This window comes from Pseudomonas sp. FP2300, from assembly GCF_030687595.1.
Taxonomy (GTDB): Bacteria; Pseudomonadota; Gammaproteobacteria; order Pseudomonadales; family Pseudomonadaceae; genus Aquipseudomonas; species Aquipseudomonas bijieensis.
The window spans coordinates 2,698,207-3,159,579 of the sequence record NZ_CP117440.1 but is presented as its reverse complement, the minus strand read 5'-3'; the positions used below and the strand labels follow the sequence as shown (position 1 = coordinate 3,159,579).

Here is a 461,373-nt window from a genome sequence, read left to right as displayed (position 1 = left end):
TCATCAACCAGAAGCCCCAGATCTCCAGGCGCTGCGAGCGTTCGTCCGCCGCTTCACCCAGGCCCCGCAAGCGCGGCATGGCGTAGCTGATCAGCGTCATCACGATCATTGCGTAGGCACCGTAGAAGGCCAGGTGACCATGGGCTGCGGTCAGTTGCGAACCATGGGTGTAGTAGTTGACTGGTGCCAGGGTGTGCAGGAAACCCCAGACGCCCGCGCCGAAGAACGCGGTGACCGTGGTGCCCTTGGCCCACAACGTGGCCGCGCGGTTCGGGTGGTGCCGACGACGGTTCTTCACCATGCTGAAGGCAAAGACCACCATCGCCAGGAACGGCAGCGGTTCCATCGCCGAGAAGATCGAACCCACCCATAACCAGACCTCGGGCGCACCGATCCAGAAGAAGTGGTGACCGGTACCGATGATCCCGGTGATCAGCGCCATGGCGATAATCACGTAGAGCCATTTTTCCACCACTTCGCGGTCCACGCCGGTGATCTTGATCAGGACGAAAGCGAGCATCGAACCCATGATCAGTTCCCAGACGCCTTCCACCCAAAGATGCACCACCCACCACCAGTAGAACTTGTCGCGAGCGAGGTTTTCCGGGTTGTAGAAGGAGAACAGGAAGAACACCGCCAGGCCGATCAGACCGGTCATCATCACCATGCTGACCGTGGTCTTGCGCCCCTTGAGCAGGGTCATGCCGATGTTGTAGAGGAACCCCAGGCACACCACGACGATGCCCATCTTGGTGATGGTCGGCTGCTCCAGGAATTCACGGCCCATAGTGGGCAGCAAGTCGTTGCCGGTGAACTTGGCCAGCGTCGCATAAGGCACCGAGAGGTAGCCCAGGATCGTCGCCACGCCAGCGGCGGCGAATACCCAGAACAGCACCAGTGCCAGTTTCGGGCTGTGCAGTTCGCGATCGGCCTCCTCCGGTATCAGGTAATACGCCGCGCCCATGAAGCCGAACAGCAGCCAGACGATCAGCAGGTTGGTGTGGACCATGCGGGCCACGTTGAAGGGAATCAGCGGGAACAGGAAGTCGCCGACCACGTATTGCAGGCCCATGATCAAACCGAACAGCACCTGCCCCAGGAACAGCATCAGGGCAAACACGAAGTAGGGTTTGGCGACGGCCTGCGAGGCGAATTTCAGATGCGGATTAGCCATGCTCATCTCTCAGCCCTCCTTGTTTGGCGGCCAGCCATTGGTATTGATGTTCGAGCTCCACTTGAGGAATTCGGCGATGTCGTCGACCTCCTGCTCGCTCAGGTTGAACTGCGGCATGGCCCGACGACCCGGAACGTTCAGCGGCTGCATTTTCATCCAGGCCTGCAGGAACGGCTTGAAGGCTTCCTCGCCACCGCGCCGGTTGACCACGTTGCCCAGCTCCGGCGCAAAATACGCGCCTTCGCCCAGCAGGGTATGGCAGCCGATGCAGTTGTTGCGCTCCCAGACGCCCTTGCCGCGTATCACCGATTCGCTCAATTGCGCCTGGTTGCTGCGTTCGGGAAAGGTCTGTTCCGTGTGGTAGGTCAGGGCCAGGAATATCAGGAAGAAGAACACGCTTCCCCCGAAGTAAATATTCCTGGCCATGCCTTTGGTGAAGGTATCTGACATGGTCACTTCCTCATTGCTTGGCGTGTTCATTCTAGGAAGCGCGGGGTCAGAAACCGCTTGATGGCGATCAAGAATCTCCGATGGTTTTGGTGGGTTGTTCCAACACCGCCCGAAAGGCAGGTGAGCTGTTGTGGCGAGGGAGCTTGCTCCCGCTGGGTTGCGAAGCGACCCTAAAACCTGCTGACGGGGTGTGCCAGATGGATTGAGTTGTTGCTGTTGGGGCTGCTTCGCAGCCCAGCGGGAGCAAGCTCCCTCGCCACAGGGGATTGCATCGGGAATCAGAGCGTGAATGAGATTGCAATCGCAAGCACCACCGCCCAGCTCAACACCAACCGCCGCCACAACCGCGGCGCATGGCGCAGCTCCATGAAGCCGTCGGCGATCAACCAGGCCTTGGTCACCGCGACCGCCAGGATGGCGATGGACACCAGCCCGCTAGCCGCGACCTGCCCCAGGGCGACGGTACCGGTGCTCAGCACCGCCAGCGCCATCCAGCAGGCGATCAAGACAGGGGAAGCGGACATGAGCACCTCCGCTCAATCAAGGATGTAGACCACCGGGAACAGCAGCACCCAGACCAGATCGACCATGTGCCAATACAGCACGCCGGACTCCAACCCGCTATGTTCCTGCGCACCGTAGCGCCGACGTCGGCAACCTTCGGCCAGCCAGGCGAGGATCACCATGCCCAACAGCACATGGAGAAAATGAAACGCGGTAAGGATCCAGTACAAGGTGAAGAACGTGTCGTGCTCCATCCCCAAGCCGTTTGCCAGCAGGTGGGCATATTCGCCGAGCTTGATCCCCACATAGCCGCAGGCGAGCAACAACGCCACACACAACAACAACGCACCTCGACGCGGCCGGGCCTGCCTGACCTGCTCCTGGGCCAGGGCGGCGAACAGGCCGGCGGTCAGCAGGCTGAGGGTCATCGCCAGGCCCGTGGAGCGGTCCAGCAACTGCCGGCCTTCGCTGAAGACCTGCGGATACAACGCCTGGGCGACGGTGAACGCCAGGATCAACAGCGCGAACACCGACAGCTCGGCGAGGATGAAAAACCACATCGCCAGGTCCCCGGGCAAGCGCCGGGGCAAGGCGATGGTTTCAGCCGAAGTGGACATCGACCACGTCCATCAACGCGGCAACGGTCTGCGGGTCGTCGCTCAATGGCTCGGCCAGGCAGGCCAGGCAGGCTTGGCGCGGGTCCATGCCGGAGCCGATCATGCGCGCGGCGAAGATCAGCAGGCGCGTCGAGGCGACTTCCTCCAGGTCATGCTGGTCGAGCCGACGCAGCGCCTGTCCCAGGCGCACCACCTGGGCCGCCAAGGCCATGTCCACGTTCGCCTCACGGGCAACGATGCGCTCTTCATCGGCCACCGCCGGATAACCAAAACGCATCGCCACGAAGCGCTGGCGAGTGCTTGGCTTCATGCCTTTGAGCAGGTTCTGGTAACCCGGGTTATAGGACACCACCAGCATGAAGGACGGCGGTGCCTGCAGTACTTCGCCCGTGCGCTCCAGGTACAACTGCCGACGATCATCGGCCAGCGGATGCAACACCACGGCCGTGTCCTGGCGCGCTTCGACCACCTCATCCAGATAACAGATGCCGCCCTCGCGCACCGCCCGGGTCAAGGGACCGTCCTGCCACCAAGTGCCCTGGGCGCCGATCAAGTGACGGCCCACCAGGTCGGCCGCGCTCAAGTCATCGTGGCAGGCCACGGTGTACAGCGGCAGTTTCAGGCGGTGGGCCATGTGCTGGACGAAACGGGTCTTGCCGCAGCCGGTAGGGCCCTTGATCAGCACCGGCATGCCGTGATGCCAGGCCTGCTCGAACATCGCCTGCTCGTTGTCCTGGGGTTGATAAAAGGGTTCGTCGGGGTGCTGCAAAGTGTGGATAGCGTTCATGGCAAGGCCTGATCAGACAACACGATTGCAGGCCACGCTACGGTGCCCTGCGACAACCTGGCAAGGGTTGCGGCCGGCAAACTTGATCGCCGTCAAGCGGCCAACCACCAGCCTGGGCATAGCCTTGCATCGCACCAAGAACCTGCGCGCCGAACGTCAATTACTGCGCAGCGCGGGTCACGCCTGAGGAGAAATGGAATGCTGATCAGCCACAAAAAATCGTGGGCCCTGCGGGTCACGGCGCTGTGTACAGCGCTGGCCGCCCCCCACGCCTTCGCCGACCAAACCACTGCGCCGGAGCAACCCCGCGTGGTCAAGACCGAAGGCGCGCCAGACCTGAGCCAGGCCGACTTCGACTCGGCCAAGGAAATCTACTTCCAGCGCTGCGCCGGTTGCCACGGGGTCCTTCGCAAAGGCGCCACCGGCAAACCATTGACACCCGATATCACCCAGTCACGCGGCCAGGCCTACCTGGAGGCGCTGATCACCTACGGCTCGGCCGCCGGCATGCCGAACTGGGGCACCTCCAACGCCCTGACCAAAGACCAGATCACGGTGATGGCCAAGTTCATCCAGCACACCCCGCCGACACCGCCGGAATGGGGCATGGCCGAAACCCGCAAGACCTGGAAAGTGCTGGTCAAGCCCGAGGACCGGCCGACCAGGCAACTGAGCACCCTCAACCTGCAGAACCTGTTCTCGGTGACCCTGCGCGACGACGGCAAGATCGCCTTGATCGACGGCGACAGCAAGAAGATCGTCAAGCTGATCGACACCGGTTATGCGGTGCACATCTCGCGCATCTCGGCATCAGGTCGCTACCTGCTGGTGATTGGCCGGGACGCCAAGATCGACATGATCGACCTGTGGCCGAAGGAGCCGACCAAGGTCGCGGAAATCAAGGTGGGCATCGAAGCCCGCTCGGTGGAAACCTCCAAGTTCAAAGGCTACGAAGACAAATACACCATCGCCGGTTCGTACTGGCCGCCACAGTTCACCATCATGGACGGCGAGACCCTGGAGCCCAAGCAGATCGTCTCGACCCGCGGCATGACCGTCGACACCCAGCAGTACCACCCGGAACCTCGGGTCGCGGCCATCATCGCCTCCCACGAATGGCCGGAGTTCATCGTCAACGTCAAGGAAACCGGCAAGGTGATGCTGGTCAACTACCAGGACATCAAGAACCTCACCATCACCAGCATCGACGCCGCGCCGTTCCTGCATGACGGCGGTTGGGACAGCAGCCATCGCTATTTCATGACGGCCGCCAACAACTCCAACAAAGTCGCGGTGATCGACTCCAAGGAACGCAAGCTCACCGCCCTGGTGGACGTGGGCAAGACCCCGCACCCGGGACGCGGCGCGAACTTCAACCACCCACTCTACGGACCGGTCTGGGCCACCAGCCACCTGGGCGACGCCGGGGTTTCGCTGATCGGCACCGATCCGATCAAACACCCGCAATACGCCTGGAAACAGGTCGGCTCGTTGCAGGGCCAGGGTGGCGGCTCGCTGTTCATCAAGACTCACCCCGCGTCCAACCATCTGTATGTCGACACCACCCTCAGCCCCGACGCCAAGCTCAGCCAGTCGGTGGCGGTATTCGACATCAACAAGCTCGACGCCGGCTACACCGTGCTGCCGATTGCCGAGTACGCCGGTATCAAGAAAGGCGCGTTACGCGTGGTGCAGCCGGAGTACAACAAGGCCGGCGACGAGGTCTGGTTCTCGGTCTGGAGTGGCCAGGAAGACGAGTCGGCGCTGGTGGTGATCGACGACAAGACCCTCAAGGTCAAGAACGTGATCAAGGACAAGCGCCTGATCACCCCTACCGGGAAATTCAACGTCTACAACACCCAACACGACATCTATTGAGCCCCATCAATAAGAGGAAAAACCATGAAGCCTATTCTGATTGCCTTGGCCCTGACTGCCGCCTACAGCCTGCCGGTGCTGGCACAAGACGGCCCGACGCTGTTCAAGAGCAAGCCCTGTGCAGCCTGCCATTCCATCGACACCAAGGTGGTGGGCCCGGCGCTCAAGGAGGTCGCGGCAAAAAACGCCAGTGTCCCGGGGGCGCAAGACGTGCTCGCCAAACACATCAAGGAGGGTACGCAAGGCAACTGGGGACCGATGCCGATGCCGGCCAACCCCGTGACGGAAGAAGAAGCCAAGATCCTCGCTGCGTGGGTCTTGACCCTTAAATAACACAGGCAGAAAAGGCCTTGTAGGCAGGACCTGCCTGACACAAAACCCGTGGCGAGGGAGCTTGCTCCCGCTGGGCTGCGCAGCAGCCCCAATAGCAACCTGGCGACTCAGTGTGTCAGGTAAACCCAAGGGGCTGCTGCGCAGCCAGCGGGAGCAAGCTCCCTCGCCACAAAAGCGATGCAACTCAATATCGGAGGACGTCATGGAACGACACCGCTTTACCACCTCGATGACCACCCTCCTCTTTGTTTTTTCCTCCTGCGTGCTGGCCGCTCCCGACAGCCAGCGCCAGGCCCAACTGCAACACCTGCTGGACCAGGACTGTGGCGCCTGCCACGGCCTGTACATGACCGGCGGCCTCGGCCCACCCCTGACCCTCGAAGCCCTGGCCGGAAAATCCCGCGACAGCCTCATCGCCACCGTCACCCTCGGACGGCCCGGCAGCGCCATGCCCGGTTGGGCACCGCTGCTTGCGCCCGACGACATTCGCTGGCTGGTGGACCGGCTCCTTCAAGGAAAACCCGCCTCATGATCCGTTCTTTCCTGTCCTTCACGGCCATCGCCCTGCTGCTCTGCGGTTGCACCCAGACACCGCTGCGCGGCACCGGCGATCTGGGCGTAGTGGTGGAGCGTGCCAACGGCAGCCTGCAAATCATCGAAAGCGATACCCGCACCGCCCTCGCCCGCGTTGAAGGCCTGGGCGACCTCTCCCACGCCTCGGTGGTGTTCTCCCGCGACCAGCGCTACGCCTATGTGTTCGGCCGCGATGGTGGCCTGAGCAAAGTCGACCTGCTGAGCGCGCGCATCGACCGCCGGATCATCCAGGGCGGCAACAGCATCGGCGGCGCGATCAGCCAGGACGGCAAGCTGATCGCCGTCTCCAACTACGAACCCGGCGGGGTCAAGGTGTTCGATGCCCAGACCCTGGAACAGGTCGCCGACATTCCGGCCACACCCTTGCCTGACGGCAAGAAACGTTCGCGAGTGGTGGGTCTGGTGGACGCCCCGGGACAACGCTTCGTGTTCAGCCTGTTCGACACCGGCGAGATCTGGACCGCCGACTTCAGCCAGGGTCTCACCCCGAGCATCGAGCGTTTCACCGCCATCGGCCAACAACCCTACGACGCACTGATCACCCCGGATGGGCGTTACTACATGGCCGGGCTGTTCGGTGAAGACGGCATGGCCCAACTCGACCTGTGGCATCCGGAACACGGCGTAAAACGGGTGCTGGGGCATTACGGGCGCGGCCAGGATCGGCTCCCGGTGTACAAGATGCCGCATCTGGAAGGCTGGGCCCTGGCCGACCAGCAAGCCTTCGTTCCTGCCGTCGGGCATCACCAGGTACTGGTGATGAACGCCCAGGACTGGCAGCAGACCGACGCCATCGCCGTGGCCGGCCAGCCGGTGTTCGTCACCGCGCGACCGGACGGCCGGCAACTGTGGGTCAACTTCGCCTACCCGGACAACGACCGCGTCCAGGTCATCGACACCCAGACTCACGCCATTGTCGCAGACCTCCGACCAGGCCCGGCCGTGTTGCACATGGAGTTCACCGCACGAGGTGACCAGCTGTGGCTGTCCGCCCGGGACGGTGGCGAGGTACAGGTCTGGAACCCGTATCGGCTCGAACGCCTGGGCAGCCTGCCGGCCCTGAGCCCCAGCGGTATTTTCTTCAGCAGCCGCGCGCACAAGCCGGGGTATTGACCATGACATCCAGCTCACTGGCCCGGCGCCTGATCGATCAATTCCAGCATGGCCTGCCGTTGTGCGCCGAGCCCTATCGAGCCATGGCCGAGACCTTGGGCTGCAGCGAAGCCCAGGTCATCGACTGCCTGCAACACCTGCAAGTGGCCGGGACCTTGTCGCGGGTCGGCCCGGTGTTCGAACACACCCGGGCCGGCGCCAGCACCCTGGCCGCCCTGGCTGTGCCCGAAGACCGCTTGCACCAGGTGGCGGCACGCATCAGCCAATACCCGGAAGTCAATCACAACTATGCCCGGGAACATCGCTACAACCTGTGGTTCGTACTGACCGGCCCCACCCGTGCCCACCTGGAAAACATCCTCCAGGAACTGGAACACGACACTGGTCTCACCCCGCTGGACCTGCCCATGCTGACCGCCTATCGCATCGACCTGGGCTTTGCCCTGGAGGCCACCCCATGAAAAACGCCCTGAGTGAGCAACAGTCACTGGAACTGCGCCGTCTGCTGGAGACCGGCCTGCCCCTGACATCGCGGCCCTTCCAGGCCCTGGCCGAGCAGATCGAGGCCAGCGAGCAACAAGTGCTCGAGCAGATGCAGCGCTGGCATGGACAGGGTCTGTTCCGGCGCGTAGGCCTGGTGGTCAACCATCGCGCCTTGGGATTTGCCGCCAACGCCATGCTGGTGCTGGACGTGCCCGACGCCTTGGTCGATGAAGTCGGCCGTCGCCTCGGCCAGGCGCCGGGCATCAGCCTTTGCTACCAACGCCCCCGGCGTCTGCCCCAGTGGCAATACAACCTGTTCTGCATGATCCACGGTCGCCAGCGTGACCGTGTCGAAGCCCAGGTCCAGGCGCTGCTGGAAGAGCATCTGCTGGACGACCTGCCCCACCAGTTGCTGTTCAGCACGCACCTGTTCAAGCAATGCGGCGGACGTTTCGCCGCGCCGGCCGGAGCCCGTATCGATGGATGACCTCGACCGCCGCCTGATCAATCGCCTGCAACTGGGACTGCCGCTGGTCCGTCATCCTTGGCAGGCCCTGGCCCATGAACTGGACAGCAGCGCTACCGAATTGCTCGACCGCCTGCATGAGCTGCTCAACGACGGCGTGCTCACCCGCTTCGGCCCGATGTTCGACATCGATCGCCTGGGCGGTGCGTTCACCCTGGCGGCGCTGGCGGTGCCCGAACCGCGCTTCGAGGCCATCGCCGAGCTGCTCGCGGACATGCCCGAGGTCGCCCACAACTACCGCCGCGAGCACGCCTGGAACATGTGGTTCGTGCTCGCCTGCCCCAGCGAACAGGCGATCAACGACACCCTGCTGCGCATCGAACATCTGACCGGCCTGGTGCCGCTGAACCTGCCCAAAGAGGAGACCTACCATGTCGGCCTGTATTTCCCCGTCTGAGTCTTTGTGGCAAGCGCCACCACGGTTGGATGAAACGCCCCTGGCCCTGCGGCTGGTGGAACTGACCCAGGCCGGCCTGCCCTTGCTCGAAGACCCCTGGGCCTGGCTGGCCGAACAACTGGACCTGAGCGTGGAATCCACCCTCGACCTGCTCAAGCGCTTGCAGGCCGAAGGCGCGATCCGCCGCATCGCGGCCGTGCCTAATCACTATCGCCTGGGCTATCGCCACAACGGCATGACGGTCTGGGACGTGGCCGACGCCGACATCTCGCGCCTCGGCGCGTTGCTGGGTGCGCAGCCCTTCGTCAGCCATTGCTACCGGCGCCCGCGCCGGCCCGGCTGGCGCTACAACCTGTTCGCCATGGTCCATGGCCGTAGCCGCGAAGAAATCGACAGCTACCGCGAACACCTGCGCTACCTGCTGGGGGACGCCTGTGCCGCCGACGACATGCTGGTGAGCAGCCGCATCCTGAAAAAAACCGGCCTACGCCTGTCGCCAAGCCTGGGCTGAACCCGCATGCCGACCGAAGGAGCGCTTTTATGTTGAGGATCAGCCACTACCTGCGGGCCCTGGCCGGGCAATGCCCCCCTCCACGGGTCGCGCCACCGGGCAGCCAGCGCCCGCCGGTGGTGATCTGGAACCTGCTCAGGCGGTGCAACCTGACCTGCAAACACTGCTATGCGACCTCGGCCGACAGCGTGTTTCGCGATGAACTGGACACCGCGGCGGCGCTCCAGGTCATCGATGACCTGCATGATGCCGGGGTTCGCGTGCTGATCCTGTCCGGCGGCGAACCCCTGCTGCGCGACGACCTGTTCCAGCTCAGTGCCTATGCCCGCGACAAGGGCTTTTTCCTCGCCCTGTCCACCAACGGCACACTGATCGACGCGAGCAATATCCAGCAAATCAGCGAGACACACTTCGACTACGTCGGCATCAGCATCGACGGCCTGGAAGCGACCCACGATGAATTCCGCCAGCTCAAGGGCAGTTTCGCCAGCTCCATGGCGGCCATCCGGCTCTGCCGCGAACAAGGGATCCGGGTCGGGTTGCGCACCACCCTCACCCAGCAGAACCATGCTCAACTGCCCCGGTTGCTGGACCTGATGAACGAATACGATGTGCAGAAATTCTATCTGTCGCATCTGAACTACAGCGGACGCGGCAAGCGCAGCCGCAAGCTCGACGCCCATCAACAGATGAGTCGCGAGGCCATGACCTTGATCTTCGAGCGGGCCTGGCACGACATCGAACAGGGCCGCGACAGTGACTTCGTCAGCGGCAACAACGACGCCGATGCGATCCTGTTGCTGCAATGGGTATCCCACCGACTACCGCAACACTACACCGCACTGGAACGGATGCTGCGGGCCTGGGGCGGCAACGCGTCGGGTAGCGGCATCGCCAACATCGACAATACCGGCGAGGTCCACCCCGACACGTACTGGTGGCAGCACTCGGTGGGCAATGTCCGCCAGACCCCATTCAAGAGACTCTGGTCAGAGCGCCCCGATGCCCTGCTGCTCAAGCTGCGCGAACACCCGCGGGCCGTGGGTGGCCGCTGTGGGCAATGCCGCTGGCTGGCGATCTGCAACGGCAATACCCGCACCCGCGCCTGGGCCGACGGCGACCTCTGGGGCCAGGACCCCGGCTGCCACCTCAGCGACGAAGAAATCGGCTTGCACGCGATCCCCAGCGTTGCGACGCCCTGCGCCTGATAACCGACGGCGAACCTGATATCGAACCAAGGAAGTCCCATGCCTGCCTCCATCGTTTTGCCCGCTGCCCTGCAATCGCCCTTCAGACCGGGTGAAGTCGCCCTGGTCGGCGCCGGTCCCGGTGACCCGGGCCTGCTGACTCTGCGCGCCTGGAGTCTGTTGATGCAGGCCGACGCGGTGGTCTACGACCGTTTGATCAGCCCGCAATTGCTCAGCCTGATCCCTCTGACCTGCGCCCGGCATTACGTCGGCAAGGCCGCCGGTTGCCACAGCCTGCCCCAGCCGCAGATCAACGAACTGCTGGCTGACCTGGCCGACCAGGGACAACGGGTGGTGCGACTCAAGGGCGGTGACCCGTTCATCTTCGGTCGCGGCGCCGAGGAACTGGAGTATCTGCTGGCCCGGGGTATCGATTGCCAAGTCGTGCCGGGCATCACCGCCGCAGCCGGTTGCAGTACCTATGCCGGCATTCCCCTGACCCATCGCGACCTGGTCAATTCCTGCCGGTTCATCACCGGCCACCTGCAACGCGAAGGGGATTTGAACCTGCCTTGGCAAAGCCTGGCGGATGACAGCCAGACCCTGGTGTTCTACATGGGCTTGTCGAACCTGGGCACCATCGCCGCGCGGCTGATCGCGGCAGGCCTGGCGGCCGATACCCCGGCGGCGTTGATCAGCAACGGCACGCGCCCCGACCAGCAGGTCCTGCGCGGCACCCTCCAGCAATTGCCGGAGATGGCCCTGGCATGCGCCGAAGGCCTGCCGACCTTGACGGTGATCGGCAAGGTGGTCGGTTTGTTCGCCCATCAGCTACTGGAGCATCCGGCCCGCCTGCACCCGGCCATACCGCTCCAGCCTGGTATCGCGAGGGTGGCATCATGAGAATCGGTTGGCTTGCCCCGTTGTTGTGGATCGGTGTCGTCCCGAGCGCCACGGCGGCTGAACCGGACCTGGCCTTGGCCGAACAGACCTATCAGCAACATTGCCAGCAGTGCCACGGGGTGAATCGCATCGGCGCCGCCGGGCCGGCGCTGTTGCCCCAGAGCCTGAGCCGGATCAAGCCCGACGAGATCCGCCAGGTGATCGAAAATGGACGCCCGGCCAGCCAGATGGCGGCGTTCGGTGCGGTGCTGGAGCCTGCGCAGATCGATGGCCTGACCCACTATCTCCAGCGTCCGCCCGCCGTCGAACCGACCTGGAGCGAGGACGACACTCGTCGCAGTCATCGCCTGCTGGCGGATGTCGCTACCCTGCCCGATAAACCCCAGCACCACGCCGACCCGCTGAACCTGTTCGTGGTGGTGGAGGCTGGCGATCATCACGTCAATATCGTCGACGGCGATCGCTTCGAAGTCCTGGCGCGCTTCGCCTCACATTTTGCGGTGCATGGCGGCCCCAAATTTTCCCCCGACGGGCGCTTCGTCTATTTCGCCTCCCGGGACGGCTGGATCAGCCTGTATGACCTGCATAACCTCAAGCTCATCGCCGAGGTACGGGCCGGGCTCAATACCCGCAACCTGGCGGTGAGCAAGGACGGTCGCTGGGTGCTGGTGGGCAATACCCTGCCCGGCAATCTGGTAGTGCTCGATGCCCGCGACCTGTCACCGGTCAAGACCCTTGCAACGGTGGGGCTGGACGGCCAGGCGTCGCGAGTCAGTGCGGTCTATACCGCGCCGCCGCGCAACAGCTTCATCGTGGCTTTGAAAGACGTCAAAGAGGTCTGGGAACTGTCCACCGGGCCGAACCCGGACTTTGTGCCCAGGCGTATCGAGGCCGAGGATTACCTGGACGATTTTTCCTTCTCGCCCGATTACCGGCAATTGCTCGCCACCTCGCGCAAGGCTCAGGGCGGACAGGTGATCGATCTCGACACCGGCCGGGTCGTCACTGACATCGCCTTGCCGGGCATGCCCCACCTGGGCTCGGGGACCTATTGGAAGCGCGATGGGCATTGGGTGTTCGCCACGCCCAACATCAGCAAGGGGCTGATTTCGGTGATCGACTTCGACACCTGGAAAGTCATCAAGCAGATCCCCACGCTGGGGCCGGGTTTCTTCCTGCGCAGCCACGCCAACTCGCGCTACGCCTGGACCGATGTGTTCTTCGGCCCCGACAACGATGCCATCCACCTGATCGACAAACAGACCCTGGAAATCGCCCACACCCTGCGACCCGTGCCCGGCAAAACCGCCGCCCACGTCGAGTTCACCCGCGATGGCCGCTACCTGCTAGTGAGCATCTGGGATACCGATGGCGCGCTGATCGTCTACGACAGCAACACCCTCAAGGAGATCAAGCGCCTGCCCATGAACAAACCTTCGGGCAAGTACAACGTCGGCAACAAGATCGAGTTCGCCGAGGGGACGTCTCATTGAAAAAAAGGGGGCTGATGCGCAGCCCCAATAGCAAAGGCCTGTGGGAGCAAGGCTTGCCCGCGATGAACGATAACGCGGTTCCACTGTTTGACCGCGGCGAGGCTATCGCGGGCAAGCCTTGCTCCCACAGACAGCGTCGTCCCCCTTACCAGGTGAGCACCGCCCCCACCGCAAAGGTGTCGGTGTCTTCGTTCTGGGCACTGGTATCGTGGCCGTTGATTTCGAACTGGTTGTACTCGGCCACGAGCTTGAGGTTGTCATTGATGTCGTGGAACAACGCGATGCCACGGGTTTCGTAATCGGCGCCACTGCCCACCACGCCATTGCCGTCGTCATCGGTCTTGCCGTAGGACAGCGCCAGGCGGTTCTTGCCCAGCTTGTAGGAGCCCTGCAACAGGTAGCCCTTGCTGTCGACATTGCGCAGGGTGGCTTCACCGGCGTTGTTGGTGAAGAACGGGTTGATGCCCTTGGCCTGGAACCCCGAACCGGTGAGCGACAACCCGCCCATCTTGGCCTGCACGCCATACCCCAGGCCCTTGGAAGTGACCGATTCGACGGTGGAGTCGGTATTGTCCGAGGTCTGGTAGCTGCCGTTGAGCCAGCTGTAGATCTTCGCCCCGCCGAGGTCGAACTGGTAGGTGATCTCGCTCTCGGTACGCGGGTTCTCCTGGTAGGCCTTGCCGGTGGCGCTGTTGTCGTTGGTGTCCACCGGGTCCATGATTCCGACCGCCACTCGCAAGCCATCCATCACCGGCGTGCGGTAGGTGATCTGCGAGGTCGGGAAAGGGTACGGATAACCACTGCCGATGTTGCCGAACGAGACGCCACCGCCGTCCACCAGCCCCAGGGTGTCGCTGACCTGACCGTAACCGGCCAGCAGTTCGTCCAGCAGGATGTTGGAGCGGGCAAACAAACCGAAGTCTTTGCCGATCAGCACCTCGCCCCACTCCGGGTTGGCCACGGTGCCGTAGAACTGGCGCACGTCGATGGCGGTGTCGGTGCCGTTGGTTTCGCTGTCGTTGATGGTCACCCAGAACGAGGCCCGGGCACCGAGCTTGAGGTCATCGACCTGCTTGCCCATGTTGAAGCCCAGGTAGTTGGGCAAGAAGCCCATCTTGACCCGCGCCTGCCGACGGTCGTACTGCCCACCGGCGCGGTCCACGTCGCTGTTGACGTAAAAGGCGTTGATGTAACCGTCGGTGGAAAAGGTGGTCTGGTCCTTGTCGTACAGCATGATTTCGGCGTTGGCCCAAGGCATCAGGCCCAGGCTCGAAACACCGGCGAGGACTGCAGGCAAAAAACGTTGGCGGGTATTTTTATTGTTGTGCATGGCGCGCTCCGCAACAGGGGACGGGATGTCGGAGGCGATTATCGAAAGGCGCCGGGGCGCGTCATACGCTGCCTTGGAGGCAATTGGCGAATGCTTTGGAAGCGCCGGCCTGGCGCGGCAGTTTGGGTGTAAGACGGCGAGGCTGGCGGGTGCGGCAGTTTGGGTGTAAGACCCCGATGCAGGCGGGTGCGGTACTTTGGGTGGGGGCCGCAGGATGGCCGGGGAATGTAGGGGGGATCAATACCACCGACCTGTGGCGAGGGGGATCTGTGGGAGCAAGGCTTGCCCGCGATGAACGATAACGCGCTTCAACTGTTCGACCGCGGCGCGGTTATCGCGGGCAAGCCTTGCTCCCACAGATAAATCCCCTCGCCACAGGAGCTTGCTCCCGCTGGCCTGCGCAGCAGCCCCCCTCACCTTTGGATCAGAACCTCGGCTTGACGGTTTTCCACTCCGGCCGGTAGCGCTGCATCTGCCGCACATCGTCACGCTGGCGGATGCCGCAACTGAGGAACTGGTCATGCAGCTTGCCCAGTTGATCCCGGTCCAACTCCAGACCAAGGCCAGGCGCCCGGGTGATCTTCACGCAGCCGTCGACAATCGGCAGCTTGCCGCCCTTGACCACTTCCTCATCCGGTTCCTGCCACGGGTAATGGGTGTCGCAGGCATAGTCCAGGTTCGGCACCGCCGCCGCCACGTGGGCCATGGCCATGAGGCTGATGCCCAGGTGCGAGTTCGAATGCATCGACACGCCCAGGCCGAAGGTGCTGCACATTTTCGCCAAGGCCTGGGTGTCCCGCAGGCCGCCCCAGTAATGGTGGTCAGCCAATACGATCTGCACGCTGTTCAACGCTACGCTACGGCGAAACTCGTCGAAATCGGTGACCACCATATTGGTCGCCAGCGCCAGTCCCGTGCGCTTGTGCAGCTCGGCCATGCCTTCCAGCCCCGGCGTCGGGTCTTCGTAGTACTGCAAGTCATCGCCCAGCAGCTCGGCCATGCGAATCGAGGTTTCCAGCGACCAGTTGGCATTGGGATCGATGCGCAGCGGATAGCCGGGAAACGCTTGTTTCAACGCCTTGATGCAGGCGACTTCATGCTCTGGATCGAGGGCACCGGCCTTGAGCTTGATGCTCTTGAAGCCATAGTCCTGGATCATCCGCCGGGCCTGGGCAACGATCTGCTGCTCGTCGAGCGCCTCGCCCCAACTGTCTGGCGGATACGGCGAATCGATGTGCTCGGCATACTTGAAAAACAGATAGGCGCTGAACGGGATCTCGTCGCGAATCGCGCCGCCCAGCAGGTCCACCAGCGGCACGTTCAGGTAGTGGGCCTGCAGGTCCAGGCAGGCCACTTCGAACGCCGAATAGGCATTGCTCACTGCCTTGCTCGCATGGGAACCCGGCGCCAGTTCGGCACCGGCCAGGCTCGGCGGTTTCTGTGCGGCGACGGTCGCCTGGACGATGGCCCGCAACTGGTTGAGATTGAACGGATCCAGGCCGATCAACTGGCTCTGCAACTGCTGCTGGATCGCCAGGGCCGGCGCATCGCCGTAGCTCTCCCCCAGGCCGATGTAACCGTTGTCGCTCTCGATCTCGATGATCGAGCGCAGCGCGAACGGCTCATGGATGCCGCTGGCGTTGAGCAAAGGTGGGTCGCGAAAGGCGATGGGGGTGACAGTGACGCGTTTGATCTTCATACAGCGGCTCCCGATGGGCCAGGGTTCAAGGCTTGGTTTTTTTCCGGCTGGTCGGCATCGGCAACGGTTCCAGGTCGACCGGCATCCGGGGTGTCGCGCTTGGGCGCGGTGCGGGCGAAAAAGATCACCACGGCGGCGACGAGCGAGGTTATCGCCAGCCCATACAGACCGCCCTCGATGGACCCGGTGGTTTGCTCCAGGAAACCGAAGGCCGTCGGCGCCACGAAGCCGCCGAGGTTGCCGATGGAGTTGATCAGGGCGATCACCGCCGCGGCGATGCGCGCATCCAGGTAGCCCTGAGGAATCGGCCAGAACAACGCCGACGCGGCCTTGAAACCGATCGCCGCAAAACAGATCGCCACGAAGGCAAAGATCGGCCCACCCGTGGTGGACATGAACATGCCGAACGCAGCCACCACCAGCGTCACCGCAACCCAGGCCTGCTGGAACTTCCATTTGCCGGCCAGGGCGGCAAAGCCGTACATGGCAACGATAGAAATGATCCACGGGATAGAGTTGAGCAAACCGACCTGGAAGTCCCCCAGGTTGCCCATTTTCTTGATCATGCTCGGCAGCCAGAACGTGGCGCCGTAGATGGTCAGGGCGATGGAAAAGTAGATGAAACAGAACAGCGCGATCTGTCGGTCGGCCAGCAACTTGAACATCGACGGCTTGATCACTTGCGCCGCTTCCCGGGCCCGCTGCTCTTCGGCGATGGCGGCGATCAATACGGTTTTTTCTTCAGTCGTCAGCCATTTGGCCTGGCTCGGGTGCGATTGCAGCCAGAACCAGACGAACCCGCACAGCACAATGGAGGCGAAACCTTCGATCAGGAACATCCACTGCCAGCCATGCAGGCCCATCCCGCTGATGTGCAGCAAGGCGCCGGACACCGGGCCGGAAATCACCGAGGCGATGGCCGAGCCGCTCAGGAAGATCGCCATCGCCTTGCCGCGCTCATTGGCGGGCAGCCATTGGGTGAAGTAGTAGATGATGCCGGGAAAGAACCCCGCCTCCGCCGCGCCGAGGATGAAGCGCAGCACATAAAAACTGGTCTCACCGCGCACAAAGGCCATGGCCATGGCCGCCGCGCCCCAGGTGAACATGATGCGCGTCAGCCAGGCCCGCGCGCCGTAGCGTTGCAGCAGCATGTTGGACGGCACTTCGAACAGCGCGTAGCCGATGAAGAACAGCCCGGCGCCGAGCCCGTAGGCCGCGGCACCGATGCCCAGGTCGGTTTCCAGGTGACTGCGCACGAAGCCGATGTTGACCCGGTCGATGTAGTTGACGATGAACATCACCACCACCAGCGGCAGGACATGACGTTTGACCTTGGCCGCCGCGAGCGCCAGGGTGCTGTCATGGGTGGAGTCCGTTACGTTATTCAAGGGGTGCCTCCCGATCATTGTTTTTGTGGGGAACGGGACGATGATGGACGCGGTGGATTGTTCCCGTCTAATCTAACTTGGCACTTGATTGATACCTGGATTGAATCAATGTTTGAACTGGCCCAGTTGCGCTGCTTCACCACCGTGGCGACCGAACTCAACTTCCGTCGCGCCGCCGAACGCCTGAACATGACCCAGCCACCGCTGAGCCGGCAGATCCAATTGCTGGAACATCACCTGGGCGTCGAGCTGTTCACCCGCAGTACCCGCAGCGTGGCGCTTACCGCCGCCGGCCGGGCGTTTTTCATCGAGGCGCAAAACCTGTTGGAACAGGCGCAACAAGCTGCCGTAGCCGCCAAACGTTTTGCCCAAGGCGACATTGGCTCGGTGACCATCAGCTTCGTCGGCAGTGCGGTGTATGAGTTCTTGCCCAAGGTGATTGCCGAGGCGCGGCTGAAACAGCCCCAAGTGAAGATCGTCCTGGCGGAAATGAACACCTACCAACAACACGAAGCCTTGCGCGCCCGGCGCATCGACCTGGGCATCGTCCGCTCGCCGCTGCTGGAAACCGGTTACGCCACCGAATGCCTGGTGCGTGAGCCCTTCGTACTGGCGGTGCCTGCCGGGCATCCGCTGGCCAGCGCCGAATCCGTCAGCGTCCAGGACCTGGATGGACAGCCGTTCCTGATGTACTCCCACGCCGCCTACCCGCCCTTCAACGAACTGCTTACCGGCATGCTGCGCTCGGCCCGGGTCGCGCCGCAATTCGTGCAATGGCTGGGGTCGTCGCTGACGATCCTGGCGCTGGTCAACGCCGGCATGGGCCTGGCCCTGGTACCGCGTTGCGCCACCAGCGTGGTGTTCAAGCAGGTGGTGTTTCGCGAGATCGACCTGGGCGAAGGGGTGCAAAGCGAGTTGCACCTGGTGTGGCGCGAGGACAACGACAACCCGGCGTTCACCATGTTGCTGGAGGGGATTCGGGGGGCGGTTCGGGAGGGACTTTAAGCGATACACAAAAACTGTGGCATGTGAAACCCGTGGCGAGGGAGCTTGCTCCCTCGCCATATGACCAGCGCCCTTGAGCCATGTGTCTGATGGGTTTGCCAGCGCCCTATTCCAGTTCTTCTCGACAAGTTGTACGATGACCGACGAGCGTCGAATCGCTCGCGTTCCCGATACCTACAAAAATAAGGAAATCCCCATGAAAAAAGCCACATTGGTCATCAGCTTGCTGTGCCTGTTCAGCGGCTATGCAGCAGCAGCCGCTACATCGCCCGAGCAAGAAGTAGCTCAGGCGGTCGATCATTTGACCCAAGCCATGCTGCACAAAGACATCCCACAACTTCAGGCCCTGGCCGCCGAAAACCTCACCTACGGGCACTCCAGCGGTAACATCCAGGACAAGAAAGCCTTCATCGCCGATATCGAAACCGGCAAGAGCGCGTTCAAGACCCTGGAGATGCAGAACCAGAAAATCACCTTGTCAGGTGACGTGGCGCTGGTGCGCAATCACTTCTCGGCCCAGGCGCTCAAGGGCACTGAAGTGGTACCGACGGAAATCGAGAATTTCCAGATCTGGCAGAAGCAGAAGAATGGCAAGTGGCTGCTGATCGGTCGTCAGGCGTTTCGGTTCTGATAACGAGCTAGGCCGGGTAATTAGTGCATTATTTGAGTTTATGGTGATCCATTGTGGCGAGGGAGCTTGCTCCCGCTCGGTTGCGCAGCAACCGCAAAATCCTGGGGCCGCTACGCAGCCCAGCGGGAGCAAGCTCCCTCGCCACGGTTTGCTCTTTTCGCCCGTTGTGTTTTCCCCTCATATCGCGGCCCACTGCTCCCGGTACTGCAGCAGAAAATCCACAAAAGCACGCACCCGCTGCGGCACGTACCGGCCATGGGGATACAGCAAGGTGAACGGCCGTGAGCGCCCCGCGAAAGGCGCAAGCACCTCCACCAGTTGCCCGTTGGCCAGCTCCTGTTCCACGATGAATTTGTAGGTCTGGAACAAGCCGGCGCCATGCTTGGCCAGCGTCACCCCGCCGAGCACATCATCCGAACAGCAATAGCCCCCTTCGCCGAATACTTCCTTTTCCTTGCCCTCGACATTGAACAACCAGGAAATCCGTCGCCCGCTACTGGGCAATTCGAACTGGATGCACTCGTGATCGTCCAGGTCTTCAAGGGCCTGGGGCGTGCCGGCCTTGCGCAGATAATCCGGGGACGCGACCACCACCAGTTTCGCGTCTTCCAGCAGTCGGGCGATCATCGACGAGTCGGGTTGGGCCCGTACCCGAATGGCGAGGTCATACCCCTCGGCGACGAAATCGATGTTTCGATTGCTCAGGTGCAGGTCTACAGTCACTTGCGGGTACAGCGCCCTAAAGGCCGGCAGCAAGGGCAGGATGCGGTGATGACCGTACGTGGTGGGCAGGCTGATACGCAGTTGCCCGGACGGCACCGATTGCGCCCCCATCATTTCCTGTTGCGCCTCCACCAGTTGCGTCAACGCCTGGCGGCATTGCTCGAAATAGGTCCTGCCGGCTTCGGTCAAGCGGATGCTGCGGGTGGTGCGCACGAAAAGTCGTGAACCCAGGCGCTCTTCCAGACGAAAGATCGAGCGGCTCACCGCTGCCGGAGTAACCCCCGCCAACTGCGCCGCTGCCGTGAAACTGCCCGCCTCCGCCGCCAGGCAGAACAGTTCTATGCTGCCCAACTGCAGATCTACGAAATGACGTTTCATGATTGATTACACCGCGTATCAACTGAAGTTGCCAAAAGCCTGTTTATCAGCCTGCGGCGTATAAATACAGTGGTCCTTCAATGGCGCGGGAATACTCCTGCGCATTTTCTCAGCAGCAGGAGTGCAACATGCCTTTCGTAAACGTGCGAATTACCCGTGACGGCGTGACCCGGGAACAGAAAGCCCAGGTGATTTCCGAAATCACCGAAACCCTCCAGCGCGTGCTGGGCAAGGACCCACACTTGACTCATATCGTGATAGAGGAAGTGGACACGGATAACTGGGGATATGCGGGAATGACCACGACGGAGTATCGAAGTCTTCCGAAGGAATAACGCTCTGCCCTTTCGAGCCCGGTCCGATTGACCGGGCTTTCTATGTCTATCACCCCAATAACTCTGTGGGAGCGAGCCTGCTCGCGATAGCGGTGCGTCAGTCAACATTTGAGTCGGCTGATATACCGCTATCGCGAGCAGGCTCGCTCCCACAGTGGCTTGTGTTGATCCAGTCATTGATTACATGACGTATCAACTCAAGTACCAGAAGCCTTATTTATCAAACTCTGAGGCATCAATACCCTGAGCTCAACCACCGCCATACAGGCGCACCGGTTCAACTCAATGTGATCAGGAGTCAATCATGAGCCTCAACAAAACCGTCATCATCACCGGCGCTTCCAGCGGGATCGGCCTGGGTTTGGTCAAGGCGTTCCTGGCCCAGGGGTATAACGTGGTGGGCAATGCCCGCTCCCCGTCCGGCCTGGACGCTGCCGCTGCCCAGCTCGGTCACCCGGCCGGTTTCATCGGCGTGGCCGGCGACATCGCTGACCCGGCCACTTCAGCCGCCCTCATCGCCCAAGCCGTCGAGGCGTTTGGTGCCGTTGACGGGCTGGTGAACAACGCCGGGTTCTTCCTGCCAAAACCCTTCGTCGAATACAGCCCCCAGGACCTGGACGCGCTGCTGGACACCAACCTCAAGGGGCTCGTCTATGCCAGCCAGGCCGCTGCCGCACACATGATCGGGCGCCGGCAAGGCTTCATCATCAACATTTCGGCTGCCGTGGCCTTGCAACCGAACATCCAGGTACCGGCAGCCCTGCCGGTGTTGATCAAGGGCGGCGTCAACCAGATGACCCGCGCCCTGGCCCTGGAACTGTCGCCCCACAACATCAAGGTCAACGCGGTCGCCCCCGGCATCATCGACACGCCCATGCACGACCCGGCGCACCGCGACTTCCTCGACAACCTGGCCCCGGCCGGTCGCGTGGGCACCATCGAGGAGATTGCCGAAGCCGTGTTGTACCTGGCGGGCGCTGATTTCACGACCGGCGCGATACTGCCGGTGGACGGCGGCATGAGCAGCGGCAAGTGGTAAAAAGAAAAACCCCGGAGGCAGGACCTTCGGGGTTTTCGTGACGCACTGGATTCAGAGCGTGTAGGAGATGCCGGCCTGCACGGTCCGCGGTGCGCCTGGGTAGGCATAGACGCCACCGAATGCACCCTCTTCGTAGTCGGCGTCGAACAGGTTCTTCAGGTCCAGGTTGAGGCGGATCCGCTCGTTGACCTTGTAGTAGCCGAGCAGGTCGACGACGGTGTAGCTGTCCATGGTAAAGGTGCTGGCCGCCGTATTGCCGGCCCGCTCATCGACGTACTTGGCGCCCAGGCCCAGGCCGAGCCCCTTGAGGCCACCGTCCTGGAACTCGTAGACGTTCAACAGGCTGAAGGAGTTCTTGGGCACGTTGAGCAAGCGGGTGCCGGTTGGGATATTGATGTCCTTGGTCACTTCGGCATCTACATACGCGTAGCCACCGATCACGCGCCATTCTGGCGTTAAATTGCCCGCCACATTCAAATCGAAACCACGGCTGCGCACTTCCCCGGCAGCCACGTTGAAGGTGGAATCCAGCGGATCGGGCGTGAGTACGTTGCGCTTTTCAATCTGGTAGATCGCCGCATCAACGCTCAACTGACGATCCAGCGCTTCCCACTTGACGCCCATTTCGTAGGACTTGCCCTCTTCCGGCTTAAACCCCTCACCCAGCCCCTGGCGACTGGCTCCGGTGTTGGGTTTGAACGAGCGCGCGGTGTTGGCGTAGAGCGCAACGGTATCGGTCAGATCGTAGATCACCCCCAGGCGTGGGGTGACAGCATTTTCAGTCTTGTCCCAGTTACGGCTACCGGGCCGAGCCTGAGGGACGAAGGATTCGTACTCATGCTCGAATCGCTCAAACCGCGCCCCAGCCAACACCTTCAGGCGCTCAGTCAACGCCACCTGATCCTGCACGAATACGCCAAACGTCTTGAGATTTTCCTGGTCATCGGTGGGCGTACGCGTCAGTGCCGGACGCGGCTGGCCATACACCGGGTCGAAGATATCGATCGGGTAGGCACCGGTGCCCGCGGCGGAGCGCTGGATGATGGACTGGTAGTCGTAGTCTTCATACTCGATGCCCGTCAACAGCGTGTGCTCGAACCCGCCGGTGGAGAAATGCCCGGTGAGGTTGAGTTGGGTGTCGCGGTCGGTCCATTCCAGCTTGCGGTAGTTGAAGTTGCGACCCAGGGTACGCCCATCGGCGGCAATGCCGTTGCCTTCCACGGCATTACCCTGCAAGGTGCCATCGAGCCATTGGGTACCGCCGGCCAGGGTCCAGTCGTCGTTGAGCATGTGCTCGAAACGCACCTGCAACATGTTGTTGTCGTTGTGCAGCTTGCCGGCGTCTTTTTCGCCGAAGAACGTATCGCGCGACGCGGTGCCGCGCTGGCCGGCGTAATGAGTCAAGCCACGATCCAACGGCGCATTGTTACGCATGAAATCGCCTTCGAAGGTCAGGCGCGTGGTGTCGTTGACCTGCCAGGTCACCACTGGCGCAACACCGTAGCGCTCGGTCTCGACGTGATCACGGAACGTATCACCGCCCTCGCCGATCACGTTCAGGCGATAAGCCAGGCGCCCTTCTTCGTCCAATGGACCGGACGCATCGAGCGTACCGCGACGCATCCCCTGGTCGCTGACCTGGCTGCCCAGGGTCACCTTGCGCTCGGCCAACGGTTGTTTGGACACCACGTTGAAGGTACCGCCCGGGTCGCCACGGCCATAGAGCATGGTGGCTGGGCCGCGCAGGACCTCTAACCGCTCGATGGTATTGGCGTCCGGCATGTTCGGGTAGCCACGGTTGATCGGGAAGCCGTTACGGTAGAACTCCCCGGTAGTGAAACCGCGTACGGTGAAGGTGGTCAGGCCCTGGCCACCGAAGTTGTTGGCCCGGCCTACCCCGCCGGCGTAATCGAGGGCGTCTTGCAGGCGCGTGGCACTGAGGTCTTCGACCACATCGCGGGACACGACGGAAATGGATTGCGGGGTTTCATGGATCGCCGTGTCGGTACGGGTGGCACTGGCTGAGCGGGTGGCGTGATAGCCCTTCACCGGGCCCTGTGCTGACTCATAGTCTGCAGCGCCGACGATGTCCGTGGCTTGCAGCTCGAGGGTCGCGGGGTTGGCAGGGGTTGGCTCTTCAGCCCAGGTGGAAACGGAATAAGCCTGGAGCACACACAGTGAAACGAGAATCCGACGCATCGGTGCACAATCCTAATGGAAACAAGCCACCCACATCGGGAGGCTGACAAAAATGTGTCGCGAAAGATACAGTAACTCATTGTCGTTTGATATCTATTCCCATTAACACTGGTATTTTTTGTGACTGACCAGTCCGCCATCGCGAGCAAGCTTTGCTCCCACAGGGATCTATAGCGGTACAAGTCTTGTGATTGCCCCTGCTCGCCCCTGTGGGAGCAAAGCTTGCTCGCGATAGCGCCAGAACAATCCCCCCATACCCTATTGGCCCGCCGCAATCGACTCCTGCTCCACCCGCTGGAAGAACACCTGCGCACGATGATCCTGGGTATAAGCCACATTCAACCGCAACCAGTCGCAGTCCTCACCCTGAGGCAGGAACGTCGAGCCCTGGGACAATTGGATTTGCAGTTCCCGGGCAATCTGCTGCACCCGTTGTGCCGCCAGGCCCCGCGGCCTGGCCCAGACGAACATGCCCCCCATCGGCTCGGCAAATACCTCCCAATGGGCCGGGTCCAGTTGGCGCAGCGTACTTGCCATCTGCTTGTTCAGGCGCTGGCGCAAGCGCTGGATCAACTTGCGATAGGCGCCGTTGGCCAGCAACGTCGCCACCACGTTTTCCGCCAGCAACGAACAACCGATGCCGGTAATCATCTTGACTTCGGCCAGACGCTGGATGATGTCGGGATGGGCGACCACGTAGCCGATGCGCAACGAACTGGACAGCGTCTTGGAAAAGCTCGCCAGGTAGATCACCCGGTCCAGGGCATCCAGGGAGGCCAGGCGTGACGTCGGGCCATTCTGGAAATCGGCGTAAATGTCGTCCTCGATGAGGCGAAAGTCATGGGCCGTTGCCAGTTGCAGCAAACGATAGGCCACGCTCGGCGCCAGGCTGGTTCCGGTGGGGTTCTGGTACATGCTGTTGATGAAGAAGTACGAGGGCTTATGCTCGCCGAGAAGCTGTTCCAGGCGAACGATGTCCGGGCCTTGCGCGGTTCTTGGCACCGCCAGGGTCTTGACCCCATGCAGCTTCAGCAGATTGAACAGGTTGTAGTAGCCGGGGCTTTCCACCAGCACCAGGTCACCGGGCTTGAGCAGGGTTCGCACCAGCAGGTCGAGGCCTTGGCTGGCGCCTTGGGTGGTGATGATCTGCGCCGGGTCGACGTGAATGTCGATCAGACCCAGGCGCTTTTGAATGTGCAGGCGCAGATGCGGCGAGCCTAACGGGGTGCTGTAGTTGAACAACGCGTGGTTGTCGCTGCGCACCACCTGGCGGATCGCCTGGCCCAGGTCGGTGTCATCGCGCCAGGCGTCGGGCAGCCAGCCACACCCCAGCTTGAGCTGCGTCGATTCATTGTCGAACAACCGCCACGGTGCGTTATCCGCTTCAGGTGCCGGCGCTACCGGCCGGGCCAACCGCTGCGCGACAAAAAAACCCGCGCCATGCCGGGACTCCAGCACCCCGCTGGCGACCAGTTGATCATAGGCCTTGATCACGCTCGACAGGCTCAGGCCATTTTCCCGGGCCAGTTGGCGAATGGACGGCATCCGTGTGCCAGGACGAATGCCATGGGCATTGATCCAGCCCATGAGGTGCGTCACGAGCTGCCGGATCACGGGCTCGGCAACGTTGCGATCAATCTTCAGATCCACGGCGGGCACTCTTGACTAAGTGTTCTCGATTTTTCAGAAAACAGTTAAACACAAATGGCCGACGTCTGTTCCTTGTTTGCGGTGTGCCCGGCAGTGATAGTCCCCGGGACCTCATGCACACCCTTTAAGGAATACCCTTGAACCCACAGCATCGACACTCCTGGGGACTGGCTTTCGGCCTTTGCCTGATCACCCTCGCGGTCAACTTGCAGGCGCCGCTGTACACCACCTATGCGCAGTTGTCCGGCTATGGGGCCGGCGCCACGGCGGTGGCGTTTTCCGGTTATGTGCTGGGCGTCCTGCCCGTCTTGCTGGCATTCGGCGGGCTCGCCGACCGGGTGGGGCGCAAGCCGTTGATCCTGGTCGCGCTCGGGTTGTCGATGCTGGCGACGCTGGTGACACTGCTCTGGCCAAGCCTGGAGGCCCTGGGCGTGGCACGCCTGATGATGGGAATCGGCACAGGGCTGGCTTCGGCCACATCGACCGCCTATATGGCCGAGCTCATGGCAACCGGCGACCCCCGCTCGCCGGCCAACCGGGTCACCGCCAGCACTTCCCTGGGGTTTGGCCTGGGCGCGGCGTTGACCAGTCTCTTCCTGTTCGTCCATCACAGCGCCACTCCCGGCAGCTTCTGGTTGCAACTGATGTTGGCGGCCATGGCGATCGGCGTGGTCTGGCGGCTACCGGACCCGGCGCGGAAAATCAAAGACGCACCGCTGCTGCGCCTGCCGTTGTTTCCCGCCGGCAGCCTGCCCTACAGCTTTTCCATGCTGTTGGCCTGGGCGACCTCGGGCCTGGTCATCGCCATATTGCCCTCGGTGCTGGCGACTCACGATTTGCAGCGTTGGTCTGGCTTGTCGACCTTCACGGTCATCAGTTGCGGCTTGCTCTTCCAACCCTGGGTTCGGCGCATGCAACCGGCCAGGGCTACGGGCCTGGGGCTGTTGATCCTGCCGGTGAGCTACGCGTTGCTGGCCTGGGGCGCGAGTGCCGGTTCCTTGGCCGCCGTATTGCTTGGTGCGCTGGGTGCCAGCAGTGCGTGCTATGGCTTCCTGTACCTGGGCGGGCTGTCAGCCGTCACCGCCATGGCCGGCGTGGAAAAGGCCCGGGTCAGCGCCGGATTCTTCCTGTTCGCCTATGTCGGGTTCAGCATCCCGGTGGTGGTGACCGGGCTGCTGGCTGACGTTTTTGGCGCTGACGTGGCGTTGATCGTGTTCGGCCTGGCGCTGCTGGCTGGGGCGTCTGTCACTGGATGGCGTATCGTCCGGACGCAGGCCTATGTGACCCAACTGTCCCATGGTTGAACACAAAACCTTGTGGCGAGGGAGCTTGCTCCCGCTCGATTGCGCAGCAATCGCAAAATCTCAGGTCTGCTGCGCAGCCCAGCGGGAGCAAGCTCCCTCGCCACAGAGTCGACTTTATCCCCGGTGCAAACAGGGCTGGCTAAACCCCACTGGGACACTACGCCCCGCAAAGTCGTATACCATATCCCCATCTAAGCCGAACGACTCTCCGCCGTGACTTTATCCAAATTCAACCTGCCCGACCTGGGCAACACCCCCTCCACTTCGGAAATCATTACCCGCCACCTGCGCGATGCCATCGTGGCTGGGCACTTTGCCGAGGACGAGCCGATTCGCCAGGACGACATCGCCCGCCAGTTCAACGTCAGCAAGATCCCCGTACGCGAAGCCCTCAAGCGTCTGGAGGCCGAGGGCCTGGTGATGTTCCAGCGTAATCGCGGAGCGATGGTGACGCGCATTTCCGAGGCGGAGCTGGCGCAGATGTTCGAGGTGCGGATGCTGCTGGAGGACAAGGCGTTGCGCCTGGCGATTCCCAATATGACCGAAGAGACCTTCGCCCGGGCCGAGAGCATCTGCCGTGAATTCATCGGTGAAGACGACGTGGGTCGTTGGGCCGAACTGAACTGGCAGCTGCATGCCTGTCTCTACGAACCGGCCCAACGGCCCTTCCTGGTGAGCTTGATCCGTTCGGTCCACGACAAGTTGGAGCGCTATCTGCGCATGCAAATGAGCCTCTCCGCCGGCAAGGAGCGCGCCGACCACGAGCACCGGGAAATCCTCGACGCCTGCCGTGCCGGTGATGTCGAACGGGCGGTGAAGCTGTTGGACGAACACATCGCCGGGGTCTGCAAGACGCTGTTCGAGTTCCTGCCTTCGAACCATTGAGCCCGCCCGAAATACCGAGTCGATGATCGACCCGGTATTCTTGAGGACCTATACATATGTACCGCAGCGACTGTCCGACGCCGCCCTAGAATCAGGTGCCTTCGTTATCTGAAACAGACACTTGCTTTCAACCATGACACCTCCATTCGACACCTTCATCGACAGCCTTTCTGTTACAGCTTCCATAAAGAATCAAAACTGGGCGGGCACGGACGACAGCATCTATATCTCGATGGGCCCCCTGGGCCAGATGCAATTGTTCTGCGAAGCCCCCAGAGTGGGGCAAGTCATCCACGTGGATATCGACATTGCCCGGATGTTCGGTCGAGCACGTATCTCGCTCGGGGAAATTGACGGACTGGCCCTCTACCAGGTGCCCGTCGCACACCCGATCGCTTCTGATGACTGGGCGCTGGAATCGGTGCTGATCAAAGCCAATGACATCTATGCCAATACCTCATTCAAACGGATCGACACATGGCTCAGAAACTCATCCGCGCACTTGCAATTCGTATGGTCAGGTCATGTTCACTTTTCCGACTGGAAGAATTCCGACCATAGATCCATCGATCTCAGCGCCCAGACCTATCCGATCAGGTGGATGCCCTTTATCGGCGACCTGATGCATTGGCGCTGTTATGACCCATCGAAAATAGACGGCGTGGGTCAGTTGATCGGAATGTGGGACGGTCAGTTGATCGGCAATCAACTGAAGACACACACCAGTGAACTGCTCGCCCCCAACGACCAGTCCAATAGTTACACATGGGTCTATACACCCGAACACGCCATTATCTATAAGCGCTGGGAGCATAGCGACCGGGCCAACTACGTCAGGCATAGCCAGCTTGGCAGTGGCAGGCCGGTCATGTGTGCCGGGGAGCTCAAGGTCACCGAACATCGTATGGACCATGTGATCGCCATGGTCAACGATGCTTCCGGGCATTACAGGCCCGACGGCGGCGCCTGCCTGCGGTATGTGGCCGAGAAGTTCGAGGCCTTGGGGATCAATACCGAGCATATCGAATGGCGATGGCAAGACAGGAACGCCTGATCAGGCTCACCTGGCTGCTGCCGTACTGTGCCGATTTCGTCATCAGCGGCAGATAAATCCATCAAGCCGTCGCCCCCCGGCGCGGGCCACGCTTGCGTTCACTCATCTGAACGGACGTGGCCCCCCATGAAACGCATCACCGTGATCGATTCCCATACCGGCGGCGAACCGACCCGACTGGTCACCGACGGTTTTCCTGACCTGGGCCAGGGCAGCATGGCCGAGCGCAGGCAGCGTATGGCCGAGCAGCACGATGCCTGGCGCACCGCCTGCGTGCTGGAACCGCGAGGCAGTGATGTGCTGGTGGGGGCGCTGCTCTGCGAGCCGGTGGACCCGAGCGCCTGTGCCGGAGTGATCTTCTTCAACAACAGCGGCTATCTGGGCATGTGCGGCCACGGCACCATCGGCCTGGTGGCGTCACTGGCCCATCTGGGCAGGATCGGCCCCGGTGTGCACAGCATCGAAACCCCGGTGGGCACGGTGCAAGCAACCTTGCATGAGGACCGTTCGGTCAGCGTGCGCAACGTGCCGGCCTACCGTTACCGCAAGGCACTGGCCCTGGAGGTGCCCGGCATCGGCCCGGTGGTGGGCGATGTGGCCTGGGGTGGCAACTGGTTTTTCCTGATCGCCGAGCATAGCCAGCGCGTGGCCGGCGATAATCTCGACGTGTTGACCGCCTATACCTACGCCGTGCAGCAAGCCTTGGAGCAGCAGGGTTTTCGCGGAGAGGACGGCGGCCTGATCGACCACATCGAACTGTTCGCCGACGACCCGCAAGCCGACAGCCGCAACTTCGTGCTCTGCCCGGGCAAGGCCTATGACCGCTCCCCGTGCGGCACCGGCACCAGCGCCAAACTGGCGTGCCTGGCCGCCGATGGAAAACTGCAACCCGGCCAGATCTGGCGCCAGGCCAGTGTCATTGGCAGCGAGTTCGAGGGCTCCTATGAACGCTCGGGCGAACGCATCGTGCCGACCATTCGCGGCCGTGCCTACATCAGTGCCGAGACCACGCTGGTCATCGAAGCGGATGACCCGTTCGCCTGGGGCATTCGTCCGTGAGCGAGGGCCAGGTCGCCGACGTGATCATCATCGGTGCCGGCATCATCGGCGCTGCCTGCGCTCGAACATTGGCCCAACGCGGCTTGAAAGTCCTGGTGCTCGACGCTGGTTGGCACGGCGCGACGGCGGCTGGCATGGGCCACCTGCTGGTGCTGGATGACAACCCGGCGGAACTGGCCCTCAGTCAATATTCCCTGCAACGCTGGCGCGAACTGGCCCCGGCCCTGCCCGAGGCCTGCGCCTGGCGCAACAACGGCACCCTGTGGCTGGCGGCCAATGCCGAGGAAATGGCGGTGGCCCACAGTAAATACCTGAACCTGCTGGCCCATGGCGAAGCCTGCGAACTGATTGGCCGCGCCGCCCTGCATCAGCGTGAACCCCAATTGCGCGAAGGTTTGGAAGGCGGGCTGCTGATCAAGGGTGACGGCATTCTCTACGCCCCGGCTGCCGCGCGCTGGATGCTCGACGCGCCCAACATTCGCCAGCAGCGCGCCCGCGTCAGCGAAGTCGACGGCCAGCGCGTGCGCCTTGACGATGGTCGCTGGCTGAGCGCCGACGCGGTAGTCCTGGCCAATGGCATCCAGGCCACCGAGCTGTGTCCGGAGCTGCCCATCGAAGCGAAAAAAGGTCACCTGCTGATCACTGATCGCTACCCCGCCACGGTCACCCACACGTTGGTGGAACTGGGCTATGTCACCAGCGCCCACAACGCCAGCGGGCCGTCGGTGGCGTGCAATATCCAGCCACGCCCAACGGGGCAATTGTTCATCGGCGCCTCGCGGCAGTTCGGCACCGTCGACCCACAGGTGGAAGGTTGGATGCTGGCGAAGATGCTCAAGCGCGCCGTCGAATACCTGCCGGGGCTGGCGCAGCTCAACGGCATTCGTGCCTGGACCGGTTTTCGCGCAGCAAGCCCCGACGGCTTGCCGTTGGTGGGCCAGCATCCGCAGCGCAAGGGCCTGTGGCTGGCAGTCGGTCACGAAGGCCTGGGCGTCACGACGGCGCCCGCAACGGCCGATTTGCTGGTCGCCCAACTGTTCAACGAAACCTCGCCGCTTGCCCCTCAAGCTTACCTGCCACAGCGCTTTCTCGGAGAACCGGCCCATGCCTGACTTATTCCTGGACGGTCGCCCCCTGTCAGTCGCTGATGGCACCAGCGTCGCGGCGGCATTGGCCTTGGGGGCGGACGGCTGTAGTCGTACCTCGGTCAGCGGTCAGCGCCGGGCGCCCTTGTGCGGCATGGGCATCTGCCAGGAATGCCGGGTGCTGATCGACGGCCGTCGACGCCTGGCCTGCCAAACCCTTTGCCACGACGGCATGCACGTGCAGACCCGACCATGAACGAAACCACCGACCTGCTGATCATCGGTGCCGGCCCCGCCGGCATGGCCGCCGCCCTCGCCGCAGCAAGCAGCGGCGCGCGCATTGTGCTGCTGGACGACAATCCGCTACCGGGCGGGCAGATCTGGCGCGACGGTCCCCAGGCCAACCTGCCGACCCAGGCACGCCGTCTGCGAGACCGATTGCATGCCTGCACTAACGTCCGCTGTCACGCTGGCGCGCGGGTAATCGCCTGTGCAGGAGACAAAACCCTGTTGGTGGAGAATGCCGAGCGCGGCTGGCAGATCACTTACGAGCGCTTGATCCTCTGCACTGGCGCCCGGGAGTTGCTGCTGCCCTTCCCCGGCTGGACGTTGCCCGGAGTGACCGGAGCTGGCGGCTTGCAGGCACTGATCAAGGGTGGCCTGCCGGTGCGCGGCGAACGGCTGGTGATCGCTGGCAGTGGACCTCTGTTGTTGGCCAGCACCGCCACGGCGAAACATCAGGGGGCACAGATACTACGGATCGCCGAGCAGGCCAGCCGCGCCGCCGTGAGCGGTTTCGCCGCGCAATTGCCACGCTGGCCGGGCAAGCTCTTCCAAGCGTTCAGTTTGTTCGACCGACACTACCGCACCGACACCCATGTGCTGGAGGCGCTCGGTCGGGAGCGACTCGAGGGCGTGCGCCTGCTGCAACAAGGCAAGACGATCGAACTGGCTTGCGATCGGCTGGCCTGTGGCTTCGGGCTGATTCCCAACACCCAGCTCGGCCAGGCCCTGGGCTGCGCAGTTGAACACCAGGCCCTGGCCGTTGACGCCTGGCAAGCCACCACCCGCGTCGAACATTACGCCGCCGGAGAATGCACCGGTTTTGGCGGCAGTGAACTGGCCCTGGTGGAAGGCGCCATCGCCGGCCACGCCGCCGTCGGCAATACCGCCGCCGCCCAGCGCCTGTGGTCGCGTCGTGCCCGTTGGCAGGGTTTCGCCCAGGCATTGAACAAAGCCTTCACCCTCGATCCACAGCTCAAGACCCTGGCCACGGCTGACACCCTGGTTTGCCGCTGCGAAGACGTGCCCTATGGCGAACTGGTCGACCATGAAAACTGGCGCGAAGCGAAACTGGCCAGCCGCTGCGGCATGGGCGCATGCCAGGGCCGAGTGTGCGGCGCCGCCTTGGAACACCTGTTCGGCTGGACACTGCCCACACCCCGCCCGCCCTTCAGCCCGGCGCGGATCGAGACCTTGCTGGCCCTGGAAGAAACCCCACCCACCTGAACCCGACACACATCCCACTCAGACCTGTACTCACCACAAACTCCCACAGGGATTTGAGGTGAACTTCAACTTTGCGGCACCGCAGGACCCCATGTGGGAGCGAGCCTGCTCGCGATAGCGGCGTGACAGGCAGCGCATTTTCGATTGACACTGCGCCATCGCTTCCACAAAAAAGACGACGCCGGCCATGTATCCCTCGCTCACTTCCCTCGCGCCCTGTGACCTGGACACCCTGCTGCGCAGCCTGCAACCCATCGCCCCACTGCTGGACACCCTCGCGGACGTGGTGTTTTTCATCAAGGACAAGCAGGCCCGCTACACCTTCGTCAACCAGACCCTGGCCCGGCGCTGCGGTTTCAAACACAGCACGGATCTGCTGGGCCTCACTGCCGAACAGGTATTCCCCGAACGCTTCGGCCCGCTGTACACCGAACAGGATCGCCGGGTGTTGGCCAGCGGCCGGGAGTTGGCCGACCAGCTCGAACTGCATCTGTATTACGGCAACCAACCCGTGTGGTGCCTGACCCACAAGCTCGCCCTGCATGACCCAAACGGCCAGGTCGTCGGCCTGGCCGGCATTTCCCGTGACCTGCAATTGCCCCAGTCGAGCCACCCAGCCTTCCAGAAACTGGCAGCGGTGGATGCTCATATCAAAAGCCACTTCGCCCGCCCCATCAGCCTGGCCGAACTGACCGCCATTGCCCAATTGTCGGTGGCGCAACTGGAGCGGCACTGCAAACGCATCTTCCAACTCACACCGCGGCAGATGATTCACAAGGCACGCCTGGAAGAAGCCTCGCGGCTGTTACTCGACAAAGACCTGCCGATCACCGAAATCGCCCTGCGCTGCGGCTACACCGACCACAGCGCCTTCAGCCGCCAGTTCCGTGCCCTGACCAGCCTGTCGCCCAGCCAGTATCGCGAGAGTCAGCACTGACGCCTGTTCCCCGATGGGGCGTCGCCCCCCATGGCTGCTCCCATCTGTAACACACAGCCCCAGCGCGGCCCCCTGCCCGACGTGGTACCGCGCGGCCTGAAAGCCTCTAGATCAGCCTTCCAGCGGCATTACCGCGACGCGACCGCAAACAGGCATGCCGATTGCTTATCTAATATCGTATACGAAATCCTCAATACGATATCTCACCGCATTTATTCGACAGCGAGGCATTTATGAAAAACCCTGCATTGGCCGTAGCCCTCAGCGTTGTCCTCACCCCGCTTCTCATTGCCCCCGCCCACGCCGACAAACTCGACGACATCATCGGCTCGGGCAAGCTGCGTTGCGCCGTGACCCTGGACTTCCCACCCATGGGCTTTCGCGATGAAAGCAATAAGCCGGCGGGATTCGACGTGGACTATTGCCACGATCTGGCGAAAGTCCTCGGTGTGGACGCCGAAGTGGTGGAAACCCCGTTCTCCGACCGAATCCCCGCGCTGCTGTCTGGCCGCGCCGATGTGATCGTCGCCTCCACATCTGACACCTTGGAACGGGCCAAGACCGTCGGCCTGACCGTGCCCTACTTCGCTTTCCAAATGGTCGTGCTGACCCGCGACAACACCGGCATCAACAGCTACGCCGACCTCAAGGGCAAGAACCTGGGCAACACCAGCAGTACCTACGAAGCCATCGCCCTGGAGAAGGACCAGAAGAGCTGGGGCAGCGGCAGTTTCCGCGCCTATCAGTCGCAGAACGACACCCTGCTGGCGGTCGCCCAAGGGCACATTGACGCGACCGTGGTGACCAACACCGTGGCCGCCGCGACCATCAAGTCGGGCAAGTACAAGGGCCTGAAGATCGCCGGCGATGCGCCCTATGTCATCGACTACGTGTCCCTGGGCGCCAAGCGCAACGAGTACGGCCTGCTCAACTACCTCAACCTGTTCGTCAATCAGCAAGTGCGCACTGGGCGGTACAAGGAGTTGTTCGTCAAATGGGTCGGCACCGACATCCCGCCGGCCAACCTGACCGTTCCCCAGGTCTACTACTGAGGATCGGCGCATGCCAAGCACGCCTGTCCGTGTGAAAGGCCGCAGTCTGGTGGGGGGCGCCGCCGAGGGCGCCCTGCTGTTCGCCGAAGTCGGCCTGAGTTTCTGGGGCGGAGTCGATCCGGCCAGTGGCGAGGTCATCGATCGGCATCACCCGTTGAGCGGTGAACGCCTGACCGGGCGCGTATTGGCGATTCCCAGCGGACGCGGCTCATGCACCGGCAGCAGCGTCTTGATGGAGTTGATCAGCAACGGCCATGCACCTGCGGCCCTGGTGCTGGCCGAAGCCGATGAAATCCTGACCCTGGGCGTGCTGGTGGCCCAGGTGATTTTCCAACGCTCGTTGCCGGTATTGTGCGTGGGGCACGAGGCTTTCAACAGGTTGCGCGGCCAGGGCTTTGTCCGCCTCGAGGGCGACGTCCTGACGCTGTCTGGCCGCCGCCCCAACGACGGCTGGCAGGGTTCGGACGTCTGCCGGCAGCCGCCCACTCCCTCGACCCTGGACCTGACCGAACAGGACCAAGCGTTGCTCGACGGCACTCACGGCAAGGCGGCCCAAGTGGCGATGCAGATCGTGTTGCGCATGGCCGAGATCCAGGGCGCCACGCAACTGCTAAACGTGACCCAGGCCCACATCGACGGCTGCATCTACACCGGCCCGGCGAGCCTGCGCTTTGCCGAACAACTGGTGCGGTGGGGCGCGAAAGTCCGCGTGCCCACCACCCTCAATTCCATCTCCGTGGACCAGCGTCGCTGGCGCGAACTGGGTGTCGATCCGGCCCTGGGCGAGCCGGCCAGTGCCCTGGGCGATGCCTACATGGCGATGGGCGCGCAACTGAGTTTCACCTGCGCGCCCTACCTGCTGGACACCGCGCCCAAGGCCGGCGAACAAATCGTCTGGGCCGAATCCAACGCGGTGGTCTATGCCAACAGCGTGCTGGGAGCGCGCACGCAGAAGTACCCGGACTTCCTCGACATCTGCATTGCCCTGTGCGGACGGGCGCCGTTGACTGGCTGTCATCTCGACGACCGGCGCAAGGCCGGGCTGATCATCGACGTGCCGGCGCTGGGCAACGTCGATGACAGTTTCTATCCGCTGCTGGGTTATCACATCGGCGCTTTGGCGGGCCGGCGCATCCCGCTGATACGCGGCCTGGAACATGCCGCCCCGAGCCTGGACGACCTCAAGGCCTTCGGCGCCGCATTCGCCACCACCAGCGCCGCGCCGTTGTTCCACATCGCCGGGGTGACGCCGGAAGCCCTCGACCCTGCCAATGTCATGGAGAACGCCACCTTGCCGCAGGAAAGCGTCAATGTCGCTGGCCTGCTCGCCAGTTGGCGCGAGCTCAACAGCGCCCGGGACAACTGGGTGGACGTGGTGTCCCTGGGCAATCCGCATTTCTCCCTCAGCGAATTCGCCACCCTCGCGACCTTGTGCGCGGGGCGGGTCAAGCATCCGTATGTAGTGCTGGCAATCACCTGCGGGCGAACGGTATTGGAACAGGCGCGCAAGGCCGGATACCTGGCGGCCATCGAGGCCTTCGGCGCGGAGTTGGTGACCGACACCTGCTGGTGCATGTTGGGCGAACCGGTGATCCCGCCCCAAGCCACCACGCTGATGACCAACTCCGGCAAATACGCTCACTACGCACCCGGCCTGGTCGGTCGCGGCGTGCACTTTGCCGCGCTTGCCGAATGCGTCGAGGCCGCCTGCACCGCCGCAACCTCCGGCCAGCCGCCGATGTGGCTGCAACCCACTGCCCGCAGGGGGAGCCCGACCCATGTTTGATGACTACAGCTTCCAATGGCGTCCGGCCTTGCGCGCCCTGCCCGACATGCTCGCCGGAGCCTGGGTGACCTTCGAGACCGCTGCGCTGTCGATGATCTTCGGCGTGCTGATCGCCCTGGTGCTGACGGTGATGCGCCAGGCCCCGAATCGCTTGCTGCGAGGCGTGGGCAATGGCTGGGTGTCCATCGCCCGCAACACGCCCTCGCTGTTCCAGATCTACATCCTCTACTTCGGCCTCGGCTCCCTCGGGCTGCACGTCAGTTCCTGGCTGGCGCTGCTGGCCGGGATCACCTTCAACAACGCCGGTTACCTGGCGGAAAACTTCCGTGGCGGCCTCAAGGCCGTGCCGAGTACGCAAATGCGCGCCGCCCGCTCCCTGGGGATGAGCGCTTTCCAGGCCTACCGGATGATCATCGTCCCGCAACTGTTGCGCATCGTCTTCTATCCGTTGACCAACCAGATGGTCTGGGCGGTGCTGATGACGTCCCTGGGCGTAGTCGTCGGCCTGAACAACGACCTCACTGGCGTCACCCAGGAATACAACGTCAAGACCTTCCGCACCTTCGAATACTTTGCCCTCGCGGCGGTGCTGTATTACCTGATCGCCAAGCTGATCGTCGGACTGGCCCGGCTGTTGTCCTGGCGGCTGTTTCGTTACTGAGGAGGGTTGGTCATGTTCTCTACAAGCCTCACCGTTAACGATCTGTTGTTCTTGCTGGACGGGGCCTGGGTCACGTTGCAACTGACCGTCTGGTCGATCCTGCTGGGCACCCTGGCCGGATTACTGTTCGGCCTGTTGCGGGCCCTGTTGCCGCGAGCCAGCCTGCCGTTGGCCTGGGTGTTGGACGCGTTTCGCAGCGTGCCGCTGCTGATCCAGTTCGTGCTGTTCAACTCCCTCAAGAGCATCGCCGGCCTGAACCTCAGCGCCTTCGCGGTGGGCTGCATCGTCCTCGGGGTCTACGCCGCCGCGTACTTCACCGAAATCGTCCGCGGTGGGGTGCTGGCGGTGCCGTTGAGCACCCGCCGGGCCAGTCGGTCACTGGGTCTGAGCTATGTGCAGGACCTGCGTTTCATCGTCCTGCCGATTGCCACGCGGGTGGCCTTTCCCGGCTGGCTGAACCTGGTACTGGGCGTGATGAAAGACACCGCGCTGGTGATGTGGATCGGCATCGTCGAATTGCTGCGTGCTTCGCAAACCATCGTCACGCGCATTCAGGAACCCCTGCTGGTGCTGTGCATCGCGGGGCTCATTTACTACGTCATGAGCCTGGTGGTCGCCCGCCTCGGCGCACGTCTGGAAAGAAGGTGGCAGGAAAATGATTGAGATCGAAAACGTGCACAAGTCCTTCGGTGACCTGGAAGTGGTCAAGGGTGTGAGCCTGACGGTGGACAAAGGTGAAGTGGTGTCGATTATCGGCGGTTCCGGCTCGGGCAAGTCGACCCTGCTGATGTGCATCAACGGCCTGGAGCCGATCCAGAAAGGCAGCATCCGCGTGGACGGCATCGAGGTCCATGACCACGCCACCGACCTCAATCGCCTGCGGCAGAAGATCGGCATCGTGTTCCAGCAATGGAACGCCTTCCCCCACCTGACCGTGCTGGAAAACGTGATGCTGGCGCCGCGCAAGGTGCTGGGCAAGAGCCGACAGGACGCCGAGGCGCTGGCGGTGAAGCAGCTTGAGCATGTGGGCCTGGGGGACAAGCTCAAGGCCTTCCCCGGCAAGCTTTCCGGCGGCCAGCAACAACGCATGGCCATCGCCCGGGCCCTGGCGATGTCGCCGGACTACATGCTGTTCGACGAAGCCACCTCGGCCCTGGATCCGCAGCTGGTGGGCGAAGTGCTGGACACCATGCGCATGCTCGCCGAAGACGGCATGACCATGGTGCTGGTGACCCACGAGATCCGCTTCGCCCGGGACGTGTCCGACCGCGTGGCGTTCTTCTGCAACGGCCGGGTCCATGAGATCGGGCCGCCGGACCAGGTGATTGGCAATCCGATGCAGCCGGAGACGGCGGCTTTCCTTAAATCGGTGAAATAGCGAATGGCCTCATCGCGAGCAGGCTCGCTCCCACACTGTTTTTGTGTACGCCACAGAACCCTGTGGGAGCAAGGCTTGCCCGCGATGAGGCCCGAACAGACAACACAAGGATTTGACTCATGCGCTCATCGAAAATCATCCATGTAGTGAGCTGCCACGCCGAAGGCGAAGTCGGTGATGTGATCGTCGGCGGCGTTGCCCCACCGCCCGGCGCCACGGTGTGGGAACAGTCACGCTGGATCGCCCAGGACCAGACCCTGCGCAACTTCGTCCTCAACGAGCCCCGTGGCGGCGTATTCCGCCACGTCAACCTGCTGGTGCCGGCCAAGGACCCACGGGCGCAAATGGCCTGGATCATCATGGAGCCGGCCGACACCCCGCCGATGTCCGGCTCCAACTCGTTGTGCGTCGCCACCGTGCTGCTGGAGAGCGGCATCCTGCCCATGACCGAACCCCAGACCCGCTTGGTGCTGGAAGCGCCGGGCGGCCTGATCGAAGCGGTGGCCGACTGCCGCGACGGCAAGGTGCAACGGGTCGAGATCAAGAATGTGCCCTCCTTCGCCGACCGCCTCGATGCCTGGATCGAAGTCGAGGGCCTGGGCTCGTTGCAGGTGGACACGGCGTACGGCGGCGACAGTTTTGTGATTGTCGACGCCCAGCGCCTGGGCTTCGCCATCCGCCCGGACGAGGCCGCCGAGCTGGTGGCCGTGGGCTTGAAAATCACCCGGGCCGCCAATGAACAACTGGGCTTTGTCCATCCGTTGAACCCCGACTGGTCGCACATCTCGTTCTGCCAGATCGCCGCGCCCATCGTCCAGGAAAACGGCATCGCCACTGGCGCCAATGCCGTGGTGATTCAGCCGGGCAAGATCGACCGCTCCCCCACCGGCACCGGCTGCTCGGCGCGCATGGCGGTACTGCACGCCAAAGGTTTGATGCAAGTCGGCGAACGCTTTATCGGCCGCTCGATCATCGGCTCCGAATTCCACTGCCGCATCGATTCGCTGACCGACGTGGCCGGACGCCCGGCGATTTATCCGTGCATCGCCGGGCGCGCGTGGATCACCGGCACCCATCAGCTGTTGCTCGACCCGGCCGATCCGTGGCCGCAGGGCTATCGGCTTTCGGATACCTGGCCGGGCGCGTGATTTCCATATTTGCACACCTGCTGTGGGAGCAAGGCTTGCCCGCGATGAAGATAACGCGGTCTTCGGTGGAACCGAGGCGCCCGTTTCGCGAGCAAGCTTTGCTCCCACAAATCCCCTCGCCACAAACCTCTAACAACCGGAGACAACCATGAGCAAACGCATCAACTGGAGCGGCGTCTTCCCTGCCGTCACCACCCAATTCAACGATGATTTTTCCATCAACCTGGAAAAAACCCACCAAGTGATTTCCAACGTCATTCGTGATGGCGTTTCCGGCCTGGTGGTCTGCGGGTCGGTGGGGGAAAACACTTCCCTGAGCGCCGAGGAAAAGATCGCCGTGACCGAAGTCGCGGTGGACGCCTCCCGTGGCCGCGTACCGGTGATCTGCGGCGTGGCCGAGTTCACCAGCGTGCAGGCGGCCAAGGTCGCCAACGCGGTGCGCAAGGTGGGGGTCGACGGAGTGATGCTGATGCCGGCGCTGGTCTACGGCTCCAAGCCGTTCGAGACCGCCGAGCATTTCCGCTACGTCGCTCGGCATGCCGACGTGCCGTTGATGGTCTACAACAACCCGCCGATCTATAAGAACGACGTGACCCCGGACATTCTGATCTCCCTGGCCGATTGCGACAACGTCGTGTGTTTCAAGGACTCCTCCGGCGACACCCGGCGCTTCATCGACGTACGCAATGAAGTCGGCGACCGTTTTGTGTTGTTTGCAGGTCTCGACGACGTGGTCCTGGAAAGCCTTGCCGTGGGCGCCGAAGGTTGGGTCTCGGGCATGTCCAACGTATTTCCGAAAGAAGGCGAGACCATTTTCCGCCTGGCCCGCGCCGGGCGCTTTGCCGAAGCGATGCCGATCTACGAATGGCTGATGCCGATCCTGCACCTGGACGCCCGCGCCGACCTGGTGCAATGCATCAAGCTGTGCGAAGCCATCGCCGGCCGCGGCAGCGCCCTCACCCGCCCGCCGCGCCTGGCCCTGCCGGAAGCGGACCGGCTGTTTGTGGAGCAGATCATGGCCAAGGCTTTGGCGAATCGGCCGATGTTGCCGGATGTGGGGCTTTAGGACTTCCCCCTGAAGCAAGGGCACCCTGTGTGGGAGCGGGCTTGCTCGCGAAAGCGGTCTGTCTGATATGACTATGCTGCATGTGCCGCCGTCTTCGCGAGCAAGCCCGCTCCCACAGGATTGGTGGTGAATACCGAATCGTGAACACACGCAATAAAACTGTGGGAGCGAGCCTGCTCGCGATAGCGGTCTGTCTGAATCGACTATGCTGGATGTGCCGCCATCATCGCGAGCACGCTCGCTCCCACAGGGATTCAAGGTGTCCCATGAACTATTTCCTGGCCCAGGCCCTGAACAATCAGTGGGCCAATCACCGACTGCTCACTGCCTGCGCGCAGTTGAGCGAAGCCGAATACGCGGCGCCGCGCACGGGGTTCTTCCCATCCATACAAGGCACGCTCTGCCATATTCTGGAAGTGGACCGCTATTACCTGACCGCCCTGGAAGGTGACCGGGACGGCCAGATCAAGGACTTTTCCGAAACCTTGGCGTTTGCCCAACTGAAGGAAAGCCAAACCCGAGCCGACCGGCAACTGCTGGCATTGTGCGAAAGCCTGCGAGAAAGAGACCTCGCCCGCTGCATTGAGCTGGTACGCGTGGACGGCGTGGTGCGTGAGCGGATCGACCGGCTGTTGCTGCACCTGTTCGAACACCAGATCCACCACCGTGGCCAAGTCCACGGGATGCTCAGTGGCACCGGCATCAAGCCGCCGCAGCTCGATGAATTTTTCCTCGATTGCGACCGCCCGTTCCGGCAACAGGAAGAACGACAACTGCGGCTCAACGAAGGGCATGTCTGGCGGGACTATCTACCTGACTGAATCGATACTCCGTGTGAAAAAATGCGATGGCCGCTGCCGACCATCGCCAAATCGCCCACCCGGGCGCTCTCAGATCCGTGCGGGAGACACGATGATTTTCACGTTGTGCTCCTTGTTGTTGACCAGTTCCTCAAAGCCCTGGCCGACAATCTGCTCCAGCTGGATGCGGCCGGTCACCAGTGGCGAGATGTCCAGGCGCCCATCGGCGATGAAAGCGATCACATCGGCAAACTCGCCGTTGTAGGCCAACGCGCCGAGCACCTGCTTCTCAGTGGACACCAGCTCGAAGAAATTGAATTCGCTGGGCTCCTCGAAGATCCCCACCAATACACATTTGCCAGCCTTGCGGATCAGGTCGATGGCCAGTTTCGCGGTGTGCTTGTTGCCGATGCATTCGAAACTGACATCGGCCCCCAGGCCGCCGGTCAGACGACGAACTTCGGCCAGGGCGTCGCACTCCTTCGGATCGATCACATGGCTGGCCCCGACCTCCAGGGCCTTGGCTTTGCGCGCGCCGGACATTTCCAGGGCGATCACCTGGGCCGCGCCGGCGGCCTTGGCGCACATGATGGTGCACAGGCCGATCGTACCGGCACCAACCACGACCACGTTCTGGCCCAACAGGCTGCCGGCCTTCTTCACCGCGTGCATCCCCACCGCCAACGGCTCGATCAACGCACCGGCCTCGGCCGGAAAATCAGCAGGCAACTTGTAGAGCAAATTGGCCGGTACGTTGACCAGTTCGGCAAATGCACCGTTGTTCATCAGCCCGGTGAAGGCCAGGTTCTCGCAGATGTTGTACAGCCCATGGGTGCAGTAATAGCAGGTGCCGCAGTGCTGGCAGGCATCAGCCGCCACCGGCTCACCGACACTGAAGCCTTCGACGCCGGCCCCCAGTTCGACGATCTCGCCGCAGAACTCATGACCGAGGATGCACTGGCCCTTGATCCCGGTCAGCGGGTGCGGCGCGTCCACCGGAATGAACACCGGCCCGGCCACGTATTCATGCAGGTCGGAGCCGCAGATACCGCACCATTGCACACGGATCTGCACCCAACCGGCGGGCGGCGAAACCGGCAGTGGCACGTCTTCGACGCGGATGTCGTTGCGGCCATGCCAGACGGCGGCGCGCATGCTGCGGGTAGGCTTGATTGAAACGTTCATGACGTTGCCTCCAGAAGTTTGTCGGGGCGACGAACCACCTCGCCGCCCGCTTGATCAGCGCTGTTCGATGAACCCGAGGATCAGCCGGTTGACCTGCTCGGCTGCTTCCATTTGCACCATGTGGCCCTGGCCGGAAAGCACTTCGACCTGGGCACTCAACCCTTCGCTGTGGGCCACCGGGATGATTGCGTCGTCGCTGCCCCAGATCACCAGCGTCGGTACGTGGCCGGCCTGCACGACCTCGCGCAGGTCCACCTGCTGGTGACCGTCCTTGAAGAGCGTCGCTGACAGTTGCCGCAGCGCAGCGTCCACCCCCTCCAGGCGCTTGTACTTGAGCATGTCGTCGAGCATCTGGCGGTTGACCAGTTCGGCATTGGAGAACAGTTGCACCAGTGCCGGCTTGAGGGCGTTGCGGTTGGCGGCTTCGACGAAACCTTCCAGGTAGCTGCCATTGATCTGCGCGCCCAGCCCGGCGCTGCCGATCAAGGTCAGCGAGCGGACTCGCTGGGGCATCAGGCGCGCGGCGTTCAGCGACACCGCCCCACCCATGGAATGCCCCACCAGATGCACAGCGTTGATGTCGAGGTGATCGAGCAGGCCCAGCACCACGCCGCTCAGCTCGTCCAGATCACCGCGTTGCAGGGTTTTCGAGGACTCGCCATGGCCCGGCAGGTCCAGGGCAATGACCCGACGCCCGGCTGCCAGTGCTTCATGGTTGAATAACCAACCGTTCAGGTCGCCACCGAAACCATGCACCAGCAACAGCGGCGTGCCGCCCTCGCCACGCTCGAAATAACGGATGACCCGCCCGTCCAACTCGACTTTCTGCGGTTTCGGCCCGCTGTCTTCATCGGCCACGTCACCGGGGACAAAAGTTGATTGGAACTGCTCGATAACCGCATCGATCTCGGCGTCACTGGCTTCGCCCTCAACGACAATCCCGAGCAAGGCGCCGACCGCCAGGGTTTCGTCCTGCCGGGCAATCTGCCGGCGCAGGATTCCGGAAAACGGCGCTTCGACACTGCTGGAAATCTTGTCGGTTTCCACGTCCATCACTTCATCACCCTTGGTGATGGCCTGGCCCTCCTCCTTGAGCCAGGCATCGACCCGGCCCTCGGTCATCGACAGGCCCCACTTGGGCATGGTCAGGGTATGAATCTGGCTCATCAGCGCTTGCTCCACTCGATCACGTTGAGCACGGCTTGCTCGATCTTCGCCGCGTCGGGGATATACAGGTCTTCCAGCGAATCGGAGAACGGCACCGGGGTATGCGGTGCGGTGACCATCTCAATCGGGGCCTTGAGCGCGCCAAAGGCTTTTTGCGCCACCAGGGCCGAAACATCGGTGGCCATGGAACAGCGTGGGTTGGCCTCGTCGATCACGACCAGGCGCCCGGTCTTCTCGACGCTTTCGAGGATGCTGTCCTCGTCCATCGGGCTGGTGGTGCGCAAGTCGATGACTTCACAGTCGATGCCACGCCCAGCCAGGCTGCGCGCGGCGTCCATGGCGGTGTTGACCATGCGCCCGTACGACACCAGGGTCACGTCCTTGCCGTCGCGCAGGAAATTGGCCTCGCCGAAGGGAATGGTGTAGAGCTCTTCCGGCACCTCGCCCTGCATGCTGTAGAGCAACTTGTGCTCGCAGAAGATCACCGGGTCGTTGTCGCGGATCGCCTGGATCAGCAAGCCCTTGGCATCGTAAGGCGATGACGGGCACACCACTTTCAGCCCCGGAATGTGCGTCCACAAGGACGTGAGCATCTGCGAGTGCTGGGCGGCGGCGCGCAGGCCGGCACCGACCATGGTGCGGATCACCAGGGGCGTGGAGGCCTTGCCGCCGAACATGTAGCGAAACTTCGCCGCCTGGTTGAGGATCTGGTCCAGGCAGCACCCGGCGAAGTCGACGAACATCAGTTCGCACACCGGACGCACGCCGCAGGTGGCGGCTCCCACAGCCGCGCCGACGTAACCGATTTCCGACAGCGGCGTGTCGAGCACGCGGCCGGGGAACTGGTCGTAAAGGCCCTTGGTGACACCAAGCACACCGCCCCAAGCGTCGTTTTCACCAGGCGCGCCGGCACCGCCAGCCACGTCCTCGCCCATGATGAAAACGCTGGAGTCGCGGCGCATTTCCTGGGCCAGGGCCTCGTTGATTGCCTGCTGATAGCTGATTTTTCTCGCCATGATGGGATTCTCTATTCTTGTTTTATAAAGGGCGTTCAGGGATAGGAGACGTAGACGTCAGTGAGCAGGTCCGCCGCGGTGGGCTTGGGATCGGACTTGGCCTTGTACACGGCGTTTTCGATCAGTTGCTCCACTTCCTTATCGATCTGGTCCAACTGCTCGGCCGACAGCAGCCCGGCCCGGGTGGTGCGCTCACGGAACTGCATCAGGCAGTCCTGGTTCTCGCGGAAATGCTTGACCTCATCGGGGGCCCGGTAAGTCTGGGCGTCGCCCTCGAAGTGGCCGTAGTAGCGCGTCAGCTTGACCTCGATCAGCGACGGCCCTTCCCCGGCACGGGCGCGTTCGACAGCAGCCCCGGCGGCTTCGTGGACGGCGAAGAAGTCAAAGCCATCCACCGTCACCCCAGGCATGCCGAACCCGGCGGCGCGGTCGGCGATGTGATCGCAGGCCACCGACCAATTGGAGGCGGTGGCTTCGGCGTAGCCGTTGTTCTCGGCGATGAACAGGCACGGCAGGTTCCACACCGAGGCCATGTTCATGGCTTCGAACACCGCGCCCTCGTTGGAGCCGCCGTCACCGAAGAACACCACAGCGACGCTGTCGGTGCCCTTGAGCCGGGCCGCCAGGGCAGCGCCGACCACCAGAGGCGCGCCGGCACCGACGATGCCGTTGGCACCGAGCATGCCTTTCTCGAAATCGGCGATGTGCATCGAGCCGCCCTTGCCTTGGCAGACGCCGGTTTTCTTGCCGTAGATCTCGGCCATCATCCCGTAGACATCCACGCCCTTGGCGATGCAATGGCCGTGGCCACGGTGGTTGGACGCGATGCAATCGTCATCGCCCAGGTGGGCCATGACGCCGGCGGCCGACGCTTCTTCGCCGGCATACAAGTGGACGAAACCGGGAATCTCGCCGGTGGCGAACTCCACGTGCAAGCGCTCTTCGAAAGCGCGGATGGTGCGCATCACCTGGTAGGCGTGCAGCAATTGATCGTGGGTGAGCGGTGTCGACATTTTTATTCTCCCGAGGTGTCTTCTTGAAGATTCAGAGGGTGTTGCGGGTGTTCACGGCCAATGGCCAACAAACGCTGTTGCGCGGCGTAGGCCAGTACCGCATTGACATCGATGCTCAGCGGGCCGCCGGCATCGAGGGTGACCGTGGGCCGGTCATGGACGTTGAATTCGATTTCCCGCTCGCCATCCAGGGCCAGTGTGCCGCTGGAGAGCGACAGGCCGTGGGCGACGCCGGGTTCCAAGGGGCCGGCGGCGAGCACGCCACAGCCTTGCAACAGGCCGGGAGCCAGTGGCACCAACAGCGCTTCGGGCGATTGCGGGTCCAGGCGCATCCAGGCACCACCCGGTGCCTGGCGTGACACCGGGAACCACAACCCGCACAGCGCCGACAGGCCGATGGATTGCGGTTCGGCGAAGGTCACGAACACTTCGGCCAGGTCCTGTGCCCGGCTGATGGCCCGGGCGCCGACAAAGCGCAGCGGCGACACGGCCACGTCCACCAAGGCGACTTCGCGCAAGCCACGGCCGGCATCGCAGACCAGCAGGCGCTTGTTACGTCGCAGACCGATCTGCGTCGGTATCCGTCCGCTGGCGTACAACCCGCCGGCCAGTCCGGCACTGGTGGCCTCGCGCAATTCAGGAAAGGCGTTGTTGGTGCCGGTGGACAGGGTCAGCAACGGGATGTCTCCCACTTCGGCGGCCACCGCCTTGTGGGTGCCATCGCCGCCGAGCACGGCGATCAGCGCCACCTCGCGTTCGGCCATCAGACGCGCGGCCCGACGAGTGTCTTCGACGGTCTGGCGCAGGGTCAGGTCGAGGAACTCCAGGGCCGGCCAATGGCTGCTGCGGGCCTGACGACTGTGACTGTTCTTCAGTACGGCGGCGGCCATGCCGATCATGTCGGTGGGCATCAGCACCTGCTCGATGCCGGTGGCGCCGAACGCGGCCAGCAGGCGCTGGATCACCGAGACCTTGTCGGTACTGGAAAACAGCCCGGCGTTGGCGGTCAGGCGCCGCACGTCACGGCCCGATGCGGGGTTGGCGATGATGCCCACGGTCAGTGGCCGGCGACTCATGGCGCCACCGTGGCGGGGATAGGCGAACGGTCTGGGCAGCCAGACCCTGGGCAGGAAAACATAGGCACCTCGTTGTTATTATTGGATGCCCCGTCGAGCGGGTTGCAGAGGTAGAGCAAGGGCGGTGCCAGTAACGAAAAAAGTCTTCGAAAAGCCCGGACCAGAGCGGTCCCATCGGTTTATTCAATGCAGCGGAGCGAGCTCTGGTGAGACGCTCCATGTCAGGTTGCACGAGGCTTCGGCGAGACCCTGAGACGTGGCGTCTCACACGGGCCGAACAACCGGTCGAGCTTGTCTGTCCCCGGCGAACGGCGCTTAATGTGCGCACAACGATAATAAGCTGAATCGGAGGCCCCTATGCTTTCCGCTCACTCCCGGGCGCACGTGGATTGCGTCAGTCGCGTGGTGAAAAACGCGAACCAATTGCCACAACTGCCCGTCCCGGACCTGATCCTCGATTCCTGGCGCCGGTCCCTGGAGCAACATCACCTGGACCCCGGTTCGTTGCAGGGTCCGCGCATCCTGTCCCAGGACGTGCTCAAGCAATGCCGCGAACGCTCCGAGCTGTTCCTCAATATCGCCAGCGAAGAAGTCGCCCGCCTGCATGGCCGAGTGCGCGATGCCGACTACTGCGTGCTACTGACCGATGCCCAGGGCCAGACCATCGACTATCGAGTGGAAACCACGATCCGCAACGACTGCCGCAAGGCCGGCTTGTACCTGGGCACCTGTTGGTCGGAGGGCGAAGAAGGCACCTGTGGCGTGGCGGCGGTGCTCACGGCCAAGGCCCCGGTGACGGTGCACAAGCGCGACCATTTCCGCGCGGCGTTCATTGGCCTGACCTGCTCCGCCGCGCCGGTGTTCGACCCCCAGGGTGAATTGCTCGGGGTATTGGACGTCTCGGCGGTGCGCTCGCCGGACGATCGACGCTCGCAGCACCTGATACGGCAAATGGTGGTACAGAGCGCCCGAGAGATCGAACAGGCGTTTTTCATGAGCAGCGCCCAGGGCTACTGGGTGCTGCGGGCCCATCGCAACCCCGGCTACGTCGACAGCCAGCCGGACTTCCTGTTCGCCTGGGACGACGACGGCTGCCTGCAAGCCCTGAACCCCGCCGCCCGCCAGTACCTGCTGCAACATTACGGGCAGTTGCCGCAACACATCGGCCAGGTGTTCGACCAGCAACTGCTGCACCGTGCCCGGGACGAAAGCCTCTGCCCGCTCGACCACGCCATGCATGGCCGCTTGAGCGCACCACGCCATCGGGCCAGTGTGCGTCCGCGGGTCGCGCTGAACCCGTCCGAGATCGACCCGCGCCTGGCCGACAGCCTGCGCCTGGCGGTGCGGGTCAAGGATCGCAACCTGCCGGTGCTGATCCAGGGCGAAACCGGTTCCGGCAAGGAAGTCTTCGCCCGCCAGTTGCACCAGGCCAGCCAGCGTCGTGATCGTCCATTCGTGGCGTTGAACTGCGCCGCCATTCCCGAAAGCCTGATCGAGAGCGAATTGTTCGGCTACGTCGCCGGCGCTTTCACCGGCGCCTCGGCCAAAGGCATGCAGGGCCTGTTGCAACAGGCCGATGGCGGCACCTTGTTCCTGGACGAAATCGGCGACATGCCGCTGGCCTTGCAGACCCGCCTGCTGCGGGTACTGGCCGAGGGTGAAGTGGCGCCGCTGGGGGCATCGCGCCGTAAAGCCGTGGACATCCAGGTGATCTGCGCCACCCACCGCGACCTGGAAACACTGGTGGCCGCCGGCGAGTTTCGCGAGGACCTGTATTTCCGCCTGGGCGGCGCACGCTTCCAACTGCCACCGTTGCGCGAGCGCAGCGATCGGTTGGCGCTGATCAATCGGATTCTTGTCGAGGAGTCAGCGCTGTGCGGAGAAACGGTGCAATTGAGCGGCGCAGCCCTGGAATGTCTGCTCGGTTACCACTGGCCGGGCAATGTCCGCCAGTTGCGCCATGTGCTGCGCTATGCCTGCGCGGTGTGCGAAGCCAGCGTGATCCAACTCAGCCACCTGCCCGAATCAATGCACAGCGCTGACGCCACCGATCATGGGGCGGAGCCAAGTGTCAGCCCGGAACGCCAGGCTTTGCTCGATGCGTTGGTGCGTCATCGCTGGAAACCCACCGCCGCCGCCCGGGCCCTGGGCATTTCCCGGGCGACCCTGTATCGACGGGTGCACCAGCACGGCATCGAAATGCCTGGCCGCAGCCCGGCCTGAGGGCCTACCGGCGCGCCAGCTCATGCCGGACACATTGTTCGTAGTAGGTCTGCTTGACCGCCGCGGGTTTGAGACGCGACGCGCTGTTGTAGGTCTGTTCGGTAATGCCCAGGGCCGTCATGCGCATCCAGGGCCGGGGAAACTTGCGCACTTGCAGCTTCTTCCGCGCGCCGTACAGGCTGACGCCAGACAGCTTCGACGCCTGCGCGCCCGCCGCAATGTCCGAACCCCAGCGGCACACCGATTGCTGGTTCTGCGTCAGCGCCCTGGCCTGGGCCTCAAGCGAGACGGCGGCCAGGAGAAACGTCGTTACGACCCACATAGAAATACGCATAGGTTTGTCGCCCAACTTTCTGAAAGGAAAGAAGTTTGACCGTATACAAATGAGCAAGGGGCCAGCATTTGAACAGGCCCCCTATCTGCCTGGCACGCCGCGTTGGCGTTGCGTTCCTGGGGCCGCTTCGCAGCCCAGCGGGAGCAAGCTCCCTCGCCACGGGTATTGGCTTGCCTTCATCCACTGCAATGGCTGCCCAGGCGATAGCCATCCTACAAACAGGTAGAGGTTATTAGATTAACTTATTGAAAATAAACAAATTTAACTTGAATTCCAACTACCTACCCTAGTGACGCGAAAATCTAGAAAATGGTAGAGAGCAAATTACTAACCAGTTGAAATAAAACAATTTTAATGAAAAATACCTATCCTGTGGCGAGGGAGCTTGCTCCCGCTGGGCTGCGAAGCAGCCCCCAAGAAAGCACTGACAACTCGATATGTCAGATAAGCAGCGGACAACCTCCCTCGCCACGGTTCATCAGCCCGCCTTCGCTTCCTGCAGCAGTTGCTGGATCACCTGCTCCTGCTCGTCATAACGTCCCTCGCCAAAGTGGCTGTAGCGCACCTGCCCCTTGGCATCGATGAAGTAATGGGCTGGCCAATACTGGTTGTTGAAGGCACGCCAGATCGCATACTGATTGTCGATCGCCACCGGGTAGTGGATGTCCAGCTTGCGCACCTGCTCGCGCACGTTGTCGATGATCTTCTCGTAGCCGTATTCCGGGGTATGGACGCCGATCACCACCAGCCCGTCCTTTTCATACTTCTTCGCCCAACCGTTCACATAGGGCAAGGTGTGCTGGCAGTTGATGCAGTCATAGGTCCAGAAATCCACCAGCACCACCTTGCCCCGCAGTGACTCGCTGCTCAATGGCGGCGAGTTCAACCACTGCACCGCACCGTCCAACGCGGGCATGGTGCCCTGGGATTCGAGGGTCGGCATGGAACTCGCCCCGGCCTTGCTCACCACATAGTCGATGGCCTTGGGCACGTTTTCCAGCAAGCTTTTTTCCAAGGTGGTCGACTGTTGAGATGAAGTCGCCGCCAACAACCGGTCATCCGTCCCGGTGCCAATCGCCACGGCCGCCAGCAACACCACCACTCCCGTTCCCCGGCGCAGCCAGGTGGTGATCGGCAGCGAGAGTTTCAGGCGACCGACCAGTCCCCGCCCTGCCAGGATCAACGTCCCCAGGGACAAGGCACTGCCCAGGCCGTAGGCGAGCAACAGCAGGCTGGTTTGTGTGCTGGCGCCTTGCAACATGGCCCCGGTCAGGATCACTCCGAGTATCGGTCCGGCGCACGGAGCCCAGAGCAGCCCGGTGGCCACCCCGATCAGCACTGACGCCACGGGTCCGGCCATGCGCCCGGCACCGGCGTCCAGGCGATTGCCCAAGCTGACCAGCGGCCGCGCCAGCCAGGTTCCGACCCGGCTGAAGATCAGCGACAAGGCGAACACCACCATCACCGCCAAGGCGACTTGCCGGCCGACGCTGCTGGCGCGCACCACCCACTCGCTGCTGACCACCGCCAGGCTGGAGACCAGGGCAAACGTCAGCACCATGCCGCCGAGGGTCAGCAGCACCGAGCCGCGAGAGCGATCGGCCCGGGCGAACAGAAACGGCACCACCGGAAGAATACAGGGGCTGAGGATCGTCAGGATCCCGCCGAGAAAAGCGATCAGAAGCATGGCAATACCTCACTATAAAAGGCCGACGCAAACCCTGTGGCGAGGGAGCTTGCTCCCGCTGGGCTGCGAAGCGGCCCCGAAAGTGACTGACAACACGGTGTGTCAGACCCATACAGGGGGCCGCTTCGCGCCCCAGCGGGAGCAAGCTCCCTCGCCACAAAAACAGGTCAGTTCTGGTTGCTGCAGTTATCGGAAAGCTTGCGATAGTTCAGCGCTTGCTTGTGGCCCGTGGAGTCCAGATAGGTCATGTGGGCGTTGACCACACCGCAGGTCGGCTGGGCGTCTTCGCTAAGGGAGAGCACTTTCTGGATGTCCAGGTGGGTGCCGTAGGTGTAGGTTTGCGCCGGCACGTTGCTTTCGGCCCGGGCCGACAGCGTACAAATATTCAGTGCAGCGAAGAGGCAGGCGGCGTAGATGGCTTTGGTGTTCATGGCGATTCCTCGATTCAATGGGTGTTTATCTGCCGAGGCCTGTTGTGTCGCCTCGATGGGTGCCATTGAATGCCGCGCAGGTATCACGCCTGTATCGAGCCGAGGGGCTTTTTGCATCGCTGTGTATCCACCGTGCGCCAGATACACTGCAATACAAACCGCCGCGAGCCGGGCCGGCCGGCGTCTGTAGACTGATCACAACGAAACGCCGAGGGGGCTGAACACCATGGATCATGTCGATCACGTGTTGATAGTGGATGACGATCGCGAGATCAGAGAGCTGGTTGGCAATTACCTGAAAAAGAACGGCCTGCGCACCACCGTGGTTGCCGATGGCCGGCAGATGCGCGCCTTCCTGGAAACCACCCCGGTGGACCTGATCGTGCTGGACATCATGATGCCCGGCGATGATGGCCTGGTGCTGTGTCGGGAACTGCGTGCCGGCAAGCACAAGGCCACGCCGGTGCTGATGCTCACCGCCCGCAACGACGAGACCGACCGCATCATCGGCCTGGAGATGGGCGCCGACGATTACCTGGTCAAGCCCTTCGCCGCCCGCGAGCTGCTGGCGCGCATCAATGCCGTGCTGCGCCGCACCCGCATGCTGCCGCCCAACCTGGTGGTCACCGAAAGCGGTCGCCTGCTGGCGTTCGGGCGCTGGCGCCTGGACACCACCGCCCGCCACCTGCTGGACACTGACGGCACCATGGTGGCCTTGAGTGGTGCCGAGTATCGTTTACTGCGGGTGTTTCTCGACCATCCGCAACGGGTGCTCAACCGCGACCAATTGCTTAACCTGACCCAGGGCCGGGACGCCGACCTGTTCGATCGTTCCATCGACCTGCTGGTCAGCCGCCTGCGCCAGCGTCTGTTGGACGATGCCCGGGAGCCGGCCTACATCAAGACCGTGCGCAGCGAAGGCTACGTGTTCTCGCTGCCGGTGGAGATCCTCGAGGCATCGGTATGAGCCTGTCGCTGCGCTGGCCGCGGACGCTCGCCTCCAGGCTGTCGCTGATCTTCCTGATCGGCCTGATCCTGGCCCAGGGCCTGTCCTTCGGCGTCCAGTACTACGAGCGCTACCAGAGCGCCAGATCGACCATGCTCGGCAACCTGGAAACCGACGTCTCGACCTCCGTCGCCATTCTCGACCGCCTGCCTGCCGCCGAGCGCCCGGCCTGGCTGCCAAAACTGGCCCGGCGCAACTATGGCTACCTGCTCGATGAAGGCCAGCCCGGCCAACCGATGGACCTGGCCGACGCGCCGATCTCGGTCAGTTCGATCCAGGAAGCCATCGGCCAGGCCTATGGCCTGACCTTCCAACAGATTCCCGGGCCGAACATGCACTATCAAGCCCACTTGCGCCTGAGGGACGGCAGCCCGCTGACCATCGACGTACGCCCGGCGATGACACCCCTCTCTCCCTGGCTGCCGATGGTGTTGCTGGGGCAGTTGGCGCTGCTGATCGGCTGCACCTGGCTGGCCGTGCGCATCGCCGTCGGTCCCCTGACCCGGCTGGCCCAGGCGGTGGAAACCCTCGACCCGAACGCCCATAGCGTGCGCCTGGACGAAAAAGGCCCGACCGAAGTGGTACATGCGGCCAAGGCGTTCAATGCCATGCAGGACCGCATCGCCGCCTACCTCAAGGAGCGCATGCAGTTGCTGGCAGCGATTTCCCATGACTTGCAGACGCCCATCACGCGCATGAAATTGCGCGCCGAATTCATGGACGAAGGGATCGAACGGGACAAATTGTGGAGCGATTTGAGCGAAATGGAACACCTGGTGCGTGAAGGCGTGGCCTATGCCCGTAGCATTCACGGCGCCACCGAGGCCAGTTGCCGGATCAGCCTGGATGCATTTCTCGACAGCCTGGTGTTCGACTACCAGGACACCGGCAAGGACGTGCAACTGTCCGGGAAAAACGCCGCCGTGATCGACACCCGCCCCCATGCCTTGCGCCGGGTGCTGGTCAACCTGGTGGACAACGCCTTGAAATTCGGCGGCGCAGCGCAGATCCAGGTGCAACAGACCGACAACGGGCAACTGGCGATCCAGGTGCTGGACCATGGCCCCGGCATCAGCGAGCAGGAGCTGGCCGAGGTGCTCAAGCCGTTCTACCGGGTGGAGAGCTCGCGCAACCGGGAAACCGGCGGCACCGGCCTGGGCTTGGCCATCGCCCAGCAATTGGCGATCGCCATGGGCGGCTCACTGACCCTGAGCAACCGCGACGGCGGCGGCCTGTGCGCCGAGTTGCGCCTGGCATTCGCAAGCTGACACAGCCTCTTGTGGGAGTTCAGCTTGCTCGCGATAGCGGTGTGTCAGCCTGCACTCATTCAACTGACCTGGCGCCATCGCGAGCAGGCTCGCTCCCACAGGGGTTGGGTATTTAATTGGATGCGGGTTTGTATGCCAGTGTGTCTGCGGCTAATCGGCATACACAAACTTGCACAGTCCTGCATTGCGGACACACCCCACTTACACCGGCTTGAAAGACTCCCTCGTATCCCCGGCGACTATCACGACCGGGCCTCGACATCCAAGGAGCCTTTTACATGTCTACCGCAACTGCATCCCCCTTTCGTTACCAAGGTTGGTCGCTGTTCAGCCTGCTCGCCGCCCTGGTGCTGCTGATGACCGGGTTGATCCTGGTCCTCAATCCGGACCTGACCGAAGGCGTGCGCAGTGCCATCCGCGCCACGGCTCGCTCGTCCTTCGCCTTGTTCCTGCTGGCCTTCACCGCCTCGGCCTTCGCGGTACTGGTTCCCGCGCCCCTGAGCCGGTCGCTGGTGCGTGAACGACGCTTCATCGGGCTGGCCTTTGCCTTCTCTCATCTAGTCCATGCCGTGCTGATCTACAGCTACGGCCAGCTCAACACCGAGTTCTGGCCCGGCCGCACCACCCTCGGCAACGTGCCCGGCACCGTGGGCTACGTGTTCATCCTGTTGCTGGCCCTGACCTCATTCAAAAGCACCACGCGCCTGATCGGTTTCAAGGCCTGGAAACGCCTGCATGTCACCGGTATGTGGGTGCTGGCGGCGATCTTTGCCTATTCCAATTTCAAACGCATCCCCATGAGCGCCTGGTATGTGCTGCCCTTCGGCCTGATCTGCGCCGCCACCGCCATCCGCCTGGTGGGCAAGCTGGCCCAGGCCAACAAGCGCCTCCACACCCCGCAACGTGCGGCCTGAGCCCTGGGAGATCATCATGTCTGCAAGAAGCCTGAAAACCCTGCCCATCCAGCTCGATCACGCCGGAGCATGGCTCGCGCCGCTGGGCCTGCGCTTGTTCCTGGCCTGGGAGTTCTTCGAGTCCGGCCTGGAGAAATGGAACGGCACGAACTGGTTCGCCGAAATCCAGTCCGCCTTCCCTTTCCCCTTCAACCATGTACCGGCCCATTGGAACTGGGAACTGTCGATGTGGGCCGAACTGGTCTGTGCCATCGCCCTGTTGATCGGCCTGGGCACGCGCCTGTCGGCGCTGGTGTTGATCATCGTCACCGTGGTGGCGACTGCTGCCGTGCATTGGCCGGCGGACTGGTCGAGCTTGAGCGAACTGGCCCAGGGCTATGCGATCACCAATAAAGGCCATGGCAACTTCAAGCTGCCGTTGATCTACCTGGTGGCGTTGTTACCGTTGGTGTTGCAGGGGGCTGGGAAGTTGAGTGTGGATGCTGTGCTCATGACTGGGCTGCGCCGCAGATAAGACATCATGCCCATCACTGTGGGAGCGAGCCTGCTCGCGATAGCGGAGTTCCAGTCAATGCAACATTGCTGATCCACCGCCATCGCGAGCAGGCTCGCTCCCACAAGGATTTCGATTATTACGGTTTTGCCCCGACAACCCCTTCTTCCTGCATCCGCCGCAACAGCGCCACGGCGTTGTCCATGAAATCGAATCCACTCACCCCCGCCTCCTGCGCCAACGCCCGCAACTGCTCTCGCCCCGCCAACCCGGGATACTCCTCGATGCGCTGCAGAAGCCGCCAGGCCAACAGGCTGAGTTCGGAAAAGCGCACCTCAAACCCAGGCGTGCGCCGCACCAGCAACAGCGTCGGCTCGGCCGGTGGCGTCGAGGGCTGGTAGTTCGGCGCCAGGCGATGCACAGGCCACTGGTACGCCAGCGGCCAGGCCAGGGGCGAGACACGCAGCGGTGAGTCGAGCAAGGAGGCCTCGTCATGGCTCGACAGCGGCTCGGCCTCGGCTTGCAACAGCACCATCTCGACCCACTCATAGTGCGCCAGCTCCGCCACGAACGACGGCCAGTCCGGCGACGGGTGGGCCGCGAGGTAGCCCACGAACTCCTGGGCGATTTCACCGAACCTGGGCGTGACGCAGCGGTGCTCGCGCAAGAAACGCCGCACGCAGGCACGCCACTTGTCCTGCCCCTGCACGCTCACCAGTACCGGGAAAGTGCCACTGAGCAGCGAGCGCATGTTTTCGAAGATCAGGTCGCGGTACACCTGCGCCCGCGCCACATCCATGCCGGCCGGAGCCGGGCACTGTTCAGGATCGCGCAGGTAACGGGTCAACGCCTGTTGCTGTTGGTGTAGCGTCTGCCGGACTTCAGTCATGGGTCACCGCTTGCCGGGTGACGGCCTGGTGTTGCAACTGGCGAATCGTCTGCAACTCAGCCACCAGCGCGGCATAGGGCGAGAAGTTGAAATCCCGTTCAAGCAAGGTCGGCTGCGCGCCGAAACGGGCATAGGCCTGCTCCAGCAGTGCCCAGACCACCGGTTTGACCGGCGCGCCATGGCTGTCGATCTTCAATGTGTCGGACTCGTCGTAGTGCCCGGCCACATGCATCGCCACCACGCGCCCCGGTTCAAGGCCCTGCAGGAACGCCTGGGGATCGAAACCGTGATTGATCGAGTTGACATAGACGTTGTTGACGTCCAGCAACAGGTCGCAATCGGCTTCGCGCAACACCGCCCGGGTGAATTCCAGCTCGCTCATGTCGTGTTGGGGGGCGGCGTAATAGGAGACGTTTTCCACCGCCAGGCGCCGCTCCAGTACATCCTGGGCCTGACGGATCCGCGCCGCCACGTGATGCACCGCTTCCTCGGTAAAAGGCAGCGGCAGCAGGTCGTACAAATGCCCTTCATCGCCGCAGTAGCTCAAGTGCTCGCTGTACAACGGCACGTTGAAACGTTCGAGGAAAGCACGCACCTGGCCGAGAAACGCCAAGTCCAGCGGTGCCGGTCCACCCAGGGACAATGACAGGCCATGGCACGTCAACGGATAACGTTCGGCCAGCGAATGCAAGGCGGCGCCATGGGCGCCGCCGATTCCGATCCAGTTTTCCGGGGCCACTTCGAGAAAGTCGAAATCCCCGGCCGGCGCCTGGCGCAGTTCAGCGAGCAAGGCCCGGCGCAGGCCGAGGCCTGCAGAGGGTTGAGGTAAATTCAACATGACACATCTCCTGGGAAACGAGATGTGGAGAGCCTCATGGAGCGATCCCCCACCACTCGATGGAAACCGAACACCCGTGGCGAGGGAGCAAGCTCCCTCGCCACGGGTCCTTTGTCCGATGCCGCATCAGTGGGCTGGCATCAGCTCATCAGGCTCACCACCGGGCGAATCAGGACTCGATAGCCGCCCCACACTTGCCTTCGCCGCATTTGCCTTCCGCAGTCTTCGCCTGGGCCGACAGGTATTGCTTGGCTTCCGGCAACGAGATACCGCCGTCATGGTTGGCGTCGATCTTGTCGAATTCAGCGGCGCGCTCCGGTGCCGCGGCGATGAACTCGTCGCGCCAGACCTTGCCATCGTGGTTGGTATCGGTCTTGGCGAACTTGTCCTCGCCACACTTGCCTTCGGCGGGTTTCTTCACGGTATCGGCTGCCGCCAGGGTGTAGCCCTGGGCCAGGTCGTTCATGGTCAAGGCCGAAGCCGCCGTGGAAAGACCAAGGCCGCCGACCAGGGCCAGGCCGAGTGCAAGGGACGAATTTCGGGAGAAGTTGAGCATGGGGTAGTCCTCGAACGATCAATACGCCAGTCACCCGCACCGAGGCTCGGTGCCAGCTGGCTGGCGTAGTTAATCGCCGATGTGTATCCGGCCTGTGTCGCCGCTCCGGGTCTTCCTCAAGCCGATGTATCCGGGCCCGCGCGGTACACACTGCGATACACGCCCGGCCAGCCTCAGGTCCCTGGCAATGAAAAAATCGAAACCTTGGAAGGCCTGCACCGGTCAAGTCCTGTATGAACGTCAATCGCTGCACGTCGCGCCAAGCGACCGCGGCCTGGAACGAGGGACAGACATGAGCATGACCGTCGGTGATTTTCTGGTGGAACGTCTTTATGAATGGGGGGTTCGCCGTATCTATGGCTATCCGGGCGATGGCATCAACGGCGTCTTTGGCGCCTTGAACCGCGCCCAGGGAAAAATCCGCTTCATTCAGGCTCGCCATGAGGAAATGGCCGCGTTCATGGCCTGTGCCCACGCCAAGTTCACCGGCGAGCTGGGGGTCTGCATCGCCACCTCCGGTCCCGGCGCGTCCCACTTGGTGACCGGCCTCTACGACGCGCGGATGGACCACATGCCCGTGCTCGCCATCTGCGGCCAGCAGGCCCGCGCCGCGCTGGGCGGGCATTACCAGCAGGAACTGGACCTGGTCAGCCTGTTCAAGGACGTGGCCGGGGCGTTCGTACAGCAAGCCAGCGTGCCCGCCCAGGTGCGTCACTTGATGGACCGCGCCGTACGCACGGCGGTGGGCGAGCGCCAGGTCACGGCACTGATCCTGCCGAACGACCTCCAGGACATGGAATACACCGCGCCGCGCCACAAGCACGGTACGGTTCACTCCGGCGTCGGCTACCGCAAGCCCAGCGTCGTCCCTTACGAAGAGGACCTGCGCAAAGCCGCCGAGGTCCTCAATGCCGGCAAGAAAGTCGCCATCCTGGTCGGTGCCGGAGCGCTGCATGCCACCGACGAAGTGATCGCCATCGCCGAAAAGCTTGGCGCCGGCGTGGCCAAGGCGCTGCTGGGCAAGGCCGCCCTACCGGATGACCTGCCCTGGGTCACCGGCACCATCGGCCTGCTCGGCACCGAGCCCAGCGACAACCTGATGGCCGGCTGCGACACGCTGCTGATGATCGGCTCCGGCTTCCCCTACGCCGAATTCCTGCCCCCTGAAGGCCAGGCCCGGGGCGTGCAGATCGACATTCAGGCGGACATGCTCAGCCTGCGATATCCCATGGAGGTCAACCTGCACGGCGACAGCGTCGATACCTTGCGCGCCCTGCTGCCGTTGATCGAGGAAAAAACCGACCGCAGCTGGCGCAAGAAAATCGAACATTGGCGGGAACGCTGGGACCGGACCCTGGAAAAACGCGCCCGAGTATCCGCCAAGCCGATCAACCCGCAACGGGTCACCTTCGAACTGTCGCCACGGTTGCCGGAGCACGCCGTCATCACCTGTGATTCCGGCTCCTGCGCCAACTGGTTCGCCCGGGACCTGAAGATCCGCCGCGGCATGATGTGTTCACTGTCCGGTGGCCTGGCGTCGATGGGCGCGGCCGTGCCCTATGCCATCGCGGCGAAGTTCTGTCATCCGGAGCGACCGGTGATCGCCTTGGTGGGCGATGGCGCCATGCAGATGAACAACATGGCCGAGCTGATCACCGTCGCCAAATACTGGCGCACCTGGGCCAACGGCACTTGGATCTGCGCGGTGTTCAACAATCGGGATTTGAACCAGGTCACCTGGGAACAGCGGGTCATGGAGGGCGATCCGAAATTCGCCGCCTCCCAGGACATCCCCGACGTGCCCTACCACCTGTTCGCCGAATCCATTGGCTTGAAGGGCATTCTGGTGCTGCATGAGGACGACGTGGCCACGGCCTGGGAAACCGCGCTGGCGGCGGACCGTCCGGTGTTGATCGAGTTTCGCACCGACCCCGACGTGCCACCGCTGCCGCCGCACATCAAGCTGGAACAGGCGAAGAAGTTTGCCTCGACCCTGCTCCAGGGCGACCCGAACGAGCGAGGCATCGTGGTCGAGACCGCCAAGCAGGTATTGAGCAGCCTGCTGCCGGGCCATCCCACGGAGAAAAAGTGAGGCGTGACGCGATGCCAACCGTTGAGCTGCATCGTCGCTATGAACGGTCCCTGCTGCTGGTGTTCTGCGTGCTGTGGGGATGGCTGGCCATCGCGCCGCTGAAACGCAGCGACTGGCTGGCGGAGAACCTGCTGGTCATTGCGTTATTGATCGTCCTGGTGAGCGTTCATCGGCGATTCAGCTTTTCCCGGCTGTCCGCCACACTGCTGTTCGTGTTCCTCTGCATCCATGAAGTCGGCGCCCACTACACCTATGCCAAGGTGCCTTACAACCAATGGTGGCAGGCCCTGACCGGGGGCCAGTCGCTGGACCAACTCATGGGCTTCCAGCGCAACCAATTCGATCGGCTGGTGCATTTCAGCTACGGCCTGCTGCTGGCCTATCCGCTGCGCGAGGTTTTGCTGCGGGTTGCGCCAGCAACGGGGTTCAGGGGCTATTTCCTGGCCTGGAGCCTGATCCTCGCGTCGTCGGCCATTTACGAGATCATCGAGTGGTTGGGCGGTGCCTATATCGGCGGCGACACCGCCAAGGCCTTTGTCGGCGCCCAACAAGACCCGTGGGACTCGCAAAAGGACATGGCCTTGGCCGCGCTTGCCGCATTCATCGCCCTACTGGCCGCCGCCGGGGTCAATTACCTGCGTCAACGGGATCTCGCCCTCGAGTGGGCCTCACGCTTCAAGGCCCGCACATGATGAAGACAACACAGCCTGTCGGCCCCTTCGTTAACACGACTAAGTAATTCAGCCTACCCGCCGATATAAGACAGGTGCGGGTGAAATCGCTTTTTGGCTGATGACTTATCTTTATGATTGAAAATACTGGCAATGACTCGACTGTCCTTTCCCCGGGCTCGCCAACCCGAAGCTTCACCCGTCGCACGTTCCCGGCCATCATGCTCCTGCTGTTTGTCATGTCTGCACTGGCGATCGCCGTGCTGCTCAACATCACCGGTGCCCAGGACCGGCGCGCCCGTGAACAGAGCCTGTTTTTCGCCCAGCGGGCCATCGACGGGATCCGCACCGGCATCGGCCGGGACCTGAGCGACTATTCCAAGTGGAGCGACGCCTACCGGCACCTGCATGTCAAGGTCGACAAGGAATGGGCCTATGACCAGGAAAACGTCGGTAGCAGCGTGTATTCGCTCTACGGTTACCAGGCGGTGTTTGTCATTTCTCCGACTGGCAAGACCGTCTATTCGGTGATCGATGGCCAGATGAGCGATGTCGATGCCGACACCTGGCTGACCGGCGACCTGCGCGCCCTGTGGAACAAAGCCAGCACTGCGGAAAATCACGACGAAGTGGTCGTCGAGATGCTGCACCACCAGGACGCCCCGGCGTTCGTCGCCGTGTCCGCCATCACCACCGGCACGGACAACAGCGTGGCGCAAATTCCCGGCCCGCCCAGCCTGATGCTCTTCGTCAAAGTGCTTGATCCCGCCTCCCTGCAAAACCTGGCGCGGGACTTCGCCCTGCCCGATGCCCATATCGCCAGGACCCCGGGCCCGGCCGATACCGCCCAACTGCTGCTCGACAACCTGACCCTGGAAGCCCTGGCCTGGCGACCGCAAACCCCGGGCCAGGACTTGCGCAAGATCCTCTTGCCCTTGCTGGCCCTGGCGTTACTGGTGCTGGGGATTCTGGCGCTGGCCGTTCTACGCCATGCCCTGGCCATGCTCCGCGCCCAGGAGCGCCAGTACGCCAGCCTGCTGGCCCACCGCAAGGCATTGGAACGCAGTGAAGAGCGTTTCCGCGACATTGCCGAAGTGTCCTCTGACTGGTTGTGGGAAGTCGATTCGACCGGAACGCTGACTTACCTGTCGGAACGTTTTGAACAAGTGACCGGGTTCAGCCCCACGGAATGGCTGGGCAAACCGCTGCACCGGCTGCTCCACCCCCATGGCGGCTCGATCTCGATTGCCCAATGGCTGCTCGGCGGTGCCAACAGCCTCTCTTCGGCGCCGCTGCTGTGCGAGTACACCGCGCGCAACCAGCGCGTCCGCACCTGCAAACTCTCGGTACGGGCCATCGAAGCCGGCACCCTGGGCTTTCGCGGCACCGCCACCGACATCACCGATGAGTTGCGGGCGCTGGCCCAGATCAAGCATCTTTCCCTGCATGATCCACTGACCGGGCTGGCGAACCGAAACCGTCTGTTCGATTGCCTGCGCGAACACCTGGGCCACCCGGATCACCCGCCCCTGGCGCTGCTGAACCTGGACATGGACCGATTCAAGCCGGTCAACGACTCCCTGGGTCATGCCGTGGGCGATAAAGTGCTCAAGGAAGTGGCGCATATCCTCCAGCAAAACGTGCGCGGCACTGATCTGGTAGCGCGCCTGGGCGGTGATGAATTTGTCATTATCATGCCCGATCCGGGCGATGCCGACGCTCTCGATCAACTCTGTGAACGACTGATCGATTGCATGCAACGGCCCATGCACCTGGACGGCAATACGCTGTACCTGGGAGTGAGCATCGGTGTCGCCTGGTCACAGCCCGGTGACGAACGTGCCGATGAACTGTTGCGCCGCGCCGATATCGCCTTGTATGCGGCCAAGGCAGCCGGCCGCAATACCTGGCGCGTGTATGTTGAAGCGATGGGCAACCTGGCCCGCGACCGCCGGCGGTACGAACAGCAACTGCGCGATGCGATGCAACGGGACCAGCTGGAACTGCGTTACCTGCCTCGCTTCGATGTGAGCGCCGAGCAGTTGCATGGCTTCGAAGCCCAGACGTTCTGGCACCATCCCGAGAAAGGTGAACTGGGTGGGGCCGACTTCATACCGGTGGCCGAAACCTCGGGCCAGCTCGAAGAACTGGGCACCTGGATGTTGATCAACGTCTGTGAAGAGGCCGCCACCTGGCCGAGCGCCGTCAATGTCTCCATCGCGGTTTCACCCCGCTGGTTCAACAGCAGCTTCCTGCTCAACCAGGTGCAAGAGGCCCTCGAAGCGAGTGGCCTGGAGCCTCACCGGCTGACCCTGGAAGTGGCCGAAGGGGTCCTGCTCGCCGACCACAAGACCGTCGCCAGCACCCTCCATGCGCTCAAGGACCTCGGCGTGCGGATCAACATCGACAAATTCGGCACCAGCATCGCCTCCCTTCGCGAGGTACTGGACCAGCCGTTCGATGGCATCCGTTTCGATCGCAACATCCTCTCGCAGCTGGGCCTGGAGGACGACAAGGAAGGCGTCCTGGCGATGATCCGGTTGAGCCGCAGCGTAGGGCTCATGGTCACCGCCGAAGGCATCGAAAACGCCCGACAATTCAGCCAACTGCGCAACGTAGCCTGCGACCATGTCCAGGGCCCCTACTTCGGCGCGGCACTGGCCCGCTCGGAAATGGCCTTGTTCTTCACCACGCCACGGTGGCTGTAACTCACCTTCCCACCGCTATCGCGAGCAGGCTCGCTCCCACAATGGGCCTGTATCGGACCCAAAACCTGAGGTCACCCAATGACCCTGTGGGAGCGGGCTTGCTCGCGAAGGCAATGGACCTGCTGGCATATAGGTTGGCTGTGCCAACGTCTTCGCGAGCAAGCCCGCTCCCACAATGGACCTTGTGGTGCATGCAAAACTCATGAACACCTCAAGTACCCCGTGGGAGCGAGCCTGCTCGCGATGACGCCGGCACAGCCACCCTCGCTGCAAGCTCAAATCCCCTTACAAGCTCAACCGCCCCCGCTCCTCCTCCGTCAACCGCTGGCGGTTCTGCTCGTCCAACGGCCCTGCGCCCAATACCTGCACCGGGCTGGCCGGGTCGTAGGCCCGAGGCGCCTCGCGGCTGGCGCCGTCGCGGGACGGGGCCAGTTGCTCGGAGCCGAAACTCACCACCTGCACGGTGAACACCGACGCCTGGTTCTGCCGCGCCGCGTTCTGCTGCTGGCGGGCCACGTCTTCAGCCGCCTGCGTCGCCGAAGACGCCGCAGAACTGGCCGAGGTAATGGCCCCGGTGTTCACCGAGGCCGCCAGCGGCACGCCGGTGGATTTGCCCTGGGTCTGAATGTTCGCCGCGTTCACCACGGTCAACGCCGCAATGTTGACGTTGCCCGACACCCGAATCCCCGCCTCGCCCGCGTCGATGGTGCCCAACGGCGCGATCAGGTCTATATCCCCCGGTGCCACTTCGGCAATCGGGTTGAGGGTGGCGATACCCGCGCCGGTACTCGGCACCGATGGCGACAGGGTCACGTTGCCCCAGGTGTCGTACAAGCGCTTGGGCGGCGTGTACACCACGGTGGTCTTCGAACCACGGCCGGCGTTGATGTCGCCCTGGGCCGACCAGCCGAGGATCGAACCGCCGAAGGTGGTCATGATCCGGCTCTGCCCCAGCAGGATGCTGTTCTGCGCATACAACTGGATATCGCCCTCGCCCTGGGTGATGACCCCGGCGGTGGACGGCGGCGCGTTGCCCTCGATGCCGAAGGTTTGCCCGCCACCCGGGGTGAGCATCTGGATACTGCCACCGAAATCGGTATGCACACCCGCTCCGCCGAACATCGTGATATCGCCTTTATAGGTAATCGCGTTACCCGCCACATCCTTGCTCGGGAACAACAAGTCGATGGCCTCCCGCCCGCGCAAGTAGCTGCCCTGGCGCACACCGCCGGCTTCGTTGTACTCACGGCCAGCGGCCTTGAGTTCGGCAAAGTACACATCCCGGGCAAACACCCGCTGCTGCTCGGCCGGCAGCGCCGCGAAGAAGCCGCGGGCCTGCTCGGTGTCACCGCTGAAGCCGAAGCGTTTCTCCAGCCAGTCCACCAACTCGGCCTCGTAGGTTTTGGCGACCTTGCCGTTCTGGTTCGCCAGGGGCACACCGGCCAAGGCCTGGTTGGCCGGGTCCAGGTAAGCCTTGACGAAGCGCTGGTAATCCGCGCCGTTGAGGCCCGCGCCGGCTTGCAGCACCAGGCTCGCGCCCGGGCGCGAATCCCCCGGCACCACGGCGCCGAGGCTGGTGATGCTGACCTTGTCGTCCATCAGGATATTGCGCCCGGCGGTGATTTCCAGCAGGCCGGGGCCGGCAACGTTGAAGTTACTGTATAGGATGTCGCGCCCGGCTGACACGATGGAGATGTCGGTGGGGTTGTTGTGGATGAAGAGGTTGCCGGCGCTGGTGTAGGCCCCTACGTCGGGAAGACCTCCTTTACCACCACTCAGCGGTGTACCGCTGCTGACGATGTCTCGTCCGGCCATCATTCGCACAGAGCCTGTGCCTTCGTAATAAGTCTGTCCGAGTCGGCTGTCGCTCGTGGTGGTAAACGTCATCGCCCGCCCGCTATTGACGGCCAGCAAGTCGCCCTTGATCGCGTAGAAACGAGCTGGATCGGAGTTGAGGGCCCATTCGCTGGAGGCGCTGCTGCTGTCAAAGGCAAACAAGGGCAACGTACTTGCGTCTGGAGGAACACGATTAGCATCGGCGGAGAGATTGCTGACCACCACGCTGCCATTGACGCGTCCCATAAAGGCTGGTCGCAGCGGTGTGGCCATGGCTGTAGACGAGGCGCCGGAGCGACTGACCGTCAGGTCGCCGCCATAGATGGAATCGTCGGCGAGGAACTGCAGTTCACTATTGATGCCGGGTGCGAGCAACAACGCAGGGCGATTGCTGCCGTCATAGTTCCCCCTGTCCAGACGCATGGCCTCGCCATAATAAAGACTGCCGCTGGCTGCTACAGCTCGCAGGATCGACGGATAAACCACCGCCAGGTCCGTCTCGATTTCTGACACCAAAGGGGTCAGATTGCCTCCGGATGACCACAAATCAATCGCCGTATTGGCGGTCCACAAAGTAAACCAACTCGTACCCGATCCGTTCGTCGCACTACTTTTGAAGGGTGAGACGCTCATCATCGGCGCCCGGCCCGGGTCGGCAACGTCCATCACGACCAGGTCGCCCAACGTACGCAGATCGAAGGTAGCATCACCTGGCATGAGGGTCAGTCCACCGGTTGCAGATCCTCGTGTGGACTTGAAGGAGTCGTAGGCCCGCGTTTCTCCAGGAGATTGCACAGGGGCCCTGTTGCCGTAGAGCAGGTCGATACGACCAATGGCGCCACTATCGATTTGGGCGTGTCCTCGCAAATTGATGACCGCGCCATTGAGGTGCCCGGTCGCGAACACGCTATTGGGGTTCAAGGCGCCACTTACACGCAGATTGAGATCACCACCGCCGGTCAATTGCAGGCTGCCATCTGTGCCCACGCGACCAGTGCTGCCCACGGCAAACACCAATCCTTGGCTGCGGCTGTTGCTGCGCGGGTCGAGGAGACTCCCTGCCATTTTTTCAAGCACCCCGGCATCGCCCGCGACCTGAACATTCAGGTTACCGCCGCCCAAGGTACCAAACCCCGTAAATCCGACCATCAAGTCAGCCTTGCCATTCTGTGCTGCGGTATAGCTCCCGAAATTGATCCACCAGGCAGCGGGTTGTGCCTGGGTACCGGTGGAGACTGAACCATTGCCTTGGCGCCACAGCCAATTTCCGACACTGGCTGTGTCATACCCCAAGTCACCGGGATTAGGTCGTGTGTTACCGCTGCCAGTCAGCACATCCATTGTATTGCCGGTCAGACTACCGCCGACATTCAAAGTCAGGTTGCCGCCGAAGTCCGGGTACCAGGCACGATAAAGACTGTTGGTACCGCCATCCACAAACTGCTCGTTTTCACCCAGCGCATCATTGAGCACCTTACCCGCCGCCCCCAGCGCCTTGGGCTGATTGTACGGGTCGTTGGCATAAGTCTCGCTGGCTGAACTACCGGCGGTATAAACGCCGTACAGCGAATCCATTTTCAGATCACCTGCCGACAGCAGCTCAAGGTCTGCCGCGCCGGTACGGATGACACTCCAACGTTGGCTGCCAGGCTTATATTCTGTTTGCCCTACAGCTTTGCAGAACGATGGCGTTTCATCACACATTCCCGGATAGGCAACGTTCTCAAAATCAATCGGCTGACCCGCGTAACTCGGATCCCCCAGGAAGTTTTCCGCCCCCTCCTCCGTCCAGACAAAACCGCTACTGGCCTTGCAAAATGACGGGCTGTCTTCACACATTCCCGGGTAAGCAACGTTCTCAAAATCAATGAATTTGCCTGCCAGGCTCGGGTCTCCGAAGTTTTCCGCCCCTTCTTCGGTCCACACCAACCCCCCAGCCCCGGCCTTGCCAAACATGCCGTAGTGACTATCGGCCAAATGAAGATCACCACCCGCCAACACAGGCTGCACGACCCGACTGTCCGCCGCCCGCGTATCGGCACCGGCCACCAGTCGCAGTGACCAAGACTGCGAACCTTCGGCCAGCATCGGCGCGATGGCCCAGTTGCTCCCCGCCACTTCCGGGCGCAACTGCACCGACTCCACTCCGGCCGGCAACTTGATGTCGGTACCCGACGGGATTTTCGACCCCACACTCAACGCCAGGGTACCGTTGAGCCGCAGGACATTGGTCAAGCCATTGCTCGCGTCCGCAATGCCTGGCAAGGCAACACCTTTGGGCCAGATCAGGCTGCCAATGGTTGCACTGCTACCCAGCAAACTGCCCGCCCCCAATACTGTGCCCGCTTCAAGGGTTTGAGTCGAAGCCAATAACGTGCCGGCCGCGAACAACAGGTTACCCGAGGCGTCATGTACCGCCGCCGCCAGCACAGTGCCCGCCGGCAGCACCAAGGGCTGATCCAGCGTCGCGGCTACAGGCAGACGTGTTCCCGCCGCCAGGGTGGCGCCCTTGAGCGGCACGTCGAAGTTGAGCACGGAGCCGGCCGGAAACGCCGTGTCATCCGCCAGGGTCACACCGGTACCGGGCACGACAATATCGCCCGCCGCGAAATCAATGCCCGGCAACAGCACCCAGCCCTTGTCGTCGTTGGTGCCGGGCGGCTGGGCGAACCCGTCGGTGATGCTGCCGTAGATGTTCAGGTCACCCCCGGCCCGCAGTGTCAGGCTGCCGGATTCGCCAGAGCCGTAGACTCCGCTCAGGACACTATGCGGATTGAGGCTCTCATAACGATAGCGCGACAGGTCCAGGTCACCCTGGACCACCAGGTCACCGTCGGCCGTCGCACTCACCACCTCCACACCGGGGCGCAGATGCAACACGTCGCGATAGCGGCTGTTGTTCAACCCGACGAGTTTGCGCTGCAACAGATCATCGTTGTCGAGGGCGTTAGTGATAAAAACAGCGTTGTCGTCATGCACATCATCCAGCCACGCTTGATTGATGACCTGATAAGGCTTGCCGCTGGCCGCCGGCACGTCAATCAGCGGCGCGTCGCTGTATTGCCACATGGCAACCAGCGAGATCGAGCGGGCACCTTGAATATCCAGGGCGCCACTGGCATCGACTGCCACGTCGCCACCCGACACGCCACCCAATCGTGGTGCACTGAGCTGCAACGTGCCGCGAGCACGACCGTCATTCATGCCGGGCGCACCGCCTAGCGCGACCTCGGTACCGTGACGCAGGTCGATGCGGGCGCCGTTACCCAAGCTCAGGAGGCCTTCCCGAGCGGTCAAGTCGACAATGGCACGGTTCGGCGATTCGATGATCTTGCCGTAGCTGTCCACCCGCAGGCGTCGACCATGGGCGTCGAGCACCGCGCCGCTGCCCAAAGTCAGGGCATTTTGGGCGGCCAAATAAATACTGCCGACCCGCTCACCGCTGGCGTCGACCTTGCCGTTGACCAGCAGGCTGCCATTGTCCAGCGACACGCTGAGGGTGGAGGCCTTGAGTTCGTTGCCGATCACCAGGTCACCCTGCTTGAGCTGGAAGCCACGGGAACCGAATACCTGCCCGTCGTTCAGCCGTTGGTTCAACGCCGTGAACTGCTCACTGAGGCTACCGCTGCCGCCCAGGCGCTGGGCCTGGATCTCCACACCGCCGGCCAGGTACGGCATGGCGGTGCCGCCGGCGTCATATTCGCCCGTGCTGCTGCCGAGAATCCGCCCCTGCAAATCAACGATCCCGGCGGCCTCGTCCAGGGCCACGGCACTGAGCCGGCCAGCCTGATTGTTACGGGCCGAAAGGTCGATGCTTGAGCCATCCGCCTGGCGGATGTTGCCGTTCTGGCTTTGCAGGATCACTTCGCCACCGGCGCTGTAGCGTGTCACATCGTTGAAGGTGACCGTGCGGCCTGCCACGTCGATCAGCGCCTCATCGGCCAGGGTCAGATCATCCGTCGCGCTGAGGGTCAGCTTGCCGCTGGGCAGTACCACCGCACTGGCCAGGTTGAGGCTCGCACCCTTGAGGGACAACTCGCCTCCAAGCCCGGAGACGGTGCTCGGCGTAGCGCTCGCACCCGTCACGTTAAGCGTGCCGCCCGCGGTGATGCGGTTGACCGAGCCGGCTTCACCAGTCAGCAATGGGGTGAGGATATTCAGGTTGCCGCCGTTGTAGGCGTAGCCTGTTTTCGCGTCATAGGCCCCCTGGCTTTGATACACCGCCAAGCTGCCTTTGTGGTTGGCCGTCAGGCGTTCGCTGGCGCTGAGGTTGACGTTGGCGAATCCCAGGGCAAGGCGGTTCAGGGTGGTGACCGAGCTGGGCTGGGCAAAGTCACCATAGCCGAATTCGATCCGCTGGGCCTGGATGTCCAGGCGACCGGCGCCGGTGCCGGCCCCACCGGCAATCACCGCCCCCGGCGCGCCGACAGCGCCGTTCCAGATCAGGTTGGCGGTGCGAATGGTCGCCACGTCATTGGCACTGCCAGCGCCATAAATGGCCGGAGCGCTGAGCATCAGGTTATTCAGGCGCGACTTGCCTGTTGTCGGGTCATAGGTGTCGAGACTGACGGTGCCGTAGAAATTCAGCGCCTCACGGGCCGACAGTTCCAGGGTTTCCAGTGCCGGGGCACCGTATTGGATATCCCCGCGCAACAGGCGATCGAGCACGGTCTGGCTCAGGGTCAGACCTGCCGGCAAGACCTGGCGCGTCGCCGCGTCGCTGAGTGCCTGGGCAGTGCCGACGTTGATGTTGCTCAGGGCCAGGGTCAGGTGGCGGGTACCGTAGCGCACTTGGTCGTTCAACTGCAGACCGCCGCCGGTGGCGGCGACAATGCTGCCTTCGGAGTGAATCCGCGTGACGCCACTGCACGACGTCAGGCTACAGCCGCCTATGTTGACAGAGCCGCTGCTACCCGACGGAGGTGCCAACACATTGAGCAAGCCATTGGAGGCTGCCAGCATGTTGAAGTCTTTAAGCAAGCTATAAATAAAGCCATCACGGGCATCGTAAGCAGCTGCTCCACGACCAATGGTATTGATGGCGGCGCCTTGTTCCACCAACACCTCACCGCCACTGGCAAGCAGGAAAACCTCCGGCGCCGCCAGCGTCGCCCCTTCCCGCAAAATCACATTGCGCGACATATCAAACTGGGGGATGACATAGTTTCCGCTCTGGCCGTAACTAATCGAAAATAGCCCACCGATCACCTGACGCGAAGCGTTCAGCGCATTGAGGCTTTCGGCATTGAGGGTCACGCCCTCGAAACCGGCCGTGGCCCCTCGTCCATCAGCAACCACCTCCAGTGCGCTGCCGGTGCTCCCAACCACTGCGACGATACCGCCGTAGCCCCCTTTCTGGGGCGCGAACTTACCGATACCCTTGAAGGAGAACGCCTGGTCTCCGGCCCCGGCGGACAGACTCAACTTCAGGGTCTTGGCGTCTATCGGCAACATCGCCCGAGGCACGCCCAGGCGTGCTGCGTCGGCCATGGCGAATTGTGCGTAGCTGGTTTCGTTGTATTGCGAGTAACGACGCAGCACCTCTCCCGACGTCAGGATGACCTGGCTGGACAAACTGTTACGCTGCCCGGTATTGGCGACCGACAGCACCCCGGCGGTGGTCCAGGAGCCGTTGCGCATCTGCTGCGCGCCCGTTGTGGAGCCTTGCCCCGCCAAGCCATTGACCTCGACTCGGAATGCCCCCGGCAGCAAAGCATAAGTGGAAGGCATCAAGGTATAGGTACCCGCCGCCAACCCGGGAACACCGGCACTGATGGTGATCTGCTGGCCCACCCGCGGATCCACCGCACCGCCTTCCGGGGCGACGGGCGCATAAGCACTCTGGTTGCCTGGCACGATGGCGTAGACCGGATTGGTGGACAGTCCCGGCAGGGTGAAGCCGCCGTTGGCGCCAATCTGGACCAACGGGTTGAAACGCGCATCGGTGGAACCGCCACGGCCAGAGATGAAACCGGCGCCGAGCAGTTCACCGCCTCCCGAAAGGTCAAGGACCGAACCTTCCTGGGCCGCCACCGACTTACCGCCCAGAATCACGCCGATGTTAAGGTCGCCAGTGGTGGAAGGCACCGCGCCTTGCCCCAGCAACACAACCTTCTTGCCAGCGTACTGATAACTCTGGCCATCGACCGTGCCGCCATAAGGCAGGACCAGACCCTGGCCACTGACCGACGTCAAGCTGCCCGGCAGCAAGTCCACCCGGGCGGACACACCCGCCAAGCTGTTGTTGGTACCGACTTCAAGCAACCCCAACGGCGCACGTACGACCCCACCTTGTTCGATCTTCGCGCTGCCCAATTGCAAGCGACCGAACACCGAATAAGGTACCTGGGGGACGACCTGGGTGGTACGGCTGATCACCAAGCTGCGCGTCGGATCGTACAGGGGGATGTTGCTAACAGGATCGCGCCCCCAGCCATACCCGGCCAAAACACGAGCGCCTACACCGGTCGCTGGGTACAGTTGGGCCGCCTGCAAGATCATGTCCGCAGACGTCACCAGTTGAGTGGTGAAACCTTCGGGCAACCCTTCGCCCGAGAACCCGGCCAGGAATCGCACATCCCCCCGACTGCTTAACTGAACCCGGTCAAAACCGGCGCGCTCCAACTCGACGGTGCTGCCGTCGGCCTGCCGCACGGCCCCCTTGCTACTGAAGGTCACGTTACCCTGCACATCCAGCAGGTCTGCGTTGACAGAAAACACGGCCTTGTTCATTTGCAACGATACGCCGCCATCGACCACCGGCCGGACATAGTTGTCCCTGTTTAGAAGGTTGGCCGCGGGGCCCGACAGCAGTACATGGGAAGCATTGAGTTGAGCCCGGGCATTTGGCGCGTCTGCACTCGTTACAAAACTGCGGGCATACAGGCTCAAGCTTTGGCCAAGGGACAGCGACACGTCACCCTCGATGCTCAGCAGCCCGTTGCTCAACAGCGCCAGGCTGTCGAAGCCACCCGACTGGACCTGATCAACGCCCAATCGCCCGTAACCGTAGACCAACGAGTCCGCCGCCGTCTCGGCATTACCTTCCAGCAAGCTCGCAGGCGCGGTTTGTCCCAGCACCAGCTCACGCACTTTCATCACTCGGTCGCTGGCTGCATTTTTCACGTAGTAAGGTGTTTCCAGTGCCACCGACAACTTGCCGCCCGCCGCCCCTGCCCCACCCGAACGAGCGCTGAAATCGCCATCCAGGTACAAACCATTGGCCGATGCCAGGGAAATACTGCCGCCATTGCTCGCCACCGCCGTGCGGCCCTGGCCGGCGATATCCAGCACGGCCTGGCTGCCATCCGCTTGCAGACGCGCACCCTCGCGCACCACGACAAACAGTTCGGATGCGGAAGCCGAACCCTTCGCGGCATCGATCTGGCCGCCGATGACAATCTGCCCGCCGTCGCGCACCAGGCCGTACGTCTGGCCGCGCATATCCTGGGCGGTCACGGCGCGACTGGAGACGTCGATCAGCGCCTGTTCGCCGAGCCAAATGGAACGACCGTGGCCCTGGGCATTGGCCCCTTCGCCGTCCGCACCAATAACGCTCAACCCGGTGAGGCTGACCCGCCCACCCCACGCATTAAGGGTACCGTTGGCAGTCAATTGACCGATGCTGCGCACGTCGATGCCCTGCCCCGGATCGACGCTGATCACGCTGCCCTTGCCCAGGTTCAACACCGTGCTGGCCATGTCGGCGGCGCTGGCGTTCGCGGAACCGGCAGTGAGGCTCAGGCTCGCGCCGCGACGCTGGGTCAGGACGCCTTTGATCGCATCTTCCTGATACAGCTCCGGCGTCCAGCGCTGCAAAGCCTCGACCGGTTCTGCATCGCTGCCGGTGCTCAACGCCTGCTCGCCAAAACGGTACACCGGCATCGTCACATCGACCTGGGTTCCGTCGGCCACGGTCAGGCCTTGGTTACCGGTAATGTCATAGGCGGAGAAACCCTTGTCGAAGAAATCACCGCCCAGTTGCAGGGTACCCGGTTCAAGCGGCGAGCCGCTGTTGCCGATCAGCACTTTACTGGCCGCCAGCGTCAAGGTCCCGCCGCCATTCACGCCGGTGCCGCGCAGTTCACCGTCAAGGTTCAAGGCGCCGTTACCGGAGAATGTACCGGTACTGGCGGTCAGGGTCAGGTCACCGCCCTTGCCACCGCGGGTCTTGCCATCGGCCATGACCGCAGCACCGGAGCTGACGTCGATCAGGCTGCCCTGGCGCACATCGATGTCGCCGCTGCTGCGCACGGATACAGTGCCGCCATTGAGGAACGGCAGGCCCTGGCGATCGTTGCCGTCGAGTAGCAGGTTGCTCCACCGGCCAGCGGTGTTCAACGTCACGCCCTCGCCCAACGTGACCACAGCACGCTGACCGGTGACAGGCGAAAGCACGACGTCTCCCATCTGGAAGTTATCGGCTCTGACCTGTTTAAGCACGTTCCCCAAGGCAATACGCCCACCACGGGCGGTCAGGTCGGCGTTCACTTCCACCTGCGGCGCATAAAGCGTGATATCCCCGCCATCGGCCACCTTGAGCGTGCCATCGACTTTGATGCCTTGCGCCGCTGCCACCTTGACCGCGCCGAACTGGAAGCCATTGAGCAGTTCGTTATCCAGCACCAACTTGCCTTGCCGGTCGCTGCCGACCGCCGAGGTCAGGTCCAGGCCCGCGGCAATCTTCTCGGTGACCTTGCCGACGGTGACCTGATCGAAGGTGGGGTTCAGGCCGCTGTTGATCACGCCGCTGGTCTTGTCGTAGATCGGCGTGTAGCTGCCCACCCACAACTGCGCCCGGCGGGCCACGGCGTTTTGTGATTGCTGGTAGCCGTCGAGGTTGAGATTCGGCGCCTGGGTCTGGCGTTCGCCCTGATAGACCTCGCCGACAACCTGGCCTTCCAGCACCGCGTTGCGGGTCGATACCACCAGTTTGCCGGCATCGCGGCCGACGGTGTAGCCGGCTTCGAAGCGCTCGCGTGGGGCGATCAGTGGATTGTAGTAGTAATCGGTCTGGCCCCAGCGTTGGCTGTGGTCTTCGTAGCCTTTGTAGATGCCGGTGTAGAGGATGTCCCCCGGCGCCTTCGACAACTCATACAAACGCCCATCGGCGCCCTTGAGCCAGGACTGGCGCAAGTAGCCGCTCTGCACATCCAAGGTGCCGCCAGACAGGTTCAACTGCGCTGCCTGCTGGGTCACCACGTCGTTGCCGGTGAAGGTCAGCGTACCGCCTTGTGCCGCCCATTCGCCGACACTGTGGCCCCGAGTGCCCAGGTAACCGCCGACCTCCAGCAACCCACCCGCCGTGTACCAACGGTCAGTGGCGTAGCCGTTGGTGCCCGCCGGCACGTAGATCAAGTCACGCACGTCGACCCAGACATCGTTGTTGGTCAGTTTGCCGCCGTCGCGGTTCACCGGTGCGTCGCGCTGCTCGTTGCCCTGGACGTTGACCTTGATGGAGTTGGACTCCATCGCCACCTTGACGCCGATGGCGCCGGACACATCGATCACCGCGCCATCGCGCACCAGGCTGCGACCGGCGGCGCTGACCGCGACCTGTCCGCCAGTGGCCAGGGTGATGGAGCCGTTCTGGAAGTCGACGCTGCCGCCACTGACGATCTCGACCCGGGACTGGTCGCTGCGGTCCACCACGCTGCTGAGGTTGTTGAACTGACCGGTGATCAGGTTGTTCGGCGTGCCATCCAGGCCGGCCGGTCCGGCATTGCGCTGGCTGTCCAGGGCGCTGCCGCCCGTGGTATCGAGCAGCACCGCCGTGGCGCTGCCCCGCCCCAGGGTCACGCTGCCGGTGCTGTCGTTGAAGGCATTGAGTAGATGCACGGTGCCACGGGTGTCTACTGAGCTGGTGGCGACAACCACGCCGTTCTGCTCGACCCGGTGCCCGGTGAGGGTGATGTCGCCGGTGCTGGCCTGGATCAGGCCGCTGTTGATCACCGTGCCGGCGCTGCTGCCGGGCTTGAGAGATGTCGCAACCTCGTTGCCACGGGTAGTAGAACGCAGGTTGCCGCTGGTGCCCTGGCCGCGCCGGATATAAAAACTGTCACCCGCCGCCAGGGTGGTCTGGCCCTTGGCGGTGATGATGGAGCCGGCGTTCTCCACTTCGCTACCCAGCAGCAAGGCATAGCCGCCCCCGGCCGTGGAGGTGGCGGCACGATGGGTTTCGATCAGTGCGCCCTGCTGCACTTCGACCTTGCCGGCGGCGTCGGTGAAGGTCGGTTGGCTGCCGGTGGCATCGACGTACAAGCCACGCTTGCTGAATTGCTCATCGCTGACATTGGCCGCCACCGCCGCCAGGTTGCGCACGTTGACCTGGCTGCTGCCGCTGAAAATGATGCCGTTGCGGTTGACCAGCATCACCGTACCGTTGCCTTTGATCTGGCCCTGGATCTGGCTTGGCCGGGCCTGGGGGTCGTTGACCCGGTTGAGCACGGCCCAGTCCGATTGCTGCTGGAAATCCACCGTGGTATTGCGCCCGACGTTGAAGGTTTCCCAGTTGAGAATCGCCTTGTCGGCGGTCTGCTCGATGGTCACCGTGGTCTTGCCGCCGACCTGGGTCTGCTTAGGCCCCTTGGCGTTGAGCCAGCCCTGGGTCAGGCTGTTGTCGACCTTGAGCCCTCCCTCGCCCAAGCCGTCCGGCACGGTCTGCACCTGCCCGAACGCCGCTTGGCGTCCCGCGGCCTGGGCCGCCTGCTGGGCCGCGATGGCGGCCACGGTGTTGTTGAGATTGGTCAACGACCGCTGCAACTGCGCATTGGCCCGTTGCTGCTGCGCCAGGGGCGGCGGCATGCCTGGCTGCGCCGTCGTGGGCCGCCCCGCGCCACCGGCCTGGGACGCCCCCTTGGCGGCAAACCAGGCCGAACTGAACGCCGTGGCCGCGTGGGCATTACCGGCCACCATCAGCAGGGCAATGGCCTGGGCCAGCGGTTTGAGCCGCAACATCGACAACTCGCCATCGCGACGTGGAGCATTCAGGTTCGTCTGGGGTTTGCAGCGCAGCATCCTACTCATCCTTTCGGGTTCGCTCTAAGGGGCGCAACGCAGTGCCATCAAGCTGCCAGCGTTGGTTATAGGGGATAGGCGGTTACAGAGGGGCGGGACCGAACGCTTGTCATGAAAATTTCATGTGGCTGTGTCGGTACGGATGTCAGGCAAAGATCGCAACGACTTGCGCCGTTGCTGATCGATGTTTTGAGTTGCTCCCAGCATGGTTTTACAGCGGACGACCTATGCCATTGCATACGTTAGGGTTACCGATGCTTAAGGGGTTGGCAGCCGTCAGGAAAGTGGTGCGGATTGCGGTTTTCCAGGCGGCTGGTAACGGCACCAGACGGTTGGCGGTGATAGCCGCGTCGTTATTGATGGTAGGGAAAGCGTTGTAGTGACGGGTAAAGAAGTTACGCACCTGTGTGCTCTGGGCGACGTCGGCATAGCACTGGCTAAAGATCACGTTGGTGAAGCCAAGAATGGGGTAGCCGGTGATTGGGAAAGGCACCACGCTTGGGTCATTTGGGCTGGTAGTCGCGGAGAATACCGGCACCCAGGCGTTTGGATTCGAGCGATTAGCGGTGGCAGGAACAGCGATTGCGGCTATAGCTGCCGAAATATTCGCTGGCGCAGGAGAAACACCGGCAACCCGGGCCACTTTTGTGGCGTCATCCAGGCCAGCCAAGGTCGATGCCGCATACGCCGGGCTCATGTAAGTGATAGCACCTTGAGTCGCGCTCACTGCATACATGGCTCCTTCACTATGAACGGCCGATAGAGCACCGGCCGGCGGCCCACCGCTGTAACTGGAGGCAAAGTTGGTGGTGACGGAGAAGGTGCCTGTTTCCGCGCACTTGGCGTTCAGGAAGCGGGTGAATAGCTCCGTGGTTCCGCTGCTCTCGGCACGGTAAACCACAGTGATTGGACCTTTACGGCCAGAGCCGGTGATCTGGCTCCAATCGATCAGACGACCGGAGAATACACCGCACAACTGGTTGACACTCAAGTCGATGCCTGCCGCGCCGGCCTTGTTGAACGGAATGGCGATTGAAGTGGCAGCCGAAGGCACCTGGATCAATGGACCCCAGGCCGCGCCATGAGCGAAGGCATAAGTGTCCAACTCGACGGGTCTGAGCTTTGAGTCACTGGCGACCCAATGCACGTTCTTGGTGGTAATGCCACCCACGAACTTGCTGTAATCGTTATTCAGAAAAGCGATCTTGCCCGCACCGCTGCCCACACCGATGTAGGGAGCGAAACCAGCGGTCAACACTCCGGCTGTCTGGTAAAGCGGCTGAGGCAAGGTCGTTCCACCGCCATTGATATCCGCCATTGCCAACGGCGCGCATAGGCCGCTGCACAACACTGCAACCGTTCGGAAAAAATGCTTGGACATGACAAGACTCCTGTCTTGAAATGCTGCGCCCTATCCGAGTCGTTCGGGCTGTAGCGCAGCTGAAAGGGGCGAAACGAGCACCATTAACTACGAGGAAATCAGCAACGGCTTGCGCCGTTGCTGATTGGTATTGCGTGTCGCTCAGGCGTGGTGTGTTACAGCGGACGACCGATACCGTTGCAGACGTTTGTGTTACCGATGCTTTGCGCGCTGGAAGTGGTCAGGAAGCTGCCACGGATGGCGGATTTCCAAGCACCTGGCAGTGGTACAAAGCGGTTAGCGGTGATAGCCGCATCGTTGCTGCTGGCCGCAGTGGCGTTGTAGTGACGGGTGAAGAAGTCACGCACCTGCGTGGATTGGGCAGCGTTGGCATAGCACTGGCTGAAGATCACGTTGGTGAAGCCCAGGATCGGATAGCCGGTGGTTGGATAAGCCACGACGCTCGGATCGTTAGGGTTGGTGGTTGCAGCGAACACCGGCACCCAGGCGTTCGGGTTGGCGCGGTTGGCGGCGGCTGGTACTGGAACAGCAGCGATGGCAGTCGAAACGTTAGCTGGGCCTGGGGAAACACCGGCAACACGGGCGACCTTAGTGGCGTCGTCCAAGCCGGCCAAGGTGGTGGCGGCGTAGTCCGGGCTCATGTAGGTGATACGACCCTGAGCAGCGTTCACAGCAGTCATCACAGCCTGGCTGCCAGTGGCGGAAACGGCACCGGAGGGCAGCCCGCCGCTGAAACTGGACGCGAAGTTGGTGGTGATTGCGAACTTAGCGTTGTTAGGTTCAGCGCACTTGGCGTTCAGGAAACGAGTGAACAGCTCAGTGGTACCGCTGCTCTCAGCACGATAAACCACGGTAATTGCGCCAGTACGGCCCGAACCGGTGATCTGGCTCCAGTCGTTCAGACGGCCGGAGAACACGCCACACAACTGATCAACGCTCAAGTTGACGTTAGCAGTGCCGGTCTTGTTGAAAGGAACGGCAACCGAAGTGGCGACCGAAGGCACCTGGATCAACGGACCCCAGGCGGTACCATGATTGGCAACGTAGCCATCCAATTCAGCCTGGCTGAGCTTCGAATCGCTGCCTGCCCAGTGCACTTTCTTGCCGCTGGTGTCGCCAGGCACCAACTTGGTGTAGTCGTTGTTCAGGAAAGCCAGTTTGCCGTTACCGCTGCCCACACCGATGTAAGGGGCAAAACCGGTGGTGAGTACACCAGCAGTCTGGTACAGCGGCTGAGGCAAGGTAGCACCACCGCCATTGACATCAGCCATGGCGGCCTGAGCGGCGCAGAGGCCGGCGAGGGTCAGGGATACCGCGAGAACGTTGCGCTTAAACATGAAGAATCTCCTTTCATCGTGTTCGTACGTAGGTTGGGTAACGCGTGCTTGCCGTCATGGCGCTCGGTCCTGTGCCGATGGCGATGGGGTGAGGCCATGGGTTAGAAATTCGCAGTTTCCGGTGACAGATAAAGGAAAAAACCTCGGGAGCTGAGGGCTGTTTTTCGGGTTTTTTCCTCGGGTGTTCGAGGGCTCTGGACCGTGGGTTCAGGCGGATTTTTCGAGGGGATGGCAAGGGCTGGTCGTGGAGGTTGCGGCGGACGGTTGGCGGGCGGCGGAAGATGACAGAACGAGGAACCCGAGTTTGGCAACGGGAAGGCTCGGGAGGTGTTGCATCCCTGCAAAATAACTGGCTGCTTTTTGTGGCGAGGGAGCTTGCTCCCGCTGGGTTGCGAAGCGACCCCAAACAGGTCGAACGCGCTTCGCCTGATGTACCGAGGTGTCAGGTTTTGGGGCTGCTGCGCAGCCCAGCGGGAGCAAGCTCCCTCGCCACGGTTTTTGCGCGGCGGCTATTGCACCAACTGGTTGATCTCGATAATCGGCAGCAACACCGCCATGACGATCACCAGCACCACGCCGCCCATGACCACAATCATCAACGGCTCCAGCAGCGCGGTCATGCCCATGGCCCGGCGTTCGATGTCTCGGGACAGGGTTTGCGCGGCGCGTTCGAGCATCGGTGGCAGGCAGCCGGTTTTCTCGCCACTGGCGATCAGGTGGATCAGCACCGGCGGGAAGACTTTTTCCACCCGCAACGCTGCGGCCAGGTTGACCCCTTCGCGGACCTTGGCCGTGGCATCGCTGACACTCAGGCTCAGGCGGTCGTTGGACAGCGTCTGGCGCGCCGCCTCCAGGGCCCGCAGCAACGGCACCCCGGCGCCGCCAAGAATCGCCAGGGTCGAGGCAAAGCGCGCGGTGTTGAGGCCCAGCACGAAACGCCCGATCAGCGGCAGGCGCAACACCCTTGCGTGCCAGCTCAAGCGTGCCTGCGGGTTGCGCAAATACATCCGCCAACCCCAGAACCCACCGGCCAAAATGCCGAAACACAGCCAGCCCCAGGCACGGATGAAGTCACTGGCGGTCAGCATCGCCAAGGTTAATCCGGGCAAGTCCTGTCGGGCCTGGGAGAACGCGCTGACCACCTGCGGCACGACGTAGCTGAGGAGGAAAATCACAATGGCGATCGACACCAACCCCACTACACCCGGATAGATGAACGCCGTGAGAATCTTGCCCCGCAGGTTGTTGCGCTCCTCGATGTAATCCGCCAGCCGCTCCATCACCTGGGCCAGGTCGCCGGACTCCTCTCCGGCGGCAATCAACGCCCGGTAGATTTCCGGAAAATCCCGTGGCCGCGCAGCCAAGGCTTCGGCCAGACGCATGCCGCTGCGCACATCGGCGCGCACTGCGCTGAGGGTCTGGGCGATGTGCTTGCGCTCGGCCTGCTCCACCGTGGCGCTCAACGCCGCCTCCAGCGGCAGGCTCGCCCCCAGCAGGCTCGCCAGTTGCCGGGTGGCCCAGGCCAGGTCGTTGTCCGATAGCTTGGCGCTGAATAGTCCACCGCCATTGGCCTGCGTCGTGTTGCGCTCCAACTGCACCTGCAACGCGGTCAATCCGCGACTGCGCAACAGGTTGAAAGCGGCTCCCTGGCTGTCGGCTTCCAAGTGTCCGGATTCGATCTTGCCCTGGGCGTCGGCGGCCTCGAAACGGTAGCGATTCATCAGGCGTCCCGTGTCACGCGCAGGATTTCTTCAGGGGCGGTGGCGCCGCTGCGCACCCAGCGCTCACCGTCCTCGCGCATGCTGAACATACCGGCCTGGCGGGCGGCGGCGCGCAGGGCCTGCTCCCCTGCCCCCTGGTGGATCAGCGTGCGGATGTCGTCGTCGATGCAGAACAGTTCGTGGATGCCGGTGCGCCCGCTGTAGCCGGTCTGGTTGCAGCTCGGGCAGCCCACCGGACGCCACGTGCCAGGCGTGGCCGGATCGGGCTGCTTGCACTGCGGGCAGAGCCTGCGGACCAGGCGCTGGGCCAGTACGCCGAGCATCGACGAGGCCAGCAGGAACGGCTCGACGCCCATGTCGATCAGGCGGTTGATGGCCGACACCGCATCGTTAGTGTGCAGCGTGGCCAGCACCAAGTGACCGGTGAGGGAGGCCTGCACGGCGATTTGCGCGGTCTCCAGGTCGCGGATTTCACCGATCATGATGATGTCCGGGTCCTGGCGCAGGATCGCGCGCAGGGCCAGGGCGAAAGTCATGTCGATCTTGGCGTTGACCTGGATCTGGCTGATACCCGGCAGGTCGTACTCCACCGGGTCTTCCACGGTGAGGATGTTGTGCACGCTGGCGTCCAGCCGGGCCAGGGCGGCGTAGAGGCTGGTGGTCTTGCCACTGCCGGTGGGGCCGGTGACCAGCACGATGCCGTGGGGCTGGCGGATCAGGTGGTCGAGCTTGTCCAGCACGTCCGGGTCCATGCCCAGGGTTTCCAGTTGCAGGCGCCCGGCCTGCTTGTCCAGCAGGCGCATCACCACCCGTTCGCCATGGCCGGTGGGCACCGTCGAAACCCGGATGTCGATCGGACGTCCGGCCACGCGCAAGGCGATGCGGCCGTCCTGGGGCAGGCGTTTTTCGGCGATGTCGAGCTGGGCCATGATCTTGATCCGCGACACCAGCGCGCCGTGCAGCGCCTTGCGTGGCGAAACCACGTCGCGCAGGGTGCCGTCGACCCGATAGCGCACCACCGAATGGCTTTCGTAGGGTTCGATGTGAATGTCGCTGGCCTCGTCCCGTGCGGCCTGGGTCAGCAAGGCGTTGATCATGCGGATCACTGGCGCGCCGTCCTGGGTGTCCAGCAGGTCGGTGATCTCGGGGATGTCCTGCATCAGCCGGTCGAGATCCACTTCGTTTTCCGCCGCGCCCACCACGGCGGCGGCGCTGCCGGTGTCGGCATAGGCCGTGTTGAGCAACCCGTCGAGTTCCTCGTCACGTACCCGCTCCAGCCGCACCTCGCCGAACTGCCGGCGCACTTCACTGATGGACCAGCCCGGCGTGGACGGGCACACCATCAGCACCGCGCCCTCGTCGGACTGGCGCAACACCAGGCGCTGGGCCTTGGCCCAGGCGTATGGGAGGGTGTTCATGCCGACGCCTCCTCTATGACTGACATGCACCCCGTGGCGAGGGAGCTTGCTCCCGCTGGGTTGCGCAGCGACCCCAAACAGGTTGAATACGATCTGCCTGACGCACCGAGGCGCCAGGTTTCGGGTCTGCTGCGCAGCCCAGCGGGAGCAAGCTCCCTCGGCACGGTACTCATTGTCCAACCGGCTCCGTTGCCGGCACCGCCTTGATCACCGCCCTGGGCGTTTGCAGGCTCACGGGCGCCGCCCCCGGGATCGCCCGGGCCGAGGCTGGCAGTTGCGGCGCCTGCATGTCCGGCAACGCCCAGCTGCGATCCGGTTGCAGCAGGCCCTGGGCGCGGCGCATGAAGTCGTAGCGGTTGAGGGTGATGCCACGGCCCGCCGCCGTGTCGCGGATGATGTAGGGCCGCAGGAACACCATCAGGTTGGTCTTGGTGATCTGTCGCCGCTCATTGCGAAACAGCGCACCGATACCGGGGATGGTCGACAGCCACGGCACCGCGTCGTTGCTCTGGCTGTAGCCATCCTGCAGCAACCCGCCCAGGACCATGATCTGCCCGTCGTCCAACAGGATGCTGGTGTCGATGGCACGCTTGTTGGTGACAATCCCCGTGGTGCTCGAGGCGCGGTTGTCGACGCTACTGACTTCCTGATAGATATCGAGCTTGACCGTACCGCCCTCGGAAATCTGCGGCCGGACATTGAGCTTCAAGCCCACCTCCTCGCGGGTCACGGTCTGGAACGGGTTGTTGCTGGTACCACCGCCACCGGTGACGTAGCTGCCACTGACGAAGGGAATGGTCTGGCCGACAAAAATGCTCGCCGCTTCGTTGTCCAGGGTCAGCAGGTTTGGAGTCGACAGCACGTTGGTGCCGCCCTTGCTCTTCAGCGCCCGGGCCAGGACCTTGAGGTCGAGGATCTTGCCGATGCCGGGAATGTCCACCGTGCCATTCACCACACCAAGGTTCAGGCCCTGGGGCAGCACGTCGATGCTGGTCTTGCCGTTGAGGTTGAGCCCGGTACCACCAAGGTTGACCCCGCCGATCACCCCGCTGCCACCGAGGTTGCCGGTCTGCCATTGCACGCCGAATTCGCTGGCGTCGTCCTCGCCAACCTCGACGATCAGGCTCTCGATCACCACCTGGGCGCGGCGCTGGTCCAGCAGGTCGATGACTTCCCGCAGGTTGCGGTACAGCGGATCCGGCGCCGAGATCAGCAAGGTGTTGGTGGTGGCGTCGGCCTGGATGGTCACGCCGCCAGCGCTGAAGGCGGTGCCCTGTTCGTTATTCGTCGAAGTGGTGGTGGAACCGTTGCTGCCCTGGGCGTAACCGTTACCGCTGGCCGACGCACTGCCGCTGGTGGTGCTGCTGGTGCCATCGCCACTGCTGCCCTGCCCGCTCTGGCCGTTGGTGTTGCCACCCATGCCACTGAGCACCGAGCGCGAGTTGTCGTTGCCCTCGCCTTCGCTTTCCCCGGTGAGCAAGCCGCGCAGGGCCTGGGCCAGTTTGCCGGCCTGGGCGTTGCGCAGGTACACCACATGCAGGTTGCTCGGGTTGTTCTGGGCGTTATCGAGCTTGTAGATCAGGTTGCGCGCCAGTTCCGTACGCTCGGGGCTCCCCGCGCGAATGATGATGGAATTGGAGCGCGGGTCGCCGATCACGTTGATCTTCTGGGTCTGGTCACCGCCTTGGGTCTCCAGCAGGTCAGAGACCATTTGCGCGATGTCGACGGCGATGCCGTTGTGGACCGGTACCACGTCGGTGTCGATGGCACTCGGGGTGTCGATGCCTTCGATGAGCTGCGCCACCCGTGACAGGTTCTCGGCGTAGTCGGTGACGACAATGGTGTTGTTGCCCGGGTAGGCATTGATCGGGTTGTTCGGCGACACGATCGGGCGCAGCACCGGGATCAGGTTCACCGCGTTTTCGTATTGCAGGCGGAAGGTGCGGGTCAGCATGCCGTTGCCGGCCGGTTTGTCGGCGCTGTAGATCGGCCCGCCCAGCAGCTTGGCGTCGGCCTCCGGCACCACCTGGGCGACGCCGCCGACATCCACCACGCTGAAGCCTTGCATGCGCAACGCCGCTAACAGCATGTCGTAGGCCTGGTGAGCCGGGACCTGGCCTTCGGAAACCAGCGTCAGGTTGCCCTTGACCCGCGGGTCTACCAGGAACTGTTGGCCGGTGGAGCGGGACAAGGCCCGCACCACTGCCTGGATATCCGCCTCGACGAAATTCAGCGTCACCGGTTGGTCACCCAGGGGCGTGCGTACCGGCGCACTGCTGCGTGGCTCTCGGGCACGGGCGGTGAGATCGACCTGATGCCGCACCGCTGGCTTGCGTTCACGCAGGTCCTGGGCCCGCTGGCGATCCAGCAGTGCATCGCCACTGCGTTGGGTACTGCCCAGCGGAATGCCCAGTTCACTGTCCACCAGCAACGGTGGTTGCGACGCGGGCGGCGTGCTGTTGCACGCACTCAGCGCCAGCAATAACAACGGTGCAGCCTTGCGCCAATGACGTGGGTATCTGGCCCCTTTCATGAAGCTTCCTTAGCGCCTTGCGCCTGATCCATGCGAACGGTTCCGGACAGTGTGCCGGCGGTGTTGTCGGGGTTAGCGAGGTGGTCGGAATCGGTCGGGGTACGCTGCAAGCGGGCCTCGATCACTTCCAGGGAGAATTGCCGCGGGTTGCCCAACAGCCAGCTGATCACAGCCTCGGCGGGGGCCTTGTCGAACGTGAGCTGCCAGGCATTGGGGAGCTCGGTGCCGAGCGTTTGCAGTTGGTAGTGCTGGCTCAAGCCACTGGCGTCCAGGCTCTGGCGCAAGGCGGCTTCGAGGGGCTGGCCTGGTGCAGGCCCAGCGACGTCACGCAACAGCACTTCGAGGGCTTCGGCCTGTGAACGCAGCTTCGGGGTTTCGGCTTGCCAATAGGCGATGGTCTTGAGCGGCGGCTGGATCAGGGCGAGCCAGACCAGGCAACCGCCCAACACCAACGCAGCCAGGGCCACGGCGGCTTGTTCGCGCACGGCAAGTCCCTGCCAGAACGTGCGCAATCGCGTGCGAACGGTTTGCCAGCGCCCCCACGCCAGCGCCAGGGAGTGCTTATTCATCATCGGCGTCCGGATTCTCGTCGGGGGCGTCCTGACTGCCCTGGCCGACCGTTGCCGCTCGCAGGGTCCAGCCCTGGTCGATGGCAACGACGTCGATGCCAGCCTGGGCCAGGGGAATTTTCCAATCCTCTTCGGCGGTGGTTTTCTGCGCCTCGGCCACGACATTCAGGCGCAATTCACCGTTCTCGAACACCAGTGCCTGGACATTGCCGCTCATGAAAGGCATGGCGCTGCCCGCCTGTTGCACCAGGCTGGAGAAGCGTTGGGCCGGGTCGCTCGCCGCACCGCTCTGGCGCGCAGCGATTTGCTGGCGCGCCTGTTGCAACGGGTTGAGGATCACCGGCAGCTCGGGAAACGCCTGCTTCACCCGTTGGCTCATCTGCACCTTGAGCCGTTGGCCCTGGGCCGCTTCGCGGGCGGCGTAGAGGTTCAGCCCGACCACCCAGACCGCCAGCGCTGTCGCGCAGATTGCCGCCGCCCGGCCCCAACCGCCGCGCTCGACTGCATTGCGTGAAAGACCGGCATGCAAGCCCCAGCCCGGCGCCGGACCAGTCCAGCGCTGGGTGTCGGCCAAGGTACTGATCGACGGTTGCGGCGGCGCCTCTGCAACCCAATGCAACCCGGCCCCAATTTCCAGCAGCCATTCATCCAGCGCCTCTTCCTGCAACGGTTGCACCACAGCGTACTGAAGATCATGGCGCACCAGCAGGTGGCCGTCCTCGATACAGGCCACCGGCCCCGACAGCACCGGCAAGGCGTAGGCCGCCGGATAGAGGCCGCGCAGCTTCATGCCGGCCTGGTGCACAAGCCGGCCCAGGTGGGCGAGCGACTCACGGTCCAGCCAGGCGATTTGTACCTGCCCGTCGGTCCCACGCGGACTATGCGCCACTTGCATCTGCTCGCTGGCACCGAGCATCAGGGCCTGGGCCGCGCACGTCACCGCTGCGGTGATCTTGGCCGCTGGCAACAGTGGCAACTCCAGGCGGGTCAGCAAACTGTCGCGGGGATGAAGGAAGCATTCCACCGAAATATTCTTGGCGCCTTGGCCCAATGCTCGCAGGCTGCCGCGGCCCTGTTCGCGGACCTGGCCCTGACGATCCAGCCAGGCGAATGCCATCTCGCTGTCGAGATCCAGGCTGCCCAGCGGCGCCAGGGCGATGCGCAAGCGCGTCATACGCCCACCCTTGACCAGATCACTTGGGGCAAGCGGTCCTGGGTGCGTTGCAGCAGGGCTTCCAGTTCAACCCGCCGCTGACCGCTACGCGCCTGGCCGCGCAGGCGGAACCAGTCGCTGGTGATGCCGACCTTGACGCTGGCAGTGTCCAGTTCCGGCATGCGCAGGCGATTGACGAAATCGCCCCGATTGATAAACCAGTGACCGCCGTCGCGCTCCCGGACCAGCGCCTCGGCCCGTTGCAGCGACAACCCCGGCACGTAGGCGGCCAGCACCGGAGCACTGGCGGTGTTGCCATTGAGCCAAGTGTTGGTCGGCAGGATCGTCACGTAAGGCGCCAGTGTTTCCAGCAACCGCGCCGTGACGCCCTTGACGCTGCGCAGGTCTTGCAAGGTGCGCAGCATCGGGCGCGTCGGCGCCAGCGCCCTGTTGGCGGCCTGGGGCGAGGTGTCCCGGCCGCTGTCGAAGGTATTGCCCTTTGGCGCTTGTTCCACCCGCTGCGGATTCAACAGGCGCGGATAAGCCTCGACGACCCTTTCGACGATGCGCCTGCGGACCGTCGCAGCAACCCCAAGCTGCTCGCACAAGCGTTCGAAGGCGCGCACTTGTTCCTCATCCACCTGTTCATTGGCGACGAGGTTGCGCAGGTTGAACTTGCCTTGCTCATCTTCCAGCTGGCCTTCGAACGGCGTGTCGATCTGGCCTGATTCCGGCATCACGATAGGTTTCGCCCAGGGTTGGCCGAAGCGCGTCAGTGGATCGCGCTGACGGGCGTCCCAGAGCAACTGGCGACTCAGTTGCAGGCCGCCCTGCAACCGCGCTGTACCCTGGACGCGCAACTGCTCGGCCTCCAGGCTGCGGGTGAACAGGGTCTGGCGGGTCAGCATGCCGCCAGCGATGACCGCTACCACAGCGGCAATCAGCAAGGCACTGATGACCGCCATGCCGCGCTGCTTCGCCGCGAGGGGCGAATCCGTTCGCATCACGGCCCTTACAACTGCCAGGAGCCAATGTCGGCATTCACGCCGTCGCCGTCAGGCTGGCCGTCGGCCCCCAGGGAAAAGATGTCGACTTCGCCGTTGGCGCCGGGGTTGAGGTAGTTATAAGGACGGCCCCATGGGTCGTTGGGCAAGCGCTCCAGATAAGAGCGCCAGGTGCTGTTTTTCGCATCGGCCGGCTTTTCCACCAGCACCTTGAGGCCCTGGTTCATGCTCGGGTAACTGCCGTGGTCCAGGCGATACAGCTTCAAGGCTTGCATCAGGCCGCCAATGTCCTGTTTCGCCGCCGTTGCCCGGGCCTGGTCGGGACGATCGAGGACCTTGGGCACCACCATCGCCGCCAGAATGCCGAGAATCACCACCACGACCATGATTTCGATCAAGGTGAACCCCAGTTGCCCGCGAGGGCCTTGGGAACGGGCGTTGTAACGGGCGATCTGCATCTCGACGGTCCTTCGCTGGATTCGATTCGAGGCGCAGTGTTGCAAGAAAATATGTCAGTGATATTGAAATTGCTCAGGAGCTTGCGTCGTCAATCGGTCATGAACGTGGACTAGCCTTGAGGGCTGCCTTCGCCCATCGAGCCCGCGCCATGCCACGCCCTGCGCTACAAGCCGGCTTCACCCTGATCGAAGTGCTGGTGGCCCTGGCGATCATCGCCGTGGCCATGTCGGCCGCTGTGCGCGTGGCCGCAGTGATGACCCAGAGCAACGGCCTGCTGCGCGACAAATCCATCGCCTTGTTGGCCGCCCGCAGCCAACTGGCACAGTTGCGCTTGGAAGGACGGTTTGCCCAGGGTTCGAAAGTGTTCGAGTGTGACCAGGGGCGACTGTTGCTGCGTTGCGAACAGAACCTGCGCCCGGCGGAAAATGGTCGGATGTTGCGGGTTGAGCTGACCGTGTCGGACCGCAGTCGCGAAGCACCACCGTTGGCGCGATTGGAGACGTTGGTCAGCCGAGAGAAACCTTGAGCGGTGTGGGCTAACACATCCTCTGTGGCGAGAGGTTTATCTGTGGGAGCAAGGCTTGTGTGGGAGCAAGGCTTGCCCGCGATACAGGCGCCTCATTTCTTCGGAGACTGCGTCGTCTTCATCGCGGGCAAACCTTGCTCCCACAGGGAAGGCAAGTTCACTGAGTCCGGCAACCGGGCGAGGACCAGCCGGGTCTGCTCGTTACCCCGCTCGATGACCACCGCCTGTGCCTCGATCGCCACCAACCGTACCCCTTGGGCCACGCGTTCACCGACCAGGAAACTGCGCGGCGGTCCGTCGTTGAGGCTGAGGATCGCCACGGGTGCGCGAGTGCCGGCCATCACGCCGCTGACCTTGATATCCACCGGTGCCGGCTGGTTGGAGAACCATTGCAGCGCCGGGTTATCGGAACGCTCGGCCAGGCGTTGCGGGGCGACATCCGGCGTGCGCGACTCGGCCGATGTCAGCAGCAGCGAAGACCAGGTCGCCACCCCGGCCAACGCCGCCAACAGGCCCACCGCCTGAACGATTTGCGCCGGGGACACACGCTCGATGAACGCCATGGCCTGAATCTCCTTTTTGATTCCAGCCTGCAGCGTACGCGCCAATTCTCTCCGTTTTATTTCACATCCCTATCATCTTCACCGTGCAGGATGACTCTCACGCAAAGGAGCGCCCATGAACCTCGGCAAGCAACGCGGTTTCACCCTGATCGAACTGATGGTGGTGCTGGTGATCATCGGCATCGCCAGCGCCGCTGTGAGCCTGAGCATCAAGCCGGATCCGTTGAAGTTGCTGCGTCAGGATGGCGAACGGCTGGTGCAGCTGTTGCAACTGGCCCAGACCGAAGCGCGCACCGACGGGCGGCCGATTACCTGGCGCTGGGACGCCAAGGGTTTTGGCTTCAGTCGTCGCGCCGATCAAGGCGCCGGGGTGGATCACTTCAAGGACGACCCGCAACTGCATCCACGGCGCTGGCAGAGCCCATCGATGGAGGTTCGCGTGGAACCCAGGCAGCGGGTCGTGCTGAATGCCGAATGGATCGGCGAACCCTTGCAGATCCGCCTCTCAGACGGCCTGAACAGTCTCACTGTGCAACGCAGTGCCGCCGGGCGGGTGCAACTCCAATGAGCACGCGGCAGACGGGTTTCACCTTGCTGGAAGTGATGGTAGCGATCCTGCTGATGGCGGTGGTCAGCCTGATCGCCTGGCGCGGGCTGGACAGCGTGACCCGTGCCGACAGCCACTTGCAGGCCAGTACCGAACAGACCGAGGCCTTGCTGCGAGTGCTGAACCAACTGGAACGCGACGTCGCCCTGCGCGCCAGCATCGAACTGAGTGAACCGGTAAAACCCGACGTCGACGACCAGCCCTCGACCGCCCCGCCCGCCCTCACCGTACGCAGCACTGAAGGCCGGGGGTTTCGCCTGGATGTGATCCGCGTGGCGGCGGCCCGGGAAGGCGAGTTGCAGCGAGTGCGCTGGTGGCTCAAAGGCGACACGCTTTACCGCGCCCAGGGCCAGGCCCGCGATCGCTACCCACTGCCAGCACCCGGCCCGGGCGTGGCCGTGCTCAGTGACGTCAGCGACGCCGGGCTACGGTTCTGGGACACGGAAAAAGGTTGGCGCAAGCTCAGCGGCAACCGTCAGGAAAACCCGATGGGCATCGAGGTCAGCCTGACCCGCCAGACACCTCAAGGCGTCGAGAAGTATCGACAGGTGCTAGGGCCGCTGGAATAAGCCAAACAACACAGTCCCTTTTGGGAGCGAGCCTGCTCGCGATAGCGGTGGGTCTGTTAGAGGTGATCTCGGATGTGCCGGCCCCATCGCGAGCAGGCTCGCTCCCACAGGGTTATGGAGTGAACTGAAGATTTGAGCACAACACAGGCCCTCTGTGGGAGCGAGCCTGCTCGCGATAGCGGTGGGTCTGCTAGAGGTGATGTCGAATGTGCCGGCCCCATCGCGAGCAGGCTCGCTCCCACAGGGTTATTGGATGACCTCAATATTTCGGCACAACACAGGCCCTCTGTGGGAGCGAGCCTGCTCGCGATGAGGCCCGCCCAGGCGCCGCCGGCCTCAGCTCAGCACCACCACCCCACCTGGCAATTCCGTGCATTTGGCGCCGTAGGCATCGCGGATCAACAGCGCCACGCCCGCCAGCTGGTCGAGGCGAAACCGCGCCTGGACCTTGCGCTGGCCCAGTTCGCGATTGAGCAGCAGCAACATACCGGGCCGATAGCGATTGATTTCATCGATGACGCTGGCCAGGGTCGCGTCGTTGAACACCAGCACCTGTTCGCGCCAGGCGACGGCCGCCGACACATCGGCACGCTTGGGAGCGCCCACCCGGCCAGGGTCGTAAGTCAGTTGCATGCCCGGCTCCAGGCGAAACCGCTGGCCTTGCACTTCAACCTGCACCACGCCCTCCAGGCAGGTGGCGCAAACACTCTGGTCGGTGTAGCGAATGTTGAAGCGTGCCCGGGCGGCGCTGATCCAACCGGTGCCGGCCTGGACGCTGACCACCTGCGCACTGCGTCCCTGCACTTCAATCTCACCACTGAACAATTGCAACCCTTGTCCGCCATCGGCCAGCGGGCGACGGCTGAGGCGGGTCTGGGTGTTGAGTTCCAGGCTGACGCCCTCGGCCAACTCTACCCGGCGCTGCTCACCCACCTCAGTGATGTAATCGGCCCCCAGCCCGGAAACACCGCCGGGCACCGTGGCGCGGATCAACAGGAAACCGGCCGACGCCGCGATTGCGCCGCCCAGCAACGCCCGCCGCCCGAAATGCTGGGGCGCCTGCAATGCCGCTGCGGCGGGTTGCAGCCCATGCCACAGCGCCTTGGCCTGTTCGAAAGCCTGCGCGTGTTCGGGGCTTTGCCCGCACCACAGGCGCAAGGCCCGGGCATCGGCCACTGTAGCGCGTCCCGAGGTCAGCAGGATCAGCCAGTCTCGGGCCTCGCTGGCCAATCGGGCCTGGGGCGTGGCGTCAGGGGAAGCGATGTTGAAGATGTTCAAGCGCACACACACTCACGAAAGGGTCGGGTCTCTACTCTCAAGACGGTTTTCCCGCGCCGGGACCGAACCGCTGAATGACTTTTCTTTCCAGGCGCAGGGCGCAGTGCCCCAGCGCAGCCTTGATTTCTTTCTCCACCATGCGGGTGGAGATACCAAAGCGCTGGGAGATTTCCAGGTGCGGCGCCTCTTCCAGGCGTGCGGCGATAAAGATCCTGCGACGGCGCGCCGGCAGTTCGTACAAGGCCTTGAGCAGGGTCTGCAACTCCTTCTGCCCACCCACCACCCGGGCCGGGTCCAGCGCTTCATCAGAGACCTGCAGCAGCTCCTCGATTTCATCGCCCGTGAGCAGGCGCGCATCGGCCTGTCGACGGTCGGCGGCGATGTTCAGGGCCATGCGATACAAATAGGCGTTGGGCTGGGCGATCTCCTGCGTATCGACCATGCGATCGACCCGCAGATAGGTTTCATGCAGCACATCGTTGGCCAGCTCTTCGGAGCCCAGACGCTTGCGCAGGCGCACCTTGAAATCCTCATAAGAGGTGAGAAACAACTTCACCAACGGGCTGCGACCGGAGTCTTTCATCGCCCGGACACCCCTTCCCCTGCTGTGCATTCCATGCTTCTTCCTGATGAGTCGGGTAACAAAAGCAGGGTCACCGGCTGGCGCAACGAACTGGGCGCCGGGCGGTCGATCCTGAGGTTTTGCAAACTGTTGACCAGGGCCTTGTCCCGCACCAGATCGCCCGTGGAACTGACCAGGCGGCTGTGCTGGACCACACCGTCCCGGCCGATCCACACTTGCAGCACCGCCCGAAAACTGCCCGGGCGGGTCAACGGTGAACGACACAAGTTGCGCTGGATGACCGCCTGGATGGCTGCCGCGTAGTTGCTGTCACTCAAGCCCGGAGTAACACCGGGAGGCAGCGGCACCTCACGGACCCGCACCGGCTGCAACGTGAACGCATCCGCCCGGGCATAGTGCGCCGCCAGCCCAGTGCCGCTGAGCAACACCCGCAACCCTTCCGAGGGTGTGAACTGCCCCTGGACGCCCAGCGTATGACGCTGGCTCGACAACTGGTGGTCCACCAGCACCGCCATGCCCGTCGCACGGCTGAACTGCTCCAGCGCCGTGGTCAGTTCCTGGGGCGCGATGTCCAGGTCCACCAGGCCGACTGCCTGGATCGGCGCGGCCAACAGACACAACAACACCATCAGCCAACGCAAGGGCGCCCTGATCAATCCACGCCCGCGTCCGCCCCCGGCTCTGCCCTGCTGCACGACTGACGTATCCGTTGAAAACCGTCATCCTGAGGGGTGTTTATGAATGTCGTATGACAACTGATACAAATCCTCAAGGCCACACTAGACTGATGCCCAGACAACGAACCGTCCGCTGCGGCGGGCCAGGAGGTCGGTGATGAAGCAGTGGATGACGATGACGGCAGGCCTCGGCCTGCTCATGGCCCTGCCCTGGGCCCAGGGTGAAGAGGCCCCGGCGTGTATCGAAGTGACCGTCGGTGGCTACAAGACCCCCGACTACAACTGCCTGAGCCGACAGATGGGCAACGACCCCCAGGCCGCGAAGGCGGCGCAACAGGCCCAGGAGGCCATGAACGTGCCGGTCAATGAACGCGCGCCGAACAGCATCGGCCTGGCCACCCCGGCGGCCACGGGGGTGCGCATGGGCAATACCTTTGGTACCTCGGTCAAACCCCAGCGGCCGCCGGTTCCGGCTAACAACTCGCCGTTGCCCAATGGAAATAAATAGAGGCAAACGACAGACCTGCTCTGTGGGAGCAAAGCTTGCTCGCGATCCAGGCGACACGGTCCGCCAGATTCACCTCATCATCGTTCATCGCGGGCAAGCCTTGCTCCCACAGTTGGCTCTCGCGGATCAACCACCCGGACTCTGGCGAAAACTCACCGCCAGTCGATTCCAGCTGTTGATGGTGCTGATCGCCAGGGTCAGGTCCACCAGTTCCTCCTCGCTGAAACAGGCCCGGGCCTGGGCATAGACGTCATCGGGCACCTGGCTTTCAGCCAACAGCGTCACCGCCTCGGTCCAGGCCAGGGCAGCGCGTTCACGGGCCGTGAAAAAGCCACTGTCACGCCATACCGCCACCGCGTAGAGCCGCCGCTCGGTCTCGCCCTGGCGGCGCGCCTCCACCGAGTGCATGTCGGTGCAGAAGGCGCAGCCATTGAGTTGCGAAGCGCGGATCTTGATCAGGTGCAACAGCCCCGGTTCGATACTCAGGCGACTGGTCAGGGCTTCCAGGCCGATCATGGCTCTCATCGCCCCAGGGGACGCAGTGTAGTAATCCAGACGCGGGCTCATGGCGGGCTCCGTGGCATTCGAGACCTTCACGGTAGGCCCCGGGACCGATCAATGACAGGTCCAATTCGCCGAAAAACCCGGGGACAAGTCCAATGGGCGGGATTTTCCCCACGCAACTTCTACGCAGTCGCACAATGCGGGTAACCTTGCGCCTTTGACGCTGGCCGCCAACAATCGCCCAGGAGCTCGCGGGTATGGAACTTCATGTTGTCATCAACGGCCGCAAGGACCTCTCGGGCCAGTTGTATCAACAATTGCGCAGCGCCATCGAGAGCGGTCGCCTGGCGGCCGGCACACAACTGCCACCCAGCCGCTTGCTCGCCGAGCAACTGGGTGTCTCGCGCAAGACCGTCTCCGACACCTACGCCCAACTGACCTACGAAAACTTCCTCACCGGCATCATCGGCAAAGGCACTTACGTCAATGCGCGACCGGCCAGGATCGTGCGCAAACAGAGCCACCGCGAGCTGGCCGGTGCCGACGTTGTCGAAGCCTGGCGCACCATGCCGGACCTGATGCGCCATCCCACCCTCGAAGGTGCATTGCGCTACGATTTCATCGGTGGCGCCACCGGCAAGGGTCAGTTTCCGCTGGACGACTGGCGGCGCTGCACCGCCCACGCGCTGCGCCAGATTGCCAGTGCCAAAGGCTTCTATAGCCAGCCCGAAGGCCTGCCGTCGCTGCGCAATGCCATTGCCCGGCACATCGCATTTTCTCGCGGGGTCAATTGCCAGGACGACGACGTGGTGGTGTGCAACGGCGCGCAACAGGCCCTGGACCTGATCTCGCGGGTGTTGACCCGTCCCGGCAGCCTGGTAGCCATGGAAGATCCGGGCTATCCGCCGGCACGGTTGCTGTTCGGCTCCCAGGGCGCCACGGTGGTCGGGGTGCCGGTGGACGAGCAAGGCCTGCGCGTGGACCTGATCCCCGATGGCACGCGACTGATTTATGTAACACCCTCCCACCAGTTTCCCTTGGGCATGCCCATGAGCCAGGCCCGCCGCGAGGCTTTGCTGGCGCGGGCCTATGAGCTGGGGGCGATCATCATCGAAGACGACTACGACAGCGAGTTCCGCTACGAAGGCCGACCCGCCGATTCGTTGCAGAGCATGGATGAACGCGGGATCGTCGCGTACGTCGGCACTTTCTCCAAGACCTTGTTGCCGGAACTGCGGCTCGGCTATGCGATCCTGCCGCCAGCGATCCTTGAAGCGGTGATCCTGGCCAAGCGCCTCACCGACCAGCACACCTCCACCCTGCCCCAGTGGGCACTGGCGAAGTTCATCGCCGAGGGGTGCCTGCTCAAGCACATTCGCCGCTGCCACACCCTGTACGCTGGCCGCCGCGAGCGAATCCTGGCACGCATGGCCGGGGACTTGTCGCCCTGGTTCGACGCCGTGCCCACCACGGCGGGCTTTCACATGGCGGTGTTGTGCAAGGTCCCGATGGACCTGGCGCTGGTGATCGAGCTGGCGAAAAAAGCCGAAGTCGGGCTCTACAGCCTCGCTGGTTTTTTCAATGAAGCGCCCGTGCGACCGGGCCTGTTCTTCGGCTTCGGCGCTATCGAAACCCTGGACATCGACATCGCCCTGGACCGCTTGCGCGACATTCTGCAGCAGGTGGCCTGAGGATTGGACTGGGCATTTATCCGCCCATTGGCTGTTTGAGCCGTGCGCCACCGGGCCTATCCTGCACGGGTGTGATTGGTGTTGAGCAAACCCCTCCGACTTGATTCAGGAGCCTGAACAATGTCTCGCCAAGTGATCAATACCGTACAGGTGCAAGCCGCCGCCGGTCGCTCGGAAGAACTGGGCCGGCAGTTGCAGCAAATCGTCGAAACCCTGCGTGCACAGCCGGGGTGCGATGCGTACATGGTCGACCGTTGCCCGGACGATGGCGACCGCTGGAACGTCAGCGCCCGCTGGCAATCGGAAGCGGCCATGCAGGCCCATTTCAACTGCCCGGAAGTGCAAGGCTTCATCAGCCTGATCGACAATCGCCTGGCCCGAAGCGTGGATTTCAATAGTTTTCCGGTTGTCTGAGACTCACAACTTCATTCCTGCCTAGCCAAGTTGTGGCGAGGGGATTTATCCCCGCTGGGCTGCGCAGCAGCCCCAAAATCTTCCTATCGGCGACGGATCTGGCGAGTGCTGCGCACTCGAACGGGGATAAATCCCCTCGCCACAAAAAGCTCGCCTGCTCACATCCATTTGTAGCCCAGCCAATTGGTCTACCCACCTTCCGAAAGATTGGACGTTTGCTCGCCCCACCTCTGGGCTTAGGGTGAATCCATCGCCGCGACAGCGCGAAATCACTCGAAACCACACAGGTCGTACCTTCATGAAAACACTTTGTCTGATCGCCGCCCTCAGCCTGCTGCCCATGACCCAGACCTACGCCCACGAAGCGGCGCCTTCGGAGAAGGTCCAGGTGTTGCAGGAGCAGATGCTGAAAAACGTTCCCGGTAAAAAAGCCATGATGCTGACCGTCGACTATGCTCCCGGCCAGGCGTCCATCGCCCACAAACATGAAGGCACGGCCATGGCCTATGTGCTCGAAGGCGCTATCACCTCCCAGGTCAAGGGCGAGTCGGCGACGACCTACAAGGCCGGGGAGTTCTGGTACGAAGCGGCGGGGTCCGAGCACCTGGTTTCGAAGAATGCCAGCGCGACCGAGCCGGCGAAATTGCTGGTATTCATGGTGATGGGTGAGGATGAGGCGGTGTTGATTCCGCTGAAAAACTAACCAGCCACACCGCTGCGCCTCTGTGGGAGCAAAGCTTGCTCGCGATAGCGGTCGGTCAGTTACATCAATACTGTTGATCCAACGCTATCGCGAGCAAGCTTTGCTCCCACAGAGTATTTTTACCTAAGGAGCAACCGCACCAATAAAAAAACCCCGCATCTCTCAATGCGGGGCTTTTTCGTTCAACGCCGGATCAGTTGGCCGTCAAAACCGCCTGACCACTCATAGCAACGTCCAGCAGTTCGCGGTTGGCGACCGCGTACATGGCGTAGTCAGTGGCGCTGGCGGCACGGATGTCCACCAGCATGGCACGCCAACGCTCGACCATGTCGTGATGCTGCTCGAGCCACAGCGCCAGGCGGGTTTCCACGTCCTGGGCGCCATCCCCCTCTTGCAGGACCGAGATGGTGATCGCCCGTTGCTGCCAGTCGACGTCATCGCGGAACGCTTCGCGGGCCAGTGCCTGCCAGTTGTTTTCCACCGGCAAGGCGCTGATCTGTTGCAGGTACCAGGTAATGTCCAGGGCGCTGCCCACGGCGAAGTAGGCCTTGGCCACATCGGCGGCGTTCTGCCCGGTCACGTCGGACGCCTCGATGATCGGCAGCAAGGTGTACAGGTGCGTGGTGCCGGCAACCATGCGCGCCAGCAACTCTGGCACGCCGGCGGCGACGTAGGCCTGGTAGCGGGTCTGCCAGCCTTCGCGGGTCGGGCCTTCCAGCAATTCGTCGAGCTTGAGGCCCAACGCCGCCAGGTGCGGACCGAAGTGCGCGACGTCACGGGCAGCATTCTGCTCGTTGCGGCGGCTGCGCAGGAACCAGCGCGTGGCGCGACGCCCCAGGCGCATCAGCTCATCCATCAGCTCCAGTTGCACATCAGCGGAAACCTGGTGGTCCAGGGCTTCGATCTGGCGGAACCAGTGCGGGAGATGGAAGATGTCGCGCACGATCACATAAGCGCCCGCCACGTTCGCCGGGCTCATGCCCGTAGACTCCTTGAGCCGCTGAACGAAGGTGATGCCCATGTGGTTGACCAGGTCGTTGGCGATCTGGGTACTGACGATCTCGCGCTTCAGGCGGTGGCGACGCATGGCTTCGGAGAACTTGCTCACCAGCGTCGGCGGGAACGCGGTCTCCATGTCACGGGTCAGGTAATCGTCGTCCGGCACCAGGGAGTTGAGCAGCGCTTCCTTGAGGTCGATCTTGCTGTAGGAGATCAGCACCGACAGTTCGGCACGGGTCAGGCCATGGCCCGCCGCGACACGTTCAGCCAGTTGCTCTTCCGTCGGCAGGAACTCGATGGCGCGGTCCAGCTTGCCCCGGGCTTCCAGGTCGTTCATCAGGCGCTTGTATTCGGCGATCCGCACGAAGGCACGGCGCGCCGCCAGGGACAGGGCCTGGGTCTGCTTGTAGTTGTTGCCCAACACCAGGCCACCGACTTCGTCGGTCATGCTCGCCAGCAACTGGTTGCGTTGCTTGTCGGTCATGTCGCCGGCCTGCACCACTTCGTTGAGCAGGATCTTGATGTTCACTTCGTGGTCGGAGCAGTCCACGCCGCCCGCGTTGTCGATGAAGTCGGTGTTGGAACCGCCGCCATTGAGGCCGAATTCGACGCGACCCAGTTGGGTCATGCCCAGGTTGCCGCCCTCGCCCACGACCTTGCAGCGCAGTTCGTTGCCGTTCACCCGCAGTGCATCGTTGGCCTTGTCGCCGACATCGGCGTGGCTTTCAGTGCTGGCCTTGACGTAGGTACCGATACCGCCGTTCCACAACAGGTCCACCGGCGCCTTGAGCAAGGCGTTGAGCAGCTCGGTCGGGGTCAGCTTGTCAGCCTGGATGTCGAAGCGTTCCTTCATCTGTGGTGAGATGGCGATGCTTTTCGCGCTGCGCGAAAAGATACCGCCGCCTTCGGACATGATGCTGGTGTCGTAGTCCGTCCAGGCCGAACGCGGCAGGTCGAACAGACGCTTACGCTCGGCGAAGCTGCTGGCCGGCTCCGGGTTCGGGTCGATGAAGATGTGCAGGTGGTTGAAGGCCGCGACCAGTTGCAGCTTGTCGGACATCAACAAGCCGTTGCCGAACACGTCGCCGGCCATGTCGCCAACGCCCACCACGGTGATGCTGTCTTCCTGGACATTGATGCCACGCTCGCGGAAGTGACGTTGCACGCCCACCCACGCGCCCTTGGCGGTGATGCCCATTTTCTTGTGGTCGTAGCCGGCCGAACCGCCGGAGGCGAACGCATCGCCCAGCCAGAAGCCGTAGTCGATGGCGATGCCGTTGGCGATGTCGGAGAAGGTCGCAGTGCCCTTGTCCGCCGCCACCACCAGGTACGGGTCATCGTCGTCATGCCGCACGACGTTGGCCGGTGGTACCAGCGCGCCGTCCTTGAGGTTGTCGGTGATATCCAACAGGCCCGAGATGAAGATGCGGTAGCAGGCGATGCCCTCGGCCGCGATCTCGTCCCGGCTGCCGCCCAGCGGCAGGCGACGTGGCAGGAAACCACCCTTGGCGCCCACCGGCACGATCACCGAGTTCTTCACTTGCTGGGCTTTTACCAGGCCCAGCACCTCGGTGCGGTAGTCCTCTTCACGGTCGGACCAGCGCAGGCCACCGCGGGCAACGTTGCCAAAGCGCAGGTGCACGCCTTCGACCCGTGGCGAATAGACGAAGATCTCGAACTTGGGCACCGGCTTGGGCAGTTCCGGGATCAGGTGCGGGTTGAACTTGAAGCTGAAGTAGGACTTGTTCTGGCCGTTGGCATCGGTCTGGTAGAAGTTGGTCCGCAGGGTGGCCTTGATCAGGTCCAGGTAGCGACGCAGGATGCGGTCTTCGTTGAGCACCTGGACGTCGTCCAGGGCCGAGAGGATCGCTTGTTCCAGGCGCAGTTGCTTGTCTTCCAGGTCGTCGCCGCTGAGTTTGCGCGCCAGGTAGAAGCGGGTCTTGAACAACCGGGTCAATTCGCGAGCGATGTCGGTGTGGTTGTTCAGGGTACTGGCGATGTAACCCAGGTCGAAGCCCAGGCGGATCTGCTTCAGGTAACGGGCGTAGGCACGCAGCAACGCCACGTCGCGCCATGGCAGGCCGGCGGTCAGCACCAGGCGGTTGAACGCATCGTTCTCGGCATCGCCACGCACGATGTGGACGAAGGCGTCCTGCAAGGTGTCGTTGAGTTGCTGGATGTCCAGGTCCAGGCCTTCGGCGGCGGTGAACGCGAAATCATGAATCCAGAACTCGCGACCATTGGTGTGGCGCAGGCGGTACGGGAACTCGCCCAGCACGCGCAGGCCGAGGTTTTCCAGGATCGGCAGCACGTCGGACAACGCCAGTGGCGTGTCGGCGTGATACAGCTTGCAGTGCAGCTCGCGCTGGCCGGATACCTGGCCCAGCGGCTGGTAGAAGCTCATCACCAGCGGATTTTTTTCGCTCAGGCTCAGCAGGTGCTGCATGTCGACCACGGCCGAGTGCGCGGCAAAACGCTCACGGTAGCCGGCCGGGAAGCCTTTCGGGAAATCCGACAGCACGTTGGTGCCCTGGGCTTCGCCGAAGCTCTCGACGACGAGGCTGGCGTAGTCGTCCTTCCAGCTGCGGCAAGCCTGCACGACTTCTTTTTCCAGCAGCAACGGGTCGATGTCGATGCGGTTCTTCGGGTCCACCCGCAGGATCAACTGCACGCGGGCCAGCACGGACTCGGAGAAGAAGGTCCAGAACTCGCAGTCCGAGGCCTTCAGGCGATCCATCAGCACTTGCTGGATCTTCTGGCGCACTTCGGTGGAATAGATGTCACGTGGCACGTAGGCCAGGCAGTAGCAGAAACGGCCATACGGGTCTTTGCGCAGGAACACGCGGATCTTGTTGCGTTCCTGGATCTGCACGATGGACATGACGGTGCTGAACAGCTCGTCCACCGGGGTCTGGAACAGGTCGTCACGGGGCAGCACTTCGACCACCTGGGCGAGTTCCTTGCCCAGGTGCGCCTTGGCCTGGAAGCCCGAACGACGCTCGATTTCCGCGACCTTGCGGCGGATGTACGGGATGACCCGCACGCTCTCGCCATACACCGAAGAGGTGTACAGGCCCATGAAGCGACATTCCTTGATGACCTTGCCGTCGGCGTCGATCTCACGGATCGACACGTAGTCCGGGTAGGCCGGACGGTGCACGCGGCTCGGGTGCGCGGCCTTGGCGAACGACAGCAGCGTCGGTTCGCGCAGGTAATTGACGGCGTAGTCTTCGATGCGCAGGTCTTCGGCAGTCAGGCCGGCGCGCAGCAATTTGGTCAGGCCCAGGAACGAATCGGGGTTGTACTCGATGTGGCCGCCGTCGGCCTCGTCGCGAACCACGAACTCTTCATAGCCCAGGAAAGTGAAGTGGTTACCCACCAGCCATTCCAGGAAGCTCTTGATCTCGCTCTTTTCCTCAGCGTCGATGGCGTAGGCGCTGCTGTCCAGGCTGTCGAGGATTTCCTGGACCTTGGCTTTCATCGGTTCGAAGTCAGCCACGGCCACGCGCACTTCGCCCAGCACTTGCTCAAGTTCCTTGCTCAGGACGTTGAGTTCGGCGGCGTTGGCGCAACGGTCGATCTCCAGGTACATCAACGACTCTTGCAGGATGCCGTCGCCCTGGGTGCCTTTTGGCAGGATTTCCAGCAACTCGCCCTTGCTGCCGCGACGCACGCTCAGCACGGTGGTTTGCAGGGTGTGGATGCTGTAGCCGCGACGGTTCAACTCGGTGCGGACCGAGTCCACCAGGAACGGCAAGTCGTGGTGCAGCACTTCCACGGCCGTGTGGGTCGACTGCCAGCCATGGCGTTCGTAATCGGGGTTGTAGACGCGCACCTGCGGTTGCGTGTGATCGAAGCGCTCAAGCAGGCGCCAGGCAGACAGGGTGCAGCCGGCAAGGTCGGACAACCGGCGCTGGGTAAGTTCATCGAGGGAAATGATGCCGAAGAATTGTTCAGCGAACAGCGCCACTTGTGGCAGTGCCTGTTCACTGATGTGCTGCGCCAGTGCCGCTTGCAGTTGGTGCTGGAAGTCGGCTTTGCTGGCTGCGGTGAAGAACGCCATCTGTGGTACTCCGCTTGGGCTTGTTATTGATTGAAGCGTCGCGTGCAACCCCACCCCTGCGGGGCTGTCGGCCATCCCGTTCCTGATTCTCGGGCAGAGGAAACAGGATGACAGGTGGGTGAAGCTGGACGGGACCTGCAGGTCACATCCTTTTCCATGTAATTTCATGTCATGGACACCTGCAAAACACACCCTGGGGTGGCCTTTGCAGGTGCACATCCGTTGCGCAGCTTAACGAGTGCGACAACCTGCCTGCTTGCAGCGCTGCGACATATTCGGTCATCGGCTAGCGGTACGCCTCGAACAACCCTAGCAGCCCGAGGGACAAACGGCACCTGGCAGCGTGAAATCGTCCGGGATCCAGGTAACCCAGCAGAAATTCTTCCAGGCTGGCAAAATCCCCTTTTTCGTACCCGCAGGGCTCATCGAGCCAGGAGCCATCACCATGCAAATGACCACCACCCTTCTGATCGCCAACCCATGCGACGACGAAGAGGACAACATGGCCATGCTCTGCTGCCATAGCGCCCAGGGCGAAATGTTCCTGATGACGCGCTACCCCGATGAAGACGAACTGGAAATCGCCCTTGACGGCGAGCCTTCGACACTTGACGGCGTGAAGGTGACGCTGAGCCCGACCCTGCTGAAGATCGAAATCGCCGCGGCGGACGCCGATGCGCTGAATGGGGATGACGTGCTGGAGATCACTCACAACACCGATGTGGCGGATTTGGCGGAGGTGGAACTGACGTTGCAGAACATCCTCAAGGGAACGGGGACCTATGTAAGCCAGCTCTGACTCCCAAGGCGACCGCTCCCTGTGGCGAGGGGATTTATCCCCTAGCCACAGGATCAGTGCGCCAGCTCTTATTCGTCTTTCTGCACGAGATTGCCATCGGCGTCATAGACCAGATACTCGTCACTGTTACTCGGATCCCTCACGTAGTAACGGGCCTCATTGCCGTTATCCGGCACCTTCATGCTGGTGTAGGATCCCAGTTCCTTGGTCACCTTGTTGTCCTGGCTGATCAAGACCAGCCCGGAACCACCACCGGCCGGGATGGCCGCGGCGTAACGGGTCTGGAACGCGCTGATCTGGTCGTAATCCAGCGGGACCTGCAATCTGCCCGCCAGGTCGATGGCACCGTAGCTACCCTCGCGTCCCACCACCGCCATGCCATTGGAAAACGGCGTCACCTCGTCATACGGCAACTTGATGGGTAGCCGCTCACCCTGGCGGTCGATAAAAGCGAATTTCCTGCTTTTAGCGTCCTGCACCAACAGCGGTTGTTGCCCGACAAACCGGCCTATCACGTTGTCACCCTGCAGGTTGATCCGTTTACCGTCCAGGTCGAAAACGTCCTGACGACTCCGGTCGGCAGAGCTGGCGTAGAGCAAACCCTCGCTGTGCTCGATGCCTGAGAACTGCGCCGGCAGGATTTCCTTGCCGTCCAGGGTATAGGCGCCGTAGAGGCCTTCCATGACATCGGTTCGTTTGCCGAGACGGGCGATGAATACGTTGCCAGTCACGGTGGGGTTGACGAATTTCATCGGCAATACGAAACGATGCCCCTTGGCATCGTAGAGCCCATAAGGTCCGTTGGTTTCCCGCTCCACCAACAGCAGGCCATTGCTCAACGCCTCGGTGATGTATTCGAACGGCAGGTCCACGAGCTTGTTGCTGCCGGCAGGAAAATAGGCGAGCTGGCTGCGCAACGCCTGCCACTCCGAATTCGGGTCGCTGGACTTCTCCGGGGAAAACAACGTGTAGGTATCGGCCATCTGGCTATCTTGCACCTGCACCCAACGGGGCTTGATCAACCACTGGCCGGCCTGGTCGATGAAGCCGTAGCGCTCGGCGTTCCGGTCCAGGGCGATGTAACGCGTTTGTGCTGCAAGGACGTTGTCGACCTGGGTGAACTCCACGGAGTTGTCTTCCATCGGATCGAGCACATGGATGACGATACGTTGCGGGGTGGCCTCGAATTGATAGTCGACCTCGGTGTTTTTCAACGGCCCCACCTGAGCGGCCAGCGCCTCGGTCAGGCGCTCCAGTTGCTGTTGTACCGCCTGGCCGGTCTTGAGCTGCTCGAGATCGTCCTTGGTCTGGAGCAGCGCGTTGTAATAACCCTGCAACGCCGCGATATCGCCATCGGAGGGAAACGCCCGGGAGTTGTTACCGTGGCTGTAGAGCGCCCTGCCCGCATCATCCAGCCCCTGAACCACGAAGGTCGACAATTTCGGTGTACTCAACCGCACGGACGCGCTGTCATCACCCAGGGCAGTGAGCTGGAAGGACTGACCGTCGTCCAGGGTCACTTTCGGGTGATCCTTGTCCAGCACCACTTTCTTGAACGCCGGATAGCTGCGGTAAGCGACCGTCAGGCCGAGACTCGCCAAGGGTTTGTTGACCGAGAGCGGGAAAGTGTCATGGGACGAGATCACGTCGTCGGACTCGACCTTGGGCGGCGCCTTGAGATCGGCGAAGGTTTTTTCGCTGCCATCGCGAAACCGCAGGCGCTGCGGCAGGTACTGCTCGGCCGCCGGCTCATCCGGCGTAGCGGCGCGTTTCCAGAGCGGATCAAGGCTGCTGGTGTCGAGCCTCACTTCGGAACCGTCGGCGAATAACCTCTGGGCAAAACGCAGGCCCTGGATCGTCGCCAGTTCAGCTTTCAGTTGCGCACTGGTGAATGGGACAAACAGCGGCTCGTATTGCAATGGCTGCTCGTCAGCAGGCTCAGTCGTCGACAGGGTCAGACTCAGTTGGGCGTCACTGATCAGTTCCAGGGACCTGAGGGTTTCACCGGTGTCCTGAATCAAGTAATTGAGGCGTTTTTCCACCTCGGGCGGTGCCAGCGTGCCGATGTCTTCCATACCCCCTTCGTTCAGTTGCTCGGCGGCGAAACCTTCATCTGCCGGCGCCCCGCTGTGGCGAAACAGGTAGTAGGACGCACAGCCCACCACCAACAAGGTCACACTCAGTATCGACAGCAATCGCAAACGAGGCTGGGTAAAGTTCATAGTGATTTCGGCAGTCAAGGCGCTGAGGAAGGCAGGCAGCTAACCACACAGCCTGGCCCGCTGCAAATCGCCTGGATGGCCCAGCCCTGATGGATCGTCGCCCCTGTTCGACTGAAGCGAACCACCGCCGGTCGTGCCTCTGACACGTCGCCCTTGACGACCGACCGCATTCTGATGTTTCCTGAAACCGGTTTCAGAGCCACTAATAAATCCAATAAGCAGGTTTCAATCCGTGAATTCTTTCTCCGCCGCCCAGCGCAGCCGCGTAACCATGCTTGACGTCGCCGAACGTGCCGGGGTTTCCAAGGCCAGTGTCTCGCGTTTCATCGGCGAGGACCGCGCCCTGCTCTCCGAGGCTATTGCCCGGCGTATCGAGCAGGCCATCAGCGAGCTGGGCTACCGCCCCAACCAGATGGCCCGCGGCCTCAAGCGTGGGCGCACACGCCTGATCGGCATGTTGGTGGCCGATATCCGCAACCCTTATTCGATTGCCGTGATGCATGGCGTGGAAACCGCCTGCCGGCGCCATGGCTACAGCCTGGTGGTGTGCAACACCGACCGCGATGACGAGCAGGAACGCCAGCACCTGGCGTTGCTGCGCGCCTACAACATCGAAGGGCTGATCGTGAACACCCTGGGGCATCACCGCGACGAACTGTTTGAACTGCGCAGCGAAATGCCTCTGGTGCTGGTGGATCGCAAGGTCGATCGGCTCGACAGCGATCTGGTCGGCCTCGACAACCCGGCCGCCATCGAGATGGCCCTCGATCACCTCGAACAACGGGGCTACCGTGATCTTTTGCTGGTGACCGAGCCGTTCGATGGCACCAGTTCGCGAATCGAGCGGGTCGAGAGTTTCAAGGCCGGTATCGAGCGACGCCCTGCCCTGACCGGCGCCGTGGTGGAAACCTGCAACCAATTGACCGCACGCATCAAGGCCTTCCTGGACCAGCCGAGCCAAGGCCCCAAGGCACTGTTCTGTGCCAATGGCATTGCCGCGCTGACCGCCACGACGATATTGCGCGACCTGGGTTGCCACTTGTTCGACGACGTAGGCCTGATCGCCCTCGATGACCTGGATTGGTACCCACTGGTGGGCAGCGGCATCACCGCCCTGGCCCAACCGACGGCCGAGATCGGCGCCAGCGCGTTCGAGTGTTTGCTCAAGCGTTTGCGCGGCGATAACGGGCCGGTGCGAACCCTGGATTTTGCGGCGCGGCTGATCGAGCGTGGGTCGACGCGGGGAAATGGTCGGTGATGAGCCCCTATCGCGAGCAGGCTCGCTCCCACACTGGATCTGCGCCACTGGAAGTCCCCTATGGGAGCGAGCCTGCTCGCGATAGCCCCCTCAGGCACAACCTTTTTTTTGGACAAAACTGAAACCGGTTTCAGAGGTATAAAAACAATGCACAACCCACCCGTCTCCATCAGCCTTTCCAGCTACGGCGCCGACATGGTACGGCAACACGGCCAAGGCAGCTTCATCGACCTGCTGGCCGCCGCCGGGGCCTCGCGCATTGAATGGCGCGAAGAATTGCTCACCACCGAACAACCCGCCGAGCTGGCCGCTCGCGCCCGTGCCCAGGGACTGCAGAGTATTTTCTCGTCGCCGCTGGAGCTGTGGCTCGCCGGCCAGTCCAGGCCCAACCCCGCCCTGGCCGTTGCCCTGCAACGCTGCGAAGCATTCGGCTCGGCGTGGCTGAAAGTCTCTCTCGGGCACTTCACCGACTCCAATGACCTGTCGGCACTGGCCCACGTACTTGCCACGAGCCCGGTGCAGTTGCTGGTGGAAAACGACCAGACCTTGCAAGGTGGGCGGATCGAACCGTTGCAACGTTTCTTCACCGCCGTAGAGCAGCAGACATTGCCCATCGGCATGACCTTCGACATCGGCAACTGGCAATGGCAGGACCAATCGGCTGCCGTGGCCGCCCGACAGCTCGGGCGGTATGTCGCTTATGTGCATTGCAAGGCCGTGGCCAGGCGCGCCGACGGCAAACTGGTCGCGGTGCCTCCAGCCATGACCGACCTGCACCTGTGGGAACAACTGCTCAAACACATGCCCGCCGGTGTAATGCGCGCCGCCGAATACCCGCTGCAAGGCGATGACTTGCTGCAATTGACCGCTGGCCATGTCGCCACCCTTGCCCACCTCGGGCAATCGCGCCGGGAGCCTGCCCATGCCTGAGTTCGATGTGTTGTCGTTCGGCGAAACCATGGCGATGCTGGTGGCCGACCAGTGCGGTGACCTGGCCAGTGTCGAGCAGTTCCACAAGCGCATCGCCGGGGCCGACAGCAACGTGGCCATCGGTCTGTCGCGACTGGGCTTCAAAGTGGCGTGGCTGAGCCGGGTCGGTGCTGACTCCCTGGGACGCTTCGTGGTGCAGACGCTGGAAAACGAAGGCCTGGATTGTCGCCACGTGACGGTCGATCCAGCCCACCCCACCGGGTTCCAGTTCAAATCCCGTAGCGACGATGGCAGCGACCCGCAAGTCGAGTATTTCCGTCGTGGTTCGGCGGCCAGTCATCTATCGATCGACGCCATCGCGCCCGCGCTGCTTGAAGCCCGCCACTTGCACGCCACCGGCATCGTTCCGGCGTTGTCGGTCACGGCCCGTGAGATGTCCTTTGAATTAATGATGCGGATGCGCGAAGCCGGCCGCAGCCTGTCCTTCGATCCCAACCTGCGGCCGAGCCTGTGGGCCAGCGAGTCGATGATGATTCGTGAAATCAATCGCCTCGCCGCCCTCGCCCACTGGGTCTTGCCGGGGCTCGGCGAAGGTCGCTTGCTGACCGGTTTCGACGACCCAGCCGACATTGCCGCGTTCTATCTTGGCCAAGGGGCCGAAATCGTCGTGATCAAGCTCGGCGCGGATGGTGCCTATTTCCGCACGCAGCTAGACCAGGGCGTTATCGCCGGCGTGCCGGTGGCCCAGGTGGTGGACACCGTGGGCGCTGGCGATGGCTTCGCGGTCGGCCTGATCAGTGCGCTGCTCGAAGGCCGCGCCATCACCCAAGCCGTGCAGCGCGCCAACTGGATTGGCAGCCGCGCGGTGCAGAGCCGCGGGGATATGGAGGGATTGCCTACTCGCATTGAGTTATCGACTGAATTTGAAACCGCCCATCGCGAGCAGGCTCGCTCCCACAGCGGTTGACGTTAACCCTGTGGGAGCAAGCCTGCTCGCGATAAAGCCACCACAAATACACCTGCTGCAACAAAAACAACAAGCTCAGGAGTCAAAGATATGCAAACGCCCAACCTCGCCACCCGCCGCTGGTGGTACATCATGCCCATTGTGTTCATCACTTACAGCCTGGCCTACCTGGACCGGGCCAATTATGGATTTGCCGCTGCCTCGGGCATGGCCAAGGACCTGATGATCACCCCGGGGCTGTCGTCGCTGCTGGGGGCCCTGTTTTTCCTCGGCTACTTTTTCTTTCAGGTACCGGGGGCGATCTACGCGCAGAAACACAGCGTGAAGAAACTGATCTTCGTCAGCCTGATCCTCTGGGGATCGCTGGCGACGCTGACGGGCGTGGTCTCCAACGCCTACTGGCTGATCGTGATCCGCTTCATGCTCGGCGTGGTCGAAGCTGCCGTGATGCCGGCGATGCTGGTGTATCTGTGCCACTGGTTCACCCGGGCCGAACGCTCGCGCGCCAACACCTTCCTGATCCTCGGCAACCCGGTGACCATGCTGTGGATGTCGGTGGTGTCGGGTTATCTGGTGCAGCAATTCGACTGGCGCTGGATGTTCATCATCGAAGGTCTGCCGGCGGTGCTCTGGGCCTTTGTCTGGTGGCGCCTGGCCGATGATCGTCCGGCCCAGGCCAAGTGGCTCAGCAACCAGGAAAAACACGACCTGGAAAGCGCCCTGGCGGCCGAACAGGTCGGCATCAAGGCCGTGAAGAACTACGCCGAAGCCTTCCGCTCGCCCAAGGTCATCATCCTCGCCTTGCAGTTTTTCTGCTGGAGCATCGGGGTCTACGGGTTTGTGCTGTGGTTGCCGTCGATCCTCAAGGCTGGCCTGCAGATGAACATGGTCGAGGCCGGATGGCTGTCGTCCTTGCCTTACCTGGCGGCGGTGATCGGCATGCTGGTGGTGTCCTGGGCGTCGGACAAGGCGCAAAAGCGCAAGCGTTTTGTCTGGCCGCCGCTGCTGATCGCCTCCATCGCGTTCTACGCCTCCTACCTGCTGGGGGCCGAGCATTTCTGGTGGTCCTACGGCTTGCTGGTGCTCGCCGGCGCTTGCATGTACGCGCCATACGGTCCGTTCTTCGCCATCGTTCCGGAGATCCTCCCGGCCAATGTCGCTGGCGGCGCCATGGCGTTGATCAACAGCATGGGCGCGCTGGGTTCGTTCGGTGGCTCGTACCTGGTGGGCTACCTCAACGGCACCACCGGCTCCCCCGGCATGTCCTTCCTGCTGATGAGCGGCGCGTTGCTGCTGTCGGTGGTGCTGACCCTCGCTCTCAAGCCCGGCGCCAGTGACCGGACCGAATCGAAAACCGCGACGCCGCAATCGGCCCCCGCCCACTCCTGAATCGAGCCCCCCATGAAAAAGCACGTGGTGTTGTACAAAGCGCTCTCGGCGCAACTGATGGACCGCCTGCAAGCGCAGGCCCAGGTCACTCTCATCGAGCGTCTCGATGGGCAAGGCCTGGCCCAACTGCGCGACGCCTTGCCTGGTGCCCACGGCCTGCTGGGAGCCAGCCTGAAGCTGGATGCGCAACTACTGGACCTGGCGCCGAACCTGCAAGCCATCGCCAGCGTCTCGGTGGGGGTCGACAACTACGACATCGACTACCTGACCGAACGCCGGATCCTGCTCACCAATACCCCGGACGTACTGACTGAAACCACTGCGGACACCGGCTTCGCCCTGATCCTGGCGACCGCCCGACGCGTGGTGGAACTGGCCAACCTGGTTCGCGCCGGGCAGTGGCAACAGAGTATCGGCCCCAAGCATTTTGGCAGCGATGTCCACGGCAAGACCCTGGGCATCATCGGCATGGGCCGTATCGGCGAAGCGTTGGCCCAGCGCGGACATTTCGGTTTCGGCATGCCGGTGATCTACCACAGTCACTCGCCCAAGCCCGCGGTCGAGCAGCGGTTCGGCGCTCGTTACTGCAACCTCGAGACGCTGTTACGCCAGGCGGACTTCATTTGCCTGACTTTGCCCTTGACCGCCGAGACCCAAGGGCTGATCGGGCCGCAAGCGTTCGCGCAGATGCGCCCCGAAAGCATCTTCATCAATATCTCCCGGGGCAAGGTGGTTGACGAAGCGGCACTGATCGACGCCCTGCGCGACGGACAGATCCGTGGCGCGGGGCTGGATGTCTTCGAGCGCGAACCCTTGAGTGCGGACTCACCGTTGTTGCAGATGGACAACGTGGTGGCAACGCCGCACATGGGCTCGGCCACCCACGAGACCCGGGAAGCGATGGCACGTTGTGCGGTGGATAATCTGCTGATGGCGTTGGCGGGAGAGCGGCCGGTGAATCTGGTGAATCCGAGAGCGTGGAAGGGCTGAGTCATTCACCGCCAACTCCTGTGGGAGCTGAGCTTGCTCGCGACAGCGGTGGGTCAGCCTGCATTGAAGTTGAACGTATCGCCGCCATCGCGAGCAAGCTCGGCTCCCACACTGGTCTCGGGTGTTCATGGAATCGGTGTTCACCACAAACTTCTGTGGGAACGAGCTTGCTCGCGATAGCGGTCTGTCTGAGACGATGCGGCTGGATGTGCCGGCCTCTTCGCGAGCAGGCTCGCTCCCACAATGGATCTGTGGTGTTCCTTGACCCCGCGTCCCCCGCCAACTCTCCTGTGGGAGCGAGCTTGCTCGCGATGGCGCAGTGTCAGGCAACATTTTCGTCCACTGACACACCGCCTTCGCGAGCAAGCCCGCTCCCACAATGAATCCAAACCAATCACAAATCCGCACACCAGACAAAATCCCGTTAGTCGCCACCCCCCGCCATGCATTAAAGTAACGCCCCCAGCCCCGGCGTTATCCGAACGCCTGGGCCACCCTTTCCAGGAACAGTCATCGATGGAACATCGTGAAGCGCTGCTGGCGCTGCGAACCTTTCTTTCAACGCAGATTCTCGGCCAGGAAAAACTCATCGAGCGCCTGCTCATCGCCCTGCTCGCCGACGGCCACATGCTGGTGGAAGGCGCGCCTGGGCTGGCCAAGACCAAAGCCATCAAAGAGCTGGCCGAGGGCATCGAAGCGCAATTCCATCGCATCCAGTTCACCCCCGACCTGCTGCCCGCCGACATCACCGGCACGGAAATCTATCGCCCGGAGACCGGCAGCTTCGTGTTCCAGCAAGGGCCGATCTTTCACAACCTGGTGCTGGCGGACGAAATCAACCGCGCCCCGGCCAAGGTCCAGTCGGCCTTGCTCGAAGCCATGGCCGAGCGCCAGGTCAGCGTCGGGCGCAGTACCTATGAACTGTCGCCACTGTTCCTGGTGATGGCCACGCAGAACCCGATCGAGCAGGAAGGTACCTACCCGCTGCCCGAAGCCCAGCTCGACCGCTTCCTGATGCACGTCAAGATCGGCTTTCCCGATGCCACGGTGGAACGCCGCATTCTCCAGCAGGCCCGGGGTGAAGCGCTGAACGGCGAGACCAAGCCCGAACGCCGCGTGAGCCAGCAGGCGATTTTCTCGGCGCGCAAGGAAATCCTCGGTTTGTACATGGCCGACGCCGTGGAGGAGTACCTGGTGCAACTGATCATGGCCACCCGCAATCCGGCCAAGTTCGATCCGGAAATGGCCGAGTGGATCGCCTACGGCGCCAGCCCGCGGGGCTCCATTGCCCTGGACCGCTGCGCCCGTGCCCATGCCTGGCTGGCCGGACGCGACTTTGTCAGCCCGGAAGATATCCAGGCCGTGCTGTTCGACGTGCTGCGCCATCGCATCATCCTGTCGTTCGAAGCCGAAGCCGCCGGCATCGACCAGGACCGGGTCGTGCAGCGGATTCTCGACGTCGTCGCTGTCGCTTGAGCATGAGTCATGAATAACCCACTGACGCCCGCACCGGGCATCCGCGTCAGCCTTTCGGAGCTGATCGAGATGCGCCATCGCGTGCGCGAGGTGCAGTTGTTCTCGACACCAGGCCAGCGCAGCCCGTTGATCGGCCTGCATCACTCCAAGCTGCGCGGACGCGGGGTGGACTTCGACCAGGTACGGGTCTACCAGGCCGGCGACGATGTGCGCACCATTGACTGGCGTGTCACCGCCCGGACCCAGGAGCCGCATACCAAACTGTTCCACGAAGAACGCGAGCGACCGATCTTCATCATGATCGAGCAAAGCCACCGGCTGTTCTTCGGCTCGGGGCTGATGTTCAAATCGGTGCTCGCCGCCCAGGCCGCCAGCCTGATCGGCTGGGCCGCGCTGGGACACAATGACCGGGTCGGCGGCCTGGTGTTCGGCAATAACACCCATTACGAGGTCAAACCGCGGCGCAGCAAACAGAGCCTGTTGCAATTGCTCAACCGGCTGGTGCGGGTCAATCAATCACTGCACACCGAGGGCGAGCCGGACCGCGACTCGTTCGGCATCGCCCTGCGCCGGGCCCGGGAAGTGCTGCGGCCCGGCAGCCTGGTGATCGTGATTTGCGACGAGCGTGCGTTGTCCGACAGCGCCGAGCAGCAACTGAGCCTGCTGTCTCGCCATTGCGACCTGCTGCTGTTGCCGTTGTCGGACCCACTGGACCATGCCCTGCCCGCCGCCGGCCTGTTGCGTTTCGCCCAACGTGGTTCACAGTTGGAGCTCGACACCCTGAATTTCGAACTGCGCCAGGCCTATCGCGCCCAGGCCGAGGCGCGCCAGGAGCGCTGGGAACTGCTGACGCAGAAACTGCGGATCCTGATGATGCCCTTGAGTACCCAGGGCGACATGGTCGAACAACTGCGTGAATACCTGAACCCCAAGCGGGCCGGGAAAAGCCGATGAGCAATCTGGATCAATTGCAGCCGCTGATGGCACCGCCCCCCATTGGTTTCTGGCCGCCCGCGCCAGGCTGGTGGTTGCTGCTGGTGGTATTGCCGTTGCTGGGTCTGGGGCTGTGGCAATTGCGCCGGTTCATTCCGACCCAGCGCACCACCGTCCGTAGCGAACAACCCCTGGACCCGGTGCGCCTGGCCGCCCTGGCCGAACTCGCCCGGCTGCCCAAGCCCTACGACGGCGCACCGGCCGGTGCCTGGCTGCAACAGCTCAACGGACTGCTCAAGCGCCTGTGTCGCAACCATTATCCCTACAGCCAGAGCCACACCCTCAACGGGCGTAAATGGCTGGCCTTCCTGGATAACCGTTGCCCGGCCGCCGGCCTGACGCGCTGGATGGTACTGGTGGAAGGCGCCTACAAGCCCGAATGCAAGCTCGACGACAAAGCCATCGCCGGCCTGACCCAGGCAGTCGAAATCTGGATCCGCAAACATGTTTGAGTTCGCCTGGCCGTGGGTGTTCGCCCTGTTGCCGCTGCCCTGGCTGATGCGCCTGGTGCTGCCGGCGGCCGACAGTGGCGAGCCGGCGCTCAAGGTCAGCTTCCTTGGGGACCTGGAAGGCCTGGTGGGCCGTCGAGCCCGGGCCAATCTGCCGACCTGGCGGCAACAGGCGCCCTTTATCCTGCTTTGGCTGCTGTTGCTGATCGCCGCGGCACGACCGCAGTGGCTGGGGGAGCCGTTGCCCATTGCCGCCAGCGGCCGTGATCTGTTGGTGGCGGTGGATGTCTCGGGCTCCATGGACTTTCCCGACATGCAGTGGAAAGACGAAGAAGTCAGTCGCCTCGCGCTGGTCCAGCATATGCTCGGGGACTTTCTCGAAGGGCGCGAAGGTGACCGGGTCGGCCTGATCCTGTTCGGCAGCCAGGCCTACTTGCAGGCACCGCTGACTTTCGACCGGCGCACCGTGCGCCATTGGCTCGATGAGGCGCGCATCGGCATTGCCGGCAAGAATACCGCCATCGGCGACGCCATTGGCCTGGCCCTCAAGCGCCTGCGCCAGCGGCCGGCCCACAGTCGCGTACTGATCCTGGTTACCGACGGTGCCAACAACGGCGGCGAAATCGATCCGCTGACCGCCGCGCGCCTGGCCGCCGATGAAGGCGTGAAAATCTACCCGATCGGCATCGGTGCCGACCCGGAACAAAGCGGCACGGCAGGCTTTCTCGGTGTCAATCCGAGCCTGGACCTCGACGAAGCGACCCTCAAGGATATCGCCCAGGCCACCGGCGGCCGCTATTTTCGGGCCCAGGACGGTGAGCAATTGCTGGCGATCAAGACCACCCTCGACCAGCTCGAACCGGTGACCCAGCAACCGACCCAGGCCCGCCCTGCCCTGGCGCTGTATCACTGGCCCCTGGCCGTGGCCCTGCTGCTGAGCATGTTGCTGGTGGCCCGGGCGCGCTGGCCGGACAATCCGTTGCAGCGCCTGTTCAACCAGCCGCTGTTCCAGCCGGCCCAACACACCGAGTGGCGCCAGCGGCTCAAGCGCCTGCGCTTGCGGAGGCGTCGATGATCGCCCTCTGGCCACACTGGCTGCGCCCCTGGTTCGTGTTGCTGCTGCCGTTGCTGGGCTGGTTGCTCTGGCAACTGTGGCATCGACAGAAACGGGTGGGCCGCTGGCAGATGATCCTGCCGCCTGCCTTCCATGCCGTGCTGCTCAGCGGTGGCAGCGGCCGTGAAAGCCGGTTGCCATGGATTGCCCTGGGCCTGGGTTGGCTGTTGATCGTGCTGGCGTTGCTGGGGCCGAGCTGGGCGCGGGTCGAACAGACCAGCCAGAAACCCGCCGACCCGCTGGTGGTGGTACTGGAACTGACCCCGGAAATGCTCGCCACCGATGTCCCGCCCACGCGCCTGGAACAAGCCCGGCGCAAGGTCCTGGACCTGCTGCACAACCGCAGCGATGCCCAGACCGCGATCATCGTCTATGCCGGCAGCGCCCACACGCTGGTGCCGCTGTCCGACGACCTGTCCACCAGCGCCAACCTGCTCGAAGCCCTCGCCCCGTCGATCATGCCCCAAGGCGGTCATCGTGCCGACCTGGCGGTCCACAAGGCCATGGCCCTGCTGGATCAGGGTGAGCTCGGCCACGGCCGGATCCTGCTGATCGGTTCGTCGCTGAACGAGCAGGAACGTGCAGGCATTCGCCAGGTACTGGATGGTTCCGCCACCCAATGGCTGATGCTGGGTATCGGTACCCGGGAAGGCGCACCAGTGGCCCAGGAAGATGGCAGTTACCTCAAGGATGCCCAGGGTGCGATCCTGGTGCCACGGTTGGACAGCCCGGCCCTCAAGGCCTTCGCCAACGAGTTGGACGGCCGCTACCGGCCGGCGCGGCTGGACGATAGCGACCTGCGTGGCCTGGGCCTGCTGGACGGTCCTCGCCACCTGCGCAGCGATGGGCAAACGTTGCGCCTGGACACCTGGGCCGACCAGGGCTATTGGCTGCTCCTGCCCCTGTTGCTGCTGGCCGCCTGCGCCGGGCGGCGAGGCTGGCTGTTCTGCCTGCCGTTGCTGTTCGTGTTGCCGCAGACTGGCCACGCCTTCGAATTCCAGGACCTGTGGTTGCGCGCCGACCAACAGGGCCAGCACTTACTCAAGCAAAAACGCCCCGCCGAGGCCGCCGCGCATTTCGAGGACAGCCAGTGGCAAGGTGTTGCCCTGTACGAAGCCGGCCAATACAGCGAAGCCGCCCGGCGCTTCGCCGAAGGCAACGACGCCCGCGCGCACTACAATCGTGGCAACGCCCTGGCCCGCAGCGGTGAACTGGAAGCAGCGCTGGATGCCTATGAGCAAGCCCTGGAGTTGCAGCCCGACCTGCGCCCTGCCCAGACCAACAGGGCCCTGGTGCAGAGCCTGTTGAACGAGCAGGCACCGCCGGCGCCAGAACCCAAGCCCAACGAAAGCAAGGAACCGGGCCCCGCCGAGCAAGCGCCGGATGCCGATTCACCCAGCCAGTCTTCCGAACCGGGGCAGCCCTCCTCCGAGGCAACCGCGACGCCGGACGAATCCCAGCCCCCGCGAACGGCACAACCGCCCACCGCCCAGGATGTACCGGGCAGCGAGCTACCGGACGAGCAGACCACCACCCCGCCGCTGCGCCCCGCCGCCGGCCAGCGCAATGAAGAAGAACAACGCCAGGCCCTGGAACAATGGCTGCGCCAGATCCCGGACAATCCTGGCGAGCTGCTCAGGCGTAAATTCTGGTATGAACAGCAAAGCCATCAGGCCCAGGGAAAAACCCCATGACCCGCTTCACCGCCTACCTACTCATCTTGCTGCTCTGGGCCTCTGGAACCCAGGCTGCACAGCTGACTGCCAGTGTCGATCGCAGCCGCCTGAACTCCGGGGAAACGGTGGAACTGACCCTGGAATCCAACGATGCCACGTTGTTCGGCAAACCCGACCTCGGCCCGCTCCAGGCCCTGTTCGACGTGCGCGGCACCCGCCAGGTCAACCAGTTGACGACCCTCGACGGTGAGAACCGCGCCACCACCCGCTGGATCATTACCCTGCTGCCACGCCAGAGCGGCACCGTGATCATTCCCCCGCTGCAACTGGGCGAGGTGACCAGCCAGCCGATCACCTTGCAAGTGATCGAAAGCGAAACCCGCAACGCATCGGGGACCCTGGCGCCGGTGTTCATCGAGGCCAGTCTCGACCAGACCCACGTGTACGTGCAGGCCCAGGCGATCCTGACCCTGCGCATCTACCATTCGGTGTCGCTGTACGACGACAGCAGCCTGACGCCGTTGCACATCCCCGATGCTCGCACCGAACAACTGGGCGAATCGCGCACTTATGAAAAGGTCATCAACGATGTGCGCCACGGCGTGATCGAACTGCGCTACGGCATCTATCCGCAGCGCAGCGGTGAACTGACGATTCCGGCCCAGACCTTCAGCGCCACCCTGGTCGAGCCGGTGGCCCAGGACGCGGTGCCTTCGGGGCCGAAACCCGGCCAACTGATGCGCGTCAGTTCCGAGCAACTGCGGCTGACCGTCAACCCCAAGCCCGCCAGCTACCCAGCCGATGTGCCCTGGCTGCCAGCACGCAGTCTGTCCTTGAGCGAGAGCTGGAGCCCCGAACCGACTCACAGCCAGGTCGGCGATTCCCTGACCCGCAGCCTGACCCTGGAAGCCGAAGGCCTGGCCAGTGCCCAGTTGCCGCCCCTCCCGGCCACCGAGATCAATGGCTTGCGGCGCTATCCGGACCAGCCGGTACTCAGCAGCCGCAGCAGTGAACGCGGGCTGGTGGGCAGCCGCGAAGACCGCGAGGCGCTGGTGCCCAACCGCAGCGGCACCATCGAATTGCCACCGGTGGAAGTGGTCTGGTGGAACACCCTGGAAGACCACCTGGACCGCACCAGCCTGCCGGCGCGGACCCTGCAAGTGGCGAATAACCCAAGCCTGATGGTGGATACGCCGGCGGGTACGGCGCAGATCGTGACGACGGTCGACAGCGAGACCCTGTGGTATTGGCAACTGAGCACTTTCATCCTGGCTTGCACGACACTGCTCGGCTTTGGCTTGTGGTGGCGCGCCCGTTGGCAACCGGCCATCCTGCGCTCGACCCAGGCCGGGCCGAGCCCGCGCACTCTGCTGGACGACCTCAAGCGCGCCTGCCTGGCCAACGATCCACACGCCACCCGCCAGGCCCTGGACGCCTGGGCCCGGCAGCAACCGGAAACCCTGGCCGACATGGCCGCGCGGTTCGTGCCGTTGTCCGACGCCCTCGACGGCCTCAACGGCGCGCTCTACAGCGAAACCGGCCAGCATTGGCAAGGCGAAGACCTGTGGCGGGCCATTCGCACCATCCCGCCCACCGAAGGGGCGCTGGATTCGGCCGGTGATTCGGGATTGCCGCCGCTTTATCCTAAATAAACCGCTCCTTTTTGTAGCTTTCGAGCTTTTGAGCTTTTGAGCTTTTGTGGCGAGGGAGCTTGCTCCCGCTCGATTGCGCAGCAATCGCAAAACAAGGGCCGCTGCGCAGCCCAGCGGGAGCAAGCTCCCTCGCCACAGGATTGCGCTGCAGCAGATACCTCGAAGTTGAACAAGTCCTCCCCCCAGTTTCCCAGTAAACTCTGCTTCTTTTAGCCGCCCTTCTCTTCACCGCGGCCATCATCTGTTTCCTGGAGTTTACCTTGCGTCTGTTTCACACCTCCGACTGGCACCTGGGGCAAAACCTGCACGGCCAGGAGCGCGATTTCGAACACGCCTGTTTCCTCGACTGGCTGCTGCGTCAGCTGACCCACGAAAAACCCGACGTACTGCTGATCGCCGGGGATATCTTCGACACCGTCAACCCGCCGGTCAAAGCCCAGGAGCGGCTCTACGATTTCATCGTCAGCGCCCATGAGCAAAACGCCAACCTGACCATCGTGATGATCGCTGGCAACCATGACTCCGGCTCGCGGATCGAGTTGCCGGCGCCGCTGATGCGCCGCTTGCGTACCCATGCCTTGGGTCGGGTGTTGTGGCTGGACGACGGGCAACTGGACGTCGAGCGCCTGCTGCTGCCATTGCCCGACGCCAAGGGCAAGGTCAAGGCGTGGTGCCTGGCCCTGCCGTTCCTGCGCCCCGCCGAAGTCACCGGCGCGCAACTGGGTGACGACTACCTGCGCGGTATCGGCCAGGTCCATGAATGGCTGATCGCCGCCGCCAACAGCAAGCGCAAGAAAGGCCAGGCCCTGATCGCCATCAGTCACGCACACATGGCCGGCGGTTCGGTGTCCGAGGATTCCGAACGCAGCCTGATCATCGGCAACGCCGAGGCCCTGCCCGCCAGCCTGTTCGGCCCCACCATCAGCTACGTCGCCCTCGGCCACTTGCACAAGCCGCAGAAGGTCAACGGTGAAGAGCGCATCCGCTACAGTGGCTCGCCAATCCCGCTGTCATTCTCGGAGATCGGCTATCAGCATCAGATCCTCGACATCACCCTGGACGGCGACACCCTGGTCAAGGTCGAGCCACGCCTGATTCCCCGGGCCGTCAACCTGCAACGCCTGGGTCCGGCACCGCTGGCCGAGATCCTGGCGCAGCTCAAGGACCTGCCCGACATCGACCTGCTGGCCGACATCCATCGTCAACCCTGGCTGGAAGTGCGGGTGCGCCTCGACGAACCGCAACCCGACCTGCGTCACCAGGTTGAAACCGCGTTGCAAGGCAAGGCCGTACGCCTGGTACGGATCGCTGCCGAATACGCCGGCAACGGTGGCACCGGCAGTGCTGATGACGGCGGCGCGCTGGTGGAGCTGGATCAACTCAGCCCGCAGGAGCTGTTCAGCCGCGCCTGGCTGGACACCTACGGCAACGAAGTGGACGAACAGACCCTCAAGGATTTTGCCGTGCTATTGCAAGACGTGCAGATGGAGAGCGAGCAACCATGAAGATTCTCGCGATCCGCCTCAAGAACCTGGCGTCCCTGGCCGGGCCTTTTGAAATCGATTTCACCGCCGAACCCTTGGCCAGCGCCGGCCTGTTCGCCATCACCGGCCCCACCGGCGCCGGCAAGAGCACCCTGCTCGACGCCTTGTGCCTGGCGCTGTTCGGCGCCGTGCCACGTCTCAATAACACCGGACGCGACGCCAAGGTGCCGGACGTCGATGGCGAAATCGCCACAGGCGACCCGCGCACGCTATTGCGCCGTGGTACCGGCGATGGCTATGCCGAAGTGGATTTTCGCGGCATCGACGGGCGCCGCTATCGGGCCCGCTGGGAAGCCAATCGCGCCCGGGAAAAGGCCGGTGGCAAGTTGCAAGCCAGCCGCCAGAGCCTGCGGGACCTGGACAACGATCAACTGCTGGCGAGCCAGAAAGGCGAGTACAAGGCCCAGCTCGAAGCCGCCCTGGGCCTGAATTTCGAACAGTTCACCCGCGCCGTGCTGCTGGCCCAGAGCGAGTTCAGCGCGTTCCTCAAGGCCGATGACAACGACCGCAGCGAACTGCTGGAAAAACTCACCGACACCGCCCTGTACACCCGCCTCGGCCGCCGTGCCTTCGACAAGGCCAAGCAAGCCAAGGAAACCCACAAGCAGTTGCAGGACCAGGCTACCGGCGTGACACCGCTGGCCCCGGAGACCCGGGCCGAACTGGATCAGCGCTTCAACGACGCCCAGCAGCAACTCAAGGCCCAACAGGCACAACTCAAGCAGTTGGAGCTGCAACACACCTGGCTCAAGGACCTGCGCCAGTTGCAGGACGAACACGCCAGCGCCGCCGAACAACTGCAACAGGCCCAGGTCGATTGGGATGCGCTGGCCGACGAACGCCTGAAATTGACGCGCCTGGAACAACTGGCGCCCCAGCGGCATCAGTTCATTCGTCAGACGGAACTGACCCGCCAGCTCGAACCGTTGGCGGTGCAGATCCAGCAACTCACCCAGCAGCAGATCGACTTGCAGGCACAGCAGACCACGCTGGAGAAGGACCTGGCCAATGCGCAACTGGCACTGACCACCGCTCGCCAGCACAGCAGCGACAGCGCGCCGTTGCTGCGTCAGGCCTTCGACGAGCAAAGTACCCTCGCCCGCCTCGCCAGGGACGTCAGCCAGAGCGCCGAGCGCCAGGAACAGGCGCAACAAGCTTGCAGCGAAGGCCAACGCACGATTGACAGCCTGCTCGAACAGCAAAGGCTGGTGGCCGAGCGCTTGCTGCGGATCGCCGGCGAGCTTGAACAAAGCACGCACCTGGCACCGCTGAGCGATGCCTGGAACGCCTATCGCGATCGCCTCCAACAACTGATGCTGATCGGCAATCGCTTGAACAAGGGCCAGGCCGAACTCACCGCCCTGGAACAAAGCGCCGCGCGCGCCGTCGAGGCGCTGGCAAACCAGCGACAAAACCTCGAAGTGCTCTATAAAGAAGCCGGCGCTGAACCGGAAGCGGTGGCCGAACAGATCCAGTTGCTCGGCAACCTTCTGCAAGACAACCGCAAGCAACTACGCGCCTTCGAAGACCTGACCCGGTTGTGGGCCAGTCAGCAAGAGTTGGACAAACGCGGGGCCGAGCTTGAGCAGCGCCAGCAACGAGCGCTGCAGGAACGTGACCGGCTGGTGCGTGAAGGCGGCGAAGCCAAGGCCGAACTGACCATTGCCGAACAGACCCTGACCGTCACCCGGGAACTGCTGGAGCGTCAGCGCCTGGCCCGCAGTGAAAGCGTCGAGCAACTGCGCGCGCAGTTGCAGGACGAGCAACCGTGCCCGGTGTGCGGCAGCGTCGAGCATCCTTACCATCAGCCCGAAGCCCTGCTGCAAAGCCTCGGGCGCTTCGATGAAACCGAAGAGGCCAACGTCCGCAAGGCCGTCGACCTGCTCAATGAAAAAGTCATCGACCTGCGGGCCCAATACAGTGGCGTCATCGCCCAACTCAAGGAGCTCAAGCAGCAGCAGGAACAACTCGCCGCCCAGCAACAAAGCCTGGCGCCCAGCCTTGAAGCCCACCCGCTGTCGACGCAATTGCTGGCCCAGGATTCGAACAAACGCGACGCCTGGCTGGCGCAGCAGAACAGCCAGTTGCACCAGCACATCAACCAGGACGAACAACGGCAAACCGCCCTGCTGACCCTGCAACAGGACGCCGCGCGCCTGGCGCAGCAACTGCGCAATGCCGAAACGGCCAGCCAGCAGGCATCACAGCAACTGAGCAACCAGCAGCAGGAACTGGCCCGTGATCGCCAGCGCCTGGACGATGAGTTGCATCACTTCAGCGCCTTGTTGCCAGCAGACACGTTGCAGGCCTTGCGCACCGAGCCCGCCGCCACCTTCATGCAGCTCGACCAGCAGATCGCCCAACGCCTGGAGCAATTGGAACAGCAGCGTGACGAGCTCGGCGAACAACTCCAGCGTCAGCAAACCCTGGAGAAGGAACAGGACCGCCAGCAGACCCGCGTGCAGCAATTGGAATCGGCGCAGCAGCAATTCAAGGCCCTGACCGAACAACATCACGCTTGCCAGGAAAAACTCACACACCTGCTGGGCTCACACGCCAGCGCCGAACAGTGGCAGCAACAACTCGATCAGGCCCTGGAACAGGCTCGTCTTGGCGAAGCAGCGGCCAATCAACAGCTGCAGCAATTGCGCAACAACCTCGTGCAACTGGCCGCCGAACTCAAGGCCCGGCAGGAACAGGCCCAGTCCCTAGACAGCGAACTCCAGGCCCTGGCAACGGGCATCGCGCAATGGCGCACGACCCATCCCGAACTGGACGACGCCTCTCTCGAGGCCCTGCTCAGCCTCGACGAACAGCCCGTCAGCCAGTTGCGCCAACGCTTGCTCAACAGCGAGAAAGCCATCGAACAGGCCCGCGTACTGCTCACCGAACGCGAGCAGCGCCTGCAAAACCACCAGGCCCAGCACAACGGCAACCTGGCGCCCGAACAACTCGCCCAGGCCCTCGCCGACTTGCAGGCCCAATTCGCCGTCAGCGAACAGCGTTGCGCCGAATTGCGCGCCGAACAGGCCGAGGACCAACGCCGACAGAACGCCAACCAGGCCCTGGCCCAGCAGATCGACCAGGCCTACACCGAGTACCAACGCTGGGCACGCCTGGATGCGCTGATCGGCTCGGCCACCGGCGACCGCTTCCGCAAGCTGGCCCAGGCCTACAACCTCGATTTGCTGGTGCACCACGCCAACGCCCAACTGAGGCAGTTGGTGCGCCGCTACCGGCTCAAGCGTGGCGGCAGCATGCTCGGGCTGCTGGTGATGGACACGGAAATGGGCGATGAACTGCGCTCGGTGCATTCGTTGTCCGGCGGCGAGACTTTCCTGGTCTCCCTCGCCCTGGCGTTGGGCCTGGCCTCGATGGCGTCCAGCACCCTGAAGATCGAATCGCTGTTCATCGACGAAGGTTTTGGCAGCCTCGATCCTGAATCCCTGCAACTGGCGATGGACGCCCTCGACGGACTGCAGGCCCAAGGTCGCAAGGTCGCGGTGATTTCCCACGTGCAGGAAATGCACGAGCGGATCCCGGTACAGATCCAGGTCCGGCGTCAGGGCAACGGCTTGAGCACGGTGGAGGTGACATGAGCCACGCCACGCTCTATTCCTTCCGGCGCTGTCCCTACGCGATGCGGGCGCGCATGGCATTGCGCTATAGCGCGGTCGAGGTGGAGATTGTCGAGGTCAGCCTGAAGGCCAAGCCAGCCGAGATGCTCGCACTCTCCAGCAAAGGCACGGTGCCGGTGCTACAGGTCGATGGTCGGGTGATCGATGAAAGCCTGGATATCATGCGCTGGGCCTTGGCGCAGCAGGACCCGGATAATTGGAGATTGCTCGGCGACCCCGAAGGCCAGGCGTTGACGGCAGCGTTGATCGAGGAAAACGACCAGGTCTTCAAGCTGCATCTGAACCGCTACAAATACCCTGAGCGCCATCCTGAACACTCGGTGGAGCACTATCGGGTCGAGGGCGAGGTCTTTCTGCGCCGGCTGGAAGCATTACTTGAAACCCGGCCATTCCTGGCGGCGGATCACCAGAGCCTGGCCGATGTGGCGCTGATGCCGTTCGTGCGCCAGTTCGCCCATGTCGACCGTGAATGGTTCGCCCAGGCGCCCTACCCGCGGCTACAGGACTGGTTGCAAAGGTTTCTGGAGTCCGAGCTGTTCATGGCGATAATGGCCAAGTAACTGCCTGCACACAGCCCTGTGGCGAGGGGCACTTCTGTGGGAGCAAGGCTTGCCCGCGATGCAGACGCCTCAGTCCCTGAAAAGAACCGCGTCATCGTTCATCGCGAGCAAGCTTTGCTCCCACAGAGAAAATCAACCTCCACTACGGGCAAGCCTTGCTCTCGCAAAATCTCTAAGCAGACCCACTCAGTCACTCAGCAAACTCAACAATCGCTCACGCGCCACTTCCAACTCAGCGGAATCCGGCTGAGCGGCTGAAACAATTGGAGTCGAGTAGAGAAACAGCAGCATCACTGCCAGACGCATCGCCATGGTGTCGATCCTTATCGGTAAAGGAGTCAATTTGTCAGCGTCAAATTTAAACACATGGCCAAGTGATATTACAGTAGGATTTCACTGGAAACGGCGAAGCCTGCGATCTTTTCTCTCCACCTGAACGTCAGGGAAGATGAAAAGATCGCAGGCTTCTGTCGTTGGGCGATATTTCAGTGTTGGGTCTTGTGGTCCAACGCGGCATAGAAGTTGGCGCTTTGTTGCAGGTATTTCTCGGTGTAGCTCTGGGTGCGGTTTCTTTTGTCGCTGATCTCGATGTTGGCACTGGCTGGCAGCGCCACGGTGGCGGAGATAGCGGAAGCGGCGATTACAGAGAAGAGATTCAGATTCATGGCGGTAGACCTCGGATTCAGTTGGCTGGCTTGCCCGGTTGGGCCGTGAAGCAAACTTACGCGCCGAGGCGTCTCGTCTTGAAATGCTTTGTAGTACTAGCGAATATCAGTCTCGTTGATACAACGGCGCGGGCCACGAAAAACGCGGCCTGCGGTCTATTGACGGACGATGAACTTCAGGTCGCTGGGGGCATCCACCGGCAATTTCTGCACGGTTTTACCCAGCAGGCCGGTCTTGGAATCGCGCTCGAGCACCACGATCTGGTTGCTCTTCTGGTTGGCGATCAGCAGGAACTTGCCACTCGGATCGAGACTGAACTCCCGAGGATGATCGCCTTCGACCGAGCGACGCTGAAGCTCTTTCAGCGTGCCGGCGACCGGGTCGATGGCGAACACCAGTATTTCATTGGTGGTGCCACGATTGCTGACGTAGAGAAACTTCCCGTCCCCGGAAGCATGCAGCGCGGCTGCCGCCCTACCCGGCTGAGGTTTGCCAGCCGCCAGGTCCACCAATTGGCGCTGGGTCAGGTGTCCGTCCTGGTAATCGAACACAGCCACTTGCGCGCTCATTTCCATGGTCAGCCAGGCATGCTTGCCATCGGCGCTGAACAGCAGGTGACGCGGGCCGCTGCCGGGTGGTAACTGCACGAAGGCAGGGGCGGCGGCGGTCAACGGTAGTTCGGGATTGGCCTTGGGGTCATAGCGGTAGATGAACACCTTGTCCGCCCCCAGGTCGTTGGCGAATACGTACTTGCCATCTGGAGAGGACACGGCGGCATGCACATGGGCCGACATCTGCCGCTCGGGATTGACCCGGCTCGGCTGATGGCTGCTCAACTGCACCGGGGGTGACAACTTGCCGTCAGCGGCCACCGGCAACACCGCCAGGGTGCCACCCGGGTCTTCCACCACCGAATAGTTGCTGACCAGCAAATGACGGCCATCGCCGCTGAGGCTGGAATGAGTCGGCTCGTTGCCCAGGGACTGCACCTGGTTGATCAGGCTCAGTTCGTGGGTCTTCGGGTCGATGGTGTAACTGCTGACCTTGCCCACCGGGTCTCTCTGGCCCGGACCGTTTTCGTTGACCACGAACAGCCGCGTCAGGTCGGGCGAGAGAGTCAACCACGAAGGGTTGTCCGTCTTGATGACTTGCAAGGGATTGGCATCGAGCTGGCCGGTGCGACTGTCGAATTGCAAGCGGTAGATGCCCTGGCTCTGGCCGGCGGTGTAGGACCCCACCAGCAGTTGATGACGTTCGTTGGTATCGGCCTGAACGCCCATGGCACCCAAGCTGCCAGCCATCAACAGCGGCCAGAAACTACGCATCTTCATGTTCCTCATCCTCATCGTCGTGGCCGCTGGTCGCTTCCACGCACTCCAAGTGGTGGTCGCCCGAATCGCTGGTGATGATCCAGTGATTCTCGGCTTTGTCGAACGTCGCGGCCTGCATTTGCGTCGGCGTGAAACGCCAGTGCTCGCGGGTGCGGCCGTTCATGCACTCGACGTGCAATTGCTCCTGCTCGTCGAGGTAAAAATCGAACGCGTGCAACCTGTCGATAATCAGCATGTCGCAGGATTCGAGGGCGAGCAGGAGGGGGGCGGTTACGGCAGTCATGGTGATCAGTCGGTCATTGGGAAAGTTGCCATGATAACCCAATGTGGGAGTGGGCCTTGGGCCATAAGGTTCGAAAGCACTTTCGCCTGCCAGATCGCCATCGCGAGCAGGCTCGCTCCCACACTTGGATTTTCAGCGAACACAAACTCTGTATTCACTAGAGATCCCCTGTGGAAGCGAGCCTGCTCGCGATGGCTGCAGCAACTGCCTCACCGCGAAGGTCAGAGCGCCTCGCGTCCCGGCACCCCATCCACCAACCGCAGGATCCCCAACGGGTTGGCATTCTTCAGCGGCTCGGGCAACAGGCTGTCGGGATAGTTCTGGAAGCACACCGGACGCAGGAAACGATCGATCGCCAAAGTCCCCACCGAAGTACCACGGGCATCCGACGTCGCCGGGTAAGGCCCGCCGTGAACCATCGAATCACACACTTCCACCCCGGTCGGATAACCGTTGAGCAGGATGCGACCGACCTTCTGTTCCAACAACGGCGTCAATTCGCTGAAGCGTTCGAAATCCGCCGGTTCGCCGATCATCGTTGCGGTCAGTTGACCGTGCAGGCCGTTCAGCGCGGCGGTCAGTTGCGCCTGGTCGGCGACTTCGACAAACACCGTGGTGGGGCCGAACACTTCTTCTTGCAGCGCTTCGTCACCCTTGATCAACAGACTGGCGTCGGCCTTGAACAGCTGCGGCTGGGCCTGGTTGCCCTGCTGCTCGCGCCCGGCCAGGCGTTCGATGCCCGGGTGAGCCAGCAGTTTTTGCAGGCCCTTGCCGTAGCTTTGCAGCGTGCCGGCGTTGAGCATGGTCTGGGGCGCCTGGTCGCCGATCAGCGCGGCGACCTGCTGGGTGAAGGCCGTGAATTGCGGCGAGCGAATGCCAATCACCAGGCCCGGGTTGGTACAGAACTGACCGCAGCCCTGCACCACCGAAGCGGTCAGGTCGCGAGCGATACTTTCGGCGCGGGTCTCCAGCGCTTGCGGCAGCATGATCACTGGGTTGATGCTCGACATTTCGGCAAACACCGGAATCGGCTGTGGCCGTGCGGCCGCCATGTCGCACAGGGCACGCCCGCCCTTGAGGGAGCCGGTGAAGCCCACGGCCTGGATCGCCGGATGCTTGACCAGCCACTCGCCGACGCCACCGCCGTAGATCATGTTGAACACACCGGCCGGCATCGCGGACTTTTCAGCCGCACGGATAATTGCATCGGCCACGTGCTCGGCGGTCGCCATGTGCCCGCTGTGGGCCTTGAACACCACGGGGCAACCGGCGGCCAGGGCCGACGCCGTGTCGCCACCGGCCGTGGAGAACGCCAGGGGGAAGTTGCTGGCGCCGAACACCGCCACCGGGCCCAGGCCGATGCGGTACTGACGCAGGTCCGGACGGGGCAACGGCGTGCGCTCCGGCAAGGCCCGGTCGATGCGCGCACCGTAGAAATCGCCACGGCGCAAGACCTTGGCGAACAGACGCATCTGGCCGCTGGTGCGACCGCGCTCGCCCTGGATCCGCGCCGCCGGCAATGCGGTTTCACGGCAGACTACGGCGACGAACTCATCGCCCAGGGCATCCAGTTCATCGGCAATGGCTTCGAGGAACTCGGCGCGACGCACCGCGCTCAGGCTGCGATAGGCCGGATAAGCAGCAGCGGCGGCCTTGGCGGCGGCGTCGACTTCTTCTGCCGTGGCCTGGATGAAATCATGGGGCAAGGCTTCGCCGGTGCTGGCGTCGACGCTCTGCAGGCGAGTCTGGCCGGCCGCGCTGCGCGCCCCGCCGATGTAGTTGTGGCCAAGGATCTGGTTCATCGCAAGTCTCCTTTAAAGTGTGCCGATAGTACCCGGGTTGAACACCGCGTCCACCGGGGCAATGCCGTTGACCAGCGGCGCGCCGAACTCAGCCTGGCTGATTTCGAACACATCCCCCGGCTGCGTGCGGATGCCGTCGGCGAACGACAGGGTCGCGGTGCCGAAGAAGTGAACGTGGACATCCCCCGGGCGCAGGAACTGACTGTACTTGAAATGGTGGAATTCCAGGTTTTCCAGGCTGTGGCACATGTTCGCCTCGCCGCTGAGGAATTCGTTCTGCCACAGCACTTCGCCGTTGCGCAGGATACGACTGGTCCCGGACAGATGTTGAGGCAATTCACCCACGCGAAGTTCCGGGCCAAAACTGCAACTGCGCAATTTCGAATGGGCCAGGTACAGGTAATTCTTGCGCTCCATCACGTGGTCGGAAAACTCGTTGCCCACCGCAAAGCCCAGGCGATACGGCTTGCCGTCATGGCCGATGACATACAGGCCACTGATTTCCGGCTCCTCGCCCGCGTCTTCGGCGAACGGCGGCAGCGGGAACGGATGGCCCGGACGGACCACAATACTGCCGTCGCCCTTATAGAACCATTCCGGTTGCACACCGGCCTGCCCGGCCTCGGGCTTGCCGCCCTCCACACCCCACTTGAAGATGCGCATGGTGTCGGTCATGGTCGCTTCGTCGCCAGCCTGCTGGTGCATCTTGTCCCGGGCCGAGGCACTGCCCAGGTGGGTCAGGCCGGTGCCGCTGACCAGCAGGTGCGCCGGGTCCGGGTGATCCAGTGGAGGCAGGATGCGCAGCTCAGCGAGCAACCGCGCGTAGTCATGGCTGGCGCCCAAGCCCAGGCTGTTGACCTGCTGCTCAAGCTTCACACCGGCCTCGATGGCCGCCAGCGCCAGGTCGCGCACGCTCCCGGCGCCCTGCACTTCCCGTACTTGCTCGCCATCGACCACACCGACGCGGCGCTCGCCGTCAGGCAATTCGAACTGAACTAAACGCATGGATTTTCTCCCTGTAAACAAAACTTGAATTCGGTGCGGTCCCCTGTGGGAGCGAGCCTGCTCGCGATGCGATCTCACAGTCGACATCATGGGTGAATGTAAAACCGCTATCGCGAGCAGGCTCGCTCCCACAGTTTGATCGGGGTCGACCCGCAAATTTATGTACGCGTTGCCCCCCGGGCGCTGGCCGCGAATTGATCCGCCGGCAGCACATGCTTGCGCTCCAGCAACCGATACACCACGCCGGTCAACACCAGGCCAAAGACCATCACACCCGACAGGAAATACAGCCCGGAAGCCAGGTTGCCGGTGTACTCCTTCAACGCGCCGATCACGAACGGCCCGATGTAACCACCCAGGTTGCCCACCGAGTTGATCAGCGCTATACCCGCCGCCGCACTGGCGCCGGCAAAGAATCGCCCGGGCAAGGTCCAGAACACCGCAGTGCAGGAAAACAGCGCGAACGCCACCAGGCACAGCGCCGCCAATTGCAACACCGGCACCGACAACCAGGCGCTGAGGAACAGGCCGATGGCGCCCAGCACGTACAACACGGCCAGGTGACCGTAGCGATCGTTCAGGCGGTCGGAACTGCGGGGAATGATCAGCAGGCCGACGATGCCGAAGATGTACGGCACCGACGACACGAAGCCGGTCACCAAATCACTGCCGCCGAACTGTTTGATCAGCGTTGGCAGCCACAAGCCCAGGCCGTAAATGCTCAAGGTCACCGGCAGATAGAACAGTGCCAGCAGCAAGACACGCTTGTCTTTCAAGGCGTGCAGCGGGTTGCCATGGCGAGTCTGACCATATTCCTGTAAGTCTTTTTTCAGCTCACCGGTCAGCCAGTCCTTCTCGGCCTGGTCCATCCATTTCACTTGTTGCGGGCCATCCGGCAGGTAACGCAGCACCGGCCAGGTCAACAGCACCGCTGGCAGGCCGATGACGATGAACAGCCACTGCCAGCCGTGCAGGCCAAGGATGCCGTCCATGCCCAGCAAGCCACCGGACACCGGGCCGGTGATCATCATCGCGATGGGTTGGGAAAGAATGAACAGGCCCAGGATCTTGCCGCGATGGCGCACCGGAAACCATTGGGTGATGTAGTACAGCACGCCCGGGAAGAACCCGGCTTCGGCCGCGCCCAGCAAAAAGCGCATCACATAGAAGCTATGCGGGCCTTGGACGAACGCCATGCCGATGGTGATGGCGCCCCAGGTGATCATGATCCGGGCGAACCAGCGCCGGGCTCCGAAGCGTTCGAGCATCAGGTTGCTGGGGATCTCCAGCAGGAAATACCCGATGAAAAACAGCCCTGCGCCCAGGCCGTAGGCGGCATCGCCAATACCGATGTCAGCGCCCATGTGCAGCTTGGCAAAGCCCACGGCAGAGCGGTCTACATAGGCGATCAGGTACAGCAGGATCAGGAAGGGAATCAGTTTCAGCGTGATGCGACGAATAAGCCGCAATTCCTGGCTCATGGGACCGGTCTCCGATTGTTGTTGTTATGGAACCTCGGGGGATTTCTCTCGCCAATGACAGCCAGGACAATCCCTCCGTTGAATCGGACTATATAGTAATACTATTTACCCAACAACACTTCCAAACCGCGTAAATTGCGCTTATGTTACGCTTCAGCTCGAACAATATAGTCATACAATAAGAGAATCGATCATGTCTGATAAGAAACCCTCCCTGCGCTCGGCCCAATGGTTTGGCACCGCCGACAAAAACGGCTTCATGTACCGCAGCTGGATGAAAAATCAGGGCATCGCCGACCATCAGTTCCATGGCAAGCCAATCATCGGCATCTGTAACACCTGGTCGGAGCTGACGCCGTGCAACGCGCACTTCCGGCAGATCGCCGAGCACGTCAAGCGCGGCGTGATCGAGGCCGGGGGCTTCCCGGTGGAATTTCCGGTGTTCTCCAACGGCGAATCGAACCTGCGCCCCACTGCCATGCTGACCCGCAACCTGGCGAGCATGGACGTGGAAGAGGCGATTCGCGGCAACCCGATTGACGGCGTGGTGTTGCTCACCGGTTGCGACAAGACCACTCCAGCCCTGCTGATGGGCGCCGCCAGTTGCGACGTACCGGCTATCGTCGTCACCGGCGGGCCAATGCTCAATGGCAAGCACAAGGGCCAGGACATCGGTTCGGGCACGGTGGTCTGGCAATTGAGCGAGCAGGTCAAGGCCGGCACCAGCACCATCGACGATTTCCTCGCGGCCGAGGGCGGCATGTCTCGCTCGGCCGGCACCTGTAACACCATGGGTACCGCCTCGACCATGGCCTGCATGGCCGAAGCCCTCGGTACGTCCCTGCCCCACAACGCGGCCATTCCAGCCGTGGACGCGCGCCGTTACGTGCTGGCGCACATGTCCGGCATGCGTGCGGTGGAAATGGTCCGTGAAGACTTGAAGCTGTCGAAGATCCTGACCAAGGAAGCCTTCGAGAATGCCATCCGCGTCAACGCCGCCATCGGTGGCTCGACCAACGCGGTGATCCACCTCAAAGCCATTGCCGGGCGCATCGGCGTGCAACTGGACCTGGACGACTGGACCCGCATCGGTCGTGGCATGCCGACCATCGTCGACCTGCAGCCGTCCGGACGCTTCCTGATGGAAGAGTTCTACTATGCCGGCGGTCTGCCCGCCGTGCTGCGCCGTCTCGGTGAAGCGAACCTGATCCCCCATCCGAACGCCCTGACCGTCAACGGCAAGAGCCTCGGCGAGAACACCAAGGACGCACCGATCTACGGCCAGGACGAAGTCATCCGCACCCTGGACAACCCGATCCGCGCCGACGGCGGCATCTGCGTGCTGCGCGGCAACCTGGCGCCGCTGGGTGCGGTGCTCAAGCCGTCCGCCGCGACGCCGGAGCTGATGCAACATCGCGGTCGCGCAGTGGTGTTCGAGAACTTCGACGAGTACAAGGCCCGCATCAACGACCCGGAACTGGACGTGGACGCCAACTCGATCCTGGTGATGAAAAACTGTGGACCGAAGGGTTATCCGGGCATGGCCGAAGTCGGCAACATGGGCCTGCCGGCCAAGCTGCTGGCCCAGGGCGTGACCGACATGGTGCGGATTTCCGACGCACGCATGAGCGGCACTGCCTACGGCACCGTGGTGCTGCACGTGGCACCGGAAGCCGCTGCTGGCGGACCTCTGGCCGCGGTGAAGGAAGGTGACTGGATCGAGCTCGATTGCGCCAGCGGCCGCCTGCACCTGGACATCCCGGACGCCGAACTTGCCGCGCGCCTGGCCGACCTGCCGCCACCGCAGAACCTGTTGGTGGGCGGCTACCGCCAGCTGTACATCGACCATGTGCTGCAAGCGGACCAGGGTTGTGACTTCGACTTCCTGGTGGGCTGCCGTGGCGCCGAGGTGCCTCGCCACTCCCATTGACTCCATCCATCCCCTTGTGGCATCCCCCTGTGGGATGCAAGCTTTTGTGGGAGCTGAGCTTGCTCGCGATTGCGGTGTGCCAGACAACAGAGATATTGACTGGAAGGGCCTCATCGCGAGCAAGCTCAGCTCCCACATAAGCTCCCACAATGGGGTCTGCATCCACCTCAAAAAATCGCACTAGCGACCCGCCATCGCTGCGCCTGCTATCATGCGCAGCATCCCCTTCGCACAGGATCGCGCCATCCCCCATGGATTACCGTAAACCCTCCGACCGCAAAAGCATGCACGCGCGCATCGTCCAGGAACTGGGTATGCAGATCGTCTCCGGGCGTTTCAAACCGGATGACAAACTGCCCGCCGAAGCCTTGTTGTGCGAAGAGTATGCGGTCAGCCGCCCGGTGCTGCGCGAAGCCACACGGGTGCTCGTCGCCAAGGGCCTGGTGTATTCGCGCCCGCGCGTGGGCACGGTGGTCAAGGCCCGCCGGGAATGGCACATGCTCGACCCTGACGTGCTGCACTGGCTGATGCAGAGCAGCCCGCAAAACGAATTCTTCGGTTTGCTGACCAGCGTGCGCAGTATCATCGAGCCGGCCGCTGCCGCCCTCGCTGCGCAATTCGCGACCGACAGCGACATCGCCGCCATCCGCGAAGCCTACCAGCGCATGGAAGCGGCACCGACCCCCGAGGCCGTGCTGCAACCGGACCTGGACTTCCACAGCCGCATCGCCGACGCCACCCACAACGATCTACTCGCTAACCTGTGCAACATGTTGTCGGTGGCCATCGCCGAAGCGCTCAAGCACTCCAACCAGCGGCCCAACCTGCACGAGTTGGCGATGCCGCGGCACAAGGCGATCCTCACCGCCATCGAAAACCGCGATGCCCTCGGCGCCCGCCATGCCACCCTAGTGCAGTTGGACGATGCCCGTAGCGCGCTGAATGTGGTGCTGGGCGCCGATCCTTCCTGATCCCCCCCTGGCAACCACCCGACGTGGCACACCTCAGATTGGCTGGAATGATCAGTCTGTGGGTCACTAGAAAACCTGTGGGAGCGAGCTTGCTCGCGATGGCGGACGGACATTCAACACCTTCATTGACTGTCACACCGCTATCGCGAGCACGCTCGCTCCCACATGGGTTCGCCACTAGGGCTGTACTGGACAGGTTCGCCCTCGATCAATGTGCAAACAACGAATTACCCTTCTGCCCCGCCAGCTTCTCCGGCTTGATCAGGAACCGTGCCAGCGCCGGCAGCAGCCACAGCGCACCGAACATGTTCCACAGCAACATGAACGTCAGCATCAAGCCCATGTCGGCCTGGAACTTGATGGCCGAGAAGATCCAGGTGCACACGCCAATGGCCAGGCACAGGCCGGTAAACAATACGGCTTTACCGGTGGACTTCAGGGTCTGGTAGTAGGCCTCCTGCAACGGCAATCCGGCGCGCAGGAAACTCTCCAGGCGGCTGTAGATGTAGATCCCGTAGTCCACGCCAATCCCCACGCCAAGGGCGACCACCGGCAAGGTCGCGACCTTCACGCCAATGCCCATGAAGGCCATCAGGGCGTTGCCCAGTACAGAGGTCAGTACCAGCGGCAGCACGATACACAGCGTCGCCGCCCAGGAGCGGAAGGTGATCATGCACATGGTCGCCACGCAGATGTACACCAGGATCAGGATGGTCAGTTCCGATTCCTTGATCACTTCGTTGGTGGCCGCTTCGATGCCGGCGTTACCGGCGGCGAGGATGAACTCCAACCCGTCACGGTTGTTTTCCTTGGCGAAGTCCTGCACGGCCTTCACCGCGCGATCCAGGGTCTCGGCCTTGTGGTCGTTGAGGAACACCAGTACCGGCGCCAACGAACAGCTGTTGTTGTACAGACCATCGGCCCGGGCGATGGAGTTGTTCAGCACATCAGGGTTGCGCGACAGGGTTTCCCATTTCAGGTTGCCCTCGTTCATGCCCTTGATCATCTGCTTGGACACGGTCACCAGGGAAATCGCCGACTGCACGCCCTCGGTGTTCTGCATCTTCCACATCAGCTCGTCGATGGGCGCCATGGCTTCATAACGCGAGCAGCCTTCGGCCTTGGTCTTGACCATCACCACCAGCACATCGGAGCTGGTGGAGTAATTGCTGATGATGAAGTTGTTGTCCTGGTTGTAGCGCGAGTCTGGACGCAGTTCCGGCGCGCCCTGGTCGAGGTCACCGATCTTCAGGTTCTGGCTGTACCAGAGGCCACCGCCAAAGGCGATCACCGCCAGGGCAATGGACACCGGCGCGACCTTGGCGCTGGCGAAGTTCGACAGCATGCGCCAGAACGGATGTTCGCGGGTCGCGTCTTTCTTGCTGCGCTCGACCGCGCGCTTGCTGATGCCAGCGTAGGAGATCGCCACCGGCAGCAGGATCAGGTTGGTGAACACAATCACCGCCACACCGATGGAGGCGCCAATAGCCAGTTCGCGGATCACACCGATGTCGATGATCAGCAAGGTGATGAAGCCCACGGCGTCCGCCAGGATCGCAATCATCCCCGGCAGGAACAACTGCCGGAAAGTGCGCCGCGCCGCGGTCAGGGCGTTGTCCGCCTCGCTGGACTGCAAGGCGATGCCGTTGATTTTCTGCACGCCGTGGGAAATGCCGATGGCAAAGATGAGGAACGGCACCAGCATCGAGTACGGATCCAGGCCGAAACCGGCGGCGTGCATCAGCCCCAATTGCCAGACCACCGCCACCAGGGTAGTGGTCAATACCGCAATGGTGCTGCGCATGCAGTTGGTGAACCAGTACAGCAGGATCAAGGTGATGACGAACGCCACGCCGAAGAACAGCACCACCATGACCAGGCCGTCGATCAGGTCGCCGACTTTCTTGGCGAAGCCGACGATATGGATCTGCACATTCGGGTTCTGGGCCTCGAACTTGTTGCGGATCTTGTCTTCAAGCTCGTGGGAAAATTTCCGGTAGTCGAGGGCGAGCAATTTGCCCTGGTCCTGCGGATCCGGATAGGACTCCAGCAGCGGGATGTCGATGATGCTCGACTTGAAATCGTTGGCCACCAGGCGCCCGACCTGGCCGGACTTGAGCACGTTGTTGCGCAGCAGATCGAGGCTGTCGGCCGAGCCGTTATAGCTCTGGGGGATCACCTCGCCACCGGCGAAGCCCTCCTCCGTCACTTCGGTCCAGCGCACGCTCGGGCTCCACAATGACTTGAGCCCGGAACGGTCAACGCCGGAGATGTAGAAGACCTCGTCGTGGATCTGGCGCAGGGTCTCCATGTATTCCTTGGAGAAAATGTCGCCATTGGTGGCTTCCACGGAGATGCGCACCGTATTTCCCAGGTTCGCCAGGTCGTTGCGGTGTTCGAGCATCTTCTGGATGAAGGGGTGCTCGAGGGGGATCATTTTTTCGAAGCTGGTGGATGGCCGGATCAGCGTGGCCTGCCAGAACAGGAAAATGCTGACCAACAGGCAAATGACGATCACTGCCGGGCGGTTGTTAAAAATCAGGCGCTCGAGGAACGTCGCCTTGTCTTGGTGATGACTGCTCATGGGTTCCGCCTTCTTGTTTTTATGCCCTTCTTGCAGGCCTGACTCATTTGCTCAGTTCGGCGCCGGTGGACGTGGTGGCACGCACGCCGCCTTGCCCCGCCAGGATCAGGTTGCCGTTGCCTGCCGCCGTAACGGCTGCCACGGAAATCCGGTCCGGACGGTTGAACACGCTGAAGGTCACGCCGTCGTCGGTGCTGCGCACCACGCTGCCGCCGTTGCCGACGATCACGATGGAACCGTCCGCCAACAGCGTGGCGCCTGACAGACCGAACTCCAGGGCGCCCCGAGCGGCCTTGAGCTCGACCTGTTCCCAGGTACCGCCAAAGTCCGTGGAGCGATAAAGGTTGCCGCGCAAGCCGTAGGCCAGCAGCGTCGAGGGTTGGGCGGTGCCGATGACCCCGAACAGCGAGCCTTCGTAAGGGCCTTCGACCTTTTCCCAGGTCTGCCCCCAGTCGGCGGAGCGGAACATGCTGCCGGCCTCGCCGACAATGAACAGTCCGGCATCTTTCACAGCGGCGATGGCATTGAGGTGGAACTGGTCTTCGTTATCGAGGCGGTCGCTGACACTTTCCCAGTGCTGGCCGCCGTCGGTGGTTTCCAGCAGCGCACCGTAGGCACCCACGGCGAAACCGTTACTGGCATCCTTGAACCAGACATCCAGTAGCGGCGCTTCACGGGTCAGGTCTTCGAATTGCTTGGTCCAGGTGCTGCCACCGTCATCGCTGGCGAGGATCTGCGCGTCGTGCCCCACGGCCCAGCCGTGTTTGTCATCGACGAAAAATACCGCGGTAAGCAATTGGCGAGTCGGCACCTTGGCCTGGGTCCAGGACTTGCCCTGGTCGTCCGAATAGACAATGTGGCCCCGATCACCGACCGCCACCAGGCGCTGGCCGGCGTGGACTACATCGAGCATCAGGGTTTTGCTGGCCTTGGCCGATTCGACGGAATAGATGACATCGGATGTCGACGCCGCAACAGCCATCACCGGTGCCGATAACACGGCAGAGCCCAGCAGCGAGAGCGCCGAAGCCAGCAACGCGACCCTGCGCAGCATCGGCGGCCGGCTGCGGCCCACAGCCATGACAGGCTCATTCATAGACCTTTCCCCCATTATTATTGTTATGGCTTGGTACGTTGCCAGTCTTGGAGCATAGTCCTGAAACCTGCAATCTAGAGCCACTTCGGAAGCTGACCTATCCTATCGGGCTTTCGAAAGGTCTGACAATCGACGCCACGTTATCTTTTGTTAACCGGGAGGGCTGGCGCTGGGGGTGAATGGCAGGGTATTCGGTGGAGTGATGGCTGAGTAACTAGCGGTGAAGCATCTGACGCTATCGCGAGCAGGCTCGCTCCCACAATGGATCTCTGTTGAGCACAAAATATGTGTTCACTGAAGACCTACTGTGGGAGCGAGCCTGCTCGCGATGAAGGCACCGCGGTCCGCCAGGCAGACCGCGGCATCAAGGTCACGCCAGGCTCTTGCTCACCACCTCGAACACATCGGCGGAGAGCGCGCCGGACGCCAGGATACGTTCCAGCTCGGCTTTCATCAGCGCCTGGCGGGCACTGTCGTATTTGCGCCAGCGGGTCAGCGGCGCCAGTTGCCGCGAGGCGATCTGCGGGTTGAAACCGTTGAGCTGGATCACCAGGTCCGCCAGGAAGCGATAGCCCGAACCGTCGGCGGCGTGGAAGTTGATCAGGTTCTGTCCGGCGAATGCACCGATCAGCGCCCGCACCTTGTTCGGGTTCTTGATGTTGAACGCCGAGTGCTCCATCAAAGCCTTGACCCGCGCCAGGCCACCCGGCAGCGGGCTGCCGGCCTGGACGCTGAACCATTGGTCCATGACCAGCGGGTTGCCCTTGAAGTTTTCCGCGAACACTTCCAGAGCCTTGGCCTTCTCGGCTTCGAACGGCGAATTGACCAGCACTGCCAGCGCGGTCAGGCGCTCGGTCATGTTATCGGCGGTATCGAACTGCTCCAGGGTCGCGCTCAGCACCTCGGGCTTGTCGGTAAGCATCAGGTACGACAATGCGATGTTCTGCAATGCGCGACGGGCGAAATGCTCGGCCTCGGCCACGTATGGCGTGCGTTTCGACAGGTCGCGGTTGGCTTCATAGCGCAGCCACAGGGCTTCGAACAGGTTATCGGCCAATTGCTGGCGGGCGAACTCGCGAGCAGCATGGATCGCCTCGACGTCAGCCACTTCGCTGATTTCCGTCAGATAGGCTTCACTCGGCAGCGACAGCATTTCCGCGACCATGGCCTGATCCAGGGATTCGTCCGACAGCACCGTGCGCAAGGCGCTGACCAGACGCGGATCCAACGACAGGCTGGTGCCCTGCTGATGCTGGGCGATCAGTTCCTGCAACACCTGCACCGACAATTGCTGGCCGGCATCCCAGCGGTTGAAACCGTCGCTGTCGTGCTGCATCAGGAACATCAGTTGGTCGCGGTTGTACGGGAAGCTCAGTTTCACCGGTGCCGAGAAACCCCGCAGCAACGATGGCAAAGGTTGTTCGGCGATGTCGACAAAGGTGAAGGTCTGCTCGGCTTCGGTCACCGAGATCACCCGGGACGTGCCGCTCGCAGCGGCTTCACCGGCCAGGCGCAACGGGATTTCGGCGCCCTTGCTGTCGAGCAGGCCCAGTTCGACGGGAATCACGAACGGCAGCTTTTCCTGCTTGTCCGGGGTCGGCGGGCAGCTCTGGCTGAAGGTCAGGCTGTAAGTCTTGGCCGTAGCGTCGTAGGACTCGCTCACCGCCAGCCGTGGCGTACCGGCCTGACTGTACCAGCGCTTGAACTGAGTCAAGTCGACGCCATTGGCATCTTCCATGGCCTTGATGAAGTCATCGCAGGTCACGGCCTGGCCATCATGGCGTTCGAAATACAGATCACTGCCCTTGCGGAAACCCTCAGGCCCTAGCAGGGTGTGGATCATGCCAACCACTTCCGAGCCCTTTTCGTACACGGTCAGGGTGTAGAAGTTGGAGATCTCGATGAAGCTGTCCGGACGCACCGGGTGGGCCATGGGGCCGGCGTCCTCGGCGAACTGGTGGGTGCGCAGGTAGGCCACGTCCTGGATACGCTTGACGGTGGCGGAGTTCATGTCGGCCGAGAACCCGGCATCGCGGAACACCGTGAAACCTTCCTTGAGCGACAGCTGGAACCAGTCGCGGCAGGTCACGCGGTTGCCCGACCAGTTGTGGAAGTATTCGTGGGCGACGATCGCCTCGACCCGCTGGTGCGCGGCATCGGTGGCGGTTTCGGCGCGGGCCAGCACGGCGCTGGAGTTGAAGATATTGAGGCCCTTGTTCTCCATGGCGCCCATGTTGAAATCGTTGACCGCAACGATCATGAAGATGTCCAGGTCGTATTCACGCCCGTACACTTCCTCGTCCCAGCGCATCGACTTCTTCAGGCTGGTCATGGCGTGCTGGCACTTGTCGATGTTTTCCGGCTCGACATAAATGCGCAGGGCCACGGTGCGCTCGCTCATGGTGGTGAAGGTGTCTTCGACGCACCACAAGTCACCGGCCACCAGGGCAAACAGGTAGGCAGGCTTCTTGAACGGGTCTTCCCAGGTCGCCCAATGGCGGCCGTCTTCGCCAGGACCGCTGGCAATCGGGTTGCCGTTGGACAACAGCACCGGATAGCTGTGCTGCTCGGCCACCACGGTGGTGGTGAACTTGCTCATCACGTCCGGGCGGTCGAGGTAGTAGGTGATCTTGCGGAAACCTTCGGCCTCGCACTGGGTGCAGAACATGCTGCCGGATTTGTACAGGCCTTCCAGGGCGGTGTTGGTTTCCGGGTGGATCCTGACGGTAGTATCGACCGTGAAGGCCTGGGCCTTGGGCTGCAGGGTCAGATGACTGTCGTCCAACTGGTAGTCGCCCTGCCCCAGGTCGGCGTCATCGAGCTTGAGCGAAACCAGTTCCAGGTGCTGGCCATCGAGCACCAGCGGTGGCAGCCCGGCCCCGCGCTCGGGGTTGCGGCGCATCACCAGTTGCGCATGGACCAGGCTGTGGTCCTCGAACAACTCGAAGGTCAGGTGCGTCTCGTCGATCAGGTATTCGGGGGCCTGATAGTCCTTCAGGTAGATCATCTTCGGTTGTTCGGTGCGCATGGGTCGAGTCCTTCTACTGATGCACGGCGAGCTGGTAGGCCGTGTATTTACGAATGTTGATCACGCCGGTGTCGAAAATCAGGTACTGGCCCTTGATCCCCAGCAGCGTGCCTTCAGCAATCGGGTTCTTGTCCAGGTTGAAACTGACGATCTTGGCCGGGTATTGCTCCACCGGATAACGGATCTCGATAGGCTCGACGTCCGCTATGGTCTGGATCGCCTGTAAGCCAAAACGTTCCTGCAAACCCTGCAATCCCTGGGCGCAGCTTTCGAACAGCGAGTCACGGATCGCCGGCAGGTCCACCGCCACGGCGTCGCCCTTGAGCAATGCGCGCCAGTTGGTCTTGTCCGCCACCTGGCTGCGGAACAGGTCTTCGACAAACCCCGATTGCTGACGCGTGGCGACCCGCAGGATCGGCAGCGCCTGGCTGGCGCCCTGGTCCAGCCAGCGGGTCGGCAATTGCGTGGCACGGGTAATGCCGACCTTCACGCCCGAGGAATTGGCCAGGTAGACCACATGATCGGTCATGCAGAACTGCTCGCCCCAGGCCGGCTCACGGCAGGTGCCCGCCTCGAAATGGCAGCGTTCGGGGCTCATGATGCACAGGTCGCACTGGGCCAGCTTGGTCATGCAAGGGTAGCAATAGCCCTGGCTGAAGCTGGTCTTGGTCCTGCGCCCGCAATGGGTGCAGTGGATCGCACCGAGAAACTCCAGGCGCACCGTGCTGCCAATCAACGGGTTGACCGGCACCTCGGCATCGCCCAGGCGAAAGGCGTATTGAACAGTCGGCCCGTCAAGGCGCGCCGACATCTTGCTGATTGCACCGCGGCCAATCTCGATCAATGGATGGCGTCCGACTTGAACAGGATATTCGGGACGGTGGTCGACTTCGACTGGCACTCCTGCGGGCCCATGTAGCCGGTGCGCTCGTCTTCGGGCAGGTTCTGGATCTCCCAGGCGATCATCGCTTGCAGCGACAACTCGCGCTGCTCGGCGGTGAGCTTGTTGCCATCGGCCCATTTACCGATTTCCACCGCCAGTTTCAGGCTTTGGTAGATGTCAGGGGTGATGTTCTCGATCATTTCTGCAAAAGACGACATGTTAAGCAATCTCCAATAATGTCGCGGGTTCCAAGGCAAAGCACGACTGACCGCCGTGTGGGCACTCGCTGTTTAGAATTCCCTGGACAGCTTGACCTGGGCCAGCTCTTTTTCCAGCGAGTGCCTGAATATCTGTGGCGCGGCAAAGGTGTACGCGGCAAACCCCAGCCATAGCCAATCAATCACCTGGGCCACCTGCGGGTAGCCCTGGGCCGTCAGGGTGATGACCACCACCCGATAGACCACGAACATGAGCAACAACACCACGATGGCGCGACTGGCGCTGCGCTCGCTCATCCAACTGTTGAATCGCCACCATGTTCCCAGAAACAGACTGCTGCGAGCCTTGACGGCAGTCAGCAAGTGCAGCGCGGCCCGGTCATTGGCGTTTTCCTGCAAGGCCCAGATCGCGTGCTCGCGCGCGCCCTCGACGTCACCTTCGCGCAATAGCAAGTGCCCGAGTACCACCACGGCCCCGGTATGCCCTGGCTCGGCCTGCAAGGCCTGGCGGGCGAACTGATGCGCTTGCCCCCACTGGCCGCTGGCACGATAAAACTGGGCCATGGCCACCAGGTTGGACGCATCGTCGGGGGCCAGTTCCAGGGCTTTTTCCAATGGTTCGCGGCTTTGTTCCAGGCGGCCGGTCAACTGGTAAAGGTCGGCCAGCGTGCGGTAGTTGACCGGATTGAGCGGTTCCATATCCAGCAACTGGGTCAAGTGTTCCTGGGCCAGCTTGAACTTGCGCAAGGCAATGGCAACCTGGGCGGCAGCGTAATGGGCGAGCGGCAACTGTGCATCGGCCAGCAGCGCCAACTGCACCTCGCGCCTGGCGGCATGCACGCGGCGCAGATTGATCAGGCACACCGCCAGCAACGCATGGGCTTCGGCCGAGTCCGGATCGCTCGCCAGCAATTGGCGCAGCGCATCGATGGCACCGTCGTAATGGTCGGCCTGCAAGCGTTGATACGCCAGTTGCAGCAGATAATCGGTATTCATCAGCTCACCACCAGATACCAGAGAGTGGCAGGCACCCACTTGATGACCATGCCCTTGAGCACGAACGCGCCAATCAACACCACTGGCAAACCGAAGCGGTTCAGCACGCCACCGTAGTATTGGTAGATCTCGATGGTCGCGTTCTGCTGCATGAACAGCAGATAGCCGATGGCAAGCTTCCACACCACCAAGGTCAACAAGGCGTACTGAATCTGCGCCTGGCTCTGGATGTACCCCGCCTCTACCAATTGCAGCAATCCCAAACCGATGAGCAGGCTGCCCACCAGGCAAAGGCCGGCCAGCAACCATTCACGCACCCGGGTCGGGCTGCCCACCGCGATGGCGTTGAAGACAAACCACGGCAAGCCGAGCCAGGCGCCCCCCAACATCAGCCCCAGCAGCGGCCAGAAAGGCGAGACGGCCCACTTGGCCAGGGCGCCCGGACGTGGCTCGTCCTCAATGCGATAACCACCGTACTGCGCCATCAGCGACCCTTCCCGTGTTTGTCGAGGAAGGCCAGCACTTCGTCGTACTGGTTGCCTTCATTGGCATAGCGCGCGTAGTTGCGCGCCGTGGTCAGCCATTCCAGGGTGGTTGCCCGCACTTCCTTGAGCGCCTGCTTGAAATGCCGGTCGCAGATCGGTTGCTCGCTCGCGCCGCTGATGGACTCTTCGATCGCTTCGTCAGCGGCGGTTTCCACCAACTCACCCAGGTCCGCACCGGAAAAGCCCGAGGTGTTTTTCGCCAGGAAGGCAAAGTCGATGTCCTCGGCCGTTGGACGACCTTCCATCATCAGCTTGAGCATGGCTTCCCTGGCTGGCCGGTCGGGTGGTGGCACGAACAACACCCGGTCAAAACGCCCCGGGCGCCTGAAGGCCGAGTCCACCGACCAAGGCACGTTGGTCGCGGCGAGGATCAGTACGCCGTGGTTGTCCTTGGTAAAACCGTCCATCTCGGACAGGAACTGGCTGACCAGCTTCGAAGAGGTCGAGTCCCGGGTGTTGGAACGCTTGCCACCCAAGGCCTCGACTTCATCGAAAAACATTACCGCCGGAGCCTGGGCACGGGCCTGTTCGAACAGCGCGTGCAACTTGCGCTCGGATTCGCCGATGTACATGTCCAGGACATCGGAAATGGCCACGTTGAAGAACGTCGCCTTGCACTCCCCGGCCGTGGCCCGCGCCAGCATGGTCTTGCCACATCCCGGAGGCCCATAGAGCAACACGCCCCCGCCGACCCGCTTGCGAAAGCGCTGGAACAGGCCGGGCTTCTGGTAAGGCAGGATGATTTTCTTGTGAATGGTTTTCTTCAGCTCGTCCAGGCCACCGATGTCATCGAAGGACAGGGCTTCCTTTTCCGGCACCAACAGGCGCCGGACCTCGGTCTGGTCGGTGTTGTCATTGGAGATCACGCGCAAGCGCGGACGCCCTTGCGCAGCGGAAAAGTCGGTCACGGATACGTTCAAGCGACGCCATAGCGCCATGTCTTCCAGGGCCGGGTTGGCGTCTACCGCGGCACGGTATTCCACCTGGGCTTCCTTCATCTGCTCAAGGGCTGCGAAGGCGCGCGCCCTGAGCATCCGCGCGGCAGGCTCGTTGCCTTCAATCAGGCCGAGGGCCCGTTGCGCCTGGCTCGCGGCGATACATAACCTGGCCGCGGCCATTTTCAAGGCCTGGGCATCGCTCCATTGCTCAAGATCGGCAGGCAACAACCCAAGCCCGCGCTCGTACTCGCTGCGCTCGACACTGGCGTCGAGCAACAGTGTCAGCAGCGCGACGTTACCGGGGGCAGCCAGGAGCGCGGCCTCCAGTTGGTCGAACGTCGAATCATCCATGGCACTTCCTCAAAAAATGCGTTCGCGTGACAGACAGTCTCACTGCACCACCTCCGGCCGCTCGACATCGACCCAGACAAACTTGTGCGGGTCCAGACGGGTTTCCTGGTCCAGGCGATAAGCAACCAGTTTGCCGTAGAGCACCGCACTGTAATCCAGGCAGGCCAGGTTCGGACGAATCGGCGCGGGTTTACCGCTGCGCCAATAGTGGCCGACGAACAGCAAGGGTTCATGGGCGCCATAGCGCAACAGGTTGTTTTTTTCATCCGGCGACAGCGGCGTACGGGCCACCGGCTCCGGCAAGGCGTCGGGCTGGAACACGATGTCGCCGTAGGTCTGCGGGTTGTCTTCCCAGAACTTGGTGCGGAAAAACGAACGGGTCAGGCCATCGCCACCGGTCAGCGTCAGGCCATGGGGCAGGCGCATGTCGGTGCCGCGCAGCAAACGATCGAACACCGTGCAGGCAAAACTGCCCGGTTGCGCCGAGGCCTGGAGGAAATGCTCGTCGACACAACCGTCCGGGAACAGCCCACGCAACGGTTCGATCAGGCCCGCATCCCAACAGGCGTGCACCACCCGGAACCGACCGGCATCGACAAACAGCGGCAGGTCATAGAACCATTCGAGGAAGTCATGCCAATCACCGGGATGCTGCTCGAACTGGGTCAGGGTCTCGTGGAGCAAGCGGGCGTGGCGCGGCGTGTGCTCGCGCACATAGCGCTGGCCACTGCCGGGCAAGGCCGGTGTGCTCCAACCCAGGGCGTTGAACTCGTGGTTGCCCATGATGCACAGCGCCTGGCCGGCCACGACCATATCATGGACGATGTGCAGCGCTTCACGAATCCGCGGGCCACGGTCGATGATGTCCCCCAGGAACACGGCCATGCGCGACGGATGCCGCCAGACCCCGCCCTGCTTGTGGTAACCGAGTCGGTCCAGCAGGTGTTCCAGGGTCAGGGCGCATCCGTGCACGTCACCGATCAAATCGTAACTGCGCGCAGGATCGAGCATCAGTCGCCTCCACCCCCCAACCGACTGCCCCAGCCGAGCTTGGTCCGGCAGACTTCGTAGTAATTGTGATCCAGCGGATGGATCAGGCGCAGCTTCTGCGCTTTCTTGCTGACGGTGATGGTGTCACCCGGCGCGCAGGTGAAATGGTTCTGGCCGTCACAAGACACTTGCGGGTAGATCTGCATATCCTTGGACACGACGATTTTCAGCTCACTGTTGCCATCGACCACAATCGGTCGCCCAGACAAGGTATGGGGGTACATGGGCACGATCACAATAGCGTCGAGCTTGGGGTGCATGATCGGCCCGCCGGCTGAAAGCGCGTAAGCCGTGGAACCGGTCGGGGTCGCGACGATCAGGCCGTCGGCCTTCTGGCTGCAGACGAACTGACCGTCGATGTACAGTTCGAATTCGATCATGCGCGTGGATTTGCCGGGGTGCAGCACCACGTCATTGAGGGCATCGCCCTGGCCGATGGCCTCGGCGTGACGGCGGACCTCGGCTTGCAGCAGGAAGCGGTTTTCCACCAGGTAATGGCCGTCCAGCACCTCGGCGACCTTGGTCTCCAGCTCGTCAGGGCGGATATCGGTGAGGAACCCCAGGCTGCCCCGGTTGATCCCCAGCACCGGGATATTGTGCCGCGCCAGGGCCCGGGCGGCCCCCAGCAGGCTGCCGTCGCCGCCAACCACGATCACCATGTCGCAGACTTCGCCGAGCATCTTGCGCGACGAGGTCTGCAGGCCATGGCCCGGCAACACTTCGGCGATGGTATCTTCGAGGATCACATGCAGGTGCCGCTCCAGGAGGAAACGTTTGAGACGGCGAACGGTGTCCAACACCTGCGAACTGCCCAGGCGACCGATGATGCCGATATTGCGAAATTGCTCCATGAGGCTCCTGCGAGGGTCTGCGGCGGGCGAAAACCACGATTATGGGCGAAAGCGCTCCATAGACAAAATTCTTTAAGCCTTGCCACAGGCTATGCTCGCAAAATGATCCTGTTCCCTGAATTGCTGGACTTGCCCCGCCGCCTACGCCATCCCGAAGTGCGCGACCTCGCGTGGGCGATCATCGCCCCGCCGATGCTCATCGACACGCCCTGGCCCCAGCGCCATCCCCTGGCCGGCAGTGACTGGGTGCAGGATCCCCATCGACTGGAACACTGGCTGCGGCAATTGGACCGCGACAGCTACCCATTGCTGCACTGCCTGTCCCAAGGGCGGACACGACGCCTGGGCCTGTATTACGAAAGGCTCTGGCAGTTTGCCGTGCAGCATGCCCCGGGCATCGAATTGATCGCCGCGAATCTGCCGATCCGGCGCGAAGGCCATACGCTGGGCGAACTGGACCTGCTGCTGCGCGATCGCGACGGCATCCACCACCTGGAGCTGGCCATCAAGTTGTACCTCGGGCCGCAGGACGGCAATGGCCGGGACGCCGCGCAGTGGCTCGGGCCGGGCTGTCACGACCGGCTCGACCGTAAACTGGCGCATCTGCGCGAACACCAACTGCCGATCTCGGCCCGCCCGGAAAGCCGTGAGGCCTTGGCGACCTTGGGCATTGAACCGGCCGGCCTCGAGTCGTTTCGCTCCGAGCTCTGGCTCGGCGGCTACCTGCTTTATCCCTGGCCGGGCCGGGCCGACCCGCCAACCGGTGCGCACCCTCGGCATTTACGGGGCAGTTGGCTGCATCAGCGTGATTGGCCAGCATTCGTCGACCAACGTCCACCAGGGCGCTGGCAACCCCTGCCCCGCGCCGCCTGGCTGGCCCCGGCCCACTATCCGGCGGAGCAGACCTGGGACACCTCGCAACTGGAAGCCTGGCGAATGGCCCTCGAGCCCGTGGCGCCGGCGCAGCTGATGGTGCGCCTGACTGAAAATGCCGAGGGGGAGTGGGAGGAAGCCGAGCGGGTATTCCTGGTGGCCGATCTTTGGCCGAATGTGCCGGGGAATGGGTGAGTTTTGTGGTGCCTGGGTAGCCGTCTTCGCGAACAAGCCCGCTCCCACATTGGAATGCATTCTCCTGTGGGAGCGGGCTTGCTCGCGAAGGGGCCGCTACGGTTTAAAGTGACAACCGCAAAGCCAACGCCGCCAACGTCACCAGCAACACCGGCACCGTAAGCACGATCCCGACCTTGAAGTAATACCCCCAGCCGATCCGGATATTCTTGCGCTCCAGCACATGCAGCCACAGCAACGTCGCCAGGCTGCCAATCGGTGTGATTTTCGGGCCCAGGTCGCTGCCGATGACGTTGGCGTAGATCATCGCCTCCTTCACCACCCCGGTGGCCTGGCTGGCATCGATGGACAAGGCGCCGATCAGCACCGTCGGCAAATTGTTCATCACCGACGAGAGCAACGCCGTCAGCACGCCGGTGCCCATCGCCGCACCCCACACGCCATATTCGGCGAAACCGTCGAGCCAGTGGGCCAGGTAGCCGGTCAGCCCGGCGTTGCGCAGGCCATAGACCACCAGGTACATACCGAGGGAGAAAATCACGATCTGCCAGGGCGCTTCCTTCATCGCCTTGCGGGTGGAAATCTTGTGACCGCGGGCCGCGACTGCCAGCAGCAACGCCGCACAGACCGCGGAGATCGCACTGATGGGAATCCCCAGCGGCTCCAGGGCAAAGCAGCCCAACAACAGGATCACCAACACCACCCAACCGGCATAAAACGTCGCCTTGTCGTGGATCGCCGTCGCCGGATCGTCCAGTTGATGCGGATCGTAGTCACGCGGGATGTCGCGACGAAACAGCCACAGCAGTATCGCCAGGCTCGCCGCCACACTGACCAGGTTCACCGGCACCATGACCGCCGCGTAGCGATTGAACCCAATGCCGAAGAAGTCCGCCGAGACGATGTTCACCAGGTTCGACACCACCAGCGGCAGGCTCGCGGTATCGGCAATGAAACCCGCCCCCATCACGAACGCCAGGGTCGCCGCCGGAGAAAAACGCAACGCCAGCAACATCGAAATCACGATGGGCGTCAGGATTAGCGCCGCCCCGTCATTGGCAAACAGCGCCGACACCAGCGCCCCTAGCAGCACCATGAACGCAAACAGCTTGCGCCCACTGCCCTTCCCCCAACGGGCCACATGCAAGGCCGCCCAGGCGAAGAAGCCCGCCTCGTCCAGCAGCAGGCTGATGATAATCAGCGCGACAAAGGTCCCGGTGGCGTTCCAGATAATCTGCCAGACCAGCGCAATGTCACCGACCTGCACCACCCCGCTCAACAAGGCCAGCAACGCGCCAAGCGTCGCGCTCCAGCCAACGCCAAGCCCCCTGGGCTGCCAGATCACCAGCGTAATGGTCAGCAGGAAAATCAACGACGCGATGAGCATGCGCAACAGCCTTGAAAGAAGGTTTGAAAAGAGGAAATCAGCAGCAACGCGCCACCGGACGATCAACCATGGCAACCAAACGCTCGACATCGGCCATCAGCCATGCCGTGTTGGCGGCCAACGCCTGCTCCAGCAAGGTGCTGACCCAGGACGGCAACTGCGGATGCAGACGGTAGTAGACCCATTGCCCTTGGCGCCGATCGCTGAGCAGGCCAGCGCTGCGCAGCTGCGCCAGGTGCCGGGAGATCTTCGGCTGGCTCAGGCCCAGCGCGGCGGTGAGCTCGCAGACGCACAACTCGCCTTCGCGGGCCAACAGCAGCGCAATGCGTGTACGAGTGTCATCGGCCAGGGCCTTGAAGACATCGACGGGGTTGTGGGAATCAGACATGGCGATAGAAAGCCTGGATGAGCGAAGGGCGAATATATGGAGATTCGAATATTCAGTAAAGCGCGGATTGAAGGGGGGCGCACTTGTGGCGAGGGAGCTTGCTCCCGCTGGACTGCGAAGCAGGCCCTGGAGCGGTTGCTGCGCAACCGAGCGGGAGCAAGCTCCCTCGCCACAAGCCAGCTCCCTCGCCACAGGGTTTACCTGAAATCTCGGGGCATCAAACCTTCTTGTGTTGCTCGACCCACTTGCCATAGGCATTGATGAACGTTTGCAGGAAAGGCCGCACCGACTCCGACAGCTTGCCCGCCTCGTCAAACGCCGTCCCGGCACCGCTCAGGTAGGCTTCCGGCTGCTGCATGCAGGGAACGTCGAGGAATACCAGCGACTGGCGCAAATGATGGTTGGCACCGAAACCGCCGATGGCACCCGGCGAAGCACTGATCACCGCACCCGGCTTGCCACTCAGGCAACTCTGGCCGTAGGGACGCGAACCGACGTCGATGGCATTTTTCAACGGTGCCGGCACCGAGCGGTTGTACTCAGGCGTAACGAACAACAAAGCATCAGCCGCGCCCACCTGTTGACGGAATGTGGTGTAGGCTGCCGGCGGTGTTACGTCAATGTCTTCGTTATAAAGCGGCAACTCGCCGATCTCGACGATGTTCAACTTGAGGTTGGCTGGCGCCAGGTCAGCCAGTGCCAGGGCGACCTTGCGGTTGATCGATGCCTTGCGCAGGCTGCCCACTAAAACGGCCACTGTGTAGACATTACTCATGAGAGGCTTCTCGACTGTCGGCTCAAAGGAGCCTTCAGTTATAGATGATCGGGAGGACAATTGGACCAGTGGAACGACGAAAACCGGTCGGCTGGACTATTTTTTTCATGTAGGAAAACTTACCGCGCTTGACCAGGGTCTACAGAACCGCAAATCGAGTGATTTATTTCCAGAGGTTCTAAGCAATGGCAGCAGTACTTGTCGGACAATTTCATGCGAGGGACGCCGAAGGTCGCGTCTATTCAGTGCATGAGTTTCAGGAATCGACCCCGTCGCCCGACGGAAACGGCAAGGAGCCTGTCACCACCTATAAGCTGGCGATCGGTGATCGAGTCAAGAAACTCAACGAGGACGAGTTTGAATTGGTGCAGACCGGCATCAAGTTAACGCGCGAACCCGAAACGCAAATAGCGCTGTAACCAGTTGGTTATGAGCAGAAGTCATGCCCGGACTTGGGTTAGGATTCAGCCATTCAATGGCTCACCCGCCGAACATGGACTTCTTGCATGCGTTTACGCCACATCGAAGTGATCCAGGCGCTGCTGCAGACCGGCCACCTCGGCACGGCGGCCGAATGGCTGCAACTGCCGGTGGCGGAGGTCGAGGCGATCCTGCGCGATGCCGAGACCCAATTGGGCTTCATGCTGTTTGCCAGCGTGCGCGGACGCTTGCAGGCCACCCGGGAAACCCTTGAGCTGCGTGACGGCATCACGCGGGTGTACGACACCCTCGAGCCGGTGCAGCGGCTGGCCAGCAGCCTGAAGCACTATCAGGCACCCCCTCTGCGTATCATCTGCACCCCGCCGCTGGCCCAACAATTATTACCCCAGAGCATCGCCGCCCTGCGTCGACGTCATCCGGATGCGCCTTGCACCTTACTCAGCCAACCGACCCGCGACATCGTCCACAGCTTGCTATTGCGTGAAGCCGACCTGGGACTGAGCCTGCACGCCCCTGAACACCCCGACATCCATTGCCAGATGATCGCCCAGGGCAAACTGCAATTGCTGGCGCCCCACGGCTGGCTGCAACCACGGCAGAAATACGTTTCGCTACAGGACCTGGCAGGCCAGTCGTTGGTGGGGCTCGATGGCCATGACCCGCTAAGCCCGGCGTTCGAGCATAAACTGGCGGCGCTACGCCCGGCACCGGTGATCCAGATTCGCGTACAGACACATCAGATGATGCGCGCCATGGTCGAGGCCGGCGAAGGCCTGGCCATCGTCGACCCTTTCACCGCCTCGGGCGCCAAGGACGGTGGCCTGGACGTCTGCCCGGTGTCGCCCGCTATCCCGATTGGTCTCTATGCCCTGAGCCTGAACGGCACGACGCCCTCGCCCGCCGTTCAATCGCTGCTGGAACGGGTTACGGAACAAGCCGAGGCGTTGCTGGGCCACTGATCGACATGCCCAACGGATCGTCGAACAGCCGATACCAGAACAACGCCACTTCAGCGGTATGTCGGTCAATGCCGCGATAGCGCAAGTGATCGATGCCGCCGAGCACATAACCGCAGCGCTCATAGAGCCGGCAGGCCCCCAGGTTGTTGTTCTGGGTTTCCAGCATGATCCCCGGCAGTTTCTTCTTGCGACTCCAGAAGTGAGCGACGTCGAGCAGCGCCTTGGCCACCCCGTGGCGCCGCGCCGGGGCATGCACCGCCAGTTCGTCGATGTGAGCGAAACCGTTCCAGTTGGTACTGACCACGATGTGCCCCACTGGCTGATCGTCGAGATAGGCCATGAAGATCTCGCTGTCCGGGGCATCGCGAAAGCTGCTGAACTCTTCGGGATCGATGCCGTAGCACTTGCGATAGGGAACGATGGGCGTCACCGGCCACTGGCTCACGGGCCGACCTATCTGCGCCGTACCGTAGTCGCTGACTTCGAAACTGAAATCACTGCCCCATATATAGGCGGCGAAGCCATCATCGACAACGCGCACCGACAACCCCGGGTGCTTGGGATTCATGACCGGTTGCATACTGGGGAAGGTCCTCATTCCTTGAGGCAACCAACGGCGTATTGCCATCCATTGCCCTTGCCTTTCAAGTCTTCACACATCAAGCGGGATCCATAGCCTGCCCGTTACCTCAGGTTAGAAGGTCGTGGCGATTGTGGCGAGAAATGAACAATTGGTTGGTGGCATCCTTTAGTAGGAGCGGGCTTGCTCACGAAAGCGGTGGGTCAGCTTGCATGTGTGCTGAGCGTACCGACACCTTCGCGAGCAAGCCCGCTCCCACAGGGGTTCATCAGTTCGCCGCGGCCTGCGCCTCGGCCAACTGCGTCCACAATGCCGGAGCACCTGCGGACTTGGCGATGGCTTCCAGACGCGCGGCATGTTCGGCCAGGTCGCTTTCGCTGGCACGGATGATCCGCGCTGGCTGACGGTCAGCGGGCAAACGGCGGATTTCCGTGGCCTGGTTGCCGGAGCCTTCGCCAGTACCATTGCCGTCCGAGGCGTTGCCGGCCAGGGACAGGCTGGTCTGGCCACCGGTCATGGTCAGGTAGACGTCGGCCAGGATCTCGGAGTCGAGCAAGGCGCCGTGCAGTTCACGGCCGGAGTTGTCGACACCGTAGCGCTTGCACAAGGCATCGAGGCTGTTGCGCTGCCCCGGGTGACGCTCCCGGGCCATCATCAGGGTATCGAGGATGGTGCAGTGCTGGGTAATGTCAGCCCGGTCGTGCTGGCCCATCAGGGCAAATTCGTTGTTGATGAACCCAACGTCGAACGCCGCGTTGTGGATGATCAACTGCGCGCCCTGGATGAATTCGAAGAACTCATCGGCCACTTCGGCGAAACGCGGCTTGCCCACCAGGAATTCGTTGGTAATGCCGTGCACGCCAATGGCGCCCTCGTCACTTTCACGATCCGGTTGCAGGTAAACGTGGAAATGGCGACCGGTCAGGCGCCGACCGATCAGCTCGACACAACCGATTTCAATAATCCGGTGACCATCGGTCACCGGCATGCCGGTGGTTTCGGTATCCAGCACTACAGATCTGTTGGCCATCAGTGTTCAGCTCTCAACGGGCAGTCTTGCAAAAGCGCGGATCTTAACACGCTCTTGTCGCAAGGGGATTTACCTGGGAGCCAGGCTCCTGGAAGCAAGTGATGAACGAGAGCAAACACTGTGGGAGCAAAGCTTGCTCGCGATAAAGATCATGCGGTCTTTCAGGAAAACCAGGGCGCCTGTGTCGCGAGCAAGCTTTGCTCCCACACAAGTGCCCGGGCCACAGGGGCGCAACCGAGAATCAAGCCTGCTTGTAACCCCGCACCTCATCCACCCCACGATTGGCCAACTGATCGGCCCGTTCATTGCCGTGGTGGCCGATGTGGCCGCGCACCCATTTCCAGGTGACGTTGTGGCGATTGACCTGCTCATCCAGCAATTTCCACAGGTCGGCGTTTTTCACCGGCTCCTTCGCCGCCGTCTTCCAGCCGCGTTTCTTCCAGTTGGCCATCCACTCGTTGATGCCTTTCATGACGTACTGCGAGTCGGTCACCAGCAGCACATCGCAAGGCCGCTTGAGTTCTTCCAGGCCACGGATCGCGCCCATCAGTTCCATGCGATTGTTGGTGGTATTGGCTTCGCCGCCCCAGAGTTCCTTCTCCACGCCCTTGCACACCAGCAACGCGCCCCAGCCACCCGGACCGGGGTTGCCCTTGCAGGCGCCATCAGTGAAGAGTTCTACGCTATCGCTCATGCCAATCTATCCAGAAAAAAAATGCGAAGACCCGCCGATCGGGCCCGACAACACCCGCAGCCCAATGCCGGCAAGAACCATCGAAAAGGTTACGGCTCGATGTGGCGACGATTGACCTTGGCCATCGGCAAGGGAATCAGCTTGCCCATCGGCTCGCGTCGCGCCTGGCGTACCGGGCGCAGCCCGACCGCAATCTTGCGCGCCACCAATAGATAGAAACCGCCGCCGGACAGTTGCCAGTCACCAGCCTTGCGCTCCCACCCAGCCAGGCGCGCCTGCCACTTGGGCGAGGCAAGCGGCGGACGATAGCACCCGAAGCGGCGTTTCTCCAGCGCGAAGCCCAGCAGGTTGAGCCAATCGCCGACCCTTGAGGCCGAGATGCAGCGGGCCTGGCGCAAGGCGTCGTGGGCGAACACGTGACGCAACCCCCAACTGCTCCAGGGATTGATACCGACGATCAACAGATGGCCACCAGGACGCACGCTGCTGGCGGCTTCACGCAGCAAGCCATGGGGCGACAGGCAGAAGTCCAGGCCGTGCTGCAAGACCACGACGTCGGCGGCATGTTCGCTCAAGGGCCAGGCCTGCTCCTCGCAGACGATCTCCACCCCGGGCAACGGCGCGCCCAGGCGCACGTTACGCTGGACCTGCGGTGCCGACGGCGGGGTCTGGGCCGAAGGCCCGTAATGCACCAGGTAGCCGCCGAAGAACCGACCCAACTCGTCTTCGAGCATGCGCCGTTCTTCTTCCAGCAAAAATTGCCCGACAGGGCCGGACAGCCATTCACGGGCGGCGCTGATCAACGCCAGCCAGTCAGGATCAGCCTGAGCGAACGCTTCATCGGTCATTGCATTCTCCAACGCGTCAGGAAGTTCTAAGATGCGCCTTTGTTTTCCGCTTGGCGAATTCCACGATGATACAGATCAGTGCCCTGCCCGCATTCACCGATAACTACATCTGGTTGTTACAGGATCATGCCACCCAGCGCTGCGCCGTGGTCGACCCGGGTGACGCCGCGCCAGTGCAGGCCTGGCTCGAAGCCCATCCGGGCTGGGTCCTGAGCGACATCCTGGTCACCCACCATCACCATGACCATGTCGGCGGCGTCCAGGCGCTGAAAAATGCGACGAACGCCACCGTCCATGGCCCGGCCAGCGAAAACATCCCGGCGCGGGACCAGGCCCTCAATGACAACGACACGGTCAGCGTGCTCGGCTGGGACTTCGATGTCTACGCCGTGCCCGGCCATACGCTGGGGCACATCGCCTACTACCACCATGGCCTGCTGTTCTGTGGCGACACCCTGTTCGCCGCCGGTTGCGGCCGACTCTTCGAAGGTACGCCGACGCAAATGCACCACTCGCTCAGTCGCCTCGCCGCCCTGCCTGAAGATACGCTGGTCTACTGCACCCATGAATATACCCTCGGCAACCTGAAATTCGCCGCCGCGGTGGAGCCAGGCAACCCGGACATCGCCGCCCGCCTGGAAAAAGTCAGCCGGCAACGCAGCGAAGGCATCATGACGCTGCCCTCGACCCTGGCCCTGGAAAAGCTCACCAATCCGTTCCTGCGCACGACTGAAACATCCGTTAAACAAAAAGCAGACGAACGGATCGGCCAGCGAAACCAGACGCCGAGTGAGGTTTTTGCGGCCTTGAGGGCTTGGAAAGATACGTTCTAAGGCAGCTATCGATTGATACAAAAATTCTGAAAGGTTGACCTGTTGGGGTGCGCTTCCTAGAATCGGCCGACATTTTTGCCCGGAACTTACTTCCAGCCAATGTCGTCATCTATACGCAGGTCCGTCCAGTCAGACACATTGACCCGCTTGGCTCAAGCCATCGCGGTGGCTGTGTCCGCCACCTTGGCGGGCTGCCAGAGCACGAGCCAGCTGCCGCAGACCGACGCGGCCCACACGCCGAATATCGCCGCCCGCGCCAAACAGAAGCCGGTATGGCTCACTGAAAAACCCAGCCCCCAAGTACCCCAGGACATCTGGGAGCGCATGCGCCAGGGCTTCCAGTTGCAGGAAACCGCCGGGGTCAATCCACGTATCGAGCAACAGCGCCTGTGGTTCGCCAGCAACCCCTCCTTCCTGGAAAACGCCGGTGAGCGCGGCAGCCTGTACATCCATTACATCGTCGAACGCCTCGAAGAGCGCAACATGCCGCTGGAGCTGGCGCTGCTGCCGGTGATCGAGAGTGCCTACAACCCCATGGCCTATTCCCGGGCCAACGCAGTGGGCCTATGGCAATTCATCCCGTCCACGGGGCGTTACTTCAACCTGCGCCAGACCCGCTTCTATGACGGGCGTCGCGATATCACCGCTTCCACCACGGCCGCCATGGACTACCTGACGCGCCTGCATGACATGTTCAACGGCGACTGGTTGCTGGCGCTGGCGGCCTACAACGCCGGCGAAGGCACGGTCAGCCGCGCCATCGAGCGCAACGAGAAGCTCGGCCTGCCCACCGACTACTGGAACCTGCCGCTACCCAGCGAGACCCAGGCCTATGTGCCGAAGCTGTTGGCGCTGTCCCAGGTGGTGCTGTCGCCCGATGCCTATGGCGTGAACCTCAACCCGATCGCCAACGAACCGTATTTCCAGGTCGTCGAGATCAACCAGCGCATGGACCTTTCCAAGGTCGCGGCAGTGGCCAATATCGACGAAGACGAGCTGTTCCAGCTCAACCCGGCCTTCAAGCAGCGCACCACCATCGACGGCCCGCAGCACCTGCTGGTGCCAACATCCAAGGCTCAGTTGCTGACCGCCAGCCTCTCGACCATGCGCCCGGAAGAGCTGATCAGCCAGCGCTCGCTCAAACCAGTCTTTGAAAATGTCGACGACAGCGAAGTGGAAGGCGCAAGACGCACCTACCGCGTCAAGCGCGGCGAGAACCTGGCCCAGATTGCCAAGGCCAACAACGTCCAGACCAAAGACCTGCAACGCTGGAACAAACTCAGCGGCAACAAGCTCAAGGTCGGCCAGACCCTGGTGATGCAGGACGCCAAGCCGAACAAGGCCACCGGCAAGCGCATCAGCACCGTGGTAGCCGCCAATACCAAGGACCAGAAGAAGCAGACCCAGTACAAGGTCAAGCAAGGCGACTCGCTGTATGTGGTAGCCAAGCGCTTCAACGTGGAAATGCAGCACCTCAAGCGCTGGAACCCGCGAATGGGCAAGGCACTCAAGCCTGGGCAGATGTTGACGGTCTACTCCCCGCACTAAGGTGACCGGGGAGCTTTGTGTGGTGAGGGGTTCATCCGTGGGAGCAAGGCTTGCCCGCGATGGCCACACTGCGGTTTAACAGTTGAACCGCGATATCGTTCATCGCGGGCAAGCCTTGCTCCCACAGGTCAAAGCTCCCACAAAGAGGATAAATCCCCTCACCAGAGGTTCTGCGCTCGGCCGGTATCCGCTTAGCCGACTGGCACCCCCCTCTAAACCCCGCCTTTTTCCTGCCGATACAAGCTGTTACTGTACAGGTCATAAAAGCCCAAGCCGCCTGGTTCGGATCTCAGATTTGACACGTCCCCTCCTCCTGCTCCTGATCAGCCTGGCCTTGAGCTTCCCCGCCAGCGCAACCATCAGCGAAAGCCATGGCTATGCGCAGTTCGGCACGCTCAAGTATCCGGCCAGGTTCACCCACTTCGACTGGGTCAACCCGCAAGCGCCCAAGGGCGGAGTCTTGCGGGTCATGGCATTCGGCACCTTCGATACGCTCAACCCCTATACATTCAAGGGCAGCAGCCCGGTTTCCACGCCCAATTTCCTGCAATACGGCATCAATGAGCTGAACGAACCGTTGATGGTCGGCACCGGCCAATACGCCCCGTCCGGCGATGAGCCGACGTCCAGCTATGGCCTGATCGCCCAATCGGTGGAATACAGCGAAGACCGCAGTTGGGTGGTGTTCAACCTGCGACCCGAAGCACGGTTTCACGATGGCGTGCCGATCACCGCCTATGACGTGGCGTTCTCCTACAGGACGCTGCTCAAGGAAGGCCATCCGCAATACCGCACCAACCTGCAGGAAGTGCTGCGGGTCGACATTCTCAACCCGCTGAAAATCCGCTTTGTCTTCAAGCGCGCGGGCAATCCGTTGCTGATCCTGCGCCTGGGCGAACTGCCGGTGTTGCCCCAGCACTACTGGAAAGACCGCGACTTCAAGGCGACGACCTTCGACCCGCCCCTGGGCAGCGGACCTTATCGCATCACCAAAGTACAGCCAGGCCGCCAACTGGTGTTCGAACGGGTCAAGGATTACTGGGGGAAGGACCTGCCAGTCAATCGCGGCAAATACAACGTCGACCGCATGGACGTGGAGTTCTATCGCGACAGCGAAGTGGCCTTCGAAGCCTTCAAGGCTGGCGAGTTCGATATCTACATCGAACACCAGGCCAAAAACTGGGCCAACGGCTATGACTTCCCGGCGATCAAGCGTGGCGACGTGATCAAGGCGCAGATTCCCCACCAGATCCCGACCCAGACCCAGGGCCTGTTCATGAACACTCGGCGCGCTACGTTTGCCGAGGTCAAGGTGCGTGAAGCCCTGGGGCTGATGTTCGATTTCGAGTGGACCAACCGCACCCTGTTCAGCGGCGCCTACAAGCGCACCCTCAGTTACTACCCCAACAGCGAATTCTCCGCTACCGGCCTACCGGTGGGCCATGAATGGCTGTTGCTCAAGCCCTACCGGGAACAACTGCCGGCCAAACTGCTCACCGAACCCTTCAGCTTGCCCAGGACCGATGGGCGCGGCATTCCCCGGGAAACCCTGCGCAAAGCCTTGGGGTTATTGAAGGAAGCCGGCTGGACCCTCAACGGCCAACGCCTGCTGAACGCCGACAGCCAGCCCCTGAGCTTCGAAATCCTGCTGGTGAACCCGAACCTGGAGCGCATCCTGCAACCCTACGTCGAGAACCTCGCCAGTATCGGCATCCAGGCCCGGCTGCGCACGGTGGACCGCGCCCAGTACAAGCAGCGCCTGGACCAGTTCGACTTCGACATGATCCTGCTGACCTTGAACCAGACCCTCAGCCCGGGCCTTGAGCAATGGCAGTACTTCCACTCCAGCCAGGTCGGGGTCAAGGGCAGCAAGAACTACGCCGGGATTGCCAACCCGGTGGTCGACCATCTGCTGGAAAAGCTGCTCGCCGCCCAGACCCGCGACGAACAGGTCGCCGCCGGCAAGGCCCTGGATCGCGTGCTGCTGTGGCAGCATTACTGCATCCCCAACTGGTATCTCAATTATCATCGCCTGGCGTACCGCAACCGGTTCGCCTTCGTCACCACGCCGCCCTACACCCTGGGCCTGAGCGCATGGTGGCTGAAATCTTCGGAGAAAGATCAATGAAGCCTTTGCGCGCCCTGCTCCTGCAGGCCAGCAGCCTGTTATTCGCCGGGCTGGCCTGTGCCGCGCCACAGCATGCCGTGACCTTGTACAACGAGCCACCGAAATACCCGGCCGACTTCAAGCATTTCGACTACGTCAACCCGGACGCACCCAAGGGCGGCGTGTTTCGCCAGGGCGGCTTCGGTGGCTTCGACAGCCTCAACCCGTTCATCAGCAAAGGCGTGCCCGCCGATGACATCGGCCTGATCTACGACACCCTGGCCAAGCAGGGCCTGGACGAACCGTTCACCGAATACGGCCTGATCGCCGAAAAAATCGAGAAAGCCCCGGACAATGGTTGGGTGCGCTTCTACCTGCGCCCCGAAGCCCGGTTCAACGACGGCCATCCGGTGCGCGCCGAAGACGTGGTCTTCAGCTTCCAGACCCTGACCAAGGACGGCGCACCGATGTTTCGCGGCTATTACAACGACGTCGCCGAAGTCATCGCCGAAGAACCGCTCAAGGTGCTGTTCAAATTCAAGCACACCAATAACCGCGAGCTGCCGCTGATCCTCGGCCAACTGCCGGTATTGCCGAAACACTGGTGGGCCGAGCGCGACTTCAGCAAGGGCAACCTGGAGATCCCCCTGGGCAGCGGTCCCTACAAGGTCACCGAAGTGAAGGCCGGTCGCTCGATCCGCTATGAACGGGTGAAGGACTATTGGGGCAAGGACTTGCCGGTCAATCGCGGCTTCTACAATTTCGACGTGCTGGTCACCGACTACTATCGCGACAACACCGTCGCGGTCGAGGCCTTGAAAGCCGGGCAATTCGATTTCTGGCTGGAAATGACCGCCAAGAACTGGGCCAATGCCTACAACATCCCGGCCGTGACCGAAGGCCGGTTGATCAAGGAACAGATTCCCAACGGCAACCCCACTGGCATGCAGGGCTTCGTCTACAACCTGCGCCGTCCGATCTTCCAGGATGTGCGGGTGCGCAAGGCCTTGAGCCTGTTGCTGGATTTCGAGTGGACCAACAAGCAACTGTTCAACGGCGCCTATGCCCGTACCCGCAGCTACTTCGAGAATTCGGAAATGGCCGCCACCGGCCTGCCCGGCGAAGACGAGTTGAAAATTCTCGAGCCCCTGCGCGGCAAGATTCCCGAGCAGGTCTTCACCGAAGCCTTCCAGCCTTCGGTGTGCGACGGCAGCGGCATGCTCCGCGACCAGCAGCGCAAGGCTTACCAATTGCTGCAAGAAGCCGGCTGGCGCATCGTTAACGACAAAATGGTCGATGCCCAAGGCAAACCGGTGGTGCTGGAATTCCTGCTGGCCCAGACCGAGTTCGAGCGGGTGCTGCTGCCGTTCAAGCGCAACCTGAGCGACCTGGGCATCGAACTGGTCATCCGTCGGGTAGACGTGTCCCAGTACATCAACCGCGTACGCTCCAGGGATTTCGACCTGGTGGTGGGCAGCTTCCCGCAATCCAGCTCGCCGGGGAATGAACAACGCGAATTCTGGATGTCCGCCGCCGCGGACAAACCCGGCAGTCGCAACACCATGGGCCTGAAGGACCCGGCCGTGGACCAACTGGTGGAACAACTGATCAACGCCGATTCGCGCAAGAGCCTGGTTGCCCACGCCCGGGCACTGGACCGGGTTCTGCAATGGGGCTACTACGTGATCCCCAACTGGCACATCAAGACCTGGCGCGTGGCCTACTGGAATCACATCGGTCACCCGAAAATCACGCCGACCTATGACATCGGCACCACGACCTGGTGGGTCAAGCCGGACACCAAGCCTGCCATCGAAGTAGAGAAACAAGTCATGGAACAACAGATCAACGCTGCCCCCGCGAGCGTGGAGTAACCCGATGCTGGCTTATATCTTCCGGCGACTGCTGCTGATCATCCCGACGCTGTTCGGCATCCTGTTGATCAACTTCGTCATCATCCAGGCCGCGCCCGGCGGGCCGGTGGAACAGATGATCGCCAAGCTCGAAGGCTTCGAAGGCGCCACCAGCCGCATTGCCGGCGGCGGCGCCGAAGTTTCGGTGGCGGGTTCCTCCTATCGCGGCGCCCAAGGCCTGGACCCGGGACTGGTCAAGGAAATCGAGCGCATGTACGGCTTTGACAAGTCGGCGCCCGAACGCCTGTGGATCATGATCAAGAACTACGCCCACCTGGACTTCGGCGACAGTTTCTTCCGCGATGCCAAGGTCATCGACCTGATCAAGGAAAAGATGCCAGTGTCCATCTCCCTCGGGTTGTGGAGCACGCTGATCATGTACCTGGTGTCGATCCCACTGGGGATCGCCAAGGCTACGCGACACGGTAGCCATTTCGACGTGTGGACCAGCTCGGCAATCATCGTTGGCTACGCGATCCCATCGTTCCTGTTTGCCATCCTGCTGATCGTGGTGTTTGCCGGCGGCAGTTATTTCGACTGGTTCCCGTTGCGCGGGCTGACCTCCAACAACTTCGACGAATTGAGCATGGGCGGCAAGATCCTCGACTACTTCTGGCACCTGGCCCTGCCCGTGACCGCCCTGGTGATCGGTAACTTCGCCACCATGACCCTGCTGACCAAGAACAGCTTCCTCGACGAAATCAACAAGCAATACGTAGTCACCGCCAAGGCCAAGGGCCTGACTCGCCATCGGGTGCTCTACGGCCACGTCTTCCGCAACGCCATGCTGCTGGTGATTGCCGGCTTTCCTTCGGCGTTCATCGGGATCTTCTTTACCGGTTCGCTGCTGGTGGAAGTGATCTTCTCCCTCGACGGCCTGGGCCTGATGAGTTTCGAAGCGGCGATCAACCGCGACTACCCGGTGGTATTCGGCACCCTGTTCATCTTCACCCTGCTGGGGCTGGTGGTGAAACTGATCGGCGACTTGACCTACACCTTTGTCGATCCGCGCATCGACTTCGAAAGCCGGGAGCATTGAGATGAACCTGTCTCCTCTCAATCGCCGCCGTTTCGAACTGTTCAAGGCCAACAAGCGAGGCTGGTGGTCGCTGTGGCTGTTTTTGATCCTGTTCGGGCTGAGCCTGGGCGCCGAGTTGATCGCCAACGACAAGCCACTGGTGGTGCATTACGACGACGGCTGGTACTTCCCGGCCCTCAAGCGTTACCCGGAAACCACGTTCGGCGGCGAATTCCCCCTGGAAGCCAACTACAAGAGCCCGTATATCCGTGAACTGCTGGCCGCCAAGGACGCCTGGGTACTGTGGGCGCCGATTCCGTTCAGCTACCAGAGCATCAACTACGACCTGAAGGTCCCGGCCCCGGCACCACCCTCCTCCGTAAACTGGCTGGGCACCGACGACCAGGGGCGCGATGTCCTGGCCCGGGTCATCTATGGCTTCCGCATCTCGGTGCTGTTCGCCCTGACCCTGACACTGCTCAGCTCGATCATCGGCGTGATCGCCGGTGCCTTGCAGGGCTTCTATGGCGGCTGGGTCGACTTGGCCGGCCAGCGCTTCCTGGAGATCTGGTCCGGGCTGCCGGTGCTGTACCTGCTGATCATCCTGGCCAGTTTCGTCCAGCCGAATTTCTGGTGGCTGCTGGGCATCATGCTGTTGTTCTCGTGGATGAGCCTGGTGGACGTGGTCCGTGCCGAGTTCCTGCGCGGGCGCAACCTGGAGTACGTGCGCGCCGCGCGGGCGTTGGGCATGCAGAACGGCGCCATCATGTTCCGTCACATCCTGCCCAATGCCATGGTCTCGACCATGACCTTCATGCCGTTCATCCTCACCGGTGCCATTGGCACCCTCACCGCCCTGGATTTCCTCGGTTTCGGCCTGCCGCCGGGCGCGCCGTCCCTGGGCGAGCTGGTGGCCCAGGGCAAATCCAACCTCCAGGCGCCGTGGCTGGGCATCAGCGCGTTCGCCGTGCTGGCCCTGATGCTGAGCCTGCTGGTGTTCATCGGCGAGTCCGCTCGCGATGCCTTCGATCCGAGGAAGTGATATGAACCAGGACAATCTGATCGAAGTGCGCGACCTGGCGGTGGAGTTCATTGTCGGCGAACGCCGCCAGCGTGTGGTCGAGGGGGTCAGCTTCGATATCAAGCGCGGCGAAACCCTGGCCCTGGTGGGCGAAAGCGGCTCGGGCAAATCGGTCACCGCCCACTCGATCCTGCGTTTGCTGCCCTACCCGCTGGCCCATCACCCGACCGGGACCATCCAGTACGCCGGCCAGGATTTGCTGGGGCTGAAAGAAAAGACCATTCGCCACATCCGTGGTAATCGGATTGCGATGATCTTCCAGGAGCCGATGACCTCCCTCAATCCGCTGCACTCCATTGAAAAGCAGATCAATGAAGTGCTCGGCATCCACAAGGGTTTGAGCGGCAAGGTCGCGACCCGCCGGACTCTTGAGTTGCTGGAGCTGGTTGGCATTCCCGAACCGCACAAGCGCCTGAAGGCCCTGCCCCATGAATTGTCCGGTGGCCAGCGCCAGCGGGTGATGATCGCCATGGCCCTGGCCAACGAGCCGGAATTGCTGATCGCCGACGAGCCGACTACCGCCCTGGACGTCACCGTCCAGCTGAAAATCCTCCAATTGCTCAAGGAACTGCAGGCACGACTAGGCATGTCGCTGCTACTGATCAGCCACGATTTGAACCTGGTGCGCAGAATTGCCCATCGCGTATGTGTCATGCAGCGCGGTTGCATCGTCGAACAGGCGTCGTGCGAAGAGTTGTTCCGCGCGCCGCAGCATCCGTACACTCGGGAACTGCTAGGCGCCGAACCCAGCGGCACCCCGGCAACCAATGTGGTCGGCCAGCCGCTGTTGCAGGTCGAGGACTTGAAAGTCTGGTTCCCGATCAAGAAAGGTCTGTTCAAACGCACGGTAGACTACATCAAGGCCGTGGACGGGATCCGTTTCAGCCTGCCCCAGGGCCAGACCCTGGGCATCGTCGGCGAAAGCGGCTCCGGCAAGTCCACCCTGGGCCTGGCGATCTTGCGGTTGATCGGCAGCCAGGGCGGGATCCGCTTTGAAGGCAAACAGCTCGATAGCCTGACGCAGCAACAGGTCCGGCCGCTGCGGCGGGAGATGCAAGTGGTGTTTCAGGACCCGTTCGGTAGCCTGAGCCCACGGATGTGTGTAAGCCAGATCGTCGGCGAAGGCCTGCGGATCCACAAGATCGGCACCGCAGCCGAACAGGAACAAGCGATAATCGCGGCATTGAAGGAGGTAGGCCTGGATCCGGAGACCCGGAACCGCTACCCCCATGAATTTTCCGGAGGGCAGCGCCAGCGTATCGCTATTGCCCGGGCCCTGGTGCTCAAGCCGGCGTTGATTTTGCTGGATGAGCCGACGTCGGCCCTGGACCGTACCGTGCAACGCCAGGTGGTGGAGCTGTTACGGTCGCTGCAAACCAAGTACAACCTGACGTACCTGTTTATCAGCCATGACCTGGCTGTCGTCAAAGCGCTGAGCCACCAACTGATGGTGGTCAAGCATGGCCAAGTGGTCGAACAAGGTGATGCCCGCAGCATATTCGCCGCGCCGCAACACCCCTATACACAGCAGTTGCTGGAGGCCGCCTTCCTGGCCCCAACGACTGCCGAATAACCTGAAAGAGGAGCAACACATGGGTTTTCTCGCCGGTAAGCGCGTACTGATCGTCGGTGTCGCCAGCAAGCTGTCCATCGCATCCGGCATCGCCGCCGCCATGCATCGCGAGGGCGCTGAGCTTGCCTTCACTTATCAGAACGACAAACTGAAAGGTCGTGTCGAAGAGTTCGCGCAAGGCTGGGGTTCGAGCCCTGAGCTGTGCTTCCCGTGCGACGTGGCCAGCGATGAAGAAATCGCCAAGGTCTTCGAAGAACTGAGCAAGAAGTGGGACGGCCTGGACTGCATCGTGCACTCCGTGGGCTTCGCCCCGGGCGACCAACTGGACGGCGACTTCACCGAAGCCACCACCCGCGAAGGTTTCCGCATTGCCCACGACATCAGCGCCTACAGCTTCGTCGCCCTGGCCAAGGCCGGTCGCGAAATGATGAAGGGCCGCAACGGCAGCCTGCTGACCCTGTCGTACCTGGGCGCCGAGCGCACCATGCCGAACTACAACGTCATGGGCATGGCCAAGGCTTCCCTGGAAGCCGGCGTGCGTTACCTGGCCGGTTCCCTGGGCCCGGAAGGCACCCGCGTCAACGCCGTATCGGCCGGCCCGATCCGCACCCTCGCCGCTTCCGGCATCAAGAACTTCCGCAAGATGCTGGCCGCCAACGAAGCGCAAACCCCGCTGCGTCGCAACGTCACCATCGAAGAAGTCGGCAACGCCGGCGCCTTCCTGTGCTCGGACCTGGCATCGGGCATCAGCGGTGAAATCATGTACGTGGACGGCGGCTTCAACACCACCGCCATGGGCAACATCGAAGAGTAATCTTCACGCCGCAGCAAAAACGCCGCTTGCCCTGGAAAGGCCAAGCGGCGTTTTTTATGCCCACTACAAATCCCCTGTGGGAGCGAATGCGGTTCACTTAAGAAAAACAATGGACTTGTGGCGAGGGAGCTTGCTCCCGCTCGGCTGCGAAACAGTCGTGAACCGGCGGGTGCGGTGTGCCTGATGCTTCATATTCGGCAGGTTTTGGGGTCGCTTCGCGACCCAGCGGGAGCAAGCTCCCTCGCCACGGGTTTGTCGACGGCCTTAAGCGAACCGCATTCCCTGTGGGATCGGCGGTTGGCCAGTGCTAGCTGCGAAGAGCCTGTTTCTGCGCATACATCGCCGCATCGGCGTCAGCCAGCAGGTTGTCGATTGACCGATGGCGCTGGGCGTCGTACTCGATCTGACCGACGCTGAACCGAATGTCATAGCCACGCTGCAACATCGCATTGCGCTCATCGAGGATTTCCTTGAGCCGCGCCATGATTGCCGTGGTCTCGACATGGGACGAACCGGTGAGCAACGCCACGAACTCATCACCGCCCAGGCGACCGATCACATCACTTTCGCGAAAGGCGATACGCAGCACATCGGCGAAGGTTTTCAGCGCGCTGTCACCCTCGGCATGTCCATAACGGTCGTTGATCGGCTTGAAGTCGTTGAGGTCGAAGTACAGCAGCGTCGCCGGGCGCGACAAGCGATCACACACATTCAATGCATGCTGGGCCAACGTCCTGAAGCCGCGCCGATTGGACAGCAGCGTCAGTTCGTCCATGCTCGCCATCTGCACCGCGACCATTTCCTGCTCGGCCATGCGCGCCAGGTCGCGCAATAGTTCGCGTTCCTCATCATTGAGCTTGCGCGGCCGGGTGTCGAGCAGGCACAACGTGCCGAGCTTGCTGCCATCCTCCAGCTCGAGCGGATGCCCGGCGTAGAAACGAATGCCAGGCGCGTCCGTGACCAGTGGGTTGTCGTGGAAGCGCTCGTCCTGCTCCGCATCGCAGATCTCCAGGATCCGATCCTGCAGAATCGCATGCCCACAGAAGGAAATCTCCCGCGGGGTCTCACTAATGTCCAAGCCGGCGCTGGATTTGAACCACTGCCGGTTGGCGTCTATCAGTGACACCAGCGCGATAGGCACGTCAAACAGACGGCGGGCAAGGCGGGTCAGGCGGTCAAACCGTTCTTCCGGTGCGGTATCAAGCAGCTTGAGCGAGTGCAGACTCTTGAGGCGAGCGGCTTCGTCGTCCGGTTTGCGTGGCGCAAGCATCGGGAACTCCATTGGCGGGACTTCATGAAGTCTAGTCCAGGCCCCCTGCCGTTCAAATCGAACGGCTAAATCCAACGGGCATTTGTCGGCCAGGGCTAATACACTGCCACCCAGGTTCAAGACGAGGACGCCGACCGATGAAGCACGCCCCCCACGACGCCGCCCCTCGCTTCTGGCGCGACGCGGCCCTGCCCTTCATCGAAGCCCGGGCCATCGACGACGGGCGCAAGGTCTGCTATTCGCGCCATTCCCATGACCATTTTTCCATCGGCGCGATCACCGCCGGGCGCAGCACATACATTCACGAACAGTCGAATTTCCAGGTGGAGAGCGGCACGGTGGTGCTGATGAACCCCGGCGACGTCCATGCGTGCAATCCGATCGACGATCAGCCATGGTCCTACCTGATGCTGTACGTCGACACCCAGTGGCTTCGGGACCTGCAGCGTCGTATCGGCTTTGACGAAAACCTGGATTTCCAGGGCTTCACCACCACCCACAGTCGCGATGTGGAGCTGTTTGCCGCCTTGGGACGGCTGTATGAGCAATTGGTGGACGAGCAGCTCGACGCGACCAGCAAGCACGCCGCCGCCGAGGCGTTTTTCATTGACCTGCAACTACGGCTCAACCCTGCCGGCCGCCCAGACCGGGGCAGCCATCCCGGCCTGATGCGTGCGGCACAGTTTATCCACGACCACTGCAGCGAAGCCTTGAAACTCGAGGACATCTGCATTGCCGCGCAACTGTCGCCGTCTTACCTGAGCCGAGCCTTCAAGCGCCATTACGGGATGACGCCCCACGCCTTCCTGGTCAACCGCCGGATCCAGTTTGCCCGACGCCAGTTGCGTGAAGGCAAGCTGATCGCTGACGTGGCGCTGGACAGCGGGTTTGCCGACCAGGCGCATTTCCAGCGCGCCTTCAAGCAACACCTGGCGGCTACGCCCGGCCAGTATCGCGGCTGAATCACACTTGCGTTCGGCCCCACTCAAGGCAACAACAGATACACCGCACTGGCCACCAACAACACCGCCATCGCCCGGTTGAACAGACGCATGGTCGCCGGATTCCCCAGCCAGGTGCGCAGAAAACTCCCGGCGTAGGCCCAGCAACCCACCGAGACGTAGCAGATCACCAGGTAGATCGCCGCAAACTGCCACACCAGCCGCGCCTCGCCATCGGCCACGAATGCCCCCATCCCCGCCACGCAGGCCAGCCACGCCTTGGGGTTGAGCCATTGCATCAGCGCGCCATAGAACATCGAAGGCGCCCGCCCATCCTCTTCGTCGCCCAGGCGCCCGTTATCCATCGCCAGTTTCCAGGCCATGAACAATAGAAACCCCACGCCGCCCAGCTGCACCACCCGCGTGAGCCCAGGCCAGCGTTGCAGCACTTCATGCAACCCCAGCCCCATCAGTACCAGCAGCAAGACAAAGCCCAGGGTCGCACCGCCCACATGGCGCAAGGTGGCGCGAAACCCGTACCGCGCCCCGGAGCTGAGGGCCACGATGTTGACCGGTCCCGGCGTGATGGAGGCGACCAGGGCAAACGCCGCCATGGAAAATATCAGACTCATCGCATACCTTCTTTCATGTCTGTGAGGTGGCGATCAGGGTAAGTGGCCCGTTACGGCGGGTATTGAAGAAAACTGCCTAATGAGGAAAAAGCAAAACCCTCGCCCACAAAAAAGCCGCGACACCTCGATCAGGCATCGCGGCTTGTTCAGGCGATCAGCGATCGTTCTTGGTCGAAGAGCTGGTCGCGTTGGTCAGGCCCTTGGTGTTATGGGTACCCGGAGTAGCGGTGGAAATCGCCGAGGCCTTGGTCAGGCCGCGCGTATCACGGTCCTTGGCGATGCTCGAGGTCAGCGAAGCCTTGCTGGTACGGTCAGTTCGGGTGGTGCCGGTGTGCTTGCCGCTCAGGCCATGATCACGGGTACGAGTGCCGACGTGGTCGCTGGCCAAGCCTTTGCCAAGGCCGCTGGAGTCGCCGGACTTGTCGTGGCCCTGGCCACCACCGATACCGCCGCCAATGCCACCGCCGTGGCCACCGCCATTACCGCCGCCGTTTCCTCCACCATTACCGCCACCATTACCGCCACCATTACCGCCACCACCACCGTTACCACCGCCTGCGGCGTAGCTCGAACCGATAGGCGACAGGTCGGCAGGCAGCAAGGCCGAGGCACCCAGCGCCAAGGCACAGACAGCAACGGCAATGAGGGATTTCTTATGTTTGGACATGATGTCTCCGAAAGACAAAAACAACGGTTGAACCCTTAAGACTCAGAGGTTCAATTTTTGTTCGTGAGCATCCGACCAAGTGCGCGGGGAATTCACTGTCGATTTTTCGGTGGAGTCATGGCGGGCACGGTTCTATGCTCGGCCCATGAACCTACAAGACTCGCTGCTCCCGCCCCATGCCGAGATGGTCCGCGCCATGCTCGAACGCGACACCGCCTACGAGGGGGTGTTCTTCACCGCGGTCAAGACCACCGGCATTTTCTGTCGCCCCAGTTGCACGGCGCGCAAGCCGAAACCGGAGAACGTGGAGTTCTTCGCCCATGCCGATGAAGCCCTGTCGGCCGGCTACCGGGCCTGCCTGCGTTGCAAGCCACTGGACGCCGCGGCCATCGCGCCGGACTGGATCCAGGCCCTGCTCAAGGCTGTAGACGCCGAGCCAGACCTGCGCTGGACCGACGCCCTGCTGCTGGAGCAAGGCATTGAACCGCTGAAATTGCGCCGCTGGTTCAAGCAACATTTCGGCATGACCTTCCACGCCTACCTGCGCACCCGCCGCCTGGGCATTGCCCTGGGCGGCATCAAGGAAGGCACCTCCATCGACAATGCCGCGTTCGATTCCGGTTATGAGTCATTGAGCGGTTTTCGTGACGCCTTCGTGAAATCCTTTCATATCACACCGGGTCGCGCGGCCCTCAGCGAACCCTTGCTGTTCACCCGCCTGACCACACCGTTAGGCCCCATGCTGGCCATGGCCGAACGACGGGGCCTGGTGCTGCTGGAATTCCTCGACCGCCCGGCCCTGACCAAGGAGTTGGAAGAGCTGCAACAACGCTACGGCTACACCGTTGCGCCGGGCCACAACGCGCATTTGCAACAGATCGAAACCGAACTGGCCGAGTATTTCGCCGGCAAGCTCACGGCATTCAAGGTCCCGTTGCACATGCCCGGCAGCGCCTTCGCCGTGCGGGTCTGGGCTGAGCTGCAAAAAATCCCCTACGGCGAAACCCGCAGCTATGGCGGTATCGCCACGGCCCTGGGCAGCCCTGGCGCCAGCCGCGCCGTGGGCCTGGCCAATGGGCAGAATCGCCTGGCCATCGTCATTCCCTGTCACCGAGTGATCGGTGCCGATGGCTCGCTGACCGGCTATGGTGGCGGACAACCGCGCAAGGCATTTCTGCTGCGGCTGGAAAAAGCCGCGGTGCAGGTTTCACTGCCCCTGGCATTTTGAGCGCTCCGGAGTACGAACACCTGATGCCTGTGCCCTACCACGACGCCAGTGTCTTCCTGGCAGGCCTGGACAAAGACTGGCGACGCCATGTCGAAGCGATCGGCCCTTGCCTGCTGCTGCCCAAGCCAGCCCGCGAACCCTATGAAGCCCTGGTGCGGGCGATTGCCTACCAGCAGCTGCACGCCAAGGCCGGCGATGCGATTCTGGGGCGGTTGCTGGCGTTGTTCCCGGCGCAGACCTTCCCCAGGCCCGAGCAGATCCTGGCGACAGACACCGCACAGCTGCGCGCCTGTGGGTTTTCCGCCAGCAAGATCGCGACGATCCAGGGCATCGCCCAAGCGGCGCTGGACGGGGTGGTGCCGGATTACGCCACCGCACGGGCGATGGAAGACGAAGCGTTGATCGAGCGCCTGGTCAGCTTGCGCGGCGTCGGGCGCTGGACCGTGGAAATGCTACTGATCTACAGCCTGGAACGACCCGACATCCTGCCGGCCGATGACTTCGGCGTACGCGAAGGTTATCGCCGACTAAAAGGGTTGGAGCAACAGCCCAGCCGCAAGCAGATGGTTGAGATCGGGCGGGCGTGGAGCCCTTATCGGACGGTGGCGGCGTGGTATTTGTGGCGGGTGCCCAGGTAATGTTGGCTGTACCGACGCCTTCGCGAGCAAGCCCGCTCCCACACTGACCGAGAGCGGGCAGAACATTTGCGACCGACACAAACTCCCTGTGGGAGCGGGCTTGCTCGCGAAGGCGGTCGCATGGTCACTCTCAATTCAACGATCAAGACACCGACCGTCTAGGCTGTCCGGAGTCATTCCAATCCCCAATTGGAGGTTCCCATGCAGCTAGAAGGTTCCTGTCACTGCGGCGCGGTGTCGTTCACCCTCGACAGCGCTCATCCCTACCCCTACCAGCGCTGCTACTGCTCGATCTGTCGCAAGACCCAGGGTGGCGGCGGTTTTGCGATCAATCTGGGGGGCGATGCCCGAAGCCTGAAGGTGCGCGGGCGCAAGCACATCTCGATCTATCATGCGCGACTCAAGAACGAAGGCGATAAACGCGCCCACCGCAGCAGTGCCGAACGGCATTTCTGTGCCCTGTGCGGTTCGGGGCTCTGGCTATTCAGCCCTGAATGGCCGGAACTGGTTCACCCCTTTGCCTCAGCCATCGACACGCCATTGCCGGTGCCGCCGGAGCACACCCACCTGATGCTCGGCTCCAAGGCGCCATGGGTGGAAGTCGAGGCGCATCCTGGCGATCAGCGGTTCGAGGTCTACCCCAAGGAGTCGATTGCCCACTGGCATGAGCGCCTGGGACTGACCGGTTAAGAGGCAGAGCTGCAAACGGCCCTATCGCAAGCAGGCTCGCTCCCACATTTGATCTTCAGTGCTCACAAATAGTGTGTACACAGAAAATCCCCTGTGGGAGCGAGCCTGCTCGCGATGGCGTCAGCCCAGGTAACCCAGCACTACAAAGTCGGCACACCACTGTGGAACCGAAACTCCACATCCGGTGACTCGATCAACTCCCGCTCGGCGTCGCGGACCTTGTCGATCACTTGGGCAATGTCCTTGGCGTCGCCATACTGGTAAGCCAGTTTCAGATAACCCTGGAAATGCCGGGCTTCACTTTTCAGCAAGCCGAAATAGAACTTGCCCAGTTCCTCGTCCAGGTGCGGCACCAAGGCCTCGAAACGCTCGCAGCTACGGGCCTCGATGAAAGCGCCAACCACCAGGGTGTCCACCAGCTTGACCGGTTCGTGGCTGCGTACCACCTTGCGCAGCCCCGAGGCGTAACGCCCGGCGGAGAGCTGGCGCAAGCCAATCTTGCGCTTTTTCATCAGGCGCATGACCTGCTCGTGGTGCACCAGCTCTTCCCGGGCCAGGCGCGACATCAGGTTGATCAGGTCGACATGGGAGTGGTACTTGGCGATCAGGCTCAGGGCGGTACTGGCGGCCTTGAACTCGCAGTTCTTGTGGTCGATCAGCAACGTTTCCTGGTCGGCCAGCGCGGCCTGGACCCAGGCATCGGGGGTGCGGCAGCCGAGGAATTCGTGAATTTCGGGAAGATTCATGGGGCTCACGGGAAAAGGTAGTCGAGCGAAGGGCGCCGATTATACCGGCCTGCCCCCAGACCACCAGCCACCGCCGTTGATATGCGTCAAGTCGACGACTCACCCAGAGCAACTAGACTGTTCAACAATAACTACAGTTGAGCAACGCCAGCCTTTTCATTGCAGGAGAACGCCGATCATGCAAGCCATTCGCAGCATCCTGGTGGTCATTGAGCCCGAACATTCGGAAAGCCTGGCGCTCAAGCGCGCCAAACTGATCGCCGGAGTGACCCAGGCCCACCTGCACCTGCTGGTGTGTGACAAAAAGCATGACCATGCCGGCATGCTTAGCGTGCTGAAGGCCGCGCTATTGGCGGACGGCTACAGTGTCACCACCGAACAGGCCTGGAACGAAAGTCTCTACGAAACCATCATCGACGTGCAGCAGGCCGAAGGTTGCGGGCTGGTGATCAAGCAGCACTTCCCCGACAGCCCGCTGAAAAAAGCCCTGCTGACCCCGGCAGACTGGAAGCTGCTGCGCCACTGCCCGACCCCGGTGCTACTGGTGAAAACCGCCGGTTCCTGGAAAGACAAGGTGATACTGGCGGCCGTCGATGTCGGCAATGCCGATGGCGAGCACCGCCATTTGCATAACACCATCATCGATCACGGCTATGACATTGCCCTGCTGGCCAAGGCGCACCTGCATGTGATCAGTGCCCACCCGACTCCGATGCTTTCGTCCGCCGACCCGACGTTCCAACTCAAGGAAACCATCGAGGCCAAGTACCGCGCACAATGCCGCGCGTTCCAGGCTGAGTTCGACATCGACGACCAGCATTTGCACATCGAAGAAGGCCCGGCGGACGTCTTGATTCCCTACATGGCGCGCAAGCTGCAGGCGGCGGTGACGGTGATCGGCACCGTGGCCCGCTCAGGGTTGTCCGGGGTCCTGATTGGCAATACCGCCGAGGCCGTACTCGATACGCTGGAAAGCGATGTGCTGGTGCTCAAGCCCCAGGAAGTCGAGGATCATCTGGTGGAGTTGGCGACCAAGGATTGAGGTTTTTGTGTCCTCAAGATCGCCATCGCGAGCAAGCTCGCTCCCACACTGGCCCCAGGAAACCCACAAATCCCCTGTGGGAGCGAGCTTGCTCGCGATGCCTTTAAAGCTCAGCCGCCGATCGCATCCTTCAGGAACCCCGGCGCGATATAACGCTGGTAATGGGCTTCGGACAGGAGGAAGAATTCCCGATCAATGGCATCGCGCAGGTCCGGCAGTTCCCAGTCGCGGAACTCCGGCATCAGCACCATGCCATAGGCCTCCAGGTTGTTGATCACCCGCGCGCCCCGGGCGATCAACTGATAGGCCCAGCAATACTCCGACTGATGCGGCACGAAGCGGATCTTGCGCGATTCCAGTTGCTGGCGCAGCAATCCTGGGTCGAAAACCTCCAACTTGGCCACCATCACCTGCACCAGCAGTTGCTCCAGGCGCATCCACACCGCGCGTTTCTCCTCCTCGTTGTAGCCGTTCCAGTGAATCACTTCATGGTGGAACCGCTTGCAGCCACGGCACACCAGGTCACCGTAGACAGTGGAGCAAAGGCCGACGCAGGGGGTCTTGATGAGCTGGTTGGGCATAAGGAAAAGCACACGCAAAAGCAGGACAGGCCGGCATGTTAGCCCTTTGTCTAAGATTGATCACCCCTCAAACTTCCAGGCCCAACTTACCTTTAATTTTTTTTTCCCGTAGAATCAGCCAGCCTTTTAAGGCGCCAATGTCCGTTAGAAGCTGTTTTCAAAGCGTCACGAGCACAGTCGTTCCTTCAGAGCGGTGTTGGCGAAGGGTCTTTCCAGCGGGGAAAGCCCAACGCCAACCCTCATCAGCTCCCCGTTCTGCAGGCGTAAAACTTTGAAAGCAGCTTCTGTGAGGAACTTACGGAAACTCTGGCGTGGTGGCTCAAAAAGCCTCCGACGCGCATGAGTACCGTGGGTTTCTGGATGAGCGTCCCGGACACCCATTTGGGACCACTGATGAGGGTAATAACTGTGCTTGAAGCCTACCGCAAACATATCGAAGAGCGTGCAGCCCTGGGTATCGTTCCCCAGCCGCTCAACGCCGAACAAACCGCAGGCCTGATCGAGCTGCTGAAAAATCCTCCGGCTGGCGAAGAAGCTTTCCTCGTTGACCTGATCACCAATCGCGTTCCGCCTGGAGTCGACGAGGCTGCCTACGTCAAGGCCGGCTTCCTGTCCGCTCTGGCCAAGGGCCAGGCCCAATCCCCTCTGCTGGACAAGAAACGTGCCGTTGAACTGCTCGGCACCATGCAGGGCGGCTACAACATCGTGACCCTGGTGGAGCTGCTGGACGACGCCGAGCTGGCGCCGGTAGCCGCCGAAGAACTCAAGCACACCCTGCTGATGTTCGATGCCTTCCACGACGTGGCTGAAAAAGCCAAGAACGGCAACGTTCACGCCAAGGCCGTGCTGCAATCCTGGGCCGAAGGCGAGTGGTTCAAGAAGCGCCCGGTGCTGGCCGACAAGATCAGCCTGCGCGTATTCAAGGTGACCGGCGAAACCAACACCGACGACCTGTCCCCTGCTCCAGACGCCTGGTCGCGTCCTGACATCCCGCTGCACGCCCTGGCCATGCTGAAAATGGCCCGTGACGGCATCGTTCCGGACGAGCAAGGCAAGACCGGCCCGATGAAGCAAATCGAAGAAATGCGCGGCCAAGGCTTCCCGATCGCCTACGTCGGCGACGTGGTTGGTACCGGCTCCTCGCGTAAATCGGCGACCAACTCGGTGCTGTGGTTCTTCGGCGACGACATTCCTTATGTGCCGAACAAGCGCGCTGGCGGTTTCTGCTTCGGCAGCAAAATCGCTCCGATCTTCTACAACACCATGGAAGATGCTGGCGCACTGCCTATCGAGTTCGACGTTTCGAACATGAACATGGGCGACGTGATCGACCTGTACCCGCATGCCGGCAAAGTCTGCAAGCACGGTACCGACGAAGTCATCACCACCTTCGAAATGAAGACTCCGGTGCTGCTGGACGAAGTCCGTGCCGGCGGTCGTATTCCGCTGATCATTGGCCGTGGCCTGACCGAGAAGGCTCGCGCCGAGCTGGGCCTGCCACCTTTCGATCTGTTCAAGAAGCCTGAAGCTCCCGCTCAAAGCACCAAGGGTTTCACCCTGGCGCAGAAGATGGTCGGCAAGGCTTGCGGTCTGGCAGAAGGCAAAGGCGTACGTCCTGGCACCTACTGCGAACCGAAAATGACCACCGTGGGGTCCCAGGACACCACCGGTCCAATGACCCGCGACGAACTGAAAGACCTGGCGTGCCTGGGCTTCTCGGCTGACCTGGTGATGCAGTCCTTCTGCCACACCGCGGCTTATCCAAAGCCGATCGACGTGACCACCCACCACACCCTGCCTGACTTCATCATGACCCGCGGCGGTGTTTCCCTGCGTCCGGGCGACGGCATCATCCACTCGTGGCTGAACCGCATGCTGCTGCCAGACACCGTGGGTACCGGTGGTGACTCGCACACCCGTTTCCCGATGGGCATCTCGTTCCCGGCCGGCTCCGGCCTGGTCGCGTTCGCCGCTGCCACCGGCGTCATGCCGCTGGACATGCCGGAATCGATCCTGGTGCGCTTCAAAGGCAAAATGAAACCTGGCATCACCCTGCGTGACCTGGTTCATGCCATTCCGTACTTCGCCATCCAGAAAGGTCTGTTGACCGTCGAGAAGAAAGGCAAGAAAAACGCCTTCTCCGGCCGCATCCTGGAGATCGAAGGCCTGGAAGGCTTGACCCTGGAACAGGCTTTCGAATTGTCCGACGCCTCGGCCGAACGTTCGGCTGCCGGTTGCACCATCAAGCTGTCGAAAGAGTCGATCACCGAGTACCTGCAATCGAACATCACCCTGCTGCGCTGGATGATCGGCGAAGGCTACGGTGACGCACGTACCCTGGAGCGTCGCGCCCAAGCGATGGAAGCCTGGATCGCCAACCCGCAACTGATGGAAGCCGATGCCGACGCCGAATACGCCGAAGTCATCGAAATCGATCTGGCCGACATCAGCGAGCCTGTGCTCTGTGCGCCGAACGACCCGGACGACGCCCGCCTGCTGTCCAGCGTTGCTGGCGAGAAGATCGACGAAGTGTTCATCGGTTCGTGCATGACCAACATCGGTCACTTCCGCGCTGCCGGTAAGCTGCTGGATCAGGTCAAGGGTCAACTGCCAACCCGTCTGTGGCTGTCGCCGCCGACCAAGATGGACGCTCACCAACTGACCGAAGAAGGCTACTACGGCATCTACGGCAAGGCCGGCGCACGGATGGAAATGCCAGGCTGCTCGCTGTGCATGGGTAACCAGGCACGCGTCGAGCCGAACTCCACCGTGGTGTCGACTTCGACCCGTAACTTCCCGAACCGTCTGGGTGACGGCGCGAACGTCTACCTGGCTTCGGCCGAACTGGCGTCCGTTGCGTCCATCCTGGGTCGCCTGCCGACCGTCGAGGAGTACATGGAATACGCCGGCAAGATCGACAGCATGGCAGCGGACGTATACCGCTACCTGAGCTTCGACCAGATCGCCGAGTTCCGTGAAGCCGCTGCAAACGCCAACATCCCGGTCGTTCAAGCCTAACGCTTCAACGCCCGACTAAAAACGCCGCCCTTCTTGCGAGGGGCGGCGTTTTTTTATGCTTGGGATTCCGATGCTAGCCGGCTACCGCTATCGCGAGCAGGCTCGCTCCCACAGGGGATATGTGGTGAATGGAGAATATATGAACACCCGCAACCCCATGTGGGAGCGAGCCTGCTCGCGATGACAGCAGCACATCCAGCATCAATGCAAGCCGCCCCACCACTTTCGCGAGCAAGCCCGCTCCCACAAGGGTCCGGTCAGGCCAAGAGGGAGTAGACCAGCGCAGTAATCGCCACCAGGCCCACCAGCACCACGAAGACATTCGACGCCTGGCCACGATAGCGGGCCATGGCCGGAACTTTACGGATGGCATACATCGGCATCAGGAACAGGATGGCCGCGATGACCGGGCCGCCCAGGGTTTCGATCATGCCCAGGATGCTCGGGTTGAGCGTGGCGACGATCCAGCAAACCACCAGCATGAACGCAGCGGTAAGGCGGTCCAGGGTCTTGGGCGCCGGGCGACGACCGCTTTTGACGATCAGGCCCTTGAGGCCTTCACTGGCGCCGATGTAGTGCCCCAGGAACGATTTGGAAATGGCGACAAACGCAATCAACGGCGCGGCAAAAGCGATGGTCGGGTTGCTGAAATGGTTGGCCAGGTACGACAGGATCGACAGATTCTGCGCCTTGGCCTCAGCCAGTTGTGCCGGGGACAAGGTCAACACGCAACTGAACACGAAAAACAGCACCATCACCACCATCAGCACATGGGCGCGCGACAGGATCTGCGAGCTGCGCTCCTCAGCGTTGGCACCATAGCGACGCTTCTGGTCCACCGCAAACGCCGAGATGATGGGTGAGTGGTTGAACGAGAACACCATCACCGGGATCGCCAGCCACAAGGTATGCAGCAACGCCGAAGCTTCAGGCGGCGTGGACGCCGTGGTCAGGATGCCGCCGCTCCAGTGGGGAATCAGGAACACCGCCAGGAACAACAGCGCAACGATGAACGGGTAGACCATCAGGCTCATGGCCTTGACGATGGCCTGCTCGCCGCAGCGCACCACCGCCAGCAGGCCCAGGATCAGCACCAACGACAGCACAACCCGAGGGGGCGCCTGGATATGCAACTGATGCTCCAGGAAACTGCCCACCGTGTTGGTCAACGCCACGCTGTAGATCAGCAGGATCGGGAAAATGGCAAAGAAGTACAAAAGCGTGATCAACGCACCGGCCTTGAGGCCGAAATGTTCTTCCACCACATCGGTGATGTCCGCACCGTCGCGACCGGACAACACAAAACGGGTCAGGCCCCGGTGGGCATAGAACGTCATGGGGAACGCCAGCAACGCCAGGATCAGCAGCGGCCAAAAGCCGCCCAGGCCCGCATTGATCGGTAAAAAAAGCGTACCTGCACCAATCGCGGTGCCAAACAGACCCAGCATCCACGTGGTGTCCTGACGACTCCATTGGCTGAGGGTGGCTGGGACAGTCGTTTCAAAGCGCTCTTCGACGCTATTGGCCTGATCATTCATCCGGGCGGATCTCCGTATTCCGGTCACATGCACCCGGTCGGGACGAGTCAGAAAAACCCGACAGGCAGCGCCCCGACCGAAACAGGGGCGCGATTGTCCGGGATTAGCGAGCAGAAGCAAAGACTTAGCTGAGGAGCGGTTATGCGGATCAGATTACTGTCATAAAAGATGCCCCCGCATTCCCTGTGAGAGCGAGCGTACTCGCGAAAGCGAAGGATCAATCGACATTCATGTTGGATGTACCGTCGCGCTCCCACAGTTGGATTGCAGTACGACCGCCAGAGCCAGGTCGGCTGTCAGGCCGCCACAGCGAGCAATCCCCCGCAAGAACGACACCAAAACCGAAATGCACATAAAAAGCCGCAACCCCCTGCCCTCTGCTCCTACAATCAGGTTGAATACTTGCAATCGCCCCAGCACCCACAGGAGCCCAGCATGACTGCAACCGTTCTGGTACTGGTTGAAACCGTCAATGAGTACCTGCCGATTCTCGAGCGGCAGGGGTATCACCTGGAATTGGCGCCCACGCCTGCCGAACGCAAGACAGCGATTTTCGAACACGGTGAACGCTTCAGCGCGGTGCTGACCCGCGGCCCCCTGGGTTTGACGGCGGAAGAAATCGCCGCCCTGCCCAATTTGCAGATCATTTGCGTGATCGGCGCCGGTTACGAACAAGTGGACCTGCAGGCCGCGCGCAATCGGGGCATCGTGGTAACCAACGGCGCCGGAGTCAACGCCTCGTCGGTGGCCGACCATGCCATGGCGCTGCTGCTGGCGCTGGTGCGCGACATTCCCCGGGCCGACGCATGCGTGCGCCGTGGCGAATGGCCCAAGGTCATGCGCCCTTCCCTGGCCGGCAAGCGCCTGGGCGTGCTGGGCCTGGGCGCGGTGGGCATGGCGATCGCCAAGCGGGCCGCCCTCGGGTTCGACATGAGCGTCAGCTACCACAATCGCCAGATGCGCAACGACGTGCCCTACACCTACTGCGCCACGCCCACGGAACTGGCCCGCGTCTCGGATTTCCTGATCGTCGCCACGCCCGGCGGCCTGGACACCCGGCAGTTGATCAACAAACAGGCCCTCGATGCCTTGGGACCCAATGGTTTCCTGGTGAACATCGCCCGTGCCAGCGTGGTCGCCACCGCCGACCTGATCAGCGCCCTGGAGCAACGGCGAATCGCTGGCGCGGCCCTGGATGTGTTCGATCACGAGCCCGAAGTGCCAGACGCGCTGAAACATCTGCCCAACGTCGTGCTGACGCCCCATGTGGCCGGCCTGTCGCCGGAAGCAACGCGTGGCACGGTGGAGCTGGTGGGCCAGAACCTGAACGCGTTTTTTTCCGGCAAGCCGGTGTTGACGCCAGTACCGTTACCCGACGCGCAGCCTTAAAGCACCCCCAGCAATGTCCATAACCGCCGGGATTCGGCATCGGCACTGATCAGTTCCCCCAGCAACTCGCTCAACGGCTTGTTGCCCCACTCCACGCCGCGCCGGATCAGATAGGGCACCGGGCTGTGGGGTTCTGTACGGGCCAGGTAACCGGCGATGACCAGTAGCTGTCGATAGGCCTCCTCACGATTGGCCGGCTCCTGGAAAACCTGGGCAGGTGCCACGTTCGCCTGCGCCCGGTCAGGTTCAAGCGTAACCGTGGGTGAAGTTTGCACCGGCAAGACAGTGGGTTGCTGTGGATTCATCGCGATGAACTCCTCTACCAGGGCCAGCAAGGCCTGAATCACGTCCCGCAGGGATTTGTAGCCTGGGGCCAGGTTGCCCAAGTAAGCGTCGCTCCAGGCTTCGAGCCGTTGCAGGTGCTGCAGGCTCAACATCAGGCTGCCCTGGCGATGCAACCAGAATGACAAGGGTGTGCTGCGAATCAGTTCACTGAGTTTCTTCTGATCATTGCGCGCCGCTTCCGCCGACGCCTTGGCGTTCTTGCTGTCGTTGCCCAACACTTGCTGGCGCTGCAAGCGTTGCCAGTCGTCCAGACAGAAACCGGAGAACTCCTGGTCCCGGCCATCGAGCAATGGCACGCGCGTCAGCAACACCTCACTGTAGCGACGGGCCAGCCATTCCAGCGGGATCACCCGCCACGACTGGTCGCCTTCATCGGCCTGGGGGTGCAACTGCTCCGGGTAGCGCTCACACAGCCCCGCCACCAGCGCCAGGCTACCCGGCAACCCCTCCAGCCCGGCCATATGCAACCAGGCCTCCCCCAGCCAGGCGCTGATCATCAGGTCCTTGCTGCGCTCCAGCAGCAACATGGTTGCCAGTCGTTCCAGGTCTGGCCATAGGGCGCGCTTGATCGAAGACTGCCACACGCCCGTGGGCAGGCTGGTGTCGTCCTCCCGGCGCAATTCGCGCAACTGATCATATTCCGGTTCGTAGCGCAGGTCCTGGCCACAAGGCGATTCAGCGCTGATCGGCTCGAGCAATTGGCTGACCAGTTCAGGTAAAGGCGATATCGGCAAGCTCACAAGCCTTCCTCACGAGTGGCGATGGCGGGACTCGATGAGGTCGCCATGAAAGGTGAACGGGGCGCCCGCGTCGGCAGCGGTGGGATCGACAAGGGCAGCTTGGAGCCCTGGCTCATCAACGACAGGCGCACGAACATCAACGTTTGCTGCGCCGTGCGGGCCTGGGTCTGGGCGGTCACCGGCAATTGCAGGGCCAGGGGAAAATCGGTGTAGTCGACATTCGGCTGGCGCTGGCTCGACACCAACGAGCGCATCAGGCGCAGCAATGACCATGGCCCCTGGTATTCCCAACCGGCCTCCAGGTCGCGCACCACCAGGTTCGGTTGCAACGGGTCGTTGGCCGGACGCTGGTAACCGTTGCGGGCCCAACGCAAAGTCAGGCGCACGGGCTGGCCGACCATCCAGCGCAGGTTCTGCTGGCCGCCGCCGGGGTAGCTGATCTGCTGGTTGCCGGCGTCCAGGCTCCAGGCGATCACCTGGTCGGCGCCGCGCTCTTCATCGCGATCGGTACGCCAGCGCACGTCCATTTCCACACCCAGGATGCCACTCTTGTCGCGCACGAACAGCGGCCCGAGCCAGGCCCCGGCCTGTTTCAAACGGTTGAGGAAATCCTCGGCCGCCAATCGCTCCGGCACCTGGCTCAACGTCAGCCCGGCCTGGGCCAGGGGCAGGCGAGTTTCGATCAGCTCGAGCAAATGCTGGACCCGCGCCGGGTCGGCATCGCTGGCCCGCACATCCTGGGAAAACGGAAAGCGCCCGGCCAGGTATTGATTGAAATAGTTGGCCAGGTCATTCCAGGCAGTCGCGGCCTGGTTCTGTTGCAGGTACAGGCAACGTTGCAGGGCGCCCTGCTGCAACGCGACGGTGCGCAGGGCCAGGTCACCGCGCCCGCCGGGCAAACTGGAGGTCTGCAGGATCTGCGCGCAGGAGGTGGTGTCCATGGCGATAAAGTCCCGGCTCACCAATTGTTCCAGTTGGGCCGCCGAGCTGGCCGGGTTCTGGTTCTTGTACTTGAGCAATTCATCGTTGAGGGCCATGAAGCGAGCCACCTGGTCGTGCTCCAGGGCCGACAGATTGTCCTGCTGGACGATCAGCCATTCCAGCGCGGGCATTCGCTGCTCGGCGATCTGCAGCATCGCGCCGAATTGCTGGTTCAGGTTCAGCTTCAGGTCTTGTGGATCGCTGGCTCCGTAGAGCAGCAAGCCGAAGTTTTTCGAGCCGTCCCAACGCTGGATATCGGCCCGTTGACTGAACAGCGGCTGGGCATCGATCTCGTCCAGGCCACTCTTGATCTGTGCCAATGCCCGGCGATTGAGCAGACGCTGGAAACGTATCGCCAGGTCGCCACGGTGCACGTCCATGAAAGCTTTTTGCAGCGCAACCGCCTGGGCCGTTTGCACATTGAAGCCCATACCGGGCAACGACTCGTCGCTTTCGTCCAGGCTCAACCACATGGCCCGGGCCGCGGCGCCTTCAGCGGCCTGCATCAGCGCGTCACGGTAATCCGGCGGGATGCGCGGCAGCTCCTCGTTGGCGTAACTCTTGTAGCTGGCGAAGTAGTTCAGGGCAACACTGAAATCATCGCTGCCGTCGCCCTGGCCCATCGAATCGGCATTACTGCCCGAGGGATCCTTCTGCAACGCCAACGCCACGAAATCACGCTTGAACAAGGCTTGTACCGCACCGTCCAGCGCCGTGACATGGTCTTGCAGCACCAGCAGGCCACTGCCCTGTTGCACCAGCAGATTGTCCCGGGAACCGGTCTGGACGATCCACTGGTCACGAAAGCTCTGCTGCAACTTCGCCGCCTGGCTCTCCAGGTCCTGTTCGATATCCGGGCCAAGCAAGGTGCTGTGGCTGACCTTGTCCATCATCTGGGTGTAACCGGGCACCAAATCCTGGCCCTTGCCCCGGCCCCAGGCCGAATTGGTCAGGCTGACCAGCGTCTGCAAGTCATCGATCAACGCCATCAGGTCTTCGAGCTCATTCAAGGAGTTACCACTCCCCGCCTCCAACCGTTGCAGATGCAGCTTGAGGTAGCCGGCCTGGCGCACAAAGTTATCCGCCAGGAAATAATGATCGAGCCAGCGCTGCATCAGGCCGGTGAAATTATCGGAAATCGCCGGACGCACGGCGTTCAGGTCCAGCCCTTTCAAGTCGGTGTTTTGCGCATCGAACAGCACCCGGTTGTAGAACCGCGCCCGGCTCAAGGTTCCCGTGTTGAGGTTCAATGACAGGGCGTTGTTGCTCAGTTGCACCAGCTCATCCAGCGGCGCCTTGGGGTTGTTTATCGCCTGGCTGAACAGCTGATTGTGTTGCTCCAGGCGCACAGCCCGCTCCACCAGATCCTTGGCCTTCACGTAGCTTTGCCATTGCGCCGGGTCTTCACTTTCCACGTTGCCCCGGCGCTCGGTGTTGCGGATGGACTTGAGTTGTTCCAGGTCCCAGTTCAGCAGGTCACGCAACGGCAATACCCAATGGTGCCGGGCGGTCAGGCGCAAGCCCTGCTCCAATTGCGTGTCCACCGAGGAGAACCACGAAGTGGGAAAGACCACCGAGACGAAGCGCCAGCGCGGGGCTTTTTCCAAGACGTTCCAGTAGTTCTGTACGTTGTGCCGGGTCGGTTCCAGTTGTGGCTCGTCCGAGTCGACCACCAGATGGTTCTTATGGGCACTGAGGATCAACCGCGAGAGCTCCTCGGCCTCCTCCACCGAATCGTGCCAGACCCACAACATGCCCCCCAGCCAGACCAGGCCGACCACCAACGCGACCGCGCCGGCCAGTCGATGCCAGCGCTGGCGCAAACGCAGCAGACGCGGTACGGGTTGGGCCAGGCCACGCTCGGCCACCAAGCGACGTGACCACAGTTGCCGAGCGAAAACCGTCTGCCGCAGAACGTTGTCAGTGGCCGCAAACCCATCTCCTGTAACCGCCGGCGCTTGGCTGGCGGTGAAATAGACACCCCGAAAACGCGGTGCTTCGCCCTGGGTGTTACCTTGGAAAACCGGCTCCAGCAGAATCTGCAGGGTCCGCCGCAAACCTTCGAAACGCTCGGGCAACCCGTAAAGATCGGCGCTCAGTTGTCCCGACAACGCACCGATCTCAATGATCGATTGCGACAGCGCAGCGTTGACCTGATCCAACGCCTGGTCACTCCACTGCGATTGCCAGGCCGCATCCGGCAAGTAGGGCGAAGACCAGCCCAACGTCGATTCCCGGGCCTCGGCAGGCAACGCGCTGACCAGTTCCTGGAATCCGGGCAACTGCTCCATCCCAGTCACCACCACGTACACCGGCAGGCTGAGACCGAAGCGTTGCAGAAGGTCGATAAAACCGCGCCGGGCCTTGAGGCTCAACTCAGTGGCATGTTCGATGTCATCGAGCTTGCCGAACGGGACCGTCCAGATCACCGCGTCCAGAGGCCGTCTGCTGCGCAGTCGCAGAATCAATCCCAGCAAGCGCCACCAATTGCCCCGTTGCCGGTTCATGCCTTCATCGGGCAAGAACAACGCCTGGGGCACCACCAGCACCGCGCCTTCGGTATCCGACCACCAGCGCCCGAACCATGCGACCTTGTCGGTGGGTTGCAAACGCCATTGGGCACACAGCTGCGCGCCGTCCGCTTCGTTGCCCAGCATCATCAGCCAGGGCATCTGATAACGATCCCGGGTGCCCTGCTCCTGCTCCATGTGGCGCACCGCCCCATAGAAACTGCGGATCGCCGCTCCACCCTGGGTACGCAGCCACCAGATCCCGGCCACGACCAACAGCACCAGGACGATGGCGAGCAAGACCAGGGAGAAGACGCTCAGGGGACTCATGAATCATGCTCCTGGACCGCCGACTCGTTCAGTTGCAGGACCGGTTCGAGGGCCGAACCAATATCGCGCCAGAACACCTGTCCCAGCCCGGTCAGCAGCAGCACCATTGCCAGGATCGCCAGCCCCAGGCGAACCCCGTCCGGCAGTGACTGTTGCCCCGGCATACGCATCGGCGCTGCCGCCGAAGGCAGCGCCAGGCGCTGGCTGACATCGACATAATCGGGGTCGTGCTGCCAGGCAAAGGTGAACAACGCCAGGCGCCATTTTTCATGCTGGACCTGACCGGGCTCACCGCGCAGCCGCCCCTGAAAGCCGAGGATCAGGCATTGCAGATAGACATTCGCCAGGTCCCGGGTACCGGGCATCTGCTCGTCGAGCAGTTTCTTGATCGCCGCAGGCAAGCGCTCGCCAGCCTGGCGACTGGCATACATACGCGATTCGAGCGGGTGCTGCTGCCAAGCCAGTTGTCCCGGCCAGGGGGTGAACAGCAAGGTTTCGTCCACCAGCGCCACGAACGCATAGACCAGCGCCTTGACCTGCTCGGTGGCGGCATCGCCGACGGTGGCGAAGGCCACCCGCCACAGACGCTGGGCGCTGCGTCCGGAAAACTCCACCACCCGATTGACCAATACCGCAGGGTCGCTGTCCTTGGGCAAGTCCTGCCAGTCCTGGGACCACTTCAGCCAAGCCTGACGAAAAGCGCTGCTCAGCGGCGCCTCATGCAGACTCCGAACCGCCCCGCCACTTCCGTCAGGCATACGACTCCCCTTTTGCGATCAGGCACCTTCACCGGCTTGCGCCACAAACAACACCACTTGCCACGGGCTGCTGGCCAGGGCCGACGCCGGCGCCACGATGTGCAACGGCAACTGCCCGTCGAACCATTGCCCGCTGGCGGCCACCACGAACAACCGGGTGTCATCGCCCACGCTGTAGGCCACCTGTTCGTTGCGACTCATGGCCTGATGGGGCAAGCCACTCATGCGCTGGCGGCTCAATAACGGCACGTGCGGCGCGGACGCGATGATCGCCCCACGCAACCACTCGGCTGCGGCCTGCTCACTGGCCCCGTTGGGCATGCGCAGGCCGATCACCAGGCGTTGGTTCGGCTGATCGTCGGGCAACTGGATCGAGAACACCTGCTCATTGCGCTCGAAGGCCAGGCTGCGATAGCCGGCGCGAACCAGCTCCAGGGTGTCTTCCAACCAGTCGAGCAGCGGCTCGTAGCCGCGCTGCAATTCCAGAAAATCCAGGGGTGCGAAGGCCGGCACGCCCGCCAGTGGATCGAGGGCCGACCAAGCACCGGCCAACCCCAGCAGCAAGCCATAGAGCGATTGCGGGGTCGCCACCCGGGTGTTCAGTGCGCCTTCGATTTCCGGCAACCGCGCCCACAACGCGGTCAATTGCCGGCGGATTTCCATGGCATCGTCCTGGTTCCCGGCGGCCTGGGCCTGACGCAGCCGACCGGCGAGAAACAGGCACTTTTCCCGGGCCCGGGCACACAGCCCGGCGACGCGCCGACCGAGTTCCGACTCTGGCAGCAGCACGGGCGTGGGCGGCGTATAGGGCACCCGCAAAAAGCCACCACCCTCCTTGCGAATACGCAACAGCGGCAGGCAGATCGAATCGGCTTTGCTCAGTTGCGTGCACAGCCGTGGGTTCGGACGCCAGACAGTGATCGATTCAGGAAATTCGCCACTGGTGAGATCCGGCAACGCCTCGCCGACCACCGATTGCAACCGGCCCTTGAGCGGCAGCAATTGCCCGGCACGCCAGAGCGGGCTGATGGCCAGGTAGACGGTCACGGTGGCGTCGTCGGTCTTGTTGACCGCCTCGCCGATGTCCAGCTCCAGGGTCGGCCCGACGCCGGCCTGCAGGTTGACCGGCAAGCCATCCGGCAAGGTGCCTTGCAGTTGCAACAGTCGTACCTGGCCGGCGCTGAGAGCCGAAGGGTCGACCTCCAATTGGCTGACACCCCAGAACCAGGGATTGCAGGCTCCGGCGAAATGCGCGGCCAAGGCCTCGGCACGCAGCCCTTGTAATTGAAAATGCTGGGGCAGTAACTGCATGCCCTCATGCCAACACACCGCGTCAGGTAACAGACTCATACGACTCCCTTCGACATCCCAATGTCGCCGCCCGTGGCGGCCCGCGGTTTACTCAAGGCTGACTGTCACCCTGCTGGCCGTCATTCACGAGGGTCATCTCGCGACTGTCGAACTTCAGCCAGGCCTTGTGCTGATCGTCCAGCCGAAGCCGGTGGGCTCCGGGAGTGTTATAGCTGGCGAAGACCAAAAGTCCAGCGGCGCGCCGGCCCTCCAGCGGGAAGGGTTGGCGATCGATGAATTGCCCTGGAACCAGCTCCAGCCCCCATACCGACATGAGTTGACGATAGTCGCGCTGGAACTGTTCGCGCTCGGCGAACCACTGGCTGGCGGTGATACCCGATAGCTGCTTGAGCAGGTCCGGGTCGTTCACGGCGATGAAATCCACCGCGATCGGCGTGTCGTCATTGGCACGGGGCGCGACGTCCAGGGTCAGGCTGTCCAGGTCGACACTGGGGGCAAAAAGCGAGCACCCGGTGAGCGCCAGGCTCAAAAAAAATCCGCAAAAAAAACCACGCAAAATGAATCTTCCTTTTCTCGGCGGTCAAAAATTGTTTTTGCTTGCTTTTTTATAGACCTGTTCTAGCGTCTTGGATAGTTCGACCCACAGGGTTGAATGGACCAGGTTCGTCAAGGGAATGACAGGTTTTCTGCCGCCCATTTGCAACCTGCGGATCAGCAAGGGAATGCGATGAGCGGGCCTCCCGATGCATTGCTCCCCCACATGCATCGGAGTCGGCCGCCATGGCAGAAAGTACCCAGCACAAGCTCGACAGAGTCCGTCCTCCCCGCGTCCAGATCACCTATGACGTGGAAATCGGCAACGCCATTGAGAAAAAAGAATTGCCACTGGTGGTCGGCATTCTGGCCGACCTTTCGGGCAAGCCACTGGAGCCGCTGCCCAAGCTCAACGAGCGGCGCTTCACGGAAATCGATCGGGATAATTTCAACGAGGTACTCGCTTCCATCTCCCCCCGCGCCACGCTCCAGGTGAACAACACCCTCAGCGGCGACGACAGCAAGCTCAACATCGAACTCAACTTCCGTCACATCGATGACTTCGACCCGGTCAAGGTCGTGGAGCAGGTCACGCCGCTGCGCCGGCTGTTCGAAGCTCGTCAACGCCTGCGGGACCTGTTGACCAAGCTCGATGGCAACGACGACCTCGACAAGCTGCTGCGCGACGTGATCGCCAACACCGAAGGCCTGCAAGAGATCAAGTCGGCGCGGCCCCAGGATGCAGCGCAAGAGCTGCCGACGGTGGCCGCCAACGATGACCCGGCCCCGACCGAACCACAGGCCTGATCGTGCTCATCATTCAAGGGAGATAAAGCCATGCCCGCTTCATCCAGCGCTCAAACCAGCGAGAGCACGACCCAGACCCTGTCCCTGCTCGACAAGATCATCGCCGAAGGCCGCATGGCCCACGACGACAGCCAGCAGGACTACGCCCGCGACATGCTCGCTGAATTTGCTACCCAGGTCCTCGACGAAGGCATGGCCATCGACAAGGACACCGTGGCGATGATCAACGACCGCATCAGCCAGATCGATCAGTTGATCAGCGCCCAGCTCAACGAAGTGCTGCACCACCCCGACCTGCAAAAACTCGAGGCCTCCTGGCGCGGCCTGCACCTGCTGGTGCAGAACACCGAAACCAGCACCCGGCTCAAATTGCGCCTGCTCAACGTCACCCAGAAAGAACTGCAGAACGACCTGGAAAAAGCCGTCGAATTCGACCAGAGCGCGCTGTTCAAGAAAATCTACGAGGAAGAATACGGCACCTTCGGCGGACATCCGTTCAGCCTGCTGGTGGGCGACTACACCTTTGGCCGCCACCCCCAGGACATCGGCCTGCTGGAAAAACTGTCGAACGTCGCCGCGGCGGCGCACGCACCGTTCATTGCCGCCGCCAGCCCGCGCTTGTTCGACATGACCAGCTTCACCGAACTGGCGATACCCAGGGATCTGTCGAAGATTTTCGAGAGCCAGGAACTGATCAAATGGCGCGCCTTCCGTGAAAGCGAAGACTCGCGCTACGTATCCCTGGTGCTGCCACATTTCCTGCTGCGCCTGCCCTATGGTCCGGACACCTTGCCGGTGGAGGGCATCAACTACGTCGAAGACGTCAACGGTACCGACCACAGCAAATACCTGTGGGGCAACGCCGCTTGGGCGCTATCGCAACGCATCACCGAAGCCTTCGCCAAATATGGCTGGTGCGCGGCGATTCGCGGGGCCGAGGGCGGCGGCGCGGTCGAAGGCCTGCCCGCCCATACCTTCCGTACCAGTTCCGGGGACCTGTCGCTCAAGTGCCCGACCGAAGTGGCGATCACCGACCGCCGCGAAAAAGAACTCAACGACCTGGGCTTCATCGCCCTGTGCCACAAGAAAAACAGCGATGTGGCGGTGTTCTTCGGCGGCCAGACCACCAACAAGGCCAAGCTCTACAACACCAACGAGGCCAACGCCAACGCGCGGATCTCGGCGATGTTGCCGTATGTCCTCGCGGCCTCGCGTTTCGCCCATTACCTGAAGGTGATCATGCGCGACAAGGTCGGCAGCTTCATGACCCGCGATAACGTGCAGACCTACCTCAACAACTGGATCGCCGACTACGTGCTGATCAACGACAACGCGCCGCAAGAGATCAAGGCGCAATACCCGTTGCGCGAAGCGCGAGTGGACGTGACGGAAGTGGCAGGCAAACCGGGGGCCTACAAGGCCACGGTATTCCTGCGGCCGCACTTCCAGCTTGAGGAACTGACCGCCTCGATCCGCCTGGTGGCGACCCTGCCGCCACCAGTGGCTGCCTGACCACGGTGTGGCTGTGTGGCTGGAGCTTTTTGTGGCGAGGGAGCTTGCTCCCGCTGGACTGCCCGGCAGTCCCAAAAAACAGGGCCGCTTCGCGCCCCAGCGGGAGCAAGCTCCCTCGCCACAAAAGCTCCTTCGCCACAAAAAGCTCTAGCCACAGCAGTTCCCTGGCCACAGGTTAATTCATCGGTATCGGGCACTACCTCATTCGTCTTCTTCAGGAGTTCCACACAATGGATGCAATCATTCTCGACCTCGGCGGCGACATCAAGGGCGACAGCCTGCTGGAGGGTTTCACGGACAAGATCGAGGTCATGTCCTACAGCCACAACGTGGCGATGCAGGTCACCAATGACGTCAGCAACTCGGAGCGCACCTCCGGCCGGCCTCACATCGGCGAGTTCACCCTGACCAAATTCATCGACAGCTCCACCCCTTCCCTCAACGAGTATTGCTGCGCCGGCAAGCCGATCCCACAAGCTGTCATCACCATTGGCCGCAACGCCGCCGAGGGCAGCGGCAAACTCATGCCGTTCATCATCTACACCCTGACCAACGTGGTGCTGTCCAACGTCAGCGTCAGCGGCGGCACCGGCGGTAAACCGGTGGAAACCCTGTCGCTGAACTTCACCAAGATCAAATGGGAGCTCACCGCGCAGAAAGACGACGGCACCAAGGAAGGCACGGCGGGCACGACCTGGGACCTGGCCGCCAACAAAATGACCAAGTAAGGAAGCACCGCCCATGGCTGGCTTCGGGCTGCGCCCGCCCCTGTTCGAACGCCTGGCCAGCCAGGCGGACGATACCCCTCGGGCGTTTGACCGACAGGCGTTGCAAGACTCGGTTCATGCCGAATTGTCGCGCCTGTTCAACACCCGACGCGGCCCACGGGCACTGACCGAACCACCGAGCATCCTCGACTACGGCATCGCCGACTGGACCGCGCTGCAACAGCAGCGCAGCGATGACAGGCGTCAACTGACCCGGGAAATCCGCCAGGCCATCAGCCATTTCGAACCTCGCCTGCGCCTGGGCGAGGTCGAGGTCTGCCCGGTGCCGGGCCATCCGCAGCAATTGTGCATACGGCTGTCGGGCGAGCTGCGCGGCGACCTGCACGCCTGGCCCGTGGCATTTGTCATCGAGCACGCCGGCGACGGCCTTGAGGTACGACATGAGCGACTCGATTGACCCGCAACTGCTGGACTATTACCAGCGCGAACTGACCTGGTTGCGGCATGCCGGGAGCCTGTTCGCCGAGCGTTACCCAAAAGTCGCCCGGCGCCTTGAACTGTCTCCTGGCGAATGCCCCGACCCGCACGTGGAGCGCCTGCTGGAAGGTTTTGCGCTACTGGCCGCGCGCTTGCAACGCCGGCTCGATGACGACTACGCCGAATTCAGCGACGCCCTGCTCGAACAACTGTACCCATTGGCCATGCGCCCCTTGCCGTCGTGCGCCATCGTGCAGTTCGAGCCCGACCCGAGCAAAGGCAATTTGAACGAGGGCTACCCGCTGCCCCGCGACACACCGTTGTTCGTCACCACGGACAAGGGCCAGAGCATTCATTTTCGCACCACCGCCGCCGTGCATTTGTGGCCGGTGGAAGTCAGCGAGGCGTTGTTGCTGGGCAGCGACGAGGCCCAGGCGCTGACTGGGGTGGTCCAGGCCCGCTCGGCCTTGCGCCTGGAGCTGCGGTGCCTGGGCGAAAGCCAGTGGTCGACGCTGGGAATCGACTCGCTGCGGGTGCACCTGGCGGCATCACCGATCATCAACGCCGTCCTGTACGACCTGCTTGGCGCCCATGCCATCAAGGTCCTGGCCGGCGCTCCGGGTAGCGTGCCGGAACCACTGGCCGGCTTGCCGCAGATCGTCGGCTTCGCCAGCGACCAGGTCTTGCTGCCGGACGAGGATGGCGTACATCCAGGCATGCGCCTGTTGGCCGAGTATTTTGCCTTCCCGGATAAATTCGGTTTCTTCGACCTGCCACTGGCCGGCGCCATCAGCGACAGCCCGTCCCTGTACCTGTACATCGTTTTCGACCGCCCTCCCCCCAGCCGCTTGCCAATCCAGGCCAGCGACATCGTCCTGGGCTGCACGCCGGTGATCAATCTGTTTCCCCGGACTTCCGAGCCACTGCGCCCGGATGGCACCCGCAGCGAGTACCGGCTGGTGGCCGACAGTCATCGGGAAAACAGCGTCGAGATCCACAGCATCCGTGGCATGCGCGCCATGTCCAGCCAGGGCGTGCGCAAGGTACCGGCCTACTATGGTAGCCAGCATGGCAGCGACCAGTCCCTTTACTGGCATGCGCGCCGGGTCAGCGGCATGAGCCCGAACCGACTGGGCAGCGACTTGATGGTGAGCCTGGTGGACACCCAGTTCGACCCGCAAGCCGACACACGCGACTACAGCCTCACCGCCGAACTGCTGTGCACCAACCGTCACCTGGCCCAAAGCCTTCCGGCTGGCACGCCGCTGGGTTTCGAGCGACCGGGGCCGGTGGCCTGGGCCCGCTTGCGCAACCCACCCAGCCCACAGAGCCTGCCACGCCTGGACGGTGAGTCGCGCTGGCGGCTGGTGTCGCAATTGACCCTCAACCATTTGTCACTGGTCGAAGGCCCCCAAGCACTGGATGCACTGCGCGAGATTCTGCAATTGCACAACCTGCGGGATGAAGCCAGCGCCCATCGTCAGATCGAAGGGGTATTGGGTTTGGGCTGCGACCGGGTCATCGCCCATGTCGGCGAAGACGCCTGGCGCGGCTGGCGCAATGGGCTGGAGGTGCGCCTGCAGTTGGATCCGCAACACTTTGTCGGCAGCAGCGCCGTACTGTTCTCCGGGGTACTGGCGCAGTTCTTTTCCCTTTACGCCACCGCCAATCGCTTTGTGCGCACCGTGCTGGTCCAGTCCGACAAGGAGGTGAAGACATGGCAACCCCAAGCCGGCAAGCCCCTGGTGCTCTGAACCTGAGCCAGCGCCTGCGGCGCGACCCGCAACGCTTCGAATGGCTCCAGGCCTTGCTGTTGCTCGAACGTGAACATCCCCAGGCCGAACCCCTGGGCAGCGGCACCGCGCCCCATGCCGAGGCGTTGCGTCTGCGCGGGCCATTGACGCCGTTGTTCGCCGCCAGTGAAGTACAAAGCCTGGGCCAGGAACAGGGCCTGCCGCCAACCCTGACCACGCCGATCTTCGGCCTCGGTGGCCCGGACGGCCCGCTGCCCTACGCCTACCAGGAATGGCTGCAACAACGGGCACGGGCGAAAGATCATGCCCCGGCGGAATTCCTCGACCTGTTCCAGCATCGACTGCTCAGCCTGCTTTACAAGGTGATGCGCAAGCATCGCATCGCCCTGGGTTTCACGGCCCCCGGCGCATCCGCCGTACACGCGCAACTACGGGCGTTGACCGGCCTGCTGCCCAAGGCCTTGCAGGAGCGCCAGGCCGCACCCGACTCGGCGGTACTGGCCTGCACCGCGCTGTATGCCGATGGCCGGCGCTCACTGGCCGGGTTCGCGGCGATTGTCCGTGAGCAGTTCGCACTACCGGTGGAACTGAGCGCCTACGAAGGTGGCTGGCGTGAAATCCCCCCGGCCAGTCGCAGCCGCTTGCAGCCAGGCGGTCGCAACCTGTGTCTGGGCCGCAACGCGGTGGCCGGCACCCGCGTCTGGGACGAGCATGCCGGCGTGCGCCTGACCCTTGGCCCGCTGAGCACGACCCAGGCCAGCGGATTGCTGCCCAACGGCGAGACTCATCCGCTACTCGCCAGCCTTTACGCCCTGTATTTCGGCCCCGACCTGGATTGCACCCTGGTGCTGCTGATCCGTGGCGCCGGCCCCCTGCAACTGGAGCGCCAGGCAGCGCCACGGCTGAACTGGAACGGTGGCCTGCAGCGCCAACCGAGCCTGGCCGTGCAACGGATCGAAACCCGCCTTCGTCAGCCGGAGATCGCCTGAAATGGAACTGGCCAGCCTGATCGGACGGCTCAACCCGGACAACCGTCGCGCCCTGGAACGGGCCGCGCAACGTTGCATGCAACGCAGCCATCATTACGTGGAAATCGAACACCTGCTGCTGGAGTTACTCGACATCGAGGGTGGCGACTTCGCCTGTCTGCTGCCGCGCTTCGGCCTGGAGCGTGATGCGGTGGCGGCGGAAACCAACAAGGCCCTGGACCTGTTCAAATCCGGCAGCACCCGTACACCCGCCCTGTCGGCACAAACCATTGGCCTGCTGGAAGACGCCGTGGTCGAGGCCAGCGTACTGGGTCTGGACAGCATCCGCTCCGGGCTGTTGCTGCTGGCGCTGCTGGACCGCGATGAGCGTCGCAGCCTGCTGCTCAACAGCGCCTCGTCGCTACTGCGTATTCCTCGGGACGCCCTGCGCGCCCATCTATTGGAATGGACCGAAAGCTCCCGCGAGCACGTCGGTGGCGTGCGCCCGGCCAAACCCGGCGAGGCACCACAGAAACAGGACCCGGTCCTCGACCAGTACACCCAGGACCTGACCGCCGACGCCCGGGCCGGACGCATCGACCCCATCGTCGGCCGCGACGGCGAGATCCGCCAGTGCATCGATATACTGCTGCGCCGTCGGCAAAACAACCCGATCCTGGTGGGCGCGCCGGGCGTGGGCAAGACCGCCGTGGTGGAAGGCCTGGCCCTGCGCATCGCCGCCGGGGATGTGCCGCCGTCGTTGCAGGAGGTCACCCTGCGCGTACTGGACCTGGGCCTGTTGCAGGCCGGCGCGGGTGTCAAAGGCGAGTTCGAACAACGCCTCAAAGGCGTGATCGACGCAGTCCGCAGCGCCGAAAAACCCATCATCCTGTTCATCGACGAAGCCCACACCCTGATCGGTGCCGGTGGTGCGGAAGGCGGCAGCGACGCGGCCAACCTGCTCAAACCGGCCCTGGCCCGGGGCGAACTGCGCACCCTGGCCGCCACTACGTGGCTGGAGTACAAAAAATACTTCGAGAAAGACCCGGCCCTCGCGCGCCGCTTCCAACTGGTGCAAGTCGAGGAACCGGACGAGCTCACCGCAGTGGAAATGCTCCGTGGCGTGGCGAGCAAACTGGAACAGCACCACGGCGTGCAGGTGCTGGACGCGGCCATCCACGAGGCGGTGAAACTGTCCCACCGCTACATCTCCGGGCGCCAGTTGCCGGACAAAGCCATCAGCGTGCTCGACACCGCCTGCGCCCGGGTCGCCCTCGGCCAGCACGACGTGCCGCCGCCCCTGGAAAGCCTGCGCCACCGGCAGAACAGCCTCAAGGATGAAGTCGAACGCCTGCGCCGGGAACAGGCCACCGGGCTGGATCACCGCGAACGCATCACGCTGCTCGAAGGTGAATCGACCAGCAATGTGCAAGCCATCCGCGAGCTGGAAACCCGTTGGGGCGAAGAGCGTGAAGCGGTGCGCGAACTGCTCGACACTCGGCGCGAATTGCTCGCCCTGAGCGAACGCGCCGACAGCGAAAAACCCGACACCGAGATCGATAATCGCATCGATCATCTGGCCGCCGAGCTGCTGCGCCTGGAAGCCGGCCTCGATGCCATTCGCCAGGACGATCCGTTGGTGCCGGAACAGGTGGACAGCAAGACAGTCGCCGCCGTGATCGCCGGTTGGACCGGCATTCCGGTGGGCAAGATGCTCGCCGACGAAGCCCACGCCGTGCGCACCCTCGGCCAGCGCATGGGCCAGCGGGTCATGGGCCAGGGCACCGCGCTGAACACCATCGCCCAACGCCTGCAAGCCTACCGCGCTGGCCTCACCGACCCGCAGAAACCGGTCGGCGTGTTCCTGCTGGTGGGCCCCACTGGCGTGGGCAAGACCGAAACCGCCTATGCCCTGGCCGACGCTTTGTATGGCGGCGAACGCAACCTGATCAGCATCAACCTCTCGGAATATCAGGAAGCCCACACCGTCAGCCAACTCAAGGGCGCCCCGCCCGGCTACGTCGGCTATGGCAGCGGTGGCGTACTCACCGAAGCGGTGCGGCGCAAACCCTATTCGGTGGTATTGCTGGATGAGATCGAAAAGGCCCACCCGGACGTGCTCGAAGCGTTCTACAACGTCTTCGACAAAGGCCTGATGGAAGACGGCACCGGCCTGGTGGTGGACTTCAAGAACACGGTGATGCTCGCCACCAGCAACGTCGGCGCCGAACTGCTGCTGGATACGCCCGCTGCGCAACTGGGCAGCGACGCCTTCAACGAAGCCTTGCACAAAGTGCTGCTGCAAGCGTTTCGCCCGGCGTTCCTGGCGCGCATGACGGTGGTGGCGTATCGACCGCTGGATGAAGCGACGCTGGAGGGGATTGTCCTGGCGAAGCTGGAAAAGCTGCGCGGACGCTACAAGGCGGCGACCGGTAAGCAATTCGAGTTCGATGCCGGAATCGTCAAGGCGGTACTGGCCAAGTGCAGCGCGGCTGGAGCAAGGGATGTGGAGAATGTATTGATGACCCAGGTGACGGGAAAGTTGGCGGAGTGGGTGTTGGAGTAAACAATATGTCCAGAAAAGAGGCAGACGCACTGATCACTTTCGGTAAGTTCTGGTGGGCCAGCGCTGGACTTGCCAATGACGCCAATGGGCGAGATGCCGTCATCAAGCAGGCCAATGGGCAATTCGCCGCGTCGAACCTGCCGATAAAACTGGGAAGAGGATGGCAACCTCACGATCCTGTCATACGAACAAACAATAAATGCCATCGGTATAACAATGTCGCAATTTGGGCTGCCGGACATCGTGATGGTGGCGTTGCCGCAGCCCGAAAATTCCGAGACTGGTATACGGAGGATGACACGACGCTTTCAGACTTACCGGACGAACTCAAGGCACTGGCGGTCATTACACACCTGGCAGAGGTCGGCCGAGGCTACATCAGCTCGTTGGATATCCATCTTTCCCCCTGGATCGACGGCATTTGCAACGCCGCGACACCCGATGCCGCGAGAGCGTTGTGGCAGGACTACGAACATCGATTTCCGCCATCGTTGACTTACGCCAGGGATATCGGACTGGACTATGACCCCTGAGCTAGCCCGGATAGATACGACGATATCTCAAGGGCGCTGAAACACAGAACGATTCGATAAAAGGCCATTTCAATGCCTCGCGCCACCGATAACAACACCACCCTCTCCCTCAGCGCCGCCTCGCTGTCGGCGCTGTATCCTGAATCCCTGTCCGGCGAGGAAAGCCTCAATGCCCTGGGCTCGCATATTCTCAACGGCGTCGTCGACGGCGCCCCGCTGACGCTTACCAGCGCGGTCGCCAGCCACGTGACCACCACGCTGCACAAGGACGCCTTGCTGCGTCCGCTGGATTGGCTGGTGGCTGAAATCCGCCAGCTCCCCGCCGACGCCACCGCCGAACGCTACCAACTAATGCTCCGTCCGTGGCTCTGGTGGCTGAGCCTTGCCAGCAACAACCGCGTGTTCCAGAACCTCGCCACCTCGGACATCGTCACCACGATTTTCAAGGCCCATGGTTTCACCGACTTCCAGCTCAAACTCACCGGTAGCTACACCCCACGCGAATATTGCGTGCAATACGGCGAAACCGATCTGGCCTTCGTCTCGCGCCTGATGGAAGAGGACGGGATCTTCTGGTTCTTCACCCATGAAGACGGCACACACACGCTGGTGCTGGCCGACAGCAACGACGCTTTCGCGCCCATTCCCAATGGACCGACGGTGAATTATCTCGGGCAGAAACTGGGTGAGCGGGAACTGCATGGCATCCGCAGCGGGCAAGTGTGCCTGCAAGCGGTGAGCGGGGTTTACCAGGCCACCGATTACGAATTCACTACGCCGACGACATCGCTATACAGCCAGGCCGAAGCCGTGGCCGGACCAAGCTCGATGTACGAACATCCGGGCGGCTATACCGCCAAGGCCCAGGGCGATGCCCTGACCAAGTTGCGGGTGGACGGCCTGCGCAGCCAGGAGAAGCGTTTTGTCGGCGAAAGCGACTGCCGCTGGCTGGTGCCGGGATATTGGTTCACCCTCGCCGGCCACGAAGACACGACGCTGAATATCGATTGGGTGGTGACCTCGGTCAGCCACGAAGCCAGCCACGACAGCTATCGCAATCGCTTCGAAGCGATCCCCAAGGCCACGGTTTATCGACCGGCCCGCATCACGCCAAAACCACGCATGCACACCCAGACGGCACTGGTGGTGGGCAAGGCCGGCGAAGAGATCTGGACCGATGAATACGGCCGGATCAAGTTGCAGTTCCCCTGGGACCGCACCGGCAAGAACGACGAAACCTCATCCTGCTGGGTACGGGTGGTGTTGCCCTGGAGCGGCAAGGGCTTCGGCATGCAGTTCGTACCGCGGATCGGCCAGGAGGTCATCGTCACGTTCATCGACGGCGATCCCGACCGTCCGCTGGTGACCGGTTGCGTCTACAACGGCGACAACGCCCTGCCCTATGCGTTGCCGGCGAACCAGACCCAGTCCGGGATCAAGACCAATTCGTCCAAGGGCGGCGGTGGTTTCAACGAGTTGCGTTTCGAAGACAAGAAGGACGCCGAGGAGGTGTTTCTCCAGGCCCAGAAAGACTTCAACATCAACGTGCTCAACGACACCACCGCCACGGTCGGCCATGACGAAACCCTCACGGTGCAGAACGCCCGCACCCGCACGGTCAAGGACGGCGACGAAACCGTTACCCTGGAAAAAGGCAAACGTAGCGTGACCATCCAGACCGGCAGCGACAGCCTCGACGTGAAAGACACCCGCACCGTCACCGTCGGCTCGGACCAGAACCACAGCACCGGCGGCAACTACACGCACAAGGTCACCGGCAACTACGACCTGACGGTGGACGGCAACCTGACCATCAAGGTCAGCGGCACCCTGACCCTGCAAAGCGGCGGCAGTTTCGCGATCAAGAGCGGCGCCGACCTGGCGGCCCAGGCCAGCACCTCCATCAGCCAGAAGGCTGGCACGGCCCTGAGCAACCAGGCCGGCACGTCGTTGGAAAACAAGGCCGGCACCACCCTGACCAACGACGCTGGTATCAGCCTGGTGAACAAGGCCGCCGCCGAACAGACCGTGGATGGCGGCGGCATGCTGACGATCAAGGGTGGCTTGGTGAAGGTCAACTGACAGGAGCGCTCCAATGGCCTCGAAAAAACTCGACGTGGAGCGTGGCGACAGCCAACTGAGCGGGCAGTTGCTCGACGGCCGGCTCGACGGCTCGCTGCAGATTGAAGAGGCTCAGCGCCCCCAGGCAAAACTCAACTACAGCCAGGGTGAACTGCACGGTACCAGTACCCTGTATCACCCGAATGGAAGGGTCTCGGCGGTATTGCCGTTCGTGAAAGGTAAATTGCAGGGTGTAGCGAGCTTTTACGCCGCCGAAGGCGGGTTGCAGCGCCAGGCCACGTATCGCAATGGGTTACTGCACGGCGAGGCCAACAACTACTTCCCCGACGGGCAACTGGCCGAGGCCGAATTCTATCGCGACGGCGTACGCGACGGCCGCTATCGGCGCCTGCATCCCAACGGCAACCCGGCGGTCGAGGCCCGCTACCTCAACGGCCAACTGCTGGAACCGGCCCACGCCTACGCCGAAGACGGCCGACCGCTGGATGCCGAGGGCAAACCGATCTCCCGGGTGCGCTGGTGGTTCAGGCGTTGGAATGACCCGGCGCAGGCATAACTATTGTCTTCCCCTTTCCCCCCTGTGGGAGCGAGCCTGCTCGCGATGACGGCTTCACAGTCAATATCACCACCAACTGACCCACCGCAATCGCGAGCAGGCTCGCTCCCACAGGGGGATCGTCCATACCTTTTGGGGGTCGCACCCATCAGGGAATAAGCATCTGCACCTGCCCCGGCACGACGATCTTGATCACCCCGGCCCAGGTGCACATCAGGGTACTGTTGGCGTCGATGGCCGGCATGTTACCCAACAACAAGGTCGGTGCGCCGCCGGGGATCCATGGGGTCGCCGTGGCGGGAATGCACGGCATGGGGGTCAGCACACCCAATGCCGCAGCGGTCGCGGCAGCCACGGTCGGGTTGGCCAGGCTCTGGCACATGCCGAACGTGGTGATGTTCACCAGCGGGATGTGATCCATGATGTTCGCCGCTGGCATCCCGCCGGTCAGCAGGCGATTGACCGGCAGTACATTGAGCACCGCCGGGGCGACGCCGAAGCTGCATTGCAAGGTTGCGGTGCCACACACTTGCGGGCATCCCATCGCGATTGCTCCCTGAAAGCGACAGACCCCGTAAACCATAGCTCGCCCATCGCCCGCGTGCATCAGGCCCGCTGATTATCCTGCAACACGCTAACCTATAAGACCCTGGCGTGCTTGTGACGCCTCCCACGCGCCATTAGATTAGCCAATGATCGATGGCCTCCAAAATAAGCAGAAGGGATAAGCATGGCGTTTACTGATCAGTCCACCCGCGTGCGCGACGGTGAAGAACTCGATGCCAACCTGATCGACCCGTACCTCAAGGCCCACATTCCAGGCCTTACCGGCATGCCGCGGATCAGCCAGTTTCCCGGTGGCGCGTCGAACCTGACCTACCTGCTGGAATACCCCGAGCAGGAATTCGTCCTGCGCCGGCCGCCGTTCGGCCACAAGGCCAAGTCCGCCCACGACATGGGCCGTGAGTTTCGCATCCTCAATCAATTGCGCGAAGGCTTCCCGTACTGCCCCAAAGCCTACGTGCACTGCACCGACGAGTCGGTGATAGGCGCCGAGTTCTATGTAATGGAACGGGTCAAGGGCATCATCCTGCGCTCCGACCTGCCGCCGGAACTGGGTTTCGACGCCGCCCGCACCGAAGCGCTGTGCAAGAGCTTCATCGACCGACTCGTCGAACTGCACCGGGTCGACTACAACGCCTGCGGCCTGGCTGACCTGGGCAAGCCCGAAGGTTATGTGGCCCGGCAGATCCGTGGCTGGAGCGACCGCTACGAAAAAGCCCTGACCCCCGATGCGCCAAAGTGGGAAGCGGTCAAGGCCTGGCTCAACGACAAGATGCCCGCCGACCATCCGACGTCGAGCATCGTCCACAACGACTATCGCTTCGACAACGTCATCCTCGACCCGGAAAACCCGATGCAGATCATTGGCGTGCTGGACTGGGAACTGACCACCATTGGCGATCCGTTGATGGACTTGGGCAACAGCCTCGCCTACTGGATCGAAGCCGACGACCCGGCGCCGGTGCAGTTGATGCGTCGCCAGCCCAGCCACGCCCCGGGCATGCTGACCCGCCGCGAGTTCGTCGATTACTACGCCGAGCGCGCCGGGATTCGCATCGACAACTTCGACTTCTACTACACCTACGGCCTGTTCCGCCTGGCCGGGATCGTCCAGCAGATCTACTACCGCTTCTTCCACGGCCAGACCCAGGACAAACGTTTCGCGCAGTTCGTTCAGATGAACAAGCTGCTGGAACAGATGAGCCTGCAGGTCATCGGCAAATCCACGCTTTGAGCGCACCTATAACAAGGAAACAGCATGTCCAAGACTCAGTTGTTCGACCTCGACGGTAAAATCGCTTTCGTTTCCGGCGCCAGCCGTGGCATCGGCGAGGCCATCGCCAAACTGCTGGCCCAGCAAGGCGCCCACGTGATCGTGTCCAGCCGCAAGCTCGACGGTTGCCAGCATGTCGCCGACGCGATCATCGCCGCCGGCGGCAAGGCCACTGCCATCGCCTGCCACATCGGGGAAATGGAGCAGATCAGTCAGGTGTTCGCTGGCATCCGCGAGCAGTTCGGGCGCCTGGACATCCTGGTCAACAACGCCGCCACCAACCCGCAATTCTGCAATGTGCTGGACACCGATCTGGGGGCGTTCCAGAAAACCGTCGACGTGAACATTCGCGGCTATTTCTTCATGTCGGTGGAAGCCGGCAAGCTGATGCGCGAGAACGGTGGCGGCAGCATCATCAACGTGGCCTCGATCAACGGCATCTCGCCAGGGATTTTCCAGGGCATCTATTCAGTGACCAAGGCCGCCGTGATCAACATGACCAAGGTCTTCGCCAAGGAATGCGCGCAGTTCGGCATCCGCTGCAACGCCCTGCTGCCAGGCCTGACCGACACCAAGTTCGCCTCGGCGCTGGTGAAGAACGATGCGATCCTGAAAACCGCCCTGGCTCAAATCCCCCTCAAGCGCGTGGCCGACCCGAGCGAAATGGCCGGCGCAGTGTTGTACCTGGCCAGTGATGCGTCGAGCTACACCACGGGTGTGGCGTTGAATGTGGATGGGGGTTTCCTCTCCTGATATCGACATTCATCCTGTGGGAGCGGGCTTGCTCGCGAATGCGCCGGATCAGTTAATACAGTTATGACTGACTCATCGCATTCGCGAGCAAGCCCGCTCCCACAGAGGATCTTCAGTGATTTCAGAAATGAATATTTATTCCAAGATTTGCAATTAGAGAATATTTATTCCATAAATAGCCCTCCTGAAAACAACAATTCAAAGGGCTCTTTCTCATGCGTGAACTCGGCATCGGTCTGATTGGCACCGGCTTCATGGGCCGTGCCCATGCCTTGGCTTTCCACAATGCCAAGGCGGTCTTTAACCTCCCCCTGGACCTGACACTGGCGGCCCTGGCCGACGCCGACCCGCAGCGCGCCCAGCAATGCGCCCAAAGCTGGGGGTTTGCAACGGCCCACAGTGACTGGCAGCAACTGATCGACGACCCGAAGGTCAACCTGATCGCCATCACCACACCCAACCACCTGCACTTCCCCATGGCCATGGCGGCGCTGGCAGCGGGCAAGCCGGTCTATTGTGAGAAGCCCCTGGCAGTGTCCCTGGAGCAGGCCGAGCAGATGCAGCAGGCGGCCAAGGCCGCCGGCGTAGTGACGCGGGTCGGCTACAACTATCAGCACAACCCAATCATCCAACTGGCGCGAGACATGATCCAGCGCGGGGAACTGGGGCAGATCATCAGTTTCCAGGGCGAATTCAGCGAAGACTTCATGGCCGACCCGACCTCGCCATGGTCATGGCGCTGCGAAGCCGCCCACGCCGGTGGCGCACTGGCCGACCTGGGCAGTCACTTGCTGGCCATGGCCCGGTACCTGTTGGGCGATGTCGAAGCGGTGTGCGCCGACAGCCAGACCGTGCACAGCCAGCGTCCCGCCAGCGCCAGCAATGCCGAACAACGCGCCATCGCGGTGGACGACCAGGTCCACGCCCTGCTGCGTTTCACCAACGGCGCCCGAGGCACGGTGAGCAGCAGTTGGCTCAAGCACGGCTACAAGAACCACCTGAGCTTCGAGATCAGCGGCACCCTCGGCACGCTGGCGTTCGATCAGGAACGGCTCAATGAACTGCGCCTGTGCCGCGTCGGTCAGGCAGGTTTCCAGCGGCTGCTGGCTGGTCCGGATTTACCGGGGTATGCCGCGTTCAGTCCGGCGGCCGGGCATCAGTTGGGGTACAACGAATTGAAGACGCTGGAGGTGCAGGAACTGGTCATGGCCCTCGCAGACCAGGGTGGCAGCGGCACCGACTTTGCAGAAGCCTGGGAAGTGGAGCGGCTGGCGGCGGCGATTCGTGTGGCGGCGCGGGAGCAGCGGTGGGTGAAAATCAGCGAGCTGTGACCGCTCTTTTGCCGCACCTTGTAACCCTCGCCACAGGAGAGCTGTTCAGTTTCGATGTTGGGTTTGCAATTCAGCCAAGCGCGCGGCCAGCGCCTTGGCCTGGCTCGCCACGTCGGTCACCGCGGTGCTTTCCCACCACATCCCGCGCAACGGCGGCCCCATGGCGAACAGGCGCTCGGCAGGCTCGCCTTGGGCGTCCAGCACCGTCCCGTCAGGCCGGGCGGCGATACCCAGGGCCAATGGGCCCGGCTGGATCAGGCCTCGGGCCAGCAACTGCTGCGGCAACGGTCGCGCCACCCGGCGCCAGTCATATTCGATACCACTGGAATTGATCAGCGCCGCGCCCTGCACCACCGTCAGCTCAACCTCACCCCGCCGACGGATGTGAATAGCCAGCGCCCCCTCGGCAGTGGAAGCCAAGCCCTTGAACGACGCCGCGTGGATCCGCAACCGCCCTTCTTCGTGCAGACGGGCCACCAGCTCCGCGCTCAACGGTGGCGAACGATGGTGATGGCTCTCCCACCAGGGCCGTACATGCCGGACGAACTGCCGGCGCTGCACATCGCTGGCCTGGTTCCACAATCGCCCGATGTGCGCGCGCACCGTATCCAGCGGCGCCTGCCAATCGATGCCTTGGGCCCGGGCTTGACGGCATTGCTCGCGCAGTGCCCGCATCAGTTGGCGTGCCGAACGCAGGCTGTGATCCTCGGCGAGGAAATCCACCCAGGCCGGCGGTTGGCGGCGTACATGGGGCAGCAGGCCGTGGCGGGAAAACACTTCGATCGGGCCACGATGGCCGGCCTGTTCCAGCGACACGACGGCATCGACCATGGTCAGCCCCGAGCCGATGATCAGCACTGTGGACTGCGGATCAAGCTGACGCATCGCCGTCACATCCCAAGGGTCAAGGGCCGCGGCGTTCAAGCCGCTGGATTGGGTTTGCGGGGTCCGCGCCGCGGGGAACATGCCGGTGGCCAGCACGGCGAAACGGCCACGCAGGACCTGGCCGTCACCCAGCGTCAGCACCACGGCATCGTCGACAAGCCGCAGGTCAACAGCCTCCCCGCGCACATGTTCAGCCGTCGAACCATTTTGTGCGCCCAACTCGCGAGCCTCGGCCAGGCGTTGCTGCACATAGAGGCCGAATATCCCTCGGGGTGGGAACAACTCGCTGATCGGCACGTGCTGCTGATCCGACTCGGGCCAGCCGCCGGCCTCGATGAACGCGGTGAGCCATTGGGTCAGGTCATCGGCGTTGTCCGGGTCGACACTCATCCGTGCCGCGTTGCCGTTCAAGGTATGGCCCAACTCCACGGCGCTGTAGGCCTCGCCCCGGCCCAGTTCACTGCGTGGCTCGACGATCAGCACCTCGCGTCGGCCCGGCAGGCGCAACAACTGCGCCGCCAGCATGGCGCCGCTCAAGCCGCCGCCGATGATCAGGATATCGGCTTCGCGGATGAGCCCGCTGCCCTGTCGCTCCAGCGCTGTGTCCATACCGCCCTCCCCAGGCATCAAATCACCACGTTGCGTACGAATCTCGCCGCCACCGGGCCATCGTTGCGATAGGCATGGGGCTGGTTGCTGGCGAACATGAAAAACTCACCGGCGCCAATCCGGCGCTCGTCGCTGCCCAGCAGCAAGGTCAGGCTGCCCTCGAACACATAGAGCTGTTCGCTCCAGCCGTCGGCGTCGGGTTCGGAAGAATAATGCTCGCCGGGCTCCAGGCGCCATTCCCAGAGTTCGACCTCACGGCTGGCGGTGGCCTTGGCGAGCAATACGGCTTTGCTGCCAGCGATGGTACCGGCCCAGGCCAATTCGTTGATGCGACTCGGGTCGCGCGCATCGGGGGCCTGGATCAAGTCGCTGAAGGCCACGTCGAGGGCTTCGGCGACACGGTCAAGGGTGGTCAGGCTGACATTCTTTTCGCCGGCCTCAATAGCCACCAGCATGCGCCGGCTGACCCCGGACAATTCCGCCAGCGCGGTCTGGCTGAGCTGTGCGGCGTGCCGCAGGCGGCGGACGTTCTGGCTGACGTGTTGCAGGACGGATGCCCGCTGAGCGTTTTCTTTGTGCACTATATTGCTCATCTGCTGGGGTTGCGCATTATACTGCCCACCTTCTTCGGGCGCATTGTGCGTCCGCCTCAAGTGGCGCGCAAGGTCATGGCATCGGTGAACTCTCCTCAAGCTTCCTCCCGTTTCTCAAGGTTCAGCAAGGCCGAATGCGTGCTGGTGCTGATCACCATGATCTGGGGCGGGACGTTCCTGTTGGTGCAGCATGCCATGACCGTCAGCGGACCGATGTTTTTCGTCGGCCTGCGCTTTGCCGCCGCAGCCGCATTCGTTGCGCTGTTCTCCTGGCGCCACCTGCGCGACTTGACCCTGTTCGAACTCAAGGCCGGCTGTTTCATCGGCGTGGCGATCATGCTCGGCTACGGTTTGCAGACCGTCGGCCTACAGACCATTCCCAGCAGCCAATCGGCCTTCATCACCGCGCTGTACGTGCCATTCGTGCCTTTGTTGCAATGGCTGGTGCTGGGCCGTCGCCCTGGCCTGATGCCCAGCATCGGCATCATGCTGGCGTTCACCGGGCTGATGCTGGTGTCAGGTCCGGCGGGCGCGTCGCTGAATTTCAGCGCTGGCGAAATCGCCACGCTGATCAGCGCCATCGCGATTGCCGCCGAGATCATCCTGATCAGCGCCTATGCCGGCCAGGTCGATGTGCGCCGGGTGACCGTGGTGCAACTGGCAAGCACGGCGGTGCTGGCATTCCTGATGGTAGTGCCGACCCAGGAAACCATCCCGGATTTCTCCTGGCTGCTGTTGGTCAGTGCCGTGGGCCTGGGGGCCGCCAGCGCAGCGATCCAGGTGGCGATGAACTGGGCGCAGAAAAGTGTCTCGCCCACCCGCGCCACGCTGATCTATGCCGGCGAGCCGGTGTGGGCCGGCATCGCCGGGCGCCTGGCCGGTGAGCGGCTGCCAGCGATCGCGTTGTTCGGCGCGGCGCTGATCGTGGCGGCGGTGATTGTCAGTGAGTTAAAGACTCGGAGCAAAGATGTCGTCGAGGTGGATGAAGCACTCGAACGCGAGCAGTGAGGCCGGTCACCTGCAATGGTGATTGACCCTGTGGCGAGGGAGCTTGCTCCCGCTGGAGCGCGCAGCGGTCCTAAATCAGTTGACTCGATCTTCCTGGCACACCGAGTCGGCTGGTTTGGGGAGCTGCTGCGCAGCCCAGCGGGAGCAAGCTCCCTCGCCACGGGTGATGCGCATGGCGCGCTATTGCGTTACCTCCAACCATCGGCCCAGCGGCCCCAGTACCGTGGTGGATTCTGACGCTGCCTCCCTCCCCCAAACAACGCAAAGTCCGAAAACTCAACCAACCTTGTAGGATTCTGCGACACCCTCGCGGTTGGTGATCCGCAATACGCCACGTATGATCCCTCACAACCTCCCGCCGAATAGAAGCCTATGTCACTGATAGTTCTATTGCTTTTGCCCTTCATCGGCAGCTGTGTCGCGGCACTGCTGCCGCATAACGCCCGTAACGCCGAATCACTGCTGGCCGGCCTCGTGGCCCTGGCCGGCACTGTCCAGGTGGCCTTGCTGTACCCGCAGATCGCCGACGGCGGCGTGATCCGTGAGCAATATTCCTGGTTGCCCAGCCTCGGCCTGGATTTCGTGCTGCGCCTGGACGGTTTTGCCTGGCTGTTTTCCTTGTTGGTGCTGGGCATCGGCACGCTGGTGTCGCTGTACGCCCGCTACTACATGTCGCCGGACGATCCGGTGCCGCGCTTCTTCGCCTTTTTCCTGGCGTTCATGGGTGCCATGCTCGGGTTGGTGATCTCCGGCAACCTGATCCAAATAGTGTTTTTCTGGGAACTGACCAGCCTGTTCTCGTTCCTGCTGATCGGCTACTGGCACCACCGCACCGACGCCAGGCGCGGCGCCTACATGGCATTGATGGTGACCGGGGCCGGCGGTCTGTGCCTGTTGGCCGGGGTGATGTTGCTCGGCCATGTGGTGGGCAGCTATGACCTGGACAAGGTCCTGGCCGCCGGCGACTTGATCCGTGCCCATGCCCTCTACCCCATCCTGCTGCCGCTGATCCTGATCGGCGCCCTGAGCAAAAGCGCGCAATTCCCTTTCCATTTCTGGCTGCCCCATGCCATGGCCGCCCCTACGCCGGTGTCGGCGTATCTGCACTCGGCGACCATGGTCAAGGCCGGGGTGTTCCTGCTGGCGCGGTTATGGCCGTCGCTGTCGGGCAGTGAAGAATGGTTCTACATCGTCGGCGGCGCGGGAGCCTGTACGTTACTGCTGGGCGCCTACTGCGCGATGTTCCAGAACGACCTCAAGGGTCTGCTGGCCTACTCCACCATCAGCCACCTCGGGCTGATCACCTTGCTGCTGGGCCTGAACAGCCCGCTCGCGGCAGTGGCGGCAGTGTTCCACATCCTCAACCACGCAACCTTCAAGGCCTCGCTGTTCATGGCCGCAGGGATCATCGACCACGAAAGCGGCACCCGTGACATTCGCAAGCTCAGCGGCCTGGTGCGGCTGATTCCGTTCACCGCGACCCTGGCCATGGTCGCCAGCGCAGCGATGGCCGGGGTGCCGTTGCTCAATGGTTTCCTGTCCAAGGAAATGTTCTTCGCCGAGACGGTGTTTATCTCCGCCACGGCCTGGGTCGAGCTGGCGCTGCCGATCATCGCCACCATCGCTGGGACCTTCAGCGTCGCCTACTCCCTGCGCTTTACCGTGGATGTGTTCTTCGGCCCCACCGCCACCGACCTGCCCCATACCCCCCACGAACCACCGCGCTGGATGCGCGCCCCGGTGGAGTTGCTGGTGTTTACCTGCCTGTTGGTGGGGATCTTCCCGGCCCAGGTGGTCGGCTCGTTGCTCGCTGCCGCCGCGTTGCCGGTGGTGGGCGGCACGCTGCCTGAATACAGCCTGGCGATCTGGCACGGCCTCAACGCGCCGATGATCATGAGCCTGGTGGCGATGTCCGGCGGCATCGTCCTGTACCTGCTGTTGCGTAATCAATTCAGGCAAGGGCACATCAAGCACCCGCCATTCATTGGCCGACTCAACGGCAAGCGGCTGTTCGAACGCTGCCTGGTGCTGATGATGCGCCACAGCCGGCGCCTGGAACGACGGATCAGCACCCGTCGCCTGCAGGCCCAGTTGTTCTGGCTGGTATTGGCCGCGGTGTTCGCCGGGCTGATCCCGATGCTGCACAGCACGCTGGTCTGGGGCGACCGGCCGAAAATCCCCGGCTCCATCGTGTTCGTCACTCTGTGGCTGCTGGCGATCGCCTGTGCCCTGGGGGCGGCCTGGCAGGCCAAGTATCACCGACTCGCGGCCCTGACCATGGTCAGCGTCTGCGGCCTGATGACCTGTGTGACCTTCGTCTGGTTCTCAGCGCCGGACCTGGCCTTGACGCAACTGGTGGTGGAAGTGGTGACCACAGTGCTGATCCTGTTGGGCCTGCGTTGGTTGCCTCGACGGATCGAGGATGCCTCGCCCCTGCCCAACAGCGAGCGGCGCGCACGCATCCGCCGCCTGCGGGACTTGCTGTTGTCCATCGCCGTGGGTGGCGGCATGGCGCTGCTGTCCTACGCGATGCTGACACGGCAGACGCCCAACGACATTTCGTCGTTCTACTTGAGCCGCGCCCTGCCCGAGGGCGGCGGCAGCAATGTGGTGAACGTGATGCTGGTGGATTTCCGTGGCTTCGACACCCTGGGGGAAATCACCGTGCTGGTGGCGGTGGCCCTGGCGGTGTTCGCCCTGCTGCGACGCTTCCGCCCACCGAAGGAAAGCATGCAGCTACCGGCGCAACAGCGCCTGCTGGCACCGGATGTGGTCACCGACCTGGTCAACCCGCGCCATGCCAGCGACACCGCCCTGGGTTTCATGATGGTGCCGTCGGTGCTGGTGCGCCTGCTGCTGCCTATCGCCCTGGTGGTGTCGTTCTACCTGTTCATGCGCGGGCACAACCAACCCGGCGGCGGCTTCGTCGCCGGGCTGGTGATGTCGGTGGCGTTCATCCTGCAATACATGGTCGCCGGCACGCAGTGGGTCGAGGCGCAAATGAGCCTGCGGCCGCTGCGCTGGATGGGCACCGGGCTGTTGTTCGCCACGGTCACGGGCCTGGGGGCGATGGCCGTGGGGTATCCGTTCCTGACCACCCACACCTGGCATTTCGACTTACCACTGCTGGGTGATATCCATGTGGCCAGCGCGCTGTTCTTCGACATCGGCGTGTACGCCGTGGTGGTCGGCTCCACCCTGTTGATCCTTACCGCCCTGGCTCACCAGTCGGTACGAGCCCATAAACCGGGCCTGCAAGCCAAACCCATCGCCCCCGTCAAAGGAGCCACCGCCTGATGGAAGAAGTCATCGCAATCGCAATCGGCGTACTGGCCGCCTCCGGTGTCTGGCTGGTGCTGCGGCCACGGACCTTCCAGGTGGTCATGGGCCTGTGCCTGTTGTCCTATGGCGTCAACCTGTTCATCTTCAGCATGGGCAGTTTGTTCATCGGCAAGGAACCGATCATCAAGGACGGCGTGCCCCAGGATCTGCTGCACTATACCGACCCACTGCCCCAGGCCCTGGTGCTGACCGCCATCGTGATCAGCTTCGCCATGACCGCGCTGTTCCTGGTGGTGCTGCTCGCCTCCCGGGGCCTGACCGGGACTGACCATGTGGACGGTCGGGAGCCCAAGGAATGATGTTGACGCCCCACTTGATCGCCGCGCCCATTCTGCTGCCGCTGCTGACCGCCGCGTTGATGCTGATGCTGGGCGAGAAGCACCGTCCGCTCAAGGCCCGGATCAATCTGTTTTCCAGCCTGCTGGGCCTGGGCATCGCCGCACTGTTGCTGTACTGGACCCAGGACCAGGCGCTGCCCGCGTCCATTGGCGTGTACTTGCCCGGCAATTGGCAGGCGCCGTTCGGCATCGTCCTGGTGGTCGATCGCCTGTCGGCGTTGATGCTGGTGCTGACCGGCATCATCGGCGTCAGCGCCCTGCTGTTCGCCACCGCCCGTTGGGACCGTGCCGGCGCCAGTTTCCATGCGCTGTTCCAGATCCAGTTGATGGGCCTCTACGGTGCCTTCCTGACGGCGGACCTGTTCAACCTATTCGTGTTCTTCGAGGTGCTGCTGGCGGCCTCCTACGGCCTGATGTTGCATGGCTCGGGCCGGGCGCGGGTGTCGTCGGGCCTGCATTACATATCCATCAACCTGCTGGCTTCGTCACTGTTCCTGATCGGCGCCGCGCTGATCTATGGCGTCACCGGCACGTTGAACATGGCCGACCTGGCCCTGAAGATCCCGCTGGTGCCGGAAGCCGACCGCGGCCTACTGCACGCCGGGGCAGGTATCCTCGCGGTGGCGTTCCTGGCCAAGGCCGGCATGTGGCCGCTGAACTTCTGGCTGGTGCCGGCCTATAGCGCCGCCAGCGCACCGGTGGCGGCGCTGTTTGCGATCATGACCAAGGTCGGTGTCTACACGATCCTGCGCCTGTGGACGCTGCTGTTCTCCGGCCAGGCCGGCGCCTCGGCTTATTTCGGTGCCGACTGGCTGGTCTACGGCGGCATGGCGACCATCGTCTGCGCCGCCATCGCCATTCTGGCGGCGCAACGCCTGGAGCGCATGGCGAGCTTGAGCATCCTGGTCTCGGCCGGGATCCTGTTGTCGGCCATCGGCTTCGCCCAACCCAACCTGGTGGGTGCGGCGCTGTTTTACCTGGTGAGTTCGACCTTGGCGCTCTGCGCGCTGTTCTTGCTGGCGGAGTTGATCGAACGTTCGCGCTCGGCCAATGAATTGTCCCTGGACGACGACTTCGACACCTTGCCGCGACCGCTGGAATCCCTGCAACCGCCCAAGGGCATCAACCTCGATGACGAGCAGAAAGCCGTGGTCGGGCAAGTGATTCCCTGGACCATGGCCTTCCTTGGCTTGAGCTTTATTTTCTGTGCACTGTTGATCATCGGCATGCCGCCGCTGTCGGGGTTCATCGGCAAGCTGAGCCTGCTGAGCGCCTTGCTCAATCCTCAAGGGCTCGGAGCCAGCGCCGAGGCGTCGGTCTCGAATCAGGCGTGGGGCTTGTTGGCGTTGCTGATCCTCTCGGGGCTGGCTTCGCTGATTGCATTTTCACGCCTGGGCATCCAACGTTTCTGGACGCCCCAGGAACGCCCGTCACCGTTGCTGCGGCCGTTCGAATGCCTGCCGATCATCGTGCTGCTGGGCCTGGGCATCGCCCTGACCTTCAAGGCCGAACCGTTGCTGCGCTATACCCAAACCGCTGCCGATGCGCTGAACAACCCGGAACATTACGTGATGTCGGTACTCGCCACCCGCCCCGTGCCCAACCCCGAAGCCCGTGCGGCGTTGCGGGAGGTGCAGCCATGAAGCGCCTGTTCCCCGCTCCGTGGTTGTCCCTGGCGCTGTGCGTGCTGTGGCTGGTGTTGAACGTGTCCCTCAGCGCCGGCCATCTGCTGCTGGGCGCCACGCTAGGGTTTCTGGCCCCGCTGATGATGCGCCCGCTGCGACCGCGGCCCATCCGTATCCGTCGGCCGTGGGTGGTGTTGCGCTTGTTCCTGCTGGTGGGCCGCGACGTGCTGGTGTCCAACCTGGCGGTGGCCTGGGGTGTGCTGAACGCCGGGCGCCGCCCACCTCGCTCGCGCTTCATCAAAGTGCCGCTGGACCTGCGCGATGCCAACGGCCTGGCCGCGCTGTCGATGATCACCACGGTGATTCCCGGGACCGTCTGGTCGGAACTGGCCCTGGACCGCAGCATCCTGCTGATGCACGTGTTCGATCTGGCAGACGAGGCGTCATTCATCGCCCATTTCAAGGCCACCTATGAACGCCCGCTGATGGAGATCTTCGAATGAGCCCATTGCTGTCCAATGCGATCCTGTTGAGCCTGTTCCTGTTCTCCCTGGCGATGGTGTTGACCCTGTGGCGGCTGTTCAAAGGCCCGTCGGCCCAGGATCGGGTACTGGCCCTGGACTACCTGTACATCGTGGCGATGCTGATGATGCTGGTGCTGGGCATCCGTTATGCCAGCGACACCTATTTCGAGGCGGCCCTGCTGATCGCCCTGTTCGGCTTTGTCGGCTCGTTTGCCCTGGCCAAGTTCCTGTTGCGTGGCGAGGTGATCGAATGACCGGCGAACTGTCGATGTGGGTGGAAATCCCGGTGGCGATCCTGCTGGTGCTCAGCAGCTTGTTCGCCCTGGTCGGGGCCATCGGCCTGGTGCGGCTCAAGGATTATTTCCAGCGTATGCACCCACCGGCCCTGGCGTCTACCCTGGGGGCCTGGTGCGTGGCGCTGGCCTCGATCGTGTATTTTTCGGCGCTCAAGTCCGGGCCAGTACTGCATGCCTGGCTGATACCGATCCTGCTGTCCATCACTGTCCCGGTGACCACCCTGCTGCTGGCCCGGGCGGCGTTGTTCCGCAAGCGCATGGCCGGGGATGATGTGCCGGCGGAAGTGAGCAGTCGCCGAACCGGGCAGGACGGCTGACCGCTGCCTTGTGGCGAACACCCTTGTGGCGAGGGAGCTTGCTCCCGCAGGGCTGCGCAGCAGCCCTTAGACCTGTCACCTCGGTGTCAGGCCGATTGTGTCCGGTTTTTTGGGAGGGCTACGCCCTCCAGCGGGAGCAAGCTCCCTCGCCACAATGGTGTTCACCTTTAGAAATTGCGTCGCGTCAGGCCCAGGCCACCGCCAGCAACCCAGCCCCGAGCACCACGCACAACGGCGAATAGACCCAGGTGTCGAGCTTGGCGAACGTCGAGCCCTTGACCTCCTTGAAGAAGCCCACCAGCTCCGACTCGCCAATGGCCCGGGCGAACATCAGCAAAGCGATCGCGCTGATCAGCCACTGCAATGCCCGATGGGTGACCGGCTGCGCCAGCAGGCCGACTCGTAGGCACACCAGCAGCGCAATCAGCAGCAGCGCCAGAGCCACCAACAAGGTCAGCCAGCCCGAGGGGTCGAACGCCGGTCGCAACGCCCCCCCTTGCTTCACCGGCACCTGAGGCACCACCGCCAGGGCCGCCCATCGCCCCCCCAGGGCCCAATACAAATGAATCAAGCTGATGGTCGCAAACACTGCGACCAGCGACCGAGCCAATAAAAGCGTCATTCGCCAGCCTCCTGAAAAAGGTTGAACAATCATCCTAGCTCGAATTTGGCATTTCGCTGGACGGGCGCAGGTTGCCAGTTTCCAGTGAATGACTCATTGCCCAGGATCAAGAGTTCAACCCGCTGGCACGCGAGCGGTCCTACAGGGCTGCGGACACCTTGTCTGCCACCTTCTTGGGCAGCCAGGCCTGCCAGACCTGTGGATGAGCCTTGAGGAACGCTTCGGCCGCTTCACGGGGTGGCGTGCGCTTCTCGCTCATGTCGGCCAGGGCCTTGTTCAACGGTTCGATGGGCAAGTCAACCTTGCTGAAGAACTCGGCAATGTCCGGGTATTGCTTCTGGAACGGCGCGGAAACGCCAATCGACAGTTTCGAGGCCAGTGAGCGGGTCGGCTTCGGGTTGGGGTTATCGGCGTCGGTCAGGGTTTTCCAGGCCTCGGCATCGAACGGCGGCTCTTGCAACTGCACCAGCTTGAAGCGCCCGAGCAGTGGCGTGGGCGACCAGTAATAAAACAGGATCGGCTTGCCCCGGCGGATCGTCGAGCTGATTTCCGCATCCAGCGCCGCCCCCGAACCGCTGCGAAAATTCACATAGCTGTCAGACAGGCCATAGGCCTTGAGCTTCTGTTTGTTGACCACCTCGGATGTCCAGCCGATGGGGCTGTTAAGGAAGCGGCCCTTGTCGGGGCTCTCCGGGTCCTTGAACACATGTTTATAGCGCACCAGGTCTTCGACGCTGCGCAAATCCGGCGCCAGGGGCTTGATGCCCTTGGCCGGGTCGCCCTTGATGACGTACTCGGGCACCCACCAGCCTTCCGTCGCGCCCTTGACCGTATCGCCCAGGGCGATCACCTTGCCTTCGGCCTCGGCCTTGACCCACACCGGACTACGCCCAGCCCACTCTTCACCGATCACCTGAATGTCGTTATTGGCCAGGGCGGTTTCCAGGGTAATGGTGGTGCCGGGCAGTGTATCGGTCTGCAATCCATAGCCCTTTTCGACGATGACTCGCAGGATATCGGTGATCAGACTGCCGCTTTCCCAGTTCAGATCGGCGAAGTGGATCGGCGCTGAAGCGGCCGACGCCGGAAGTGGCGAAACCAACACAGCGAAGGTGGCCCAGGCAGCCAGCCACTGTCGAACTCGTTTCATGCTTTGCACCTCATGCAGATACAGCAATAGCTGAACGGCCCTGCGTAACCAAACGCAAGCCCTGAATAGTTCAGTCAATTGACTGTAGCCGAGGTTCCAGCGAGATCTTGCGAAAACTGCCAGCGGTTTGGGCGCAAAGCCCTTGCCAGCCCGATGCCTACACGCTTTTCACCGGCCCTGAAATGGTCACTCGCTGGCCTTGAAAGTCACCAGTTCGCCCTTGCGCCACTTCGCCGCCTTGGCGGTGACCGCTTTCAGGGTCTTGGTCAAGCCTTCCTGCAACTGTTCGTTTGCCGCAAACACGGTCACCACGCTGTGGCCTTCCTTGAACAGGATGGCATGACCAGCGGGGGTCGTGACGAAGGCGTAATCGCCAAGGCCATAGACCGTCAGCTTGATTTCGCGAAAGCGGATTTCAAACTTGCCGCCTTCGCGGCTGGGCAATACCGCTGCGCGAAAATGATCACCGACCTTGAGCTCGAGCCTGGGCTTGTCATCGACCACCAACGCCGACTCGGTGTCGATTTCGGCGACATAAATACCTTCGGCGTTCTGCTCGGTGATGTAGACGAAACGTGACTGGAATTGTTTGACCAGTTTTGCCCGCAGGTCACCAAGTACGAATAACGCATGCATGTCGAGATTACTTACTGCCAAGGAAACATCCCCATTTTTGAAAAAGGCCCGCCCTGCACAAAGGACGGACCACGAGAACCCGTACCGACTGTATTGTCGTAATGGACCTGTAACTGAAATTCGAAGTGAACGGCGCGCCCTGTCCCGGGCCGAGAGCAGACTAAAGGTTGCCGCTCTCGCCGTCTTTCCCGGGGGGTCGCCAGAGGCTGAAGGAAAAAGCCACTCTGAGCATCGGAAAAGATGGGACTACTAACTTTAGGGAAATTTCTCACTTAAAAAAGCATTTTTCTGACATCGAGCCCAAAAAAAATTGCTTTAGATAGGCGCAACCGTCCACACGACACTGCCGATTCTAGAGCAGCCGAAGGCGTGGAGACTACTCGAAGTACTCGACAATTCGTCGGTAAACCATAGAAAAGGAATTCGCATGGCCGCTTTCACACCCCTGCCCCACACCGTATCCCCTTGCATCGTGGACACAGATGACACCTTTGACGCGGCCGACGGCCCGTCCATTTCGTTGATTCAACCGCGTTATCGGGTCGTTCTGGCCGGCAAGTGCTTTTTTCACATAGAAGAAACATCGACTGGACTTGTAAGAGGATTCCGAACTGACCATAACGAGGCCTGCCACCTGGCCAGGCGTCTAGAAGGCAGCGCCTGAGCTCATAATGTGCCCGTCCATGACTTAACTCAGCCACCGACGGGCAACTGCTGCCATACTGCTCGCCCAGCGAAGAGCGTCGTTCATCGGCGATCGCGCATCCATGATATGAGCTTGAGGAGAAGGCGCGACGTGACGGAATTTGATATCGGCGAATTTTTTATCCGGGGCGAAGCCAGAGAAGTCGAAGGCGAGTTCCAGGCCGTCATCCTGATGCGCGCCAAGCCACCCTTGACCACCGTCAGTTGCCACCAGGTGGAGAAGGATCGCTGGTTCAAGACCGCGGAGATCGCTGCCGAGGCGGCCAGGGAAGCGGCCAAGGCGTTGAAGGCCGCAGTGGATGAAGGGGCCTTGAAAGCCTGAACGTGATCGAACTCCTGGCGAGCGCTTGCCTCAGATAAAGGGAAGCAGTCGGGGCGCCATGACGGCGCCCGCCCAAAGGAGCCCCCCATGGAACAACCATCCTACGAACTCAATACCCTATTCGCCCAACTCGGCCTGCCCTCGGACGACAAAGCCATCGACGACTTCATCATGGCGCACCCGCTGGCACCGGAGATCAAGCTGGTGGAAGCCGATTTCTGGTCGGACCAGCAGAAAGACCTGCTTCAGGAATGGCTGCTCGCCGACGGCGAAGAAGCTTTGTTGGTAGACGAACTGAATGTGCGCCTGCACGACGGTAAGTAGCGCCAAGAACCATGAGTCCCCTGTGGCTAGGAGATTGGTGGGAGCAAAGCTTGCTCCCACAGATATTTCCTCGCCACAAAAGCGCCGTTGCCAATCAGTGGCGTTGAGGCCTAGCGCGGTTTCTCGGGTTTGTAGCCCAAGCGCAAGCCACCCCAATGCCGCCCCTTGAGCATGATCGGTACGGAAAGGTCGTGCATCAACTCACCCGTGTCGCGGGTGTAGGTCTGGAGCAGCACCGGCTGTTGGTGGCTACCGCAGCGGATCCCGGTGCGATCGGAAAATTTGCGCTTGGTGCGGTTGTTCAGCGTGTCCACCTGCGGGTCGCCGGTCAGCGGTTGGCTGAAGACCTTGTTATGGGTCGGCACATAACCCTGCTGGGTGCAGGCAATCGCAAACACCAGGCCTTCGTGGCGGGCAAGCAATGGCTCCTGGATCGCCGGCAGCACCTGGTCGGTGTAGCGGTCGAAACGGGTCTGGAATTTGGCGGGTTGGGTATTGGGAATCGGCTGGTAGTTACGGTCGAACAGATCCTCCAGGCTGACACGGCCCTGATCGATGTCGGCCTCGAACTGCGCGGCAATCTGACTCGCGCCTTCCCGTGCCAGGTCGTAGACCCGTTGGTGATAATCGTCGAGGCCCACCTCGGCCAAGCGTTCACTGATGGTTTCGGCCTGACCTTCCATTTGCACCGCTGCATCGGCCAGGCGCTGGGTCTGCTGGTCGCTGACGGACAGGTCGCTGCGCATCTGCTCGATAGCGTGGAACAGGCTGTCGAGCTGTTCGCGATTGGTGTCGGTGCCTTGGGCAATGGCACTGACCTGGGTTTCGACGCCTTCTGCAAGCCGGGCGATGTTTTCCAGATGCTGGCCGGTGTGCTCGACCTGCTGCACGCCGCTGTCCAGGTCAGCGGCCAATTGCCGGATCTGCTCCACCACCTGGGCGGTGCGTTGCTGGATATCCGCCACCATCACCCCGACTTCACCGGTCGCCGCAGCCGTACGCCCGGCCAGACCACGGACCTCATCGGCCACGACCGCGAAACCGCGGCCATGCTCACCGGCCCGTGCCGCCTCGATGGCCGCGTTCAGCGCCAGCAGGTTGGTCTGGCTGGCGATCGATTGGATCACCAGGCTGACCCGCTGGATTTCATCGCTGCGTACGCTCAAGGCTTCGATCAACTCACGGCTGTCGTTTGCCCGTTGGCTGAGCTGGTGCATGCGGCTGATGGATTCCACCAGCTCGCCGCGCCCGGCCACGCTACTGCGATGGGCTTCACTGGCGGCGCCCAGGGCTTGCTGGCTGAGTTGCGAGGTGGCTTGTTCGGTGGCGATCATCGATTCGGCGTTGCTGACGATCTGCGCCGCCGCGTCGAGTTGGGACTGAACCCTGCCGGCCAGTTGCTTGACCGAATAGGCGACACCGGCCGCTGATAGCGCGTTATGACTGGTGGTGTAGGACAGGTCGCGGGTCAATTCGGCCAGGCTGTCGGTCGTGGGAGCAGGCGCAGTGGCCAGGCGCGAACGCAGGCGCGGCAACCAGACGATGAGCATGACCAGCGGCAAGCCCAGGTACAGCGACCAGCCGCCCAGGGCCATGCCACACAGCAGCAATGCCAGGGCGAGACTCTGCAAGGTCGGCGCCAGCCAGCGCGCCGTGCTTTTTGTCTCAGGTACCGAGGCCGGCACCGCACCCGCCAGCGTTCCGTCTGTCGCCATGTTCGTCACCCACACTCTCGTTGTTATGACTGCATTAAACGCCACTACAGAGCCATTATCCATGGTCCATTAGTCGTGTTCTTGCAGCAGATCAACGGGAGTAGACGAACGAGCACGGGCGAAAGCAAAAGATCGCGGCCTTCGTCAAAAGGTCGCGATCTTTTTGCGCAAAACGCGAATCAGGCCTGACGCTGGTGCTTGTCGATCTGTTCGTGACGTTCCTGGGCTTCGATGCAGTACTTGGTGGTCGGGCTGATCAGCAGGCGCTTGAGGCCGATCGGCTCGCCGCTGTCGTCGCACCAGCCGAAGCTGTCGTCGTTGATGCGGTCCAGGGCCTGCTCCAGTTGAGGCAGCATGCGCTGGTCGCGATCGATGGCGTTGACCAGCCAGGTACGCTCTTCTTCTACGGAAGCAGCGTCCGCCGGGTCGGCCGGGGTGTCCAGGCTCTCAATGGCGATTCGGTTCTGTTCGATGCGCTCGTGGGTTTCGACCTTCATGTTCTGCAACAGCTTGGTGAAGAAAGCCAGCTGCTCGGCATTCATGTAGTCATCCGCCGGCATGGCCAGCAACTTTTCCTTTGTCATTGATTTCTCTATAAAAAAACGTGCATTAAGGCGAATTATGGAGCGTCCCGCAGCGCAGCTGCCACGCTCATCGGGAAGGCGCCGTCTATTCCAAGCGCCACCCGGCACTCAATTTACGAGGGGCGGCAGTCTAAGGCCGAGTCGAGGCCTCAGCAACTGAAAACATAGGGAAAATGTCCGACAACCCCTTCAAATGTTCTCTGACAGGCTTTTGGCAGTCATCGGAGTGCGTTTATAACAAGAAATTCGGTGCAATAGCTGTATTAAGAAGACAAATGGCAACGCCACGCGGGTCAGGCGTGGCGCTTTGTCGCAACCTTCGAGGAATCAGCGCTTGAGTTTGCGCTTGTTGCGGTACTGGTCGATGACCACCGCCACCACGATGATCAACCCCTTGATGATGTCCTGGATGTAGGCATCGACACCGACAAAGGTAAAGCCGCTGGCCATCACCCCGAGGATCAGCGCCCCAATCACGGTCCCGGTGATGCGCCCCACCCCGCCCGCCAGGCTGGTGCCGCCGATCACCGCCGCGGCAATCGCGTCCAGCTCATAGGACATGCCCATGCCCGCCTGGCCGGTCGCAGCCCGCGCCGAGGCCACCACGCCGGCCAACCCCGCCAACAACCCGGCAATGCTGTAGACGATCACCAGGTGGCGCTTGACGTTGATGCCCGAGGTCCGCGCCGCCTGCATGTTGCCGCCGATGGCGTAGGTGTACTTGCCATACTTGGTGTAGCGCAGGGCGATGTGGAAGATCACCGCCACCACCAGGAAGATGATCACCGGCATCGCCCCATGGCCGATGGCGGTATAGGAATCGGACAACATGCTCACCGGCTGGCCTTCAGTGTAGTAGCGCGCTAGGCCCCGGGCCGAGACCATCATGCCAAGGGTGGCAATGAACGGCGGGATACCGGTAATGGCGATGATGCTGCCGTTGATCGCCCCAGCCAGCAGCCCGACGCCGAGCCCCGCCACCACCGGTATCCACACCGGCAAGTCCGTCAACGAGGGAAACACCGCCCGGGAGAAGTCCGAGGTCTGGGCCAGGCTGGCGGCAATCATGGCCGACAGCGCCAGCACCGAGCCGGACGACAGGTCGATACCGGTGGTGATGATCACCTGGGTCACACCGATGGCCAGCAGGCCGATGATCGACACTTGCAGGATCATCAGCACCAGGCGCTGGGAGTTCATCAGGAAACTCTGGTCGCGCATGATCCAGCCGAACATCTCGAAGACCAGGCCGATGCCGATCAGCACCAGGAAGATACTCAGTTCCGTCGGCAGCCGCCGGCGCGTCCTGGCCGGTGCCGCAGCGGGTTTGTTTTCCAGTATCGCGTTCATAACCATTCACCTTTTTTATCTGGACTGACGGGCATCAGGACAAGCCCGATGCCAGTTGCATCACTCGTTCCTGGGTCGCTTCGCTGCGGTCGAGGGTGCCCATCAGGTCGCCTTCGTGCATCACCATGACCCGGTCGCTCATGCCCAATACTTCCGGCAGTTCCGAGGAAATCATGATCACCGCCATGCCCTCGCTGGCGAGGTAGGCAATCAGCCGGTAAATCTCGGCCTTGGCGCCAACATCGATGCCGCGGGTCGGTTCGTCGAGGATCAGGATGCGCGGATTGGTCATTAGCCAGCGGGCCAGCAGCGCCTTCTGCTGGTTACCGCCGGACAAGGTGTCGATGCACTGTTCCAGCGACGGGGTCTTGACCCGCAGCTTCTTGCACATGTCCTCACACAAGGCGCGCAAGGCTTTCTGCTGGATGAAGCCGTTGCCGACGTAATGGGGCAGCACGGCCATCTCCATGTTTTCCAGTACCGACAGGCACGGGAACAGGCCGCTGAGCTTGCGGTCCTCGGTCAACAGCGCGAAGCCCTTCTCGATGGCCATGTGCGGGTCGCTGATGCGCACCGGTTGGCCGTCCAGCAGGATTTCGCCGCCGGTGCTCGGGGTTACGCCGAAAATCGCCTCGGCCACGTTGGTCCGGCCCGAGCCCATCAACCCGGCGATACCGAGGATCTCCCCGGCATGCAGGTCGAAGGACACGCCTTTGAAGATGCCGTCCAGGCTCAGGTCGCGCACCGACAGCACCAGCTCGCCGATGGGTTTTTCCCGAACCGGGAACAACTGGCTCAATTCGCGCCCGACCATCATCGAAATCAGGCTGTCGCCGTCCATGCTGTCGGCCCGTTGCAGGCCGATGTAGGCACCATCGCGAAACACCGCCACTTCATCGGCGATGGCGAACACTTCGTTCATTTTGTGGGTGATGTAAATGATGCCCTTACCCTGGGCCTTGAGGTCACCGATGATCGAGAACAGGTGGGCGACTTCCGTCTCGGTGATGGCCGAGGTTGGTTCGTCCATGATCAGGATGTCGGAGTCGTAGGACACGGCCTTGGCAATCTCCACCATCTGCCGCTCGGCAATGCTCAGGTTGCCCACCTGCTCCTCGGGGTCGAGGTTGATGCGCAGGCGCTCCAGCAGCCGGGCGGTGCAGCGATGCATTTCACCGTGATCGACCATGTGCAGGCCGTTGAGCTGCTCGCGACCGATCCAGATGTTTTCGGCGATGCTCATGTGGGGCATCAGGTTCAGTTCCTGATGGATCATCGCGATCCCGGCCTGCAAGGCTGCCAGGGGTGTGTCGAATTTCACCGGCTTGCCGCGCAGGCGCAGTTCGCCGGCGTCCGGCTGGTAGATGCCGGCGACGATCTTCATCAAGGTGGATTTGCCCGCACCGTTTTCGCCCATCAGGGCCAGCACGGAACCGGGGCGTACCCGCAATTGAACATCGGACAGGGCCACCACGCCGGGAAAGCCCTTGCTGACATTGACGACTTCCAGCAGGTACGGCTCATCAAGTAATACGTCCGGCTGGAAAGTCATCGCCGGGGCGCTCGAAGCAGTCGCTGAAGCGAACATGATCAGGTACTCCCTCGGCAAGGTCGGCGTGGCAACCTTGCCTGCTTATTGTTGTGATGGGACCGGGTTGAACGTCACTTGAACTGATCGACGTTTTCCGGCGTGATCAGGCGGTACGGCACCCAGACGGCCTGCTCGACCGGCTGCTTCTTGACCATTTTCACCGCCGTGTCGATCGAACCATCGGCCTGGCCCTTGGCGTCCTGGAACACCGAGACCGCCATTTCGCCTTTCTTGATGGCATTCAAGCCGTCCGGCGTGCCGTCGACCCCGGCAATCAATACGCTGCCCTTCTTGGTGCCCGCTTGCTTGAGGGCCATGGCGGCACCGATGGCCATCTCGTCGTTGTTTGACACCACGGCCTGGAAGTCGCGGCCCTGGGTCAGCCAGTCGTTGACCAGAGTCATGCCCTTGTCGCGAGACCAGGTGCCGGTCTGCTCCTGTTCGATCTTGATGTTCGGGTACTTGGCCAGTACTTCCTTGACCCCCTTGGTGCGGTTGGTGGTGGAGTTGTTGGCCAGGTCGCCCAGCAAAATCACGATGTCGCCCTTGCCGCCCATCTTGTCGGCCAGGTATTGCATCTGCATGCGCCCGGCTTCGAGGTCATCGGAGGCCACGGTGACCACCCCTTCCGGCAACTTCGGATCGTCCGGGCGGCGGTTGACGTAGACCAGGGGGATGCCGGCAGCCACGGCGGCCTTGGTGATGCGCTGGGTCGCGGCGGTGTCCACCGGGTTGACGATGAGCGCATCGACCTTCTGGCTGATGAAGCTTTCCACCTGGCTCAGTTGCTTGACCACATCACTGCGCGCGTCTTCGAACTGCAAGGTGACGCCGTCCGGGAATGACTTGGCTTTCTTGTCCATGGATTCGCGCAGGTAGGTCAGCCAGGTGTCATCGAACTGGGACATGCTGACGCCGATCTTCAGGTCCGCCAGGGCTGCGCCGCTGGTGAGCATCAACGACAGGGCCAGCGAGGCGATACGGGTCTTGGTCTTCATGAACGGTCTTTCTCCACTTTTTTGTTGGTCTTATGGATAAGGCGTAGCGGATCAGGAACGGGGCAAGGGCACGATGGGCGCGCCGGGCATGCAACACACCACGGCGCCCTTGCGCTGGATACACAGGGATTCGAACAGGGGAAGGACTGCGGACAGGCGCAGCAGATGTGGCAGGTGAAACGCAGAGCGGCTGAAGGTTTTCATCGACGGTACCTAGCTGTGTTTCTTGTTTTTGTTTCGTCCTTCATCCATTCAAGGCTGGGCCTGGCAGGAGGTGGACAGGATTGTCGGTAACCTGGAATCGACTTTATTGGAAAATATTTTCCATATCAACTCATTTTAGAATTTTATTCGTTTTTTGTTCCATGACCGATAGGCGTGGACAAACACACCACTTCGCCCTGCTCGGCACTCTGCCTGGCCGCGTCCAGCACGCGCGTGGTCGCCAGTGCATCACGGGCCTCCACCGGCAGCGGGCCAGCGCCCTGCAACGCGGTTTGCAGGCGTTGATAGAACGCCAGCCAACAGCCGCGCTCCGAGGTCACCCGCTCGCGCTCGGTGCCGTGTTCGAACCAGCCCCAACGCCGATGCTCTTCAGCGCCCCAGCGTTCGCCCTCGGTCGCCGGGCTCAATCCCGCCAACGCCTGGGCTTCTTGGCCATCCAGGCCTTCGACGGTATAGCAGCCCTGGGTGCCATTGACCCGAAAGCGCGGACGCGGGGCGTTTTGCACGCAATTGCCACTCAAGTGGGAAATCACACCGCTGGCATGGGTCAAGGAGATAAAGAAGCCGTTGTCGAACACCTGGCCTGGTTGTCGGTAGTCCAACTCGGCGTAAACCCGCGTCACCGGCCCGAACAGTTGCAACGCCTGGTCCACCAGATGGCTGCCCAGGTCGCGCAGGAATCCGCCGCCACTGCCCTTGCCCACCGAGGTCGGCGAATAGCGTTCGACGCTGGATTCAAAACGAATGACCTGCCCCAGGGCACCGGAGGCCAGCAGCTTGCGCAGGGTGAGGAAATCCGAATCCCAGCGACGGTTCTGGTACACGCTCAAGGGCACGTTGCGTCGTTCGGCGGCCAGCACCATCGCCTCGGCCTGGGCGGCGTCAGGGGCAAATGGCTTGTCGCTGACCACCGCCACACCGAGTTCGATGGCTTGCATCACAATGGCCGGACGACCGTCCAAAGGCGTGGACACCACCACCGCATCGACGCCGGCCGCCACCAGTTGTTCAAGGGTGTCGAAGGCCTGGGCATCCGGGTGATCGCTGGCCAGTTGCTGGCGGCGCTCGGCGGACCGGGTCACTACACCGACGAACGTAGCCCCGGGCAGACTGCTGATCAGCGGCGCATGAAAAAAGCGCCCACCCTTGCCGTAGCCGACTAGTCCGATTCGCATGAAAGCTCCTTATTGATCACTGAATGAATGCAACCCCTGTGGGAGCGAGCCTGCTCGCGATGGCGGTGGGTCCTCCAGCATTAATGTCGACTGACCCAACGCTATCGCGAGCAGGCTCGCTCCCACAGTTGGATCGCATACCTGCGAGAGTACGCGGTCGACTCTGGGATGTATTTAGCCGTAGAAACGCGGCCGCTCAGGCAGTTCGACCCTGACGATCTGCCCACTCTGCTGCGCTTGGACACAGGCATCCGCCGCCACCGCCGCAGCGAAGCCATCCCAGGCCGACGGCCCTCCCACCTGCCCGGCGCGCACGCCATCGATGAAGGCCTGCAATTCGACGTCGTAGGCCGCGATGAAGCGGTCCTTCCAGTCCATCAGAATCGCGTTGGACAGCTTGGCGCCACTGCGCAGTTGCACCTGGGACGGTTCCGGGAGTTTGGCGATGCCGGTCTCCCCCACCACTTCGCACTGGATGTCGTAGCCATACTGGCAGTTGACGAACACTTCCACGTCGATGCGCGTGCCTCGGGCGGTTTCCAGCAGGACGATCTGCGGGTCTTTCAAATGGGCGTGGGCCTTGCTGGTCTTGCGCGGAAACACCACCTGCACCGAAACATAGTCATCGGCCAGCAACCAACGCAGCACATCCAGTTCATGGATCAAGGTGTCGGTGATGGCCATGTCGGTCTTGTAGTTTTCGCCGACACTCGGGTTGCGGTGGGCGCAGTGCAGCATCAGTGGTTCACCGATCTGGCCGCTGTCGATCACCGCCTTGAGCGCCCGATAACCTTCATCGTACGGGCGCATGAAACCGACCTGCACCAGGCGCTTGCCGTGGGCAACTTCGGCCTCGACGATCTTGCGGCAGCCTTCGGCCGTGACGGCCAGGGGCTTTTCACAGAACACCGGTTTGCCCGCCGCAATCGCCGCCAGCACGAATTCTTCGTGGCTCGGGCCCCAGGAGGTGACGAGGATCGCCTCCACATCCGGCGCCTTGATCAACGCATGACCGTCGGGGTAGACCTCGGCGGTCAACTTGAGATCGGCAACGACCTTGGCCGCTTGTTGCAGGTTGATGTCGGTGACCGCCACCACCTGGCTGTTGAGCAAGGTCTGGCTGCAACGACGGATATGGTCCTGGCCGATGGCCCCGGTGCCGATGACGCCCAGCTTCAAAGACATGGAAAAACTCCTTTCGTAGGGTTGGGGCAATTAGTACTGACGGGCCTGGGCCAGTCGTTCATTGAGGGTTTTGGCCACCGCATCGGTGCGGGCACTGGTAGAGACTTGCGCCACGCCGACCCGCCACCACGACAGGTATTTGTGGATCATGGTCTTGGGCAGCACCTTGATGTCGATCAGCGTCGAGACGGTCTGCAACCGCGCATCGGCCAGGGCCGCGCGCAACTCGTCGAGGGTCTTGACCTTGTAGGTCTTGCAGCCATAGGCCGCGGCACTCATGGCGAAGTCCACGGGCACAAACCCACCGTCGAGCTTGCCAGTGTCCGGGTTACGGAAGCGGAACTCGGTACCGAAGCTGTCCATGCCGTGTTCCATTTGCAGGTTGTTGATACAACCGAAGGTCATGTTGTCCAGCAGCACCACATTGATCTTGCGCCGCTCCTGGATCGAGGTCGCCAACTCCGAGTGCAGCATCATGTAGGAGCCATCGCCCACCAACGCGTAGACCTCCTTGTCGGGCTCGGCGAGTTTCACCCCGAGCGCCGCATTCACCTCGTAACCCATGCACGAATAACCGTACTCGAGGTGATAGGTGTTCACGCCCTTGCTGCGCCAACTGCGTTGCAAGTCGCCGGGCAAGCTGCCAGCGGCGGCGACGATGATGGCGTCATCCGCCAGGGTTTCATTGAGCGTACCCAACACGCGGCTCTGGGTCAGGCAGGAACCGGTGAGTTCGATGAACTCCCGAAACACCGCCGGGTCCATGTGGTCGTTGATTTCCGGGACGAAATCCTCGGTCTGGAAGTCGGCCTGATAGATCCGATCCACTTCGGCGTCCAGCTGGGCCTTGGCATCGGCGACCTGCCCGCCCCATTCGGCGCAATAGTCGCCCATCGCCGCCGAGAGTGCCTCCAGGCCCGAACGCGCGTCGGCCAGCAGTTGCACGCCGTCGAGTTTCAGGGCGTCGCACGGACTGATGTTGAGATTGAGAAATTGCACGTCCGGATGCTGGAACAGCCATTTCGACGCCGTGGTGAAATCGCTGTAGCGAGTGCCGATACCGATGATCAGGTCGGCCTTCTTGGCCAACAGATTCGCCGCCAGGCAACCGGTTTCACCGACGCCACCGACGTTCAGCGGATGGCTGGACACCACCGCGCTCTTGCCGGCCTGGGTCTCGGCGAAAGGAATATCGAAGCGTTCGGCGAAGGCCTGCAACGCGGCATTCGCTCCGGAATACCGCACGCCGCCTCCGCAGATAATCAACGGCTGGCGCTTGCCCTTGAGCAGCGCCAGGGCATCGCCGAGCATCGCCTCGGTGGCCGGGCGACGGTCGATGCGATGGACACGCTTTTGCAGGAAATAGTCCGGGTAATCGTAGGCTTCGGCCTGTACGTCCTGGGGCAGCGCCAGGGTCACCGCGCCGGTTTCGGCCGGGTCGGTCAACACGCGCATCGCATGGATCGCGGCGGTCATCAATTGCTCGGGGCGGTTGATGCGATCCCAGTATTTGCTCACGGCCTTGAAAGCATCGTTGGTGCTGATGCTCAGGTCGTGGAACTGCTCGATCTGTTGCAGCACCGGGTCCGGTTGACGGCTGGCGTAGACATCACCGGGCAACAGCAGCAATGGAATGCGATTGGCCGTCGCCGTGGCGGCGGCGGTCAGCATGTTCGCCGCCCCCGGGCCGACCGACGAGCTGCAGGCGTAGATCTTGCGCCGCAGATGCTGCTTGGCAAAGCCGATGGCGGCATGGGCCATGCCCTGTTCGTTGCGGCCCTGATGGACCACCAGGTCGCCGCTGTCCTGCTCCAGCGCCTGGCCCAGGCCCAGCACGTTGCCGTGGCCGAAAATGGTAAAGACCCCGGCGACGAACTTGCTCTGGACGCCATCGACCTCGATGTACTGGTTATCGAGGAATTTCACCAGGGCCTGGGCCATGGTCAGTCGTGTTGTGGTCATGCTTGCACCTTGTCTGGAATGCAAAATTTGCAGCTGACTTAGCCCTTTGTGGGAGCGAGCCTGCTCGCGATAGCGGTGTGTCAGGCGCCTATGTGTTGAATGTGCTACCACTATCGCGAGCAGGCTCGCTCCCACAGGGGGACTTCATCATTCTGATGACTGTGTCAGGCCTGTTGGTTCTGCAGGTGATTCATGCTCGCCCCCAACGCCTGGCGGATGTCGGCCAGTTCATGGACGCTCTCGGCAAACGGCTCAAAGGACAGGTAGCCCTCGTAACCACCGGCCCGCAACGCCTCGATCTGCGCGGCATTGCCGAGGATGTCGGCCTCGCCCACCAGCACCCGATGACCATCACGGATCGTCGCCAACGGCGCCTGGGCATCCTCGACCCCGGAGATGTGCACCAACCCGGTCAGTTCGGGGAAGAATTCCTGCTCGCCCGCCAGATGATGGTGGAAGGTGTCATGCACCAGGCGAAACACATCGAGCCCACCGATGCTCTTGATCGCTTCCACCGCCGTGCGCTTGCGCCGCAGCGAGCACTCCTCGAAACCCAGGGGTTCGATGAAGCCGTAGATACCGAAGGCGCGCAGGATCGGCGCCAGTTCACTAAGAGCCGTGCGCAGCCCCGCCGCGCGTTCAGCTTCGCTGCGTGGGTCGGCGCGGTCGTTGAGTGGGCACATCACCAGCCCCTCGGCGCCGCATTCACGGGCGTAATCGGCCAACCGTACGGCCTGGGCGCGACGTTCTTCGCTCCACACATCGAAGGGGTACAGAGCGTTGATCGACAGCACCTTGATGCCGCGCTCCTCGCACAACTCACGTACGCGAGCCGGCGGCATGCCATCTTCGATCTCGACCCCCTTGAGGTCGTTGCGGATCTCGATGGCGTCGGTTTTCAACGCCAGGGCCAAGTCGATGAAAGCGGGCAGTGACAGGCGTGGGGCAACCATTCGATTCAGGGCAAAACGCAGGGGCTTGTTCATTGTTGTTCTCCCTCCGGCAGTCATTCAAAAATGAGTTATTGGGCAGTTGGCATGCTGAATTCAGGACCCTTGGCGATGCTGTCGGGCCAGCGTTGCATCACGCTTTTGTAGCGGCTGTAGAAGCGCAGGCCTTCCTCGCCATAGGCATGGTGGTCGCCGAACAGCGAACGCTTCCAGCCGCCAAAGGAATGCCAGGCCATGGGCACCGGAATCGGTACGTTGATGCCAACCATGCCGACCTTGATGCTGCGGGCGAACGCCCGGGCGATGCCGCCGTCACGGGTGAAGCAGGACACGCCGTTGCCGAATTCATGGGCGTTGATCAGCGCCACCGCCGTGGCGAAATCCGGCACGCGAACGATCCCCAGCACCGGGCCGAAAATCTCTTGCTGGTAGATGCTCATTTCGGTGGTGACCTGGTCGAACAGCGTCGCCCCGACAAAGAACCCCTGCTCGGCCCCGGGCACCTTGAAACCACGGCCATCGACGATCAGGCGAGCGCCCTCGGCCACGCCGGCGTCGATGAAACCTTCCACCTTGGCCTTGTGCTCGGCAGTGACCAGCGGCCCCATGTCGGTGCCGGGCTGCTGGCCGTTGCCGATCTTCAACTGATCGATGCGTGGCAGCAGTCTGGCGATCAGTTCATCGCCCACATCCCCCACCGCCACGGCAATGGAAATCGCCATGCAGCGTTCGCCGGCCGAGCCGTAGGCCGCACCGATCAATGCATCAGCCGCCTGGTCGAGGTCGGCGTCGGGCATGACGATCATGTGATTCTTGGCGCCACCCAGGGCCTGCACGCGCTTGCCGTTCGCCGTGCCCTGCTGGTGGATGTATTCGGCAATCGGTGTGGAGCCGACAAAGGAAATCGCTTCGATGTCCGGGTGCTGCAACAGCGCATCCACTGCCACTTTGTCGCCCTGGACCACATTGAACACCCCGTCAGGCAAGCCGGCTTCCGTCAGAAGGTGGGCCATCAGCAAACTGGCGGACGGATCGCGCTCCGAAGGCTTGAGGATGAAGCAGTTGCCAGTGACCAGCGCCAGGGGAATCATCCACAGCGGCACCATCACCGGGAAATTGAACGGCGTGATACCCGCGCACACGCCCAGGGGCTGGCGCAGGTTCCAGTTGTCGATGCCGCCACCGATGTTGTCGCTGAAATCGGTCTTGAGCAGGTTCGGCGCACCACAGGCGTACTCGACGATCTCGATGCCCCGGGTGACTTCGCCGTGGGCATCGGACAGCACCTTGCCGTGCTCGCGACTGATGATCTGCGCCAGTTCGTCGTGATGCCGATCGAGCAGTTCCTTGAACTTGAACATCACCCGCGAACGGCGCAGGGACGATTGCTCGGACCAGGCTGGAAATGCCGCCAGCGCCGAGACCACTGCCGCATCGACGGTGCCCGGCTCGGCCAGGTCCACCCGGGCCTGCACCGCGCCGGTGGCCGGGTTGAAGACCTGGCTGAACCGCGCGCCGTCGCTGTGTTGCACGTGGCCGTTGATGTAATGGCCTACTACCGGGGCGTCACTCATTGTTCTTGTTCTCCGTGCAAAGGGTGGAATTCAGAGGTCGAGCAGCCAACTGTGCTGCGGGTCGTTATGGAACTGCCAGACCCGCTTCGGGCCGGCCATGACGTTCAGGTAATACGACTCGTACCCATAGGGCACGCTGACCGGGTGGTAGCCTTTGGGAACCACCACCAGGTCGCTGTTCTCCACGGCCATGGCCTGGTCGATGCTGCGATCGTCGGTGTAGACGCGCTGGAACACGAAGCCCTGGGACGGATTGACCTGGTGGTAATAGGTTTCTTCGAGAAAGCTCTGGTGTGGCAGGTCGTCGGTGTCGTGCTTGTGCGGCGGATAGCTCGACGAATGCCCCGACGGCGTGCGCACCTCCACCACCAGCAGCGAATGGGCCGGTTCGCTGTCCGGCAGGATGTCGCAGACATAGCGGGTGTTGGCGCCCTTGCCGCGCACGCTGCGCTTCATGCTGTCCGGGCGGATCAGCCGTGGGCCGTAACCGTTTTGCGCAGAACCCGGCGCGGCACACACAGCTATCTGTACATCGCTCAGGGCGGTGACCTGGGCCTGGCTGCCGGGCGGCAAGTAAGCTGCGTAAGGCGACTTGTCCTCGAACACCGACTGGCGATCACCGAGGTTGTCCCAATCGAAGGCGCCCTGCCCCGGCGCTTCGCCCTTGAGGCCAATGCGACCACTGAGCAGCACCAGGCACAATTCCTTGTCGCCGGCAGCGACCGGCAGGGTTTCGCCGAGGCTCAGGCGATAGGCGGCGAACCCGACGTATTCCAACTCACCCGCTGGCAATTGGACCATGGTCCGGCCGCTGGACTGACTTTTGATCAACAGGCTCATGACGGACTCCTTTCTTGCAGCAAGGCGCGCAGGGTGTCGTAGCCCTTCTTGGCGTAGACATAACTCGGCGCTACGGCGGGGTCCTGCTCGGCTTCCACCACCAGCCAGCCTTGGTAATCAGCGGCCAGCAACACATCGAGCAACGCGGCGAAGTCGATGTCGCCGTCCCCCGGCACGGTGAAGGTGCCGTTGATGATGCAGTCGGGGAAACTCCAGAGGTTGTTGCGCGCCAGTTGCACCACCGGTTTGCGCACGTCCTTGAAGTGCACGTGGCAAACGCGCTCGATGTGTTTGCGCAGCACCTGCAACGGTTCGCCACCGCCCATGTAGCAGTGACCCGAGTCGAACAGCAGACCCACTTCACTGCCGGTCAGGGCCATCAGCTTGTCGATGTCCGCGGGCGATTCGACGTAAGCGCCCATGTGGTGGTGATAGGCCAGGCGCACACCTTGGGACAAGGTGAAGCGCGCCAGTTCGGTGAGTTTGTCGGCGTAGGCCTGCCAGGCTTCATCGGTGTGAAAGCGCGGCCGTTCGACCAGCGAGATCCGCTGGCCCTGGATCGAATCGGCAACTTCGCCATACACCAGCACCGTCGCGCCGTTCTGCGCTAACAGTTCCACGTGGCTGGCGATGGCGTCGATTTCCTCGGCCGCCGAGCGCCGGGCCAGGCGACTGGAATACCAGCCGGAGACCAGCGCCAGGTCATAAGGCCGCAGCACATCGCCAACGCCCTTGGCGTCCTTGGGGAACTTGCCGTTGAGTTCGAAGCCTTCGTAGCCGATGGCCTTGCCTTCGCTCAGCGCAGTGCTCAACGGCGTCTCGCCGCCCAGGGACGGCAAGTCATCGTTGCTCCAGGAAATCGGGTTGATGCCAATTCGAATAGCGGGCATGGCTGCACCTTTTATTGTTGTCTCTAATGTTCAACCGATCACCTGTGGCGAGGGAGCTTGCTCCCGCTCGGCTGCGAAGCAGTCGCAAACCTATGGATGCGGTTTGCCTGTCGAATCGGGGTGGCTGACGTTGGGACTGCTTCGCAGTCCAGCGGGAGCAAGCTCCCTCGCCACAAAAGCCCTGTCCATCAAGCACGGGCACTGCGCCACGCCTCGATCAATTCCACAAACGTCCCCTGCACCTGCCGGATCAGCGTTTCATCGTCGATCTCCCCGGCCAGCCAGGCCCGGCTCGGTTCCTGGAAGATCGTGCGACCCACGGCAAATCCGCGGCAGGTGCTGCTCTGGCTGGCCTGGCGGAAACCTTCGGCCAGTGCGGCGGCCGGGGCGTTGAGACCCAGCAGCACCACGCCCCGGCAATACGGATCGCGCTGTTGGATCAGCTCATCGAGTTGTTTCCACTCATCCGCGCTCTGGGCTTCGATCTTCCACCATGCCGGGAAAATACCCAGGTTGTAGAGGCGCTTGAGGGCACGATAGAGCACGTCCGGGTGCGGCGATGGATGATCCTTGGGCTGAATGACTTCCAGCAGCAATTCATGACCGCTGACCTGGGAGGCCTTGTACAGCCCCATCAATTGCGCTTCCTGCTCCAGCCGCAGCAGCGGTTCGTCATCGGGGTGAAATTGCACCAGGCACTTGATGATCTGTTCCCGGGGCCAGGCGATCAGGTTGCTGCCAATGGAGCGCCCGTGTTCGAACGCCAGTGGCCGCGAATTCTGTACTTCCACTGGCCGCGCCACCCACCAGCCACGTCCGGTCGCGGCGTTCAGCGAATCCTGGCCGAAACGTTGATCGGCGAGCAGGCCGACGTCAGCCTCGACGCCCTGACGCCGCAAGTCGGCTTCGACCCGCTCCACCGCCTGGATGAACAGTTGCTTGAGTTGACCAATGCAACTGAGGTCACGACCGCCCTTCTGGGCCAGTTCCACCAGTTGCCAGCGATGGTCGAAAGCAAAGATGAACAGCTGTTTCCAGGCCTTGCGGGGGACGCTGACCTGATGCAGTCGTTGCAGCACGGCGTCCTGGTCCGGCCGGGTAATCGGCACCGGGCTCTTGAATAGATAGTCGAGTTCGGCCCGGGTCGGCATCGCTGGAGCACAGGCATGGCGCGACACCACCAGGCCACCGCAGGCATTGGCCAATTGGCAGCAGCGTTCATCGCTGGCGTCCTCCAGCCAACCCGCGAGAAAGCCCGACATGAACGCATCACCGGCGCCCAATACATTCAGCACCTCGACCCGCACACCCGGGTAAATCGCGCCGTCTTCAAGTCGTGTCGGGATAGCGCCGTGGATCACCGTGCAACCCTGCGGGCCGAGCTTGACCACCAGGGTCGCCGCCGTCAGCGAGCGCACAGTACGCAACGCACTCAGCAGGTCTTCGCTGCCGCCGGCGATCAGGAATTCTTCTTCGGTGCCAACGATCAGGTCGAAACGCGGCAGGATGCTTTGCACGTGCTGGCTGACCTTCTGGTCGGCGACAAAGCGGGTTTCCCCGTCAGCCTTGCCCGCCAGGCCCCAGAGCACAGGACGATAGTCGATGTCCAAGACGCGCTTGACGTTGTGTCTCTGGGCGTAATCCAGCGCCTGGGTGCTGGCCTTGTAGACGCTTTCGGTAGAGAAGTGAGTACCGGTGATCAGCAGCGCCTTGCTGGAGGCAATGAAGGTTTCGTCGATGTCTTCGGCGCGCAGCGCCATGTCGGCGCAATTTTCCCGGTAGAACACCAGGGGAAAGGTTTCCCGGTCCTTGATACCCAGCAGGACCAAGGCCGTCAGGCGTTCGGGGTCGACCTTGATGCCACTGACATCGCAGCCTTCGCGCGCCAGGGACTCCACCAGGAAGCGACCCATGTGGTCGTCGCCTACCCGGCTCAGCATCGCTGACTTGAGCCCCAATCGCGCCGTGCCGAAGGCGATGTTGGCCGACGAACCACCCAGATACTTGGCGAAGCTCGAAACATCTTCCAGACGCGCGCCGACTTGCTGCGCGTAAAGGTCGACACCCAGGCGTCCCAGGCAGATCACATCCAATTGACGCCCACTGGCAAAACGAGTCTGGCCCATGCTGGCTCCTGTTATTTTTATCAGCCTGCGCTTGTCGCCCGAACCGGCGACAACGCTGTTGGTGAATGCAGACTAAAACGAGCAGCAGGCAATAATCAATAATTATTCTATAAATTTTTTACGTGGAATATTTTTTCCAATACGCTATGAGCGAAGCCACCCAGGCGCAGTGCATCGTTTCAGCACCTGCTGCAACATTTGTCCGCACATGATTTTCCCTACGCCTACGCTGTAGACTGCGACCAGCCAACCTATTGTCGAGGGCCGGCCTGTTTTCGGGCCGCCCTATAAGAACAAGCCAGAAGGATTTTCTATGACCCGCCCCGATGATCTGCCGGCGCCGTCCGAGAGCGCGTCCGAACCCGCCCTCTCCAGCCCACCGATCAATGCCGAGCGCCTGCTGCAACTGATCACCGATGAATACGAAAGCCTGCCGCGCCAACTCAAACGCATCGCCAGCTACATGAGCCAGCAGAGCGACCGGATCATGGTCGACCGCATCAGCGACATCGCCCGCGAATGCGAAGTGCACCCCTCGGCCATCGTCAGGTTTTCCCAGCGCTTCGGCTTCAGCGGGTTCAGCGAAATGCAGGCGTTGTTCCGCGAGGCCTACACCCACAAGACCACGCCGGTGCAGAACTACCAGCAGCGCATCCGCAGCATGATCGCCAACAAGTCGCAGAAAGCCAGCGGCGGCGACCTGGCTCGCGAGTGCATCAATGCCACCCTGTCAGGCATCGAGCGCCTGGGGTTGGAGCTGGACGACCAGGCGTTCGAAAAAGCCGTGGACCTGGTGGTCAATGCCGACAATATTTATGTGGTGGGCGTGCGCCGTTCGTTCGCGGTGGCCGATTACCTGGTCTACAACCTGCAACACACCAATAAACGCATTCACCTGGTATCCGGCCTGGGTGGCAGCTACCGCGAGCAGATGCGTAGCGTGCGGGCCAACGACCTGGTGATCGCCATCAGCTTCACGCCGTACGGCAAGGAAACCCAGCACTGCCTGCGCATCGCCCAGCACCACCAGGCCAAGACCCTGATCATCACCGACAGCAACCTCTCGCCCCTGGCTAAACGAGCCAACGCGGTGTTGCTGGTCAACGAAGGCAGTTCGTTCGCCTTCCGCTCGTTGAGTGCCACATTGTGCCTGTGCCAGGCGTTGTTCATCGCCGTGGCTTACCGACTGGAACTCAAGGTCGATGAAATCCATGAACAGGTCGGGTTCGAGGATTAACGCCCCGGCCCATGAATCGCTGAAGGAGAAGCCATGAAACTGATCGGTATGCTGGACTCACCCTACGTACGCCGCGTCGCCATTTCCGCCAAATGCCTGGGCATTGCCCTGGAGCACGAGTCGGTTTCGGTGTTCAGGCATTTCGAACAATTCCAACGCATCAACCCGACGGTCAAAGCCCCTTCCCTGGTGCTGGACGACGGCACCGTGCTGATGGACTCCACGTTGATCATTGACTACCTGGAGGCCTTGGCCGCGCCTGGGAAAAGCTTGATGCCGGCCGACATTGGGCAACGAGTGCACTCACTGCGCCTGCTCGGCCTGGCCTTGGCGGCGTGCGAGAAATCGGTGCAGATTTACTATGAGCGCAACCTGCGGCCGGCGGAAATTCAGCACGCACCTTGGGTTGAACGCGTGGAAGGCCAACTGGCGGCGGCCTATGGAATGCTGGAGCAGGAACTGGAGAAACAGCCGTTGAGCACCGATGGCTCGATTGATCAGGCTGGCATCACGGTGGCAGTGGCGTGGAGTTTCACCAACCTCGTGGTGCCGGACCAGGTGCAGGGCAAGGCTTTCCCGTTGATCAGTGCCTTCACGGCTTATGCCGAAGGGCTGGAGGCGTTTGTCAGCACGCCGATGGAATAGCGGACGAGCGCGACTTGTGTGGGAGCGGGCTTGCTCGCGAAGGCGGTAGCACATTCAACATCACCGTCTCAGATGGACCGCTTTCGCGAGCAAGCCCGCTCCCACAGGGGATTTGGGGTGAAGGCCAGATTTGTGAACATCCAGAACAGTGTGGGAGCTGAGCTTGCTCGCGATAGCGGTGGGTCAGCTTGCATGGATGCTGAATGTGCCGCCGTCATCGCGAGCAAGCTCGGCTCCCACAGGGTTCACTACAAATCTCTGTAGGTAGAGAAGGCTTATTCTCAGGCCAGTTCCACTTCCTTTGTTTCAACGGCCTTCGGCGCCACTTCGAAGCGATCCTCCAGGAACGGCGTGATGTCCAGCGGCAACGGCTCGTTGTTCACCAGCTTGTCCAGCAGTACCCCGGTGATGGCCGAGGTGAGGATGCCGGTGCGGAAATGCCCGCAGGCATTGAGATAGCCCTCCACGCCGCGCATCGGCCCCAGGATCGGCAATTCATCAGGAGAACCCGGGCGCAGGCCGGCCCAGGTTCGTTTCAGGTTGATGTCGGCCAACTGCGGGATGCACCGTACCGCACCTTGCACCAGCCCTTCGATCTCCGGATAGGTCGTGGTCACATCGAAGCCTTTGTCTTCGGTGGTGCTGCCAATGAGGATTTCACCGTTGTCTTTCTGCGCCACATAGCAGTCGCTGGTGGTCAGGCAGCCGTTGAGGATTTTCGGCATGCGCTCGGTCAGCAGGATCTGCCCCTTGACCGGCTTGACCGGAATCCGTACGCCAGTGGCCTGTTCGCTCAGGTCCGCCGCCCAGGCACCGGCCGCGTTGATCAGGGTCCGGCAGATGAAGGTCCCGGCCTCGGCGGTTTTCACCCCGGTGACCCGCGAACCACTGCGCAGGACTTCAGTCACGCTGGTGTTGAAGAACATATCGACGCCATTCTGCCGGGCGCCTTCGGTGTAGGCGTCGGCCAGACGGAAAGGGCTGACCTGGTGATCGCAGAGAAACTCCAGCGCCCCCAGGGCTTCATGGCTGACATTCGGCTCCGCCTCTCGCAAGGCCGCCTGGTCAAGCCAGCGCACCTGGTCGGCCAGGTGCGGAATGCAGGCGACGATGTGCTCGGCGTACATACGGTCTTCGTCGTCGTAGATCACGAACTTGAGCCCGGTCTCCTCGAACTTGAAATCCATGCCGTGGTTGTCGATCAACTCGCGGTGCAACTGCGGATACATCGCATTGGACTGCAAGGCGAAATCGAAGAACGACTGAGGCAGGATATGCGGCGTGCTGGCATCCACCGCCACGGCGGCGCCCTGGGTCTGGCGCTTGCGGTTGGCCGACATCATGCGAAAGAAGATCACCCCGCACCCCAGGCCCACCGACTCACCGATGGCCCACAGCCCACCCGCCGACGCGCGGGTCGCATTGCCGGGGCGCTTGCTGTCGATCAGGGCGATCTTCAAGTGTTTGCGCTTGGACAATTGATAGGCACAAGAGGCGCCGATCACACCGCCACCGGCGATGACCACGTCATAGTCCTTAATCATGGGAAACGGCCTCCGTGCCGACGTTCTGGAACGCTGAAAAGGGAATCGGATCGATGGGGAAACGCGGCCGCAGCCAGCCCACATCGGCCCGCCCGGTGGCTTCGCGCAGGCGATCGCTGCAATAGCCGACGCACATCCGCCCCTGGCAATCGCCCATGCTCACGCGGGTGCGCATCTTCAGGCTGGCCATGTCTTGGACGCCTTGTTCCAGCGCCCGGTCGATGTCGGCGCGGGTGGCGTGCTCGCAGCGGCAGATCACCGTATCGGCCGCCGGCAATGTGGTTTGCCCGGCGCCACGCTGGGTATAGCGATCCACGGCGGCGCGAAAGCGGATGATCCGCTCCAGTTGCCCCTGGTAGCGTTCGCGCTGTGCCAGGGCCGTGGACGGGTCCAGCACATTGCGCTGCATCAGAATCGACAGCGCCGCGATGCGTCCGCTCAGCATCGCGGCTTCACCACCGCGAATCCCGCCCATGTCGCCGGCCAGGTGAATGTGCGCTTCGCTGCTTTGTTGCCAGGCATCGGACACCGCCCGCAAATAGCCGTCCTCGCTGAAACCGTGCTCCAGGCCCATCTGCTGGCTCAATTGAGTGCGCGGGATGAACCCGTAGCCGACCGCCAGCGTCTGGGCCGGTATCTGTTCGGCGCGTTTCAGGTCCGGCTCCCAGGTACTGGAATACGGCGCGACGGTGACATGGCTCAACTCACCCTCGCCGTCCGCCTGGACCACGCCCCAGCCGTAGCGCACGGGAATGCGATTGAGCTTGAGATAGGCGAGCATGCTCAGGCCATCGAGAAACAGCTGTGGCTTGTTCAGCAGGGCCAGGCTTTCCTTGGCGATCCGGCCGAACGCACAGGCTTCATAGACACCCGCCACCGCCACGCCCGAAGCGTGCAGCTGGCAGGCCACCAGCGGCAGCAACGGCCCCGTGCCGGCGATCACCACTGGGCTCGGCGGCCTGACCACGCCGCTCTTGATCTGCAATTGCAGGCCACCGAGCATCATCACCCCCGGCAGGGTCCAGCCAGGAAATGGCACGCTGCGTTCGTGACAGCCGGCCGCCAGGATCAGGTGCGAATAGGCCACCTCGCGCAAGCGTTCGTCAGCGTCCAGCAGCATCAGCGCCCGGAAGCCTTCGGCGCCAATGACCCGGCTGCTCAATCGCACGTCGATCAGCCCGGCGTGTTGCTGGAATTCACCATGGAGTTTCTCCAGGGCTTCGCTGTAGCGCGGGCCGAGGTAATCCAGGCGCACGCCATCGCGCAACGGTCCGCGATACACCACGCCACCCAGGCGCGGCGCTTCTTCGAGCAAGGTGCAGCGCACCCCGTGCGAGGCCAATTCAATGGCCGCCGCCATACCTGCCGGCCCACCGCCGACAATCACCGGATCGAGGCTCATGGTGCCTCCGTTTCGGTGATGCGATTGGCCCGGGTTTCGATCTGCATGCCAGGGCGTACCAGGGTCTGGCAGGCGCGGCGCTTGTGGCGACCGTCGATCTTGACCAGGCAGCACTGGCACACGCCCATGCCGCAGTAGGCACCGCTGATCTGGTCGTGATCGTTGCGGGCCACCTGACGTTGGCCCAGGGATTGAATGACAGTGAGGACGGTTTCACCCTGGGCGGCACTGACAGCCTGCCCGTCCAGGCGCACTGTCATGTCGGCCCGGGCTAACGGCTGGATATCGAATTTTCGGCGTAGAGAGTCTTGAGGTTGCATCATACTGCTCTTCCTTGAAGGTTCTTTGAGGTCTAGGCTCCTGGCGGCACACCCTCACCGTTTACGTCGATACCCTATAGCAACGGTGCGCCAAAGCGGGGCATGAAGATGCAACAGGATAGTGCGCGCGAAATTTATGTTAGGGATTATTTGTGACCAAGTGTTGATCCAGGCCAGCGAATCGGCTCGCCGGCTCATGAACTTTTTTTCAGAAAGCCGACAGGTATTCTTTGGCAAAATGCTGCGCAATCGCTCCAATTTCCCCACACGGTACCGCCCATGAACCGCATCCTGACCATCGAAGACGACGCCGTGACCGCCCGTGAAATCGTTGCCGAGCTGACCCGCAACGGCCTGGACGTCGACTGGGTCGACAACGGCCGCGAAGGCCTGGAACGAGCGGTCAGCGGCGACTACGACCTGATCACCCTCGACCGCATGCTGCCCGAGCTCGACGGCCTGGTGATCGTCACCACCCTGCGTACCATGGGCGTGGCCACGCCGATCCTGATGATCAGCGCCCTCTCGGACGTGGATGAGCGGGTTCGCGGCCTGCGAGCCGGCGGCGACGATTACCTGACCAAGCCGTTCGCCACCGACGAAATGGCTGCCCGGGTCGAAGTGCTGCTGCGGCGCAACAACGGCGCCCGCGAGCCGGAGACCGTGCTGCGGGTGGCCGACCTGGAGCTGAACCTGATCAGCCGCGAAGCCAGCCGCAACGGCCAATTGCTCAGCCTGCTGCCCACCGAATACAAGCTGCTGGAATTCCTGATGCGCAATAGCGGGCAGATCCTCTCGCGCATGATGATTTTCGAAGAAGTCTGGGGCTATCACTTCGACCCCGGCACCAACCTGATCGACGTCCACATCGGCCGCCTGCGCAAGAAAATCGACCCGCCGGGCCTGGAACCGCTGATTCGCACGGTACGGGGTTCCGGCTATGTCATTGCTGAACCCCGCTAAGGGCTGGCGCTCCTCCAGCAGCCGCCTGCTGGCGCTGTACAGTTCGCTGTTCGTGATCTGGAGCGCGATCCTGATGGGGGTGATGTACTACGAAGTATTCGGCTACCTCGACAGCCTGGCCAAGCACTCCCTGATGCAGCGCCAGCATCTGTTCGCCCGGATCCATGGCGATCAACTGGAAGACGCGCTCATGGCCAGCCTGACGCTGGACGAGCGCGGCGTCGATGCCTACGGCCTGTTCGATCCGCAACTGCGGCATTTGGGCGGGCCGATCCAACGAATCCCCACCGACCTGCCGCTGGATGGCAAGATCCACATGCTCGGCGGCTGCGTCGATTCCGACGATCCGAGCGTACCTTCCGACAGTTGTGACGCGGTGGCGACCCGCACCCAGGACGGCCGCTGGCTGGTCCTGGCCCGGGACAACGGCTCACTGTTCGCTGTGACCCGCATCATCTTGCATGCGCTGTTCTGGGGGGTATCGCTGACGATCCTGCCGGGCATCGCTGGCTGGCATCTGTTGCGCCGCCGACCGTTACGACGGATTCGCAAACTGCAGGCCAGCGCCGAAGCCATCGTCGCCGGCGACCTGACCCATCGCCTGCCGCTGTCGAGCCGGCGTGATGAACTGGACATGCTGGCGGCGATCGTCAATGCCATGCTCGACCGCATCGAACGCTTGATGAACGAGGTCAAGGGCGTGTGCGACAACATCGCCCATGACCTGCGCACCCCGCTGACCCGCTTGCGCGCCCAGTTGTATCGCATCCAGCAAGAGGCCCCGGACGGCTCGCCCGAGGCCTTGCAGATGGACCAGGTGATCGCCGAGACAGACACCCTGATGGCTCGGTTTCGAGGGCTGTTGCGGATTTCCGAACTGGAAGACCAGCAGCGCCGCTCGGGGTTCGTGCGCCTCGATCCGTTGCAGTTATTGCAGGAACTGCACGACTTTTACCTGCCGCTGGCCGAAGAAGGCGAACTGACGTTCACCCTGGAAGTGCCCGACGCCCTGCCCCTGCTCAACGGCGACCGGGCGTTGCTGTTCGAGGCAGTGTCGAACCTGCTGAGCAATTCCATCAAGTTCACCCCGCCGGGGGGCAAGGTGACCCTGCGTGGGGTCGATCAGGGCGACAGCACCCGCATCGAAGTGCTCGACTCCGGCCCCGGCATCCCCGAAGCGGAGCGCAAGGCCGTGTTTCGCCGCTTCTACCGCGCCGAGGGCAGCAGCCAGCAAAGTGGGTTTGGCCTGGGTCTGTCGATCGTCGCGGCGATCGTCAATCTGCATGGGTTCACGTTGGAGGTGGGTAGCAGCGAACACGGCGGCGCGCGGCTGGTGCTCGATTGCCGGGGGACGTTGTTGTAGTCATAGGGCTGGAGCAGCATCTGTGGCGAGGGAGCTTGCTCCCGCTCGGCTGCGAAGCAGTCGCAAAACCGGTGGACATGGTTTGGTTGGCATGCGCGTCCGGCAGGTTTTGGGGTCGCTACGCGACCCAGCGGGAGCAAGCTCCCTCGCCACGGTTTGGTGTGCTTGATCTTTATCTATCAGGCATCACTGCGATGCAGCGGCGTGTTATGCAACTCATACCGCAGCTCATCGATCAACTTGGCGATGCTTTCTTCCGAGCGGACGCTGTCGACGCTCATACCGCTCACCACCAGGTCCACCTCTCCACTTTCGCGGTGATACAGGCGCACGGTGAGGGTGCCGTCACCATTGAGGCTGCATTCGCAGGCCAGCGGCGTAAAACTTTCTTCGAGGCGGGCGCGCAAGGGGGCCAGATGGGTCATGTGATGCACCTCAGCCCCGGGGGCGCAAATGAACGGTGGACAGCTCCGACCTCCTGGTCCGCGTAGACGTCCTGTCGCTCTGATACTGGGTTCGTTCGCTGTACATTGTGGCGTATTCCTTACGTGTTTCGTGGGGACGCGACATCATGGACGATGTCGCACCCTGACAGCCTAAGGAACCGCCCCTTCCTGCAAAACCCGAATTTGCACCAGCACGCCAGGTGCATTTGCACTGGCTATCATGGTGCCTTCATCCGCCATTCGTTAGCGAACAACCCCCGCTCCCGGGCCCAGACAATTGCCTCGCTACGGCTATGGACATCCAGTTTCGAATACAGGGTCGCCACGTGATTGCGCACGGTGTTGGGCGCGAGCTTGAGGCGCGCGGCGATTTCCTTGTCGGCCAGGCCTTCGCAAATCAGCCCCAGCACATCTCGCTCCCGGGCTGTCAGCTCGGTGAATGACACGCTGGGCACCTGGGCGTTGATACTCTTCACGTTAGCCAGTTTTTCAATCAGGGTCCGACTGAACCAGGAAGCGTCTTTCATCACCTCCTCGATAGCCGCCACCAACTCCAGCTCCGAGCGTTTGCGCTCGGTGATGTTCATCAGCACCAGCAGATAGCAAGGCTTGTCCTGGATGAGCACGGTATCGGCGGCGACCTCACAGTCGATGAGTTCACCGCCCTTCTTGTGCACCTTGACGTCGATGCGTGAGACCGCGGCGGCCTTTTCCAGCCGGGCGAACAGCGCGGCACTGGCGTCTTTGTCGAGAAAGCCGATCTCTTCCACGGTTTTACCCAGCAACTCTTCGCTGGCGTAACCGGTGGTCTGGAGGAACGCTTCGTTGATTTCCAACAACTGTTGCTCGGCGCTGCACACCAGGGTGGGCACGGGTGACAGGCGGAACGACTTGGCAAAGCGCTCCTCACTCTGGCGCAGCGCCGTTTCGGCCTTGCGGCGCGGCTCCATGTCCATGAAGGAAAACAGCATGCAGTCTTCGTCGTGCAGATCCAGCGGCTGGCCGGCGACGATCACCTGCTTGCTGGTGCCGTCGGGCAACTTCAACTCGGCCTGCATTTGTGGAATGGTCGCGCCCTGCCCCAGGCGCTCGATGGCCAGGTCGCGTTTCTCGGCGGCTTCGAGCACATCCAGTTCATACACCGAACGCCCGATCACCTGCTCACGACTGTAGCCGGTCATCTCCAGGAACCCCGGGTTGACCTTGATGTAACGCAGGTCGCTGAGGCGGCAGATCACCGCCGGCGCCGGATTGGCGCCGAAGGTTTTCTCGAAGCGCTGCTCGGCGCTGGCCCATTCGGTGGCATCGCTGAGGATCAACACGAGCAGTTCCGGCTCGCCGTTGCGGTCAGCCAGCACCATGCTGCGGATCCGATGCACCCAGGTGCGATCGGGATCGGCCTGAGGCGTGACTTCCACCAGCACATCGCTGAACTCATCGCCACGGGCAACCCGGGCGATGGGGTAGTTGTCTTCGGTCAGTGGATGATTGTTGCGGTAACGCAGATTGAAGCGCCGGGCATATTGCCGGGCCGTGGTGCCCAGCTCACTGAGGTCCTTGACCCCGTGCATCGTCAAGGCCGCTGCGTTGGCCCAGGCGATGGTCTGGTCGACCTCGATCAACATCACCCCGTCGGACAGTCCGGCAATGATCTGCAGCAATTGACGACGGTTGGTATCGGTGGTCGGGACTTGCTGATTCATTGGGTCTCCATGTGGTCAGTAGGGTTCAAGCATGGATGCGTTGAAAGTTACGACCACATGGGTTTGCAATAGTGCATCGGCCCTTCACGCCGCCATGCGCCCCTCGGCAATCGCCTGTGAAGCGGCCAGCATCGCCCGCAGCAGCACCGCACAGCCGGCGGCGAGGTCATCCGGGGCGGCGTTTTCGATTTCGTTGTGGCTGATGCCGCCTTCGCAGGGCACGAAGATCATCCCGGCCGGGCCCAGTTCGGCGAGGAAGATCGCGTCATGACCGGCACCGCTGACGATGTCCAGGTGGGACAGGCCCAACCCTTGGGCCGCGCCGCGTACAGCGTCGACGCAGCCCTGGTCGAAATACAGCGGCGGGAAATCGGCGGTGGGTTTCAAGTCGAAGGTCAGGCCGTGCTGGCGGCAGGTGTCTTCGATCACTTGCTTGACCTCGGCGATCATCGAATCCAGGCGTGCCGGTTCCAGGTGACGGAAATCCAGGGTCATGCGCACTTCACCGGGGATGACATTGCGCGAGCCCGGATAGGCTTGCAGGCAACCGACCGTGCCGCAGGCATGGGGTTGATGGCCGAGGGCGGCGCGGTTGACGGCGCCGACAATGATCGAAGCGCCCACCAGGGCGTCCTTGCGCAGGTGCATCGGGGTCGGGCCGGCGTGAGCTTCCACACCGCGCAGTGTCAAGTCGAACCATTTCTGCCCCAGGGCGCCCATGACCACGCCGATGGTCTTGCCCTCGTCTTCCAGGATTGGCCCCTGTTCGATGTGCGCCTCGAAATATGCGCCCACCGGGTGCCCGCTGACCTGGCGCGTGCCGGCATAGCCGATGGCATTCAACGCCTGGCCGACGGTGATGCCTTCGGCGTCGACCTTGGCCAGGGTTTCTTCGAGGGTGAATTTTTCCGCGAACACCCCGGAGCCCATCATGCACGGGGCGAAGCGCGAGCCTTCTTCGTTGGTCCACACCACTACTTCCAGGGGGGCCTCGGTTTCGATGTTCAGATCATTGAGGGTACGTAGCACTTCCAGCCCGGACAGTACGCCAAAGCAGCCATCGAACTTGCCGCCGGTGGGCTGGGTATCGATGTGGCTGCCGGTCATCACCGGTGGCAGGTTCGGATTGCGCCCTGGGCGCCGGGCGAAGATATTGCCCACCGCATCGATGCTGACGGTGCAGCCCGCCGCCTGGGTCCATTGCACGAACAGGTCGCGAGCCTGGCGGTCCAGATCCGTCAAGGCCAGCCGACACACACCGCCCTTGACCGTGGCACCGAGCTGGGCCAGGTCCATGAGCGATTGCCACAGGCGGTCGCGGTTGATGTGCTGGTGGGTGGATTGCAGGACGTCGATGGCGGCGTTCATGGGGATCTCCATTTTTTCAGGCATTTTGTTGGTGTCTTGAGGCTGCTATCGCGAGCGGGCTCGCTCCCACACTGGATTGGGGTGGATGCAAAATCTGTGTGCACAGCAAATCCCCCTGTGGGAGCGAGCCTGCTCGCGATGAGGCCCGCCTTCACACCGCAGTTTTAGCGACGGACGGGCTCGCTCGCATACCGCACAACCCGTAATAAATCACCCCGCCCAACGCCGAGCCGGTGAACCAGCCATAGCTGTAGAACCAACTGAACGCATCGCTGCCCAGGGACAGCAATGTCAGCACCACCGGCACGCCAAAGGCGATGAAACCGTTCCAGTTCCACGCCGGGTAAACGTCGTCGCGGTACAGGCCGGCGAGGTCCAGTTGCTGTTTCTTGATCAGGAAATAATCCACCACCATGATCCCGGCAATCGGCCCCAGCAGACTCGAATAGCCCAGCAGCCAGTTGGAATAGACCGACTCCAGACTGACCTCGGAAACGATCAGGCCAAGCTTTTTCAGCAGTTCATGGGCCATCAGCGCCAACCCCACCAGGCCGGTGAGCATCACGGCCTTGGTCCGGCCGATCAGTTTCGGCGCCAGGTTCTGGAAGTCGTTGGTGGGCGAGACGATGTTGGCGGCGGTGTTGGTCGAGAGCGTGGCGACGATGATCAGTACCATGGCCAGCGCCACCCACACCGGGCTCTGGATGTGCCCGATCAGGGTCACCGGGTCGGAAACGGTCACCCCCACCAGTTTTTCCGAGGCGGCGGTCATGACCACCCCGAGGGAGGCGAACAGGAACATGGTCAGCGGCAGGCCGATGATCTGCCCTACGACCTGGTCTTTCTGACTCTTGGCGTAGCGGCTGAAATCTGGAATGTTCAACGACAGCGTGGCCCAGAAACCGACCATGGCGGTCAGCCCGGCAAGAAAGTAACCGATCACGCTGGCACCCTCTGGGCGTTTGGCCGGGACCGCCATCAATTCAGTCAACGAGACATTCGGCAACGCCCACACCAACAGGCCGGCACCTACCAGCACCAGCAGCGGCGCGGACAGGGTTTCCAACCATTTGATCGACTCGGCACCGCGCAACACCACCCACAGGTTCATGACCCAGAACACCATGAAGCCGATCACCTCGCCGGTTCCGCCGAGGCTCTTCCAGCCGTCGAACACCGAGCCGAGAAACAGGTGGATCGCCAGGCCGCCGAACATCGTCTGGATGCCGAACCAGCCACACGCTACCAGGGCGCGAATCAGACACGGGACGTTGGAGCCGATGACACCGAAGGACGAGCGCAGCAGCACTGGAAACGGAATGCCGTACTTGGTTCCGGCGAAGGCGTTCAGGGTCAAGGGAATCAGCACAATGATGTTGGCAAACAGGATCGCCAGCAACGCCTCGCCCACCGTCAGGCCAAAGTAGGCGGTGAGCACGCCACCGAGGGTGTAGGTCGGCACGCAGATCGCCATGCCGACCCACAGGGCGGTGATGTGCCATTTGTTCCAGGTTCGCTCGTGCACCTTGGTCGGCGCGATGTCGTGGTTGTAACGGGGGCTGTCGAGGACGTCGCTGCCGGCTTCAAGCTCGAACAATCCGTCGCGCTCAGTCACTGTTGATCTGGTCATGTCCGCTCCACTGTTTTCATTATTTTTGCTCATCGACTGGCGATGGCCGGAGTACTTGCACGCGTGCTACCGACCACCCCGCCAGACCCACGACGGCACTCAATAACCGTGCCGGATAATGCGTCGAGCTGACCGGATGATCGATATAACCCTTTCAACCTTTTGATGTTTAACGTTTTAAAGCCACGTGATTGCCTTGTTTCAATCCCTGCTTGTCGCCCTTGAGGCTAGATGACCTTCACGCCCTGTCGAGCGAGAGATTCAAAGTGGTGCACCCCGGATCAACGCGAGGCGTCTAGACCGCACTTCCAGCACTTTCAAGCCGCTGATTTACCATGACAAATCTCGCTCAAATAACGATCCTGTCAAGTGCGTCAAAATGGTGAGCAGGCTCACCATTTTGGTGATTTAATAATTTATTTCTTTAATTTCAATAAGTTAATTAACGAATAAGCTTATAAAAAATAATCTTGCTCATTTCAATAACTCCAGCTAGCTTCTAATCCTGACAGTAGTGACAAGAATATAAACCGGCACGACTTTACCTACCGTGATCGATAAAACATAAAGAACCGGCAACAGTCGGTCATGCCTGCGAGGAACTCGGAATGTCTCTGTTGATCCGTGGCGCCACCGTTATTACCCATGATGAAAGTTATCGCGCCGATGTGTTTTGCGCCGACGGCGTGATCAAGGCCATTGGTGACAACCTGGATGTTCCCGCCGACGTCGAAGTGCTCGATGGCAGTGGTCAATACCTGATGCCCGGCGGCATCGACCCCCATACGCACATGCAGTTGCCGTTCATGGGCACGGTCGCCAGTGAAGACTTCTTCAGCGGCACGGCAGCGGGCTTGGCCGGGGGCACTACATCGATCATCGACTTCGTGATTCCCAACCCCCAGCAGTCGCTGATGGAAGCCTTTCATCAATGGCGCGGCTGGGCCGAGAAAAGCGCCAGCGACTACGGTTTCCACGTGGCGATCACCTGGTGGAGCGAACAGGTCCGCGAAGAAATGGCCGAGCTGGTCAGCCACCACGGGGTGAACAGCTTCAAGCATTTCATGGCCTACAAGAATGCGATCATGGCCGCCGACGACACCTTGGTCGCGAGCTTCGAGCGCTGCCTGGAATTGGGCGCGGTGCCCACCGTGCACGCCGAGAACGGCGAGCTGGTCTACCACCTGCAACGCAAGCTGCTGGCCCAGGGCATCACCGGGCCGGAAGCCCATCCGCTGTCGCGGCCCTCGCAAGTGGAAGGCGAAGCCGCGAGCCGCGCCATCCGCATTGCCGAGACCCTGGGCACGCCGCTGTACCTGGTGCACGTGTCTACCAAAGAAGCCCTGGACGAAATCACCTACGCCCGCAGCAAGGGCCAACCGGTCTACGGTGAAGTGCTGGCCGGGCATCTGCTGCTGGACGACAGCGTCTATCGCGACCCGGACTGGCAGACCGCCGCCGGCTACGTGATGAGTCCGCCCTTCCGCCCACGCGGGCATCAGGAAGCACTCTGGCACGGCTTGCAGTCGGGCAACCTGCACACCACCGCCACCGACCACTGCTGCTTCTGCGCCGAGCAAAAAGCCGCCGGCCGCGACGACTTCAGCAAGATCCCCAACGGCACCGCCGGGATCGAAGACCGCATGGCGGTGCTCTGGGACGAAGGGGTCAACAGCGGCAAATTGTCGATGCAGGACTTCGTCGCCCTCACCTCCACCAACACCGCGAAGATCTTCAACCTCTACCCACGCAAGGGCGCGATCCGCGTCGGCGCCGATGCCGACCTGGTGCTCTGGGACCCGCAGGGCAGCCGCACGATTTCCGCCAAGACCCATCATCAGCAGGTGGACTTCAACATCTTCGAAGGCAAGACCGTACGCGGCGTACCCAGCCACACCATCAGCCAGGGTCGGCTGGTCTGGGCCGATGGCGACCTGCGTGCCGAACGCGGTGCCGGGCGCTACATCGAACGGCCGGCGTATCCGGCGGTGTTCGATTTGCTGAGTAAGCGGGCGGAGTTGCACAGGCCGGTTGCCGTGGAACGCTGAGAGCGGCCTCCGGCCTATCGCGAGCAGGCTCGCTCCCACAGGGCCTGCTGTGCACACAGATTTCGCGCTCACCCGAAATCCAGTGTGGGAGCGAGCCTGCTCGCGATGAGGCTAGTCCAGACACCGAAAAAAACCACTGCCCACCAGAGGCAGCACCTCAAACACCGTGAGGCTCATTACATGATCCAGCCCTTGAGTCACCTCCCCCATTCCCAGGAAGACCCGGCCACCCTCGCCGCCCGCTTCAGCGACCTGGCGCCGCCACTCAATGCGCGCCAGGCCCACCTGGAAGCGTCCCGTTGCCTGTATTGCTACGACGCGCCCTGCGTGAACGCCTGTCCGAGCGAGATCGACATTCCTTCGTTCATTCGCAACATCCACCAGGACAACGTCCAAGGCGCGGCGCAGAAAATCCTCTCGGCCAACATCCTCGGCGGCAGTTGCGCGCGCGTCTGCCCCACCGAGGTCCTGTGCCAGCAGGCCTGCGTGCGTAACAACGCCCATGAATGCGCACCGGTGTTGATCGGCTCATTGCAGCGCTACGCGGTGGACAACGCCCACTTCAGCGGCCACCCGTTCCAACGGGCCGCCGCCACCGGCAAGCGCATCGCCGTGGTCGGCGCCGGGCCGGCGGGGTTGTCGTGTGCGCACCGCAGCGCGATGCATGGCCATGACGTGGTGATTTTCGAAGCCCGTGAGAAAGCCGGCGGCCTCAACGAATACGGGATCGCCAAGTACAAACTGGTGGACGATTACGCCCAGCGCGAACTGGACTTTCTGCTGGACATCGGCGGCATCGAAATCCGCCATGGCCAGAAACTTGGCGAGAACCTGAGCCTGAGCGACCTGCATCAGCAATTCGACGCGGTGTTCCTCGGCCTCGGCCTGGCCGCCAGCAAACAACTGGGCCTGAGTGACGAACAGGCACCGGGGCTGCTACCCGCCACCGAGTACATCCGCGAACTGCGCCAGGCCGACGACCTCAGCCAGTTGCCGCTGGCCGACCGTTGCATCGTCCTCGGCGCCGGCAACACCGCCATCGACATGGCCGTGCAAATGGCCCGCCTCGGCGCCCGGGACGTCAACCTGGTCTACCGTCGCGGCCTCGAGGACATGGGCGCGACCTTGCACGAGCAAGACATCGCCAAGGCCAATCAGGTGCGCCTATTGACCTGGGCTCAGCCGCAGCAGGTGTTGCTCGATGACGCCGGCCATGTGCGCGGCATGCGCTTTTCCCGTACCCATCTGGAAAACGGGCGGCTGGTCACCAGCGCCGAAACCTTCGACCTGCCTGCCGACGCCATCTTCAAAGCCATCGGCCAGGCCTTCGACGACAACGCGCTGGTGGACCCTCTGGCCCGGGAACTCAAGCGCCAGGAAGGGCGGATCCTGGTGGACGAACACCTGCGCACCAGCGTTCCCGGCGTCTACGCCGGCGGCGATTGCACCAGCCTGGACCAGGACCTCACCGTGCAGGCCGTGCAGCACGGCAAACTCGCCGCCGAGGCGATCAACGCCCAACTGATGCTCAACGTGGAGGCTGCGTAAATGGCCGATCTGTCGATTGTCTTCGCTGGCATCAAAGCCCCTAATCCGTTCTGGCTGGCCTCCGCCCCACCCACCGACAAGGCCTACAACGTGGTCCGCGCCTTCGAGGCCGGCTGGGGTGGCGTGGTCTGGAAAACCCTCGGGGAAGACCCGGCGGCGGTGAACGTGTCGTCGCGCTACTCGGCCCACTACGGCGCCAATCGCGAGGTGCTGGGCATCAATAACATCGAGCTGATCACCGACCGTTCCCTGGAGATCAACCTGCGGGAAATCACCCAGGTGAAAAAGGACTGGCCGGACCGGGCGTTGATCGTGTCGTTGATGGTGCCCTGCGTCGAAGAATCGTGGAAACGCATCCTGCCCCTGGTGGAAGCCACCGGCGCCGACGGTATCGAATTGAACTTCGGCTGCCCCCACGGCATGCCGGAACGGGGCATGGGCGCGGCGGTCGGCCAGGTGCCGGAGTATGTCGAGCAAGTGACCCGCTGGTGCAAGACCTATTGCTCGCTGCCGGTGATCGTCAAGCTCACACCGAACATCACCGACATCCGCGTCGCCGCCCGCGCGGCCCATCGCGGTGGAGCGGACGCGGTGTCGTTGATCAACACCATCAACTCCATCACCAGCGTCGACCTGGACCGCATGGTCGCCCTGCCCAGCGTCGGCAGCCAGAGCACCCACGGCGGCTACTGCGGTTCGGCAGTCAAACCCATCGCCCTGAACATGGTCGCCGAAATCGCCCGCGATCCGCAGACCCAAGGCCTGCCCATCTGCGGCATCGGCGGCATTGGCAGTTGGCGCGACGCCGCCGAATTCATCGCCCTGGGCAGCGGCGCGGTGCAAGTGTGCACGGCGGCGATGCTGCATGGGTTTCGCATCGTCGAAGAGATGAAGGACGGGTTGTCGCGTTGGATGGACAGCCAGGGCCATGCCAATCTGCAAGCGTTCTCCGGTCGCGCGGTGGGCAACACCACCGACTGGAAGTACCTGGACATCAACTACCAGGTCATCGCCAAGATCGACCAGGACGCCTGCATCGGCTGCGGGCGCTGCCACATCGCCTGTGAAGACACCTCGCACCAGGCCATCGCCAGCCTCAAGCAGGCGGACGGCACGCGTAAATATGAAGTGATCGATGAAGAATGCGTGGGCTGCAACCTGTGCCAGATCACCTGCCCGGTGCAGGACTGCATCGAGATGGTGACGGTGGACACCGGTAAGCCGTTTCTGGATTGGAACCATGATCCGCGTAATCCCTACCATGTAACGGCTTGAGGGTTGGGGTGTCTGGACTGGCCTCTTCGCGAGCAAGCCCGCTCCCACACTGGATCGCTGTCGTCCACAAATATTGTGTTCGCTGCAGATCAAATGTGGGAGCGGGCTTGCTCGCGAAGGGGCCATCAGCTTCACCACAAAACCTCAAGGCTCCAACCCAATCCCCCGCAAAATCACACTGGTCACGGTCTGCACCGCCTTTTCGAATTGCATGTCGGAAAGCGACTGATGGTCGTTGAGGATGTTGATCTGATGGTCGAAGTCGGCGTAATGCTGGGTCGAGGCCCAGATCATGTAGAGCAGGCTTGAGGGCTCTACCGGCAGAATGCGCTTGTCCTCCACCCACTGGCGGATTTTCGCTTCCTTCATCTTGGCCCAGTCATACAGGCTGGCATCCAGCGCCTGGCCCAGCGTCGGGGCGCCGTGGATGATTTCGTTGGCCCAGACCTTCGAGCCGTAGGGCCGGCTGCGGGAGTGGTTCATCTTGGCGCGGATGTAACTGCTGAGCACCACCCTTGGGTCGTCGAACATCTCGAAGCACAAGGCGTCCTGTTTCCAGACTTCCAGCAGGTCGAACAGCACGGCGCTGTACAGTTCGCTCTTGGTGCTGAAGTAGTAATGCAGGTTGGAACGCGGCAATTGCACTTCGGCGGCGATGTCGGCCATGGCGGTGCTGCCGAAGCCTTTCTCGGCAAAGACCTTCTCGGCGGCCAGCAGGATTTTCTCGACGTTACTGCGACGAATCTCGATCTTGTGATTGCCCATGAGGGCTCCCTGGCAACAGCGTTGATCAAGACTAGCATTCACCCACTTCTGAAAACACTGGGGATCCCTGTGGGAGCGAGCAAGCTCGCTCCCACAATGTGACGGTGGTTCTGTTCAGATAAATGTGTACGCAGGGGACTCTCGTGGCGAGGGAGCTTGCTCCCGCTCGGCTGCGCAGCAGTCGTAAAACTGGCTGATGCGATCTGCCTGAAAGACCGCGTCAGCCCATTTGGGGCTGCTGCGCAGCCCAGCGGGAGCAAGCTCCCTCGCCACAGGTGTTGCCCCCTGCGTTATCTCGGCTGGCGTGCTTCGACGTTATCCAGCGCGCGGTTCGCCAGCAGTCCGCTCAGTTCGATCAGTTGCAGGATGCCCAGGGCAATGTGGCGCCTGGGACCTTCCAGGTCGAAGGCCAGGTCATTGACCATGGCATTGGCCGAGGCCAGGTTTTCGCTGAGGTTGGCGAGCAGGGTTTCGGTGTCGACGCCATGGGCGACGGTGAAGAGTTGGCCGGGTTCGGCTTCGGGTTTGCTGGGTTTGGGCTTGAGGTAGTGGTCGAGGATGCGGTCGGCGGCTTTGTCGAAGGCTTTTGAGTTGGGATCGGTGTCTGGCGGGTTAGGCGTTACTTTGAACATAGTTGAAATCTCATGTGGAATTGAAGGAGCCATCACCCTCGCTACCAAACGAAGGGTGGCGGCCATACGCAGGTTGGTAGACCGGTCCACATGAACACCGGCGCGCCCGAGGGCGCCCTACGCATGGCCACCATTGAATACAAATGCTGAATGGCACCTGCAAAAAGTGAGCTGTGCGTCATGTAGAAACCGGGCTACCAAACCCGATCGCCGATTCCTCAGCGACCCGGAAACGATAGAACCCCGGCCCCCAGGCGCACAAGCCGGCGGATTCTGGCGCAGTTGTAGGGAATGGCGCAAGACAACGTAGCCCGAACCCGAACGATCCTACATCTGGATAAACACAGTCCCCTGGTTGGACTGGGGACCTGGGTTAACAACATCTCTGTGGCGAGGGAGCTTGCTCCCGCTGGGTGGCGAAGCCGCCCCAAGAAATTCTGCGTTGAAACAAAAAACGGGGGCCTGCTTCGCAGTCCAGCGGGAGCAAGCTCCCTCGCCACAAGAGCCCCGCTTAAGCCTTCCGATCGCCGACATGCGACTAATGTCTTAGACCAGTCATCGCACAACCAGACACCCCACCGCTATTCTCAAACCTCGCATCTGCCCGGCGCCACGGCCTGCGGTCTTGACCTCGGCCAGCGACATCCATTGAAACGCCTCACTTTGAGGCACACCCGAGTTGGATAATTCCAATAATGGCCAGTTGACAATGAGCAGTTGCTTCCAAATAATCCCCTCCATGTTGTACGACGACGTATAACAAATAAAAACAACAATAAAAGTAGGGAGCGTCATAGTGAGCACACGTGTCCGTTTTTCGCCCGTCCACCGTCCAAACCGCCGTACTCTTCTCAACGCCAGCCCCACGCTGCTTCTGCTCGGTTGCAGCAGCCTCGCCACCTTTCTACCAACGACCGCCAGCGCCGAAGGTTTCGTCGATGATGCCAAGGCCACGCTGACCTTGCGTAACGCCTACTTCAACCGCAACTTCACCAACCCGAACAATGCCCAGGGCAAAGCCGAGGAATGGACCCAGAACTTTATCCTCGACGCCAAGTCCGGTTTCACCCAGGGCGTGGTCGGTTTTGGCGTGGATGTGCTGGGCACGTACTCGCTCAAGCTCGACGGCGGCCGTGGCACGGCGGGCACCCAGTTGCTGCCGGTGCACGATGACGGCCGTCCTGCCGACGACTTCGGTCGCCTGGGTGTAGCTCTCAAGGCCAAGGTGTCGAAGACCGAACTGAAGGTCGGCGAATGGATGCCAGTGCTGCCAATCCTGCGCTCCGACGATGGTCGCTCCCTGCCGCAAACCTTCCGTGGCGGCCAGGTGACCTCTACCGAGATCAGCGGTTTGACCCTCTACGGCGGCCAGTTCCGCGCCAACAGCCCGCGCAACGACGCGAGCATGGAAGACATGTCCATGAACGGTCGCGGCGCCTTCACCTCCGACCGTTTCAACTTCGGTGGCGGTGAATACGCCTTCAACGAAAAACGCACCCAGGTCGGCGTCTGGTACGCGGAACTGTCTGACATCTACCAGCAGCAATATTTCAACCTGACCCACAGCCAGCCCATCGGCGACTGGACCCTGGGTGCCAACCTTGGCTACTTCACCGGCAAGGAAAACGGCAGCGCGCTGGCCGGCGACCTGGACAACAAGACCGCGTTCGCCATGCTCTCGGCCAAATACGGTGGCAACACGTTCTACGTCGGCCTGCAGAAAGTCGGCGGCGATGACGCCTGGATGCGCGTCAACGGCACCAGCGGCGGCACCCTGGCCAACGACAGCTACAACTCCAGTTACGACAACGCCAAGGAAAAATCCTGGCAGTTGCGCCACGACTTCAACTTCGCCGCCGTCGGCGTGCCGGGCCTGACCCTGATGAACCGCTACATCAGCGGCGACAACGTGCACACCGCTACGGTCGATGACGGTAAGGAATGGGGCCGCGAAACCGAACTGGCCTACACCGTGCAAAGCGGCGCGCTGAAAAGTCTCAACGTCAAATGGCGTAACGCCTCGATTCGTCGCGACTACAGCACCAACGAGTTCGACGAGAACCGTATTTTCATCAGCTATCCGATCTCGCTTCTGTAACAACAGGACCCATAGCCATGAGCGCATCCCATGGCAACCTGCGGCAAGGACGCCGATCCAGAGCGGTTCGTCGATCAAACGTTGACAAGGTAGCGGAAGGATAAGGATATTCCCTCTCGGTCGTACGACAACTTATAACAACTACACCTCTCATTGTTTGCTCAGGTAATGCCATGACCACGACACAGATTCGCCACCCCTTCAATCGCCTGCTATTGACCGGCGCCGCCGGCGGCCTTGGCAAGGTCTTGCGCGAACGCCTCAAGCCTTACGCCCGCCACATTCGCCTGTCGGACATCGCCAACATGACCCCGGCCATCGACGAAAGTGAAGAAGTGGTGCCGTGCGACCTGTCGGATAAACAGGCCGTGCACCAGTTGGTGGAAGGTGTCGATGCCATCCTGCACTTTGGCGGTGTTTCGGTGGAGCGCCCGTTCGAAGAGATCCTCGGCGCCAACATCAGTGGCGTGTTCCACATCTATGAAGCCGCGCGTAAACACGGCGTCAAGCGGGTGATCTTCGCCAGCTCCAACCATGTCATCGGCTTCTACAAACAGGACGAGGCCCTCGACGCCCTCTCTCCTCGCCGCCCGGATGGCTACTACGGCCTGTCCAAGTCCTACGGCGAGGACGTGGCCAGTTTCTACTTCGATCGCTACGGCATCGAAACCGTGAGCATTCGCATCGGCTCGTCGTTCCCCGAACCGCAGAACCGCCGAATGATGAGCACCTGGCTGAGCTACGACGACCTCACGCAATTGATCGAGTGCTCGCTCTACACCCCGAACGTGGGACACACCGTGGTCTACGGCATGTCCGCCAACCGCGACGTCTGGTGGGACAACAGCCAGGCCGCGCACCTGGGCTACCAGCCCAAGGACACTTCCGAGATTTTCCGCGCCAAGGTCGAAGCGCAGCCAATGCCGGCCGCCGATGACCCGGCCAGGATCTACCAGGGCGGAGCCTTTGTAGCGGCCGGCCCGTTCGACGACTGATTCGCCTGTTTTTCATGGGATACGAACGCACAAGGGAATCACCATGCAAGCCGAATTGATTGTCGATGCACGCAACGCCGTCGGGGAAAGCCCAGTGTGGGTGCCCGAGGAAAACGCCCTGTACTGGGTGGATATTCCCAGTGGCGGCCTGCAGTGCTGGAACGCCGGGACCGGCCAACTCAAGGGCTGGGAAGCCCCGGAAATGCTCGCCTGCCTGGCCCGTCACCAGGACGGTGGCTGGATCGCCGGCATGGAGAGCGGCTTCTTTCGCCTGTACCCCCATGACGACGGCAGCCTGGACAGTGAACTCTGTGCCAGCGTCGAACACAGCCGCACCGACATGCGCCTCAACGATGGCCGTTGCGACCGCCAGGGCCGCTTCTGGGCCGGCAGCATGGTGCTGAACATGGGGGCCAACGCCGACGAAGGCCGGATGTACCGTTATGAGGCCGGGCAACGCAGCCCGGTCGAGGCGCAACTGAGCGGCTTCATCGTGCCCAATGGCCTGGGCTTCAGCCCGGATGGTCGGACGATGTACCTCTCCGACTCACACCCGCTGGTGCAACAGATCTGGGCCTTCGACTACGACATCGACAGCGGCACGCCGTCCAACCGGCGGCTGTTCGTCGACATGCTGCCGTTGGCCGGTCGCCCGGACGGCGCGGCAGTGGACGCCGAGGGTTGCTACTGGATCTGCGCCAACGATGCCGGCCTCATCCATCGTTTCACTCCGGATGGCCGGCTGGATCGCTCCCTGTCGGTGCCGGTGAAAAAACCGACGATGTGCGCCTTTGGCGGCAGTCGCCTGGACACCCTGTTCGTCACTTCGATCCGCCCCGGTGACGACACCGACCCACAATCCCTGGCCGGCGGCGTGTTCGCCCTCAACCCCGGCGTCAAGGGCCTGGCTGAACCCGCGTTTGGAGGACTGAAACACTCCGCGAACTGATCTGCACTGCCGCTTCACTGGATGAGCACATAAAAAAAACAACAAGACTGGAGATTGACCATGAACTTCAAACGCACGCTTCTGATCGCAGCCCTGCCCCTGGCCTTCCTGGCCCAGGCGGCGCACGCCCTGGAACTCAAGTTCGCCGACATCCACCCCGCCGGCTACCCTACCGTGGTCGCCGAGGAAAACATGGGCAAGACCCTGACCCAGGAGACCAATGGCGAGCTGAAGTTCAAGTACTTCCCGGGCGGTGTCCTGGGTTCTGAAAAGGAAGTCATCGAGCAGATGCAGGTCGGCGCGGTACAGCTCTCGCGCGTAAGCCTGGGTATCGTCGGGCCCGTGGTACCGGACGTGAACGTCTTCAACATGCCGTTCATCTTCCGTGACCATCAGCACATGCGCAACGTCATCGACGGTCCGGTGGGCGATGAGATCCTCGACAAAATCACCAATTCCGAATTCGGCCTGGTGGCCCTGGCCTGGATGGACGGCGGCACGCGCAACATCTACACCAAGAAGCCGGTACGCAAGCTCGAAGACCTCAAGGGCATGAAAATCCGCGTCCAGGGCAACCCGATGTTCATCGACATGATGAACGCCATGGGCGGTAACGGCATCGCGATGGACACCGGCGAAATCTTCAGCGCCCTGCAGACCGGCGTGATCGACGGCGCTGAGAACAACCCGCCGACCCTGCTCGAACACAACCACTTCCAGAACGCCAAGTTCTACAGCCTGACCGGTCACCTGATCCTGCCAGAGCCGATCGTGATGTCGAAAATCACCTGGGAAAAACTGACCCCGGACCAACAGACGTTGGTCAAGAAAGCCGCGAAGGCCGCCCAGGCCGAAGAGCGTGTGTTGTGGGACAAGAAGTCCGCTGCCAGCGAAGAAAAGCTCAAGGCCGCTGGCGTCGAGTTCATCACGGTCGACAAGAAACCCTTCTACGACGCCACCGCACCGGTGCGCGAAAAGTACGGCGCGAAATATGCCGACCTGATCAAGAAAATCGAAGCCGTTCAGTAATCCTCCCGCTCTGTACCCATGAAAAGGCCCGGCGCGCCTGATGTTCGAGGCGCGCCCGGTTACGGTGGAACCCGATGAAGAATTTGCTGCTGCGTATCAACGATAAGATCTACATGACGTGCATCTGGGTCGCCGGCCTTTCCGTCCTGGCGATTTCCCTGATGATTCCCTGGGGCGTATTCGCCCGCTACGTGCTGGGCACCGGTTCGAGCTGGCCCGAGCCCACCGCGATCCTGCTGATGATGGTGTTCACCTTCATCGGTGCCGCCGCCAGTTACCGCGCCGGTGCGCACATGGCCGTGGCCATGCTCACCGACCGCATGCCGCCGCACCTGAGATCCGCGGCGTCGATTTTTTCCCAGTTGCTCATGGGCCTGATCTGCATCTTCATGACCATTTGGGGCTTCAAGCTGTGCATGTCCACCTGGAACCAGTTCATGGCCGCCCTGCCCGATCTGCGGGTTGGCGTGACCTATCTGCCCATTCCCGTGGGCGGCTTGCTGACGCTGATTTTTGTCCTGGAAAAACTCTTGCTCGGTGACCAGAGCAAACGTCGGGTCGTGCAGTTCGACCTGGTCGAAGAAAGTGAAGGTGCCGCTTAATGGACGCTCTGATACTGCTGGGCAGTTTTATCGCATTGATCCTGATCGGCATGCCGGTCGCCTACGCGTTGGGCGCCGCCGCCCTGATCGGTGCGTGGTGGATCGACATCCCGTTCCAGGCCGTGATGATCCAAGTGGCATCCGGGGTGAACAAGTTCTCCTTGCTGGCCATCCCGTTCTTCGTCCTGGCTGGCGCGATCATGGCCGAGGGCGGCATGTCCCGCCGGCTCGTGGCGTGCGCCGGGGTGCTGGTGGGTTTTGTGCGCGGTGGCCTGTCGCTGGTCAACATCGTCGCCTCGACCTTCTTCGGCGCGATCTCCGGTTCGTCGGTGGCCGACACCGCCTCGGTGGGTTCGGTGCTGATTCCGGAAATGGAACGCAAGGGCTATCCACGGGACTTCTCCACCGCCGTGACCGTCAGCGGTTCGGTGCAAGCCCTGCTGACCCCGCCTAGCCATAACTCGGTGCTCTACTCCCTGGCCGCTGGCGGCACGGTTTCGATTGCCTCGCTGTTCATGGCGGGCATCGTGCCGGGCTTGCTGATGAGCGCGTGCCTGATGGTGCTGTGCCTGATCTTCGCGAAAAAGCGCAACTACCCCAAGGGCGAAGTGATCCCGATGCGCCAGGCGCTGAAAATCGTCGGCGAAGCCCTCTGGGGCCTGATGGCGATGGTGATCATCCTCGGCGGCATCCTGTCGGGCATCTTCACTGCCACCGAATCGGCGGCCATCGCCGTGCTGTGGTCGTTCTTCGTGACCATGTTCATCTACCGCGACTACAAGTGGCGTGAACTGCCGAAGCTGATGCACCGCACGGTGCGCACCATCTCCATCGTGATGATCCTGATCGGCTTCGCCGCCAGCTTCGGCTACATCATGACGCTGATGCAGATCCCGGCGAAGATCACCACGATGTTCCTGACCCTGTCGGACAACCGCTACGTGATCCTGATGTGCATCAACGTGATGTTGCTGCTGTTGGGCACGGTGATGGACATGGCGCCGCTGATCCTGATCCTGACGCCGATCCTGATGCCGGTGATCCTGGGCATCGGTGTCGACCCGGTGCAGTTCGGCATGATCATGCTGGTGAACCTGGGCATCGGGCTGATAACGCCGCCTGTGGGCGCGGTGCTGTTCGTCGGTTCGGCGGTGGGCAAGGTCAGTATCGAAAGCACCGTCAAGGCTTTGCTGCCGTTCTATGCCGTGCTGTTCCTGGTGCTGATGCTGGTGACTTATGTGCCGGCTCTGTCGCTGTGGTTGCCGCACCTGGTGTTGTAACCCCAAGGACGAGCAAGCCCCTTGTGGCGAGGGAGCTTGCTCCCGCTGGACTGCGCAGCAGGCCCATCCGGTTTGGACTCGGGCGTCTGCTGCGCAGCCGAGCGGGAGCAAGCTCCCTCGCCACAAAAGCGATCTACCCCCCTCCCGAACAGAAGCGACTACCATGACGCAGCCTCTCCTGTACCTCGAAGACGAACTGACCCGCCTCACACTGGCTCCGCACCTGGGTGCCAGTCTCGTAGAATGGACCTTGCGCAGCACCGGTGCTCCCCTGCTACGCCCTCCCGCGCCGCAAGCGCTGGAAAATGGCTTGCCGGGTAAACTTGGCTGCTTCCCGTTGATCCCATGGTCAAACCGGATCGCCCAAGGCGGTTTCGACTGCCCCGGCGGCTGGCTGGCACTGGACGCCAACAGCCCCAACGACCCGTTCCCGATCCATGGCAGTGCCTGGCAACAACCGTGGAAAGTGACCGAGCAGAGTGCCCAGGAAGCCTTGCTCCAACTCGACAGCCAATACCCGTTCGCCTACTGCGCCAGCCTGCGAATCCGCTTGAGTGGCGGCCAGCTGCAGATCGCAATGCTCGTCACCCACACGGCCAGACAACCCGCCTGGCATGGGCTGGGCTTGCATCCGTATTTTCCACGTACCGCCCGCACGCGCCTGCAAACCCGCGCGACCGACGTCTGGAAATGCGATGCCAGTAAACTGCCGACAGAGCTGAGCGCCCTTCCTGCCGAATGGGATTTCCAGCAAGCGCGGGCGCTGCCCGACACGCTGGTGGACAATGGCTTCGGTGGCTGGGACGGCGATTGCCTGATCCAGCAACCGGACCTGGGGTATGAACTGCAATGCCGCGCCAGCGGTAGCAAATACTTCCTGCTGTACTGCCCCGTGGGCCTGGATTTCTTCTGCATCGAACCGGTCAGCCATCCGGTCAATGCCCATCACCTGCCTGGACGGCCAGGATTGCGCCTGCTGGAGCAAGGGCAATCGGTGGCGCTGGGGTTTTCGATGCAGTGTCGGGAACTGTAAGCGGCACGCTATACCGTGGCGAGGGAGCTTGCTCCCGCTGGCCTGCGCAGCAGGCCCATACGGTCTTGGCCCAGGACGTCTGCTGCGCAGCCGAGCGGGAGCAAGCTCCCTCGCCACAAAGGCAAGTGTAATCCTGATTCGTCGTAGCTACGCCCGCAGCAGCATGAACACCGCCACCCCCAGGCACACCCCGGCGAACCCCACTTGCAATGCCCGGGCCGGGACCTTGGCCGACACTCGCCGCCCGAGCACCATCCCGATGATGCTCGCCGCAATGAACGCCGCCCCAACCCGGTCGATGCTCACCCCGGCATGAAACGCGCCCAACACGCCAATCAACGAAATCAGGCTGATGACCATCAAGGATGTCGCGACGATCCCGCGCATCTGCACGTCGGTCAGTTGCTTGAACGCCGGCACGATCAGGAAGCCGCCACCCACCCCAAGCAAGCCCGAGACCATACCCGTCACCGCACCCAATGCCGACAGCGTGGCAGTGCAGCGAGCGGTCCAGGCCAGGCGCCCGGTCTCGCGGTCGAGCATGCAATTCTTCTGGCCCCAACTGGCGGCGCCGTGATCGCTGGGCCCCGCTTGCGGCGTTTCCCGGCGCAACATGCGCGCCGCCACCAGCACCATCAACAGGCTGAACAGCATCATCAGGATTTTTTCCGAAAGCTGATGGGCGAAGTAGATGCCCAGCGGCGAAAACACCGCGCCCAGCAGCGCAATCAGCAGTGCCGCGCGGTAGCGCACCAGGCCATGGCGCAGCCCATCGATGGCACCCACCGCCGCCGCGCTGCCCACCGCGAACAACGCCACCGGCGCGGCCTGAGTCATGCTCCAGCCCAGGCCCAACACCAACGCCGGCACCGCCAGGATGCCACCGCCCGCCCCCGTCAGGCCAAGAACCAGGCCCATGACCACGCCAAACAAACTTGCCAGTAACATTCAGGATCTCTCAAGCCGCGCACACCTGTTGGCAGGTGCGATCGCATTTGCAGGACGCCTTGGCCCTCACTAAGCTGCGGACCATATGTTGTAAACCTCGAGCGTTGCAACCGCTTCTTCCCGTATAGGTTCGCTGTCATGCCCGCGCAGATCCAGAGCTTTCTCGACCCCGCCTCAAAGACTTACACCTACGTTGTTTTTGAACACGATGGCGGGCAATGCGCGGTGGTCGACCCGGTGCTCGACTACGACCCGGCCTCGGGACGCAGCGCCACCACCCAGGCTGACCGGGTGATCGCCTTCGTACGCGAACACCAGTTGACGGTGCAATGGCTGCTGGAAACCCACGCCCACGCCGATCACCTGTCCGCCGCGCCGTACCTGCGCCGGGAACTGGGAGGCAAGATCGCCATCGGCCAAGCCATCGGGCAGGTCCAGAGCGTCTTCAAGACCCTGTTCAACCTCGAAGCGCCATTTGCCGTGGATGGCTCGCAGTTCGATCACCTGTTCGCCGCCGACGAGTCCTTTCTGATCGGCAACCTCAAGGCCACGGCGCTGCACGTGCCCGGCCACACCCCGGCAGACATGGCGTACCTGATTGATGGCGACGTGATCCTGGTGGGCGATACGCTGTTCATGCCCGACGTGGGCACCGCCCGCTGCGACTTCCCCGGCGGCAACGCCCATCAGCTCTACGCCTCGATCCGCAAGCTGCTGGCCTTCCCCGCCGGGGTGCGGCTCTACGTGTGCCACGACTATCCACCGGATGCACGCGAGCCCCAATGCATGAGCACCGTGGGCGAGCAGCGCCAGCACAATATCCATGTCCACGACGGCATCGATGAAGCCACGTTCGTCGCCATGCGTACCCAGCGCGACAAGACACTGGGCATGCCGACGCTGCTGTTGCCGGCGATCCAGGTGAATGTGCGGGCGGGCCACCTGCCGCCGGCGGAGGACAATGGCGTGACGTATCTGAAGATTCCGATCAACCAGCTCTAGATGCTTGGGGGCTGCTGCGCAGCCCAGCGGGAGCAAGCTCCCTCGCCACAGCGGAGGATCTGCTTGCAGCGATATTGAATGTGCCGCCGCCATCGCGGGCAAGCCTTGCTCCCACAAGAATCGGCGGCGGTCGCAGTACCCGGCAACACCACAAATCCCTGTGGGAGCTGAGCTTGCTCGCGATGGCGGTGGGTCTGCTTGCATCATTGTTGAATGACAGCTAGCTCCCTCAGGGACTGGTCTTTTGATCAGGTACCCAAGGTCAGCCCATTGGCCGGCAACGGCAACGCTGTCTTGTAGCGCACCTGCTTGAGCGCAAAGCTGGAACGGATATTCGCCACACCCGGGACCTTGGTCAAGAAGTCCATCATGAACCGCTCCAGCGACTGGATGGTTGGCACCAGCACGCGGATCAGGTAATCCGGATCGCCGGCCATCAGGTAGCACTCCATCACTTCCGGTCGATCGGAAATCGCCTCTTCGAAGTGCTGCAGCGCCTCCTCCACCTGCTTCTCCAGGCTGACATGGATGAACACGTTGACGTGCAACCCCAGCAGGTCGGCGTCCAGCAGCGTGACCTGCTCGCGGATCACTCCCAGCTCCTCCATGGCCCGGACGCGGTTGAAGCACGGGGTCGGAGAAAGGTTGACTGAACGGGCAAGCTCGGCGTTGGTGATGCGGGCATTTTCCTGAAGGCTGTTCAGAATCCCGATGTCGGTGCGATCCAATTTACGCATGAGACAAATAATCCTGTTTTTTATCGTTGTGCAGATTTTTTATCTGCAAATGATCTGAACAGCAAGCCAACAGAGAAAAATATTCTTCTGCGTCGAGCCTATGATTGTTGTAGGACAATTTCCCGTACCCGGGGAAATTCGTCAGCTAGCGCGCCCACTACAAGAAATTCACAAGATCGAGCGTAGAAAGCCATGAACCCAGCGTACGAACCGCTACGCCTGCACGTCCCCGAACCCTCGGGCCGTCCCGGCTGCAAGACCGACTTTTCCTACCTGCATCTGTCCGATGCCGGCACAGTGCGTAAACCTTCCATCGACGTCGAACCGTCCGACACCGCCGACCTGGCCCGCAGCCTGATCCGCGTGCTCGATGACCAGGGCAATGCCCACGGCCCATGGGCCGAAGACGTGCCACTCGAAATCCTGCGCAAAGGCATGCGTGCCATGCTCAAGACGCGCATCTACGACAACCGCATGGTGGTCGCCCAGCGCCAGAAAAAAATGTCGTTCTACATGCAGAGCCTCGGCGAGGAAGCCATCGGCAGCGGCCAGGCCCTGGCGCTGAACATCGATGACATGTGCTTCCCCACCTATCGCCAGCAAAGCATCCTGATGGCCCGCGAGGTGCCGTTGGTGGGCATGATCTGCCAGCTGCTGTCCAACGAGCGCGATCCGCTCAAGGGCCGGCAGTTGCCAATCATGTATTCGGTCAAGGACGCCGGTTTCTTCACCATCTCCGGTAACCTCGCCACGCAATTCATCCAGGGCGTGGGCTGGGGCATGGCCTCGGCGATCAAAGGCGATACCAAGATCGCCTCGGCCTGGATCGGCGACGGCGCCACCGCCGAATCGGATTTCCACACCGCCCTGACCTTCGCCCACGTCTACCGCGCGCCGGTGATCCTCAACGTGGTCAACAACCAGTGGGCGATCTCTACGTTCCAGGCCATCGCCGGCGGTGAAGCCACGACCTTCGCCGGACGCGGCGTCGGTTGCGGCATCGCCTCCCTGCGTGTGGATGGCAACGATTTCATGGCGGTCTACGCCGCCTCGCGCTGGGCCGCCGAACGCGCCCGCCGCAACCTCGGCCCGGCGCTGATCGAATGGGTCACTTATCGCGCTGGCCCACACTCCACGTCCGACGATCCCTCGAAGTACCGTCCCGCCGACGACTGGAGCCACTTCCCGCTGGGCGATCCGATTGCGCGCCTCAAGCAGCACATGGTGAAGATCGGCCAGTGGTCCGAAGAGGAACATGCCGCCGTCACTGCCGAACTCGAAGCCGAGGTAATCGCCGCGCAAAAAGAAGCCGAGCAGTACGGCACCCTCGCCGGCGGACAGATTCCAAGCGCCGCGACCATGTTCGAAGACGTCTACAAAGAGATGCCGGAGCACTTGAAGCGCCAGCGTCAGCAGTTGGGGATCTGACATGAACGATCACAACAACAATATTGCGCTGGACACCGCCATGACCACTACCACCATGACCATGATCCAGGCCCTGCGCTCGGCCATGGACGTCATGCTCGAGCGCGACGACAACGTCGTGGTGTTCGGCCAGGACGTGGGTTACTTCGGCGGCGTGTTCCGCTGCACCGAAGGCCTGCAGAACAAGTACGGCACCTCGCGGGTATTCGATGCACCGATCTCTGAGAGCGGCATCGTCGGCGTGGCCGTGGGCATGGGCGCCTACGGGCTGCGGCCGGTGGCCGAGATCCAGTTCGCCGACTACGTCTACCCGGCCTCGGACCAGATCATTTCCGAAGCCGCGCGCCTGCGCTATCGCTCGGCCGGCGAGTTCACCGCGCCGATGACCCTGCGCATGCCCTGCGGCGGCGGTATCTACGGCGGCCAGACCCACAGCCAGAGCATCGAGGCGATGTTCACCCAGGTCTGTGGCTTGCGCACCGTCATGCCTTCGAACCCTTACGATGCCAAGGGCCTGCTGATCGCCTCCATCGAAAACGATGACCCGGTGATCTTCCTCGAACCCAAGCGCCTGTATAACGGCCCGTTCGACGGCCACCACGATCGTCCCGTGACACCGTGGTCGAAACACCCCTCGGCACAGGTGCCAGACGGTTACTACACCGTGCCGCTGGACGTGGCCGCCATCACCCGCCCGGGCAAGGACGTGACTGTTCTCACCTACGGCACCACGGTCTACGTCTCCCAAGTGGCGGCCGAAGAAACCGGCATAGACGCCGAAGTCATCGACCTGCGCAGCCTCTGGCCGCTGGACCTTGAGACCATCGTCAAATCCGTGAAAAAAACCGGCCGCTGCGTGGTCGTCCACGAAGCCACCCGCACCTGCGGCTTCGGCGCCGAGCTGGTGTCGTTGGTACAAGAACATTGCTTCCACCACCTGGAAGCGCCCATCGAGCGTGTCACCGGTTGGGACACCCCCTACCCGCATGCGCAGGAGTGGGCGTATTTCCCAGGGCCGTCCCGTGTGGGCGCGGCGTTGAAACGGGTCATGGAGGTCTGAATGGGCACGCACGTTATCAAGATGCCGGACATTGGCGAAGGCATCGCCGAAGTTGAACTGTCGGTGTGGCACGTCAAGGTCGGCGACATGGTGGTCGAGGACCAGGTACTGGCTGATGTCATGACTGACAAGGCCATGGTCGACATTCCCTCACCGGTGCATGGCCGGGTCATCGCCCTGGGTGGCGAGCCGGGCGAAGTCATGGCGGTGGGCAGTGAACTGATCCGCATCGAAGTCGAAGGTGCGGGTAACCTGAAAGAATCGGCACAACCGGCGCCAGCTGCGGCGACACAGGCGGCTCCACAGACGCCAAAGCCGACGCCGGTGGCAACACCTGAACCCGTGGTGGAAAAGACCACTGCGCCACGCTGCGCCCCGCAAGCGCCGGTGGCCCGCGATCCCGAAGAACGCCCACTGGCCTCGCCGGCCGTGCGCAAGCACGCGCTGGACCTGGGCATTCAATTGCGCCTGGTCCAGGGCAGCGGTCCCGCCGGGCGTATCCTGCATGAAGACCTCGAGGCTTATCTGGCTCAGGGTCCATCGACCCAGGCCAAGGGCGGTTCGGGCTATGCCGAACGCCACGACGAGCAGCAGATCCCAGTGATCGGCATGCGTCGCAAGATCGCCCAGCGCATGCAGGAAGCAACCCAACGCGCCGCTCATTTCAGCTACGTCGAGGAAATCGACGTCACGGCCCTGGAAGAACTGCGGGTACACCTGAATGAAAAACACGGCGCCAGTCGCGGCAAGCTGACCTTGTTGCCGTTCCTGGTCCGCGCGTTGGTCGTGGCCCTGCGGGATTTCCCGCAGATGAACGCCCGCTACGACGACGAAGCCCAGGTCATCCATCGTTCGGGCGCCGTGCATGTTGGCGTCGCGACCCAGAGCGATGTGGGCCTGATGGTGCCGGTGGTGCGTCACACCGAAGCCCGCAGCCTGTGGGACAGCGCGGCGGAGATCTCGCGCCTGGCCACCGCAGCGCGCAATGGCAAGGCCAGTCGTGATGAGCTATCCGGCTCGACCATCACCTTGACCAGCCTCGGTGCGTTGGGCGGCATCGTCAGCACCCCGGTGCTGAACCTGCCGGAAGTGGCGATTGTCGGCGTGAACAAGATCGTCGAACGGCCCATGGTGATCAAGGGCCAGATCGTGATCCGCAAGATGATGAACCTCTCCAGTTCCTTCGATCACCGAGTGGTCGACGGCATGGACGCGGCGCAATTCATCCAGGCCCTGCGTGGCCTGCTCGAACAACCCGCCACCCTGTTTGTGGAGTAAGCGATGCAGACTTTGAACACCACACTGCTGATCATCGGCGGCGGCCCCGGCGGCTATGTGGCGGCGATCCGCGCCGGCCAGTTGGGCATCCCGACCATTCTGGTGGAAGGCCAGGCGTTGGGCGGGACCTGCCTGAACATCGGCTGCATTCCGTCCAAGGCCTTGATTCACGTGGCCGAGCAGTTCCACCAGACGCAACACCACAGCCAAGGCTCGGCCTTGGGCATCACGGTGTCGGCGCCAAGCCTGGACATCGGCAAGAGCGTGGAATGGAAGGACGGCATCGTCGATCGCCTGACCACCGGCGTCGCGGCGCTGTTGAAAAAGCACAAGGTCCAGGTCATTCACGGCTGGGCCAAGGTGATCGATGGCAAGACCGTTGACGTCGGCGACACCCGCATCCAGTGCGAACACCTGCTGCTGGCCACCGGTTCGAAAAGCGTCGACCTGCCGATGCTGCCGATTGGCGGGCCGATCATTTCCTCCACCGAAGCCCTCGCCCCGACCTCGGTGCCCAAGCACCTGGTGGTGGTCGGCGGTGGCTACATCGGCCTGGAACTGGGCATCGCCTACCGCAAGCTCGGCGCCGAAGTCAGCGTGGTCGAGGCCCAGGAACGGATCCTGCCAGCCTACGACGGCGAACTGACCCAACCGGTGCACGAAGCGCTCAAGCAATTGGGCGTGAAGCTGTACCTCAAGCACAGCGTCGAAGGCTTCGATGCCCAGGCCAGCACCTTGCAAGTGCGTGATCCCAATGGCGAGACGCTGAACCTGGACACCGACCGGGTGCTGGTGGCCGTTGGTCGCAAACCCAACACCCAGGGCTGGAATCTCGAAGCGTTGGACTTGGCGATGAACGGTTCGGCCATAAAAATCGACAACCGTTGCCAGACCAGCATGCGCAACGTCTGGGCCATCGGCGACCTGAGCGGCGAACCAATGCTCGCCCACCGGGCCATGGCCCAGGGTGAAATGGTCGCCGAACTGATCGCCGGCCAGCACCGGGAATTCAACCCGACCGCCATCGCCGCGGTGTGCTTCACCGACCCGGAACTGGTGGTGGTCGGCAAGACGCCGGACGACGCCAAGGCCGCCGGGCTGGATTGCATCGTGTCGAGCTTCCCGTTCGCCGCCAATGGCCGGGCCATGACCCTGGAATCGAAAAGCGGTTTCGTACGGGTCGTGGCGCGCCGGGACAATCACTTGATCGTCGGTTGGCAAGCCGTCGGCGTCGGCGTCTCGGAGCTGTCCACCGCGTTCGGCCAGTCCCTGGAAATGGGCGCACGCCTGGAAGACATCGCCGGCACCATCCACGCCCACCCGACGCTGGGCGAGGCGGTGCAGGAAGCGGCGTTGCGGGCGTTGGGGCATGCGTTGCATCTATAGACGTGCAGCGCATCTGTAGGCGTGAGTTTCACTGTGGCGAGGGAGCTTGCTCCCGCTGGGCTGCGAAGCGGCCCCAATCCGGGCACCAGGATCGTTCAGCCACACCGCGTTGAGCGGGTTACGACTGCTTCGCAGCCGAGCGGGAGCAAGCTCCCTCGCCACGGGGAAGTCGGCAGAAAATCTGCCTGTCACCTATCGAGCGGGCTGCGAAACACCCCCGGAATGAAGTATTGTTGTCCCCATCCAAAAAACGTCAGAAGCCTTGAACCGTTTCGACGGTTGTTAAGAAATAGAGGGTGTCATGGGTAACGAGAGCATCAATTGGGACAAACTGGGCTTTGACTACATCAAGACCGACAAGCGCTACCTGTCGCACTGGCGCGATGGCGCGTGGGACGCCGGCACCCTGACCGACGACAACGTGCTGCACATCAGCGAGGGCTCCACCGCCCTGCACTACGGTCAGCAGTGCTTCGAAGGCCTGAAGGCCTATCGCTGCAAGGACGGTTCGATCAACCTGTTCCGCCCGGACCAGAACGCCGCCCGCATGCAACGCAGCTGCGCGCGCCTGCTGATGCCGCACGTCGAAACCGAGCAGTTCGTCGAAGCCTGCAAGCAAGTGGTCCGCGCCAACGAGCGCTTCATCCCGCCTTATGGCACCGGCGGCGCGCTGTACCTGCGCCCGTTCGTGATCGGCGTGGGTGACAACATCGGCGTGCGCACCGCACCCGAGTTCATCTTCTCGATCTTCTGCATCCCGGTCGGCGCCTACTTCAAGGGTGGCCTGACCCCGCACAACTTCCTGATCTCCAGCTACGACCGTGCCGCCCCACAAGGCACTGGCGCGGCCAAGGTCGGTGGCAACTACGCCGCCAGCCTGATGCCCGGCTCCCAGGCCAAGAAGGCCAGTTTCGCCGACTGCATTTACCTGGACCCGATGACCCATTCGAAAATCGAGGAAGTCGGCTCGGCGAACTTCTTCGGCATCACCCACGACAACAAATTCGTCACCCCCAACTCCCCTTCGGTCCTGCCGGGCATCACCCGCCTGTCACTGATCGAACTGGCCAAATCGCGCCTGGGCCTGGAAGTGATCGAAGGCGACGTGTTCATCGACAAGCTGTCGGATTTCAAGGAAGCCGGCGCCTGCGGTACCGCCGCGGTCATCACCCCGATCGGCGGCATCAGCTACAAGGACAAGCTGCACGTGTTCCACAGCGAAACCGAAGTCGGCCCGATCACCCAGAAGCTCTACAAAGAGCTGACTGGCGTGCAGACCGGCGACATCGAAGCGCCAGCGGGTTGGATCGTCAAGGTTTGAGCCAGGCCCATCCGTAGCACTTAGGCGCTTCTTTGTAGCGAGGGGGTAATCCCCTCGCTACAAAGTGCTTCAGGATTCAAAAAAGGAGAGCGCCTCTGCCGTCACCTGTCGGCTCTGGGCCGATCCGCCCTGCGCTCGAAAATCGCCCCCTCGATACCCAACACTTCACGCGTGTCGGCATAGATCCCGACGCCCTTTTCCCAGACATGCTTGATCGACTGATCGGCGCAACGAATCCGGTAATTGAGTTCGAACGGCTCCTGCCGCGACAAGGCATATTGCACCTCGCGCCAGACGTAATCGGCATCCTGCGCCAGGATCAGGCTGTTGTAGGTGAATTCATGGTTGTCCACCAGCCGCTCCGGCGGATACCCGGTCAGTTGCAGGCAACCGGCACTGACGAATTCCATGGTCCAGTCACGGTTGTTGCGACCGCGATAGATCAGCCCCGGCATGCTGTCGAGCAGGCTCATGCTGCTGCGCTGGCTCGCCTGTAAGGCAATCTCGCGCCGCTTGTGCGCAGTGACGTCGCCGGCCACCAGATAGAAACCCTGGGGCCCGCGCTTCAGGCTGACCTCGAACCAACGCAGTTCCCCCGAAGGGTGAACAAAACGCAGCCGCTGGTTGAAGGAGGTTTCGGGGCGTCGACGCAGTTCATGCAGGGCCTGACGCCACAACGACCGGTCTTCGTGGTGCACATAGTCGATGAGGTTGCGTTCCGTGCCTGGCAGGTCCATCAGCTCGACCCAGGCCAGGTTGAAGTGGGCAATCTGGCCGCTGTCGCCCAGTTCAAGCAACGCCGCCGGAAAGCGATCCATCAGGTGCAAGGGCAGTGTCTGCACAAATGCCTCTGGTCGTTCCATCATCTAATGACGCTCCTCGTGTCTCATCGACGCACCGTTGTGCACCCACGCCGCCAGCTCCAGGCGAGAGTGCAGGCTGAACTTCTGCAACAGATTCCTCACATAGATCTTGACCGTACCATCGCTGATCCCCAGTTCCCGACCGATCTGTTTATTGCTCATGCCGGCGCCGATCAGGGCCAGGGTCTGCCCCTCGCGCTCGGTGAGGTTGCCTGTGTCTGGCAGGTCCAGATCGTGAGTGGTCCGGCTCACCGACCCGCCCTGATCGGCCAGCAGGGCCACCAGAGTTGAATCCAGGACGATCGCGCCCTTGTGGCAATTGCGCATGTAGCTCAACAACGCATCGGGTTCGGTTTCCTTGAGCACGTAGCCACTGGCCCCCAGGCGCAAGGCCGTCAGCAGCTCGGCGCGATCCATCGACGCGGTGAGCACCACCACCTGGCAGTCGAGGCGCAACTGACGCAGTTCGTCGAGTACCTGCAAACCGCTCAAACCGGGCATGTGCAGATCGAGCAAGACTTGCTGCGGCGCCAGGCTCACGGCCAGGTTGATGCCTTCGCGACCGCTGGCCGCCTGCCCCACCACTTCGAAGTCGTCACTGGCGTCGAACAGCTGCGCCAGGCCTTTGCGAAACAATGGGTGATCATCGATCAGTAATAAGGTCGTGCAGTCCATCGAAACTCCCCTCTGGCAGGTCTTGGTGGCGGCGAAGGCCAAGGTGTACGCGGACCCCATGCGGGCGGATCGCTTCAATTGTCAGCCGGGCGCCAATGCTCGCGGCGCGCTCGCGGATAATCGCCAGGCCAAAGTGGTTTTCCTCCCCTGACGCCGGGCTCAGGCCGATGCCGTCATCCTCCACCGAAATAGAGGCATCACCGTCCTGGTTTTGCCGCAACTCGATGCGTACATGCCGCGCATGGGAATGGCGCACCGCGTTGGCCAGTGCTTCGCGAATGATCTGCAAAACCTGTAGCTCGGTGCCGGGGCTCAAGGCATCGTCAGCCAGGCGATTGTCCAGTTCGAAAACAATGATGCAGCGTCGCGAAAACTCCGCGATGGAGTCGGCCAGGGCCTGGCGCAGCGAGCGCCCGTCCATGGTCAGGCGAGCGTTAGTGATCAGCTCGCGCACCTGGCGCTGCAACTGGCTCAAGCCGACGCACAGTTCCTGCAACCCGGCGCTGGCCTGCACCGGCTCGCCCAACTGCGATTGCAGTAAACGCGCCTGGAACGACAGGTAACCCAACTGCTGAGCCACCGAATCGTGCAGCTCACGGGCCAACGCGCCGTGCCGGGACGTGGCCTGTTTGCGCTGTTGCTCGCGGGTGTAGCAGCGCAAGCGCACGGTGACGCCGACCGCCTGCGCCGCCTCCTCCAGCAACAGGCGCCAACTGGCGTGGACCGGTTGTGGGGTATCGAGCAACAACAGCCCTTTGCCCGAGTCGTCACTTGGCGGCAAGGCACACAGCAGGCGATGTACACCCCGTTGCCGGCAAGCGCCACAGACCTGCGCCGCCTCAGTCAGCGTCGAGTCACGCCAAGGGCAACGCGCTACGCCCTGACAGCTTTCGAGCAATCCGCGCCGCGCCGGCCCCAGGTCTTCGCCGCCCAGGATCAGATTGAGTTTGCAACTGGGTAGCAGTGCTTCGAAACGGTCCAGGAAACCCGACAAAGCACCGTCAGCGTGCGCCTGACACAAGGGCAATCCTGTCAGTAGTTTTCGCACGCTGCGCGCTTGGTCGGGGCGGATACGCCCCAACCAGAGCGGCCACCACTGCGGTCGTAGTCGCACTATGGATAACTCCCCGTCCGGTTGCTCAGCCCTGGGCAAAGACCAGCAACTTCCATGCCCCGATCAGGCGGGCGCACAAGGCTTATCTCCAAAGGCATAGCCCTTTTTCCGGATTGAGAAGATTTTCCCCATAGGAAAGTATCTTCCCCAACAGGAAACATTTTTCCAGTCAAACACGCCCTTTCCCGCCCTTCGACAGGCGCGGATCAGCCAGGAAAGCCCACATGACGGATAGACACTGCGCCGCCCCGGACCGACTTCACAGCCTCCCGTGCTATCGCCAGCCGCTGCCGCGTGAAAGCGCCACCCGGCACATCGTGGTCATGCAATCGGCGGCCGCCTGTTCCCCCATTGTCGGCACACTGGAACAGCCCCTGGTACTGAACGGCGAGAACGCCGACTTTGCCCGGCGCTTGCACCAGGTGCTGGTCAACGCCACCGTCGGCAGCCATCTCTACATCATGGGCGACGAGGCCTTTATCTGGCGCATCCACGGCGAGGCCCGCAGCGCCGGACTGGAAAATGCCGAGATCGACATCACCCGCACGTTACCTGGCCCGCGCCTGGTGTATTGCGTGCATTGTGGCCTGACCCAGGCTGCCGAGCCGGAACCGCGGTTAACCTGCATCGGTTGCGACGTCGGGCTGGAAGTGCGCGAACACTTTTCCCAACGCCTGGGGGCATACCTTGGCGTTTACAGCAACCCCGACCAGCCTTACGCCGGAGTAAGGCCATGAGCGTCGCGCTTGAGGTGCGGGTCAGCGCGGCAAGAATGCTCACCCCGGTGGTGCGCGAATTCACCCTGCAAGCTTGCACCGGACCACTGCCAGGATTCTCCCCCGGCAGCCACGTGCAGGTTCACCTGCCGCTGACCGAAGGCAAGGTGCGCAATGCCTACTCGCTGACCAGCGACCCTGCGGACAATCGGCATTACCGCATCGCCGTACGCCTGCAGGAAGCCTCTCGCGGCGGCTCGCACTACCTGCATCGGCACGTCCAGATCGGCGACACGCTGCAGATTTCGCCGCCGGCCAATCTGTTCGCGCTGCACTCGACCGCCGGCCTGCACATCCTGATCGCCGGAGGCATCGGCATCACGCCGTTCATGGCCTACATCGCGGCCCTGGAACAAAGCCAAGCCCCCTTCGAGTTGCATTACCTCTATCGCCCGGGCCTGAGCGATGCCTATGTCGAGGAGTTGCAACAGCGGCTGGGATCGCGACTGCACACCTACGCCTGCCGCCCGGACCTGAACCACATCCTGCGGGATCGGCCGATGGGCAGCCACGTTTACACCTGTGGTCCGCAACCGTTGCTCGATGCGGTTCGGCATCAGGCCAGTGTCCTTGGCTGGCCGCCCGGCCGGGTGCACTGGGAAGCCTTCAGTGCCGCAAAGCCAGGCCAGCCCTTTGACCTGGAACTGCTGCGCAGTGGCCGACGCCTGCGGGTCGGCGGCGAACAAAGCCTGCTCGAAGCCCTGGAATCCGCTGGACTGCAAATCCCCAACCTGTGTCGCGGTGGCGTCTGTGGCCAATGCATGACCCGCCACGTGGGCGGAAAAATCGAACACCGCGACAGCTTTCTGAGCCCCGCCGAACAGGCTGAATTTCTCATGCCCTGTGTTTCCCGCGGCTGCGGCCCTTGCGTTTCGCTGGACCTTTAGGAGTCGACCATGACCATTCAATCAAGCCCCGTGCAGAGTTACCGAGACGACTTCAGTTTTCGCAACAGCCCCGCGGCCATCCGCCGTTTTCCCTTTCCCTTCACTGAGGACAGCTACCTGTACTCGGTGAACATCGAACCGGCGACTTCCCGGGATCCGGGCTCGGTTTACCAGCACGGCTTCGATATCGATGAACACTACCGTTCGGAAATGGCCGAACGCGCCCTGGTGCTGGACAAGGATCCGCGCCGCTATCTGGTGATGCCGCACATGCAAGTGGCCGCCTGGGATGCGCTGCAGATGCTCATGGAACACCTCGCCGCCGACTATCCGCAGTGGTTCCAGCTGGCGCGTGACGGTGATCACTGGCATTGGCACAACACGCTGCTCAATATCGATCAGCACTTTGTCTTCGGTGACGCCACCAGCTTGCCCTGCGAGCCGCTGGAATTCATCGGCCGCCAGGTGCAGGGCGATTTTGCCCTGCTCGATCAGCGCGACGGCGATCTGTACATGGACGCCGGCCTGGTCACCAGCCCGGCCGACTGGTCCCTGGCCTTCGACGCCGGCATGAGCTTCAAGCAGTGGCATTCACCGGTGCCCATGGCCCATCAGATGGGCGTGTTCGACCGTGCGCTGAAGTACCTGCTCAACCTGCAAGTGGGCCAACCGGTGCGGCGCCTGAACTGGACGCTGACGATCAACCCGCGCCTGGACTCCTCGCCCGAAACTTTCCATGAATGGGGCGCCGATCGCGGCCGCATCAGCGCTGAAAACGTCGGGCAACAGGTGCATCTGCGCGTCGAAATGCAAGTGATGGCCCGTCTGCCGCGCAGTCACGCGGTGATGTTCAGCATTCGCACCTACCTGATCAGCATGGACGAACTGGTCACTCAACCCGGCTGGGGTTGTCGCCTGCACCGCGTGCTGCGCGACCTGCCCGAGCCGATTGCCGACTACAAAGGCATGAGCCGCTACCGACAGACCCTGGTCCAGTGGCTGAGCCGCTTCGACCAGGCCTGAACCCTGACCCACTTTCACCGACAAGGATCCTCACATGGCTCATTCATGGCGTATTTCTGCACTGGCCGAACGGCACCGCGCACTCGGCTCGAACCTGGAAGACTGGAACGGCATGGGCACTGCCTGGACCTATGCCAGCGACCTGGCCGATCACCATCAAGCGATCCGCACCCGCGCCGGGCTGATGGACGTTTCCGGGTTGAAGAAAGTCCACTACGTCGGCCCCCATGCCGAAAGCCTGCTGCAATGGGCCACGACCCGCGACATCGCCAAGCTCTACCCCGGCAAATCGGTGTATGCCTCGATGCTCGACGAGGAAGGCAAGTTCGTCGATGACTGCATCGTCTACCGCACCGGGCCTAACGCGTTCATGGTGGTCCACGGCGCCGGTAGCGGTCACGAAATGCTGGTGCGTTCATCCCAGGGCCGGCAAGTGGCGGTGCTGTTCGACGACGACCTGCACGACCTGTCGCTGCAAGGGCCGCTGGCGGTGGACTTTCTCGCCGAGCACGTCCCCGGGATTCGCCAACTGCCCTATTTCCATCACCTGCAAACCCGCCTGTTCGATCGCCCGGTGATGATCTCTCGCACCGGCTACACCGGCGAACGCGGCTACGAGATCTTCTGCAAGGCAGCCGATGCTCCGGCGCTGTGGGACAAGATCCTCGAACAGGGCGCGGGCCTGGGCATCATCCCCTGCGCCTTTACCGCCCTGGACTGGCGGCGGGTGGAAAGCTCGCTGATGTTTTTTCCCTACGACAACTCGCAGATGTACCCCTTCGCCGACCAGAAGGCCGGCGACACCCTGTGGGAAATGGGCCTGGATTTCACCGTTTCTCCAGACAAACGCGAATTTCGTGGCGCCGAGGAGCACTTCCGGTTGCGTGGCCAGGAGCGTTTCAAGATCACCGGCGTGTTGCTCGACGGTGTGCGCGCCGCCGAGGCTGGCGACACCCTGTGGCAGGGCAACCAGCAAGTCGGGGTGATCACCTGCGGCATGTATTCGCGCCTGAGCAAACGCTCCATGGCCATCGCCCGCATGAACGTCACCTGCTCGGTTCCCGGGATTGCCTTGCAGGTGCGTGGCAGCCAGGAAAGCGCCGCGGTGACCCATGCCCTTCCCTTCGACGACCCGGAAAAAACCAAGCGCACGGCCAAGGGCTGAGCCTCCACCACTTTGCACAGGGAGCCCCCGATGGACACCTCCAGCGAACACTACATTCTCAAGATCAACTGCCCGGCGGCGTCCGGCATCGTCGCCGCGATCAGTGCCTGCCTGGCCCGGCAACAGTGCTACATCAGTGAGCTCGCGCAATTCGACGACGAGTTCACCGGGCAGTTTTTCATGCGCGCGGTCTTTCGTTTCAACACCGGCGTGACCGGCGATATTGGCGCCCTGCGTGAAGACCTGGGCGACCTGGCCGGCGGCTTCGACATGCAGTGGCAACTGTTCTGCTCGAGCCAGCCGACCCGAGTGCTGCTGATGGTCAGCAAATTCGACCATTGCCTGACCGACCTGCTGTACCGCCACCGCAAGGGCGAGATGGACATGCACATCACTGCCGTGGTCTCCAATCACCTGGACCTGCGGGCCATGGCCGAACGTGAAGGCATTCGCTTCATCTACCTGCCGGTCACCAAGGACAGCAAGGCCAGCCAGGAAGTCGAGCTGATGCGCATTGTCGAGGACACCCAGACCGACCTGGTGGTGCTCGCCCGCTACATGCAGATTCTCTCCGACGGCCTGTGCCAGCAACTGTCCGGTCGGGCCATCAACATCCATCACTCGTTCCTGCCCGGTTTCAAGGGCGCCAAACCCTATCACCAGGCGTATGACCGGGGCGTGAAGCTGATCGGCGCGACCGCCCATTACGTCACCAGCGACCTCGACGAGGGGCCGATCATCGAGCAGGAAATCCAGCGCGTCGACCACACGCACCTGCCCGATTCGCTGGTTGCCATCGGCCGCGACACCGAAACCGTCGCCCTTTCCAAAGCCCTGAAATACCACCTGGAACACCGGGTGTTCATCAATCAGGACAAGACAGTGATCTTTCGCTGAAACCCTTCAGGAGGCACGCTCATGACACTACGCGTAGCAATCATCGGCGCCGGCCCGTGCGGCCTGGCTCAACTTCGCGCCTTCCAGTCAGCCCGCGACCAGGGCACCGCCATTCCCGAACTGGTGTGCTTTGAAAAACAGCAGGATTGGGGCGGCATGTGGAACTACACCTGGCGCACCGGTCTGGACGAGAACGGCGAACCGGTGCATGGCAGCATGTACCGCTACCTGTGGTCGAACGGCCCGAAGGAATGCCTGGAATTCGCCGACTACACCTTCGAAGAGCATTTTGGCCGCCCCATCGGCTCTTACCCGCCGCGGGAAGTGCTCTGGGATTACATCAAGGGCCGGGTCGAAAAAGCCGGGGTACGGGATTTCATCCGGTTCAACAACGTGGTGCGCCAGGTCACCTTTGACCAAGCGACTCGCCGCTTCACGGTGGTTGCCCACGACCACGGCAGCGATACCCAGACCTCGGAGCAGTTCGATTACGTGATCAACGCCTGCGGGCACTTTTCGACGCCGAAGATGCCGTACTTCCCCGGATTCGAGCAGTTCGGCGGGCGCATCCTCCACGCCCATGATTTCCGCGATGCACTGGAGTTCAAGGGCAAGGATCTGCTCATCGTCGGCAGCAGCTATTCTGCCGAAGACATCGGTTCCCAGTGCTACAAATACGGCGCCCGCAGCATCACCAGTTGCTACCGCACCGCGCCGATGGGCTATGACTGGCCCGCCAACTGGGAAGAAAAACCGTTGTTGCAGCGCCTGGAAAAAAACCGCGCGTACTTTATCGACGGCACCCACAAGCACGTCGATGCGGTGATCCTCTGCACCGGCTACAAACATCACTTCCCCTTCCTGCCGGACGAACTGTGCCTCAAGACCGATAACCGGCTATGGCCGATGAATCTGTACAAAGGCATTTTCTGGGAGCCCAACCCGCAACTGATCTACCTCGGCATGCAGGATCAGTGGTACTCGTTCAACATGTTCGACGCCCAAGCCTGGTACGCCCGCGATGTCATCCTGGGGCGCATTCAACTGCCCGGCCAGGCCGAAATGATCGCCGACAGCCGGCAATGGCACGAACAGGAACAGACACTGGAAACCAACCAGCAAATGTTCGAATACCAGGGCGCCTACATCCAGCACCTGGTGGACGCCACCGACTACCCGAACTTCGACATCGCCGCCGTCAATGAAACCTTCCTGCACTGGAAGCACGACAAAGCGGAGAACATCATGGGTTATCGCGACAAGTCCTATCGCTCGTTGATGACCGGAACCCAGTCACCGCCGCACCACACCCCTTGGTTGCATGCGCTGGACGACTCGATGGCGGCGTACCTCGCTGAGCCGCCGATGTCCGTCAAGTCGATCGGTTGACCCGGGAGCCCCACCATGAACGCACCTCGTGTTTCCCATCCGCGCGAGCCCGGACTCTTTGCCCGGGCCCCGGCCCTGGAGCGCTATCGGGTGGCGGCCGGCGGCCTGACGCTGGTGGCCTTGCAGCCCGGCGACAGCCTGCAAGTGATCGACCTTGAAGGTCAGCAATCCTGTGAACTGCTGGCCGTGGACACCCACGGTCACAGCGCGCTGGCGGCCTGGGCGTTGAGCGGTTCGGCGGCCTGCGAATTCATCGGCGCACGGCTCGCCGAACCGACCTTGCAAGCTCGACGTATCCACCAGGCGTTGCGCCGACGCGGCGTTGATCCGTACCAGTTGCCCAGTGCCGCTTCACTCTGGGACGAGGACAGCCCTGCCGACTTCAGCCGCCAGTTTGTCGCCAGCGATGAACTGTTGGTGATTGTCGCCGCGCCCGCCGGTCCCACGTCCGTCGATCGGCAATACCGGCCCAGCGAGCTGCGGTTGTGGGTGACTCGGGCCAATCCCTCGTCGCTGCTGCTCCCGGCATTACCCGAACCGTTGGGCGAGTTGCTCGACGAATTCACTCTTCACGCCGGCACCGCCCACAGCTACACGGTCGGCAAAGGGCAATACGTGCAGGTGCTCGACGTCGCCGGCCGCCAATGCTCGGACTTCGTCGCCCTCGATCGGCGGGCGTTGGATCGCGGCCAGGAACTGGACCTGGACCAGACCGTTACCCGCACCTTGAACGGCAGCGCCTACCCGGCACCGGGGCTGTTCTCGAAGTTTTTCGACCGGCAGATGCAACCGATGCTGGAGGTGGTGCATGACACCGTCGGCCGCCACGATTCCTTCGCCCTGGCCTGCGCCGCGCGCTACTACGAGAGCCATGGCTACTTCGGGCATGACAACTGCAGCGACAACCTGAGCCGGGCCTTGGCGCCCCATGGGGTCGAGGCTCGCAGCGGTTGGCCGGCGATCAATTTGTTCTTCAACACCGGGATCGACGCCCACCAGCAGATGACATTGGACGAACCGTGGTCGCGTCCCGGCGATTACGTGCTGCTGCGGGCCATGACCGATCTGCTGTGTGGCAGCACCTCATGCCCGGATGACATCGACCCGGCCAACGGCTGGAACCCGACCGATATCCATGTCCGCATCTACAGCGAAAAGGAGCGTTTTTCCATCGCCATGAGTACTCGAACCACGGCCGATGCCGACCCGATCCTCACCCGTGAGTCCGCGTTCCACTCACGCACCAGCGCCTTGACTGGCAGCTTTACCGACTACCGAAACTGGTGGCTGCCGCTGCGCTACGACGGCTATGGCGCCATCGAGGAATACCTCGGTTGCCGCGAACGCGTCGCGGTGATGGACCTGACCGCCCTGCGCAAATTCGAAATCCTCGGCCCCGACGCCGAAGCCTTGTTGCAGTACTGCCTGACTCGGGATGTGCGGCGCCTGGCGGTGGGTCAAGTGGTGTACTCGGCGATGTGCCACGAGCATGGCGGCATGCTCGACGATGGCACCCTGCTGCGCCTGGGCCCGGATAATTTCCGCTGGATCTGCGGTGAGGATTACGCCGGAGTCTGGCTGCGCGAACAGGCGCAAAGGCTCGGCATGAAGGTCTGGGTCAAATCCGCCAGCGAGCAGATTCACAACCTGGCCGTCCAGGGCCCGATGAGTCGTGAACTGCTAAAGCAGATGGTCTGGACCCCAGCGACCCAACCGAGCCTGGAAACCCTCGGCTGGTTCCGCTTCCTGGTGGGCCGCCTGGATGGTTACGACGGCTGCCCGCTGATGATCTCGCGCACCGGTTACACCGGCGAACTGGGCTACGAAGTCTGGTGCCAGCCCGAAGATGCCGAGCGGGTCTGGGACCGGATCTGGCAACTGGGCCAACCGCTGGGCCTGGTACCGCTGGGCCTGGAAGCACTGGACATGCTGCGCATCGAAGCCGGACTGATTTTCGCCGGCTACGAGTTCAGCGACCAGACCGATCCTTTCGAGGCAGGTATCGGTTTTTCTGTGCCTATGAACAGCAAAACCGACGACTTCATCGGCCGCGATGCGCTGTTGCGGCGCAGTGCCCATCCCGCCCAGAAGCTGGTGGGCCTGCAACTGAGTGGCAACGAAGCCGCCCACCACGGTGACCCGGTGTATCGCGGCCGGGCCCAGGTCGGGGTCATCACCAGTGCCTGCCGCTCGCCGCTGCTGGCCAGCAACATCGCGCTGTGCCGGGTCGACGTGGCCTGCGCCGACGTCGGCACGACGCTTGAGATCGGCAAAGTCGATGGCCTGCAGAAGCGCATCAGCGCCGAGGTCACCGCAGCGATTTTCTACGACCCGCAAAAGAGCCGGGTGCGCAGTTGATCGACCAGACGGACCTGGGCGCCACCCTAACTTTGACTGCCCCCACTACTCCGCTACTCAGACATGGGAATACGAAGATGGAAGCGACTACGTTCGAGACCGTACCGCAGGCCGCCAGCTCAGTTGGCAGCCTGCACCGCAAGATCGATTGGCGCGGGGCTTTCTGGGTTGCCAGTGGCGTGCCCGCGCTGGTGCTGTTTTCAATCGGCGCGATTGCCGCCACAGTGGGCAAACCGGCCTGGATCGTCTGGATCGTGTCGATCCTGTTCGGGTTTATCCAAGCCTTCACCTATGCCGAAATCGCCGGACTGTTCCCGCACAAATCCGGCGGCGCCTCGGTCTATGGCGCAGTCGCCTGGGTACGCTACAGCAAGCTGATCGCACCGGTTTCGGTGTGGTGCAACTGGCTGGCCTGGTCGCCGGTGCTGTCGATCGGTTCAGGGCTGGCAGCCGGCTACATACTCACCGCACTGTTTCCCGCCGACGCGTTGATCAATACCTGGCAATTGACCCTGCTCGATCTGGGTTGGATCAAGAGCGGCCTGTCGTTGCGGATCAACGCGACATTCGCCATCGGTCTGTTGATCCTGCTGACGGTGTTCGCCGTGCAGCATGGCGGCATTCTGCGCTCGGCGCGCCTGACCCTGGTGCTCGGCGTGACATCGCTGATCCCCTTGCTGCTGGTGGGCGTGGTGCCGTTGCTCACCGGCGATGCGGCCCAGGCCAATTTCCTGCCGTTGTACCCCCTGGCCCATGATGATGCCGGGCAAGTGATCGATGGGCCCTGGGATCTGTCCGGCTGGACACTGATGGCCGGCGGTCTGTTCATGGCCGCGTGGTCCACCTACGGCTTCGAAACGGCGGTGTGCTACACACGGGAATTCAAAGACCCCAAGCGCGACACGTTCAAGGCGATTTTCTATGCGGGCCTGCTGTGCATTCTGGTGTTCACCCTGGTACCCCTGGCGTTTCAAGGCAGCCTGGGACTCGGCCAACTGGTGACACCGGCCGTGCTGGACGCCAGCGGTGCAGTGGTTTCGCCGGCAGTCTACAGCGGCCTGCTGTCGCCCGCGATCTACAGCGGCATGGGCGTCGGCCAGGTGATGGCGGACAGTATCGGCGGCGGTAAACTGGTCGCCAACATCGTGCTGATCATGCTGGTCCTGGCCACCCTGCTGGCGATCATGACGTCGATGTCCGGCTCATCGCGCACCTTGTACCAGGCGTCGGTGGATGGCTGGCTGCCGAAGTACCTGGGCCGCACCAATGAACACGGCGCGCCCACCGCCGCGATGTGGACCGACCTGTGTTTCAACCTGCTGCTGTTGCTGATGTCCGACTATGTCTTCGTGCTCGCGGCGTCCAACGTCAGCTACATCATCTTCAACTTCCTCAATCTCAACGCAGGCTGGATCCATCGTCTGGATCGTCCCGACTGGATACGCCCGTACAAAGCCCCTACCGTGCTCCTGGCGGCCGGTGGTGTGCTGAGCTTCGTCAACCTGGCCTGCATGGGGCTGGGCGCCGATATCTGGGGCGCGGGAACCCTGATGACCGGCCTGCTGCTGGCGCTGTTGATCCTGCCAGTGTTCTGCTACCGCCACTATGTGCAGGACAACGGACACTTCCCCGAAGCCATGCTTAACGATCTCTACGTCCAGGCTGATACGGGTCAAAAACGCGCGGGCTGGTTGCCTTACCTCACGCTGGTCGCAGGTGTTCTTGTGGTGTACGGCAGCCATCAATTGGTAGTCTGAACACCCTTTGCTTGCAGATCCCTGATGAATCATCGAGGCGCAACGACGCCTCGGTGATTATTTCGCCCCTCTATCATCCAAGACAACGGTGACTCTTTTGATCGGCACCACCCCCGCACTTGCTCGCGATATCGACGGCAAGGCCATCTCCGCCCTGGTTCTCGACGAGGTTCGAGAAGAGGTTCTGGCCCTCGCGCACCGGCACATCTACCCCGCCCTGGCTGTATTGTTGGTGGGCGAAGATCCGGCCAGCGAGGTTTACGTGCGCAACAAATTGCTGCGGGCCAAGGAAGTCGGCATTCGCTCCCTGGAGTACCGTCTGCCAGCCAATGCCAGCCAGCACCAGGTACTGGAACTGATTGCCCACCTGAACGCCGATGTCACGGTGAACGGCATTCTGGTGCAGTTGCCGTTGCCGGGACATATCGACGAAGCGGCAGTCATCCAGGCCATCGACCCGGTCAAGGACGTGGACGGTTTTCATCGCGAGAACGTCGGCGGCCTGGTGCAAGGCATGGAAGTGCTGACACCCTGCACGCCCAGCGGCTGCATGCGTCTACTGCACGAAACCTGCGGCGATGTGAGCGGCTTGCACGCCGTGGTCGTCGGGCGCTCGAACATCGTCGGCAAGCCCATGGCGACCTTGTTGTTGCAGGCTCACTGTTCGGTCAGCGTGGTGCACTCACGCAGCGTCGATGCCCCGGCGTTGTGTCGACTGGCCGATATCGTCGTCGCGGCGGTAGGCCGTCCCGGGCTGATCGATGCCAGTTGGCTCAAGCCTGGCGCCGTGGTGATCGATGTCGGGATCAATCGCATTACGGACGAATCCGGCAGCCATCTGGTGGGTGATGTCGACTACGCCAGCGCGCGCACCGTCGCCAGCGCAATCACGCCAGTACCCGGTGGCGTCGGGCCGATGACCATTGCCTATCTGCTGAAGAACACCCTGATCGCCAGCCAGTTGCAGCATGCGGCCCAGGCCCGCGGGCAGACATCTGCCAGCCATCTGGTGGTGAGTTGAGCACAATGCGTACGACCCGTTCGAGGGTGTAATGCTGTTTACTTGATCGTTCCCGGAGATTCTGATCTTCCGTTCCTAGCGTGTTTTTTGGGTGGGATTGGTGTGTATATCCGTTACCGCAAAAACGGATATGCACGCCAAACCATATAAATATCGGGCCTTCTCAAATAAAGCCAAAAACAACCGTAACTATCAGTGGTTGTAAGCACGCTCGTTGTGTTCAGCCAGGTCCAGCCCCATCTCCTCCACCGACTCATCGGCGCGCAAACCGATCACCGCGTTGATCACCTTGAGAATGACCCAACTGATGACAAAACAGTAAACCGTCGTCAGCAGTACGCCTTTGATTTGCGCCACGACCTGAGCCCCCATGGTCACGCCTTCGACCAATCCCCCCACCGACGGCACACAGAACACCCCGGTCAACACCGCGCCGATCATCCCGCCAATGCCGTGCAAGCCGAACACGTCGAGGCTGTCGTCATAACCGAAGCGCCGCTTGAGCACGGTGACACTCAGGTAGCAGAACACTCCACACAACAAACCGATGGCCAACGCACCGCCGACGCCGACATACGCGCACGCCGGCGTGATGCCCACCAGACCCGCCAAGGCACCACTGGCCAAGCCCAAAGCACTCGGTTTGCCAACCTTGAACCACTCGGTGAACATCCAGCCGAGAATACCGGCGCACGCCCCCAATTGGGTGTTGAGCATGACGATGCCAGAAGTGCCGTTGAGGCCACCGCCGGAACCGATGTTGAAACCGAACCAGCCCACCCAGAGCATCGCCGCACCGGCCATGGTCAGGCTCAGGTTGTGGGCGGGCATCGGCGTGTTCTGGTAGCCCTTGCGCTTGCCGAGAATCAGGCACGCGGCCAAAGCGGCGACACCGGCATTGATGTGCACGGCGGTGCCACCGGCGAAATCGAGTACGCCCCAGTTGTGCATCAAAGCGCCCGCGCCTCCCCAGACCATATGCGCCACCGGGGCGTACACCAGGGTGAACCACAACGCCATGAACCACAGCGCCGCCGAAAACTTCATGCGTTCGGCGAATGCACCGGCAATCAGCGCCGGGGTGATGATCGCGAAGGTCATCTGGAAGGTCACGAATACACCTTCCGGAATATCCCCAACCAGGCTCTCCGGGGTCATGCCCGCCAGAAAGGCCCGGCTCAAACCACCGACGAAACTGTTGAACGTCACCTGCCCCTCGATCATGCCGGTGCTGTCGACCACCATGCTGTAGCCATAGATTACCCACAGCACGCCGACCAGGCCGGCGATGCCGAAGCATTGGGTGAACAGCGAAAGCATGTTCTTTGCCCGGACCAAGCCACCGTAAAACAATGCCAGTCCCGGTAGACACATGAACAGCACCAGCACCGCGGCAGTGACCATCCAGGCGGTGCTGCCGGTGTTCAAGGCGGGTGCATCGGCGGCCTGGGCCAAGGGCGCAAATGCACCGGCCGCCAATAAACCGAGAAGGGATTTGCCGAGAAGACGATTGACCATGTTCAAAGCTCCTGCAAAGAAAGGTGAGTGTCGGGCAGCGAGCAATAGAGAATGAGATACGGGCCTTTTCGGCCTCTCGAATATAAATGCCATGAACAGGACTTGTGGGAGCGGGCTTGCTCGCGAAAGCGGTGGGTCAGCTTGCAGCAGTTTTGACTGTGCCACCGTCATCGCGAGCAAGCTCGCTCCCACAGGTTTTTCCGGGGCGTTCACAAGCATCGCGCACGCCACAGATCCCTTGTGGGAGCGAGCCTGCTCGCGATAGCGGCGGGTCAGCTTGCAGCAGTTTTGACGGTGCCGCCGTCATCGCGAGCAGGCTCGCTCCCACAGGTTTTTCCGGGGCGTTCACAGGCATCGCGCACGCCACAGATCCCTTGTGGGAGCGAGCCTGCTCGCGATAGCGGCGGGTCAGCTTGCAGCAGTTTTGACGGTGCCGCCGTCATCGCGAGCAGGCTCGCTCCCACAGGTTTTTGTCAATAACCGGTACCAGAGCCTGGAACCCAGTTGGTCCCCGCCAACGGCACCCGGGCCATGGCCGCTGACTCCACCGTCAACGCCACCAGATCCTCGGGGTCGAGGTTGTGCAGGTGCGACTTGCCGCAAGCCCGGGCCATGGTCTGGGCTTCCAGCACCAGGACGCGCAGGTAGTTGGCCAAGCGGCGGCCCCCCTCCACCGGATCCAGTCGCTTGGACAGCTCCGGGTCCTGCGTGGTGATCCCGGCCGGGTCGCGACCGTTCTGCCAGTCATCATAAAAGCCGGCCGCCGAGCCGATCTTCTTCAGCTCTTCATCCAGGCGCGGGTGGTTGTCGCCCAGCGCGATCAGTGCTGCGGTGCCGATGGCCACCGCATCCGCGCCCAGTGCCATGGCCTTGGCCACATCGGCACCGTTGCGAATTCCGCCAGAAACGATCAGCTGGACCTTGCGATGCATGCCCATCTCCTGCAAAGCCTGTACCGCTTGCGGGATGGCCGACAAAATCGGAATCCCCACGTGCTCGATAAAGACCTCCTGGGTCGCCGCTGTCCCGCCTTGCATGCCATCGAGCACGATCACATCCGCTCCGGCCTTCACGGCCAGCTTGACGTCGTAGTACGGCCGGCTGGCACCGATTTTCACGTAGATCGGTTTTTCCCAATCAGTGATTTCGCGGATCTCGGCAATCTTGATCGCCAGGTCATCCGGGCCGGTCCAATCGGGGTGACGACAGGCACTGCGCTGATCGACACCAATCGGCAAGGTGCGCATGCCGGCGACGCGCTCGGTGACTTTCATCCCCAGCAACATACCGCCGCCACCGGGTTTGGCGCCTTGCCCCAGGACGATTTCGATCGCGTCAGCCTTGCGCAGATCGTCCGGGTTCATGCCGTAGCGCGACGGCAAGTACTGATAGACCAAATGCTGCGACTGGCCGCGCTCCTCCGGGGTCATGCCGCCGTCACCGGTGGTGGTGCTGGTGCCCGCGATGGTCGCGCCACGGCCCAGGGCTTCCTTGGCATTGGCCGACAACGCACCAAAACTCATGCCGGCGATGGTCACCGGAATCTTCAAGTGGATCGGCTTCTTGGCAAAGCGGTTGCCGAGGATCACATCGGTGCCGCATTTCTCCCGATAGCCTTCCAACGGGTAACGCGAAACACTGGCGCCAAGCAGCAGCAAGTCATCGAAGTGCGGCAGCTTGCGCTTGGTGCCGCCGCCGCGAATATCGTAGATGCCGGTCTCGGCGGCACGCTGGATTTCCTGGATGGTCAGACGATCGAAGGTGGCTGACTCGCGCAGTACGGGTGCCGCTTTTTGGCTGGTGAGGTCGCTCATATCTGTTCTCCTCGCGCGGATCAGTACGCGGACGCGTTATCGACTTTGAAGTTGTACAGCTGACGGGCCGAACCGTAGCGCTTGAAGTCAGCCGCCTTGTGCGCGAAACCGGCACGGTTCAACAGGTCCTGGAGTTCTTGGAGGTGCTCGGCACGCATCTCTTTCTCGATGCAATCGGAGCCCAGGGACTCCACATTGCCCTTCACGTAGATGTGGGTCTCGTACAAGGAATCACCCAGCGCATCGCCGGCATCACCGCAGACCACCAATCGCCCGGCCTGGCCCATGAAGCAGCTCATGTGGCCGATGCTGCCGCCTACGACAATGTCGATGCCCTTCATGGAAATTCCGCAACGCGCGCCGGCATCCCCTTCAATCACCAGCAGCCCGCCATGGGCCGTGGCACCGGCCGCCTGGGAGGCGCTGCCTTTGACGCGGACGTAGCCGGACATCATGTTCTCGGCGCAACCGACACCGACGTTGCCGTGGACGGTGATCGAGGCTTTCTGATTCATACCCGCGCAGTAGTAGCCGGCGTGACCCTGGATATCGATGGACAGCACTTCGTTCACCCCGACCGCGAGGTTGTGCTTGCCGTCCGAATGCGTCACCACCCATTCGCGGTCTTCAACGTTGCTGACCTGGTCGTGCAACGCCTGATTGAGTTCACGCACAGTGGCAGTGGAAAGATCGATGGTTTTCATGTGTGCGCCCCTTAAGCTGACTCGCGTTCCCAGATGTACATAGTGGCCGGTACCGGCTCCCAGACCTTGGCATGCTCGATACCCGGCAGGCTCGACAGGGCCTGATACTCGGAGGCCATGGCGACGTAATCGTCGGTCTCGGCGAGGATCGCCGGCTTGCAGGCAATCGGGTCGCGGATTACGGCAAAACCGTTGCGGGTGCCGATGGCGAAGGTGAAGAAACCGTCCAGATCCTCCAGCGAATGATCCAGCGCTTCTTTCAATGAGTCGCCCTGCTGCAGGCGCCAGGTCAGGTAGCCGGCGGCCACTTCGGTGTCGTTGTCGGTCTCGAAGTGAATGCCTTCGCGCTTGAGTTCCTGACGCAGGCGGAAGTGATTGGACAGCGAGCCGTTGTGCACCAGGCACAGGTCAGCGCCAGTAGAGAACGGGTGACTGCCTTCCATGGTCACCGCGCTTTCAGTGGCCATGCGGGTGTGGCCGATGATGTGGCTGCCCTTCATGCCGGCCAGGCCGAAGCGTTGGGAAATTTCCTGGGGCAAGCCCATTCCCTTGAGGATTTCGATGCTCTGGCCAGCGCTCATGATGCGCACGTTTGGCGCCAGTTCGGCGAGGGCCAGACGTACCGCCGTCTCTTCGGCATTGACCTTGAGCACGGCAGCGCTGGCGTTCTGGAACCAGTCCAGCGAGCAGCCAAGGCGCCCTTCCAGCTCACCCATCAGGGTTTTCCAGTCGAAACCGTCGGTGGTCGCCTGCAGGGTCAGCTTGATCCAGCCGTCGGCCACCTCATCGCCATAAATGGCGAAGCCGGCACTGTCCGGACCACGATCGGTCATGGCCTGCAACATTGGTTCGAAGAGCTTGCCGAGCTGGGACTCCAGCTGCGGATTTTTCAGGTAAAGACCTACGATCCCACACATATCAAGTCTCCTTCGGAGGCAGTGAACACTCGACGCCGTGCCGGGTGCCCGAATGGTTGTCAAAACACTGGGTTAGAAAAATTCGGTGTAGCGCTGGATCTCCCAGTCGGAGACATGGCGGCTGTATTCCACCCATTCCATGCGCTTGAGCTTGATGAACTCACCTACGATCTGCGGGCCCAGCACCTCAGCGAACAGCGGGTCGGCTTCCAGGGCGTCACAGGCTTCCTTGAGCGATTGCGGCAGGGTCTTGATGCCTCGCGCGGCGATCTGTTCCAGGCTCAGGCTGTAGAGGTTCTCATTGCAGACATGGTCGATTTCCAACTGGCGATCGATGCCATCCAGGCCGGCGGCGATGATCGCGGCGCTGACCAGGTAGGGATTGCAGCCGGCGTCCGGCAGGCGGAACTCCAGGCGGCCGTAAGGCACCCGTACCATGGCCGAACGGTTGTTGGCGCCGAAGGCGATAAAGGCCGGCGCCCAGGTCGCGCCGGACAACGAATTACCGACCACCAGCCGCTTGTAGGAGTTGACCGTCGGCGCGGCGAAGGCACACAGCGCCGGGCCATGGGCCAGCAGGCCGGCGGCAAAGTGATAAGCCATTTTCGACAGGCCCATGCCGCTGGGGTCGCTGGCATCATGGAACAGGTTCTTGTTCTCGGCGCTGCTGATCGACAGGTGAAAATGCATGCCATTGCCGGCGCGTTTCGGGTCGGGCTTGGGCATGAACGAGCAGATCATGCCCAGGTCATTGGCGATTTCGCCGGCAGCCATGCGAAAAAACGTGAAGCGATCCGCCGAGGTCATGGCGTCGCTGTAGGTGTAGTTGATCTCGAACTGGCCGTTGGCGTCTTCGTGGTCAATTTGATAGACCTCGAAATCCACTGCCTGCAAGGCTTCGGTCAGCCGCTCCAGGAAAACACGGGAGCGCGACAGGCCTTTGTAGTCATAACAAGGCTTGTCCAGGTTGTCGCTGGGGTCCACCAGTTGCAGTTTGCCCTGTGCGTCGCGGCGCATCAGGTTGAACTCGGGCTCCAGGCCGGTGTTGAGCGTCCAACCCTTTTCTGCCAGGCGCTGCACTTGTTGCTGCAACACATAACGGCTGTCATACGGATGGGGCTTACCGTCGACATGACCGATGCACACCACTCGCCCGTAACCCGGCTGCCAGGGCACCGGGGTCAGGGTGGACAAATCACCGCGGGCCATGAAGTCCGGCCCGTGGGGCTCCATGCCCATGCCGCTGATCGCGAATCCGGCAAAACCCGCCCCCTCTTCAGCCACGGCCTTGAGCCCACAGATAGGCACCGACTTGGTTTTGGCCGCCCCGTGAATATCCACAAATTGCGCAAGCACGTACTTGATTGCGTGCTTGTCGATGATGCGCTGGGTTTCTGCTGGCAACATTGCTCGTCACTCCTCGCGAAAGGCAAAACAGTGTGGATGGCCTTGACTGACTTTTTATTCCTAAAAAGAAAGTTAGTTTCCCAATAGGAATGCAAGGCCCTTGCCAGATTCGCGAGTGAAGCGCCGTCGCTCCCAGAAAAGCGCTTTTGTGCTGTATATATGGGAAAATTCTTTTCCCAGTGGGAATATCGCTCGACAGACGCGAGCCGAACGCCGCCATTTGCACTTTCTCAGTGCGAAACTAATATTACTGAACGGAAAGTGTGCAGGATTTGATGACTATGCCGACCGAAACCGCCCCGCGCCTCAAGCTTGAGCAATACCTGGGCTTGCAGATCAAGCGCCAGCGCCAGGCCCAGGATCTGAAATTGTCTGACGTGGCCAAGATTGCCGATATCAGCCAAGGCATGTTGAGCAAGATCGAAAACGCCCAGGTGTCCACCAGCCTCGACACCCTGAGCCGTCTGTGCGACGTGCTCGGCCTGCCTCTGTCCAAGTTGTTCAGCGAATACGACCAGCAAGATGGCAGTGCGCTTCTGGTCAAGGCTGACCAGGGCATGGAAGTGGTGCGCCGTGGCACCGAGAAAGGCCATACGTACCATCTGCTCAACCATACCCGCGGGCCGAAGAAAAGCTTCGAGGCCTATATGGTCAGCATGGATGACGCGAGTGAGGAGTTTCCGACCTTCTCTCACCCCGGCACCGAATTCCTTCACTTGCTCGAAGGCGAACTGATCTATCGTCACGGCAATCAGCTTTACCGCATGGAAGCCGGCGACAGCCTGACGTTCGAAGGCGAAATCCCCCACGGCCCCGAGCAACTGGTGCAGGTGCCTATCCGCCTTTTGTCGATCATGAACTACGGCAACGACAAAGAGTAACGCCTCCCTCCCGATGCATGAAGATCAACCTGTGGGAGCGGGCTTGCTCGCGAATGCGATGTGTCAGTTGTCATCTATATCAACTGACAGAGCGCATTCGCGAGCAGCCCGCTCCCACATTTTTGACCGCGTTCGACCGACGGAAACGAGTCGCCTTCCTTCGCAAAAAATTCCCCTCAGTTAAAAAACTTTCCCAAACCTCTAGACGTCCAGCCTCCACTCCCCTATAAAGCCATTTCAGGAATATTTTATTCCCAACAAGAAAATAAGCTCATGGATGAGCCTGCCGCCCGTTGATGATTTTTTTCGCTATGCGATGAGCTGCCGCCATCATCCCGAGGACGTGTCATGCAACACGAAAAAAACCATTTCATCATCAAGATCACCTGTCCTGCGGTGTCCGGCATCGTCGCTGCCGTCACCACCTATCTGGCGGACAACCGTTGCTACATCGGGGAGATGGCGCAATTCGACGACGACTTCAGCGGTCGTTTTTTCATGCGTGCGGTGTTTCGCTTCAACGACGGCCACTCAGGCGACCTGCAACAGATCAAGGACGGTTTCGCCCAGGTCGCCCAAGCCTTCGACATGACCTGGGAATTGCATGACACCCGCGAGCCGATGCGCGTGTTGCTGATGGTCAGCAAGTTCGACCACTGCCTGACCGACCTGCTCTACCGCTACCACAAGGGCGAGATGGACATGACCATCACTGCCATCGTCTCCAACCACCTCGACCTGCGCCCGATGGCCGAACGCGAAGGTATTCGCTTCATTTACCTGCCAGTGACCAAGGAGACCAAGGCCCGGCAGGAAGCCGAGCTGATGAAGATCGTCGACGACACCGGCACCGAGCTCGTGGTGTTGGCGCGCTACATGCAGATTCTTTCCGATGACCTGTGCAGGCAACTCTCGGGCCGGGCGATCAACATTCACCATTCGTTCCTGCCCGGCTTCAAAGGCGCCAAGCCTTATCACCAGGCCTACCAGCGTGGCGTGAAACTGATTGGCGCCACCGCTCATTACGTCACCAGCGACCTCGATGAGGGACCGATCATTGAGCAGGAAGTGCAGCGCGTCGACCACGTCTACCTGCCTGACGACCTGGTGGCCACCGGCCGTGACACCGAAACCGTAGCCCTGTCCAAGGCGGTCAAATACCACCTGGAGCACCGGGTTTTCCTCAATCAGGACAGAACGGTGATCTTCCGGTGAACACGCACAAACTGATCGACGGCAAAGCCACCGCCGCCCGCGTGCTGGTGCAGGTCCGCGAGGACGTAGCGCGTCTGCGCGAGCGCGCCATTCAACCGGCGCTGGCGGTGATCCTGGTGGGCAGCGATCCAGCCAGCCAGGTCTATGTGCGCAACAAGATCCTGCGCGCCGAAGAGGTGGGTATCCGCTCGCTGGAACATCGGCTGCCCATGGATACCAGCACTGAGCAGTTACTCATTCTGATCGCCCGATTGAATGCCGATCACTCGATCCACGGCATTCTTCTGCAACTGCCACTGCCCGCTCATATCGATGAATTACGGGCACTGGAGGCAATCGCACCGGACAAGGACGTCGACGGATTCCACAGTCAGAACGTCGGCGGCCTCAGCCAGGGTCGTACGGTACTCGCACCTTGCACCCCCAGTGGTTGTTTGTATTTGCTGGAGCAAACCTGTGGTGATCTGCGCGGTAAGCACGCAGTAGTGATCGGCCGCTCGAACATCGTCGGCAAACCCATGGCCGCGCTGTTGCTGCAGGCCGATTGCTCGGTGACCGTCTTGCATTCGCGCAGCCCGGATCCCCAGGCGCTGTGCCGGCAGGCCGACATCGTCATCGCCGCCGTGGGTCGTCCCCGGCTGATCGACGCCAGTTGGCTCAAGCCTGGCGCCGTGGTGATCGACGTCGGCATTAACCGCATCGAAGACGATGGCCGCAGCCGTCTGGTGGGCGATGTCGACTTCGACAGCGCCCTGGCCCATGTCGCGGCGATCACCCCGGTGCCCGGTGGTGTCGGCCCGATGACCATTGCCTTCCTGATGAAAAACACTGTCACCGCAGCCCTTGCACAACACCAGGCCCAACGCAGCCAATCGGAGGCCCTATGCCATTCAATCTATTGAAATACGGGCTGAGTTCGGAGTACCCGGTGGAAGTGGATTTGCCGCCACCCCGCGAACTCAAGTCGAGCTATGACGTGGTGATCATTGGTGCCGGTGGCCACGGCCTGGCCATCGCGTACTACCTGGCCAAGTACCACGGCATCACCAACGTCGCGGTGTTGGAGAAGTCCTACCTGGGCGGCGGCAATACCGCGCGCAACACGGCGGTGATCCGCTCCAACTACCTGACCAGCGAAGGCGTGCGCTTTTATGCCGAGTCAGTGCGGATGTTCCAATCGCTGTCCAACGAATTCGATTTCAACATCATGTACTCCGAGCGCGGCCAACTGACCCTGGCCCACACCGACGCCACGGTGCGGTCGTTCCGCCAGCGCGCCGAAGTCAACAAGCACTTCGGCGGCCGCAGCGAGATGATCGACCGCCAGCAGATCCGTGAACTGGTGCCCAGTCTCAACCTCGATCCCGGCCACTTGCCGGTACTCGCCGGCCTGTGGCACATCGACGGCGCCACCGCCCGCCACGACGCTGTGGCCTGGGGTTACGCCAAACAAGCCGCCAAGCGTGGCGTGGAAATCCATCAGCTCACCGAAGTCCAGGACCTGATCATCGAAAACGGCACCCTCACCGCGGTCAAGACCAACCGCGGCACCATCAAGTGTGGTTGCGCGGTGCAGGCGATTGCCGGGCACAGTTCGCTGCTGATGGCCAAGGCCGGGATTCGTTCGCCGATCCAGACCTTTCCGCTGCAAGCGATGGTCACGCAGCCGTTCAAGCCATTTCTCGATCCTCTGGTGAGCTCCTCTGCCTTGCACTGCTATGTGCAGCAAACGAGTCGTGGCGAGGTGGTGTTTGGCGGCGGTTCCGACCCCTATCCGCTGTTCAATACCCGTTCCACGCTCGATTTGAAGGAAAGCCTGCTGGCCCATGCCATCGAGATGTTCCCGTTCCTGGCCAACGCCAAGCTGATGCGCCAATGGGCCGGGATCACCGACATGACCCCGGACTACAGCCCGATCATGGGCCTGTCACCGGTGAACAATTACTACCTCGACGCGGGCTGGGGCACCTGGGGCTTCAAGGCCACGCCGATCTGCGGCAAGACCATGGCCGAGTTGGTCGCCAGCGGCGGCAAGGTGCCGGAGCTGATCAAACCCTTCGGCCTCGAACGTTTCTCGACCTTCCAGCAAGTCAACGAAATGGGCGCCACGGCGGCCAGTCACTGACGCAGAGCAGACTATGAAAATCATGAATTGCCCGCTCAACGGGCCGCGCAATATCAGCGAGTTCACCTATGGCGGCGAATTCAAACCCATGCCCGACCCGGTCACGTGCAGCGACGGCGAATGGGCGGACTACGTGTTCAACACCGACAACCTCGCCGGCGTGGTGCGTGAATGGTGGATGCACACCCCCTCCAGCTACTGGTTTCTCGCCGAGCGGCATACCGTCACCGACGAAATCCTGCGGACCTTCGATCCCAAGGAACTCTTCAGCACCCGTGTCGAATTCAACGCCGCTGCCAAGGAGATCGCAGGATGAAGCGCCTACCCGCCCCCATGGGCTTGTTGATCGACCGTAATCAGCCGCTGGATTTCAGTTTCGACGGGCAGCGCTACCAAGGCTTGCAAGGCGACAGCATCGCCAGCGCCCTGTTGGCCAACGGGCGTTTCCTGATCTCCCGCTCGTTCAAATACCATCGCCCACGCGGCCCGCTGACCATGGCCGGCCAGGACGCCAACAGCCTGGTACAACTGCCCCAGGAACCCAATGTGCTGGCCGATGCTCACGCGCTGTCCGCGGGTTTGCAGGTGACGGCGCAGAACGTCAGCGGCTCGCTGGATAACGACCGCGACGCCTACCTGGGCAAGTTCTCCAAATTCATGCCGGTGGGTTTCTACTACCGCTCGTTCTACAAGCCCAAGGGCATGTGGAAAGTCTGGGAACCGATCATTCGCAAGAAGGCCGGCCTCGGTGTACTCGACCTGAAGTTCCAGCCGGATTACTACGACAAGGCCTACCTGTTTACCGACGTCGCCGTCATCGGTGCAGGTCCCGCCGGGCTGCACGCCGCCCTGACCGCCGCCAACGCCGGAGCCAAGGTGTTGCTCATCGAGCAACAGCCGGTTCTCGGCGGGTCGCTGACCTATGCCCGCTTCGACATCGACGGCAACAAGGCTGAAAACCTGCGCCGCGAACTGCTCGCGGCGATCGAGCAGCACGCCAATATCCAGATCCTCACCGAAGCCACGTGCAACGCCTGGTTCACCGATAACTACCTGCCGGTGATCCAGGGCAAACGCCTGTACAAGGTCCGCGCTCGCCAGTGCCTGGTGTGCAGCGGCGCGTTCGATCAGCCGGTGATCTTTCGCAACAACGACCTGCCGGGCGTGATGCTGACCAGCGCTGTGCAACGGTTGATGAAGCTGTACGCGGTCAAACCGGGTAACCGCGCCGTGGTGCTGACGGGCAACGACGATGGTTACCTCGCCGCGCTTGATCTGCATGACCAGGGCGTGGAGGTCGTCGCGGTGGTGGACCTGCGCCAAGGGCCTGCGGACGAAGCCCTGCTGCGCGCACTGGCGCAACGCAAGATCTGCCATCAGGGCAACAGCACCGTCTATGAAGCCCAGCACGAGAAAGGCATGCGCCATATCAACGGCGTCGACGTGCGCCAGATCACCGCACAAGGCCAGGTCGCCGAGAGTGGGCAACATCTGGCGTGCGATTTACTGTGCATGTCCGCCGGCTATATGCCGGTCTATCAACTGCTGTGCCAGGCCGGTGGCAAACTGGCCTACGACGATCAACGGGCCGAGTTCACGCTCAGCGGCCTGCCAAGGAATCTGAATGTCGCCGGCTCGGTCAACGGCCGGCACCATCTGGATAACGTGATTGCCGATGGTGTGAATGCCGGTGCCGAAGCCGCCTCCGCGCTAGGCCTGACCGTCAGCACGCAACGCGTGCCATTGACTGGTGAGGCTCGGGTCAATTTCAATTGGCCCATCTTCCCGCACCCCAAAGGCAAGGACTTCGTCGACTTCGACGAGGATCTGCAAGTGGCCGACATCGTCAACGCCACCCGCATCGGCTATCGCGATGTGCAACTGGTCAAGCGCTACTCCACCGTCGGCATGGGACCGTCTCAGGGGCGTCACTCGGCGCTGCCGACCGCCCGGCTGGTGGCGTGGGCCACGCAACGCAACATCAGCGAAACCGGTGTGACCACGGCGCGACCGCCGTTTGTGGCCGAGAAGCTGGCGCATGTCGCCGGTCGCGCATTCGATCCCTACCGACAAACACCGATGCATGCCCGTCACCTGCAAGCCGGGGCGAAAATGATGCCCGCCGGCATCTGGCAACGTCCGGCCTACTACGGTGATGCCAAGGCGCGTGAGGCCTGCATGCAGGCCGAAGCCCTGCATGTGCGCAACAAGGTCGGCCTCATCGACGTCTCGACATTGGGCGGCCTCGATGTACGTGGCCCGGACGCCGCCGAGCTGCTCAACCGCATGTACACCTTTGCCTTCCTCAAACAGCCGGTCGGCCGCTCCCGCTATGCGCTGATGACCAACGAGCACGGCGTGGTCATCGATGACGGTGTCTGCGCGCGGTTTGCCGAGAACCATTTCTACGTCACCGCCACCACCAGTGGCGTCGACCGGATCTATCAGCAAATGCTCAAGTGGAACGCGCAATGGCGCCTCGACGTGGATGTCGCCAACGTCACCGCGGCCATCTGCGCGGTCAACGTCGCCGGACCCGATTCGCGCAAGGTACTGGAACAGGTCTGCACCGACCTGGACCTGAGCGCCGAAGCGTTTCCTTATCTGGGCGTGCGCCAGGGCACCGTGGCCGGCATCAAGGCCCGTTTGCTGCGAGTGGGTTTTGTCGGCGAGCTGGGCTATGAAATCCATGTACCGGCGCGCCACGGGCTCATGCTCTGGGACGCGCTGATGGAGGCTGGCAAGGCCCATGACATCCGCCCCTTCGGCGTCGAAACCCAGCGCCTGCTGCGCCTGGAAAAAGGCCACGTGATCATCAGCCAGGACACCGACGGCATGACCCATCCGGCGGAAATCGACATGGGCTGGGCGGTCAGCCGCAGCAAGCCGTTCTTCGTCGGCCGGCGCTCGGTGGACATCCTCGAAGCCCAGCTGCTGAAACGCAAACTGGTGGGCTTCAGCCTACCGAAGAACAGCCCGCAACCACTTGAAGGACATCTGGTGCTCAACGGGCCGGACATCAGTGGGAATGTCACGTCCTGCGAATATTCCGCCACCCTCGGCAAGATCATTGGCCTGGCCTACGCCGGCATCGACCAAAGCATCCCGGGGCAACGCATCCCGATCCGGGTCGAAGGCGGCATCGTCGTCCAGGCCGAGGTGGTGCAGTTGCCCTTCTTTGATCCCGACAACCAACGCCAGGAGCTTTGAGCCATGACCAGTCTGAAAGAACAACACACCGGCGGGCAACAGGCTCTCGTGCCGTTGCCCACGTGCACGCTGGCGGACTTAACTGACCTGCCTCGGGTGGGTTTTCGTGGTGCTCACAGTGCCGCGTACTTGCAAGGTCGCCATTTCATTCTGCCGCACGCCCCTAATCGCGCCGAGGTCCAGACCGATGGTAGCCAAGTGGCGCGCCTGTCGCAGACCGAATATCTGTTGCTGGGCAGCCTCGAAGACCAAGGCCAGCGCATTGCCGACGAAGAAGCCCGTTGGGAACTCGATCACCAAGCCAACTATCTGCTGCCTCGTCAGGACAGTCATGCCTGTTTCCAACTGACCGGAGAGCACCTGAGCGAAGTGATGGCCAAGCTCTGTGGGGTCGATCTGAGCCCGCAGGCGTTCGATCCGGGGGCGGTGGCACAGACTTCGGCGGCCCGCATCAATGTGATCGTGATCAACTCCAGTACCGCGCAGCAGGCGAGTTTGCACATTCTGTGTGATCGGGCGTCGAAAGCGTATTTCCGGGAGGCTTTGCTGGACGCGATGGAGGAGTTTTCCGGGCAGGCAACGGATGGAACGACAGTCTGACGCCAGGCAGAAACAAGACGAACTGGAAGCTTACTGCCCCCTCCAGGACAGAGGGGGTTTCCAGAATGACGCGACAAAAGGACCGCGGCCCTCTCACCCAACCACCTAAATCACCGCCCGCAATTCCCGTGGCGACAGGCCGTAGTGTGAGCGAAAGCGCACTGCAAAACGCGAGGCCGAAGCGTAGCCGCTGGCGCCGGCAATTTCACCGATGGAACGAGACGTGGTTTGCAACCATTGCAACGCCATTGCCAGTCGAACGCTTTCCAGAATATTCCTGAAACTGTCCCCCTCATTAGCCAGTTGGCGGCGCAACGTCGACTCCCCCAGGTTCAGGTGTTGGGCGACGCCAGCCACCGTCCAGTCGCTCTCCGGGCTGCTCATTACCAACTGCTGCACGCGCTCGCACAGTGGATCGTTGCGATCCATCAGCAGAGGTCCGGCCAAACCGCCGAGACCCAGGCTCAGAAGAACCGCCTCCCCGTAGTGTGTGCGCAATGCATCCGGGGCGCCCGCATTGATGGCGGCCAATAACTGATCCCATGCCTGTGTGGTGTGCCTGTCCAGCGGGACACACAGATCTGTGTTCAGCGTTCTGTGGCGGCTGACGATCTGCTGTCGATAGCGGAGGTTGAAATTACGCAGTATCGAACTGGGAAAGGTCACTGCATCGGCGATGTAGTCACCTTGAGGACCAGGAAAATTTGAGATACCCAGTTCGCGTCCGGCCGGCATCAGTATCAGATGTCGCGGCCCGACACGCATCTCCCGGTCATCCCATTGCAGCAGTTTTTCCCCTTGGCGTACCCGACACAAGGTGGTCGCGAATATCGACACCCGCTGCAATGTATGGGGCTGTCGCGCCCGTATGACACACGCATCGACGACGCTCTCCCGGTGCTGCGTGCCAATACTTGGGTGCATCGTTTAACGTCCGTAAGTTGAAGTGATGGTCGCTTTGGCCAAGGCGTTGGCATTGAGCATGTAGCCCACCAATGCACCACTGGCCTGGTTATCGAGGGGCAGCTTATCGACTTTCAACGCCCATACGGTGAATTGATAGCGATGTGGCTTATCCCCTACAGGTGGGCAAGCCCCACCAAATCCCGGTTGACCATAATCGGTTCGCCCTTGTACCGCACCGGCAGGCAGGTTCGAACCGACCCCTCTTGGCAAACTCTTGGTTGAAGCCGGCAGGTTGACCACCGTCCAATGCCACCAGCCACTGCCGGTCGGAGCATCGGGATCGTAGACGGTGACAGCATAACTTTTAGTACCCGCCGGGGCATTGCTCCAGGAAAGCTCGGGCGAAGTATTCCCCCCTTCACAACCGAACCCCTGGAACACCTCGCGACTGGTCAACGGGCGGTTTTCAGCAATGTCTTGGCTCGTCAGCGAGAAGTCGGCAGCGTGTCCAGCGAGGACAACGCCCATGGACAATACGGATAGAATTATTCTGGTGTTCATCGTGACCTCATTGAATCGGTGTGAAGCACGAGTCTAGAGAGCGCGCAGAATGATTACTGTGCCGAAATGCTCGATCATTGTGCCGAAACGCTCGCACCGCTATAGAGCAGCAACGAATGGCCGGCACAGGTAGGCTTTTGCGCGCTCGTTGGGCTAACCTTGGCGCATTACGACCCATCGCCCCCAGCGCTGGCGAAACCACCCGTAGCCACTGACCAAGGCGATACCGCCCAGCACCAGCGTCGCACCCACGATGAAGTTCGGCTCCAGCGGTTCGTCCAGCAGCCAGACGCCAAAGCCAATGCCGAACAACGGCGTCATGAACGACAGCACCCCCAGTTGCGAAGCGAGGTAGCGGCGCAGCAGGGAGAACCAGATCAGGAAGCTGGCGAAGGACACCAGCAACACCTGGAATGCCATGCTGGCGATGAGTTGTGGCGTAGGGTTGATCGTCGTTTGCCCCAGAGCTGCCGACATGCCGATCAGCAGCAGCCCGGCGCCGATCAATTGATACAGCAGCGTCTGACTGGCGGGCAGATTCGTCAACCGCGAACAACGCACCGTCACCGTGGTTGCGCCCCACAGCGCGCCAGCCAACAAGCCCATGCCGTCACCGAGCAATGAGCTGCTGCTCGCCGCACCCGCCCCTCCACTGAAGGCAACCACGATCCCCGCGAATGCAACGGCAATGCCTAGCCATTGCGCCGGCTTGAGGCGTTCGCTCGGCAGTTTCCAGTGCAAGCCGAGGGCGGCGAACATCGGTGCGGTGTACAGGAAAATCACCATGTGTGAAGCCGTCGTATGACGCAGGCCTTCGCCTACCATCACGAACTCCAGGGCGAACAACAACCCAACCAGCATGCCTGGGCGCCAACTGCCATCGGTCAGAGACAGGCGCTCACCCCGGGCCAACACCAAGAGCCAGACCAGTACCGCCGCGATGGCCGAGCGCACACCCAGTTGCAGCATCGGCGCCATGTCGGCGGCGCCGGCCTTGATTGCGACTTGCTGGAAACCCCAGATGGCACAGAGGCCAGTCATCAGGGCGCAGACCTGGCCATCCAGGGCGCGGCGGGGGGTCATGGGAAGATCCTTGGGCAGAAATAGATGAAAGGATTGTCTGCCTGACACCTTTGCTGGATATAGTGATTACCCGACAAGCCATCCCGGTAATCCGCCATTGCGGTCGATATGCAGCCTCCAGCCCAACATCTGAAGATTCCTCCGTTCGACGCAGCCCTGCCCTCGCCGATTTTCTTTCGCAGCGCCTGCATGCCGGCCCATGCGACTTACCCCCGGCACAGGCATGCCTGGGGTGAGTTCGTCTACTCCTACAGCGGGGTGATGGAAATCGAGATCGCCCAGCATCATTACCTGGCGCCACCGCAGTACGGCATCTGGCTGCCACCGGACATGGAACACGTGGGGTTCAATCGGCATGAGGCCTGCCATTGTTCGTTGTACCTGGCCGCCGAACTGTGCGACGCACTGCCTGCCGTGCCCTGTGCGCTGACCTTGAGCCCGCTGATTCGCGCGTTGCTGGAAGAACTGCGCAGCGACCCGCCAAGCCAGCCACAGACGCCCGAACAGCAGCGTTTGTTGCAGGTGCTGGTGGACAAGCTGGCGCGGGCGCCCCATGCCGGCAGCTACCTGCCGTCCTCGGATGATCCACTGCTGGGCCCCGTGCTGCGGGCCTTGGAGGCGAACCCCAGCGATCCGCGTTCCTTGCCGCAACTGGCCCGCGCCGCCAACACCACCGAACGCACGTTGATGCGCCGGGCGCAACGGGACCTGGGCATGTCACTGGTGGAATGGCGCCAGCGCCTGAGAGTCATTGAAGCCCTGGCCCTGCTCGAACGTGGTCAGAGCGTGGAAACCATCGGCCTGGACCTGGGCTACAGCAGCGCCTCGGCATTCATCAGCATGTTTCGCAAGATGATGGGCACCACCCCGGATGAATATCGGCGCAGGCACATGCCTGGATGACGAGGGTGATGCTGGGATTGCTATCGCGAGCAGGCTCGCTCCCAAAGGGGGTCTTGGGTGTCCATGAGTTTTGCGCTCACCGCAGGCTCATTGTGGGAGCGAGCCTGCTCGCGATGGCGGTGGGTCAGCTTGCATGGATGTTGGATGTGAGAGCCCTTTCGCGAGCAGGCTCGCTCCCACAGGGATTCTGGGATGTTCATGGATATTGAATTCACCGCAGATCCACTGTGGGAGCGAGCCTGCTCGCGATGGCGCCAGTGGGTTTGACCTCGATTTCGGCACTGATCCCAAACCGCCCCGCCATCTCCCTGCGGCCACTGGCCGTCAACCCCAGCGCCCGGCTGTCCAGGTCCTGGATCACCCATTTGCGCTTGATCGCCACTTGCAGCAACGCTGCGCCCAAGGCTCCGCCCAGGTGCGGGCGGCGCATGCTCCAGTCCAGGCAGGGACAGGCGAATCGGCGGCGTTGCGTGGCGAGGTGCTGGACATCGACGCCCAATCCCTCGAATAGCGCCTCGCCGGATTCACTCAATCGATAGCCCTCGCCCTCCAACGCCACCAGCCACCCGGCCTCGATCATCCGGTCATGCAGGCGCACCGCCAAGGTGCCGGCCATGTGGTCGTAGCAGGTGCGGGCGAATTGCAGGCGATCCGGTGTACGCGGCGTGAAGGTCGGCGTGGCGCCCTGGCCGATCACCATCAACGCCTCCAGTGCCTGGGCGACGCGCGGGTCCGCGAGGCTGTAGTAACGATGACGGCCCTGGACGTGCAGGCGCACCAAGACCATTTGCTTGAGTTTCGCCAGATGAGCACTGGCAGTCGAGGCGCTGACCTCGGCGATGCTCGCCAACTCGGTACTGGTGCGGGCATGGCCGTCCATCAGTGCACACAGCATTCGGGTGCGGGCCGGCTCGGCAATGGCCGCGGCCACCTGGGACACGCCCAGATCATGCTGCTCTGCGTTCATATTTCGCTCCTCGACGAATCAAGCCATGCATCGACTGGAGATAGTAGCAACAGAGCCTTTCAATCGTCTCGGGTCAGGACTTCCAACAACTCGATTTCAAAGATGAGGTTGGCATTGGGCTTGATGTGAGCGCCCATGGATCGTTCACCGTAGGCCAGGTGCGCCGGTACCAGCAGCTTGCGCTTGCCACCGACTTTCATACCCATCAGGCCCAGGTCCCAGCCCTTGATGACGCGACCGGTGCCGATCACACACTGGAAAGGTTTGCCGCGGCTGTAGGACGAGTCGAATTCGGTGCCGTCTTCAAGGGTGCCGCGATATTGGGTGGTAATCAGCGCACCTTTGACTACGCTTTTGCCGTCGCCCTGTTCCAGGTCAATAATTTGCAGTTCTTCGTTCATGGCGTATCGCTCTTGTGATCCAGGCGCGGGTTTTTCGCAGAAATCAGGACGCATGGCAAACGTTGTCTGCCATGCAGCAGGGAACCGCGAAGGACTCTTCGGTTCACATGGGTATCGACCCTGCATTTCAGATAAGGATTTTCTGATGATCGACTCTCGCCCGCTCCACGGTTTCATTCCTCCCTACATTCTCAATCGCATCATCGCCCACGGCTCCGAACAGCAACGCTCCAGCGCCCTCGGCACCTTGACCCACGTGCGCAGCCTGCGGCACAACCCCGGTCCGCCCAGCACCCCGCCCGTCGCCGCGGCGCTGCCCAAGCCCGGCAAGGCCGGACACCCACAGCGCAGCGTGCATGACGCTCAAAACACCATGGAGCTGCCCGGCCAGCCGGTACGCCTGGAAGGCCAACAGGCCAGTGGTGACCCGGCCGTGGACGAAGCCTACAATGCCCTCGGTGCCACCTATGATTTTTTCTGGAAAATCCTGGGGCGCGACTCCATCGACAACAAGGGCTTTGCCCTGGTGGGCAGCGTGCATTATGGCCAGGGCTATGAAAACGCCTTCTGGAACGGCGCGCAGATGGTATTCGGCGACGGCGATGGCGAAATTTTCCAGCGTTTCACCCGCTCCCTGGACGTGGTCGCCCACGAGTTGGCCCATGGCGTCACCGAAAGCGAGGCCGGGTTGATCTACGCCAACCAGTCCGGGGCGCTGAACGAGTCCATCTCCGATGTGTTCGGTGTGCTGGTCAAGCAGTTCGTGCTCGAACAGACCGCCGACCAGGCCGACTGGCTGATCGGCGCCGACCTGCTCACCGACAAGATCAACGGCGACGGCCTGCGCAGCATGTCCAACCCCGGTAGCGCCTACGACGATCCGTTGCTGGGCAAAGACCCGCAACCGTCACACATGCGCGAATTCGTCATTACCCGTGAAGACAACGGCGGCGTGCACATCAACTCCGGCATCCCCAACCGGGCCTTTTATCTGGTGGCGACCACGCTGGGCGGATTTGCCTGGGAAAAGGCCGGCCGGATCTGGTATGAAACCTTGTGCGACAGAAGACTGCCCAACGACGCGTCCTTCAGTACCTTCGCCCGCTTGACCGTCGAGCATGCCCGCCAGCGCTTCGGCACGCGGGAAGTACAAGCGGTGCAGAACGGCTGGGCCCAGGTTGGCGTCGACCTGACACAGGAGAGCTGATGAAAACCCTTCCAGACCTCGACGACAAGGCCGTGGTACGGCTGTCCCGCCAGGGCGGCGTGGCCGCCATCCACGCGCTGACCCGACCACGGGAAATCGAGTTCGCCCAGTGCGACCTCGACCAGCGCACACGTATCTGCTCGGTGCTGGAGGGCTGCCTGCCGCTGACCTCCTCCACGCCTGGGCGCGGCGACCAGCGGTTTTTCCAGATCGAGGTGCGTTATCGCGCCAACGACCAGGACGACGAAATGGTGCTGCAGGTGCCCGAGGACCAGGCACCCGGCGAACTGGTTCACCTGTGGGACAAAGGCGAAGTGCTCTGAGATTTAACGTGTGGCCGGAACGATCTTGACGATGGCGCCGGACACGGTTTCGATCAGCAGGTACTTGTCGTCGATCTGCACCCATTGCTGCTCTTTTGTCGGCTGCTCGAGTTTTTTCTGTTTCCAGTCTTTCATGGCTCTGTCCGCGCGCTGGTAGTCCGCCGGTACCCGGTCATTCTCCACCAGCCGACGACCATTGCTCGGCGAATGCTCCAGGGCGTCTCCGGTTTTCTCGACCGCCTGCGCAACAGGCCCAAGGGCTCCGAGGCCGGCGATCAGGACCAGACTGGCGATCAGGGTGGGTTTGCGCATAGAAAAAACTCCAGTTATTCAAGGGACTGAAGCTGGGACTTCGCGGGCGGCGAATCATTCCCTTTACTGCAACGACTGAAGCTGGGAGCCCGCCATCCCCCGTGGCGAGGGAGCTTGCTCCCGCTGGGCTGCGCAGCAGCCCCAATCCAGGCGACGCGGTCATCCAGTGATATGGCTCTCACCGGGTTTACGACTGCTGCGCAGCCGAGCGGGAGCAAGCTCCCTCGCCACGGGTCGCGCATGGCATAGTGACGAGCCTGGAACTACAACACTCGCCGGACGCCCTCTCTATGAGCACCACCACCTCCTCCCCTGCCCTCAAGGAAATCTTCAACAGCGCCCGCCTGGAGCACATCGCCGGCGAAATGCGAGCGGTGTATCCGGCATTCGACGCCAAGGCGTTCTTGCACATGGCCAACGACGGGCTGGCCCAATTGTCGGTGATGCAGCGCATGGCCCGAGTCAGTGAATGCCTGCATGCGGTGCTGCCCCTCGATTATGAAGCGTCGCTGGAGGTGTTGCGCGCCGTGGCCCCGCGCCTGAACAGCATGTTCGTCAGTATGTTCCTGCCTCACTACGTAGCGTCTTACGGCCGGCATCGCTTCGACGTGTCGTTGGACGCACTCAAGTATTTCACCCGGTTCGGCTCCTCGGAGTTCGCCGTGCGGCACTTTCTGCGCGACGACCTGGAACGCACCCTCAAGGTCATGCACGGCTGGGCGCTGGACGCCAACGAGCACGTACGTCGCCTGGCCAGCGAAGGCAGCCGGCCACGCTTGCCATGGTCGTTTCACCTGGAGCCGATCCAGGCCAACCCTGACCTCACCGCCGCGATCCTCGACACGCTCAAGGCCGACGACAGCCTTTATGTACGCAAATCGGTGGCCAACCACCTCAACGACGTCACCAAGCAGCATCCGGACTGGGTGCTGGACCGGATCGAAGGCTGGCCTCTGCAAGACCGCCATACGGCGTGGATCGCCCGACATGCCCTGCGTAGCCTGATCAAACAAGGCAACCCCAGGGCACTGGGCATCATCGGGGTGGGCGGCAAGGCGCAGGTCCAGGTACTGGATTTGCAGGTGACGCCTGCGGTGATTCGCTTGGGGGAACAGGTCACGCTGTCCTTCAAGGTGCAATCAACCCTTGAACAGAGCCAGCGCCTGGTGATCGACTACGCCGTCGACTACGTGAAAGCCTCGGGCGGCACCTCGGCCAAAGTCTTCAAGCTCAAGACCTTCGACCTGCCCGCCCGGGGCTGCGTCAACCTCAGTCGCTCCCAACACATTCGCGAGCTGACCACCCGCAAGCATTACGCGGGCCGGCATGCCGTGCACCTGCTGGTCAACGGCGAGCGAATGGGTAGCACGGCGTTCGATATCGTCCCCTGAAGGTGCCTCAGACCACCGCTACGCGTTTGGCCTGGCGTATCTCCTTCAGGAAACGCTCGGCCGGCAGCGGATGACCGAGCAGATAGCCCTGTAGCGAATCGCAGCCCAACTGGGTCAGGAAGTCTTGCTGCACATTGGTCTCCACGCCTTCGGCGACGATCCGCAAGCCCAGGGCCTGGCCGAGGGCGACGATGGCCGAGACGATGGCTGCATCATCGCTGTCATGTTCCAGGTCACGCACGAAACCGCGATCGATCTTCAACTCGTTGGCCGGCAGGCGCTTGAGGTACATCAGGCTCGAATAGCCGGTACCGAAATCGTCGATGGACAGGTCCACCCCCATGTCCGAGAGCTGTTGCAGCACCGTCATGCTCGCGTCCGCATCGCTCATGGCGGTGGTTTCGGTGATTTCCAGGGTCAGGCTGTTGGCCGGCAGCTGATGCGTCTCCAGCGCCTTGGCCACGCTCTGCACCAGGCCGGTGTGGCAGAACTGCAAGGCCGATAGGTTCACCGCAATGCGCCAGTCGGTATAACCGAGCACATACCATTCGCGCATCTGCCGGCAGGCTTCGTTCAGTACCCACTCGCCGATCGGGATGATCAAGCCGGTCTTTTCCGCCAGGTCGATGAACGTGTCGGGCATCAACAGGCCCTGGGTCGGGTGGGTCCAGCGCAACAGGGCCTCGGCCCCCACCGGACGGCCGTTGGCCGCGTCGAACTTGGGCTGGTAATGCAGGCTGAACTGCCGCTGTTCGACGGCCGTGCGCAGGTCTTGCAACAGTTGCAATTGCTTGCGGGCATTGCTGTTCATCGAGGCGTCGAAAAAGCTGTAGCCGTTTTTGCCGGCGCCCTTGGCGTGATACATCGCCGCGTCGGCATTCATCAGCAGTTCCTCGGCGCTCCGGCCGTTGCCCGGGTAAAGGGCGATGCCGACGCTGGCGGATATCTGCAAGTCATGGTCAGCCACCCGGAACGTGCGTCCGATCAAGCCGACCTGACGTGCCGCCAACCGCAGGGCATCGTCGGGCTCGACCAGTTGCACCAGCAGCACGAACTCATCACCGCCGATCCGCGCCAGGGTATCCTGGCTGCGCAGGTCTTCGCGCAGGCGCAGGGCTACGTCCCGCAGCAATAAATCGCCCATGTGATGGCCGAAAGCATCGTTGACCGGCTTGAAACCATCGAGGTCGATGAACATCAGGGCGAAGCAACCGCCCTGCTCTTGCACAAGGTGCATGGCCTGGTCGATACGATCGGCCAGCAATACACGGTTGGGCAGTCCGGTGAGAGGGTCGTGCAGGGCCAACTGGGTCAGTTCCCGGTTGGCCTGGGTCAGGGACTGGGCCAGCTCGGCGGTCCGGGCTTCCAGGCGCGCGTCGAGAATCGAGGTCAGCAAGGCAATGGCCAGCACCGCCAGGGTGGTGATCAACACCAGATTATCCAGGCCCTTGCCGCTCAAGCCGTCCAAAGAGCCACAAAAGCTGCCCTCGCTGAACCGTGCCCCGGCCATGCCGGTGTAGTGCATGCCGACGATGGCAATGCCCATGACCACCGCGGCCCCCGCGCGAGCCAACCGCACGTGGGGAGTGTTCTGGCGCAGGCGAAAGGCAATCCACAGCGCCGCAGCAGACGCGCCGACGGCAATCACCAGCGAAGCCCCGAACAGCGTCGGGTCATAATCGATGCCTGGCTGCATCCGCAGTGCAGCCATGCCGGTGTAATGCATGGCGCTGATCCCAGCGCCCATGATCAGCGCGCCAAAAGCCAGTTGCCACGCCGGCAATCGCGGCTGGCTGACCAGCCACAGGGCAAAACCGCTGGAGAGAATGGCGGTCAGCAGCGACAACGCGGTGATCGATACGTCGTAGCCAAGCTCGATCGGCAAAGTGAACGCCAGCATGCCGATGAAATGCATGGACCAGATGCCCACCCCCATCGCCAATGCGCCCCCCACCATCCACAAATGCGCCGCGCGCCCTTGGGCGGTCGCGATACGCCCGGCCAGGTCCAGCGCGGTGTAGGAAGCCAGCACGGCAACAAACAAGGAAATTGAAACCAGGGCGGGGGAATAACTGCCGATGAGCATGGTTTTTTCTCGTAATTGGAGAACCGGACTGCTTCCATGCCCGGTTGGAGGCCGGCGATTGTACTTAATCGTGACAGGGACGCACGAGCCAAATGTCAAAAAGCCATCAACTCGAGAGTATTTTCGACGAAAGACACTACTCCCAACAGGGTGAAAAATTTTGAAGCCATCAATCATTCGTTCACCGCAAATCCTGTGCCCGCCCAGATATCCCTGTGAGAGCGAGCCTGCTCGCGATAGCGGTGGGTCAGCTTGCATCAGTGTTGAATGTGTCGCCGCCATCGCGAGCAGGCTCGCTCCCACAATGGATCTTCAGTGAACACAAATCCTGTGCCCGGCCCAAATCCCCCTGTTGGAGCTTGCTCGCGATGGCGGTGGGTCAGTCTGTACGCGGGGCCCGGGCCGTTCAGCTACTCTCGAAGAACCACTTCAAGGAGGATCCAATCATGAACGTTTCAGCCAACCGGGCCTTGACCACCGCACTCGTGGTGATCGATGTACAGAACGACTTCATCCCCGGCGGCCAACTGGCTGTGCCAGGGGGTGATGAGATCGTGCCGTTGATCAACCGGCTCGGCCAATCCTTCAGGCACGTTGTTCTCGCGCAGGACTGGCACCCGGCCGGGCATGCTTCGTTTGCCTCTAGCCACCCGGGCAAGCAACCTTTCGGCACTGTCCAATTGCCCTACGGCGAGCAGACACTCTGGCCCGACCACTGCCTGCAGGGTAGCCACGGTGCCGCGTTGCACCCGGCGCTCAAGCTTGACCATGCCAAGCTGATCATCCGCAAAGGCTGCAACCCGGACATCGACAGCTACTCAGCCTTCATGGAAGCGGACCATCAGACCCCGACCGGTTTGACCGGATACCTCAAGGAGCGTGGCATCGACACCGTGTACCTGGTGGGGCTGGCCCTGGATTTTTGCGTGATGTTCTCGGCGCTGGATGCCCGGCTGGCCGGGTTCAACGCATTTGTGGTGCTGGATGCCTGCCGGGGCATTGATCGGGAGGGCTCGATGGCGGCGGCGATCCGGCGGATGCAGGAAGCGGGCGTGCAATTGATCGAGTCCAGCGCGATAGACGGTCGGCCCTTCGCTTGATGGCTCATACTAGGCATCTCCTTTCCGGACAGTGAGTCTCCATGCCCTTCCTCGCCCGTACCCACCCACGTCTTTCCAGCGCCACGGTCCTTGGCCTGGCGGTGGGTATCCTGGTGCCCGTGGATTCGGTCATCAGCAAAATCCTGATCGGCTGGAATGTCGGTGTCTGGACCTACCTGGTGCTGATGTTCTGGCTGACCGTGCGGGCCAAGGCGCCCGATGTGAAGCGCATCGCCGAAATCGAAGATGAAAATGCCGGGCTGGTGCTATTGATGGTTTGCGTCGCAGCGTTGGCCAGCCTGGCGACCATCACCTTCGAGCTGGCCGGCAGCCGCGACCTGCAAGCCGCCGGCAAGTTGTTGCATTACGGCTTCACGGCAATGACCGTGATCGGTTCATGGTTGCTGATCGGGGTGATCTTCAGCGTTCACTACGCGCGGTTGTATTACACCTGGGAGGGCAAGGAGCCGGCGCTGCGGTTTGCCGAAGGGCTGACCACGCCCAACTATTGGGATTTCCTGTATTTCTCGTTCACCATCGGGGTCGCGGTGCAGACCTCCGACGTGGGGGTCGCCACGCGGCAGTTGCGCAAGATCGTGCTGGCGCAATCGTTGATCGGGTTTGTGTTCAATACGGCGATCCTGGGGTTTTCGATCAATATTGCGGCGGGTTTGTTTGGGTGAAGAGCATTGGGGCCGCTTCGCGGCCCAGCGGGAGCAAGCTCCCTCGCCACAGGGTCAGCGTCGAGCAATAGAGAGTAGGCAACCTCAGGACGGTGTGGGCAGCCACAACCGGAAGCGCGCGCCGCCCAGTGGCGAGGCCTCGACGGTCAGTGTGCCGCCCTGGGCTTCCAGGGCCCGGCGGCTGATGGCCAGGCCGAGGCCGAAACCGCCCGTGGCGCGGTCGCGGCTGCGGTCCAAGCGGTAGAACGGTTCGAACACGCGCTCGCGTTCGCTGTCGGGAATACCGATGCCGTCGTCGTCGACCCAGATCTCGCAGCCTTGCTCACCCACCCGCACGCCGACCTGGATGCGCTTTTCGCAATAACGCATGGCATTGCGCAGCAGGTTCTGCAACGCCCGTGCGGTCAGGCGTGGGTCCAGCACGAAACGCTCCAGGGCCCCATGCAACAGCACGTCGATCACCACGTCCGGTGCCGCCAGGTCCTCGTCGATGCTGCCCAGGATGCTGTCGATGAACTCGTCCAGCGCCACTTCGACCCGTTCGGGCAAGCGTTGCGGGTTTTGCAAGCGGCTATAGGACAGCAGTTCCAACACCAACTCATCCAGCTCGCGAATGTGCGCCACCAGCCCTTGCAGACGCTCGCGACTGGGCGCCGGCAGGTCATCGGACAGCGCCAGGGCCAGGCCGAAGTCGAGCCGCGTCAGGGGCGTGCGCAGTTCGTGGGACACGGCATTGAGCAAATCCCGCTGTTGGTTGAGCAGGTTCTCGATGTCCCCCGCCATCGTGTCGAACACGTGGGCCAGGCTGCCGATGTTCGAACTGGAGGCGATGTGCGTACGCTCGCCCAGATGACCTTTACCGAAACGCTCGGCGGTGCGCCTGAGGCGTTCCAGATCGCGCCAGTGCGGCCGCAGCCAGAGCAACAGGCAGGCCAGCATCGTCGCGCCGATCAACACGTTGATGCTCCAGTACAACCAACTGACATCAGCTGGGTCCGGCGGCACCACCATCTTCACCGCTGTGCGCTCATCCAGTGGCGCCGCCGCCAGGGTTCGCCAGGCCCAGTCGCCGAGGCGCACCACATTCTCGCCGCGCTTGAGCCGCGCTTGCTCATCGACGCTGAAGCCGCCGTCATCGACAGCGGCCAGTTCGATGCGCAGCGGCGCGAACTCCTGGTCCATCTGCGCCGCCAGCGCCGGCCACTGCTCGCTGGGCACCGCGCGGAACTGCTTGACCATCAAGGTTTGCAGGCCACGGGAGTAATCGAGGTTGTAGGTCAGGAAACGCTCGTGGAACAGGCGGATCACCAGTTCCGGCATCAGGTAGATCGCCGCGCTGTAGGAAACGATGGTGACCAGGTAAAGGCGAATTAGCAGCTTCCACATCGGCTCAGCATTCCCACTCGGAACGACTGAACAGATAGCCCTTGCCCCACACGGTCTTGATCTTGCGGGCTTCGTCGGCGTTGTCGTCGAACTTGCGCCGCAACTTGGAAATCGCCACGTCCACCGAACGGTCGGTGCCGTTGAATTCGATGCCGCGCAGGCGCTGCAGGATCTGGTCGCGGCTCAGTACTTCGCCGGAATGCCGGGCCAGCACCACCAACAGATTGTATTCGCCACTGGACAATTCCACCGGCTGTCCGCGCCAGGTCACGGTGCGCTCGGACAGGTCGATGCACAGGTTGCCCATGAGGATGCGATCGTTCGCCGTCTGCGGCTCGGTGAGGCTGCTGCGGCGCAACAAGGTGCGCACCCGCGCCAGCAACACCCGGGGCTCGCAAGGCTTGGTGACGTAGTCGTCGGCCCCCATCTCCAGGCCCAGGACCTGGTCGTGGCTGTCGTCCCGGGCGGTGAGCATGAGGATCGGCAAGGTCGCCGAGTCGGCCCGCAGCAAGCGGCAGACCTGCAAGCCGTCCAGCCCTGGCAACATCAGGTCGAGGATCACCAGGTCCGGCGGATCGACCCGCGCCCGTTCACGCACATGATCGCCACGGCTGAGCACGCTGACCTGATAGCCGTTCCGTTCCAGGTAGCTGGCGATCAGTTCGGAGAGCGCGGTGTCGTCTTCGACCAGGAGGATGTTGGGCATGGGTGTTTCCAGAAAAGTGCTGTGGCGCCTGGCAGGGCCTCATCGCGAGCAAGCTCGCTCCCACAGTGGCTTTGTGTCGTACCGAACATCTCTGTGGGAGCGAAGCTTGCTCGCGATAAGGCCTGTCAGGCGCAGAGGATCTCAAAGCTGCCAAGGATATACGCCCTCATCCACCTACGAGCAAACCCCTTACACAATTTCACACACTGCCTACAAAGCTTTACCGGCCTAGGCTGAGATCGATAGCCCGCAGGGAACACCGCCCGCGCATGGGTATATCGGTTACGTGGATCAACGTTGCCCACTGTCCGGTTGTGAGTCTGGAATACTTGCCAGCACCTGGCCCGAGTTATAGGGGATTCGACAGTAGGCACCTAAATAATCCTGAATCGCCGCCGTACTGATCTCCCCCGTGTAGGGGTTCGCCCAAAGTGGCCACAGGGGATTGCCGTTCTCGAATGCGCCGGTCCAGTGTCTGTAGTTAAACCCGATGGGAACAACGTAATAAGTTCGAATGGCTTGCATGGTGCCGCCGTCCGGACGCGGGGGTTCGGCAAATGAGTTCGCTGCCCCTTGGGAGTTTGCCCAGGCGGGCGCTTCTCCCCCTGTAATGCTGGGGATCATGGCCAGATGCCAGGCGTTCGAGCGGATCACCGCATAGGACGCTGTTTGCCCGGAGACATCGACGACCGTGATCGTCGCCTGTCCGTTGGCCCACCCTTCAACCGTACCGTAGACATTCACGCGGGCGACATTGCCGTTTGACGTGTAGTAGGTGTACCCAGGATTTCCCGTTATGGGCGTGCGAGTCACTGTTGTGCCCGCCGGCATTGGAGTACCGTTTCGTGGCTGTCCGATGTATAGGAAAAATCCGTTGAGGTATACGGGGCTGGTATCGATCACCAGCGGCTTCGCGACATTGATGCCCCAACGTTCAGACTCTGGATAATTGCTGTACAGCGCCTTGGCGTGGAAGATGTGGGGCCCCTCGGCGAGCCCGCTCAACGGCAGGCTCCAGTGACCATTGCCATCGACATCGACGATGCCCTTCGAGTCGGCACCGTCGAAGATCTGTACTTGCATGCCCAAGGAAGCGCTGCCGCCCAGGGTGACGCTGGTGGCGAGGGTATAACCGCCGTTGCTGATGTCGACCTGGTTGGGATCCTTGACCCAGACGATCCTCGGCTGCTCGACGGCAACCACATTGATTCCCCAAGGCCCCGACACTGGATTATCACCGTAGAGCGCCTTGGCGGTGAAGATATGAGGATCCACACTCAAGCCACTGACCGTCAGGCTCCATTCATCGTCCTCGCTGACATTGGCGGTGCCCTTCAAGTTGGCGCCATCGTAAATTTCCACCCTCTGGCCCTTCGCGGCCTTGCCGCTCAGGGTGACGCTGGTCTCGACGGTGTACCCGCCGTTGGCGATTTGGACCTGGTGCGGATCCTTGACCGAGTCGATGGTTGGATCAACCAGTTGAGCCGAACCCACCCTCAGGTGCCGAACGATAGAGTTGCCCAACAAAGTAGTCCCACGGGTAACAGAGTAGCTGACATCCACGGTCCCGTTCAGGTTGCCACTCACGTAAGTGAACGGCACGGTAAAGGGCACCGGATGGCCCGCGGTGTTCGCAGTCAAGGTTCTTGGCTGGTCCGGGGCATTGCTCGACGAGCCGCGCCAGCGCAACACGACCACATCCTCGGGCAGGGTTTCGGTATAGGGCACGATGACGTTGGCCCCAATGGCCGGGTTCACGCCGTCCGGGTCCAGCACATCGTCTGGAGCTTCAACGACGGTCGGGATGGGCAGCGAAGGCACCGCGACGCCCACGGTCAGCTCCAGGACATCCGAATCGGGTTGACCGTTCACGCTGTAATAAACCTTGAGCGAACCACCATCCAGGCGCTTGACCTGCGCTTTTGGCAAGTTACCCAGTACAGGGGCGCCAACCGCCTCCCCGGCTACGATGACAGGCACATCGTGGTAAGTCGGATGACCGGCGGCAGTGAGGCCTTCGCACACGATGATGATCTGATCGCCGGGGTTGCGCCCGGCATAGTAAGGAACGGACAGGGTGTAAAAATTCAGGTCCGGGTCCAACGTATTGCCGATCGCCTCCACGACACTGGGCGGGCCATAGCGCCGGTTATCGCCGACCACGGTCACGGCCGAGCTCTTCGAGGGACGATCGGCTTCACCGCTTCTGATCCGCACATAGGCGACCGAAGCCCGGCCCCGGGCGATGGCGGCCACGTCGTCATAGGGGATGGTGAAGTCGTAGTAATAGGGGATGGTCTCGACCGTTTTTTCCAGAGGGCCGACGTCCACTGGAAAACCGTCGGCGGACGTGCCGCGCCAGGTCAGGCGCAAAATATCGCCAACGGCATGTTCGTAGCGGTTGGCGGTTACCCGCACAGTGACCGGCTCTGCGGCCAATTCCTCGAGGTCGATTTCCTCGGTGGGGAAACCGTTGACCAACACCAACGGCGGATCGAGCCGGTTGTTGTTCAAATCCACCAGGATCGGGGTCGTCGCCGACCAGCGCCAGTACCCGCCGGGATAGTTGCCGCATTCATCCACCACCTGATAGGCGACAGCAATACCATCGCTGTCGCCGGCCCGCTCGATGACTTCCTGGGGCACGGTGACCGTGATCTCTTGGTCCACCTCACCATCGGCCACCGTGTGATAGACATTCTCTGAACCCCAGGCCACGTTGATCCGGTCATTGCGACGCATGAACCGGTAAGGCTTGATGGTGACCGGTACACCGCCCGTGTCACCCGGCCCGACACCGTTGTCGACGATGTCCTGGGGAATCGAATAGCGCAGGCCCGAATGGCCCGGGGTGCCCTGCTCCTCATCGAAACCACCAGGCGGGTCGAGTTTGACCAGCAGCTTCCACTGCGGATCGGACTCTTCAGGGCGCGTCCCACCGACGCGCAGCACACTGTAGAACACCGGAAAAGCATCGCCCCGGACGATATGGCCCTCATCGATGCGGAACACCAGTTGCTGATTTTCTTGCGCCAGGTCGATCTCAGTGTTCCAGACGGGGGTGCTCGTGTCATTCCAGTAGAACTTGAAGGTGTCGCCCACTTCCATCTGTGTCCAGGGATCGACGACACAGAGCAAACCACCCTCCGCCAGCCGCGCCGGAATGCCGCCATCGTAGTTCTCGACAGGCTGGGTCCAGCCGGGAATCCATGGCGGATCAAGGCCTTCCAGCGGACGGTTTTCAGGCGAGTAGCGCGGTGGAAATCGCTTTTTCATGGGAACCTGAGCTCAGCGGTCGAGGGGCGTGCCAATACGACGGGTAGGCGCGAGGGAGAGGGAATTAACGCGTGCTGAAGGGAGGCCGTCTACTGTCAGAACTTACAGGTAGGGGCAGATTGCTGATGAATGGTCGGACAGCCCAAGCTTTTGTGGCGAGGGAGCTTGCTCCCGCTGGGTCGCGAAGCGGCCCCAAGCATTTTGTGCCAAACCAAAACTTGGGCCTGCTGCGCAGTCCAGCGGGAGCAAGCTCCCTCGCCACAAAGGCTGGGCGCGTTGGCCCAGTTCAATCAACGGGCCACGTGGCTCCTGGAACCTTATGGTTGGCGTATACGAATGTTATCCAGGTCGACCATGCCGCCTTGGCTATAGCCCGAACTAAACAACACGTAGGCGGGTAATTGACTGAAGGTGAAGTCTTTTGAATAGGGCGCCCAATCACTGGAAAGATTGAAATAAAGCACCGTCTCGCCCGCTGAGTAACTCGATGCAAAAACCAAAGGGTTGGCACCGGAGGGCGAACGGCCAACGAAGCTGATCTCATAGCGCACATCCGGCTGCAATGGCAGTTGCAGGCGGGCAACCCCGGTGGCCCCGCTTCCCCCCGGCCCCGCTCCCAGACGCCCAAAGTAGTTGCCGGCTTCCTGCACGACCTCAAACAGTTGTCCCTCGGACCAGCCATGCTTGTTTCCGCCGTCAAAAGAGGTGTAGTGATCCTGCAGCCGCTGTCCACGAACGGTGTACGATCGAGACGGGAACGTCACCGCCTCGGCTTCGACGATGCTCTGGTCAAAGGTGGCTTTAAACTCCACCGTCAGCGTGCTGCCGTCGCGCAATTCCCGTAGTTCGTTAATCAATGCGGTGTTGGTTGCAAAACCGGCTGAGACCCATTGATCGGAAACCCGGCTCCCATTGGCTTGCCCCCAGAGCGTGCGTTCATAGGCCGAACCATCGGTTTTCGTGCCCGCCAGGTGCAGCCACACGTACTGGCCCGCCGCGATGTGGGGCCAGCTGTCGATACGCACGGTGGCGTTGCCGGTCAGCGTGTTGATGTCCAGCTCCTGCCCCTCACCCTCATTGGCCGCTTGCAATATCCTCGGCTTGGCCACCAGCAGGTCATCCTGGGCAATGGGCTGCACCGCCAGGGTGAGCTCGGGCGAGGGAATGGGGTCCTCGTTGCCCCGGATGATCTCATAGGACACCTTCACCGATTTGCCCAGATTAAAGGCCACCACACGACCAGGGATCGGGATTTGCAACCCGGCGCTGACCAACGATTCACCCGAGGTGTATGAACCCCCGGCAGGGGTTCCCGGCGCACCGCTCCAGGTGACCTTCAGTTTGTCATCGGGAAGCAGGGCGATGTCGGCGGGCACCACGACGGTCAATGAGTCCGTGGCATTGATCGGGTTCAAGGTCGTGCCATTGGCCTCTTTCACCGAGGGGGCGAGCGGTACGACCTGCCCGTTGACGGTGTAGGTGCGCAGCGGGAAAGGAAAAGCCAGGTTTTCGTCGGTGCTCGAGGTGAACGCCACCTTGAACTCCACCGTGAGCGTACTGCCGTCGCGCAGTAGCTGCAGGTAACTGTACGGGATGTCGGTATACAGATAGCCGCGATCATATTCCGACTGCGTGACCCGCGACGGGGCGACCCACACTGGGTAGTCATGCTGCGAGCCGTCAGCCTGTTCCCCCTTCAGGCGCAACCATACGTACTGACCTATCGCCATGTGCGGCCAGCCGTCGATGTTCAGCCTGGCGCCGCCTGTTACCTGATTCAGGTCCAGCTCAGGTCCTTCGCCATTGTTGGCGGCTTTCAGAATCTTCGGCTTGGGCAGCACCAGGTCTTCTGGATCGAAACTGAAGACCTTTGCGTCCGTCGCGGCAAGATCCACCCGCACGATTGGCAGGTAGCGCCCGGTGTGCTGGAAGTAATCGCGCTGAAAAAATACCGCGTTGGGCCTGGCCGCTTCAGCCACGTAGAAAAAAGCTTCGAGGGGAAGCTGCTCTCCAATGTTCTGCGGCCAGTTGGCGATGATGAGTTCATTGTGTTGCCCCCTCTGCACCGAGTCATCCAGTAAAGCCCTGCCCTTGAGGCTGACGGCAAAGGGTATGGTTTCGCCCGTGAAGCTGCACGACGTAAATTTACTGGCCAGCCCGTTGAAGTGCGCCAGCCATTCGTGTTCGGTCGTAATGCCCTGTTCGGCGCAGGGTCTGCTGACTTGTGGTGCGCCGGAATGTTCGTTGCAACTGTTCGAGCGATAAAACGTGGCGCCGTCGAACGGATAGGCGCAGCGTACCGTGAGCGGATACGCGGTGGGGGCCGCCAGCTCTTTCATGATCAGCCCCTGGTTCTTGGCCCAGGCGAGCCTGGGCACATAGACGTCCGCCCGCATGTAGGAAAATGAAACGCCATCTCGGCTGATGGAACCGTCACTGGGATTCCATGCACGAAACGCCGATGAAGCATCGGTGGTTCGAATCAGCACGCCATTGCAGTTGTAGGCCGGGGTGTCACCGGGACAGGCCATGGCGGTATCGGCATACCGAGCATTGAGCCTCGACGCGACCTGATAACCGATGTAGAGCTGGTCCTGCTGATTGAAGCCAAACACCGCATCCGGCGCCTGGGTCAGGTCCATCCGCAGGATCGGCAACCAATCACCCGTGGTGTTGAAGTAGTCGCGCTGATCCTTTTGTGCGCCCAGCAAGGCGCCCGTTTGGGTCGCGTCATAGAACAAGCCATGCACAGGCATCTGCTTGGGGGCCTGGGCATCCCAGTTCCTGACCAGCAGCAGATTCGGCTTGGCCGACCACGTGTCATCGATCAGTTGATGGGCCTCCAGGCTGGCCTTGAACTGTGCCGGATCGCTGCTGCTCAGCGAGCATTGCCGCTCGGGCTGCTGATTCTGTTGCTGGAAATGCGCGAGCCAACCAGAAACATCGGCGATCCCTAGCGCGGCGCATGAGCTGACGTCTTGCGTGGCGACGGTTGCCGCTGACAAGCCACAACCATGGTCGGGGCGGTTGCCTGTAAGGGTCAGCTCGAAGGGATAGGCACACAACACGTCGAGGGTTTTGCCCTGGCCGATGGCGGTGAACGAGTCGGTGAAGATCACGCCGTTTGCCTGCGGCAGTTCACGGGTGTCGAGGTCAGCCCGCAGGTAGGCGAAGCCCTCGGCGCCTGACTGAGTGGACACAGCGCCGTGTTTCCAGAACTCGTCCACGCCTTGGCTTGCGCGCACCAGCACACCGCTGCAGAAATACGCCGGGTTGTCCCCCACGCATTGCGTCGCGGTGTTCTGATAATGCCTATTGAGCAACTGCGCGACTTCCGGGCCGGTGACGGCAAGCGCCGGTTCCCCCACGAACAGCAGGACAAGCACCAGGGTGCGGATTAACGACATGAGCTGGCTACTCCAGGGTTCCTGGGCCATACGATGGGGTCGCAGCGACTTCAGCCTGGGCGCGGCCGGATACCTTTTCATTCAGCCATCACCACCCTTCAGGGTTCGGGTTGGGTGTAATACCTTCGGTCAGCGTTCGCATCGATGTGCCTTGGACCGTTTGATCCTGCGCGTCGAAGGCAAATGGATGGACCTGAGGGGCGGCGAGGTTCAAGCGCACAATGGGCAGGAACAGCGCGGCCTGCTCCAGATAGTCGCGCTGGATGAACCTGGCATTGGCCAATCCCGTTGCGTTTCCCGACGTGTAGAAAAACGCTTCGATGGGCAGTTCCCGGGGAATGTCATCGGGCCAGACCGCAACGATGATTTCGTTCCAGGCGCCTATGTAAGACGAATGAGCGATGGACTGGCGCACGTCGATGCTGAGCTGAAATGCCTCGGGCGTCGTTTCAAACGCGCAGCTGGTGGGTGGGTTACTGGCATATCTTGTGCGCCAGGTGTCGACGGTTATCACACCCTGCGACCTGCAACTGGCGCGGCAACTGTCGGGAATCGCATTGGTCCCGGCATTGGCGGGATAAGCACAGCGCAGGGTCACCGGATGACCTGTCGGTGCAAAGGTTTCCTTGAGTGTGTAACCCTGCGTACCCGCTAAACGTACCGTACCGACATCGGCTCTGATGTAGGAAAATGAAATACCATTGCGCCCGATCGAATTCTGGCTTGGGTTCCAGGCATGAAAATTGGGCGATGCGTCCGCCGCCCGAATCAGGACCCCGTTGCACTTGAACGCCGGCTGTTCATCCCGGCAGGTTGCGGCGGTAGCGCTAAAACGCGCATTCATCGTCGCGGCAACCTGATGGCCGACGTACAACTGATCCTGAAGATTGAAACCGAACACCGCCTCCGGCGCCTGGCTCAAATCCATGCGCAGGATCGGCAACCAGTCTCCCGTGGCATTGAAGTAATCACGTTGGTCCTTCAATGCACCGAGCAAGGCGTCAGCCTGGGTGACGTCGTAGAACAGGCCGAGCATCGGTATCTGCTTCGGCGCGCTGGCGTCCCAGTTCCTGACCTGGACTTGCATAGGCTGAACCGACCAGGTGCTGTCGAGGCCTTCATGGGCCACCAGGCTCGCCTTGAACGGTTCAGGTTCAAGGGTGCTCAAGGAGCATTGGGCCGTCGGTTGCTGGTTTTGCTGGCGGAAGTGTTCGAGCCAGCCCTGGGCATCGCTAACGCCTTGGGCCGCACACGAGGAGGCGTCCGCCGTGGCATTGGCCATGCCCCAACCACAACCGAAGTCGGGACGATCGCCTTGCAAGGTGAATGAAAAAGGATAGGCACACAGCACGTCCAGCGTCTTACCCTGGCTGATGGCCGTGAACCCGTCGCTGAGCAGCACCCCATTGGGCTGCCCCAGGGAGCGAGTGCCCAGGTCGGCGCGCAGGTAGGTAAAGCTTTGCGCACCCAATTGCGACGACACCGGGTCGGGTTGCCAGAACGGCCCCGATGACGGACTGCCCCGCGCCAACACACCGCTGCAAGCATGGGCCGGTTTCTGCGCGGCGCATTCACCAGGGGTGAGCTGGAAATTACGGTTGAGCAGTTGCGCCACTTCCGGCCCCGTGGCCGCCTCGACTGGCACAGCCATCAGCATGGCAATCGATACCGACAGCGCATGCATCAGGCGACTCACACAGGTGTTCATGGCCGGGAAATGCCTACCGCCTGGTGGTGTGTGACGAGGTCCGAGCTGCTGGCGTTTTCGTTGACGTCGTTGCCATTGAGATCGTAGTGCCAGGCCGTTCCGGCCCCGACCAGGGTGCCGGTCCATACGGGGTAGTTCAACCAGCCCAGGTAGGTCCCAACACCCTCCTGTAACCCGGCGCTGTACAGCGTCCAGAATTGCTTGATCTGCGCCAGCGTCACGGGTTCGAGACCGGCCGCCGTACAGACGTTTTGCATGCCTTCCCAGTGAGCGTCAGGGCTCAGGAAATGCAGCTCCCGAATGCCCCTGACGGTCAGCGAAAAGCGTTGGGTCTGCGCCGGCGTGCCGCTGTCGGTGGCGCTGATGGTGCATTGGCCGTTGCGCCGGGCGGTGACCTCGCCGCTGCGCTCATCGACACTGGCGATTTGCGGGTCGCTGCTGCTGAACGTATAGGGAGCACTACCCCACTCTGCCGTGCGCGTCAGGCGTGCGAAATCGGGGACTTGCAGGGGTGGTTTTTCAACGGCGGCGATGTAGTTTTTGTCGCTCAGGTCAAGGGTAGCGTCGGCTTCGAAGCCGGCGCTCAAGGTCAATGTCAGTACCGCTGATTTCTCCGGCGTGCCGACGCCTTTGAACTGCACTTCATAGCGCACCAGCACGACATTGTCCCGGGCGTGATCGAGGAACGTTTGTGCCCTGACGGGAAACTCCACGTCCTTGTCGACATCATTGGCGCCGATGGGAACGAAGTCGATGAGCTGGTCATAAAAATGCAACGTGACGTTGTCACGGAACTCCATGGGGTCATAGGCCTTGATCCGGACAGTCGCGCCCCCGGGCGGAATATTTGCCGGGTCCAGCACGTCCCCTGGCGCTTCGTCCACGGAGGGTTCTTGCAAATCAAAAGTGTTTGACATGACGGTGTTCCCTGAAGGGATGGACATCCGGCAGCCCGCCGGATGTCCAAGTGTCGGCGGGGGTTAGCGGACCAGGCCGGCCAACCGATTGGCTTGGAGTGCCCGCCCCCTTGAGGCCGCGCTGGCCTTGTAGGAAACCTTGCCCTCCAGTCGGTCTTGCACCGCGCTGCTGTCGCCCCCGCCAGCGGCATGTCCCCAGGTCACCACCCGACCGTCGGCGGTCAGCGCCACGAAACCGTGGGTATTGCTGTAGAGCGCTTGCACTTGCGTCAGTTGCCCGACCACCGCCGAGGTATCGCCGCCAACCGTTTCATTGCCCCACGCCACCACGGTGCCGTTTTTTCGCAGGGCGGCGAAGGCCATCGATGAACCGGTTACCTGAACGATGTCATCCAGGGCTGCGATATCCGCGGGTACCTCGCCCCCCTCCGCCGGGGTGCCCCAGGCCACCACATGGCCATTGCGTCGCCGTGCCGCGAAGGCACGCCAGGTGGAGCAGACCTCGACAATGTCCGTCAGCCCTCCAATCAACGGATCGATCGTGCCGCCATAGGCCGCGGTTCCCCAGGCGACGACCTGGCCCGTAGCGCGCCGGGCGGTAATGGCCCGGGCATTGGCACAACTCAGTTCGATGATGTCGGTCATGGCCGCGATGTCTGCTGGTACGCTGCCACCATAGTCGGCATGACCCCAGGCGACGATTCGACCGTTACCTCGATAGGCGGCAAAAGCGCCATAGCTGCCGAGCACGACTTTGATGTCCGTGAGGCCTGCGATGTCTGTCGGCACCGTTCCGCCGTTGGCGGCCAGCCCCCAGGCGACGACATGTCCAGTGGTGCGCAGGGCTGCGAAGGCTTGCCCAGCGGCGACCACCTCTTCAATGTCGACCAGGTCGCCGATCGCCGCGGGAACGGTAGCGCCGTTGGCTGCCGTGCCCCAGGCGACCACGCGACCCGTGGTTTTCAAACCGGTGAACGCCGTGGCATTGCCCACGACCTGAGTAAAGTTCAACGGATCGACCCCGGTCATGAGCCCGCCTTCGGTGCTGGTTCCCCAAGTCACCACGGCGCTGTTGGCCCGGCGGGCCGCATAGGCGCTACGGGTACAGCTCACTTCAACGATGTCATCCATGGTGATGATGGTGGGAGGAATGGCGCCGCCATAGGCGGCATTGCCCCAACCGAGCACGTCGCCGACATCGCGATGGGCCACGAAGGCCGCCTGGCCGGTCACGGTTGTGTCTATCCCGTTGCCGATGATATTGGCCGGATTGAGGGTGAGTTGATCGTCGGCCGTACGCACCTGCAACGGTTGATGCGGGGCGATATCGCGCCAGGTGGCGGCCGTCTCCCACTGGCTGTCGGTGGCGTACTTCCACTGCGCCTGGACAGGCTGGCCGGTGGTGGCATTGAATGCGCTCAAGACACGGCTGGCGCCGGAGGCCCGGTAGGTGCTGCGGGTGTAGCGCGCGCCCATGACCTTCAAGGTTCCAGCGCCGATCACCTTGCGCACGTCGTACTCGGTGGGGGTGGACGGCCCGTCCGTGCCCCCGGCCTTGCGCACGACCGTATAGCTCAAGGAAATGCTGTGGCCGTCATTGGCGTTGATCACCGCGTGGGGCACCTTGATCGAACTCAGCTCCTTGTCGGCTTCCGAAGGCAGGACCGTGTGCGGGTAATGGGTCGTGCTCTGTCCTACTACCGTCACGGTAATCTCATCATCGGTCTTCAGGAGAGCCGAGGCCTTGATGACCACAGTGGCGCCGCCAGGAAAAACATCGTCAGGGTTGAGTTGGTCTTCCTGCTCCCCCGTCGCTTCCTTGAACGTGGCTTCAGGCAACCGGAACGCCTGCGCCTGTACCAACAGTTCGTAATCCTTTCCAGGCTGTTCGTCCCCTTCGAGCAGTACGACCCAATAACTGATCGTGACCGTCTGGTCCACGCTGGCCAGCACCACGCTGCGGAGCACCGGGAACTCGACCAATTGGCCTTGTTGGGCGCCCGTGATCCGCTTGTCATCTGCAAATCGAAGCTCGCCATCCTCGGTGGTCCATGTCACGTAAAAGCGATCCCCAGCGTTTTCCGGATCGTTGGGCTCGATGTCGATGTGGGCACCGTTGAGGGCATTGGCCGGATCCAGCACGTCATCGACGGCCTCGCGGACCGAGGCGGGATCAAGCAACGGTTGGCGCGCTTCGCCGATGACGAAGACCAAGGGATTTGCATAGCTGTACTTGCCCGTCGCGAACCGCAGGATGTCGTATTTGACCGTCAGTTCCTCATTGCGATGGGCTTCGAAGTATAGCTGCACAAAGGCCGCGTTGAGCGGGAACTCCACTTTCTTGCCGGCGCTCAGCGCATTGAGCTCCTTGGAGTCCTCATACAGTTTTTCACCCTGGGCATCGAACAATTGCCAGCTCACCACGTCCTTGGCGACGGTCGGCGTCGCCACGGGAGGGGGACAGGTGACCTTGCTGATGCCGCTGGGCAAGTCGCCCGGCTCCAACGCACCGTCCTGTTCGCCATCGACGATGGCCTTGACCAGCTCGAACTGTGGCTCGCCCACGTTCAAGAGCGCCGCATGGCGCGAACCGCGACGGACGATTTCGCCGTTTTCGTCGCTGAGCAGGTTGTACGAGAGGTCCAGGGTGCCACCCTCGAGGGTCTTCAGGTGACGACCCTCGACGGGGATGAAAAAGTCCTCCTTGTCCCTGATTTCCTGCCAGGTGGGGAAATACCACTCCAGCTCCGGCTCGTAGCTGCTCTGGTCGGGGCGGGTCCCGAACCATTTGAGTTCGATGGCCATGCCCTCCTCGATGCGCTCGTCGAATGGAATGCGGATGCGGGTGCTGGTCAGGTCGGGATCGAGCGCACCGCTCTGGGCATCCTCGGCAATGGGCGCCGCCAGTTGAGTGGGCTCGCCGATGATATTGACGAAACGGCCCTTGGACTGCTGGATGACGATGCCATTGCGTTCCAACTTGTAGGAGAACACAGCCTGAGTCTTGGCCAAGGCGCGGGCGGTGCTGTTGGACAACAGGACAACCTCCACGACGGGCGGGTTTTTCTCGATCGGATGGCGAACCGTCTCCTCCACCGGGTCACCGTCAAGGGTGGTGCCCTTGACGCGCAGGATGATTACATCGTCCTTCTCGAACAAGTCGACATCGTCGGCCCAGACCTGCAGGCGAAGGGCCTCATCGCCGAGTGTGTCAAGGTTGAGCACGTTGCCGTTGGCCTGTTCGAGGATCGGCGCGTCCAGCCGCGAACTGCCGGTGTCGACCACCAGGCGCGTCTCCGCGCACCAGTCCTCGGAGACGTTGTCCACCAGGTCGTGGACCTTGAAGGTCACGGCCAGGCCCTCAGGGCCTGTGTCCCCTATGACATCGATAATAATCTCTTTGGGGACGTGGACAATGATGGGGTTACTGACCGGGTCGTCGATCTGCGCCTGGATGACCGGAGCGGACTTTACCGGCTGGCCGCCCCAGCTCAAATGGATCACGTCGCCTTCGGCAATGTTCGGATAGGGTAACGGGCTCGGGCTGCCCGGCTTGGCCTCGATAATGATGTCGACACCCTTTTCAGCAGTCTCCTGGTCCACGTGACCGTCGAGCTCAGGATCGATGTACATGTACAGCTCGGAATGCGAACCGGGGTTCGGGTCGGTGTCCTGGCCCCCAGGCAGTTCCAGCTTGACGTAAAGCCTGACCGGTGGGGTGTAGGTTTCATCTGCCTGACTGGGCCGCTTGACCACATACGTCAGCTCGTGGGGCCCGGTCAACAGGCGCCCCGGCGGCACCCACAAAGTCACGCGCTCACCCAACTCGGTGTCGTCGACGATCGTGTGCTGATCGACCTCTCCGCCGTCCAACAGCAACTTGACGTTGTCGCCTTTGCCCATGGTCGTCGTCCAGGCCGGGATGTAAACCTTCAGCCCCTTGTTCGGGAAATTGCCTTGGACCGCGGCGAAGTTGAGACCCCACTCGCCCGAAGGCAGGTCCTGCTCGGTACGCCCGGGGATGTCTGGAGGGAGCAGTGCCAGGATTGAGACGTCTTTTTTCGGTTGAGTCAGCATGACGGGCACTCCGGTCGCGGAAGGGACGATGGAGTGATTTATGACGTGGGTCGTGTTCGCTGACTACTGTCAGAGCTGACAGGTTTGAGCGGGTTGCAGACGAATGGTCGGGGTTTGCTGGCCCCCCCTGTCTGGGCAAGGACATGAACGCCCCCCCGTGGCGAGGGAGCTTGCTCCCGCTCGGCTGCGCAGCAGTCGTAAAACCGGCTGGCGCGGTCTCACCTTGGCGACCGCAGCGCCTGGTTTGGGGCTGCTGCGCAGCCCAACGGGGATAAATCCCCTCGCCACAGGTTGTGGTTTTATACGGTTTAAGACCTGGCCATCGTCTATGTCTTCAGAACATAGCAGATCGTCCAGCGACGCCCTTGGCCTGCACTGTTGGCCGACCAATGAGTGGGGCGTCCGAGGTACGAACCACCACGCCAGCCAACGGTCCCGCCCGGATCGTTGACGAGCCAGATGGGTTGATCTTGTCCAGTGTCTTCCGGCCAGTATGGATAATAGGCGTGAAGATTGCCCCACTCGTTCCAAAGCCATCCGATTTTCCGAGTAGAGGTGTTAGAACTCCAGTCCTCGTGCAGCGCTGGCCGATACCCCTTCCCTGCATTGGCCTGTACAAACGCGTAGTGCTCAGGTACATCCCGTTTTGCCAGCGTGGTCAAGTCGAAATACTTGGCAGGCGCGTTGAGCGTGTAAATAATTGTTCGCATAACCCCATCGCGGGCAGTAACAGTGGTTGGCACGGTCCCACGCAGGGCGAAGGAGACCACCCCGGTCGCTGAGTCGACTTTGACAAGGTCTGAGTCGGAGGAGCTGTAGGTGACCGTCCCGACCGCGCGACGGACGGTTCGCTGGAAGGATGCACCGTAGAAAGCCGTAGTGGGCTGGAAATTAGGCGTGTTCCAACCATTGACCACGAAATTGTTCCATTCCAGTCCCAGCACTTTCAGCGGATAGCGCAGGGATTGCTCGGTGATTGGCTGGCCATTGCGAAAAACCTGATAGAACACATTCACGGTGCGATCGCTGTTGGGCAGCAGGGTCGCCTGGGTAATTGCGTAGTCGATCGGCTCGATGCGCTCGACCCGTTTGGTCTGTGTGGCACTGCCATCAGCGGTGCCTTCGAAGGTCATGGTGATGTCTTGGCCGATGACCATGCCTTCGAATGGCTGGACCCGAACAATGATCCCGCCGGGCAACACACTGGGGTCGACCGCATGATTGGCATCGGCTTCGACAACGTCCGGCGGCGGCAATACGTCGGGCAGTGCGTTAACGACATAGGTTCGGATTGGGAAAATCTGCGCCTCGGCCTCGTTGGTGGTTTTGCTGAAGTCCACTTTGAACTCTACCGTCAGTTCACTACCGTGCTTGAGCTCTTTCAAATAGCTGTAAGAGGCGGTCGCCGGGGCAAGTTTTACCCCGTTGTCCACCCACTCTTCATCGACCCTCGGCCCTCTGGGTGGTGGTGCCCAGATATCCAATTGTAATTGGCGGTACCGTCGGCTTTCGTCCCCTTCAGACGCAGCCAGACATCTTGACCCACTGCGATAAGCGGCCAGATCCCCAGCCCGCAAATGACATCGGAATGGATGGCACTCAGATCCAGCTCAAGCCCTTCGCCATTGCCAGCGGCTTGCAGAATCTTCGGCTTAGCCATCAACAGATCGTCCTGCTTGAGGGGCTGCACCGCCAAGTCAAAATCAGGGGAAGGGATGGGATCCTCGCTACCCCGGATAATCACATAGGAAACCGTCACAGACTTGTCCAGGTTGAAGGCCACCACACTGTTGGGGATTTCGATAGCCAACCCATCGCTGACCAACGACTCCCCCGACGTATATGAACCCTCGGCAGGCGTTCCCGGCGCACCGGTCCAGGTGACCTTCAGTTTGTCGGTGGGCAGCAGGTCATCGTTGACCGGCACTTCGATGGTCAGCGTGTCTTTGGCATTGACCGGGTTCAGCGTCGCGCCGTCGGCCTCTTTCACCGATGGCGCGTGCAGGTCCAGCGCCGTCCCGATCACAAACTCCAAGGGGTTTGAATAACTGTACCTGCCGGTCTCGAACCGCAGGATGTTGTAGTCGGCGGTCAGTTCTTCACCGCGATGGGCTTCGAAATATTGCTGCACGAAGGCAGCGTTGAGGGGGAACTCCACATCCCTGCCGGCGTTCAGCGCATTGAGGATCTTGGAGTCCTCGAACAGTTGCACGCCTTGGGCATCGAGCAGTTGCCAGGTCACCTCGTCCTTGGGTTTGGTCGGGTTGTTGACCGGATCGGGGCAGATGACCTTGCTGGTGCCGTTGGGCAGGTCGCCAGGTTCCAGCGCGCCGTCCTGTTCGCCGACGACGATGGGCTTGACCAATTCGAGCCATGGCTCACCCACGTTCAACGGCGTCGCATGACGCGAGCAGCGGCTGACGATCTCGCCATTTTCGTCGCTGAGCAGGTTGTACGAGAGGTCCAGGGTACCGCCCTCGAGGGTCTTGAGATGGCGGCCCTCGACGGGAATGAAGAAATCCTCCTTGGCATCGACTTCGTCCTTGCTGGGGAAGTACCAGTCCAGCTCCGGTTCGTAGCTGCTCAGGTCGGCACGGGTCCCGAACCATTTGAGCTCGATGGCCATGCCCTCTTCGATGCGCTCATCGAACGGAATGCGGATGCGGGTGCTGGTCAGGTCTGGATCGAGCGCGCCGTTCTGGGCGTCCTCGGCAATGGGTGCCGCCAGCTGAGTGGGCTCGCCGATGATGTTGACGAAACGGCCCTTGGACTGCTGGATGACCGTGCCGCCGCGCTCCAACTTGTAGGAGAACACTGCCTGGGTCTTGGCGAGGACGCGGGCATTGCTGTTGTCCAGCAGGACATTGACCACGGTGGGCGGGTTTTCCTCGATCGCTTGGCGAGCAGTGTCCTCGACCGGGTCGCCGTAGAGGGTAGTGCCCTTGATGCGCATGATGATCACGTCTTCCTTGGCGAATAATGCCGTGTCGTCGGCCCATACCTGAAGTTGCAGGGCTTCATCGCCGAGCGTGTCCAGATCGAGCACGTTGCCGTCGGCCTGTTCGAGGATCGGCGCCATCAGCCGCGAACTGCCGGTGTCGACCACCAGGCGTGTCTCCGGGCACCAGTCCTCGGATACGTTGTTCACCAGGTCGTGGATCTTGAAGGTCACGACCAGGCCTTCGGGACCTGAGTCCCCTATGACATCGCGAATAACCTCTTTGGGGACGTGGACAATGATGGGGTTGCTGGCCGGATGGTCGATCTGCGCCTGGGTGACCGGAGCGGACGTTACCGGCTCGCCGCCCCAGCTCAAGTGGATCAGGTCTCCTTCGGCAATGTTCGGGTAAGGCAACGGGCTCGAGCTGCCCGGCTTGGCCCGGACGGTGATGTCGACACCGTTCTCGGCAGCATCCTGGTCGACGCCATCCTCGACGAGCGCGGGGTCGATGTACATGTACAGCTCGGAATGGGAACCGGGGTCCGGGTCGGTGTCCTGGCCACCGGGCAGCTCCAGCTTGACGTAAAGCCTGACCGGTGGGGTGTAGGTTTCATCCTGCTGGCTGGGCCGCTTGACCACATACGTCAGCTCGTGGGAGCCGGTCAGCAAGCGCCCCGCAGGGACCCATAAAGTCACGCGCTCACCCACTTCGGTGTTGTCGGTGATCGTATGCTGATCGACTGCACCACCGTCCAACAGCAACTTGACGTTGTCGCCGATCCCCATGCCCGTCCAGTCGAGGATATAAACCTTCAGCCCCTTGTCGGGGAAATTGCCCTGGACCGCGGCGAAGTTGAGGCCCCACTCCCCCGAAGGCAGGTCCTGCTCGGTGCGCCCGGGGATATCCGGGGCACGCAGGGCCAGCGGTGCAGGTGTTTTTTTGGGTTGAATCAGCATGGCAGGCACTCCGCTCACGGAAGGGGCAACAGAGTGATTTATGCCGTGGGACGTGTTCGCTGACTACTGTCAGAGCTGACAGGTTTGAGCGGGTTGCAGACGAATGGTCGGGGTTGGCCGAACACCGCCACCCGTGGCGAGGGAGCTTGCTCCCGCTGGGCTGCGCAGCGGCCCCAAACCAGACATTGCGGTCTTTCAGGCAGACCGCCTCAGCCGGTTTTACGACTGCTGCGCAGCCGAGCGGGAGCAAGCTCCCTCGCCACAGGTGAGTGCCACGGGCCTTTCGCCGAGTGAGTCCGGGACGAACTATTTCAAGCCGACACCGAAGGCATTTCCATAGTATTGGACATGGGCTTCCGTGCCGTTGACCAGATTCTTCATGTAGTACCGGGTCACCGGCCACGTGGCGGCTACGTCTTTGCACCAGTAATAGCCGTTACCCAGCGGCCAGCGATTGCCATAGGTATTGTAGATTTCGCGAAGCTCACCCATGGACGGCATCCGTGCGCCGCGCGCGGCGGTATTGCTGTTGATCTGGGGCCATGTTCCTCCCCCTACTCCCTCGCACAGAATGACCCCGGTGACCGAGACGCTGTAGCTTTTTTCCTGGCCTGCGGCATCGCGCGCGGTAATGGTGGTTTGCCCCCTCGACCGAACTGTCACCCAGCCATTGCCATCGACCACGGCGACGGCCGCATTGCTGGACCTGTAGCTGTAGCCGGGCCGGCCACCGCTGGCTTGATGGAGCACCGAGGTGCCCGCGCCAAAAGTCGGCAGGACATGCGACCCGTAGATGATATAAATCCTGCCGCTCAGCGTAACCGGCGAAGTGTTGAACACCAGCGGCGGCAACGCCTGCGCCACGTGGAAGGTTCTCACCGCTGAATCCGGCACTCCGCTGCCATACAAGGCCCGGACTGTCATGGGGTGAGCGCCCACCGCCAAGCCTGCCAACACCTTGCTCCAATCGCCCGCAGCGTTTGCCTGGGCATCCCCCTTGTCGCCACCATTGTCCAGGATCTTTACGTGCTGAAGACTGCTCGCGTTGCCCACCACGGTGACCTGGGTATCGGTGGTGGAGCCGTTAGGGGGAATATCGACGTTGGCGGCGTTCCTGATAAAAGTGATGGTGGGCGACCTGACGGCGGTGACGGTAAAGCCCTTCTCCGCCGATTCCTGTCCGTTGCCATAAAGTGCCTTGGCCTTGAGCCCATACGCCTTGGCCGACAGCCCCGTGAGGGTGGCCTCCCAGTTCGTCCCGACGGCGGAAATGTCGATCGGGTTGCCGATGTTGGCATTTCCATCCCGTAGCTGGATCCTTTGCCCGGAACTGCCGGTGCCGGTGACCCTGACGCTGGTTTCCACGGTGATGCCGCCGACCACGCTGCCTTTGCTGTCACGGATGTCGGTAAGCGTGGGGCTGATGTTGGCGGTCACGAAGAAGGCCTTCGCCGCTGACTCCTGGCCGCTGCCATAGAGCGCCTTGGCCTTGATGTCGTAACCCTTGACACTTAGCCCTGTAAGAATGGCTGTCCAGGTGGTGGTGTTGGCCGGAATGTCGATCGGGCTGCCGATATTGGCGTTTCCATCCCGTAGCTGGATACTCTGGCCGCTGCTGCCTGTGCCGCTAACCGTGACGCGGGTCTCGATGGTGGTCTTGCCGACTACCGAGCCCCGGCTGTCGGTGATATCGGTGATTGTCGGGGTGACACTGGCCGTCACGGAAAAGGCCAGCGGCCCCGACTCCTGGCCGCTGCCATAAAGCGCCTTGGCCTTGATGCTGTAGCCCTTGGGAGTCAGCCCCGTGAGGTTGGCGGTCCAAGTGGTGGCATTGGCCGGAATATCGATCGGGCTGCCGATATTGGCATTGGCATCCCGTAGCTGGATTCCCTGACCACTGCTCCCCGTGCCGGTGACGGTGACGCGGGTCTCGATGGTGGTCTTGCCGACCACCGAGCCCTGGCTGTCGGTGATATCGGTGAGTGTCGGGGTCACGCTGGCCGTCACGGAAAAGGCCAGCGGCCCCGATTCCTGGCCATTGTCATAGAGCGCCTTGGCCTTGATGGTGTAGCCCTTGACCGTCAGCCCCGTGAGATCAGCCGTCCAGGTGGTGGCACTGTCCGGGATGTCGATCGGGCTGCCAATATTGGCCTCTGCGTCCCGTAGCTGGATACGTTGACCACTGCTCCCCGTGCCGGTGACGGTGACGCGGGTCTCGACGGTGGCCTTGCCGACCACCGAACCTCGGCTGTCGGTGATGTCGGTGAGCGTCGGGGTGAGGACGGCGGTGACTTTGAAGGTCCGCGCCTCGGAACTGGCGCCATCGCCATAGATCGCCTTGGCGGTGAAACTATGGTTGGTCATGCTCAACCCGCTGACGACCATATCCCAGTCGCCGTTATCGTCAGCCCTTTTACGGCCATGGGAAACCGTGAGGTTGTCGAAAATCTCCACCTCTTGTCGGACACTGGCCTTGCCGGCCAAGGTCACACGGGTGTCCAACGTGGTACCGCCGTTCCTGACTTCGCCCTTGGAGTCCCGCACCGACGCGATAGTCGGTCTGTCCAGGGCGGTGACGGTAAAGGTCCGCGCGGTGGACGTTGCGCCACTGCCATAAAGCGCCTTGACCGTCAGGCTGTGGTCGGTCTCGCTCAACCCACTGATGACCAGGTCCCAGTTGCCGTTGTTGTCGGTTTTTTTGCGGCCATGGGACACCGTGAGGTTGTCGAAGATTTCCACTTCCTGCTCGATGCTGGCCTTGCCGGTCAGGGTGACTCGGGTATCGACGGTGGTGTCGCCATTGTCGAGCTCGCCTTTGGAGTCCCGCACTGAGGTAATTGACGGAACGGCCAGGGCGGTGACGGTAAAGGTCCGCGCGGTAGACGTTTGACCGCTGCCATAGAGGGCCTTGGCCGTCAGGCTGTGGCCGGTCACGCTTAACCCGCTGATGTCCAGGGTCCAGTTACCGCTGCTGTCGGTTTTTTTACGGCCATGGGACACCGTGAGGTTGTCGAAGATTTCCACTTCCTGCTCGATGCTGGCCTTGCCGGTCAGGGTGACGCGGGTGTCGACGGTGGTGTCACCATCGTTGAGCTCGCCCCTGGAATCGCGCACCAAGGTGATCGAGGGAACGGTCAGCGCGGTAACGGTAAAAGTCCGCGCCGCAGACGCTTGGCCGGTGCCATAAAGCGCCTTGGCCGTCAGGCTGTGGCCGGTCACGCTCAAGCCGCTGATGACCAGGTCCCAGTTGCCGTTGCTGTCGGTTTTCTTGCGGCCCTGGGACGCCGTGAGGTTGTCGAAGATTTCCACTTCCTGCTCGATACTGGCCTTGCCGGTCAAGGTGACGCGGGTGTCGACGGTGGTGTCGCCATTGTTGAGCTCGCCCTTGGAGTCCTGTACGGAGTTAATCGAGGGTGCCATAAGGGCGGTGACGGTGAACGTCCGGGCACCGGAAACGACACCGGCGCCGTAGAGGGCCTTGGCGGTCAGGCTGTGGCGGGTGACACTCAATGCACTGAGGTCCCGGGTCCAGTCGCCAGCGGCGTTGGCGGTCGCGTCGCCCAGTGAAGCAGTGGCGTCGTCGAAGATTTCCACCCGTTGCATGGCGCTGGCCTTGCCGGCCACGGTGACGCGGGTGTCGACGGTGGTATCGCCATTGGCGAGCTCGCCTCGGGAGTCGGTCACCGAGTCGAGGGTGGGCGGCACCAGGCGTACGGCCGTGAAGGTCCGACGGTTCGAGACATTGCCGCTGCCGTCCCGGGCCTGGGCCGTCAGGCGATAATCCTTGGCCTGCAATCCACTCAGGGGAAACGTCCAGTCGCTCTCCAATGCCACGGAAGCCGTCCCCACCCCGGCGGAGTCATCGAAGAATTCCAGCGTCGACTCCGGCGTGGCGACACCACTCAGGGTCACGCGGGTATCGACGGTATAGTCACCCTCGCTGATATCGCCCCAGGTGTCGTAGACCCTCTGGATATCGGGCACGACCCAGTCATGCCTGACCTTGAAGGTATATTGCGTGATGGGGCATTCGATGGCAGCGGCCTCATCCGCCTCACCGGAAAAGCTCACCCGGCAAACGACCTTCAGCGGCGTATTGTGGCCGAGCTTCTCCAGTTCGTTGCGCAGTACCGACTCGCGCAGCCCATTGCTGGCCTGCCCTGCGGAAATGGTCGCGCCCGCCAACAGCACAATATCGTAGGACGTGGCGTTATCGGTCTGCCCTTCCAGACGCAACCAGACCTTTTGCCCGGCGGCACTGAACGACCATTTGCCCACCGTGGCCTCAGCGTTGCCGCTGAAGGTCGCCAGGTTCAGCTCCTGGCGATCCGCATTCGCCTGGGTAACCCGCGGATGCGGCAATTGGGTTTCCGGGTCGGCAAAGGCGCTGATGGTCAGGGGCAGGCTTTCAGAAGGCGTGAAAAAACCGTAGCGCTGGACCTCATAACCCACGCTGACCACTCGGCCGATATTGGGCCCGACGAACGACGCGTCCAGATGAAACCGTACCTTGCCGCTTTGATCCCCCGGTTGTTCCTGATCCTCGGAAGAACCGGGACCGGGGGTGCCCAGCCACTTCAAGATGACCGTATCCAGCGCCGGATCCATGCTTTCATAGCCGATCTCGATATCGACACCCGCGAGCGCGTTCATGGGATCAAGGAGCGTGTCGGGTGCCTGGATCACCTTGGGTGGGGGTAACTCGCCGACCAGGAAACCGATCAACAGGTCCAGCGTTTCCGAATAGCTGTACGCTCCGCTGGCGTGTTTGAGGGTGTAGCGGACCTTGACGGTCTGGCCGATATTACCCGTCACGAAATCGGCATCCACGCGAAATGTCACAGGCTCGCCAGCAGACACTGCCGTGATCGGTATCCAACTGCTGGTGCTGGCGAGCGGGTTGGCACCGGTCCAGTAGTAGGTCAGGATGTCGCCCTTGACCGTGCCCCGATAGTCGACCAATACCTTGACCTTATCGAAGATCTTTGACGGATCGAGGACCCCGTCCGGGGCTTCCGGAACCTTGGGGGGCGGTAGCGTCGCCCCAGGCGCCTGGACCTTGACCAATAGATGTTCGGACTCGCTCACCCCATAAATCGCCGCCTGATCATTGGAGACCTGGTACCACAGGTCAAGGCGGCCGTTGGCAAGCACGCTGATGTGTTCGGCACCGACGTACAGCGTGACCGACTTGTCGTCGGCTTCATTCCGGCTGACGGTGTGGGTTTGCGGATACGCATACGGTGTGCCGTCAGCTCGCGTGCCTTCCCAGATCAGCTCGATGAAATCCCCATTGGCGATACCCGGGTACGAGATGAGCACGTTGGCCATCTGGGTGTCCGGATCGAGGCTATCGCCCACCTGCTCGCGAAGGACCGGAGCGGGATGCGCATAAACATCGCCCACCACACTGGCGAACGCGCGCTTGGACGAAAGGGGTGGATCACCGTTCTTCTTGGTCAGCACATATGAAGCCTCGGCCGAGCCCATAGCAATGGCGCGGACCTCTGCGTAAGGCACCTTCAAGGGCAGGATGCTGGGTATATTGGTGATCTCGTGTGCCTGGGTATGGATCAGCGGCTTGCCGACTTGTGGCGTGCCGATCCAGGTCATGGTCACCGTATCACCGACCTCGAACTCTTGCGTCGCGAGAAGGATCTGCACGGTGACATCCTGCTGGTTCAACGCCTTGAGATCGATGACGCCGTCGACCGCGTCCTCGATGATCGGCGCGACCAGGCGCCAGGCCCCGGCATCGACTTTCACGGTGGTGGTCATCGACCATTTTTCCGAGTAATTCCACACCTCGTCATGCACTTCGTACTGCACCAGCAGCGCATTGCTGTCGCCGCCGGCCAGGATCTTGGCCTGGTCGGCGATGACTTCGATGGGCTGTGTGCCCTCGACCTGCTCTTGGGTCAGTTCCAGGGCGTCGAGGAAGACACTGCCCCATTTCACCTGGATAACGTCGCGCACGGCAATGTTGGGGTAAGGCTCGATCGCCATGGGCACGCCTCTGGCGGCCCATTGGGCATCGACACCTTGAGCGATCACCTCGGCCGGCAACTGCACAATCTTGAGTTCCGAGTGCCCTGGCAGGTGCGGGTTCTTGTCGCGGCCACCGGGTCGGTCCAGCTTGACCAGCAAGCGCAACGTCGAGGACGGATCATCAGGGATCGTCTCACCCTTGCGCAGCACCACGTAATAGCAGCGTTCGATCCAGCCGGGCACAAACCATTCCCTGCCCACGAAGAAGAACAGACGCTCGTTTTCCTGGCCAACCAGCAGTTCGTGATGCCAGACGACGTTCGCATCCAGATAGACATCGACGATATCGCCCGCCTGCATGGGCGCGCTCCACGGATCGATGATGCAAAAAGCCCCCTCTTCGTGGTCCTCGACCACGCCCAGGCCGATACCGCCGTCACCGTCCACGATGGGGCTGGCCATGCCCGCGATGATGAGCGCCCAGTTTGACAATTGACCGTCGGTGGAAGACTTGGGAGGCGGTAAATAAAGGCGAAAAGAGGTCATGGCCAGTTCCTTTATCCAGCACGATACGGTGGCTTTCAGATCGCAACGCGATAGGTTGGATTTGGCACCACATCAGCCGGATCGGCTACTGTCGGAACTAACAGGTCGGCGGGGAGTTTCGACGAACGGTAGGGACATCCGTGGTCTGAGTTCAGGATGGCTACGCCCGCTCGCAAGGCTTGGTGACGTAGTCGTCGGCACCCATCTCCAGGCCCAGGACCTGGTCGTGGCTGTCGTCCCAGGCGGTGAGCATCAGGATCAGCGGATCGACCCGCGTCCGCTCACGTGCATGATCGCTACGGCTGGGCACACTGACCTATTAGCCGCTGCGTTCCGGTAACTGGCGATCAGTTCGGAGCGCGCGGTGTCGTCTTCGACCAGGAGAATGTTGGGCATGGGTGCTTCCAGAAAAGTGCTGTGGCGCTGGTGGGGCCGCTATCGCGAGCACGCTCGATACAGCCGATCATCCTGCGCTCCATAAGTGAGCGTCGCTGTAAACTGTAATATCTGACAGTTTACAGCGCACAGGAATCGCGCTCAGATGGCACGACCCATGGTCAGATAACTCTCTGCACTGTCGGTACAGCCTTGCGATATCCAAATGGAGATCATGACAATGAGCGCAGCACGAAAACTGTCAGTCGATACAGCACGAAAATCCATCCTCGCCAATGAGTTCGAAGCCTCCATCGATCAAAATCCCCCCGCATCGTTCAGAGCAACCTTTTCCCGCGTGAGCTACCCCACCCATGGTGATTACCTGACCATCACCGCGACGCTTCGCGACCCAACCAGCTTCCACATCAAGAGTATCAGGGTCGTTTTCCTGGAAGATCCTGTCGATAACACCCCACGAACGACCTCGGGTGTGAAGGTTTTTTATGCGGATACAGCGGAGGATCCGCCTGCGGAATATTCGACACTCGATACCGCAACGGCGCTGACGTTTGACCCGCAAACCCTTTCCATCAGCGGAACGATAGACGCCCACGTCGAGAATGGCTTGGAGGATGCAAAATTCCATGACCTGACGATGAGTTTCAGTTTGGTTGCGGACTCGGGGGTTCGCTAAAGTTGAGCCCAGCAAGCACCCCAAAAAAAGCTCCGGATTTTTCAATCCGGAGCTTTTTTATTGAATGATCAAATGTTTATCGACAGCCCATCAGAAGTTGAAACTGAGGCCCGCGCTGACATTGTAATCCTGCTTGACTGTCTTGCTCTGGGCTGAGCCAGCCTCGGCGAAAACCTGAAGCCCGTGAGGCAGCGCCCAATTGATGCCCCCCGCCAATTCCAAACTGGTGGCAGAACTATCGTTGTTGAACGAACTGTCGTTGACCCCAACTTCGTTGCGCTTGATGAGTTCCTGGCCGATGGCGACACGCACCCGCGGCTGGAGCTTGTGGCCGTTACCCAGGTCGATCTCGCTGCCGATATAAGCGCCGCCCTTGACCACCAACGACCGGGTCAGTTCGCTATCGACCTCCAGGCCATTGTCCAGTCTGTAATGTTCACCAGACACCACTGCCGCGGCGACCTGAGCAAAAGGCCCCCAGAAAAAACCACCCCCCAATTGGTCTTGAAAGCCCACTTCCAGCGAGCCGCTCACACCGTAGGCGTCATAAGACCCCTTGGTTTTCACGCCATCGCTCATGCTCACGTCCAGGCGGTTGTCGAAGCGGTTGATCTTGGTCACCGCATCGACATAGAAACCCGTTTGAGGATCGAACTTCGTCAAATAGCCGCCGATAGAATAGCTGTCCACCGAGCCCGAACTGCCGTACTTGAGGTCCAACTGCGTGCGGCTGTAACCAACCATGCCGCCAACCAGCCAGTCGCTGTCACCCAGCGCTGCGTCGGCCCCGATGACCAGGCCCTGCTGCGTCTGGCTATAGCCGCCCGCGTAGGCATTCTGGACGCTGTACCGATTATTGTAGGCCCGGGTCCAGAGCCCAGGCTTGGCTCCCGTCAATCGGCGGTCGCCCATGCGCGAGTTCAACAGGGTGCTTTCGGCATAGATAATGGTGGGGGCCGTGTTGGCGATCGCCAGCACCGAACGGGCACTGGTGCTGGGCCCTTCGTCGGGGCGCAGATACCAGCCGGTACCTTCCTGAACCAACTTGTAGGTCAAGGCCCCGACGTCCACAGAACCGTTGTTCAGCGCCAGCTGTGCATTGCCCTCGGCCAGGTCCGCAATCTGGATCAAGCCATTGGCCCGGGCTCTTTCACCGGTGGCGCTCACCGACACGACGTGATCGCCCGACGCTGTTTCTGCGTTGAGGAAATCCGTTTCACCGGTATTGAAATCGGTGTGCATGTTGAAAAAACCGCTGCCGGAGAGCTCCCGGACGTTGAGGGTGTAGAACGTTGCCCCCGGCGCGAAATCCACCGTGCCGCCATTGAGCGACAGATTATTCACGCTATTGCTGCCGGTCAGGGTCCAGGTGGACTGCCCGTTGATGTCCAGGTCAGTGGTACCTTCGATGCCGCCGGTGAAGTGTGAATGATTGTCGAGCACCACGTTGGTGGTGTGCCCGGCATCGCCCTTGATGGTGCCGGTAAACGTACTCTGGTTATCGAGTTTGAGTTGGCCAACGTTTTGTACATCCCCGGTCAGCGAGGCCCGGTTGTTGAGTGAGGTGTTCACGTTGCTGCCGGCCTCGACCACCACGTTGCCCTGCAGCACGCTGTTATTGACGTTGAAATTGACGTTCGTGCCGTTTGTCACTTCCAGGATCGTGCCATTACCGCCGATCAGCGTCGAGCCGTCCGAGACCTCAATCTCCAGCGAGCCCAACGGGTTGGCCCCCACATTGGCGACGATAGCCGAACCGCTTTTACCCTCTACGCTGGAGTTGTTCAGGATCAGTTTGCTGATCTGCTCGTCGGTCCGATCCAGACCAAACGTCACGCCATTGAGGCCGCCAATGATTTGGGATTCGTTACTGAGGGTCGCTTGCCCTCCGGCGAGCTGTAAACCAAAGCTGGAACTGCCGGTGCCTTCAAGGGTGCTGTTATTCAAGTCCAGGGTGCTGTAGGAAGTAACGAACGCGCCCCCCAAATCGCCACGAACGGTGCTGCCCGACAATGTGGCGCTGGAACCGGTCGTCGTGGAAGTATTACGCACCGCCTGAAGCCCATAATCGAGTCCCGATATCGTGCTGCCGCTGATGTTGGCGTTACTGTTGACCAATGAGACGGTGACGAACCCGCTTGCCCCGGTCACTGTTGCGTCGGTCAGGTTCACGGTCGAGCCCGCGGTTGCGGCAATCTGCTGGGTCGTCCCGGTGTTGACGTTCAACGTGCCGCGCTGGGCAGTGATGCCCAGCGTGTCGGCGCCGTTGACGTTAAGCGTCGCACCGGGTGTTATGCGCCAACTTTCTACTATCGGCGAAGGCACGATGGTTTCCGTTTCGCCGGGGATCAGGTCCCGCCCCTCTGTGTAAGGGATGAAGAACGCAAGCGCCAGGGCTGATGGATATCGCCAATGATGGCCATGACCTTTCAGTAGAGAAAATTGTGCTGCGCGCATATGAAGTACCCCAGAAATGCAATTTGAAATTGGCCGGCTTGCTGATCGCCTTGATCAACATCGAGAAGACGCGCAAGACTACTGATGAAGCCAAAAATCAAATGTAGGAATATTCTGAAAACGACTCAGATAATTCTGATATGCAAGCAGGACAAATCCAGCCCCTTCACGGCCCCCCAACAGAACGCTGCCGTGAAGGGAAACATCAAGCCAGATTTCACCTCAAGCATCTTCGCAATATTCACCATTTGCATTCACTAGTCTGACCGTCGCGTCATACTCCGCCGAGGGATGATCCGTTGCATTGATCTTCACCGTGTACCAGACCTTCCAGTAGCCAATGTAGTCCCCAGGTTCCACCGGATCAGGAGGCGGTTCAGGAATATTGCGGATAACGGGATCATAAGGTGAAACGGTCATGGTGAACCCACTCTCCGGCTCACCGTCGACAATCGTGTGAGGCGTAGGAGAGCTGAAATCGGTATCCGGGGCTTCCTCGGTGTGAGCGGCATCCCTATATCCTTGCGCATGCAGGGTAACTTCCCGGCCCACTAGAAGGTGCTCAGTATTTCCAGGAATCGTGAACACCGCGTTAAATGTGTTCCGCTGCAGGTCCCCACAACGCACCAGGTTCGGATATCGCGTGGTTATATCCGGAGGGTCCATGTTAACAACAAGCGCGTTATTGGTAACCGTTTGGATAGGTGACGGATTTTCATTGGTTCCGCCAATATCCGACAGGAAATACTGAAGGCTTTTATCGCCCAGCCCGGCGCCATTAATGACCGTCCAAGGCAATTCAATCGTTACAGAGGTGTCACCCGCATTCAAAAACGCGACATCAGGAAGTCTTACGCCCTCGTACGCAGCAATAATTTGCTGTCCGTCTTTTACGGGTTTATCGGGATCGGTCCACAAAACGATAGTGATTATCTGATCGACGCCATAATCTTCAATCTCAATAACGTTGTCCACGTCCGTACTTGTAACATTGGGCTCGTTGAGTCCATCATTGGGCCCTGGATCAACCGGAGTCGGTCCAGGGACGTAGATATTTGAAAAAATATCCACGAATGATTCGCTCAGTGGCGTTGCCCCTTGCAGCAAAGTGGCCTTCACAGTAACCGGAACATCCTCTTGGGTATCGTCCCCATCCTTGTAATAGTCATCAGAAATAATGTCAAACGACACTGGAAAAACCAACTTGGTAGCCGTACCGAAAGCCTTTGTATCGACAACAGTGTTATTCCAATTAATTTGAATTTCATCCGTATCTTCCACATTGTCAACCCTGTCCACCTCCACTGTAACGCCGCCGGGCACCGCGCAGTCTTTCAAATCGATAAGACGATCAGTGCCGGAGCTTGCCAAGGGAACACGGGGCGCCTCAAGTACTGGCGACGGCGAAAACATAATCTTCAGGCCTTTAGGAACCGACAACCTACTTTCATTCCCGACGGCATCTACGAGCCGATAATAAACATAAACCGCTCCCGCAGGAAGACCGCGCAAAGTCCCCGAATCGACCTCAAACTTACCCGTTAAAGGCAACGTATAGGGTGGAGGATTAATGGGCTCATCGGTATTAAGCTCCGTATAATTTCGGCTGATATAAAAATAACATTTATCACCTGATGCCAACCCCTGGGTACCAACGACCAATTCCCAGGTACCGTTGGGTAGACTGCTGAGGTAAGCGTTGTCGATGATATTGTCCGGGGGATAGGTCGGAGTGGCGGTGGTCAACGGTGGCTGGTTCTTGGGTCCGCCAGGGTTCGGTTGGTAGTGGGCTCGTCTATCGATTACAATCGTTTCCGGATCTGATTCCCACTCATTCCCCAGAGGAGGCATCGCTTCGTATTTAACCAACCAAACAGAAGGCGTTCCGGCGGGATTATAGTCAGTCAACTTTTCCGTCGGAATACCCGCCACAAATACCGAAGGGCGGTCAGCGATAGGACCAGCAGGAAAAGTGTCCACTTCTTCCCAAACTGGATCATCCGTTGGAACGGCCGGTTCTCGGGCGATATAAACCCAGACCTCATCAGTGTCATCTTCGTTTGGCCATCGCCGCAGTGTAACCGGTAATTTTGCACCTGGCCGAAGGTACTCGATATACACGCGCCTGTCGGCGTCGCTGACAATAACACCTGGAAACTCAGGAGGATTTCCCGCTAAAGGCTCTGCCGCTGCACGCTCGCGGCGTACCCGTTCCCGGTCGATATTGGCTATTTGCTGTTTTGCATTCATTTCACGCTCTCCACAATAATATCCAGACCGCACGTTCATCCGTGCTCACTGCGTCGCCGTACACAAACACCCTGATAGCAACTACCAGACCACCGGCCAATAGTTAATTACCAGCGTTGTTAAACCTCACAAAGGACCGCACGGTTCCGTCGCCCCGGAAACAAACCGATCGACCTTCACCGTGCCTAACCTTGATTCACCAATGAACACGCCGCCCCTACTTATCTTGTAAGTCACCCCTCCTGAACCATAAAATAGAGGTTTAACATGAGGTTCATAGGGAATGGGCGGCATCTCGAACCCCTCTGGATTTTCGGCATCCGCCTGGGTGAGTTGATACGTGAATACCCCTTCCGTGCCGTCGATATACCCTTCCGAGGCGTTCAAACTGGTGTAGGCACGCCAAGTCAGCACGCATGAATCATCTTTTTCGAAGCCTTGGTAGGGGATCTTGATATGTACCCCTTCCCAAATGGGAGGGACCGTATCGCAAAGCAGATAACCTGCCGCATTGGCATTCGGAAATCGGGGTAACTTCAATACAGGTAGTGGAATAACACTGTGATCGATAAACAGCTCTCTTTCACGCGATTCAAACGCATTTCCAGGCGGCGTTATGGGTTCAACCTCGTAATAGAGATAGGCCACTCCATCTCCGGCCCATAATGGGACGGGTAACGGAATCAGGAACTCCGTTTGCGTGATCGGTCCATCGTGAGGCTCATCGTAAACGGTGGTGGTCACACCGTCTCGGCGCCAATAGACACGCAACTGATCCGTTTCGCCGATCTGGTCGGCATAGATAGGCCAGCGCGGAATGCGAGTTTGCCCGCCGTTCAACAAAATCGAGGCCGGAACCTGTCCACTGGGGGGCACATCATCTACCAGCGGTGGGTCAGCAGGACGTGGAATGTTCGTGCCGTTATTACCGTCACCGGATGTCGACATAACCTCCCCCTACTGAATTGGATGTGGAGACCACCTATCGCGTTGATTCAGAGTTAATACTTGTCCGTCGACCTTGCCTACTGTCAGGATTGACAGGTCGGTTGACCGTTTATCGGTTTTCTGGATTGGAATGAAACAAAGAAAAGAGCTGAGGCCGAGTGTCATCAGCCTCTATCTGCAACAATGTGGACGCTGAACCGTTGTCAGGAATTTCGGCTACGCAGTACCTGTGCGGCAAACAAGGCGATCCGCTGGCACGCATCCGTCAGTTTCAGTTGATCAACCACCAACCCAATCCGAATATGCCCCGCCGCACTCGGCCCGAACGCCTCGCCGGCCAGCACCGACACGCCGTAGTCGTCCAGCAGCCGCTCGGCAAAAGCCTGGGCACCCAGGCCGGTCTGGCGCACGTCGACCATCACGAACATGCCGCCATCGGGCCGCACCGGCTTGAGGCCCGGGCAGTCATCGAGCATGGCGCAGACCAGGTCCCGGCGCTGGCGATACTCCTCGTGCATCTGCGCCACTTCCGGAAAATCCTGTTCCAAGGCCACCTGGGCTGCCCGCTGGACGAAGTCCGGCAGGCCGAACAGCATGCACAACGACAGGTTCGCCAGATGGTCAGTGAGGGATTCGGGGCCCACGACCCAGCCGATGCGCCAACCGGTCATGGCGTGGGACTTGGACAGGCTATTGATTGTCGCGGTGCGCTCGGCCATGCCCGGCAGGCTGGCCGGGCTGATGTGTTCGCCCTCGTAGACCAGGTCGCTGTAGACCTCGTCACTGATCAGCCACAGGTCATGGTCAATGCACAGCCGCGCCAATGCTTGCCAGGTGGACATTGGCAGGCTGGCACCGGACGGGTTGTTCGGGCTGTTGAGCAGCATCGCCCGGGTACGCGGGGTCACAAGACGGGCAACGTCCGCAGGCTCGACCCGAAAACCGTTCTCCGGGCGAACCGCCACCGGCACCACTTTCGCCCCGCAGGCACCGAACACCGCTTCATAGGTGACATACATCGGCTCGGCGACGATGACTTCGTCGCCAGGGTTGAGCAGGCATTGCGCGACCGCATACACCGCGCACTGCGCCCCTGGCAGCACGATGACCTGTTCGGCTCCCACCGGCTGGCCGCAGCGCAGGCGATGACGCCGGGCGATGCTGGCCCGCAAGGTGTGCAGGCCGCGGATGTCCGAGTAGTGGGTCTCCCCGGCCCGCAGGCTGGCCACGGCGGCGTCGACAATGGCACGCGGCGTGTCAAAGTCTGGATCGCCCACTGACAGCAACAGCACATCCTCGCCCTGTTCGCGCAGGGCCAGCGCCCGGTCGTGAATCTGCCAGGCGGCGGCGCCATCGCCGGTGATGCGTTGGGTCAAAGCTGAAAAGCGCATGTACGTCTCCTGATTGCGCGATGTCCAGCCTCAACCCTATCTCAAATCACAAACCGCGCCACCATCGCATTCAAACCCACCGCCAGGCGCGACAGTTCGTGGGTCGCGTCGCTGGTCTGTTTCGCACCACTGGCCGACTGGGTGGCCAGGTCGCGGATGTTGACCAGGTTGCGATCCACTTCACGGGAAACCTGGGCCTGTTCTTCCGAGGCGCTGGCGATGACCAGGTTGCGTTCGTTGATCTGGTTGATCGACTGAGTGATCTGCTCCAGCGCCACACCAGCGGCCCGGGCCATTTCCAGGGTGCTTTGGGTGCGCTGGTTGCTTTGCTGCATCGACTGTACGGCCTGGCCGGTGCCGTTCTGGATGCCGGCGACCATTTTTTCGATTTCCTGGGTCGATTGCGCGGTGCGATGGGCCAGGGCCCGGACTTCGTCGGCCACCACCGCAAAACCACGTCCGGCTTCCCCGGCACGGGCAGCTTCGATGGCGGCGTTGAGGGCCAGCAGGTTGGTCTGCTCGGCGATGGCGCGGATCACGTCCAGCACCTTGCCAATGTCGCGGCCCTGGACCGCCAGGCCTTCGATCATCGAAGCGGTGACTTGCACGTCGTGGGTCATGGTCTGGATCGCGTCGACAGTTTCCACCACCCGCGAGCGACCTTCCTGGGCAGCTTGGGTCGATTGGTTCGAGGCTTCGGAGGTAGACACCGCGTTACGGGCAACCTCCTCGACAGCGGCGGTCATTTCGTTGACGGCGGTGGCGGCCTGTTCGATTTCGTTGTGCTGCTGTTGCAGGCCACGGGAGGATTCCTGGGTGACCGCGCTCAGCTCTTCGGCCGCAGCCCCCAGTTGGCTGGCGGAGCCGGCAATCTGCTCGATGGTCTGGCGCAGGCTGCCTTGCATGGCGGCCAGGGCCTGGAGCAAGCGGGCGGGCTCATCCTTGCCATCGTCGGCGATAACCTGTACCAGGTTGCCGCCGGCGATGGTCCGGGCCGCCTCCAGTGCACGATTGAGCGGGGTTACGATGCTGCGAGTCAGCAACAATGCCAGCACGATAGTGGCCAACGCAGCGATGATCGAGACGATGATGATACCGGTGATGGCGCTATTGTAGTTCTCACCCGCCTTGGCCGATGCTTCGCCAGCGCCTGCCACGTTTATCGCGATGAGCTTGTTGAGCTGCTCACCCATCAGGTCGGTGCCTTCCTTGATGCGCGTATTGATGTGGGTGCGCAACTGGTCGACCTTGTCCTGGCGCGACAGCTCCAGCATTTCCTGCTGGGCTTGCAGGTATTTTTCCAGGGTGGCCGAAAAGGCCTTGTACAGCTCGGCCTCCTCTGGTGTGGCCTGCAGTGCGGCGTAGCTGTCATTGGCCTTGTGCAGTTTCTCCACCAGCACGTTGATGCGGGTCTCGGCCTCTTTCAGGCTGGCCGGATCCCGGTTGACCAAAATCCGAAACGAGAGAATTCGCATACGCAGAACGCTTTCCATGACGTTGCCCAGGTACCCGACACTGGGCACTTGGTTCTGCTCCATGTTCAACGAAGCCTGGCGGATGATTGACATGCGATTGGCGGCGAACACGCCGAGGGCGACCACCAGCAAAGCGATGAAGGCGAAGCCTAAAAAGGCTCGGGGGGCGATATTCAGACTGCGTAGAGACATGGGAAGACCTCGCGACGTTGGAGTCGAGCATCCATGCCATCAGCGCACTGGTTGAAATAATTATGGATGCGCCTGACTCGTTATCGGCCGGGCTTTAGGCTTTTAACAGGGGGGGACTGCAAAAATATTTCGCGAGGCTTTTGTGACGAGGGCGCCTGCTCCCTCGCCACTGGATCGTGTTACCGGGCGGCCACCCGCCACAGCCGGGCGATGTCCCGGGCGCGCTCGCTCAGCAGGCGCGGGGCGTCGACGCAGGCTTGTTGCAAGGTCATCGGCCCGTTGGCCAGGGCAAAGGCGGCATCGATGCCATGGTCGTACAGTGCCTGGTAGCCCTCCCCCAGTGTGCCGGCGATGACCAGCACCGGTACGCCCTGCCGGCGGGCGATGCGGGCCACGCCGAAGGGGGTCTTGCCGCGCAGGGTCTGGGCGTCGAAACGGCCTTCGCCGGTGATCACCAGGTCGGCGCCACTGACCGCCTCGGCCAGCCCGGTCAATTGGGCGACGACGTCCACGCCGGTACGAAACCGCGCCCCCAAAAACGCCTTGGCCGCGAACCCCAGGCCACCGGCGGCACCGCTGCCCGGTTCGTCGCGCACATCCTTGCTCAACGCTCGGGCGCACTGTTCGGCGAAATGCCCCAGGGCCCGGTCCAACGCCTGCACCTGATGGGCCGAGGCGCCCTTCTGCGGACCGAAGACCACGGAAGCGCCGTGGGGCCCGCACAGTGGGTTGTCGACGTCGGCGGCGATCTCGAAACTGACGTGGGCCAGGCGTGGGTCCAGATCGCTCAGGTCGATGCGCGCCAGGTTCGCCAAGGCCAGACCGCCGGGTGCAAGGGGCTGGCCCTGGTCATCCAGCAAGGCCACGCCCAGGGCCTGCATCGCACCGGCACCCGCGTCGTTGGTGGCACTGCCGCCAATCGCCAGGATCACCCGCCCGGCGCCTTCATCCAGGGCGGCGCGAATCAACTCGCCGGTGCCGTAGGTGCTGCTGGCACAGGCATCGCGTTGCCCCGGCGGCACCAATTGCAAGCCACTGGCCTCGGCCATCTCGATGATCGCGGTGCGGCTTTCGGCCAACCAGCCCCAGCGCGCCTCGACACTCACCCCCAGGGGCCCGCGAACCCAGGTGTGACGCCATTGACCGTTGCAGGCTGCTAGCACCGACTCCACCGTCCCCTCCCCGCCGTCGGCCATCGGACACTTGATCAACTGCGCATCCGGCCAGACCTCGGCCAGCCCCTGGGCGATGGCATCGGCGACGCCCTGGGCGCTGAGGCTGTCCTTGAACGAGTCGGGGGCGATGATTATTTTCATATTATTCTCCGGTTCCGATGCACAGCATGCTGCCAGTTGACCGCAGCCATGACGCCGGTCCGCCGCACAAAAGACACCGGGCATTATTGTTCAATTTCACAAAGATCGGTTGGCCAAGGGGATTGTGGTCGAAAGTAAGGGCCTCATCGCGAGCAAGCTCGCTCCCACCGTTACGCTGCTCACTCAAGAAAAACGCTGCACCCCGTGGCGAGGGAGCTTGCTCCCGCTGGGCTGCGAAGCGGCCCTTTCTGTGAGTGCTTCGCACTCAAGCGGGAGCAAGCTCCCTCGCCACAGGTTTGTCGACAACCTTAAGTGAGCGGCATTTCCCACAGTAGGGGGTCACGTGGGTTTATCGGCGGTCTGGGGTAGCAGCTGCACCCCCAGGTACAACGCCAGCATCCCATCCAACCGCAACGGATCCACGCCGCTCAGTTCGGCGATGCGCTCCATGCGGTAGCGCAAGCTGTTGCGGTGGATACCCAAGGCTTCGGCACAGGCCTGGCTCTGGCCGTCGTGTTCGCACCAACTGCGCAGGGTGGCGAGCAACTGGCCGTTGCTGTCCTTGGCGATGACCTTGCGCAACGGGGTCAGCAACTCGTCGAGGGCATCGTCACTGCGATGGCGCCAGAGCAGCACCGGCAGGCGGTAGCGGCTGAGGCTCAGCAAGCGCGATTGCGGCAACACATCGCGCCCGTAGGCCAGCAAGTCCGCCACCCGTCGATAGCAACGCCGCAGGCCCGCCAACCCTTCCGCCTGGCCGCCCACTGCGATGCGCAGAATGTTCCAGCCCAGCCCATCGAGCTTGCCCAGTAGCCGCTCGTTCTCCACCGAGGCGGTGACCGGGCGACACCAGAGCAAGGAAGATTTGGACGAGGTCAGGCACCAACTGTCCGGGTAGCGCGACATCAACCACGCGCTCAACGTCTCGACGGTCTGGCCGGGCCCATGTTCCAGGCCCAGCTCGAACAGATATGGCACCCGCGACAATTGCGGCTTGAGGCCCATTTGCCGGGCTTCGTCCAGCAATCGCGGCGAGTCCCCGGCGTCCCCCAGCAGCAACGCCAGCAAGTCATCGCAGCGCTGACGACGCCATTGCTGCTCGGCCTGCTGGTTACGCTGGCCCACCAGCATTTCGGCGGTCATTCGCACCAGTTCGGCGTAGGTACGCAGTTGCTCAGGCTCGCCGGTGATGCCCAGGACGCCGATCAGCCGTTGATCGAGCATCAACGGCAGGTTGATTCCCGGCTGCACGCCCTTGAGGTGCATCGCGGTGTGCTCGTCGATTTCCACCACCCGACCGTTGGCCAGGACCAGTTGCGCACCCTCGTGCCGAGTATTGACCCGCTCGCGCTCCCCGCTGCCGAGGATCAGGCCCTGGTTGTCCATGACATTGACGTTATACGGTAGGATCGCCATCGCCCGGTCGACGATGTCCTGCGCCAGGTCGTGATCGAGTTCGAACATGGGCGGTGTTCCTTGCAAGCGGCGTGGATTGTTGTTTTAGGCGTGGGTTTGGTCAGGCGCACAGGGTTTGAATGCAGACCCTGTGCTCAGGCACAAAGACACGGGGCCTTGGGCTGGCCGAGACTCAAGGGGCGGTCAACGTTACCCCTTGGCTCGCGAAAATCATAATAAAGAGAGACCCGCCATGTCCCAGAGCGCAATAGCCCTCCTGGCTACCCCCGACGAAAAAAATACCGTCTACAAGCGCATCACCCTGCGCTTGATCCCCTTCATTTTCATCTGCTACCTGTTCAACTACCTCGACCGGGTCAACGTTGGCTTCGCCAAGTTGCAGATGCTCGATGCCCTGAAATTCAGCGAAACCGTGTACGGCCTCGGTGCCGGGATTTTTTTCATCGGCTACGTACTGTGCGGCGTGCCGAGCAACCTGGCCCTGACCCGATTCGGCCCACGGCGCTGGATCGCGCTGATGATGATCACCTGGGGCACCCTGTCGACTTGCCTGCTGTTTGTCACCACCCCCACCGAGTTCTATACCTTGCGCTTGTTCACCGGCGCCGCTGAAGCCGGATTCTTTCCAGGTGTGGTGCTTTATCTCTCGCAGTGGTTCCCGACGTTCCGACGTGGCCGGATCATGGCCTTGTTCATGTCGGCCATTCCGGTGTCCGGCCTGCTGGGCAGCCCGTTTTCCGGATGGATCCTCAACCACTTCGCAGCGGGCCAGGGCGGCCTGGCGGGTTGGCAGTGGATGTTCCTGCTGCAAGGCATTCCGACGGTGATCCTCGGCGCGCTGGCCTTCTTCCTGCTCAGCGACACCTTCGCCAACGCCAAATGGCTGACCGACCAGGAACGCGCCGTGCTCACCGCCGACCACGCCGAAGACCTGGCCAACAAGCCAAAGACTGCCACCGACTCGCTGTTGGCGGTGTTCAAGAACCCGTCGATCTGGGCCTTCGGCCTGGTGTACTTCTGCATCCAGAGCGGCGTGTACGCGATCAACTTCTGGCTGCCGTCGATCATCAAGAACCTGGGCTTCAGCGATAACCTGGTGATCGGCTGGCTGAGTGCGATCCCTTATCTGCTGGCGGCGGTGTTCATGTTGCTGGTGGGTCGCTCGGCGGACTTGCACAAGGAACGCCGCTGGCACCTGGTTGTGCCAATGCTGATGGGTGCCGCCGGGCTGCTGATCGCCGTCAACTTCGCGACCACCCCGGCCATCGCCATCATCGGCCTGTCCATCGCCACCATGGGAGCCCTCACTGGCTTGCCGATGTTCTGGCCGGTGCCCACCGCCCTGCTCAGCGCCGGTGCCGCCGCCGGTGGGCTGGCCTTGATCAACTCCATGGGTCAGATGGCCGGGTTCCTGAGCCCGTACCTGGTGGGCTGGGTCAAGGACGCCACCGGCTCGACCGACGCGGCGTTGTACCTGCTGGCCGGGGTGATTGTCTGCGGCAGCCTGTTGGCGTTGCGCATGACCCGTACCCTGCGGGCCTGACACCCCTGTGCCCCCTGTGGGAGCGAGCCTGCTCGCGATGGCGGTGTATCAGTCGATATAAATGTTGGCTGACCTGACGCTATCGCGAGCAGGCTCGCTCCCACAGTGGATTTTGGTGGGGTTGAGAAAACGGTTGGATCCACGCGACGGTTCTGGTATTTGATTGAGCCTTTCCCCATGGATAAAAGGATCTTGTCATGAGCTACCGCACGCTAGGCCATTCCGGGTTGCAAGTCTCGACGTTGACCCTGGGCACCATGATGTTCGGCGAACAGACCAGCACCGAGGATTCGCTGCGGATCATCGACAAGGCCTGGGACCAGGGCATCAATTTCATCGACACCGCGGACGTCTACACCAACGGCCGCTCTGAAGAGATCGTCGGCGAAGCGATCGCCAGTCGCCGCCAGGAATGGGTGCTGGCCACCAAGGTCGGCTTCGGTCCGGCGGACGGCGTGCCCAACCGCAGCGGCCTGAGCCGCAAGCACCTGTTCAATGGGATCGAGGCCAGCCTGACGCGCCTGGGCACCGATTACCTGGACATCTATTACCTGCATCGCGAAGACCACAACACGCCGCTGCCTGTCACGGTGTCGGCCATCGGCGACTTGATTCGCCAGGGCAAGATCCGCTACTGGGGCCTGTCGAACTACCGTGGCTGGCGCATCGCCGAGGTGATCCGGATCGCCGACAGCCTGGGAATCGACCGACCGGTGATCAGCCAACCGCTGTACAACATCGTCAACCGCCAGGCGGAAACCGAGCAGATCACCGCAGCGCAGAACTATGGCCTTGGCGTGGTGCCGTTCAGCCCCCTCGCCCGCGGCGTGCTCAGCGGCAAGTACGCGCCGGATGTGGCGCCCGACGCCAACAGCCGCGCCGGACGCCAGGACAAACGCATCCTGGAAACCGAATGGCGGATCGAGTCCCTGCGCATCGCCCAGCAGATCCTGCAGTACACCCAGGGCCGGGGCGTGGGCATCGTCGAGTTCGCCATCGCCTGGGTGCTGAACAACAGCGCCGTGACCTCGGCCATCGTCGGGCCGCGTACTGAGGAGCAGTGGGATTCGTACACCAAGGCACAGACAGTGAAGATCAGCGCGGAAGACGAAGCCTTCATCGATTCGCTGGTGACGCCGGGACATGCTTCGACGCCGGGGTTCAATGATGTGAGTCATTTCGTGCCGGGGCGCGTGCCTGTGGGAGCAAGGCTTGCCCGCGATGAACGATAACGCGGTTCACCTGTTGAACCGCGGCGTGGCTATCGCGGGCAAGCCTTGCTCCCACAGGTTTTGCTACCGCAGGCCTTGCTCCCACATGACTCGCTCCCACAATCAACACCCTGCCACAGGTAGGGTGTTGGTTGATCGCCCCCAAGAGAATCACTGTGTCCAAAGGCATCGCTCTATCGGTCTCGGCCTCCGCGCTGTTCGCCGTCATGTACTACTACACCTCTCTGCTCTCACCCCTTACCGGCGTGGAAATCTTCGGCTGGCGCATGCTGTTGACGATGCCGTGCATGACCGCTTTCCTGCTGGTGACGCGAGACTGGAACCTGGTCACGGCGCTTATCCAACGCCTGATCGCCACGCCACGGCTGTTGATCGCAGCGATAGCCTCTTCGGCCCTGATGGGTGCGCAACTGTGGCTGTTCATGTGGGCGCCACTCAATGGCTACAGCCTGGACGTGTCGCTGGGGTATTTCCTGTTGCCGCTGTCGATGGTCCTGACCGGGCGCATTGTCTATGGCGAGCGCCTGTCCTACTTGCAGAAAGTCGCCGTGTTCTTCGCCACCCTTGGCGTGTTCAACGAGTTGTACCAGGTGGGTGGTTTTTCCTGGGCGACCTTGCTGGTGGTGATCGGCTACCCGATCTATTTCATCCTGCGCAAACGCATCAAGACCGACAACCTGGGCGGGCTCTGGCTGGACATGACGCTGATGCTGCCCGTGGCGCTGTGGTTCGTGCAAAGCGGCGAACAGGGTCTCGGCGTTTTCGATCAGTCCCCATGGCTGTCCCTGCTGATCCCGTTGCTCGGGGTGATCAGCGCCAGCGCGCTGGTGTCCTACATCGTCGCCAGCCGGCTGCTGCCGTTCAGCCTGTTCGGGTTGTTGAGTTATGTCGAACCGGTGTTGCTGCTGGGCGTTGCGCTGTTATTGGGCGAAAGCATCGAGGCCGGTGAATGGCTGACCTACATCCCCATCTGGATGGCGGTGGCAGTGCTGGTGTTCGAAGGGTTCAAGCACCTGGTGCGGCAGCAGCGCCGGAATTAAGGTCACCACTTAACCCTGTGGGAGCGAGCCTGCTCGCGATGGCGGTGGCACATGCCCCATTGATGTACCAGCCAGATCGCAATCGCGAGCAGGCTCGCTCCCACATTTTGATCTGCGTATGGCAACAAAAAAGCCCGCCCGGCGATGACGTCAGGCGGGCTTTTTCATGGGTCAGGCTTTACTCGGTCGCCAACACGCCACGACGCACCTGGTCACGCTCGATGGACTCGAACAACGCCTTGAAGTTGCCTTCGCCGAAACCATCATCACCCTTGCGCTGGATGAATTCGAAGAACACCGGCCCCATCAGGGTTTCCGAGAAGATCTGCAGCAGCAGGCGCTTGTCGCCTTGCTCGGAAGCACCATCCAGCAGAATGCCCCTCGATTGCAGTTCCGCCACGGGTTCACCGTGGTTCGGCAGGCGGCCTTCGAGCATTTCGTAGTAGGTGTCCGGCGGCGCGGTCATGAAGCGCATGCCGATGCTTTTCAGCTTGTCCCAGGTCTTGATCAGGTCATCGGTGAGGAAAGCCACGTGCTGGATGCCTTCGCCGTTGAACTGCATCAGGAACTCTTCGATCTGCCCGGCACCCTTGGACGATTCTTCGTTCAACGGGATGCGGATCATGCCATCCGGGGCGGTCATGGCCTTGGAGGTCAGGCCGGTATATTCGCCCTTGATGTCGAAGTAGCGAATCTCGCGGAAATTGAACAGTTTCTCGTAGAAGCCGGCCCAGTAGGCCATGCGCCCGCGATAGACGTTGTGGGTCAGGTGGTCGATGATTTTCAGGCCCGCGCCCACCGGATTGCGGTCAACGCCCTCGAGGAAGACGAAGTCGATGTCATAGATCGAGCTGCCTTCGCCAAAACGGTCGATCAGGTAGAGGGGCGCGCCGCCAATGCCCTTGATCGCCGGCAGGTTCAGCTCCATCGGGCCGGTCTCGATGTGGATCGGCTGGGCGCCGAGTTCCAGGGCGCGCTTGTAGGCCTGTTGCGAATCCTTGACCCGGAACGCCATGCCGCACACCGACGGACCGTGCTCGGCCGCGAAGTACGAGGCCACGCTGTGGGGCTCGTTGTTGAGAATCAGGTTGATCGCGCCCTGGCGATATAGGTGCACGTCCTTGGAGCGGTGCGTGGCCACTTTGGTGAAGCCCATGATCTCGAAGATCGGCTCCAGGGTGTTGGGTGTGGGGGATGCGAATTCAATGAATTCAAAGCCCATCAGGCCCATGGGGTTTTCGTATAGATCTGCCATGTCGGCGCCTCATCATGCTGGTCAATTAACAGAAAAAGTTAGTTGCAGGCGATGCTGGGGACACGGGGCGGCGCGCAGGAAATGCCACGAACGCTGCGGGCGAGGAAATCGCCATAGATCAGTTGAAACCCAAGTATCTTCATTGTCGACCCAAGGCTCTTGCGGGCGAGGCTTCTGCTGCCAGAAGACGTTATTCTTATATGCGTAACCCGATTCTACACAGCGTAACCAGGTTTGTCCGCCTTCTGTATCAAATCGCCTTTTCCTTCAGCCGCGCAAGGGGTTTGTTGCACAGGAATATGCCCATCAGGATCACGCCCCCGCCGACACACATCAAGGCCGTGAGCCGTTCGTCGAGCAGCAGCGCCCCCAGCAACACCGCCGTCAGCGGGTTGAGCGCGATGAATACGCCGGACCGGGTCGCACCGATCCGGCGAATGCCGTCGTACCAGGCGATATAAGCCAGGGCCGAGCCCAGCACGCCGAGGTACAACAGGCTCAGCCATTGCTCCATGTCCAGCGCGCGCAAGGCTTCGAGGCGGATCTCCCCCGCCGTTGCGCAGGCCAGCCACAACATCAACGTGCCCAGCAGAATCGACCAGGTCACGGTCTGCAAGGGGCCGAGGCTTTCATTCAGGTTCCTGGAAAACAGCGAATAGATGCCCCAGCCCAGCACGCAGCCAAAAATCAGCAGGTCACCGACCCAGCCCTGTACTGCGTCTTGCAACAAGGCCGGATCACGACTGACGATCACCAGTCCCGCTCCGCCGATGCACAGCGCGATGCCCACCACTTTCAAGCGGCTCAGCCGCTCCTTGAACAACCACCAGGACGCCAGTCCGATCACCGCCGGGTTCAAGGCCACGATCAACGACGCCCGCGACGCATTGATGTACTGCAAGCCATAGAAGAAGCACAGGTTATAGAAAAAGATTCCGAAGAACCCCAGGGCGGCCAATTGCAACCCCTGCTTCACACTGGGCCTGACCAGCGGGATCCCGGCCAGGGCGAGAAACGACAGCAGCGCGATACTGGCCAGCAGAAAACGCAGGCTGGCGGCAAACATCGGAGCCAAGGCATCGGAAAGGATCCGGCCGGCCACGAAGGTCCCGCCCCAGATCATGGTGACCATGGCGAGCTTCAGATAGACCGGCAGGTCCGATGGGATTGGGACGGGTTGTTCGAGGGCTTTCATGGTTTCACCACGGCACGCTAATGAGAACGACACAACCTGTGGTGAAGGGATTGATTGTGGGAGCAAAGCTTGCTCGCGATGGAGGCGGCGCGATTCAGCAGGCAAACCGAGTCATCGTTCATCGCGAGCAAGCTTTGCTCCCACAGCCCCCACACCAGGGCGATGCTGCTTCCTGATTCAGGTCAGATACGTCAGTATTGGGGTCATGCTTGATCATCGTAAAATGAGCAATCCCTCATGACTCTCACCCAACTCGAAATCTTCTCCCTGGTCGCCGAGCTCCGTGGTTTCACGGCGGCGGCAATGCGCCTGGGCATCGGCCAGTCGGCGGTCTCCCACGCCATCAAATCCCTGGAACAGGAGTTGGGAGTGGAATTGCTCCGGCGCCATCAGTCGGCGGTGGAGCTCAGCGACATTGGCCAGCAGTTGCTGCTGCGGGCCCGGGCCATGCTCGGGCTGGCCAACACTTTGCGCCAGGAAGCCGCCGATGCCCGGGGCATGCGCCGAGGTACCTTGCGCATCGGCTCTTTCGGGCCAACTTCATCGATGAAACTGTTGCCCGGTATCCTGCGGCGCTATCGAGACTTGCATCCAGGAATCGAAGTACACATCGATGAAGGGCCTGACAGGCAGGTCATCCAGTGGTTGGACGAACGGCGGATCGACGTCGGCTTCGTGGTGCTGCCCGAGGACCGTTTCGATACGTTCATGCTGCTGGAAGATCAGATGGTCGCCCTGCTGCCCACTTCACACCCCCTCGCCACCCAGGCCAGCCTGAGCCTCAAGGATCTGTGCAACGACCCCTTCGTGCTCACCGAGGCAGGATCGTCGGAGCTGGTCACTCGCCTGTTCAATGCCGCCCGGCTGACGCCGAACGTGCGTTTCCGTTGCTCGCAACTGCTCAGCACCCTGGATGTCGTCAGGCGTGGCGAAGCGGTGAGCGTGGTTTCCGAAGGTTCGTTGCCGGACGTCGAGAGCCCGGGCTTCGTCGCGCGGCCATTGTCACCGCGAGTGCCGCGCCAGATTGGCCTGGCGGTATTGGACAGCCGCCAGGCCTCGCCCGCCACCCTGGCGTTCATCGAACTGGCCCGACAGCCATGAGCCCAGCACTGAACCTGTGGGAGCCTGGCATTGAACCTGTGGGAGCAAAGCTTGCTCGCGATGAAGGCACCTCGGTTCTCCAAGTGGACCGCATGATCGTTCATCGCGGGCAAGCCTTGCTCCCACAGACCTCGCTCCCACAGTCACACTGCTGTCAGCAAGTAACCGACAGGCCATCTATCATGGTCGGCATCCAACGTTTCCCCCTCATCCCCTTTTCCAGGTTGTGCCGATGCCCTTGACCGCTACCCGCTCGCACACCCGGCCCCGTCGCTATCTAGTCACCCTGCTTTGCGGCCTGGTGCCAATACTGTCAGGGCTGGCCATTTTGTACATGCAGGCCGAACGGACGCTGGCGCAACAAACCCGGCAGACTGCCGAGGAATCGGTCAGGCAGATCGAACTGATGCTCGACAATACCGCCTTGGCGGCTCGGGAACTATTGCCCCTGGCCGGCCAACCCTGCGAAGCGGTAAAGCTGGCATTACGCGAGCAAGTGACACGCCGGCCCTTTGTCCGCTCGACCAATCTTATCTGGGACAACAGCCTGTATTGCAGCTCGCTGTTCGGGGCCTTCGAGGAACGGGTCAACCCGGGCGACTACCATCAAGGCACGTTGTGGCTCATGGACGGCAACCCGGTCACGCCGGATACCGCGCTGCTGGTTTATCGGCTCAACGTGGGCCATCAAGGCGCCTTGGCCACGCTTGACGGGTATCACCTGGCCAACGTCTTGCGCTTGATCGGTCGCCAGACCCGCCTACGGTTGCAAGTCGGGCCGAACTGGCTGACGGCGGACGGCAAGGTCCGCCCAGCCCCGTTGCCCATGCTGCCGGTCGCCCGGCATGAGCTGGGGTCATCGCGCTACGCCTTCAATGTGGAAGCCGGATTCGATAAGGGTGAAACCTGGCGCTACATGGCCCGGGAATATCCACCGCTGTTCAGCCTGCTGATCTTTTTTGGCGTCGTTGCTGGGACGCTCGGGCACTGGCTGCAAAAACGCGCCTCGTCACCCAGCCGTGAACTGCAACGGGCACTGGAAGCCGGCGAGTTCGTTCCGTATCTGCAACCGGTCGTGCACAGCGATAGCAAACGCTGGGCCGGCGTCGAAGTACTGATGCGCTGGAACCACCCCAAGGAAGGCCTGGTTCGCCCGGACCTGTTCATTCCCTTCGCCGAACACAGCGGCCTGATCGTAGCGATGACCCGGGCGCTGATGCAGCAGACCATGCACCTGCTGGTGCCGCTGGCGCCTCGACTCGAAGCGCCATTTCATGTCGGCATCAACATCACCGCCCGTCACTGCCAGGACTTGGCACTGGTGGACGATTGTCGCGAATTTCTCGGTGCCTTCGCGCCAGGTACGATTACCCTGGTACTGGAGTTGACCGAGCGCGAACTGATCGAACCTACGCCCGTTACCCAGCAACTGTTTGGCCAACTGCAGGAACTGGGCGTCAAGATCGCCCTCGACGATTTCGGCACGGGTCATTCCAGCCTGGCGTACTTGCGTCAGTTCAATGTGGACTTCTTGAAGATCGACCAGAGTTTTGTCGCGATGATCGGTGCCGATACCCTGTCGCGGCACCTACTGGACAGCATTATCGAACTGTCGGGCAAGCTGGGCCTGGACATGGTTGCCGAGGGTGTCGAAACCGTCGAACAAAGCGACTACCTGAGCGCCCATGGGGTGAACTTTCTACAGGGTTACCTATTTGGTCGACCGATTAGCGGGCAGGCGTTCATTGAGACGTTGGCCGGCATTAATGGCAGTTAACCGCCGCCGATCTATTGACGACGATGCGCCAACTGGTAAAAACGTTTGCTGTTGTTACATAACGAAAAAGTTACGATTTACACTTTCCGGATTAACTACTACAATTTTTTCTACCTGTGCCAGATAGCAGGAGAGTCATTAACACTGAGTCGCTTCAAGGCGCTTAGCTTATAGCTTTGTTTGCGGTTGATATCAGCCAAATATTTTGATTGGAGTAACGATTTTGTCCAGACTCGCTGAATTTCGTGCAGCCGAAAAGGCCCTTCAAGAACAGCTCAAGCAGCTGGAGTCGCTGAAGAACGATGCCGGGCTCAAGAAGGAAATCGAATTCGAGGAAAAGCTCCAGGGACTGATGAAAACCTACGGCAAGAGCCTGCGCGACATCGTCGCGATCCTCGACCCGAACCCGTCCAAGGCAAGCCTGCAATCGACCAAACCCACCAAGACCCGCCGTGCGCGAGTGGTAAAGGTTTACCAGAACCCGCACACCGGCGAGTTGATCGAGACCAAAGGCGGCAATCACCGCGGCCTGAAAGCCTGGAAAGAACAATACGGTGCAGCGACCGTCGATTCCTGGTTGCGTGGTTGATAATGCGTGGCTGACAGCCTCCCTGCAAAAGCCCTGAATACACTCAGGGCTTTTTTATGGGCTAAACTTCTGGATTAAATCCCGGGTGTATTACGCTGACGGCGTTATAGTTTCAAACTGTTTCGCACCGACTGTATTTCATCCTGGCTTTCAACAAACACCTGCGCCTGCCCTGCATAGGACAGCACATAAGCCTTGCCCTCATTTAGTGCCGCGACGAGGGCCTGAGACAATACATGTCGCCCGTTTTGCGTGATCGTACAAGTGGTTTCCAATGCAGTTACGCCGCCCAACATGGAAGCATGGATCTTAGTGCACACACTCTGGTAACCGCCCTGGAAAAAATCCTTCTGGATTGATTTGCGCATTTCCAACAATACGCCCTGTAAGTTGACCTGATGATCGGGCTCGACGGTGGTCGTGGTCAGTTCCATGACCATCACGGCATTGCCTGCCGAATCACTCTTGGTTGCACGTTGTCGCTGGGGGGCCGGCGCCGCAGAGGCCGATACATCGGCGGGCAGCGGCTCGACAACCCAACCCTGGGGCCAAGCGACCTGCGGTTCGGCCGCCTGGACGCCACCAACACAGGCAAATAGCAGGACAAACAGCGAAAGGAACGGTCGAATCATTGCGTTGGCACCCAGGGACGAATCGTCAAGTCTGAAGCTCGAGGCAGGACCAGGCAAGAGCCACACGCGGTTTGGCGATGCCGCGCCCCTTGCGTATCATGGGCGCACCTGCAAGGACGCCGTTTGACGCAAGCCCAGGAACCGCCGCAGCAAGGTTGCGGCGTCGTTTGCCCCACTTATTTTCCGGAGGGCCCATGAGCCTGCACGAACTCAATACTTTCCCGGGCGTCACCGCCCAACCTGACGCCGCCACAGCTAAGTTCGTCTTCAACCACACCATGCTGCGGGTCAAGGACATCACCCAGTCGCTGGATTTCTACACCCGCGTGCTGGGTTTCTCGCTGGTGGAGAAACGCGACTTCCCGGAAGCCGAATTCAGCTTGTATTTCCTGGCTTTGGTGGATAAAAGCCAGATCCCAGCGGATGCCGCAGCACGTACCGAATGGATGAAGTCGATCCCTGGCATCCTCGAACTGACCCACAACCATGGCACCGAAAGCGACCCGGCGTTCGCCTACCATAATGGCAACAGCGACCCACGCGGCTTCGGCCACATCTGCATCTCTGTACCGGACATCGTCGCCGCCTGCGAGCGCTTCGAAGCACTGGGCTGCGATTTCCAGAAGCGCCTGAACGATGGCCGTATGAAAAGCCTGGCCTTCATCAAGGACCCGGATGGCTACTGGGTCGAAATCATCCAGCCTGCGCCGCTTTAACACTCACCAGCGCTCTCACATTTGATTGTCAGTGACGTGGATTTTTCGCCCCGCACAAATCCCCTGTGGGAGCGAGCCTGCTCGCGATGACGGCGGCACATTCAGCATTGATGCAGGCTGACCCACCGCTATCGCGAGCAGGCTCGCTCCCACATCGGTTAGTGGTGAGTGCGTGAAATAGCCAATAAAAACCCCCATGAGCCAGGCTCATGGGGTTTTGTTTTTGCTGCTATCGGTTGTTCAAGCCGGCGCAGAGGTACGGATCAGGTGATCGAAGGCGCTCAACGAGGCCTTGGCGCCCTCGCCCACGGCAATCACGATCTGCTTGTACGGCACGGTGGTCACGTCACCTGCGGCGAACACACCAGGGATCGAGGTTTCACCACGGGCATCGACAATGATCTCGCCCCGCGGCGACAGCTCGACGGTGCCTTTGAGCCAATCGGTGTTGGGCAACAGGCCGATCTGCACGAAGATCCCTTCCAGCGCCACATCCCGTACTTCACCGCTCGGGCGGTCCTTGTAGCGCAAGCCATTGACCTTCTGGCCATCCCCCGTCACTTCAGTGGTCTGGGCGTTGGTAATCACGGTGACGTTCGACAGGCTGTGCAGTTTGCGCTGCAACACCGCGTCGGCACGCAATTGCACATCGAACTCCAGCAAGGTGACATGGGCGACGATACCGGCCAGGTCGATAGCCGCTTCGACGCCGGAGTTACCGCCACCAATCACCGCCACGCGCTTGCCTTTGAACAGCGGACCGTCGCAGTGCGGGCAGTACGCCACACCCTTGTTACGATACTGCTGCTCGCCCGGCACGTTCATTTCGCGCCAGCGGGCACCGGTCGCCAGGATCACGGTCTTGGCCTTGAGGTTCGCACCGCTGGCGAACTTGATTTCATGCAGCCCGCCGTCCTTGCCCGGCACCAGGGCGTCGGCGCGCTGCAGGTTCATGATGTCCACGTCGTACTGCTTGACGTGTTCTTCCAGGGCGACGGCCAGTTTCGGCCCTTCGGTCTCCTGGACCGAGATGAAGTTCTCGATGGCCATGGTGTCGAGCACCTGGCCGCCGAAACGTTCGGCCGCCACGCCAGTGCGGATGCCTTTACGGGCCGCGTAGATCGCCGCCGAAGCGCCAGCCGGGCCACCGCCGACCACCAGCACATCAAAGGCGTCCTTGGCACTGATTTTCTCGGCCTGGCGTTCGATACCGCTGGTGTCGATCTTGGCGAGAATTTCTTCCAGGCCCATGCGGCCCTGGCCGAAGTTCACGCCATTGAGGTAAATGCTTGGCACGGCCATGATCTGACGTTCATCGACTTCGGCCTGGAACAGCGCGCCGTCGATGGCGACGTGGTGAATGTTCGGGTTCAGCACCGCCATCAGGTTCAGCGCCTGGACCACGTCCGGGCAGTTCTGGCACGACAGCGAGAAATAGGTCTCGAAGTTGAACTCGCCCTTGAGGGAGCGGATCTGTTCGATGACTTCGACACTGGCCTTCGAAGGGTGACCGCCGACTTGCAACAAGGCCAACACCAGCGAAGTGAATTCGTGGCCCATGGGAATGCCGGCAAAACGCAGGCTGATATCGGCTCCCGGGCGATTCAACGAGAACGAAGGCTTGCGCGCATCGCTGCCGTTGTCGAGCAAGGTAATCTGGTGGGAAAGACTGGCGACGTCTTGGAGTAACGCGAGCATTTCCTGGGATTTCGCACCGTCGTCGAGGGAGGCGACGATCTCGATCGGCTGGGTGACCCGTTCCAGGTATGACTTCAACTGAGCTTTAAGATTGGCGTCCAACATACGGGCGATTTCCATTTTTTGAATTTCAGAAAAAACAACGCCCGAGCGAATCTCGCCCGGGCGTTTTTTGGGGCGAAGCGGCTTACTTGATTAAGAGCGAATCGCCCTCGGATGACTCACAGACTCAGATCTTGCCGACCAGGTCCAGGGACGGAGCCAGGGTGGCCTCGCCTTCTTTCCACTTGGCTGGGCAGACTTCGCCCGGGTGAGCGGCAACGTACTGAGCGGCCTTGATCTTGCGCAGCAGCTCGGAAGCGTCACGGCCTACGCCGCCGTCGTTGAGTTCAACGATCTTGATCTGGCCTTCTGGGTTGATCACGAAAGTGCCGCGGTCAGCCAGGCCAACTTCTTCGATCAGCACGTCGAAGTTGCGGGAGATAACGTGGGTTGGGTCGCCGATCATGGTGTACTGGATCTTGCCGATGGCTGGCGAAGTGTTGTGCCAGGCCGCATGGGCAAAGTGGGTGTCGGTCGACACGCTGTAGATCTCGACGCCCAGTTTCTTGAACTCGGCGTAATTGTCGGCCAGGTCTTCCAGCTCGGTTGGGCAAACGAAGGTGAAGTCGGCTGGGTAGAAGAACACTACAGACCACTTGCCTTTCAGGTCGGCGTCCGATACCGGAACGAATTCGCCGTTTTTGAAAGCGGTAGCGTTGAACGGTTTAACTTGGCTGTTGATGATAGGCATCGATGTTTCTCCGTCAGGGTTGAAAGTTGATGGAGAGGATCTTAACCACTCATCCCCGGGCTGGCTCATTGGCAAACCTCATGTGAATGATTGGTTTTGGCTATCAGCAGCTAAATAGATAGAAGAAAACTTAATATGGCGAGCAGACTCGCTCGCCATCAGTTCGGCAGGGATCAGGAGGCCACGGGGGTACGCATCGTCACGAACTCTTCGGCGGCGGTCGGGTGCACGCCGATGGTTTCGTCGAAGTCGCGCTTGGTGGCGCCGGCCTTGAGGGCAATGGCCAGCCCCTGGACGATTTCCCCGGCATCCGGCCCGACCATGTGGCAACCCAGCACCTTGTCGGTCTTGGCATCCACCACCAGTTTCATCAGGGTGCGCTCCTGGCAGTCGGTCAAGCTCAGCTTCATCGGCCGGAAGCGGCTTTCGAAAATCTCTACCGTATAGCCCTCCTCCTCGGCCTGCTCCTGGGTCAAACCCACCGTACCAATGTTCGGCAGGCTGAACACGGCGGTGGGAATCATCCGGTAATCCACCAGGCGATACTGCTCGGGCTTGAACAGACGTCGCGCCACCGCCATGCCTTCGGCCAGGGCGACGGGGGTGAGCTGGACACGACCGGTCACGTCGCCAATGGCCAGGATCGACGGTTCAGTGGTCTCGTATTTTTCGTTGACCTGGACAAAGCCCTTCTCATCCAGCGTGACGCCAGTGTTTTCCAGCCCCAGATTGTCGAGCATCGGCCGCCGGCCGGTGGCGTAGAACACGCAATCGGTGATCAACGTCTTGCCATCCTTGAGCTCGACACTGAGGCTGCCATCGTCGAGTTTTTCGATGGATTTGATATCGGCGTTGAACTGCAGGTCCAGGCCACGGCGGGTCAGCTCTTGCGCCAGGTGCATGCGCACCGCACCGTCAAAGCCGCGCAGGAACAGCTCACCGCGGTAGAGCAACGACGTCTGCGCGCCCATGCCGTGGAAAATCCCGGCGAACTCCACCGCAATGTAGCCACCGCCCACCACGATGACGCGCTTGGGCAGTTCCTTGAGGAAAAATGCCTCGTTGGAGCTGATGGCATGCTCGCGCCCCGGAATGTCCGGGATCACCGGCCAGCCGCCGGTGGCGATCATGATGTGCTTGGCGCTGTAACGCTGGCCGTTGATCTCGACCTCATGGGGCCCGGTGATCCTGGCGTGACCTTCGTGCAGCACCACGCCGCTGTTGACCAGCAGGTTGCGGTAGATGTCGTTGAGGCGATTGATCTCCCGGTTCTTGTTGGCGATCAGCGTGGCCCAGTCGAAACTCGGCTCCCCCGCCGTCCAGCCATAGGCCGACGCTTGTTCGAAGTCTTCGGCGTAATGCGCGCCGTAGACCAGCAGCTTCTTGGGCACGCAGCCCACGTTCACGCAGGTGCCGCCCAGGTAGCGGCTTTCCGCCACGGCAACCTTGGCCCCGAAACCAGCGGCAAACCGCGCCGCCCGTACACCACCGGAACCGGCGCCAATCACATACAAGTCAAAATCGTAGGCCATCTTCTATCTCCTTCGGCAGGTCATCAGCATACCTGCTGTTTTCACCTGAGGCAGCGTTGCGATGGTTATGGGGGCGGAACCTGAAAAGCCAAACGGCATCTTTCGCAGCTTGCCTTAGTGGCGAGGGAGCTTGCTCCCGCTCGGCTGCGAAGCAGTCGTAAAACCTGCTGGCGCGGTCTACCCGAAAGAACGCGTCAGTGAGTTTGGGTCGGCTTCGCCGCCCAGCGGGAGCAAGCTCCCTCGCCACGGGATCTTCAGTGCCTGCGATTTGTAGAAAAAAAACGCCCCGAACCAGTCGGGGCGTTTTTCAAGGCGCGGCGCAGGCTATCAGTAAGCCTTGCCGGTCTTGTAGAAGTTCTCGAAGCAGAAGTTGGTCGCGTCGATGTAGCCTTCGGCGCCACCGCAGTCGAAACGCTTGCCCTTGAACTTGTAGGCCATGACGCAGCCGTTCTGGGCCTGCTTCATCAGGGCGTCGGTGATCTGGATTTCACCGCCCTTGCCTGGCTCGGTCTGTTCGATCAGGTCGAAGATGTCCGGGGTCAGGATGTAGCGACCGATGATCGCCAGGTTCGACGGTGCGTCTTCAGGTTTTGGTTTTTCAACCATGCTGTGGACGCGGTAGATGTCGTCGCGGATCATTTCGCCGGCAATCACGCCGTACTTGTTGGTTTCCTGCGGATCGACTTCCTGGATCGCCACGATGGAGCAGCGGAACTGCTTGTACAGCTTGACCATCTGGGTCAGTACGCCGTCGCCTTCGAGGTTGACGCACAGGTCGTCCGCCAGGACCACGGCGAACGGTTCGTCACCGATCAGTGGGCGACCGGTCAGGATCGCGTGGCCCAGGCCTTTCATTTCGGTCTGGCGGGTGTAGGAGAACGAGCACTCATCCAGCAGTTTGCGGATGCCGACCAGGTATTTTTCCTTGTCGGTGCCCTTGATCTGGTTTTCCAGCTCGTAGCTGATGTCGAAATGGTCTTCCAGCGCGCGCTTGCCGCGGCCAGTCACGATGGAGATTTCAGTCAGGCCCGCATCGAGGGCTTCTTCGACGCCGTACTGGATCAGTGGCTTGTTCACCACCGGCAGCATTTCTTTGGGCATGGCTTTAGTCGCTGGCAGGAAGCGAGTACCGTAACCGGCTGCTGGGAACAAGCATTTCTTGATCATATAAGTCCTTGAAAAGGCGGTGTGTACGAGTTTCGGCGCAGTCTAATCAGGCGACGGGCACCTTACAATGCCCGCACTGGCCAACCGATGCCATCATAGAGAAATAAAAAACGACGGATAGTTCAATCGCCTTTCGTTTCGATGGCTGCAGCGGCCCCACTCTACGCCAGTGAGCGCTGTTTGCGAGCATTTGACGTATCATGGCGGCCTTGATCACGCCAATGAGGCAACTAGATGTCGGCAACAAGAAACGCAAACGGTTATTCGGTCAGCCAGGACAAGGACGGCCAATGGTGGATTATCAACTACCACGGTGAGCAGGTCGCCGGCCCCTTGCCCAGCAAGGCCATGGCCGTGGAAGTGGCCGCGGTTTTCCAGGACGAACGCGCCGCGCCTGCGGCGAAAGAACGCGACACCGCCCCCGCACGCAGCCCCCGCCGCAAGAAGTAAACAGACAAGCCTCAAGTAAATGACGCACGGCATTGAACGGGGCTTTGTTTATCTGTACCGGAATGGCCATTCGCTATATTCTCGCGCCTGCCCTCCCTTCCTGATGACGATTCCATGAAAACACTTTTGGCGCTGTTTGCCGTCCTGGCCTTGGCGGGCTGTGCCTCTGCCGAAAAAACCTACCTGGCAAATGGCGAGCAGGGACTGGCCATCGATTGCTCCGGCGAAGCCAATGACTGGGCCACCTGTTATGAAAAAGCCGATGCGTCCTGTGCCGGCACCGGCTACCGCATCGTCGGCACCGATGGCACACCGCAGGCCAAGGAAAGCGAAAAGACCCTGGGTGTCGACGTCGGCAACTACACCAGCCGCAGTGTCGTGGTGGTGTGCAAGTAAGAACTACATGTGGATCTCGGCGAACTTGATACCCAGGCCGCGTATGGTCTCGATCAGTTCGTCGAGGCTGCTGAAGGATTCGACTTCGTCCTGCTCATCCACCAGGAAAAAGCTGCGCCCGGCGCTTTTCTTGAAGAACACGATCCATTCGCCCGGGCTCGCCGGATTCTGGATCACATGAGTGGCAGATATAAGACCTTCTGCATGGCGCTCACGCACCTGCTCGCGCTTCATCGACTGACTCCATAAATGACAATGCCGCCAACGTTGACCGTGGCGGCATTTTTTGTCGAGGGCAACAGTTTATCCGATGCCCGGCCCGCTCGTCAGGCGCAGCCTGCGATCAGCCGGAAATGCAGGCGTTGGCCGCATCCTGCACGTCGCCCGGACGTACCGGTACGTTGGACATGCTTTCGTGCAGCTTGATGCTGCTGCCACTGGAGCGCTCGTCAATGTCGAACACCGCAGCCGGCAGGGTCGACAGTTTGCCCGGGACGATCAGCCGCACACCACCATTCTTGTGCGGCTCCACTTGCAATGGACCACGGCTGCTGGCCAGTTTGTCAGAAACACACTTGGCATATTCGTGGGGTTTCTTTCCGGAAATGACGCTCATGGTGGGCGGCGTCTGGTTGATGTCCGATACCGATGCACATCCACTCATGGCCAATGCCAACACCCACACGCTGCGCTTCATATGATTCCTCCAATAAAGACCCTCCGACAGTGCAGATGCCGTTTTTCTCCGGTACCGCACCGCTTTTTTTATCCCGCTTCCTGCGATAAATGAACAAAGCCTGGAGCGCGGGCCGGATATTAACACTCGGGGCTGATAAACTGCGCATCATTGCCCTTGCTATCGTTTTGATTTGGTAGAAAAAGCCCTCTGGAGGCGCCCCATGAAATTCATTCACCAGCGCGAGCACCTGAACGAAGACGACATCGTCGTCATCGAATGCTCCCAAATGTGCAACATCCGTTTGATGAACGACGCCAACTTCCGCAGCTTCAAGAACGGCGGCCGGCACACTTATCACGGCGGCGCGTTCGACACCTTCCCGGCCAGGATCACCGCCCCTAGCACCGGTTTCTGGAACATCACCATCGACACCGTCAACCGCCGTGCAATCAGCGTCACGCGCAAGCCGAACCTGACTCACAAGATCAAAATCATCCGGCGTTCCAGCTCGAAACTGAGCTGAGCATCGCCCCTTCAAGAAAGGTAAAACCGTGGCCCAGACGACCAAATACGTCATCAAGTACAAGCTCAACGGCGAACGCCGCTTCGAATTCGCGCAACTGGAAAACGGCACCGAGGAAGAAGCCAAGGCCGCGTTGCAGAAACTGCATGGCGAAACCGACGATGTGATCAGCGAAATCGGTGTCAGCAAAGCGCTGTAACGGCTCATCCCGATTGATTTCAGCTGATGGCCCCATGGCCAGTGAACGCCATGCTCTTGTGGCGAGGGAGCTTGCTCCCGCTCGGCTGCGCAGCAGTCGTAAAACCTGCTGGCGCGGTCTACCTGAAAGAATGCGTCAGTGAGTTTGGGTCGGCTTCGCCGCCCAGCGGGAGCAAGCTCCCTCGCCACAGGGAATGGCTGCGCACCGCAAGAATCGGAGTGCCCGGCAACGCAGCACTACGCAGACTGAACAGTCCTTCCCAACAGGATTGCTATCGTGCCCCCTACGCCTTCCCTGCCCCAACACCTCGCCGACCTTGACTGGCCCGCCCTGGAACAGAGCCTCGACCAGGACGGCTGTGCAATCATTCGCAACCTGCTGCCGCCAGCGCAATGCCGGCTGCTCAGTGATTTGTACGCCGAACCCGGGCTTTTTCGTTCCCGGGTGATCATGGCCCGCCATGGATTCGGGCGCGGCGAGTATCAGTATTTTCGCTATCCGCTGCCCGACCTGGTCCAGCAATTGCGCCAATCCTTATATCCGCGACTGGCGCCACTGGCGAACCGCTGGAACGCGAGCATGGGCCTTGAAATGCGTTATCCCGACCAGCACGCCAACTTTATCCAGCGCTGCCATGCCGCCGGACAACAGCGCCCGACGCCACTGTTGCTGCAATACGGCCCCCAGGACTACAACTGCCTGCACCAGGATCTGTACGGCGAGCAGGTGTTCCCACTGCAAGTCGCGATCCTGTTGTCGGAACCGGGCCGGGACTTCAGCGGCGGTGAGTTCGTGCTGACCGAGCAACGCCCGCGCATGCAATCGCGGCCGCAGGTCATCGATCTGAAACAGGGCGATGCAGTGGTATTTGCCGTGCATCAACGGCCGGTCAAAGGCGTTCGCGGTTATTATCGGGTGAACATGCGTCATGGCGTCAGCTGCGTGCACAGCGGCAGGCGGCACACCTTGGGAATCATTTTTCATGATGCGCAGTAGTGACACACCGCTCACATTGGACCTGTTCGCCGACCAGGCGCCCACCACGCCCGGCCAGGTCGAACAGATCGGCCAACAATCCTTCGTGCTACGCGGGTTCGCCCTGCCCTGGCTGGAGCATTTGCTGCCGGCCCTGGAAAGCGTCTTGCAGGCCGCGCCGTTCCGGCAGATGGTCACGCCCGGCGGCTTTACCATGTCGGTGGCCCTGAGCAGTTGCGGCGCGCTGGGCTGGACCACCGACCGCAGCGGCTATCGCTACACCGCCCATGACCCGCAGACCGGCCAGCCCTGGCCCGAGATGCCGGCGGTGTTTCGCGAGCTGGCCCAGGCCGCCGCCCGGCAGGCACAGTTCGAGCATTTCGAGCCCGACAGCTGCCTGATCAACCGCTACGTGCCCGGCGCGCGGATGTCGCTGCATCAGGACAAGAACGAACGTTCCCTCGCCGCCCCCATCGTCTCGGTGTCCCTGGGCTTGCCAGCGGTGTTCCAGTTCGGCGGCTTCGAGCGCAGCGACAAGAGCCTGCGCATCCCGTTGCTGCACGGCGACATCGTGGTCTGGGGCGGCGTGGACCGCTTGCGTTACCACGGCGTGCTGCCCCTTAAGGAAGGACAGCATCCACGCCTGGGCAGCCAGCGGATCAACCTGACGTTTCGCACCGCCGGATGACGGTGCAGAATTCAACCGCAAGACCCGGAGTGTTGCCACCCCACAGGCTCGCTACTGTAGACAAAACGGGCCAATGGACATAACGACCATGAACAGCACTTCGAACAATCTCGCCCCTGAACTGGATCCGCGCTGGGCCGCCGTGCTCGCCCGGGATCCGCGCGCCGATGGGCAATTCGTCTATGGCGTGAAAACCACCGGCATCTACTGCCACCCCAGCAGCCTGTCGCGGCTGCCCAACCCGCGTAACATCGAGTTCTTCGACACCCCGGAACAAGCCCAGGCAGCCGGTTATCGCCCCAGCAAGCGCGCGGCCAGGGACCAGACCCAGGTCGCCGCCCAACAAGCGGCCCGGGTCGCGGCGGCCTGCCGGCAGATCGAGGCGGCCGAGGAGCTGCCGGGGCTGAATGAACTGGCAGCCAGCGCCGGCTTGAGCCCCTTCCATTTTCATCGGATCTTCAAGGCCATCACCGGCCTGACCCCCAAGGGTTACGCCGCCGCCCATCGCTCACGCAGGGTGCGCGAGCGCCTGGCCGATGGTGGGACGATCACTGATGCGCTGTACGACGCCGGTTTCAATTCCAACAGCCGCTTCTATGAAGCCGCCGACAAAGTCCTCGGCATGAAACCCACCGACTACCGCGCCAAGGGCCAGAACACCGACATCCGTTTCGCCGTCGGCCAATGCTCCCTCGGGGCGATCCTGGTGGCGCAAAGCGAACGTGGCGTGTGCGCGATCCTGCTGGGAGACGACCCGGACACGCTGGTCCGGGACCTGCAAGACAAATTCCGTCGGGCCAATCTCATCGGTGCCGACCGCGAATTCGAGCAGTTGATCGCCCAAGTAGTGGGCTTTATCGAAGCCCCGGCGCTGGGCCTGGACCTGCCCCTGGACCTGCGCGGCACCGCGTTCCAGGAGCGGGTCTGGCAAGCCCTGCGGGACATTCCACCGGGCAGCACCGCCAGCTACGCCGAGATCGCCCAGCGCATCGGCATGCCCAAGGCCGTGCGCGCCGTGGCCCAGGCCTGCGGTGCCAACAGCCTGGCGGTGGCGATCCCTTGTCACCGGGTGGTGCGCAGCGACGGCAACCTGTCGGGCTATCGCTGGGGCGTGGAACGCAAGCGTCAGTTGCTGGCGCTGGAACGCTCGTCCGCGGACTGAACGCCAATGTAGATCGCCACGGATTCGTCGCCGCTGTAGACCTCGAAATCGGTGGTGAAGCGACGCAGTGTCTGCGGGTTATCGGCGAAGTACGCCCAGATCAGGCCCCAGGTCTGGATTACGCAATCGGGCATCGGCCCTTTGGCCGCAAACATCAGGTAGTCCCCGCCTTCGATGTCCACGGCGGGGTAGCCTGCGCTGGTCGCATCCACCTGCACCCCGGCCGTCACGTCGAAATAGCCGGTGGCGTCGGACTCGTAATTGGAATACACCCCGTAGACGAACGACTCCGACTGCCTGGCCGGAATCGTGTCGAACAGCTCTTCGGTGAAGAACTGCTGCCACATCGGACCGATCCTGGCCGTGTCGGGTTGCTGCTCGTCGGTGTTGCGGGTACGCACCTGCAGGCCGGCCACGGTGAAAGGTTCGACGGTCTTGAGTTTCACTTCCATGAGTCAGGCTCCTTGATGAATGAAGCCGCATGGTAACCCTCCCGTCGTGGGGATCAAGTTACGGTGCGCCATTGAAAACTCGACTGGCCTTGGCCGGGGTACACCTGCTAAAAACGCTGTTTCCTTTCTGCCGTCGGAGACCCGCACATGAGCCAGTGGCCAGATACGCGCATTCTTGACCTGCTCGGAATCGAGCTGCCGATTATCCAGGGGCCGCTGGCCGGGGTGACCGGGCCGGCCATGGTGGTGGCGACCTGCAATGCCGGCGGGCTGGGTTCGATGCCGGCGGCGATGCTGGATGTCGAGCAACTGCGCCAGGCACTGACGACCATCGGTGAACAGACCGACAAGCCATTCAATGTGAATTTTTTCTGTCACCAGCCGCCGGCGTTCGATGAACAGCGGGCCGAGGCCTGGAAGCAGCGGCTCAAGCCGTACTACCAGGAGCTGGGCGCGGACTTCGACACGCCGACGCCGGTGTCCAACCGCACGCCGTTCGATGATGCGGCCTGTCGCGTGCTGGAGGAGATGCGTCCGAAAGTGGTCAGTTTCCACTTCGGCCTACCGGAAAAATCCTTGCTGGATCGGGTGAAGGCCACTGGCGCGAAAATCCTTTCGTCGGCCACCACCGTCGAGGAAGCCATCTGGCTGGAACAGCACGGTTGTGACGCGATCATCGCCATGGGCTATGAAGCAGGCGGGCATCGCGGGATGTTTCTAAGTGACGACCTCAACACCCAGGTCGGGCTGTTCGCCTTGTTGCCGCAGGTGGTGGACGCGGTGAAGGTGCCGGTGATCGCTACCGGCGGCATTGGCGATGCGCGGGGGATCGTCGCGGCGTTTGCCCTTGGCGCCTCGGCGGTGCAACTGGGCAGCGCCTATCTGTTCACGCCCGAGGCCAAGATCAGCGCGTCCCATCACCGGGCGCTGCGCACAGCCAAGGAAAGCCAGACCGCCGTCACCAACCTGTTCACCGGCCGCCCGGCCCGGGGCATCGTCAACCGGGTGATGCGCGAAGTGGGCCCGATGAGCCCGCTGGCCCCGGCCTTTCCCCTGGCCGGCGGGGCCTTGATGCCGTTGCGCGCCAAGGATGAAGCGGACTTCAGCAACCTCTGGGCCGGCCAGGCGTTTCCCCTGGGTCGCGAGTTGTCGAGCGCCGAGCTGACCCGGCGGCTGGCCGAGGAGACATTGGCCCGATTGAACAGCCGTGGCAGTTCCTGACTCATCATCGCCTGTCAGGCCGCCATCGCGAGCAGGCTCGCTCCCACAGAGGATCTGTGGCGAACACAGCACTTGGTAGACCTGTGGGAGCGAGCTTGCTCGCGATGGCGGTGGATCAGCTTGCATCAGTGCTGAATGTGCTGCCGCTATCGCGAGCAAGCTCGGCTCCCACAGGGTTGGTGTTGGGCACAGACCTTGCGAACACTCGAAATCCAATGTGGGAGCGAGCCTGCTCGCGATGGCGGCAGTCCTCTCACACCAATGTCCCCGACAAATTGCCGCGTTCCGTTTGCCAGTCATTCGCTATATATTCTGGTATATAGCGAATATGACCCTATGGAGCCGTCCCCATGCCCTTTCCCCGCTTCGCGCCGTTGCTGCTGACCACACTGTTTACCGTTGGCACCGTCCAGGCCGATGAGGTGCAAGTGGCGGTTGCCGCCAATTTCACCGCCCCGCTCCAGGCCATCGCCGCCGATTTCGAAAAAGACACCGGGCACAAAGTGGTGGCCGCCTACGGTGCGACCGGACAGTTCTACACGCAGATCAAGAACGGCGCGCCGTTCGAGGTCTTCCTCGCTGCCGACGACAGCACCCCGGCCAGACTCGAAAGCGAAGGCGACACCGTCAAGGGCTCGCGCTTCACCTATGCCGTCGGCACGCTGGCGCTGTGGTCGGCCAAGGACGGTTATGTCGACGGCCAGGGCCAGGTCCTCAAGGGCAACGCTTTCCAGCACCTGTCCATCGCCAACCCGAAGGCCGCGCCCTATGGCTTGGCCGCGACCCAGGTACTGGACAAGCTGGGGTTGGCCGCGCAGGTCAAGAGCAAGATTGTCGAAGGCCAGAACATTACCCAGGCCTATCAGTTCGTTTCCACCGGCAACGCCGAGCTAGGCTTCGTTGCACTGTCCCAGGTGTACAAGGACGGCAAGGTAACGGGGGGGTCGGCCTGGATCGTCCCGGCCGAACTGCATGACCCGATCAAACAGGACGCGGTGATCCTTGGCAAAGGCCGTAACAATCCGGCCGCCGTGGCGCTGGTGGATTACCTCAAGGGACCGAAAGCCGCCGCCATCATCCAAGCCTACGGTTATCAACGCTAAATGCCACTGACCAGTGCCGACTTCGCAGCGATCTGGCTGACCCTGAAACTGGCGTCGTTGACTACGGTGATCCTGCTGCTCATCGGCACGCCCATCGCCTTATGGCTGTCGCGCACCCGCTCCTGGCTGCGCGGGCCGGTGGGTGCGGTGGTGGCGTTGCCGTTGGTATTGCCGCCCACGGTGATCGGCTTTTACCTGTTGCTGGCGTTGGGGCCTAACGGCTGGATCGGCCAGCTCACCCAGACCCTCGGGTTGGGCACCCTCACCTTCAGCTTCACCGGGTTGGTGATCGGCTCGGTGATCTATTCCATGCCGTTTGTGGTGCAGCCATTGCAGAACGCCTTTTCCGCCATCGGTAACCGCCCCCTGGAAGTCGCCGCCACCCTGCGGGCCAGTCCCTGGGATACTTTCTTCAGCGTCATCCTGCCCCTGGCTCGCCCCGGTTTTATCACCGCGGCGATTCTCGGTTTCGCCCATACCGTCGGCGAATTCGGCGTGGTACTGATGATCGGCGGCAACATCCCGGAGAAAACCCGGGTGGTGTCAGTACAGATCTACGACCATGTCGAAGCCCTGGAATATGCCCAGGCCCACTGGCTGGCGGCGGCGATGCTGGTGTTTTCATTCGTTGTGCTGCTGGCGCTGTACTCCAGCCGCAGAACCCGTGCCGGTTGGAGCTGATCGATGATTCACGCGCGTTTGCAGCTCGACCATGGGGCTTTTTCAATGGACCTGGATGTGCAACTGCCAGGCCGTGGCGTGACCGCACTGTATGGGCCTTCCGGTTCCGGCAAAACCACCTGCCTGCGCTGCATCGCCGGACTGGAGCGGCCGCCCCGTGGTTTTATCGAGGTCAATGGCGACGTGTGGCAGGACAGTGAACACGGTGTATTCGTGCCGCCCCATAAACGGCCAGTGGGGTATGTGTTCCAGGAGGCGAGCCTGTTCGCCCATTTGTCGGTGCGGGCCAACCTGGCGTTCGGCCTCAAGCGCATTGCGCCGGCTCAACGACGGGTGGATATGGACCAGGCGACCGACTTGCTGGGCATCGGCCCCTTGCTCGATCGGCCGCCGCACAACCTGTCCGGCGGCGAACGCCAGCGGGTGGGCATCGCCCGCGCCTTGCTCACCAGCCCGCGGCTGTTGTTGATGGATGAGCCGCTGGCGGCCCTCGATACCCGGCGCAAAAACGAAATCCTGCCGTATCTGCAACGGCTCCACGATGAGCTGGATATCCCGGTGCTGTACGTCAGCCATTCCCAGGACGAAGTGGCGCGCCTGGCCGATCACATCGTGCTGCTCGATGCTGGCCGCGCTCAGGCCAGCGGCCCCATCGGTGAGACCCTGGCCCGGCTCGACCTGCCATTGGCCCTGGGGGATGACGCTGGGGTGGTGATCGAGGGCAAGGTCAGCGGTTATGACCCGACTTATCAATTGCTGACCCTGAACCTGCCCGGCAGCCAACTGAACGTACGTGTGGCCCACACGTCACTGGCCCTCGGCCAACCGCTGCGCTTCAAGGTCCAGGCCCGGGACGTCAGCCTCAGCCTGGCAGACGACGCCCAGACCAGCATCCTCAATCGCCTGCCAGTGACCGTGGTCAGCGAACAGGCCGCCGACAACGCCGCCCATGTGCTGATCCGTCTGGAAGCCGCCGGCACGCCACTGTTGGCGCGTATCACCCGGTATTCGCGCGACCAGTTGAAGCTGCATCCGGGGCAGAGGTTGTGGGCGCAGATCAAGGCGGTGGCGGTGTTGGCGTAGGACCCTGTAGCCAGATGATGTCACTGTGGGAGCGAGCCTGCTCGCGATAGCGGTGGTTCAGTCAACATTGATGTGGGCTGGTCTGACGCCATCGCGAGCAGGCTCGCTCCCACAGGGGTTCCTGTCCCCTTCAGAAACTTGGCACGACCGCAACCGCCCGTGGTCAATGAATTCACAGGCCACCGGATTCGCTGCCAAGGACTTTTTTCATGCCCGACACCCTGCCCCCGGACGCACTGCCGGCCGACCTGCATTACGTCGACGACACCGCCCCGGGCATCACCCGGCGCAAATTGCGCGGCAAGTTCTGCTACTTCGACCCGCAGGGCCAGCGGATTACCGACGCCGCCGAAATCCAACGCATCAACGCCTTGGCCGTACCGCCTGCCTACACCGATGTGTGGATCTGCACCGACCCACGCGGCCATCTCCAGGCCACCGGTCGCGATGCCCGGGGCCGCAAGCAATACCGTTACCACGCGCGCTGGCGTGAAGTGCGCGATGCGGACAAATACTCGCGCATGCTCGAATTCGGCCGCACCCTGCCGCGCTTGCGCAAACGCCTGGAAGAGATCCTGGCCCAGCCCGGCTTCAGCCGCGACAAGGTCATGGCCACGGTCATCACCTTGCTGGACGTAACCCTGATCCGCGTCGGCAACACCCAGTACGCCCGAGACAATCGCTCCTACGGCCTGACGACCCTGCGCAGCAAACATGTCGAGGTCAACGGCAGCGCCATCGCCTTCCAGTTCCGCGGCAAGAGCGGCGTCGAACACCAGATCACCGTGAAAGACCGGCGCCTGGCACGGATCATCAAGCGCTGCCAGGAGATCCCCGGGCAGAACCTGTTCCAGTATCTGGACGAACACGGCGAGCGCCACGCCATCACTTCTTCGGACATCAACGCCTACCTCAAGACCCTCACCGGTGCGGACTTCACCGCCAAGGACTACCGCACCTGGGCCGGCAGTGCGGCGGCCCTGGCCGGGCTGCGGACGCTGCGTTGGGAAACCGAGACCGAGGCCAAGAAACACGTGGCCGAGATGGTCAGGTACGTCGCCCGGCAACTGGGCAACACGCCGACCGTCTGTCGCAAGTGCTACATTCATCCTGCAGTGGTCGAGGGTTTCCTGCTCGGCGCCCTGGGGGAACTGCCCAAACCCCGGGCACGCAAAGGCCTCAGTGAGGAAGAAGCCGGGTTGACGCTGTTCCTGCAGCGCATGAGAGACGCCGCCCAGGCGTGCGAACAACAGCAACCGGCTTGATGCGTCCATGGGCTGCTAGCCCTGGATGAGGAACATCCGCAGACCGCTGGACTCCCAACTGTACAGCGCCACCGTTGCGCAGGCACGTCAACGGATGAAGTCGACAGGAGTTTCAGATGTCCGAACACATTGTCCATTTCCATTGCCAGATCGATCAGGGCACCACGGAACGCTTCCGGGACAATTGCCTGGAAGCCATCGAAAAAGGCGCCGATTCGCTGATGCTCAATCTCTCCACGGTCGGTGGCAGTACCAACTTCGGTTTCACCCTCTACACCTTCATCAAGTCCCTTCCGGTGCCAGTACGTGCGGTGAACGCCGGCAACATAGAGTCGATGGGCATCGTCATGTACCTGGCCGCCAGCGACCGCACCACCACCCCGCACTCGCGTTTTCTGATCCACCCCATGAACTGGTACTTCGGCCAGAAATCGGTGGACCATTCACGCTTGCGCGAATACCTGTCCAGCCTGGACAACGACGTGGCGCGCTATGTGGAAATCTACGTCAAGGAGACCGCCGGCGCCGCGACACAGCTGGATATCTTCAAATGCCTGTGCGCCGAGGAACGGGTCATTCCGGCGGAAAACTCCCTGGCATTCGGCATTGCCCATCGAGTCGAGCAAGTGGTTTTTCCGACAGATGCCAAGCATTGGAAAGTCAGCGGCGGCGAGGATTAGAACTACACATCCACGGGCTGACCATTCGTCGCCAGCCAGAGAGTTTTTTTAAACTTCCCCCGGCCATTTTCTTTCCCAAATAATGCGAGGCACGTTGCTCGCTCAACCAAAATGAGGATTCTCGAGATGGCCAGTAGCGGAAACAAAAACCCAGGCAACTTCGCAAACGATCGTGAAAAGGCATCTGAAGCCGGCAAGAAAGGCGGACAAGCGTCGGGCGGCAACGTTGCCAACGACCGGCAAAAAGGCACCGGCGCCGGTAACAAAGGCAGTGAACGCGGCCAAGGCGGCGGCAGAAAATCGTAACTCTCCCAACCGCTGGGGCGCAGGCATCCTGCGCCCTGGCGCTATCTGCTCATATCCTCATCACAAATACGAAATTCCATATATTCGATTGTCCGCATATACTCCGGCGCAGCCCTACCTTGCGCTTATCGGAGCCGATCGATGAAAGTCCTCTTCATGTGCACAGCCAACAGCTGTCGCAGCATTCTCAGCGAAGCGATGTTCAACCACCTGGCTCCCGTCGAGTTCGAAGCCGTCAGCGCCGGCAGCTTCCCCAAGGGCCAGGTGCTGCCGCGCAGCCTGAGTACCTTGCAGGAGGCCGGCATCAGCATCAAAGGCTTGCGCAGCAAGGGCAACGACGCCTTCGAAAGCAACCCGCCGGACATCGTCATCACGGTGTGCGACAACGCCGCGAATGAAGCTTGCCCGGTGTACTTTGGCCCGGCGATCAAGACCCATTGGGGCCTGGCGGATCCGTCGGAAATCCAAGGCAGCGACGATCAGATCGGCCAGGCTTTCCACAGCACGCTGGACCGTATCGAAACCCGCTGCAGAGCCTTTTTCGCCCTGCCCTTCGACCAGCTCGACGCCCAGGCCTTGAAAGCCGAGCTCGACCGCATCGGCACCCTCTGAGCGATCAACCTGCGCGATAAGCCTGCTTCAGCGTCTCGATCCAGCTCGGGTCCAGGCGCGACTGTTCAGGATCCAGGCCCAGCGCCTGCATCTTCGCCAAGTGCGCGTCGGCCTCCCGGGCCAGCGAGCCCTGGGCGCTGGAGTTGGCATCCAACTGATGCATCTGGGCCAACCCCAGGTGGTAGAAACGCAGCAATTTCATGGCGGTGGGGTCTTGGGCCTGCACGCCGGCGGTCACCTGATGCATCACGTTGGTGATTTTCATCAGGCTGCGCTTGAGCTGCCAACCGTACACCGCCGCGGCCATCCACGGCTGCGACCAGAAATACAGGCGCATCAGCGCCGCCATCGCCAGCACCGCGACAATCACCCCGCCGAGATTGAAACGAAAGTTATCGCCCCCCGGCGTACCGAACAGCATCACCGCCAGGCTGGACAGCAGCATCGCCAGGGCCAGGAACACCACCGCGATGATCAGGGTGCTGCGGCGGGTCTGCTTGCGGTAGGTGTCGCCATCCCACGGTTTGATCTCGAACATCGCGGTGCAATTTCCTTGTACGGCATCAAAAGAGTCACGCATTATCGCCTGCCCGGTCGATTTAGCTATGCTGGGGCTCATTTTGTAGCGCAACCGACTCGCCGGGTCCGGATCAAAGTCCATGGCGATAGCGCAAGGATCGTGCGATCTTTCTGCGTGGACGTTTTTTTCAAGATGCCGTCGTTGTGTGCATGGCATCGTTTTCAAGGAAAGCTGAATGACTCAAAGACATGTAATCAACGCCTCGGTAAGCCCCAAGGGCAGCCTGGAGACCTTGTCCCAGCGCGAAGTCCAGCAACTGAGCGAAGCCGGTTCCGGCAGTATCTATACCCTCTTCCGCCAGTGCGCCCTGGCCATCCTCAACACTGGCGCCCATGTTGATAACGCCAAGACCATCCTGGAAGCCTACAAGGACTTCGAGATCCGTATTCACCAGCAGGACCGCGGTGTGCGCCTGGAGCTGCTGAACGCGCCGGCCGATGCGTTCGTCGACGGCGAGATGATCGCCAGCACCCGCGAGATGCTCTTCAGCGCCCTGCGCGACATCGTCTACACCGAGAACGAACTGGACAGCCAGCGCATCGACCTGAGCTCGTCCCAGGGCATCAGCGACTACGTGTTCCACCTGTTGCGCAACGCCCGCACCTTGCGCCCTGGCGTGGAGCCGAAAATCGTCGTGTGCTGGGGCGGTCACTCGATCAACACCGAAGAATACAAATACACCAAGAAAGTCGGCCACGAACTGGGCTTGCGCAGCCTGGACATCTGCACCGGCTGCGGCCCCGGCGTGATGAAAGGCCCGATGAAAGGCGCCACCATCGCCCACGCCAAGCAACGCATCCATGGCGGTCGCTACCTGGGCCTGACGGAGCCGGGCATCATCGCGGCCGAAGCGCCGAACCCGATCGTCAATGAGTTGGTGATCCTGCCGGACATCGAGAAGCGCCTGGAAGCCTTCGTGCGCGTCGGCCACGGCATCATCATCTTTCCGGGCGGTGCCGGTACGGCGGAGGAATTCCTTTATCTGCTGGGCATCCTGATGCACCCGGCCAACCAGGACCTGCCCTTCCCGGTGGTCCTCACCGGGCCGAAAAGCGCCGCGCCGTACCTCGACCAGTTGCATGCGTTTGTCGGTGCGACCCTGGGCGAGGCGGCGCAGAAGCACTACCAGATCATCATCGACGACCCGGCCGAAGTGGCACGGCAGATGACCCAGGGGCTCAAGGAGGTCAAGCAGTTCCGCCGCGAGCGCAACGACGCCTTCCACTTCAACTGGCTGCTGAAGATCGACGAAGGTTTCCAGCGCCCGTTCGACCCGACCCACGCCAACATGGCCAGCCTGGGCCTGAGCCGCGACCTGCCCGCCCACGAACTGGCGGCCAACCTGCGCCGGGCGTTCTCGGGCATCGTGGCGGGTAACGTCAAGGACAAGGGCATCCGCCTGATCGAAGAGCACGGCCCGTACGAAATCCACGGCGACGCCGCCATCATGGAACCCCTCGACCGCCTGCTCCAGGCCTTCGTCGCCCAGCACCGCATGAAACTGCCGGGCGGCGCGGCGTATGTGCCGTGCTATCGCGTGGTGACCTGAGCCGCAAAGTCCTCGCTCCCCCTGTGGGAGCGAGCCTGCTCGCGAAGGCGTCGGCACATCCAATATTGATGCAAGCTGACCCACCGCTATCGCGAGCAGGCTCGCTCCCACAGAGGACTTGTGCGGTTACTGAATCCGTATCAGGCCGGCTTCATTCATCTCAACAGCAAGCCCAAGGTAATCCTTGATCTGCGGATGGTGGGTGACCACCGGGTGCGTATGGGTCGCCGTCACCACCATCACGTCGGCCCCTGATGCCTCGCCAGCGCGGATGCCGGCATCTGCGTCTTCAAAGACCAGACATTCCTGCGACGCCACTTGCAAGCGCTCTGCGGCCAGTCGATAGCAGGCCGGGTTGGGCTTGCCATCGTTGACATCTTCGGAAGTGACCATCACCAAGGGGCGTGGAATCCCGGCGGCGTCCATGCGCCGCAAGGCCAGTGCCATCGGCGCCGAGGTGACAATCGCCCATTGGCTAGGCGGCAGGCCTTTCAGAAACGCAGCCGCACCGGCCACTTGCACCACGCCTTCGACATCCTCGATTTCCTCCCGGGTAATCTGCTCAGCCTCGGCCTGGGCATCCACCCCCGGCAGATGCTGGCGGGCGATGGTGTCGATGGCGCGCACGCCATGGATCGTCGGCAGGAACGTCGCCACGTCCACGCCGTGGCGCAGGGCCCAGCGTGTCCAGATGCGCTCGGCGGCGGCGATGGAATTGAGCAGGGTGCCGTCCATGTCGAAGAGGAAGGCGCGGTAGGAACGGTGGTCTGGCATCGGATCCTCAATGATGAAGGGGTGGATAACAGCCACTGTAACATCGCCAGGCACCGAACCTGTGGGAGCAGAACCTGTGGGAGCAAAGCTTGCTCGCGATAGCGGTTTCAAAGCCCATGGGGGGCGTTGTATGTGACGACGTCATCGCGAGCAAGCTTTGCTCCCACAGGTTCGCACACAGGGCGTTTGTGTTGTTTTACAAAACGGCGATCTAAACGAGGCGCTCGATCGGCTGATGCTGCCACACCAGCTTGTAATACAGCGTCTGCAACAACAGCATGCCCAGGTAAGCCACCGGGAACGCCATCCACACCCCTTGCAGCCCGAAGTGAGCGTCCAACAGGTACGCCGCTGGCACCTGCACACCGACAATGCAGAAGATCGAGATGGCGACCGGCACCAGCACCGTGCCGCTGGCCCGCATGATGCCGCCGACAATCGCCTGGAAGCCGAACACCAGCAAGCTCCAGAGCATGATATGCAGCAAGTGTTCGGCCTGGACCCGGGCCGCCGGGTCGGTGATGAACAGCCCCAGCAGCCAGTGGGACAGCAGATAGCCCAGCAGCACCAGTCCACCGGTGAGCCAGAGGTTGAATACAAGCCCCATGCGCAGGATCGGCCCCAGGCGCTCCAGGCGTCCGGCACCGATGGCCTGGGCGCCGAGGATCGAGGCGGTGATGGCAATCGACAGCGCCGGAAACTGCACATAGTTGACGATCTGCGTCACCGCGCCGTAAGCCGCCGTGGCCTGGGAACCGTGGCGGTTGACCAGCGCCAGGATCACCAGCTCCGACAACGAAATCACCACCATCTGCAACCCCGTGGGCAGGCCGATGCGCAGCACCTTGCCAAGGATGTCCATGTCCAGGCGCATCGCCGCGAACAACGCACGGTCCGGTGCCAAGGCATGCGCACGACGGTTCAGGCGCCACGCCAGCATCAGCATCGCCGACGTCGTCCCCGCCAGCCCCGCCAACGCCGCGCTCTGGATGCCCATCTGCGGCAGCCCCAGCCAGCCGCGAATCAACGCTGGCGTCAGGATCAACCCGACACTGGTGGACACCAGCAACGCCAACATCGGTGACACCGTATCGCTCACCCCGCGCAGCAGTTGGGTGAACAGCACAAAGACCAGCAACATCGGCAGGATCCACAGCATCACCCGGGCATAGGAAACGGCGTCCTCCAGCACATCGGCCGGCGTGCCGAGCCCTTGCAACGCCTGGCGCGCAAAGACGCTGCCCAGCACCGCCGCCACCAGGCCGATGATCGCCCCCAGCAACAAGGTCGAACCAGCAATCGCCTTCACCGTGCCGGTTTCGCCGGCGCCATAGGCCTGCCCGATCAGTACCCCCGCCCCCGCGCCCAGGCCGATCACCAGAGCGATGAAGAAAAACACGATGGGAAACATGCCCGACACCGACGCCAAGGCCTGGGTGCCAAGCATCTGGCCGATGTAGATGCTGTTGAATGTGCCGGACATGGACTGCAGGAAGTTGGACAGAACCATGGGGATCAGGAACAGGAGATAGGTTTTCCAGAGGGGCTGGGTGGGCATGGGGACTCTGATGGCAGGTTCGAAAATCCGATGCGGGGTAATTTAGCTCAATCCATACAAATCGTTTCAGAAGATTCGGCGCACGCTGCTCCTGTGGCGAGGGGATTCATCCCCTCGCCACAGGCTTTCCACAGGTCAGGCCATCTCGACAATTTCCCAATCTCGTCTATTCTTAGATAGCACTGTGCCATTATTTTTATCGAAACCGGACGACTGGTCCTCAAGACTGCGTCGGCTATGCAGATAACCAGTTATTCGCAAATAACCTGTTGGCAACACTGTTCAAGGACCGAACCATGACGTCGTATTCTCACGGTCATCCCCTTTCCCAATCAAAACCACGCATCCTCTGGAGTGCTGTGCTAGTGGCCATTGCCGCGAGCATTGGCGTGCTGGCGCTCAATGGTGCGAGTGGGCAAAACATCGGTTTGAGCGTGGCGATCCTGGCCTTGGGCGTCGGTGCTGGCGTATGGGGTGCGCGTTCGCAACGCCAGCAGTTCGACAGCGCCCTGGCCGCCGCCATGGCCCACCACGACCTGCAAGGCAGCGAGCAGCTGGCCCATAAAACCCACGCACAACTCAACGAAGTCATTCTCGGGGCCATGCCGATCTGGGCCAAGCAGGTCGAAAGCTCCCGGCAACAGACCGAAACCGCAATCGTCTCCCTGACCAGCCGCTTCACCGGCATTTCGTCACGCCTGGAAGACACCGTGCAGGCTTCGCAACTGGCCGCCGGTGAACTGGCCGGCAGCAGCAGTGGCGGCGCCGTGCAGGTACTGGCCCAGAGCGAAGGTGAACTGGTCAAGGTCATCGACTCGCTGAAAGCCACCCAGGCCAGCCGCGATGAAACCCTGGCCCAGGTGCGTAACCTGACGGCCTATACCGGCGAGCTGCGGACCATGGCCGCCGATGTCGCGGCGATTGCCGCACAGACCAACCTGCTGGCGCTCAACGCCGCCATCGAAGCCGCCCGTGCCGGCGAAGCCGGGCGTGGCTTTGCCGTGGTGGCCGACGCCGTGCGCAGCCTGTCGAGCAAGTCCAGCGAGACCGGCCAGCAGATGTCGGCCAAGGTCGACATCATCAACACCGCCATCACCCAACTGGTCCATGCCGCGTCCAGCGGAGCCGACCAGGACAGCCATTCGGTCAGTGCCTCCGAGCAAAGCATCCAGCAGGTGCTGGAGCGCTTCAAGAGTGTCACCGGCCGGTTGGCCGACTCGGCCGACATGCTGCAGCGGGAAAGCTTCGGCATTCGCGATGAACTCACCGAAGTGCTGGTCAGCCTGCAATTCCAGGATCGGGTCAGCCAGATCCTCAGCCACGTGCGCGACAACATCGAGGACCTGCATGTGCACCTGCATCAGGCCAGTCAGTCGCCCGACCAGGCCGTCTCCATCGATGCCCGCCAATGGCTGGCGCGCATGGAGACCACTTACGCCACCGACGAGCAACGCCGCAACCACCACGGCGACTCGAGTGCGCAACAGGTTTCACAGGAAATAACCTTCTTTTAGGAGAGCCTTTCATGGCTAAAAGTGTATTGGTTGTCGACGACTCCGCGAGCGTTCGGCAGGTGGTCGGCATCGCGTTGAAAAGTGCCGGCTATGACGTGATCGAGGCGAGCGATGGCAAGGATGCGCTGGGCAAGCTCAATGGCCAGAAAGTGCACCTGATCATCAGTGACGTGAACATGCCCAACATGGACGGCATCACCTTCGTCAAGGAGGTCAAGAAGCTGGCCAGCTACAAGTTCACGCCAATCATCATGCTGACCACCGAATCCCAGGAATCGAAGAAACAGGAAGGCCAGGCCGCCGGGGCCAAGGCCTGGGTGGTCAAGCCGTTCCAGCCGGCGCAGATGCTGGCAGCGGTATCCAAGCTGATTCTTCCCTGATGACCGGAGGCTCCAATGCCGTTGCACTACGAAACACAGGATGACACCGCCCAGGTGCACATCGACGGCGAGCTGACGATCTACACCGCCGCCGACCTGGCCGCGCAATGGTTACCGCACCTGGGCGCAACACCGCGAATGGCCCTCGATCTGTCGCAGATCACCGAGATGGACGGGGCCGGCCTGCAACTACTGCTGATGGTGCAGCGCGAGGCGTCCCGGGCCGGGACCCAGCTGACACTGACCGGCCAAAGCAAGGCCGTTACGCAAACACTTGCCCTGTGCAACCTGGTTGCCTAGGGCTGCAATACGTCGGACACGACAAAGGATATGAGCGTGAGCATCAATCTGGATCAGGCACAGCAGACCTTCATCGTCGAGGCACGGGAACAGTTGCAAGCGATGGAAGAGTCGCTGCTGCAACTGGAAACCGACCCCGGCGACGACGACGCCATCGGCGCGATCTTTCGGGCGGCCCACACCATCAAGGGCTCGGCCGGGCTGTTCGGCCTGGAACCGATCGTCAGCTTCACCCACATCGTCGAAGACGTGCTCGATCGCCTGCGCAACGGCAGCGTCGAGGTGGACGCCGGCCTGATCGCGGTGCTGCTCAAGTCCAGCGATCACATGCTGGAACTGATCAACGTGGCCGCCAACCAGGGTGGAGCGCTGCCGCCACCGGCCCTGCAGCGGGAAGTGGAACTGTGCCAGATCCTGCAGGAGTACCAGGCGCCCTCGCCCGCTGCGGCCCCGACGCCTGCCCATGAAACCGCAACCAGCGAACCCGGCGAAACACGGCTCTGGCACATTTCCCTGCGCTTCGGCCACGACGTGTTCCGCAACGGCATGGACCCGCTGTCATTCCTGCGTTATCTGCAAACCCTGGGTGAAATCGTCGACATCGTCACCTTGACCGACGCCCTGCCCGCCGCCGACGCCTGGGACGCCGAGTCCTGCTACCTGGGCTTCGACATCGAGTTTCGCTCCGCCGCCAGCCATGGGGCGATCAACGAAGTGTTCGACTTCGTCCGGGAAGACTGCGTGATCGAGATCGTTGCCCTGGATGACGACGTCGCCCCCCAAGCCAACACTGGCATGGTGACCACATCGCCGGAACCGGCCGAGGAAACCACCGCGTTGGTCGCCACCGGCGAGTTGCTGTCCGACCAGCGCAAGACGCCGCGCATGCCCGCCCAGATCGCCACCGACAAACAGGCGGTGACCAGTGACAGCAAGGCCAAGGACGGCACCTATGTACGGGTCAATGCCGACAAGCTCGACGAGCTGATCAACCTGGTGGGGGAACTGGTCATCGCCAGCGCCGGCGCCAGCCTGCTGGCCCGCACCTGCCACAACGACCCGTTGCAGGAAGCCACCTCATCCGTGTCCGGGCTGGTGGAAGAAATTCTCGACGGCGCCCTGCGCCTGCGCATGATCCCCATCGGCGAAACCTTCAACCGTTTCCGTCGGGTGGTGCGCGATGTCAGTCAGGAACTGGGCAAGGACATCGACCTGATCATCAGCGGTGCGGAGACCGAGCTGGACAAGACCGTGGTGGAAAAAATCGGCGACCCGCTCATGCACCTGCTGCGCAACGCCATGGACCACGGCATCGAAACCGCCGAGGCGCGGCGGGCGGCGGGCAAACCGGCCAAGGGGCATTTGCACCTCAACGCCTATCACGACTCGGGCAGTATCGTGCTGGAGATCGCCGACGACGGTGCCGGCCTGAACCGCGACCGGATCCTTGAAAAAGCCCAGGAGCGTGGCCTGGTGACGCCGGGGGCCAGCCCCACCGACCAGGAAATCTACAACCTGATCTTCGAGCCCGGCTTCTCCACCGCCCAGGCCGTGACCAACCTTTCGGGGCGCGGCGTGGGCATGGACGTGGTCAAGCGCAACATCACCCTGCTACGCGGCACCGTCGACCTGGACAGCCAACCTGGCAAGGGCACCGTGGTGCGCATCCGCCTGCCGCTGACCCTGGCGATCATCAACGGTTTTCTGGTGGGCATCGGTCAGTCGACCTACGTCATTCCGCTGGACATGGTCCAGGAATGCATCGAGCTGAGCGAAGACGATGGACTCGCCAGCCGCGAACAAGGCTACCTCGACCTGCGCGGCGAGGTGTTGCCGCTGGTTTACCTGCGCGATCACTTCAGCCATGAAGGCCCGGCCGCGCGCCGGCAGAACGTGGTGGTGGTGCGCTACGCCGAACTCAAGGCCGGGCTGGTGGTGGATGACTTGCTGGGTGAATTCCAGACCGTGATCAAGCCGCTGGGCAAGCTGTTCGGCGCCCTTCGCGGCATCAGCGGCTCGACCATCCTGGGCAGCGGCGCCGTGGCGTTGATTCTCGACGTGCCGGCGCTGCTCACCCAGATCGCCCAAGTGGAAAACCGCTACACCCCAACTCAATTACAACAAGCCAACGCTCGCTGACGCTTTAGCAATTCCATGGAGAGGTACTTCCCAATGAAATGGTTCTACGACCTGAGAATCGCCACCAAACTGATCACTTCATTTCTTGTGGTGCTGGCGCTGACAGCCGTCATGGGAGTGTTCTCGATTATCCAACTGGGCCAGGTGAACGACACCGCCCTTGAAATCCGCGAAAACTGGATGCCCTCCATGCGCGCGGCCTCGGGCATGCGCTTCTTTGGCGCAAGCTACCGCCTCAAGGAAAATCGCCACATTACCGCCGACTCCGAGCCGGAGCGCGCGACCCTTGAACAGGAAGCCGACGAAGCCAAAAAGGCATTCGAAACTCGCTTGGCGACGTATGAAAAACTGTTGTCCAACGCCGAAGACCGCCAGTTGTTCGAAACCACCCGCAACGACTGGAACACTTACCTGACCATCAGCAAAGACCTGCTCGCGCTGTCTCGGCAAAACCTGACCGAGCAGGCCCACGCGCTGCTCAAGGGCGAGTCGAAGCGTCAGTTCGACCTGGTGACCTCCGACTTGCAAAAACTGGTGGAACTCAATGACGCCGGTGCGGGCGCCGCCAGCGAGAAAGGCACCGCACTGTATGAAAAAGCGCGCCTGTCGATCATCGTGGTACTGGTTGCCGCCTTGCTGGCGGGCCTGGGCCTGGCGCTGTTCATTTCGCGCATCATCTCCCGCCCATTGAGACAGGCCGCAACCGTCGCCGAGCAATTGGCCGAAGGCAACCTGAACGCGAAAATCGAAGGCGGCTCCAAGGACGAAACCGGCATGGTGCTCAACGCCATGCAGAACATGGTCGGCAAGCTCTCGCACATCATCGGTGAAGTGCGCAACGCCGCGGATAACCTGGCCAGTGCTTCGGAACAAGTCAGCGCCACTGCGCAATCCATGAGCCAGGCCACCAGCGAACAGGCGGCCAGCGTCGAGGAAACCAGTGCGTCCATCGAGCAGATGAGCGCCAGCATCAACCAGAACACCGAGAACGCCAAAGTCACCGACGGCATGGCCAGCAAGGCTGCCAAGGAAGCCACCGACGGCGGCGAATCGGTGCAGCAGACCGTGGTGGCGATGAAAAAAATCGCCCAGCGCATCAGCATCATCGACGACATCGCCTACCAGACCAACTTGCTGGCGCTCAACGCGGCCATCGAAGCGGCCCGCGCCGGCGAACACGGCAAAGGCTTCGCCGTCGTCGCCGCTGAAGTGCGCAAACTGGCCGAACGCAGCCAGGTCGCGGCCCAGGAAATCGGCGAGCTGTCGTCCAGCAGCGTCGATATGGCGGAAAAGGCCGGGAACCTGCTCAACGAGATGGTCCCTTCGATCAACAAGACGTCGGACCTGGTGCAGGAAATCAGCGCCGCCTCCGAAGAACAGGCCGCTGGCGTGGCGCAGATCAACACCGCCATGACCCAACTCAACCAGGTGACCCAGCAAAACGCCTCCAGCAGCGAAGAACTGGCCGCCACCGCCGAGGAAATGAGCAGCCAGGCCGAACAGCTGCAACAGGCCATGAGCTTCTTCACCCTGGACACGCCGCCGAAATCGGCCAGCCAGCCCTTGAAGGTGGACAACACGCCGGGGCCGTCCAGCCGCAAGCCGGCTCGAGCTGCCGTGCCTGCGCTCCCCAAGGCCTTTGCCTACAGCATGGCCAGCGCTCCGGACGAATCCGAATTCACCCGGTTCTGACGGTCCGTTCCCACAGGCTCGCTTAAAGGAGATAAAGGCATGGGCGCCATCGCGACCACACGTCAAACCGCCATCGCGGTCGAGGAAGAAGCGCAGTACCTGACGTTTATGCTCGGCACGGAGATGTTTGCCATCGGCATCCTGTGCATCAAGGAAATCATCGAATACGGCAACCTCACCGTGGTGCCGATGATGCCGGCCTTCGTGCGCGGGGTGATCAACCTGCGGGGCGCAGTGGTGCCGGTTGTGGACCTGTCGGCCCGTTTCGGCCGACCGAACTCGGCGATCAGTCGGCGCAGTTGCGTGGTGATCATCGAGGCGGCCAGTGCGGACGGCCAGGCCCAGGACATTGGCTTGCTGGTGGACACGGTCTCGGCGATCCTGGAAATCCCGGCCTCGCAGATCGAGCCGCCACCGAGCTTCGGGGCGAAGATCCGCGCCGATTTCATCAGTGGCATGGCCAAGGTCGATGGCAAGTTCGTCATCGTGCTGGAGGTGGATCGCGTACTGTCCATCGACGAAATGTCCCAACTCGCAGAAACCAGCCCGAACGCGCTGGAAGTGGATGCCCAGTGAACGCCGATACCTGCAAGGAACGCACGGTGAATTCACTGGCGCTCAGTGACCGCGAGTTCGGTCAGTTCCAGTCCTGGCTGTACCAGGCCGCCGGCATCAGCCTGTCCGAAGCCAAGAAAGCCCTGGTGGCCGGGCGTTTGTTCAAGCGCCTCAAGCACTATGGGCTGGACAGCTACGGCGAGTATTTCAAGCTGATCATGAACGGCCAGCGCACCGATGAATTGCAGGTGGCGCTGGACCTACTCACCACCAATGAGACCTATTTTTTCCGCGAACCCAAGCATTTCGATTTCCTGCGCCAACACGTGCTGCCCCACGCGACACCGGGCAAGACCTTTCGCTTGTGGAGCGCGGCCAGCTCATCGGGCGAAGAGCCCTACAGCCTGGCCATGACCTTGGCCGAAGGATTGGGCACCACGCCTTGGGAGGTCATCGGTTCAGACATCAGCAGCCAGGTGCTGGCCAAGGCACGCTCAGGGCACTACCCAATGGAACGCGCCAGCAACCTGCCCCATCCGCTGCTGGTGAAGTACTGTCTCAAGGGCACTGGCAGCCAGCAAGGCACGTTCCTCATCGACCGGGCGTTGCGTAACCGGGTCCACTTTATCCAGGTCAACCTCAACGACACCTTGCCGGAGCTGGGGGAGTTCGACGTGATTTTCCTGCGTAATGTCATGATCTATTTCGACCAACCCACCAAAAGCCGAGTGGTCGCCCGCTTGATCCCCCGGCTCAAGCCCGGCGGCTATTTTATCGTGAGCCATTCGGAGAGCCTCAACGGCGTGTCCGATGCGTTGAAACTCGTATCGCCTTCGATTTATCGCAAACCATGAGCGTCGCGATGAGGGAAGTGGCCGAGATGTACCTGGCGCCGGGGGAGTTTCGCTTCGCCACCTGCCCGACCCGGCTGCGTACCATCCTCGGTTCTTGCGTGGCGATCACGCTGTGGCATCCCGAACGCAGGATCGGCGGCATGTGCCACTTCATGTTGCCCAGTCGGATGCGCTGCTCCAAGGCGCTCAATGGCATGTACGCCGACGAAGCCATCGAACTGTTCCTGCGCCAGGCAAAGGCCCATCACACTGAACCCGAGGACTATCAGCTCAAGCTGTTCGGCGGCGGCGAAATGTTCCCTGAACTGCAACGCCACGTGCCCTACGGCGATGTGGCGCGGATGAACGTCAATGCCGCGCTGGAAATCGCCGCCCTCTATCGCCTGGACCTGATCGCCCAGGACATGGGCAGCACCGGCCACCGCAGCATCATCTTCGACCTTTGCAGCGGCGATGTGTGGGTCAGGCACCAACCGATAAGGACCCGGCATTAACCATGTCAAAAAAGATCAATGTACTGCTGGTGGATGACTCCGCCGTGGTTCGCCAGGTGTTGCTGGCAATCCTCAGCGACACGCCGGACATCCACGTCATGGGCGCGGCGTCCGACCCGATTTTCGCCATGGACAAATTGGCCAAGGAATGGCCCGACGTCATCGTGCTGGACGTGGAAATGCCGCGCATGGACGGCATCACCTTCCTGAAGAAAATCATGAGCGAGCGCCCGACACCAGTGGTGATCTGCTCGTCCCTGACGCCCCGGGGCGCGGAAACCACCTTGCAGGCGATGGCCGCCGGCGCGGTGGAAATCATCACCAAGCCCACCACCGGCCTGAAGAACTTTCTATTGGAATCGGCGCCGGAACTGGTGGCGGCGATCCGCGCCGCCGCCCAGGTCAATGTGCGCAACCTGGGCAAGCGCCCTGCCCCGACCGCACTGACGCCGGCCACCAAACTCACCGCCGACGCCATGCTGCCCGCCGCCAACGGCCACGCCATGGCGCAGACCACCGAACGAATCGTCGCCCTGGGCACTTCCACTGGCGGCACCCAGGCCCTGGAAGCGGTGCTCACCGCCCTGCCACGGGTGTGCCCGGGCATCGTCATCGTCCAGCACATGCCGGAAAAATTCACCGCCTCGTTCGCCGCCAGGCTTAACAGCCTGTGCCAGATCGAAGTGCGCGAAGCCCGCAACAACGACCGCATCCACCCCGGCCTGGCGCTCATCGCCCCCGGTGGCAAACACATGATGGTGACCCGCAGCGGGGCGTTCTACCACGTGCAGGTGGTGGACGGCCCACTGGTCAACCGCCACCGTCCTTCAGTGGATGTGCTGTTCCGCTCCGTGGCCAAATTCGCCGGCCGCAACGCCACCGGCATCATCATGACCGGCATGGGCGACGACGGTGCCCGTGGACTGAAGGAAATGCTCGACGCCGGCAGCAGCACCGTGGCCCAGGACGAAGCCAGCTGCGTGGTCTTCGGCATGCCCAAGGAAGCGATCAAACTCAACGCCGCACAGCGGGTGATGGGGTTGCAAGAGATTGCGCAGGTGATTTTGCATAAGTAAGGAGCTGAGGACTGTTCCCCCGATCCACACAGAACTCATTGTGGGAGCAAGACTTGCCCGCGATGGCATTGGCACATTCAACATGAATGCAAGCTGACCCACCGCTATCGCGAGCAAGCTTTGCTCCCACAAATAAATCCCCTTGCCACAAAAACAGTTGAGTTCACATCCATTCGCCCGACACACCAATCACCTGTGGCGAGGGGATTTATCCCCGCTGGCTGCGAAGCAGCCCAAGAGGCTTGCAGCTGATCGACCGGTGGATCGGGGGATGAGCTTTAGGGCTGCTTCGCTGCCAACGGGGATAAATCCCCTCGCCACAGGGTTCGCTTCAGTATTGGGTTGCCTTGTCTGTGGGCCGGTGGCTACACCGGCGAAATCGTCGCCAGCACGCCGATCAAAAGAGTCAGGGCCAAAAACCCACCTAGAAAAATCGCCATCTTCGCCATGAGCACTCCTGAAGCAAAAAATTGCAGTACACGGGCGGTCTGATAGGCAAACCGCGTGGTTATTCTGGGCTGGGGATTGGGTTCATTACAGAGGCAGCTGTAACAGCAAAATACAGATCAGACGAAAAACCTAGCCCTCGCCGCGCAGCTTTTTGTGAGCCAATCTGGCCTGCGCGACTCCGGTTTTCTACATGGTTTTTCATCGACGCTGAATCACCACGTCGCGGGTACTCATAGGAAAAAGAAGTTGCCTCATCTCAAAATCATCGACTTTTTGCAATCACACCACTCATGTACTGATTTAAATCGCGCAAGCTCTCAACCCCCCAGGCGTGCGGCGGTAGTTTTATACCATTCTCTCGCAAAGTTCTTGGAATCAAGTCTCCATTTGGACGAAGTATTATCGAGGACACGATTACACCCGGATAATCATTCAGCCGCTTCTTGAAAACGGACGTTGTAAGATCAGGCGTGGGAGGATTGCTTTTATTAGCCAACGGCCCTGTTCCCTTGAGATCCGCTCCATGGCACATGGCACATCTTTGCAAATAGAGTTTTTTCCCATTGGCATTATCGGCGAGGGATAACGATGTTTGAATGAGCGATAACATTCCTAGCGAAACGATGAATAATTTTTTCATTTTCGTTTTCATGTGGCCTTGGTGTAAAAATCAGATCTGAATCAGGGGCAGCAGACGCTTGAGCAAAGCCTGCGACCGTGGTTAGAAGTCGGCATTCTCTCTTCGGGAGGCCCTTGCTTGCAAGGATCGTCCAGAAAGGCCAATGAACAATTTCGGCTAGAACCAAGGGACCTTAAACCAAGGGAACTTACCCTCCGATATACCAAAGTATATTTCCATGTCCCAAGGCATTCTGGCGATCTTCGAAGACGCCTCTTAATCTAGCCGGACATTTAACGCGCCAGGTCGAGCACACTTTAATTTCATGACTTCCAATGACTGCTGGCGAGGTCGCAGCCCTGGCTTTTAATCGTGTAAACAGAGGTGTTCAATGCGCCCTTCGTTCCCTGCGCCGGCACTTACTTCCCTGAGAAACAGGGAGCAAGCCGCAACCACTTCCTGGTGGGCGGATATTGCGCTATTCAGCATTCTGCTGCTCTTGGCGGCGTTTATAGTGTATGGCCTCGATCAAATGAGCCAGCCCCTCGGCGCCCTTGATTCCTCGCCGTTGTCCCTGGATCTGGTCCACCTGCCGGAATACACCTTGCGCACCACTCTGCGCATGTTCATTGCCTTGTTCGCTTCGTTTGTTTTTTCCTTGGTCGTCGCCACGCTGGCCGCAAAAAGCCGCAAGGCGGCAATCGTTATCCTGCCCGCGTTGGATATTCTCCAATCGGTGCCAGTACTTGGGTTCCTCACGTTTACCGTCGTGTTCTTCATGGGGCTCTTCCCCGGCAAGGAAACGGGCGTGGAATGCGCGGCCATCTTCGCCATCTTCACCAGCCAGGTCTGGAACATGACCTTCAGTTTCTATCAATCGTTGAGAACTGTGCCCAACGATCTTTACGACGTCAGCCGACAGTTCTCGTTTTCCCCATGGCAACGCTTCATCAGGCTGGAGCTGCCCTTCGCCACGCCGGGCCTGGTGTGGAACATGATGATGTCGATGTCGGGCGGCTGGTTTTTCGTGGTCGCTTCCGAGGCCATCACCGTCGGCGATACCACCGTCAGCCTGCCAGGTATCGGCTCATGGCTGGCACTGGCAATCGAGCAGCAAAATATCGCCGCGATTGCCTGGGCAGTGCTGGCCATGGTCGGGGTGATCATTGCGTATGACCTGCTGTTTTTCCGGCCGATCGTCGCCTGGGCGGACAGGTTTCGCTTCGAACAGACCGCCTCCCAGAAGCGCCCACGGTCCAGGGTCTACGACCTGCTGCGTTCGACGCGTCTTGTGCCCTGGGTGCTGCAAGCACTGGCCGGCATCAAGACTTCGTTATTCCTGGACAAACTTCCCCGGATGCCTCGGATCGGGTTCAAGAGCAGTGCCCGCTTCAACCGTGCATCTGACTTGATCTGGATCGCCCTGGTCATCGCGGCCTGTATGGCTGGCATCCTGCAACTGTCGCGCTTCATTGGCAGCACCCTGGGTTTGGAGGACTTGATCAGCACCTTTGGCCTGGGCCTGGCCACCCTGCTGCGAGTCGCCGTGCTGATCGTCCTGGCCAGCGTGCTTTGGGTGCCCATCGGTGTCTGGATCGGCTTGAACCCGCGCTGGGCCGAGCGCTTGCAGCCCGTCGCACAGCTGCTGGCGGCGTTCCCGGCCAACGTCCTGTTTCCGTTTGCGGTGATCGCCATCGTCGCCCTGAAGCTCAACCCGGATATCTGGCTGTCGCCGCTGATGGTGTTGGGCACCCAGTGGTACATCCTGTTCAACGTGATCGCCGGAGCCAGCGCGTTGCCCACCGATTTGCGCGAGGCGGCGCGCAGCTTCCACGTGCGCGGCTGGCAGTGGTGGCGCCAATTCGCCCTGCCCGGCATTTTCCCCTACTACATCACCGGCGCCCTCACCGCAGCGGGCGGCTCGTGGAACGCCAGCATCGTCGCCGAGGCGGTTTCCTGGGGCAACGAGCATCTCTACGCCTCCGGGCTGGGGTCCTATATCGCCCAGGCCACCGCGGCGGGGGATCTGCAACGGGTGGCGCTGGGGGTTTCGGTCATGTCGATTTTCGTGGTGGGTTTCAACCGGTTGCTATGGCGTCCGCTGTACGGTTTTGCCGAGCGTCGGCTTCGAATTGATTGAGGGTCAAGCAATGGAAGTGATAGACAAGCGTTGCCTCGTCGACGTGCAGCAACTGGGACACGTCTATGGCACGGCGGGCGGTGCCGAGCGAGTAGTGTTGGACAACGTCTGCATGCGCCTGGACGACGGGGAAATCGTCGGCCTGCTGGGGCGTTCGGGGTCTGGGAAGTCGACCCTGCTGCGCTCCATCGCGGGCCTGATTTCACCCACCACCGGCATGGTTGATTTTCCGGCCAACGCTCAAGGGGTTTCGAGCTCGGTACGCATGGTATTCCAGAGTTTCGCCCTGTTCCCCTGGCTGACCGTACTGCAGAACGTCGAGATCGGCCTCGAGGCCCTGGACGTGGCGGCCCCGGAGCGCCGGCGTCGGGCCTTGGCCGCCATCGACATGATCGGTCTCGATGGTTTCGAAAGCGCTTTCCCGAAAGAATTGTCCGGCGGTATGCGCCAACGCGTCGGCCTGGCCCGGGCCCTGGTGGTCGCCCCGGATGTGCTGTTGATGGACGAGCCGTTCTCCGCGCTCGACGTATTGACCGCCGAAACCCTGCGCACTGACCTGCTGGATTTGTGGGGCGAAGGACGGATGCCGATCAAATCGATATTGATGGTCACCCATAACATCGAAGAAGCCGTACTGATGTGTGATCGGATCCTGATTTTTTCCTCCAACCCGGGACGGGTCATGCAAGAAATCAGCGTGGACCTGCGTCAGCCGCGCAATCGCACGGACCCGGCCTTCCAAGCCTTGGTCGAACACATCTATGTACAAATGGCAGGGGGAACGAACGTCGGTTCACCACGCCAGGGCATGTTTGCCGGCACCGGCACGGGCATGGTCTTGCCGGCGATTTCCACCAACGCCCTGGCCGGGCTGATCGAGGCGGTGCAGGCTCAGCCGTTTGCCGGCCAGGCGGATCTGCGCGAGCTCGCCGGAGTGTTACGCTACACCGCCAGTGATTTGTTTCCGGTGGCTGAGGTACTGCAACTCATGCGTTTGGCCGACATGCAGGACGGCCACATAACGCTGCTGCCGGCCGGGCAACGCTACGCCGATTCAACAGTGGATGAGCGCAAGCAACTGTTTGCCCAGCACCTGCTTAAATACGTGCCGCTGGTGGGTCATATCCGCAGGGTGCTGGACGAGCGCCCTACCCGCACGGCACCGGCCAGGCGTTTCCGCGATCAACTGGAAGATTTCATGTCCGAGCACGACGCCGCCCATACCCTGGATTGCGTCACGCAATGGGGACGCTACGCCGAGTTGTTCGCCTATGACGAAGTGGCCGATCTGTTCAGCCTCGACAATCCATCCTGAGTGGGCGGTATAAACTGCGTGGATCAGGCCCAAGCGTTGGAGCGATGCGAGATGAACACCCCATGAGAAGCACCCGGATGACGCTTCGCCTGCTGCTGTTACTGGGCTTGGCGCTGGGCATTGCCGCGATCGATACCGTCACCGATCTGGAAATTGCGGTCGGGGTGTTCCAGATCGCCGTGGTGCTGATCGCCGTGCGGATCCTGCCGACGCGGGCGGTGGCCGGCGTCTCGATCGTCTGCATGATTTTGACGATCCTGAGTTATCGGTTCACCCGTTTTGGCGACACCGAGGCCGGACTGATCAATGTCTTGATCAGCCTTGCGGCGATCGCCGGCACGACGTATCTGGCGCTGCGCCTGTCCGCCGCGATCCGTACGGTGCATCAGACCCGCGCCCACCTGGCGCACATCACCCGCATCAACATGCTCGGCGAACTCGCCGCCTCGATTGCCCATGAAGTCAACCAGCCATTGGCTGCGGTGGCCACCAGCAGTGGCGCCTGCCTGCGCTGGATGGCCACCGAGCCGCCCAACCTGATCAAAGCCCAGCAAGCGCTGGAGCGGATCATCGCCGACACCCACCGGGCCAGCGACATCATTGCCCGCTTGCGCGGCATGGCTCGGCATCAAGCGCCGACCAAGCAATGGCTGAACGTCGCTGACACGCTCAACGCCGCGCTGCGGCTGTTGGCGGGAGAGCTGAACGAACAGAACGTCACCTTGCGCGTGCATGTCGAGGAAGGCCTGCCGCCGATGCTCGCCGATGAGGTGCAGATCCAACAAGTCATCCTCAACCTGGCGATGAACGCGGTCGAGGCGATGCGCCAGGTAGACCTCGAGCGTCGGATCCTGCAATTTGATGTGGCGCTGGAGTCACGCCAGCAACTGCTGTTTTCGGTTTCCGACCAGGGCAGCGGTCTGTCGGCAAGTGATCGCGAGCGAGTGTTCGAGGCCTTCTACAGCACCAAGCGGGATGGCATGGGCATGGGGTTGGCGATCAGCCGTTCAATCATCGAAGCCCATGACGGTCGTCTCTGGGCCTCAAGCGACCCACAGACCGGCGCGACTTTCCACTTCACCCTGCCAGCCGTCACAAGGGAATCCGATGAGCCAAACTGACGTTCACGACCCGGCCGAATCGATGATCTACATCGTCGACGATGACAGCTCAGTGCGCGAATCGCTGCAAGACCTGTTGGCCTCCGTAGGCCTGGCGAGCCGGGCATTCGGCTCGGCCCGCGAGTTCATGGACGCCGATCTGCCGGATGTCCCGGCGTGCCTGATCCTCGATGTGCGGATGCCGGGTTTGAGCGGGCTGGATTTCCAACAGGAAATGACCCGATTGAATATTCGCGTCCCGGTTGTGTTCATCACCGCCCATGGCGACATCCCCATGTCGGTCAAAGCCATGAAGGCCGGGGCCCTCGAATTCTTGACCAAGCCATTCCGTGAACAGGACCTGCTCGATGCAATCAGCCTGGGCCTGGGCCGTGACAAGGAACGGCGCAAGGCCTCGGCGCTGGTCGACGACTTGAAACGCCGTCATGCCGGGCTGACTGACGGCGAACGCGAGGTGATGGAGTTAGTCGTGTCAGGGCTGCTGAACAAACAGGTGGCCGGCCAACTGGGTTTGAGCGAAGTGACCGTGAAAGTGCGCCGCGGGTCGTTGATGCGCAAGATGAATGCGGACTCGTTGGCAACGCTGGTGAAGATGTCGGAAAAACTCAAGGAAGCAGATCGCTAGCGGCCCCTGATCACGGCTATCATTGCCGTTCGCCCAGTTGACGGGCGATGTCGCAGCCCCCCTCAAGGACTCAGGTATGACTCTTCTGCCGTCACGCTCCACCCTCTTCGTCTCCAGCCTCCTGCTAAGTTCCCTGTGCTTTGCCGAAGGCGAGCCGACGGACGGCAGCCTCATCAAGGACTCGACCAAAGCAGCCGTCTCAACGTTCATTACTGCCGGCAAAAACCTGCTTGGCGGTGTCAGCGAGGGCGTGCTCGATGGCCGCGAGTCGGCCCAAGGCACCGATGGCGCCGCGATCATTTCCTCCGGCGAGCAAATGAAAGACCGCATCGCCGTTGAAGTGTTGAAGCTCGAACCCAGCGACGATAACGTCAGCATTACCCTCGGTTTCAAGAACAGCACCGACACCCAACTGCGCGTGGTCAACCTCGGCCAGACCGGCGTGCTGCTGGCCATTGACCAGGCGGGTTACTCCAACCGCCTCACCGGCCTGGAAAACCCGGATGAAGTCACCATTCCGCCGAAGACCGCCGTGCGGCAGAAATTCGTGTTCGAAGGCATGAATGAGGCGGTCAGCACCGTACGGGTGTGGGGGCAGGATTACCCGGTCAAGAAATAGTGCGCCGGGCAGCCGAAAACATTGGCGGCGTGCTCCAAGGCCTTGGCATATGGGATTTCAGGCATCGATCTGTCCTCACGATATAAAACGAAGCTGAGCATGCCGGATACCACACGGAGCACCGAGGCAACGCCAGATCGTAAGTGCGGTACTTCCGAAGGCCAACCCTAAAAAGTTGTCAGAGATTTCCTCGACTTTCCCCAAAGTGATCACCTGTCCGTAGGACAGGGTTTCGTGGCACTCCGTGTGGCGACAACATCCAACGTCATTGCCCATATACACGACAGAATCAACCAACTTTTGCCCCACTCCCCGGCTCAAGCCTCAACGCCAGCACGCTCATCAACACAATCACCGCCCCAACAACAACCATCATTGACGGGCGCTCGGCCAGCACCAAAGAAGCCATCAACATCGCCGTTGGCGGTATCAGGTAAAGCGCCATGGAGGCGCGGCTCACGTTGCTGTGCGCCAGCACATAAGCCCAAGCGAGGTACGCCAGCGCGCTGGGGAAAATACCGAGAACCAACATCGCCAGATTCACCGAAACCGGAGCCTGTCGCGCCGCGCTCGACATTCCTGGCGCGAAAATGAACAACAGGATCGTGCCCGACCAGACGGTGTAACAAACCAGGGTCAATCCGTCATAGCGATGGGAGTGGCGCTTTTGCAAAGTGAAATACAGGCTCCAGGACAGCGCCGCCAACAGGATCAATAGTCCATGGGCGTCCATGTCACCCAAGCCACGATCCCCCGCAACCACCACGCCGGCGCCAAGCAAGCCGCACAGTACACACCCCCACTGCCACCCGCCGACTCTTTCCTTGAAAACAAAACTCGCCAGTAACGTGCTGAACAAAGGCGTGGACTGGGCCAGCACACTGGCCGCCCCGGCACTGACGCCCCGCTGGCCGTAATTGAGGGCGATGTGATGCAGACTGACGGCAAAGAAACCCAACACCGCCAGCAATGGCAGATCCCTGATACGCGGCAGGGAAATGCCCTTCACCATCGCGACAAGAGCCATGAACGCCGAAGCAATGAGAAACCGCATCAATGCCAGTTGACCGGGCTCGTAAGCCTGCAAGCCGATGCGAATGCCAATCGGCGAATAGGCCCAGCAAAAAATCACGAACAGCGTCGCCAGAATAATTTTCGCACCAGGTTTGCTGGAAAAACCTTCAAACGGCACACAACGCGTTTCCATCTAGAGTTCCTGCTCACTGAGCGCCTGGCCTATTTGCCTGGAAGTATCGAAACCACCTCCCCTCAGCACAAGTGACTTAAACTCAGTTCATCATTCACTTTTGGTGAGCCATGGAACTGTCTCAACTGCGCATGCTCAAGACGGTCTGCGACACCGGCAGCATCGCCCGCGCTGCCGAAGTGCTGCACTGCGTACCGTCCAACATCACTGCACGCCTCAAGTCCCTGGAACGGGAGCTCGGCACGCCGTTGTTTTTCCGCGAGGGTCGCGGGCTGCGGGTCAGCCCTGCGGGCGAAGTGTTTCTGGAATACGCGACAAAAATACTGAACCTGACCGAAGAGGCCCGCCGCGCAGTAGCCCCCAGCCGCGCACCGAGCGGCCCGTTGCGCATTGGCGCGATCGAGTCCAGCGCCACGGGGCGCCTGCCCCAGTTGCTGGCCAGATACCACGCGCAGTACCCGCAAGTGTCATTGGAGCTGAGCACCGGCACCTGGGCGCAGTTGCTGGACGATATCCAGCATCATCGGCTCGACGGCGCGATCGTAGCGGTAGACATGGAACGGCCTGGACTCAAGCGAGCCGTGATGTACCGTGAAGACCTGATGCTCATCGCCTCCGAATCTCACGGCCCATTGCGCAGCGCCGCAGATTTGCAAGGCAAGGCAATCTTCATGTGGCCCACAGGCTGTCCGTACCGGTTAGCGCTGGAGCAATGGCTGCTGCGTCATGACCAAGTGCAACCGATCATCAGCATCGCCAGTTATGGCGCCATCGTCGGCTGCGTCAGTGCGGGTGCAGGTGTCTCGCTGGTGCCTCGGGGGATCTATGAACAATACCGCCAGGGGGCGGGTTGGACGGGGTATGAATTCCCTGAGTTGACGGGGATCGATAACCTTTTCTACTGGCATGAAAACGCTGGGAGGCATCCTGCCCGGGAGGCGTTTTTGGCGATGTTGCAGACGGAGTTCGAAGGCTAGCCGCATCACCCTCCCCTGTGGCGAGGGGATTTAGCGAAACGTCCTACCGTCCCCACTGGATTGCGAAGCAATCCCAAGATGCTGCTAGGTGATCGACTGCTAAATCGAGATGTAAGCTTTAGTCGCATGTAAGCCCAAACCGCAGGATGACAGGGAGTCCATTTTGGAATTAGCTCTTTAAGTGAGAGAGTCATGACAATGCTTGATAAACACGACGAGGATGCCGAACAGCAAGACGCCCCAACCGATAGCGCGCAATCCAGCAGCCTGCTTCGATCCTGAATCCTCTGAAGACTGCTCTATCCACTCAAAACCACAGACAAGTCGGGGTATCTGGCGCATATGAAATCCACGAATGCGCGGAACTTTGGAGGCGCAAGGCGTCTGGAGGTATGCAATACCCAAAGCGCGGGATTAGCCAACTGCCCCCTGGCTCGGCGAAATCGTCAGTAAAGCGTGCTCGCGATACGCCCTGGCAAGGCCTTGTCGTACGCGTCGCCATCCACTTTCGATGGGCAGATGCGCTTGAACACCTCGCCTGCGGTGGGCAGTGCGCTGCGTTCGATCTGCCGCGTCACATCCCACAGCCCCGCCCTGATCACAGCCCTGCTGCACTGGAAGTAAACGCTGGCTACGGTGATCTCCAGCACCGTTCGAGGGAGTTGCCCATTTACCGCGAACCGAGCCAACAGCGCTGGCTCGACCGATATCCTGGCCGTGCCGTTCACGCGCAAGGTTTCCCCTACGCCAGGCACAAGGAAGAGCAGTGCAACCCGGGGATCCTCGACGATATTGCGCAGCGAATCGATGCGGTTGTTGCCACGGCGGTCGGGCAAATACAGGGTCTTGCTGTCGTGGACATGAACGAACCCGTTCGCGTCGCCCCTAGGTGAGGCATCCAGCCCTCCAGGGCCTGAGGAAGCGAGGATCACAAAGGAAGCAGCCTCTATGAAGGGCTGGTAAACCGGATGAATATGGTCGACTTCCTTGAGAATCGAGGGCGCCGCGACGGGGCCGTAAAGGCTTTCCAGCGCTTGTGTGGTCGTGATGTAGGCGCTGCTGTCGTTATCGCGTTCCATGCTCATCTCCTCTGTAGATGTCTAAAAACCGCATTCAGGGATTGGATTTCATCCGGCCCTGGATCGCCGTGCGCAGGCAACCCCAGGCGACGACGCCGACGATCAATACCTCGGCGATGCCCACAAACAGGTTGAGTGAAAAGCTCAACGGTTGCTCGGCCCAGTAGAAGGTCGTCGAGCGATAGCCACCGACACGCAGCCGTCCGGCAAACAGAGCCGGAACCAATGCGATAACCTGGCTCAGCTCCAGCACAGCCAGGAAAGTGCCCACCAGCATGAGCAAGACGCGCGCGGGAATACCGAACTTCTCGGTCGGCTCAGGCGCCGGCGTAGCCCCCTTTCCTCGGCGCTGCCTGGCTTCCCTCACCGCCTTACCGCTGGTGGGCGCTGGGGCAGGCCTATAGGGTGCCTTCACACCAGGCGCCAACCCCTCGATGACCTCGGCGGGCACCGCCACGTTCAGGTAGTCGGCCAACTCGCGCAACCATAAGTCGGTGCGTTGACTTCCCGGCACGACCGGAACGTTGTCGGACGTCAAGCGGTGCGCAGTGCCGTCGCGCAGCATCAGCCACAGCTGGGTGTGGGCTCGCTCAGCCTGTGGACGGCGGCGTAGCTCGAGGTACTTGGCGGCATCGATCCGAAAGACCGACTGCACCCGCTCGCGGCGTCCAAAAAAGTTTCGAGTGAGGCGCTTGCCCTCACCGTCGACTCGCGACAACACCAAGGTCTCGCGGATGCCGGTGTAAACCAGCAGTAAAAGGCCAAGGGCAGGAATCAGCAGCAGCCCGAGAACAATCAGCAGAGAGGACAGCGGATCCGCGTCAGCCAACGGCGAGAGACCATCAGCCATCACAAATACGGCGAACGCCACCGGCAAGATGAAGGCCAACGCGCCCGTCAGCAGCACGAATATGCTCTGCACCAGGTTGCGCGAGTGGATGTGCAAGTCGTCCTGCGCGGTGCGCTCGAACCGATATCCAATCAATATGCAAGCCTCCTGGTGCGCCGCTTTCAGACCGTTCGAGGGCTGAGACAGGCGATTTGCATGCCGCAGGCCGGGATGGTGTTTGAGGGCGGAGAATACCTGATGTCGGGGGGCTTGGGGGGTGGGGCTGAGTTCGAAGGCTAGCCACACCACCCTCCCCTGTGGCGAGGGAATTTAGCGAAACGTCGCACCGCCCTCTGGCCGGCGAAGCCGACCGCAAACCAACACCACGGTCGATCTGTCGATGGTTTGAATAAGTCGATTCGACCCTGTCAGATCCCTCCGGCAAAAGACGATCACAGCTCCTACGAAGCTTTAGGAACCCATCACCTTCCCCGCCCAATCCGACAAAACCTATAGTGATGCCCATCGCTCAATGGCGATCAGGTTTGGCGACCTGAGGATCGGATCAGCCTTTTTAACCTGATCGGAGAAATCCCATGGAAAGATATGTCCCCATCACCGGCATCGACTGCACCCCCGCGTCCCTCCTCATTGATACCCAAGCCCCGCTGGACGTCCTGCACGCCACCGCCGATTACCGCATCCGTGTGGTGACTCAGGTACTGGAGAACATTGCATTCCGCTCTGAAATCACCAGCGATACGGTGGTGCTTTCGGACTTTGCACAGCTTTTGGTGATCGCGTTGCGAGATGGGTGTGATTTGCTGGAGGTGATTGGTCGGCGGCTTCAGGCGCAGGTTGAAAGTTGATAGCGCTTCGGGCGCATAAAGCGCCCGTTTCTGCTTATCTACCAGATAGGTTCTGCACGGACTTCCCCTGCGGCGTTAATTCGACCTTACCTGCCATTTGTATCGGACTTGACCACCTATGACCGGCAGAGAGTGGCTATGTGCAGACGTTCGTCAAAGTCTGCTTTCGGCCGATTCTGTTGAAAAAGTCGGTTTTCCCAAAGCGCTCGAATTTTGATGGATGAAAACACCTCTTTTGCACGCTGCTACGTGAAATCCGAGTCCTGAACCTTCTGCCCAAAACTCAGACTTCAATCTCAGGTGCGTACTTTTCTGCAGTGGAATTCGAAGCCGACTTTTTCAACAGAATCGGCCAATAGCGGCCGTTCTGGAATGGCAGGAAACGACCGATAACTGTCTTCGATACGCAACTTTCGCCCGGAAGCGGCTCGTTCGTAAGAATATGGCGGAGAGCTGCAAAACCGCCTACGCTTATAGAATGATTCCTCGAACGCCTTGCCCATCTGGTGGTATAGAGCCGAGAGATCTGACTTCCTTTGACCGGCCGCTTAACACCCACCCGGACCAACCCGCGCCTATCGCCAGCAACTGGCCCCTGAATCCGGTCCACACGACCAGCAGTACGGCGCAACGGGTAAAAGCCAGACCCAGTCCCCCCACCTGTCGTTCAAAAGCGACCGATGCCGCAGCACCGCTGGAAACGGGGGCGCTGTTCACGTTCTGCCATGAGGTCAATCCGTATGTATCGGCCGAGCACGATTCCTTACCAGCAGCATCAAGGGTTCAACCGAACCTTCACTCAGGGGCATTTGAGCCTTGGATTATTCTTTCCCATGGAGGCGTTCGACGGGGACACTCCGAGCATGCTCAACCAGGCCACACTGGCTAAACAAGCCGAGGCGCTGGGCTTCTGCGCGCTCTGGTTTCGCGACGTGCCGCTTCGCGACCCTGGCTTCGGCGATGTCGGCCAAGTCTTCGACCCCTGGGTTTACCTGGGTTATATGGCCGCCCATACCTCGGAGATTGCACTTGGCACCGCCTCCATCGCCATCCCGCTGCACCATCCCCTGCACACGGCCAAGGCGTCAGCCAGCGTCGATCAGTTGAGCACTGGTCGCTTGATTCTGGGGGTTGCTTCGGGAGATCGGCCAGTGGAGTTTTCGGCGTTTGGCGTCGATCCCGAAAAGCGTGGAGAGATCTTTCGAGAACACTACGAGGTGATTCGCCGCGCCCACAGCACCAGTTTTGAGCCCATCCACTGGAGCACTGGTGAAATGCAAGGCGCAGACCTGATTCCGAAACCCACCACCCAATTCATTCCAATGTTCGTTACCGGCAACAGTCGCCAGTCACTGGATTGGATCGCGCGTGAGAGCAACGGATGGATCAACTATCCACGCATACCGAATATGCAGCGGCTGGTCGTGGAAGATTGGCGGCTGGAGGTCACCAGGCAATGTGGCTCTGTGTACAAGCCCTTTACTCAGTCGCTGTACATCGATCTCGATGAGAATCCGTCCACGCCACCCACACGTATCCATTTGGGGTTCAGACTTGGACGTTACCATCTACGGTTTTTGCTGGAGTCGCTTGAGGAAATCGGCGTGGACCACGTCATTCTCAATCTCAAATATGGCAAGCGCCCTGCGGCGGAGGTTATTGAGGAATTGGGTACGCACATCGTTGCGCAGTTCGGAGTGCAGCCGCGTCCGGCAGCGCATTGAACATCGGTCACTGCTACGCCGACGAAGCTCACTTGACGAAACCATAAGGTGTCACGGCGCGGATGACCTCCGGATCTATATCAATGATGGAGATCTTCGCGCCATGAGCGACCGGTGCCCGGCAAGCAATCTACCCTACCCGGCCTAAACCAATGATGAGCACATTGCCTTGCAGATTCTGTGCGGCTTCCACGCCGTCCATGGACACGATTTGCGCGCGCATCCTTTCACTTATACCGAGCGCGCAAGCATGGCATGAATCCTGGACACGGCACTTTAGCCATGACATTTATCTTAAATACAAGTGTTTTAATTGATCACCGCCCGGGACAGCAGCAGGCCCAGGCGATCCCGATTTTCATACAAGACATCGTGAGCCTCCCCGAACTGAATGGAACTTCCTGTTGGATTTGCTTAACCGGGCAGCTTGGCCGCAAGGACGTCAACCTTCTCGATTGATGGCGGTTCGGCAAACAGCTCGGCAGCGTTTGCCATAAGCGCCGCCGCGACCTTGCCCGAAAGATGAGCCTGCCGGCCCGCTTCATCCGGGAATGCGTCAAAGATGCCAAAGGTGGACGGCCCCAAGCGGATTCCAAACCAGGCTGTAGTGGCTGGCTCCTCCTCCACTAATGGAAGGCCGCTCAAGAGAAAGCGCTCCACCTCTTTCTCTTTCCCAGGTTTTGCTTCCAGACGAACGAACAACGCTACTTTGACCATGACGCGGCTCCTGTTGTTACGATGCGGCTGGTGCTATCTGGTCGCAATAGCTAAAAGGGGCATCCGGCTATTAACTATGGTCGACGACACCAGGATTACAAACCCAAAGAGACCAAGGGTAGCGTCGCATGTCGCTCGGACACTGAGAATGACGTAGTGGGCAGCGCGCAAGCCGCAGACCAGCCGCTTGATCACTTTTCCCGAGCTGTGGCCTGATAATAAAGACTCAACGATATCTGAAATTCAAGAGAACATAACAGATCATGGTTACTGTCAGGCCGACCAATATGTACTCGACACGCGGTAGAAATATAACTAACCCACCTAAAGAAAACACGATCAAGGTGTTTTGCAGTATGTATTTCCTTATTCGACTCACGGCTACGAAATAGCCATATTGCTTCCCCAGGAAAAACAATGCCATGCCGATGATCGACATGATCTGGAAATCGCGCATCGCAATGTCATTCAGGATCGCATGCCTGATCAAATTTGCCAGGAGTGCCAGCCCCATAAAAAGAAAAAGGTGCGAGTAGATCAAGGCGTGCCCACTCATACTGCTGTGATTTTTGCTCAGCAGGTAAAAGCTATCAAAATAGATCCACCAGATACTGCAAATCATGATGAATCCGGTGATTGCCGCCGTCACATTATAACGATCCCATTGAATGTTAGATAAACCTCCAGAAAGACTGATCACTGACTCACCCAACAAGATGAGGGTGAGCAAGCCTATGCGTTCAACCAAGTGTTCTGTATGGGCTGGCAGTGGCTTGAGTTTAGTCCAGAAAAATACAGGAAACAGAATATCGAGAATAATTCCAACATAAGCGACAAGGTAACGCACGGGCGGGTCAAAAATAACCGATGAGAGACTAATGACTGCGCTAATTAACAGGGCGAAGCCGAGCCTGGAGGAGAGCTCGCCGCGGGAATCGAATTTACTTATGGACGAAATGTACATGATGCTGATGATGGCACGTATGCCAAAATAGCAGGCAATAATAAGCGGGTAGTTCACTTCCAGGTCTTCCCCGATCCGTGCCGATAGCACAATGAGCAGGAGCATTATGAATAATGTTGCCAAACGGTGAATATTGCTGTCTGTATCAAACCTGTTGGAGTAAATCGTGTGACTGGACCAGATCCACCACAACGGTACAAAAAGCAGTAAGAATATCCATAATTGCTTATGTTCAAAGTGGCCTTCATGAACATGTCCGAGAGTATGCGTAACCTGGCCTATCGTAACAACGAAAGTCAGGTCGAAAAACAACTCCAACCATGTGGCGTGTCGATTTTTTTCATAATACTTCAAAGATTTCATTAGCTGCCGGCTCCGTGTACACCTCTTTAATGTAGAAGGAAGCTAACGCTGGTTTGCCCTCGGCTCTGGTGTGGGTGATGCCAGGCCGATGTGGCTATCTAGCGATTTCGTCCGCGCACTAACAGAAGCTCAATCATCTGACTCATCTCGTTGAACTCTGGGACCCCGTCATAGCGAAGCCCTTTAGCTCACGCAGCGACAACTGTTGATCAGGGGTTGCGTGAAGAGTGAAGTCGGGCGCGACAGTGCCGGCCGGCAGCGGACCCTGAACCAGGTCGCCATTGGTTTTTTGTGCATCATCGAACTCTAAAGTATTCATTGCTTGAACCTTGATAGATGGGTGGTTGGGACGTGCTCAGTGGGATGCGACGTGCCCGGCGGGATAACTCCATCCACCATCAATGGGTTCAAAAAAAGACAACGCTGCCTCGATCTCAGCCTGAGCCTGAGTGATTTCGGCAGCGAAACGTTCCCGTTCCGCATCAAGGAACACAAGAAGATCCGCCGTGTAATCGCGGAATTGGATTAGGCCAGGTTGGCAGGGAATGGTCGGATTCGCTCTGGCTCACCAATGACTATAGTCGTTGATGACGCTTACCGTAGTAGCTGAGCGAATTTTCGGTACCCTCCAGTGCCAACAACACTCACGCGCTTATCTTGCTGCCATTTCAGGCGGCGTTTTAACACGATGATTTTGGCAGCTATTTCGCCACTTCAGACAAATCTACATCTGCTTTCTGGACGACAACTGCTGCCCGTTACGACAAGCAGAAATCGACCAGAGGCAGACACTGAAACCGCCTTCAGGTCGACAGAGTGAAGGTTGATATGGGAAATGCTCTGGACAAACGAGTCGTTGTCATTAGTGCCGGCATCGTGGGCGCTTCGCTGGCGTATCACCTGGCTGATAAAGGCGCGAATATCACCTTGGTTGAGGCTGAAGGTATCGCGTCGGGAGTGATTGGAGGTTCACTCGCATGGATCAACATCCTATGCGGATAACGTGACCCCATTGCAGCACTGCGCGGAGCAGCAATCAAAGATGCGGCTCGTGCAGCGATGGTGCTGTACTTAACGAATAGTCGAGATCGGTCTTCGGGAAGCTGAGCGGTAGCCTTTGCGAATATTGTCACTGACCGCTTCTGGCCGAAATCGGCTATGGCTCCCGATTGCTCCAATGACGCAGCCCACCCACCGATAGCACATGACTACTTGCTTAATGCGACCTGCCTCACCACATCGCAAGAATCAACTGCCCCTCTCACATCCGATGATGCTCCAGCAAAAAATCCACAAACAGCCGCACCCGCGCCGGCATTGCCGAGCCCCCTACGAACACCGCATGAATCGGTTCCCGGTCACCGGGGTTCCAGGCTTCCAGCAGCGGTATCAGGTCGCCGCGCTGCAGGTCCTCGCTCACGGTGAACTCGCCAATACGCGCAATGCCGGCACCTACTCGCGCGAGTTGTGCCAGGGCTTCGCCACTGCTGCATTCGATGTTGCCGCTGACCTTCAGGGAGAACTCTCGTCCGTCGCGGATGAATGGCCAGTTGGGTTCGGCACGTCGGAAGTTGAAGCGTAGGCAGTTGTGCCGTAGCAGGTCTTCCGGTTCCTGGGGGGTGCCGTGGCGCTGCAGATATTCGGGCGACGCCACCACTACCTGGCCGGTGTCGCCGATCCTGCGCGCGGTCAGTGGACTGTCGGGCAGGTGGCCGAAGCGTACCGCCACGTCGGCCTGGCCGCCGAGGATGTCGACCACTTCGTCGCCGAGGGTGAGGTCGACGACGATGTTCGGGTAACGGGCGCTGAATGCTGCCACCAAGGGAACGATGGCCAGCCGTCCATGACCAAGGGCAGCGCTGACCCGCAAGCGGCCCCTCGGTACGCCCTGGTCGGCAATGGCTTCTTCGACCTCGGCCATGTCGGCCAGGATACGCCGGGCGCCGCGCAGGAACGCCTCACCCTCGGCGGTGAAAGTGATCGCTCGGGTGGTGCGCAACAGCAGGCGGGTGCCAAGACGCTGTTCGGTCCGCGCGATGATCCGGCTGACCGCCGAGGGCGTCAGCCCCAGTGCACGTGCGGCGGCCGACAGGCTGCCCTCCCGTGCCACTGTGACGAACACGTCCATTTCACCTGACCTGCCGTTGAAGTCCATTTGTGCCTCTTACGCAAAGGTGATTGCCAAAAACGCTATCTACCGCCTGAAAAGGTTGGATCGTAGCATTGACGGCATAGATAAGGAGCCTTCCATGCGTATCAATCCACCACTTGTCGCACTCGCCATTGGTGCCTTTGGCATCGGCGTTACTGAGTTCGCCCCCATGGGCATGTTGCCGGGCATCGCTGCCGATCTCGGCGTTTCCATTCCCGCCGCAGGTCTGTTGGTCAGTGCTTACGCCCTGGGCGTACTGCTTGGCGCGCCGCTGATGACCCTGACCACCGGCAGGATTCCCCGGCGCTATCTGCTGATCGGACTCATGGCGATTTTCACCCTGGGTAATCTGATGTCAGCCTTGGCTACCGATTACTACAGCCTCATGGTCGCCAGGGTGGTGACCTCACTGAACCACGGTGCGTTTTTTGGCGTTGGCTCCATCGTCGCCGCCAGCGTGGTCGCCCCAGAGAAACGTGCCGGTGCGGTTGCGGCCATGTTCATGGGCCTGACCCTGGCGACCATCGGCGGTGTGCCGCTGGCCGCCTGGTTTGGCGAACTGTTCGGCTGGCGCACCGCATTCTGGGGAATTACCGGCCTCGGCGTGTTGACCATGGCCGCATTGTGGTTCGCCCTGCCCAACCTGCCGGCGCCGCAAAGCGTCGGTGTACTGGCCGAAATTCGGGTACTGGGCCGTGGCCCGGTGCTGGGGGCGCTGGCCCTGACCGTAGTAGGCTCCGGTGCGATGTTTACCGTCTTCACCTACATCGCGCCGATCCTCAGCAGCGAGACCCATGCGTCCACCGCGTACATCACCGCCATGCTGGTGTTGTTCGGTGTGGGGTTGACGCTGGGCAACATGTGGGGCGGCAAGGCCGCAGATCGCTCGATAGACCGCACTCTGATCGTTTCACTGAGCGTGCTGATTCTCGTCTTGCTGGCGTTCACCGCACTGATGCGTTGGCCGCTGCCCGCCGCCGTTGCCATCCTGATATGGGGTATCGCCAGCTTCGCCCTGGTGCCGCCGCTACAGATGCGCGTCATGGAAGCGGCCAAGGACGCGCCCAACCTGGCCTCGGCGGTGAACATCGGCGCCTTCAACCTCGGCAACGCGATTGGTGCGGCGCTGGGCGGAGCGGTGATCAAAGCAGGGTTGGGTTATCCGGCGATTTCCCTGGCCGGGGCGGCAATGGCGGGGTTGGGGCTGCTGATGGTGTTGGCCTTTGCCTGGCGCTCCAGAACGATTTCAGCCGCGGTGGTGTGATGATGTGAGGGGGGCTGTAAGTCGCCATTGAGGCCGTTACCCGAGCCATTCAAGCAGCCATTTTGAAAGGACAATCGAGCGCTCCCATCTCGGTGCAAGTGGCTGCGGGAAGCCCGCTTGCACGTATCCCCTCTTAGGAGAGAGCTCCAGATGAAGCTCCCGGGAGAGCAAGCCGCCGATCAGCGCAGCCCGGGCGCGGATACCTGCACACGGGCGCGCCACTCGCACGAAAAAGGGGCGGATTTATTTAGAGCAGCCAGTCCGCTCTCGGCCGAGAGTGTGTAAAAACGTCAGATTGGGTTTTCTATATCGACGCCAGGAGACCGTGCTCACGTTTCGCAAACGGATCAAGGTCACGACGTTTCCAGGAACAGTTAAAACGGCTCAGCAACCTCTTAAAGTCTTTTGGATGGGGTAAAAAAGACCGGTTTTCACGCCGTTAACGCTTTCATCAAGCCAGTGGTGCCGATGATTTTCATAACCCTTTTCAGATTGTAAGCGAGCACATTCACGCTCATCTCTGCACTCACCCCGTTAAGCTTTCCTGCGAGACCTGCTGCGATGATCCGCATCGACTTCATCTGGCTCGCCACCGAGCCCATGGACATGCGCGTCGGCACTGAAACCGCTCTGGCGCGAGTTGTCGCGCCAATCGCATGAAAGTGCTGGATGCGGTTGAGATAACCGTAGATGTAGATCTTCAGCAAGACCGAGGGATGGTAAGCAGGCCGGCCAGCATCGGCAGGGATGACACCTTCAAAACGCAGATTGACCAGGTCAAGTTCATCGACAAAGACGTCGACTACGCGCACCGGGTTGGTATCGCTGATTTAGTCGTCGAGACTCTCGGGAAATAAGGTGCCTTGGCCTCGCTGTTCGCCTTGAATAAAGCGCTTCATGGGCGATCCTTGCGATGAAATCCTCAGAAATCATAGCAAGGGTTTCGGGCTGGATAGATACTCAATCGTAGACTTATTGAACCAGCTGCCGGATCCCTAGAGACAAAATCAAACCACCGCATAATCGATCAATAGCTTTTTTCCTCTTTCGATACGCTGAAGCAATCTCAGGTTGCGAAAGAGCGATTGCGACCACCCCATACCAAGTCATCGAAACCACCACTACGACTGCCAGCATCGACAAAAACGTGCTTGGTGAAACGTGGGTGGGGGCTGCTGCTGAGAAAATAGCAGCATAGAAGGCCATGGATTTAGGGTTGCCAATGTTCGTAACAACCCCCTGAATGAATGACTGCCGAAAGTTTCCGACGACAGAATTATTGCAGGGGGCAAGCGCGCTCTTCCCGGCCTTGAGCAGCAGTCGGAATCCAAACCACATCAGATAGGCAGCCCCCAGAACTTTTACGATCAGCGCTGCCCAAGGGAACGCAGCAAATACAACGCCGATACCTGCGATTGCACAGGTGGCCCAGAACAAATTGACCAATACGATGCCTGCTACCAAGGCCAAAGCTTCTGACCGCGTAGCAGCTACCGCTTTGTGGACTACTGCAACGAAATTTGGCCCTGGAATAACGACACCGGCCAGGTAAACCAAAAAGACTGTCAAAACGGCGGAACCATCGATCATGTGCATTCCTTTGCGAGTGTTGTGGCCGGGGACGGTCATCATTCAGTTCAAAGCCGTCCGCGGCTTCAACGTACAACGAAATAAAAATTCGATACAGGGCTTTTGAGCGTAGTTGTGTTTTTACACACTCTGGGCCAGAAGCGGCCCCTCAATTCAGGGGCGTATTCGTCCGAAAAAGCACGATTCAGAAATGGCTGAAAGAAGACCTGCTGGCACCGACCTCAAGGACGATGCAGCCCTGTCGTATCCCGCCAGTACAAGGTTTCTTCGAACTGAAAGCTAATAAGAAAGAAGGCCGAACAAGACTGAGATATGGACCGAGCGATTCTATCCAAATCTTCCATAGGCGACTCCCCCTCTGGATAGGGCCCTTTAATTCTGATGGTACAACGCACAGCGACAGGAAAGTCGACACCCTTTGTATTCTCAGCATAGATCGTAGGGTCATCTAACACATCACCGCCGCTCAACCTAAGCCCCGAGGCAAATGCAGCGGACAAGCCATTACCCGCTACCTCTATTTCCCAAGCGCCAGCATTCTCAAGGGCGCTTTTCAGCGCTGAAATAGTGAGCGCACTATCAGCTTCCAAGAACAGATCAAGACTCATCATTAATCCCTTTTTCCCGTCTAAACACATACACAAAATTTTGAGTGCGATCATCACGAAAGTGTATTTGGTTAGTAGTTTAGATGTCTGCATTTGGCCGTTTTCTGCCTGTCACGACTGACCGGCGTTCAGGCGAGCGTCCATCGTGTCTGAGTAAGCATATGCCTACGCTGTCGTCCAAAGGGGCTCTCACAGCTGAAGCGGCAACAACACCTTTTGTGGGCGCCAGAATCCGGGGGAAGCGCGCTAGGACGACTCCTGCTCCGCCACATGCGCGAGCAAATGCGCAATAAAATGGGTGAGTTTTGGCAGCGGTCGCCGATCGTGTCGATGCACGATATGGATAGGGTGTGGCTCGGGCAAGTAGGCTTGCAGGACAGGCACCAACGTCCCGCTTGCCAGATCATGGGCCACCAGAACTTCGGGCTGCAGCAACAATCCCGCACCGGCGATCGCTGCGATGCGCAATCCGTTGCCATCATTGCATGTGAAGACTGGGTCCATCGGCAGTTGCACCCCATCCCAGCCTCTGAGTTTCCAGCCGTTGCGGCTGTTCCACACTGTGTGAGAAAGGCAGTGATGCGCGCTCAGGTCCTGTGGTGTCTCTGGGCGGCCATGTCGCGCGAGGTAGTCCGGTGACGCACAGATCACCATGCGATACATGGTTAGCGGCCTTGCTATCAGGTCGGCATCGCCCAGATCACCAATGCGGATAGCCAGATCAAAACCCTCGTCAATGAGGTCAACGACGCGATTGCTCAATTCCAGTTCAATGCGCACGAGCGGATATAGCTGCTGGAAAGTCGCAGCCAGAGGAGCGATGACACACGAGCCAAAGGTGATTGGAGCGCTAATGCGCAACGTGCCGGATGGCGAAGCGCGCAACCGTTCGATCGAGGTTTCGGCCATACGTACGTGTTCAAGCGCACGCTTGGCGTCTTCGTAAAAAACGCGACCAGCATCAGTCAGGCTCTGGCGTCGCGTGGTGCGCTCAAGCAAGCGCGCACCAAGGCGTCCTTCCAGTTCGCGCACATACTTTCCAACCATTACCGACGACATTTCAAGTCTATGCGCCGCCTCGGTGAAGTTGCCACCCTCCACGACGGCAACGAAGGTTTCCATGGCTCGCAGTTTGTCCATATTGCTAACTATAGGTTCGTAGAGTTTGAATTTAGAGCACATTTATCACCTTAATGGTTCGATACACAATAGCGGCGTTCCAACCTGAATTCGAAAAGGAGTGCTCTATGAAGATTGTGATAATTGGCGCCGGTGGTGATGTAGGTCGTTCCGTGGCAGATGAACTTGCACGTGGCGGCAAACACGAAATCATCCGCGTCGGTCGCACCCAAGGTGACTATCAGGTCGACATCGCCAGTGATGACAGCGTGGGTGCGTTGTTCAAGAAGATCGGACAAATCGACGCCATCATTGCTACCGCAGGCAATGTAATCCTCGCTCCAATCGAAAAGATGACGGCGGCCGACTTCAACAAAGGCTTGCAGGACAAGCTGCTAAGTCAGGTGCGCGTCGCGCTGGTTGGCCAGCATTACCTGAACGACGGCGGGTCGATCACGCTGACCTCAGGCATCGCTGTCGACGATCCGATTGCGCAGGGTTCCAATGCCGCAGCGTCGAACGCTGGGATTGAAGGGTTCGTGCGCGCAGCTGCGTGCGATCTGTCACGAGGCATCCGCATCAACGCAGTTAGTCCGACAGTGCTGACGGAATCGATGGACCGGTTTGGTCCGTACTTTCCTGGCTACGAAAGCGTGCCGGCGACGCGTGTAGCAATGGCCTATCGACGCAGCGTTGAAGGCGTGCAGAGCGGTCGCGTATATCGGGTTGGGCATTGAATTAGAGGGCTCGCCGCACTCTGCGTATGCCCCAACTACCGCGATCGATAACAGAACAACAGGACATTGACCATCTGCGCCTGAAGCGGGCTGCTAACGAAGATATTCGCGAAAAGGGGGACGGATTTATTTATAGGGCAGTCCGCTCTTGACCGAAAGCAGCCTATCCAAAGCTCGACTATGACCTCATATGAGCGCCAACCCGCGCACAAAGGGACCGTTGATTTATCTGTCGCCCCGTCGCGCACCTCTGAAGCCATTAATACCCGAACAGCGACTTGCTCTCCAGGTATTCTTCAAACCCCATCTCCCCCCACTCGCGCCCATTACCCGACTGCTTATAGCCGCCAAACGGCGCGGCCTGGTCGGCCCGGGCGCCATTGAGATGGACCATGCCGGTGCGCAATTGCCGCGCAACCCTGCGGCTGCGTTCGAGGCTGGTCGAGGTGACGTAACCTGACAAGCCGTAAGGGCTGTCGTTCGCGATGGCTATCGCCTCGGCCTCGCTGTCGTACGGCATGATCGCCAGGACCGGGCCGAAGATTTCTTCCCGCGCCACCAGCATGTCCGGGGTGACGTCGGCAAATACCGTAGGTTGCACGTAGTAGCCGCGCTCAATCCCTTGTGGTCGTCCCAGCCCTCCGGCGATCAATCGCGAGCCCTCGGCGATGGCTTGGGCGATCATGGCCTGTACCCGTTCGAATTGCAGGGCATTCGCCACGGGACCGATGGCGCAGGTCGGGTTACTGTCGTCGAAGCACACCTGCGCCAGCACTTCCCGGACGATATCAATCACCGCCGGTTGTTGCGCGCGCGGTACTAGCAGGCGCGTTGGCGCATTGCACGACTGGCCGCTGTTACGGATGCACGCCTGTACCCCGTGGCGCACCGCGCTCGGCAGGTAGGCATCGTCGAGCAGGATGTTCGCGGATTTGCCGCCCAGTTCCTGGGACACACGCTTCACTGTATCGGCCGCCGCCTTGGCCACTACGATGCCGGCGCGGGTCGAGCCGGTAAACGACACCATGTCCACCTCGGCATGGCTGGCCAGCGCAGCGCCAACTTCCGGCCCATTACCGTTGACCAGGTTGAACACCCCTTTCGGCACCCCGGCCTCATGCAGGATTTGCGCGACGATATACGCCGACAACGGCGCACACTCACTTGGCTTGAGTGCGACCGTGCAGCCCACCGCCAGGGCGGGTGCGAGCTTGCAGGTGAGTTGATTGAGTGGCCAGTTCCAGGGGGTGATCAGGGCGCACACGCCGATAGGCTCACGCAGTACCAGCGTCTGGCCCAGGCGCCGTTCGAAGCGGTACTCGCGCAGCACTTCCAGCGCCTGCGTCAGATGGCCCAGGCCTGCCGGGACATGAGCGCTTCGGGCCAAGGACAGCGGCGCGCCCATCTCCAGATGAACCGCCTCGATCAACGCCTCGCTATGGCGTTTGTAGGCTTCGATGATGCGCTGCAGCAAGTCGATACGTGCCTCGATCGAAGTCGCGGCGAACGCCGGAAAAGCCCGCCGGGCGGCGCCGAGCGCACGGTCTACATCGCGAGCATCGCCCAGGATGATGCGCGCAACCCCCTGCTCGGTGGACGGGTTTACCACGGTCTCGACGGTTTCGCCGTGGGGTTTGACCCAGGCGCCGTCAATGTAGAACTCAAACAAATCGTACATACCATCGACTCCCTTCAGGCAACCTGGTTCAAGGCAGCCGCCAAGGTGTCGAACACCTGGGCGATCTCCTGCTGGCTGATGACCAAAGGCGGCGAAATCACGATGGTGTCGCCCGAACCGCGTACCAGTACGCCGTGCTCAAAGCACCACTGCGCAACTTCACTGCCACGCGCGCCGGCGGCACCGGGGCGCGGCTCGAGTTCGACGGCGCAGAGCAAACCGATGGTGCGTACGTCCAGCACCGGCCCCACACCCTGCAGCGCCAGTGCGGCCGACTGCCAGGGCCCGCTGACCGAATTGACGTGTTGGTTGATGCCCAGTTCGCGATGCACCTCGATGGTCGCCAACCCGGCCGCACACGCCAGCGGATGCGCCGAATAGGTGTAGCCATGCATCAGCTCGATGACGTTCGTCGGCCCGGCCATGAACGCTTCGTACACCGCCCCGCTTACCAGCACGCCGCCCATGGGCACGGCGCCGTTGGTCAGGCCTTTGGCGGTGGTGATCAAGTCTGGCGTCACGCCGAACGCCTGGGCGGCGAAGCTGGCGCCGACGCGGCCAAAACCGGTGATCACTTCGTCGAAAATCAGCAGCACGCCGTGCCGGGTGCAGATCTCGCGCAAGCGCTGCAGATAACCCTGGGGCGGCGGGTACACGCCGCCGGAGCCTGTCACTGGCTCCACGATCACCGCGGCCACAGTGCTCGGATCCTGAACGTCCAACAGTTGTGTCAGCGCGTCGGCGTAACCTTCGCCCTGCTGCGGTTGCCCGGCGCTGAAACGCATACCCGCGTCGTAAGGCAGCGGCAGGTGTGACACTTCGCCCAACAACGGACCGAAGTCACGCTTCTGCCGGCCGATACCCGACACCGACAGCCCACCGAAACCCATGCCGTGATAGCCCTTGGCACGGCCGATAAACTTGGTACGGCGGCTGTCGCCGCGGGCCTGGTGATACGCCCGGGCAATCTTCAACGCGGTGTCGACGGCCTCGGAACCTGAGTTGGTAAAGAACACCTGCGCCATGCCGGCCGGGCTGATGTCGATCAGGCGCTCAGCCATCTCCAGGGCGTGGGGGTGGCTCATCTTGAATGACGAGACAAAGTCCAGGCGCCCCGCTGCCTCGCGAATGGCCTCGACGATTTTCGGCTGGCCATGCCCGGCGTTGACGCACCAGAGTCCCGCCATTGCATCGAGTACGCGACGCCCATCGGTGGTGGTGTAGTACATGCCGTCAGCACTGGCGAACATCATCGGTTGTTGTTGGAACTGGCGCATCGGGGTAAACGGTGCCCAGAACGCGCCACACTTGGAAGCTGTCGGGTTGGAAATATCGTTCATAGCGACTCCTGCAAAGCGGTTCTTGGGTGGCCGATCAGCGTCGGGCGCTGCAACGGGCCGGCGTTAACGTTGACGCTGCGGTCCACATACAACTTGCCGTGCTCAATACGGCAGCTGACACGGTCACAAAACGCCATCTCGACAAACTGCCAGGTCATGCTTAATACCCCGTCGTCGGTCCAGCGTGCCTGCGCCACCACCGGGGTGAGTTCCGGCTGGTATTGGTGATGCAGATAATGGCCGGTCATGCTGGTCTGGCTTTCGATGCCGTTGGTAATGCCGGCGCGAATGCAGTGGGTGCCACGGGGGTCGGTGAGGTAGAAGTCGCAGTGGTCAGGGCCAAGCACCAAACGTATTTCGCTGACTTGATCTTCGTTGGCCTCCACCACAAACGTGCCGTTGAACTCGGCGTGACGCGGCGAGGTCGACGCCCCAGAGAGAGCCGGCCGCCGCTGGCGTGCCAACAGCGCCGCCAACTCGGCATCCGCCGCGCCGTCGGCGGGTACACCCAGCGCCGGCAACAGATGTTCCCAGAGCAGGCTGTGCAAGCGCCGCTCGCCCAAGGGCAGCCCGGCGGTAAACGCAATCACCGCGTTATGGCGTGGCAAGACGATGCACTGCTGGCCAAATACTCCAGAGGCGTAGTAGCCACCGTGCAGGGTCATCCACCACTGGTAGCCATAGCCTTCGCGGCGCGTGACACCCGCGTCGCTCGAATCGCGGCCCTGGTAGCGCTTGCCGTCGAAGGCCCCCATCCATACATCATCGACATGCCCACGGGTGGCTTCGGCCACCCATTCCCGGGATAGCAACTGCTGCCCTTCCCAGTTGCCTTGTTGCAAGTGCAGCACACCGAACTTGAGCAAGTCCTCGGTGCTGCAACTCAGACCATTGCCGCCAGTGTTGAAACCACCAGGTGCCAGGTCCCACTTGATGCTCTCCATGGCCATGGGTTGGAAGATACGTGCGTTGCACAACTCAAAGGCCGTCTGGCCGCTGACCACGCTGACAATCGCCGAGAGCATGAAACTCGAGGCGCTGCTGTAGATAAAGTGCTGCCCGGGTGGGTCTTCAACCGGTTCATCGAGGAACAGCTTGACCCAGCTTTCACTGCGCCCACGCCAGGCCCCGCCGGAAATGCCCTGGCGATGGCCGGTGCGCATGGTCAGCAAATCGCGCACGGTCATGGCTGCCAGGTTTGCGCTGATAGTTACCGGGCAATCGGCGGCAAAAAAATCCACCACCTTGGCGTCCAGCGACAGCACGCCGTCATCCACCAACAGCCCGACGGCCATGGATACCCAGCTTTTGGTGACCGAATGCTGAACATGCAACCGCTCGGCGCTATAAGGCGCCCAAAACGCTTCGGCCACCACCGCGCCGTCGCGGTACAGCATGAAACTGTGCAACTCCAGGCCCGCAGCGTTCACCGCATCAATGAAATCACTCACGCCACGCGCCGATACGCGTTGTTGGCTGGGCAGTGCCCGCCGCAACGGCAAACTCGTCATCTGATCTATCCCCTCATTTCCACTGCCTTGGCGTGCGACAGGCTGCCCCTGTTGCACGCCGTTACCGCTACCAGAGCGCCACGGTGTAACCCAGGATCACTCGGTTTTCGTTGGTGTCACGGGTGAAGTTGCTGGTGGCGCTGGCGTTCTGCCAACGCACAGACACATCCTTGAACGTGCCGCTTTGCACGACGTAGCCGAAGCTGAAATCGCGCTCCCACTCGCGTCCTTCGCCCTCGAAGCCGATGACCTTGGCGTTGTCGCCCCTGGCGTAACGCGTCGAGAACAGCAGGCCCGGCAGGCCCAGCGAGGCGAAGTCATAGTCATAGCGGGCATGCCACACGCGCTCGCCGGTCTGGGAGAAGTTGGCCAGTTGATACTCGGTGAACAGGTAGGTGTTGGTGCCGTCCACGTAGGTGAACGGCGTCGAGCCGTACTGTTCCTGGTACCCGCCGCTGAGGTTGTGGCCATAGAGGCTGTAGCCGATACGGGTACTCAATGCGCGGTTATCCACCTTGCCGGCCAGGGCCGCAGCGTCTTCGCTGGCGTTGAAGTAACGGATGTCGGTCTTGAACGTACCGGGGCCCCACTTGAAGCTGTTTTTCAAACCCAGGTAGTGCTGTTGGTAGAGGCTTTCCAGTTGCGCGTACTGATAGGTAACGACCGTGGTGGGCGTGAGCTTGTACTCGCCGCCGGCGTAGCGGAACTCATCACTTTTGGCGCTGCTTTTGTAGGCGCCGTACTGGCTGGTAAGGCCCATGTCCTCGTAGTGGGTCGAGTCGCGTTGCTTGACCTGGTCCAGTTGGCCCACGGTCAGGGTCAGGTTGTCGATGTCCTTGGAGGTGAGCGCCGTGCCACTGAAACTCTGCGGGAACAGACGGCTGAGGTTTGGCTGCAGGGTGGGCAGGTCCGGCACCATATAGCCCACACGCAGCTCGCTTTGAGCCATGCGCGCCTTACCGGTGATGCCGAGTTTGGAGTAGTTGTCATGGGCACGGCGTGCATAGCTGGGAGAGCCCGGTTCGGCCACGCTTGAGCGCGCCAGCAACCCGGTGCCGGAGTTATCCGGGCTCGAATCGAGCTTCACGCCCAGCATGCCGACCGCGTCCAGGCCAAAACCCAGCGTGCCGTCGGTAAAGCCCGATTGGAGGTTGAGAATGAACCCCTGCGCCCATTCGGCACGCTTGTTCTGTCCACTGGACTCGCGGTAGTCGCGGTTGAAGTAATAGTTCTTCAATTCAAGCGAGGCCTTGCTGTCGGCGACAAAGTCGGCCTGGGCAAACAAGGGCATGAAACCGACGCCCATGACGCTGGCACTGCTGACAACTTTGTTGATGCGGTTATTCATGTGTAGCTTCCTGGCAGACAGGTTGAGTGGGGTTGTTTTTGTTTTCTTCGGCCATGGCTTCGCCCGCCTCGCCAATCACCGATTGACGAAGGGATGGGTTTCAAACATGGCCTGGGGTGCAGCAGTACCTAAATCACACCGGTACGGAGGCGGTAACTGCCATCCGCACGTTTCTCCAAGGGGCTGGCCGCTGCAAGCAGCCGGCGGGTATAGGGATGTTGTGGGGTGTCGAAAATGGCGTTACGCGGCCCCATTTCAACCACCTCGCCCTGGTTCATCACCGCCACGCGATGAGCGATGCGCTCCACTGCCGACAAGTCATGGGAGATGAACAGGCAGGCGAACCCGTATTGGCGTTGCAAGCGCTCGAACAATTCGAGAATCTGTTTTTGAATGGTCATGTCCAACGCCGAAATCGGCTCATCGGCAATCACCAGCTTGGGCCGCCGGACCAGCGCCCGGCCAATCGCCACGCGCTGGCGCTGGCCACCGGAGAGTTGATGGGCAAAGCGCTCACGGAACTGCTCGGGCAAGCCGACGTCGACCAGGGTCTCGGTGACCCGCTGACGTTTTTGCGCGGCCGTCAGCCCCGGCTCATGGCGTAGCGGCTCGGCAATGATCTGGCCGACGGTCATGCGTGGATCGAGGGATGAATACGGGTCCTGGAAAATCATCTGGCATTGCAGGCGGTGTGCACGGTTGGCGGCCTTGAGGATATCCACGCCCTGGAACAGGATGGCCCCAGCGCAGGGCGTGACCAACCCGACCACTGCACGCCCAAGGGTGGTTTTGCCCGAACCGCTACCACCGACCAAGGCCAAGGTCTCGCCCGGTGCAATGCTCAGGTTCACCGAATGCACCACGCGCTTGGGTACGCTGCGCCCCCAGAAACTGCGCAGCCCCGGGTGTTCGATGCACACATCCCGGACCTGCAACAACGCGTTGTCGGTGGCCGGCAATGGCGCCAGTTCGCCGCGCCGTGGCAGCGCTTCAAGCAACTGTCGGGTGTAGTCGGCCTTTGGCGCGAACAGGATGTCTTCGATACGGCCCTGCTCCACCGCCTTGCCCGCACGCATCACCACTACCTTGTGGGCATAACGCGCCACCAGGGACAAGTCGTGGCTGATGAACAGAATCGCGGTGCCTTGCTCGCGCGTCAGCTCCAGCATCAACTCGATCACGTCCAGTTGTGCCAGGCAATCGAGCGCCGTGGTTGGCTCGTCAGCGATCAGCAGCGCCGGACGCAGCAACATCACCGAAGCCAGCATGATGCGTTGGCGCATGCCGCCGGAGAACTGGTGCGGGTAGGACTCCAGGCATTTCTCGGCATCCTTGATACCGATGCGTTGCAGCATGGCACTGCAGCGCTCGCGGATCGTCGCCGCATCCAACGCGGTATGCAGTTTGAGCGCCTCGCTCATCTGCCGGCCAATCGTCAGCGCGGGGTTGAGCGAGACCATCGGTTCCTGGAACACCATGCCGATCCTTGCTCCGCGCACCTTACGCATCGCCTTGGCGTTGCCGCTGTCCAGCGGTTCGCCCTGGAAGGTGATGCGCCCACCACACACCCGCATCGGTGCCGGCAGCAAGCCAATGGCAGCGCGTGCGGCCATGGTCTTGCCGCTGCCCGATTCGCCGACCAGCGCGACAATCTCGCCGGGGGCCATGGTGAAGCTGAAATCATCGACGGCCAGCGGACCGTCTGCACCGACGCGAATCTGTAGATTTTCAACGGCCAGTAATGGGACTGGAACGCTCATGCTCATTTCCTCATGCGCGGGTCGAGACGATCACGCAAGGCATCGCCGAACAGATTGATAGCCAGCAGCGTCAAGCTGATAAAAATGCCCGGGAAGATCCCCAGCCACGGCGCCGTCGAGATGTAGGTGCGGCTCGCCGAGAGCATGCTGCCCCAGGTCGCGGCCGGCGGCGGAACGCCCAGCCCCAGGAAACTCAGCGCACTCTCCGAGAGCAACGCCCAGCCGAACATGCTCGTGCCTAGCACACACAGCGGCGCCAGGCAGTTGGGGGTGATATGGCGGAACATGGTGTACAGCTCGGAGTTGCCGATCACCCGAGAGGCCTCGATGAACTCCAGTTCGCGCAACGACAACACACTGCCCCGCACTACCCGCACCACGGACGGGGTATAGGCAATGCCCAGGGCGAGGACGATGCCGTACTGGCTTGCACCGATGATTGCCATGATGCCCAGGGCCATGAGAATGCCCGGAAACGCCAGCAGAGCATCGTTGAACATCATCAGCACGCGGTCGGTCCAGCCGCGCAGGTAACCGGCAAGCATACCGATTACCGTGCCGCAGATAACCGCCACGCTCACCGAGAGCAGGCTGATCCACAGGCTGGTGCGCGCCCCAATAATCAGTCGACTGAACACGTCACGGCCGAATTCGTCGGTGCCCAGCCAGTGCGCAGCATTGGGCGCGTGCAGGCGCGACAACAAGTCCAGCTTGAGCGGGTCATAAGGTGTCCACACCACGCCGAGCAGCGCCAGCAATACCAGTGCCGCGAGTAAGCCGCCGCCGATCAACACATTCAACGGCGGGTAACGCCAGGTACGTCGAGGCTGGGTATCCAGCCCTGTCGGCAAGGCAGGAGTCTTGAGGTTCATAGCTTCACCCTTGGATCGAACAGCGGATACAACAGATCCACCAACAGGTTGACCAACACGTAGATGCAGGTGACCAGCAGCAGGCAACCCTGCAGCACCGGGTAGTCACGGGAGAAAATCGCATCGACCATCAAGCGGCCGATACCGGGCAAGGTGAACACGGTTTCCAGTACCGCAATGCCGCCGAGCAAATTGCCGAGAATCAGGCCAATCAAGGTCCAGGTGGGCGCAAACGCATTGCGCAGAGCGTGTTTCCACAGCACCGCCCCCTCCGACAACCCCTTGGCCCGGGCATGGGCGATATACTCCAGGCGCAGCACTTCGATGGTGCTGGCCCGCGCCATCCGCGCAATGGCGCCGAACTCCACCAGGGTCAGGGTGATGATCGGCAGCACCACATAGGTCAACGCTTTCATCGGGTCGCTGGCAAAGCCGACGTAACCGATCACCGGCAACCAACCGAGCTGGATGCCAAACACATAGAGCAACAACAAGCCCAACCAGAAACTCGGCACCGACAGCAGCAACGTCGCCGTAGCCACCAGGCCCAAGTCCAGCACACTGTTTTGCTTCCAGGCCGCTAGCAAACCCACCGGCACCGCGAGCAGGGTCGCCAGTAACACCGCGACAAGCACCACTGTGGCACTGACGCTGAATCGTTCGATCAGCAACTCCAATACCGGCTGGCGGCTGCTGATGGACATCCCCAGGTCGCCACTGAGCACCGACTTGATCCAGATCAGGTACTGGGTCACCACCGAGTGGTCCAACCCCAGGCTGCTGCGCATGTCGGCAAGGCTTTTGGGGTCGGCCATGTCGCCCAGCATCAACAACGCCGGGTCGCCGGGGATCAGGCGAATCAAGGCAAATACAATCACCGAGATCAACAGAAGGGTCGGCACCGCCATGCCGAGCCTGTGCAATATGAATCGAAACATAGCGGTACGCCTTACTTGGAAGTGTCGGCCAGCTTCACGCCCCACAGGCGCGGTTTGGCAACGGGCCAGGAGCGATAACCTTCAACGCGCTTGCCCATCGCGCCGATGGCGGTACCGTTGTAGATGACCACCATCGGTACATCCTTGAGCATCAAGGTGTGGAGCTTGTCGAACAGCGGCTGGCGCTTGGCGGGGTCAACCTCACGCTGGGCCTCGCGCAATATCGCCAAGGCTTCGGGGTTGTCCCAGATCTTGCGCGGCTCCTTCTGCTTGTCGCCGATCACTGATTCGAAGCTCTGCGCCGCATCGAAACGCCCCGAATAGGAGAACGACATCATCTGGTAGCTGCCGGTCTGATAGCGCTCCAGCTGCGTGCCCCACTCCAGGGTTTCCATCTCGATATTCAGCCCCGCCGCCTGAGTCATGGCCTGGCTGAGCAAACCCATGTCGAACATCTGCGGGTAGCGCTTGTTGACCAGCATGCGGATTTTTTCGCCGCCGTAACCGGCCTCTTTCAACAGGCGCCGGGCCTCGTCGAGGTTGTAGGTGTAGCCCTGGCGCGCGGTGTCGTCGTAATACGGGCTGGCGGTGGGGATGACCGAGTTGTTGACCACCGACAAGCCATCGGACAAGGCCGCCACCATCTGTGCGTAATCCAGGGACAACGCCACCGCGCGACGAATGCGCACGTCCTTGAGCAACGGGTCACGGGTCTGGAACAGCAAGCCGCTGATGGTCATGATCGGGCTGACCTGGATCTGCAGATTCTTGTCCTGCTTGAGTTGTGCGGCGTCCATTGCCGTCACGTCCGGCAGCAGGTCGACGCCACCCGAGAGCAGCGCGGCCTTGGCCGAGGCCGAATCGGGGATCACTTGGAAACGCACCTTGTCGACAAACGCCTGCTTGTTGCCGGTGTACCCGTCCGCCTCGGCCTCGGCACGCGGCGTGTATTCCTTGAAGCGATCCAGTTCGACGTACTGGCCCTTCTGCCATTTGCCCAGGGTGAACGGCCCGGTGCCGATCGGTGCACGCCAACTGCCATCGGCGGCCAGGGAGTCCGGGTGCAGGATGCCGCTGCCGGCACAATCCGGGCGAGCCATCGCCGCGAGAAACAAGCCGTTGGCCTGGTCCAGCGTGAACACCACGGTTTTCGGGTCAGGGGTGGCGACATCGACAATCCTGGCTGCGCCACGCCCGTCGAACTCCGCCAGGCAACGCCACTGGGTCTTGGGGTCCAGGTAGCGCTGCCAAGTCCATTGCACATCCTTGGCCGTCAACCGCTGGCCATTCTGGAAGTGCACGCCGTCTCGCAGGCTGAAGGTGTAGCGCAAGCCGTCCGGCGAGACAGCGACTGCACTGGCCAGCATCGGCGCGATGCTGGTGTCTTCGCGATACGCCACCAGCCCTTCGACGATGTGCATCATCACCGCATCGGTATTGTCGTCGCGGTTGACGCCCGGGTCGGTGCTGCGGATATCACCATTGAGACCAACGCTGATGACCTTGTCTTGCGCGACGGCCATGGAAAAGGTGCACGCCGACATCGCGACGGCCAGTGCCGTCTTTACGTAACTATTCACGGGAGAAAGACTCCTTGAAGAAATTTTCCGGTCAGTGGCGGGAGCCAAGGCAGGACCGGCATCAGAATGAGTGAATCCTTGATTATTGTTGTACGGCCTGTTCTGAGTGCATCTACCAGCGGTGTATCAGCCAAGGCTGCGCTTGCGGCGCAACACCTTGGCGAAAAAGTCCTGGGCAGCGGGCATCACCTTGATGCCCTGGTGCGCGACGTTGGGCAACAGGTCGAAGTGCACTTGCACGCCGGCGGCTTCGAAACTCGCCTTCAAGCTGGCCAGGCGCTCCGGGCGCGTGCGTCCGGCAGCGTTGGCACCGGCCATGTAGTGTTTGCCCCCTTCGCGGTGGGTGATTTCCCAGGTTTCGAGGTCTGAATCGCCGACCACCATGTGCACCGGCAGTTGCTGCAAGGCTTGCAGGTTCAACGGTTTGCCGAAGCGCGTCGCAAAGTCCCGCACACCGACCCACCAGTCCTGCTCGAAATCCAGCAAGGTCACCGAGCCCGGCGCACCGATGGACGCCGCCCAGAGCTTCTCGGGGTGCAGGTAGCAGAACCGGTGGGTGAATTGCCCGCCGCCGGAATAGCCGAACAGCGCAAAGGTATCGAAGCGACGACCGTAGCGCTTGCCGACGCTGGCGATCATGTCGAGCAATACTTGGTCGTAACGGATATCGCCCTCGACCAGTTGCTTGTAGCCATCGCCGTTGCTGTCACCCAGCACGCCGACCGGGAACAGCGGCGAGAGAATCACACAATCGTTCCAGCGGCCAAACTCCGCGAAGCCATTGCGATAAATCTCCATCGCACGGGTCGAGCCGTGCAGCGACACCACCAGATCCACGGGCCGGGAGCTGTCTTCAATGGTTTCGGGCACATAGAGGGTGTAGGCAAAACGGCTGTCCTCGTGGTGCGAGTACACCGTGGTAGCGCCGAGGTGATACACGTTTTTGGCCGCACGCAAGGCCGCGTCGATGGGGTTGGTATCTGGATTGCTCATCTGGAAAGTTCGCCGAGTCAGTTCGGACTTGAGTATTGGCCGGGCGCTATAAAAAGAAAAACTAATTAAACTTTATCCAGAACAAACAAAACCTTTACGATCAAGCTCTACCCATGGCTGCGAGTTGACCCATGAGCAACATTCGTTTTTTCAAGACGTTTATCGCCGTCGCCGAGTACGGCAGCTTTGCCGCCGCTGCCGACCGCGTGGCACTGACCAACGCCGCCGTCGGCCAACAAATGCGCGCACTCGAAGAGGAAATGCGCCGGCCGCTGTTCGACCGCAGCCAGCGGCAAATCAAGCTGAGCCGCGATGGTGTGTTATTGCTGCCCAAGGCCAAGCGTCTGCTGGCGGACTACGAGCAAATGATCGCCGAAGCCCCCGACGGTGAAGCCATGGAGGGCGAAGTGTCGATTGGCGGCATTACCTCTGGCATGGGCCTGCTTGCCAATTGCCTGGTACAACTGAAAAAGCTGCACCCCAGGATATCGGTCAACCTGATGACCGCCCGTTCCGACGAAGTGGTCAACCTGGTACAGGCCGCCAAACTCGACGCCGCGCTGCTGATCGAGACTGCGCGGCAAAACTTCGATGGCATGAGTTGGACCCTGCTCTACAACGAACCGATCGTCATGCTCGCCAATGCCACCCAGACCGCCGGCATCGACGACGCAGTGGAGTTGCTGAGAACCCAGCCGTTTATTCGCTACGACAGGTCCACGGCAGTGGGTCGCAAGGTGCAGTCGATCATCAAGAGTGAATCGGTCGAACCGCTGGAGATCCTGGAACTGAACTCGATCATCGGAATCGCCGACCTGGTGCGCCAGCAAGTCGGAGTGGCGATTGTGCCGTTGCTGAAAAACTTCGACTGGCACAAAGACCCAAGCCTGCGTGTGCTGCCGTTGCCGGGCGACCTGGCGGTACGCCGGGTGGGGATACTGGAACAAGGCACCAAAAGTGCGATTACAGGGGAAATTCGCAAGTTGCTCATGTCGGCGGTGGCAACGTAATCCTTCCCTTGGCGCGGCTCATGGACGTCTGTCATCGGGAAAGGCCGTGAACTGCGCCCCTGGCGGCCGCTCTTTGGCAGAGTATGGCGTGCGAGATTACCAGTGTAAGAGGCAGCCGCTGATCAGCGCAGCCCGGGCGCGGATACCTGCACACGGACGCGCCACTCGGAGAAGCGCAGGCTGACGAAGGCAAGCAGCAGAAACATCAAAATACCCGACCTCCCAGTGAGGTCGGGCGCAGGGCTCAGGCAACAGGGATGGGATTGTCGACGATCGACTGGTTGAACTGCTCCACCAGGGCGTACTCGTTCGGCCCGACGTTGGCGCGCAACGCGGCGATGCCATCGACGATCACTTCGGTGGTGGCCGTTTCCAGCTTGGCCAGGGTCTCGGCGATGAAGGCATCCAGCGGCATGGCGCGCGGGTCGCCACTCTTGTGGACCAGATCGGTGTCGACCCATGGCGGTGCGATTTCCAGCACCTTGACGCTGGTGTCACGCAGCATGAAGCGCTGCGACAGGCTATAGGAGTGAATGGCCGCCTTGGTCGCCGAGTACAGCGCGGTGACGGCAATCGGAATGAACGCCAGCACCGAGCTGTTGTTGATGATGGTGGCATCCGGCTGACGCTTGAGGTGCTCGACGAAGGCCGCGCTGACGCGCACCGGGCCGAGCAGGTTGGTGGCCAGCAGACCCACCGCCTGCTCGTCGTCGAGATCACCCGAGGCGGCGTTATCGAACGGCATGATGCCGGCGTTGTTGATCACCACGTTGAGGTCGGGGTGACGCTCGATCACCTGCTGCGCCACCTGCTTGATCTGCTGCGGATTGTTGATGTCCAGCACCACGGTGTCGATACCGGGATTGGCCCGAGCGATCTCGTCCAGCAGGGCCTGGCGGCGGCCGGCGATGATCACCTTGTTGCCACGTTGATGGAAGGCTTCGGCCAGGCCGCGACCAATACCCGAAGTGCCGCCAGTGATGAAGATGGTATTGCCGTTGAGTTTCATGCTGTCTCTCCTTATGAGGGGTCGATCAACGCTCGGCGCTGTAGCGCGGCGCGGGTTGGTTGCTGGAAAGCTTGCTGAACATGGCCTTGCGCGCCGACTCGTAGGCCTGCCACTGGCTGGCGTCATGCAACGAGGGAATGGAGATCAATTCGCCGCGATCGAAGTCGATCAGCGCGGCGTCGACCAGGGCGCTGGCCGGCATCACAATGGCGGGGTCGAGGTGCTCCAGCGGCAGGCCGCCGTTGTCCCAGAACTCGGTGGCGGTCGCCCCTGGCAACACGGCCTGGATGCGCACGCCCTTGTCGGCCAGCTCGTGATGCAGCGATTGGCTGAAGGCGGTGACGAAGGCCTTGCTGCCGCCGTACACGCCGTTGAGCAACTCCGGGGCGATGCTGACGATGGAGGAAATGTTGATGATGGCGCCGTTGCCACGCTCGACAAACCCGGTGACGGCGGCATAGCTCAGACGCATCAGTGCAGTCACGTTGAGGCCGATCATCCGCGTCATCAGGCCGACGTCGCTGTCGAGCAGCGGCGTGTGGGTGCCGATGCCGGCGTTGTTGACCAGCAGGGTGATGCTCGCGTCTTCCTTGAGCTTGGCCTCGACACTGGCCAGGCTCTGGGCATCGCCCAGGTCGGCCTGCAGCACCTCGACCACGCGCTGGGTGTCATCGGTGATGCGGCGAGCCAGGTCATTCAGGCGTTCGCGGTTACGGGCGACCAGGACCAGATCGTAACCACGTTGGGCCAGGCGCTCGGCGTAAAGGGCGCCGATACCCGACGATGCACCAGTGACCAGTGCGGTGCCTTTAGATGCGTTGCTCATGTTATGTCTCCAGGTGGGGTGGGCTTGGGACACATCATGGCGAGGATTGGAAAAGACCTAAATGACGTATACAGTCATGTTTCAGGACACGACCAACATGAGATCCGACCATGCACAGAATCGGCTACCTGCTCTCCGACGACTTCCAGGTGCTGTCGCTGGCCACCCAGACCGTCTTCGAGTACGCCAACATCGTGGCCGAGGCGCCCTTCTATTCCATAGAGTTCTTCTCCGTCGCCGGCGGTATCGTGCGCTCGTCCCTGGGCCTGGGTATCGAAACCCGCGCCCTGAACACCCCTGGCCTGGCGGACACCTGGATGATTGTCGGGGTCAACAAGCCCTTGGAAACGCCGCCGAGTGAGGCGGCCCTGGCATTCGTACACCAGGCCGGGCAGCAAGCGCGCCGCGTCGCCGGTATCTGCACTGGAGGCTTCGTGCTGGCCCAGGCCGGCCTGCTCGATGGGCGTCGCGCGACTACTCACTGGGCTTATGGCGCGGCACTGCGTCGTCTGTATCCACAGATCAGCGTCGAGGATGACCGCATCTTCATAATCGATGGCAACGTCTGGACGTCCGCCGGCATGACTGCCGGCCTGGATCTGGCCCTCGGGATGGTGGAGAAGGATCTGGGCCCGGAAGTGGCACGTTCGGTGGCGCATAAGCTGGTCATGCACCAGCGTCGTTCGGGCGGGCAATCGCAGCACTCGGAGATGCTCACCCTCGCTCCGAAATCCGACCGTATCCAGAACGCGCTGAACTACGCCCGGCAGAACCTGCACAAACCACTCAGCGTTGAGGATCTGGCCGAGGCCGTGCACCTTAGCCCGCGGCAGTTCACTCGCGTGTTCACGACGGAAACCGGGCAATCTCCGGCCAAGGCCATCGAGCGTCTGCGCCTGGAGGCCGCGCGGGTGATGATCGAACAGAGCCGTCATTCACTGGACGTGGTCGCCAAGGAAACCGGCTTTCGTGATCGACGCCATATGCGCGAAGTGTTCATTCGCGGCTTTGGCGTTCCTCCCCAGGCGATACGACGAGATGTTCGCGGAGTGAACATTTGATCTGTCCGAAGCCAGACTTCACGCTTCTTTCAGTTGCATCCACTCACTCGACAGCTTCCAACCTTGCGGCGAAATTTCAGCTCACGACTTAGGCCGCCACGGCGCAAGAGCCCCTTCGAAAAGTGAAAAGGCTCCATGCAGGAAACTGTTGAAGCGCGCGGCATCACGCCGCAGCCCTGCCTGTTGGCCACCAATCAGGCACAGATGGGCCACCTGACCAATCACTTCTGCCTGGCCTGGCATAGGGACCAAACGGCGGCATGTCCGTATCGCGAAGTCCAGTCGTCTTGTGTCAACACGCTGCTGAAACTCGCCTACCAACGGATCGTGCAACGACCAGGCGCGGATGGAAACTTCCCGCCCTGGTTGTTTCTCCGCGGCAATACTCAAGTAGCGTTGCAAGGTTTCGCCCGCGCTACGCCCCTGCGCCGCATAAGCGAGCATGCGCTCGGTGTAGTCTTCTTCCCAAGCGGCCAGCAAGGTGCGGACAAAGTCTTCGCGATTGCGGAAATGGTGATAGAACGATCCGCGGGTCACATTCAATCGGCGCGAGAGACTCTCGACCGAAACACCGATATACCCTATTTGGTCGAGGGCCTCAAAACCTGCCGCGATCCAATGGTGACGCGTTAGTTTTCTCACCCGTTATTTCGCTCCAGATCTGGCGCCATACAGACTGTGTATGGTGCGCAACCGATTGATACGCTGCGAACACCAGCAAAGATGGCCGTTGCGTTTTGCACGCCAGCACTTTTCATGGAGTTCGCCTTGAAGAAAATCGTTCTGGTTGCTTTCGACCAATTCACCGATATCGACCTATTCCTGATGTGGGACATTCTAGGCCGCAACACGCAGGACTGGCACGTCCGAATATTGGGTTCTAGCGCTATCGTGCGATCGGCGCACGGCCTGCCTGTTTCGGTGCACGGTCCGCTTTGCGAAGCCAATAGTGCCGACGCGGTATTGTTCGTCAGCGGCAAGGAAGGGATACCCGCTGCACTTGCCGCGCCGGATTTCCTGCCGTCATTTGAACTTGACCCCAGGCGCCAGCGAATCGGCTCCATATGCGCCGGAGCTTTCATTCTCGAACGGCTTGGGCTGCTCAACGGCCAGGCAACCACACACCCGGATGCGCGATCGAGCTTGCAGGCTCTGGGGCTTGAGCCCATGGACCAGCCGCTTGTATGCCAAGGTAACGTGGCAACCGCTGGCGGATGCCTTTCGGCACTCTATCTGGTGGGATGGTTGGTTGAGTCCTGGTTCGGTGTCGACAAGCGCCGTGCGACGTTGCTCCCTGTTCTACCCGCCGGGCAGCAAGCGCTCTATGATGCCTTGATCGGGCTCAGTCTCCGACAAGGAGAAGTTGGCACCTCAACAACATCCAGTTAATCCATGCTCGCTCAGCGAGGCCCTGGGCCTCAAGGCGTGGACATCGATAAACCACCGCAAAGGAACGCGACATGGCATGTCGTCCAATCAGTAGTTGGAACTCAGGAGAGATCACCGATGCCCCGGGAATTTGAGCTCATCCTGTCTGTGCCAGTCCCCTCGAGGTCCGGCATCACCCACCTTTACAAGTCGCTGAACCTGGCGGACGCTTTTGCAATTCGGCTCCCTGCGGGCACTTCCAGCGATCCAGTTCTACTAGCTCGATTCATCCTTTCCCACCAGCCAGCCTGGATCGGATGGCTCATGAAAGTCCGAGACACTATCGTTGCCTGTTTTGGTCTCAAGACAGCCAGACATTTGGCAACACTGGCTAATCGGATTGAAATCTTCAAGGTCTACAGCACGAACCAGACTGAAATCGTGTTGGGAGAGGACGACAAGCACCTCGACTTCCGGATATCGATCCTCTGTTCTGCAGAGGCAGAGCCAGAAGGCAGTCGCCAACTCGTTTTTTCCACCGTGGTCCACTGCCACAACCGTCTAGGCCGGGCCTACATCTTCGTGATTGCGCCCTTTCACCGCTTGGTTGTTAAAGCCAGCCTCCTGCGTGCAGCACGCATCGGTTGGCCTCTGGCTACCTGCCCCTAAGGCTCAGAGCGCTGTGTGCGCCTGAGGGCTAACCGTTCAATCGAAAGGCTGTCTGGCAAGCCTGGCCACGTCTCTCAGGTCAAAGCCTGATCAGATCCGGGCAGGCCCCGCAAAGTGCGAAGACTGTCCGAAAGACTCGATCAGCAGGTCCGTGAGCATTCGTATCTTGCGCGTGGGATGCTGGCTTGGCGGACGGACGACATATGCACCTGCCGGGGGTGGTGGATACCGAGTCATGATCGGCACAAGCGCCCCCGAAGTCACATGTTCGTAGGTCAGGCAATCTGGCAGGTACGCGAGCCCGAGTCCTGCTGTTGCGGCAGCCACGAGCGCTATGCCGTTGTCAGCCTTGAAGCGTCCCTGCGGGCGAACCGCGATGATCTTGTCGCCATCCATGAACTGCCACGCTTCGGTGCCCTGCAGGAGAGCCTCATGGGTAGCGAGCTGTTCCGGTGACTCTGGTACCCCATGCGCTTTTATGTAGCCCGGGCTCGCAACGAGCTTCGTGTAAATCGGGCCGATACGCCTTGCGATCAAATTAGAGTCCGGAAGATAGCCGACTCGTATCGCACAATCGAACCCCTCGGCAATGAGATCAACGAAGCGATCGCTGTAACAGGTCTGGATATGAAGCTCGGGGTGGCGTCGTGCCATTTCCGCGAGCATGGGAGCGAAATGCGTAGGGCCAAAAGAGAGCGGCGCCGCAACTCGTAAGCGGCCACGAAGGACTCCCGCCGGCAGGATCGTTTCTCTGGCGGCATCAATCTCGGCGCAGACCCTGGCTGCATAGTCTCGGAATGTGGCCCCGGCTTCAGTGAGCGCTGCCCCACGGGTGGATCGTGCAAGCAACTGGATGCCAAGTTCCGCTTCAAGCCGGGCGAGCCTGCGGCTGACGATCGACTTGGAGACTCCGAGCCGGAGTGCCGCAGGTGAAACACCTCCAGCATCAGCGACTTCTACGAAAGTTTGCAGCTCTTCGATATCCAAATCAGCGTTCCCCTTTGAGCGACACAGCTAGCCTCGGAATGCTACTACTGCGTCGAAAATGGGAACAGCATAATCCTCCCTTCCTGACAGCGTCGCCGTTGGCGCACGTTTCCCGGAAAACCCAATCTACTAACAACATCAGTGGACGTGTCGTCACGGTCGCGCCTGTCCATCCGAACATGCGCTGGCCCTCCGACACGCGTGCATCACTGAGAAAAGGACCTACAGATGACAAGCGAGACTATACGCAACCCCCATACCGACCAGCTCTTATCGCCTGAAAATTCGGCGCTGATCATCATCGATTATCAGCCGATCCAGGTCTCCTCGATTCGCTCGATGTCCCGCGACGAACTCGTCTTCAACATCACGAGCGTTGCCAAGGCGGCCGTCAACTACAACCTGCCTATCATTCATTCGACCGTTAACGTCGCTACCGGCCGTAACAAGCCGCCGATTCGAGAACTGCAGGACGTGCTCGGTCATCTACCGACTTATGACCGCACCTCTATCAACAGCTGGGAGGACACCGAGTTCAAACAGGCGGTCAAGGCAATCGGCCGTCGGAAGCTCATCATGACCGCGCTCTGGACCGAGGCCTGCCTGACGTTCCCTGTACTGGACGCGATCCAGGAAGGCTATGAAGTGTATGTGCCGGTCGATGCGGTCGGAGGCACGTCACCCGCCGCACATGAGGCAGCCCTTCGCCGAATCGAGCAAGCGGGCGCGAAACTCATCAGCCGTGTGCAGATGTACTGCGAGCTCCAGCGCGACTGGTCGCGTGAGTCGACTATCCCCGGTTTCATGGGCGTATTCGAAAGTGCCGACGGTTTTAACGCCGAAAAGGCCGGTCAGGAAAAGACTGGAGACGCCCCTAGCCGTTGATACGTGAAGAAGGTGGGGCCCGCTATGCGGGCGCCATCTTCATTAGTACGGCCGGTGTTGATTACCGTATTGACATATCGATAAATCTCGATATGATCAGGTTATGGAATTGATCGAAATCTTCAAAGCCCTCTCAAACCCTACACGCCTTGAAATCTTGAAAGGTTTGAAGGATCCCGCAAAGAACTTCCCTGCGCAGGATGAAGGTGACGTTCTCACGGTGGGAGTCTGCGTCAGCAGTATCCAAGAAGGTATCGGACTGTCACAGTCAACGGTGTCTGGCTATCTTGCCACTCTGCAACGGGTGGGCTTGGTCGAAGTCAGGCGCATCGGCCAGTGGACCTACTACAAGCGGAACGAAGCAACCATCAGTGCTCTTGCCGAGATCATAGGGAAAGAGCTGTAATTTTTTACTGCAAAATATCGAGATATCTCGATATCCCTTTTTGTCGATACGAGGATTTACAATGAAAGCGATGATGCTTAAATCATTTGGCGGCCCGGAATCGTTCGAACTCTGCGACGTGCCCAAGCCTGTGCCGCAAACGGGACAAGTCTTGGTTCGGGTACACGCTACCTCCATCAATCCTTTGGATTATCAGGTCCGACGCGGAGATTACTCCGATCTGGTACCACTTCCGGCGATTACCGGTCACGACGTATCTGGCGTTATCGAAGAAGTCGGGCCGGGTGTGACGGCTTTCGCGCCCGGCGACGAAGTCTGGTACACCCCGCAAATATTTGACGGCCCGGGGAGTTACGCCGAATACCACGTTGCTGCCCAAAGCATTGTCGGGAAGAAGCCCGCCTCGCTGAGCCATCTCGAGGCGGCAAGCCTGAGCCTGGTCGGTGGAACAGCGTGGGAAGCACTGACCGTGCGAGCGGCGCTTAAAGTGGGCGAAAGCATTCTGATACACGGCGGCGCGGGAGGCGTAGGTCATGTAGCGATCCAGTTGGCAAAAGCCATTGGAGCGCGGGTCTTCACGACCGTGCGCGAAGCAAACTTTGAGTTCACACGCAGCATGGGTGCCGATGTGATCATCGACTACGAAAAGGAGGATTACGTCGACGTCATCAATCGGGAAACGGAAGGCCGCGGAGTCGATGTGGTGTTTGACACCATCGGCGGCAACACATTATCCCGCAGCCCGGATGCCCTCGCCCAACTTGGCCGAGTTGTCAGCATCGTGGACATTGCCCAGCCACAGAACCTCGTTCAGGCCTGGGGCAAGAACGCGAGTTATCACTTCGTTTTCACCAGACAAAACCGCGGCAAGCTGGATGAGTTGAGCACGTTGGTAGCGCGCGGTCAGCTGCGCCCGCACGTTGGCGCCGTCTATTCACTTGCCGACCTTGCGCTCGCCCATGCGCGGCTGGAGAGCCCCAACAACGGTCTTCAAGGAAAAGTCGCGATTGCAGTCACGCCGTCGCCTCATCTCGCAAGCGTTGAACCCACTTCAGGGGAATCCCATGATTTATGAGATCGCTCTACTGCCCGTTTACAAAGAACACATTGAAAACTTCAGGCACGCATTTGCCGAGGTGGCTCCTTTGCTCTGCCGCGCTAAAGGTTACTGCGGGCACATGCTGGCCCAAGGGATCGAAACCCCGCAACAATTCAACCTGATCGTGCGCTGGCAATCACTCGAGGATCACACTCCGGGCTTCGAAGCGAGTGAAGACCATCGGGTGTTCATGATGGGCCTGCAGAAATACTTCTCGGAGGAACCGCAGGTCTATCACATTGAGGGAGCGGCTTTTGCTATAGGTGATCCTGCTTTCTAAGGCGTTCACAATGCCAGGAGTCATCGGGTCAACTGACGCTTGCGCTCACTGGCCCGATACGAATATGGATTCTCAGATTTATTTACGCAGAGGTCGGCCATAAGCAGTCATTCCCACAACGCCCTGCTGAACGGCCCACACTAATGAACTGGACACACGCACGGAAGAGTACCCAATGGACTGTATGATTCGAAGCGCAATGAGCACGGACGCCATAGCAATAAGCCAGATCGTAGTGGCCGCGCTGCGTGAATCCAATGCTCAAGATTATTCGCCAGACATCATCAAACGAGTGCAACTGAGCTTTTCACCTTCGGCGATCCTGCACCTTCTAACCCAGCGTCAGGTGTATGTCGCATGCATTGACGGTCATGTCGTCGCAACCGCAAGTCTCGATCGAAACACCGTCCGAAGCCTATTCGTCGACCCGGTTCATCAGGGGAAAGGCCTAGGGAGTCGACTGATGGCGACTATTGAATCAATGGCCGTGCAGAGCGGCGTAAAGCTGTTGCGTGTCCCCTCCTCGATCACGGCAGAAGGGTTTTATCTTGCCCTGGGTTTCCTGAAAATCAGGGACGAATTTCACGGCGCCGAGCGCACCATCATCATGGAAAAAGTCCTGGGCGATTAACCCTGTCCCCTCACAAAACCCTCAAAGCAGCCCATGCGTGCCAGAATCTCCTCACTGGATCGTCTTGGAGACCACCATGCTTCGCACGTTTGAAAAATGGCTCGACCCCTTCCCGCCCGACGAAGTACCGCCACCGCCTGAAGGCTTGTCGCGATTTCTCTGGGCCTGCACGCGCGGCGCCCGCGGTTATATTCTCGCGCTTGCGCTACTGAGTGCCGGTGTGTCGATTTACGAAGCCTGGCTGTTTTCTTTCCTCGGGCAGGTCGTGGACCTGCTGTCGACCTGGCAGGCCGGCGGCGATGCGGCGATACAGGAAAGTCGCGTGCTGTGGGGCATCGGCATCGTATTGCTGACCAGTATCGGGCTGGTCGCGTTGCGCACGATGGTGCAGCACCAGATATTGGCGATCAACCTACCGTTGCGGCTGCGCTGGGATTTCCATCGGTTGATGCTGCGACAAAGCCTTTCGTTCTTCTCCGATGAGTTCTCCGGCCGCGTCACCACCAAGGTGATGCAGACGGCACTGTCGGTGCGCGAGGTGCTGTTCACCCTCATCGAGATCGCACCGGGGATCGGCGTTTACTTCATCGCGATCATCGCCCTGGCTGGCGGCTTCGACCTGAAGCTGATGCTGCCTTTCATTGCCTGGGTCGCGTTGTTCGGCCTGGCCATGCGCTACTTCGTACCCCGCCTGGGAAAAGTCGGGCAGGAACAGGCCAATGCGCGGTCATCGATGACCGGCCGCATCTCCGATGCCTATACCAACATCACCACGGTGAAGCTGTTCTCGCACTCCAAACGCGAAGCCCACTTCGCCCGCGCGGCAATGGAGGATTTCAAGCAGACCGGCTTGCGCCAGATGCGCCTGGTCAGCCAATTCGAAATCGTCAACCAGGCACTGGTGGTCGCGTTGATCATGGGTGCGGGCGGCTATGCCCTATGGCTGTGGCACCAGGGCGAAGTCGGCGCGGGTGCCGTGGCGGCGATTACCGCCATGGCGTTGCGCATCAATGGCATGTCGCACTGGATCATGTGGCAAATGACCTCGCTGTTCGAGAACATCGGCACCGTGCAGGATGGCATGGCCACTTTGACCCGCGGCCCCAAGGTGCAGGACGCGCCGGATGCGAAAGTGCTGGTGACCACTGGCGGAGCGGTGACCTTCGACAACGTGAGCTTCAACTACAACGGCGAACGCCAGGTGCTCGATGGGCTGAGCCTGAGCATCCGCGCGGGGGAAAAAATTGGCTTGGTGGGTCGCTCCGGCGCCGGAAAATCCACGCTCATCAACCTGCTGTTGCGCTTCTACGATGTGGACAGCGGAGAGATTCGCATCGACGGGCAAAACATCGCGCACGTCACGCAAGACAGTCTGCGCAGCGCCATTGGCATGGTCACTCAGGATACGTCCCTGCTGCACCGCTCCATTCGCGACAACATCGCCTATGGTCGCCCCGATGCAACCGACGAGCAAATCCGCAGCGCCGCCATCAACGCCCAGGCCGATGGCTTCATCAGCCAACTGAGCGATAAGCATGGCCATTGCGGCTACGACACCCTGGTCGGCGAGCGAGGTATCAAACTATCGGGCGGCCAGCGTCAACGCGTCGCAATTGCCCGGGTGATGCTCAAGAACGCCCCGATCCTGCTGCTGGACGAGGCCACTAGCGCGCTGGACTCGGAAGTCGAAGTGGCCATCCAGGAAAGCCTCGATGACATGATGCAGGGCAAGACCGTGATTGCCATCGCCCATCGCCTGTCCACGATTGCGGCCATGGACAGGCTCATCGTCATGGATGACGGGCGCATCATAGAACAAGGCACCCACACGGAACTGCTCGGGAAAAACGGTACCTATGCGCGGTTGTGGCATCACCAGAGCGGCGGATTTCTGGGCGAGGATCAAGGGGTGGTTGAGGCAGTGGAATAGGCATGGGCGGTTTGGGCGATCATTGACCGCCCGAAGCAGCCCTTGATGTCCGTTTTTCGTCGCCCTATGTTATTGGCATTCATGGAGGATTCTGACTGATGGCACGTGTGGGTTTGATACTGACACCCGGTTTTGCGGACTGGGAATATGCTTTCATCGCAGGGACTGCCTCTCCTTTTTACGGGATCGACACCAGGTTTTTCACTTCTGCCACAGGGCAATTCCGCTCGCAGGGTGGATTGGCCGTAACGGTCGATAGCAGTTTGCAACAATGCCTGGACTGGAAGCCGGACGTTGTCGTCGTCATTGGAGGAATGATCTGGGAACGTGCAGAAGCGCCCGATATTCGAGACTTTCTTCATGCCAGTCGCTCAAGCGGCGCGACGATTGCCGGTATCTGCGGGGGAACGCTGGCGCTTGCGAGGGCCGGCTTGCTCGACACGGTTGCTCATACCTCGAACAGCGCAGAGTTCTTGCAACACAATGCCGTAGGTTATGCAGGGCAGGCGCTTTATCGAAGCAGCCCGGTAGCCGTGGTCGTAGACCGCATCATAACGGCTCCAGGCCCCGCACCCGTTAGCTTCACCTGCGCAGTGTTCGAAAGCGCCGGGTTATCTGCAGAGGTCATTTCTCAATTCAGGTCAATGTTGGCAGCGGAACATGGGTGACTGCTTCGTCCTGAGAGGGTTTTGAGTGGCCGTTCATGGCAGATTTCTGACGGCCACGACCGACAGGAAACGCTTGATTTCTCCGGCTCTTCGTTGACCGTGCAGGTTGGAAACTCACCGTCTGGGAAAGTTTTTCAACCCCGCCCGTAAAATATCGCCCCAGCGCCGCACCAGATAATTGTGCTCATCCATCACCGAGTTCCACACGGCGATATGGCCCATGCGCTGCTCATAGGAACCACCATCGCGCACGTCACCAATGTCAATCAGCGGCAAACCATCACTGCCCAGTAACTCCTCCCGCGCCGGTTGACCGGCGTACCAGTAATCCCACTCGGCACTGCTCAGATGGTCGCGGCTGCGCGCCGGGTTGCCGATGTAGTAACCCTGGCGCGCCATCACCGCGCCGGGCCAGCCAGACAACCACCAATTGAGGTAGGCGTAGGCCGCATCCAGCACCGGGCCCTGGGCGTGGCGCGACAATGACAAACCGCCGAACCAGGCGCGGTAACCCTCGCGAGGCACTGCCAGACGGTATTTCACCCCAGCGCGATGCAGGCGCATCAACGTCGGCGACCACAGGCTCTGGATATCGATGTTCGGACTGAGCATCAATTGCGCGGCCTCCTCGTCATCGGACCAGAACGCCGCGAAGTGACCTTCCTTCTGTTTGCGCACCAGGATATCGGCCAGCACATCGATCTCTTCGATGCTCATATTGCCGATGTCCTTGAAGCGCGCCAGTCCCGCGCCCTGCACCGCCAGCGCGGCATCCAGGGCACCGATGGCAGCGTCGCTCTGCAGTGCGGTGCGCGCGCGCCAGGCCGGGTCCAGCAGCCAGCCCCAGCTTTCGTTGTCGGGGCGAAAACCCTCGGGCAAGCGCTCGGGGCGGTAGGCGAAACTGTCGGCGTTATGGGTCAGGGGTAGCATGCTGATGCGCTCGGTGACCGTGCTGCCGAGGCTGCCATCGTGCTGCACGAACAAGCGCTCGCTAGGCACGCTGCCACTGCCCAATCGATCATTCGCGGACAGGCGGCCGCGCTTGGGCAGGTCGTTGATCTCATGCCACAACGCAATGCGCCGCGTGTCGATGGGCTGGATCGCCCGGGCCGGCCATACGAAGTCGACGTTATGGAACCATTGATCGTACAGGTCATAGCTGTCGGGCTGCATCACCGCGATGCGCTGGGCCTGCTCGACATCGTGCACCTGGTACACCAAGTGAATGCCCAATTCCTGTTCGGCACGAACACGCAGGCATTCGAGCAAGGTCACTGAAGTGCCGAGGACGCGGAGTGTGATCATGCGGCGAACCGCTGAGAGAACACGGCAAAGGAGCGCCGCAGCAGCGCGGGGTCGAGACCACGCAGGATGAACACCAGGCGCGATTGCCGATCCGTGCCCGGCCAGGCAGGCAAGTGCACGGGGGCATGCAGGCAATGCTGCACACCATGAATGACGATCGGGGCGTTACTGCTGTTCACGTTGAGCAGTCCTTTGACACGTAGAATTCGTTCGCCGTGGCATCTTAACAGCATCGACAACCAAACCCCGAAGCCGACCCAATCCAACGGCTGGTCGAAAGTCAGGCTGCACACTTGCGCGGCGCCGTGGGTGGCGCTGGTACTGCGATGCAGTTGCCAGCGACTGACTTCCACTGTCGGTTCGGCGCTGCGCAAACCTTCACCCAGCAACAGTTGATCGCCGCTATGGACGTCACAGGTATTGAGGACCGGCGTACCGGCATTGAGCGCTTGCAGGTGCGCGTGCAGTGGGGCGCAGTCCTCCACCAGGTCGGTCTTGCTCAACAGCAAGCGGTCCGCGGCGGCGACCTGGGCCAGCCATTCCGGATGCAAGCGCTCTTGCAGAGTGGCGTGGCTGGCATCCACCAGGGTAATCACCAGGCCGATATGGAAACGCCCGCGCAGTTGCGCGTCGTTGTTCAAGGTGGCGAGGATCGGAGCCGGGTCGGCCAGGCCGGTGGTCTCCAGGATGACCCGTTTGAACGCCGGGATTTCGCCGCGCTCACGGCGTTGCAACAGGCCGAGCAATGCCTCCTTGAGTTTGCCACGAATCGAGCAACAGACGCAGCCACTGGGCAGCAGCACGGTATCCGGGGCGACTTCTTCCACCAACAGGTGATCGATGCCGACGTCGCCGAACTCGTTGATCAGCAAAGCCGTATCGCCGAGGCTTTCGCCTTGCAGCAGGCGCTTGAGCAAGGTGGTTTTGCCGCTGCCGAGAAAGCCGGTGATGACATTGAGAGCGATGCTCATACGGCTGACTCCAAGTGATCCAACAGATGCGGGTCCAAGGGATCCAACGGGCGACCGAGCATGATTTCGGCCGCTCGCCAGAGCTGATCCAGGCCACTCGCCAGCGCTTGCTTACCGGTCGCGCCGAGCAGCAGGTAAGAGGCGCCCTGAAAGTCTTCGACCTTGAGCCGGAACACCGCCAGTACCTGATTGATCGCGGCGATGCGGCGCAGGCGTTCGCGGCGCCTGGGCAGCTCATCGCTCAGGGGATCGCTCCAGTGCAGATCCTCGCCGAGCAAACCGCAGAGTCCACACATGGCTACACCTCACTCATGGCATGACATCGCCGGAATTCGGGCCGAGGGTCTGGCCAACGAACAGGTTGCCACCCGGCTCGCTGGCCAGCAGCACGGCGGTGGGCGCCACTTCATCCGCCAGGCCGAACCGACCGAGGGGCAACTCGGCGGCCTTGGCGCGTTTCCAGTCAGCGCTGATCCCGGCGACCAATGGCGTTTCAATCGGCCCCGGAGCGATGGCATTGACCAGTACGTTGTCCTTGGCGACTTCCAGCGCCAAGGACTTGGTGAAACCGATGACCCCGGCCTTGGCCGCGGCGTAATGGGTAAGCTCGGCGCCGCCCTTGATGCCCAGTTGCGAGGCCACGTTGATGATCCGCCCCCAACGCTGGGCGAGCATATGCGGCAAGGCGCGCTGGCTGGCGACGAATACGCTGGTAAGGTCGACGCGCAGCATGTCGTTCCACATCTCGATCGTGAGGTCGACGCAACGTGCCTGGGTGAGCATGCCAGCGTTATTGACCAAAACGTCGATGCCGCCGAAGTGCTCGACGCAACGGTCGACACCGGCCTGGGCGCCTTCGACGGTGCCTACATCGGCGAGGCACTCCACCACTTCGGCGCCGAGGTTGCGGCAGGTGATCGCGGTTTCGGTGAGGCTGACGGCATTGCGGTCGGCCAGCACCAGGCGCGCGCCTTCAGCCGCATAGGCACGGGCAATGGCAGCGCCGATACCGCTGCCGGCGCCGGTGATGACGGCGCGGCGGTTGATAAGTTGAGGCATGTAGAATCTCCTGAAGCAAACACAGGTCCCAGGTGGGAGCGGGCTTGCTCGCGAATGCGGTCTGTCAGTCACACCTGATTTATCTGAAACACCGCATTCGCGAGCAAGCCCGCTCCACATTTGAATTGAGTACAGTCAGTCGGGCCAGCGTACGGTCAGGCCACCGTCGATGACGATGCTCTGCCCGGTCAGGTAACTCGACGCATCACTGGTCAGGAACTGCACCAATGAAGCCACTTCATCCGCGCGCCCTACCCGCCCCAACGGGATCGCCCTCGCCGCCTTGGCCAAACCTTCCGGACCCAGTGAGTTTTTCACATCCAGTGACTGTGGCGTCTCGATCAACCCTGGGATCACCGCATTGCAACGAATGCCCTTTGCTGCCAACTCCACCGCCAGCGAACGACACAAGCCCGGCACGCCGGCCTTGGCCGCTGCGTAATGGCTGTGCTCTTGCCAGCCATACACGCCGCCGGCAATCGACGAAATCGCTACCAACGCACCGCCCTCGCCCATATGCCGAGTCGCCGCGCGAAAGGTACGCATCACTCCCGTCAGGTCAACGTTGAGCATCTCGTCCCACAGCGCATCGCTCATTTCCAGCAACGGTGCACGGCGCAGCAAACCAGCGTTCGCCACGGCGTAATCCAGGCGGCCGAAGCGCTGCACGGCGTGTTCGGCCAGTGCATCCACCGAGGCGGTATCACCCACATCCAGCGGCAACATCAGGCACTCGCCACCGGCTTCTTCCACCAAGGCCACCGTGGCCTGCGGGTCATGGGGATCGGCCGGGTAATACCCGCCGACGACCGCCACACCATTGCGCGCATAGACCACAGCGAGGGCTTGGCCGATGCCGCTAGCGGCACCGGTAATCAAGGCAACTTTACGGCTCATCTGAAGATCCTCACTGAACGGTTTCCGGACGCACGTGGCGTGCGGCGAACATCAGCGCACCGGACAAGAAGCACGGCACAGCACCGAACCACAGTGCGGCGGTCTGCCAGTCACTGCCGGCGGACAACACCTGAGTGGCGCCAAACCCTGCGACCACCGCGCCAATCGGGCCCATGGCATGGATGATCGCGCCACCGGTGGCGCGGATGCTGGTAGGGAAACTTTCACTGATAAAAAACAACGCCGCCGAATAGGGCCCGATCAGGAAGAACAGGCCCAGGCTGTACAGCCCGACCACCATCGCCATGTTGCTCGGGCCGAACAGCATCCCGGCAAACGACAGGCCGCCAAGCATCCAGCCCAGGCCAATCACGTTGCGGCGGCCAATCTTGTCGCCCATCCAGCCGTGGCTGAGGTAACCGCAGTAACCCACCAGGTTCGACAGCACCAGGATGATCAGCGAGTTCTCGAAGGAGATGTGGTGCACGCTGACGATCACTGAAGTACCGAGCACGCTGAACACCTGGATCGCCGCCCAGTTGAGCAACAACGCGGCGCCGATCACCAAGGTGGCGCGACGGGCCGGACCACGGAACGCGGCCTTGAGGCCGGCCTTGCTGTGTTCGTCGTAGTCCACGCCGTAAGTCACGGCGACGTTTTGCGCTTCTTTCACCGCGCCGTTTTTACGCAACTCAGTGATACGCTGATGGATCTGAAACTGCGGGCTCTCCTTGAGCTTGCGCGCCAGGATCGCAATCACCACCGCCGGGATCGCGGCGAAGATGAAGCAGCCCCGCCAGCCGATGATCGGCAGCAGCAGCGCGGTCAAACCCGCCGCGATCAACGCACCGACTGGCCAGCCGCCCTGCACCAGGCTGTAGATAAAGCCGCGACGTTTGGTCAGCCGCGGGTCTTGCGAGGCGCCATACAACTCGGTCAAGTAGGTGGCGTTGACGGTTTCTTCGGCATAGCCCAGGCCGCCCAACGAACGGATCAGAATCAGCGGCGACTTGCCCCACGCCCCGCCAATCGCGGTGAGCGCCGAGCACAGGGCGGAACCGGCCACCGTGAAGATAATCCCTTTGCGCCGCCCCAGCTTGTCGACGATCGGGCCGATGGCCAACGCAACGACGGCGGTACCCACCGCCACCCAGGTCGCGATTTCGGCCTGCTCCACTTCACTCCAACCAAAGTGCCGGCCGATCTCGGGTAGCAAGGTACCGAACAGGATGAAGTCATACACCGCAAACACCCAGGCGAAGAAGGCGATCCAGGTGGCGAAGCGGACTTCCTGGGACGTCAGTTGCCGGGGTTTCCAGCCAGTCAGGTCAAGCTTGTTGTAGATAGACATGAATCGCGCCTCGGAAGGTGGGTGGGTATCAGGTACGCGGCTGGCGGCGGATAAAGTCGTCGGCGATTTCGTCGAAAGTGACGAAGCGCACGCCGGTATGGCTCTGGATGTGTTCGATCAGACGCTCAAGCATCAGCAACACTTGCGGCCGACCGGATACATCGGGGTGGATGGTCATGGTGAACACCGCGTATTCATGCTCGCGGTAGACCCAGTCGAATTGGTCGCGCCACATTTCCTCGAGATGGCGCGGGTTGACGAAACCGTGACTGTTGGGGGCCTTTTTGATGAACATCATCGGCGGCAAATCGTCGAGGTACCAGTTGGCCGGGATCTCCACCAGATCGGTTTCTTCACCGCGCACCAGGGGTTTCATCCAGGTGTCGGGGTGCTGGCTGTAGTCGATCTTGGTCCAGCTGTCGCCCTTGCGCACGTAGTAGGGGTGGAAGTCGTTGTGCATCAGGCTGTGGTCATACTTGATGCCTTTTTTCAGCAGCAGCTCGTTGGTGACCTTGCTGAATTCCCACCACGGCGCGACGTAGCCGGTGGGTCGTTTGCCGGTGACCTGGGTGATCAGCTCGATGGATTTATCGAGGACGATTTCTTCCTGCTCGGCGGTCATGGCGATGGGGTTTTCATGGCTGTAGCCGTGCACGCCGATTTCATGGCCGGCGTCGGCCACCGCCTTCATCTGCTCGGGAAAGGTTTCCATCGAGTGGCCGGGGATAAACCAGGTGGTACGTAAGCCGTAACGCTCGAACAGCTTGAGCAAGCGCGGGGCGCCGATTTCGCCAGCGAACAGGCCGCGGGAAATATCGTCAGGCGAATCCTCCCCACCATATGAGCCCAGCCAGCCTGCCACGGCGTCTACATCGACGCCGAAGGCGCACAGAATTTCTTTAGCCATCATTGTTCTCCTGCGGATTTATCAATCAGTCATGGGATTTTTCAGGGCTGGCGCAACGCGGCTTCCACTGCCAGCGCCGCGCGCAACAATCGAAAGTCTTCGCCCGCAGGCGCGCTGATCAACATGCCGGTGGGCAAACCGAGCGCATCGCAGCCGCTCGGCAGGGACACGCCCGGCAGATCCAGCAAGCTACCGGGCATGGTCAGGCGCAACGTAGCGAGATTGGTGCGCACGAACAGTTCGTCGTCGGCCTCCAATGGCGCCAGGGGTGGCGCGACATGGGATACGCTTGGCGTAATCAAAAACGCCCCATCCAGCTCATCGGCGATTTGTTGCTGCAGCCGGTCGCGTGCGCTGTAGAGGTTGACCAACTGGCTGGCGGGGAATGTACGTGCGCTTTCCAGACGGCGCCGCACGCGCGGGTCGAGTCGGGCGGCCGCCTCGCTGTCGAGCAGCGGCTGATGCAACGCGAAAGCTTCAGGGGCGCCAAGCCAGCCTTGTTGCTCGATGAGATGGAGCGTCGCTTGGAAGGCTGGCGAAGGCCGCAGGTCAATCTGCGCACCGTGAGTTTTCAACACGCTCAAGCAGTTCAGCAGGTTGTCACGCACCGCAGGTTCTACGCGTGGATCATCAAGGACCGACGGGTCAACCCAAAAACGCTGCCCTGCCAGACCGCGGGGGATGAGTGAGGTCGACTTCGTACGCCCGCACAGGATGTCGTCGATAGCCAAGGCATCGCGCACGCTGCGCGTCAAAGGCCCCACGCTGTCGAGGGTATGTGCAAGCGGGAAGACACCTTCACGGCTATAGCGCCTGCAACTGCTGCGAAATCCCACCACCCCATTGAAGGCCGCTGGAATTCGGATAGACCCAGCGGTATCCGTGCCCATCGCAATCGGCACGATTCCCGCCGCGACCGCGACCGCTGAGCCTGAGGACGAGCCACCCGGAATGCGTGGCTGGTCGAGTCCGACAGGATTGTGCGGCGTTCCAAAATGGGGATTGAGTCCAAGGCCCGAGTAAGCAAACTCGCTAAGGTTCGTTTTCCCGACACTGACCATTCCGGCTCGTGCCAGCAGACCTACGACATTGGCGTCGAGCAGCGCTGGCGTAATGTCGCGGCGCACGGCTGCGCCTGCGGTAGTTGGACTGCCTGCGACGTCGAACATGTCCTTCCAAGCAATGGGAACGCCATCCAGGGCGCTTGCCGGTTGTCCGGCCTTCCAGCGCGCAGCTGATGAATGGGCTTCGCGAAAGGCACGCGCCGAACAAAGAGAGATGAACACGTCATCGACTTCCGCCACCCTGGCCAGCATTTCTTCCAACGCCTTGACCGGGTCGCTGCTACCCGAGGCGAATGCATCCGCCATGGCCAATGCATCGGCTTCAAGCGGTAATTGAGGACTGGCGTAGGACATCTGATCCACCAAAAACGTATTCATTATTAAAATGTACGTTTTATACAGCAGATAGCGTGCCAAACTGAGTGCTTAAGGAACGCCAAGGCGAAAGCAATCCGCGTCTAGCCTACGGACTAGACGCCTTTCCAAACGGGTAGATATTCCATTTTGCGGAGCCTTTTATGCGGGACCAGCCAGCAACACAAATAATGTACTAATTAAAAAATATCCGTTTTGGTGCAGAACAGTAACAACGGCCCCAGGAACGCGCACAAAGGACGTGGTCCACGGTGACAACCGACTTGTGCGAGAATCTTCCCCCGCCTTTCGAGAAGCGTATGAGATCGATGACCGCCGAGGATTACCGCACTGCATCCCGCTACGCCATGATCCGCCAGGTCCTGCGCAACGCCATCGTTGATGGAGAGGTGGCCCAAGGACTTGTCCTGCTCGAAGCGCCTCTGGCCGACCTGTTCGGAACCAGCCGCGTACCGGTGCGCAAAGCATTGGACCTGTTGCATAAGGAAGGCTTGATCAGTCGATTCGATGGTCGTGGTTATCTGGTCAACCCAAAGGGGGTTGAAGTGGAGCCACTGCGGCTGGCCGTAACCCACAAGCAACTCGGTCTTGATAGCAGCGAAGAACTGGTCGATACCCGGCCGCTGGGCGAGCGGATGTTCGACGAGATTGGTTCGGCCTTATCGACCTGTATTGCTTTCGGGCACTATCGACTCGACGAGCAAATGGCCGCCGAGCATTACGGCGTCAGTCGGGCGGTGATACGCGAGGCATTGATGCGTCTGCGTGACCGCGGCCTGGTGGAAAAGGAACCCTACTCCCAATGGCTGGCCGGCCCGCTCACCGCCAGGGAGATCACCGAAGACTACGAGCTGCGCGCGTGCCTTGAACCTGAGGCGTTACGCCAGAGCGCACCCGGGCTCAGCCGGGGATCCCTTGAAGCCATGCTGTCGCGGGTTAAAGAGGCACAGAGCAACCTACGCTGCAGCCTGGCATGCATCGAGCAACTTGAAGAAGACCTGCATTACCACTGCCTCGCCGGAATAAACAATCGCAAGATCGCTACGCTGATCCGGCAGGCCCAGAGCCCCAGGATCATCAGTCGGATTTTTTACAGTCAGTTGGGCCTCGGCCCCGACGAAGCCATGCTGGCCGAACACCGTTTGATTTTAGAGTTGCTATTGCATGGCGCATTCGACGCAGCAGCGCTGAACCTCAAGGAACATCTCCACCGCGCCCGCCAACGCATGTTGCAACGGTTGAAAGTTCTGTCAGTGCTACCTGAGCAACAGGTGCCGGAATATCTGACCAAACTGAGCTGAAAGCAGGTTCAGCGGAAATCGGCTGCAATTGCTCATCGAACTCATCAAGTGAGACGAATGAAAGCGCTTGCAGTGTGTCCAGTGAACGCAGGTGCTGTCGATACATCGCCAACTGAGTGACACGTGCTTCCTGGGAAATGTACGGTACGTGATAGGCAACAAAGGTCGCAAGCACAGTCATCCCGGTATAGGCCAACGTTCCACGCAAGATAGGCCGGAGCATGTCATTGAGTTCACCGTGCACGCCGCCGCTCACCAACATGTGTGGTTGGCCGCCGACAGTAATGGCGAGCATGGCCTTCTTGCCAGCCAGGCCGCCCTGGTCGTAAAAACGCTTTCCGCCATAGCAGACACCAGAAACCAATACCCGGTCTATCCAGCCTTTCATGATCGCCGGCATCGAGAACCAATAGATTGGGAAGTTGAAGATCACCAGATCGGCCTTCAGCAACTTGTCCAGCTCCGCCTGGATATCCGGCGCCAGTGTGTGTTGCGAGCAATTGTGACGCTGCTCCAAGGCATACGTCAGGTACTCGGAATTGACGCGGCTGCCAAAGTCATCCGCGCTGGCGACCGGATTCCAGCGCATGGCATACAGGTCAGACACTTCGACAGAGTGCCCTTGCCCCCGCAGTTCTTCGACCGCCAGATCTTTCATGGCTGCATTGAACGATTGCGGCTCGTTGTGCGCATGGATGATGAGAATGTGCATTGGGCAGCGCTCCATTGGGCTCGGGTTGGCCAGCCCATCAACCGGTGATGTCTTTACCGAAGATGGCACGTGCGATGACTAGCTTCTGAATCTCATTGGTACCCTCATAGATTTCGGCGATCTTGCAATCGCGATAGATCTCTTCGACACGGTAGTGCGAACCATCCGCCGCGAGCTCGCGCATAAAGCCATAGCCACCAAAGATCTGTACCGCGTCGCGGGCAAATTCACCGGCAAGGTTGGTGCCGTACCATTTGGCCATCGCGGCCTCGGGCTCCGGGAAAGCGAGTCCTTCGTCCATGCGCAACGCCGCCTTGAGATACAGATTGCGGGCGTTCTCGATTTCAGTGGCGCGCTCGGCCATCTTGAACTGCCAGTGTTGGAACTGTGCAATGGCTTTGCCAAACGCCCGACGCGTCTTGAGCCGCGCGATACTGTGATCAAACAATGCCTGAGCCATGCCGGTCCCGCTGGCGGCAATCCCGATGCGTCCGAACGTCAGTGTTTGCAAGGCTATCTTGAGACCTTCACCGGGCTGGCCCACGACGTTCGCCGTGGGTACTTTGACGTTGTCGAAGTAGATATCCGCCGTCAGCTGGCCATGATTGCCCATTTTTTTGTCGGGTTCGCCAACACGTACACCTGGCCAATTCAACTCGACCACCAGCTCAGTCATGCGCGCGCCATCGACACAGAGCAATACGACGAAGTCGGCAACTGGGGCGTTGGAAATGAAACGCTTGCGGCCGTTGACGATGTAGCCGTCCTCGGTGCGCGTAGCGTGGGTGCCCATGGCTTCAACGCTCAAGTCGGTACTGGCATCCGGCTCGGTAGTCGCGAAACTCCCGATCTTGTCGCCGTTGAGCAAGGGCTTGAGATAACGTTGCTTGATTGAGTCCGACCCATGGTTCAGCGCATTACCCGCGAGGATGCAATGCACGTCCACGATGGCGGCCACCGAGTTCGAATGGTAGGCCAGCTCCTCGATCATTACCGCAGTGGCTGCGGTGGGGTATTTGAGACCCCGTCCGCCAACTTCGGCGGCAAAGGGAATGCCGAATAAACCTGCCTTCGCCATCTTGGCGAACAAGTCACGCGGGAACGCTGCAACGGATTCCTCGGTGTGGCCAATGGCGTAGGCCGCCGGGGCGACATGCTCATCAACGAAGCGTCGAATCTCTTGGCGCAGAGTCAGGATTTCCTGCGGGGTATCCAGGTCGTGATACAGGCGATCCTGGTGACGCGCAACAGTCGCATTGACCGGAGTGTTGGCAAGAAGGGTCATGGTTATCTCTTCTGTAGTCTGGGAAGCAACGTGGGTGAACAGTAGGCAACCTGATGGGATGGCGTAATAGGCAAAAACGACTGTAAATATGCGAATATCGCCATCTCCTGATAAAAGGGTTCTGCTATGACCACCGTTGCGATTCTAGGGTTTGACGATTCCTATGCCTCCGTAGTCGGAGGGTTTGCCGACATGCTGCAGGTCGCCAACGCGCACATGTCAAAACAGGGGATGCCGTCGTCGGGGCTTTTTGAATGGCACTTCATATCGCAGAACGGCCGGCCTGTGCGCGCGAGCAATGGCCTCGAGCTTGGCATGCGGGCGCTGCCGAAGAACCAGCATTATGATTTGGTCTTTATTCCCAGCCTGCATTATCGCGGCTGGCAACATTTCCAGGGCTTCCTGGAAAAACAGGGGGCTGTGCGTGACTGGCTGGTTAAGCAATGGAGAAATGGCGCATGGTTGTGCGCAAATTGCACGGGCACGTTTCTACTTGCCGAGACGGGGTTGCTTGATAACCAAGTGGCGACCACCACGTGGTGGCTCGAGGAGCATTTCCGCAGCAGATTCCCGAAGGTTGATCTGCAAATGCGTCCAGTGGTGACTGAATCTGACCGTCTGGTATGCGGTGGCGCACATGCCACATTTTTGCTGCAAGCGGTTCACGTGCTTAACAAATTCGCCGGAGAGGCCATCGCCAGGCAATGCGCCCGCAGCATGCTGATCGATTTGACCCAAACGACGCAGACACCTTTCCAGCCGCTTATCGCCGACAAGACCCACAATGATCCGTTGATTCAACGCGCGCAAAAGTGGCTTCAGGAGCACTTGGTGGAACAGGTACGCATGACTGACCTGGCGCAGAAGTTGGCCGTCAGCGAACGTACATTGATACGCCGCTTCAATAAGGTGCTTGAGCAGTCACCGCTCACTTACCTGCAGAACCTGCGCATTGATACGGCGCGAGCTTTGCTGGAGGCCGGCGACCTGAGCACCGAGCGAATTGCTCACTATGTCGGCTACAGTGATATCAGCTCGTTTGCACGCCTGTTTCGTGAGCGCGTGGGATTCACTCCGGGCGCTTATCGAGCCAGGTTTCAGTTACCCATGGAGGACTGACCAAGCACTGTCGCCAGCAAGGAATGGCTTGCCAGAAATGTGGCGACTCGCTCAATGACCTCGTCCGGCCGGGAATCAGCAAAAAAATGTCCGCCCGCTATCGCAGAAGCCTCCATCATCGTGCAGCGATCCACCCAGGTGGCGGGTAAATCATAGTGCTTGGCCATCGCACCTGAGGCGCCATAGAGGATCAGCGCGGGCGCGGTGATGCGTCGTCCGGAATCGGATACATCGTCCGCCAGATCTACAGTGAGTGCGGCTCGATAGTCGTGGCAAAACCCAGCGATCGTTGCCGGATCACGCCAGGCTTTCCGATACGCCGCCAGTTGGTCAGCATCAAAATCCTCCGGCCCTGCGGCACCCCAGCCGAAAAGGCAGCTCTCGAAAAAGAAATCGGGATCCGCCGCAATCATGCGCTCCGGAAAGGGTGCGGGCTGAGAAAGAAAAAACCAATGCCAGTAACTGTGGGCTATGTCCTTGCGCAGATCTGTCAGCATCACAGCCGTAGGAACGATGTCCATCAGTGTGACGCTCGCCACCACGTCTGGATGATCCAGTGTCATCCTGTAGGCCGTGCGCGCGCCACGGTCGTGTCCAACAAGATGGAACCGTTCATGTCCGAGCACACGCATCAGTCCGACCTGATCCGCGGCCATGGCGCGAAATCCGTAATTTGACAGATCCGCTTGAAGCGGCGGCTTATCCGATGCCCCATACCCACGCAAATCAGCACAGACAACCCGATAGCCACGCGCGACCAACCCAGGTGCGATACGTGCCCAGAGCGCCATGGTCTGCGGAAACCCGTGGAGCATCAGGATGGGTTCGCCTTTACCCGCTGCAACACAGGCAATTTCCACATCACCTACAGTAATCTGGTGCGTTTCGAAGTTTTCGAACATGGGGTCGTCTCGTTATTTCACAGATAATGAATGCTTTCATCGTATTTCCTTACTCCTGGCGTACCCAGGTCTGTGAGCGCCCCAGCAGCGGCGTGCCAATGTAGCCGCGCACGCTGAGTTTTTTACCGTTGTCGATCAGGTGGACTTTACTGCTATAGACCTTGCCGTTATCCGGATCGAGGATTTCGCCATCGGTGTATTCTTCGCCGTCCTTGCGCAAACCGGTGAGAATGGTCAGGCCTACAATCGGCGCATTCTTGTTCACGCCATCACATTTACCGCACTTCGGATTCGGGTCTTCGCTCGGGGCGGGAAACGCTTTTTCGATAACGCCCTTGAGAGTGCCATCGGACTCGGTGATTCGAATCAATGCCCTCGGCTTGCCACTGACGTCGTCGATGTTTTGCCACAGACCAACGGGCGAATTATCGTCTGCCCACAGTGCCGATGACATGACTGCTGCTGCCAGGGCGAGTCCGAAGACACCCGCTTTTTTAAGAGTACGCATTGCCTGAATCCTCGTGATTGAGCGGATGTTCATTGATTCCAGTCGTGCCAGACATATAACACTGTTATTTGATTAACATAACGCCGTTATGGCAGTATTGCAACATGACCACTGATAACTCACCCCCTAATGCCCCCACCCGCCTCGTCGAGGCAACCATCCGTGTGCTTGCGACTAGCGGCCCGTCCGAGGTCAAGGCCCGTTCGGTAGCGAATGAAGCCGGCCTGTCGACGATGGGGGTTTACACACACTTCGGCGGCGTACCGGAACTTCTACAAGCTGTCGCTGACGAGGGATTCAAGCGGTTGGCTGCAGTCTTCAAGCGTGTGCCAATCACCGATGATCCGATAACCGACTTATGTGCGATGCTCCTGGCTTGCCGAGACCTTGCACGAAGCAATCCCCATCTGTACGACTTAATGTTTGGCCTTTCGATTGACGGCAGATATAGCCCCTCACGAGGTGCCATGAAGTCGATTACGGATGGGCAATCGGACGCCTTCAAGGCGACATACGCGATTCTGGTCAACGCATGCGCTCGCTTGGTTGATGCCAAATGCGTTCGCAAAATCGATCCTGCCCTCATCGCGCCACAGCTGTGGAGTGCCGCGCATGGATTCATCATGCTCGAACTCGCTGGCCACTTCGCAGGCACGGCCAATCCCGCTTCGCAGATCCTGGTAGCGACGTGTAACAACATTGTTGTCGGCTTGGGAGCGAAGCGCGAAAAAGTGGAATCTTCCACCGCTGGCGTCATTGCCGGGTAGGCAACTCCTCACCTCGCTCATGAACACCTTCCTTATTGCGGGCCTGTGGAATCTGCGCCATTGCGTACTCGGCGAGTGCCGTGATGGTCAGCGCAGGATTAACCCCAGGATTTGCAGGCATCGCAGCGCCGTCACACACCAACATGTTCTGGTAACCAAATACGTGTAGGTTCTGATCAATCACGCCGCTTCGGGCATCGGCGCCGATCACGGCACCGCCCAGCACATGGGCTGTTGTCGGAATGTTGCCCAGCGCTTCCAGTACGTTGCTCTGAGCAATACCGCCGGTGTGCCTGGCCAACCATTGAGCTGCCTGGTTGCCCATCTCGATGTAAGTCGGATTTGGCTTGTCGCGATTCTGCTCGGTGACAAGGCGGTAGCCGCGACCCAGCCAACGCTTGCTGGGGCGAAGTGCGATCGCATTGTCCAATGTCTGCATCACTAACAGCATCACCATGCGTCGGCTCCAGCCCCATGGCCATAGCGACTTGAGCCATCGCGCTGGGTGCAACACGATATTCCCCAGCCACTTCAGCGGCCGCGTCACGCGGCTACCCTTACCGACCAGCAACGTGCAAAGCAAACTGAGGAAGTCGGCGTTGCGACCGTAGGTGAGAAACTCGATGTGGGTATTCTGATCGACGTGCACACTGCTGCTGGCGGTCACATCGTTCCAGGTCTTGCGGTCCTCGGGCAAGCGCACGTTCAGAACCGATTCGCTGTTGGTGCGCACCAGTTCACCAAGGCGATCGCTGACCCGGGGCAACGAGCCGCCGTGCTTGCAGTTGGCCAATAATTCGTTGGTACCGAGAGCCCCGCCGGCGAAGATCACTCCGCGGGCGGTGTAAGTACGGCGATCACGGGCGAACCAGGCGCCGGGACGCTGGGTGGTCACACGGTAGCCGTCACTACCATCGGCTGCCCCGAGTGGGCTCACATCAACGACCTCACGCTCTGCCAATATCTGCACGCCGCGTTTCTCTGCGAACCACAGGTAGTTTTTCACCAGCGAGTTCACGGCACCGACGCGGCATCCCACCATGCAGGCGCCGCAACGTATACACCCGGTACGGTCAGGCCCTTCCCCACCGAAATAGGGGTCCTTGACGGTTATGCCCGGTTCGCCAAAGAACACTCCAGTGGGTGCTCGAGTGAATGTGTCTTCGGTTCCGAAGTGTTGCGCCATCTTCCGGGCCAGTTGCTGGTTCGTCGAGTCGAATGGCACCGTCTGTACCCCAAGCATGCGTTCGGCCGTATCGTAGTGAGGCTGCAATAGCCTTTCCCAGTGGCCAAGCTCCCGCCACTGCACGTTTTCGAAGAACTCTGGCTTGGCGCGGTACAACACACCGCCATACACGGTGCTGCCGCCACCGACACCCGACTGGCTGGGAAAAAAGACATGGCGAAACAGCGACATGCGCATGATGCCCTTCAAACCCAACGCGGGTGCCCACAGATACTTGTTGAACTGCCAGGCCGACTTGGGGAGGTCTTCGTCGCGATAGCGACGGCCGCGCTCGAGTACCCCGACGCGATAGCCTTTCTCCACGAGGCGCAGCGCCGAGACGCTGCCGCCAAATCCCGATCCGATCACCAGCCAGTCGAAGTCTGCGCTTTTCATGATATGTCCCCTTCTACGTGCCGATTGCCTTGCGCCTAAAGTCCATCAGGTCATTACCTGTCAATCGACATATTCGGTCCACATCTTGCGCAGCCTCAGCTTGTCGACTTTGCCCACGGCATTCTTTGGCAGGCTGTCGATGATGTTGATCGTGTAAGGTCTTTTGTAACGCGTCAGCCGGTCAGCGCAGTGCTCGCTCAAGCCCTCCTGGGTACCGGCGAATCCCGCACGAAACGCGACGTAGGCCAGCACAATTTCGCCGAAGGTCTCGTCGGGAACACCGATCACTGCTGCTTCGAGAACGCCTGGAAATTCGAACAACACATCTTCGATCTCCTTCGGATAGATGTTCTCTCCACCACGAATGATCATCTCTTTAAGGCGTCCGACGATGGCCAGATAACCGTCTTCGTCGATCCGACCAATGTCGCCGGTGTGCAGCCAGCCATCAACGATGGTCTTCGCTGTTTCCTCGGGCTTGCCAAGGTAACCACGCATGACGTTAGGACCTTGAACCAGCACCTCGCCAGTGGCGCCCTGCGGCAAATGCACACCGTTCGGGTCGGCGATTGCAACGCGTTGCCCGATGAAGGGCAGCCCGACCGTACCGACCTTGCGTAGGCCGTCGAAGGGGTTGATGGTCGAAGCGCACGTGCCTTCGGACAGGCCATATCCCTCAAGCAGCGGAAAACCGAAGCGAGCTTCAAATTTTTTCAGTAGTTCCGCCGATGCAGGCGCCGCGCCGCAGATGCCATACCGAAGACTGGAGGTATAAGGTTTGACCTCGCGAGGTAACGCGTTAAGCATTGCGTAGATGGTGGGCACTGCAGAGAAGTACGTGGGTCGAAGCCACTCGACATCCTCAAAAAACGTGTCGACGTTGAAACGCTTGCGAATCGAAACCCGACCACCGCTTGATAGCGGGACGAGCGTGCTCACCACAATGCCGTTTACGTGAAAGAGTGGAAGTATCAATAAACAGTGGTCTGCTGCCGTGACCTTGAGTGAGTTTCGTCCCATTTCCGTCATGGCTTCAATATTGGCGTGATCGAGCATCACGCCCTTCGGCAGGCCGGTAGTGCCACTGGTGTAGATCAGCAGTGCCAGTGCGCCAGGCTCTTCAAAAGGTACGCCGGTGTAGGACGCCCCCGTTTCCAGAATGGCGACAGGCAGGGACTGCAGATTCGGAACTATCACTTCGCCGCTGACGTTGATAAGCAGCTTCGCCCCCGAATCAACCAGTTGATGGGTTGCTTCCTTGCTGGTCAGCCCAGGATTGATCGGCGTAACCGCCGCCCCCAGACGCCAGGCGGCGAACATCGCCACGACAAACTCCACCTGGTTGGGCAACATGATGGCGACGACGTCTCCAACGCCTACCCCCCTATCCGCGAAGACTCCCGCCGCTGCGAGGACCCGGGAATGGAATTGCCGGTTAGTCAGGTTGCTGCTGTCGTCAGCGATGCACAGACCATCGGGCGCTGACACCGCGCGTAAATCTGAAAGCGTGGAAAAACACATTATTGTTGTTCTCTCTGCAAATTGACGAAAACGCTTGAATCAGTAGGGTGAAGAGCCGAGAAGATGTTTCGTCAGGAACTGGGTCTGATCCTTCACCAGTTCTTCGAACGCCTCGCCCATGTAGAACTCGAAATGCCCAGCGGAATAAAGCCTGGTCTCTCCATGCGGCGCCTTGCGCACCAGGGCAATCGTCTGTTCCGGGGGCGTGACGGTGTCAGTGGTGCTGACACAAAACAGGATGGGAAACTTCACCTTGGAGGCCGAGCGTCCGGGTCGATAAGCCATGATCTCCGGGAGCACCCGCGCGGCGACGTGATTGACGAACACCATCCCTTTCGGCACCAAGGCCAGATAACCCGGCAGGGCATCATGGGCATTCATCAAGGCCGGCTGACCGGGTGTGGCAGCGATTGGCACCATCACTGGCGGACGACCCAGCAGCTTGGCCGCAAAATCACGCAAGAGCACCGGGACTACCTGCAGCGATCCCTTCACACCCAGTGCCGCGGCGGAGGCCAGACCGTCGGTAAAGGGGCACTGACTGATGGCAGCCAGTAACTCGGGATGCCGACTGGCCACGGTGATCGCATGCCCTCCCCCAAACGAGCTTCCCCATACGGCAACCCGTCTCCCATCGACATCCGTGCAGCCTTTGACGAAGTCCAGCGCTGCATCCCAATCAGCCAGTTGCCGCTTCACAGACATCAACTGCCTGGGGCGACCACCACTGTCTCCGAAATAACGGTAGGTAAAGGCCAATGTAGCGATTCCCGCAGCGGCGAATCGCTCAGAAAAGGCGTCGAGGCGCATCTCGCGAACCGCACCGAGTCCGTGACCGAGGACTACAATCGGCGGTTTCTCTACTCCGACCGGAAGGTAGAGCCAGGCCGAACAGTAGGTTTCACCCGAGTCAAAGCGGATGTCCTGGCGAGTGAATGGGTAGGAAGGCTGTGACATTTGATTCATTTCCTGCCTCCCCCGCCTTGCAGGGGCAAGGAGCCTTGCTCGAGCGTTTGCTCGAAAATGGCCGGGCTGTAGAACGGCACATTACCGTCGCGAACGGTGCGCTCAAGGTATTCGACCATCAGCGATTGCGCAGTCTCGGAAGGCGAGATCTTGATGAACTCGGTGCGCTCCATGTGCAACCCCTCATCGAGAGTGGCTGATCCGCCGAAGTACACAGCTCGCTTGATAGCCTCAATGGCACCCTTGGGTCGAGAGCCCAGATACCGGGCCAGCTCAATGGCTCGCTCAAGCAGCGCATCCGGAGCAACCACTTCGTCGATATACCCTATTTCGAGCGCTTTGCGTGGCGACACCGGCTTGCCTTCGAGCATCAGCATAAGCGCTCGATGGGCACCGACCAGCCGTGGTAATCGCTGAGTCCCCCCGCCACCGGGAAGGATGCCGAGAAGCACCTCTGGCTGCCCGATGAAGAAATCGCCATCCGCCATCAGACGGGCGTCGCAGGCGAGCGCGAGTTCGCTGCCCAGCCCCAGCGCAGAGCCGTTCAGAGCGGCGATGAAAATGACGCCGCTGCGGTTCATCCGCAGAAAAGTGTCGTGCAGCTTGTCAAGCTGCATCCCGCCCTCCAGCGGTGTCAGAGACGCAGCTGCCGCCAAAGGCGGAACTCCGCGCACGCTCTTTGCAGTTCGAGCGATAGCCGAGGCCACAGTGCGCCCGACCGACGGGATGCTCTTTCCACCTTCCTGTAGCCAACGAACGTCTGCATGACCGATGAAACGCTCAGGATGAGTTCCAGTGAGCACCACCGCTTTTACCGTGGTATCGGACTCTAGCTTGTCCATTAGCTGCGAAAGCTCATTGGCCATCTCCAACCCCATTAGCCCGTGTGGACCTCCATCCAGCCGCGCAACCAGGACAGAGCCTCGGGGCTCCACTTCAAGGTGCTCGGGCGGCGTATGCGTCTTCGTCATCTCTTAGATCCTCCGGGACAAGCGTGGAGAGCAAGCGCGCCCTCCATCAATAGCCTCCGGACAGTCATCAAATCAGCCGGAGGAAATAACACTGTTATAGGGCGAACATAACACTGTTATATTACCATCGCAATATGTACTCTTAGGCTCGCTCCCCGAGTCATGCACCAACCCGCACCTGAAGGGAACTTCATAAAATGAAACCGCACATCACTTTGGTACAGATTGATCCGGCCACCAGAAATCCGTCTGAATCCCCCCTTCCAGAATGGAGACCAGCAATCCTCGTCACAGGCGCAGCTTCCGGAATCGGTCGTGCCTGCGCCGAGTTATTTGCGCAGCGTGGTTGGTTCGTTGGTCTATACGATATTGATTCAGAGGGTGTCGCCGCGGTCGCCGCGACCTTGGGAGAGGGAAACGCCATCTCTGGAGCTCTCAACGTAAGCGATCCTGCAGCATGGGAACGGGTACTGACGGATTTCTGGGCGCAAAGTGGCCAGCGGCTTGACGTGCTGCTCAATAATGCGGGGGTTCTCACAGCCGGGCAGTTTGAAGCCGTTTCACTGACCAGACACCATGCAATGCTTGACGTGAACGTTCTGGGAATGATCACCGGCTGCCACAGTGCCTTCCAATACCTGCGAGGAACGCCCTCCTCTCATGTCATCAATATGGCCTCGGCCACTGCAATCTATGGCCAGCCTGAACTGGCAACCTACTCGGCGACCAAGTTCGCCGTACGCGGATTCACCGAAGGGCTCGACCTCGAATGGAGCAAGTTCGGCATCCGCGTGAGTGATATCTGGCCGAGCTTCGTAAAGACCGCAATGGCTGATGATTACGGTCGTATCCCCAGCGCCAAATCGCTGGGCATTCGGCTCACGCCACATGACGTCGCATCCACGGTATGGGCTTGCGCGACGGCAAAACGATGCATCCACAACCCCCACTGGACTGTCGGCCTGCAAGCCGGATTTCTAGCCATCGCCACGCGTCTCGCGCCACCGGCCCTCAGCCGCTGGATCGTCCAACGCATTGCGCGATAAAGGAGAGGTTTACAACTCTCGAAAACGAACCAGGACGAGACATCCGAAAGCGCGACCGACCAGGCCCGGATCGACAGCGCTTTCCAGCAGGATTCCGATGCACATTGCCTACAATGGAGCTGCCGCCAAAAATGAAAGGCTTCAACTGGATCGATGAACTGAGCCCTCAAGTACGGGATACCGTTCTGCGATGTGCTCACCCAAGAACCGTTGCCGATTCGAAGATCCTGTATCAAAACGGCGATCGTGTAACGGAAATTTTCCAGATCGTTTCCGGGGCCATCCGCAAATGCATTCTCACCGAGGATGGCCAGGAGGTTCTGCTCTATGTCTACGGCCCCGGCGACATAGTAGCCGATGCTCCCGTGACGGATGACGAGCCGTCCCCCGTCACGCTGACTACCCGGGGAGAAACCAAATTGAGGGTCTGGTCGGCGAGTGACTTGAAACTGCTGCGCGAACAGCATCATGAAGTTGAAACGGCACTCGCATGCCAGATCAACCGTCGCTTGCGAGTAGCACTTCAGTTGATCGAGGAGCTGCTGACCTTGCCGGTCGCGGCAAGAATCGCGTCCCGCTTTGCTCAACTCAGTGACCTGCAGAAGCCTTCTGATCGAGGGATCGATTTACTGCTTTCTCAAGTAGATATAGGTCTCATGGTTGGAAGCACACGCCAAAGCGTCAATCGAGTGGTCAACGAACTGAGGGGGCTGGGCCTGATAGAGCCGCTCTACGGCAAGATCATCATCAAGGACCTGCCAGGGCTGAACCGCTACGTTCGAGAGCATCACCGCTTGAACGAACGATAGCCTACACAATGTAAGCCGGAATCAGAGAAGGTGACTGCTATCAGTGGCTTTCAAAAAATGGGGCGAAGCAAATGGGTCTGGGCAGTTACACGAGCAATATCAGCGAGAGTCAATTCAAGCATTCGCGCAGTCTCCTGACACGCGCCTGAAAAATAGCTTACACAATGTAATCTGGAAGACGTTTCCTCCCAATAACGCACCCTACCATCAACTCCGTAAGCGCCATTGCCATAACAATAATCCAGGCGCTACCGGAGATCTCTTATGTATGCACCAACGCTCGTCACTACCCCTCCTTCCCCGTCCCATCGACGTCTCATCGCACAGCCCATTTTTTACCCACCCATCTGTCAAGACCACCAATGCCGCCATCGCTGATCCAGAGCCCTTTGTGAGCCTTGGACAGCATGAAGATGAGCACTCATGACGGTTACACCAGATCCGCTTCTTTGCACCTGTGCACGACGGAAAACGTAATCGCCTCAAAGTGGTGACGAACCACGCTGTCACCCTGTTCGGAGTAAAAGCAGTGAACAAGATTATTCTCCAAAGCACTTTCGCAATGACCGCCTGCGCGTTTTGCGCCACCGCTGTTGCCAATGGCCTGGCCGTCAACGAGCAAAGCGCCAGCGGCGCCGGCACTGCCTATGCCGGCCGCGCCTCAACGGCGCTGGATGCCAGCACTGTCTATGGCAACCCCGCCGGCCTGAGCAAACTCAAGCGCACCGAGGTCAGTGGCGGTTTTGCGGCAATCAGTGCCAAGGTCAATATCAGTGACGCTCAGAGCAGTGCTTCGGGTAGCAACAAAGGCGACTCAGTACCACTGGTTACGGTGCCTTTCGGTTACTTCTCTACGCCGATCAATCAGGACTTCACCTTCGGAATGGGTCTTTATGTCCCCCAAGGCCTGGTCAACGATTATGAACGCAACTTCCAAGGCCGCTATCATGGCTCCTACAGCAAGGTACAGGTGATCACCTTGCAGCCGACGCTCGCTTATCGTATCAACGAGCGCATCACCATCGGCGGCGGTCCAACCATTAATCGCATAGAAGGCGATCTGCGGAGCGAACTGGCCACCGGCGCACTGAATGCCGGCACGGACACCCAGATCAAGATCAAGGGCGACGATACCGCACTCGGCTACAACGTTGGTCTGATGGTCGATCTGAGTGACGCCACCACCTGGGGCATCACTTACCATTCCAAGGTCGACTATCACCTCACAGGTCATACTGAAGTGAGCGACTCTCCGAGCGCGTTCGGCCTGAACGGCAAGTACAAGACATCGATGGATGCGACCCTTCCGGAGTCGGTGAATACCTCTTTCACCCATCGTTTCAACGAACGTTGGACCGGTTACCTGGGTACCACCTGGACGCGCTGGAGTCGTCTGCCAAAGCTCGAGGCAAAGAATAAAGGTGTGCCGGCGCTCGGACAGCAACTCGGTTTTGACACCATTGGCGAAGAGCTGAACTGGCACGATACTTTCTCGGTGGCAGTGGGTGCGTCCTATCAGCTTGATAAGCAGTGGGTGCTGCGTGCGGGCTTTGCCTATGATCCGTCACCGACCACCAATGCAGACCGGGAAGTGCGCATTCCTGTAGGCAATCGCCGAGCCCTGACCTTGGGAGCCGGTTACTCCCCCAACGAGGATCTCACCGTCGATCTCGCCTACGCCTACCTGTGGGAAGGCAGCAGTTCGGTTAGCCAGGCCAACACCTCCGGACTCCAGCCAGCCTACAGCGCCAAGTACGAGAACAGCGCCAACGGCCTGGTGGCGCAACTGACGTATCGTTTTTGAGTCCAGCACAACGCTCTATCTGACATGGGTTGGTTCTTGGTAAGCAACCCCATGTCAGCGTGCGGCCCAGCACGTGTAACAGCACATCCAATCTCATCGCGCAGATGTCAGACATCACTGAAGGCTTGTTCGGCAGGTGAAAGCCGCCCCATGAGCAATCAGCGATGTCGCCTTCCCGGACAACGCCCTCAGCAGTCACTTAACTATATTTTTCGTATAGCATTAAAACTATATGATATGTATAGTTCACAAAGCTTCCCAACCAACTCAAGCAGTGAGCGATACATGACAACGGCTGTGAGATCAGCGGCAAAAGGCGCGGAAGCGCTGCCCCCTGTCCATTGGGGGGCGGTACGGTTAGCGGCGCTGCCTGAGGGCAAGATTTCTGGCCTTGAACTGCTGGAGAGTTTCCAGCTTGGCTATCGGCTAGCGCATTGCGCCGCGTATCGGCTGAGCGAAATATGTACAATGAGACATGACAAACAAAACCTACGGTCAACTCTGCCCAATAGCCCGGTCGCTGGACGTACTGGGAGATCGCTGGACGCTGCTCTTGATTCGCGAGTTCCTCTTGGGTCCGAAGCGATTCAAAGACCTGCTCGCGATTCTGCCTGCAATGGGTACAAACCGGCTGTCCGAACGCCTGGCCATGCTGGTGCAGAACGGCGTCATTCAACAAGTTACGCTACGCACGCCCCCAGCTACGCCAGCTTACGAGCTGACGGCTTTGGGCGAGCAACTACGCAAGCCAGTGCTCGCGCTGGGATTCTGGGGACTGGGTCTGCCGATCGACGAGCGCATCGATCCGGCCAGCGCTCGTGCGGAGCTCATAGCACTTTGCCTGACAGGCGCGAACGATTCGGCGGCGAGCGCAGGCTTGCAGGAATTGTACGAGTTCCAGGTGGAAGCAGAGGTCTTCCATGTTCAAGTAAACGACGGGCACCTGTTGGCGCGGTCTGGGCCGAGCGCAGAGCCCGCCGACGTCAAGATACAGTGCGACATGGAAACCTTCATCGCGTTGGTCCTGCGCCAGATCACTCCAACGCGTGCGCTTCGCGAAGGGCACGTAACGTTGCTGCAAGGGGATCGTCCAGCGTTTACGCGAGTGTTCAAAGTACTCGAGTACAAGCCCTAAGACCGCAAGCCCTCACCCTCCATCCCTCGCATCATGTGAGTCGGAGGATGGCAGGCCTGTATGAACGGGTCGTTTCCAGCCCTGTATACCGTGGAGCCAGTCAACTCCGGCCTGGTGTCTTGGCTGCGAGCCACACCTCTTCTCCTTTACCCACCCGAATCCGATGTTGCCCGGTGGTGAGCCTGTGCTCGTCATACGGCAGACAACCCTCTCAGTAGTGCCTTTCCTGTAACCCCGGCGGATATCGGACTCCATCCCGCTGCACCCCCTTCAATCATGAAACAGCCCTTATTGAGAACTCACCATGACCGCCTCCTCGCCTGAAGAAAATCTGCTGAACCAGCCCTTACAACTCCCGAACGGCAGCGTTTTTCGCAACCGCCTCGCCAAGGCGTCCATGAGCGAAACGTTGGGCACCTACAA

General features: G+C 61.6%; 396 protein-coding genes and 8 pseudogenes (2 of these 404 cut by a window edge). 209 read left to right on the top strand and 195 right to left on the bottom strand.

The window, feature by feature from the left end; genetic code table 11:
• From PSH86_RS14120 to PSH86_RS14100, 5 genes are all read right to left on the bottom strand, one after another.
• A protein-coding gene (locus tag PSH86_RS14120; RefSeq protein WP_109756146.1) for a cbb3-type cytochrome c oxidase subunit I crosses the window boundary here: on the bottom strand, positions 1-1,180 show its 5' portion. The gene continues 248 nt to the left of window position 1, outside the view; the window shows 1,180 of its 1,428 coding nt (coding positions 1-1,180); its start codon is at positions 1,178-1,180; its stop codon lies beyond the left edge, outside the window.
• 3 nt (positions 1,181-1,183) lie between these two features.
• Complete coding sequence (locus tag PSH86_RS14115; protein WP_305490284.1) at positions 1,184-1,624, bottom strand: cytochrome c; 441 nt, start codon at positions 1,622-1,624, stop codon at positions 1,184-1,186.
• A 278-nt stretch (positions 1,625-1,902) separates the two neighbouring features.
• The gene (locus PSH86_RS14110) at positions 1,903-2,148 is read right to left on the bottom strand and encodes a cytochrome C oxidase subunit IV family protein (RefSeq protein ID WP_163853884.1); all 246 of its coding nucleotides are present in this window, start codon (positions 2,146-2,148) and stop codon (positions 1,903-1,905) included.
• Positions 2,149-2,160: 12 nt separating this feature from the next.
• The gene (locus tag PSH86_RS14105; RefSeq protein WP_305490283.1) at positions 2,161-2,745 is read right to left on the bottom strand and encodes a cytochrome c oxidase subunit 3 family protein; all 585 of its coding nucleotides are present in this window, start codon (positions 2,743-2,745) and stop codon (positions 2,161-2,163) included.
• The gene (locus tag PSH86_RS14100) at positions 2,729-3,463 is read right to left on the bottom strand and encodes a CbbQ/NirQ/NorQ/GpvN family protein (protein ID WP_370873808.1); all 735 of its coding nucleotides are present in this window, start codon (positions 3,461-3,463) and stop codon (positions 2,729-2,731) included. Before PSH86_RS14100 ends, PSH86_RS14105 begins: the two co-directional genes overlap by 17 nt.
• A gap of 267 nt (positions 3,464-3,730) precedes the next feature.
• On the opposite strand from PSH86_RS14100, the gene PSH86_RS14095 reads away from it, so the two are divergent.
• The 11 genes from PSH86_RS14095 (at position 3,731) to PSH86_RS14045 (ending at position 12,950) form a co-directional block, all read left to right on the top strand.
• On the top strand, positions 3,731-5,410 hold the full coding sequence (locus tag PSH86_RS14095) for a cytochrome D1 domain-containing protein (RefSeq protein WP_116832254.1): 1,680 nt from the start codon (positions 3,731-3,733) through the stop codon (positions 5,408-5,410).
• Between the two features lie 24 nt (positions 5,411-5,434).
• Complete coding sequence (locus tag PSH86_RS14090; protein ID WP_116832253.1) at positions 5,435-5,743, top strand: c-type cytochrome; 309 nt, start codon at positions 5,435-5,437, stop codon at positions 5,741-5,743.
• 229 nt (positions 5,744-5,972) lie between these two features.
• Positions 5,973-6,275, top strand: a complete 303-nt coding sequence (locus tag PSH86_RS14085) for a cytochrome c (protein WP_370873807.1) — start codon at positions 5,973-5,975, stop codon at positions 6,273-6,275.
• Positions 6,272-7,450 carry a cytochrome D1 domain-containing protein gene (locus PSH86_RS14080; RefSeq protein WP_163853893.1) on the top strand — a complete coding sequence of 393 codons (1,179 nt, stop codon included), beginning with the start codon at positions 6,272-6,274 and terminating at the stop codon, positions 7,448-7,450. The genes PSH86_RS14085 and PSH86_RS14080 overlap by 4 nt, the downstream gene beginning before the upstream one ends.
• Before the next feature lie 2 nt (positions 7,451-7,452).
• Positions 7,453-7,911: an Lrp/AsnC family transcriptional regulator gene (locus PSH86_RS14075; protein WP_109756155.1), complete on the top strand. Its 459-nt coding sequence runs from the start codon at positions 7,453-7,455 to the stop codon at positions 7,909-7,911.
• Entirely contained in the window at positions 7,908-8,420 is a 513-nt protein-coding gene (locus tag PSH86_RS14070) for an Lrp/AsnC family transcriptional regulator (protein ID WP_109756156.1), read from the top strand. Before PSH86_RS14075 ends, PSH86_RS14070 begins: the two co-directional genes overlap by 4 nt.
• Positions 8,413-8,856, top strand: coding sequence for an Lrp/AsnC family transcriptional regulator (locus tag PSH86_RS14065; protein ID WP_232199945.1), 444 nt, complete (start codon positions 8,413-8,415; stop codon positions 8,854-8,856). The genes PSH86_RS14070 and PSH86_RS14065 overlap by 8 nt, the downstream gene beginning before the upstream one ends.
• Positions 8,831-9,367, top strand: a complete 537-nt coding sequence (locus PSH86_RS14060) for an Lrp/AsnC family transcriptional regulator (RefSeq protein ID WP_305490281.1) — start codon at positions 8,831-8,833, stop codon at positions 9,365-9,367. Before PSH86_RS14065 ends, PSH86_RS14060 begins: the two co-directional genes overlap by 26 nt.
• Positions 9,368-9,396: 29 nt before the next feature.
• Positions 9,397-10,575, top strand: a complete 1,179-nt coding sequence (gene nirJ, locus PSH86_RS14055; RefSeq protein ID WP_305490280.1) for a heme d1 biosynthesis radical SAM protein NirJ — start codon at positions 9,397-9,399, stop codon at positions 10,573-10,575.
• Between the two features lie 39 nt (positions 10,576-10,614).
• Positions 10,615-11,457: a uroporphyrinogen-III C-methyltransferase gene (cobA, locus tag PSH86_RS14050; RefSeq protein WP_163853901.1), complete on the top strand. Its 843-nt coding sequence runs from the start codon at positions 10,615-10,617 to the stop codon at positions 11,455-11,457.
• On the top strand, positions 11,454-12,950 hold the full coding sequence (locus PSH86_RS14045; RefSeq protein ID WP_305490279.1) for a nitrite reductase: 1,497 nt from the start codon (positions 11,454-11,456) through the stop codon (positions 12,948-12,950). The genes cobA and PSH86_RS14045 overlap by 4 nt, the downstream gene beginning before the upstream one ends.
• Before the next feature lie 145 nt (positions 12,951-13,095).
• On the opposite strand, the gene PSH86_RS14040 is transcribed toward PSH86_RS14045, so the two are convergent.
• From PSH86_RS14040 to PSH86_RS14030, 3 genes are all read right to left on the bottom strand, one after another.
• Positions 13,096-14,280: a porin gene (locus tag PSH86_RS14040; protein ID WP_305490278.1), complete on the bottom strand. Its 1,185-nt coding sequence runs from the start codon at positions 14,278-14,280 to the stop codon at positions 13,096-13,098.
• Between the two features lie 424 nt (positions 14,281-14,704).
• On the bottom strand, positions 14,705-15,979 hold the full coding sequence (locus tag PSH86_RS14035) for a glucarate dehydratase family protein (RefSeq protein ID WP_212802373.1): 1,275 nt from the start codon (positions 15,977-15,979) through the stop codon (positions 14,705-14,707).
• Positions 15,976-17,385, bottom strand: coding sequence for an MFS transporter (locus tag PSH86_RS14030; RefSeq protein ID WP_305490277.1), 1,410 nt, complete (start codon positions 17,383-17,385; stop codon positions 15,976-15,978). Before PSH86_RS14030 ends, PSH86_RS14035 begins: the two co-directional genes overlap by 4 nt.
• A gap of 90 nt (positions 17,386-17,475) precedes the next feature.
• Here PSH86_RS14030 and PSH86_RS14025 point away from each other — a divergent pair, with 90 nt between their 5' ends.
• Positions 17,476-18,372: a LysR substrate-binding domain-containing protein gene (locus PSH86_RS14025; protein WP_305490276.1), complete on the top strand. Its 897-nt coding sequence runs from the start codon at positions 17,476-17,478 to the stop codon at positions 18,370-18,372.
• A 196-nt stretch (positions 18,373-18,568) separates the two neighbouring features.
• Positions 18,569-19,003: a nuclear transport factor 2 family protein gene (locus PSH86_RS14020; RefSeq protein ID WP_176687999.1), complete on the top strand. Its 435-nt coding sequence runs from the start codon at positions 18,569-18,571 to the stop codon at positions 19,001-19,003.
• A gap of 177 nt (positions 19,004-19,180) precedes the next feature.
• Here PSH86_RS14020 and PSH86_RS14015 read toward each other — a convergent pair whose 3' ends face one another.
• Positions 19,181-20,104: a LysR family transcriptional regulator gene (locus tag PSH86_RS14015; protein WP_305490275.1), complete on the bottom strand. Its 924-nt coding sequence runs from the start codon at positions 20,102-20,104 to the stop codon at positions 19,181-19,183.
• A 128-nt stretch (positions 20,105-20,232) separates the two neighbouring features.
• Between PSH86_RS14015 and PSH86_RS14010 the strand changes: the two genes are divergently transcribed.
• Together PSH86_RS14010 and PSH86_RS14005 are read left to right on the top strand one after the other, a co-directional pair.
• Positions 20,233-20,439, top strand: coding sequence for a 4-oxalocrotonate tautomerase family protein (locus tag PSH86_RS14010; RefSeq protein ID WP_025213530.1), 207 nt, complete (start codon positions 20,233-20,235; stop codon positions 20,437-20,439).
• 304 nt (positions 20,440-20,743) lie between these two features.
• Positions 20,744-21,478, top strand: coding sequence for an SDR family NAD(P)-dependent oxidoreductase (locus PSH86_RS14005; protein WP_109756168.1), 735 nt, complete (start codon positions 20,744-20,746; stop codon positions 21,476-21,478).
• Positions 21,479-21,529: 51 nt separating this feature from the next.
• Here the strand turns inward: PSH86_RS14005 and PSH86_RS14000 are convergent, their stop codons facing one another.
• Positions 21,530-23,677 (bottom strand): TonB-dependent siderophore receptor, encoded by a 2,148-nt coding sequence (locus PSH86_RS14000; RefSeq protein WP_305490274.1) that lies wholly within the window; start codon positions 23,675-23,677, stop codon positions 21,530-21,532.
• 258 nt (positions 23,678-23,935) lie between these two features.
• Complete coding sequence (locus PSH86_RS13995) at positions 23,936-25,327, bottom strand: PLP-dependent aminotransferase family protein (RefSeq protein WP_109756170.1); 1,392 nt, start codon at positions 25,325-25,327, stop codon at positions 23,936-23,938.
• A gap of 137 nt (positions 25,328-25,464) precedes the next feature.
• On the opposite strand from PSH86_RS13995, the gene PSH86_RS13990 reads away from it, so the two are divergent.
• From PSH86_RS13990 to PSH86_RS13915, 16 genes are all read left to right on the top strand, one after another.
• Positions 25,465-26,631 carry an MFS transporter gene (locus tag PSH86_RS13990; RefSeq protein WP_305490273.1) on the top strand — a complete coding sequence of 389 codons (1,167 nt, stop codon included), beginning with the start codon at positions 25,465-25,467 and terminating at the stop codon, positions 26,629-26,631.
• A 213-nt stretch (positions 26,632-26,844) separates the two neighbouring features.
• Positions 26,845-27,516, top strand: a complete 672-nt coding sequence (locus PSH86_RS13985) for a GntR family transcriptional regulator (RefSeq protein ID WP_109756172.1) — start codon at positions 26,845-26,847, stop codon at positions 27,514-27,516.
• Between the two features lie 133 nt (positions 27,517-27,649).
• The gene (locus PSH86_RS13980; RefSeq protein WP_109756173.1) at positions 27,650-28,570 is read left to right on the top strand and encodes a hypothetical protein; all 921 of its coding nucleotides are present in this window, start codon (positions 27,650-27,652) and stop codon (positions 28,568-28,570) included.
• Positions 28,571-28,696: 126 nt separating this feature from the next.
• Positions 28,697-29,629: a 4-hydroxyproline epimerase gene (locus PSH86_RS13975; protein ID WP_305490272.1), complete on the top strand. Its 933-nt coding sequence runs from the start codon at positions 28,697-28,699 to the stop codon at positions 29,627-29,629.
• Positions 29,626-30,741 (top strand): FAD-binding oxidoreductase, encoded by a 1,116-nt coding sequence (locus PSH86_RS13970; protein WP_232199958.1) that lies wholly within the window; start codon positions 29,626-29,628, stop codon positions 30,739-30,741. The genes PSH86_RS13975 and PSH86_RS13970 overlap by 4 nt, the downstream gene beginning before the upstream one ends.
• Positions 30,734-30,970 (top strand): 2Fe-2S iron-sulfur cluster-binding protein, encoded by a 237-nt coding sequence (locus tag PSH86_RS13965; protein ID WP_116832234.1) that lies wholly within the window; start codon positions 30,734-30,736, stop codon positions 30,968-30,970. Before PSH86_RS13970 ends, PSH86_RS13965 begins: the two co-directional genes overlap by 8 nt.
• Positions 30,967-32,223, top strand: coding sequence for an FAD/NAD(P)-binding oxidoreductase (locus tag PSH86_RS13960; protein ID WP_305490271.1), 1,257 nt, complete (start codon positions 30,967-30,969; stop codon positions 32,221-32,223). Before PSH86_RS13965 ends, PSH86_RS13960 begins: the two co-directional genes overlap by 4 nt.
• A 187-nt stretch (positions 32,224-32,410) precedes the next feature.
• Positions 32,411-33,160, top strand: coding sequence for an AraC family transcriptional regulator (locus PSH86_RS13955; protein WP_176688006.1), 750 nt, complete (start codon positions 32,411-32,413; stop codon positions 33,158-33,160).
• A gap of 233 nt (positions 33,161-33,393) precedes the next feature.
• Complete coding sequence (locus PSH86_RS13950) at positions 33,394-34,212, top strand: transporter substrate-binding domain-containing protein (protein WP_109756179.1); 819 nt, start codon at positions 33,394-33,396, stop codon at positions 34,210-34,212.
• A gap of 10 nt (positions 34,213-34,222) precedes the next feature.
• The gene (locus PSH86_RS13945; RefSeq protein ID WP_305490270.1) at positions 34,223-35,998 is read left to right on the top strand and encodes an aconitase family protein; all 1,776 of its coding nucleotides are present in this window, start codon (positions 34,223-34,225) and stop codon (positions 35,996-35,998) included.
• Positions 35,991-36,659, top strand: coding sequence for an amino acid ABC transporter permease (locus tag PSH86_RS13940; RefSeq protein WP_109756181.1), 669 nt, complete (start codon positions 35,991-35,993; stop codon positions 36,657-36,659). The genes PSH86_RS13945 and PSH86_RS13940 overlap by 8 nt, the downstream gene beginning before the upstream one ends.
• Before the next feature lie 12 nt (positions 36,660-36,671).
• Entirely contained in the window at positions 36,672-37,322 is a 651-nt protein-coding gene (locus tag PSH86_RS13935; protein ID WP_116832231.1) for an amino acid ABC transporter permease, read from the top strand.
• Positions 37,315-38,037, top strand: coding sequence for an amino acid ABC transporter ATP-binding protein (locus tag PSH86_RS13930; protein WP_116832230.1), 723 nt, complete (start codon positions 37,315-37,317; stop codon positions 38,035-38,037). Before PSH86_RS13935 ends, PSH86_RS13930 begins: the two co-directional genes overlap by 8 nt.
• A 119-nt stretch (positions 38,038-38,156) precedes the next feature.
• On the top strand, positions 38,157-39,185 hold the full coding sequence (locus PSH86_RS13925) for a proline racemase family protein (protein ID WP_109756184.1): 1,029 nt from the start codon (positions 38,157-38,159) through the stop codon (positions 39,183-39,185).
• Between the two features lie 148 nt (positions 39,186-39,333).
• Positions 39,334-40,251, top strand: coding sequence for a dihydrodipicolinate synthase family protein (locus PSH86_RS13920; RefSeq protein WP_109756185.1), 918 nt, complete (start codon positions 39,334-39,336; stop codon positions 40,249-40,251).
• 266 nt (positions 40,252-40,517) lie between these two features.
• The gene (locus PSH86_RS13915; RefSeq protein WP_305490269.1) at positions 40,518-41,072 is read left to right on the top strand and encodes a DinB family protein; all 555 of its coding nucleotides are present in this window, start codon (positions 40,518-40,520) and stop codon (positions 41,070-41,072) included.
• A gap of 69 nt (positions 41,073-41,141) precedes the next feature.
• On the opposite strand, the gene PSH86_RS13910 is transcribed toward PSH86_RS13915, so the two are convergent.
• The 5 genes from PSH86_RS13910 to PSH86_RS13890 all read right to left on the bottom strand — a co-directional run bounded on the left by PSH86_RS13910 (position 41,142) and on the right by PSH86_RS13890 (position 46,508).
• Positions 41,142-42,206, bottom strand: a complete 1,065-nt coding sequence (locus PSH86_RS13910; protein WP_232200268.1) for a 2,3-butanediol dehydrogenase — start codon at positions 42,204-42,206, stop codon at positions 41,142-41,144.
• Positions 42,207-42,290: 84 nt separating this feature from the next.
• A complete protein-coding gene (locus tag PSH86_RS13905; RefSeq protein WP_305490268.1) occupies positions 42,291-43,403 on the bottom strand; it encodes an acetoin dehydrogenase dihydrolipoyllysine-residue acetyltransferase subunit in 1,113 nt (370 codons plus the stop codon).
• Positions 43,403-44,419, bottom strand: a complete 1,017-nt coding sequence (locus PSH86_RS13900) for an alpha-ketoacid dehydrogenase subunit beta (RefSeq protein ID WP_109756188.1) — start codon at positions 44,417-44,419, stop codon at positions 43,403-43,405. Before PSH86_RS13900 ends, PSH86_RS13905 begins: the two co-directional genes overlap by 1 nt.
• A 35-nt stretch (positions 44,420-44,454) precedes the next feature.
• Complete coding sequence (locus tag PSH86_RS13895; protein ID WP_109756189.1) at positions 44,455-45,432, bottom strand: thiamine pyrophosphate-dependent dehydrogenase E1 component subunit alpha; 978 nt, start codon at positions 45,430-45,432, stop codon at positions 44,455-44,457.
• 2 nt (positions 45,433-45,434) lie between these two features.
• On the bottom strand, positions 45,435-46,508 hold the full coding sequence (locus PSH86_RS13890) for an ATP-NAD kinase family protein (protein WP_109756190.1): 1,074 nt from the start codon (positions 46,506-46,508) through the stop codon (positions 45,435-45,437).
• A gap of 357 nt (positions 46,509-46,865) precedes the next feature.
• Here PSH86_RS13890 and PSH86_RS13885 point away from each other — a divergent pair, with 357 nt between their 5' ends.
• Complete coding sequence (locus PSH86_RS13885; RefSeq protein WP_305490267.1) at positions 46,866-48,731, top strand: sigma-54-dependent Fis family transcriptional regulator; 1,866 nt, start codon at positions 46,866-46,868, stop codon at positions 48,729-48,731.
• Positions 48,732-48,735: 4 nt separating this feature from the next.
• Here the strand turns inward: PSH86_RS13885 and PSH86_RS13880 are convergent, their stop codons facing one another.
• The 3 genes from PSH86_RS13880 to PSH86_RS13870 all read right to left on the bottom strand — a co-directional run bounded on the left by PSH86_RS13880 (position 48,736) and on the right by PSH86_RS13870 (position 51,183).
• Positions 48,736-49,065, bottom strand: coding sequence for a hypothetical protein (locus PSH86_RS13880; RefSeq protein WP_116832225.1), 330 nt, complete (start codon positions 49,063-49,065; stop codon positions 48,736-48,738).
• Positions 49,066-49,543: 478 nt separating this feature from the next.
• Positions 49,544-50,752, bottom strand: coding sequence for a cytochrome c biogenesis protein DipZ (locus PSH86_RS13875; protein ID WP_109756192.1), 1,209 nt, complete (start codon positions 50,750-50,752; stop codon positions 49,544-49,546).
• Positions 50,753-50,919: 167 nt separating this feature from the next.
• On the bottom strand, positions 50,920-51,183 hold the full coding sequence (locus PSH86_RS13870) for a DUF2790 domain-containing protein (protein WP_109756193.1): 264 nt from the start codon (positions 51,181-51,183) through the stop codon (positions 50,920-50,922).
• A 226-nt stretch (positions 51,184-51,409) separates the two neighbouring features.
• Here PSH86_RS13870 and PSH86_RS13865 point away from each other — a divergent pair, with 226 nt between their 5' ends.
• The 4 genes from PSH86_RS13865 (at position 51,410) to PSH86_RS13850 (ending at position 54,885) form a co-directional block, all read left to right on the top strand.
• Positions 51,410-52,150: a response regulator gene (locus PSH86_RS13865; protein ID WP_003202589.1), complete on the top strand. Its 741-nt coding sequence runs from the start codon at positions 51,410-51,412 to the stop codon at positions 52,148-52,150.
• The gene (locus PSH86_RS13860) at positions 52,147-53,457 is read left to right on the top strand and encodes an ATP-binding protein (RefSeq protein ID WP_232199969.1); all 1,311 of its coding nucleotides are present in this window, start codon (positions 52,147-52,149) and stop codon (positions 53,455-53,457) included. The genes PSH86_RS13865 and PSH86_RS13860 overlap by 4 nt, the downstream gene beginning before the upstream one ends.
• Before the next feature lie 278 nt (positions 53,458-53,735).
• Positions 53,736-54,371: a ferric reductase-like transmembrane domain-containing protein gene (locus PSH86_RS13855; RefSeq protein WP_305490266.1), complete on the top strand. Its 636-nt coding sequence runs from the start codon at positions 53,736-53,738 to the stop codon at positions 54,369-54,371.
• Positions 54,372-54,387: 16 nt separating this feature from the next.
• On the top strand, positions 54,388-54,885 hold the full coding sequence (locus tag PSH86_RS13850) for a DoxX family protein (protein WP_134924047.1): 498 nt from the start codon (positions 54,388-54,390) through the stop codon (positions 54,883-54,885).
• A 118-nt stretch (positions 54,886-55,003) separates the two neighbouring features.
• On the opposite strand, the gene PSH86_RS13845 is transcribed toward PSH86_RS13850, so the two are convergent.
• The 3 genes from PSH86_RS13845 to PSH86_RS13835 all read right to left on the bottom strand — a co-directional run bounded on the left by PSH86_RS13845 (position 55,004) and on the right by PSH86_RS13835 (position 57,147).
• Positions 55,004-55,753: a DUF2063 domain-containing protein gene (locus PSH86_RS13845; RefSeq protein ID WP_305490265.1), complete on the bottom strand. Its 750-nt coding sequence runs from the start codon at positions 55,751-55,753 to the stop codon at positions 55,004-55,006.
• Positions 55,746-56,591 carry a DUF692 domain-containing protein gene (locus tag PSH86_RS13840; RefSeq protein ID WP_305490264.1) on the bottom strand — a complete coding sequence of 282 codons (846 nt, stop codon included), beginning with the start codon at positions 56,589-56,591 and terminating at the stop codon, positions 55,746-55,748. The genes PSH86_RS13845 and PSH86_RS13840 overlap by 8 nt, the downstream gene beginning before the upstream one ends.
• Positions 56,592-56,760: 169 nt before the next feature.
• Positions 56,761-57,147, bottom strand: coding sequence for an EF-hand domain-containing protein (locus PSH86_RS13835; protein WP_305490263.1), 387 nt, complete (start codon positions 57,145-57,147; stop codon positions 56,761-56,763).
• A gap of 292 nt (positions 57,148-57,439) precedes the next feature.
• Between PSH86_RS13835 and PSH86_RS13830 the strand changes: the two genes are divergently transcribed.
• The 3 genes from PSH86_RS13830 (at position 57,440) to PSH86_RS13820 (ending at position 62,618) form a co-directional block, all read left to right on the top strand.
• Entirely contained in the window at positions 57,440-59,239 is a 1,800-nt protein-coding gene (locus PSH86_RS13830; RefSeq protein ID WP_305490360.1) for a thiamine pyrophosphate-requiring protein, read from the top strand.
• 11 nt (positions 59,240-59,250) lie between these two features.
• Complete coding sequence (locus PSH86_RS13825) at positions 59,251-59,931, top strand: DUF2238 domain-containing protein (protein WP_116832217.1); 681 nt, start codon at positions 59,251-59,253, stop codon at positions 59,929-59,931.
• Between the two features lie 113 nt (positions 59,932-60,044).
• A complete protein-coding gene (locus tag PSH86_RS13820) occupies positions 60,045-62,618 on the top strand; it encodes an EAL domain-containing protein (RefSeq protein ID WP_305490262.1) in 2,574 nt (857 codons plus the stop codon).
• 285 nt (positions 62,619-62,903) lie between these two features.
• On the opposite strand, the gene PSH86_RS13815 is transcribed toward PSH86_RS13820, so the two are convergent.
• From PSH86_RS13815 to gspG, 10 genes are all read right to left on the bottom strand, one after another.
• Entirely contained in the window at positions 62,904-75,470 is a 12,567-nt protein-coding gene (locus PSH86_RS13815) for a filamentous hemagglutinin family protein (protein WP_305490261.1), read from the bottom strand.
• Positions 75,471-75,681: 211 nt separating this feature from the next.
• Positions 75,682-76,851 carry a substrate-binding domain-containing protein gene (locus tag PSH86_RS13810; RefSeq protein ID WP_305490260.1) on the bottom strand — a complete coding sequence of 390 codons (1,170 nt, stop codon included), beginning with the start codon at positions 76,849-76,851 and terminating at the stop codon, positions 75,682-75,684.
• A 155-nt stretch (positions 76,852-77,006) separates the two neighbouring features.
• On the bottom strand, positions 77,007-78,188 hold the full coding sequence (locus PSH86_RS13805) for a substrate-binding domain-containing protein (protein WP_305490259.1): 1,182 nt from the start codon (positions 78,186-78,188) through the stop codon (positions 77,007-77,009).
• Positions 78,189-78,697: 509 nt separating this feature from the next.
• Positions 78,698-79,909 carry a type II secretion system inner membrane protein GspF gene (gspF, locus tag PSH86_RS13800; protein ID WP_249016393.1) on the bottom strand — a complete coding sequence of 404 codons (1,212 nt, stop codon included), beginning with the start codon at positions 79,907-79,909 and terminating at the stop codon, positions 78,698-78,700.
• Positions 79,909-81,327, bottom strand: a complete 1,419-nt coding sequence (gene gspE / locus PSH86_RS13795; RefSeq protein WP_305490258.1) for a type II secretion system ATPase GspE — start codon at positions 81,325-81,327, stop codon at positions 79,909-79,911. The genes gspF and gspE overlap by 1 nt, the downstream gene beginning before the upstream one ends.
• Positions 81,328-81,496: 169 nt before the next feature.
• On the bottom strand, positions 81,497-83,860 hold the full coding sequence (gene gspD, locus PSH86_RS13790; protein WP_305490257.1) for a type II secretion system secretin GspD: 2,364 nt from the start codon (positions 83,858-83,860) through the stop codon (positions 81,497-81,499).
• On the bottom strand, positions 83,857-84,429 hold the full coding sequence (gene gspM, locus PSH86_RS13785) for a type II secretion system protein GspM (RefSeq protein WP_163853953.1): 573 nt from the start codon (positions 84,427-84,429) through the stop codon (positions 83,857-83,859). The genes gspD and gspM overlap by 4 nt, the downstream gene beginning before the upstream one ends.
• Positions 84,422-85,603 carry a type II secretion system protein GspL gene (gene gspL / locus PSH86_RS13780; RefSeq protein ID WP_163853955.1) on the bottom strand — a complete coding sequence of 394 codons (1,182 nt, stop codon included), beginning with the start codon at positions 85,601-85,603 and terminating at the stop codon, positions 84,422-84,424. Before gspL ends, gspM begins: the two co-directional genes overlap by 8 nt.
• Positions 85,600-86,586 carry a type II secretion system minor pseudopilin GspK gene (gene gspK, locus PSH86_RS13775; protein ID WP_305490256.1) on the bottom strand — a complete coding sequence of 329 codons (987 nt, stop codon included), beginning with the start codon at positions 86,584-86,586 and terminating at the stop codon, positions 85,600-85,602. The genes gspL and gspK overlap by 4 nt, the downstream gene beginning before the upstream one ends.
• 8 nt (positions 86,587-86,594) lie before the next feature.
• Positions 86,595-87,044, bottom strand: a complete 450-nt coding sequence (gene gspG, locus PSH86_RS13770) for a type II secretion system major pseudopilin GspG (RefSeq protein WP_116832211.1) — start codon at positions 87,042-87,044, stop codon at positions 86,595-86,597.
• Positions 87,045-87,193: 149 nt separating this feature from the next.
• Here gspG and gspI point away from each other — a divergent pair, with 149 nt between their 5' ends.
• Positions 87,194-87,571 (top strand): type II secretion system minor pseudopilin GspI, encoded by a 378-nt coding sequence (gene gspI, locus PSH86_RS13765; protein ID WP_116832210.1) that lies wholly within the window; start codon positions 87,194-87,196, stop codon positions 87,569-87,571.
• A gap of 92 nt (positions 87,572-87,663) precedes the next feature.
• Here the strand turns inward: gspI and PSH86_RS13760 are convergent, their stop codons facing one another.
• Complete coding sequence (locus PSH86_RS13760; protein WP_116832209.1) at positions 87,664-88,134, bottom strand: type II secretion system protein N; 471 nt, start codon at positions 88,132-88,134, stop codon at positions 87,664-87,666.
• Positions 88,135-88,249: 115 nt separating this feature from the next.
• Here PSH86_RS13760 and gspH point away from each other — a divergent pair, with 115 nt between their 5' ends.
• Complete coding sequence (gspH, locus tag PSH86_RS13755) at positions 88,250-88,702, top strand: type II secretion system minor pseudopilin GspH (RefSeq protein ID WP_305490255.1); 453 nt, start codon at positions 88,250-88,252, stop codon at positions 88,700-88,702.
• On the top strand, positions 88,699-89,310 hold the full coding sequence (locus tag PSH86_RS13750) for a type II secretion system protein GspJ (RefSeq protein WP_305490254.1): 612 nt from the start codon (positions 88,699-88,701) through the stop codon (positions 89,308-89,310). The genes gspH and PSH86_RS13750 overlap by 4 nt, the downstream gene beginning before the upstream one ends.
• A 336-nt stretch (positions 89,311-89,646) precedes the next feature.
• Here the strand turns inward: PSH86_RS13750 and PSH86_RS13745 are convergent, their stop codons facing one another.
• From PSH86_RS13745 to PSH86_RS13735, 3 genes are read right to left on the bottom strand one after another with little or no spacing between them, the layout of a single operon-like run.
• A complete protein-coding gene (locus PSH86_RS13745; RefSeq protein WP_305490359.1) occupies positions 89,647-90,588 on the bottom strand; it encodes a FecR domain-containing protein in 942 nt (313 codons plus the stop codon).
• A gap of 37 nt (positions 90,589-90,625) precedes the next feature.
• On the bottom strand, positions 90,626-91,171 hold the full coding sequence (locus PSH86_RS13740) for a sigma-70 family RNA polymerase sigma factor (RefSeq protein ID WP_305490253.1): 546 nt from the start codon (positions 91,169-91,171) through the stop codon (positions 90,626-90,628).
• A complete protein-coding gene (locus PSH86_RS13735; RefSeq protein ID WP_305490358.1) occupies positions 91,168-91,800 on the bottom strand; it encodes a secretin and TonB N-terminal domain-containing protein in 633 nt (210 codons plus the stop codon). The genes PSH86_RS13740 and PSH86_RS13735 overlap by 4 nt, the downstream gene beginning before the upstream one ends.
• Before the next feature lie 205 nt (positions 91,801-92,005).
• On the opposite strand from PSH86_RS13735, the gene PSH86_RS13730 reads away from it, so the two are divergent.
• Positions 92,006-92,356, top strand: a complete 351-nt coding sequence (locus PSH86_RS13730; protein WP_109756085.1) for a hypothetical protein — start codon at positions 92,006-92,008, stop codon at positions 92,354-92,356.
• A 126-nt stretch (positions 92,357-92,482) separates the two neighbouring features.
• On the opposite strand, the gene PSH86_RS13725 is transcribed toward PSH86_RS13730, so the two are convergent.
• Positions 92,483-92,923 (bottom strand): carboxymuconolactone decarboxylase family protein, encoded by a 441-nt coding sequence (locus tag PSH86_RS13725; RefSeq protein ID WP_109756084.1) that lies wholly within the window; start codon positions 92,921-92,923, stop codon positions 92,483-92,485.
• A gap of 194 nt (positions 92,924-93,117) precedes the next feature.
• On the opposite strand from PSH86_RS13725, the gene PSH86_RS13720 reads away from it, so the two are divergent.
• The 3 genes from PSH86_RS13720 to PSH86_RS13710 all read left to right on the top strand — a co-directional run bounded on the left by PSH86_RS13720 (position 93,118) and on the right by PSH86_RS13710 (position 95,668).
• On the top strand, positions 93,118-94,551 hold the full coding sequence (locus PSH86_RS13720; protein WP_116832207.1) for a PLP-dependent aminotransferase family protein: 1,434 nt from the start codon (positions 93,118-93,120) through the stop codon (positions 94,549-94,551).
• Positions 94,552-94,671: 120 nt separating this feature from the next.
• On the top strand, positions 94,672-94,965 hold the full coding sequence (locus PSH86_RS13715) for a putative quinol monooxygenase (protein WP_092198295.1): 294 nt from the start codon (positions 94,672-94,674) through the stop codon (positions 94,963-94,965).
• A gap of 298 nt (positions 94,966-95,263) precedes the next feature.
• Positions 95,264-95,668, top strand: coding sequence for a cupin domain-containing protein (locus PSH86_RS13710; protein WP_305490252.1), 405 nt, complete (start codon positions 95,264-95,266; stop codon positions 95,666-95,668).
• 193 nt (positions 95,669-95,861) lie between these two features.
• Here the strand turns inward: PSH86_RS13710 and PSH86_RS13705 are convergent, their stop codons facing one another.
• Positions 95,862-100,730, bottom strand: a complete 4,869-nt coding sequence (locus PSH86_RS13705; RefSeq protein WP_109756081.1) for an NAD-glutamate dehydrogenase — start codon at positions 100,728-100,730, stop codon at positions 95,862-95,864.
• 445 nt (positions 100,731-101,175) lie between these two features.
• Here PSH86_RS13705 and PSH86_RS13700 point away from each other — a divergent pair, with 445 nt between their 5' ends.
• Positions 101,176-101,529, top strand: coding sequence for a hypothetical protein (locus PSH86_RS13700; protein WP_109756080.1), 354 nt, complete (start codon positions 101,176-101,178; stop codon positions 101,527-101,529).
• Positions 101,530-101,597: 68 nt separating this feature from the next.
• On the opposite strand, the gene PSH86_RS13695 is transcribed toward PSH86_RS13700, so the two are convergent.
• A complete protein-coding gene (locus PSH86_RS13695) occupies positions 101,598-103,751 on the bottom strand; it encodes a WG repeat-containing protein (RefSeq protein ID WP_305490251.1) in 2,154 nt (717 codons plus the stop codon).
• A gap of 232 nt (positions 103,752-103,983) precedes the next feature.
• On the opposite strand from PSH86_RS13695, the gene PSH86_RS13690 reads away from it, so the two are divergent.
• The 14 genes from PSH86_RS13690 (at position 103,984) to PSH86_RS13625 (ending at position 122,387) form a co-directional block, all read left to right on the top strand.
• Positions 103,984-105,009: a LacI family DNA-binding transcriptional regulator gene (locus PSH86_RS13690; RefSeq protein ID WP_109756078.1), complete on the top strand. Its 1,026-nt coding sequence runs from the start codon at positions 103,984-103,986 to the stop codon at positions 105,007-105,009.
• 147 nt (positions 105,010-105,156) lie between these two features.
• Positions 105,157-105,939 carry a sugar phosphate isomerase/epimerase gene (locus tag PSH86_RS13685; RefSeq protein ID WP_305490250.1) on the top strand — a complete coding sequence of 261 codons (783 nt, stop codon included), beginning with the start codon at positions 105,157-105,159 and terminating at the stop codon, positions 105,937-105,939.
• Positions 105,932-106,906, top strand: a complete 975-nt coding sequence (locus tag PSH86_RS13680) for a sugar kinase (protein WP_116832201.1) — start codon at positions 105,932-105,934, stop codon at positions 106,904-106,906. The genes PSH86_RS13685 and PSH86_RS13680 overlap by 8 nt, the downstream gene beginning before the upstream one ends.
• Before the next feature lie 90 nt (positions 106,907-106,996).
• Positions 106,997-108,295, top strand: a complete 1,299-nt coding sequence (locus PSH86_RS13675; RefSeq protein ID WP_305490249.1) for an MFS transporter — start codon at positions 106,997-106,999, stop codon at positions 108,293-108,295.
• Positions 108,296-108,307: 12 nt separating this feature from the next.
• Complete coding sequence (locus PSH86_RS13670) at positions 108,308-109,285, top strand: D-glycerate dehydrogenase (protein ID WP_305490248.1); 978 nt, start codon at positions 108,308-108,310, stop codon at positions 109,283-109,285.
• A 516-nt stretch (positions 109,286-109,801) separates the two neighbouring features.
• A complete protein-coding gene (locus PSH86_RS13665; RefSeq protein WP_109756072.1) occupies positions 109,802-110,761 on the top strand; it encodes a MoxR family ATPase in 960 nt (319 codons plus the stop codon).
• Between the two features lie 9 nt (positions 110,762-110,770).
• Positions 110,771-111,715: a DUF58 domain-containing protein gene (locus PSH86_RS13660; protein ID WP_109756071.1), complete on the top strand. Its 945-nt coding sequence runs from the start codon at positions 110,771-110,773 to the stop codon at positions 111,713-111,715.
• The gene (locus PSH86_RS13655) at positions 111,712-112,206 is read left to right on the top strand and encodes a DUF4381 domain-containing protein (protein ID WP_109756070.1); all 495 of its coding nucleotides are present in this window, start codon (positions 111,712-111,714) and stop codon (positions 112,204-112,206) included. Before PSH86_RS13660 ends, PSH86_RS13655 begins: the two co-directional genes overlap by 4 nt.
• The gene (locus tag PSH86_RS13650; RefSeq protein WP_109756069.1) at positions 112,199-113,278 is read left to right on the top strand and encodes a VWA domain-containing protein; all 1,080 of its coding nucleotides are present in this window, start codon (positions 112,199-112,201) and stop codon (positions 113,276-113,278) included. The genes PSH86_RS13655 and PSH86_RS13650 overlap by 8 nt, the downstream gene beginning before the upstream one ends.
• The gene (locus PSH86_RS13645) at positions 113,275-115,011 is read left to right on the top strand and encodes a tetratricopeptide repeat protein (RefSeq protein ID WP_305490247.1); all 1,737 of its coding nucleotides are present in this window, start codon (positions 113,275-113,277) and stop codon (positions 115,009-115,011) included. The genes PSH86_RS13650 and PSH86_RS13645 overlap by 4 nt, the downstream gene beginning before the upstream one ends.
• Positions 115,008-116,645: a BatD family protein gene (locus PSH86_RS13640; protein ID WP_163853977.1), complete on the top strand. Its 1,638-nt coding sequence runs from the start codon at positions 115,008-115,010 to the stop codon at positions 116,643-116,645. The genes PSH86_RS13645 and PSH86_RS13640 overlap by 4 nt, the downstream gene beginning before the upstream one ends.
• Positions 116,646-116,905: 260 nt before the next feature.
• A complete protein-coding gene (locus PSH86_RS13635) occupies positions 116,906-118,150 on the top strand; it encodes an exonuclease SbcCD subunit D C-terminal domain-containing protein (RefSeq protein WP_176688035.1) in 1,245 nt (414 codons plus the stop codon).
• Positions 118,147-121,788 (top strand): AAA family ATPase, encoded by a 3,642-nt coding sequence (locus tag PSH86_RS13630; RefSeq protein ID WP_305490246.1) that lies wholly within the window; start codon positions 118,147-118,149, stop codon positions 121,786-121,788. The genes PSH86_RS13635 and PSH86_RS13630 overlap by 4 nt, the downstream gene beginning before the upstream one ends.
• On the top strand, positions 121,785-122,387 hold the full coding sequence (locus PSH86_RS13625; protein WP_212802336.1) for a glutathione S-transferase: 603 nt from the start codon (positions 121,785-121,787) through the stop codon (positions 122,385-122,387). Before PSH86_RS13630 ends, PSH86_RS13625 begins: the two co-directional genes overlap by 4 nt.
• Positions 122,388-122,573: 186 nt before the next feature.
• Here PSH86_RS13625 and PSH86_RS13620 read toward each other — a convergent pair whose 3' ends face one another.
• The 7 genes from PSH86_RS13620 to PSH86_RS13590 all read right to left on the bottom strand — a co-directional run bounded on the left by PSH86_RS13620 (position 122,574) and on the right by PSH86_RS13590 (position 128,955).
• Complete coding sequence (locus PSH86_RS13620) at positions 122,574-122,699, bottom strand: hypothetical protein (protein ID WP_256594285.1); 126 nt, start codon at positions 122,697-122,699, stop codon at positions 122,574-122,576.
• A gap of 173 nt (positions 122,700-122,872) precedes the next feature.
• Positions 122,873-123,052 carry a hypothetical protein gene (locus PSH86_RS13615; RefSeq protein WP_109756063.1) on the bottom strand — a complete coding sequence of 60 codons (180 nt, stop codon included), beginning with the start codon at positions 123,050-123,052 and terminating at the stop codon, positions 122,873-122,875.
• 156 nt (positions 123,053-123,208) lie between these two features.
• Entirely contained in the window at positions 123,209-124,384 is a 1,176-nt protein-coding gene (locus tag PSH86_RS13610) for a lactonase family protein (RefSeq protein WP_163853981.1), read from the bottom strand.
• Positions 124,371-124,709, bottom strand: a complete 339-nt coding sequence (locus PSH86_RS13605; protein ID WP_109756061.1) for a DUF5629 family protein — start codon at positions 124,707-124,709, stop codon at positions 124,371-124,373. Before PSH86_RS13605 ends, PSH86_RS13610 begins: the two co-directional genes overlap by 14 nt.
• Positions 124,710-124,888: 179 nt before the next feature.
• Entirely contained in the window at positions 124,889-126,469 is a 1,581-nt protein-coding gene (locus tag PSH86_RS13600) for an aldehyde dehydrogenase (NADP(+)) (protein WP_305490245.1), read from the bottom strand.
• 12 nt (positions 126,470-126,481) lie between these two features.
• Complete coding sequence (gene araD1, locus PSH86_RS13595; RefSeq protein WP_305490244.1) at positions 126,482-127,474, bottom strand: AraD1 family protein; 993 nt, start codon at positions 127,472-127,474, stop codon at positions 126,482-126,484.
• Positions 127,475-127,632: 158 nt separating this feature from the next.
• Entirely contained in the window at positions 127,633-128,955 is a 1,323-nt protein-coding gene (locus PSH86_RS13590) for an MFS transporter (RefSeq protein ID WP_060741990.1), read from the bottom strand.
• Between the two features lie 193 nt (positions 128,956-129,148).
• On the opposite strand from PSH86_RS13590, the gene PSH86_RS13585 reads away from it, so the two are divergent.
• Positions 129,149-130,885, top strand: a complete 1,737-nt coding sequence (locus tag PSH86_RS13585; RefSeq protein ID WP_305490243.1) for an IlvD/Edd family dehydratase — start codon at positions 129,149-129,151, stop codon at positions 130,883-130,885.
• A 251-nt stretch (positions 130,886-131,136) separates the two neighbouring features.
• Positions 131,137-131,856 carry a FadR/GntR family transcriptional regulator gene (locus tag PSH86_RS13580; protein ID WP_109756056.1) on the top strand — a complete coding sequence of 240 codons (720 nt, stop codon included), beginning with the start codon at positions 131,137-131,139 and terminating at the stop codon, positions 131,854-131,856.
• Positions 131,857-132,064: 208 nt separating this feature from the next.
• Here the strand turns inward: PSH86_RS13580 and PSH86_RS13575 are convergent, their stop codons facing one another.
• The 10 genes from PSH86_RS13575 to PSH86_RS13530 form a co-directional block, all read right to left on the bottom strand.
• On the bottom strand, positions 132,065-134,440 hold the full coding sequence (locus tag PSH86_RS13575) for an RND family transporter (protein WP_116832187.1): 2,376 nt from the start codon (positions 134,438-134,440) through the stop codon (positions 132,065-132,067).
• A 43-nt stretch (positions 134,441-134,483) separates the two neighbouring features.
• Positions 134,484-135,536: a YCF48-related protein gene (locus PSH86_RS13570; RefSeq protein WP_176688041.1), complete on the bottom strand. Its 1,053-nt coding sequence runs from the start codon at positions 135,534-135,536 to the stop codon at positions 134,484-134,486.
• Positions 135,537-135,906: 370 nt separating this feature from the next.
• Positions 135,907-138,564, bottom strand: a complete 2,658-nt coding sequence (gene pepN, locus PSH86_RS13565) for an aminopeptidase N (RefSeq protein WP_116832185.1) — start codon at positions 138,562-138,564, stop codon at positions 135,907-135,909.
• A 13-nt stretch (positions 138,565-138,577) separates the two neighbouring features.
• Positions 138,578-139,408, bottom strand: a complete 831-nt coding sequence (locus PSH86_RS13560; RefSeq protein WP_116832184.1) for a DUF2797 domain-containing protein — start codon at positions 139,406-139,408, stop codon at positions 138,578-138,580.
• Complete coding sequence (locus PSH86_RS13555) at positions 139,405-139,665, bottom strand: YeaC family protein (RefSeq protein ID WP_109756050.1); 261 nt, start codon at positions 139,663-139,665, stop codon at positions 139,405-139,407. Before PSH86_RS13555 ends, PSH86_RS13560 begins: the two co-directional genes overlap by 4 nt.
• A gap of 72 nt (positions 139,666-139,737) precedes the next feature.
• The gene (locus tag PSH86_RS13550; protein ID WP_109756049.1) at positions 139,738-140,661 is read right to left on the bottom strand and encodes a lipopolysaccharide assembly protein LapB; all 924 of its coding nucleotides are present in this window, start codon (positions 140,659-140,661) and stop codon (positions 139,738-139,740) included.
• Positions 140,661-141,146 carry a hypothetical protein gene (locus PSH86_RS13545; protein WP_109756048.1) on the bottom strand — a complete coding sequence of 162 codons (486 nt, stop codon included), beginning with the start codon at positions 141,144-141,146 and terminating at the stop codon, positions 140,661-140,663. Before PSH86_RS13545 ends, PSH86_RS13550 begins: the two co-directional genes overlap by 1 nt.
• A complete protein-coding gene (locus PSH86_RS13540; protein WP_109756047.1) occupies positions 141,146-142,495 on the bottom strand; it encodes an ATP-binding protein in 1,350 nt (449 codons plus the stop codon). Before PSH86_RS13540 ends, PSH86_RS13545 begins: the two co-directional genes overlap by 1 nt.
• A 39-nt stretch (positions 142,496-142,534) precedes the next feature.
• Positions 142,535-143,509, bottom strand: coding sequence for a metallophosphoesterase (locus tag PSH86_RS13535; RefSeq protein ID WP_176689558.1), 975 nt, complete (start codon positions 143,507-143,509; stop codon positions 142,535-142,537).
• The gene (locus PSH86_RS13530; RefSeq protein WP_003202709.1) at positions 143,506-144,396 is read right to left on the bottom strand and encodes an NAD(+) kinase; all 891 of its coding nucleotides are present in this window, start codon (positions 144,394-144,396) and stop codon (positions 143,506-143,508) included. Before PSH86_RS13530 ends, PSH86_RS13535 begins: the two co-directional genes overlap by 4 nt.
• On the opposite strand from PSH86_RS13530, the gene PSH86_RS13525 reads away from it, so the two are divergent.
• Positions 144,388-145,464, top strand: coding sequence for a DUF1853 family protein (locus tag PSH86_RS13525; RefSeq protein ID WP_370873788.1), 1,077 nt, complete (start codon positions 144,388-144,390; stop codon positions 145,462-145,464). The genes PSH86_RS13530 and PSH86_RS13525 overlap by 9 nt on opposite strands.
• Positions 145,465-145,567: 103 nt before the next feature.
• Here the strand turns inward: PSH86_RS13525 and PSH86_RS13520 are convergent, their stop codons facing one another.
• The 3 genes from PSH86_RS13520 to PSH86_RS13510 form a co-directional block, all read right to left on the bottom strand.
• Positions 145,568-146,851 carry an arsenic transporter gene (locus PSH86_RS13520; RefSeq protein ID WP_134923991.1) on the bottom strand — a complete coding sequence of 428 codons (1,284 nt, stop codon included), beginning with the start codon at positions 146,849-146,851 and terminating at the stop codon, positions 145,568-145,570.
• Between the two features lie 37 nt (positions 146,852-146,888).
• A complete protein-coding gene (locus tag PSH86_RS13515) occupies positions 146,889-147,239 on the bottom strand; it encodes a metalloregulator ArsR/SmtB family transcription factor (RefSeq protein ID WP_109756043.1) in 351 nt (116 codons plus the stop codon).
• A gap of 217 nt (positions 147,240-147,456) precedes the next feature.
• Positions 147,457-148,014 (bottom strand): NADPH-dependent FMN reductase, encoded by a 558-nt coding sequence (locus PSH86_RS13510; RefSeq protein WP_163853990.1) that lies wholly within the window; start codon positions 148,012-148,014, stop codon positions 147,457-147,459.
• A gap of 185 nt (positions 148,015-148,199) precedes the next feature.
• On the opposite strand from PSH86_RS13510, the gene PSH86_RS13505 reads away from it, so the two are divergent.
• Positions 148,200-148,433 (top strand): hypothetical protein, encoded by a 234-nt coding sequence (locus PSH86_RS13505; protein ID WP_014339045.1) that lies wholly within the window; start codon positions 148,200-148,202, stop codon positions 148,431-148,433.
• Between the two features lie 87 nt (positions 148,434-148,520).
• Entirely contained in the window at positions 148,521-149,414 is an 894-nt protein-coding gene (locus PSH86_RS13500) for a LysR family transcriptional regulator (RefSeq protein WP_305490241.1), read from the top strand.
• Here PSH86_RS13500 and PSH86_RS13495 read toward each other — a convergent pair.
• The 4 genes from PSH86_RS13495 to PSH86_RS13480 all read right to left on the bottom strand — a co-directional run bounded on the left by PSH86_RS13495 (position 149,380) and on the right by PSH86_RS13480 (position 152,566).
• The gene (locus PSH86_RS13495) at positions 149,380-149,994 is read right to left on the bottom strand and encodes a GNAT family N-acetyltransferase (protein ID WP_116832180.1); all 615 of its coding nucleotides are present in this window, start codon (positions 149,992-149,994) and stop codon (positions 149,380-149,382) included. The genes PSH86_RS13500 and PSH86_RS13495 overlap by 35 nt on opposite strands.
• 268 nt (positions 149,995-150,262) lie before the next feature.
• On the bottom strand, positions 150,263-151,024 hold the full coding sequence (gene dnaQ, locus PSH86_RS13490; protein WP_109756038.1) for a DNA polymerase III subunit epsilon: 762 nt from the start codon (positions 151,022-151,024) through the stop codon (positions 150,263-150,265).
• 241 nt (positions 151,025-151,265) lie between these two features.
• Positions 151,266-151,718 (bottom strand): ribonuclease HI, encoded by a 453-nt coding sequence (gene rnhA, locus PSH86_RS13485; protein WP_030142629.1) that lies wholly within the window; start codon positions 151,716-151,718, stop codon positions 151,266-151,268.
• 89 nt (positions 151,719-151,807) lie between these two features.
• Complete coding sequence (locus PSH86_RS13480) at positions 151,808-152,566, bottom strand: methyltransferase domain-containing protein (RefSeq protein ID WP_109756037.1); 759 nt, start codon at positions 152,564-152,566, stop codon at positions 151,808-151,810.
• A gap of 65 nt (positions 152,567-152,631) precedes the next feature.
• On the opposite strand from PSH86_RS13480, the gene gloB reads away from it, so the two are divergent.
• The 8 genes from gloB to fabI all read left to right on the top strand — a co-directional run bounded on the left by gloB (position 152,632) and on the right by fabI (position 163,453).
• The gene (gloB, locus tag PSH86_RS13475; protein WP_305490240.1) at positions 152,632-153,399 is read left to right on the top strand and encodes a hydroxyacylglutathione hydrolase; all 768 of its coding nucleotides are present in this window, start codon (positions 152,632-152,634) and stop codon (positions 153,397-153,399) included.
• A gap of 99 nt (positions 153,400-153,498) precedes the next feature.
• Positions 153,499-154,947 carry a transglycosylase SLT domain-containing protein gene (locus tag PSH86_RS13470; RefSeq protein WP_109756035.1) on the top strand — a complete coding sequence of 483 codons (1,449 nt, stop codon included), beginning with the start codon at positions 153,499-153,501 and terminating at the stop codon, positions 154,945-154,947.
• 295 nt (positions 154,948-155,242) lie between these two features.
• Positions 155,243-157,075 carry an extracellular solute-binding protein gene (locus PSH86_RS13465; protein WP_109756033.1) on the top strand — a complete coding sequence of 611 codons (1,833 nt, stop codon included), beginning with the start codon at positions 155,243-155,245 and terminating at the stop codon, positions 157,073-157,075.
• Positions 157,072-158,928, top strand: coding sequence for an extracellular solute-binding protein (locus PSH86_RS13460; RefSeq protein WP_109756032.1), 1,857 nt, complete (start codon positions 157,072-157,074; stop codon positions 158,926-158,928). The genes PSH86_RS13465 and PSH86_RS13460 overlap by 4 nt, the downstream gene beginning before the upstream one ends.
• Positions 158,929-158,932: 4 nt before the next feature.
• A complete protein-coding gene (locus tag PSH86_RS13455) occupies positions 158,933-160,006 on the top strand; it encodes a microcin C ABC transporter permease YejB (protein WP_092198160.1) in 1,074 nt (357 codons plus the stop codon).
• A 1-nt stretch (position 160,007) separates the two neighbouring features.
• Complete coding sequence (locus tag PSH86_RS13450) at positions 160,008-161,027, top strand: ABC transporter permease (protein ID WP_109756031.1); 1,020 nt, start codon at positions 160,008-160,010, stop codon at positions 161,025-161,027.
• Position 161,028: 1 nt separating this feature from the next.
• A complete protein-coding gene (locus PSH86_RS13445) occupies positions 161,029-162,639 on the top strand; it encodes an ABC transporter ATP-binding protein (RefSeq protein WP_109756030.1) in 1,611 nt (536 codons plus the stop codon).
• A 19-nt stretch (positions 162,640-162,658) separates the two neighbouring features.
• Complete coding sequence (fabI, locus tag PSH86_RS13440) at positions 162,659-163,453, top strand: enoyl-ACP reductase FabI (RefSeq protein ID WP_053153864.1); 795 nt, start codon at positions 162,659-162,661, stop codon at positions 163,451-163,453.
• Between the two features lie 307 nt (positions 163,454-163,760).
• On the opposite strand, the gene PSH86_RS13435 is transcribed toward fabI, so the two are convergent.
• Entirely contained in the window at positions 163,761-164,723 is a 963-nt protein-coding gene (locus PSH86_RS13435; RefSeq protein ID WP_305490239.1) for a diguanylate cyclase, read from the bottom strand.
• Positions 164,724-164,860: 137 nt separating this feature from the next.
• On the opposite strand from PSH86_RS13435, the gene PSH86_RS13430 reads away from it, so the two are divergent.
• The gene (locus tag PSH86_RS13430) at positions 164,861-165,685 is read left to right on the top strand and encodes an AraC family transcriptional regulator (RefSeq protein WP_305490238.1); all 825 of its coding nucleotides are present in this window, start codon (positions 164,861-164,863) and stop codon (positions 165,683-165,685) included.
• Positions 165,686-165,708: 23 nt separating this feature from the next.
• Here PSH86_RS13430 and PSH86_RS13425 read toward each other — a convergent pair whose 3' ends face one another.
• Both PSH86_RS13425 and PSH86_RS13420 read right to left on the bottom strand, forming a co-directional pair.
• Entirely contained in the window at positions 165,709-166,296 is a 588-nt protein-coding gene (locus PSH86_RS13425; RefSeq protein ID WP_305490237.1) for a LysE family translocator, read from the bottom strand.
• Positions 166,297-166,450: 154 nt separating this feature from the next.
• Positions 166,451-166,963 (bottom strand): hypothetical protein, encoded by a 513-nt coding sequence (locus PSH86_RS13420; protein WP_305490236.1) that lies wholly within the window; start codon positions 166,961-166,963, stop codon positions 166,451-166,453.
• Between the two features lie 145 nt (positions 166,964-167,108).
• On the opposite strand from PSH86_RS13420, the gene PSH86_RS13415 reads away from it, so the two are divergent.
• From PSH86_RS13415 to PSH86_RS13405, 3 genes are all read left to right on the top strand, one after another.
• Positions 167,109-168,191 carry a bifunctional transcriptional activator/DNA repair enzyme AdaA gene (locus tag PSH86_RS13415; RefSeq protein WP_305490235.1) on the top strand — a complete coding sequence of 361 codons (1,083 nt, stop codon included), beginning with the start codon at positions 167,109-167,111 and terminating at the stop codon, positions 168,189-168,191.
• A gap of 23 nt (positions 168,192-168,214) precedes the next feature.
• Positions 168,215-168,829 (top strand): DNA-3-methyladenine glycosylase, encoded by a 615-nt coding sequence (locus PSH86_RS13410; RefSeq protein ID WP_109756022.1) that lies wholly within the window; start codon positions 168,215-168,217, stop codon positions 168,827-168,829.
• Positions 168,830-169,030: 201 nt separating this feature from the next.
• Complete coding sequence (locus tag PSH86_RS13405; protein WP_305490234.1) at positions 169,031-169,519, top strand: GFA family protein; 489 nt, start codon at positions 169,031-169,033, stop codon at positions 169,517-169,519.
• Between the two features lie 140 nt (positions 169,520-169,659).
• On the opposite strand, the gene PSH86_RS13400 is transcribed toward PSH86_RS13405, so the two are convergent.
• On the bottom strand, positions 169,660-170,265 hold the full coding sequence (locus PSH86_RS13400) for a tRNA-(ms[2]io[6]A)-hydroxylase (RefSeq protein ID WP_109756020.1): 606 nt from the start codon (positions 170,263-170,265) through the stop codon (positions 169,660-169,662).
• Positions 170,266-170,443: 178 nt separating this feature from the next.
• On the opposite strand from PSH86_RS13400, the gene PSH86_RS13395 reads away from it, so the two are divergent.
• Positions 170,444-171,307 (top strand): universal stress protein, encoded by an 864-nt coding sequence (locus tag PSH86_RS13395; protein ID WP_305490233.1) that lies wholly within the window; start codon positions 170,444-170,446, stop codon positions 171,305-171,307.
• A gap of 110 nt (positions 171,308-171,417) precedes the next feature.
• On the opposite strand, the gene PSH86_RS13390 is transcribed toward PSH86_RS13395, so the two are convergent.
• Positions 171,418-171,888 carry a DUF1289 domain-containing protein gene (locus PSH86_RS13390; RefSeq protein ID WP_109756018.1) on the bottom strand — a complete coding sequence of 157 codons (471 nt, stop codon included), beginning with the start codon at positions 171,886-171,888 and terminating at the stop codon, positions 171,418-171,420.
• A 408-nt stretch (positions 171,889-172,296) separates the two neighbouring features.
• Between PSH86_RS13390 and acnB the strand changes: the two genes are divergently transcribed.
• Positions 172,297-174,906, top strand: coding sequence for a bifunctional aconitate hydratase 2/2-methylisocitrate dehydratase (gene acnB / locus PSH86_RS13385; protein ID WP_109756017.1), 2,610 nt, complete (start codon positions 172,297-172,299; stop codon positions 174,904-174,906).
• A gap of 257 nt (positions 174,907-175,163) precedes the next feature.
• Here acnB and PSH86_RS13380 read toward each other — a convergent pair whose 3' ends face one another.
• Positions 175,164-176,444 carry a serine/threonine transporter gene (locus PSH86_RS13380; RefSeq protein ID WP_116832169.1) on the bottom strand — a complete coding sequence of 427 codons (1,281 nt, stop codon included), beginning with the start codon at positions 176,442-176,444 and terminating at the stop codon, positions 175,164-175,166.
• Between the two features lie 435 nt (positions 176,445-176,879).
• On the opposite strand from PSH86_RS13380, the gene PSH86_RS13375 reads away from it, so the two are divergent.
• Positions 176,880-177,833, top strand: a complete 954-nt coding sequence (locus PSH86_RS13375) for a 2-hydroxyacid dehydrogenase (protein ID WP_109756015.1) — start codon at positions 176,880-176,882, stop codon at positions 177,831-177,833.
• On the opposite strand, the gene tssA is transcribed toward PSH86_RS13375, so the two are convergent.
• The 5 genes from tssA to PSH86_RS13350 are packed head-to-tail and all read right to left on the bottom strand — an operon-like array spanning position 177,830 to position 185,364.
• Entirely contained in the window at positions 177,830-178,918 is a 1,089-nt protein-coding gene (tssA, locus tag PSH86_RS13370) for a type VI secretion system protein TssA (protein WP_109756014.1), read from the bottom strand. The two genes, PSH86_RS13375 and tssA, sit on opposite strands and share 4 nt — an antisense overlap.
• Positions 178,915-182,739 carry a type VI secretion protein IcmF/TssM N-terminal domain-containing protein gene (locus PSH86_RS13365; RefSeq protein ID WP_305490232.1) on the bottom strand — a complete coding sequence of 1,275 codons (3,825 nt, stop codon included), beginning with the start codon at positions 182,737-182,739 and terminating at the stop codon, positions 178,915-178,917. Before PSH86_RS13365 ends, tssA begins: the two co-directional genes overlap by 4 nt.
• Positions 182,736-183,497 (bottom strand): DotU family type IV/VI secretion system protein, encoded by a 762-nt coding sequence (locus tag PSH86_RS13360; protein WP_305490231.1) that lies wholly within the window; start codon positions 183,495-183,497, stop codon positions 182,736-182,738. The genes PSH86_RS13365 and PSH86_RS13360 overlap by 4 nt, the downstream gene beginning before the upstream one ends.
• Positions 183,498-183,515: 18 nt before the next feature.
• Entirely contained in the window at positions 183,516-184,847 is a 1,332-nt protein-coding gene (gene tssK, locus PSH86_RS13355; protein ID WP_305490230.1) for a type VI secretion system baseplate subunit TssK, read from the bottom strand.
• Positions 184,848-184,899: 52 nt separating this feature from the next.
• Entirely contained in the window at positions 184,900-185,364 is a 465-nt protein-coding gene (locus tag PSH86_RS13350) for a type VI secretion protein (protein ID WP_109756010.1), read from the bottom strand.
• Between the two features lie 224 nt (positions 185,365-185,588).
• Between PSH86_RS13350 and tssB the strand changes: the two genes are divergently transcribed.
• The 10 genes from tssB to PSH86_RS13300 all read left to right on the top strand — a co-directional run bounded on the left by tssB (position 185,589) and on the right by PSH86_RS13300 (position 197,325).
• On the top strand, positions 185,589-186,149 hold the full coding sequence (gene tssB / locus PSH86_RS13345) for a type VI secretion system contractile sheath small subunit (RefSeq protein ID WP_109756008.1): 561 nt from the start codon (positions 185,589-185,591) through the stop codon (positions 186,147-186,149).
• Positions 186,150-186,179: 30 nt separating this feature from the next.
• Positions 186,180-187,661: a type VI secretion system contractile sheath large subunit gene (tssC, locus tag PSH86_RS13340; protein ID WP_109756007.1), complete on the top strand. Its 1,482-nt coding sequence runs from the start codon at positions 186,180-186,182 to the stop codon at positions 187,659-187,661.
• Between the two features lie 230 nt (positions 187,662-187,891).
• Positions 187,892-188,389 (top strand): Hcp family type VI secretion system effector, encoded by a 498-nt coding sequence (locus tag PSH86_RS13335; RefSeq protein ID WP_109756006.1) that lies wholly within the window; start codon positions 187,892-187,894, stop codon positions 188,387-188,389.
• 13 nt (positions 188,390-188,402) lie between these two features.
• Positions 188,403-188,846 (top strand): type VI secretion system baseplate subunit TssE, encoded by a 444-nt coding sequence (tssE, locus tag PSH86_RS13330; RefSeq protein WP_176688058.1) that lies wholly within the window; start codon positions 188,403-188,405, stop codon positions 188,844-188,846.
• Entirely contained in the window at positions 188,830-190,620 is a 1,791-nt protein-coding gene (gene tssF, locus PSH86_RS13325) for a type VI secretion system baseplate subunit TssF (protein ID WP_305490229.1), read from the top strand. The genes tssE and tssF overlap by 17 nt, the downstream gene beginning before the upstream one ends.
• On the top strand, positions 190,584-191,609 hold the full coding sequence (gene tssG / locus PSH86_RS13320) for a type VI secretion system baseplate subunit TssG (protein WP_163854027.1): 1,026 nt from the start codon (positions 190,584-190,586) through the stop codon (positions 191,607-191,609). The genes tssF and tssG overlap by 37 nt, the downstream gene beginning before the upstream one ends.
• A gap of 1 nt (position 191,610) precedes the next feature.
• Positions 191,611-194,154, top strand: coding sequence for a type VI secretion system ATPase TssH (tssH, locus tag PSH86_RS13315; RefSeq protein WP_232200011.1), 2,544 nt, complete (start codon positions 191,611-191,613; stop codon positions 194,152-194,154).
• A gap of 5 nt (positions 194,155-194,159) precedes the next feature.
• Positions 194,160-194,687 carry a hypothetical protein gene (locus PSH86_RS13310; protein ID WP_305490226.1) on the top strand — a complete coding sequence of 176 codons (528 nt, stop codon included), beginning with the start codon at positions 194,160-194,162 and terminating at the stop codon, positions 194,685-194,687.
• A gap of 72 nt (positions 194,688-194,759) precedes the next feature.
• A complete protein-coding gene (gene tssI / locus PSH86_RS13305; RefSeq protein ID WP_305490224.1) occupies positions 194,760-196,769 on the top strand; it encodes a type VI secretion system tip protein VgrG in 2,010 nt (669 codons plus the stop codon).
• Between the two features lie 13 nt (positions 196,770-196,782).
• A complete protein-coding gene (locus PSH86_RS13300; RefSeq protein ID WP_305490222.1) occupies positions 196,783-197,325 on the top strand; it encodes a toxin-antitoxin system YwqK family antitoxin in 543 nt (180 codons plus the stop codon).
• A gap of 148 nt (positions 197,326-197,473) precedes the next feature.
• Here the strand turns inward: PSH86_RS13300 and PSH86_RS13295 are convergent, their stop codons facing one another.
• Complete coding sequence (locus tag PSH86_RS13295; protein ID WP_109755997.1) at positions 197,474-197,869, bottom strand: DUF4280 domain-containing protein; 396 nt, start codon at positions 197,867-197,869, stop codon at positions 197,474-197,476.
• Positions 197,870-198,055: 186 nt separating this feature from the next.
• Between PSH86_RS13295 and PSH86_RS13290 the strand changes: the two genes are divergently transcribed.
• From PSH86_RS13290 to PSH86_RS13280, 3 genes are all read left to right on the top strand, one after another.
• Entirely contained in the window at positions 198,056-199,123 is a 1,068-nt protein-coding gene (locus PSH86_RS13290; RefSeq protein WP_305490220.1) for a phosphotransferase family protein, read from the top strand.
• A 24-nt stretch (positions 199,124-199,147) separates the two neighbouring features.
• On the top strand, positions 199,148-199,915 hold the full coding sequence (locus PSH86_RS13285) for an SDR family oxidoreductase (RefSeq protein ID WP_003180553.1): 768 nt from the start codon (positions 199,148-199,150) through the stop codon (positions 199,913-199,915).
• A 215-nt stretch (positions 199,916-200,130) separates the two neighbouring features.
• Positions 200,131-201,246 (top strand): Gfo/Idh/MocA family protein, encoded by a 1,116-nt coding sequence (locus tag PSH86_RS13280; RefSeq protein WP_305490218.1) that lies wholly within the window; start codon positions 200,131-200,133, stop codon positions 201,244-201,246.
• A 45-nt stretch (positions 201,247-201,291) separates the two neighbouring features.
• Here the strand turns inward: PSH86_RS13280 and PSH86_RS13275 are convergent, their stop codons facing one another.
• Positions 201,292-202,740, bottom strand: a complete 1,449-nt coding sequence (locus tag PSH86_RS13275; RefSeq protein WP_305490216.1) for an FAD/NAD(P)-binding protein — start codon at positions 202,738-202,740, stop codon at positions 201,292-201,294.
• 17 nt (positions 202,741-202,757) lie between these two features.
• Entirely contained in the window at positions 202,758-203,321 is a 564-nt protein-coding gene (locus PSH86_RS13270) for a helix-turn-helix domain-containing protein (protein ID WP_163854036.1), read from the bottom strand.
• On the opposite strand from PSH86_RS13270, the gene PSH86_RS13265 reads away from it, so the two are divergent.
• From PSH86_RS13265 to PSH86_RS13235, 7 genes are all read left to right on the top strand, one after another.
• Positions 203,316-204,341 carry a DMT family transporter gene (locus PSH86_RS13265; protein WP_109755992.1) on the top strand — a complete coding sequence of 342 codons (1,026 nt, stop codon included), beginning with the start codon at positions 203,316-203,318 and terminating at the stop codon, positions 204,339-204,341. The two genes, PSH86_RS13270 and PSH86_RS13265, sit on opposite strands and share 6 nt — an antisense overlap.
• Positions 204,342-204,713: 372 nt before the next feature.
• Positions 204,714-207,638, top strand: coding sequence for a monovalent cation/H+ antiporter subunit A (locus tag PSH86_RS13260; protein WP_109755991.1), 2,925 nt, complete (start codon positions 204,714-204,716; stop codon positions 207,636-207,638).
• Positions 207,638-207,982, top strand: a complete 345-nt coding sequence (locus tag PSH86_RS13255) for a Na+/H+ antiporter subunit C (RefSeq protein WP_003202835.1) — start codon at positions 207,638-207,640, stop codon at positions 207,980-207,982. Before PSH86_RS13260 ends, PSH86_RS13255 begins: the two co-directional genes overlap by 1 nt.
• Complete coding sequence (locus PSH86_RS13250) at positions 207,979-209,664, top strand: monovalent cation/H+ antiporter subunit D (protein WP_109755990.1); 1,686 nt, start codon at positions 207,979-207,981, stop codon at positions 209,662-209,664. The genes PSH86_RS13255 and PSH86_RS13250 overlap by 4 nt, the downstream gene beginning before the upstream one ends.
• On the top strand, positions 209,661-210,149 hold the full coding sequence (locus tag PSH86_RS13245) for a Na+/H+ antiporter subunit E (RefSeq protein WP_109755989.1): 489 nt from the start codon (positions 209,661-209,663) through the stop codon (positions 210,147-210,149). Before PSH86_RS13250 ends, PSH86_RS13245 begins: the two co-directional genes overlap by 4 nt.
• Positions 210,146-210,424 carry a K+/H+ antiporter subunit F gene (locus PSH86_RS13240; RefSeq protein ID WP_003202841.1) on the top strand — a complete coding sequence of 93 codons (279 nt, stop codon included), beginning with the start codon at positions 210,146-210,148 and terminating at the stop codon, positions 210,422-210,424. The genes PSH86_RS13245 and PSH86_RS13240 overlap by 4 nt, the downstream gene beginning before the upstream one ends.
• Positions 210,421-210,783, top strand: a complete 363-nt coding sequence (locus tag PSH86_RS13235) for a Na+/H+ antiporter subunit G (protein WP_109755988.1) — start codon at positions 210,421-210,423, stop codon at positions 210,781-210,783. Before PSH86_RS13240 ends, PSH86_RS13235 begins: the two co-directional genes overlap by 4 nt.
• Positions 210,784-210,967: 184 nt before the next feature.
• Here the strand turns inward: PSH86_RS13235 and PSH86_RS13230 are convergent, their stop codons facing one another.
• The 3 genes from PSH86_RS13230 to PSH86_RS13220 all read right to left on the bottom strand — a co-directional run bounded on the left by PSH86_RS13230 (position 210,968) and on the right by PSH86_RS13220 (position 213,191).
• On the bottom strand, positions 210,968-211,405 hold the full coding sequence (locus PSH86_RS13230) for a DUF3995 domain-containing protein (protein WP_109755987.1): 438 nt from the start codon (positions 211,403-211,405) through the stop codon (positions 210,968-210,970).
• A gap of 139 nt (positions 211,406-211,544) precedes the next feature.
• Positions 211,545-212,555 carry an ABC transporter substrate-binding protein gene (locus tag PSH86_RS13225; RefSeq protein WP_305490210.1) on the bottom strand — a complete coding sequence of 337 codons (1,011 nt, stop codon included), beginning with the start codon at positions 212,553-212,555 and terminating at the stop codon, positions 211,545-211,547.
• A 186-nt stretch (positions 212,556-212,741) separates the two neighbouring features.
• Positions 212,742-213,191, bottom strand: a complete 450-nt coding sequence (locus tag PSH86_RS13220; protein ID WP_109755985.1) for a hypothetical protein — start codon at positions 213,189-213,191, stop codon at positions 212,742-212,744.
• Positions 213,192-213,987: 796 nt separating this feature from the next.
• Here PSH86_RS13220 and PSH86_RS13215 point away from each other — a divergent pair.
• Together PSH86_RS13215 and PSH86_RS13210 are read left to right on the top strand one after the other, a co-directional pair.
• Entirely contained in the window at positions 213,988-214,218 is a 231-nt protein-coding gene (locus tag PSH86_RS13215; protein WP_109755983.1) for a hypothetical protein, read from the top strand.
• An 87-nt stretch (positions 214,219-214,305) separates the two neighbouring features.
• On the top strand, positions 214,306-214,542 hold the full coding sequence (locus PSH86_RS13210; RefSeq protein WP_109755982.1) for a DUF2789 family protein: 237 nt from the start codon (positions 214,306-214,308) through the stop codon (positions 214,540-214,542).
• Between the two features lie 110 nt (positions 214,543-214,652).
• On the opposite strand, the gene PSH86_RS13205 is transcribed toward PSH86_RS13210, so the two are convergent.
• The 14 genes from PSH86_RS13205 to iolC all read right to left on the bottom strand — a co-directional run bounded on the left by PSH86_RS13205 (position 214,653) and on the right by iolC (position 231,707).
• The gene (locus PSH86_RS13205; protein ID WP_305490206.1) at positions 214,653-216,257 is read right to left on the bottom strand and encodes a methyl-accepting chemotaxis protein; all 1,605 of its coding nucleotides are present in this window, start codon (positions 216,255-216,257) and stop codon (positions 214,653-214,655) included.
• A gap of 179 nt (positions 216,258-216,436) precedes the next feature.
• Positions 216,437-216,841 carry a TraR/DksA C4-type zinc finger protein gene (locus PSH86_RS13200; protein ID WP_003202859.1) on the bottom strand — a complete coding sequence of 135 codons (405 nt, stop codon included), beginning with the start codon at positions 216,839-216,841 and terminating at the stop codon, positions 216,437-216,439.
• 327 nt (positions 216,842-217,168) lie between these two features.
• Positions 217,169-218,191 carry an ABC transporter permease gene (locus PSH86_RS13195; RefSeq protein WP_116832150.1) on the bottom strand — a complete coding sequence of 341 codons (1,023 nt, stop codon included), beginning with the start codon at positions 218,189-218,191 and terminating at the stop codon, positions 217,169-217,171.
• 34 nt (positions 218,192-218,225) lie between these two features.
• On the bottom strand, positions 218,226-219,779 hold the full coding sequence (locus PSH86_RS13190; protein WP_109755979.1) for a sugar ABC transporter ATP-binding protein: 1,554 nt from the start codon (positions 219,777-219,779) through the stop codon (positions 218,226-218,228).
• A 74-nt stretch (positions 219,780-219,853) separates the two neighbouring features.
• The gene (locus PSH86_RS13185) at positions 219,854-220,780 is read right to left on the bottom strand and encodes a sugar ABC transporter substrate-binding protein (protein WP_109755978.1); all 927 of its coding nucleotides are present in this window, start codon (positions 220,778-220,780) and stop codon (positions 219,854-219,856) included.
• 51 nt (positions 220,781-220,831) lie between these two features.
• Positions 220,832-220,984, bottom strand: a complete 153-nt coding sequence (locus PSH86_RS13180; protein WP_162893821.1) for a hypothetical protein — start codon at positions 220,982-220,984, stop codon at positions 220,832-220,834.
• 143 nt (positions 220,985-221,127) lie between these two features.
• A complete protein-coding gene (locus tag PSH86_RS13175; RefSeq protein WP_109755977.1) occupies positions 221,128-222,180 on the bottom strand; it encodes a Gfo/Idh/MocA family oxidoreductase in 1,053 nt (350 codons plus the stop codon).
• 174 nt (positions 222,181-222,354) lie between these two features.
• Complete coding sequence (locus tag PSH86_RS13170; protein ID WP_116832147.1) at positions 222,355-223,365, bottom strand: Gfo/Idh/MocA family protein; 1,011 nt, start codon at positions 223,363-223,365, stop codon at positions 222,355-222,357.
• A gap of 30 nt (positions 223,366-223,395) precedes the next feature.
• The gene (iolD, locus tag PSH86_RS13165; RefSeq protein ID WP_305490201.1) at positions 223,396-225,327 is read right to left on the bottom strand and encodes a 3D-(3,5/4)-trihydroxycyclohexane-1,2-dione acylhydrolase (decyclizing); all 1,932 of its coding nucleotides are present in this window, start codon (positions 225,325-225,327) and stop codon (positions 223,396-223,398) included.
• Positions 225,328-225,491: 164 nt separating this feature from the next.
• A complete protein-coding gene (locus tag PSH86_RS13160) occupies positions 225,492-226,313 on the bottom strand; it encodes a TIM barrel protein (RefSeq protein WP_109755974.1) in 822 nt (273 codons plus the stop codon).
• Between the two features lie 35 nt (positions 226,314-226,348).
• Positions 226,349-227,851: a CoA-acylating methylmalonate-semialdehyde dehydrogenase gene (locus PSH86_RS13155; RefSeq protein WP_305490199.1), complete on the bottom strand. Its 1,503-nt coding sequence runs from the start codon at positions 227,849-227,851 to the stop codon at positions 226,349-226,351.
• Between the two features lie 30 nt (positions 227,852-227,881).
• Positions 227,882-228,691, bottom strand: a complete 810-nt coding sequence (gene iolB, locus PSH86_RS13150) for a 5-deoxy-glucuronate isomerase (RefSeq protein ID WP_109755972.1) — start codon at positions 228,689-228,691, stop codon at positions 227,882-227,884.
• Complete coding sequence (gene iolE / locus PSH86_RS13145) at positions 228,688-229,581, bottom strand: myo-inosose-2 dehydratase (protein WP_109755971.1); 894 nt, start codon at positions 229,579-229,581, stop codon at positions 228,688-228,690. The genes iolB and iolE overlap by 4 nt, the downstream gene beginning before the upstream one ends.
• A gap of 188 nt (positions 229,582-229,769) precedes the next feature.
• Positions 229,770-231,707 (bottom strand): 5-dehydro-2-deoxygluconokinase, encoded by a 1,938-nt coding sequence (gene iolC / locus PSH86_RS13140; RefSeq protein ID WP_305490196.1) that lies wholly within the window; start codon positions 231,705-231,707, stop codon positions 229,770-229,772.
• Between the two features lie 313 nt (positions 231,708-232,020).
• Here iolC and PSH86_RS13135 point away from each other — a divergent pair, with 313 nt between their 5' ends.
• Positions 232,021-232,944, top strand: a complete 924-nt coding sequence (locus tag PSH86_RS13135) for a MurR/RpiR family transcriptional regulator (protein ID WP_109755969.1) — start codon at positions 232,021-232,023, stop codon at positions 232,942-232,944.
• A 33-nt stretch (positions 232,945-232,977) separates the two neighbouring features.
• A complete protein-coding gene (locus PSH86_RS13130; RefSeq protein WP_176688070.1) occupies positions 232,978-233,589 on the top strand; it encodes a glutathione S-transferase family protein in 612 nt (203 codons plus the stop codon).
• A 281-nt stretch (positions 233,590-233,870) separates the two neighbouring features.
• On the opposite strand, the gene hcnC is transcribed toward PSH86_RS13130, so the two are convergent.
• From hcnC to hcnA, 3 genes are read right to left on the bottom strand one after another with little or no spacing between them, the layout of a single operon-like run.
• Positions 233,871-235,133 (bottom strand): cyanide-forming glycine dehydrogenase subunit HcnC, encoded by a 1,263-nt coding sequence (gene hcnC / locus PSH86_RS13125; protein ID WP_305490194.1) that lies wholly within the window; start codon positions 235,131-235,133, stop codon positions 233,871-233,873.
• Positions 235,126-236,535, bottom strand: a complete 1,410-nt coding sequence (gene hcnB / locus PSH86_RS13120) for a cyanide-forming glycine dehydrogenase subunit HcnB (protein ID WP_305490192.1) — start codon at positions 236,533-236,535, stop codon at positions 235,126-235,128. Before hcnB ends, hcnC begins: the two co-directional genes overlap by 8 nt.
• Positions 236,532-236,855: a cyanide-forming glycine dehydrogenase subunit HcnA gene (gene hcnA / locus PSH86_RS13115; protein WP_162893903.1), complete on the bottom strand. Its 324-nt coding sequence runs from the start codon at positions 236,853-236,855 to the stop codon at positions 236,532-236,534. The genes hcnB and hcnA overlap by 4 nt, the downstream gene beginning before the upstream one ends.
• A gap of 279 nt (positions 236,856-237,134) precedes the next feature.
• Between hcnA and PSH86_RS13110 the strand changes: the two genes are divergently transcribed.
• Together PSH86_RS13110 and PSH86_RS13105 are read left to right on the top strand one after the other, a co-directional pair.
• Positions 237,135-237,818: a response regulator transcription factor gene (locus tag PSH86_RS13110; RefSeq protein ID WP_039592999.1), complete on the top strand. Its 684-nt coding sequence runs from the start codon at positions 237,135-237,137 to the stop codon at positions 237,816-237,818.
• Positions 237,796-239,181 (top strand): HAMP domain-containing sensor histidine kinase, encoded by a 1,386-nt coding sequence (locus PSH86_RS13105; protein ID WP_109755963.1) that lies wholly within the window; start codon positions 237,796-237,798, stop codon positions 239,179-239,181. The genes PSH86_RS13110 and PSH86_RS13105 overlap by 23 nt, the downstream gene beginning before the upstream one ends.
• Positions 239,182-239,360: 179 nt before the next feature.
• On the opposite strand, the gene PSH86_RS13100 is transcribed toward PSH86_RS13105, so the two are convergent.
• The 4 genes from PSH86_RS13100 to PSH86_RS13085 form a co-directional block, all read right to left on the bottom strand.
• Complete coding sequence (locus PSH86_RS13100) at positions 239,361-239,606, bottom strand: DUF1652 domain-containing protein (protein ID WP_109755962.1); 246 nt, start codon at positions 239,604-239,606, stop codon at positions 239,361-239,363.
• A gap of 239 nt (positions 239,607-239,845) precedes the next feature.
• The gene (locus PSH86_RS13095) at positions 239,846-241,330 is read right to left on the bottom strand and encodes a PAS domain S-box protein (RefSeq protein WP_176688072.1); all 1,485 of its coding nucleotides are present in this window, start codon (positions 241,328-241,330) and stop codon (positions 239,846-239,848) included.
• Positions 241,331-241,414: 84 nt separating this feature from the next.
• Positions 241,415-242,698, bottom strand: a complete 1,284-nt coding sequence (locus tag PSH86_RS13090; RefSeq protein WP_109755960.1) for a Zn-dependent hydrolase — start codon at positions 242,696-242,698, stop codon at positions 241,415-241,417.
• A 151-nt stretch (positions 242,699-242,849) separates the two neighbouring features.
• Positions 242,850-244,328, bottom strand: coding sequence for an NCS1 family nucleobase:cation symporter-1 (locus tag PSH86_RS13085; RefSeq protein ID WP_109755959.1), 1,479 nt, complete (start codon positions 244,326-244,328; stop codon positions 242,850-242,852).
• A 608-nt stretch (positions 244,329-244,936) separates the two neighbouring features.
• On the opposite strand from PSH86_RS13085, the gene hydA reads away from it, so the two are divergent.
• The 3 genes from hydA to preA all read left to right on the top strand — a co-directional run bounded on the left by hydA (position 244,937) and on the right by preA (position 249,199).
• Entirely contained in the window at positions 244,937-246,376 is a 1,440-nt protein-coding gene (gene hydA, locus PSH86_RS13080) for a dihydropyrimidinase (protein ID WP_232200021.1), read from the top strand.
• 180 nt (positions 246,377-246,556) lie between these two features.
• Positions 246,557-247,924 (top strand): NAD(P)-dependent oxidoreductase, encoded by a 1,368-nt coding sequence (locus PSH86_RS13075; protein WP_305490184.1) that lies wholly within the window; start codon positions 246,557-246,559, stop codon positions 247,922-247,924.
• Positions 247,925-249,199, top strand: coding sequence for an NAD-dependent dihydropyrimidine dehydrogenase subunit PreA (gene preA, locus PSH86_RS13070; RefSeq protein ID WP_305490182.1), 1,275 nt, complete (start codon positions 247,925-247,927; stop codon positions 249,197-249,199).
• Between the two features lie 144 nt (positions 249,200-249,343).
• Here the strand turns inward: preA and PSH86_RS13065 are convergent, their stop codons facing one another.
• The 3 genes from PSH86_RS13065 to PSH86_RS13055 form a co-directional block, all read right to left on the bottom strand.
• Positions 249,344-249,964 carry a TetR/AcrR family transcriptional regulator gene (locus PSH86_RS13065; protein ID WP_305490180.1) on the bottom strand — a complete coding sequence of 207 codons (621 nt, stop codon included), beginning with the start codon at positions 249,962-249,964 and terminating at the stop codon, positions 249,344-249,346.
• A 290-nt stretch (positions 249,965-250,254) separates the two neighbouring features.
• Complete coding sequence (locus PSH86_RS13060; RefSeq protein WP_305490178.1) at positions 250,255-250,596, bottom strand: DUF6124 family protein; 342 nt, start codon at positions 250,594-250,596, stop codon at positions 250,255-250,257.
• A gap of 555 nt (positions 250,597-251,151) precedes the next feature.
• Positions 251,152-251,391, bottom strand: coding sequence for a hypothetical protein (locus PSH86_RS13055; protein WP_305490176.1), 240 nt, complete (start codon positions 251,389-251,391; stop codon positions 251,152-251,154).
• A 1-nt stretch (position 251,392) separates the two neighbouring features.
• Here PSH86_RS13055 and PSH86_RS13050 point away from each other — a divergent pair, with 1 nt between their 5' ends.
• The 7 genes from PSH86_RS13050 (at position 251,393) to PSH86_RS13020 (ending at position 258,582) form a co-directional block, all read left to right on the top strand.
• Positions 251,393-252,694: an OprD family porin gene (locus tag PSH86_RS13050; RefSeq protein WP_163854060.1), complete on the top strand. Its 1,302-nt coding sequence runs from the start codon at positions 251,393-251,395 to the stop codon at positions 252,692-252,694.
• Between the two features lie 173 nt (positions 252,695-252,867).
• Entirely contained in the window at positions 252,868-253,689 is an 822-nt protein-coding gene (locus PSH86_RS13045) for an NAD(P)-dependent oxidoreductase (RefSeq protein ID WP_305490174.1), read from the top strand.
• A 43-nt stretch (positions 253,690-253,732) separates the two neighbouring features.
• Positions 253,733-254,638, top strand: coding sequence for an SMP-30/gluconolactonase/LRE family protein (locus tag PSH86_RS13040; protein ID WP_116832129.1), 906 nt, complete (start codon positions 253,733-253,735; stop codon positions 254,636-254,638).
• Positions 254,639-254,698: 60 nt separating this feature from the next.
• Positions 254,699-255,667, top strand: a complete 969-nt coding sequence (locus PSH86_RS13035) for a TRAP transporter substrate-binding protein (RefSeq protein WP_109755127.1) — start codon at positions 254,699-254,701, stop codon at positions 255,665-255,667.
• Between the two features lie 74 nt (positions 255,668-255,741).
• A complete protein-coding gene (locus PSH86_RS13030; protein WP_109755128.1) occupies positions 255,742-256,269 on the top strand; it encodes a TRAP transporter small permease in 528 nt (175 codons plus the stop codon).
• On the top strand, positions 256,269-257,549 hold the full coding sequence (locus tag PSH86_RS13025; RefSeq protein WP_039763167.1) for a TRAP transporter large permease: 1,281 nt from the start codon (positions 256,269-256,271) through the stop codon (positions 257,547-257,549). Before PSH86_RS13030 ends, PSH86_RS13025 begins: the two co-directional genes overlap by 1 nt.
• 163 nt (positions 257,550-257,712) lie before the next feature.
• The gene (locus tag PSH86_RS13020; RefSeq protein WP_109755129.1) at positions 257,713-258,582 is read left to right on the top strand and encodes an aldose 1-epimerase; all 870 of its coding nucleotides are present in this window, start codon (positions 257,713-257,715) and stop codon (positions 258,580-258,582) included.
• Positions 258,583-258,729: 147 nt separating this feature from the next.
• On the opposite strand, the gene PSH86_RS13015 is transcribed toward PSH86_RS13020, so the two are convergent.
• The gene (locus PSH86_RS13015; RefSeq protein ID WP_212802304.1) at positions 258,730-259,530 is read right to left on the bottom strand and encodes a sulfite exporter TauE/SafE family protein; all 801 of its coding nucleotides are present in this window, start codon (positions 259,528-259,530) and stop codon (positions 258,730-258,732) included.
• A gap of 138 nt (positions 259,531-259,668) precedes the next feature.
• On the opposite strand from PSH86_RS13015, the gene PSH86_RS13010 reads away from it, so the two are divergent.
• Entirely contained in the window at positions 259,669-260,532 is an 864-nt protein-coding gene (locus PSH86_RS13010) for an MBL fold metallo-hydrolase (RefSeq protein WP_109755131.1), read from the top strand.
• Positions 260,533-260,780: 248 nt separating this feature from the next.
• Here the strand turns inward: PSH86_RS13010 and bkdR are convergent, their stop codons facing one another.
• Positions 260,781-261,269 (bottom strand): Bkd operon transcriptional regulator BkdR, encoded by a 489-nt coding sequence (gene bkdR, locus PSH86_RS13005; RefSeq protein WP_109755132.1) that lies wholly within the window; start codon positions 261,267-261,269, stop codon positions 260,781-260,783.
• A 192-nt stretch (positions 261,270-261,461) separates the two neighbouring features.
• Here bkdR and PSH86_RS13000 point away from each other — a divergent pair, with 192 nt between their 5' ends.
• From PSH86_RS13000 to PSH86_RS12980, 5 genes are all read left to right on the top strand, one after another.
• Positions 261,462-262,697, top strand: coding sequence for a 3-methyl-2-oxobutanoate dehydrogenase (2-methylpropanoyl-transferring) subunit alpha (locus tag PSH86_RS13000; protein ID WP_109755133.1), 1,236 nt, complete (start codon positions 261,462-261,464; stop codon positions 262,695-262,697).
• A gap of 1 nt (position 262,698) precedes the next feature.
• The gene (locus tag PSH86_RS12995) at positions 262,699-263,757 is read left to right on the top strand and encodes an alpha-ketoacid dehydrogenase subunit beta (protein WP_018605866.1); all 1,059 of its coding nucleotides are present in this window, start codon (positions 262,699-262,701) and stop codon (positions 263,755-263,757) included.
• Positions 263,758-265,035 carry a dihydrolipoamide acetyltransferase family protein gene (locus PSH86_RS12990; RefSeq protein ID WP_305490167.1) on the top strand — a complete coding sequence of 426 codons (1,278 nt, stop codon included), beginning with the start codon at positions 263,758-263,760 and terminating at the stop codon, positions 265,033-265,035.
• A 3-nt stretch (positions 265,036-265,038) separates the two neighbouring features.
• Positions 265,039-266,421, top strand: a complete 1,383-nt coding sequence (gene lpdA, locus PSH86_RS12985; RefSeq protein WP_305490165.1) for a dihydrolipoyl dehydrogenase — start codon at positions 265,039-265,041, stop codon at positions 266,419-266,421.
• A 301-nt stretch (positions 266,422-266,722) separates the two neighbouring features.
• On the top strand, positions 266,723-267,742 hold the full coding sequence (locus PSH86_RS12980) for a branched-chain amino acid aminotransferase (protein WP_109755136.1): 1,020 nt from the start codon (positions 266,723-266,725) through the stop codon (positions 267,740-267,742).
• Between the two features lie 101 nt (positions 267,743-267,843).
• Here PSH86_RS12980 and PSH86_RS12975 read toward each other — a convergent pair whose 3' ends face one another.
• The 3 genes from PSH86_RS12975 to PSH86_RS12965 are packed head-to-tail and all read right to left on the bottom strand — an operon-like array spanning position 267,844 to position 270,328.
• The gene (locus PSH86_RS12975) at positions 267,844-268,608 is read right to left on the bottom strand and encodes a PAS domain-containing protein (protein WP_116832124.1); all 765 of its coding nucleotides are present in this window, start codon (positions 268,606-268,608) and stop codon (positions 267,844-267,846) included.
• On the bottom strand, positions 268,609-269,280 hold the full coding sequence (locus PSH86_RS12970) for a response regulator (protein ID WP_109755138.1): 672 nt from the start codon (positions 269,278-269,280) through the stop codon (positions 268,609-268,611).
• Positions 269,249-270,328, bottom strand: coding sequence for an ATP-binding protein (locus tag PSH86_RS12965; RefSeq protein WP_116832123.1), 1,080 nt, complete (start codon positions 270,326-270,328; stop codon positions 269,249-269,251). The genes PSH86_RS12970 and PSH86_RS12965 overlap by 32 nt, the downstream gene beginning before the upstream one ends.
• Positions 270,329-270,618: 290 nt before the next feature.
• Here PSH86_RS12965 and PSH86_RS12960 point away from each other — a divergent pair, with 290 nt between their 5' ends.
• The 9 genes from PSH86_RS12960 to PSH86_RS12920 all read left to right on the top strand — a co-directional run bounded on the left by PSH86_RS12960 (position 270,619) and on the right by PSH86_RS12920 (position 281,667).
• Positions 270,619-271,131, top strand: a complete 513-nt coding sequence (locus PSH86_RS12960; protein WP_305490162.1) for a dimethylamine monooxygenase subunit DmmA family protein — start codon at positions 270,619-270,621, stop codon at positions 271,129-271,131.
• Positions 271,128-272,057 carry a PDR/VanB family oxidoreductase gene (locus PSH86_RS12955; RefSeq protein ID WP_305490160.1) on the top strand — a complete coding sequence of 310 codons (930 nt, stop codon included), beginning with the start codon at positions 271,128-271,130 and terminating at the stop codon, positions 272,055-272,057. The genes PSH86_RS12960 and PSH86_RS12955 overlap by 4 nt, the downstream gene beginning before the upstream one ends.
• 9 nt (positions 272,058-272,066) lie before the next feature.
• Positions 272,067-273,080 carry a DUF3445 domain-containing protein gene (locus tag PSH86_RS12950; protein WP_305490158.1) on the top strand — a complete coding sequence of 338 codons (1,014 nt, stop codon included), beginning with the start codon at positions 272,067-272,069 and terminating at the stop codon, positions 273,078-273,080.
• 34 nt (positions 273,081-273,114) lie between these two features.
• Complete coding sequence (locus PSH86_RS12945; RefSeq protein ID WP_305490156.1) at positions 273,115-274,245, top strand: aminomethyltransferase family protein; 1,131 nt, start codon at positions 273,115-273,117, stop codon at positions 274,243-274,245.
• Positions 274,246-274,275: 30 nt separating this feature from the next.
• Positions 274,276-275,142, top strand: a complete 867-nt coding sequence (gene purU, locus PSH86_RS12940) for a formyltetrahydrofolate deformylase (RefSeq protein ID WP_116832118.1) — start codon at positions 274,276-274,278, stop codon at positions 275,140-275,142.
• 21 nt (positions 275,143-275,163) lie between these two features.
• Positions 275,164-276,531, top strand: a complete 1,368-nt coding sequence (locus tag PSH86_RS12935; RefSeq protein ID WP_163854084.1) for an NAD(P)-binding domain-containing protein — start codon at positions 275,164-275,166, stop codon at positions 276,529-276,531.
• A 15-nt stretch (positions 276,532-276,546) separates the two neighbouring features.
• Positions 276,547-278,889 (top strand): DUF1989 domain-containing protein, encoded by a 2,343-nt coding sequence (locus tag PSH86_RS12930; protein ID WP_305490151.1) that lies wholly within the window; start codon positions 276,547-276,549, stop codon positions 278,887-278,889.
• 77 nt (positions 278,890-278,966) lie between these two features.
• Entirely contained in the window at positions 278,967-280,646 is a 1,680-nt protein-coding gene (locus PSH86_RS12925; protein ID WP_305490149.1) for an APC family permease, read from the top strand.
• 97 nt (positions 280,647-280,743) lie between these two features.
• Complete coding sequence (locus PSH86_RS12920; RefSeq protein WP_178082497.1) at positions 280,744-281,667, top strand: bifunctional 5,10-methylenetetrahydrofolate dehydrogenase/5,10-methenyltetrahydrofolate cyclohydrolase; 924 nt, start codon at positions 280,744-280,746, stop codon at positions 281,665-281,667.
• A 192-nt stretch (positions 281,668-281,859) separates the two neighbouring features.
• Here PSH86_RS12920 and PSH86_RS12915 read toward each other — a convergent pair whose 3' ends face one another.
• The 5 genes from PSH86_RS12915 to glnT form a co-directional block, all read right to left on the bottom strand.
• Positions 281,860-283,185 (bottom strand): ammonium transporter, encoded by a 1,326-nt coding sequence (locus PSH86_RS12915; RefSeq protein ID WP_116832114.1) that lies wholly within the window; start codon positions 283,183-283,185, stop codon positions 281,860-281,862.
• 473 nt (positions 283,186-283,658) lie between these two features.
• Positions 283,659-284,999 (bottom strand): FMN-binding glutamate synthase family protein, encoded by a 1,341-nt coding sequence (locus tag PSH86_RS12910; protein ID WP_109755151.1) that lies wholly within the window; start codon positions 284,997-284,999, stop codon positions 283,659-283,661.
• Between the two features lie 20 nt (positions 285,000-285,019).
• Complete coding sequence (locus tag PSH86_RS12905; RefSeq protein WP_109755152.1) at positions 285,020-285,703, bottom strand: protein glxC; 684 nt, start codon at positions 285,701-285,703, stop codon at positions 285,020-285,022.
• 11 nt (positions 285,704-285,714) lie between these two features.
• Positions 285,715-286,620 carry a glutamine amidotransferase family protein gene (locus tag PSH86_RS12900; RefSeq protein WP_109755153.1) on the bottom strand — a complete coding sequence of 302 codons (906 nt, stop codon included), beginning with the start codon at positions 286,618-286,620 and terminating at the stop codon, positions 285,715-285,717.
• Between the two features lie 72 nt (positions 286,621-286,692).
• The gene (gene glnT, locus PSH86_RS12895; RefSeq protein ID WP_109755154.1) at positions 286,693-288,027 is read right to left on the bottom strand and encodes a type III glutamate--ammonia ligase; all 1,335 of its coding nucleotides are present in this window, start codon (positions 288,025-288,027) and stop codon (positions 286,693-286,695) included.
• Positions 288,028-288,308: 281 nt separating this feature from the next.
• On the opposite strand from glnT, the gene PSH86_RS12890 reads away from it, so the two are divergent.
• The 7 genes from PSH86_RS12890 to PSH86_RS12860 all read left to right on the top strand — a co-directional run bounded on the left by PSH86_RS12890 (position 288,309) and on the right by PSH86_RS12860 (position 296,058).
• A complete protein-coding gene (locus tag PSH86_RS12890; RefSeq protein WP_162893819.1) occupies positions 288,309-288,908 on the top strand; it encodes a helix-turn-helix domain-containing protein in 600 nt (199 codons plus the stop codon).
• A 348-nt stretch (positions 288,909-289,256) separates the two neighbouring features.
• Positions 289,257-290,123, top strand: coding sequence for a formyltetrahydrofolate deformylase (gene purU, locus PSH86_RS12885; RefSeq protein ID WP_163854092.1), 867 nt, complete (start codon positions 289,257-289,259; stop codon positions 290,121-290,123).
• Positions 290,120-291,025 (top strand): bifunctional methylenetetrahydrofolate dehydrogenase/methenyltetrahydrofolate cyclohydrolase FolD, encoded by a 906-nt coding sequence (gene folD / locus PSH86_RS12880; RefSeq protein ID WP_163854094.1) that lies wholly within the window; start codon positions 290,120-290,122, stop codon positions 291,023-291,025. The genes purU (PSH86_RS12885) and folD overlap by 4 nt, the downstream gene beginning before the upstream one ends.
• Positions 291,007-292,248 (top strand): FAD-dependent oxidoreductase, encoded by a 1,242-nt coding sequence (locus PSH86_RS12875; protein ID WP_109755158.1) that lies wholly within the window; start codon positions 291,007-291,009, stop codon positions 292,246-292,248. Before folD ends, PSH86_RS12875 begins: the two co-directional genes overlap by 19 nt.
• 13 nt (positions 292,249-292,261) lie before the next feature.
• Positions 292,262-292,564, top strand: coding sequence for a sarcosine oxidase subunit delta (locus tag PSH86_RS12870; protein ID WP_109755159.1), 303 nt, complete (start codon positions 292,262-292,264; stop codon positions 292,562-292,564).
• The gene (locus PSH86_RS12865; protein WP_305490142.1) at positions 292,561-295,458 is read left to right on the top strand and encodes a 2Fe-2S iron-sulfur cluster-binding protein; all 2,898 of its coding nucleotides are present in this window, start codon (positions 292,561-292,563) and stop codon (positions 295,456-295,458) included. The genes PSH86_RS12870 and PSH86_RS12865 overlap by 4 nt, the downstream gene beginning before the upstream one ends.
• Before the next feature lie 3 nt (positions 295,459-295,461).
• Complete coding sequence (locus PSH86_RS12860) at positions 295,462-296,058, top strand: sarcosine oxidase subunit gamma (protein WP_109755161.1); 597 nt, start codon at positions 295,462-295,464, stop codon at positions 296,056-296,058.
• A gap of 105 nt (positions 296,059-296,163) precedes the next feature.
• Here the strand turns inward: PSH86_RS12860 and PSH86_RS12855 are convergent, their stop codons facing one another.
• The 3 genes from PSH86_RS12855 to PSH86_RS12845 form a co-directional block, all read right to left on the bottom strand.
• Entirely contained in the window at positions 296,164-296,982 is an 819-nt protein-coding gene (locus PSH86_RS12855; protein ID WP_116832108.1) for a helix-turn-helix transcriptional regulator, read from the bottom strand.
• A 3-nt stretch (positions 296,983-296,985) separates the two neighbouring features.
• The gene (locus PSH86_RS12850) at positions 296,986-297,525 is read right to left on the bottom strand and encodes a kinase inhibitor (RefSeq protein WP_109755163.1); all 540 of its coding nucleotides are present in this window, start codon (positions 297,523-297,525) and stop codon (positions 296,986-296,988) included.
• Between the two features lie 153 nt (positions 297,526-297,678).
• A complete protein-coding gene (locus tag PSH86_RS12845; protein WP_305490139.1) occupies positions 297,679-298,608 on the bottom strand; it encodes a DMT family transporter in 930 nt (309 codons plus the stop codon).
• Positions 298,609-298,716: 108 nt separating this feature from the next.
• Here PSH86_RS12845 and PSH86_RS12840 point away from each other — a divergent pair, with 108 nt between their 5' ends.
• On the top strand, positions 298,717-299,511 hold the full coding sequence (locus tag PSH86_RS12840) for a helix-turn-helix domain-containing protein (RefSeq protein ID WP_109755165.1): 795 nt from the start codon (positions 298,717-298,719) through the stop codon (positions 299,509-299,511).
• A 211-nt stretch (positions 299,512-299,722) separates the two neighbouring features.
• Here the strand turns inward: PSH86_RS12840 and PSH86_RS12835 are convergent, their stop codons facing one another.
• Together PSH86_RS12835 and PSH86_RS12830 are read right to left on the bottom strand one after the other, a co-directional pair.
• The gene (locus PSH86_RS12835) at positions 299,723-300,478 is read right to left on the bottom strand and encodes a helix-turn-helix transcriptional regulator (RefSeq protein WP_163854098.1); all 756 of its coding nucleotides are present in this window, start codon (positions 300,476-300,478) and stop codon (positions 299,723-299,725) included.
• Positions 300,479-300,537: 59 nt separating this feature from the next.
• Positions 300,538-300,879: an FKBP-type peptidyl-prolyl cis-trans isomerase gene (locus PSH86_RS12830; protein ID WP_003182897.1), complete on the bottom strand. Its 342-nt coding sequence runs from the start codon at positions 300,877-300,879 to the stop codon at positions 300,538-300,540.
• 145 nt (positions 300,880-301,024) lie between these two features.
• Between PSH86_RS12830 and PSH86_RS12825 the strand changes: the two genes are divergently transcribed.
• Both PSH86_RS12825 and PSH86_RS12820 read left to right on the top strand, forming a co-directional pair.
• On the top strand, positions 301,025-302,086 hold the full coding sequence (locus tag PSH86_RS12825) for a M4 family metallopeptidase (protein ID WP_305490134.1): 1,062 nt from the start codon (positions 301,025-301,027) through the stop codon (positions 302,084-302,086).
• A complete protein-coding gene (locus tag PSH86_RS12820) occupies positions 302,086-302,409 on the top strand; it encodes a protealysin inhibitor emfourin (RefSeq protein ID WP_063320640.1) in 324 nt (107 codons plus the stop codon). The genes PSH86_RS12825 and PSH86_RS12820 overlap by 1 nt, the downstream gene beginning before the upstream one ends.
• A 3-nt stretch (positions 302,410-302,412) precedes the next feature.
• Here PSH86_RS12820 and PSH86_RS12815 read toward each other — a convergent pair whose 3' ends face one another.
• On the bottom strand, positions 302,413-302,721 hold the full coding sequence (locus PSH86_RS12815) for an RcnB family protein (RefSeq protein ID WP_109755169.1): 309 nt from the start codon (positions 302,719-302,721) through the stop codon (positions 302,413-302,415).
• Positions 302,722-303,011: 290 nt separating this feature from the next.
• On the opposite strand from PSH86_RS12815, the gene PSH86_RS12810 reads away from it, so the two are divergent.
• Positions 303,012-304,112 carry a DNA alkylation repair protein gene (locus PSH86_RS12810; protein ID WP_163854100.1) on the top strand — a complete coding sequence of 367 codons (1,101 nt, stop codon included), beginning with the start codon at positions 303,012-303,014 and terminating at the stop codon, positions 304,110-304,112.
• Positions 304,113-304,119: 7 nt separating this feature from the next.
• On the opposite strand, the gene PSH86_RS12805 is transcribed toward PSH86_RS12810, so the two are convergent.
• The gene (locus PSH86_RS12805) at positions 304,120-306,198 is read right to left on the bottom strand and encodes a bifunctional diguanylate cyclase/phosphodiesterase (RefSeq protein WP_109755172.1); all 2,079 of its coding nucleotides are present in this window, start codon (positions 306,196-306,198) and stop codon (positions 304,120-304,122) included.
• Between the two features lie 446 nt (positions 306,199-306,644).
• Here PSH86_RS12805 and pncA point away from each other — a divergent pair, with 446 nt between their 5' ends.
• Positions 306,645-307,298, top strand: a complete 654-nt coding sequence (gene pncA / locus PSH86_RS12800) for a bifunctional nicotinamidase/pyrazinamidase (protein WP_109755173.1) — start codon at positions 306,645-306,647, stop codon at positions 307,296-307,298.
• A 41-nt stretch (positions 307,299-307,339) separates the two neighbouring features.
• Positions 307,340-307,981, top strand: coding sequence for a DUF1345 domain-containing protein (locus PSH86_RS12795; protein ID WP_116832106.1), 642 nt, complete (start codon positions 307,340-307,342; stop codon positions 307,979-307,981).
• An 84-nt stretch (positions 307,982-308,065) separates the two neighbouring features.
• Here PSH86_RS12795 and PSH86_RS12790 read toward each other — a convergent pair whose 3' ends face one another.
• The 11 genes and pseudogenes from PSH86_RS12790 to PSH86_RS12740 form a co-directional block, all read right to left on the bottom strand.
• Complete coding sequence (locus tag PSH86_RS12790; protein WP_212802289.1) at positions 308,066-309,367, bottom strand: ATP-binding protein; 1,302 nt, start codon at positions 309,365-309,367, stop codon at positions 308,066-308,068.
• Between the two features lie 4 nt (positions 309,368-309,371).
• Complete coding sequence (locus tag PSH86_RS12785) at positions 309,372-310,073, bottom strand: response regulator transcription factor (protein ID WP_122566285.1); 702 nt, start codon at positions 310,071-310,073, stop codon at positions 309,372-309,374.
• A 291-nt stretch (positions 310,074-310,364) separates the two neighbouring features.
• Complete coding sequence (locus PSH86_RS12780) at positions 310,365-313,349, bottom strand: Ig-like domain-containing protein (protein ID WP_305490127.1); 2,985 nt, start codon at positions 313,347-313,349, stop codon at positions 310,365-310,367.
• A gap of 317 nt (positions 313,350-313,666) precedes the next feature.
• On the bottom strand, positions 313,667-316,576 hold the full coding sequence (locus PSH86_RS12775) for a hypothetical protein (protein ID WP_305490125.1): 2,910 nt from the start codon (positions 316,574-316,576) through the stop codon (positions 313,667-313,669).
• A gap of 268 nt (positions 316,577-316,844) precedes the next feature.
• Positions 316,845-318,464: a hypothetical protein gene (locus PSH86_RS12770; RefSeq protein ID WP_163854112.1), complete on the bottom strand. Its 1,620-nt coding sequence runs from the start codon at positions 318,462-318,464 to the stop codon at positions 316,845-316,847.
• The gene (locus tag PSH86_RS12765) at positions 318,461-319,381 is read right to left on the bottom strand and encodes an Ig-like domain-containing protein (protein WP_176688098.1); all 921 of its coding nucleotides are present in this window, start codon (positions 319,379-319,381) and stop codon (positions 318,461-318,463) included. Before PSH86_RS12765 ends, PSH86_RS12770 begins: the two co-directional genes overlap by 4 nt.
• 63 nt (positions 319,382-319,444) lie before the next feature.
• Positions 319,445-323,458, bottom strand: coding sequence for a hypothetical protein (locus tag PSH86_RS12760; RefSeq protein ID WP_305490123.1), 4,014 nt, complete (start codon positions 323,456-323,458; stop codon positions 319,445-319,447).
• 326 nt (positions 323,459-323,784) lie between these two features.
• The gene (locus PSH86_RS12755; protein WP_305490121.1) at positions 323,785-324,891 is read right to left on the bottom strand and encodes an Ig-like domain-containing protein; all 1,107 of its coding nucleotides are present in this window, start codon (positions 324,889-324,891) and stop codon (positions 323,785-323,787) included.
• A complete protein-coding gene (locus tag PSH86_RS12750) occupies positions 324,876-327,356 on the bottom strand; it encodes a hypothetical protein (RefSeq protein ID WP_305490118.1) in 2,481 nt (826 codons plus the stop codon). Before PSH86_RS12750 ends, PSH86_RS12755 begins: the two co-directional genes overlap by 16 nt.
• Positions 327,357-327,662: 306 nt before the next feature.
• Entirely contained in the window at positions 327,663-333,890 is a 6,228-nt protein-coding gene (locus PSH86_RS12745) for a hypothetical protein (RefSeq protein WP_305490116.1), read from the bottom strand.
• Positions 333,891-334,059: 169 nt separating this feature from the next.
• A pseudogene (locus tag PSH86_RS12740) lies at positions 334,060-334,286 on the bottom strand (DNA-binding response regulator); the annotation flags it as partial.
• A gap of 220 nt (positions 334,287-334,506) precedes the next feature.
• On the opposite strand from PSH86_RS12740, the gene PSH86_RS12735 reads away from it, so the two are divergent.
• Positions 334,507-334,962, top strand: coding sequence for a hypothetical protein (locus tag PSH86_RS12735; RefSeq protein WP_163854120.1), 456 nt, complete (start codon positions 334,507-334,509; stop codon positions 334,960-334,962).
• 90 nt (positions 334,963-335,052) lie between these two features.
• Here PSH86_RS12735 and PSH86_RS12730 read toward each other — a convergent pair whose 3' ends face one another.
• The gene (locus PSH86_RS12730; RefSeq protein WP_305490114.1) at positions 335,053-337,287 is read right to left on the bottom strand and encodes an autotransporter outer membrane beta-barrel domain-containing protein; all 2,235 of its coding nucleotides are present in this window, start codon (positions 337,285-337,287) and stop codon (positions 335,053-335,055) included.
• 74 nt (positions 337,288-337,361) lie between these two features.
• On the opposite strand from PSH86_RS12730, the gene PSH86_RS12725 reads away from it, so the two are divergent.
• Entirely contained in the window at positions 337,362-337,526 is a 165-nt protein-coding gene (locus PSH86_RS12725; protein WP_163854124.1) for a hypothetical protein, read from the top strand.
• Between the two features lie 115 nt (positions 337,527-337,641).
• Here PSH86_RS12725 and PSH86_RS12720 read toward each other — a convergent pair whose 3' ends face one another.
• The 7 genes and pseudogenes from PSH86_RS12720 to PSH86_RS12695 all read right to left on the bottom strand — a co-directional run bounded on the left by PSH86_RS12720 (position 337,642) and on the right by PSH86_RS12695 (position 346,455).
• The gene (locus PSH86_RS12720) at positions 337,642-339,669 is read right to left on the bottom strand and encodes a hypothetical protein (protein WP_176688103.1); all 2,028 of its coding nucleotides are present in this window, start codon (positions 339,667-339,669) and stop codon (positions 337,642-337,644) included.
• Between the two features lie 126 nt (positions 339,670-339,795).
• Positions 339,796-340,617, bottom strand: coding sequence for a hypothetical protein (locus PSH86_RS12715; RefSeq protein ID WP_163854130.1), 822 nt, complete (start codon positions 340,615-340,617; stop codon positions 339,796-339,798).
• A 203-nt stretch (positions 340,618-340,820) separates the two neighbouring features.
• Positions 340,821-342,008 carry a pyridoxal phosphate-dependent aminotransferase gene (locus tag PSH86_RS12710; protein WP_305490110.1) on the bottom strand — a complete coding sequence of 396 codons (1,188 nt, stop codon included), beginning with the start codon at positions 342,006-342,008 and terminating at the stop codon, positions 340,821-340,823.
• Positions 342,009-342,049: 41 nt separating this feature from the next.
• Positions 342,050-342,649 (bottom strand): annotated as a pseudogene (locus PSH86_RS30575) (methyl-accepting chemotaxis protein); the annotation flags it as partial.
• A 303-nt stretch (positions 342,650-342,952) separates the two neighbouring features.
• Positions 342,953-343,675, bottom strand: a pseudogene (locus PSH86_RS30570) (MCP four helix bundle domain-containing protein); the annotation flags it as partial.
• A gap of 179 nt (positions 343,676-343,854) precedes the next feature.
• A complete protein-coding gene (locus PSH86_RS12700; protein ID WP_305490106.1) occupies positions 343,855-344,991 on the bottom strand; it encodes a glycerate kinase in 1,137 nt (378 codons plus the stop codon).
• A gap of 339 nt (positions 344,992-345,330) precedes the next feature.
• Positions 345,331-346,455: a sugar diacid recognition domain-containing protein gene (locus tag PSH86_RS12695; protein ID WP_116832100.1), complete on the bottom strand. Its 1,125-nt coding sequence runs from the start codon at positions 346,453-346,455 to the stop codon at positions 345,331-345,333.
• A 184-nt stretch (positions 346,456-346,639) separates the two neighbouring features.
• On the opposite strand from PSH86_RS12695, the gene PSH86_RS12690 reads away from it, so the two are divergent.
• The 3 genes from PSH86_RS12690 to rarD all read left to right on the top strand — a co-directional run bounded on the left by PSH86_RS12690 (position 346,640) and on the right by rarD (position 350,222).
• Positions 346,640-347,950, top strand: coding sequence for an MFS transporter (locus tag PSH86_RS12690; protein WP_176688105.1), 1,311 nt, complete (start codon positions 346,640-346,642; stop codon positions 347,948-347,950).
• Positions 347,951-348,147: 197 nt separating this feature from the next.
• A complete protein-coding gene (locus tag PSH86_RS12685) occupies positions 348,148-349,182 on the top strand; it encodes an aldo/keto reductase (RefSeq protein ID WP_305490103.1) in 1,035 nt (344 codons plus the stop codon).
• Between the two features lie 155 nt (positions 349,183-349,337).
• Complete coding sequence (rarD, locus tag PSH86_RS12680; RefSeq protein WP_305490101.1) at positions 349,338-350,222, top strand: EamA family transporter RarD; 885 nt, start codon at positions 349,338-349,340, stop codon at positions 350,220-350,222.
• Between the two features lie 178 nt (positions 350,223-350,400).
• Here rarD and hppD read toward each other — a convergent pair whose 3' ends face one another.
• Together hppD and PSH86_RS12670 are read right to left on the bottom strand one after the other, a co-directional pair.
• Complete coding sequence (gene hppD, locus PSH86_RS12675; protein ID WP_109755185.1) at positions 350,401-351,477, bottom strand: 4-hydroxyphenylpyruvate dioxygenase; 1,077 nt, start codon at positions 351,475-351,477, stop codon at positions 350,401-350,403.
• A gap of 250 nt (positions 351,478-351,727) precedes the next feature.
• Complete coding sequence (locus PSH86_RS12670) at positions 351,728-352,672, bottom strand: DMT family transporter (protein ID WP_305490098.1); 945 nt, start codon at positions 352,670-352,672, stop codon at positions 351,728-351,730.
• 237 nt (positions 352,673-352,909) lie between these two features.
• Between PSH86_RS12670 and PSH86_RS12665 the strand changes: the two genes are divergently transcribed.
• The 3 genes from PSH86_RS12665 to PSH86_RS12655 all read left to right on the top strand — a co-directional run bounded on the left by PSH86_RS12665 (position 352,910) and on the right by PSH86_RS12655 (position 356,139).
• Positions 352,910-353,773: a LysR family transcriptional regulator gene (locus PSH86_RS12665; RefSeq protein WP_109755187.1), complete on the top strand. Its 864-nt coding sequence runs from the start codon at positions 352,910-352,912 to the stop codon at positions 353,771-353,773.
• Between the two features lie 232 nt (positions 353,774-354,005).
• Positions 354,006-355,550: an EAL domain-containing protein gene (locus PSH86_RS12660; protein ID WP_232200061.1), complete on the top strand. Its 1,545-nt coding sequence runs from the start codon at positions 354,006-354,008 to the stop codon at positions 355,548-355,550.
• Between the two features lie 223 nt (positions 355,551-355,773).
• Positions 355,774-356,139, top strand: a complete 366-nt coding sequence (locus PSH86_RS12655) for a histone-like nucleoid-structuring protein, MvaT/MvaU family (protein WP_058544518.1) — start codon at positions 355,774-355,776, stop codon at positions 356,137-356,139.
• 104 nt (positions 356,140-356,243) lie between these two features.
• On the opposite strand, the gene PSH86_RS12650 is transcribed toward PSH86_RS12655, so the two are convergent.
• Entirely contained in the window at positions 356,244-356,771 is a 528-nt protein-coding gene (locus PSH86_RS12650) for a DUF4946 domain-containing protein (protein ID WP_176688111.1), read from the bottom strand.
• Positions 356,772-356,965: 194 nt separating this feature from the next.
• Here PSH86_RS12650 and gloA point away from each other — a divergent pair, with 194 nt between their 5' ends.
• On the top strand, positions 356,966-357,487 hold the full coding sequence (gene gloA, locus PSH86_RS12645; protein ID WP_109755190.1) for a lactoylglutathione lyase: 522 nt from the start codon (positions 356,966-356,968) through the stop codon (positions 357,485-357,487).
• Positions 357,488-357,727: 240 nt separating this feature from the next.
• Here the strand turns inward: gloA and ahpF are convergent, their stop codons facing one another.
• From ahpF to galU, 4 genes are all read right to left on the bottom strand, one after another.
• Positions 357,728-359,290 (bottom strand): alkyl hydroperoxide reductase subunit F, encoded by a 1,563-nt coding sequence (ahpF, locus tag PSH86_RS12640; RefSeq protein ID WP_109755192.1) that lies wholly within the window; start codon positions 359,288-359,290, stop codon positions 357,728-357,730.
• A gap of 124 nt (positions 359,291-359,414) precedes the next feature.
• Positions 359,415-359,978: an alkyl hydroperoxide reductase subunit C gene (ahpC, locus tag PSH86_RS12635; RefSeq protein WP_025213143.1), complete on the bottom strand. Its 564-nt coding sequence runs from the start codon at positions 359,976-359,978 to the stop codon at positions 359,415-359,417.
• Between the two features lie 173 nt (positions 359,979-360,151).
• Positions 360,152-361,510, bottom strand: a complete 1,359-nt coding sequence (gorA, locus tag PSH86_RS12630) for a glutathione-disulfide reductase (RefSeq protein WP_109755193.1) — start codon at positions 361,508-361,510, stop codon at positions 360,152-360,154.
• Positions 361,511-361,837: 327 nt separating this feature from the next.
• Positions 361,838-362,677, bottom strand: coding sequence for a UTP--glucose-1-phosphate uridylyltransferase GalU (gene galU / locus PSH86_RS12625; protein WP_003182953.1), 840 nt, complete (start codon positions 362,675-362,677; stop codon positions 361,838-361,840).
• 234 nt (positions 362,678-362,911) lie between these two features.
• Between galU and PSH86_RS12620 the strand changes: the two genes are divergently transcribed.
• Both PSH86_RS12620 and PSH86_RS12615 read left to right on the top strand, forming a co-directional pair.
• Positions 362,912-363,127 carry a hypothetical protein gene (locus PSH86_RS12620; protein ID WP_109755194.1) on the top strand — a complete coding sequence of 72 codons (216 nt, stop codon included), beginning with the start codon at positions 362,912-362,914 and terminating at the stop codon, positions 363,125-363,127.
• Between the two features lie 114 nt (positions 363,128-363,241).
• The gene (locus tag PSH86_RS12615; RefSeq protein ID WP_109755195.1) at positions 363,242-363,523 is read left to right on the top strand and encodes a hypothetical protein; all 282 of its coding nucleotides are present in this window, start codon (positions 363,242-363,244) and stop codon (positions 363,521-363,523) included.
• Positions 363,524-363,526: 3 nt separating this feature from the next.
• Here the strand turns inward: PSH86_RS12615 and PSH86_RS12610 are convergent, their stop codons facing one another.
• Positions 363,527-363,757, bottom strand: coding sequence for a hypothetical protein (locus tag PSH86_RS12610; protein WP_109755196.1), 231 nt, complete (start codon positions 363,755-363,757; stop codon positions 363,527-363,529).
• A 109-nt stretch (positions 363,758-363,866) separates the two neighbouring features.
• On the bottom strand, positions 363,867-364,220 hold the full coding sequence (locus tag PSH86_RS12605; RefSeq protein WP_109755197.1) for a hypothetical protein: 354 nt from the start codon (positions 364,218-364,220) through the stop codon (positions 363,867-363,869).
• Between the two features lie 202 nt (positions 364,221-364,422).
• Between PSH86_RS12605 and PSH86_RS12600 the strand changes: the two genes are divergently transcribed.
• From PSH86_RS12600 to ada, 5 genes are all read left to right on the top strand, one after another.
• Positions 364,423-364,725 carry a DUF1883 domain-containing protein gene (locus PSH86_RS12600; RefSeq protein WP_109755198.1) on the top strand — a complete coding sequence of 101 codons (303 nt, stop codon included), beginning with the start codon at positions 364,423-364,425 and terminating at the stop codon, positions 364,723-364,725.
• Between the two features lie 28 nt (positions 364,726-364,753).
• Positions 364,754-364,924, top strand: a complete 171-nt coding sequence (locus PSH86_RS12595; protein ID WP_204334257.1) for a hypothetical protein — start codon at positions 364,754-364,756, stop codon at positions 364,922-364,924.
• A 276-nt stretch (positions 364,925-365,200) separates the two neighbouring features.
• Complete coding sequence (locus PSH86_RS12590; protein ID WP_305490090.1) at positions 365,201-365,920, top strand: 2OG-Fe(II) oxygenase; 720 nt, start codon at positions 365,201-365,203, stop codon at positions 365,918-365,920.
• Entirely contained in the window at positions 365,907-366,587 is a 681-nt protein-coding gene (alkB, locus tag PSH86_RS12585) for a DNA oxidative demethylase AlkB (RefSeq protein ID WP_109755200.1), read from the top strand. Before PSH86_RS12590 ends, alkB begins: the two co-directional genes overlap by 14 nt.
• A gap of 88 nt (positions 366,588-366,675) precedes the next feature.
• Entirely contained in the window at positions 366,676-367,749 is a 1,074-nt protein-coding gene (gene ada / locus PSH86_RS12580; protein WP_305490088.1) for a bifunctional DNA-binding transcriptional regulator/O6-methylguanine-DNA methyltransferase Ada, read from the top strand.
• Here the strand turns inward: ada and PSH86_RS12575 are convergent.
• Positions 367,713-368,201, bottom strand: coding sequence for a GyrI-like domain-containing protein (locus PSH86_RS12575; protein ID WP_109755202.1), 489 nt, complete (start codon positions 368,199-368,201; stop codon positions 367,713-367,715). The two genes, ada and PSH86_RS12575, sit on opposite strands and share 37 nt — an antisense overlap.
• A 147-nt stretch (positions 368,202-368,348) precedes the next feature.
• Here PSH86_RS12575 and PSH86_RS12570 point away from each other — a divergent pair, with 147 nt between their 5' ends.
• From PSH86_RS12570 to PSH86_RS12535, 8 genes are all read left to right on the top strand, one after another.
• On the top strand, positions 368,349-369,422 hold the full coding sequence (locus PSH86_RS12570; RefSeq protein ID WP_232200066.1) for a nitronate monooxygenase family protein: 1,074 nt from the start codon (positions 368,349-368,351) through the stop codon (positions 369,420-369,422).
• A 350-nt stretch (positions 369,423-369,772) separates the two neighbouring features.
• Positions 369,773-370,525: a molybdate ABC transporter substrate-binding protein gene (gene modA / locus PSH86_RS12565; RefSeq protein ID WP_109755204.1), complete on the top strand. Its 753-nt coding sequence runs from the start codon at positions 369,773-369,775 to the stop codon at positions 370,523-370,525.
• Positions 370,526-371,206 carry a molybdate ABC transporter permease subunit gene (modB, locus tag PSH86_RS12560; RefSeq protein WP_163854155.1) on the top strand — a complete coding sequence of 227 codons (681 nt, stop codon included), beginning with the start codon at positions 370,526-370,528 and terminating at the stop codon, positions 371,204-371,206.
• A 3-nt stretch (positions 371,207-371,209) separates the two neighbouring features.
• Complete coding sequence (gene modC, locus PSH86_RS12555) at positions 371,210-372,289, top strand: molybdenum ABC transporter ATP-binding protein (protein ID WP_305490084.1); 1,080 nt, start codon at positions 371,210-371,212, stop codon at positions 372,287-372,289.
• A 209-nt stretch (positions 372,290-372,498) separates the two neighbouring features.
• Complete coding sequence (locus PSH86_RS12550; protein WP_305490082.1) at positions 372,499-373,554, top strand: DNA topoisomerase IB; 1,056 nt, start codon at positions 372,499-372,501, stop codon at positions 373,552-373,554.
• Between the two features lie 116 nt (positions 373,555-373,670).
• A complete protein-coding gene (locus PSH86_RS12545; protein WP_057450977.1) occupies positions 373,671-374,234 on the top strand; it encodes an ATP-dependent Clp protease proteolytic subunit in 564 nt (187 codons plus the stop codon).
• A gap of 126 nt (positions 374,235-374,360) precedes the next feature.
• Positions 374,361-374,540, top strand: a complete 180-nt coding sequence (locus tag PSH86_RS12540) for a general stress protein (RefSeq protein ID WP_109755208.1) — start codon at positions 374,361-374,363, stop codon at positions 374,538-374,540.
• Positions 374,541-374,681: 141 nt separating this feature from the next.
• Positions 374,682-375,152: an arsenate reductase ArsC gene (locus tag PSH86_RS12535; RefSeq protein ID WP_163854157.1), complete on the top strand. Its 471-nt coding sequence runs from the start codon at positions 374,682-374,684 to the stop codon at positions 375,150-375,152.
• A gap of 4 nt (positions 375,153-375,156) precedes the next feature.
• On the opposite strand, the gene PSH86_RS12530 is transcribed toward PSH86_RS12535, so the two are convergent.
• A complete protein-coding gene (locus PSH86_RS12530) occupies positions 375,157-375,690 on the bottom strand; it encodes a DUF3087 family protein (RefSeq protein ID WP_163854159.1) in 534 nt (177 codons plus the stop codon).
• 217 nt (positions 375,691-375,907) lie between these two features.
• On the opposite strand from PSH86_RS12530, the gene ppnN reads away from it, so the two are divergent.
• Positions 375,908-377,281: a nucleotide 5'-monophosphate nucleosidase PpnN gene (gene ppnN / locus PSH86_RS12525; RefSeq protein ID WP_025213122.1), complete on the top strand. Its 1,374-nt coding sequence runs from the start codon at positions 375,908-375,910 to the stop codon at positions 377,279-377,281.
• A 126-nt stretch (positions 377,282-377,407) separates the two neighbouring features.
• On the opposite strand, the gene PSH86_RS12520 is transcribed toward ppnN, so the two are convergent.
• Positions 377,408-378,055, bottom strand: coding sequence for an HAD-IA family hydrolase (locus tag PSH86_RS12520; RefSeq protein ID WP_176688115.1), 648 nt, complete (start codon positions 378,053-378,055; stop codon positions 377,408-377,410).
• Positions 378,056-378,266: 211 nt separating this feature from the next.
• Positions 378,267-379,613, bottom strand: a complete 1,347-nt coding sequence (locus PSH86_RS12515) for an MATE family efflux transporter (protein ID WP_109755212.1) — start codon at positions 379,611-379,613, stop codon at positions 378,267-378,269.
• 296 nt (positions 379,614-379,909) lie between these two features.
• Between PSH86_RS12515 and PSH86_RS12510 the strand changes: the two genes are divergently transcribed.
• From PSH86_RS12510 to PSH86_RS12470, 9 genes are read left to right on the top strand one after another with little or no spacing between them, the layout of a single operon-like run.
• Positions 379,910-381,127 carry a methyl-accepting chemotaxis protein gene (locus PSH86_RS12510; RefSeq protein WP_176688116.1) on the top strand — a complete coding sequence of 406 codons (1,218 nt, stop codon included), beginning with the start codon at positions 379,910-379,912 and terminating at the stop codon, positions 381,125-381,127.
• An 11-nt stretch (positions 381,128-381,138) separates the two neighbouring features.
• Positions 381,139-381,507, top strand: coding sequence for a response regulator (locus tag PSH86_RS12505; RefSeq protein ID WP_003203044.1), 369 nt, complete (start codon positions 381,139-381,141; stop codon positions 381,505-381,507).
• A gap of 15 nt (positions 381,508-381,522) precedes the next feature.
• Entirely contained in the window at positions 381,523-381,807 is a 285-nt protein-coding gene (locus PSH86_RS12500; RefSeq protein WP_109755214.1) for a lipid asymmetry maintenance protein MlaB, read from the top strand.
• Between the two features lie 36 nt (positions 381,808-381,843).
• A complete protein-coding gene (locus PSH86_RS12495) occupies positions 381,844-383,946 on the top strand; it encodes a chemotaxis protein CheA (RefSeq protein WP_109755301.1) in 2,103 nt (700 codons plus the stop codon).
• A gap of 33 nt (positions 383,947-383,979) precedes the next feature.
• The gene (locus PSH86_RS12490) at positions 383,980-385,638 is read left to right on the top strand and encodes a methyl-accepting chemotaxis protein (RefSeq protein ID WP_109755215.1); all 1,659 of its coding nucleotides are present in this window, start codon (positions 383,980-383,982) and stop codon (positions 385,636-385,638) included.
• A 39-nt stretch (positions 385,639-385,677) separates the two neighbouring features.
• Entirely contained in the window at positions 385,678-386,214 is a 537-nt protein-coding gene (locus PSH86_RS12485; RefSeq protein ID WP_305490072.1) for a chemotaxis protein CheW, read from the top strand.
• A complete protein-coding gene (locus PSH86_RS12480) occupies positions 386,211-387,047 on the top strand; it encodes a protein-glutamate O-methyltransferase CheR (RefSeq protein ID WP_162893817.1) in 837 nt (278 codons plus the stop codon). The genes PSH86_RS12485 and PSH86_RS12480 overlap by 4 nt, the downstream gene beginning before the upstream one ends.
• A complete protein-coding gene (cheD, locus tag PSH86_RS12475; protein ID WP_109755217.1) occupies positions 387,044-387,541 on the top strand; it encodes a chemoreceptor glutamine deamidase CheD in 498 nt (165 codons plus the stop codon). Before PSH86_RS12480 ends, cheD begins: the two co-directional genes overlap by 4 nt.
• A 2-nt stretch (positions 387,542-387,543) precedes the next feature.
• Positions 387,544-388,617 carry a chemotaxis response regulator protein-glutamate methylesterase gene (locus tag PSH86_RS12470; protein ID WP_109755218.1) on the top strand — a complete coding sequence of 358 codons (1,074 nt, stop codon included), beginning with the start codon at positions 387,544-387,546 and terminating at the stop codon, positions 388,615-388,617.
• A 712-nt stretch (positions 388,618-389,329) separates the two neighbouring features.
• Here PSH86_RS12470 and PSH86_RS12465 read toward each other — a convergent pair.
• Positions 389,330-389,707 (bottom strand): cytochrome c, encoded by a 378-nt coding sequence (locus tag PSH86_RS12465; RefSeq protein ID WP_109755219.1) that lies wholly within the window; start codon positions 389,705-389,707, stop codon positions 389,330-389,332.
• A 370-nt stretch (positions 389,708-390,077) separates the two neighbouring features.
• On the opposite strand from PSH86_RS12465, the gene PSH86_RS12460 reads away from it, so the two are divergent.
• The 5 genes from PSH86_RS12460 (at position 390,078) to PSH86_RS12440 (ending at position 395,506) form a co-directional block, all read left to right on the top strand.
• Positions 390,078-391,826, top strand: a complete 1,749-nt coding sequence (locus tag PSH86_RS12460) for an ABC transporter permease subunit (RefSeq protein WP_305490068.1) — start codon at positions 390,078-390,080, stop codon at positions 391,824-391,826.
• A 10-nt stretch (positions 391,827-391,836) separates the two neighbouring features.
• Positions 391,837-393,141, top strand: coding sequence for an AAA-associated domain-containing protein (locus PSH86_RS12455; protein ID WP_109755221.1), 1,305 nt, complete (start codon positions 391,837-391,839; stop codon positions 393,139-393,141).
• 77 nt (positions 393,142-393,218) lie between these two features.
• A complete protein-coding gene (locus PSH86_RS12450; protein ID WP_162893816.1) occupies positions 393,219-394,262 on the top strand; it encodes a sensor histidine kinase in 1,044 nt (347 codons plus the stop codon).
• Entirely contained in the window at positions 394,249-394,887 is a 639-nt protein-coding gene (locus tag PSH86_RS12445) for a response regulator transcription factor (protein WP_305490067.1), read from the top strand. The genes PSH86_RS12450 and PSH86_RS12445 overlap by 14 nt, the downstream gene beginning before the upstream one ends.
• Before the next feature lie 76 nt (positions 394,888-394,963).
• A complete protein-coding gene (locus PSH86_RS12440; RefSeq protein ID WP_305490065.1) occupies positions 394,964-395,506 on the top strand; it encodes a hypothetical protein in 543 nt (180 codons plus the stop codon).
• Between the two features lie 289 nt (positions 395,507-395,795).
• On the opposite strand, the gene PSH86_RS12435 is transcribed toward PSH86_RS12440, so the two are convergent.
• The gene (locus PSH86_RS12435; protein ID WP_109755225.1) at positions 395,796-396,713 is read right to left on the bottom strand and encodes a DMT family transporter; all 918 of its coding nucleotides are present in this window, start codon (positions 396,711-396,713) and stop codon (positions 395,796-395,798) included.
• 110 nt (positions 396,714-396,823) lie between these two features.
• On the opposite strand from PSH86_RS12435, the gene PSH86_RS12430 reads away from it, so the two are divergent.
• Entirely contained in the window at positions 396,824-397,690 is an 867-nt protein-coding gene (locus tag PSH86_RS12430) for a LysR family transcriptional regulator (RefSeq protein WP_305490063.1), read from the top strand.
• 299 nt (positions 397,691-397,989) lie between these two features.
• Here PSH86_RS12430 and PSH86_RS12425 read toward each other — a convergent pair.
• From PSH86_RS12425 to PSH86_RS12415, 3 genes and pseudogenes are all read right to left on the bottom strand, one after another.
• A pseudogene (locus PSH86_RS12425) lies at positions 397,990-398,124 on the bottom strand (LysR family transcriptional regulator); the annotation flags it as partial.
• 12 nt (positions 398,125-398,136) lie between these two features.
• A complete protein-coding gene (locus PSH86_RS12420; RefSeq protein WP_025569623.1) occupies positions 398,137-398,769 on the bottom strand; it encodes a pyridoxamine 5'-phosphate oxidase family protein in 633 nt (210 codons plus the stop codon).
• A 34-nt stretch (positions 398,770-398,803) separates the two neighbouring features.
• Positions 398,804-399,757: a hypothetical protein gene (locus tag PSH86_RS12415; protein ID WP_109755303.1), complete on the bottom strand. Its 954-nt coding sequence runs from the start codon at positions 399,755-399,757 to the stop codon at positions 398,804-398,806.
• A 437-nt stretch (positions 399,758-400,194) separates the two neighbouring features.
• Here PSH86_RS12415 and PSH86_RS12410 point away from each other — a divergent pair, with 437 nt between their 5' ends.
• Positions 400,195-400,467 (top strand): hypothetical protein, encoded by a 273-nt coding sequence (locus PSH86_RS12410; protein WP_305490060.1) that lies wholly within the window; start codon positions 400,195-400,197, stop codon positions 400,465-400,467.
• Positions 400,468-401,207: 740 nt separating this feature from the next.
• Positions 401,208-402,191 (top strand): LLM class oxidoreductase, encoded by a 984-nt coding sequence (locus tag PSH86_RS12405; RefSeq protein ID WP_305490058.1) that lies wholly within the window; start codon positions 401,208-401,210, stop codon positions 402,189-402,191.
• A gap of 37 nt (positions 402,192-402,228) precedes the next feature.
• Here PSH86_RS12405 and PSH86_RS12400 read toward each other — a convergent pair.
• From PSH86_RS12400 to PSH86_RS12390, 3 genes and pseudogenes are all read right to left on the bottom strand, one after another.
• Positions 402,229-402,411 (bottom strand): annotated as a pseudogene (locus PSH86_RS12400) (potassium transporter); the annotation flags it as partial.
• A gap of 194 nt (positions 402,412-402,605) precedes the next feature.
• Entirely contained in the window at positions 402,606-402,908 is a 303-nt protein-coding gene (locus PSH86_RS12395; protein ID WP_025569629.1) for a putative quinol monooxygenase, read from the bottom strand.
• A 226-nt stretch (positions 402,909-403,134) separates the two neighbouring features.
• Positions 403,135-404,235: a low temperature requirement protein A gene (locus PSH86_RS12390; protein WP_025569630.1), complete on the bottom strand. Its 1,101-nt coding sequence runs from the start codon at positions 404,233-404,235 to the stop codon at positions 403,135-403,137.
• An 828-nt stretch (positions 404,236-405,063) separates the two neighbouring features.
• On the opposite strand from PSH86_RS12390, the pseudogene PSH86_RS12385 reads away from it, so the two are divergent.
• Positions 405,064-405,234, top strand: a pseudogene (locus PSH86_RS12385) (FAD-dependent oxidoreductase); the annotation flags it as partial.
• 262 nt (positions 405,235-405,496) lie between these two features.
• Here PSH86_RS12385 and PSH86_RS12380 read toward each other — a convergent pair.
• Positions 405,497-406,390 carry a LysR family transcriptional regulator gene (locus tag PSH86_RS12380; RefSeq protein ID WP_025569634.1) on the bottom strand — a complete coding sequence of 298 codons (894 nt, stop codon included), beginning with the start codon at positions 406,388-406,390 and terminating at the stop codon, positions 405,497-405,499.
• A 94-nt stretch (positions 406,391-406,484) separates the two neighbouring features.
• Here PSH86_RS12380 and PSH86_RS12375 point away from each other — a divergent pair, with 94 nt between their 5' ends.
• Entirely contained in the window at positions 406,485-407,651 is a 1,167-nt protein-coding gene (locus tag PSH86_RS12375; protein ID WP_134923819.1) for an MFS transporter, read from the top strand.
• Positions 407,652-408,316: 665 nt separating this feature from the next.
• Here the strand turns inward: PSH86_RS12375 and PSH86_RS12370 are convergent.
• The 4 genes and pseudogenes from PSH86_RS12370 to PSH86_RS12355 form a co-directional block, all read right to left on the bottom strand.
• Positions 408,317-408,550, bottom strand: a pseudogene (locus PSH86_RS12370) (transposase); the annotation flags it as partial.
• A 73-nt stretch (positions 408,551-408,623) separates the two neighbouring features.
• On the bottom strand, positions 408,624-409,241 hold the full coding sequence (locus PSH86_RS12365; protein ID WP_025569798.1) for a LysE family translocator: 618 nt from the start codon (positions 409,239-409,241) through the stop codon (positions 408,624-408,626).
• 221 nt (positions 409,242-409,462) lie between these two features.
• On the bottom strand, positions 409,463-409,942 hold the full coding sequence (locus tag PSH86_RS12360) for a hypothetical protein (protein WP_305490048.1): 480 nt from the start codon (positions 409,940-409,942) through the stop codon (positions 409,463-409,465).
• Between the two features lie 153 nt (positions 409,943-410,095).
• A complete protein-coding gene (locus PSH86_RS12355) occupies positions 410,096-410,971 on the bottom strand; it encodes a LysR family transcriptional regulator (protein ID WP_305490047.1) in 876 nt (291 codons plus the stop codon).
• A 125-nt stretch (positions 410,972-411,096) separates the two neighbouring features.
• On the opposite strand from PSH86_RS12355, the gene PSH86_RS12350 reads away from it, so the two are divergent.
• Positions 411,097-411,705 (top strand): short chain dehydrogenase, encoded by a 609-nt coding sequence (locus PSH86_RS12350; RefSeq protein ID WP_305446030.1) that lies wholly within the window; start codon positions 411,097-411,099, stop codon positions 411,703-411,705.
• A gap of 259 nt (positions 411,706-411,964) precedes the next feature.
• On the opposite strand, the gene PSH86_RS12345 is transcribed toward PSH86_RS12350, so the two are convergent.
• From PSH86_RS12345 to PSH86_RS12305, 9 genes are all read right to left on the bottom strand, one after another.
• Complete coding sequence (locus PSH86_RS12345) at positions 411,965-413,383, bottom strand: aldehyde dehydrogenase family protein (protein ID WP_305490045.1); 1,419 nt, start codon at positions 413,381-413,383, stop codon at positions 411,965-411,967.
• Positions 413,384-413,397: 14 nt separating this feature from the next.
• Positions 413,398-414,723 carry an aminotransferase class III-fold pyridoxal phosphate-dependent enzyme gene (locus PSH86_RS12340; RefSeq protein ID WP_116832063.1) on the bottom strand — a complete coding sequence of 442 codons (1,326 nt, stop codon included), beginning with the start codon at positions 414,721-414,723 and terminating at the stop codon, positions 413,398-413,400.
• Positions 414,720-416,234, bottom strand: coding sequence for a serine hydrolase (locus tag PSH86_RS12335; RefSeq protein ID WP_305490042.1), 1,515 nt, complete (start codon positions 416,232-416,234; stop codon positions 414,720-414,722). Before PSH86_RS12335 ends, PSH86_RS12340 begins: the two co-directional genes overlap by 4 nt.
• Positions 416,235-416,301: 67 nt before the next feature.
• Entirely contained in the window at positions 416,302-417,582 is a 1,281-nt protein-coding gene (locus tag PSH86_RS12330) for an OprD family porin (RefSeq protein ID WP_109755231.1), read from the bottom strand.
• 128 nt (positions 417,583-417,710) lie between these two features.
• Entirely contained in the window at positions 417,711-419,342 is a 1,632-nt protein-coding gene (locus PSH86_RS12325) for an ABC transporter ATP-binding protein (RefSeq protein WP_116832060.1), read from the bottom strand.
• A 2-nt stretch (positions 419,343-419,344) separates the two neighbouring features.
• A complete protein-coding gene (locus PSH86_RS12320) occupies positions 419,345-420,214 on the bottom strand; it encodes an ABC transporter permease (RefSeq protein ID WP_109755233.1) in 870 nt (289 codons plus the stop codon).
• On the bottom strand, positions 420,211-421,152 hold the full coding sequence (locus PSH86_RS12315) for an ABC transporter permease (protein WP_116832059.1): 942 nt from the start codon (positions 421,150-421,152) through the stop codon (positions 420,211-420,213). The genes PSH86_RS12320 and PSH86_RS12315 overlap by 4 nt, the downstream gene beginning before the upstream one ends.
• An 11-nt stretch (positions 421,153-421,163) precedes the next feature.
• Positions 421,164-422,732 carry an ABC transporter substrate-binding protein gene (locus PSH86_RS12310; protein WP_305490038.1) on the bottom strand — a complete coding sequence of 523 codons (1,569 nt, stop codon included), beginning with the start codon at positions 422,730-422,732 and terminating at the stop codon, positions 421,164-421,166.
• Between the two features lie 126 nt (positions 422,733-422,858).
• Positions 422,859-423,725 (bottom strand): alpha/beta hydrolase, encoded by an 867-nt coding sequence (locus PSH86_RS12305; RefSeq protein WP_116832057.1) that lies wholly within the window; start codon positions 423,723-423,725, stop codon positions 422,859-422,861.
• 131 nt (positions 423,726-423,856) lie between these two features.
• On the opposite strand from PSH86_RS12305, the gene PSH86_RS12300 reads away from it, so the two are divergent.
• Positions 423,857-424,735, top strand: a complete 879-nt coding sequence (locus PSH86_RS12300; protein ID WP_116832056.1) for a LysR family transcriptional regulator — start codon at positions 423,857-423,859, stop codon at positions 424,733-424,735.
• Between the two features lie 244 nt (positions 424,736-424,979).
• Here PSH86_RS12300 and PSH86_RS12295 read toward each other — a convergent pair whose 3' ends face one another.
• Complete coding sequence (locus PSH86_RS12295; protein WP_163854195.1) at positions 424,980-425,744, bottom strand: SDR family oxidoreductase; 765 nt, start codon at positions 425,742-425,744, stop codon at positions 424,980-424,982.
• Positions 425,745-425,769: 25 nt separating this feature from the next.
• Positions 425,770-426,570, bottom strand: coding sequence for an SDR family oxidoreductase (locus PSH86_RS12290; protein ID WP_212802271.1), 801 nt, complete (start codon positions 426,568-426,570; stop codon positions 425,770-425,772).
• Between the two features lie 110 nt (positions 426,571-426,680).
• On the opposite strand from PSH86_RS12290, the gene PSH86_RS12285 reads away from it, so the two are divergent.
• On the top strand, positions 426,681-427,631 hold the full coding sequence (locus PSH86_RS12285; RefSeq protein ID WP_134923816.1) for a GlxA family transcriptional regulator: 951 nt from the start codon (positions 426,681-426,683) through the stop codon (positions 427,629-427,631).
• A gap of 81 nt (positions 427,632-427,712) precedes the next feature.
• Here PSH86_RS12285 and PSH86_RS12280 read toward each other — a convergent pair whose 3' ends face one another.
• On the bottom strand, positions 427,713-428,273 hold the full coding sequence (locus tag PSH86_RS12280; RefSeq protein ID WP_163854201.1) for a TetR/AcrR family transcriptional regulator: 561 nt from the start codon (positions 428,271-428,273) through the stop codon (positions 427,713-427,715).
• Between the two features lie 81 nt (positions 428,274-428,354).
• Here PSH86_RS12280 and PSH86_RS12275 point away from each other — a divergent pair, with 81 nt between their 5' ends.
• Both PSH86_RS12275 and PSH86_RS12270 read left to right on the top strand, forming a co-directional pair.
• On the top strand, positions 428,355-429,020 hold the full coding sequence (locus PSH86_RS12275; RefSeq protein ID WP_232200092.1) for a DJ-1/PfpI family protein: 666 nt from the start codon (positions 428,355-428,357) through the stop codon (positions 429,018-429,020).
• 117 nt (positions 429,021-429,137) lie between these two features.
• Positions 429,138-429,668, top strand: a complete 531-nt coding sequence (locus tag PSH86_RS12270) for a DUF2867 domain-containing protein (protein ID WP_305490030.1) — start codon at positions 429,138-429,140, stop codon at positions 429,666-429,668.
• Between the two features lie 90 nt (positions 429,669-429,758).
• Here the strand turns inward: PSH86_RS12270 and PSH86_RS12265 are convergent, their stop codons facing one another.
• Positions 429,759-430,655, bottom strand: a complete 897-nt coding sequence (locus PSH86_RS12265) for a LysR family transcriptional regulator (protein ID WP_305490028.1) — start codon at positions 430,653-430,655, stop codon at positions 429,759-429,761.
• Positions 430,656-430,883: 228 nt separating this feature from the next.
• Between PSH86_RS12265 and PSH86_RS12260 the strand changes: the two genes are divergently transcribed.
• The 7 genes from PSH86_RS12260 to PSH86_RS12230 all read left to right on the top strand — a co-directional run bounded on the left by PSH86_RS12260 (position 430,884) and on the right by PSH86_RS12230 (position 436,554).
• The gene (locus tag PSH86_RS12260) at positions 430,884-431,540 is read left to right on the top strand and encodes a hydrolase (protein WP_176688137.1); all 657 of its coding nucleotides are present in this window, start codon (positions 430,884-430,886) and stop codon (positions 431,538-431,540) included.
• 103 nt (positions 431,541-431,643) lie between these two features.
• Positions 431,644-431,946 carry a helix-turn-helix transcriptional regulator gene (locus PSH86_RS12255; RefSeq protein WP_163854209.1) on the top strand — a complete coding sequence of 101 codons (303 nt, stop codon included), beginning with the start codon at positions 431,644-431,646 and terminating at the stop codon, positions 431,944-431,946.
• Between the two features lie 61 nt (positions 431,947-432,007).
• Positions 432,008-433,021, top strand: a complete 1,014-nt coding sequence (locus PSH86_RS12250; protein ID WP_163854211.1) for a zinc-dependent alcohol dehydrogenase family protein — start codon at positions 432,008-432,010, stop codon at positions 433,019-433,021.
• Positions 433,011-433,325, top strand: coding sequence for an antibiotic biosynthesis monooxygenase (locus tag PSH86_RS12245; protein WP_163854214.1), 315 nt, complete (start codon positions 433,011-433,013; stop codon positions 433,323-433,325). Before PSH86_RS12250 ends, PSH86_RS12245 begins: the two co-directional genes overlap by 11 nt.
• A 175-nt stretch (positions 433,326-433,500) precedes the next feature.
• Complete coding sequence (locus PSH86_RS12240) at positions 433,501-433,956, top strand: GNAT family N-acetyltransferase (protein WP_176688138.1); 456 nt, start codon at positions 433,501-433,503, stop codon at positions 433,954-433,956.
• Positions 433,957-434,032: 76 nt separating this feature from the next.
• On the top strand, positions 434,033-435,886 hold the full coding sequence (locus PSH86_RS12235) for an ABC transporter ATP-binding protein (RefSeq protein ID WP_305490024.1): 1,854 nt from the start codon (positions 434,033-434,035) through the stop codon (positions 435,884-435,886).
• Positions 435,887-435,984: 98 nt separating this feature from the next.
• The gene (locus PSH86_RS12230; protein WP_305490022.1) at positions 435,985-436,554 is read left to right on the top strand and encodes a DJ-1/PfpI family protein; all 570 of its coding nucleotides are present in this window, start codon (positions 435,985-435,987) and stop codon (positions 436,552-436,554) included.
• Positions 436,555-436,668: 114 nt separating this feature from the next.
• Here PSH86_RS12230 and PSH86_RS12225 read toward each other — a convergent pair whose 3' ends face one another.
• The 8 genes from PSH86_RS12225 to PSH86_RS12190 all read right to left on the bottom strand — a co-directional run bounded on the left by PSH86_RS12225 (position 436,669) and on the right by PSH86_RS12190 (position 444,462).
• Positions 436,669-437,859, bottom strand: a complete 1,191-nt coding sequence (locus tag PSH86_RS12225; protein WP_109755247.1) for a PotD/PotF family extracellular solute-binding protein — start codon at positions 437,857-437,859, stop codon at positions 436,669-436,671.
• Complete coding sequence (locus PSH86_RS12220; RefSeq protein ID WP_305490019.1) at positions 437,856-438,830, bottom strand: GTP-binding protein; 975 nt, start codon at positions 438,828-438,830, stop codon at positions 437,856-437,858. The genes PSH86_RS12225 and PSH86_RS12220 overlap by 4 nt, the downstream gene beginning before the upstream one ends.
• Entirely contained in the window at positions 438,827-439,126 is a 300-nt protein-coding gene (locus PSH86_RS12215) for a hypothetical protein (RefSeq protein WP_163854226.1), read from the bottom strand. The genes PSH86_RS12220 and PSH86_RS12215 overlap by 4 nt, the downstream gene beginning before the upstream one ends.
• Positions 439,127-439,139: 13 nt before the next feature.
• Positions 439,140-439,889 carry an SDR family NAD(P)-dependent oxidoreductase gene (locus PSH86_RS12210; protein ID WP_163854228.1) on the bottom strand — a complete coding sequence of 250 codons (750 nt, stop codon included), beginning with the start codon at positions 439,887-439,889 and terminating at the stop codon, positions 439,140-439,142.
• Positions 439,890-440,024: 135 nt separating this feature from the next.
• Positions 440,025-440,786, bottom strand: a complete 762-nt coding sequence (locus tag PSH86_RS12205) for an SDR family NAD(P)-dependent oxidoreductase (protein WP_305490016.1) — start codon at positions 440,784-440,786, stop codon at positions 440,025-440,027.
• Between the two features lie 10 nt (positions 440,787-440,796).
• Complete coding sequence (locus tag PSH86_RS12200) at positions 440,797-442,137, bottom strand: MFS transporter (protein WP_305490014.1); 1,341 nt, start codon at positions 442,135-442,137, stop codon at positions 440,797-440,799.
• A gap of 28 nt (positions 442,138-442,165) precedes the next feature.
• Positions 442,166-443,044: a polysaccharide deacetylase gene (locus tag PSH86_RS12195; protein ID WP_176688144.1), complete on the bottom strand. Its 879-nt coding sequence runs from the start codon at positions 443,042-443,044 to the stop codon at positions 442,166-442,168.
• Positions 443,045-443,085: 41 nt separating this feature from the next.
• Positions 443,086-444,462, bottom strand: a complete 1,377-nt coding sequence (locus PSH86_RS12190) for an amidase (protein ID WP_163858847.1) — start codon at positions 444,460-444,462, stop codon at positions 443,086-443,088.
• Positions 444,463-444,791: 329 nt separating this feature from the next.
• Here PSH86_RS12190 and PSH86_RS12185 point away from each other — a divergent pair, with 329 nt between their 5' ends.
• Entirely contained in the window at positions 444,792-445,784 is a 993-nt protein-coding gene (locus PSH86_RS12185; RefSeq protein ID WP_370873778.1) for a GntR family transcriptional regulator, read from the top strand.
• Between the two features lie 13 nt (positions 445,785-445,797).
• Here PSH86_RS12185 and PSH86_RS12180 read toward each other — a convergent pair.
• Together PSH86_RS12180 and PSH86_RS12175 are read right to left on the bottom strand one after the other, a co-directional pair.
• Positions 445,798-446,496, bottom strand: a pseudogene (locus PSH86_RS12180) (NAD(P)H-dependent oxidoreductase); the annotation flags it as partial.
• 37 nt (positions 446,497-446,533) lie between these two features.
• Entirely contained in the window at positions 446,534-447,781 is a 1,248-nt protein-coding gene (locus PSH86_RS12175) for an acyl-CoA dehydrogenase family protein (protein ID WP_305490009.1), read from the bottom strand.
• 126 nt (positions 447,782-447,907) lie between these two features.
• On the opposite strand from PSH86_RS12175, the gene PSH86_RS12170 reads away from it, so the two are divergent.
• Positions 447,908-448,900, top strand: a complete 993-nt coding sequence (locus PSH86_RS12170; protein ID WP_305490007.1) for a GlxA family transcriptional regulator — start codon at positions 447,908-447,910, stop codon at positions 448,898-448,900.
• On the opposite strand, the gene PSH86_RS12165 is transcribed toward PSH86_RS12170, so the two are convergent.
• Positions 448,879-449,802 carry an alpha/beta fold hydrolase gene (locus tag PSH86_RS12165; RefSeq protein ID WP_305490005.1) on the bottom strand — a complete coding sequence of 308 codons (924 nt, stop codon included), beginning with the start codon at positions 449,800-449,802 and terminating at the stop codon, positions 448,879-448,881. The two genes, PSH86_RS12170 and PSH86_RS12165, sit on opposite strands and share 22 nt — an antisense overlap.
• 49 nt (positions 449,803-449,851) lie before the next feature.
• Positions 449,852-450,310 (bottom strand): DUF2147 domain-containing protein, encoded by a 459-nt coding sequence (locus PSH86_RS12160; protein ID WP_305490003.1) that lies wholly within the window; start codon positions 450,308-450,310, stop codon positions 449,852-449,854.
• A 104-nt stretch (positions 450,311-450,414) separates the two neighbouring features.
• Here PSH86_RS12160 and PSH86_RS12155 point away from each other — a divergent pair, with 104 nt between their 5' ends.
• A complete protein-coding gene (locus PSH86_RS12155) occupies positions 450,415-451,077 on the top strand; it encodes a TetR/AcrR family transcriptional regulator (RefSeq protein ID WP_305490001.1) in 663 nt (220 codons plus the stop codon).
• On the opposite strand, the gene PSH86_RS12150 is transcribed toward PSH86_RS12155, so the two are convergent.
• The 4 genes from PSH86_RS12150 to PSH86_RS12135 are packed head-to-tail and all read right to left on the bottom strand — an operon-like array spanning position 451,064 to position 456,051.
• The gene (locus PSH86_RS12150) at positions 451,064-452,698 is read right to left on the bottom strand and encodes a GMC oxidoreductase (RefSeq protein ID WP_305489999.1); all 1,635 of its coding nucleotides are present in this window, start codon (positions 452,696-452,698) and stop codon (positions 451,064-451,066) included. The genes PSH86_RS12155 and PSH86_RS12150 overlap by 14 nt on opposite strands.
• A gap of 60 nt (positions 452,699-452,758) precedes the next feature.
• Positions 452,759-454,219, bottom strand: coding sequence for a class I adenylate-forming enzyme family protein (locus tag PSH86_RS12145; RefSeq protein ID WP_305489998.1), 1,461 nt, complete (start codon positions 454,217-454,219; stop codon positions 452,759-452,761).
• A 39-nt stretch (positions 454,220-454,258) separates the two neighbouring features.
• A complete protein-coding gene (locus tag PSH86_RS12140; RefSeq protein ID WP_305489996.1) occupies positions 454,259-455,185 on the bottom strand; it encodes an alpha/beta hydrolase in 927 nt (308 codons plus the stop codon).
• Complete coding sequence (locus PSH86_RS12135) at positions 455,182-456,051, bottom strand: enoyl-CoA hydratase/isomerase family protein (RefSeq protein ID WP_305489994.1); 870 nt, start codon at positions 456,049-456,051, stop codon at positions 455,182-455,184. Before PSH86_RS12135 ends, PSH86_RS12140 begins: the two co-directional genes overlap by 4 nt.
• 302 nt (positions 456,052-456,353) lie before the next feature.
• Here PSH86_RS12135 and PSH86_RS12130 point away from each other — a divergent pair, with 302 nt between their 5' ends.
• From PSH86_RS12130 to PSH86_RS12110, 5 genes are all read left to right on the top strand, one after another.
• The gene (locus PSH86_RS12130) at positions 456,354-457,202 is read left to right on the top strand and encodes an SDR family oxidoreductase (RefSeq protein ID WP_305489992.1); all 849 of its coding nucleotides are present in this window, start codon (positions 456,354-456,356) and stop codon (positions 457,200-457,202) included.
• A gap of 131 nt (positions 457,203-457,333) precedes the next feature.
• Positions 457,334-458,011, top strand: coding sequence for a Crp/Fnr family transcriptional regulator (locus PSH86_RS12125; RefSeq protein ID WP_305489990.1), 678 nt, complete (start codon positions 457,334-457,336; stop codon positions 458,009-458,011).
• 562 nt (positions 458,012-458,573) lie between these two features.
• On the top strand, positions 458,574-459,815 hold the full coding sequence (locus tag PSH86_RS12120) for an outer membrane protein transport protein (protein WP_305490357.1): 1,242 nt from the start codon (positions 458,574-458,576) through the stop codon (positions 459,813-459,815).
• Positions 459,816-460,290: 475 nt separating this feature from the next.
• Positions 460,291-460,950 (top strand): winged helix-turn-helix transcriptional regulator, encoded by a 660-nt coding sequence (locus PSH86_RS12115; protein WP_305489988.1) that lies wholly within the window; start codon positions 460,291-460,293, stop codon positions 460,948-460,950.
• A gap of 304 nt (positions 460,951-461,254) precedes the next feature.
• Positions 461,255-461,373, top strand: the beginning of a protein-coding gene (locus PSH86_RS12110) for an NADH:flavin oxidoreductase/NADH oxidase family protein (protein WP_305489986.1). 1,147 nt of this gene lie beyond the right edge of the window; only the first 119 of its 1,266 coding nucleotides appear in the window; the start codon lies at positions 461,255-461,257; its stop codon lies beyond the right edge, outside the window.

Excerpts from the sequence above, each read along its gene's own strand:
- PSH86_RS13730 (WP_109756085.1), top strand. The coding sequence starts at position 92,006 with ATGAAGCAGTGGATGACGATGACGGCAGGCCTCGGCCTGCTCATGGCC.
- PSH86_RS13290 (WP_305490220.1), top strand. The coding sequence starts at position 198,056 with ATGGCGTTTACTGATCAGTCCACCCGCGTGCGCGACGGTGAAGAACTC.
- PSH86_RS13040 (WP_116832129.1), top strand. The coding sequence starts at position 253,733 with ATGCAAGCCGAATTGATTGTCGATGCACGCAACGCCGTCGGGGAAAGC.
- rnhA (WP_030142629.1), bottom strand. The coding sequence starts at position 151,718 with ATGAGCGATAGCGTAGAACTCTTCACTGATGGCGCCTGCAAGGGCAAC.
- PSH86_RS12745 (WP_305490116.1), bottom strand. The coding sequence starts at position 333,890 with ATGACCTCTTTTCGCCTTTATTTACCGCCTCCCAAGTCTTCCACCGAC.
- PSH86_RS12290 (WP_212802271.1), bottom strand. The coding sequence starts at position 426,570 with ATGAGCAACGCATCTAAAGGCACCGCACTGGTCACTGGTGCATCGTCG.
- PSH86_RS12935 (WP_163854084.1), top strand. The coding sequence starts at position 275,164 with ATGACACTACGCGTAGCAATCATCGGCGCCGGCCCGTGCGGCCTGGCT.
- PSH86_RS14040 (WP_305490278.1), bottom strand. The coding sequence starts at position 14,280 with ATGCACAACAATAAAAATACCCGCCAACGTTTTTTGCCTGCAGTCCTC.
- preA (WP_305490182.1), top strand. The coding sequence starts at position 247,925 with ATGGCCGATCTGTCGATTGTCTTCGCTGGCATCAAAGCCCCTAATCCG.
- PSH86_RS12420 (WP_025569623.1), bottom strand. The coding sequence starts at position 398,769 with ATGGAACGCGATAACGACAGCAGCGCCTACATCACGACCACACAAGCG.
- PSH86_RS12905 (WP_109755152.1), bottom strand. The coding sequence starts at position 285,703 with ATGAAAACCATCGATCTTTCCACTGCCACTGTGCGTGAACTCAATCAG.
- PSH86_RS12275 (WP_232200092.1), top strand. The coding sequence starts at position 428,355 with ATGGCCGTTGCGTTTTGCACGCCAGCACTTTTCATGGAGTTCGCCTTG.
- PSH86_RS13620 (WP_256594285.1), bottom strand. The coding sequence starts at position 122,699 with ATGGCGATGCGTCTGGCAGTGATGCTGCTGTTTCTCTACTCGACTCCA.
- PSH86_RS12390 (WP_025569630.1), bottom strand. The coding sequence starts at position 404,235 with ATGAAATCTTTGAAGTATTATGAAAAAAATCGACACGCCACATGGTTG.
- PSH86_RS13390 (WP_109756018.1), bottom strand. The coding sequence starts at position 171,888 with ATGCCCAACCAGCTCATCAAGACCCCCTGCGTCGGCCTTTGCTCCACT.
- ahpC (WP_025213143.1), bottom strand. The coding sequence starts at position 359,978 with ATGCCTATCATCAACAGCCAAGTTAAACCGTTCAACGCTACCGCTTTC.
- PSH86_RS12325 (WP_116832060.1), bottom strand. The coding sequence starts at position 419,342 with ATGAGCGTTCCAGTCCCATTACTGGCCGTTGAAAATCTACAGATTCGC.
- PSH86_RS12235 (WP_305490024.1), top strand. The coding sequence starts at position 434,033 with ATGCTTCGCACGTTTGAAAAATGGCTCGACCCCTTCCCGCCCGACGAA.
- PSH86_RS12140 (WP_305489996.1), bottom strand. The coding sequence starts at position 455,185 with ATGAATCAAATGTCACAGCCTTCCTACCCATTCACTCGCCAGGACATC.
- PSH86_RS12405 (WP_305490058.1), top strand. The coding sequence starts at position 401,208 with ATGTATCGGCCGAGCACGATTCCTTACCAGCAGCATCAAGGGTTCAAC.
- PSH86_RS12165 (WP_305490005.1), bottom strand. The coding sequence starts at position 449,802 with ATGTTCGAAAACTTCGAAACGCACCAGATTACTGTAGGTGATGTGGAA.
- PSH86_RS13580 (WP_109756056.1), top strand. The coding sequence starts at position 131,137 with ATGGATTACCGTAAACCCTCCGACCGCAAAAGCATGCACGCGCGCATC.
- PSH86_RS12340 (WP_116832063.1), bottom strand. The coding sequence starts at position 414,723 with ATGAACGATATTTCCAACCCGACAGCTTCCAAGTGTGGCGCGTTCTGG.
- PSH86_RS13660 (WP_109756071.1), top strand. The coding sequence starts at position 110,771 with ATGAATAACCCACTGACGCCCGCACCGGGCATCCGCGTCAGCCTTTCG.
- PSH86_RS12725 (WP_163854124.1), top strand. The coding sequence starts at position 337,362 with ATGGATATCGCCAATGATGGCCATGACCTTTCAGTAGAGAAAATTGTG.
- PSH86_RS12770 (WP_163854112.1), bottom strand. The coding sequence starts at position 318,464 with ATGAACACCTGTGTGAGTCGCCTGATGCATGCGCTGTCGGTATCGATT.
- modA (WP_109755204.1), top strand. The coding sequence starts at position 369,773 with ATGCCCTTTCCCCGCTTCGCGCCGTTGCTGCTGACCACACTGTTTACC.
- pncA (WP_109755173.1), top strand. The coding sequence starts at position 306,645 with ATGAACGTTTCAGCCAACCGGGCCTTGACCACCGCACTCGTGGTGATC.
- PSH86_RS13510 (WP_163853990.1), bottom strand. The coding sequence starts at position 148,014 with ATGAGTAATGTCTACACAGTGGCCGTTTTAGTGGGCAGCCTGCGCAAG.
- PSH86_RS12790 (WP_212802289.1), bottom strand. The coding sequence starts at position 309,367 with ATGTGGAAGCTGCTAATTCGCCTTTACCTGGTCACCATCGTTTCCTAC.
- PSH86_RS12460 (WP_305490068.1), top strand. The coding sequence starts at position 390,078 with ATGCGCCCTTCGTTCCCTGCGCCGGCACTTACTTCCCTGAGAAACAGG.
- gloB (WP_305490240.1), top strand. The coding sequence starts at position 152,632 with ATGATACAGATCAGTGCCCTGCCCGCATTCACCGATAACTACATCTGG.
- PSH86_RS14000 (WP_305490274.1), bottom strand. The coding sequence starts at position 23,677 with ATGCGTCGGATTCTCGTTTCACTGTGTGTGCTCCAGGCTTATTCCGTT.
- PSH86_RS14025 (WP_305490276.1), top strand. The coding sequence starts at position 17,476 with ATGTTTGAACTGGCCCAGTTGCGCTGCTTCACCACCGTGGCGACCGAA.
- PSH86_RS13975 (WP_305490272.1), top strand. The coding sequence starts at position 28,697 with ATGAAACGCATCACCGTGATCGATTCCCATACCGGCGGCGAACCGACC.
- PSH86_RS12300 (WP_116832056.1), top strand. The coding sequence starts at position 423,857 with ATGAGCAACATTCGTTTTTTCAAGACGTTTATCGCCGTCGCCGAGTAC.
- PSH86_RS12780 (WP_305490127.1), bottom strand. The coding sequence starts at position 313,349 with ATGAAAAAGCGATTTCCACCGCGCTACTCGCCTGAAAACCGTCCGCTG.
- PSH86_RS12470 (WP_109755218.1), top strand. The coding sequence starts at position 387,544 with ATGTCAAAAAAGATCAATGTACTGCTGGTGGATGACTCCGCCGTGGTT.
- tssG (WP_163854027.1), top strand. The coding sequence starts at position 190,584 with ATGGCAACCCCAAGCCGGCAAGCCCCTGGTGCTCTGAACCTGAGCCAG.
- cobA (WP_163853901.1), top strand. The coding sequence starts at position 10,615 with ATGCCTGCCTCCATCGTTTTGCCCGCTGCCCTGCAATCGCCCTTCAGA.
- PSH86_RS12815 (WP_109755169.1), bottom strand. The coding sequence starts at position 302,721 with ATGCGCAAACCCACCCTGATCGCCAGTCTGGTCCTGATCGCCGGCCTC.
- PSH86_RS12660 (WP_232200061.1), top strand. The coding sequence starts at position 354,006 with ATGCCCTTGACCGCTACCCGCTCGCACACCCGGCCCCGTCGCTATCTA.
- PSH86_RS12845 (WP_305490139.1), bottom strand. The coding sequence starts at position 298,608 with ATGACCCCCCGCCGCGCCCTGGATGGCCAGGTCTGCGCCCTGATGACT.
- alkB (WP_109755200.1), top strand. The coding sequence starts at position 365,907 with ATGATGCGCAGTAGTGACACACCGCTCACATTGGACCTGTTCGCCGAC.
- PSH86_RS13515 (WP_109756043.1), bottom strand. The coding sequence starts at position 147,239 with ATGTCTGATTCCCACAACCCCGTCGATGTCTTCAAGGCCCTGGCCGAT.
- purU (WP_163854092.1), top strand. The coding sequence starts at position 289,257 with ATGCAACACGAAAAAAACCATTTCATCATCAAGATCACCTGTCCTGCG.
- PSH86_RS13365 (WP_305490232.1), bottom strand. The coding sequence starts at position 182,739 with ATGAGTCCCCTGAGCGTCTTCTCCCTGGTCTTGCTCGCCATCGTCCTG.
- PSH86_RS13630 (WP_305490246.1), top strand. The coding sequence starts at position 118,147 with ATGAAGATTCTCGCGATCCGCCTCAAGAACCTGGCGTCCCTGGCCGGG.
- PSH86_RS13735 (WP_305490358.1), bottom strand. The coding sequence starts at position 91,800 with ATGGTGTTGTTGTGTCTGTTGGCCGCGCCGATCCAGGCAGTCGGCCTG.
- PSH86_RS13220 (WP_109755985.1), bottom strand. The coding sequence starts at position 213,191 with ATGCATGCGTTATTCGTACTTGGTGACCTGCGGGCAAAACTGGTCAAA.
- PSH86_RS12700 (WP_305490106.1), bottom strand. The coding sequence starts at position 344,991 with ATGAAAATAATCATCGCCCCCGACTCGTTCAAGGACAGCCTCAGCGCC.
- PSH86_RS12240 (WP_176688138.1), top strand. The coding sequence starts at position 433,501 with ATGGACTGTATGATTCGAAGCGCAATGAGCACGGACGCCATAGCAATA.
- PSH86_RS13825 (WP_116832217.1), top strand. The coding sequence starts at position 59,251 with ATGCCAACCGTTGAGCTGCATCGTCGCTATGAACGGTCCCTGCTGCTG.
- PSH86_RS13495 (WP_116832180.1), bottom strand. The coding sequence starts at position 149,994 with ATGCAACCGGTCATGAATCCCAAGCACCCGGGGTTGTCGGTGCGCGTT.
- PSH86_RS13420 (WP_305490236.1), bottom strand. The coding sequence starts at position 166,963 with ATGTCCAAACATAAGAAATCCCTCATTGCCGTTGCTGTCTGTGCCTTG.
- PSH86_RS14015 (WP_305490275.1), bottom strand. The coding sequence starts at position 20,104 with ATGAAACGTCATTTCGTAGATCTGCAGTTGGGCAGCATAGAACTGTTC.
- ada (WP_305490088.1), top strand. The coding sequence starts at position 366,676 with ATGAACAGCACTTCGAACAATCTCGCCCCTGAACTGGATCCGCGCTGG.
- PSH86_RS12515 (WP_109755212.1), bottom strand. The coding sequence starts at position 379,613 with ATGCCCACCCAGCCCCTCTGGAAAACCTATCTCCTGTTCCTGATCCCC.
- PSH86_RS14005 (WP_109756168.1), top strand. The coding sequence starts at position 20,744 with ATGAGCCTCAACAAAACCGTCATCATCACCGGCGCTTCCAGCGGGATC.
- PSH86_RS14060 (WP_305490281.1), top strand. The coding sequence starts at position 8,831 with ATGTCGGCCTGTATTTCCCCGTCTGAGTCTTTGTGGCAAGCGCCACCA.
- PSH86_RS13820 (WP_305490262.1), top strand. The coding sequence starts at position 60,045 with ATGATTGAAAATACTGGCAATGACTCGACTGTCCTTTCCCCGGGCTCG.
- cheD (WP_109755217.1), top strand. The coding sequence starts at position 387,044 with ATGAGCGTCGCGATGAGGGAAGTGGCCGAGATGTACCTGGCGCCGGGG.
- PSH86_RS12995 (WP_018605866.1), top strand. The coding sequence starts at position 262,699 with ATGAACGATCACAACAACAATATTGCGCTGGACACCGCCATGACCACT.
- PSH86_RS12510 (WP_176688116.1), top strand. The coding sequence starts at position 379,910 with ATGACGTCGTATTCTCACGGTCATCCCCTTTCCCAATCAAAACCACGC.
- PSH86_RS13175 (WP_109755977.1), bottom strand. The coding sequence starts at position 222,180 with ATGCGAATCGGACTAGTCGGCTACGGCAAGGGTGGGCGCTTTTTTCAT.
- PSH86_RS12220 (WP_305490019.1), bottom strand. The coding sequence starts at position 438,830 with ATGAGCATCGCTCTCAATGTCATCACCGGCTTTCTCGGCAGCGGCAAA.
- PSH86_RS13255 (WP_003202835.1), top strand. The coding sequence starts at position 207,638 with ATGGAAGAAGTCATCGCAATCGCAATCGGCGTACTGGCCGCCTCCGGT.
- ppnN (WP_025213122.1), top strand. The coding sequence starts at position 375,908 with ATGACTCAAAGACATGTAATCAACGCCTCGGTAAGCCCCAAGGGCAGC.
- PSH86_RS12610 (WP_109755196.1), bottom strand. The coding sequence starts at position 363,757 with ATGAAGCGCGAGCAGGTGCGTGAGCGCCATGCAGAAGGTCTTATATCT.
- PSH86_RS12900 (WP_109755153.1), bottom strand. The coding sequence starts at position 286,620 with ATGTGTGGGATCGTAGGTCTTTACCTGAAAAATCCGCAGCTGGAGTCC.
- PSH86_RS13025 (WP_039763167.1), top strand. The coding sequence starts at position 256,269 with ATGGACGCTCTGATACTGCTGGGCAGTTTTATCGCATTGATCCTGATC.
- modB (WP_163854155.1), top strand. The coding sequence starts at position 370,526 with ATGCCACTGACCAGTGCCGACTTCGCAGCGATCTGGCTGACCCTGAAA.
- PSH86_RS12360 (WP_305490048.1), bottom strand. The coding sequence starts at position 409,942 with ATGCAGACATCTAAACTACTAACCAAATACACTTTCGTGATGATCGCA.
- PSH86_RS13030 (WP_109755128.1), top strand. The coding sequence starts at position 255,742 with ATGAAGAATTTGCTGCTGCGTATCAACGATAAGATCTACATGACGTGC.
- PSH86_RS12435 (WP_109755225.1), bottom strand. The coding sequence starts at position 396,713 with ATGGAAACGCGTTGTGTGCCGTTTGAAGGTTTTTCCAGCAAACCTGGT.
- PSH86_RS13945 (WP_305490270.1), top strand. The coding sequence starts at position 34,223 with ATGCCAAGCACGCCTGTCCGTGTGAAAGGCCGCAGTCTGGTGGGGGGC.
- PSH86_RS12350 (WP_305446030.1), top strand. The coding sequence starts at position 411,097 with ATGAAGATTGTGATAATTGGCGCCGGTGGTGATGTAGGTCGTTCCGTG.
- PSH86_RS14020 (WP_176687999.1), top strand. The coding sequence starts at position 18,569 with ATGAAAAAAGCCACATTGGTCATCAGCTTGCTGTGCCTGTTCAGCGGC.
- PSH86_RS13585 (WP_305490243.1), top strand. The coding sequence starts at position 129,149 with ATGTCTGATAAGAAACCCTCCCTGCGCTCGGCCCAATGGTTTGGCACC.
- PSH86_RS13085 (WP_109755959.1), bottom strand. The coding sequence starts at position 244,328 with ATGACCAGATCAACAGTGACTGAGCGCGACGGATTGTTCGAGCTTGAA.
- PSH86_RS12175 (WP_305490009.1), bottom strand. The coding sequence starts at position 447,781 with ATGACCCTTCTTGCCAACACTCCGGTCAATGCGACTGTTGCGCGTCAC.
- PSH86_RS12910 (WP_109755151.1), bottom strand. The coding sequence starts at position 284,999 with ATGAGCGACCTCACCAGCCAAAAAGCGGCACCCGTACTGCGCGAGTCA.
- PSH86_RS12670 (WP_305490098.1), bottom strand. The coding sequence starts at position 352,672 with ATGAAAGCCCTCGAACAACCCGTCCCAATCCCATCGGACCTGCCGGTC.
- PSH86_RS13105 (WP_109755963.1), top strand. The coding sequence starts at position 237,796 with ATGTCATTGCTGAACCCCGCTAAGGGCTGGCGCTCCTCCAGCAGCCGC.
- PSH86_RS14070 (WP_109756156.1), top strand. The coding sequence starts at position 7,908 with ATGAAAAACGCCCTGAGTGAGCAACAGTCACTGGAACTGCGCCGTCTG.
- PSH86_RS13425 (WP_305490237.1), bottom strand. The coding sequence starts at position 166,296 with ATGAGTCTGATATTTTCCATGGCGGCGTTTGCCCTGGTCGCCTCCATC.
- PSH86_RS12225 (WP_109755247.1), bottom strand. The coding sequence starts at position 437,859 with ATGATCACACTCCGCGTCCTCGGCACTTCAGTGACCTTGCTCGAATGC.
- tssK (WP_305490230.1), bottom strand. The coding sequence starts at position 184,847 with ATGAGTCTGTTACCTGACGCGGTGTGTTGGCATGAGGGCATGCAGTTA.
- PSH86_RS12195 (WP_176688144.1), bottom strand. The coding sequence starts at position 443,044 with ATGGCTAAAGAAATTCTGTGCGCCTTCGGCGTCGATGTAGACGCCGTG.
- PSH86_RS12695 (WP_116832100.1), bottom strand. The coding sequence starts at position 346,455 with ATGTTCGAACTCGATCACGACCTGGCGCAGGACATCGTCGACCGGGCG.
- PSH86_RS12215 (WP_163854226.1), bottom strand. The coding sequence starts at position 439,126 with ATGTGTGGACTCTGCGGTTTGCTCGGCGAGGATCTGCACTGGAGCGAT.
- PSH86_RS12685 (WP_305490103.1), top strand. The coding sequence starts at position 348,148 with ATGAGCTACCGCACGCTAGGCCATTCCGGGTTGCAAGTCTCGACGTTG.
- PSH86_RS13520 (WP_134923991.1), bottom strand. The coding sequence starts at position 146,851 with ATGCTCATCGCGTCGTTGATTTTCCTGCTGACCATTACGCTGGTGATC.
- PSH86_RS12505 (WP_003203044.1), top strand. The coding sequence starts at position 381,139 with ATGGCTAAAAGTGTATTGGTTGTCGACGACTCCGCGAGCGTTCGGCAG.
- PSH86_RS12540 (WP_109755208.1), top strand. The coding sequence starts at position 374,361 with ATGGCCAGTAGCGGAAACAAAAACCCAGGCAACTTCGCAAACGATCGT.
- PSH86_RS13665 (WP_109756072.1), top strand. The coding sequence starts at position 109,802 with ATGGAACATCGTGAAGCGCTGCTGGCGCTGCGAACCTTTCTTTCAACG.
- PSH86_RS14100 (WP_370873808.1), bottom strand. The coding sequence starts at position 3,463 with ATGTTCGAGCAGGCCTGGCATCACGGCATGCCGGTGCTGATCAAGGGC.
- PSH86_RS13980 (WP_109756173.1), top strand. The coding sequence starts at position 27,650 with ATGACACCTCCATTCGACACCTTCATCGACAGCCTTTCTGTTACAGCT.
- PSH86_RS14105 (WP_305490283.1), bottom strand. The coding sequence starts at position 2,745 with ATGTCCACTTCGGCTGAAACCATCGCCTTGCCCCGGCGCTTGCCCGGG.
- PSH86_RS12230 (WP_305490022.1), top strand. The coding sequence starts at position 435,985 with ATGGCACGTGTGGGTTTGATACTGACACCCGGTTTTGCGGACTGGGAA.
- PSH86_RS13880 (WP_116832225.1), bottom strand. The coding sequence starts at position 49,065 with ATGCGTATTTCTATGTGGGTCGTAACGACGTTTCTCCTGGCCGCCGTC.
- PSH86_RS12865 (WP_305490142.1), top strand. The coding sequence starts at position 292,561 with ATGAAGCGCCTACCCGCCCCCATGGGCTTGTTGATCGACCGTAATCAG.
- PSH86_RS13310 (WP_305490226.1), top strand. The coding sequence starts at position 194,160 with ATGTCCAGAAAAGAGGCAGACGCACTGATCACTTTCGGTAAGTTCTGG.
- dnaQ (WP_109756038.1), bottom strand. The coding sequence starts at position 151,024 with ATGGCCAACAGATCTGTAGTGCTGGATACCGAAACCACCGGCATGCCG.
- PSH86_RS12455 (WP_109755221.1), top strand. The coding sequence starts at position 391,837 with ATGGAAGTGATAGACAAGCGTTGCCTCGTCGACGTGCAGCAACTGGGA.
- PSH86_RS12260 (WP_176688137.1), top strand. The coding sequence starts at position 430,884 with ATGACAAGCGAGACTATACGCAACCCCCATACCGACCAGCTCTTATCG.
- tssI (WP_305490224.1), top strand. The coding sequence starts at position 194,760 with ATGCCTCGCGCCACCGATAACAACACCACCCTCTCCCTCAGCGCCGCC.
- PSH86_RS13090 (WP_109755960.1), bottom strand. The coding sequence starts at position 242,698 with ATGAACGCCGCCATCGACGTCCTGCAATCCACCCACCAGCACATCAAC.
- PSH86_RS13240 (WP_003202841.1), top strand. The coding sequence starts at position 210,146 with ATGAGCCCATTGCTGTCCAATGCGATCCTGTTGAGCCTGTTCCTGTTC.
- PSH86_RS12375 (WP_134923819.1), top strand. The coding sequence starts at position 406,485 with ATGCGTATCAATCCACCACTTGTCGCACTCGCCATTGGTGCCTTTGGC.
- hcnC (WP_305490194.1), bottom strand. The coding sequence starts at position 235,133 with ATGATTAAGGACTATGACGTGGTCATCGCCGGTGGCGGTGTGATCGGC.
- PSH86_RS12960 (WP_305490162.1), top strand. The coding sequence starts at position 270,619 with ATGACGGATAGACACTGCGCCGCCCCGGACCGACTTCACAGCCTCCCG.
- PSH86_RS13275 (WP_305490216.1), bottom strand. The coding sequence starts at position 202,740 with ATGGACACAGCGCTGGAGCGACAGGGCAGCGGGCTCATCCGCGAAGCC.
- PSH86_RS12810 (WP_163854100.1), top strand. The coding sequence starts at position 303,012 with ATGAGCACCACCACCTCCTCCCCTGCCCTCAAGGAAATCTTCAACAGC.
- PSH86_RS12285 (WP_134923816.1), top strand. The coding sequence starts at position 426,681 with ATGCACAGAATCGGCTACCTGCTCTCCGACGACTTCCAGGTGCTGTCG.
- PSH86_RS12715 (WP_163854130.1), bottom strand. The coding sequence starts at position 340,617 with ATGTCGACATCCGGTGACGGTAATAACGGCACGAACATTCCACGTCCT.
- PSH86_RS13300 (WP_305490222.1), top strand. The coding sequence starts at position 196,783 with ATGGCCTCGAAAAAACTCGACGTGGAGCGTGGCGACAGCCAACTGAGC.
- PSH86_RS13230 (WP_109755987.1), bottom strand. The coding sequence starts at position 211,405 with ATGACGCTTTTATTGGCTCGGTCGCTGGTCGCAGTGTTTGCGACCATC.
- PSH86_RS13445 (WP_109756030.1), top strand. The coding sequence starts at position 161,029 with ATGAACCAGGACAATCTGATCGAAGTGCGCGACCTGGCGGTGGAGTTC.
- PSH86_RS14090 (WP_116832253.1), top strand. The coding sequence starts at position 5,435 with ATGAAGCCTATTCTGATTGCCTTGGCCCTGACTGCCGCCTACAGCCTG.
- PSH86_RS12355 (WP_305490047.1), bottom strand. The coding sequence starts at position 410,971 with ATGGAAACCTTCGTTGCCGTCGTGGAGGGTGGCAACTTCACCGAGGCG.
- PSH86_RS13695 (WP_305490251.1), bottom strand. The coding sequence starts at position 103,751 with ATGAACTTTACCCAGCCTCGTTTGCGATTGCTGTCGATACTGAGTGTG.
- PSH86_RS13750 (WP_305490254.1), top strand. The coding sequence starts at position 88,699 with ATGAGCACGCGGCAGACGGGTTTCACCTTGCTGGAAGTGATGGTAGCG.
- PSH86_RS12855 (WP_116832108.1), bottom strand. The coding sequence starts at position 296,982 with ATGCACCCAAGTATTGGCACGCAGCACCGGGAGAGCGTCGTCGATGCG.
- PSH86_RS13400 (WP_109756020.1), bottom strand. The coding sequence starts at position 170,265 with ATGAATCTTCCCGAAATTCACGAATTCCTCGGCTGCCGCACCCCCGAT.
- PSH86_RS12785 (WP_122566285.1), bottom strand. The coding sequence starts at position 310,073 with ATGCCCAACATCCTCCTGGTCGAAGACGACACCGCGCTCTCCGAACTG.
- PSH86_RS13500 (WP_305490241.1), top strand. The coding sequence starts at position 148,521 with ATGCGTTTACGCCACATCGAAGTGATCCAGGCGCTGCTGCAGACCGGC.
- PSH86_RS13685 (WP_305490250.1), top strand. The coding sequence starts at position 105,157 with ATGCACAACCCACCCGTCTCCATCAGCCTTTCCAGCTACGGCGCCGAC.
- PSH86_RS12335 (WP_305490042.1), bottom strand. The coding sequence starts at position 416,234 with ATGACGAGTTTGCCGTTGCGGCGGGCACTGCCCAGCCAACAACGCGTA.
- PSH86_RS13760 (WP_116832209.1), bottom strand. The coding sequence starts at position 88,134 with ATGGCGTTCATCGAGCGTGTGTCCCCGGCGCAAATCGTTCAGGCGGTG.
- PSH86_RS13055 (WP_305490176.1), bottom strand. The coding sequence starts at position 251,391 with ATGACGCTCCCTACTTTTATTGTTGTTTTTATTTGTTATACGTCGTCG.
- PSH86_RS14045 (WP_305490279.1), top strand. The coding sequence starts at position 11,454 with ATGAGAATCGGTTGGCTTGCCCCGTTGTTGTGGATCGGTGTCGTCCCG.
- nirJ (WP_305490280.1), top strand. The coding sequence starts at position 9,397 with ATGTTGAGGATCAGCCACTACCTGCGGGCCCTGGCCGGGCAATGCCCC.
- PSH86_RS12320 (WP_109755233.1), bottom strand. The coding sequence starts at position 420,214 with ATGAACCTCAAGACTCCTGCCTTGCCGACAGGGCTGGATACCCAGCCT.
- PSH86_RS13935 (WP_116832231.1), top strand. The coding sequence starts at position 36,672 with ATGTTCTCTACAAGCCTCACCGTTAACGATCTGTTGTTCTTGCTGGAC.
- PSH86_RS12650 (WP_176688111.1), bottom strand. The coding sequence starts at position 356,771 with ATGATTCGACCGTTCCTTTCGCTGTTTGTCCTGCTATTTGCCTGTGTT.
- PSH86_RS12500 (WP_109755214.1), top strand. The coding sequence starts at position 381,523 with ATGCCGTTGCACTACGAAACACAGGATGACACCGCCCAGGTGCACATC.
- PSH86_RS13625 (WP_212802336.1), top strand. The coding sequence starts at position 121,785 with ATGAGCCACGCCACGCTCTATTCCTTCCGGCGCTGTCCCTACGCGATG.
- PSH86_RS13890 (WP_109756190.1), bottom strand. The coding sequence starts at position 46,508 with ATGAGTCGCCGGCCACTGACCGTGGGCATCATCGCCAACCCCGCATCG.
- PSH86_RS12875 (WP_109755158.1), top strand. The coding sequence starts at position 291,007 with ATGCCATTCAATCTATTGAAATACGGGCTGAGTTCGGAGTACCCGGTG.
- hydA (WP_232200021.1), top strand. The coding sequence starts at position 244,937 with ATGTCTCTGTTGATCCGTGGCGCCACCGTTATTACCCATGATGAAAGT.
- PSH86_RS12805 (WP_109755172.1), bottom strand. The coding sequence starts at position 306,198 with ATGCTCATCGGCAGTTATTCCCCCGCCCTGGTTTCAATTTCCTTGTTT.
- gspD (WP_305490257.1), bottom strand. The coding sequence starts at position 83,860 with ATGAAAGGGGCCAGATACCCACGTCATTGGCGCAAGGCTGCACCGTTG.
- PSH86_RS12485 (WP_305490072.1), top strand. The coding sequence starts at position 385,678 with ATGGGCGCCATCGCGACCACACGTCAAACCGCCATCGCGGTCGAGGAA.
- PSH86_RS13950 (WP_109756179.1), top strand. The coding sequence starts at position 33,394 with ATGAAAAACCCTGCATTGGCCGTAGCCCTCAGCGTTGTCCTCACCCCG.
- tssH (WP_232200011.1), top strand. The coding sequence starts at position 191,611 with ATGGAACTGGCCAGCCTGATCGGACGGCTCAACCCGGACAACCGTCGC.
- glnT (WP_109755154.1), bottom strand. The coding sequence starts at position 288,027 with ATGTTGCCAGCAGAAACCCAGCGCATCATCGACAAGCACGCAATCAAG.
- PSH86_RS12530 (WP_163854159.1), bottom strand. The coding sequence starts at position 375,690 with ATGTTCGAGATCAAACCGTGGGATGGCGACACCTACCGCAAGCAGACC.
- PSH86_RS12305 (WP_116832057.1), bottom strand. The coding sequence starts at position 423,725 with ATGAGCAATCCAGATACCAACCCCATCGACGCGGCCTTGCGTGCGGCC.
- PSH86_RS13155 (WP_305490199.1), bottom strand. The coding sequence starts at position 227,851 with ATGAGTGACGCCCCGGTAGTAGGCCATTACATCAACGGCCACGTGCAA.
- PSH86_RS13225 (WP_305490210.1), bottom strand. The coding sequence starts at position 212,555 with ATGAAACGAGTTCGACAGTGGCTGGCTGCCTGGGCCACCTTCGCTGTG.
- PSH86_RS12620 (WP_109755194.1), top strand. The coding sequence starts at position 362,912 with ATGTCGGCAACAAGAAACGCAAACGGTTATTCGGTCAGCCAGGACAAG.
- PSH86_RS12930 (WP_305490151.1), top strand. The coding sequence starts at position 276,547 with ATGAACGCACCTCGTGTTTCCCATCCGCGCGAGCCCGGACTCTTTGCC.
- PSH86_RS14115 (WP_305490284.1), bottom strand. The coding sequence starts at position 1,624 with ATGTCAGATACCTTCACCAAAGGCATGGCCAGGAATATTTACTTCGGG.
- PSH86_RS12550 (WP_305490082.1), top strand. The coding sequence starts at position 372,499 with ATGCCCGACACCCTGCCCCCGGACGCACTGCCGGCCGACCTGCATTAC.
- PSH86_RS13810 (WP_305490260.1), bottom strand. The coding sequence starts at position 76,851 with ATGTCCAAGCATTTTTTCCGAACGGTTGCAGTGTTGTGCAGCGGCCTA.
- PSH86_RS14030 (WP_305490277.1), bottom strand. The coding sequence starts at position 17,385 with ATGATCGGGAGGCACCCCTTGAATAACGTAACGGACTCCACCCATGAC.
- PSH86_RS13855 (WP_305490266.1), top strand. The coding sequence starts at position 53,736 with ATGTCTACCGCAACTGCATCCCCCTTTCGTTACCAAGGTTGGTCGCTG.
- PSH86_RS13640 (WP_163853977.1), top strand. The coding sequence starts at position 115,008 with ATGACCCGCTTCACCGCCTACCTACTCATCTTGCTGCTCTGGGCCTCT.
- PSH86_RS13010 (WP_109755131.1), top strand. The coding sequence starts at position 259,669 with ATGCCCGCGCAGATCCAGAGCTTTCTCGACCCCGCCTCAAAGACTTAC.
- iolD (WP_305490201.1), bottom strand. The coding sequence starts at position 225,327 with ATGACCACAACACGACTGACCATGGCCCAGGCCCTGGTGAAATTCCTC.
- PSH86_RS13415 (WP_305490235.1), top strand. The coding sequence starts at position 167,109 with ATGAACCTACAAGACTCGCTGCTCCCGCCCCATGCCGAGATGGTCCGC.
- gspK (WP_305490256.1), bottom strand. The coding sequence starts at position 86,586 with ATGCGAACGGATTCGCCCCTCGCGGCGAAGCAGCGCGGCATGGCGGTC.
- PSH86_RS12520 (WP_176688115.1), bottom strand. The coding sequence starts at position 378,055 with ATGCCAGACCACCGTTCCTACCGCGCCTTCCTCTTCGACATGGACGGC.
- PSH86_RS13645 (WP_305490247.1), top strand. The coding sequence starts at position 113,275 with ATGATCGCCCTCTGGCCACACTGGCTGCGCCCCTGGTTCGTGTTGCTG.
- PSH86_RS13235 (WP_109755988.1), top strand. The coding sequence starts at position 210,421 with ATGACCGGCGAACTGTCGATGTGGGTGGAAATCCCGGTGGCGATCCTG.
- PSH86_RS12330 (WP_109755231.1), bottom strand. The coding sequence starts at position 417,582 with ATGAATAACCGCATCAACAAAGTTGTCAGCAGTGCCAGCGTCATGGGC.
- PSH86_RS13675 (WP_305490249.1), top strand. The coding sequence starts at position 106,997 with ATGCAAACGCCCAACCTCGCCACCCGCCGCTGGTGGTACATCATGCCC.
- PSH86_RS12870 (WP_109755159.1), top strand. The coding sequence starts at position 292,262 with ATGAAAATCATGAATTGCCCGCTCAACGGGCCGCGCAATATCAGCGAG.
- PSH86_RS12270 (WP_305490030.1), top strand. The coding sequence starts at position 429,138 with ATGCCCCGGGAATTTGAGCTCATCCTGTCTGTGCCAGTCCCCTCGAGG.
- iolB (WP_109755972.1), bottom strand. The coding sequence starts at position 228,691 with ATGAGCCTGTTGATCAAAAGTCAGTCCAGCGGCCGGACCATGGTCCAA.
- PSH86_RS14095 (WP_116832254.1), top strand. The coding sequence starts at position 3,731 with ATGCTGATCAGCCACAAAAAATCGTGGGCCCTGCGGGTCACGGCGCTG.
- PSH86_RS12450 (WP_162893816.1), top strand. The coding sequence starts at position 393,219 with ATGACGCTTCGCCTGCTGCTGTTACTGGGCTTGGCGCTGGGCATTGCC.
- PSH86_RS12945 (WP_305490156.1), top strand. The coding sequence starts at position 273,115 with ATGGCTCATTCATGGCGTATTTCTGCACTGGCCGAACGGCACCGCGCA.
- PSH86_RS12130 (WP_305489992.1), top strand. The coding sequence starts at position 456,354 with ATGAAACCGCACATCACTTTGGTACAGATTGATCCGGCCACCAGAAAT.
- gloA (WP_109755190.1), top strand. The coding sequence starts at position 356,966 with ATGAGCCTGCACGAACTCAATACTTTCCCGGGCGTCACCGCCCAACCT.
- galU (WP_003182953.1), bottom strand. The coding sequence starts at position 362,677 with ATGATCAAGAAATGCTTGTTCCCAGCAGCCGGTTACGGTACTCGCTTC.
- PSH86_RS12365 (WP_025569798.1), bottom strand. The coding sequence starts at position 409,241 with ATGATCGATGGTTCCGCCGTTTTGACAGTCTTTTTGGTTTACCTGGCC.
- PSH86_RS12295 (WP_163854195.1), bottom strand. The coding sequence starts at position 425,744 with ATGAAACTCAACGGCAATACCATCTTCATCACTGGCGGCACTTCGGGT.
- PSH86_RS13865 (WP_003202589.1), top strand. The coding sequence starts at position 51,410 with ATGGATCATGTCGATCACGTGTTGATAGTGGATGACGATCGCGAGATC.
- PSH86_RS12205 (WP_305490016.1), bottom strand. The coding sequence starts at position 440,786 with ATGAGCCGTAAAGTTGCCTTGATTACCGGTGCCGCTAGCGGCATCGGC.
- PSH86_RS13185 (WP_109755978.1), bottom strand. The coding sequence starts at position 220,780 with ATGAAGACCAAGACCCGTATCGCCTCGCTGGCCCTGTCGTTGATGCTC.
- PSH86_RS13710 (WP_305490252.1), top strand. The coding sequence starts at position 95,264 with ATGAAAACACTTTGTCTGATCGCCGCCCTCAGCCTGCTGCCCATGACC.
- PSH86_RS13020 (WP_109755129.1), top strand. The coding sequence starts at position 257,713 with ATGACGCAGCCTCTCCTGTACCTCGAAGACGAACTGACCCGCCTCACA.
- PSH86_RS12190 (WP_163858847.1), bottom strand. The coding sequence starts at position 444,462 with ATGTCCTACGCCAGTCCTCAATTACCGCTTGAAGCCGATGCATTGGCC.
- purU (WP_116832118.1), top strand. The coding sequence starts at position 274,276 with ATGGACACCTCCAGCGAACACTACATTCTCAAGATCAACTGCCCGGCG.
- PSH86_RS12255 (WP_163854209.1), top strand. The coding sequence starts at position 431,644 with ATGGAATTGATCGAAATCTTCAAAGCCCTCTCAAACCCTACACGCCTT.
- PSH86_RS13850 (WP_134924047.1), top strand. The coding sequence starts at position 54,388 with ATGTCTGCAAGAAGCCTGAAAACCCTGCCCATCCAGCTCGATCACGCC.
- gspE (WP_305490258.1), bottom strand. The coding sequence starts at position 81,327 with ATGAACACCCTCCCATACGCCTGGGCCAAGGCCCAGCGCCTGGTGTTG.
- PSH86_RS13435 (WP_305490239.1), bottom strand. The coding sequence starts at position 164,723 with ATGCTTGCGCCACGCAAACCGGACGACGAAGCCGCTCGCCTCAAGAGT.
- PSH86_RS13805 (WP_305490259.1), bottom strand. The coding sequence starts at position 78,188 with ATGTTTAAGCGCAACGTTCTCGCGGTATCCCTGACCCTCGCCGGCCTC.
- PSH86_RS12315 (WP_116832059.1), bottom strand. The coding sequence starts at position 421,152 with ATGTTTCGATTCATATTGCACAGGCTCGGCATGGCGGTGCCGACCCTT.
- PSH86_RS13910 (WP_232200268.1), bottom strand. The coding sequence starts at position 42,206 with ATGCGCGCCGCCGTCTGGCATGGCCGCAACGACATCCGCGTCGAAGAC.
- PSH86_RS13845 (WP_305490265.1), bottom strand. The coding sequence starts at position 55,753 with ATGACTGAAGTCCGGCAGACGCTACACCAACAGCAACAGGCGTTGACC.
- PSH86_RS12950 (WP_305490158.1), top strand. The coding sequence starts at position 272,067 with ATGACCATTCAATCAAGCCCCGTGCAGAGTTACCGAGACGACTTCAGT.
- PSH86_RS13830 (WP_305490360.1), top strand. The coding sequence starts at position 57,440 with ATGAGCATGACCGTCGGTGATTTTCTGGTGGAACGTCTTTATGAATGG.
- PSH86_RS14075 (WP_109756155.1), top strand. The coding sequence starts at position 7,453 with ATGACATCCAGCTCACTGGCCCGGCGCCTGATCGATCAATTCCAGCAT.
- PSH86_RS13840 (WP_305490264.1), bottom strand. The coding sequence starts at position 56,591 with ATGTTGAATTTACCTCAACCCTCTGCAGGCCTCGGCCTGCGCCGGGCC.
- PSH86_RS12750 (WP_305490118.1), bottom strand. The coding sequence starts at position 327,356 with ATGCTGATTCAACCCAAAAAAACACCTGCACCGCTGGCCCTGCGTGCC.
- gspI (WP_116832210.1), top strand. The coding sequence starts at position 87,194 with ATGCCACGCCCTGCGCTACAAGCCGGCTTCACCCTGATCGAAGTGCTG.
- PSH86_RS12465 (WP_109755219.1), bottom strand. The coding sequence starts at position 389,707 with ATGAAAAAATTATTCATCGTTTCGCTAGGAATGTTATCGCTCATTCAA.
- PSH86_RS13505 (WP_014339045.1), top strand. The coding sequence starts at position 148,200 with ATGGCAGCAGTACTTGTCGGACAATTTCATGCGAGGGACGCCGAAGGT.
- PSH86_RS13450 (WP_109756031.1), top strand. The coding sequence starts at position 160,008 with ATGAACCTGTCTCCTCTCAATCGCCGCCGTTTCGAACTGTTCAAGGCC.
- PSH86_RS13375 (WP_109756015.1), top strand. The coding sequence starts at position 176,880 with ATGACTGCAACCGTTCTGGTACTGGTTGAAACCGTCAATGAGTACCTG.
- PSH86_RS13835 (WP_305490263.1), bottom strand. The coding sequence starts at position 57,147 with ATGCTCAACTTCTCCCGAAATTCGTCCCTTGCACTCGGCCTGGCCCTG.
- gspM (WP_163853953.1), bottom strand. The coding sequence starts at position 84,429 with ATGAATAAGCACTCCCTGGCGCTGGCGTGGGGGCGCTGGCAAACCGTT.
- pepN (WP_116832185.1), bottom strand. The coding sequence starts at position 138,564 with ATGCGCACCGAACAACCGAAGATGATCTACCTGAAGGACTATCAGGCC.
- PSH86_RS12545 (WP_057450977.1), top strand. The coding sequence starts at position 373,671 with ATGTCCGAACACATTGTCCATTTCCATTGCCAGATCGATCAGGGCACC.
- gspG (WP_116832211.1), bottom strand. The coding sequence starts at position 87,044 with ATGCAGATCGCCCGTTACAACGCCCGTTCCCAAGGCCCTCGCGGGCAA.
- PSH86_RS12535 (WP_163854157.1), top strand. The coding sequence starts at position 374,682 with ATGAAAGTCCTCTTCATGTGCACAGCCAACAGCTGTCGCAGCATTCTC.
- PSH86_RS13960 (WP_305490271.1), top strand. The coding sequence starts at position 30,967 with ATGAACGAAACCACCGACCTGCTGATCATCGGTGCCGGCCCCGCCGGC.
- iolE (WP_109755971.1), bottom strand. The coding sequence starts at position 229,581 with ATGCCCGCTATTCGAATTGGCATCAACCCGATTTCCTGGAGCAACGAT.
- PSH86_RS13180 (WP_162893821.1), bottom strand. The coding sequence starts at position 220,984 with ATGAAAACCTTCAGCCGCTCTGCGTTTCACCTGCCACATCTGCTGCGC.
- PSH86_RS13405 (WP_305490234.1), top strand. The coding sequence starts at position 169,031 with ATGCAGCTAGAAGGTTCCTGTCACTGCGGCGCGGTGTCGTTCACCCTC.
- PSH86_RS13900 (WP_109756188.1), bottom strand. The coding sequence starts at position 44,419 with ATGGCGAGAAAAATCAGCTATCAGCAGGCAATCAACGAGGCCCTGGCC.
- tssF (WP_305490229.1), top strand. The coding sequence starts at position 188,830 with ATGAGCGACTCGATTGACCCGCAACTGCTGGACTATTACCAGCGCGAA.
- gorA (WP_109755193.1), bottom strand. The coding sequence starts at position 361,510 with ATGGCCTACGATTTTGACTTGTATGTGATTGGCGCCGGTTCCGGTGGT.
- PSH86_RS12155 (WP_305490001.1), top strand. The coding sequence starts at position 450,415 with ATGACCACTGATAACTCACCCCCTAATGCCCCCACCCGCCTCGTCGAG.
- PSH86_RS12690 (WP_176688105.1), top strand. The coding sequence starts at position 346,640 with ATGTCCCAGAGCGCAATAGCCCTCCTGGCTACCCCCGACGAAAAAAAT.
- PSH86_RS13540 (WP_109756047.1), bottom strand. The coding sequence starts at position 142,495 with ATGGATGATTCGACGTTCGACCAACTGGAGGCCGCGCTCCTGGCTGCC.
- hppD (WP_109755185.1), bottom strand. The coding sequence starts at position 351,477 with ATGGCAGATCTATACGAAAACCCCATGGGCCTGATGGGCTTTGAATTC.
- PSH86_RS12765 (WP_176688098.1), bottom strand. The coding sequence starts at position 319,381 with ATGTCAAACACTTTTGATTTGCAAGAACCCTCCGTGGACGAAGCGCCA.
- PSH86_RS13060 (WP_305490178.1), bottom strand. The coding sequence starts at position 250,596 with ATGTTCAAAGTAACGCCTAACCCGCCAGACACCGATCCCAACTCAAAA.
- gspL (WP_163853955.1), bottom strand. The coding sequence starts at position 85,603 with ATGACGCGCTTGCGCATCGCCCTGGCGCCGCTGGGCAGCCTGGATCTC.
- PSH86_RS12380 (WP_025569634.1), bottom strand. The coding sequence starts at position 406,390 with ATGGACTTCAACGGCAGGTCAGGTGAAATGGACGTGTTCGTCACAGTG.
- PSH86_RS13670 (WP_305490248.1), top strand. The coding sequence starts at position 108,308 with ATGAAAAAGCACGTGGTGTTGTACAAAGCGCTCTCGGCGCAACTGATG.
- PSH86_RS13965 (WP_116832234.1), top strand. The coding sequence starts at position 30,734 with ATGCCTGACTTATTCCTGGACGGTCGCCCCCTGTCAGTCGCTGATGGC.
- PSH86_RS13130 (WP_176688070.1), top strand. The coding sequence starts at position 232,978 with ATGAAACTGATCGGTATGCTGGACTCACCCTACGTACGCCGCGTCGCC.
- PSH86_RS13915 (WP_305490269.1), top strand. The coding sequence starts at position 40,518 with ATGAACTATTTCCTGGCCCAGGCCCTGAACAATCAGTGGGCCAATCAC.
- PSH86_RS13815 (WP_305490261.1), bottom strand. The coding sequence starts at position 75,470 with ATGCTGCGCTGCAAACCCCAGACGAACCTGAATGCTCCACGTCGCGAT.
- PSH86_RS12890 (WP_162893819.1), top strand. The coding sequence starts at position 288,309 with ATGCCGACCGAAACCGCCCCGCGCCTCAAGCTTGAGCAATACCTGGGC.
- PSH86_RS14085 (WP_370873807.1), top strand. The coding sequence starts at position 5,973 with ATGACCACCCTCCTCTTTGTTTTTTCCTCCTGCGTGCTGGCCGCTCCC.
- hcnB (WP_305490192.1), bottom strand. The coding sequence starts at position 236,535 with ATGAGCCTCGATCCGGTGATTGTCGGCGGTGGGCCGGCAGGTATGGCG.
- PSH86_RS12445 (WP_305490067.1), top strand. The coding sequence starts at position 394,249 with ATGAGCCAAACTGACGTTCACGACCCGGCCGAATCGATGATCTACATC.
- PSH86_RS13110 (WP_039592999.1), top strand. The coding sequence starts at position 237,135 with ATGAACCGCATCCTGACCATCGAAGACGACGCCGTGACCGCCCGTGAA.
- PSH86_RS13195 (WP_116832150.1), bottom strand. The coding sequence starts at position 218,191 with ATGAACGCGATACTGGAAAACAAACCCGCTGCGGCACCGGCCAGGACG.
- PSH86_RS12410 (WP_305490060.1), top strand. The coding sequence starts at position 400,195 with ATGGAAAGATATGTCCCCATCACCGGCATCGACTGCACCCCCGCGTCC.
- PSH86_RS13160 (WP_109755974.1), bottom strand. The coding sequence starts at position 226,313 with ATGAACAAGCCCCTGCGTTTTGCCCTGAATCGAATGGTTGCCCCACGC.
- PSH86_RS13590 (WP_060741990.1), bottom strand. The coding sequence starts at position 128,955 with ATGAGCCAGGAATTGCGGCTTATTCGTCGCATCACGCTGAAACTGATT.
- PSH86_RS12120 (WP_305490357.1), top strand. The coding sequence starts at position 458,574 with ATGACCGCCTGCGCGTTTTGCGCCACCGCTGTTGCCAATGGCCTGGCC.
- PSH86_RS12135 (WP_305489994.1), bottom strand. The coding sequence starts at position 456,051 with ATGGCCAATGAGCTTTCGCAGCTAATGGACAAGCTAGAGTCCGATACC.
- PSH86_RS13895 (WP_109756189.1), bottom strand. The coding sequence starts at position 45,432 with ATGTCGACACCGCTCACCCACGATCAATTGCTGCACGCCTACCAGGTG.
- PSH86_RS13650 (WP_109756069.1), top strand. The coding sequence starts at position 112,199 with ATGTTTGAGTTCGCCTGGCCGTGGGTGTTCGCCCTGTTGCCGCTGCCC.
- PSH86_RS13860 (WP_232199969.1), top strand. The coding sequence starts at position 52,147 with ATGAGCCTGTCGCTGCGCTGGCCGCGGACGCTCGCCTCCAGGCTGTCG.
- PSH86_RS12615 (WP_109755195.1), top strand. The coding sequence starts at position 363,242 with ATGAAAACACTTTTGGCGCTGTTTGCCGTCCTGGCCTTGGCGGGCTGT.
- PSH86_RS13200 (WP_003202859.1), bottom strand. The coding sequence starts at position 216,841 with ATGACAAAGGAAAAGTTGCTGGCCATGCCGGCGGATGACTACATGAAT.
- PSH86_RS12710 (WP_305490110.1), bottom strand. The coding sequence starts at position 342,008 with ATGCGCTTTTCAGCTTTGACCCAACGCATCACCGGCGATGGCGCCGCC.
- PSH86_RS13210 (WP_109755982.1), top strand. The coding sequence starts at position 214,306 with ATGGAACAACCATCCTACGAACTCAATACCCTATTCGCCCAACTCGGC.
- PSH86_RS12990 (WP_305490167.1), top strand. The coding sequence starts at position 263,758 with ATGGGCACGCACGTTATCAAGATGCCGGACATTGGCGAAGGCATCGCC.
- PSH86_RS13045 (WP_305490174.1), top strand. The coding sequence starts at position 252,868 with ATGACCACGACACAGATTCGCCACCCCTTCAATCGCCTGCTATTGACC.
- PSH86_RS12720 (WP_176688103.1), bottom strand. The coding sequence starts at position 339,669 with ATGAATGCAAAACAGCAAATAGCCAATATCGACCGGGAACGGGTACGC.
- PSH86_RS13955 (WP_176688006.1), top strand. The coding sequence starts at position 32,411 with ATGTATCCCTCGCTCACTTCCCTCGCGCCCTGTGACCTGGACACCCTG.
- PSH86_RS13100 (WP_109755962.1), bottom strand. The coding sequence starts at position 239,606 with ATGACCCATCTGGCCCCCTTGCGCGCCCGCCTCGAAGAAAGTTTTACG.
- PSH86_RS13480 (WP_109756037.1), bottom strand. The coding sequence starts at position 152,566 with ATGACCGATGAAGCGTTCGCTCAGGCTGATCCTGACTGGCTGGCGTTG.
- PSH86_RS13740 (WP_305490253.1), bottom strand. The coding sequence starts at position 91,171 with ATGAAAGACTCCGGTCGCAGCCCGTTGGTGAAGTTGTTTCTCACCTCT.
- PSH86_RS12605 (WP_109755197.1), bottom strand. The coding sequence starts at position 364,220 with ATGAAGCGCAGCGTGTGGGTGTTGGCATTGGCCATGAGTGGATGTGCA.
- PSH86_RS12575 (WP_109755202.1), bottom strand. The coding sequence starts at position 368,201 with ATGGAAGTGAAACTCAAGACCGTCGAACCTTTCACCGTGGCCGGCCTG.
- tssE (WP_176688058.1), top strand. The coding sequence starts at position 188,403 with ATGGCTGGCTTCGGGCTGCGCCCGCCCCTGTTCGAACGCCTGGCCAGC.
- PSH86_RS13575 (WP_116832187.1), bottom strand. The coding sequence starts at position 134,440 with ATGAGCAGTCATCACCAAGACAAGGCGACGTTCCTCGAGCGCCTGATT.
- PSH86_RS14080 (WP_163853893.1), top strand. The coding sequence starts at position 6,272 with ATGATCCGTTCTTTCCTGTCCTTCACGGCCATCGCCCTGCTGCTCTGC.
- PSH86_RS12975 (WP_116832124.1), bottom strand. The coding sequence starts at position 268,608 with ATGATGGAACGACCAGAGGCATTTGTGCAGACACTGCCCTTGCACCTG.
- PSH86_RS12795 (WP_116832106.1), top strand. The coding sequence starts at position 307,340 with ATGCCCTTCCTCGCCCGTACCCACCCACGTCTTTCCAGCGCCACGGTC.
- PSH86_RS12925 (WP_305490149.1), top strand. The coding sequence starts at position 278,967 with ATGGAAGCGACTACGTTCGAGACCGTACCGCAGGCCGCCAGCTCAGTT.
- PSH86_RS12430 (WP_305490063.1), top strand. The coding sequence starts at position 396,824 with ATGGAACTGTCTCAACTGCGCATGCTCAAGACGGTCTGCGACACCGGC.
- PSH86_RS13470 (WP_109756035.1), top strand. The coding sequence starts at position 153,499 with ATGTCGTCATCTATACGCAGGTCCGTCCAGTCAGACACATTGACCCGC.
- araD1 (WP_305490244.1), bottom strand. The coding sequence starts at position 127,474 with ATGCGTTTAGTTCAGTTCGAATTGCCTGACGGCGAGCGCCGCGTCGGT.
- PSH86_RS13460 (WP_109756032.1), top strand. The coding sequence starts at position 157,072 with ATGAAGCCTTTGCGCGCCCTGCTCCTGCAGGCCAGCAGCCTGTTATTC.
- PSH86_RS13015 (WP_212802304.1), bottom strand. The coding sequence starts at position 259,530 with ATGTTACTGGCAAGTTTGTTTGGCGTGGTCATGGGCCTGGTTCTTGGC.
- PSH86_RS12245 (WP_163854214.1), top strand. The coding sequence starts at position 433,011 with ATGATTTATGAGATCGCTCTACTGCCCGTTTACAAAGAACACATTGAA.
- gspH (WP_305490255.1), top strand. The coding sequence starts at position 88,250 with ATGAACCTCGGCAAGCAACGCGGTTTCACCCTGATCGAACTGATGGTG.
- PSH86_RS13280 (WP_305490218.1), top strand. The coding sequence starts at position 200,131 with ATGCGTGAACTCGGCATCGGTCTGATTGGCACCGGCTTCATGGGCCGT.
- PSH86_RS13360 (WP_305490231.1), bottom strand. The coding sequence starts at position 183,497 with ATGCCTGACGGAAGTGGCGGGGCGGTTCGGAGTCTGCATGAGGCGCCG.
- PSH86_RS12160 (WP_305490003.1), bottom strand. The coding sequence starts at position 450,310 with ATGCGTACTCTTAAAAAAGCGGGTGTCTTCGGACTCGCCCTGGCAGCA.
- lpdA (WP_305490165.1), top strand. The coding sequence starts at position 265,039 with ATGCAGACTTTGAACACCACACTGCTGATCATCGGCGGCGGCCCCGGC.
- fabI (WP_053153864.1), top strand. The coding sequence starts at position 162,659 with ATGGGTTTTCTCGCCGGTAAGCGCGTACTGATCGTCGGTGTCGCCAGC.
- PSH86_RS12490 (WP_109755215.1), top strand. The coding sequence starts at position 383,980 with ATGAAATGGTTCTACGACCTGAGAATCGCCACCAAACTGATCACTTCA.
- PSH86_RS13295 (WP_109755997.1), bottom strand. The coding sequence starts at position 197,869 with ATGGGATGCCCGCAAGTGTGTGGCACCGCAACCTTGCAATGCAGCTTC.
- tssC (WP_109756007.1), top strand. The coding sequence starts at position 186,180 with ATGCCCGCTTCATCCAGCGCTCAAACCAGCGAGAGCACGACCCAGACC.
- PSH86_RS13260 (WP_109755991.1), top strand. The coding sequence starts at position 204,714 with ATGTCACTGATAGTTCTATTGCTTTTGCCCTTCATCGGCAGCTGTGTC.
- PSH86_RS13000 (WP_109755133.1), top strand. The coding sequence starts at position 261,462 with ATGAACCCAGCGTACGAACCGCTACGCCTGCACGTCCCCGAACCCTCG.
- PSH86_RS12150 (WP_305489999.1), bottom strand. The coding sequence starts at position 452,698 with ATGAAAAGCGCAGACTTCGACTGGCTGGTGATCGGATCGGGATTTGGC.
- PSH86_RS12395 (WP_025569629.1), bottom strand. The coding sequence starts at position 402,908 with ATGGTCAAAGTAGCGTTGTTCGTTCGTCTGGAAGCAAAACCTGGGAAA.
- PSH86_RS12345 (WP_305490045.1), bottom strand. The coding sequence starts at position 413,383 with ATGTACGATTTGTTTGAGTTCTACATTGACGGCGCCTGGGTCAAACCC.
- PSH86_RS13700 (WP_109756080.1), top strand. The coding sequence starts at position 101,176 with ATGCAAATGACCACCACCCTTCTGATCGCCAACCCATGCGACGACGAA.
- PSH86_RS13875 (WP_109756192.1), bottom strand. The coding sequence starts at position 50,752 with ATGCTTCTGATCGCTTTTCTCGGCGGGATCCTGACGATCCTCAGCCCC.
- PSH86_RS12210 (WP_163854228.1), bottom strand. The coding sequence starts at position 439,889 with ATGCCTCAACTTATCAACCGCCGCGCCGTCATCACCGGCGCCGGCAGC.
- PSH86_RS12200 (WP_305490014.1), bottom strand. The coding sequence starts at position 442,137 with ATGTCTATCTACAACAAGCTTGACCTGACTGGCTGGAAACCCCGGCAA.
- PSH86_RS13095 (WP_176688072.1), bottom strand. The coding sequence starts at position 241,330 with ATGAATCAGCAAGTCCCGACCACCGATACCAACCGTCGTCAATTGCTG.
- PSH86_RS13550 (WP_109756049.1), bottom strand. The coding sequence starts at position 140,661 with ATGAATACCGATTATCTGCTGCAACTGGCGTATCAACGCTTGCAGGCC.
- PSH86_RS12835 (WP_163854098.1), bottom strand. The coding sequence starts at position 300,478 with ATGAACGCAGAGCAGCATGATCTGGGCGTGTCCCAGGTGGCCGCGGCC.
- PSH86_RS13065 (WP_305490180.1), bottom strand. The coding sequence starts at position 249,964 with ATGGGCAATCACAAGATCGAGATTCGTCGCAGTAACGTCGAGAAAATC.
- PSH86_RS13545 (WP_109756048.1), bottom strand. The coding sequence starts at position 141,146 with ATGGCGCAGTACGGTGGTTATCGCATTGAGGACGAGCCACGTCCGGGC.
- PSH86_RS12840 (WP_109755165.1), top strand. The coding sequence starts at position 298,717 with ATGCAGCCTCCAGCCCAACATCTGAAGATTCCTCCGTTCGACGCAGCC.
- iolC (WP_305490196.1), bottom strand. The coding sequence starts at position 231,707 with ATGGGCCAGACTCGTTTTGCCAGTGGGCGTCAATTGGATGTGATCTGC.
- PSH86_RS12115 (WP_305489988.1), top strand. The coding sequence starts at position 460,291 with ATGACAAACAAAACCTACGGTCAACTCTGCCCAATAGCCCGGTCGCTG.
- PSH86_RS14110 (WP_163853884.1), bottom strand. The coding sequence starts at position 2,148 with ATGTCCGCTTCCCCTGTCTTGATCGCCTGCTGGATGGCGCTGGCGGTG.
- PSH86_RS12125 (WP_305489990.1), top strand. The coding sequence starts at position 457,334 with ATGAAAGGCTTCAACTGGATCGATGAACTGAGCCCTCAAGTACGGGAT.
- PSH86_RS13870 (WP_109756193.1), bottom strand. The coding sequence starts at position 51,183 with ATGAACACCAAAGCCATCTACGCCGCCTGCCTCTTCGCTGCACTGAAT.
- PSH86_RS13245 (WP_109755989.1), top strand. The coding sequence starts at position 209,661 with ATGAAGCGCCTGTTCCCCGCTCCGTGGTTGTCCCTGGCGCTGTGCGTG.
- PSH86_RS12570 (WP_232200066.1), top strand. The coding sequence starts at position 368,349 with ATGAGCCAGTGGCCAGATACGCGCATTCTTGACCTGCTCGGAATCGAG.
- bkdR (WP_109755132.1), bottom strand. The coding sequence starts at position 261,269 with ATGCGTAAATTGGATCGCACCGACATCGGGATTCTGAACAGCCTTCAG.
- hcnA (WP_162893903.1), bottom strand. The coding sequence starts at position 236,855 with ATGCAACCTCAAGACTCTCTACGCCGAAAATTCGATATCCAGCCGTTA.
- PSH86_RS13380 (WP_116832169.1), bottom strand. The coding sequence starts at position 176,444 with ATGAATGATCAGGCCAATAGCGTCGAAGAGCGCTTTGAAACGACTGTC.
- PSH86_RS13555 (WP_109756050.1), bottom strand. The coding sequence starts at position 139,665 with ATGTCGTCTTTTGCAGAAATGATCGAGAACATCACCCCTGACATCTAC.
- PSH86_RS13170 (WP_116832147.1), bottom strand. The coding sequence starts at position 223,365 with ATGTCTTTGAAGCTGGGCGTCATCGGCACCGGGGCCATCGGCCAGGAC.
- PSH86_RS13190 (WP_109755979.1), bottom strand. The coding sequence starts at position 219,779 with ATGTTCGCTTCAGCGACTGCTTCGAGCGCCCCGGCGATGACTTTCCAG.
- PSH86_RS12860 (WP_109755161.1), top strand. The coding sequence starts at position 295,462 with ATGACCAGTCTGAAAGAACAACACACCGGCGGGCAACAGGCTCTCGTG.
- PSH86_RS12185 (WP_370873778.1), top strand. The coding sequence starts at position 444,792 with ATGACCGCCGAGGATTACCGCACTGCATCCCGCTACGCCATGATCCGC.
- PSH86_RS13205 (WP_305490206.1), bottom strand. The coding sequence starts at position 216,257 with ATGGCGACAGACGGAACGCTGGCGGGTGCGGTGCCGGCCTCGGTACCT.
- PSH86_RS12440 (WP_305490065.1), top strand. The coding sequence starts at position 394,964 with ATGACTCTTCTGCCGTCACGCTCCACCCTCTTCGTCTCCAGCCTCCTG.
- PSH86_RS13705 (WP_109756081.1), bottom strand. The coding sequence starts at position 100,730 with ATGGCGTTCTTCACCGCAGCCAGCAAAGCCGACTTCCAGCACCAACTG.
- PSH86_RS13455 (WP_092198160.1), top strand. The coding sequence starts at position 158,933 with ATGCTGGCTTATATCTTCCGGCGACTGCTGCTGATCATCCCGACGCTG.
- PSH86_RS13715 (WP_092198295.1), top strand. The coding sequence starts at position 94,672 with ATGTCTCGCCAAGTGATCAATACCGTACAGGTGCAAGCCGCCGCCGGT.
- PSH86_RS12830 (WP_003182897.1), bottom strand. The coding sequence starts at position 300,879 with ATGAACGAAGAACTGCAAATTATTGACCTGGAACAGGGCGACGGCAAA.
- PSH86_RS13655 (WP_109756070.1), top strand. The coding sequence starts at position 111,712 with ATGAGCAATCTGGATCAATTGCAGCCGCTGATGGCACCGCCCCCCATT.
- PSH86_RS12760 (WP_305490123.1), bottom strand. The coding sequence starts at position 323,458 with ATGCTGACTCAACCGAAAAAAGACGTCTCAATCCTGGCACTGCTCCCT.
- PSH86_RS13615 (WP_109756063.1), bottom strand. The coding sequence starts at position 123,052 with ATGAATCTGAATCTCTTCTCTGTAATCGCCGCTTCCGCTATCTCCGCC.
- PSH86_RS12250 (WP_163854211.1), top strand. The coding sequence starts at position 432,008 with ATGAAAGCGATGATGCTTAAATCATTTGGCGGCCCGGAATCGTTCGAA.
- PSH86_RS13680 (WP_116832201.1), top strand. The coding sequence starts at position 105,932 with ATGCCTGAGTTCGATGTGTTGTCGTTCGGCGAAACCATGGCGATGCTG.
- PSH86_RS13600 (WP_305490245.1), bottom strand. The coding sequence starts at position 126,469 with ATGAACCAGATCCTTGGCCACAACTACATCGGCGGGGCGCGCAGCGCG.
- PSH86_RS13570 (WP_176688041.1), bottom strand. The coding sequence starts at position 135,536 with ATGAATGAGCCTGTCATGGCTGTGGGCCGCAGCCGGCCGCCGATGCTG.
- PSH86_RS12600 (WP_109755198.1), top strand. The coding sequence starts at position 364,423 with ATGAAATTCATTCACCAGCGCGAGCACCTGAACGAAGACGACATCGTC.
- PSH86_RS14035 (WP_212802373.1), bottom strand. The coding sequence starts at position 15,979 with ATGAAGATCAAACGCGTCACTGTCACCCCCATCGCCTTTCGCGACCCA.
- PSH86_RS13905 (WP_305490268.1), bottom strand. The coding sequence starts at position 43,403 with ATGAGCCAGATTCATACCCTGACCATGCCCAAGTGGGGCCTGTCGATG.
- PSH86_RS12665 (WP_109755187.1), top strand. The coding sequence starts at position 352,910 with ATGACTCTCACCCAACTCGAAATCTTCTCCCTGGTCGCCGAGCTCCGT.
- PSH86_RS12970 (WP_109755138.1), bottom strand. The coding sequence starts at position 269,280 with ATGGACTGCACGACCTTATTACTGATCGATGATCACCCATTGTTTCGC.
- PSH86_RS13430 (WP_305490238.1), top strand. The coding sequence starts at position 164,861 with ATGAAGCACGCCCCCCACGACGCCGCCCCTCGCTTCTGGCGCGACGCG.
- ahpF (WP_109755192.1), bottom strand. The coding sequence starts at position 359,290 with ATGTTGGACGCCAATCTTAAAGCTCAGTTGAAGTCATACCTGGAACGG.
- PSH86_RS13885 (WP_305490267.1), top strand. The coding sequence starts at position 46,866 with ATGCTTTCCGCTCACTCCCGGGCGCACGTGGATTGCGTCAGTCGCGTG.
- PSH86_RS13250 (WP_109755990.1), top strand. The coding sequence starts at position 207,979 with ATGATGTTGACGCCCCACTTGATCGCCGCGCCCATTCTGCTGCCGCTG.
- modC (WP_305490084.1), top strand. The coding sequence starts at position 371,210 with ATGATTCACGCGCGTTTGCAGCTCGACCATGGGGCTTTTTCAATGGAC.
- PSH86_RS13410 (WP_109756022.1), top strand. The coding sequence starts at position 168,215 with ATGCCTGTGCCCTACCACGACGCCAGTGTCTTCCTGGCAGGCCTGGAC.
- PSH86_RS14010 (WP_025213530.1), top strand. The coding sequence starts at position 20,233 with ATGCCTTTCGTAAACGTGCGAATTACCCGTGACGGCGTGACCCGGGAA.
- PSH86_RS12955 (WP_305490160.1), top strand. The coding sequence starts at position 271,128 with ATGAGCGTCGCGCTTGAGGTGCGGGTCAGCGCGGCAAGAATGCTCACC.
- PSH86_RS13930 (WP_116832230.1), top strand. The coding sequence starts at position 37,315 with ATGATTGAGATCGAAAACGTGCACAAGTCCTTCGGTGACCTGGAAGTG.
- PSH86_RS13610 (WP_163853981.1), bottom strand. The coding sequence starts at position 124,384 with ATGAAGATGCGTAGTTTCTGGCCGCTGTTGATGGCTGGCAGCTTGGGT.
- PSH86_RS14065 (WP_232199945.1), top strand. The coding sequence starts at position 8,413 with ATGGATGACCTCGACCGCCGCCTGATCAATCGCCTGCAACTGGGACTG.
- PSH86_RS13135 (WP_109755969.1), top strand. The coding sequence starts at position 232,021 with ATGACCCGCCCCGATGATCTGCCGGCGCCGTCCGAGAGCGCGTCCGAA.
- PSH86_RS13925 (WP_109756184.1), top strand. The coding sequence starts at position 38,157 with ATGCGCTCATCGAAAATCATCCATGTAGTGAGCTGCCACGCCGAAGGC.
- PSH86_RS13940 (WP_109756181.1), top strand. The coding sequence starts at position 35,991 with ATGTTTGATGACTACAGCTTCCAATGGCGTCCGGCCTTGCGCGCCCTG.
- PSH86_RS13285 (WP_003180553.1), top strand. The coding sequence starts at position 199,148 with ATGTCCAAGACTCAGTTGTTCGACCTCGACGGTAAAATCGCTTTCGTT.
- PSH86_RS13395 (WP_305490233.1), top strand. The coding sequence starts at position 170,444 with ATGCAAGCCATTCGCAGCATCCTGGTGGTCATTGAGCCCGAACATTCG.
- tssB (WP_109756008.1), top strand. The coding sequence starts at position 185,589 with ATGGCAGAAAGTACCCAGCACAAGCTCGACAGAGTCCGTCCTCCCCGC.
- PSH86_RS12820 (WP_063320640.1), top strand. The coding sequence starts at position 302,086 with ATGAAAACCCTTCCAGACCTCGACGACAAGGCCGTGGTACGGCTGTCC.
- PSH86_RS13335 (WP_109756006.1), top strand. The coding sequence starts at position 187,892 with ATGGATGCAATCATTCTCGACCTCGGCGGCGACATCAAGGGCGACAGC.
- PSH86_RS13075 (WP_305490184.1), top strand. The coding sequence starts at position 246,557 with ATGATCCAGCCCTTGAGTCACCTCCCCCATTCCCAGGAAGACCCGGCC.
- PSH86_RS12915 (WP_116832114.1), bottom strand. The coding sequence starts at position 283,185 with ATGGTCAATCGTCTTCTCGGCAAATCCCTTCTCGGTTTATTGGCGGCC.
- PSH86_RS13720 (WP_116832207.1), top strand. The coding sequence starts at position 93,118 with ATGGAACTTCATGTTGTCATCAACGGCCGCAAGGACCTCTCGGGCCAG.
- PSH86_RS13725 (WP_109756084.1), bottom strand. The coding sequence starts at position 92,923 with ATGAGCCCGCGTCTGGATTACTACACTGCGTCCCCTGGGGCGATGAGA.
- PSH86_RS13530 (WP_003202709.1), bottom strand. The coding sequence starts at position 144,396 with ATGGAGCAATTTCGCAATATCGGCATCATCGGTCGCCTGGGCAGTTCG.
- PSH86_RS12850 (WP_109755163.1), bottom strand. The coding sequence starts at position 297,525 with ATGAACACCAGAATAATTCTATCCGTATTGTCCATGGGCGTTGTCCTC.
- PSH86_RS12735 (WP_163854120.1), top strand. The coding sequence starts at position 334,507 with ATGAGCGCAGCACGAAAACTGTCAGTCGATACAGCACGAAAATCCATC.
- PSH86_RS13035 (WP_109755127.1), top strand. The coding sequence starts at position 254,699 with ATGAACTTCAAACGCACGCTTCTGATCGCAGCCCTGCCCCTGGCCTTC.
- PSH86_RS13920 (WP_109756185.1), top strand. The coding sequence starts at position 39,334 with ATGAGCAAACGCATCAACTGGAGCGGCGTCTTCCCTGCCGTCACCACC.
- PSH86_RS12825 (WP_305490134.1), top strand. The coding sequence starts at position 301,025 with ATGATCGACTCTCGCCCGCTCCACGGTTTCATTCCTCCCTACATTCTC.
- PSH86_RS12170 (WP_305490007.1), top strand. The coding sequence starts at position 447,908 with ATGACCACCGTTGCGATTCTAGGGTTTGACGATTCCTATGCCTCCGTA.
- gspF (WP_249016393.1), bottom strand. The coding sequence starts at position 79,909 with ATGAATCGCTACCGTTTCGAGGCCGCCGACGCCCAGGGCAAGATCGAA.
- PSH86_RS12980 (WP_109755136.1), top strand. The coding sequence starts at position 266,723 with ATGGGTAACGAGAGCATCAATTGGGACAAACTGGGCTTTGACTACATC.
- PSH86_RS12145 (WP_305489998.1), bottom strand. The coding sequence starts at position 454,219 with ATGTGTTTTTCCACGCTTTCAGATTTACGCGCGGTGTCAGCGCCCGAT.